This window comes from Cellulomonas telluris, assembly GCF_004886325.1.
GTDB lineage: Bacteria > Actinomycetota > Actinomycetes > Actinomycetales > Cellulomonadaceae > Cellulomonas > Cellulomonas telluris.
On the sequence record NZ_QXFN01000005.1, the window covers coordinates 173,015 to 628,834 of the forward strand.

Sequence of the window (455,820 nt, forward strand, 5' to 3'; positions counted from 1 at the left end):
ACACGCGGCGGCCGGTGACGTCGAAGTACCGGCGGGCGGAGTCGAGCGCCTCGTCGACGGTCCAGCGGGTGTTCACCGGGACGAGCTCGCTGCGCAGCTCGTCGTCGGGCGCGTGCAGCGACAGCGCGAGCGTGACGGGGATGCCCTCGCCGGCCAGCTTGTCCATCGCCGGCACGAGGCCGACCGTCGAGACCGTGATGTTGCGCGCCGACATCCCGAGCCCGTCCGGGGCGGGCGCCACGAGGCGGCGGACCGCGGCCATGACGGTCTTGTAGTTCGCCAGCGGCTCGCCCATGCCCATGAACACGACGTTCGTCAGGCGCGTCGCACCGCCCGGGATCTCGCCGGCGGCCAGCGCGCGCGCGGCCTGCCGCACCTGCTCGACGACCTCGGCCGTCGACAGGTTCCGCGTCAGGCCCATCTGGCCCGTGGCGCAGAACGCGCAGGCGAGGCCGCAGCCGACCTGGCTCGAGACGCACAGGGTCGCGCGGTTGGCGTACCGCATGAGGACGGACTCGACCTTGGTGCCGTCGAAGAGGTGGTACAGCGTCTTGACCGTCGTGCCCTGGTCCGCCGTGAGCGTGCGGCTCTCGGTCAGCAGCGGCGGGAACAGGTCCGCGACCAGCACGTCCCGGCTCGCCTTGGGCAGGTCGGTCATCGCCGCCGGGTCGGCGGTCAGGTGGGTGAAGTAGTGCGTCGCGAGCTGCTTGGCGCGGAAGGGCTTCTCCCCCAGCGCCTGGACGGCCTCGACGCGCTCCTCGGGCGTGAGGTCGACGAAGTGGCGCGGCGGCTTGCCGCGGGCGCCGCGCATGGGGGCGCTGAGATCCAGACGGACCGGCGTGGGGTTCACGACGGGGCTCCTCTCCCGCGCGTGGCGGACGGGACGGACGGACGGGCGGCCCGGTGGGGCCGGGGGCGCGGCGCGGGCGGATGCGGCGCGCGGGACGGGCTCAGCCCGCGGGAACCAGGACGGTCAGCAGGACCCAGACCGTCGGGGCGGTGAGCAGCAGCGAGTCGAGCCGGTCGAGCACGCCGCCGTGACCCGGGAGCAGGCGGCCCATGTCCTTGAGCTCGAGGTCCCGCTTGAGCATGGACTCGGCGAGGTCGCCCAGCGTGGCGCTCACGACGGTGCCCAGGCCGAGCAGGACGCCGACGAGCGGCTCGCCGCCGAACGCCAGCTGGACCCCGACGACGCCCACGACGCACGCGAGGACGAGCGAGCCGAGCAGGCCCTCCCACGACTTCTTGGGGCTGACGGTGGGCGCGAGCGGGTGCCGGCCGAGCAGGCTGCCGACCGCGTAGCCACCGGTGTCGCACGCGACCGCCAGCAGGATGAAGAGGACGACGCGCGTGGGCCCGTCGGGCTCCGCCAGCAGCAGCATGACGAAGCCCGCGAGGAACGGCAGGTAGGCCGCCGCGAACGTGGCGGCCGTGGCGTCCCGCAGCGCCGACTCGCCGCTGCCGTCCAGCACGCGCCAGACCACCGCCCCGCCGACCGTGAGCAGGAACGCGACGAAGAGCGCCTCCGGACCGGCCGTGTAGGCCGAGACGAGGACGCCCGCCGTGCCGACCAGCAGGGGCAGCACGGGCAGGTGGATCGACCGGCGGGTCAGGGCCTGGGCGAGCTCCCAGACCGCTGCCCCGACGGCGAGCACCGCGAGGGCGACGAACGCCTCCTTGCGGATGAACAGCGAGGCCGCCACGACGCCGAGCAGGACGACGCCCACCGTGACCGCGGCCGGGAGGTCGCGTCCAGGGCTGGAGCTGCGGGGGGCGGCGAGCTGTGTCATCAGACCTCGAGCAGCTCGCTCTCCTTGGACGCGAGCAGCTGGTCGACGAGGTCGACGTGGCGCTTCGTCAGGGCCTCGAGCTCCTTCTCCGCACGCGCGACCTCGTCCTCGCCCGCCTCGCCGTCCTTCGCGATCCGGTCGAGCTCCTCCTTGGCGCGCCGGCGGATTGAGCGCACCGAGATGCGGGCGTCCTCCGCCTTGCTCTTCGCGAGCTTGACGAAGTCCTTGCGCCGCTCCGCGGTGAGCGCGGGCAGCACGACGCGCACGACGTTGCCGTCGTTCGTCGGGTTCACGCCGAGGTCGGAGTCGCGCAGCGCCTTCTCGATCGCCGTCATCGACGACTTGTCGAACGGCGAGACCAGGATCGTGCGCGCCTCGACGACGTTGAACGACGCCAGCTGCTGCAGCGGGGTCGGCGAGCCGTAGTAGTCGACGAACACCTTGGCGAACATCGCCGCGTTCGCGCGGCCCGTGCGGATCGCCGCGAAGTCCTCCTTCGCGACCTCCACGGCCTTGTCCATCTTCTCCTCGGCCTCGAGGAGTGTGTCGTCGATCACCGGTGCTCCTTCGTGATGTCTGTGCCGGCCGCGGTGGGCGGTGCCGGTGGGGTGCGGTCAGCTCGCGGTGACGAGCGTCCCGATCTTCTCACCCTCGAGCGCGCGCGTGACGTTGCCCGGCTCCTCGAGCCCGAACACGCGCATCGGCACGTCGTTGTCGCGGCACAGGCTCAGCGCCGAGGTGTCCATGACCCCCAGCTCGCCGACGATCGCGTCGGTGTACGTCAGGTGGTCGAGCTTGCGGGCCGTGGGGTCCCGGCGCGGGTCGGCGGTGTAGACGCCGTCGACGCCGTTCTTGCCCATGAGGACCTCCTGGCAGTGCGTCTCCAGGGCACGCTGCACCGCCACGGTGTCCGTGGAGAAGTACGGGAGGCCGGCGCCCGCGCCGAAGATGACGACGCGCCCCTTCTCGAGGTGCCGGATGGCCCGCAGCGGGATGTACGGCTCCGCGACCTGACCCATCGTGATGGCGGTCTGCACGCGGGTGCTGACACCGGCCTGCTCGAGGAAGTCCTGCAGCGCGAGGCAGTTCATGACCGTGCCGAGCATGCCCATGTAGTCCGCTCGGGCCCGGTCCATGCCGCCGACCTGCAGCTCCGCACCACGGAAGAAGTTGCCGCCGCCCACGACGATCGCGACCTGGACCCCGTCGCGCACGGCCGCGGCGATCTCCCCCGCGATGCGGCGCACGATCGGCACCGCGAGGCCCACCGCGCCGCCGCCGAAGCTCTCGCCCGACAGCTTGAGCAGGACGCGGCGCGCCTGCACCTGCTCGGCGCCACGTGCGCCCGGGGAGGACGTGCCGGTCGCGGGTGCGGCCTGCGGGCCGCCGGTGGGGTGCTCGGTCACGGGGTCCTCCTCGTCGGTCGCGCACGGGGCGCGGGTGGCCGCTGGGTCGACGCGGGGCGCCCGGCGGACCGCGGGCTCCCGGTGCGGCGGTGGCCCCGGTCCGTCCGGACCGGGGCCACCGCCCTCACGACGTGCTCAGGCTCCGACGCGGTAGCGCACGAAGCCCGTGACCGTGCCGCCGGCCTCGGCGACGACCTGGCCGACCGTCTTCTTGTTGTCCTTCGCGAACGCCTGGTCCAGCAGGACCGACTCCTTGAAGAAGCCGTTGAGGCGGCCCTCGACGATCTTCGGCAGCGCGGCCTCGGGCTTGCCCTCGTTGCGGGCCGTCTCCTCGGCGATGCGGCGCTCGTTCTCGACGATGTCCGACGGGACCTCGTCGCGCGTCAGGTACGACGGCGAGAACGCCGCGATGTGCGTGGCGACGTCGCGGGCGACCGAGGCGCCGGCCGCGTCCGTGGCGACGAGGACGCCCACCTGGGGCGGGAGGTCCTTGTTGACCTTGTGCAGGTAGACCTCGACGTGCTCGCCGGCGAGGCGCGCGACGCGGCGGACGACGACCTTCTCGCCGAGCGTCGCGGCGGTCTCGTCGACCACCGTCTGCAGCGGGGTGCCGTCGGCGTCCGCGGCGAGCAGCGCCTCGGCGTCGGCCGCACCGGAGGCGACGGCCGTGGCGAGCACGCGCTCCGCGAGCGAGATGAACGTCTGGTTCTTCGCGACGAAGTCGGTCTCGGAGTTGACCTCGACGAGCACGCCCGTCTGGCCCTCGCCGTCGGCCGTCGGCGCCACGTTCGCGGCGACCAGGCCGTCGGAGGCCGAGCGGCCCTCGCGCTTGCCGACGCCCTTCAGGCCCTTGACGCGGATGATCTCGAGCGCCTTGTCGACGTCGCCGTCGGCCTCCTCCAGCGCCTTCTTGACGTCGAGCATGCCGGCACCGGTCCGCTCGCGGAGCGCCTTGATGTCGGCCAGCGAGTAGTTCGCCATCAGTTCCGTCCGTCCTTACGTTCTGGCCGGTCCCGCAGGTCCGCGGGCCGGGGCGGGTGCGGCGCGGTCGCGCGCGCCGCACCCGCGGGTGTGCGTCGGTGCGTCAGGCCTGCTCGTCCTGCGCAGCGGCCTCCTCGCGCGCCTCGCCGGCGGCAGCGGCCTCGACGGCGGGGGCGGCGTCCTGGCCGGGCGCGGTGGCCGACTCGGCCGGACCGGCCTCGCCCGCGGCCTGCTGCGGGTCGCCCGCGGCGGCGGCAGCGGCGTCGACGGCCTCCGGCGCGAGCGCCGGGTCCTGCAGGCCGGCCTCGGCACCGGCGAGGAGCTCGCGCTCCCACTCGGCGAGCGGCTCGGCGTCGGCGTCGGCACCCTGCGTCGCGGCGGCGGCGCCACCCGAGTGGCGCTTCATGAGGCCGTCGGCGGCCGCGTCGGCGATCACGCGGGTGAGCAGCTGGACGGCGCGGATCGCGTCGTCGTTGCCCGGGATCGGGTAGTCGACGACGTCCGGGTCGCAGTTGGTGTCGAGGATCGCGACGACCGGGATGCCGAGCTTGCGCGCCTCGTCGACGGCCAGGTGCTCCTTGTTGGTGTCGACGACCCAGATCGCCGAGGGCACCTTCGCCATGTCGCGGATGCCGCCGAGCGTCTTCGTCAGCTTGTCCTTCTCGCGGCGCAGGACGAGCAGCTCCTTCTTCGTCAGGCCCGAGGCCGCGACGTCGTCGAAGTCGATCTGCTCGAGCTCCTTGAGGCGCTGGAGGCGCTTGTGGACCGTCGAGAAGTTCGTGAGCATGCCGCCCAGCCAGCGCTGGTTCACGTAGGGCATGCCGACGCGGGCGGCCTGCTCGGCGACGGGCTCCTGCGCCTGCTTCTTGGTGCCGACGAACAGGATCGAGCCACCGTGCGACACGGTCTGGCTCACGAAGTCGTACGCACGGTCGATGTACGACAGCGACTGCTGCAGGTCGACGATGTAGATGCCGTTGCGCTCGGTGAAGATGAAGCGCTTCATCTTGGGGTTCCAGCGGCGGGTCTGGTGCCCGAAGTGGACACCGCTCTCGAGCAGCTGGCGCATGGTCACGACGGCCATGACACGTCCTCCCGGCGCGCGCCGGCCAGGCGCGCGCACTCGTGCGGGCCGGGGCCCGCGGTCTCGGTTGTCGGTCCGGCCGGCGGCCGGTCCCCTGGTGCCACCCGCCGTCCGCACCGGGCCCGAGGGCCCGGACCGTGCGGGACGACGTCCGGTCAGGACCGGGTCATGGCACGCGAATTCGACCGGCACGGGCCGGTCGTGGGGAAAGTCTAACGCACCACGGCACCTGCCCTCGTCGGGGTCCCGGCCGACCACAGCCGGCCGGCACCGCAGCCCCGTCCACAGCCCTCGGCGGCGGTGCTCCGCACCTGCGGGTGCGGCGTCCATCGTGGTCGCATGCCGCCCCGTCCATCGCTCAGGTCCCCCGGCCCCGCTCGCGCCGCTCTGCGGTGCGACGACGTGCGTCGCGCCCTCGGGCGGGAGCGGGAGGCCCGTCCCGGAGGTCGCCCGGCGGTCGGGGCACAGCGCGCGGGCGTGGCGCACCCTCCGCCCCGGGCGGGCGCGCGGCGTGCGGCCGGCGCCCTGGTGACGCTCGTCCTCGGCGCGCTCGCCGCGGGCGTGGTCGCGCCGCCCTCGGACGCCGGCGTCCCCTCGGAGCCGGCCACCGTCGTGGTCTACCGTCCGCCCGTCGAGGGGGTGCGAGCCCCGACCCGCGCGTTCGAGGCGCCGCCCGAGCCGTGGGCCGCCGGCCACCGCGGCGTGGACCTGCCCGCTCCCGCGGGAGCCCGCGTGCTCGCGCCCGCCGACGGCGTCGTGACGTTCGCGGGTCCCGTCGCGGGGCGCGGCGTGGTGACGGTGCTCCACCCCGACGGGCGGCGCAGCAGCCTCGAGCCGCTGACGCCGGCGGTGACCGCGGGCGACCGGGTGCGCGCCGGCGACACCCTGGGCACGGCGGCCGACGGCGGCCACTGCGTGGGCACGTGCGTGCACTGGGGCGTGCGGGAGGGCGAGCGCTACGTCGACCCCTGGGCGCTCCTGCCCGGGGCCGGGCCCGTGGTGCTCCTGCCCCTCGGACGAGGGGAACCGTAGGTGCGGCCGCCGGCGTCTCAGGCGCGCTCGGCGTCGAGCAGGCGCGTGCGCAGCCGGACCATGGCCGCGGTGTGGATCTGGGAGATGCGCGACTCCGTCACGCCGAGCACACGCCCGATCTCGGCGAGCGTCATGCTCTCGTAGTAGTAGAGGACGACGACCAGCCGCTCACGCTCGCCGAGGCACTCGATCGCCCGCGCCAGCAGGTACTTCGTCTCCTGCGCCTCGACCGAGCCGGCAGGGTCCTCCGCACGCCGGTCGCCCAGCGTGTCGGCGAGCGTGCCCGCACCCGGGCGGTCGTCCGAGCCCGCGAGCAGCTCGTCGAGGGCCGCGATGTTGACCGCGGCCAGCTGCGTGTAGACGGCGCGCAGCTCGTTCACGGGCAGGTCGAGCCGCTGGGCGACCTCCGCCTCGGTGGGCGCCCGGTGCAGCGTGGCCTCGAGCTCGCCGTAGGCGCGGTCCACGGCCCGGGCCTTCGTGCGCACCGACCGCGGCACCCAGTCCATCGCCCGCAGCTCGTCGATGATGGCCCCGCGGATCCGGGAGGAGGCGTACGACTCGAACTTCACGGCACGCTCGGTGCGGTACTTCTCGATGGCGTCGATCAGCCCGAACATCCCGTAGGACACGAGGTCGGCGTGCTCCACGCTGGACGGCAGGCGCATGCCGAGGCGGCCGGCGACGGCCGTCACGAGCGGCACGTAGTGCAGGATCAGCTGCTCCCGCGCCCGGCTGCAGCGCTCCTGCTCGTACCGGGCCCAGAGCGCCTCGACGTCGTCCGCCTGCGGGACGGCGACAGGGCCCGCGGGCACGGGGGCCTGCGTCGCCTCGCTCGCGGCTGCGCCGGCGGTCGTGCGCTGCTGCGGGACGAGGCCCGCGGGGGCGGTGCCCGGCCGGTAGGCGCGCAGCGGGGCGGGTGCCGGGGTCCCGACGGTGGCGTCCTGCAGTGCCGTCATCGTCGGCTCCGTCTCTGTGCTGGTGCCCGTGCGGGGCGAGGTCGGGCGGGGAGGGGCGGGGCGGTGCCCGGGACGTCCGGGCTGGACTACGGCGTTCACGCCCGTGGATGGGCGAGGCGGTGGGCCGAGCGGAGCCGCTCGGCGGACACGTGGGTGTAGCGCTGCGTCGTCGCGAGGCTCGCGTGCCCGAGCATCTCCTGCACCGAGCGCAGGTCGGAGCCGCCCTCGAGCAGGTGCGTCGCCGCCGTGTGCCGCAGGGCGTGCGGGGCGATGTCGTCGACGCCGACGGCGGCGGCCAGCGCGTGGACGACCGAGCGGAGCTGGCGCTGGTCCGCGCGTCCGCCGCGACGACCCAGCAGGAGCGCCGGCGGCGTCCCCTCCCGGACCAGGCGCGGACGCGCCCCGGCCAGCCACGCGTCGACGGCACGTGCGGCGGGGAGCCCGAACGGCACGACGCGCTCCTTGCCCCCCTTGCCGAGCACGCGCAGCGTGCGGGTGCCGAGGTCGACGTCCGGGACGTCCGCGCCGCACAGCTCGCCGACGCGCACGCCCGTGCCGTAGAGGAGCTCGAGGGCGGCCCAGTCGCGCACCAGGAGGGGGTCGTCGTCGTCCTGGGCGCGCTCCCGCGCCGCGTCGAGGAGCCGCGTCACGGGCTCGACGGCGAGCACGGTCGGCAGCGGGGCACCGCTGCGCGCCGACGCCAGCCGCAGGGTGGGGTCCGTCGCGAGCCTGCTGGTGTGCACCGCCCAGCGGAAGAAGGTGCGGGCGGCGGCCGACCGGCGGGCGAGCGTCGCCCGGCTGCGGTCGGCCCCCGCCATCGCGGCGAGCCACCCGCGGAGCACCGCGAGGTCGACCTGGTCCAGCCGGCTGACCCCGTGCCGCACCGCGTGCGCGAACAGGTGCTCCAGGTCGCCGAGGTAGGCGCGGACCGTGTTCTCGGAGAGCGCCCGCTGCGCGCGCAGGTGGAGGGCGAAGTCGGCGAGCAGCTGGGCCCTCTCGGGGGCCCTCGCCGTGATCTCCGCCATGAACATGCTCCTAAGGTGGCGCCCGTCACCATGCCTTCACAAGACGCTCGGAGAACGACGGGAAAGCGCGCTGACGGAATCCGCCGACAATGTCCGTTTCGAAGGCGCGGATTCCCCTGAACGCCGCTTTTTTTCACCCTCGGGTCCGCTCATCCTCCTCGGCCACCACCCAACCGGCCGCGCCGCGGCGGACGAGGCCGTCGAGCTCGAGCAGGCCGAGCATGTCACGCGCCTCGCCGGCCGTCGTGCCGGCTCGCACGGCGACGTCGTGGGTGCTCCGTGCGCCGCGCCGCGGCACCGCGTCGAGCACCCGGCGGGCCAGGGGGCCGAGCTCGTCCTGCGGCTCCCGTGCACCTGCGTCGGGCGCGTGGAGACCGCTGCCGACGTCGCCCGCGAGCTCGACCACCTCGGCGGCGTCCGTGACGCACGTCGCGACCCCGTCGCGCAGCAGCCTGTGGCAGCCGGCCGACGCGGCGGAGGTCACCGGCCCCGGCACGGCACCGACAGGACGCAGCAGGCGCGCCGCGTGGTGCGCTGTGCTCGCGGCACCCGACCGCCAGGCGGCCTCGACGACGACGGTCGCGCGCGACGTCGCGGCGATCAGCCGGTTGCGCTGCAGGAACCGGCTCCGCGTGGGGACGGCCCCGGGCGGCACCTCGCTGACGAGGGCGCCGCCGCTGTGCACGACCTCCTCGAGCAGGCGGGCGTTGCCCACGGGGTACGCGCGGTCGACGCCGCCCGCGAGCACGACCAGCGTGCGCCCCTCGCCGACCAGGGCTCCCCGGTGCGCAGCCGCGTCGACGCCGTAGGCACCGCCCGACACGACCTGCCACCCCTGGCGCGCGAGGTCCACGGCCAGGTCGAGCGCGACCCGTTCGCCGTACGGCGTGCACGCGCGCGCGCCGACCAGCGCGACCGAGCGGTCCGCACGGGGCGCCTCACCGCGCACCCAGAGCGCGAAGGGTGCAGCAGCACCGAGGTCGTCGAGCCCGCGCGGCCACTCCGCGTCGCCGGGGACGACCACCCGCGCGCCGGTCCGCGCGGCGGCCTCGCGGTCGCGCCCGGCGTGGACGTGCGGCCGCCGGACGGCCCACCTCCGCAGGGCGGCGGTGACGCGACGACGGGTGGGATCGCCCGTCTCCCCGGCGCGGGCGTGCAGCCAGCCCCAGTCTGGCCGGCCGGCGGCGAGCGCCGCGTCCACCCACGCCAGCGCGGGCGCCGCGCCGCACGTGCTCACCAGCGCGCCCGCCACCTCGTCCCCGGGCTCGACGAGCGCGCTCCACGCGGCGCGCGCCTCCCGGTCCGCGCCGCCGCTCACGCGCCGTGCCCCCGCGTCCGCAGCGCCAGGGCGCGCGCCACGTCCGTGCGCGTCGGCGCGGCACGTCCTTCGAGGTCGGCGACGGTCCACGCGACGCGCAGCACGCGGTCCGCCCCGCGCAGGCTGAGCGTGCCCCGGTCGACGCTGCGGTGCAGGTCCGCCAGCAGGCGCGCGTCCGCACCGAGGGTGCGGTGCAGCGCGCGCGCCGGCACCTCCGCGTTCGCGCGCCAGCCGGCACTCCCCCAGCGCTCGTGCTGCGCGGCCCGGGCGGCCGCGACACGGGCGGCGACGACGGCCGTCCCCTCGCCGGGCCTGTCGCTCGCACGCGACGGCGGCACGTCGAGCTGGAGGTCGACCCGGTCGAGCAGCGGCCCCGAGAGCTTGCCGAAGTACCGGCGACGCTGCTCCGGACGGCAGGTGCAGTCCAGCCCCTTGCCCACGGCCCGGCCGCACGGGCACGGGTTCGCGGCCAGCACGAGCTGGAACCGCGCGGGGTACCGCGCGGCCCCGCCGGCCCGGTGCAGCACGACCTCGCCGTGCTCGAGGGGCTGTCGCAGCGTCTGCAGGACGCCTGTCGCGAACTCCGGCGCCTCGTCGAGGAACAGCACGCCGCGGTGCGCACGGGACGCGGCGCCGGGCCGCGCCAGGCCGGACCCGCCCCCGACGACGCTCGCCGGTGTCGCGGTGTGGTGCGGGTCCTCGAACGGTGGCCGACGCAGCAGCCCGCGCGCGGGGTCGAACGTGCCTGCCACGGAGTGGACCGCGGTGACCTCGACCGCGTCGGCGTCGTCCAGGTCGGGCAGCAGCCCGGGCAGCCGCGCCGCGAGCATCGTCTTGCCCGTGCCCGGAGGGCCGACGAGCAGGAGGTGGTGGCCGCCGGCGGCGGCCACCTCCACGCCGACCCGTGCCTCCTCCTGCCCGCGCACGTCCGCGAGGTCGAGGGCCGTCGCGGCGGCGGTCGCGAGCGGGACGGCGCGGACCACGTCCACGTCCGGCACCTCGACGTCCGCCCCGTGACGCGCGGCGACCTGGGCGAGGTGCTCGGCGGCGAGCACCTCGGCGCCGGGGACGAGCGCCGCCTCGGCGGCGTTCCCCGCGGGCACGACGACGCGCGGGCGCCCGGCGGCCACCGCCGCGGCCACGGCGGGCAGGACGCCGCGCACCGGCCGCACCCGGCCGTCCAGGCCCAGCTCGCCGACGTGCACCCATGCGGCGGCGCTCGCGGCGTCGACGAGGCCGGCACCGGCGAGCGTGGCGACCGCCACCGCGAGGTCGAACCCCGACCCCGCCTTCGGCAGCGTCGCCGGGGACAGGTTCACCGTGATCCGCCGGTTCGGCCAGGCCATGCCGGACGAGGTCACCGCCGCGCGCACGCGGTCGCGCGACTCGGCGAGGGCGGCGTCCGGGAGCCCGACGAGCGTGAACGCGGGCAGCGACGCGGCGAGGTGGGCCTCCACCTCCACGACGTGCCCCTGCAGGCCCAGCAGCGCGACGGCGCAGGTGCGCCCGAGCACTCAGACCACCCCCGGCAGGTGCTCGACGTGCGCGCGACCCCGGGGCGGCAGGGTCACGGCGACGACGTCGACGCGCACCGAGCGCGCCTGGACGTCGTGCGCGCGCAGCCACGCCGCGGTCAGGCGCCGCAGCCGTGCGAGCTTGCGGGCCGTCACCGCCTCCGCGGGGTGGCCGTAGGCGGCCGACCGGCGCGTCTTGACCTCGACCGCCACGAGCTCGTCCCCGTCGAGCGCGACGATGTCGAGCTCGCCCTCGGCGCACCGCCAGTTGCGGTCCAGCACCCGCCACCCGGCCTCGGTGACGAACCTCGCCGCCACGTCCTCGCCGTACCGTCCCACCGCGTCCGTCACGCGCACGCCGACCACCTCCGGCGACGACCCTCGCGGCACGGCCGGAGCCGTGGCGCCAGGGCTGCGCGGTCGGTGGGGGGAGGACGGGTGGAGGCGGGCTGTGGGCGGCTCAGCGGCCTCGGAGCGACCGCCCGGAGGCGACCGGCGTCAGCGCGGGAACGCCGTCCCGGACCCGAGGTCGAGCTCGGCCTTGGCGAGCTCCTCGACGTTGACGTCCTTGAACGTGACGACGCGCACCGACTTCACGAACCGCGCCGACCGGTACACGTCCCACACCCACGCGTCGACCAGGGCCAGCTCGAAGTAGACCTCGCCCGCCGCGGACCGCACCTGCAGGTCGACGTGGTTCGCCAGGTAGAAGCGCCGCTCCGTCTCGACGACGTACGAGAAGAGGCCGACGACGTCTCGGTACTCGCGGTACAGCGCGAGCTCCATGTCGGTCTCGTAGTTCTCCAGGTCCTCGGCGCTCACGCGACCATCATCCCCCATCACACCGGGTCGCACGCCCGCGCACGGCGGTCCGCGCCGCCGCTCAGGCGGTCCCGAGCCCGTCGTCGAGCAGCGCCTCCAGCACCCAGCCGGGGCCGCTCGTCGTGGGCGGCGCCTCCTTAGGCTCCGGCAGCCGCCACGAGCGACGGTGCAGCGGGCTGGGGCCGTGCAGGCGCAGCGCCGCGGCGTGCTCGGGTGCCGAGTAGCCCTTGTTCTCGTGCCAGCCGTAGTGCGGGTGCTCCTGCGCGTACCGGACCATGAGCGCGTCCCGCTCGCACTTGGCGAGCACGCTCGCCGCTGCCACGCTCGCGCACGTGCGGTCCGCCTTGACGCGCTTGTGGACGCGCGGCACCGCCACGCGCAGCAGGTCGCCGAACAGCTCGTCCTGCGTCCCGAAGAGGTCGGGCGCGGGCGGCGTCAGCCAGTCGTGGGACCCGTCGAGCACCACCACGTCGACCCGCTCCACGACCGTGAGCACCGCCGCGAGCGCCCGCGTGCCCGCGAGCCGCAGCGCCGCCACGATGCCGCGCTCGTCGATCTCCTGAGCGCTGGCGTGCCCGACGGCACGGGCGACGCCCCAGCGCCCGAGCGCGGGCAGCAGGCGCTCGCGCGCGGCCGGTGTGAGCAGCTTCGAGTCGGCGACCCCGCGGGGGGCGGAGCGGGTCGCGGCGTCGACGACCACGACACCGACCGACACGGGACCGGCCAGCGACCCGCGGCCCACCTCGTCCATGCCGGCCACGTAGGTGTGCCCCTCGCGCAGCAGGGCTCGCTCGTGCCGCAGGTGCGGCACCGGACGCGCGGGCGGGCGTGCGACGCGGGTCGCGGGCGCGGCGGGCGCGCGCGACGGGTCGGTGACGGTCATGACGGGCCGATCGGGGTCAGGACGGGTCGGGGACGCCGGCGAAGGTGTCGGAGGGGTTGCGCAGCACCGTCACGCGGTCCAGCGGCCACACGGTGACGAACGCGACCCCGACGATGTTGTCCATCGGGACGGACCCCCCACCGGGACGTCCCTGGTTGAAGCGCGAGTCCGCGGACCGCGGGCGGTTGTCCCCCATGACCCACACCGAGTTCTCGGGGACGACGACGTCGAACGTCTTCTCGCTCGGCTGCACGCCGGCGGCGAGGTACGGCTCGTCGATCGGCACCCCGTTGACCGTGACGGGCGAGCCCGGACCGGCGCTGGCCACCCGGTCGCCCGGGAGCCCGATGACGCGCTTGACGAGGTGCTCACCGGCGTCCTGCGGCAGCAGGCCGATCCACGTGAGCGCGTCCTCGACGGCGGTGCCGACCGGACCCCGCGCGGGCTCCTCCACCGGCGGCAGCCAGCCGCCGGGGTCCTTGAACACGACGACGTCGCCCCGGCGCAGGTCGCGAGGCCCGGGCGTGAGCTTGCTGACGAGGATGCGGTCGTTCTCGATCAGGGTGTCGTGCATCGACTGCGACGGGATGAAGAACGCCTGCACGAGGAACGTCTTGACGACGAGCGACAGCACCAGCGCGCTGACGAGGATGATCGCCGTCTCGCGCACCCAGGACCACGCGCCGGAGCGGTTCGCACCACGCTCCCGCTCGCGGATGCGGCGGCGGCTCCCCGCGCCCTCGGGGTCCTGGTCCGTGCGGGCGCCGTCGGACGCGTCGCCCCTCGGAGGCCACGGGGGCCGCTCGTTCCCGGCACCGGCGTCCATGCCCTGCCCGGGGGGCGGCACCGACCCCAGCTGCTCGGCGCGTCGCTCGCTCACCGTCACACTCTGCCACGAGGGCGGGTCCCGCGCGGAGCCCGACCGCACGTCGAGCGGGGCCGGACGACCTCCGCGAGGACGCCGACGGGCGGCCACCGCAGCTGCGGTGACCGCCCGTCGTGGAGGCGCGGTGCTCAGCCCTTGGCCGGCGCCTGCTCGCGCTTCTCCTTGATCTTCGCCTTCTTGCCGCGCAGCGCACGGAGGTAGTACAGCTTCGCGCGGCGGACGTCACCGCGGGTCACGACCTCGACCGAGTCGAGCGTCGGCGAGTGGACGGGGAACGTGCGCTCCACCCCGACGCCGAAGCTGATCTTGCGGATCGTGAAGGTCTCGCGCACGCCGGCACCCTGGCGGGCGATGACGACGCCCTGGAACGCCTGGATGCGAGAGCGGTTGCCCTCGACGACCTTGACGTTGACCTTGAGGGTGTCGCCGGGGCGGAACTCCGGGACGTCGGTGCGCAGCGATGCTGCGTCGATCGCGTCGAGCGTCTGCATGACGTGTCACTTCCCCGCCCTGCCGCAGGTCAGGAGCGTGATCGACGGGCGCACGCGCTGCCGGGGCAGGGCAGGCGCCCGTGGGGGCTCGGTTCAGGTGGGCGGCCCCGGGCGGAGCCGGGTCCGTGCGTCGCGGGCGCTCTCCCCTGCGGCAGAGAGGCGGCCGACGCGCACCGACCGACCAGTCTGCCACAGCGGCGCCGTCCGACCGAATCAGCCGCAGGTCAGACCGCGGTCGCGTTCCGCACGAGCCGCCCGTCCTCCACGTGCCACCCGAGCTCGGCGAGCAGCGCGACGTCGTGCCGGTCGAGCGCGGCGGGGTCGAGCGCCGCCAGCAGGTCGGGCCTGCGCCGTGCCGTCCGCTCGAGGGCGCGGTCGCGCCGCCACCGCTCGATGCGCGCGTGGTGGCCCGACAGCAGCACGTCGGGCACCTCCCGGCCGGCCCACTGCGCCGGCTTGGTGTAGACGGGGTACTCGAGCAGCCCGGCCGCGCCGTGCGACTCCTCCACGAGGGACGCGGGGTTGCCCACCACTCCGGGCAGCAGCCGCGCGACTGCCTCGACCACGACGAGCGCGGCGACCTCCCCGCCGTTGAGCACGTAGTCGCCCAGGGAGAGCTCCGTGACGCGCACGCGCTGCGCGTAGTGCTCGGCGACCCGTGCGTCGATGCCCTCGTACCGTCCGCACGCGACCACCAGGTGCTCCTCGCGTGCCAGCCGCTCGGCCGTGCGCTGGGTGAACACCTCGCCCGCCGGCGACGGGACGATCAGGTGGGCGCCGTCGTCGAGCACGTCGTCGAGCGCACGCCCCCACACGTCCGGCCGCATGACCATCCCGGCACCGCCGCCGAACGGCGTGTCGTCGACCGTGCGGTGCCGGTCGTCGGTCCACGTGCGCAGGTCGTGCACGCGCAGGTCGAGCAGCCCGGCGGTGCGCGCCTTGCCGACGAGCGACAGGTCGAGCGCGGCGAGGTACTCGGGGAAGATCGAGACGACGTCGACGCGCACGTCAGCCCTCGTCGCCGGTCGGCTCGTCGACGACCAGACGGTCGGCGTCGGCGGCCAGCAGCCCGCCCGGCGGGTCGAGGACGACGCGGCCGGCGGGCACGTCGACCACCGGCACGATCGCCTCCACGAACGGCACCAGCGTGCGCGTGCCGTCGGGCTCGCGCAGGACGAGCAGGTCCTGCGCGGGCAGGTGCTCGAGGCCGACGACCTCGCCGAGCAGGCGCCCGTCGGCCGCGTGCTCCGCACGCAGCCCGACGAGCTCGTGCTCGTACCAGCCGTCGTCGTCCGCGTCGTCGTCGCTGTCGACGAGCAGCTCGACGCCGCGCAGCGCCTCGGCCGCCGTGCGGTCCGGCACCTCGGTGAAGGCGACGTACCAGCGTCCCTGCGCCTCGCGCACACGGGTCACCGTGAGCGGACCGGCCGACGCCGGGTCCGTCTCGAAGCGCGCACCCACCGCGAACCGTCGCTCCGGGACGTCGCTGCGGACGTCCAGCGCGACCTCGCCCCGCAGGCCGTGGGCGCGGCCGATCCGGGCCACCGTCAGCTGCATCGTGCTCTCCCTCCCCCGCTCGCCTGCCGGCGTCGGGGCTCGTCGGTCACCGCGCACGGGCCCGGTGACGCCGACGGCCCGGCCCCTGGGCAGGGACCGGGCCGTCGTGCGTGGTTCTCAGCGGCGGTCGACGTCGACCACGTCGACGCGGACCGGGCCGTCGGTCGCGAGCGCGGACACGACCGTGCGCAGGGCACGGGCCGTGCGGCCGCCGCGGCCGATGACGCGCCCGAGGTCCTCGGGGTGCACACGCACCTCGAGCATCTCCCCGCGGCGCTGGGACGAGGCGCGCACGCGCACGTCGTCCGGGTGGTCGACGATGCCCCGCACCAGGTGCTCGAGCGCGTCGGCGAGCATCAGGCCTGCTCGTCCTCGGCGGTCGCCTCGGCGTCCGCAGCCGGCTCGGCGGTCTTCTTCTCGGCGGCGCGCGCCTTGGCCTTCTCGGCGTCGGCGGAGGCGGCCTCGACAGCGGCAGCGGCGTCGGCCTTCGGCGCCTTGGTGCGCAGGGTGCCCTCGGCGCCCGGCAGGCCCTTGAACTTCTGCCAGTCGCCGGTGACCTTGAGCAGCGCGAGGACCTGCTCGGTCGGCTGCGCGCCGACGCCGAGCCAGTACTGCGCACGGTCCGAGTTCACGTCGATGAGCGACGGCTCCTCGGTCGGGTGGTACTTGCCGATCTCCTCGATCACGCGGCCGTCGCGCTTGGTGCGCGAGTCGGCGACGACGATGCGGTAGTACGGCGCGCGGATCTTGCCCAGACGCTTGAGGCGGATCTTCGTGGCCACGAGGTGGTGTCTCCTGATGTCTGCTGAGGCGGCCTGACCTGCGCCTGCCCGTGGGGAGGGCGCGCCGGTCCGGCCTCAAGGACGCAGCGGGCACAGGTAGAGGGGCTGTGCGCGCCGAGTACAGCCGACCATTGTGCCAGACATCCCGGGTGCGGCGAGCACACCCGGAGCCCGGGTCGCCGTGACGTGCGGCGCGGTCCCGCCCGGCCGCACCGGTCGTCAGCGGTACCGGGTTCCCCGCAGCACGACGGCCGCGGGCGCCGCCAGCACCCGGACGTCCTCGCGCGGGTCGGCCTCGTACACCACCACGTCGGCGCTCGCGCCCTCCGCGACCCCCTCCACGCCCAGCCAGCTGCGCGTGCGCCAGCTCGCGGCCGCGACCACGTCCCGGGCCGGGACTCCCGCCGCCACCATCTCGGCGACCTCGTCCGCGATGCGTCCGTGGCCGATCGTGCCGCCGGCGTCCGTGCCGACGAGCACGCGCACCCCGGCGTCGTGCAGGTCGCGCACGTGCGCGTGCCGGCGCGCGTGCATGGCGCGCATGCGGGCCGCGAAGCGCGGGAAGCGCGCCTCCCCCTGGGCGGCGATCGCCTCGAACTGCCCGACCTGGAGCAGGGTCGCAGTGACGGGTACGCCCGCCGCGGCGATCCGGTCGACCTGGTCCGGCGTCGCGCCGGTGCCGTGCTCGAGGCAGTCGACGCCGGCGTCGAGCAGCGCGTCGAGGGACTCGGTGGCGAACGTGTGCGCCGTGACGCGGGCCCCGGCGTCGTGGGCCGCCGCGACCGCGTCGACGAGGACGTCGTCCGGCCAGAGCGGGCGCAGGTCCCCGTCGTCACCGAGGTCGCGGTCGATCCAGTCCGCGACGAGCTTGACCCAGCCGTCGCCCCGGGCCGCCTCCTCGCGCACCGCGGCGGGCAGCTCGCGCACGTCGACCAGCTCGCGCCCGTAGTGGCGCAGGTACCGCTTCGGCCGCGCCAGGTGGCGGCCGGCGCGGATCAGCCGCGGCAGGTCGGCGCGCTCGTGGACCCACCCGGTGTCGGCGGGCGACCCGGCGTCACGCACGAGCAGGACGCCCGAGTCGCGGTCCGCGAGGGCCTGCCGCTCCGCCGTCGCGGCGTCGACCGCCCCGTCGGACGCCAGCCCGATGTGGCAGTGCACGTCGACGAGCCCGGGCAGCACCCAGCCCTCGAGCACGGCGTCCGGGGCACCGGCCGGCCGCTCCAGGGTCAGCCGGTCCCCCACGACCCACGCCTCGCCCACCTCGTGCTCGTCACCGAGCACGACGGTCCCCCGCAGGTGCGTGACGGCCACGGCGGGTGTCAGCGGCCGCCGAACAGCTTGTCCAGCCCGGCGGGCAGCTGCAGGTCGGCCGGGTCCGGCGCCTGCGCGGGGCCGCCCCCGATCCCGAACGCGGACCCCGCCGGCGCCTGGCCTGCGGCCCGCGCCGCGGCGGCCTTCTCCTGCTCCGCGCGCTTGGCCGGGTTGCCGGAGCGGGCGCCCTTCGCGCGCTTGGCCGGTGCCTGCTTGCCCCGCGACTTCTTGCCGCCCATGCCGGGCAGGTTGCCCATGCCCGGGGGCATCCCGGGCATGCCGCCGCCCTTGGCCATCTGGCGCATCATCTTCTTCGCGCCCTCGAACCGCTCGAGCAGCTGGTTGATCTCGCTCGGCGTCGTCCCGGAGCCGCGCGCGATGCGGGCCCGCCGCGAGCCGTTGATGATCTTCGGGTTCTGCCGCTCGCCCGGCGTCATCGAGCGGATCATCGCCTCGATGCGGTCGACCTCGCGCTCGTCGAAGTTCTCCAGGGCCTCGCGCATCTGCCCCATGCCGGGCAGCATCCCGAACATCTTCTTGATCGAGCCCATGTTGCGCAGCTGCTGCATCTGCACGAGGAAGTCCTCGAGCGTGAAGTCCTCGCCGCCGACGAGCTTGCCGGCCATCTTCTCGGCCTGGTCGGCGTCGAACGCCTTCTCGGCCTGCTCGATGAGCGTCAGCACGTCGCCCATGTCGAGGATGCGCGACGCCATGCGGTCGGGGTGGAAGACCTCGAAGTCGGTGAGCTTCTCACCGGTCGAGGCGAACATGATCGGGCGGCCCGTCACGCTCGCGATCGACAGCGCGGCACCACCGCGCGCGTCGCCGTCGAGCTTCGACAGCACGACGCCGGTGAAGCCGACGCCGTCCTGGAACGCCTGCGCCGTCGTGACGGCGTCCTGACCGATCATCGCGTCGACGACGAACAGGACCTCGTCCGGCTGCACGGCGTCGCGGATGTCCGCGGCCTGCCGCATGAGCTCGGCGTCGACGCCGAGGCGGCCGGCCGTGTCGACGATGAGCACGTCGTGCTGCCGCCGGCGCGCCTCCTCGAGGCCGGAGCGCGCGACGGAGACCGGGTCGGCGCCGGCCGGCAGGACGTCGTCGGCACCCTGGTTGCCCGGGTGCGGCGCGTGCACCGGCACGCCGGCGCGCTCGCCGACCACCTGCAGCTGCGTCACGGCGTTGGGACGCTGCAGGTCCGCCGCGACGAGCAGCGGGGTGTGCCCCGAGCCCTTGAGCCACTGGGCGAGCTTGCCCGCGAGCGTCGTCTTGCCCGCGCCCTGGAGGCCGGCGAGCAGGATGACGGTCGGCGGCTGCTTCGCGAACGCGATGGTCCGCGTCTGCCCGCCGAGGATCGCCACCAGCTCGTCGTTGACGATCTTGACGACCTGCTGCGCCGGGTTGAGCGCGCGCGAGACCTCGGCGGAGAGCGCGCGCTCGCGCACGGCGCCGGTGAACTGGCGGACGACCGGGACCGCGACGTCGGCGTCGAGCAGGGCACGACGGATCTCACGGATCGTCGCGTCGATGTCCGCCTCCGAGAGCCTGCCCTTCGAGCGCAGGTTCTTGAAGGTCGACGTGAGACGGTCGGAGAGGGTGGCGAACACCGGACCTCGCTGCGGGAAGCGGACGGGCTACGGACGGTCCAGGGTACCTGCCAGGGCGCGCAGACCCCGGGCGGTGAGGTCGTCGACGAGCCGCTCGCGCCACGCCGTCCACGCCGCGGGCCCGGCCGCGGACGCGTCCGCCTCGGTCAGCGCGCGCAGCAGCGCGAGCAGGTCGGCCCGGTGCTCCACCGCGTCGAGGAGCCGGTCGAGGGTCGCCGGGTCGTCCGGGTCGGCGCCCGTCGCGAGCTCGGCGAGGGTGAGGTGCTCGCGCACGAGACGCGCCACGTCGGCGGCGACCTGCGGGCCGAACCCCATCCGCTCCACGACGGGCCCGGCCAGGCGGGCGCCCTCGACCGAGTGGTCCCCCGCGCCGGCGCGCTTGCCGATGTCGTGCAGCAGCGCGGCGAGCAGCAGCGTGTCCGGGGCCTCCACCGCGCGCCGGTCGCGCCCGGCGCGGGCCACCGTCTCGACGAGGTGCCGGTCGACGGTGTGCCGGTGCACGGGCGAGCGCTGGGGCCGGTTGCGCACCCCGGCCCACTCCGGGATCCACGTCGTCACGACGCCGGCGAGGTCCAGCGCCTCCCACACGGGCACCTGCGCGGGCCCGGCGGCGAGCAGGTGCAGCAGCTGCTGGCGCGCCGCACGCGGCCAGGGCGTCGGCAGCGGCGGGGTCGCCTCCAGGCTGGCGACCGTGACCGGCGACAGGACGAGACCGGTCCGGGCCGCGGTCGCCGCGGCGCGCAGCGACAGCACGGGGTCGTCGGCCGGGCGCGCGTCGACGGCCAGGACGAGCTCGCCGTCGTGCTCGACGAGGCCCTCCGCGATCTGGCGCAGGCGCGGCGGGGTGCGCCGGCCGCGGACGAGCACCGGACGCCGGGCCGGGCGCTGGAGCGCCTGCCGGGCGTTCCTCGCGGTGGTGTCCAGCGCGTACGAGATGACCCGCCCGGCCTCCGCCACCGACGCGAGCAGGTCGTCGCGGTCGTCGAAGCCGACGAGCGCGGCCACCTCGTCCTGGTCGACGAGCAGCAGGCGGTTCGTGTGCCGGCCCGTGACGACCTGGACCGCGTCGCGGACGTCGAGCAGGTGCGTGTAGGCGTGGTCCACGGCGCCGTGCGGCCGGTCCGTGAGCCACGTCGCCGCGAGCGCGGACAGCACCACGGCGTCCCGGATGCCGCCGCGGGCCTCCTTGAGGTCCGGCTCGAGCAGGTAGGCCAGCTCGCCGTGGCGGTCGGCGCGCTGCCGCGTCGAGGCGAGCAGCTCGGGCAGCCGGCGGCGCGCCGCCGAGCGCCAGTCGGCCAGCAGCGCCGAGCGTGCGCGGGCGACGACGAGACCGTCCCCCGCCACCGGCTGCAGCTCCAGCAGCCCCACCGCGGCGGGCAGGTCCTTGGACGCCACCTGCCGGCACTGCGCGAGCGAGCGCACCGAGTGGTCGAGGTCGAGGTTCGCGTCCCAGATCGGGTACCAGAGACGCTGCGCGAGCGCGGCGATCTCCTCCGGGCCGTGCGCCCGTCCCTCGTGGACGAGGAGCAGGTCGAGGTCCGACACGGGGCTCGCGTCGCCGCGTCCCACGCTGCCGACCACTCCCAGGGCGACGCCCTGGAGGTCCACCCCCTGCGTCACCTCGTCCCAGAGCCGCCCGAGCGCCCCCACCACCAGGTCCGCGACGGCGCGGCGCCGCGCGACGCCGTCCGTCCCCGGGCCCGTCATGCGCGCCGCGGTCGCGAGCCGAGCGGCACGCAGGTCCCGCACCCCGACGGGGCTCGGTGCCCTGTCGGGGTGCGGGACCTGCGGCGACCCGGCGGCGCCCGTGCCGGGCGGCCGTCCTGTCGTCATGTGCTGTGCGCGACCGTCCTGCTCAGAGGGCGTCGTCGCCGTGCTCGCCGGTGCGGACGCGAGCCACGTCCTCGACCGGCACGACCCAGACCTTGCCGTCGCCGATCTTGCCGGTCTGCGCCGCGCGGACGATCACCTCGGTGACCGCCGCCGCGTCGCCGTCGGCGACGAGGACGTCGATCTTCACCTTCGGCACGAGGTCCACCGTGTACTCGGCACCCCGGTACACCTCGGTGTGGCCGCGCTGGCGGCCGTAGCCGCTCGCCTCGCTGACCGTCAGACCGCGGACACCCGCGGCCTCGAGGGCCGACTTCACGTCGTCCAGCCGGTGCGGCTGGATGACCGCCGTCACGAGCTTCGTCATCACTTCACCTCCGTCACGACGCGGGCACCCGCGCCCAGGGACTCGTACGCCGTCTCGCCGTGGACCGTCAGGTCGAGACCGGACACCTCCTGCTCGTCGGACGCCCGCAGGCCGATCGTCGCCTTGAGGATCAGCGCGATGACGAGCGTGGCCAGACCGCTGAAGAGCATGGCCAGGACGGCGACGATGATCTGCGTGCCGAGCTGGCCCGCGCCGCCACCGTAGAGCAGGCCGTTCGCAGCGCCCTCGGGGTACCAGGTCGCGTCGGTGTCCGTCGCGAAGAGGCCGATGAGGACGGTGCCGACGAGCCCGCCGACGAGGTGGACGCCGACGACGTCGAGCGAGTCGTCGTAGCCGAACTTGTACTTCAGGCCGACGGCCAGGGCGCACAGGACACCCGCGACGAGGCCGATGGCGATCGCGCCCCACGTGTCGACCGCCGCGGCGGCCGGCGTGATGGCGACGAGGCCGGCGACGACGCCGGACGCGGCGCCCAGCGACGTGGCGTGGCCGTCACGGATCTTCTCGGTGCCGATCCAGGCGAGCAGCGCGACCGCCGTGGCGACCGTCGTGTTGACCCAGGCACGGCCGGCCGTGCCGTCCGCGGCGAACTCGGAGCCCGCGTTGAAGCCGAACCAGCCGAACCACAGCAGCGCGGCGCCGAGCATGACGAACGGCAGGTTGTGCGGCCGCATCGGCTCGCGGCCGAAGCCCTTGCGCTTGCCGAGGACGATCGCCAGGACGAGGCCCGCGACACCGGCGTTGATGTGCACGACCGTGCCGCCCGCGAAGTCGATCGGGACGGGCAGCGCGTCGATCAGGAACCAGCCGCCACCGAGCAGGCCGCCGCCCCACACCATGTGCGCGAGCGGCAGGTAGACGACCGTCACCCACAGGCCCGCGAACACCAGCCAGGCGCCGAACTTCATGCGGTCGGCGACGGCGCCCGAGATGAGCGCGACCGTGATGACCGCGAACGTCAGCTGGAAGCCCGCGGCGACGAGGAACGGCACGCCGGTCCCGGCCATCAGGCTCTGGTCGTCCGTGGCGCCCTGCAGGCCGAGGAACTCGGTCGGGTTGCCGATGAACCCGCCGATGTCGCTGCCGAACGCCGCCGAGTACCCGTACACGACCCAGATGAGCGACACGAGGCCGAGCGCCCCGAAGCTCATCATCATCATGTTCAGCACGCTCTTGCCGCGCACCATGCCGCCGTAGAAGAACGCCAGCGCAGGCGTCATCAGGAACACCAGGGAAGCGGCGAAGATGATGAACGCCGTGTTCCCGCTGTCCAGGACGAATTCTTCCATCGAGATCGCCTCTCCCCTCGCCAGCCGGGGGTGGCTGGTCGGCGACAACGGTCGCGGAGAGGCGTTTCACCGACGCGCGTGCTCGGTTTCCGCCACGTGACAAGCACCTCGGCGGTGTGAACATCGTGTTTCGAGCAGGGCGATCGTCCAGTCCCTGGGACGGAGGACCCCGAGGTGCGGACCGGGGCGGGCCCCCGTCCGCACCTCGGCGCGGGCGCCGTCAGCGGTGGGTCACTCCCCGAGCAGGCCGTCGACGAACGCCTCGGGGTCGAACGGGGCGAGGTCGTCCGGCCCCTCGCCGAGGCCGACGAGCTTGACCGGCACGCCGAGCTCGCGCTGCACGGCCACGACGATGCCGCCCTTCGCCGTCCCGTCGAGCTTGGTCAGCACGATGCCCGTCACGCCCGCGACCTCGCCGAACACGCGCGCCTGCTGCAGGCCGTTCTGGCCGGTGGTGGCGTCGAGCACGAGCAGCACCTCGGACAGCGGGAGGTCGCGGCCGAGGACGCGGGTGATCTTGCCGAGCTCGTCCATGAGGCCGGCCTTGTTCTGCAGGCGGCCGGCGGTGTCGACGAGGACGACGTCCGCCCCCTCCTCACGGCCCGTGCGCAGGGCGTCGAAGGCCACGGACGCCGGGTCCGCGCCGTCACGGTCGGAGCGGACGGTCGGCACGCCCACGCGCGAGCCCCAGGTCTCGAGCTGGTCGGCGGCGGCCGCGCGGAACGTGTCCGCCGCGCCGAGGACGACCGAGCGCCCGTCGGCGACCAGCACGCGCGCGAGCTTGCCGACCGTCGTGGTCTTGCCGGTGCCGTTGACGCCGACGACCAGCACCACCGCGGGGGCGCGCGTGCCGTCGGGGGCGGTCACCGCGTCGGTGCGCAGCGTGCGGTCCAGGCTCGGGTCGACGAGCGCCAGCAGCTGCTCGCGCAGCACCGTCCGCGCCTGCAGCGGGTCGGACAGGCCCTCGATGCGCACGCGCGTGCGCAGGGCCTGCATGATCTCGTCGGTCGGGCCGGCGCCGACGTCGGCGAGCAGGAGGGTCTCCTCGATCTCGTCCCAGTCGTCCTCGGTGAGCTGGTCGCGCGAGAGCACCGACAGCAGACGCGTCCCCAGCGGCGAGCCGGACCGGGCGAGGCGCTCGCGCAGGCGGCGCAGGCGGCCGGCGGTGGGGGCCGGCGTCTCCAGCGGCGGGGCGACGAGGTCCTCGACGGAGAGCTCGTCGACGGTCGCGCCCTCCACCGCACCGCTCGTGCCGTCGACCGCGACGTCGGGCGGGACGACCGGCGTCGGCACGACGGGGCGGTCGACGACGTCGGTGGCGGTGCGGCCCGCGTCGGGCCGCGACGTCGGCTGCTGGTCGGCGCCGCGCCGGCGGCGCACCAGCAGCGCCGCGGCCGCGCCGGCCACCAGCACGGGGGCACCGACGAGGTAGGGCAGGAGGTCGTTGAGGTCCACGGCCACAGTCTGTCGGCACCGCGGCGAGCACCGCGACCGGGTGCGGCGTGAGCGGGGCCACGCGGGCGCGCGGCGCCGGCGCGGCGGCCCATCCGGGGCCGACGGCCCGGGTGCGCGTCACCGCCCCGGGGGCCGGCGTCCCCCGGGGGTCAGTCGGCCCGGCGCGGGGTCAGGCGCCGCGCCGGACGCGCAGCGTCTGCGCGACGCGGTGCAGGTCCTCGGTGAGCTCCTCGACGTCCACGTAGCCGTCGCCGGAGCGCACGTTGGCGCGCAGGAAGTCGGCGAGCGAGACGTCCTGCGGCTCCAGCTGCACGGCGGCCGCCAGCGCCTCGTCCGTCTCGGGCGCACGGCGCGCCCGCAGCCCGCGCCGGAACGCCTGCCAGGGGGACTCGAAGCCGCCGGGGGCGTCGTCGCTGCTCACGCGGGCGAGCAGCAGGACCGCGACGGCGGCGAGCAGCACGAGGAGGACCACGAGAACCACGACGATCATGGGATCAATTGTCCGCGCGAGCGGGGGGACCGCACGCCGCCACGAGGTGGTGTCCACCACGTCCACACGACCTTCACAGCGCCGCGCCGGTGCGCACCGGACGGCCACGCGAGGCCGCCTGACGACGCGCGTCCCGGGACCGCTCAGGCGGGCTGGTCCTCACGCATCCGCTGGCTGATCACGGTCGTGACGCCGTCGCCGCGCATCGTCACCCCGTAGAGGGCGTCCGCGATCTCCATCGTCCGCTTCTGGTGCGTGACGACCAGGAGCTGCGAGTCCTGCTGGAGCTCCCGGAAGATCTCGAGCAGGCGCCCGAGGTTCGCGTCGTCGAGGGCGGCCTCGACCTCGTCCATGACGTAGAACGGACTCGGGCGGGCCTTGAAGATCGCGACCAGCAGCGCGACCGCGGTGAGCGACCGCTCCCCGCCGGACAGCAGCGACAGGCGCTTGACCTTCTTGCCCGCCGGCCGCGCCTCGACCTCGATGCCCGTCGTCAGCATGTCGTCCGGGTCGGTCAGCACCAGGCGCCCCTCGCCCCCGGGGAAGAGCCGCGGGAAGACCTCGTCGAACGCCGCCGCCGTGTCGCGGTAGGCCTCGGCGAAGACCCGCTCGACGCGCTCGTCGATCTCCTTGACGATCTCGAGGAGGTCCGTGCGGGACTTCTTCAGGTCGGCGAGCTGCTCGGTGAGGAACCGGTGCCGCTCCTCGAGCGCCGCGAACTCCTCCAGCGCGAGCGGGTTGACGCGCCCCAGCTGAGCCAGGCCGCGCTCGGCGGCCTTGAGCCGCTTCTCCTGCTCCGCGCGCACGTACGGGACCGCGGTCGGGGCACCGGGCTCCGGCTCCGTACCCGGGGGCAGCACGACCGGCACGTCCTGGTGCGGGCCGAACTCCTCGACCAGCACGTCGGGGTCCAGGCCGAGGTCCTCGACGGCGCGGGTCTCGAGCTGCTCGATCCGCAGGCGCTGCTGGGTGCGGGCCATCTCGTCCTTGTGGGCGACGTCCGTGAGCTCCGCGAGCTCCCGGGCGAGGGCGTCCACCTGGCCACGGGCCTCGGCGATGCGGCGCTCCCGCTCCGCGCGCGCCGCCTCGGCGGCGTCGCGCTCGTCCGACGCCTGCTGCAGGGCGCGCTCCAGCAGGGCCGTCGCGCGGACCGCACCGGTGTGCACCGCGTACGCCACGGCGGCCTGACGGCGCCGCTCGCGCTCGCGCGCCGCCGCGCGCTCCCGCGCCGCCCGCTCCGAGGCGGCGGCGCGCTCGAGGCCCTCGGCGCGGCCCGCGAGCGCACGGGCGCGCTCCTCCCCCGTGCGCAGCGTCAGACGCGCCTCGGTCTCCCGGCCGCGGGCCGCCGTGGCCGCCGCGGCCGTCTCGTCGCGGCGCGCGGTCGCCGCGGCGATCGCGGCCTCGGTGTCCTGGGGCTGCTCCTCGGCCGCCACGAGGCGCTGGGTGAGCTCCGCGAGCGCCGCGTGGTCCTCGGCGAGGGTCGTGCTCGCGGCGGCGAGCGAGCGCTCCACGCGCTCCGCCTCGGCGCGGGCCGCCCGTGCGGCGGATCCGAGGTGGCCGAGCTGCTCCGCGACCGCGGCGAGCGCGGCGTCCGACTCGTTGAGACGGTCGAGGGCGGCGTCGACGGCCTCCTGCGCCGCGGCCCGCTCCTCGCGGGCCGCGGCGAGCTCGAAGCGCAGGCGCTCGGCCGTCGCGGCGGCCCGGGCCCCGGTCTCGCGCGCCGTCTCGAGCGCCGCCTGCAGGTGCAGGGCCGAGGGTGCGGACGCCGACCCGCCGGACGCCCGGAACCGGGACAGGACGTCGCCGGTGCGCGTGGCGACGACGAGGTCGGGGTGGGCCGCGACGAGGGGACGCGCGGCGGCGAGGTCGTCGACGACGACGACGTCGGCGAGCAGCGCGTGCACGGCGTCGCGCACGGCGGCCGGCGCCTGCACGAGGTCGACCGCGCGGTCGACCCCGGCCGGCAGGTCGGACGTGCGCGTCGGGCCCTCGCCCGCCACGAGCAGCGTGGCGCGGCCGGCGTCCTCGGTCCGCAGGTGGCGGATCGCGTCGACCGCGGCGTCGACGGACTCGACGGCCACCGCGTCGGCGACGAGCCCGAGGGCCGCGACGACGGCCTCCTCATCCCTGGGCTCGACCTGCAGGAGCGCGGCGACGGAGCCGACGACGCCGGGCAGGCCGTCGGCGGCGAGCAGGGCACCCGCCCCGTCCTTGCGGGACAGCGACATCTCGAGCGTCTCGGCGCGCGACGCCTGCTGGTCGCGCTCGCGCTCGGCCTCGCGCAGCTCCTCCTGCAGCGCCGCGACCCGCGCCAGCGCCGCGTCGAGCGCCTCGGCGGCGGCCTCGTGCTCCGCGTCGAGGCCCTCCTCGCCCTCCTCGACGCCCGCGACCTGCGTCTCGAGGGCCGCGAACCGCGTCGTGGCGTCCTGGGCGCGGGCCTCGGCGGCGGCGAGGGTCTCGCGCAGGCGGCCGATCTCGGCCTCCGTCGCCTCGACCTTGCTGCGGCGCGCCGCGACCTGGCCGGCCAGACGCGCCACGCCCTCGCGCCGGTCCGCGGCGGCCCGCTGCAGGTCCGCGAGCGCACGCTCCGCCGCAGCGGCCGCGGTCTCCGCCTCCTGCCGCTGGGCGCCGGCGGCCGCCACGGCCGCACGGGCGCCCTCGACCTCCGAGGCGAGCTCCTGCTCGGCGGCGCGCACGCGGGCCGCCTGCGCCTCGAGGTCCGCCGGGTCCTGGCCGGGGGCCCGCTCGGAGGACGCGGTGCCCAGCAGGCGCGCGCGGTCGGCGGCGAGGGACGCGGTGCCGCGCAGCCGCTCGCGCAGGGACGAGAGGCGGTACCAGACGTCGCTCGCCTCGCTCACGGCCGGCGCGGCCTCCGCCGCCTCCCGCTCGAGCCCGGCGAGCTGCTCGCGCGCCGCGCGCAGCCGGCCCTCGACGTCCTCGCGGCGGGCGCGCAGCGCCGACTCGTCCGCGATCTCCTGCTCGAGCTGCGCCCGCAGCTGGGCGAGGTCGTCCGCCAGGAGGCGCGCACGTGCGTCGCGCAGGTCCGCCTGCACCACCGCGGCCTTGCGCGCCACCTCCGCCTGGCGGCCGAGCGGGCCGAGCTGGCGGCGGATCTCGGCGGTGAGGTCACCCAGGCGCGTCAGGTTGCCCTGCATCGCGTCGAGCTTGCGCAGCGCCTTCTCCTTGCGCTTGCGGTGCTTGAGGACGCCCGCGGCCTCCTCGACGAAGCCGCGGCGCTCCTCGGGCGTCGCGCGCAGCACCGCGTCGAGCTGCCCCTGCCCGACGATGACGTGCATCTCGCGGCCCAGGCCGGAGTCGCTGAGCAGGTCCTGGATGTCGAGCAGGCGGCACGAGCGGCCGTTGATCGCGTACTCGGAACCGCCGTTGCGGAACAGCGTCCGCGAGATCGTCACCTCGGAGTACTCGATCGGCAGCGCGCCGTCGGTGTTGTCGATCGTGAGCGACACCTCGGCGCGGCCCAGCGGCGGGCGGCCGGACGTGCCGGCGAAGATGACGTCCTCCATCTTCCCGCCGCGCAGCGACTTGGCGCCCTGCTCCCCCATGACCCACGCGAGCGCGTCGACGACGTTCGACTTGCCGGAGCCGTTCGGTCCCACGACGCAGGTGATGCCCGGCTCGAAGCTCAGCGTCGTCGCGGACGCGAACGACTTGAACCCGCGCAGGGTCAGCGTCTTGAGGTGCACAGGCTGAGCCTAGGCAACGCGGCGCCGCGCACGGCGACGCCCCGCCCGACCGGCTGCGAGCCGGACGGGCGGGGCGTCGGTGGGAGGCGTCAGAGGTGCGGGAACCAGAGGGCGATCTCGCGGGCCGCGGACTCCTCGCCGTCCGAGCCGTGCACGATGTTCTCGATGAGCTTCGTGCCCCAGTCGCGGGCGAGGTCGCCGCGGATCGTGCCGGGGGCCGCCACGGTCGGGTCGGTGGCGCCGGCCAGCGAGCGGAAGCCCTCGATCACGCGGTGCCCCTCGACCACGGCGGCGAGCACCGGGCCCGACCGCATGAAGTCGATGAGGGCCTGCACGAACGGCTTGCCCGCGTGCTCGGCGTAGTGCTCGGCGAGCAGCGCCTCGTCGGCCTGGCGGAGCTCGACGGCGACGAGCGTGTAGCCCTTCGCCTCGATGCGGCGCAGGACCTCGCCGACGTGCCCGCGCCGGACGCCGTCGGGCTTGACCAGGACGAGCGTGCGCTGCGGGAGGGGTGCGTCAGACATGGCGGTAACCCTAGCGGGGGACGGTGTGCACGGGGCGAGGCCGTCGTGCTCGCTCAGCCGGTCGACCCTGCGCGCCTGCGTGGCCCGTCGCCGGCACCGCTCACGGCATCAGGCAGAGAGGCGTCCTGCCGTCACCGGGTCGGTCGACGACAGCCAGATCCATGCTCACGTTCCCGCCGTAGTTGGGAGGGAGGTAGCCGGAGACGACCGGAAGGGCGGCACAGCGCGACGTGAGCGTCGCCTGGTCGCCGACGTTGTAGACGAACGCCGTCTCGGTCCGCCAACCTGCGGGCGGGAACGGCACGCCGGACGGCGGGTCCGCGGGCAGGACGACCGTGAACGTCACGTAGAAGTTGGACGGCTCGGAGCCGGGAGCCAGCAGCCTGACACCCCATTGGTAGAAGCCGACCGAGTAGTCACCGCCGCCCCACGCGTTCGGGGCCTGCAGGCTCTGGACCTCGCAGGGGATCGGGGCCACGGCGTCAGTCGTGACGTCCACCACGCCGTCCGGTCCCACGTCACGCACCTCGCACGTCGAGGTGGTCGGCGCCGTCGGCCACGTCTGTGCGGCCGAGACGTCGGCCGAGAACCAGGCGTCGTCGGTCCAGGCCGCGCTCGTCGCCGCGACGCCGACCGGCGCGAGGAGGCCGACGCCCAGGAGTGCCGCGACGACGCGGTGTCGACGGCGGCGCGCCTGCTCCGGGACGTGCGAGACGGGGTATCCGGTGCTCATCGCGCTCTCCTCGTGCCGGGCTCGATGGACGGGACGACGGGTACCGGTCCGTGGGGTGCGCCCCGGCAGTCCTCCCTCTGGCGTCGGGCGCCCAGGAGGAGCAGCAGCCCGACCACGGTGGTGGCGAGGGCGGTCAGCACGAGCGGTAGCGTCGACGCCCCGGTCGTGGCGAGCGCGCCCCCACCGGTCGTCCCGACCGGCCGCGGAGCGGTCGTGGCGCCGGCGCCGGCTGCGTCGTCCGCAGCGAGGACGATGCGCCCGCGGATGGCGCTCCTCGCTCCCGGCTGCAGGTCGGACGTGGCCGCGACGGCGATGCGCAGGGTGTGGACGCCTGCGGCGACCCGCGCCCCTGTGTGGCCATGCCGCACAGGTACGCACTCTCCGCCACCGCTCGGGCAGAGGGTCACGTCCCAGGTGAGTCCGGGCGCTGGGTCCTCCTCGACCGTCACCCCGGTGACGACGGCCGCCTGCGGGACGCTGACCCTGGCCGTCGCGGACCGGGTGGACGCCGGCACGAGGTTCTCGAAGCTGGCGTGGAAACGCTCGCTACGGGGCGCCGCGCTCGCGCTGCTCGGGACGGTGAAGGTCGCCACGAGCGCGAGCACTGCTGCCAGCGCGAAGCTCGCGGCAGCGCCGCGGATGCGTGATCTCACGACGTCACCTCCCTGGAGTGCGTGCGACCTGCAGGCCCCGGCGGGGAGCCGGACGCACGGTGTCCCTCGGGAGCAGGCTGAGCCCGAGGAGAGCGGCGAGGGCGACGCCGAGCGGAATCGCGACGGAGGGCCTGGTCAGCGTGCTGATGACGTAGCCGCCACCGCTGACCTGCCACGTGGGCTGCCACACCCTGTCCCCGACGACGTACGTGCCGGCGTCGGGCGTGTCGTTGGCGTCGCCCTTCATCTGGATCGCCCACCGGTCGTCCGCTCGCCGCTCGACCGACACGACACGGTGCGAGACGAGATCACCCGTGACGTCGCTGTAGATCGACGCCACCTCACCCACCTGGACCTGTGCTGTGGGCACAGGCCTGGCGACCAGCAGGTCGCCGGTCATGATCCCCGGCTCCATCGAGCCCGAGATCACGACCAGCGGCTTGATCAACCCGGCCTGGTTGGCTGCCCAGACGAGCCCGCTGAGCAGCCCGAGAGCGGCAACGAGCCAGAGGGCGACGTTCCCGGCGAACCGGAGCGTGCGCACCATCACAACCTCCTGACGGGGTCTGGGGACGACCGGGAAGCGCCCGCCGGCGGGGGTCCGCCGGCGGGCGCCGGGCCTCAGGACCGCAGGTACGAGCCCTGGAAGGCGATGGTCACGCTGCCGGTCGTGCCGCCGAACGTCTCGGGGTCGGCGTCGTCGGGCAGCGAGATCTTCACGGTGACGGGGTGCTTGTCCGCCGCGGTGTCGACCGAGGGCTCGGCGGCCATCGTCGACGGTGCGTCGACGACCTCCACCGTGGCACCCTCGGGCTCGAACAGGTCGCCGGTGGCGTCGATCGTCGGCGCCGCGATGCTCAGGTCGTACGTGCCCGCGTTCCAGAGCCAGATGGTCGTCTCGATCTCGTCGCCCGCGGTGAGGTTCGCGAACACCGAGGGGTCGATCGTGACGGCCGTGGTGGCGTCGTCGGCCAGCTCGAAGGCCCCCTCCGCCGGCCGCGCGGCGGGGTCGGTGACGTCGAACGCACCCCGCAGGTCGATGCCGTCGGGGTCGATCGCAGTCGCGTCGGCGGCGAACCAGGCGTCGTTCGTCCACGCCGCGGAGGTCAGGGCGGCACCGATGCCCAGCAGGGCGACGCCGGCCAGGGAGTACTTCGCGATCGCGGCCTTCCTGCGCTTGCGCTCGTCACGCTCGGTGGTGGACGTGACGTCGGGGGACGGTGTGGTGGTCATGGTCAGCTCCTCGCTCCGCTCACCCGACCGGGCGCTTGCGCTTGCGGCCGGGTCTGTGCGTCAACAGGTACGGAACCAGGGTGCGCCGCCCTTTTCGGGCATCGCTGGGCCATTGGACCTACGTCCAGGACGCGCGTCCAGGTGACCTGCGGCGACGTCGTTACAACTCGTCGCACATTCGCGACGGATCCACCCGTGGCGTCACGGACGCGGCAGGCGCGGGCACGAGAAAGCCCTGACGGGGCGGTCGGAGGGCCGCCCCGTCAGGGCATTCTCGTGTGGTGTGGGAGGAAGGCGTCAGCCGGCCGGGTGCGCCGCGTCGTACTCCGCCCGCTCGCGGTCGATCCGCCCGCCCAGGCGCAGCGAGACCACCCACAGCACGACGAACAGGCCGCCGATCACGAACATCATCGGGACGAGCACGCCGAACCCGAGCACGGCGAGCTGGGCGACCGTGCCGGCGACGTACCCGCCGGGACGGCCGACGTAGCCGGCGATGAGGATCAGCACGAGGGCGGTCACCCCGCCGAGGGTCCACACGGTGGCGGGCGGCGCGACCCGCAGCCCGAAGGCCACGAGCGTCGCGAAGAACACCAGGAGCGCCTCGAGGATCAGCGTCATCTGGGTGAACTGCGGCTTCGCGGGCCGCTTGGGGCCGCCCCGGCCGCCACCGTGCATGCTCATCGGACCAGGCTAGCCGCGCGCCGCGGACGACCCGGCGTCGGCCCGGTCGTCGGAGTCGGCGGGCACCTCACCGCCCTCGTCCTGCGCGGACCCGGGCACCGCCACCTCCGGCTCCCCGGCCTGGCCTGCCCGGCCCGGGTCCGCCACCGCCTCGCCGCGCGCGACCATCCCGGCGACGTCGGAGAGCTTCACCTCACGCAGGAACAGCGCGAGCACGAGGCCCACCACGACGAGCGGCACGAGGTACCAGAACGCGGGGGCGAGCGCCCCGGCGAACGCGTCGACCACGCCCGAGCGCACGGGCTCGGGCAGCGCGTCGACTGCCGCGGGCGTCAGGCCGGACGCCTCGGGACCGCCGGCACCGGCCGGGACCTCGCCGAACGCCTCGGCGAGCCGGTCCGACAGCCGGGAGGTGAAGATCGTCGAGAACAGCGCCGTGCCGACCGCCGCGCCGATCTCGCGGAAGAAGTTGTTCGCGCTCGTGGCCGTGCCGATCTCGGACGGGTCGACCGAGTTCTGCACCGCGAGCACGACGGTCTGCATGACGAGACCCATGCCGGCGCCGAGGACGAAGATCATCGCGCCGAACAGCACCATCGACATGTCGCCCGTGAGGCGCGTGAGCCACATGAGGCCGAGCGTCGTGATCGCCAGGCCCGCGACCGGGAACGCCTTGTAGCGGCCGGTCCGGGTGATCGCGATGCCGGAGCCGATCGCGGTGAGCATGACGCCCGCCATCATCGGCAGCATGAGGAAGCCGGACTGGGTCACGCCGGCACCCGTGGCCATCTGCAGGAACGTCGGCAGGAAGGCCAGCGCCGAGAACATGCCCATGCCGAGCACGAGGCCGATGCTCGTGGCGATCGTGAAGGTGGGGTTGCGGAACAGGCGCAGCGGCAGGATCGGCTCGACGGCGCGCAGCTCGACGGCGACGAACGCCGCGATCGACACGAGCGTGCCGACGACGAGCGCCAGCAGGCGCGGGTCGGACCAGTCGTAGCCCTCACCGCCGCTGAAGGACTCCCAGCTCGTCGCGAGGACGAGCCCGGACGTCGCGACGACCAGGAAGAAGATGCCGGCCACGTCGACCGGCCGCTCGGAGCGGCGCGACGGCAGCTTGAGCGTCATCCAGGCGACGACGAACGCGGCGACGCCGATCGGGATGTTGATCCAGAACGCCCAGCGCCAGTCGGCGTGGTCGGTGAACAGGCCGCCGAGCAGCGGGCCGATAACGGCCGCGATGCCGAACAGGGCGCCCATGGGGCCGAGGTACTTGCCGCGCTCCTTGGCGGGCACGACGTCGGCGATGATCGCCTGCGACAGGATCATCAGACCGCCGCCGCCGAGGCCCTGCACGAACCGCCACGCCACGAGCGCGCCGAACGAGTCGGCGAACCCGGCGCCCGCGGACGCCACGGTGAACAGGCCGATCGCGAACAGGAACGGCCAGCGGCGCCCCCACAGGTCGCCGAACTTGCCGTACAGGGGCATGACGATGGCGATGGCCAGGATGTAGGCCGTCACGACCCAGCCCTGGTGCTCGACGCCGTCGAGCTCCCCGACGATGGTCGGCATCGCGGTGCCGACGATGGACTGGTCGAGCGACGACAGGAACATCGACGCCATCAGGGCGCCGAAGATGAGCCACACGGTGCGTGGCGTGAGCACGACGAGCGGCGCGTCGTCCGCGCGGCCCGGTGCGGTGGCGGTGCCGGCCATGGGGGTGCCTCGTCCTTCTGGTGGTGGTGGTCGGTCACGGCGACGCTGCCGTCGGGAGGGTCGGGGGGCGCCGGCCCCCACGGGTCAGGCGGTGACGATCGCGCGCAGGTCCGCGAGGACGTCGCGGGCGTGCTCGCCGGCCTCGCCCGTGCCGCCGGCGGCCTCCCAGCGCACGAACGTGCTGTGCACGACCACGAGCACGAGACCCGCGACGGTGTCCGCCAGGTGCGGGGACGCCTCGCCGAGCCGGGCCCGGACGACGCCGAGCAGGCGGTCCTTCTGCTGGTCCATCCACGCGACGTGGTGCGCCATGAGCCGGGGGTGCTCCGAGGCCAGCTCGATCGCCCGGTGCATGCGCTCACGCCCGAGCGGCGGGTCCCCCAGCACCGGGGCGAGCAGGGAGACGACGTCCTCGAGGAGGTGACCGGTCGGCCCGCCGGCCACGAACGCGGCCGACGCCTCCGCGTCGAGCGTCCACGGCGCGTGGCCGAGCACGGCGTCGTCCTTCGTCGGGAAGTAGTTGAAGAACGTGCGCGGCGAGACGCCCGCCTCGGCGCACACCATGTCGACCGTCACGGCGTCCAGGCCGTGCTCGGTCACGAGGCGGTGCGTCGCGTCGACCAGCGCCGCGCGCCGCTGCGCCTTCTTCCGCTCCCGCAGCCCCGGCGCGGGGACGGGCACGTGCGCGGCGGAGGACATGGGTCCTATGGTGCACCCACTGCAACTTTGCAGTCAATGCAACAACTGGACCCGGGGTCGCTACTCCTCGCCGAAGCCGTCCTCGACCGCGCTGACGAACCGCTGGACCGCCTCCGCCGCCTGCGGTCCCTCACCGACGACCTCGAGCCGGGCCCCCTGCCCCGCCCCCAGCTTCATGAGCTCGAGCACGCTGGCACCGTTCGCGCCGTTCACGCGCACCCGCGCGTCGTACGCCGCCAGGGCCCGCGCGAGCACGGCAGCCGGGCGTGCGTGCAGGCCGAGCCGGTTGCGCACCACCGCCGAGGCGCGCACCACGCCGTCGGCGTCGGCAGCCGCCGCCCCGCTCCCGCCGGCCGCGCCGTCCACCGCGGGGCGGTCGCCCTCCCCCGGCGTGAAGCCCTCGAACGTGCCGCCCGCGTGGTGCGCGGACGCGAGCACCGCGGCGAGGTCGCCACCGCCGTGGGCGGTGACGCCCGCCGCGACCGCACCCTCGACGAACGGGGCGTCCGCGACACGCACGCGCGCCGCCACGTCCGGTTCCACGGCCTCGAGCACGGACTCGCTCGTCATCACCGCCGAGCCCAGGTCGGTGAGCACGACGACCGCACGGCCGTCCGCGGCCGCCTCACCGACGGCCGCCTCCACGCGGTCGAAGCTCGTGCCGATGCCGCCGTCCTCCAGCCCTCCGGCGGGGACGATGAGCACGCCCGGCGCCATCTGCGCCGCGACCTCCGCCGCACCCTCCGCCAGCGCACGCGAGTGCGACACCAGCACCAGCGCGACCCGCGCCCACCGCTCCGCCATCGACCGATCGCCTCCTGCTCGTCCCTCGCGCGACGTGCCCGCCGCGCGTCCTCGTCTCAGTCGGCTGCAGCCGCCGCCTCGGCGGCCGCGGCCAGGATCAGCGCGCTCGACCGCGCCCCCGGGTCCAGGTGCCCCGCCGAGCGCTCCCCGAGGTAGCTCGCACGCCCCTTGGTCGCCACGAGCGGGATCGTCGCCTCGGCACCCTCCTGCGCGGCGCGCGCGGCCGAGGCGAGCACCTCGGACGGCGGTGCCCCGTGGTCGGCCGCCTCGACCGCTGCCGCCGCGGCCGGCGTCCACGCGTCCACCATCGTCTTCTCGCCCGGGCCCGCCTTGCCCCGCGTGACGACGCCGTCGAGCGCCGCCTCCACCAGGGCGACGGCACCCTCGCTGTCGAGCACGGACGTCGCCGTGGCCTTCGACGCACGCAGGTAGGCCGTCCCGTACAGCGGACCGGCGGCACCGCCGACCGTCGACATCAGCGTGGTGGCCACCAGGCGCAGCACGTCACCGATCTGCGCCGGCGGCTCCTCGAGCGCGTCGAGCTTGGACAGGACGGCGGCGAACCCCCGCGCGAGGTTCTCGCCGTGGTCGCCGTCGCCGATGAGCCGGTCGAGCTCGACGAGCTCGTCCCGGTGCTCGGTGACGGTGGCCGCCGTGCGGCGCACCCAGTCGACCGCCCACGCCACGTCCAGCGTCATCGGCACTCCTCCTCACGGTCCGCGCCCACGGCGCCGCCCGCCGTCACCAGCGCAGCGCGGCGGTGTGCACGGGGGCGTCCCAGAGCGCGGTCAGCTCGTCGTCCAGACGCAGGACGGTGACCGACGCACCCTGCATCTCCAGCGAAGTCACGTAGTTGCCGACGAGCGAGCGGGTCACCTCGACCCCGCGCTCGGAGAGCAACGCGCGTGCCCGACGATAGACGACGTACAGCTCCGAGGCGGGCGTGCCGCCCATGCCGTTGACGAGCAGCAGCACCTGCTCCCCGCCGCGCAGCCCCAGGTCCTCGACCACCGGCGTCAGCAGCATCTCCGTGATCTCGTCCGCGCTCGCGAGCGGCACGCGGCGGCGCCCCGGCTCGCCGTGGATGCCGATGCCGACCTCGATCTCGTCCTCGGGCAGGTCGAAGCTGGGGCGGCCGGCGTGCGGGACCGTGCAGGCCGTGAGCGCGACGCCCATCGACCGGACGTTCGCCACGACCCGCTCCGCCACGGCGGCGACCGCGTCGAGGTCGTCGCCCCGCTCGGCCGCGGCGCCCGCGATCTTCTCGACCGCGACCGTGCCCGCGACGCCGCGCCGGCCCGCCGTGTACAGCGAGTCCTCGACGGCGACGTCGTCGTTCACGAGCACGGAGCGCACCGTGACGCCGTCCGCCTCCGCCAGCTCGGCGGCGGTCTCGAAGTTCAGCACGTCGCCCGTGTAGTTCTTCACGATCGTCAGGACGCCGGCCCCGCCGTCCGCCGCGGCGACCGCCGGCGCGACCTGGTCGGGGGTCGGCGAGGTGAACATGGCGCCCGGCACCGCCGCGTCCAGCATGCCGACGCCCACGAAGCCGGCGTGCAGGGGCTCGTGGCCGCTGCCGCCGCCGCTGACGAGCCCGACCTTGCCGGGCACGGCACCGCCGGCGCGCGCGAGGAACAGCGGGTCGCGGTGCACCTGCACGAGGTCGGCGTGGGCGAGCCCGAAGCCCTCCACCGACTCGGTGACGACGTCCTGCGGGTCGTTGATGAGCTTCTTCACTCGCGTCCTCCTCCAGGTGCGCCCTTGCGGGCCGGCCGGCTCACGACGAGCCTCGCGGAGCGCCGCCGCCGCAGGCCCCACCTTCCGGCGGTCCTGGACGCCGGTCAAGGGGCGCCGGGACCGTCACGACGCCCCGTAGGTGCCGACGAGCGTGCCCCCGCCGGTCGCCCCGTACAGGTCGCGCAGCAGGGCGATCTCGGCACCGTGGTGCACGACCTCCTGGTTCACCCGCCACACGACGTCGAGGAAGGGCACCTCGGGGTCGTTGCCGTACGGGTACGCGCTGCGCCCCACCTCGTCGAGCGCCGCGTCGTCCACCGACGTGAGGGCCTCGCGCCACGCGTCGACGCCCCCGGCGAGGTCGGCGACCGCCGTCGCGGCGTCGGTCGGCACGACGATCTCCTCCTCGGTCAGGCGGCGGGCGCCGGCCGTCCAGTCGGCGCGGCCCAGCAGCAGCTCGGTCACGTGGTGCAGGCGCCACCCGATCGTCGTGACGGGCGGCGGGTACGGGTGCGGGCGACCGCCGTCGCGCCCCCACTCCCCGGCGCCCACCAGCGCCGTGGCGCCCGGTCCCGGGCCGTCCGCGTGCCGCCGGACCGACCACGCGCCGGGCACGGGCTCCCACAGGCGCTCGTGGTCGGTCAGGGGCTCCACCGGGACGGGCACGCCGTCCCCGCTGTCGTGCTCGGGTCCGCGCAGCCGGGTCAGCAGCCGGCCCGTCGCGTCGTCGTACTGCGCGAGCAGGGGCGCGAGCCGGGGAGGCGGGGTCATCGGCCCATGATGGCCCCGCCCCGCGCGGCGCGCCGGGGAGCGCGGCCGGACGAGGGCCGTCGCCCCGTCCGGCCGCCGACGGGCGTCAGTCCCGGCCGAGCAGGACCCGCGCCTCCGCGACGAGGAGGATCGACCCGGTGACGAGCACGCCGGCCCCGCGCTCCACCTCGCCCTCCGCACGCTGCACGGCGAGGTCGACGGCGTCCGGCAGGCGGGGCGCCACGTGCACGCGGTCCTCCCCGAACACCTCGACCGCGATCTCCGCGAGGTCGTTCACGTCGAGGGCCCGATCGGACGTGGCCTGCGTGACGACGACCTCGTCGAGGACCGGCTCGAGGATGGAGAGCATCGTCTCGGGGTCCTTGTCGGCCATGACGCCGACGACGCCGACGAGCCGCTGGAAGGCGAACGCCTCCTCGACGGCCGCGACCAGCGCCTCCGTCCCCGCGGGGTTGTGCGCGCCGTCGACGAGCACGGTCGGGCTGGACCGCACGACCTCGAGGCGCCCGGGCGAGGTGACGTCCGCGAACGCGGCACCCACGACGTCGCCGTCGAGCGCGGCGCCGCCCATGAGCAGCGCCTCGGTGGCGACGAGCGCGAGCAGCGCGTTGTGCGCCTGGTGCTCGCCGTGCAGCGGCAGGTACACGTCCGCGTAGACGCCGCCCATGCCGCGCACCGCGACGAGCTGACCGCCGACCGCGACCTGCCGCTCGACGACGGCGATGTCGACGCCCTCGCGGACGACGCGCGCGCCGCGCTCGGCGGCCGCCGCGAGCACCACGCCCTCGACGTCCTCGGTCTGCTGGGCGAGCACGAGGGTCGCGCCGTCCTTGACGATGCCGACCTTCTCGGACGCGATCTCGACGAGGGTGTGCCCGAGGTACCGCTCGTGGTCCATCGCGACGGGCGTGATGACCGCGACCTCGGCGTCCAGCACGTTCGTGGCGTCCCAGCGCCCGCCCATGCCGACCTCGACGACCGCCACGTCGACCGGCGCGTCCGCGAAGGCCGCGTAGGCCATCACGACGAACACCTCGAAGAACGACAGCCGGGGCTCGCCGCGCTCGGCCGACTGCGCGTCGACCATGTGCACGTACGGCGCGACGTCCTGCCACACCTCGACGAAGCGCTCGTCGCTGATCGGCTCGCCGTCGATCGCGATGCGCTCGTTCACGCGCGTCAGGTGCGGGCTCGTGAACCGGCCCGTGCGCAGGCCGTGCTCGCGCAGCAGCCGCTCGACCATCCGTGCCGTCGACGTCTTGCCGTTCGTGCCCGTGAGGTGCACCGAGCGGAACGCGCGCTGCGGGTCGCCCAGCAGCTCGAGCACGGCCCGGACACGGCCCAGCTCCGGGTCGATGTCGTGCTCGGGCGCGCGCGCCAGGATGCCGCGGTAGACCTCGTCGGCCGCCGCGCGCGCCGCGCGCGCCTGCTCGTCACGGCGGTGGTCGGCCCCGCCGGGGCGTGCCGCGCTCACGCCTGCTCCCCCGCCCGCACGACGGACACCTCGAGCGCGCCGTCGCCGGGCACCACCGACAGGCCCGTCGCGAGCGTCTCCGCCGCGACGAACTCCCGGTGCGCCTCGACCGCCGCGACCTGGTCGGCCGGGACGGTCAGCGTGAGGTCGATCCGGTCCGCCACGTGCAGACCGGCCGCCTTGCGCGCGTCCTGCACGGCGCGCACGACGTCACGCGCGTAGCCCTCGGCGCGCAGCGCGTCGTCCAGCGCGAGGTCGAGGACCACGAACGCGCCGCCCGGCAGGACGGTCGCGGCCACCGTCGCGTCCGCACCCTCCCCACCGGCGACGACCGTCGTCAGCTCGTACTCGGCCGGCTGCAGCGGCACGTCGCCGTCGTCGGTCGTCACGACGACCGCGTCGCCGTCCTGGCGCCACGCCCCGGCGCGGGCGGCCTTGATGACCGCCTGCACGCCGCGGCCCAGGCGCGGACCGGCCGCGCGGGCGTTGACGGCGAGCCGCTGCGTGATGCCGAAGCCCTCGGCCGTCGCGAGGTCCGCCGTCACGGTGTCGACGTGCTTGACGTTGAGCTCCGCGGCCAGCAGGTCCGTGTACGGCGCGAGCGCCGCGGGGTCCGCGACGGCCACCGTGAGGCGGCGCAGCGGCTGGCGGACGCGCACCTGGTGCGCCTTGCGCAGGCCGAGCGCGGCGGACACGACCGCGCGGACCTCGTCCATCGCGGCGACGAGCGCGTCGTCGCGGACGAGCGCCTCGTCGGCCGCCGGCCAGTCCGTCAGGTGCACGCTGCGGGCGCCCGTCAGGCCGCGCCACACCTCCTCGGTGACCAGCGGCGCGAGCGGCGCCATGACGCGCGTCAGTCGCTCCAGGGCGGTCCACAGCGTGTCGAACGCGTCCGCGTCCTCCGACCAGAACCGGTCGCGCTGCGTGCGCACGTACCAGTTCGTCAGCACGTCGAGGTGCTCCCGGACGGACTCGCACGCCGCCGGGATGTCGTACGTCTCCAGCTGCTCCGTCAGGCGCGCGACGAGCTGGTCCGTGCGGGCCAGCAGGTAGCGGTCCATGGGCGGCAGGCCGGCGGCGCGCGCCGCGTCGACCGGCCGCGCGGTGTACCCGCGGCCCTCGTCCGCGGCGCCCGCGTACAGCGTGAAGAAGTAGTACGTGCTCCACAGCGGCAGCAGCACCTGCCGGACGCCGTCACGGATGCCGTCCTCGGTCACGACGAGGTTGCCGCCGCGCAGGATCGAGGACGACATGAGGTTCCACCGCACCGCGTCCGACCCGTACCGGTCCCACATCTCGGCCGGGTCCGGGAAGTTGCGCAGCGACTTGCTGGCCTTGCGGCCGTCGTCGCCGAGCACGATGCCGTGGCACATGACGTTGCGGAACGCCGCGCGGTCGAAGATCGCCGTGGCGAGCACGTGCAGCGTGTAGAACCAGCCGCGCGTCTGGCCGATGTACTCGACGATGAAGTCGCCCGGGTAGTGGTCCTCGAACCAGTCGCGGTTCTCGAACGGGTAGTGCACCTGGGCGAACGGCATCGACCCCGAGTCGAACCAGACGTCGAGCACGTCCGGGATGCGGCGCATGGTCGAGCGGCCCGTCGGGTCGTCCGGGTTCGGGCGCGTGAGGTCGTCGACGTACGGCCGGTGCAGGTCCGGCTCGCCGCGGTCGTTCGTCGGGACGCGGCCGAAGTCCGCCTCGATCTCGGCGAACGAGCCGTACACGTCCACGCGCGGGTACACGGGGTCGTCGCTCACCCACACCGGGATCGGCGTGCCCCAGTACCGGTTGCGGCTGATGGACCAGTCGCGCGCGTTCTCGAGCCACTTGCCGAACTGGCCCTCCTGGATGTGGCCGGGGATCCAGGTGATGCCCTTGTTCAGCTCGACCATGCGGTCCTTGAACGCCGACACGCGCACGAACCACGAGGACACGGCCTTGTAGATGAGCGGGTTCCGGCACCGCCAGCAGTGCGGGTAGGCGTGCTCGTACGTCTCGTGGCGCACGAGGGCGGGGCGCACGTCGGCCGCGGCCCGCGCGAACGGCCCGGTGCCGGCCTTGAGGTCGGCGATGATCTGCTTGTTCGCCTCGAAGACCTGCACGCCGGCGTAGTCCGGCACGAGGCTGGTGAAGCGGCCCTTGGAGTCGACCGGGACGACCGGCGGGATGCCCGCGGCGTCGCACGCGGCCATGTCGTCCTCGCCGAAGGCCGGCGCCATGTGCACGACGCCGGTGCCGTCCTCGGTGGTGACGAAGTCGCCGGAGAGCACCTGGTGGGCGTTCTCGTGGCCGAGGAAGAAGTCGAACGGCGGCGTGTAGCGGCGGCCGACGAGGTCCGCGCCGGTCAGGCGCTCGACCACGGTCGGCTCGTCGCCGAGCTCGCGGGCGTAGGCGGCCAGGCGCGAGGCGGCCAGCACGACGCGCTCGCTCGGGTGCGTCCCGGCGAACGGCGAGCCCTCCTGCGGCTCGACGACGACGTACTCGATCTCCGGGCCGACCGCGACGGCGAGGTTGGACGGCAGCGTCCACGGCGTCGTCGTCCAGATGAGCAGCAGCTCGCCGGACTCCAGGCGGAACCCGACCGTGAGCGCGGGGTCCTGGCGCGACGCGTACACGTCGTCGTCCATGCGCAGCTCGTGGTTGCTCAGCGGGGTCTCGTCGCGCCAGCAGTACGGCAGGACGCGGTAGCCCTCGTAGGCCAGGCCCTTGTCGTAGAGCTGCTTGAACGCCCAGATCACCGACTCCATGAACGTCGGGTCGAGCGTCTTGTAGTCGTGCTCGAAGTCGACCCAGCGCGCCTGGCGGGTGACGTAGTCCTGCCACTCCTGCGTGTACTGCAGCACCGACGTGCGGCACGCCTCGTTGAACGCGGCGATGCCCATCTCGTCGATCTGCGACTTGTCCGTGATCCCGAGGACGCGCTCGGCCTCGAGCTCGGCCGGCAGCCCGTGGGTGTCCCAGCCGAACCGCCGCTCGACGCGCCTGCCGCGCATGGTCTGGAAGCGCGGGACGACGTCCTTGGCGTACCCGGTGAGCAGGTGGCCGTAGTGCGGCAGGCCGTTGGCGAACGGCGGGCCGTCGTAGAAGACGTACTCGTTGGACCCGTTCTCGCCCGCGGGACGACGGTCGACCGACGCCTGGAACGTGCCGTCGGCGTCCCAGTGCGCGAGGACGTCGCGCTCGAGCGCGGGCAGGTCCGGCGACGCGGGGACGGGGGTGTCGGGGCGGTGCAGCGGGTACGCCACGGGCGGTGCTCCTGGTCTCGCGCACGACGGTGCGGAACTGACGGACCACGAGGACGACGACACCCGGACGACCCGGGCGGCACCGCGGTACCACCTCGCTTGCCCGGACGCCGAGGCCCCCGGACCACTCTCCTTGCGGCTGTGACGGGCCTGCCCCGTCCGGTTCTACTGAGGACCCGCGCCCGAGGAGGGTGCGTGTCCCGTTCTTCCGGAGGCTCACCGGTGATGGCCGGGTCGACGCCTGTGCTGTCCATCGTAGCCACCGCGCGGTCACGTCCGTCCACGACAATGGGACGCGATGACCAGCCAGCCCCGCCCCACGCCCGTCCCCCGCCCCCGTCCGCTCGTCCTGCTCGACCTCGACGGCACCCTCATGAACTCCGCACCCGGCGTGCTGTCGTCGGTGCGCGCGGCGTACGCGCACCTCGGCATGCCGGCGCCGACCGAGGCCGCGATGCGCACCTTCATCGGCCCGCCGATCGGGCACTCGTTCCCCGCGCACGGCGTCGCCGCCGAGAACCTCGCCGACGCGATCGCCGTCTACAACGAGCACTTCGGCCGTGTCGGGGTGTGGGACACCACCGTCTTCGACGGCATCCCGGAGGCGCTGCGCACGCTGCGGGAGGCCGGCGCACTGCTCGTCGTCGCCACGGCCAAGCCGGCCACGTGGGCGCTGCCCATCTGCGCGGAGGTCGGCCTGACCCCGCTGCTCGACGCGGTCGTCGGCGCCCCCGACGACGAGTCGGAGTCCAAGGGGCAGATCATGGGCCGCGCGATCGCCTGGGTGCGCGAGACGACGGGGGCCGACCCGCTCGCCGACCCGTCGCGCACCGTGATGGTCGGCGACCGCGAGCACGACGTCGAGGGCGCGCACGAGCAGGGCATCGCGTGCGTCGGCGTCGCCTGGGGCTACGGCGGCGAGGACGAGCTGCGGCGGGCCGGCGCCGCGGAGGTGCTGCACGACGTCGCCGACCTCGCGCCGCGGCTGCTCCGCCGGCTCGGGCTCGCCGCACCCGTCTCCGGCTGAGGGCCGGCGCAACGGCGGGAGGTCCGCTGCGGGCCCCCACCGGCTGTGGAAGCCTGACCTGCGTGAACGCCCCCGCGCCCGACCCGCTCGCCGGGCTCTTCCCCGGCCGGTACTTCATCAGCACCGTCCTGGAGGCCCTCGAGGCCAAGACGACGATGTCGGGCCGGCTCACGCGCCGGTACCTGCAGCGGGCGGCGATGGCGGGCGTCATCATCGGGCTGCTGTACGCCACCTACTACGCGGTGGTCGCCGCGTTCGCGTCGGTCGAGGCGGCCGGGACGTCGCTGCAGCCGCTCGGCCGGATCGTCGGGGCCGTGGCGTTCGGGTGGGCGCTCGTCTTCATCTACTACTCGCGGTCCGAGCTGCTGACCTCGAACATGATGATCGTCTCGATCGGCGCCTACCACCGCCGCACGACGTGGCGGCGCGCGCTGCGGCTGCTCGGGCTGTGCTACCTGGGCAACCTCGTCGGCGGGCTGTTCGTGGCCCTGCTGGTGCGGTTCTCCACGCTCGTCGACGGGGCCGCGCTCGACCAGATGCTCGCGTCGGTCGACCACAAGCTCGCGTACGTGTCGGCGGGGCCCGTGGGCTGGGGTGACCTGCTGGTGCGCGCGGTCCTGTGTAACTTCTGCATCAACCTGGCGATGCTGCTCGTCTACAACGGGCTCATCAAGGACGACCTGACGAAGTCGCTGGTCATGATCGTGTCCGTCTTCATCTTCGCGTTCCTCGGCCTCGAGCACTCGGTCGCCAACACCGTGCTGTTCTCGATCGTCGGGCTGCGCGAGGGCATCGACCTCGGGCTCGCGGCCGGCAACGTCGCGCTCGCGCTCGTCGGCAACTTCGTCGGCGGAGGCCTGCTCATCGGCCTCTACTACGCGTGGGTCAACGACGACTCGCGCTGGCGTCCGACGACGCCGGCGTGACCGGGGGCAGCGCCGACCACGGGAACGTGATCCACCGGTCGGTGCGACGCCACACGTAGTCGGGGTCGATGACCGAGCGCGGCTTGGCGTACAGCACCGCGGAGCGTGCCTCGGCACAGTGCTGCGCGACCAGGCGCTGCACGAGCGCGAGCGTCTCGCCCGTGTCCGCGACGTCGTCGACGACCAGCGCCCGCATGCCGTGCAGCGCGTCGACGTCGAGCAGCGGCGGCAGCACCTGCGGCTCCGGCAGGCGGGAGTCGACGCCCGTGTAGAACTCCACGTTGAGCGTCCCGACGCCCTTCGTCCCGAGCGCGTACGCGAGCGACCCGCCCGGCAGCAGCCCTCCGCGCGCCACCGCGACGACGACGTCCGGCACGAACCCGGAGTCGACGACGGCCTGCGCCAGCTCCCGGGACGCCTCGCCGAACAGCGCCCAGTCCAGCACCTCGCGGTCCGGCGGGAGCTCCTGCCCGTCGGCCTGCTCCCCCGTCGCCGGCGTCGCCGCCGTGCCCGCCCCACCCGTCGTCGTCATGCCCCGAGTCTCCCCCGGGCGGGGTGCGGGCGCGTCACCGCGGCGTCCTCAGGGCCGGCGGGTGGCGGCGTCGAGGTCGGTCGTGAAGCGGTGCGGCTTGCCGTCCGCGCGCTCCGGCCGGTCCCGCACCTCGAGCTCCACCGGGCGGCCGAGCCAGTCCCGGACCGCACGCGCCGCCTCGTCCGCCGCACCCGCAGGCCCGGGCACGGCCACGAGCCGGACGGTGCCGTCGGCGGCCTGGTGCAGGTGCCACGCCAGCAGGCCCGCCGCCTGCAGCACCTGCGTCGCGTCCACCGAGGGCCGCCACCGGCCGCCCGCGTCGGCGAACCGCACCGGCGCGCGCCCCTCGAGGCCGACCAGCACCGTGCCGCGCGCGTCCCGGCGCAGGGCGGCGTGGTCGCCGGTCCGGTAGCGCAGGAGCGGCAGGTACGGGTTCTCGTCCACCGTGACGACGACCTCGCCGCGCACCCCGTCGGGCACCGGCACGCCGTCGGCGTCGAGCACCTCGACGTGCACGCGCCGGTCCACGACCACGTGGCCCCCGTCGTCCGGCGCGGCCGCGACCGGTCCCGTCTCGCGCAGGCCGTACAGGTCGACGAGCGGCGCGTCCCACGTGGCCCGGACCGCCGCCCGCACCGCCGGCGTGACGTGCGTGGCGCCGTTGACGACCGCGACGGGGTGCAGGTCGAGACCCGCCGCCGCGAGCTCCAGCAGGTGCAGCAGCGGCAGCGCGCTCGTGCTGACCACCTGCGGGTCCACGTCGGCGAGCCACCGCTCGCGGTCGCCCGGCGCCCGCCACGCCGACGGGTCGAGGTTCGCCCGGGCCATGAGCGGCACCGGCGTGCCTGCCGGCCGCGGGAACGCGGACATCGCCGAGACGTACGTGAAGGCCGTCCGCTGGTCGACGAGGTTGAGCAGGCCGAGCCGGTCCGCGTCCGCCCCCCACCGCGCACCGGCCGCCGTGACGAGCCCGTGCAGCAGGAGCAGGTCCGACGCGACCGTGCGCGGGTGCAGCGGCACGCGCAGCGCCGCGCCCGTGCTGCCCGAGCTCGTGCCCTCCAGCACCCGGTCGAGCGGCACGTCGACGGGCACGTGCGCCGCGAGGTCCGCGACGAGGTCGGCGCGCGTGACCCGGGGCAGGTCGGCCAGCGGTGTCGACGGACCGCTCGTGCCCGCGCGCACCGCCCGGCGGTACCGCGGCACGACGGCGTGGGCGCGCGCGACGAGGTCGGCGACCCAGGCGGGCGGGTCGTCCTGCGTCCCGGTGCGCCGCGTCTGGCCAGCGGTGGCGCTCTCGCCGCCGCCGAGCGCCCGCAGGTCCGCCTCGTCCAGGCGGTCGCCCGTCTCGTGCACCCACACCGGCGCCGCCGGGTGCGCCCGGGCCTGCGCGACACGCGCCAGGTCGGACGCGCGCAGGCTCGGCCACCGCTCCGCGTCGGCGAGCGTCGCCGCGCCCATCGGCGCGTACTCCGCCAGCAGGCCGTCCGGCGCGGTCAGGTCCGGCGCCCGGTCGGCGCTCCCGGCACCGGCCGCGTCCCGCGCGTCGCCGTCAGTAGCTCGCATACTGCGCCGCCGCCTCCTTCGCCCGCTGCTCGGCCAGCCGGGCGGCGAGCTCGCGGGCACGCTCCTGCTCCTGCGCCATCTGCGCCGTGAGGACGCGCTGGTGCGCGGTGCTGACCGCGGCCCAGGCGTCGGCGGCGAGGTCGTCGTCCTCACCGGCCGGCCGCAGGCCCGCGACGGCGAGGAAGGCACGGGCGAGCTCCTCGCGCGGACCGTCCTGCGCCAGCCAGGCAGGTCCCGTGCGCAGCCCCGCGAGCGCGCGCGGCAGGGCGTCGACGACCCGCAGCAGCCAGCCCCCCGTGCCACCCGCCCGTGCCGCTGCGTCCTGCGCTCCCGGCACCCCCCGCAGGGCGGGGTCGGCGACCAGCCACGAGGCGAGCAGCGCGAGCGCGGCGGTGTCCCGGCCCTCGGGCGTGCCCGCCGCGAGCCGCTCGTCCAGGTGGCGCAGCCAGGCGGGGTCGAGCACGGTGCCGTCCAGGGCGACGGCGAGGTCGGCCACCGCGGCGGTCGCGTGCACGTGCGGGTCCAGGAGGTCGGCCGGGCACGACGTCAGCCGGTGCAGCAGCACCGCGAGCGGCGGGCCGTCCGTCCGCCCGCCGGGGACGGCGCTCGACGGGAGGCGGCCCGTCGGCTCGTCCGGGGTGACGTCGCTCATCGTGACCCTCCCGTCGCGCCGGCCGACCGCGGCCGGGGCGTCCTCGTGTACGTGCGGCGCGCGAAGTCGCGCGCGAAGTCCACGAGGTCCGTGTCCGCCCCGACCCAGTAGACGTCGTAGCCGGCGGGCAGCCCCGCCGCCGTCCGCGAGCGCCACCCCTCCGGCACGTCGAGCAGCAGGGAGCCGCCCCCGCCCGCGCGCTCGAGCGCCTGCACCGCCAGCGGGGTCGGACCGTCCCCGTCCGGGGACGCGTCGGCGAGCATCGTGCGCGCACCGTCGTCCGACACCACCGCGATGTGCGTGGCCCGCGTCGCGGCCGGCGGACGGCCGTCGTCGCCCAGGTAGGTGCGCCGCAGGACGCCCAGCGGGAAGGCGGTGCCGCCGCCGAAGTGCGCCACGACCGCCCGCAGCACCGCGTCGGGGTCGCGCGTGAACCCGTCGGTCCCCGCAACCTGGTGCGGGCCGCTCCACGTCGTGGCCTGGACGCGCGCGCCGACGCGCAGCGCGGACAGGGCGAGGACCGCGCCCGCGAGCGCGATGGCGGAGAACCGCTTCGGGTCGGGCATCGACCCGGAGGAGTCCAGGTAGAGGTCGAGGTCGACGGGCGTCTCGTGGGCGAGCGCGGGCGCGTCGTCGAGCACCTCGCGGCGGACGGTCGTCACGCCCGGCAGGACCACGGGCGACGCGGTGACCGTGCCGGTCCAGTCCACGTCGGCCAGGTCGTCGCCGACCTCCCAGGTGTCGTAGCCGCCGATCAGGTCCTCGGGGACGCCGGGCGTCCGCTCGACCGGGAACGGCACGAGGTACGCGGCCGCGCGGTCGCGGTACCAGGCGATCGCGACGTCCTCGAGGGAGGTGGTGTCGCCGAGGGCCAGGAGCACCGCGTGCAGGTCGCCCGGCAGGAGCGTGTTGCCCGGGGTGCCGTGCGCGGAGCCGGGCGCGGACGCGTCGGCCACGGGGGGCTGCACGTCCTCGTCGGCGGTGCCGGCGGCACCGCCGGTCACGTCGCCCACCACGGCCGGGTCGAGCGACGGGTGCAGCACGGGTGCCGCGAGGGACGGGTCGCCGGCGAGCCCGGCGGGCAGGCCGGTGCCCTCGTCCGCGTCCCCGCACACCACGAGGCGCAGGCGGCGCACGTCGAGGTCGCGCAGCGCGTCCTCCGGCAGCGCCGTGCGCACGAGGCTCGCGAACCCCGCCGCACCGCCGACGGGGTCGCGGGCGTACGCGCGCACGAGGCGGGCGCACAGCCAGGCCGCGCCCTCGTCGACGTCGACGCCGGGACCGGTGAGCGAGCCGCGGGGCTGGTGCCACAGCATCTCGTCCGCCCGCAGGACGAGCGCCATGAGCGGGTCCGCCGCGGGCGCGAGCGCCCGCCACACGGCCGCCTGGTCCGCGGCGCCCGTCCGCTGCAGCCGGTCGTTGATGAGCAGGTCGGACCACAGGTTCGCGACGACGCCGACGAGGTGGTCCTGGTCCACGAGGCCGGCCCGCACGCGTGTGGCCGTGCGCAGGGCGGTGCGTCGGTCCACGGGCGCGAGCAGGTGGTGGCCAACCTCGTGGGCGAGCACGGCGAGCGCGTGGTCGCCGATGCCGCGGGCCAGGGCGTGGCGGAGGTCGACGTGCACCTCGACGCGCTGCGAGTCGTACCAGGCGAACGAGCGGGCGCCGCGCACCGGCCTCGTGTGCAGCACGGGCGGGTGCATGCGGGAGACGCGCCCCCAGGCGGCGAGCGCGTCCGGCCAGCGGGCGCGCCAGGCCTCCGCGAGCGCGTCGAGCTCCGCCTGCGTCACGCGCACCACCGGCGCGGGGACGTCGCCGGGACCCGGCGCGCTCACGCGGCCCCGTCCGCCGCGGGGAGCCGCACCACGTCGAGCGCGTACGAGTGGGCCCGGCTGACGAGCACGAGCGCCGGGTCGTCCGGGTCCGGGGCGGTGCCCGTGACCTCGTCCGTCCAGGGCACGGGCAGCGCGGCCGGCGCCGCGAGCGGTGGGACCGCGCCCCACGGCTCGTCCGTGTCGGGTGCCACCCGCACGACGGCCGCCCCGTGGACGTCGGCCAGCACCGACCACCGGTACCCGTCCGCGACCGCTCCCCACCCGGTGGGCCCCGCCGCCACGGCCCGCGGCGGCGTCAGCCACGGGCCGCCCCACGCGGTGAACCCGCCCGCACGCGAGAGCACACCGGCACCCGTGGGGGCCCCCGGCCACCACCAGCGGTCGGCGCGGTGTCGGTCCAGCACGGCCGCGACGTCCGCGTCCTCGGGAAGCGCGAGCAGCGCGCGCACGACCTCGGCGGGCAGACCCGCGGCGGCGTCGAGCGCGGCGTCCCGGTACCGGACGAGACCGCACCGCCAGGCCGCGAGCAGCAGCGCCGGACGGACGAGCCCCGCGGACGACGGCGGCGGGGCCGCGGCGAGCAGGGCCGTCCAGCGGTCGAGCACGCCGCGGCGGCCGACGACCGCGGCGGCCGCGACGACCGGGGCGACGACGGCGCCGCCGAGCGCCCGGCACCAGGGCGCGAGCGCGGGCAGGACCTCCAGGACCGCGGCGCGCTGCGGGTGGCCGGCGCGCCACCGCCCACGGGCCACGAGGTCGAGCGTCACGCGCACGACCTCCAGGAGGGCGGACGTCCCCGGCTGGCCGTCGTCGTCGGCCTCCACGAGGGCCGCCGTCACGCGCTCGAGGTCGGCCAGGGCGCCGCGCACGTCGTTCGCTCGCGCGCCGGCGGCCGCCGCCGCGCGCAGCCACGGGTCGACGGACACGGTGTGCGCGCGCAGCGTCCGTCCCAGCGGACCGTCGGGCCGCGGGCGCGCTGCGCTCACGCGCCGCTCCAGCGCAGCCACTCCAGGTACGACGAGTAGCGCTGGTGGGCGTACTTGAGCGCGAGCGCGTCCTCGTAGACGTCGCCGTGCAGCTTCGTCGTCGCGCGCCACCGCCCGAGCAGGCCCTCGATCCGGGCGAGGCGCTCGCGCACGGTCCGCTCGTCGACGCCGTCGAGGCCGCGGGCCAGCTCGGCGAGCACGTCGCCCACCGGGTCCTCGTCGTCGAGACCGGCGGCGTCGTACTGCCGGCACGTCGTGTCGAACAGGTCGCGGATCCAGGAGACCCGGTCGGTGCGCAGCGCCTCCCGCTCGGGGTCGTCGAACGCCGGCGCCTGCAGGTCCGGCTGCAGCTTGTCGTGCAGGACGAACGGCAGCACGGCGCGCAGGTCGTCGAGCGTCACCTCGGCGTTGCCGCGGAAGTAGGCCATGGCCTTCGCGTAGGAGACGAGCGACTGCAGCGCGCGCACCGACAGGCCGGTCAGGGTCTGCGCGCCGACGTCCTCGCGGCGGTCCCGGCCGTCGTCGGCCACCGCGAGCAGGTGCGGGTCGACCCCCGCCAGGCGCGCGGTGTCCTTGGTGCGGTACTCGAGCTGCCACGCGGCCTTCTCCAGCAGCTCGAGCTGGGCCGCGAAGTGCTCGAGGCGCCGGCGCACCGGCACCGGGAACGGCACGCGCAGCACCTCGGCGTGCAGGCGGTCGTGCTCGTCGGCGTCGAAGACGATGCCCGGGGGCACGTTCTCCTCGGGGCGCAGCCGGCGCTCGGCCCGCGTGACGAGGTCGCCCAGGAAGCGGTTGTTGAAGGCCAACGCCTTGACGACGACGTCGATGCGGTCGCGCAGCGCGTCGACCACCTGGAAGGTGCCGCCGCCCGCGTCGTCGTTCGCCGTGAGGTACCAGGCGGACGCGCCGGTCTCGTAGACCTGGTCGAACACCTCGACGTACCCGTCCGCGAGGACGGTCAGCAGGGCCGACTGGGTGCGCGTGGGGATGCGGTTGTACTCGTCGACGATCTTCACGCGCATGCCGAGCCACGAGCGCCACGCGACGTCGATGTCCGACAGCCGCTCGGCGCCGATGAGGTCGCGCGGCAGCGGCGTGCCGAACATGTCCTGCACCGTCAGCTGCGGGTGCCCGTGCTGCATGGCGCGCCGGACGTCCCGCAGCGGGTAGCCCGCGATGACGCCCATGAGCACCGCGGACGCGGTCTTGCCGCGGCCCGGGCCGCCGACGAGGAGGCACCGCCCGCGCACGGCGAACGTCAGCAGCGGCAGCAGCACGAACGAGGAGTACGACTGGTCGGTCGGCAGCTCGACCGCGGCGCGCGAGTCGCCGACGTGGAACGTCGTGCGCGGCCGCTGCGGGTCGTGGAACTCCAGGTCGTAGTGCGGGCTGATGATCGCGTGGTTGACCATCCAGAAGTACGCCTGGCGCAGCTTCTCGTCGAGCGGCGCACCGGCGGGGGCACCCCCGGCGGCCGTCTCGTCGGCGAACAGGTGGGCGACGTCGAGGGCGACGCCGTCACCGCCGCGCGGGTGCGCCCCCGCGCGGGTGGGGGCGGCCGAGACGTGGGCGAGGCCGGCGTCGCCGGCGGGTCCGGGTGCGCTCACGCCCGGGAGTCTCGCACGGCGGCGCCGGCGGGCACGCGACCGTCACCCGGGCGGTGAGCGGTCGCGGCGCCGTGCGCGGCGGCCAGGTCGACGAGGTCGCCGTTCGCCTGGGGCAGCGGGTCGGCGAGCGTCCGCGGCGTCGCCAGCAGCGGGCGGACGAGCGCCTCGGCGGCGGCGAGCCGGGTCGCGCGGTCGCCGCGCACCTCCACCCAGGGCGCTCCCCCGGCCGCCTCCTGCCGGGCCAGGACCTCGCGGAACCGTCCCTGCATGGCGTGCCGCAGGTGCTCGCCGTCGCGCAGGCCGTCCTGCACGAACGGGATCTCGTCGCCCGTCAGCAGGTACAGGTCCGGCACGCGGGACGCCGCGAGCGCCTCGACGGTCGGGGACGACGCGCCGACGTACCGCTCGTGCCAGACCGTCGTGGCGAGCACGTCCGTGTCGCACACGAGCAGCGGGACCGGGGTGCGGCGGGCGGCGTCGTCCTCGCGACGGGCCTGCTCGCGCGCGACGAGGTCGAACTCGCTGGTGTGCCAGGGCGCGTCCAGCCCGCCGGGGCGCTGCTCGGACCACTCGCGCCCGAACTCTGCGACGGTGGGCAGGCCGAACAGCGCCGTCAGGTCCTCGGCGAGGGTCGTCGTGCCGGTCGACTCCGCGCCGAGGACGACGACGCGGCGCACGTACCAGGCACGCACGGGCGCGGGCAGGGCCCACCAGTGCCCGGCGGGGTCGGCGCGGACCGCGGTGCCCGACACGGGGACGCCGCGTCGGCCCGGGTCCGCCTGCAGCCACGTCGCGCCGAGGCGGCGGGCGAGCTCGGCACCCTACGCGTCCGAGGTGGCGACGGCGTCGACCGGCTCGTCGAGCAGGCTCTCCATGACGGCGACGTGCGCGTCCCAGGCGGCGGGGTCGGCGTAGTCGACCGGGGCGTCGTCCACCGCGTGCACGACGCGGGCCGTCGGCAGCTCCTCCGCGAGCCACGCCGCGCGCGTCGCGGCGGGCAGGGACTCGACCGACGACGCGAGCACCTGGACCGTCACGCGCTCGCAGCGGGCCAGCGCGTGGCGCACGAGCGCGAGGTGGCCGGCGTGCGGCGGGTAGAACTTGCCGATGACCAGGCCGTGGCGGAAGCGGGGGCGGGTCACGCGGGCGCGCCGGGGGTGGCGACTGCCGGGGCCGGCACCTCGTCGTCGGGGTCGGCGCGCAGGTCGCGGGCCCAGGACCGCCAGCCCTGCACGCACAGCGCGATGAGCAGCACGTAGAGCACGGCGGTCAGGTGCAGGCCGCGGTCGAGGTACAGCCCGATGAGCAGCACGTCGGTGACGATCCACACCGCCCAGCTGCCGACCCACTTGCGTCCGAGCATCACCTGCGCGACGAGGCTCAGCGCAGTCGTCCCGCCGTCCCACAGCGGCTGGACGGACGCGCCCGTCGCGTCGAGCACGCGTGCGAGCGCGACCGTGCCGAGCACGACCACCAGCGCGGCGACGGGCCAGACGAGACGCGGGGTCCGGCGTACGGGCAGCGTGGAGCGGTCGGGGCCGCCACGCACCCACCAGTACCAGCCGAGCGCGCCGAGCACGAGGTACACGACCTGCAGCGCCGCGTTGGCGCCGATGCCCGCCTGCCAGAACAGCACGGCGAACACCACGTTGTTGGCGATGCCCACGGGGAAGTTCGCCACGTGCTGGCGCGCCGCGAGCCACACGCACGCCGCCCCGGTGACGAACCCGACCACCTCGACCCAGTCCACGGTCCGCGAGGGTATCCGCCGGACGCCGCGCACCCGGCGTCGCCCCCTCGGCCGAGCGCTTGACCTTGACGTCGCGTCAGTGCCTACCGTCGAGCAGGTCCGCACGACGGCGGGCACGGACGAGGAGGAGGACGCACGTGGAGGCGTCGATCCAGGAGGTGGCCCGACTGACCGGGACGACGAGCCGCACGCTGCGTCACTACGACGCCATCGGGCTGCTCGAGCCGAGCCGGGTCGGCGACAACGGGTACCGCTGGTACGACGACGACGCGCTCGTGCGCCTCCAGCGCATCCTCCTGCTGCGGGACCTGGGGCTCGGGCTCACCGAGATCCGCCGGGTCCTCGACCGCGAGACCGACGAGGCGACGGCCCTGCGCCGGCACCTCGCGTGGCTGCGCGCCGAGCAGGACCGCCTGGCCCGCCAGGCGGCGTCCGTGCACCGCACGCTCACCGCACGCGAGAAGGGAGACCGGCTCATGGCCGGCGAGATGTTCGACGGGTTCGACCACACGCAGTACAAGGAGGAGGTGGAGCAGCGCTGGGGCGCCGACGCGTACGCCACGTCGGACGCCTGGTGGCGCGGCCTGTCCGACGACGACCGGGCGTCCTGGAAGGCCGCGTCCGAGCGCCTCGGCGCGGACTGGGCCGCCGCGGCGGAGGCGGGCACCGACCCGGCGTCCGACGCGGCGCAGGAGCTCGCGCGACGCCACGTGGAGTGGCTGGGCGGCATCCCCGGCACGCCCGGGCACGGCATGGCACCGGTCGCCGCGTACGTCACGGGGCTGGCCGACATGTACGTGGCCGACCCGCGGTTCGCGGCGGGCTACGGCGGCGAGCAGGGCGCGCGGTTCGTCCGCGACGCGCTGCACGCGTACGCCGCCCGCCACCTCTGACACCTCCCCGGCGCCGCGCCGCACCGGCGCGGCGCCGGGGCGGACGGGCCCGGGGCAACCGCCCGAGGGGACGGGCGCCGCGCCCTGGTGCCCGGGACGGGGCCCGGACCAGCGTGGACGGCGTACCCATCCCGCCGCACCGCGGCACGACACGAGGAGCCCCGGCCATGCACGCCGCCCCCACCCACTCCCCCACCGCCACGCCCGCCCCCGCGGCCGCCGCACCCTCGCGCGCCTGGGCCTGGGCCGGGGTCGCCGCCGGCGCCCTCGGCATCGCGACGATCCAGACGTCCATGGCCGCATCGGTGGACTGGCAGGCGACCGCCGGTGACGCCGTCGCCATGCTCGAGGACGCCTCGACCAAGCAGGGCACGTACCTGACGTTCCACGTGCTCGCCGTCCTCACCGCGCTCGCGCTGCCCGTCTTCGGCGCAGGGCTGCGCAGGCGGCTGGACCAGCAGGGCCCGGCCGGTGCCCTGCACGGCCAGGTCGCGCTGGCGGGCCTGCTCCTGACCGCGACGGCGCTGCTGCTCGGCAGCGGCCTCGACACCCAGTTCGCGCTCGGCCTGTCCGACACCGCCGCGTTCGTGCCCGAGTCCGCCGCCTTCTACACCGACTGGGTCGCCACCATCCCGTGGCTGTGGGTCGGCGCGGGCCTGTCGGCCCTCGCGCTCGCCGTCACGGCGCTGCGGCACGGTGCCGCGCCCCGCTGGATCGGCGTGGTCTCCGCCGTGCTCGGAGCGCTGACCGTCGTCGCGGGTGTCTCGCCGTTCCAGTACATGGCCGGCTTCACCGGCCCGCTCTGGGTCCTCCTCGTGGCGCTCGGCTTCGCGCTCGGCGACCGGCGCTGACACCCGGCACCACGCGGGGCGCCCGCACCGGATCACCCGGTGCGGGCGTTCCGCCCGTGGGCGCCGGACAATACGGTGCAGGGCGTGACACACCCGACGTCCGCCCCCGGCCGGCCCCGCGCCGCCGTCGCGGTGGCCGTGGCGGCCGTGACGCCGGCCGTCGCCGGTGCGGTGCTCCTCGTCGCCGCCCGGGTGCCCGTCACCGCCGACCTGCTGTTCCTCCTCGTCGACGCGACCGTGGCCGTCGTCTACGGCACGGTCGCGGCCGTCATCCTGTCGCGGCGCGTGCACCCCGTGGCCTGGCTCGTGGCACTCGCCGCGGTGGGCGGCGGGGTGTCCGCGCTGGGCGGCGGATGGGGCGCGTGGGGCGCCGCGCACCCGGGCACGGCGCCGCCCGAGGCCCTCGCCATGACGTTCGGGTGGGCGTGGGTGCCCGGCACGCTCGCGCTCTTCCTCGTCGTGCCGTGGCTGGTGCGCGAGGAGCCGCCCGGACGCGCGGAGCGGGCCGGACTGGCGCTCGGCGTCGTGGTGACCGTCTCCTTGGCTCTCCAGCGCCTGCTGCTGCCGATGTCGGACACCTCCGCGCTCCTCCTCGCCGTCGTGCTGACCGGTCTGCTCACGGCCGCGGCCACGGCGAGGCGCCGGTGGCGCGGACCTCTGCGTGAGCGCCCCGGGCTGGGCCTCCTCGCCCTCGGCACCGCGCTCATGGCGCTGTCGTTCCTGCCCCTGGTGTGGTCGACGACGCCCGACGACCTGCTGCTCGCGGTGCCGCTCACCCACCTGGTGTGCCAGGCGCTGTTCCCCGGTGCCCTCCTCGTGACGGTGCTGCGCAACCGGCTGTGGGGCATCGACCTCGTCGTGAGCCGTGCCGTGCTGCTGGGACTGCTCACGGTCGGGCTCGTCGCCGTCTACGCGGGCCTGGTGTGGGCCACCACGGCACTGGTCGGCAGCTCCGCGGTGGCGCAGGTCGTCGCCGCCGTCGGCGTGGTCCTGGCCGTGCAGCCGGTGCGTGCGCGCCTCGACGTGCGGGTGCGCCGCCTCGTGTACGGCGACGCCACGACCCCCGGGCGGGCCGCGCTGCGTCTGGGCGCCCGGCTGTCCGACGCCGGCGCCGACGACCTGCTGTCCTCGCTCGCCGCCGGCGTGGGCGAGGCGCTGCACCTGGAGTCGGTCACCCTGACCCTCGCCGACGACCCGGCAGCGCGAGGCGCCTGGGGCTGCGCCACGACCGAGCCCGCCACGCGGACGGTGCACCGCGCGGGCCGGCCCGCCGGCACCGTCGCGTTCACCGCGCGTCCCGGGGAGCGCCTCGACGCGCGCACCCACCAGGCCCTGGAGGACCTGCTGCCCGTCGTCGGCGCCGGGCTCGACCTCGTGCAGGGTGCACGCGCGCTCGCCCGCGCGCGGGACGCGGCGACGCGGGCCCGGCTCGCCGAGCGCCGTGTCATCCGTCGCGAGCTGCACGACGGGATCGGCCCGTGGCTGACCGGTCTGCGCCTCGGGCTGCAGGGTGCGCGCAACGCCCTGCCCGCGGACCCGGCGACCGCCGACACCGTGCTCGCGGCGCTGCAGGCGCAGGTGGTGCAGCGCATCGAGGACGTCCGGACGCTGTCGCGCCGCCTGCTCCCGCCCGCCCTGGACCAGGACGGCCTCGCCGCGGCCGTCGCAGCGCTCGTTCGCGCGTGGGCCGAGGACGGGTTCGTCGTGGAGCCGGCCGGCGCCGTGGCCGGCCCGGGCGACGCGCTCCGCGACGTCGAGCCGCACGTGGCCGCCGCGGCGTACGCGATCGGCGCCGAGGCCGTCACGAACGCCGCGCGGCACAGCGGTGCCCCCGGCTGCCGGCTGGAGGTGCACCGGGAGGACGGCACGCTCGCCGTGGTGTGCACCGACGCCGGCCGGGGCCGGGCGCCGGGCACGCCGGACGGCGTCGGCACCCGGTCGATGCGCGAGCGCGCCGAGGAGCTGGGCGGCACGGTCTCCACCACCCCCGGCCCCGGCGGCACGGGCACCCGGGTGACCGCACGCCTGCCGCTCACCCGAGCGGCGGTGCCGGCATGACCCTGCGCGTCGCCGTCGTCGACGACCACCCGGTGTTCCGCCTCGGCATGGTCGCGCTGCTCGACTCGCTGCCGGGCGTGCGGGTCGTGGCGCAGGCCGACGGGGCGGTGGCGGCGCGCGAGGTCCTGCTGCGGGAACCGGGGGCGGAGGTCGTGCTCATGGACCTCGACCTCGGCGACGGCTCCGGGGTCGACGTCACCCGCGACGTCGTGCGTGCGCGGCCGGACCTGCGGGTCCTGGTCGTCACGATGCACGAGGACGAGGACGCCGTGGTCGCGTCGGTGCGCGCCGGCGCCCGCGGGTACCTGCTGAAGTCCGCCGCCCCGGACGCGGTGGAGCGGGCGGTGCGTGCCGTGGCCGCCGGCGAGATGATCCTCTCGCCGGCGGTGGCGGAGCGGGCGATGTCCTACGTGCTCGCCGGCCGGACGTCGACCCGCCTGCCGTTCCCGCAGCTGACGGACCGCGAGCGCGAGGTGCTGGACCTCGTCGCCCGCGGCCTGGACAACGTCGCCGTGGCGCGGCGCCTGGGGGTGACCCCGAAGACCGTGCGCAACGCCGTCGGCTCGGTGCTGGCGAAGCTCGCCGTGAGCGACCGTGCGGCCGCGGTGGTGCGGGCGCGCGCCGAGGGGCTCGGGACCTGAGGCCGGGCGCTGCCGCGTCAGGTGCGCAGCAACGACTCCTGCCACTGCGCGTGCAGGGCGGCGAAGCGGCCGCCGGCGGCGACGAGCTCGGCGGGGCTGCCGTCCTCGACGACCCGCCCGCCGTCGACCACGAGCACGCGGTCGGCGTGCATCACCGTCGACAGCCGGTGCGCGATCACGACGGCCGTGCGCCCCGTCAGGAGCGTGCGCAGACCGTCCTGGACGAGCTGCTCCCCGGGGATGTCGAGGGAGCTCGTCGCCTCGTCGAGCACGAGCACCGCCGGGTCGGCGAGGAACGCGCGCGCGAACGACACGAGCTGGCGCTGCCCGGCCGACAGCCGCACGCCGCGCGTGTCGACCCCCGTCCCGTACCCCTCGGGCAGGGCGGCGATGAGGTCGTGCACGCCCACGGCGCGCGCGGCCGCCTCGATCTCCGCGGGGGTCGCGTCGGGACGGCCGAGCGCGATGTTCGCGCCGACGGACCCCGAGAACAGGTACGCCTCCTGCGTGACCATGACGACCGACCGGCGCAGGTCGGCGGGGTCGAGGTCGCGCAGGTCGACGCCGTCGAGGCGCACCGCGCCCTCGCGCGGGTCGTAGAACCGGGCGAGCAGCTTCGCGACGGTCGACTTGCCGGCGCCCGTCTCCCCGACGAGCGCGACGGTCTGCCCCGCGGGCACGTGCAGGTCGAGACGGGGCAGCACCGACGGCCCCGCGCCGTACCCGAACTCGACGCCGTCGAAGCGCACGTCCCCGGTGGTGCGGGCGAGCCGCACGGGCCGCTCGGGGTCGGGCACGGTCGGCTCCTCGGCGAGCAGCGCCGACAGCTTCTCGAGCGCGGCCGTCGCGGACTGGAAGCTGTTGTAGAACATGCCGATCTGCGCGAGCGGGGCGAAGAAGCGCCGCGCGTACAGCACGGCGGCGACCAGGACGCCGACGGCCAGCCCGCCGTCGAGCACGCGCAGACCGCCGACCAGCAGCACGGCGGCCACGGTGACGTTGCCGATGAGCACGAGCCCGGTGTCGAAGACGCCGTTGACCCGGATCGCCTCCGCGTTCGCCGCCCGGTACTCCTCCGTCAGGTCGTCGTAGACCTCGGCCACCTGCCGCTCGCGGCGGAACGCCTGCACCGCGCGGATGCCGGTCATGGTCTCCACGAACCGCACGATCACCCGGGCCACGGCGGTGCGGCTGCGCCGGTACTGCGCCTGCGAGCGCACCTGGAACCACCGCGTGACCAGCACGCCGGGCACGACGGCGACCAGCAGCACGAGGCCGCTGCGCCAGTCGAGCACGACGAGGCTGACCGCGGTGAACACCATCGCGAGCCCGCTCGCGGCGAGCGTGGTGACTCCGCCGTCGAGCAGCTCGCGCAGCGCCTCGACGTCCGAGGTCTGGCGCGAGATGACGCGGCCGGAGGTGTACCGCTCGTGGAACTCCAGGCTGAGGCGCTGGGTGTGCCGGAAGACGCGACGGCGCAGGTCGAGGAGCACGCCCTGGCTCACGCGGGCGGCGAGGCGCACCGTCGCGGCGGTGAGGACGCCCGCGACGAGCGCGGCGACCGCGTACGTCGCGGCCACGGCGAGCAGGGGTCCCGCGTCCCCGTCGCGCAGCGCGGGCAGGCCCCGGTCGATGCCGAGGGCCACCAGTGCGGGACCGGCCACGAGGGCGAGCTGCGCGCCGACGACGACGAGCGCGGTCGCCCAGACGCGCCCCGCCACGGGACGCAGCAGGGAGCCGAGCAGCGCGAGCGACCGCCGGCGGACCGCGGCCGGGTGCAGTGCGAGGTCCCCGTCCTCGTCGTGCCCGGGCGGCGGCGTCGCGGGCGGCTGCGGGGGTGCGGGCGGCCGCCGGTCGGTGGTGCTCATCGGGCCGCCTCCGCGCGGTCGTCGGCCTCGGCGGTGAGCACGAAGCGGTAGTGGGGGTGCGTCGCGAGCAGGTCCGCGTGCCGCCCCACGCCGGTGACGCGGCCGTCCTCGAGCACCGCGACCCGGTCCGCGAGCGCGACCGTCGACGTGCGGTGCGCGACGACGAGCGTGGTCGTCCCGGTGAGCATGCGGCGCAGCCCCTCGGTGACCTCCGCCTCGGTCGCGACGTCGAGCGCCGACAGCGGGTCGTCGAGCACGAGGACGCGGGGGCGTCCGGCGATCGCGCGCGCGAGCGCGACGCGCTGACGCTGCCCGCCCGACAGCGACAGCCCCTCCTCCCCGATCACGGTGTCGAGGCCCTGCGGCAGCCGGTGGACGAAGCCCGCCCGGGCCACGTCGAGGGCCTCGTGCACGAGCGCGTCGGCCTCGGCCTCGTCCATGCGCGCCAGCTGCTCCTCGGGGACGCCCATGAGCACGTTGTCGCGCACCGACGCCGAGAACAGGATCGGGTCCTCGAACGCCACCGACACCGCGCTGCGCAGGTCGCGCCGGGTGAGGTCGCGCACGTCGACGCCGTCGAGCCGGACCGCGCCGCCCGTGACGTCGTACAGCCGCGGCACGAGCTGCAGCAGGGTGGTCTTGCCGCTGCCGGTCAGGCCGACGAGGGCCGTCGTGCGGCCCGGCTCGAGCACGAGGTCCACCCCGGAGAGCACCTCCTCGCCGCCGTGCGCGAACCGCACGCCGTCGAGCTCGACGCGGGACCCGCCCGCCGGCGCGGGCGGCAGCGCGACCGGGCGCTCGGGGTCGCGGACGGCGGGGGCGGTGTCCATGACCTCGAAGAACCGGTCGGTCCCCGCACGCGCGTCGAGCGTCATGGCGAGCAGCTGCCCGAGGCTCTCCACCGGCCGGTTCATCACGGCGGCGGTGGCGAAGAACGCGACGAGCGCGCCGACGCTCACGCGGTCGGACGCGGCGAGCCAGACCCCGAGGCCGAGCGCGACCGCGAGCGTGGTCTCGGGGATCCACGCGAGCGCGAACGACATGCGCGACTGCGCGCGCGCCTTGTCGATCTCGGTCTCCCGCAGGCCGTCGGCCTGCCGCACGAAGTCCTCGAGCGCGTCCTCGCCGCGACCGAACGCCTTGAGCACGCGGATGCCGTGCACCGACTCCTCGACGGACGTCGCGAGGTCGCCGGCCTGGTCCCGCGCGCGGCGCGCCACGACCTTGTAGTCCTGCCGGAACGAGAAGCCGAGCCACACCACGGGGACGGCGCCGGCCAGGTACACGAGCCCGAGCAGCGGCGTCGTGGCGATGAGCAGGCCCGCGCCCACCAGCACGGTGGTGGCGGACACGACCAGCTGGACGAGCCCGAACACCATCCACCGCCGCACGGTGTGCAGGTCGCCCATGGAGCGCTGCAGGAGCTGCCCGCCGGACCACCGGTCGTGGAACGCGACGGGCAGGTCGAGCAGGTGCCGGAACAGGTCGGTGCGCATGTGCCGCTCGACGCCCGTGCCGGGCGTCGCGATGAGCGCCCGCCGGCACCAGACGAGGAAGGCCTCGAGCACGCCGAGCAGGAGCACGAGCAGGGCGGACTGGACGACGGCGGTGCGGCTGCCGTCGGTCAGCAGCGGACCGTTGACGACCTCCCGCAGCACCTGGGGCACGGCGAGCGCGAGCAGGCTGGCCGCGAGGGTCGCCGTGCCGCCCGCGACGACGCGGGGCACGGCCGGCCGGGCCCAGCGGATCAGACGGGCGAGCGCACGCGTCGTGGACACGGACGGGCCGGCCGGGGCGGACGCGGAGGGGGGCACCGGTGCAGCGTAGGCACGCGCGCCGACACCGCACCCGGCGACGTCCGGATGCTGAGCCGACCTCACCTGTCGACGTCGTGCCCGCCGTCCACGGGCGGCCGGGTCAGCCCTGCGAGCGCGCGATCGTCGTGTTGTTCGCCTGCGCGCGCGGCCGCACGACGAGCAGGTCCACGTTGACGTGCGCCGGCCGGGTCAGGGTCCAGACGATCGCGTCCGCGACGTCCTCGGCGACGAGCGGCTCGTAGCCGGCGTACACCTGCGCGGCGCGCTCGGCGTCCCCGTCGAACCGCACGAGCGAGAACTCCTCGGTCGCGACGGCGCCGGGCGCGATCTCGATGACCCGCACCGGCTCCCCCACGATCTCCCAGCGGAGCGTCTCGCTGAGCATCCGCTCGCCGTGCTTCGCCGCGGTGTAGCCGGCCCCTCCGGGGTACGCGCCGTGCGCGGCGGTGGACGTCACGACGACGACGTCGCCGCCGCCGCGCTCGCGCAGCAGCGGCAGCACGCCCTGCGTGACCCGCAGGGTGCCGAGGACGTTGAGCTCGTACATCGCCCGCCACTGCTCGACGTCGGCGTGCTCCACCGGGTCGAGCCCGAACGCGCCACCGGCGTTGTTGACCACCGCGTCGAGTCCGCCCGAGTCGCGCACGTGCGCCACCAGCGCGTCGACGTCCACGGCGCTCGTGACGTCCGCCACGACGGCGGACGCCCCGGTCTCGGCCGCGAGCGCGTCCAGCCGGTCGGCTCGGCGCGCGGTGGCGACGACGTCCCAGCCCTCGGCGCGCAGCCGCCGCACGGTCGCGGCGCCGATGCCGGAGGACGCCCCGGTGACGAGCGCGCGGCGGGGACGGTCGGTGGGCGTGGACATGCGATCTCCCTCGTGACGGCGTCACCGGCGAGCATGGCACGCCTGCGGGGGCCGGTTGCGCGCACCCCCGGTCCGGTGCCTAGGGTGGCGCCTCGGAACCCGGCCGCGCGTGGCCGGGTCGCGCCGCCCCCGGCTGGGACGGCCCTCCACGACGCGACGTGCGCCGACTCCCACCCCACCCGCGCCCGACGGCGTGCGCGGCGCCCCGCCACCCGGAGACCTGATGCCCTCGCGCGCCCGTGCCCTCGTCGTCACCGCCCTGCTCCCCGTCGTCGCGCTCGCCGCCTGCGCGTCCGGCGGCGAGGGCTCTCCCGCCCCGTCGTCCCCGAGCGCCAGCGCGGCGGACGCCGGCTTCCCCGTCACGGTCGACAACTGCGGCACGCAGGTGACCGTCGAGCAGGCCCCGGAGCGGATCGTCACGATCAAGTCCTCGACCACCGAGATGGTCGCGGCCCTCGGCCTGGCCGACCGGCTCGTCGGCACCGGGTTCAGCGACGGCCCCCCGCCGCAGGAGTGGGCGGACGAGCTCGCAGGCGTGCCGGTCCTGTCGGACAAGGTGCCCGGCCAGGAGGCGCTGCTCGAGGTCGAGCCCGACCTCGTGTACGGCGGCTGGGAGTCGAACTTCTCCGCGGACGGCGCCGGCGAGCGGGACGTGCTCGCCCAGCTCGGCATCGCCACGTACGTCTCCCCGTCCGCGTGCAAGGAGGAGGGCTACCAGCCCGACCCCCTGACGTTCGACCTGGTCTTCGACGAGATCCGCCAGGCGGGCGCCCTGCTCGGCGCGCCGGACGCCGCGGAGGAGGTCGTCGCGGACCAGGAGGCGACGCTCGAGGCCGTGGAGCCGCTCGACGGGGTGACCGCGGTGTGGTGGTCGTCGGGCACGGACACGCCGTACGTCGGCGCGGGCATCGGCGCCCCGCAGATGATCCTCGGCGCCGCGGGCATCGAGAACGTGTTCGCCGACGTGCACGACACGTGGACGTCGGTGGGCTGGGAGCAGGTCGTCGCGGCCGACCCGGACGTGCTCGTCCTCGTCGACTCCGCGTGGAACACCGCGGAGAGCAAGCAGGCGTTCCTCGAGTCCCACCCGGCCACGTCCCAGCTGGCCGCCGTGCGCGAGCGGCGGTACGTGCTGGTGCCGTTCGCCGCGACCGAGGCCGGCGTGCGCAACGCCGACACGGTGGCCGACCTCGTCGAGCAGGTCGGCGCGCTGGGCCTCGGGGGCTGACGCTCCCGTCATGTCGCCCACGGACCGTCCACCCCTGCGCCCGCCGCTGCTGCTCCTGCTCGCGGTCGGCGTCGCGCTGCTGGTGCTCAGCGTGCTGGTCACCGTGACGATCGGTCCCGCCGACCTGTCCGTGGCCGAGGTCGCGCGCTCGGTCGCCGGGCACCTGGGCCTGCCGGTGGCCGACGTCGCGCGCCTGCACGACGCGATCGTCTGGGACCTGCGCCTGCCGCGCGTGCTCACCGCCGCCGCGGTGGGCGCCGGCCTGGCGGTCGCGGGCGCGGTCATGCAGTCGCTCACGCGCAACCCGCTCGCCGACCCGTACCTGCTGGGCCTGTCGTCCGGAGCGTCGCTGGGCGCGGTCGCGGTGCTGGTGCTCGGCGTGGCGGTGCTGCTGCCGGTCGCGGCGTTCGCGGGCGCCCTGGCCGCGCTCGTCGCGACCCTGGCGCTGGCGCGCACGAGCGGCACGCTCACCCCGGCCCGGGCGGTCCTCGCCGGCCTCGCGGTGTCGCAGCTCGCCGCGGCCGGCACGTCCTTCGTCATCTTCTGGACCGCGACGGGCGACTCCTACCGCGAGATCCTGTCCTGGCTCATGGGCTCCCTCGCGGGTGCGACGTGGACGTCGGTGGCGATCTCGGGCCTGGCGCTGCTGCTGGTCGGCACCGTGCTCGTCGCGGCGGCCACGCGGCTCGACGCGTTCGCGTTCGGGGACACGTCGGCGGCGGCGCTCGGCATCGACGTCGACCGCACCCGGTGGAGCCTCATGACGCTCGTCGCGCTGCTCACGGGCGCGATGGTGGCGGTCAGCGGAGCGATCGGGTTCGTCGGGCTGGTCCTCCCGCACGCGGTGTCGGTCGTGACCGGCCCGGCGCACCGCCGCCTGCTCCCGGTCGCCGCGGTGACCGGCGCGGTGTTCCTCGTCTGGGCCGACACGCTCGCCCGCACCGTGTTCGACCCGCGCGAGCTGCCGGTCGGCATCGTCACCGCGCTCATCGGCGTGCCGGTCTTCGCGGTGCTGCTCCGCCGGGGACGGGGGACGGCGTGGAGCTGAGGATCGAGGGCGTCGGGACCCGCCTCGGGGGACGCTGGGTGGTCGACGGCGTCGACGCCACTCCCCCGGACGGCGCGCTCACCGGTCTGCTCGGCCCGAACGGCGCCGGCAAGACCACCCTGCTGCGCCTGGTCGCCGGCCTGCTGCCGCCCGAGCGCGGCGCGGTGCTCGTCCCGGATCCCGACGCGCCCGGCGCCCGGGCGACCGTGCCCGTGCACGCCCTTCCCCGGCGGCGGCGCGCCCGGCACGTCGCGCTGCTCGAGCAGGAGTCGAACGCGACCGTGCCGCTGAGCGTGCGCGAGGTCGTCGCCCTCGGCCGCATCCCCTACCGGTCCCTGTGGGGCACGGACAGCGACGACGGCGCCGTCGACCGCGCCCTCGCGGCGGCCTCCGCCGCGCACCTCGCCGACCGCGCCTGGTCGACGCTGTCCGGCGGCGAGCGGCAGCGGGTCCAGATCGCCCGGGCGCTCGCGCAGGAGCCCGACCTGCTCCTTCTCGACGAGCCGACGAACCACCTCGACGTCAGCGCCCAGCTCTCGCTGCTCGCGTTCGTGCGCGACCTGGGCGTGACGACGGTCGCCGCGCTGCACGACCTGAACCTGGCCGCGGCGTTCTGCACGCACGTCCTCGTGCTGTCGCAGGGCCGGCTGGCCGCCGCGGGCGCCCCCGCCGACGTGCTCACGCCCACCCTGCTGCGCGAGGTCTACGGCGTGGAGGCCGAGGTGCTCGTGCACCCCACCACCGGCCGCCCGGTCATCGCCCTGACGGGCCGCAGCCCGGAGGAGGGCGCATGAGGATCACCGTGCTCTCGGGCGGCGTCGGCGGTGCCCGCTTCACGCGCGGCCTGCTCGCCCTGCTGCGCGACCGCCTCCCCGACGGCGCCGGCGGCACGACCGCCGACGTCACCGTCGTCGCGAACACCGGCGACGACCTGTGGCTGCACGGTGTCCGCGTCTGCCCCGACCTCGACACCCTGATGTACACGCTGGGCGGCGCTGTGCACGAGGGCCAGGGCTGGGGCCGGCGGGACGAGTCCGCCCGCGTGGCCACCGACCTCGCCGCCTACGGGCTGGGCTGGGAGTGGTTCACCCTCGGCGACCTCGACCTCGCCACGCACCTCGCCCGCACCGAGCTGCTGCGCCGCGGGCTGCCGCTGTCGGCGGTCGCCGCGCGCCTGGCCGAGCGCTGGCGGCCCGGCGTCACGCTGCTGCCGATGACCGACGACGAGGTCGAGACGCACGTCGTGACGGACGACGGGACGATCCACTTCGAGGAGTGGTGGGTGCGGCACCGGGCGTCGGTGCCCGCCCACGGGTTCGTGCAGACGGGCGTCGAGAACGCCGCTCCGGCACCCGGCGTGCTCGACGCGCTGGCGTCGGCGGACGTCGTGGTCGTGCCGCCGTCCAACCCGGTCGTGTCGGTGGGGACGATCCTCGGTGTTCCCGGGGTGCGGGACGCGCTGCGGGCGACCGCGGCGCCCGTCGTCGCGGTCTCCCCCGTGGTCGGGGGGGCACCCGTGCGCGGCATGGCGGACGCGTGCCTGACCGCGATCGGCGTCGCGACGGACGCCGCGGCGGTCGCCCGCCACTACGGCCGACGGCACGACGGCGGCGTGCTCGACGCGTGGCTCGTCGACGAGGCGGACGCGGACGCCGTGCCGGTGCTGGCCGGCGAGGGCTGGACCGTCGAGGCCGCCCCGACGCTCATGACCGACGTCCCCGCGACGGCCGCGATCGCCGCCCGCGCCCTGGCCCTCGTGGACCGGCTGCCGTGACCGGGGGCTGGTGGGTCGTCGTCCCCGTCAAGGACGCGCGCCGCGGCAAGTCCCGCCTGGCCGGCGTCCTCGACGACGACACCCGCGCCGCGCTCGTCCGCTCGATGGCCCGGGACACCCTGAGGGCCGTCCGGTCGGCCCGCTCCGTCGCCGGGGTCGTCCTCGTCACGCCCGACCCGGACCTCGCCGCGGCAGCCGCGACGCTCGACGTGGTCGTGGTTGACGAGCCGCCGCACCGCCCCGCCGCCGACGTCCCGGAGCCCGGGCTCCGCGCCGCCGTCCTCGCGGGCGCCGCCCACGCCCGGACCCTCCACCCGGACGCCCCTGTCGCCGTCGTCCCCGGCGACCTGCCCGGCCTCGACCCGGACGACCTCGACGCCGCGCTCACGCTCGCCGCCGAGCACGAGCGCGCGCACGTCCCCGACGCCGAGGGCACCGGGACGACGCTGCTCACCGCCGCACCCGGCTGCGACCTGCGACCGCGGTTCGGCCCGGGGTCGTCCGCCCGGCACGCGGACGCGGGACACGTGCGGCTCGACGTGCCGCAGGCGTCGACGCTCCGGCACGACGTGGACGAGGCGCGGCACCTGCAGCAGGCGTGAGGCCCCGGTCGTCACGAGCGCTCCCGGGTGCGTGGGCGCGGCCGTGACGTCACCGCCGGGTCACCTCGCCTGCGCACCGTCCCCGTCGGCCCCGGTCCCCCTGCCCGGGGCGCGCGCCAGCGCCTCGGCCAGCTCGTGCGGCTCGTGCTCCGCGCCCCCGGACCGCACCCCGGTCCAGTCCACGCCGACCAGCGTCCCGTCCCGGCCCAGGCCGGGCAGCCACCGCGCCACGAACGCCTCGAGGTCGACGGGTTCCGGGACGAGGTGGCGCTCCGCGGGAGCACGGCGCGTCACGGTGACGGCCCGGGCCCGGCTCGACCAAAACGGCATCGTGTCGCGCGCCGCGTCGCCGGAGCGCACGCACACGTACCCGTCCGCGTCGCGCAGCACCCAGACGCACCCCGCGGCGAGCGCGCCCGCGCAGAACTCCTCCACGACCGCTCTCACGTCGCCTCCCGCGTCCCGTCCGGCAGCGGCACACGCGTGCGCCGGTAGCCGGGCACGGACGAGGCGAGCCGGTCGAGCCGGCTGCCGCCGGACCCGCCCGTGAAGCGCTCGCCCTCGCCGTCCTCCAGCCACGACCCGGACGCGAGCCGTCCGACCTGCCACCGCACCACCCACACGTCGCCGCGCACGACGGCGTCGACCAGCCGTACGAGCGTCCGGACGGTCGCGTCGTGCGTCTCGAACGCGTGGGCACCGGGCTCGACGACGACGGACCAGCAGCCCTCGAGGTGCTCCGCCCGCACGGTCGTCCCGCGACGTGGCACCGCGGCGTGCCACACCGGGCCGTCCCAGAACCGCTCCTGCACCTCCTCGGGCCAGCGCCGCAGCACCTGCTCGCGCAGCGCCGCGACGCCGGCCGACGTCAGCTCCTCCACCGTCGCGGCCGTCGCCGCAGTGCTCCCGCACGGCCCGACCTGCGCCCACCGCCTGTCATCGCGCCCCCTGACTCTCGTACTGGCCCGCGGCGACCGCCGGGCCGTGGTCAGTGTGGCGGGCGGGGCGCACCTCCGACAGCCCACTGCGCCAGGATGACCCGTATGGCGCTCCCGACGACCGGCGGCTCTGCCGACGACCGCGCCGCCTGGGACCGGTCGGCCCGGTCCTACGCCTCCCTGACCGGCGGACCCGACGACTCGTTCCGTCGGAGGTTCGAGCCGTTCCTCGCCCGGTGGCTCCCGCCCGCCGGCGCCCCGCTCTGCGTCAGAATGGCGCCATGACGGCACCGCTGTGGATGACCGGGGACGAGGCGGCGGACCGCCTGCTCGACGAGGACCCCTTCGCCCTCCTGCTCGGCATGCTCCTCGACCAGCAGGTGGCGATGGAGACCGCGTTCGCCGGCCCAGCCAAGATCGCCGAGCGCATGGGCGGCCTCGACCCGCGCCGGGTCGCCGACGCCGACCCCGAGCAGTTCGCGGCCCTGTGCGCGACGCCCCCGGCGGTGCACCGCTACCCCGGCTCCATGGCCGGCCGGATCCAGGCGGTCGCGCGCGCGGTCGTCGAGGAGTACGACGGCGACGTCACGCGGCTCTGGACCGACGGCGACCCCGACGGCCCGACGGTGCTGAAGCGGCTGAAGGCCCTGCCCGGGTTCGGAGACCAGAAGGCGAAGATCTTCCTCGCGCTGCTGGGCAAGCAACGCGGCGTCACCCCCACGGGGTGGCGCGAGGCCGCCGGCGCGTACGGCGACGACGAGTTCCGCTCCATCGCCGACGTGCGCGACGCCGTCTCGCTGGGCAGGGTGCGCGAGACGAAGAAGGCGGCGAAGGCCGCCGCACGCGCCGCGCGCTGACGCCGGTCCACCGGTCGACGGACCGGGCGAGGACCGGCCGGACGACGCGACGGTCGTCCTCGTGACCGAGGGGAGGACCCACCTGCAGGCCGAGGCCGCGGGTTCCCCCGGTTCGCCAGGATGGTCCCCATGAGCACCCCCACGCCGCCGGCGCCCGTCCCGCCCCCGCCCGCGCCCGTCCCCGCCGTCGCGCCCGTGGCGCTGGCCGAGCGCGCCGTCGCCCCCGACGTCGCCCGCGGCCTCGCGCTCCTCGGCATCGCGATCGCGAACTCGGTGCTGCACCTGTGGGGCGTCCAGGTCGGGGCGGGGAGCCGGCCGGTCGACGGGTCCACGGTCGACCGCGTCGTCAACGGCGTCGTGGCCCTGTTCGTCGACCGGCGCACGATGCCGATGTTCGCGCTGCTCTACGGGTACGGGATCGGGGTCGTCGTGCGCCGCCGTGCCGCGGCGTGGGTGCCGTGGCCCGCCTGCCGCGCCGACCTGCTGCGGCGCGCGGGCTGGCTCGTCGCGTTCGGCGTCGTGCACATCCTGCTGCTGTTCGCGGGCGACATCCTCGCGATCTACGGCGTGGCCGGCCTGGTCGCGGTGGCGTTCGTGCGCGCCCCCGGACGCCGCCTGGCCGTGGTCGGGGGGATCGCGCTCGCGCTGTCCGGCGTGCTCATGGGCGCCATGCAGGCGCTCGCCGCGTGGACGAGCACCCAGCCGGAGGTCATGGGGCAGGGGGACGTCATGGCCGCCGCCGAGCACTCCGTCCTCGGCGCGATGCTCCTGCGGTCGTTCTCCGTCCTGATCGCCCCGTTCGGCGCCGTCGCGGCCCTCCCGCTCGTGCTCCTGGGCCTGTGGTTCGCGCGGCGGGCCGTCCTCGAGGACCCCGCGGCGCACCTGCCGCTGCTGCGGCGGTGGGTCGTGGGCGGGCTGACCGCCAGCGTGCTGGGCGGTCTGCCGATGGCCCTGGCCGTGGCCGAGGTGTGGACGCCGACCACCGGGCAGCTGTTCGGCGTGGCGGCGCTGCACGAGGTGAGCGGCACCGCCGGGGGCGTGGCGTTCGCCGCCCTCGTGGCCTGGGTCGTCGCGGCGCGCCGGGTCACGGTCGCCACGCTCGGCCCCGTCGGGGGCGCGCTGCGGGCCGTCGGCGTGCGGTCGCTGACCTGCTACCTGCTCCAGTCGGTGCTGTTCGTGCTGCCCCTCGCGGCGTGGGCCGGCGGGCTGGGCGAGCACCTGTCCTCGGCCCAGGTCGTCGCGTGGGCGGTCGGGGTGTGGCTCGTCACCGTGGCGGTCGCGGTCGCCCTGGACAGGGCCGGGCGACGCGGCCCCGCCGAGGCGCTCTACCGCCGTCTCGTCTACCGCCGGCCCGCCCCCGCCCCCGCCCCCGCGACCGCCGCCTGACGGCGGCGCGTGGGGGGGCGGCGCCGGCGGGCTCACCGCTCGGTCGCGAGCGCGTCCTTCCAGCCCTGCGCGTACGCCTCGGCGGAGCCCTGGTGGAACATGTCGTCCGGCCCCGTCCGCACGAGCACGCGGGCGCCCGGCCCGTCCTCGTCGCCGACGAGGTGCGCCGCACCACGCACGACGGCGACGGGCCGCCCGGCGGCCTTGCCCTTGACCAGCTCCGCGGCGCTCGCGAGCTCGTCCGCGACGGCGGCCACGGTCATCGTCAGCGGCCGCCCGAACGTGTCGAGCTGCCCCCGCAGGTCGTCGAGCACCTGCACCCCGGCGGCCCCGATCGCGAGGTCGGTGACGCCCTGCCGCCACGGGCGCCCCGCGGTGTCCGTGACGACCACGCCGAGCCGCACGCCGAACGCGTCCTGCAGCCCGGCACGCAGGGCGCGGGCGGACGCGTCGGGGTCGACGGGCAGCAGGAGGACCGTGCCCTCGGGCGTGTTCGACGCGTCCACCCCGGCCGCGGCCATGACCAGGCCGAGCCGGTTCTCGACGATGCGGGTGACGCCGCCGGCGTGCTCGCGGGTCGCGACCACGCGCACGGTCTCGTCCGTGATCGCCTGCTCGCGGTCGTCCGCGGCGACGACGCGCCCCTCGGCCTTGGACACCACCTTGCTCGTCACGACGAGGACGTCGCCGTCGGCGAGCGCGTGCGACGGGTCGGCCGCCGCGTCGGTGCGCAGCGCGGCGGCCAGCAGCGCCACGAGGTCGTCGCCGGGGACGACCTCGGGCACGCCGTCGGGCGCCCACAGGCGCAGCTCGATCATGTCAGCGCACCAGCTTGGGCAGCACGTCGCGACCGAAGACCTCGATCCACTCGCGCTGGTTGCGGCCGACGTTGTGCAGGTAGATGCGGTCGAAGCCGAGGTCGACGTACTTCTGGATCTCGGCCCGGTGCGCGTCGGGGTCGGCGGAGATCACCATCCGGCCCTGGAAGTCCTCCGGGCGCACGAGCTTGGCCATCTGCTCGAAGTCGAACGGCGAGCGGATGTCCGCCTTCGGGAACTTCATGCCGCCGTTCGGCCACTCGTGCATCGCGTTCGCGAGCGCCTGCTCGTCGGTCTCCGCCCAGGACAGGTGGAGCTGGAGCACCTTCGGCATCGCGTCGGGGTCCTTGCCGGCCTCGCGCGCGCCCTCCGCGAACTTGCCGAACAGGCCGGAGATCTTCTCGAGCGGCGCGCCGACCGTGATGATGCCGTCCGCGTGCTTGCCGGTCCGCCTGGCCGTCACCGGGCCCGCGGTGGCGACGAGGATCTCGGGGGCCTCCTCCGGCATGGTCCACAGCCGGGTCGACTCGAGCTTGTAGAACTGCCCCGCGTGCTTGACGTCCTTGCCCGCGAGCGAGGACGTGAACAGCTTCCTGATGATCTCGATGGCCTCGAACATGCGGTTGATCCGCTCGGGGGCCTCCGGCCAGTAGCCGGCCACGACGTGCTCGTTGAGCGCCTCGCCGGACCCGAGACCGAGCCAGTGCCGCCCGGGGTACATCGCCGCGAGCGTCGCGGACGCCTGCGCGACCATCGCCGGGTGCCAGCGGAACGTCGGCGCGGTCACGCCCGGGCCCATGTCGCCGGTGGTGCGCTCGCCGATCGCGGTGAGCACGTTCCACACGAAGGACGACTGCCCCTGCGCCGGGACCCAGGGCTGGAAGTGGTCCGCCGCCATGACCCCGGAGAAGCCGTGCTCCTCCGCGTACGCCGAGAGCTCGACCGCCTCGCGGGGGTGGAACTGCTCGAGCATCGCCGCGTACCCGACCGTCAGGTCAGCCATCCGTGTCCTCCACCTGGTGCTGTGTCGCGGCACCCGGGCGCCGCCCCTCGTGACGATACGCGCTCGCCGGCGCCCGGCTCACGGCAGGAGCAGCACCGTGCCCGCCTTGCGGCCCGTGTCGACGTAGGCGTGCGCCGCGGCCGCCTCCTCGAGCGGCCAGGTGCGGTCGACGACGCCGCGGACGGCCCCCGCGGCGGCGAGGTCCAGCAGGTGCCGGACGTCCGCCAGGCGGTCCGCCGCCGGGCGCAGCCCGGTGAAGGCGATCGCCGCCGTCCTGCCGCCCAGCGGCCCCCGCAGCAGCGGGCCGCGCAGCACCGGGCGCAGGGCGGTGCGCACGAGGATCCCGGCGCCCGGCACCGTGGTGAGGTAGGACCCGCCCGGCGCGAGCAGGTGCCGGCAGCGGCGGAAGGAGCTCGTGCCGACCGCGTTGAGCACGACGTCGTACGGGCCCGCCAGGGCCTCGAGCGGCGTGCGGGTGCGGTCGACCACGGAGGCCGCGCCGAGCGACCGCACCAGCTCGACGTGGTCCGTGCTGCACACGCCCGTGACCTCGGCGCCGAGGTGCGCGGCGAGCTGCACGGCCGCCGCGCCGACCGCCCCGGACGCCCCGTTGACGAGCAGCCGCGTGCCTGGACGGACCCGGGCGTGGTCCCGCACGAACGGCAGGGCGGTCGACCCGCCCTCCGCGAGCGCGACGGCCTCGGGCGTCGGCACGCCGTCGGGCACGGGCAGGACGGCGGTGGCGGGCGCCCGCAGGTGCCGTGCGTAGCCGCCCATGGCGATGCCCGTCTGCGCGAGGACGCGGTCCCCCGGGCGCAGGTGCGTGACGCCCGCGCCGACGGCGAGCACGCGCCCGCCGACGTCGCCGCCCAGCACCGGCCGCCGCGGACGCAGCAGGCCGGTCGCGAGCCGGGCGACGGCGGGACGCGCGGCCCGGAACGCGGCCTCGGCCCGGCTGACGGCGACGGCCTCGACGGCGAGCACGACCTCGTCCGCGCCGGCGACGGGCATGGGCGCACGCTCGGCCACCAGGACCTCCGGCGGCCCGTAGCGGTGGTGGGCGACCACGGTCGTGGTCGCCGGGGTGGGGGTGTCGGTGGACGGGGACGGAGCGGGCACGGGGGACCTCCGGGGGTGACGGTGGACGACGCCGGCGTCAGTCGGCCGCGTCGTCGGGGTAGGCGAAGACCTCGTCGATGCGGACGCCCAGCGCCCGCGCGATCTGGAACGCCGTCTCCAGCGACGGCGAGTAGCGGCCCTGCTCGATGGCGATGACGGTCTGCCGCGTGACGCCGATGCGCCGCGCGAGCTCCGCCTGCGTCATGTCGTCGCGCGCGGCGCGCAGGGCGCGGATGGCGTTCGTGACCCGGGTCGGCTTGGGGGTCGGTCCCACGTCACAGGCCCCGGCGGTAGGCGACGACCTTGACGACCGAGCCGACGACGGCCGCGAGGACGAACACGGTCCAGATCGCGTGGGCGATCCAGAACGTGTCGGCGTCCGCCAGCGCGAGGGCGAACGGCCCGACCATCCCGACCCCGAGGACGATCCCCGCGACGTACTCCCCGCGGCGGTCGATGTCCCGGTCGCGGACGTCGGCACGGCGGGTGTCGCTCGGGCGGACGACCTCGACGAGCGTGCGGACCACGACGGGCGCGAACGCCGAGATGCCGACGGTCCACAGCAGCGTCGGCACGTACCGCACGTCGACGAGCGGACCGCCGTCCGCCCGGGCCAGGAGCACGAGGACGTACGTGAGCCACGCGCCCAGCGCGACGAGCCCGTAGACCCACGCGCCCTTCTCCTCGTACGACACGACCGCCTCCTCGATGTCATGAATCTTTGACATGCCCACCTTGGCGCAGCGCGTGCGGAGTGTCAAGAATGTTTGACCTGCGCCCCTGCGAAGCGATTCATGACGGGACGGGGGTTGTCCGGCCCGGCCCGAGGGCGGATCGTCGGCCGTACCCGCGCCCGAAGGGACCGACGATGACGTCCGAGACCTCGCCGACGCCGCACCCGACCGCCGCACCGCACCGGCGGCCACGACGGCGCGCCCCCGGCGCGCGCGCCCTCGCCGGCGCGGTCGCCGCGGCGCTCGCCGCGCTCCTCGTCCCGGTCGCGGCCGCACCCGCGAGCGCCGCGACCGTCGACCCCGGTCGCTGGTACGTGCTCGTGAACCGGCACAGCGGGAAGGCGCTCGACGTGGCCGGCGCGTCGACCGCCGACGGCGCGCCCGTCGTCCAGGAGTCGCGACGCGACGGCCGGGCGTCGCAGGAGTGGCGGTTCGTGGACGCCGGGGACGGCTGGTACCGGCTGCGGGCCCGCCACTCCGACAAGGCGCTCCAGGTCGTGGGCGGCCTGCGCGTGGACCGGGCGCCCGTGGTGCAGCAGACCGACCGCGCGGCGCGCCACCAGCAGGTGCGGCTCGCGGACTCGGCGGGCGGGCACGTCCGGCTCGTCCTGCGGCACAGCGGCAAGGTGCTCGACGTCCTGGGCGCGTCCCGGGCGGACGGTGCGGCGGTCGGGCAGCGGACCGACCGCGACGCGCGCAACCAGCAGTGGCAGCTCGTCCCGGTCGCGCCCGCGTCGGACACCACGGCGCCCACGCCGCCGCAGGGTCTGCGCACCAGCGGCCTGACCTGCACCGCCGTCACGCTCACGTGGACGGCCTCCACCGACGACGTCGGCGTGGCGGCCTACGACGTCTACCACGACGGGCAGCACATGACGTCGGTGCCCGGCACGGCGACGTCGGCGGCCCTCACCCTCTCCCCCGGCGTCACCTGGGGGCTGTACGTCAACGCGCGGGACGCGGCCGGCAACGTGTCGCAGGCCAGCCCGACGCTCGAGCTGGCCGTCCCGCCCTGCCAGACGGACACGCGTGCGCCGACGGTGCCGACCGGTGTGGCCGCCGTCGCCGACGGCACCTCCGTGACGGTGCGCTGGACCGCGTCGACCGACGACGTCGGCGTGACCGGCTACGAGGTGCTGCGCGACGGCGTCGTGGTCGGGACCGTGCCGGGCTCCGCCACGTCCTTCGTCGACTCGGGCCTCGCCGCCGGCACGGCGTACGCGTACGCCGTGCGGGCACGCGACCAGGCCGGCAACCGGTCGGCGGCGTCGACCCTGGTGCGCGTGACGACCGGTACGGGGTGCACGGGCGCGATCTGCACGGTGCGTCAGGTCGCCACCGACCGTGACCTGCCGTGGGGCCTCGTCGAGCTGCCGGACGGGTCGGTGCTGTACGGCCGCCGCGACGCGGGCCGCGTCGTGCGCCTGGACCCGGCGACCGGGGCGACGGCGGTGGTGCCCGGCACGATCCCGGGTCTCGCGGGCACCGACGGCGAGGGCGGCCTGCTCGGGCTCGCCGTCGCGGCGGACTTCGAGGACGACCCGTGGCTGTACGTCATGCACACCACGACCACCGACAACCGGGTGGTGCGCATCCGCTACGTCGACGGCGCCCTCACCGGTGCGCCCCAGGTGCTCGTGCAGGGCATCCCGCGGAACAAGTACCACAACGGCGGCCGGCTGCGGTTCGGGCCGGACGGGATGCTCTACGTCGCCACCGGCGACGGCCAGAACCCCGCGTGGGCGCAGGACACGTCGAACCTCGCCGGCAAGGTGCTGCGCGTGCGGCCCGACGGCGGCGTCCCCGCGGACAACCCCTTCGGCAACGCCGTCTGGAGCTACGGCCACCGCAACCCGCAGGGGCTCGCGTTCGACTCCCGCGGGCGGCTGTGGCAGCAGGAGTTCGGCAACTCCGTCATGGACGAGACGAACCTGGTGGTCCGCGGCGGCAACTACGGGTGGCCGCAGTGCGAGGGCACGAGCGGGCAGTGCTCCGGTGCGGGCCTGGTCGCGCCGCGGCTGACGCTGCCGGTGGCGTCCGCGTCGTGCAGCGGCGTCGCCGTCGTCGGCGACCACCTGTGGATCGCGTGCCTGCGGGGCGCGCGCCTGTACCGGGCGACGATCACGGCCGACGGCGCCCTGACGGACGTCCGGTCCCTGCTGCAGGGCACGTACGGCCGGCTGCGCACGGTCGAGCCGAGCGGCGACGGGGGGCTGTGGCTGACCACCAGCACGCGCGGTGACAAGGACTCGGTCGCGAACAACAGCGACGAGCGGGTCCTGAAGCTCACGCTCGGGGGCTGACGGTCGTCGCGCGCCCGGCCGGGGGGTCCAGGTCCTGGTCGGGCACCGGGGCGCGGACGTCCGCGGGCGGCGGTGCGGCGCCGGAGACGACGTCCCGGTCCGCGCCGCGCCGCACGGTCGCGACCCCGGCCACGACGAGCGCCGCACCGAGGACCTGCATGCCGCGCGGCGCCTCGCCGAGCAGCACCCACGCCAGCACCACGGCGAACAGCACCTCGGACAGCGCGAGGAAGGACGCGACCCGCTCGCCGAGCAGGCGCACCGACACCGCGGACACCCCGTACGCGACCGCCGTCGGCACCACGCCGACGACGGCGAGCGGCACCGCCCAGTGCACGCTCGTGCCGAGCACGTCCACCCGCACGTCGGGCGCCTCCAGCGGCAGGACCCGCACGAGCGCGAGCAGCGCCACCGTGGCCGCGCCCACGACCATCGCCGCACCGGCCAGCGTCACAGGCGGCAGCGCGATCGGCCGCGCGGTGAGCGCGAAGTAGGCGGCGTTGCCCACGGCGGCGGCGAGCGCGAACACCAGGCCGAGCGGGTCCAGCCGCAGCGAGCCCGTCACGTCCAGGACGAGCACGAGACCGCCCATGGCCAGCGCGGCCCCGACCAGCGTCGTGCGCGACGGCGCCTGCCGCGTGCGCAGCCAGGACCAGAGCACCAGCAGCAGCGGGCCCGTGTACTCGACGAGGAGCGCGACGGCTACGGGCAGCCGGTCGACGGCCAGGAAGTAGGACGTCGAGGCGCCCGCGACCCCGAGGAGCCCGAGCCCGACGACCGTGCCGGCGTCGGCGCGCAGCACCGACCACCGCCCGCGCAGGGCCAGCAGCGCCGGGCCGGCGAGCAGCACCGCCCCGAGCGTGAGCCGCACGAGGATCGCCGCGCCCGGCGACCAGCCGGCGGCCAGCAGCGGCTTGACGACCGGACCGCTCGTCGCGAACGCCAGCGCGGCCGCGAGACCGGCGACGACCCCCGCGCTGCGCGCACCCGTCCCCTGCACGTGCCCCCCCGACATCCCGGCCCGCCGTGCGGGCGACGGACGCCGCCCGCGGCGCGGACGGCCGGCGTCGCGGCCGGCGACCGCGACGACGAGGAGCCGTGCACGCGCCGGGGTCGCCGGTGTCAGGTGCGAACCACTCCTATGCTCATGACGCTACGGTGCCGTCGCGACAGGGGTCAACATGCTTTTCGCCCATGACACGGAGGCCAACCTGCGCGCCGCCGCCGACCTGGTGAACACGGGTCGCCGACGCGACGGGGCGGACGCGCTCGCGACGGTCGCCGACCTCGCGGCGTTCCGCGCCCGGTGGGGCTACACCGGCCGGCACGACGGGGACGCGGCCGAGCTCGCGGCGGTCCGCGACGCCCGCACCCGGGTCGCCGCCCTCTGGGCGGTCGACCGCGACGAGGCGGCGGATGCGATCAACACGATGCTGCGCGACGCCGAGGCGGTCCCCTCGCTCGTGCGCCACGACGCGATGGACTGGCACCTGCACGCCACCGCACCGGACGCCCCGCCCGCCGCCGTCGTGCTCGCGGAGTCGGCGCTCGCGGCCGCGGACCTCGTGCGCGCGGACGAGTGGGACCGCCTGGGCACGTGCGCGGCCGACGACTGCGACGCCGTGCTGGTCGACCTCTCGCGCAACCGCTCGCGCCGGTTCTGCGACGTCAACGGCTGCGCCAACCGGGTGCACGTGGCCGCCTACCGCGCCCGACGCGGCGCCGCACCGCCCCGGGACGACCACGAAGGTTGAACCTTCACCTATCCTGGCCGCCCGCGCGGCGCCCGTGCCGCGCTCGACGACGGGACGGACATGAGCACGAGGCCCCGCACGAAGGACGAGCGCGCCGCGACGGTGGCGCGCCTGCGCAAGGAGCAGGCACGCGCGGAACGGCGCCGGATGCTCGTCGTGGCCGGCGTGGCCGGCACGCTGGTGCTCGGCCTCGTCGCCACGGCGACGGTCGTGCTCGTCGGGGAGGCGCGCCGCACGTCCGCCCTCGAGGCGCAGGCGGCCGCGGACATCGAGGGCGTGGAGTCGTTCGACGGCCTGGTGTTCGACCACGTCGAGGGCAGCGTCGACTACGCCCAGAACCCGCCCGCGGGCGGGGCGCACAACGCGGTCTGGCAGAACTGCGGCGTCTACGACGCGCCCGTCGTCGACGAGCACGCGGTGCACTCCCTGGAGCACGGCGCGGTCTGGCTGACCTACGACCCCGACCTGCCCACGGACCAGGTCGCCCTGCTCGAGCAGCACGCCGCGGACCAGTCCTACGTCCTCGTGAGCCCGTACGAGGGCCTGCCCTCCCCCGTCGTCGCCACCGCCTGGGGTCGCCAGCTGCAGCTGGCGGCGGCGGACGACGACCGCATCGACGTCTTCGTGCGCAAGTACCTGCTCAACCCCGAGCTGCCGGAGGCCGGTGCGCTCTGCAGCAACGGGATCGGGCAGCCCGCGTGACGGTGCGCGCGCCCGCCGGGCCGTCCTCCGCGGACGGCTCGGCGCTCGCCCGCGCCTGGCGGGCGCTCGACGGCTCCGCGCGGGCGGTCGTGGCGCTCGCCGTCGCGCTCGCCCTCGTCGCCGGGACGGCCCTCGGCGCGGCGCTCGTCGCGCGGCCGGACCGGGCCGTCCCCACCGACGCGTCGGTCGACGCCGGCTTCGCCCGGGACATGCAGGCGCACCACGCGCAGGCCGTGCAGCTGTCCGTCCTGCTGCGCGACCGCGGGCAGGACCCGGCGCTGCGTGCGATCGCGCTCGACGTGCTCACCGCGCAGCAGCAGCAGATCGGGCAGTTCGTGGCATGGCTGCGGCTGTGGGACCTGCCGGTCGCGGGGTCGCGCCCCGCGATGGCGTGGATGACGGACGACCACGCGCACGCGGCGTCGACCCCGGGCGCCTCCGGGCTCGCCGCGATGCCGGGGTGGGTGACGCCGGAGCGGCTGGCGCTGCTGGAGGCCGCGGACGGCGTCGAGGCCGAGCGCGTCTACCTCGCGCTGATGATCGACCACCACGTCGGCGGCGTCGCGATGGCCCAGGAGGCCGCCGAGCGCGCCGGGCACCCCGAGGTGCGCCGGCTCGCGCGCGCGATCGTCACGGCGCAGTCCCGCGAGGTCGACGTCCTGCGCGACCTGCTGGACGCGCGGGGCGGGCGCCCGCCCGGTCTGTCGAGGTGCCGCGCCCCCGCCGGGATCTGGGAGGATGTGTGCTCATGACCGACCTGACCTCACGTCCCGACGCCCCGACGAGCGCCCCCGCCCGCCAGGTACCGGACAAGGTCACGGTCGACGGCCTCGAGGAGCGCTGGGACGGCGCCTGGACCGCCGCCGGCGCGTACGCCTTCGACCGCTCGAAGGAGCGTGCGCAGGTCTACTCGATCGACACCCCGCCCCCCACCGTGTCGGGCTCGCTGCACGTCGGCCACGTGTTCTCGTACACGCACACCGACGTCGTCGCGCGCTACCGCCGCATGCGCGGGTTCGAGGTCTTCTACCCGATGGGCTGGGACGACAACGGCCTGCCCACCGAGCGCCGCGTGCAGAACTACTACGGCGTGCGCTGCGACCCGTCGCTCCCCTACGACCCCGACTTCACGCCGCCGCACGAGGGCACCGACGGCAAGGCCGTGAAGCCGGCCGACCAGGTGCCCGTCTCGCGCCGCAACTTCATCGAGCTGTGCGAGCGCCTGACGGCCGACGACGAGCAGCAGTTCGAGGCGCTGTGGCGCCGCCTGGGCCTGTCGGTCGACTGGTCGCTGACCTACCAGACCATCGGCGGCAAGGCCCGCGCGGTCTCGCAGCGCGCGTTCCTGCGCAACCTCGAGCGCGGCGAGGCCTACCAGGCCGAGGCGCCGGGGCTGTGGGACGTGACGTTCCAGACCGCGGTCGCACAGGCCGAGCTCGAGGCGCGCGACTACCCGGGCGCGTTCCACAAGGTCGCGTTCCACCGCCCGGACGGCGAGCAGGTCGTCATCGAGACGACGCGCCCCGAGCTGCTGCCCGCGTGCGTGGCGCTCATCGCGCACCCCGACGACGAGCGGTACCAGCACCTGTTCGGCACGACCGTGACGAGCCCGCTGTTCGGCGTCGAGCTGCCCGTGCTCGCGCACCCGGCCGCCGAGCCGGACAAGGGCGCCGGCATCGCGATGTGCTGCACCTTCGGCGACCTGACGGACGTGCAGTGGTGGCGCGAGCTGCGCCTGCCGACCCGGTCGGTCGTCGGCCGCGACGGCCGTCTGCTGCGCGACACCCCGGAGTGGATCGCGTCGGAGGACGGCCGCGCGCTGTACGGCGAGATCGCGGGGAAGACGACGTTCTCGGCGCGCGAGGCGCTCGTGGCCGCGCTGCGCGAGTCCGGCGACCTGCTGGGCGAGCCGGTCGCGACGCAGCGCAAGGCGAACTTCTACGAGAAGGGCGACAAGCCCCTCGAGATCGTCACGAGCCGCCAGTGGTACCTCCGCAACGGCGGGCGCGACGAGGACCTGCGCGAGGCGCTGCTCGCCCGCGGGGCCGAGCTCGGCTTCCACCCCGACTTCATGCGCGTCCGGTACGAGAACTGGGTCGGCGGGCTCAACGGCGACTGGCTCGTCTCGCGCCAGCGCTTCTTCGGCGTGCCGTTCCCGGTCTGGTACCCCCTCGACGAGAACGGCGAGCCGCAGTACGACGCGCCGATCACGCCCGACGAGGCCGCGCTGCCGGTCGACCCGACGAGCGACGTCCCCCCGGGCTACACGGCGGAGCAGCGCGGCGTCCCGGGCGGCTTCGTCGCCGACCCCGACGTCATGGACACGTGGGCGACGAGCTCGCTGTCGCCGCAGATCGTGTGCGGCTGGCTCGACGACCCCGACCTGTTCGCGCGGACCTTCCCGATGGACCTGCGCCCGCAGGGGCAGGACATCATCCGCACCTGGCTGTTCTCGTCGGTCGTGCGCGCGCACCTCGAGAACGGCTCGCTGCCGTGGACCGACGCCGCGATCAGCGGGTGGATCCTCGACCCCGACCGCAAGAAGATGAGCAAGTCCAAGGGCAACGTGGTCACGCCCCTGGGTCTGCTCGAGGAGCACGGGTCCGACGCGGTCCGCTACTGGGCCGCCTCCGCGCGCCTGGGCACGGACGCGGCGTTCGAGGTCGGCCAGATGAAGATCGGCCGCCGCCTGGCGATCAAGGTGCTCAACGCCAGCAAGTTCGTGCTGTCGTTCGGCGACCCGTCGGAGCCGGTCCTCACCGACCCCGCGGTCGTCACCGAGACGCTGGACCGCGCGATGCTCGCGGGTCTCGCCCAGGTCGTCGAGACCGCCACGGCGGCCCTGGAGTCCTACGACCACACCCGCGCGCTCGAGACGACCGAGACGTTCTTCTGGACGTTCTGCGACGACTACCTCGAGCTCGTGAAGGACCGCGCCTACGGCGCGGGTGCCGCCGCCGGCGACGTGCCGGCGGGGACCGCGTCGGCGCGCGCCGCGCTCGGCATCGCGCTCGACACGCTGCTGCGCCTGTTCGCACCCGTGCTGCCGTTCGCGACCGAGGAGGTCTGGTCGTGGTGGCGCGAGGGCTCGGTGCACCGCGCGCCGTGGCCCGCGGCCGAGCCGCTGCGCGCCGCCGCGGGCGACGCGGACCCCGGCGTGGTCGCCGCGGCCGGCTCGGCGCTCGCCGCCCTGCGCAAGGTGAAGTCCGAGGCCAAGGTGTCGATGCGCACGCCCATCGAGCACGCGGTGCTCGCGGTCCCGTCGGCGCTGCGCGCCGCCGTCGAGGTCTCCCTCGAGGACGTGCGGGCGGCCGGTCGCGCGACGGGCACCCTCGAGCTCGTCGACGGCCAGGACGAGGCCGTGGTCGCGCGCGACGCGCGCCTCGGCGAGGCGGTCGCGCGCTCCTGACCCCGCACCGGGGCGGCCGTGCGCGGCCGCCCCGGTGGGCACCGCACCCCGGCGGTGGGACGCTGGTCCCACGTCCGACCGACTCCGCATAGCCATGCTGGGCGCCGTATACTCATCCGCGCTCCAGCACGGAAGGAACCCCATGCGTCACCTGCTCCCCACCACCGCCCTCGTCGCGGGCGCGGTCCTCGCGCTCGGCGCCTGCTCCGGCGGCGCCGGCTCGGACGACCCGACCGGCGCCTCGACCGACGCCTCGGGCGTCGAGCTCGTCTCCCCCGGCGCGCTGACGGTCTGCACGAACCCGCCGTACGAGCCGTTCGAGTTCGAGCAGGACGGCGAGATCGTCGGCCTCGACATCGCGCTCACGGGCGAGATCGCCCGGGACCTCGGCGTCGAGGTGCGGCCGCTCAACACCGGCTTCGACGCCATCGAGTCGGGCGCCGCGCTCAACGCGAACCAGTGCGACATGGTGGCCTCCGCCATCACGATCACCGAGGGCCGCAAGCAGAACATCGACTTCACCGACCCGTACTTCGACGCCGACCAGGGCGTGCTCGTCGCGTCCGGCACGACGGTCGAGGACGAGGACGACCTCGAGGGCCTGACGATCGGTGTGCAGCAGGCGACGACCGGTGCCGAGTGGGTCACCGAGAAGGGCCTGACCGGCACGGAGTTCGAGGACCTCGGGCTGCAGATCCAGTCCCTGCGCAACGGCCAGGTCGACGCCGTCGTCAACGACGTCACCGTGCTCGAGCCGTTCGAGAGCGACGAGCTCACCGTCGCGTTCGTCATCAAGACGGGCGAGCAGTACGGGTTCGGCGTGCGCAAGGGCAACACCGCGCTGCTCGAGGCCGCGAACGAGACGCTGGCCCGCATCACCGAGGACGGCACGTACGACGCGCTCGTCGCGGAGTACTTCGGCACGGGTGGTGCCGGCGAGTCCGCGGCACCGACGGAGTCGGCCGAGCCCACCGAGTCGGCCGAGCCCACCGACTGATGTCCGTCGACCTCTCCGCCCCCGCCGGCCGGGCTCGCATGAGCCCGCGCCGGCGGGCGCGCCTCTCCCGGGGCGTGCAGTACGTCGTGCTGCTGGCCGTGCTGGCCGTGCTCCTCACGACGGCGGACTGGAGCGCGGTCGGCCAGACGATCTTCAACCCCGCCGCAGCGGGCGAGATCCTCGACCGGCTGCCGCGCGCGTTCTACAACACGGTCCGGTACACCCTCGCCGCGTTCGCCGTCGGCCTCAGCCTGGGCACGCTGCTCGCCCTCATGCGGCTGTCGTCGGTCGCGCCCTACCGCTGGATCGCGACGACCTACGTCGAGTTCTTCCGGGGCATCCCGGCGCTGCTCGTCGTCATCGCCGTCGCCTACGCGGTCCCGATCGCGTTCGGCGTCTCCTTCACGTCGATCGTCGCCATCGCCGCGATCGCGCTCGGGTCGGTGTCGGCCGCGTACATCTCGGAGACCGTGCGCGCCGGCATCGAGGCCGTCCCGAAGGGGCAGGTGGAGGCCGCCCGCTCCCTCGGCATGTCGCACACCCGCACCATGGTGCAGGTCGTGCTGCCGCAGGCGTTCCGCACCGTCCTGCCGCCCCTGACGAACGAGGTCCTGCTCCTCACCAAGGACACCTCGCTGCTGTTCATCATCGGCCAGACGCCCGCGTTCTTCGAGCTGACCAAGGTCGGCCGCGACGCGCTGTCGACCGCGTCCGGCGGTCTCACGGGCCTGTTCGTCATCGGCGCCTGCTACCTCGTCATCACCATCCCGCTCGGCCTGGTCGCACGCCGGCTCGAGCGGCGCACCGGAGGCCGCGCATGAGCGCCGACAGCACGAGCGCCGGCAGCACCCGGCCGGTCGTCACCATCCGCGACCTGCGCAAGTCCTTCGGGGAGCGCGAGGTGCTCAAGGGCATCGACGTCCAGGTCCACGCGGGCGAGGTCGTGTGCGTCATCGGCCCGTCGGGGTCCGGCAAGTCGACGCTGCTGCGCTGCGTCAACCTGCTCGAGCAGCCCACGTCGGGGACGGTCGAGCTGCTCGGCGCCGAGGTCACCGACCCCGACGTCGACATCGACCGGGTCCGCACGCACGTCGGCATGGTGTTCCAGCAGTTCAACCTGTTCAGCCACCGCACCGTGCTCGACAACTGCACGATGGCGCAGCGGACCGTGCTGCGGCGCAGCCGCGCGGAGGCCGAGCGGGTCGCGCTCGCGAACCTCGAGCGCGTCGGCCTCGCGGACCGAGCGCGCGCCATGCCCGCGCAGCTGTCGGGCGGCCAGCAGCAGCGCGTCGCGATCGCGCGCGCCCTGTCGATGGATCCCCAGCTCATGCTGTTCGACGAGCCGACGTCCGCGCTGGACCCCGAGCTCGTCGGGGACGTCCTCGGCGTCATGCGCGACCTGGCGGACGCCGGCATGACGATGATCGTCGTCACGCACGAGATGGCGTTCGCGCGCGAGGTCGGCGACCGCGTCGTCTTCATGGACGACGGCCAGGTAGTCGAGGACGGCGCGGCGAGCCAGGTGATCGGCGCGCCCCGCGAGGAGCGCACCCGGACGTTCCTGCAGCGCGTGCTCGACCCCACCCACCGGCACGACACCGCGCGCGCGTCCGGCGCCCCCGCGCAGGGCTAGGGTCGGGACGACCCCGTCGTCGTCCCGGAGCCACCCATGCGCGAGACCCACTCCCCCGCCCTCGTCCCCGCCGACCCGGCCGCGTCGATCCCGTCGATGCTCGCCGACCGGCTCGCCCGGGACCCGCGCGGCACCTTCGCCGAGCGGCAGACCGCGCTGGGCGGCACCTGGCAGGCGGTGACGGTCGAGGCGTTCGTCGCCGAGGTGACGGCCGTCGCCAAGGGGCTCCTGGCGTCAGGGGTCGAGCCCGGCGACCGCGTGGCCATCATGTCCCGGACGCGGTACGAGTGGACGCTGCTCGACTTCGCGATCTGGGCGGCCGGCGGGGTCGGCGTGCCCGTCTACGAGACGTCCTCGGCGGAGCAGGTGCGCTGGATCGCCTCGGACTCCGGCGTGCGGCTCGCCGTCGTCGAGACCGTCGCCCACGCGGCCGTCGTCGCCCAGGTGCGCGACGACCTGCCCGGCCTGACGGAGGTCCTCGTGCTCGACGAGGGCGCCGTCACGACGCTCGTGCAGCGCGGCCGGGACGTGCCGGACGAGGACGTGACCGCCCGCTGGCGCCGCACCCGCGCCGACGACCTGGCGACGGTCATCTACACGTCCGGCACCACGGGACGGCCCAAGGGCGTGGAGCTGACACACGGCAACTTCGTCGAGCTGGCCCGCAACGGCGTCGAGGGCCTCGGCGAGGTCTGCGCGCGGCCCGGCTCACGCACCCTGCTGTTCATGCCGCTCGCGCACGTGTTCGCGCGCTTCATCGAGGTGCTGTGCGTCCCGTCCGGGGCCGTGCTCGGCCACACGCCCGACACGCGCAACCTCCTGCCGGACCTCGCGTCGTTCCAGCCGACGTTCGTCCTGGCCGTCCCGCGCGTGTTCGAGAAGGTCTACAACTCCGCCGAGCAGAAGGCGGGCACCGGCGCGCGGCTGCGCCTGTTCCGGTGGGCGGCGAAGGTCGCCATCGCGTACTCCCGGGCGCTGGACACCCCGTCCGGCCCGAGCGCGGCCCTGACGGCGCAGCACCGGCTCGCCGGACGCCTCGTGCACGCCCGCCTGCGCGCGGCGCTGGGCGGTCGTGCCGAGTGGGCCGTCTCGGGCGGCGCACCGCTCGGCGAGCGGCTGGGCCACTTCTACCGCGGGATCGGGGTGCGCGTGCTCGAGGGCTACGGCCTGACGGAGACGACCGCACCCACGGCGGTCAACCGCCCCGGCCTGACGAAGGTCGGCACGGTCGGCCCGGCGTTCCCCGGCACGTCGCTGCGCGTCGACGACGACGGCGCGATCTGGGTGAAGGGGCCGCACGTGTTCCGCGGGTACCGGCACCAGCCCGAGGCGACGGCCGAGGTGCTCGTCGACGGCTGGTTCGCCACGGGCGACCTCGGCACGCTCGACGACGACGGGTACCTGCGCATCACCGGCCGCAGCAAGGAGATCATCGTGACCGCGGGCGGCAAGAACGTGGCCCCCGCGGTGCTCGAGGACCGGCTGCGCGGCCACCCGCTCGTCAGCCAGGTCGTCGTCGTCGGCGACCAGCGCCCGTTCATCGGCGCGCTCCTCACCCTCGACGCCGAGATGCTGCCGGGGTGGCTGCGCACGCACGGGCTGCCCGCCCTGGACGTCGTCGCGGCGTCCACGCACCCGCAGGTGCTCGAGGCCCTCGACCGGGCCGTCGCCCGCGCCAACGAGGCGGTCTCGCGGGCGGAGTCGATCCGCAAGGTGCGCGTCCTGACGACCGACTTCACCGAGGCGAACGGGTACCTGACCCCGTCGCTCAAGGTCAAGCGCGCGAAGGTCCTCGCGGACTTCGCCCCGGAGGTCGAGGAGCTCTACGTCGATACCCGGCACTGAGCCGGACCCGAGCACGACGACGGCGCCGACCCCGGCCGGTCGGCGCCGTCGTCGTGCGGCGTGCGGGTCCTCAGACGTTGTGCACGCGGTGCGTGTCGGCCGACTGGCTCAGCACCGACTCCCGCGGCGTCGACTCGTCGCGCCAGCGCAGGAGCGCCCCCACGCCGTCGACGAGGTCCACCGCACCCTCGTCCGCAAAGGTCAGGCCCGCGTCCTGACCCACCGCGGCCCGCACCAGCGCCACGTCCGCCGGCATCTGGCGCACGTTCTCGGTCGTGCCGATCGCCGCGAGGTCGTCCTTCGTCAGGGCGAGCTCGAGCGGCCCGTTGCCGACCCACAGCTGCCGGTCGGACAGCGGGGACGGCGCGCCGGCCCCGGGCTCGCCGAGGACGAGCTCGGACACCTGGCCCCGCTGCAGCACCGCCACGACGTCGGCCAACGACGTGACCGCCTCGTCGCCCCGGCCCTGCTCCTGGCGGAAGCGGTCCAGCGCCTGCTCGCGCCGCCGCACCCGGTGCTCGGCGAGGACCGCGTCGATCCGCTCCTGGAAGGCCGCCTCGTTCACGCCCTCGGCCCGCGAGCCCCCCGGCACCTCGACGAGCACCTCCCGGACCTCCTGGCCGACGGCGTCCTTGAGCAGCGCGACCGCCCGGACGTCCCCGGTCAGGATGACCAGCTCCGGCTTGCGCTCGGTGACCTGCCGGTCGAGGTCCGCCGCGACGGTGTCGACGTTGCGCTCCCAGGAGTCCTGGACACGCTGCTGCCAGCGCCGGTGCGCCCAGCCGCCGCCCTGCACCTTGTGCATCTCGTCGTGGTCGCCCTCGACGGTCTCGGTGTCCGTGGGCAGGAGGCCGGAGCCGTCCGTCCAGGTGAGGTCCGCGCCCTGGCGGTTCACCTCGACGAGCAGGAAGGGCGTCGACTCGTCCGCCGCGCGCGCCGCGGGCAGCAGCAGCGGCGCCGGCCCGCACGCCGCCGTCGACTGCGCCGGCGGCTCGGTGAGGACCCGGTCGACGAGGACCTCCTGCGCGTCGGCCACCAGCACGCGGCCGTGCGGACCCGGCACGTGCGTCGGCCGCGCCACGAGCTCGTCGATGGCGTCGAGGACCGGCTCGGGCGAGCCGTCGCGCTCGAGCTGGCGCCGCAGGGCCTTCCAGCGGGTCTGCACGTCCGCGGCGCCCGTCGCGTCGTCACGCGTCGAGTCCAGGTACACGGTCGTGAAGGGCGCCGGGCGCCCGAGCAGCGGCTTGAGCCAGTGCAGGTCCATCAGGCAGGTCTCCTCGCGTCGGCGACAGATCCGCCGGGGCGTCGGTTGCCCGCCGCCCCGACGGGTCGGACCCCTCCACCATCCGCCAGGACGTGCGGACCCGCCACCGCGCGGCCCGCACCCGCGTCAGGCGTGCCCGACGCTCGCGTCCTGCGCGGTCTCCTGCGTGCTGGTGCCGTTGGCGTGGTCGAGCGCGATGGCCTCGTGGTGCCGGATGACCTCCTCGACGATGAACGCGAGGAACTTCTCCGCGAACACCGGGTCGAGGTCGGCCTCCTGCGCGAGCGCGCGCAGGCGCGCGACCTGCGCCACCTCGCGGCCCGGGTCGGACGGCGGCAGGTCGAGCCGGGCCTTGAGGACCCCGACCTGCTGGGTGGCCTTGAAGCGCTCGGCCAGCAGGTGCACGAGAGCGGCGTCGATGTTGTCGATGCTGCTCCGCAGCCGGGCGAGCTCGGGCGGGACCGGGCCGGGCAGGTCGCTCACGCGCTCTTCTCGCGGGGCGTGCGCTTGTCCCGGCCGACCTCGCGCGGCACGAGCGTGGGGTTCACGTTGTCCAGGACGACGTCGCGCGTGATGACGACCCGCGCCACGTCGTCGCGCGACGGGACCTCGAACATGACCTGCTGGAGGACCTCCTCCATGATGGCCCGCAGGCCGCGCGCACCGGTGCCGCGCAGCAGCGCCTGGTCGGCGATCGCGGCGACCGCGTCCTCGTCGAACTCGAGCTCGACCCCGTCGATCGCGAACATGCGCTGGTACTGCTTGATGAGCGCGTTGCGCGGCTCGGTGAGGATCCGCACCAGCGCGGTGCGGTCGAGGGGCGACACGGTCGTGATGACCGGGACGCGCCCGATGAACTCGGGGATCAGCCCGAACTTCAGCAGGTCCTCGGGCATGACGTCGCCGTAGACGTCCTTGTCGTCGGCGGTGTGGAGCGGGGCGCCGAAGCCGATGCCGCGCCGGCCCGCGCGCGACGTGATGATCTCGTCCAGGCCCGCGAAGGCCCCGGCGACGATGAACAGCACGTTCGTCGTGTCGATCTGGATGAACTCCTGGTGCGGGTGCTTGCGCCCGCCCTGCGGCGGCACCGAGGCCGTGGTGCCCTCGAGGATCTTCAGCAGCGCCTGCTGCACGCCCTCGCCGGACACGTCGCGCGTGATCGACGGGTTCTCGCTCTTGCGGGCGATCTTGTCGATCTCGTCGATGTAGATGATGCCCGTCTCGGCCTTCTTGACGTCGTAGTCGGCGGCCTGGATGAGCTTGAGGAGGATGTTCTCGACGTCCTCGCCGACGTAGCCCGCCTCGGTGAGGGCCGTGGCGTCCGCGATCGCGAACGGGACGTTCAGCATCTTGGCGAGCGTCTGCGCCAGGTACGTCTTGCCGCAGCCCGTGGGGCCGATCAGCAGGATGTTCGACTTGGCGATCTCGACGTGCTCCTCGCCGGCGACGCGGGCGCCCTCGCCGGCCTGGATCCGCTTGTAGTGGTTGTACACCGCCACGGCGAGCGACCGCTTGGCCGGCTCCTGCCCGACGATGTACTGCTCGAGGAACTCGAAGATCTCCTTCGGCTTCGGCAGCTCGACCATGCCGACCTCGGTGGCCTCGGCGAGCTCCTCCTCGATGATCTCGTTGCACAGCTCGATGCACTCGTCGCAGATGTAAACCCCGGGGCCCGCGATGAGCTTCTTGACCTGCTTCTGGGACTTGCCGCAGAAGGAGCACTTGAGGAGGTCCGCCCCGTCCCCGATCCTCGCCACGTGCGTCCCCTTCCTCGTGTGGCCCCGCCGCGCGGCGGGAGCCGTTGCTCGTGCGCACCCGCCCCGGGAGTCACGTTCCCCCATTGCACACCACGGGGGGCGTCGTGTCAGCCGAACGGGTCGGGCAAGTCGCGGCGTGTCCCTCGGGGACACGCCGACCGTGCCGCGCCGTACCGGGACGGCGCAGCCGGTGCGGGTGCGGCCCGGCCGCGACGACGGTGCGTCGCGGCCGGGCCACGGCCCTCAGTCGGCGGGCTGCACCACGGTCGGGTGCACGCCCTTGCGGCTCTCGAGCACCTGGTCGACGATCCCGTAGTCCTTCGCCTGCGCGGCGGTGAGGATCTTGTCGCGCTCGATGTCCTGCTGGACCTGCTCCACCGTGCGGCCCGTGTGGTGCGAGAGCGCCTGCTCGAGCCACTCACGGATGCGGATGAGCTCGTTCGCGTGGATCTCGATGTCGGACGCCTGCGCGTAGCCGCCACCCTCCATCGCGGGCTGGTGGATCAGCACGCGCGCGTTCGGCAGCGCCAGGCGCTTGCCGGGCGAGCCCGCTGCGAGCAGCACGGCCGCGGCCGACGCCGCCTGCCCGAGGCAGACGGTCTGGATCTGCGGCTTGATGTACTGCATCGTGTCGTAGATCGCCGTCAGGGCCGTGAACGAGCCGCCGGGCGAGTTGATGTACAGCGTGATGTCGCGGTCCGGGTCGGTCGACTCCAGCACCAGCAGCTGCGCCATCACGTCGTCCGCCGAGGCGTCGTCCACCTGCACGCCGAGGAAGATGATGCGGTCCTCGAACAGCTTGGTGTACGGGTCCTGGCGCTTGAAGCCGTAGGCCGTGCGCTCCTCGAACTGCGGCAGGACGTACCGGCCGCTCGGGGAGGCCGGCGCGGTACCGCCGGCCAGGCGCCCGGCGCGGGCGATGAACTGGGACTCCATGCTCACGAAGCTTCTCCTCGCTGGTTCTGTCGCTCGCCGGGCCGTCAGGCCGAGGCCCCGTTGCCGTTGGGGTCCGTGCCGCCGCCACCGGTGACGGAGCCGGCGCTGCTGACCACGTGGTCGATGAAGCCGTACTCCAGCGCCTCGGGCGCCGTGAACCAGCGGTCACGGTCGGAGTCGGCGTTGATCTGCTCGACGCTCTTGCCCGTCTGCTCCGCGATCAGCTCGGCCAGCACCTTCTTCATGTGCAGGATGAGCTGCGCGTTGATGCGCACGTCGGTGGCCGTGCCGCCGATGCCGCCGGACGGCTGGTGCATCATCACGCGGGCGTGCGGCGTGGCGTAGCGCTTGCCCTTGGCGCCCGAGGAGAGCAGGAACTGCCCCATCGAGGCGGCCATGCCCATCGCGATCGTCGCGACGTCCGGCTTGATGTACTGCATCGTGTCGTAGATCGCCATGCCGGCCGTGATCGAGCCACCGGGCGAGTTGATGTAGAGCCAGATGTCCTTGTCCGGGTCCTCCGCGGCCAGCAGCATCATCTGCGCGCAGATGGCGTTGGCGTTCTCGTCGCGGACCTCGGACCCGAGCCAGATGATCCGCTCGCGGAGCAGACGGTTGTAGATGCTGTCGTTGAGGCCGAGTCCGGCGGACTCCGCCCGGGCGATTGCCGGGACCTGCTCGTTCACGAAGGCTCCTTCGTCTGGCTGCGTCGTGCGGCGGGCCGGCGGTGCTCGTGCACCTCACCGGCCGTGCGTTGCAGCGACCCTAACGCCCGCGTGCGCCCCGGCACGTCCCGCGCTCGCGCCGTTTCGCTGTGGGCGCAGCCGCGGCGCGGGCCCGGTCCGGGACCGGCGGCGCGGACGGGTGACGTGCAGGGACACCGGGGACGGGCGGTCGCCGCCACCGGGTGCGCGACGGCCCCGCGACGCGCGTGCGTCGCGGGGCCGTCGGCGGAGCGGGTGTCAGGCCTTCGCCTGGTCCTCGTCCGCCACGGGCTGGGCCTGCGCGTCCTCGGCGGCGCCCGCCTCGGCCTCGGCCTGCTCGATCGCGGCGTCGTCCTCGTCGGAGCCGATGAACTCCGACAGGTCCACCGTCGCGCCCGACTGCTCGGTGACGGTGATGCGCCGCAGCGCGACGGCGAGCGCCTTGGAGCGCGCGACCTCGGCGACCATGGCCGGGATCTGCCCCTGCTCGTCCAGCGTGCGGATGAAGGTGTTCGGGTCCATGCCGTACTGGCGGGACGCGTTCACCAGGTAGTCGATGAGCTCGCCCTGGGCGACCTTGACCTCGAGCTGCTCGGCGAGCGTGTCGAGCAGGATCTGGTTGCGCAGCGCGGTCTGCGCCTGCTCCGTCACCTCGGCACGGTGCACGTCGTCCTCGAGACGGCCCTCGCCCTCGAGGTGGCGGTGGACCTCCGCCTCGACGACGCCCGACGGCACCGGGACCTCGGTGGCCTCGAGCAGCTGCTCGAGCAGCAGGTCGCGCGCCTGCACGGCCTGGTTCGACGCCTTGATCCGGGCGGCCTGCTCGCGCAGGTCGGCCGTGAGCTCCTCGAGCGTGTCGAACTCGCTCGCGAGCTGCGCGAACTCGTCGTCCGCCTCGGGCAGCTGACGCTCCTTGACGGCGGTCGCCGTGACCGACACCTGCGCCTGCTCACCCGCGCGCTCGCCGCCGGCCAGCGCCGTCTCGAACGTCGTCGACTCGCCGGCCGACAGGCCGGTCAGCGCCTCGTCGAGGCCCTCGAGCATGTTGCCCGAGCCGATCTGGTAGCTCACGCCGGACACCTGGTCGACCTGCTCGTCGCCGATCGTCGCGGTGAGGTCGAGGACGACGTAGTCGCCCTCCTGCGCCGGGCGGTCGACGCCGACGAGCGAGCCGAAGCGCTCGCGCAGCGCGTCGAGGCGGCCCTGGACGTCCTCGTCGGTGACCTCGACGTCGTCCACCGTCACCGACAGGCCGTCGAGGGCGGGCACGGTGATCTCCGGGCGCACCTCGACCTCGGCGGTGAAGTGCAGCTCGCCCTCCTCGCCGGCGGGCGCGGCCGTCGGGCCGGGGACCTTGGTGACCTGCACGTCCGGCTGGCCCATCGGGCGCAGCTCGTTCTCGCGCACGGCCTCGGCGTAGAAGCCGGACAGGCCCTCGTTGATCGCGTGCTCCAGCACCGCGGGGCGACCCACGCGCTGGTCGATGATGCGCGGCGGCACCTTGCCCTTGCGGAAGCCCGGCACCGTCACCTGCTCCGCGATGTGCTGGTACGCGTGGTCGATGCTCGGCTTGAGCTCGTCGTACGTCACCTCGACGGTCAGCCTGACCTTGGTCGGCTCCAGGTTCTCGACGGCGCTCTTCACTTCGATGGTCTCCCACTGGTCATGGCCACGCGCCGGCGGTCCGACGGGCTGGCACGGTCTCGCGCCGGTCAGGCGCGCGGTTCGGGCGCTGGTGCCGCGGGCGGGGCCCCGCAGCCGGCACCGGCGCGCTCGCGACCCTCGATGCTACGTCACCGCACCGACCCGCCCCAACGCACGACCGGGCACCGGTGGACGCACCGACCCGTCGGGATGGCGGGATTCGAACCCACGACCTTCCGCTCCCAAAGCGGACGCGCTACCAACCTGCGCCACATCCCGTCTCCACCACGGACCCTGCGCCGGCGGGACGCGTGCCGCGCCCGGCGTCGGTGCGGGAGGCCCGTGCGCGTCCGCCCGCTGCGCACCCGCTACCCTGGGTGCGCGGTCCGGGCCGCCGTGACCCCTCGCGGGCACGACACGCACCGGACCTGCGCGGACGTAGCTCAATGGTAGAGCCCCAGTCTTCCAAACTGGCTACGCGGGTTCGATTCCCGTCGTCCGCTCCACCCGCCCCGCCGCGGCGAGGGCGCGCACCACCTCGTGCGCGGCCCGCTCGCCCGCCGAGACCGCGCCGTCCATGAACCCCATGAGGCGGTGCGCGGTCTCGGTGCCCGCCCAGTGCAGCGGCCCGACGGGCTCCGCGAGGCCCGCGCCCGACCACGCCACCGCCCCGGGCCCGGGTGCCGCCGTCGGTCCCCCGCCGATCCAGTCCTCCTCGCCCCAGCGCTGGTCGACGTAGCCGAGCGGGTCGAGCGCACGCCCGCCGAGCAGCCGGGCGAGGGACGAGAGCACCCGCCGGCGGCGCTCGGCCGCGTCGAGCACGTCCCACGTGCGCGCGTGGTCGCCGCCGACGAAGCCGAGCAGCACCCCCCGGGACGCGTCGGGCGGGCTCACGTCGAACGTGACCACGACGGGCCCCTCGTCGGACACCGTCATCCCGCTGAGGCCCGCGTCGCGCCAGAAGGGGGCGTCGTAGACGGCGTAGGCCTTCGACAGCAGGCCGGGCGACCACCGCTGCGCCAGCCGGCGGTGCGCGGCGGGCAGCGCCGGGACGAACCGGATGCGGCGCCGCATCGCGGGCGGGACCGCGACCACGGCGCGACGGGCACGGCTCACGCCGGCGTCGGTCCGCACCGCGACCCCGTCGTCGCCGTGGTCGACGCGCAGCACGGGTGCGCCGAGCTCGACGGCACCGGCCCCGAGCGCGGCCGCGACGCGGACGGCGACCTCCTGCGCCCCCTCGACGAAGTGCTGCTCCTGGGCGCCGCCGGCCGTGTCGAGCATCCGGTCGAGCCCGCCCGCCTGCGCGGCGTAGTGCAGGACGTGCAGCAGCGAGATCTCGGCGGGCTCGCACCCCCAGGACGTCCGCGTCACGACCGCCATGAGGTCGCGGGTGGCGCGCGTGGTCCGGAGGGCGGCGAGCCAGCCCCCGAGCGTCCGGGCGTCGAGGGCCTCGGCGCCCGGCGCGTCGCCGGGGCGTCCCAGGGGGATCCCGCGGCTCGCGCGCGCGAACGCCGAGCGGGTGCGGGCGAGGTCGAGGAGCGCGACCGTGCCGACCGGCGGGATCGTCCCCCGGTAGCGCCGCACCCGCCCGCGCCGGTGCAGGAGGTTGTCCCCGGCCTCGTGGGTCGGCCGGCGGTGGACGCCGACCTCGTCGGCGAGCGCGGTGACCCGTTCGTGGTCCGGCCCCACGAACGTGCCTCCCAGGTCGGCGTGGCCGCCGGCGACCGTGGCCGACAGGACGCGACCGCCGACCCGGTCGAGCGCCTCGAGCACCCGCACCGTCAGGCCGTGCCGCTGCAGTGTGCGCGCCGCGGCGAGGCCGGACAGCCCGGCCCCCACCACCACGACGTCGACGTCGACGCCGACGCTCTGCGTCATGCCAGGAGTGTGGCACCGCCGGACGCCGGATCCGGCCCCGCGGCGGCGCCGGACGTGGTGGGGTGGCCCCGTGACGACGACGTTCCTGCGGCCCGGCGACCGCGTGCTCCTCACCGGCGACTCCGTGACCGACTGGGGGCGCGACCGCGCCGACCCGGCGAGCCTGGGCCACGGGTACGCGGGCATCGTCGCCGCGCTGGCCGGGGCGCGGCGTCCCGAGTGGGACCTCACGTTCCTCAACCGCGGCGTCGGCGGCGACACGGCCGCGATGCTGCGTGACCGGTGGGACGTCGACGCGCTGGCCCTCGAGCCGACCGTCGTCTCCGTGCTGATCGGCGTCAACGACACGTGGCGCCGCTACGACCGGGGCGAGGTCACGACGGCCGAGGAGTACGAGGAGCACCTGCGCGCCCTGCTCACCTCCGCGCGCGAGCGGCTGGACGCCCGGCTCGTGCTGGTCGAGCCGTTCGTCGTCCCGGTGACCCCCGGCCAGCACCTGTGGCGCGCGGACCTGGACCCGCGGATCGCCGTCGTCCGGCGCCTGGCGGCCGAGCTGCGCGCGGTGCTGGTGCCCGCCGACGGCCTGCTCGCGGCCGTCGCCGCGCGCACGTCCCCGGAGCGGTGGGCGTACGACGGCGTGCACCCGACCCCGGCGGGCCACGGCCTGCTCGCCGAGGCGTGGCTGCGCGCGGTCGGCGTCGGCCCCGGGACGCCCTGACGGGCGACGCTCCGCGGACGACCTTTGCGCACCGTCCCGGACGCCGCTACGGTCGCCCGGGACCGGCCGTGCGGCCGGAGAGGACACCGGCGGGCGCTGCCCGCCGCACCCGACGAGGAGAGCGATGAGCGCGCACCACGCCGCTGCCGCCCTCGTCGTGCGCGCCCGTGCGGCGCGCACCTGTTGTCGCTGTCGGTAGAGCGCTGGCTGCGCACGCGCCCCCGGGCGTGACCGCACCGCACCACCGCGCGCCAGCGCTCGCCCCGGCAGGCCGTCACCCGGCGCCCCACGGGCTTCTCCCCCACGATGGGACCGACCGGCCCGCGGCCTGCACCCCGCCACCGCGTCGCACCGCGGCGCAGCAGCCCGCACCGTCCCCCACCGCCGCCCGCGGGCGGCCCCGACCGAAGAGGAACCATGGCACGCATCTACGAGGACGCGACCGCGCTCGTCGGCAACACCCCGCTGGTCCGGATCAACAAGCTCACCGAGGGCGCCGGCGCGACCGTGGTCGGCAAGCTCGAGTTCTACAACCCGGCCAACTCGGTGAAGGACCGGATCGGCGTCGCGATCATCGACGCGGCGGAGAAGTCGGGCGACCTGAAGCCCGGCGGCACGATCGTCGAGGCCACGTCGGGCAACACCGGCATCGCGCTCGCGTTCGTCGGGGCCGCCCGCGGCTACGACGTCGTGCTGACGATGCCCGAGACGATGTCGAAGGAGCGCCGCGCGCTCCTGCGCGCGTTCGGTGCCGAGCTCATCCTGACGCCGGGCTCCGAGGGCATGAAGGGCGCGGTCAACCGGGCCAACGAGATCGTCGCCGAGCGTCCGGGCGCGATCCTCGCCCGCCAGTTCGCGAACGAGGCGAACCCCGAGGTGCACCGCCGCACGACGGCGGAGGAGATCTGGGCCGACACCGACGGCGAGGTCGACATCCTCGTCGCCGGCATCGGCACGGGCGGCACGATCACGGGCGTCGGCCAGGTGCTCAAGGAGCGCAAGCCGGGCGTGCAGATCGTCGGCGTCGAGCCGGCCGAGTCGCCGATCCTCAACGGCGGCGCCCCCGGGCCGCACAAGATCCAGGGCATCGGCGCCAACTTCGTGCCGGAGATCCTCGACACGTCGGTGTACGACGAGATCGTCGACGTCGACGCCGAGACGGCTGTCGCGTGGGCGCGGCGCGCGGCGCGCGAGGAGGGGCTGCTCGTGGGCATCTCGTCCGGGGCCGCCCTGTACGCCGCCACCGAGCTGGCCAAGCGCCCCGAGAACGCGGGGAAGCTGATCGTCGCGATCATCCCGTCGTTCGGCGAGCGCTACCTGACGTCGGTGCTCTACGCCGACCTGCTCGACTGACACCCGCGCCCGGCCGCCGTCCTGCGCGACGGCGGCCGGGCGTCGTCATCCCGCGCGGCAGCCCACCACCGGCGACGGAGCACCCATGCGACACCTCACCGACTTCCTGCGCGTGCTGCGCGACGACCTCGACGCCGCGCACGCGCACGACCCCGCGGCGCGTTCCCGGCTCGAGGTCGCGCTGGGCTACCCGGGCGTGCACGCCATCTGGGTGTACCGGCTCGCCCACCGGATGTGGCAGGTGCTCCCCCTGCGCCTGGCGGCACGGCTGCTGTCCCAGCTGGCCCGCGCCGCCACCGGCGTCGAGATCCACCCGGGTGCCCGGATCGGCGCACGCCTGTTCATCGACCACGGCATGGGCGTGGTCGTGGGCGAGACCGCGGAGGTCGGGGACGACGTCGTCCTCTTCCACGGGTCGACGCTCGGCGGCAAGACCATGAAGCGCGGCAAGCGGCACCCCACCCTGGGCGACGGGGTGGTCGTCGGGGCCGGCGCGAAGGTGCTGGGCCCGGTGTGGATCGGGGACGGCGCGCAGATCGGGGCGAACGCCGTGGTGATCCACGACGTCCCGGCGGGCGCGATCGCGGTCGGCGTCCCCGCGCAGATGCGCCGGCGCCCGGCGGCGGCGCCGTTCGACGCGGAGGTCGACGACCCCGCCATCTACATCTGACCTGCCGCGAGGTGCGGTGAGCCGCCGGCCCCGACCACGCTGCTCGCGGGTCGGGGCCGACGGCCGCTGCCGTCCCGTCAGCCGCTGACGGTGAAGGTCAGCGTGTCGGTGTACCGGCGGCCGTGGGCGTCGGTCGCCGTGACCGTCGCCGTGTGCTCACCCGCGGCCAGGTCCTTCGGGAGCTCGAGCCGCCACAGGTGGCTCGTGCGGTCCGCGACCGAGCCGCCGTGGACGAGCTGCTGCTGGACCGCGACCGGGTCGGAGTACTCCGCCCCGACGAGCTGGCCCTCGCCGCGCATCGGCTGCGTGCGCACCGCGCTCACGGGCCGCCCGCGGTCGATCCGCGCGACGACCTTCGCGCCCGTGGAGCCCATCCAGAAGTTCGTGGTCAGCCACGTCGTGCCCTGCAGGTCGGCGCGTGAGACGACCAGCGGGTCCGTGAGCTCGGGGGCGGAGCCGACGGCGCCGCGGTGGGCCGCGAACCACTCCCGGTAGCGCGGGGTGTTGAGGCCGAGCGCCATCTGCTCGGCGTCGTCGCCCCCGCGCACGGTGAACCGCTCGCGGACGTGCCGGCCCCGGATGTCGAGCGTGAGGACACCGGGCTTGCCGCCGTCGCGCTGCAGCGCCGTCGGGTACCCCTCCGGCTGCACGGCGCCGGAGTACCAGTCGCCGGAGATGGCGCCGACCGTGATGTGGTCGAACGGCAGCGCGTCGATCCCGAAGAGGTTCTTCCAGCCGGCCAGGCTGTCGCCCTTCTCGAGGTTCTCGATGCTGTGCGTGTGCCCGCCCAGCGAGAGCACCTCGCGCCCCTCGAGGATCTCGACGACCTCGCGCACCTGCGCGACCTGGTGCTTGGCGCTGTCGCTGTCGGCGAAGTCGAGCAGCGGGATGTGCGCCGCCACGACGACCAGCCGGTCGCGCGGCACGGCGGCGATGTCGTTGCGGAGCCACTCGAGCTGGCGGGCGTCGAGCGCCCCCGTGTAGCCGCCCGGCACCGGGTACTCGACGGTGTTGAGCGCGACGACGTGCACCTTGCCCACGTCGTAGGAGTAGTACTCCGGCGCGAGGTGGGCCTTGAACGTGTCGAAGGTGTGCGCGGAGTCGGTGGCGTCGAAGTCCAGGTCGTGGTTGCCCGGCAGGAAGCGCGCCGGGCCGTTGATCATCCGGACGAGCTCGCGCGTGTGCGGGTACAGCGACAGGTCGTCGCCGACGACGTCGCCGACGAACAGGGCGCCGCAGCCCGTGTAGTCCGTCCGCTCGGCGAGGTCGGCGAACGCGCCGGCGCGCGCGTACTCGACCTCGGTGCGGTCGTACGTCTGGATGTCGCCGCCGATGAGGCAGTGCTGCTCGTGGCTCGCGGTGAGGCCGCTGCGCACGAGCGGGAAGTTCACCTGGTCGGGCAGCTCGCCCGTCGGCGCGAGACCGCCGTAGCGCAGCGGCGGCGACCCGGCCGGCAGGTGGTGGTAGAAGAAGCGGGCGACGTTGTCGTCGTCGACCGGCACCTGGTACCCGGCGGGCTGCGTGACGAAGACGGTGAAGTTGTCCGTCGCGGGCAGCGAGTACCGCCCGTGCCGGTCGGTCCGCGTGACCTCGAGACCGTTCGAGACCACGACGCCGGGCACCCCGCGCTCGCCACGGTCCTGCCGGGAGTTCCGGTTGCGGTCGTCGAAGACGGTGCCGTCGACGACGCCCTGGTCCTCGTCCGGGCCCGGGACGACGTGGACGTCGCCGCGGTAGGCGGTCCGGTCCCACGAGTGCCCCGGACGGTCGCCGTGGCGCCCCTCGGCGTGGGCGGTCGGCGCGAGCACGAGGCCCGAGACGCAGAGCGTCGTCGCGGCGACGGCGATCGAGGTGACGGCGGTGCGGCGTGCGGTGGGTCTCACGGCTCTCTCCCCCTGTCGGTTGCGGCCGGGCCTGGGCGGCCGGCCACGACCACGGTCACAGCCGTGGATGACTTCCGGCCGCAGGGCGACCGACGACCGGGTGAAGTTCCCGTGCCACGACGGACTTGTTATAGATGTTAGGTAACTACTAGACTCGGGGCGTGCTCTTCCGCATCGACACCGCCTCCGGCGAGCCGCTGTACGCCCAGCTCGCCGCGCAGGTCCGCTCCGGCGTCGCCCGGGGCGAGCTGCGCGCCGGCGAGCGCCTGCCGTCCGCCCGCGAGCTCGCCGGGGCGCTCGACGTCAACCTGCACACCGTCCTGCACGCCTACCAGGACCTGCGGGACGAGGGCGTCATCGAGCTGCACCGGGGCCGCGGCGCCGTCGTGGCCGCCCGCGCCGGCGCCGACCTCACCGAGCTGCACGACGCCGTCGCCCGGCTGGCGCAGGTCGCGCGCCGGCTCGCCGTCGCCCCGGAGACCGTCACCACCCTCGTGAAGGAGGCCCTGCGATGACCGCACCGCACCCCGCCGCCCCGGCCGGGCCCGTGCCGCACCGAGCCAGCAGCGTCCTGCTGTGCGGCGTGGTCCCGCTCGTCGTCGTCGCCGCCGCCGCCGGCGTCGCGCTCTCGTGGGCGCCCGACCTGCCCGACCCCGTCGCGATCCACTGGGGCCCCTCGGGCGTCGACGGGTTCGACACCCTGCCCCGCCTGCTCCTCGGCACGGGCGCGGTCGCGCTCGTCCTCGCGGCGGGCGCGCTCGTCCTGGCCGTCGTCGCCGGCCGTCAGGCGTCCGTGCGCCGCCTCTGCGCCGGCATGGCGACCGGGCTGTCGGTCGGGCTGTCGGCGCTGGTCCTGGGCGTGCTGCACGCGCAGCGCGGGCTGACGGACGCGCGGGACGTCGGGGACGTGGGCGCGGCGGTCACGGCGATGCTCGTCGGCGGGCTCGTCGCCGGAGCCCTCGCCGCGTGGGCGACCCCCGGCGACCGCGCGCTCCCCGCGGACCGCCCGGTCGACCCGGACGCGCCCCGGGTGCCGCTGGCCGAGCACGAGCGGGCCGCGTGGACCCGGACCGCGTCGGGGTCGACCGTGCTGGTGGCCGGGGGCGCGGCCGTGCTGCTCGTCGCCGGCCTCGCGGTCACGATGCCGATGCCCGCGCTGTGGCTGCTGGTCGTCGTCCTCGCGGCCCTGCTGGGCGCCATGTCGGTGTTCCGCGTGCGGGTCGACGCCGCCGGGCTCACGGCCCGGTCCGCGCTCGGCTGGCCGACGCTGCGGGTGCCGCTCGACGAGGTCGAGGAGGCGCGCACGGTGACGGTCGACCCGTTCGCCGACTTCGGCGGCTGGGGCTACCGCGTCGGTGCGCAGGGGCGCGTGGGCGTGGTCCTGCGCAGGGGCGAGGGCCTCGAGGTCCGGCGCACGGGCGGCCGCGCCATGGTCGTGACCGTGGACGACGCCGCCACCGCCGCCGCCCTGCTCAACACGCTCGCGGACCGCTCGCGCGGGGCTACCCGCGGGTAACGTGTCGCCGCGTGCGCCGGCCGACCGGCGGGTGCGTCGACGGCGACGGAGGACCACGGATGCGACTGGGCTACCACACCGGCTACTGGTCGGCGGGTCCGCCCCCGGGTGCGCAGGAGGCGGTGCACGCCGCCGACGCGCTCGGCCTGGACTCCGTCTGGACCGCCGAGGCGTACGGGTCCGACGCCTTCACACCGCTCGCGTGGTGGGGCGCCGGGACCCGGCGCGTGCGGCTCGGCACCGCGATCGCGCAGGTGTCCGCCCGCACCCCGACGGCGACCGCGATGGCCGCGCTGACGCTCGACCACCTGTGCGGGGGCCGGTTCGTGCTGGGGCTGGGCGCCTCGGGCCCGCAGGTCGTCGAGGGCTGGTACGGCCAGCCGTACCCGCGCCCGCTGGCCAGGACGCGGGAGTACGTCGCGGTCGTGCGGCAGGTGCTCGCCCGCGAGGCGCCCGTGCGGTTCGACGGGGACTTCTACCGGCTGCCGCTGCCGGCGGACGAGGGGGCGGGGCTCGGCAAGGCGCTGCGCTCGACGGTCCACCCCCTGCGCGCGGACCTGCCGATCCACCTGGCGGCGGAGGGGCCGCGCAACGTCGCGCTGGCGGCCGAGATCGCCGACGGCTGGCTGCCCCTCTTCTACTCCCCGCGCATGGACGCGGAGTACCGGACCCGGCTGGCGGACGGGTTCGCCCGGCGGTCGGCCGCGCTGCGCCCGGCCGAGGACTTCGAGGTGGTCGCGACCGTGCCGGTGGTGCTCGCCGGGTCGGTGGAGGAGGCGGCCGACGTCGTGCGCCCGTTCGTCGCGCTGTACGCGGGCGGCATGGGCGCCAAGGGGGCGAACTTCCACCGGGACGTGCTCGACCGGCTCGGGTACGCGGAGGCGTGCGACGAGGTGCAGGCGCACTTCCTCGCGGGCGACCGGGCACGCGCGGCCGCGGCCGTGCCGACGGAGCTCGTGCGCGACGTGGCGCTGGTCGGCACGGAGGACGACGTCCGCGCGCAGCTGCCGGCGTGGCGGGCGACGGCGATCACGACGGTCCTCGCGCAGACGGACCCGCGCACGCTGCCCCGGCTCGCCGCGCTGTGGGCGCAGGAGGAGGCCGGCACGGCCGCGGGTGACTGAGCGGGTCAGCGCGCGCGGTCCGCGCCGGCGCGCGCGGTCCGCGCCGGCGAGGCGCGCCCGAGGGGGCGGGAGGTGCGACCTCCCGCCCCCTCGGCGCGCCCGCGGACGGACGTCGTTGCCCCGGTCCTGGACGCACGGCTACAGTGCGTCCGAGACGTGGTCACCGCGTCTCAGCCAGCGAGACCACGCCGGACGGACGGAGGAGGACGACATGACGACGTCGCGCGCGCTCCTCCCCGTCGCCCCGTCGGCGCTCATGTGCCGGTGCTGTCGGTCGTGCTGCTGCACGCCCCGCACCGGCGCCCGCTGACCCCAGCACGCCGACCCGCTCCCCCGCGGGTCACGCCGGTGCCCGCCCCCTCGTGGGCGCCCGGCCCGCCGGACGTCCGCGCCCGACCCCCGGGACGTCCCCATGGCCCTCACCACCCCGGTCCGCACGGACCGCCCCGCGCACGGCGTCGTGCTGCAGGACGTGCGCCGCACGTTCGCGACAGCCGCAGGCACCCGGCCGGTGCTGCGCGGCGTCGACCTCGAGCTGCACGCCGGTGAGATCGTCGCGCTGGTCGGGCCCTCCGGCTGCGGCAAGTCGACGCTGCTGCGGCAGGTGAGCGGCCTCGACACCCCCGACGGCGGACGCGTCCTGCTCGACGGCACCCCCGTGGCGGGCATCGACCGCCGCACGGCCGTGGCGTTCCAGGAGCCGCGGCTGCTGCCCTGGCGGACGCTCGCCGCGAACGTCGCGCTCGGGCTGCCCCGCGGGACGCCGAAGGACGCCGGCCGCGCCCGCGTGGCCGAGCTCCTGCGCCTCGTCGGCCTCGGCGAGTCGGCCGACCTGCGGCCGCGGCAGGTCTCGGGCGGCATGGCGCAGCGCGCGTCCCTGGCCCGTGCCCTCGCCCGCAACCCCGGCGTGCTGCTGCTGGACGAGCCGTTCGGCGCCCTCGACGCCCTCACGCGGCTGCGCATGCAGGACCTGCTGCTCGACGTGCACGCGGCGGAGCCGGCGACGGTCCTGCTCGTCACGCACGACGTCGAGGAGGCGCTCTACCTCGCGGACCGCGTGCTCCTCCTGCGCTCGCTCGCAGGCGGCGCGGAGGACCTCGGCAGCGTCGCGCGCGTCATCGACGTGCCCGGCCGCCGGCCCCGCGACCGCGCGGACCACCGCCTCGCGGAGCTGCGCGCCGAGCTGCTCGAGGGCCTGGGCGTCGCCACCCACCACGTCCGCCCGGGCGACCCCGACGCGCACCACTCGATCTGACCACCTCCCCCTCCCGCTCCCGGCCCCGGCCGCCTCCCCGAAGGACCACCGATGACCCTGCGCACCTCCGTCCCCGCCACCGCGCTGGCCCTCGCGACCGCCCTGGCGCTGGCCGGCTGCGTGCCCGGCGAGGGCTCCGCCCCGGCCGCCGCCGAGCCCGCAGGCACCGCGTCCGGCGACGCCGGTTGGAGCACCGACACGCTCGACATCGACTTCGCGACGTACAACCCGCTGAGCCTGGTCATCAAGGACCAGGGCTGGCTGGAGGAGACGTTCGGCGACGAGGTCACCGTGAACTGGGTGCAGTCGGCCGGGTCGAACAAGGCGAACGAGGCGCTGCGCGCGGGCGCCGTGGACGTCGGCTCGACGGCCGGCTCGGCGGCGCTGCTCGCGCGCTCGAACGGCTCGCCCATCCGCACGATCGACATCTACTCCCAGCCGGAGTGGTCGGCGATCGTCGTGCCGGCCGGCTCGGACATCACGTCGGTCGCGGACCTCGCGGGCCGCTCGGTCGCGGCCACCAAGGGGACGGACCCCTACTTCTTCCTGCTCCAGTCGCTGGAGGAGGCCGGTGTCCCGCTCGACCAGGTCGAGGTGCAGAACCTCCAGCACGCCGACGGGCGCACCGCTCTCGAGCAGGGCTCGGTCGACGCGTGGTCGGGCCTCGACCCGATCATGGCGGCGAGCGAGGCCGAGTCGGGCACGCAGCTGATCTACCGCAACATCGACTTCAACACCTACGGCTTCCTCAACGCGACCGAGGACTTCCTCGAGCAGAGCCCCGACGTCGCGCAGGCGGTCGTCGACGCGTACGAGAAGGCGCGCGCGTGGGCGCAGGAGAACCCGGACGAGGTCGTGGCGATCCTCGCCGAGGTCGCGGGCATCGAGCCGGCCGTGGCGGCCAAGGTCATCGGCGAGCGGACGAACCTCGCCGTCGACCCGGTCCCGGGCGACGCGCAGCGCGAGGTGCTCGAGGTGGTCGGGCCGATCTTCGTGGAGTCGGGCGACGTCGCGAGCCAGGACGACATCGACAGGGCCCTCGAGGCGCTGTTCGAGCCCCGGTTCGCGCAGGAGGCCGACCCCTCGCGCATCGACGGCTGACCCGACCGCGGCGCCCCGCTCCCCCGGCGGGGCGCCACGGACCCGACCGCCCCTCCTCGTCCCCCAGGAGCAGTCATGACCGACCACGTCGCCGGGACCGGCACCGGCCCCGTCACCGACCGCGCGGGCCGCCCGCTGCGCGCGCTCAACCCGTTCGACGCGATGCGCGGTGCCGACGCCGCGCCCGCCGGCGCCGCCGCACCCGGACGAGCGCGGGGCGGCTTCTGGTCGCGCCGCGTCGTGCGGGTCGTCGGCGGCGCGCTGCTGCCGCTGCTCCTGCTCGCCGTGTGGCACGCCGTGACGGCCGGCGGCCTCGTGCCGCCGTACCAGCTGCCCGCACCGGCCTCGGTGTGGGACGCCGCGCTCGACCTGCTCGCGCGCGGCCAGCTGCAGACGCACGTCGCGATCTCCGTGCAGCGCGTGCTCATCGGGTTCGTCACCGGTGCGGCGGTCGGCCTGGTGCTCGGCTCGCTCGTGGGCCTGTCGCGGGCCGCGGACGTGCTGCTCGCCCCGCTGCTCGGCGCGGTGCGGGCCGTGCCGTCGCTCGCGTGGGTGCCGCTGCTCATCCTCTGGCTGAAGATCGGCGAGGAGTCGAAGGTCACGCTGATCGCGATCGGCGCGTTCTTCCCCGTGTACACCACGGTCGCGGCCGCCCTGCGGCACGTCGACCCGCACCTGGTCGAGGCGGGGCGCGCGTTCGGCCTGCGCGGCGTGCGGCTGCTGCAGACGGTGCAGCTGCCCGCCGTCCTGCCGTCCGTGCTGTCCGGGCTGCGGCTCGCCCTCGCGCAGGCGTGGCTGTTCCTCGTGGCGGCCGAGCTCATCGCGTCGTCGATGGGGCTGGGCTTCCTGTTGAACGACTCCCAGAACAGCGGCCGCGTGGACCGCATCCTGCTCGCGATCGTGCTGCTCGCGCTGCTGGGCAAGCTGTCCGACTCCCTCGTCGCCCTCGGCGAGCGCGCGCTCCTGCGGAGGTACGCATGAGCACCATCACGGCCCTGCAGACCGAGACGCGCACGTACGCGCCGCCGCCCGAGCTGGCCGCCGCCGCGAACGTCGGCCCCGACGCGTGGGAGCGCGCCGAGGCCGACCCGGTGGGGTTCTGGGAGGACGCCGCCCGGCGTCTGCGCTGGGACACGCCGTGGCACACGGCGCACACGTGGGCGCCGCCGGTGCCGGTGCCCGGCGGCGCCGAGGACGAGCTGACCGTGCCGGAGGCCCGCTGGTTCGTCGGCGGACGCCTCAACGTGGCCGTGAACTGCGTGGACCGCCACGTCGACGAGGGCCGCGGCGACGTCGTCGCGCTGCACGTCGAGGGCGAGCGCGGCGACCGCCGCTCGCTCACGTACGCGCAGCTCCAGCGCGAGGTGGCCCGCGCCGCCAACGCGCTCACGGCGCTCGGCGTCGGCCCGGGCGACCGCGTCGTCGTCTACCTGCCCGTGCTCGCCGAGACGGTCGTCGTGACGCTCGCGATCGCCCGCATCGGCGCCGTGCACTCGCTCGTGTTCGGCGGGTTCTCGGCCGAGGCGCTGCGGTTCCGCGTGCAGGACACCGGCGCGAAGGTCCTCGTGACGAGCGACGGCCAGGTCCGCCGCGGCGTGGACGTCGAGGTCAAGTCCACCGCCGACGCGGCCGTCGCGGGGCTGGACCACGTCGAGCACGTGCTCGTCGTGCGCAGGACCGGCCAGGACGTCCCGTGGACCGAGGGCCGCGACGTCTGGTGGCACGACGTGGTCGACACCGCGCCGGAGGTGCACGAGGCGGAGTCGTTCGACGCGGAGCACCCGCTGTTCGTCATCTACACGTCGGGCACCACCGGGCGGCCGAAGGGCCTCGTGCACACGGCCGGCGGGTACCTCACGCACGCGGCCTGGTCGTACTGGGCGGCCTTCGACCACAAGCCGTCGGACGTGCACTGGTGCACCGCGGATCTCGCGTGGGTCACCGCGCACACGTACGTCCTGTACGGGCCGCTCGCGAACGGCGCGACCCAGGTGGTCTACGAGGGCACGCCCGACACGCCGCACCGCGCCCGGCACCTCGAGGTGATCGAGCGCTACGGGGTCACGACCTACTACACGGCGCCGACGCTGATCCGGACGTTCATGACCTGGTTCGGCGACGACCTGCCGGCGCGGGCCGACGGCAGCGCGTACGACCTGTCGACGGTCCGCCTGCTCGGCACGGTCGGCGAGGCCATCAACCCCGAGGCGTGGGTGTGGTTCCGGCGCACGTTCGGTGCCGACCGCGCGCCCGTGGTCGACACGTGGTGGCAGTCCGAGACGGGTGCCGCGATGATCGCGCCCCTGCCGGGCGTCACGACCCTCAAGCCCGGGTCGGCCACACGGCCGCTGCCCGGCGTCGCGGCGAAGGTCGTCGACGAGGACGGTGTCGAGGTGGGGCCCGGCGAGGGCGGCTTCCTCGTCGTCGAGCGCCCCTGGCCGGGCATGGCCCGCACCGTGTGGCGCGACCCGCGGCGCTACCTCGACGCGTACTGGCGGCGCTTCGCCGGCCACGGTCCGCACGGGGGGTACTTCCTCGCCGGGGACGGCGCGTCCTACGACGAGGACCGGTACGTGTGGCTGCTGGGCCGCATCGACGACGTCATCAACGTGTCCGGCCACCGGCTGTCGACCATCGAGGTGGAGTCCGCGCTCGTGGCGCACCCCGCCGTCGGCGAGGCGGGCGTGGCGGGCGTCGCCGACCCGGTGACGGGTCAGGCGATCGCGGCGTTCGTCGTGCCGGCCGCGCCGCCCGGCGACGTCGACGACCACACCGCGTGGGTCGCCGCCGCCGAGGAGGTCCGCGAGGCGCTGCGCGCGCACGTGGCCGCCGAGATCGGGCCGGTCGCCAAGCCGCGCCACGTGCTGGTCGTGCCGGAGGTCCCCAAGACGCGGTCCGGCAAGATCATGCGTCGGCTGCTCACGCAGCTCGTCGAGGGCACGCCGCTGGGCGACACGACCTCGTTGCAGAACCCGTGGGCCGTCGACCAGGTGGCCGCGCTCGTCGCGGCGGCCGGGCTGCGCACGACCCCCTGACCACCCGTCCCCGACCACCGCTGCGGCACGGCGACCCCGCGCCGCGGCACCACGGCCGTCCCCCCGCGGCCCCCGTCCCCCGAGGAGCACCGTGAGCGAGCACCGCTTCGGCTTCCGCACCCGCGCTCTGCACGCCGGCGGCATCCCCGACGCCGCGACGGGCGCGCGCGCCGTGCCGATCTACCAGACGACGTCGTTCGTCTTCCAGGACACCGCCGACGCCGCGAACCTGTTCGCGCTGCAGAAGTACGGGAACATCTACTCCCGCATCGGCAACCCCACGGTCGCGGCGCTCGAGGAGCGCATCGCGTCGCTCGAGGGCGGCATCGGCGCGGTCGCGACGTCGTCCGGCATGGCGGCGGAGTTCATCACGTTCGCGGCGCTCGTCGGCGCGGGCGACCACGTCGTCGCCTCGGCGCAGCTCTACGGCGGCACGGTCACGCAGCTCGACGTCACGCTGCGCCGGTTCGGCGTCGAGACGACGTTCGTGGCCGGGACCGACCCGGCGGACTACGCCGCGGCGATCCGCCCGGAGACGAAGGTCGTCTACACCGAGGTCGTGGCGAACCCCTCCGGCGAGGTCGCGGACCTGGCCGGGCTCGCCGAGGTCGCGCACGCCGCCGGCGTGCCGCTCGTCGTGGACTCGACGCTCTCGACCCCGTACCTGATCCGGCCGCTCGAGCACGGCGCCGACGTCGTCATCCACTCGGCCACCAAGTTCCTCGGCGGGCACGGCACGACGCTCGGCGGCGTCGTCGTGGAGTCGGGCCGGTTCGACTGGGGCAACGGGAGGTTCCCGCAGATGACCGAGCCCGTGCCGTCCTACGGCGGCGTGAGCTGGTGGGAGAACTTCGGCGAGTACGGGTTCCTCACGAAGCTGCGCTCGGAGCAGCTGCGCGACATCGGGCCGGCGCTGTCGCCGCAGTCCGCGTTCCAGCTGCTGCAGGGCGTCGAGACCCTCCCGCAGCGCCTCGACGCGCACCTGGCGAACGCGCGCGTCGTCGCCGAGTGGCTCGAGGCCGACCCGCGCGTCGGCTACGTCCTGTGGGCCGGCCTGCCGTCCCACCCGCACCACGAGCGCGCGCGGCGGTACCTGCCCCTCGGGCCCGGGTCGGTGTTCGCGTTCGGCCTGCGGGAGACCGCGGAGCGCAGCGGCCGGGAGGTGGGGCGGCGGTTCATCGAGGGCCTGCAGCTCGCGAGCCACCTGGCGAACGTGGGCGACGCCCGCACCCTCGTCATCCACCCCGGGTCGACGACGCACCAGCAGCTGTCGGCCGAGCAGCTCGTCGCGGCGGGGGTCCCGGAGGACCTCGTACGGATCAGCGTCGGCCTCGAGGACGCGGAGGACATCGTGTGGGACCTCGACCAGGCCCTGACCACCGCGACCGGGCTCGACCGGTCGGGCACCCCCGTGGCCGACGCGGACGCGACGGCGGTGGCCCGGTGAGCGCCCGCACCTGGCAGGGGCCGAGCGCGCCGGAGCGGCTGTCGATCCTGCGCGGCACGCGCTCGATCGCGATCGTCGGCGCGTCGGCCAACCCGTCCCGCGCGTCGTACTTCGTCTCGACGTACCTGCTGTCGAGCTCGCCGTACGACGTCTACTTCGTCAACCCGCGCGCCACGGAGATCCTCGGCCGGCCGGTGTACCCGTCGCTCGACGCGCTGCCGGTCGTGCCGGACCTCGTCGACGTCTTCCGCCGGCACGACGACCTGCCGACCGTGCTGGACGAGACCGTCGCGGTCGGTGCCCGCACCCTCTGGCTCCAGCTCGGGTCGTGGCACGAGGACGTCGCCCGCCGCGGCGAGGAGGCCGGGCTCCAGGTCGTCATGGACCGCTGCGTGAAGATCGAGCACGCGCGCTTCCACGGGGGGCTGCACCTGGCCGGGTTCGACACCGGCGTCATCAGCTCCCGCCGGGCGCTGGGCTGACCCGCACCGCGGGTCCCGGGCCGACGCACGGCCCCGGGACCCGCGGCGTCGCTCAGTCCTCCGGGAACCACACCGCCGCGCGCAGGCGCACGCGCGTGCCGTCCTCGGTGAGCGGGGTGCCCTCGGCGCGCAGGTGCTCCAGCGCCCGCGCGAGGTGGTGCGCCGGGGGCGAGCCGGCCGCGTTCACGACGCGCCACCACGGCACGTCCCCGTCCCCGCGCGCGAGCACCTGACCCACCTGCCGGGGGCCGCCGCGCGCCGGCCGGCCGGCGGCGAGCGCACGGTCGGCGACCACCTCGGCGACGAGCCCGTAGGTGATGGCGCGCCCGGGCGGGACGGCGGCGACGACCGCACGGACCTCGGCCGCGTACGACTCGTCCACGCTCACGACCTCCGCACGACGACGACCGCCCGGTCGTCGTCGTCGGGTGCCCGCATGCCGTCCAGCACCGCCGACGCGCCGCCGCCCCCGGCCGCCACGACGGCCTCGACCACGCCCAGCAGCCGGTCGATCCCCTGGTCCAGGTCCCGCCCGGGCGACTCCACGAGCCCGTCGGTGTACAGGACGACGACGTCGCCCGGGCGCAGCGTGCCCGTGCGGACGCGGGGCGCGATGCCGTCGACGACGCCGAGCGCGGGCCCCGGCTCGGCCGCCAGCAGCTCCACCCGCCCGCACTCGGCGTCGAGCAGGACGGGCGGCGGGTGCCCGGCCGCGGCGAGCGTCCAGTCCCCGGTCCGCAGGTCGACCGCGAGGTGCACGGCGGTGGCGAAGCCCTCGTCCCACGCCTGGTCGAGCAGGTACGCGTTCGCGGCGGGCAGGAAGCGTGGCGGATCCATCGCGCCGAGCAGGCCGCCGAAGGCGCCCGACAGCTGCAGCGACCGGACGCCGGCGCCCTGGCCCTTGCCGGAGACGTCGACGAGCGCCACCTCGAGCCGCCGGCCCTCGACGAGCCGCGTCACCACGAAGTCTCCCGAGAACCCCGCGCCGTGGGCCGAGCGCACCTCGACCTCCGCGGACCACCCCGGCGGCAGCGGCGGCACCCGGGCGCCCGCGCTCAGCCGGTCCCGCAGGTCGACGAGCATGAGCGCGCCCGGCGCTCCCTGCAGGCCCAGCCGCACCCGCTCCCACGAGAAGACGAGCACCGCCGCGCACGCGAGCAGCAGGACGACGGCGGCGCCCGGCGGCATCGTCGGGGTCGCGACCACCGCGAGCAGCGTGGTGAGGCCGAGCACGACGGCGACGACGAGGACGAGCGCCCGCCACCGCAGCACCGAGGCGGCGACGAGCAGCAGGAGCACGAACGCCGACGGCGAGAACCAGCGGGGGTCGCGCGCGACGGCGACGGCGAGCGCGACGCCGGTGAGGACGAACGCCAGCGTGAGCACGGCCTGGGACCACGCGCCCACGACACGACGGGCCGCGCGGCGCACGAGCGCCACGGCGCCACCGGTCCCCCTCCCCGCGCCCACCTCGTGAGATTAGTGGGCGCGATCGGCCGGGCGCACGGGGAGTGCACCAGGTCAGCGGCCACATCGCATGCCCCGGGCGCGGCTCTCGCCCACCATGGGCCCATGAGCGACCTCCCCGAGGGCTACCGCCTCCTCCAGCTGCCCGCGGAGCGGCAGGACGAGTTCCTGGCCGTCGACCGACTCGCGTTCGTCGTCCCCCCGGACCCCGCCGTCGACGCGGTGGTCCCGTTCCCCGTCCCGCACGACCGCATGGTCGGCGTCGAGGCGCCGGACGGCTCCGTCGCCGCGGTGCACGGCTCCTACCCCTTCCGGCTCCCCGTGCCCGGCGGGGTCGTGCCCTGCGCCGGCCTCACCTGGGTCGGGGTGCGCCCCGACCAGCGCCGGCGCGGCCTGCTGCGCGCGATGGTCCGCGCGCACCTCGACCGCTCCCTGGCCCGCGGCGAGGTCGTGTCGGCGCTGTTCGCCGCCGAGGCGCCCATCTACGGGCGGTTCGGGTACGGGTGCGCGGCCGACGACCTGCGGCTGACCCTGCCGCGCCGGGCGGCCCTGCGTCCCGTCGCGGGCAGCGCGGAGCTGGACGTGCGCCTCGAGGCGGCGGACGTGGAGCGCCACGGCGCCCTGATCGACGACCTGCACGTCCGGGCCGGCGCCGGCCGTCCCGGCTGGGCGACGCGCACGACGCCCGCGCTGCGGACGCGTGCCCTGGTCGACCCGCCGCCGTGGCGGGACGGCGCGGAGCCGCTGCTGGTCGCCCTCGTCGCCGACGCGGCGGGCGAGGTCCGCGCGGCTGCGACGTTCGCGCGCAAGCCGGCGTGGGAGCCCTCCGGGCCGGCGTTCGTGGTGAAGGTGCGCGAGGCCCTCGCGGTCGACGCCGCCGCCGCGCACCGCCTGTGGTCGTTCCTGCTCGACCTCGACCTCACCGCCACGGTGGAGACGCCGATGCTGCCGGTCGACGACGTGCTCACGCACCTGCTCGTCGACCCCCGCCCGGGGCGTCCGCGGCTCGCCGACAACGTCTGGGTGCGCCTGCTCGACCTGCCGGCCGCGCTGGCCTCGCGGCGGTACGCGGCGCCGCTCGACGTCGTGCTCGACGTGCGGGACGGCCTGCTGCCGCAGAACGCGGGGCGCTGGCGGCTCGCGGCCGCCCCGGACGACGCCGTCGAGGTGACGCGCACCGACGCCGAGCCGGACCTCGTGCTCGACGTGCGCGAGCTCGGCGCGGCCTACCTCGGCGGGCGCTCCCTCGCCGCGATGGCGCGGGCGGGGCTGGTCACGGTCCGCGACGGCGTGGACGTCGACGCGGTGGCGGCGGCCCTCGCCTGGCCCGTCGCCCCCGTGTGCAGCTGGGTGTTCTGACCGGGCTCGTGTCAGCCGCGCGAGCGCTCGTACGCCGCCATCTCGTCGATGCGGCGCTGGTGGCGCGGGTCGCCGCTGAACGGCTCCGCGAGGAACGCGTCGACGAGCGCGAGGGCCTCGTCCACGGAGTGCTGGCGCGCACCGATCGCGACCACGTTCGCGTCGTTGTGCTGGCGGCCGAGCCGGGCGGTGTCGAGGTTCCACGCGAGCGCCGCGCGCACGCCCGTCACCTTGTTGGCGGCGATCTGCTCGCCGTTGCCGGACCCGCCGATGACGACCGCGAGCGAACCGGGGTCGGCGACGACGGCCTCACCGGCCGCGATGCAGAAGGACGGGTAGTCGTCCTCCTTGTCGTACTCGTGCGCGCCGTGGTCCACGACCTCGTGGTCCGCGGCGCGCAGGTGCTCGACGAGCGCGGCCTTGAGCTCGTACCCGGCGTGGTCGGCGGCGACGTGGATGCGCATGGGGTCATCCTGCCGCAGCGCGACGTCTACGACGCACCCGCGTCCGTAGGCTGTCGCGCATGACCCGCAGCGGACTCCCCCTCGAGGACCTGGACCCGACGACGCGCCCCCAGGACGACCTGTACGCCTACGTGAACGGCCGCTGGGCCGCCTCCCACGTCATCCCCCCGGACCGCGCGATGGACGGCACGTTCCGCGCCCTGCACGACGAGGCCGAGCGCCAGGTCCGCGACATCATCACGGACGCGGCGGCGGCCGGCGGCGACGCCGACGGCGTCGAGGCGAAGATCGGCGCGCTGTACGCGAGCTTCATGGACACCGACGCCGTGGAGGCGGCCGGGCTGGAGCCGCTGCGCGAGGACCTCGCCCTCGTCGACCGCGCGACCACGTCGCAGGAGCTGACCGCCGCGCTGGGTGCGCTGCAGCGCACGGGTGCCGCGGGCGTCGTGGAGTTCTACGTCGACAACGACGCCAAGGACCCCGACACGTACGTCGTGCACCTCGTCCAGGGCGGCCTCGGCCTGCCCGACGAGGCCTACTACCGCGAGGAGCAGCACGCCGCGCTGCTGGCGGCGTACCGGCCGCACGTGGCGCGCATGCTCGGGCTCGTCCGGGACGTGTCGGGCGTCGTCGGCGCGGGCGACCCGGAGGACCTGTCCGAGCGCGTGGTCGCCCTCGAGACCCGCCTCGCTGCGGCGCACTGGGACGTCGTCAAGGACCGCGACGCCGACCTGACCTACAACCCGATGACGCTGGCCGAGCTCGCGGAGCGTGCGCCGGGCTTCGACTGGCGGGCGTGGGCCGTGGCCCTCGGCGCGCCCGAGGGTGCGCTGGACCGCCTGGTGGTGCGCGAGCCGTCGTTCGCCGAGGGCTTCGCGCAGGCGTGGACCGACGTGCCCCTCGCGGACTGGCAGGCCTGGGCGACGTACCACGTGGTCTCCTCGCGCGCCCCGTACCTGACGGACGCGCTGGTGCAGGCGAACTTCGACTTCTACGGCCGCACGCTCACCGGCGCGCAGGAGCTGCGCGAGCGGTGGAAGCGGGGCGTGGGCCTCGTGCAGGGCGCGCTCGGCGAGGCGGTCGGCAAGGTGTACGTCGAGCGGCACTTCCCGCCGACGCACAAGGAGCGCATGGACGCCCTCGTCGGCCACCTCATCGAGGCCTACCGCGAGTCGATCTCCCGTCTCGACTGGATGGGCGAGGAGACCCGCGCGAAGGCGCTCGCGAAGCTCGAGAAGTTCACGCCCAAGATCGGCTACCCGGTGCGCTGGCGCGACTACTCGGCCCTCGAGGTGCGCGCGGACGACCTGGTCGGCAACGTGCGCCGCGCGAACGCGTTCGAGCAGGACCGCGAGCTGGGCAAGATCGGCAACCCGATCGACCGCGACGAGTGGTTCATGACCCCGCAGACCGTGAACGCCTACTACAACCCGGGGATGAACGAGATCGTGTTCCCCGCGGCGATCCTGCAGCCGCCGTTCTTCGACGCCGACGCGGACGACGCGGTGAACTTCGGCGGGATCGGGGCCGTCATCGGCCACGAGATCGGGCACGGGTTCGACGACCAGGGGTCGAAGTACGACGGCGACGGCCGGCTCGAGGACTGGTGGACGGCCGAGGACCGCGCCGAGTTCGAGCGGCGGACGAAGGCGCTCGTCGCCCAGTACGACGGCTACTCCCCGAAGCAGCTCGGCGGCACCCACCACGTGAACGGCGAGCTCACCGTCGGCGAGAACATCGGCGACCTCGGCGGGCTCGCGATCGCGATCACCGCCTACCGCATCGCGCTGGGCCGCCCCCTGGAGGAGGCGCCCGTGCTCGACGGGTACACGGGCCTGCAGCGCGTGTTCCTCGGGTGGGCGCAGTCGTGGCGGACGAAGGGCCGCGACGAGGAGGTGGTCCGGCGCCTGGCGACCGACCCGCACGCGCCGGACGAGTTCCGCTGCAACGGCGTCGTGCGCAACATCGACGAGTTCTACGCCGCGTTCGACGTGCAGCCCGGCGACGGGCTGTGGCTCGACCCGGCGGACCGCGTCCACATCTGGTGACGCCCGCCGGTCGGTGCCGCTCCGCGCAGGGGCGGCACCGGCCGGGAGGCTCAGGGCAGCTCGCTCCAGTCGGCGCGGGCGAGCCGGAAGCCCACACCGCCCGGGCCGGTGCAGGTCACGCCGTCGGTGCCGGCCCCGCACGTCCAGTCGCCGACCGTCGTCTCCCTGCCGTACTCGAGGCGGGTCGCGCCGGGCGCGGCGACCGCCGGCGGCTCGTCCTCGACGCACGCGAACGCGAAGCCCTGCGCGTCGAGCCGCACGACGTTGCCCGTCGTGCCCTCGCACCCGGCGACCTGCGGGGGCGCGTAGGTGAAGCTCGCGATGCGGCACTCGACGCCGCCCGCGGTCATGTCGCAGCCGATGTTGCCGCTGGGCAGCACGAACGAGACCGGCTCCGGCTCGGCCGTCGCCTCGCCCGTGGGCGCGGCCGTGCCCGTCGCGGTCGGCCCGCCCGCGGCGCCCTCGTCCGGGCCGCCCCCGCGCAGGGCGAAGAGCAGCACGACGAGCACCACGACGAGCACCACGTCGACCGCGAGGAACGCCTTCATGCCGGGGCTGAGCCCGGCGAGCCCACGGCCGGCCATCAGGACCCCCGCGCCGCCCCGCCGTCGGGGGCGTCGTCGAGGATCGGTCCGACGGTGCGCGTGCGCTTGAGCTCGTAGAAGCCGGGCACGCTCGTGACCAGCGCGAGCCCGTCGAAGAGCCGGCCCGCGTCCTCGCCCTTCGGTGCGGGCGTCATGACCGGGCCGAAGAAGCCGACGCCGTCGATCGCGACGACGGGCGTGCCGACGTCGTCGCCGACGAGCTCCATCGCCTGCGCGTGGGAGGCACGCAGCAGGTCGTCGACCTCCTGCGTGGCGGCCACGTCGGCGAGCGCGGCGGGCAGCCCGACCTCGGCGAGGGACTCCGCGACGATCGCGTCGGTGTCACGGCGCCCGCCGGGGTGCCGGCGCGTGCCCATCGCGTCGTACAGCGGCTTGAGGACCTCGTCGCCGTGGTCGCGCGCGGCGGCGACGAGGACGCGGACCGGACCCCACGACTCGTCCATGAGGCGCCGGTAGTCCTCGGGCAGGTCGCGTCCCTCGTTGAGCACCGACAGGCTCATGACGTGCCAGCGGACGTCGACGTCGCGGACGCGCTCGACCTCGGTCATCCACCGCGACGTCATCCACGCCCACGGGCAGGCGGGGTCGAACCAGAAGTCGACGACGGGCACGGGCCACTCCTTCCGACAGGGGCGACGGCGACCCTGCCGCAGGGGCGGCAGGACGTCGGCGTCGCGCGGGGGCAAGCCCATCACACGACGCCCGGCCACGCGAAACCACCCAGGTCACCCACGGGGGCGGGCGGGGGCACCGTGGCATGATCGTCCCGGCCGCGACCCCGCGGCCCGTACGACCGTCACGGCCGACCCCGTACCTGCCCGCGCCACCCGCGCCCCGGGCCCCGCGCCCACCGCAGGGCGTCGCCGACCCGGCGGTCGCCGCCGACCTCCTCGCGGCCACCGCCGCCGACCGATCGGAGCCGATCCGTGCCCGGAGAGAACCTCACCCGTGCCGAGGCCGCGGAGCGCGCCGCGCTCGTGCGCACGCACGCGTACGACGTCGCGCTCGACCTGACGACGAGCCCGAAGACGTTCGGGTCCGTCACGACGGTGCGCTTCTCGGCGACGCCGGGGGCGAGCACGTTCGTCGACCTCATCGCGCCGGCCGTGCACGAGGTCGTGCTCAACGGGCGCAGCCTCGACCCGGCGCAGGTCGTCTCCGACTCCCGCATCCGGCTGGACGACCTCGCCGAGGAGAACGAGCTGCGGGTCGTGGCCGAGTGCGCCTACATGCACACCGGCGAGGGCCTGCACCGGTTCGTCGACCCGGTCGACGACGAGGTGTACCTGTACAGCCAGTTCGAGGTCGCGGACTCCCGCCGCGTGTTCGCGGTGTTCGAGCAGCCCGACCTCAAGGCGACGTTCACGTTCACGGTGACGGCGCCCGCGCACTGGACCGTGGTGTCCAACTACCCGCAGGTGGGTGAGCCGGAGCGCGTCGAGGGCGGGCAGAACCGCAACGGCGGCCGCGACGAGGGCACCGCGACGTGGCGGTTCGAGACCACGCCCCGCATCTCGTCGTACGTCACCGCGGTCGTCGCGGGGCCGTACCACGGCGAGCACCACTCGCTCGTGAGCGCGGACGGCCGGACGATCCCGCTCGGCGTGTACTGCCGCGCCTCGCTCGCCCAGCACCTCGACACCGACGAGATCCTGGACGTCACGCGCGCCGGCTTCCGGTTCTACGAGGAGCGCTTCGGCGTCCCCTACCCCTTCGCGAAGTACGACCAGCTGTTCGTGCCGGAGTTCAACGCGGGGGCGATGGAGAACGCCGGCGCGGTCACGTTCCTCGAGTCGTACGTCTTCCGGTCCAAGGTCCCCGAGGCCACCGTCGAGCGCCGCGCCGTGACGATCCTGCACGAGCTCGCGCACATGTGGTTCGGCGACCTCGTGACGATGCGCTGGTGGGACGACCTGTGGCTGAACGAGTCGTTCGCGGAGTACGCGTCGACCCTCGCCGCAGCCGAGGCCACGCGCTGGACGTCCGCGTGGACGACCTTCTCCTCGCTGGAGAAGTCGTGGGCGTACCGGCAGGACCAGCTGCCCTCGACCCACCCGATCGTGGCGGACATGCGCGACCTGGAGGACGTCGAGGTCAACTTCGACGGCATCACGTACGCCAAGGGCGCCTCGGTGCTCAAGCAGCTCGTCGCCTGGGTCGGCCAGGAGCAGTTCTTCGCCGGCGTGCGCGCGTACTTCGCGAAGCACGCGTGGGGCAACACGCAGCTGCGCGACCTGCTCGCCGAGCTCGAGGAGACGTCCGGCCGCGACCTGTCGGCGTGGTCGGCGCTGTGGCTCGAGCAGGCCGGCGTGACGCTGCTGCGCCCGGCGGTGGAGGTCGACGCGGACGGCACCGTCACCTCGTTCGCGGTGCTGCAGGAGGTCCCCGAGGAGCACCCGACGCAGCGGCCGCACCGGCTCGCGATCGGCGGGTACGACGTGCAGGACGTCGACGGCGCGCCGCGCCTGGTCCGCACGGTGCGCGTCGAGCTCGACGTGGACGGCGAGCGCACCGAGGTGCCGGAGCTCGTCGGCCGCCCGCGGCCGGCCCTGCTGCTCGTCAACGACGACGACCTCGCGTACGCGAAGGTCCGTCTCGACGAGGCGTCGATGGCCACCGCGATCGCGCACCTCGACGGGTTCACCGACTCCCTGCCCCGCACGCTCGTGTGGGCCGCCGCCTGGGACGCCACGCGCGACGGGGAGACGCCCGCCCGCGACTTCGTGGACCTCGTGCTGAACAACGTCGCGCACGAGACGGACTCGTCCGTCGTGCTCGTGCTGCTGCGCCAGCTCACCACGACGCTCGACCTCTACGTCGCCCCCGAGCACCGCGCGGCCGCGCAGGTGGCCGCGGCCGACCGGCTGCTGGCCCTGGCGCAGGCCGCGCCGGCCGGCTCGGACCTGCAGCTGCAGCTCGTCAAGGCGTTCGCGGCCCGCTCGCGCACGCAGGCCCAGCTCGACGCGGTCGCGGACCTGCTCGACGGGCGGCGCACCCTCGACGGGCTGTCGGTGGACACCGACCTGCGGTGGGAGCTGCTGACGGCGCTCGTCGCGGGCGGCCGTGCCGGTGAGACGGACGTCGCGGCGCAGCTCTCGCAGGACGCGACCGCGACGGGTCAGCGCGCCGCGGCGGCCGCCCGTGCCGCGCTGCCGACGCCCGAGGCGAAGGAGCGCGCGTGGGCCGCCGTCGTCACGGGCGACGAGCTGCCGAACGCGCTGCAGGCCGCGACCATCAGCGGGTTCGGGCGCGTGCACGACGCCGGGCTCCTGCTGCCCTGGGTCGAGCCGTACTTCGCCGAGCTCGAGCGGGTGTGGTCCGAGAAGACGAACGAGATGGCGCAGAACGTCGTCCTCGGCCTGTACCCGACCCTGCTCGCCGACCACGCGGACGTCGACGTGCTGGGCGCCACCGACGCGTGGCTGGACGGGCACCCGGACGCCCCGGCGGCGCTGCGCCGCCTGGTGGCCGAGTCCCGCGACGGCGTGCGCCGGGCGCTGGCCGCCCAGGAGGCGGACCGCCGCCGCGGCTGACACGGCGCGGCACGAGGGGCGACGCACCGTCGGGTGCGTCGCCCCTCGTCATGTCGCAGGCGGTCCGGCTGCCGCCACCGCGCGCAGGAGCGCCGCGGCCTCGCGCGGCGAGCGCAGCCGCACGACGCGGGTCGTGCCGGACGCCGCGAGCGCTGCGTAGCGCTCGCGGTACGCGTCGTGCATCGTCCACGACCACCGCACGATGTTCTCCTCCGGGTCGCGGCGCAACAGGTTGCCCAGCCGCTCCCGGTTGCCGTGCCAGAGCTCCTGGCGGGTGAGGCCGCGGCGGAGCGTGCGCCGCACGACGCGGCCCATCACGGTGCGACGGGGGTAGTCCAGCCAGACCACGGTGTCCGCGTCGTCGAGCATCCCGGCCAGGCGCGACTGCCAGCTGCCGTCGACCACCCAGCCGTCCGTGCCGGCGAGGCGCGCCCGCAGGTCCGCCCGGCCCTCGGCCGGGTCGCGGTGCACCCAGCCCGGCCCCCAGAACACCTCGTCCAGCTCGACGTGCGGCACGCCGAGCGCGGCCGCGAGCGCCCGCGCGTACGTCGTCTTCCCCGCCCCGGAGTTGCCGACGACGCGGACGCGCCGCAGGGGCGGGCCCGGCGGGAGGAGACGCTCCCCCGGGGTCATCCCTCGTTCATGACGCGCGCCAGCGAGGCGAACCGCGCGCTCGTGAACAGGTCGTCCAGGAGCACGAGGTTGCCCGTGCCGTCGGCGAGCGGCACCTTCCAGTTCGGGTACTCCTGGTCGGTCCCCGGCTGGTTCTGCGCCCGGCGCTCCCCCACCGCGTCGGCGAGCGAGACACCCACGAGCACGGACGGGGTCGCGAGCACCCAGCGGTGCAGCGCCTCCACGACCTCCCGCTCGGACGGGTCGTCCCCGAGCAGGCCCCGCGAGCGCAGCGCGTCCAGCATGCGCTCGCGCTCCGCGTCGGCCTCGGCCTGGACCTCGCGCAGCGGCTTGGTGAGCAGCCCGAGCCGCTCGCGCAGCTGCACGTGCTCACCGGCGAGGTACCCCGCCGTGGGCGGCAGGTCGTGCGTCGTGACGGTCGCCAGCACCTCGCGGCGGTACCGCTCGGGAGGGAGCGGGCCGTCCTCGGTCTGCTCGAACCACAGCACGGACGTGCCGAGGACGCCGCGGTCCGCCAGGTAGTCGCGCACCCACGGCTCGACGGTCCCCAGGTCCTCGCCGATGACCACGGCGCCGGCACGGTGCGCCTCGAGCGCGAGGATGCCGACGAACGCCTCGTGGTCGTACCGCACGTACGCGCCCTCGGCGGCGCTGTTGCCCTCGGGCACCCACCAGAGGCGGAACAGGCCGATGACGTGGTCGATGCGGATCGCGCCCGCGTGCCGCAGCACGGTGCGCAGCATGTCGCGGTACGGCTTGTAGCCGGCGCGCGCCAGCTCCGTCGGGTGCCAGGGCGGCTGCGACCAGTCCTGCCCCTGCTGGTTGTACATGTCCGGCGGCGCCCCGACGGACGCACCCGTGGCGAGCACGTCGCGCAGGGCCCAGGAGTCCGCGCCGACCGGGTGCACCCCCACGGCGAGGTCGTGCATGATCCCGAGCGTCATGCCGCCGTCCAGGGCGGCCTGCTGGGCGCGGCCCAGCTGCTCGTCGGCGACCCACTGCAGCCAGGACCAGAACCGCACCTTGTCGGCGAGCTCGACCGCGGCGGCGACGACCTCGTCCGACCACGGGTCGTGCAGCGCGTCCGGCCACGTCTCCGGCGGCCCGTACCGCTCGACGAGCGCGCACCACAGCGCGAACGTCCGCAGCCCCTCGCCCTGCTCCTCCACGAACGCGTCGAACGCCGCCTGGCGCGCGGCCGAGCGGGGCTGCGCGTGGACGACCTCCAGGGCGGCCCGCTTGGCCGCCCACACCGCGTCGCGGTCGATCGGCCCGGGGTCGACGTCGAGCGGCAGCACGGGCTCGGCCGCCCACTCGACGAGCGCCCGGTCGGCCGCGGACAGGTACCCGGCCTCGCGCACGTCCTCGGGGCGCACGTACAGCGGGTTGACGAAGCGGCGCGTGGTCGGCAGGTAGGGGCTCGGCGTCAGGGGCTCGACCGGCTCCGCGGCGTGCAGCGGGTTGATGAGCAGGAAGTCGGCGCCCTGCCGGCCCGCGAGCCAGCCGAGCTCCGCCAGGTCGGCCAGGTCCCCCACGCCCCACGACCGCTGCGAGCGCACGGAGTAGAGCTGCGCCATGAGGCCCCACGCGCGTCCGTCGCGCAGCTGCTCGGGCAGCTCCAGGCGGTCCGGGGTCACGACGACCGGGCTGTGCGCCTGCGCGCTCGGGCCCTCCGCCCAGACCTCGTGCCAGCCGAGCGGCAGGTCCGCCGGCAGCGTGAAGGTGGCGCGGCCGACCAGCCGGCCGTCGACGGTGCGCGGCTCGACGTACACGTCGGCCTGGGGCACCTCGCGCCGCCCGCCCCCGGCCTCGGGGTCGAGCTCGACCCACACCTCGACCGGGTCGCCGTGCGTGACGTGCACGGGCACCTGCACCTCGCGGCCCTCGCGCACCACGACGACGGGCGGCAGGGTCCGCCGCCACGGCATGTCCTCGACGTGGGCGAGGGCGAGCTCGATGCGCTCGGGGGTGGAGGCGTCGACGCCGAGCGCCGCGAGCACGGCGCGCAGCGTGTGCGCGCTGGCCTCGTGCTGCTCGCCGTCGTGGCCCTGGTACTGGCCGATCACGTCGTACGCCTCGGCGAGGCGCAGCAGGTCGTCGGACGGGCGGTCGGGCTGCTCGGGCACGCGTCGATCCTGCCACGCAGGTCCGTGACCTGCCCGGACAGCGCGCCACCGGCGTCCCGCACCTCGCAGCGGCGCGGCGCGACGGGCGCGGGAGCGGACCCCCAGGATCGGTCCGTAGCCTGTCGGACCATGACCGACGCCTCCACGCCGACACCCCTGGCCTACCCGCCCGCCCCGCGCGAGGACCTCGTCGAGGACCTGCACGGGCGCGCGGTCGCGGACCCGTACCGGCGCCTCGAGGACGCCCAGGACCCCGCCACGGTGGCCTGGTCCGCGGAGCAGGACGCCCTGTACGCCACCTACCGGGGCCGCGTCGAGGCCCGCGCGGCCGACGGGCCCTTCGGGACGGCGGCGCTGCGCGACCGCCTCGGGACGCTGCTCGGTGCCGGGTTCGTCTCGGCCCCGGCGTGGCGCGGGGAGCGTCGCTTCGTCTCGCGCCGCGCGGGCGACCAGGAGCACGCGGTGGTCGTGGTCGTCGAGCCGGACGGCGCCGGCGGCGAGCGCGAGCGCGTCCTCGTCGACCCGCTGCGCCTGGACCCGGCCGGCACGACCACCCTGGACGCGTGGCAGCCGTCCAAGGAGGGCCACCTGCTCGCCTACCAGGTGTCCAGCGGCGGCACGGAGGAGAGCGTCCTGCACGTGCTGGACGTCGCGACGGGCGAGCCCGTCGACGGGCCGGTCGACCGTGCGCGCTACTCCCCGGTCGCCTGGCTGCCCGGCGGCGAGGCGTTCTTCTACGTCCGCCGCCTCGCGCCGGACCTCGTGCCGGCCGACGAGCAGCAGTACCACCGCCGCGTGTGGCTGCACCGCCTCGGGACGTCCCCCGAGCAGGACGTCGAGGTGTTCGGCGCCGGCCTGGACCGCACCAACTACTACGGCGTGTCCGTCAGCCGCGACGGGCGCTGGCTCATCGTCTCCGCCTCGGCGGGGACGGCACCGCGCACGGACGTGTGGATCGCCGACCTCACCGCGGACGGCGGCCCGGGGGCGCCGGTGTTCACCGAGGTCGCGGTCGGGCTCGACGCGGAGGTGGGCGCGTGGGTGGGCCGCGACGGCCGGCTGTACGTGCACACCGACCTCGACGCCCCGCGCGGACGCGTGTGCGTGACCGACCCGACCACGCCCGGCGTGGAGCACTGGACGACGCTCGTCGCGCAGGACGGCACGGCGGTGCTCGAGGACGTCGCGCTCCTCGACGGCGGCGGCGACGACACGACGCCGGTGGAGCTGGTCGTCTCGTGGCGCCGCCACTCGGTGAGCGAGGTGACGCTGCACGACCCCGACACCGGCGAGCGCCGTCCCGGCGACGCGGGGACGCTCCCGCTGCCCGGGCTCGGGTCGATCTCCGGCCTCGTGACGCGGCCCGACGGCGGCACGTCGCTGTGGTTCTCGTACACCGACCACGTGACGGTGCCCCGGGTGCACCGCTACGACGCCGCGACGGGCGACCTGACCCTGTGGGCGACGCCGCCGGGCGCCGTGCCGGACCTGCCGGACGTGCATACCCGGCAGGTCGAGGTCACGAGCGCGGACGGCACGACCGTGCGCGCGTTCGTCCTCGCCCGCGCGGACCGCCTCGACGCCGACGGCCGCCCGCTCGCCCCCGCCCCCACCGTCCTGTACGGCTACGGCGGCTTCCAGGTCTCGCTCGACCCGGCCTACTCGGCGAGCACCCTCGCCTGGGTCGAGGCCGGCGGCGTCTACGTCGTGGCGAACCTGCGCGGCGGCGGCGAGGAGGGCGAGGAGTGGCACCGCGCCGGCATGCGCGGCGCCAAGCAGAACGTCTTCGACGACCTGTTCGCGGTCGCCGAGCACCTCGTCGCGCAGGGGTGGACGACGACCGACCGGCTCGCGGTGTGGGGCGGGTCCAACGGCGGCCTGCTCGTCGGCGCGGCCGTGACGCAGCGGCCCGACCTGTGGGCGGCCGCCGTGTGCTCGGCCCCGCTGCTCGACATGGTCCGCTACCAGCGCTTCGGGCTGGGCGTCACGTGGACGGAGGAGTACGGCGACGCCGACGTGCCGGAGGAGCTGGACTGGCTGCTCGGCTACTCGCCCTACCACCGCGTCGTCGACGGCACCGCCTACCCGGCCGTGCTGTTCACCGTGTTCGAGGGCGACACCCGGGTCGACCCCCTGCACGCCCGCAAGCTCGCCGCGGCGCTGCAGGCGGCGACGTCGTCCGACCCGGACGAGCGGCCCGTGCTGCTGCGGCGGGAGACGGGCGTCGGCCACGGCGGGCGCGCGCTGTCCCGGACCGTCGCGCTGTCGGCCGAGCAGCTGCAGTTCGTGGCGGACCGGACGGGCCTGCTCGACGCGCTCGACGCCGCCACGGCCGAGGAGGGCGCCGCGTGAGCCCTGCCCTGCTCGCCCTCGCCGGTGCCACGCCGTCGCCGACGGAGACCACCGACCCCCTGATCCCGCCGATCCCCGAGAACAGGACCGACCCGCTGGCGTGGCTCCACTCCTTCTGGGACTGGTTCACCGGCCTGCCCATGCGCATCGTGATCATCGTCGTCGTCGGCGCGCTCGTGCTGGCCCTGCTGCGCCGGCTCATCGGCTCGGTCACCAACCACATCGCGAGCGGCGACTCGCTGCTCGAGCGCGGCGTCCTCAAGCCGCTCGGCGGCAGCGAGGTGCGCTCGGTCCTGCAGAAGGCGAGCCCCGTGGCGGCCGCGCGCCGCACCCAGCGGGCCCGGACGATCGGCTCGGTCCTGCGCTCCACCGCGTCGGTGGTGGTCGGGTCGATCACCGCGATCCTGGTCCTCGACGCCCTCGGCGTGAACGTCGCCCCGCTGCTGACCTCCGCCGGCATCGTCGGCGTCGCCGTCGGCTTCGGCGCGCAGGCGCTCGTCAAGGACTTCCTGTCCGGGCTGTTCATGCTGCTCGAGGACCAGTACGGCGTCGGCGACGTCGTCGACGTGGGCCCGGCGACCGGCACCGTGGAGGCGGTCGCGCTGCGCGTGACGAAGATCCGGGACGCCGACGGCACCCTCTGGTACGTGCCGAACGGGTCGATGCTGCGGGTCGGCAACAAGACGCAGGGCTTCGGCACCGCGGTGGTCGAGCTCGACGTCGACTACTTCGCCGACCTCGACGAGGTGCGCGCCCTGCTGGAGCGGGCGGCGGCCGAGGTCGCCGCGGAGCCCGTGGTGGGCGCGTTCGTCCAGGGCTCGCCCACGGTCACCGGGGCCGAGCGGCTGAGCGCGGAGGCCGTCACGGTCAAGCTCAGCCTGCGCACCGAGCCGGGCAAGCACTGGGAGGTCGGCCGGCACCTGCGCGCGGCCGTGCGCCGGCACCTGACGGAGGCGGGCATCCCGCTGGGCGGTCAGCGGGACCTGCTCGCGGCGCACCGGGAGGAGCTGGCGGGGGCGTCGCCGCAGGCCGCGACGGGCGGCGACGACGACGCGCCGACCGAGGGCGACGCCCCTGCCGCGGCCGATCCGGCCGACGTGCAGGAGGACCGCGACCCGCACGACACGCCGGTGCACGACGCCGTGCACCCGGACCCGGGCCGGGGCACGCGCGCCTGAGAGCGGCCGCCGGACGGCGGGCAGGTCAGGCGCGGGGCGACCACTCCAGCAGGGGCTGCCCCGCCTCGACCCGCTCGCCGTCCGCGACGAGCCGGGTGAGCGCCGCGGGGTCGCCCTGGAGGACGACGACGGGGCAGACGGTCGCGAGGCCGGCGTCGGCGACGGCGGCGGGCGACCAGGTGAGCACGACCTCGCCGGTGCGGACGCGGCGACCGGGCTCCACGTGCACGGTGAAGCCGGCGCCGCCGAGGCCGACGGTGTCGATGCCGGCGTGCACGAGCACGCCGGCATCGACACCGAGCTCGAGCGCGAACGCGTGCGGGTGCAGTGCGCCGACCACGCCCGCGCACGGTGCGAGCACGTCGGCACGGTCGACCGCGTCCGGCTGCACGGCGACGCCGGGCCCGACCATCTGCTCTGCGAACACGGGGTCGGGCACGTCGGCCAGCGGCCGGACGACGCCCGTCACCGGGCTGACCAGCCGCAGGGTCACGTCAGCGCAGCGTGTCGAGCTCGGCCGCGAGGTTGTCGGCCTCGGGACCGACGATGACCTGCACGATGCGGCCCGAGCGGACGACGCCGAACGCGCCGCTGGCCTTCAGGGCGGCCTCGTCGACCAGCTCCGCGTCGCCGACCTCGACCCGCAGCCGCGTGATGCAGGGCTCGAGGTCGACCACGTTGGTCTCCCCGCCCAGGGCGGCCAGGATCTGCTGTGCCTTGCTCAAGTGGTTCTCCCCACGATCCGTCGCGACGCGCACGCCCCGGGCACCGCTGTGCGAGTACAGGCGCAGGTGCAGGTGCACCGGTCGGTGCGTGAACCCCAGGTTACCGCCGCCGGTCCCGCACCACCCACCCGGTCCGCGCACCGGTCCTCCGTCCCTGGCGCTCCCGGCCGCGGCGTGCTCGCACCGGGTGCACGGCGGCGCGCCGGGCGTGTCGAGGCTGGCACGCCGGGTCCGCGGCGCGACAGACTGCGACGGCCGACGACGTCGTCGGCCGGGACGCCCCGGGCACGCCGCCATCTCACGAGGCCGCGTACCGGCGCCCCGAGCGAGCAGCGAGGAGGTACGCGTGGGCAGCACGTCCGTCGTCACCGGCATCGGCGTCAGCCCCGGTCGGGCCGCGGCACCGGCGGCCCTGCTGCCGGAGCCCGTCGCCGAGCCGCCCGCCGGACGCCGGCTCCCCCCGGGCGCCGACACCGAGGCGGCCGCGGCCCGGGTGGCGGAGGCGGCCGACGCCGTCCGCGCCGAGCTCGACGCCGCCGCGGAGGCCGCCGAGGGCGCGAGCGCCGACCTGCTGTTCGCGACGGCCGCGATGGCGGCCGACCCGTCCCTCGTCGCCGACGCCCAGGAGCGGGTGCGCGCGGAGCACCTGGTCCCCGAGCGCGCCGTGTGGGAGGCGGCGGACGCCGTCGCCGCCCAGCTCGCCGAGCTCGGCGGGTACATGGCCGAGCGCGTGCGCGACGTCGTCGACGTCCGTGACCGGCTGGTCGCGCGGCTCACCGGGCGCCCCGCCCCGGGGCTGCCCGTGCGCCCGCACCCGTACGTGCTCGTCGCGCACGACCTGGCCCCCGCCCTGACCGCCACGCTCGACCCGGCGCGCGTGGTCGCGGTCGTCACGGCCGCGGGCGGCCCCACCTCGCACACGGCGATCCTCGCCCGCGCCCGCGGCATCCCCGCCGTCGTCGCCGCCCCGGGGGCGGCGGGCGTCGCCGAGGGCACGCCGCTGCTCGTGGACGGGGCGTCCGGCCGGGTGACGCTCGACCCGTCGCCCGAGGCGGTGGCCCGCGTGCGCGCGCTCGGCGCCGCGGTGCGCACGTTCGACGGCGACGGGCGCACGGCCGACGGGCACCGCGTCGAGCTGCTGGCGAACGTCGGCGACCCGGCGGAGGCCGAGTCCGCGGCGGCGTCCGGGGCCCAGGGCGTCGGGCTGTTCCGCACGGAGTTCGCCTTCCTCGACCGCACCGAGGCACCCGGGGTGGACGAGCAGGTCACCGCCTACGGACGCGTGCTCGCCGCCTTCGCGGGACGCAAGGTCGTCGTCCGCACGCTCGACGCCGGCGCCGACAAGCCGCTGCCGTTCCTGCGCGCGGCTCCCGAGGCGAACCCCGCGCTCGGCGTGCGGGGGCTGCGGGTCGCCGACGCCCAGCCGCAGGTGCTCGAGGACCAGCTCACCGCGATCGCGCGCGCCGCCGCCGAGCACCCGGGCACCACGACGTGGGTCATGGCCCCCATGGTCGCGACGGTCGAGGAGACGGAGGCGTTCGTCGCGGCGTGCGCGCGGCACGGCCTGACCGCCGCCGGGATCATGGTCGAGGTGCCGAGCGCCGCGCTGCTCGCCGCCCCGATGCTCGCCCACGCCGCGTTCGCCAGCATCGGCACGAACGACCTCACGCAGTACACGATGGCGGCCGACCGCCTGCTCGGTGCCGTGGCCCGCCTGTCCGACGCCTGGCAGCCCGCCGTGCTGCGCCTCGTGGAGGCGACCGCCCTGGGCGGTGCGGCGCAGGGCCGGCCCGTCGGGGTCTGCGGCGAGGCCGCCGCCGACCCGGCGCTCGCGGTCGTGCTCGCCGGGCTCGGCGTCACGTCCCTGTCGATGACGCCGCGCGCGCTGCCCGACGTCGCGGCCGTGCTCGCGGCGACCACGTGGGACGAGTGCCGGCGCCTCGCACGGCTGGCCGTCGAGTCCCCCGGCGCCGACCACGCGCGGTCGGTCGTGCGGCGCGCGCTGCCCGTGCTCGAGGAGCTCGGGCTCTGACGCGCCGGACGTGTGACGTGCGCCCGCACCCGGCCGCGCAGCCGCGGTGCGCGGTGCGGGGCGTGTGAGGATGGGCGCCGTGAGAGCCGACTCCTTCTACGAGGCCGTCGGCGGGCACGAGACCTTCGTCCGGCTCGTCGACGAGTTCTACCGGGGCGTCGCCGAGGACCCGGTGCTCAAGCCGATGTACCCCGAGGAGGACCTGGGGCCGGCCGCGGAGCGCCTGACGCTGTTCCTCGAGCAGTACTGGGGCGGCCCCACCACCTACTCCGAGCAGCGCGGGCACCCGCGCCTGCGCATGCGGCACGCGCCGTACAAGGTGAACCCGGACGCACGGGACCGGTGGCTGCGGCACATGCGGGCCGCGGTGGACAGCCTCGACCTCGCCCCGCTGCACCGCGCGCAGCTGTGGGACTACCTCGAGCGCGCCGCCTTCTCCATGCTCAACACGTTCGAGGACTGAGGACCGCCCACCCATGACCGACGCCGCCGACGTGCGCCCCGACGACCCCACCGCCGCCGTGCTGCGCGTCCTCGACGTCGACGCCGACGGCGAGACGCCCGACCTGTTCCACGCGACGAGCCTCGCGCAGCCGGGCGGACGCGTGTTCGGCGGCCAGGTGCTCGCGCAGGCGCTGCTCGCCGCCGGACGCACCGTGCCCGCCGAGCGGCTGCCGCACTCGCTGCACGGGTACTTCCTGCGGCCGGGCGACGTCACCAAGCCGATCGCGCTCACGGTCGAGCGCCTGCGCGACGGTCGGTCGTTCACCGCCCGGCGCACGCACGCCCTGCAGGACGGCCAGCCGATCCTGTCGATGATCGCCTCGTTCCAGGAGGAGCAGCCGGGCGTCGAGTACGCGGAGACGATGCCGGCGGACGTGCCGGCACCCGAGGACGTCGTGTCCGCGCTCGACCAGCTCGGCGGCATCGACCACCCGGTCGCGAAGTTCTGGACGCAGGAGGCGGCGTTCGACGTGCGGCACGTCGGCGGCTCCCTCTACCTCGACGCCGACCCGGACCCGCGGCTCGGCCGGCAGGCCGTGTGGATGCGCTCGCGCGCGCCGCTGCCCGACGACCAGCTCCTGCACCGGGCGCTCCTCGCCTACGCGTGCGACCAGGTCATGCTCGAGCCCGTCCTGCGCCGGGCCGGCCGGTCGTGGGTGACGCCCGGGCTGTCCATGGCGAGCCTCGACCACGCGATGTGGTGGCACCGCGACGTGCGCGTCGACGACTGGCTGCTGTACGTGCAGTCGACGCCCAGCGCGCAGGGCGGGCGCGGCCTGGGCGCGGCGCGGGTGTTCACGCGCGACGGCGTCCTCGTCGCGACCGTCGCGCAGGAGGGCATGGTCCGCCTGCCGGTGTGACGTGCGCCCGCACGGCCCGCTCGACGAGCGCGCGGCCGACGCGCGGGCGACACTCCCGGCATGGTCCGGCTCCGACGTGTGCGCATCGACCAGCCCGGCTGGACCCGGCGCCGGGCGGGCAAGGGCTTCGTGTACCTCGACGTCGACCGGCGGCGCATCGAGGACCCCGACCACCTCGAGCGCGTCTCGACGCTGGCGATCCCGCCCGCGTGGAAGGACGTCTGGATCTGCCCGTGGCCGAACGGCCACATCCAGGCCGCCGGGTTCGACGACGCCCAGCGCCGGCAGTACCTGTACCACCAGCAGTGGCACGCGCGCCGGGCGCGGCTCAAGCACGACCACGTCCTCGAGGTCGCACGGCGGCTGCCGGCCGCGCGCCGCCGCGTCAAGGCGGACCTCGCCCTCGAGGGCATGCCGCGGGACAAGGCGCTCGCGCTCGCCTTCCGGCTGCTCGACCGGGCCTACCTGCGGGTCGGCGGCGAGGGCTACGCCCGGCGCAACGGCTCGTTCGGGCTCGCGACCCTGCGCAAGGAGCACGTGCACGTGCTCGAGCCGGAGCGGGACGACGACCCCGGTGCGGTGCACCTGGTGTTCCCCGCCAAGTCGGGCCAGGTGCGCGACACCGTCGTCGAGGACGAGGTCGTCGCGGACCTGTGCCGCACGCTCCTGCGCCGCCGCGACCCGAGCCCCGAGCTGCTCGCCTGGCACGACGAGCGCGGGTGGCACGACGTGACGAGCAGCGACGTCGCCGCGTACGTCAAGGACCGGCTCGGCGACGCCTCCCCCAAGGACTTCCGCACGTGGCACGCGACCGTCCTGGCCGCGCGGGGCTTCGCCGAGGCCGGGCCGGCGCCGGCGAGCGAGCGCGGGCGGCGGCGCGTGGTGTCGTCGGTGGTGAAGGCGGTGTCGGAGGAGCTGGGGAACACGCCGGCGGTCGCGCGTGCCTCCTACATCGACCCGCGCGTGGTGGACCTGTGGGAGCGCGGCGAGACGATCGCCCCCACCCGGTCGCAGGCCGTGGCGGAGAAGCGCACGCTGGCGATGCTGTCGTCGTCCTGACGCCGGGCCGCCGGACGCCCCGGGTGCGCCGGCCCGCGGCCGACCGCAGACTGCGGGGGTGAGGCACCGGGACGCACCGCCGCCCGGCCCGTCGACGTCCACGCACCGCCCGCCCACCGGGCCGGACCTGGCGCCCGAGCCCGTGGCCCGCACGCTCGCCGGGCTCGTGCCCGGCACGGGACCCGACGGTCGTCCCCGGCCGGACGCACCGCTGGCCGCCGTCACGGGCGTCACCGGGTACGTCGGCGGACGTCTGGTGCCCGAGCTGCTCGCCGCCGGCTACCGCGTCCGCGCCCTCGCACGCCACCCCGAGCGGCTGCGGGGACGTCCCTGGTACGACGACGTCGAGGTGGTGGAGGCCGACGCGTCGGACCTCGACGCGCTCCGCCCTGCGCTCGCGGGGGCCGACGTGGCCTACTACCTCATCCACTCGCTCGGGTCCGGGCGCCGCTTCGAGCAGCGGGACCGGCGCACCGCGCTCGCGTTCGCCCGGGCGGCCCGGGAGGCCGCCGTCGGCCGGATCGTGTACCTGGGCGGCCTGCACCCCGAGGGCGAGGAGCTCTCCCCGCACCTGGCCTCGCGCACCGAGGTCGGCGAGATCCTGCTGGCCTCGGGGGTGCCCACCACGGTGCTGCGGGCGGCGGTCGTCCTCGGGTCGGGGTCCGCGTCGTTCGAGATGATGCGCTACCTCACCGAGCGGCTGCCCGCGATGACGGTGCCGACGTGGGTGGACAACCGCATCCAGCCGATCGCGGTCCGGGACGTGCTGCGCTACCTCGTGGGCGCGGCGTCGATGCCCGCCGACGTGTCCCGCGCCTTCGACATCGGGGGTCCCGACGTCCTCACCTACCGGGAGATGATGCAGCGGTACGCGGCGATCTCGGACCTGCCCCGCCGGGTGATCGTCGGCGTCCCCGTGCTCACGCCGCGCCTGTCGAGCCACTGGGTGTCGCTCGTGACGCCCGTCCCCGGCGGTCTCGCACGCCCCCTCGTCGAGTCGCTCGTGCACGAGGTCGTCTGCGACGAGCACGACGTCGCGGCGTACGTGCCCGACCCGCCGGAGGGCCTCGTCGGGTTCGACCGCGCGGTGCGCCTCGCGCTCGCGCGCATCGGGGAGGCGAGCGTGGCGACGCGCTGGTCGTCCGCCGCGGTGCCGGGCGCCCCGAGCGACCCCCTGCCCTCCGACCCCGACTGGGCGGGCGGCTCGCTGTACGTCGACGAGCGGCGCGTCGAGGTCGCCGCCTCCCCCGCGGCGCTGTGGCGCGTGCTCGAGGCCGTGGGCGGCGAGCGCGGCTGGTTCTCCTGGTCCCTCGCGTGGCGCGTGCGGGGGCTGCTCGACCGCGTCGTCGGCGGGCCGGGCCTGCGCCGCGGCCGGCGCGACCCCCACCGCCTGCGCGTCGACGACGCGGTCGACTTCTGGCGCGTCGAGGCGCTCGAACCCGGACGGCTGCTGCGGCTGCGGGCCGAGATGCGGCTGCCCGGCCTGGCGTGGCTCGAGCTGCGGGTGGAACCGGTGGACGGGCGTGCTCCCGGTCCCGGGCACGCGGACCACGCCGACGACGCCGCGGCGTGGGCACGCCCGCCCACCGTCTTCGCGCAGCGCGCCCTGTTCCACCCGCACGGCCTGGCCGGCCAGCTCTACTGGTGGTCGGTGTACCCGTTCCACGGCGTGGTGTTCGGGGGCATGCAGCGCAACATCGCCCGGGCGGCCGAGACGGCGGAGCGGGCGCGCACGGACGTCGCACCGGACGCCGGCGGACGTCCGTGACGCGTCGGTCCGCCGGCTGCCGTCAGCGGCGGCGGCGCAGGCGGACCGGCTCCTCGACGAACGACTCCCAGGCGGCGCGCTGCTCCGGGCCGATGCGCTGCGGCGCCCCGGTGCGCGCGTCCACCAGCACGAGCGTCGTGACGGCCCGCGCGTACACCTCGGAGCCCTCCACGGCGGCCGGGGCGTCGCGCACCTCGTAGCAGACGTCGAGGCTGGCGCCGCCCAGGTGCCCGATCCACATCTCGACGACGACCGGTGCGCGCCGGTAGCCGAGCGGCCGCACGTACTCGATCTCCTGGCGGGCGACGAGCGTGGACAGCCCGGCGCCGGGCCCCGCGTCGAGCACCGCGGTCGGCCACGAGCCGTCCGGGCGGGTACCGTCCGGGCCCGCCGGGTGGCGCCAGAACGCCTCGATCCGCGCCTCCTCGAGCAGGCGCAGCATCTCCACGTTGTTCACGTGCGCGTACGCGTCCATGTCGGACCAGCGCAGCTGCACCGGCACCTCGAGCCGTGCCATCCGTCGTCCTCCGTCCCGCCGCACGTGGCGGCGTGTCGTCCCGGCCGGGCACCGGGGTCGTCCTCGGTCCGGTCGCGCGCGCGACGCCGGCGGCGGGCACCGCCGCTCGCGCGGGCGACCCACGGGTCAGCGTCGGCGCCCCCGCGCACCCGCGGCGGCACCGGCGGCGCGTCGTGCCGCGTCGTGGGCGCTCGTCCACCGCTCGACCTGGGCCGTCACGGGCGCCACGACGCGCGCGTCGGCGACACCCGCCACGGCGGCGCGCAGCCGCCGTCGGGCCCGCGCGGCCTGCCGGCGACCCTCGGCCCAGGCCCCGACCGCGCCCAGGAGCGCGAGGAGGAGGCCGAGCACCAGTCCCCCCAGCAGCAGCGCGGTGGGCGCCGGGAGGGGACCCCAATGCGGGGTCGACGGCTCGGGCAGCCGCAGGTACGCCAGCCCGGCGAGCACACCGAGCCACAGCAGGCCCGCGACGGCGGCGGCCACGCCCACCCACTGCAGCACGTCGACGGCGCGCGCCCACCAGGGCGCCCGCGCCGGCAGCAGCGTCGTGCCCGCGACCGCCGCGTCCAGGGCGTCGCCGAGGCCGTCCGTCCGCACGTCGCCGCGGACACCGAGGACCCACGCGTCGGGCAGCCCCGCGGTCGCGTCGTCGCGCCACCGGCGCACCGCGTTGGCGGCGTGCGCCTGCACCTGCGGGCCCGCCGGCGGCAGGGACGTGCGGTCCGCGGTGTCGGCGTCCGGCGTGCCGGGGCGCAGGTGCAGCCGGCGCAACGGGTCGGGACGCAGCCGGGCGAGCACGCGCAGCGGCGGCCACCCGGTGCGGGCCCGCACGCGGCGTGCCGCGGACCGGCGGACCGCGTCGACGACGGTCGGGACGCCCGCCGCGTGCTCCAGCGCGGTGACGAGCGCCTCGGGCGACGGGAGGTCGCGGCGGCGCTCCGTGCCCCCGTCCAGCGCCTCGACCGCGCGCACCGCCACGTCCTCCACGTCCGCGCTCAGCCGGTCCGCGGCGGCGCGACGCCGCTGGGCCGCCCGGGCCAGCAGCGCCCACAGGTCTGCGACGCCCTCGCCGGTCCTCGCGCTTACCAGGACCGTCTCGACGTCGCCGAGACCGTCCCGGGCGGCGAGGCGGCGGACGTCCTCCCGCCACGTCGTCCGGTCGTCCGCCGCCAGGCGGTCGGCCTGGTTGAGCGCGAGCACCATGACGTCGGCGTGCCGCGCGAGCGGGCGCAGGTAGCGCTCGTGCAGGACCGCGTCGGCGTACTTCTGCGGGTCGAGCACCCACACGAGCAGGTCCGCCCGCGCGTACAGGCGCTCGGCGGTCTCGCGGTGCTCCGTGACGACGGAGTCGTGGTCGGGCAGGTCCAGCAGGACGAGACCCGTCGGCAGCCCGCGCGCCGCCCCCGTGCCGTGGTCCAGCGCGCGCCGGTCCCCCACCTCGAGCCAGTCCAGCAGCGCGTGCACGTCCTCGTCCGCCGCCACGGCCGCCAGCGGGCGCGACGTCGTGGGGCGCAGGGTCCCGGGACGCGCGAGGTCCGCACCCGCGAGCGCGTTGAACAGCGACGACTTCCCGGAGCCGGTCGCACCCGCGAGCGCCGCCACCGTGGTCGAGGGCGCGAGCGCGAGGCGCTCGCGGACCTGCGCCACCACGCGCTCCCCCTCGGCGACGACGGCGCCGTCGAGCCGGTCACCCGCGAGCTGCAGGCACCGGGCGAGCGCCTCCGTGCGCTCCGCCAGGCCCGGTCCGCTCACCGCGCGTCCTCGTCGCCGCCCACGAGACGACGCCACCACCCGCGCACGCCGCGCTCCCGCTCGCCGGTGGCCTCCCCCGGGCCCGACGAGCCCGCCGGCCCCCCGGCGGCTCGGGGCGGCACCGCACCGACCCCGCGCAGGCGGCCCGCGGGCGCGCCGCCGGAGCTTGCGGCGGGGACGCGGGGCTCGCCGGTCCGGCCCCCCTCCGCACCGGGCAGCGGCGCCGACGCCACGCGCGAGGCCGCGGCGCGCAGCGGCGCGCCCCCCGCGTCGGCCGTGCCGAGCGCGTCGAGCTGCGCGGTGAACCGCGCCGCCTCCGCCTCGAGCAGGGTGCCCACCCGGGCGACGAGCCGCTCGTGCGCGGTGCGGGTGAGCCGGCGGACCGCGTCGTCGCCGAACACCGCCTCGAGCAGACGCTGGGCGAGCACGGCGGTGCCGCCCGCGATGCCGACCTCGGCACCCGTGAGGCCGCCGGTCGACGCGAACACCGCGAGCATGAGCGCCGCGCCGAGGCCGTTGACCCCGAACGAGAGGGCACGCGCCTGCGTGCGCCGGTCGCCGCCCTCGTCGGCGACGAGCTGCAGCACGTCGTCCTGCCACGCCCGCACCTGGCCGGCGATGTCCTCCCGCAGCCGCGCGGAGGAGCGCGACAGCGCGAGCCCGTCGAGCAGCGCGGTGCCGGCGGGGTCGGTCCGCCAGGCCGCGTGCGCGCGCTCGGCGGCCTGCTCCGCCGCGTCCAGCACGACGGCGTCGAGGCTGCGCCCGATCGCCTCCGCCAGGGCCGGCTCCTGCGCCCGGCGGCCGCGCACGGCGGCCGTCAGGCGGTCGCGCCACCGCGCCACGCGCTCCTCGACCGAGCGCATGAACTCGCCGGTGCCCACCACGTCCTGCCAGCGGGCCAGGACCTCGCCCCGCAGCATGCGCCCGTCCGACGTGGCGCGCTCGACGTCGACGAGCGCCGCCGCGTACGCGGCCTCCACGGCGGCGCGCAGGCGCGCGTCCGCGGCCTCCTGCGCGTCGGCCGCGTCCGCGACGAGACCCGCGCGGACCACCAGGTCGGCCACGAGGCCGTCCCGGGTCCGCTCGACGACGCCGCGCCGGGCCGCCGGGTCCGCCGCGAGGCGGGTGAGCCACTCCGCGACGGGCGCGACCGCCCACTCGGGCAGCAGCCCGTCCTGCGGCTCGGCCTCGGGCACGACGAGCACCGGCGTGCCCGCGAGCCCGTGCTCGGCGAGCATCGACGCGAGGTGCTCGCGCACCGCGTCCTCCTCGCCCGGGTCGACGCGGTCGAGGACGAGCGCGAGCTCGACGCGCCGCTGCGCCGCCGTGCCCAGCAGCTCCCACGGGACCGCGTCCGCGTAGCGGGCGGCGGTGGTGACGAACAGCCACAGGTCGGCCGCACCGAGGAGCTGGCGGGCCAGTGCGCGGTTCTCGTCGACGACGGAGTCGATGTCGGGGGCGTCCAGCAGCGCGAGGCCGTGCGGGACGGCGTCGCTCGCGACGAGCCGCAGGCCCGCGTGGCCGCCCTGCTCGGCGGCGCCGCCGCCCGTCGCCGTTCCCCCGCCGACCAGCCGGGCGAGGCCGGGCAGCACCCGGTCGGTCGTGAACCAGCGGCCGTCGAGCGGGTGGTGCACCAGCACCGGCCACCGCGTCGTCGGTCGCAGCACGCTCGCGGACGAGACCTCCTCGCCGAGCAACGAGTTCACGAGCGTCGACTTGCCCGCACCCGTGGACCCGCCGAGCACGGCGAGCACCGGGGCCGCCTCCGCGCGCAGCCGCGGCAGCAGGTAGTCGTCGAGCTGCTCCAGCACCTGGCGGCGCACCGCGCGGGCCTCGTCGACCCCGGTGCCCTCCAGCGCGAGGTCCACCTGCCGCAGCCGCAGACCGAGCACCTCGAGCGCCTCGACGAGGCCGCCACCGCCCGCGCCGGCACCCGTGCCGCCGCCGTGCGTGCCACCAGCGTGCGCGTCGCCGCCGTGCGTGTCGCCGCCGTGCGCGCCACCAGCGTGCGTGCCGCCGCCGTGCGTGCCGCCGTCGCCCGGCGCCGCCGGGACGCCCGACGCGCCCGCCACCCCCGCCGGACCCTGCGGGTCCGGGGTGCCGGGGAGGACGGGCGCGTCGTCGCTCATGGGTCGTCCGCCCCTCAGTCGCGACGCAGCTTGCGGTGCGTGACGCGGTGCGGGCGCGCCGCCTCCGGGCCGAGACGCTGGACCTTGTTCTCCTCGTACGAGGCGAAGTTGCCCTCGAACCAGTACCAGCGCGCGGGGTCCTCCTCGGTGCCCTCGTAGGCGAGGATGTGCGTCGCCACGCGGTCCAGGAACCACCGGTCGTGGGAGACGACCACGGCGCAGCCGGGGAACTCCAGCAGCGCGTTCTCCAGCGAGCCGAGCGTCTCGACGTCCAGGTCGTTGGTCGGCTCGTCGAGGAGCAGCAGGTTGCCGCCCTGCTTGAGCGTGAGCGCCAGGTTGAGGCGGTTGCGCTCACCGCCGGACAGCACGCCCGCCGGCTTCTGCTGGTCCGGACCCTTGAAACCGAACGCCGCGACGTACGCGCGCGACGGCATCTCGACGTTGCCGACCTTGAGGAAGTCGAGCCCGTCGGACACGACCTCCCACAGGGTCTTCTTCGGGTCGATGCCGCCACGGCTCTGGTCGACGTAGGAGATCGAGACCGTCTCGCCGATCTTCAGGTCCCCGTCGTCGAGCGGCTCGAGCCCGACGATCGTCTTGAACAGCGTCGTCTTGCCCACGCCGTTCGGGCCGATGACGCCGACGATGCCGTTGCGCGGCAGCGTGAAGCTGAGCCCGTCGATGAGCGTGCGGCCGTCGAAGCCCTTGACCAGGTCCTTGGCCTCGAGCACGACGTTGCCCAGGCGCGGACCCGGCGGGATCTGGATCTCCTCGAAGTCCAGCTTGCGCGTGCGCTCGGCCTCCGCCGCCATCTCCTCGTAGCGGGCCAGACGCGCCTTGGACTTGGTCTGCCGGCCCTTGGCGTTCTGGCGGACCCACTCGAGCTCGTCCTTCAGGCGCTTGGCGAGCTTCGCGTCCTTCTTGCCCTGGACCTGCAGGCGCTCCTGCTTCTTCTCCAGGTACGTCGAGTAGTTGCCCTCGTACGGGTACAGGCGGCCGCGGTCGACCTCGCAGATCCACTCCGCGACGTGGTCGAGGAAGTACCGGTCGTGCGTCACCGCGAGGATGGCGCCGGGGTACTGCTGCAGGTGCTGCTCGAGCCACAGCACGGACTCGGCGTCCAGGTGGTTCGTGGGCTCGTCGAGGAGCAGCAGGTCCGGCTTCTCGAGCAGGAGCTTGCAGAGCGCGACGCGGCGGCGCTCGCCACCGGAGAGCACCTTGACGTCGGCGTCCGGCGGCGGGCAGCGCAGCGCGTCCATCGCCTGCTCGAGCTGGGCGTCGAGGTCCCAGGCGTCGGCGGCGTCGATCGCCTCCTGCAGCTGGCCCATCTCGGCCAGCAGCGCGTCGAAGTCCGCTTCGGGGTCGGCCATGAGGGCCGAGATCTCGTTGTAGCGGTCGAGCTTGCCCTTGATCTCGGCGACGCCCTCCTCGACGTTGCCGAGCACCGTCTTGTCGTCGTTCAGCGGCGGCTCCTGCTGCAGGATGCCGACCGTGTAGCCGGGCGACAGGCGCGCCTCGCCGTTCGAGGGCTGGTCGAGCCCGGCCATGATCTTGAGGATCGTCGACTTGCCGGCGCCGTTGGGACCGACGACGCCGATCTTCGCGCCGGGCAGGAAGTTCAGGGAGACGTCGTCGAGGATGACCTTGTCGCCGTGCGCCTTGCGCGCCTTGTACATGGAGTAGATGAACTCAGCCACTGACTGCTCGTCCGCCTCGGGTCGCTTCGGTGGGGACGCCGCCGGTCGGGGCACGGGTGCGGGCCGGGACGTGGGTCCGGGCCCGGTCGCGCGCCGACCTGCGGCGTCGTCGGTTGCCGGTCCACCAGCCTAGGCGATCACCCGCGTCCGACCAGCGCGAGACCGGCGACGGGCTGCGCCGGCTCCGTGCCGTCGGGGCCGCCCGCGTCCCGGCCCGCACCGCCCGGGGCGGCCGCGTCCGGCTCGGGCGCCTCGCCCGCGGGGTCCTCGAGCGCCTCGGCCGGCGCCCCGGCCCACGGGTCGTCGACGAGCCGGTCGTCCGGGCGCGGCTCGGTCCCGCCCGCCGCCGGCCCGGTCTCGTCGGCGTCCCGCGTCGTGCCGCCGCGCGTGCTGCGCAGGAACGCCGTGGAGCCGAACACGAGGTCGTGCCCGAGCGCCACCGCCTCGAGCACCAGCTCCGTGCGCGGCCCGTCCGGCGACGTCCACTCCGACGTCCCGACGCGGCCGACGACCACCACCGGGTCGCCCTTGTGCAGCGACCGCGCGACGTTGTCCGCGACGTGCCGCCAGACCTTCACCGTCCACCAGACCGTCGGGCCGTCGCGGTACGTGCCGGCCTCCCGGTCGTAGAGCCGCCGCGTCGACGCGAGCCGGAACTGCGCGTACGGGGTGCCCCCGCCGTCGAGGTGGTAGGCCCGGACGTCCGAGCCGACCCAGCCGACGACCGTCACGTCCTGGGTGTGTGCGCCCATGAGCTGTCCTGTCTGCCGTGGCCCCGCGGGTCCGCGAGGCGTGGGACGCCAGACTGCGTGCGCGCGCCCCGGCCGTGCCGGACCGAGCGGCGGGACGGTGCACGCCGCCCCCGGGGAGCAGGGCTGGGGTCGGGTCAGCGCACGGTGCCGGGACCGGCGGCCTGCGCCACGAGCTCGCGCGCGTGCCGGTGCTCCGCGAGCACGTCCTGCGTCGGCGCGAGGAGCCGCACGCGGGCGACCGACTCGAGCGCCGACCGCCCCTCGGCGAGCACCCGCTCGGCGCGACGGGCCGCGGAGCGCCGCCGCACCGTCCACCCCGCGACCGCGAGGGCGACCGCCGCCACCAGCGCCCCGGCCACCACCGCCGCGGGCGGCACCCACCCCGGCGACGCACCCACGGCGTCGGCGACCAGGAGCCCACCCGCCACGAGCGCGACGACGCCCAGGACGGCCGCCACGACGGTCAGCACCCGCGCCGCGGTCGACGCCCGCGCGGTCAGCGTCACCTGGGTCAGCGCGTCCCGCACCGCCATCCGCATCTCGGTGGGCGTGGCGACGCGGGCACGCAGGTCGTCGGCCCAGCGGGTGGGCAGGCCCTGCGTCACGGCGGTCAGCCAGGCGGACCGGGCCAGGCCCACGCCGTCGGCGTGCACGTCGCCGAGCCGGGGCGGGCCGGAGGCGCCGCCCCGCACGACGGCGGCGACGGCCGAGGCGACGGCCGCCAGCCCGGCGGCCGACGCCAGCCGGTCCACGACCGTCCCGAGCGCGAGCTGCGACGGGGCCGGCTCACGCGTCCCGACCTGACCGGCCAGCAGGCTCGCCGCCGCGGCCACCTCCTGGTCGGCGTGCACGGCCGCGACGGACCGCCGTGCGACGACCCCCGCGAGCGCGTCCCGCAGCTCCGGCACGCCCTCGCCGGTCGCGGCCGAGACGCCGTGCACGGCCACGTCGGGCAGACCGTCCTCCGCGAGCAGGCGCCGGACGTCGGCGAGCAGGTCGTCACGCACGTCCGCCGGCACGGTGTCGAGCTGGTTCATCACGACCATCATCGACGCGTCGCGGCCGGCCAGCCGGCGCAGGTAGCCCGAGTGCAGCGCGTCGTCGGCGTACTTCTGGGGGTCGACGACCCAGACGAGCAGGTCGACCTGCGGCAGCACCCGGTCGACGACCTCGCGGTGCTCGGGCGCGATCGAGTCGTGGTCGGGCAGGTCGAGCAGCACGAGGCCGCGCAGCGCGGCCTCGTGGTCGGCGTCCAGGACGCTCTCGCGCTGGATCCGGTGCTCCGCGTCGACGCCGAGCCAGTCCAGCAGCGGGTCCCCGTCGGCACCCCACACGCACGCCGTCACGCGCGACGTCGTCGGCCTGCGCACCCCGACGTCCGCGAACCGCAGCCCGCTGACGGCGTTGAACAGGCTCGACTTCCCCGAGCCCGTGCCGCCGACGAGGGCCACGACCGTGTGGTCGACGCCCAGCGCCAGGCGCTCGCGCACGCGGTCGACGGCGGCGGCGACCGCGTCCACCACGACGGGGTCGAACCGCTCCCCGCCCACGGTCAGCGCACCCTCCAGGGCGTCCGCGCGCGCGGCCAGCGCCGCGGTGTCGGCCCCGCGCACGGCGCCCGAGGGGTCGCCCGCGTCGGGTGCCGTCCCGTCGGGTGCCGTCCCGTCGGGGCCGGCCTCGTCCGCCAGCTCGGGCTCGGCGTCGGCGGGCACGAGCTCCCGGGTCGCGGGCACGGCGGCCGGCAGCACCGCGGGGACGGGCGGCGGGACCGCGACCGGGGTCGAGTCGTCCGTGCTCATGTCAGCCCCTTGAGGACGGCGAGTCGCAGGCGCAGGCGCGAGGACGCGTCGGCGGCGAGGTCGGGGGCGGCGAGCGCGTCGTCCGCACCGGCCCGCTCCACGTCGACCTGCGCCTGCGCACGCCGGACGAGGTCGGCGCGCAGCTCCTCGGCCAGGGCGTCGGCGGCGTCGGGCAGGAGCGTGCGCAGGGCCTGCGCGGCCTCGTCGAGACCGGCGGCGGCGGCGAGCGCGACGGCCGCGAGCCCGTCCTCCCCCACCGCCCGGGCGACCTCGCGCCTGCGCGCGGCGGACGCCTCGTCGCCCCCGGCGGCGACCAGCACCGCCCGGGCCGCGCGGGCGCCCTCCGCGGTCCAGGCACGCGCGGCGCGCTCGGCGGCACCGGCCCGCGCCTGGTCCCCCGCCGGCCACATCGCGAGCATCGACGGGCCGCCCGGTGGGGCGTCCGGTCCGGTGAGCGCGGCCCGCAGCGTCGCCCCCGCCCGCTCCCCGACCGACGTGAGGACCGCAGCGGCCGACTCCGTCAGGTCCGCCACCAGCGGCTCCACCGCGGCGGAGCGGCTGCGCGCGAGGCGGGAACCGCCGCGGACGCGGCCCGACCGCCGCACGAGGCGCGCGAAGGGCTCGCCCTTCGCGGTCAGCCCGGTCCAGCGCGCCCGGACGGCGCCGTCGGCGACCGCACCCGACCGGACGGTGGTCTCCGCGTCGCCGCGGGGGCCCTCCGCGGCCGCGTCGAGCGCGGCGGCGATGCGCTCCGCCGCGTCGGCCTGGTCCTGCACGGCCTCCGCGAGCTCGTCGACCCAGGGACGCAGGGCCGCGAGCGCGCCCCGCAGCGTCCGGCCGACCACCGTCCGGGCGCGGTCGGGGCCGGCGAGCATCGTCAGCCAGCGCAGCACGGGCGCCACCACGCGCGGCTCGAGCAGCCCCTCGTGCGGGCCGACGTCCGGGACGACGAACAGCGGCGAGCCGCCGAGGCCGTGCGCGCGCAGCCGGTCGAGCAGGTCGCCGCGCACCGTGGGCAGGCTCGCGGCCGGCACCCGGTTGAGGACCATCGCGATGGAGGTGGAGCGCTCGACCGCGGCCTCGAGGACGCGCCACGGCAGGGCGTCGCCGTAGCGGGCCGCCGTCGTGACGAACAGCCACAGGTCGGCCGCCTCGAGCAGCCGGTGCGCGGACGCCCGGTTGGACTCGAGGACCGAGTCGAGGTCCGGTGCGTCGAGCAGTGCGATGCCGCGCGGCACCGAGTCGGCCGCGACCACCTCCACGCTGTCCAGCACCGGGTGGTGGGACAGCAGGTCGGCGTCGAGCGGGTGGTGCACGAGCACCGGTTCCCGGGTGGTCGGGCGCAGCACCCCCGCCGCGGTCACCTCACGCCCGACCAGGGAGTTCACGAGCGTGGACTTCCCTGCCCCGGTGGATCCGGCGACGACGACCACGGCCGGCGCGGACAGCTCCGTCAGCCGCGGGACGAGGTGCTCCCCGAGCTGGTCGACCAGGCGCGCACGCGACGCACGGGCGGCGTCGATGCCGGCGAGCTCGAGCGGGAACGAGGTGCCCTCCACGTCGCGGCGCAGGTCGCGCACCGCGTCGAGCAGCGAGGTCTGGGCGAGGGGTCGCGCGAGGAGCTCCGCGGCGGCGCCCGGGGCGGCCCCGGGCGCACCGGTGGGGCGCCCGGGCGTGGGCGCGGACGACCGGGCGGGCACGATGCCGGGCTGGGCGCTCACGCACCCATTCTCGGTCGGTTCCGTGACCAGGCCAAACGCGGCACGCGGGTGACACCCGACGAGCTCGGGACCGGCCGGGCTCCGCCGGGCCCCGGGGCACGCGGCACTAGGCTGGGTCCCGTCGGCCCCCGTAGCTCAACGGATAGAGCAACGGCCTTCTAATCCGCAGGTTCCGGGTTCGAGTCCCGGCGGGGGCACCTCGCCCGCACGCACCCTGAGCGCGACCACGGCGCCGCCCGCGCCCCTGCCCTGCGCCCCCACCGGCCCCTGCCCGCGCGGACCTGGCGTGCCGCTGCCGCGCGCGTCCGCGCAGCAGCGGACAAAAGCGGTGACATCGCGCGTCCGCGCTGGTGGGATGGCCGCACCGAACACCACCGCGACCCACCCGGCGACCCCGGGTGCGCCGCCGCACGCCCCGGAGGCACCCATGCACCCGCTCATCACCCACGACGTCGCCCGCGCCGAGCACCGCGAGCGGCTCTCCGCCTCGAGCCTGCGCGAGCGCGACCAGCGCCGGGCGTCACGGCGCGCCGACGACCACGGCCGGCCACCGGAACGGCCGCAGCCGGGACGCCGGGCGTCCCGCCCGCACGACTGGGCGCTCACGTCCTGACGGGGCGCCGACATGCCGGCCCCCACGTCCCGACCGCACGGTCCCGCCCGCTCGACGCACGCACCACGGCCCTCGCCCGGAGATCCGGGCGAGGGCCGTGCCGCATGCGGGGACGGGCCGAGGGCCCCTCAGTCCAGCGGGCCGTAGAGCGCCGGGCTGGTCCGCGCGTGCGTCGCCTGCTCGAGGTCGTAGGCGAGCCCGAGCAGCGTCGCCTCGTCGAACGCGCGGCCGAGGAGCTCGAGGTTCACCCCCGCGCCCGTGATCGTGGCGTCGGCCTCGGTCGCCTGCCCCATCGGCACGGTCACGGCGGGCAGCCCCGTGTTCGGGCTGAGCCGCATGTTGGTGCCCTGCGTGCCGTACGGCGTGCCCGACGGGTACGCCAGCGCGTCGAGGTCGAGGTCGTCCATGAGCGCGGTGACGAGCGTCCGGCCCGTCGCCAGGGCGGTCGTGTGCGTCCCGGCAGGACCGGCCCACGCCTCGTACTGGGCGTCCGTCACGGCGGCGCGCTGCAGGTAGACGTTGCGGCGCGAGGTGACGAAGTGGTTCGTCGCGAGGATCCCCTCGATCGTGCGCGCCTCGACCTGCGGCGCGAGGTGGCGGTCGACGTACGCAGCGAGGTCACGTCGGAACTCGTTGGTGCTGCCGCTCGGCTCGTTGAGCACGGCCGCGAAGCCCGCGGGCGGCGCGACCTCGACGAGCGTCGCGCCCTGCGCCTCCAGCGCCCCGCGGGTCTGCTCCCACAGCCGGACCGTCGTGCGGTTCGTGCCGACCATCGACGGCACGTACCCGATCCGTGCGCCCTCCAGGGCGCCGGCGTCGAGCGCGGTCGTGTACGACTCCGGGACGCGGCCCTCCTGGGCGGACGTCACGGGGTCGGCCGGGTCGACGCCCACCACGGCGTCGAGCGCCACCGCCGCGTCCAGCACGGACCGCGTCATGGGGCCGCCCGTGTCCTGGCTCAGCGCGAGCGGGATGATCCCGTCCCGGCTCGCCAGTCCCACCGTGGGCCGGACGCCGACGAGCTGGTTGTAGGACGACGGCACGCGGATCGAGCCGCCGGTGTCCGTGCCGAACCCGACGCCCGCGAGGTTCGCCGCGATCGCCGCGCCCGTGCCGCCGCTCGACCCGCCCGCCGTCCGCGACGTCACGTACGGGCTCGCCACCGGCAGGGTCGCCCCGACCGGCTGCCCCGCCGAGAACTCGGACACGAAGCCGTACGCGAACTCGTCGAGGCTGGCCTTGGCGAGCACGACCGCACCGGCCGCCCGCAGGCCCGCGACCATCGTCGCGTCCGTGGCCGTCTGGTTGCCCGCCCAGCAGCCGCAGCCGCCGGTCGTCGGCATGTCGACCGTGTCGTAGTTGTCCTTCACGGCGACCGGGACGCCCAGGAGCATGCTCGTCATGCCGTCGGCGGCACGCTCGGCGTCCGCCGCCGCCGCCGCCGTCAGCGCCGACGCGTTCGTCGCGAGGACGGAGTTGAGGGCCCGCCCGCCGGCCGCCGGGTCGACGACGGCGCGGTCGTACGCCGCGATCCGGTCGAGGTACTCCTGCGTGATCTCCACCGAGGTGGTGACGCCGGCGTTCATGGCGGCCTGCATGTCGAGCACGCTGGCCTCGACCAGCTCGAACGGGCCGTCGTCGTAGACCATGCGCTGCGAGACGGCCGCCAGGTCGGCGACCGTGAGCACGCCGTCGCCGTCCACGTCCGCCACCGCGACGTCCGCCCAGCCGGGCGAGGCGGGCGTCGCACCGAGGCGCGCGGAGACCGCGGCGAGGTCGTCGGCGGTGACCTGCCGGTCACCCGTGACGTCGAGCTCGGTCCAGTACGGGGCGAGGAACGCGCCGGGCGCGGCGGTGGTCGTGGGGGCGGCGGGCGCCGGACCCGCCGCGAGGGCGGGCACCGCCGCACCGACGAGCGCGAGGCACGCGGCGGCGGCGACCGGGGCGACGCGGTGCCGGGGGTGTCGGTGCACGAGAGGGCTCCTGCGGGTCGGGGCGGCGACGTCCGCCGGCGGGGCGGGCACGGTGCGCGGCGTGGGGGTCATCGGGCGCTCACCACCCGGCGGCGGACGAGGAACGCGCCGACCGCGGCCGCGGCCGCGGCCAGGGCCACGAGGCCGGCGACGTCGGCGCCGGTCGCGCCGAGCGAGCCCGCACGCGGTCCGCGCACGGCGGCGGCTGCCGACGGCGTGGGCGTCGGCGCGCCGGGTGCGGCGACCGCGTCCTCCGGCACCGGGCTCGTGGTCGGGCTCGTGGTCGGGCTCGGCGTCGGGGTGGGCGCAGGGCTCGCGGGAGGCACGGGGGCCGCCGCGACGACCACGGTGGCGGTCGCGGCGTCGGTGAGCGTCGCGGCCGCGCCGTCGGTGCCCACGAGCGCGACCGTCCGGGCGGTCACCGCCGCCGTGCCCGCCCCGAGCGCGCGCAGGCGCAGCGTCGTCGTCGGGACGTCCCCGGTGAGACCGGGCGACGTGCCCAGCCGGGTGTGCCGCACCGTGACCGTCCCCGTCGCCGCCGTGGCGTCGTCGAAGCCGCCGTCGGGCGTGGCCGTCACGGCCTCGAACGCGAGGAGGTCCGGGTCGAAGGCGAGCGTCGCCTCGTAGGCGTACACGTCCGTCACCGCCCGCAGGTCCAGGCGCACGTCGACGGTCCCGCCGGCGGTGACCTCGGGCGTGGCGTCGAGCGCCACGCCGTCGACGGTCGGCGCGGCGGCCGCGGTCCCGGCCGTGGCGAGGGTCAGGCCGAGCGCCACGACGGCGGCGCGCAGCGCACCTCGTCGCGATCTCGACCTCGGGGTGCGGTCACGCATGTGCTGGTCCCTTCGAACGGTACGGCGGACCGGCGGACCGGCACGGCCGTGGGGGCGCCCCTGCGCCCCGCACGCTCGCAGCGCCGCGTTTCGCGCCGGTTGCCCGCACGTTGCCGCGACGGACCGCGCCTCCCGCGGGTGTCACGGGCGGGTGACACGTCCGGGCATCCGGTGCGATCCGGGCACACCGGGCCGGTGACCTGCACCCTCGCTGTCGTGGCGCGGCCCGTGCCCACCTCAAGGAGTCGCCCGTCGGAGCGTGCCGCGCCGCCGCGTCTCCGTGCCACCATGGCGCCATGACCGTCCCCGCCCGCCCCGGCCTCCGCGCGCGGGGGGCCTGATGGGCCGGCACGCGGGCCGCGAGACCCCGCCCGAGCCCTGGTCGCGGCGCCTCGCCGCGTCGGCGCTGCGGTGGGCCGGGCGGCTGGTGCTGGGCGCCGTGACGGGCGCGGTCGTGCTCGTCGCCCTGCGCTGGGCGGGCCTGGCGGGGACGTCCGCGACGACGCTCGCCGTCGGCGCCGGCGTCGTGGTGGTCCTGGCCGCGGCCGTCGCCGCCACGGTCCCCCCGCCGCCGCCCGCCCCGGACGACACGGCCCCGGGCGCCCCCGACGGGTGGACGCCAGGACGCCGGTCACACGGCTCCTGACCACACCCGCCTACGCTGTGCGGCGTGAGCACCCCAGGGACGTCCGCCAGCAGCGACAGCACCGACGCCACGACCTCCGTCCCCGCACCGGCCGCCGCGCAGACCAGCGCCGACCGCATCGTGTGGATCGACTGCGAGATGACGGGCCTGGACCTCGAGCGCGACGCGCTCGTCGAGGTCGCCGCCGTCGTGACGGACTCGGAGCTCAACGTGCTCGGCCAGGGGGTGGACGTGGTCGTCGCACCCCCGGCGGCGGCGCTGGAGCAGATGGGCGACTTCGTGCGCACCATGCACACCACCTCGGGCCTCCTGCCCGCGCTCGAGCACGGCGTGACCCTCGAGGAGGCGCAGCAGCAGGTCCTCGACTACGTGCGCCGGTGGGTGCCCGAGCCCGGCAAGGCGCCCCTGGCCGGCAACTCGGTCGGCACGGACAAGGCGTTCCTCGACCGCGACATGCCCGAGCTCGTCGGGCACCTGCACTACCGCGTCGTCGACGTCTCCTCCGTCAAGGAGCTGGCGCGCCGCTGGTACCCGCGCGTCTACTTCGCGGCGCCGGAGAAGAACGGCGGGCACCGCGCGCTCGCGGACATCCTCGAGAGCATCGACGAGCTCCGGTACTACCGCGCGGCGCTGCTCCCGGCGGCCCCCGGCCCGGACAGCGCGACGGCCCGCCGCGTCGCCGCCGAGGTCGTCGCCACGAGCGTCAAGCGGGGGGTCCTCGGGCAGTGAGCGCCCCGTCGTTCCCCGGCCTGGCCCGCCGCGGCCGGGGGACGCCGCAGCCTGGGAAGGCCAGGGCCTGGGAACGCCACGGCCCCGGGAACGCCGCAGGGCGCCGGCCGAAGGCCGACGCCCTGCGTCAGGAGGGTGGCTAACGGGACTTGAACCCGCGACCCCCTGGACCACAACCAGGTGCTCTACCTACTGAGCTATAGCCACCACGTGGCGCGCCGTGGCGCACCGCGGCCGTCCCGCTCACGCGGAGGGCCGACGAGAAGTGTAGCGGGTGCCGGGCACCCCTCTCGCACCCGCGCCCGGCGCCCCGGACGTGTGGCCGGTCACAGCCGCGCCGCGACCGCCTCCGCGAAGCGCTCCGCCGCACCGTCGGCGTGCGCGAGGAAGAGCGACGGCTCGGTCAGCTCGACCTCGAGCACGACCGGGTTGCCCTCGTCGTCCGGGATGAGGTCGACGCGCGTGTAGAGCAGGGGCGCCCGGTCCGGGAAGATCTCCGCGAGCGTCGCGACGACCCGGTCCCCCAGCTCGCGCTCGGCCGCGGTCGCCTCGCGCCCCGTCATGGCCTCGTCCCGGTGCAGCACGCCCTCGGCGTCGGCGGCCCGGTACGGCCCCTCCAGCTGGGGCGCCTTGCGCACCGCGTGGCTGAAGGCGCCGTCGACGTACACGAGGGCCGTCTCGCCCTCCGTGTCGACGCGCGTGAGGTAGCGCTGGAGCATGACGTGGCGGCCCACGGCCAGCAGGTTCTTCGCGTGCGTGATGGCCAGCGAGCGGGACGGGGTCTCCCCCGCGTCGTAGCGGCCCGTGTCGCGCGACCCCGCGCTCACCGTCGGCTTGATGACGAAGTCGCCGAACGCCGGGAACCGGGTGTGGATCGCACGGGCGTTCATCTGCCGCTCCGGGTCGAGCCAGATCGTCGGCACGATCGGGATGCCGCGCTGCTCGAGGTCCCGCAGGTACGTCTTGTCGATGTTCCAGGTCACGACGTCGGCCGGGTTGAGGAGGGTCGACGTCTGCTCGACGCGCCGCGTCCAGTCGCCGAACTGCGCGGGGCGGTCGGTGTAGTCCCACGTCGAGCGGATGAGGACGTGCGGGTACGCGCCCCAGTCCACGGTCGGGTCGTCCCACACGACGGCGTCCGTCGGCACGCCCCGGGCGGCCAGAGCGGCGCGCAGCGGGTGGTCGTCGGCGTCCAGCTCCGGCAGCTCGGCGCAGGTGGCCAGGGCGAGGCGTGCGGTGGGTTCGCTCACGAGGGGCACTGTACCCACGGCGTGTGACCGCATGACGACCGGGCGGTGACACCGGGTCGGAGGAGTCAGGCCGGTGCGGTCGCGGCCCCGGCCGCGGAGCCCGGGTGGTCGGCGGTGAGCCGGTGCAGGGCGCGCAGCACGGTGCGTGCCGACGCGGTCCCCACGACGCGGTCGCCGTCGAGGACCGGCAGCGACGGCTCCGCGTCCGCACCCGCCACGTCGGCGAGCGCCGCGACGACGTCGCCGAGCTCGTCGCCCACGTGCAGCGCCCGGGTGCCCCCGGCCGGGCCGGCACCCGCGGCGGGGACGGCGTCGAGGTCGACCGGCTGCAGTCGCCCGAGGGCGAGCAGCCGCGCCGTGCGCCCCCGCCCCACGAGGTCCGCGACCGCGGGCGACGCGGGACGCGCGAGCACCTCGAGCGGAGTGGCGAGCTGCTCCACGTGCGCGCCGGAGCTGAGGACGGCGACGCGGTCGGCCATGCGCACCGCCTCGTCGACGTCGTGGGTGACCATCATCACGGTGGTGCCGAGCTCGCGCTGCAGGCGCAGGAACTCGGTCTGCAGGCGTGCGCGTCCCGCCGGGTCGACGGCGCCGAACGGCTCGTCCATGAGCAGCACGGGCGGGTCCGCCGCCAGCGCCCGTGCGACGCCCACGCGCTGCCGCTCGCCGCCGGACAGCTCGTGCGGCCAGCGCCGCGCGTACCGGTCGGGAGGCAGACCGACCAGCTCGAGCAGCTCGGACACGCGCCGCCGCGTGCGTTCGCGGTCCCAGCCCAGCAGGCCGGGCACCGTGGCCACGTTCTGCGCGACCGTGCGGTGCCCGAACAGGCCGACGTCCTGGATGACGTAGCCGATGCGGCGGCGCAGGCGGACCGGGTCGACGTGCGTCACGTCCTCGTCGCCGAGCAGGATGCGGCCCGACGTCGGCTCGACGAGCCGGTTGGCCATCCGCAGCGTCGTGGACTTGCCGCAGCCGGACGGGCCCACGAGGACGAGCAGCTCGTGCGCGCGCACGGCCAGCGAGAGGTCGTCCACCGCCACGGACCCCGCGTACTCCTTGCGCACGCGGTCGAACCGGATGGCCGGCGGCGTGCCGCCCTCGTCGTCGGTCACGGCGAGCGACGCTACTGGTCGCCCCCGACAGCCGCGAGCGCGTCGACCGGCGGGGCCGCCGCCGTCGGTCACGGCCACGCGGGCCCGCCGACCGCCGGGACGCGGCTGTCGGCGGCCGTCGGTACGGTCGTCGGGTGCCTGCCGGTGCGGCCGTGCCCGCCGCCGCGAACCCGTGGCTCTCGTGGACCTACCTCGAGCGCAACGGGCAGGACGTCCTGCGCCACCTCGAGCAGCACGCGTCGCTGACCGCGCAGGCGGTCGTCGTCGCCCTCGTGCTCGCGCTGCCGCTCGCCGCGCTCGCGCACCTGCGGCCGCGGTGGGCGGGCGCCGTCCTCGCCGGGACGGGCGTGCTCTACACGGTGCCCTCGCTGGCCCTCTTCGCCGTGCTCGCCCCGTACACGGGCATCGGACGCACCACGGTGCTCATCGGGCTCGTGGTCTACGCGCTGCTCGTGCTGGTGCGCAACGTGCTCGCCGGGCTGCAGGGCGTGGACCCGGCGGTCCGCGACGCCGCCCGCGGGATGGGGTACGGGCGCGTCCGCACGCTCGTGTCGGTCGAGCTGCCGCAGGCGCTGCCGGCGGTCGTCACGGGGCTGCGCCTGGCGACCGTGAGCACCGTCGCGCTGGTGACGGTCGGGGTCGTCGTGGGCTACGGCGGGCTCGGGCAGCTCATGTTCCGCGGTTTCCGGAGCAACTACCGGGCCGAGGTCGTGACGGCGACGCTGCTGTGCCTGCTGCTCGCCCTCGCGGCGGACCTGCTGCTCGCGGCGCTCGGCCGGCTGCTCGTGCCGTGGCACCGGCCGTCGCGCCGTCGACGGTCCGGGGGCGCACCGCCGTCGGCGCAGCCGTCCGACCCGTCGGCGGACGCCGGCCGCCCCCGGGTCCCGACCGGGCAGGAGGCCGCGTGGACATCCTGACCGAGGCCTTCCGCTGGCTCAACGACCCCCTCAACTGGACCGGCCGGCGCGGCGTGCTCGCGCTCACGGCGGACCACCTGCAGGTGTCGGCCGTCGCCGCGCTCCTCGCCCTCGCCGTCGCGCTGCCGCTCGGCCTGTGGCTGGGGCACCGCGGTCGGGGCGCCACGGTCGGCGTGGTCGTCGCCAACACGACCCGCGCGGTGCCGACGCTCGCGCTGCTCATGCTGCTCGCCGCGAGCGGCTTCTTCGGCAACGGCGCGACCGCGGTCGCGTGCGCGGTGTTCGCCGTGCCGCCGATCCTGGCGAACGCCGTGACCGGGGTCGCCGGGGTGTCGCCCGCCGCCCGGGACGCGGCGCGCGGCGTCGGGATGTCGCCCGCGCGCGTGCTGTGGACGGTCGAGATCCCGCACGCCGTGCCGCTGGTCGCGGCCGGCATCCGCACCGGTGCCGTCCAGGTGCTCGCGACGGTGCCGCTCGCGGCGCTCGTCGGCGGCACCAGCCTCGGCACGGTGGTGGTCACCGGCTTCGGCACACTGCGCTACGGCCAGGCGCTGGCCGGCGGGTTGCTGGTCGCCGCCCTGTGCCTCGTCGTCGAGGGCGTCCTCGCGCTCGTCGAGCGGGCCGTCACACCGGCCGGGCTGCGGGCGCGGCGGCGGTCGGAGCGCGGGCGCGACCGTCCCGTACCCCGACGTGCTCCGGTTGCCGCCGTCGCGGGCGACAGGTCGAATGGGCCACGTCCCGGCTCCTGACGCGGACCGGCCCGCCGACCGGTCCCGCCTCCCGCGCCCCGTCCTCCCGCGGGCGGCGTCGACCTCCCGTCGGCCCCACCCTCCGCTTCCCGAACGCACGCACCGCGGCCCGTCCACCGGTACGGCCGCCCCACCGACAGGAGCACCACATGCGCACGTCACGGCGTCCCCGTACCGGCACCCTGGCCGTGCTCGCCGTCGCCACGCTCGCCCTCGCCGGCTGCGGGACGCCCGGGTCCGGCGGCGGGCAGGCGGAGCCAGCCCCCACGAGCAGCTCGGGGCTGGCCACGTGCGAGCCCGTCGCCGGCGAGAGCCTCGTCGTGCTCGAGGACGACCAGGGCCTGCAGAACGCCGACAACGTCATCCCGGCGGTCAACGCGCAGGTCGCGCAGCAGCACCCGGTCGTCGTCGAGCTGCTCGACCGCGTGTCGGCGGCGCTGGACACCGAGACCCTGATCGAGCTCAACAAGGCGGTCGACATCGACCGCCGCACCTCCGGCGAGGTGGCTCGGGAGTTCGTCGCGGACGAGGGCCTGGCGGCCGAGGAGCAGAGCGGCGCGGGCACGGCCCTCACCGTCGGGGCGGCGAACTTCTCCGAGAGCCTGACCCTCGCGGAGATCTACGCCGAGGTGCTGCGCACGGCCGGCTTCGACGCGCAGGCGCAGAGCATCGGCTCCCGCGAGACGTACCTGCCGGCGCTGCAGGACGGGACGCTCGCCGTCGTCCCCGAGTACGCGGCCACGCTCACGACGTACCTGGGCGCCCAGGTGAACGGCGCCGACGCCGAGTCCGGAGCCACCTCGGACGTGGAGGAGACGGTCGCGGCGCTCCGACCGCTCGCCGAGCAGAGCGGCCTCGTCGTCGGGGCGCCGTCGCAGGCGCAGGACCAGAACGCGTTCGCCGTCACCGCCGAGTTCGCGCAGGAGCACGACGTCGCGACGCTGTCCGACCTGGCCGCCACCTGCGGCGGCCTCGTGCTCGCCGGGCCGCCCGAGTGCCCCGAGCGGCCGTTCTGCCAGATCGGCCTGGAGGAGACGTACGGGCTCGACGTCGCCGAGTTCCGCTCCTACGAGCTCTCGCTCATCAGCACGGCCCTGCGGCAGGGCGACGCGGCCATCGGCCTCGTCCTGTCGTCCGACGGCTCGCTGGCCGCGACCGAGGACTGACGCCGTCGGTGCCCGGGGTCGCGGCACGCCACCGGCGCCGCGACCCCGGGCACCGCGCGGTCACCGTCCGTCCGACTCCAGCAGGCGCAGCCACACCTCGCTGAGCGTCGGGTAGGACGGCACGGCGTGCCAGAGCCGGTCGAGGGGCACCTCCCCGACGACCGCGACGGTCGCCGCGTGCAGCATGTCCGCCACGTCCGGCCCGACGAACGTGGCACCGACGAGGACGTCGCGGGCCCGGTCGACCACCACCTGCACGCGCCCCTCGTAGTGCTCGCCGGTCACGCTCGCCGCCGCGAGCGAGCCGAGGTCGTACCCGAGGACGGCCACGTCGAGCCCGTCCCGGCGCGCCTCCTCCTCCGTCCGTCCGACCCAGGCGACCTGCGGCCGCGTGAAGACGACCTGCGGCACCGCCGCCGCATCGGCGGTCGCGCGGTAGCGGCTCCACGGACCGGCCGCGGCCTCGCCGCCCCGCGAGAGCCCCCGCGGCACCTGCCTGCCCGGCTCCGTCCCCTCGGCACGCGGGTCGAAGCGGGCCGCGACCACGTCCCCGACGACGCGGGCGTCGTACTTGCCCTGGTGGGTGGTGCCCGTGCGGCCGGTCACGTCGCCGACGGCGAACAGCCAGCCGCCCTCGACGCCGCGGACCTGCAGCGCGTCGTCGACCTCGAGAGCGTCCCCCGGCGTCAGGCCCAGGACCTCCAGGCCGAGGTCGTCGGTGTTCGGTCGGCGACCCGTGGCGACGAGGACCTCGTCGGCGTCGACCTGCTCGAGGCCGGCCCCGCCGCCCTCGGGTGCGGCGTGCTCCACGGTGAGGTGCACGCCGTCCTCGTCGCGGGACGCCTCGACCACGGACGCCCCGAACGCGACCCGCACGCCGCGCTCGGTGAGCGCGCGTGCGAGGGCCTCCCCCGCGAACGGCTCGGCGCGCGGCAGGAGCCGGTCCCCGCGGACGAGGACGGTGACGGCGCTGCCCAGGTCGGCGAACGCGGTCGCCATCTCGACCGCGACGACGCCGCCGCCGACGACCGCGAGACGGGACGGCACGGTGTGCGCGCTCGTCGCCTCGCGGCTCGTCCACGGACGCACCCCGGTCAGCCCGCCGGCGCGCGGCACGTCGGCCGCGGACCCGGTGGCGACGACGACGGCGTGCCGCGCGACGACCCGCGTGTCGACGTCCTCACGCGTGACGACGAGCTCGCGCGGCCCCGTGAAGCGGGCCTGCCCCCGCAGCAGCGTGAGACCTGCGCCCTCGACCCACGCGACCTGCCCGGCGTCGTCCCAGTGCGACGTGACCTCGTCGCGGTGGGCGAGCACGGCGGCCACGTCCACGACGCCCGTCACGGCGGCCCCCGGGGCGTCGCGGGCGGCAGCGAGCGCGTCGCCGGCCCGCAGCAGGGCCTTGGAGGGCATGCACGCCCAGTAGGAGCACTCCCCGCCCACCAGCTGGGACTCCACGAGAGCCACCGACAGGCCGGTGCGCGAGGCCCGGTCCGCAGCGTTCTCCCCCACCGCCCCGGCGCCGAGCACCACGACGTCGAACTCCTGCACCTCGCTGCTCACGCTGCCTCCCCGTCGCCGCCACGTGCCCGCCGAGGCCCGGTGGGGCACCGTCAGCAGCGTGGCAGGCGCGGGCGGGCCGCACCACGGGGAGTCGCGGCGGGACGGGTGGCGGGGACGCGGGGCGCGGGCGGCGGCGCGAGCACCGCCGGGACGCACGAAGCCCCGCCAGGTCGTCGACCTGGCGGGGCTTCGTCGCTGGTACGCCCCCTGGGACTCGAACCCAGAACCCGCTGATTAAGAGTCAGCTGCTCTGCCAATTGAGCTAGAGGCGCGCGGCTCGTAGAGATTAGCAGGACGCGGACGCCGGCAGCGAACCGGAAAGGCCGTCCAGGGCGCCTCTGTGACCACCCTCACGGACGTGGACCGGACCGGCGGTGCAGGTCAGGACGCTGACGGGCCCGCCACGCCGTCCGCGGGAGCGTCGCCGTCCCACCACGCGTCCTCGGGCAGCCCCTCGTCGGCGAGCAGGTCCGCGGACGTGTCCCCCGTCGGCGTCAGCAGGTCGACCAGCAGCGCGAGCGGCACGTGCTCGGCGAGCAGCTCCTGCGCGTGCTGCGTCGCGTCGACGCCGCGCATGCCGACCACCTGCTCGAGCGCCTGGACGGACTCGGGCATCTCGTCACCGGCGTCCGACGTGCCGGGCACCGCGCGCTCCGCGCCCTCCGGCGCCGGCCTGACCGCTGGCTCGTCCGGCGTCACCCCGTCCGGGGTCGTCCGCTCCACGTCCACGTCGCCACCTCGTCCCCGGCCGTCCGGCCCGGTCGTCCTCGTCCCCGCCTCGTTCCTGCGTCCATCATGCGCCGGACGTGGGGCCCGGGCCGCCGCTGCGGACCCACCCGGTACAACGTCACAGATAGAGGCCGGTTCCCTCGCCCGTGACGCGTGGCTGCGCGACGCCGTGCACGTCCTTCTCGCGCAGCAGCAGGTAGGTGCTGCCGTCGAGCTCGACCTCGGCGCGGTCCTCCGGGTCGAACAGGACGCGGTCGCCGACCTCCACCTGCCGCACGTGCTGACCGACGGCCACCACGTCCGCCCAGGCGAGCCGCTTGCCCATCGCCGCCGTCGCCGGGATGACGATCCCCGCGCTCGACCGCCGCTCCGCGGGGTCGCCGTCCACGGCCACGAGGAGCCGGTCGTTCAGCATGCGGATGGGCAGGTCGCCGGTGCGGTCGGGGGTCGGTGCGCTCACACGTCCGACGCTACCCGGCGCACGTAGGGTGGTCGCCGTCCCGTCCCCACCCACGCCCAGGAGCGCCCGTGCCCCGCCTCGCCGTCGGCGACACCGCCCCCGACTTCACGCTGCCGACCGCGGACGGCGGCACCGTCACGCTGTCCGACCTGCGCGGGCAGCGGGTCGTCGTGTACTTCTACCCCGCGGCGGGCACGCCGGGCTGCACGACGCAGGCCTGCGACTTCCGCGACTCGCTCGCCTCCCTGCAGGGAGCCGGCTACGCGGTGGTGGGCGTGTCCCCCGACGAGGTCGCCAAGCTCGCGGCGTTCGCCGAGGCGGAGCACCTGACGTTCCCGCTCGCGTCGGACCCGTCGCACGCGGTGCTCGAGGCGTGGGGCGCCTGGGGCGAGAAGAAGAACTACGGGCGGACGGTCACGGGCGTGATCCGCTCGACGGTCGTCGTCGACCCCGAGGGGCGCGTCGCGCTCGCGCAGTACAACGTGCGCGCCACGGGCCACGTGGCGAAGCTGCGCCGGGACCTGGGCATCGACCCGCGCCCCTGACCCTCCGCGTCGAGGGGGCGCGCGAGGGGCGTGTGCCACACTCGACCGGCCGCGGGAGTGGTGAAACGGCAGCCACGCCAGGTTTAGGTCCTGGTGCCCGAGAGGGCGTGCGGGTTCGACTCCCGCCTCCCGCACCACGCGACGCCGCCGGGGCGCACGGCACGGCACCGGCGTCGCGGGTCCCGAGGGACAACGCGACGCCGGTGCCGCCGGCAGTGCCGGCCCGGATCAGCGGAACGGCAGGGTCACCACGGAGTCACCCGTCGTGACGGTGCTGGGCGCCGACCCGATCGCGTTCCAGAGCGCCACCCGCACGGTGCCGCCCCGCAGGTCGCCGAGCGCACCCGTCGCCCGCTCGAGCCCTGCGGCCTGCGTGTACCGCTCGGCCCCGGGGACCGGGTCCGTCGCCAGGTAGCGGTACACCTCGACGCGGTCCCACGTCCCGTCGCCGGTCAGGTCGTACGACACGGAGACGCGCGTGCCGTTGCCGACCGTGGTGCTCGCGTCGATGCCGAGGTCGAACGCCGTCGCGGCACCCGTCGCCCGGCCCGTCAGGCCCGTGGCCTGCAGGACGAGCGCGCCGGCCGGCTCCGTGGCGGTGTCGATGCCGGCCGCCGCGGGCACGGTGAGCGTGCCCGTCGCGCCCGGGGCCGCGACGAGGCGACCCGACGCTGCCGGTGCGAGCACGAAGCCCGGTGCCGGGGTCGGGGACGCGGTCGGGGTGGGCGTCGGGGCCGGAGTCGCCGTGGGCGTCGGCGTCGGCTTCGGCGTCCTGGTCGGCGTCGGCGTCGGCTCCCCGCTGGGCGCCGGCGTGGGCGACGTCGTCGGTGCCGGGCCGCCCGGTGCGCCGCCGCCGCTCCAGCGGTGCGCTCCCGTCGCGACGGTGCGGCCCGCGGGGACCTCCACGCGCGTGCCGTCGGAGAACGTGACGACCCGGGTGCGCGACGTGACGTTCGCGGCCACGTACGTGCGCCGGCCGTCCTGCGAGAACACCGCCGAGAGCGGGTTGTCGCCGTGCACCGACGCGTCGAGCGTGCCGAGCGCCGCCAGGTTGGCGATCCAGTGGTAGGTGTGCGCCCGCGACTCGCCCTCCTCGACCGGGTAGCCGGGGTCGGCGTCGAGCAGGCGCAGCGCCCGCGGGGCGTCGCCGAGCGCGAGGTAGCTCCACAGGATGTCCTGCCACACCGTCGGCGGGCCGCCGTTGGCCTCCTCGAGCTCGGCGTAGTTCTCCACCACGTCGTCCGGCCGCAGGCCGAGGTACAGGTGCGACCCGGTGATGGGCAGGGTGTTGATGCCCTGGATCATCTCGGCCTCGCCGCTGAACCACGTCGAGTACGTGCCGCCGTCGCCCCAGACCATGCCGAGCGTCGAGTGGCCGAAGCCGTCCGGGATCGCCTCCGCCTGGTCGAACCAGTACTCCTGGATCGCGGCGGCCTGCGTCGCGTACAGGTACGCGCCCGCGTCGCGCACGGCCGTGTCCCCGGTCGCCTCGCCCCACTGCACGAGCGCCCCGGCGAAGTTCATGCCCTCGGAGCTCGACTCCTGGTTGTTGCCGGCGACGAACGCCGCGTGCCCCGCCGCCCAGTCGTGGCCGGCGTAGATGTCGAAGTCGCGCAGGTACGGGAAGCGTGTCTCGTCGCGGTCGTAGCCGTTCGCGTCGCGCACGAGCAGGTCGACCATGCCGCCGTACTGCTCGTCGTCCGCCCACGCGGGGTCGAAGCGGGCCAGCGTGGCCGCCGCGGCGACGTAGTAGCCGTAGTGGAAGTGGTGGTCGTTCAGCTCGGTGTCCGAGCCGTACGAGCCGGGGTAGCCGATGAGCGTGCCCCAGCGCGCGTCGTACGCGAACAGCTGCTCCGTCTCGCCGGGACCGGCGGTGAACCAGTCCGTCAGGGTGGCGCGGATGCGCTCGAGCGCCGCGTCCCGCAGGTCCGTGCGGCCCAGCTGGTCGGCGATCTCCACGATGCGCGTCGCGCGTCCCAGGGCCTTGCCCGTCCAGTACGTGTCGGCGCGCAGCACCGGCATCGGGTCGGCCGCGACCTCGTCGAGCAGCGCGTCGAGCCGCTCGCGCGCGTCCCCGGTCGCCGTCGCGACCGCCGGGAGCTCCGGCAGCACCCCGGTGAACGGCGTGCGCGTGGTGAACGCCGTCGCGCCGACGTACGCCGTCATCCGGCCCCGTGCGCTGGGGTACGTGCCGAAGGCGGACCCGCCCGCCACGTCGTCCACGTACCGCTGCTGGTGCGGGTACAGCGCGACCAGCGTGCCCCGCGCCGTTCCCTCGAGCGGGGTCGTGGTCAGGCGGTAGGTCGTGACGACCTCCCCGTCCTCCGGCACGTAGGAGTAGTCCGCGCGGGTGTCGGTCACCTCGGCGAACGCGACCGGCGCGAGCGCGCGCAGCGCCGCCCGCCGCTCGTCGTCGGTGGAGGACGCGTCCGTGGTCAGGGCGCCGACCGCGAGGTAGCCCTTGCCCGCGAGCGACGAGCGCAGCGTCGAGCCGTCGACCGTCCACGAGGCGCCGGTCGGCGCGAACGCGGCGTAGTCGTGCCCGTTCGCGGTGAAGCCGAGCGTCGCGCCGTCGCGGGACCAGACGCGCACCGCCGCCGACGACGTGAGGACGGCGTCGCCGCCCTCGACGTGGTACCAGCTGACGGGCAGGCCGTGGCCGATCGTCGCGCGCAGCTCCTGCTGACCGTCCGACCACGCCGGCGTGACGGTCCAGTCGGACCAGTCCGCGACCTGCACGACGGGCGCGTCGAGGCCCTCGACCCCGACGTGGACGTCCTCGGCGTAGGAGAAGTGGAACTCGCCGATGCCGCCCGGCGTCCCCGACAGGGTCGCCTCGCGCGGCGTCGAGAGGCCGAGGCCGCCCGGCGTCGGCTGGTACGAGACCGGGTGGGCGTGCAGCGGGTTGCTCGTGCGGCACTCCAGCCGCTTGTAGAGCAGGGACGACCACCAGTCGTTGGTGGGCAGCGCGCCGTCCGGGGCGTCGGCGGTGAGGGCCGACCGCGGGTCGGCCTCGGTCGCGTCGCACCCCTCGGGCGTGGGACCGACCGGTGTCGCCGCGTAGCTGCCGGCGCCCACGGGGACCACATCGGCCCCGGACGCGACCTGCGGCAGGAGGACGACTCCCCCGGCCGCGACGGCGAGTGCGGCGAGCGCGGCGACGGACCGTCGCCGTCGCTTAGTCGACGGTCGGTCGTGACCGGACGTCGACCAGGACGTGGGCACGGCGGTGCCCGGTGGCAGGGACGTGTTGTGCATCGGAGAACCCCCTGACGGCGCCCTCCGGGGGGCGGTGGCGCCGCCGTCTCGTCGGGCCGGCTCCGTTGCCGACCCGTTCCGCTCCCGGCGCGACCCCCGTTGGCCACGCACGGCGTGGAAGCGATCTCACCACGGTAGGAACGATTCGTGCGCCGTGCATCCCGGGCGCCTCAGCCCGTCCTCAGGTGGTCTGTGTCCACCGGCACCACGCGCCGAGGGGCGCCCGCCGTGACCGGCGGACGCCCCTCGGGACGGTGCTGCTGCGCCCGGCGTACGGGCGGCGGGTCAGGCCTGGGCGGTCGCGCCCTGACGGGCGGCGATCTGCGCGCGGACCTCGTCCATGTCCAGCTCCTTCACCGCGCTGACGACCTGCTCCAGCGCGGGCGCCGGCAGGGCGCCGGCCTGGTTGAAGACGAGGATGCCGTCCCGGAACGCCATCAGCGTCGGGATCGAGGTGATCTGGAGCTCCGCGGCGAGCTGCTGCTCGGCCTCCGTGTCGACCTTCGCGTGCACGATCTCCGGGTGCTGCTCGGACGACGCCTCGAACACCGGGCCGAACATGCGGCACGGGCCGCACCAGGACGCCCAGAAGTCCACCAGCACGATGTCGTTGTCCTTGATGGTGTCGGCGATCGTGTCGGCGGTCAGCGCTGTCGTGGCCATGTGCTCTCTCCTCCGTGCGGTTGCGCCCCGTACAGCGCGTGGAGGGTCCCCGGTATTCCAGGCACCGGCCCTGCGTGTACGCGGCGTCCCGCGCGCCGCTGGTCCGGGCACGGCCCGGCACGCGGTAGAACTGCACGGTGACCGCGTCCGCCGAGTTCCCCCGCGACCCCGAGCGCCCCGCCGGCTGGCTCAGCCCGGAGCAGATCTCCACCGTCCGCAGCCAGGTGCCCGTCCTCTACGTCGATGCCGTGCCGGTGCGCGTCGACGAGTCCGGTGACGTCGTCGGGGTGGGGCTCCTGCTGCGCGTCACGCCCGAGGGCGTCATGTCCCGGGCGCTCGTGTCCGGGCGCGTCATGCACCACGAGCGCGTGCGCGACGCGCTGCTGCGGCACATCGAGAAGGACCTCGGCCCGATGGCGCTGCCGCACGTGCCCGCGTCGCCGCAGCCGTTCACCGTCGCCGAGTACTTCCCCACGCCCGGGGTGACGCCGTACCACGACCCCCGCCAGCACGCCGTGTCCCTCGCCTACGTCGTGCCCGTCGCCGGCGACTGCCGGCCCCAGCAGGACGCGCTCGACCTCGCGTGGCTCACGCCGGAGGAGGCGTGCACCGAGGCCGTCCAGGTCGAGATGAACGGCGGGCAGGGGCTGCTCCTGCGCCAGGCCATGGCCTGGGTGGGTCGCCTGCCGTAGCCGGACCGGCGCTCAGCCGAGCTCGAGCTGCGGCCAGTCCGCGAGGTCCTCCCGCAGCGCGCGGTCGTGCGTCGCCACGACGACGGCCGCGGACGTCGCGCGCAGCGCCGCGGTGAGCTCGTCCACGAGGCCGACGGACAGGTGGTTCGTCGGCTCGTCGAGGACGAGCACGTGCGGCGCGGCGAGCAGCGCGCACGCCAGGTCGAAGCGGCGGCGCTGCCCGAGCGACAGCTCCCGCAGGGGCCGCTCCAGGTCGTCCTCGGTGAGCAGGCCGAGCGCCGCCACGGGAACGAGCCGGTCCGGGTCGAGCAGCCCGGCGTCGAGGAGGCGCAGCGCGTGCCGCGCGTACGCGTCGAACGCGGTCGGCGGCGCCTCCCCGTCCGCGGCCGGGGCGACGTGCTCGGCCGGGCCCTCCTGCCCGAGCACGCCGAGGCGCACCTGCGGGCCGACGTGCCGGGATCCCCGGTCGAGCGCGACGGCACCGGCCAGCGCCGCGAGCAGCGTCGACTTGCCCGCCCCGTTCGGGCCCGTCACGAGGAGCCGCCCCGCGGGCGGGACCTCGACGCGACGACCCGGCAGGTCGAGGCGACCGGCGACGCGCGGCGCACGCAGGTCGAGCAGCGGACCGCCCGGCCAGTCCGGCGGCACCGACGGCAGGTCCGGGAACGTCAGCGTGGGCGGCGGGACGGGGACCTCGACGGCGTCCCGCTCGAGCTGCTGCACGAGCCGGTCCGCCGCCTTCACGTGCGTGCGGGCGCGTGTGCCCCGGCGGTGCTTCTGCGAGCCCTTCGGCGGCCGCCACTCGTCCGACAGACCCTCGTAGGAGGCGTCGAGCCGCGCCGCCAGCACCGCGGCACGCTTGCGCTCCGCCCGGTAGCGGGCGCGCCAGCGGCGCAGCATCTGGTCCCGCGCGAACCGGTAGTCGGCGTAGCGCGCCGCGCCGTAGAGGACCGGCCGGCCGTCCATGGACGGGTCCATGTCGAGGATCCCGGTCATGACGTCGTCGAGCAGCCGCCGGTCGTGCGTGACGATGACGAGGCCGCCGTGCCAGCCGCGCAGCCGCTCGGTCAGGTGGTCGATGCCGGCCGCGTCGAGGTGGTTCGTCGGCTCGTCCAGCAGCAGCAGGTCGCTGCGCTCGGCGATGCGGCAGGCCAGCCGGACCCGGTACCGCTCGCCCACGCTCAGCTCGTCGAGGCGGCGGCCGCGGTCCCGCGGGGCGCCGAACCGGGCCAGCGCCTCGTCGACGCGGCGGTCGACGTCCCACGCCGCGAGGTGCTCGTAGTGGGCGATCGCCGCGGACAGCCACGCGACGTCCCCGCCGTCGTGGTCGAACGCGTCGATGGCGGCCTGCAGCCGCTCGGCCGCCGTGCGCGCCGCCGCGAGCGTGGCGTCGACGAGCGTGCCGACCGTCTCGCCGGGCCGGACGTCGAGGTCCTGCTCGACGACCGCGAGCGTGCCCTGCCGGCGCACCCGCCCCTGCTGGGGCTGCAGCCGCCCGGCGAGGACGCCGAGCAGCGTGGACTTGCCCGCACCGTTCTCGCCGACGAGCCCGATCCGGTCGCCCGCCGACACCGTGAGGTCGAGCGCGTCGAGCACCGGACGACCCGGGTAGCCGAACGTCACGCCCTCGGCGACGAGCTGCACCTCGCCGGGACGCGCCGGGGCCCCCGCGTCGCTCATCGGCCCAGGGCCGCCACGACCGCCGGGACGAGCGCGCGGAAGGCCTGGCCGCGGTGGCTGATCGCGTTCTTCTCCTCGGGGGTCAGCTCCGCGCACGTGCGCGTGTCGCCGGCCGGGACGAGGACGGGGTCGTAGCCGAAGCCGCCGGCGCCGAGGGGCGCCGTGGCGAGGGTGCCCTCGAGCGTGCCGATCTCGACGTGCTCCGTGCCGTCCGGCGTGACCAGGGCCGCCGCGCACACGAACCGCGCGCCGCGGTGCTCCGGACGGACGTCGGAGAGCTGGGCGAGCAGGAGCGCGAGGTTCGCCGCGTCGTCGCCGTGCCGGCCGGACCAGCGGGCCGAGAAGATGCCCGGCGCGCCGCCGAGCACGTCGACGGACAGGCCGGAGTCGTCCGCGACGGCGGGCAGGCCCGTGTGGGCAGCGAGCGCGCGCGCCTTGATGAGCGCGTTCTCCGCGAACGTGACGCCGTCCTCGACGGGCTCGGGCGCGCCGACGTCGCGGGCGCCGACGACCGCCTCGGGCGCCAGGTCGGGCAGCGCCGGGGCGAGGATCGCGCGCAGCTCGCCGATCTTGTGCGCGTTGTGCGTGGCCAGGACGAGCCGGGCACCGGCGGGGACGCTCACGCCGTCACCCCCGCCTGCGCCGTGGCCCGGGTGGCCGAGCCGTCGGAGGGCTCCGCCGCCAGCGCGGCCGCCTGCAGCCGCGCCAGCTCGGACGTGCCGGCCAGGGCGAGGTCGAGCATGGCGTCGAGCTCCGCGCGGTCGAACGGCGCGTGCTCCGCGGTCCCCTGCACCTCGACGAACGTGCCGGAGCCGGTGACGACGACGTTCATGTCCGTCTCGGCGCGCACGTCCTCCTCGTAGGGCAGGTCGAGCACCGTCCGGCCGCCGACCACGCCGACGCTCACCGCCGCCACCGAGTCCGTGAGCACCTGCTTGCCGGGCTTGACCAGGCGCTTGCGCTGCGCCCACGCGACGGCGTCCGCGAGCGCCACGTACGCGCCGGTGATGGCCGCGGTGCGCGTGCCGCCGTCGGCCTGCAGCACGTCGCAGTCGAGGACGATCGTGTTCTCGCCGAGCGCCGCGACGTCGACCACCGCGCGCAGCGACCGGCCGACGAGGCGGGAGATCTCGTGCGTCCGCCCGCCGACGCGGCCCTTGACCGACTCGCGGTCCGACCGGCTGCTCGTCGCGCGCGGCAGCATCGCGTACTCCGCCGTCACCCAGCCCTCGCCGGACCCCTTGCGCCAGCGCGGCACCCCCTCGGTGAACGACGCGACGCACAGCACCTTCGTGCCGCCGAACTCGACGAGCACGCTCCCCTCCCCCGCCTCGAGGAAGCGCCGCGTGATCGTCACGGGACGCAGCTGGTCGGGACGCCGCCCGTCGGCGCGCAGGGGGAGGTCAGAGGTCGAAGCACCCATGCCCCCGACCCTACGTGCCCCCGCCCCGGCACCACGCCCCCGTCCACCCCGACCCCCACTCCCACTTCCGTCGAGTGCGGTAGACGGTTCCGGCGGGTGCGCCCGTGAGTGGGTCGTGCGGGTCGTCAGAGGGGGATCGTCAGGCCCGGGTGGGCCAGGGTCGTGGGGCCCTCGTAGAGGGCGGCCTCCGCCCGGGTGACCTCGGGGTCGTTCCAGGCCGGGACGTGCGTGAGGACGAGGTGCCGGGCGCGGCCCCGGACGGCGGCCTCGGCCGCGCGGCGGCCCGTCAGGTGCACGCCGCGCACCGCGTCGTCGCGGCCCTCGTGGAAGGCCGCCTCGGCGAGCAGGAGGTCGGCATCGGCGGCGAGCGCGTCCAGGCCCTCGCACGCGTCGGTGTCGCCGCTGTAGGCGAGCACGACGGTGCGGGACGGGTCGTCCTCGGCGGGGCCGGTGACCCGCACGCCGAACGCGGGGACGGGGTGCAGCACGGGCACGGGCTCGAGCGTGAGGGGGCCGACCGTCACGGGGCGTCCCGGCACCCACGGCTCGACGTCGAACTGGTGCGTCGTGTCGGTGGCGGGGTCCTTGCCGGCGAGCTGCGCGATGCGCTCGACCGTCCCCTCGGGCCCCAGGACGCGCAGCGGCGGCGGCGGACCGGCCGGCCGGTAGCGGCGCAGCACCCCGAGCACCGCCATGTCGCCGACGTGGTCCGCGTGCAGGTGCGACAGCGCCACCGCGTCGAGGGCGGCCGGGTCGGTGTACCGCTGCAGCGGCCCGAGGGCGCCGTTGCCGAGGTCGAGGACGACCGACCACGTGCGCCCGTCCGCGTCCTCGGCCTGCACGAGGTACGACGACGCGGCGGAGTCGGGCCCGGGGAACGAGCCGGCGCACCCGACGACGACGAGCCTCATCGCAGCACCCCGCGCAGCGCGGCGCGCGGCTCCACGGCGTCCACCTCGGGGCCGAGGAACCGCCGGGCGAGCGTCGTGAACGCGACCGGGTCGCCGGTGGCGAGGAAGCGGTGCGTCGGGGGGCCGGCCGCCGGGTCGCGCTCCAGGTCGTGCGCGACGAGCTGGCGGTACACGTCCTTGGCGGTCTCCTCCGCGCTGGACACGAGCGTCACGCCGTCGCCCATGACGTACGAGATCGCACCCGTGAGCAGGGGGTAGTGCGTGCACCCGAGGACGAGCGTGTCGACGCCCGCCGCGCGCACGGGGTCGAGGTACTCGTGCGCCACGTCGAGGACCTCGGGACCCGACGTCACGCCGGCCTCGACCAGCTCGACGAACCGCGGGCACGCCTGCGACGTCAGCTCGACGCGCGCCACCGCGAAGGCGTCGTCGTAGGAGCGGGACTCGATCGTCGCGCGCGTGCCGATGACGCCGATGCGCCCGTTGCGGGTCGCGGCGACCGCGCGGCGGGCCGCGGGCAGGATCACCTCGACGACGGGCAGGCCGCGGCGCACCGTGTACCGCTCGCGGGCGTCGCGCAGGACCGCCGAGGACGCGCTGTTGCACGCGATGACGAGCATCTTCACGCCGGCGTCCACGAGGTCGTCCATGACCTCGAGCGCGTGCGCCCGCACGGCGGCGAGCGGCTTCGGCCCGTAGGGCCCGTTCAGCGTGTCGCCGATGTAGACGGTCGACTCCGTCGGCAGCTGGTCCAGCACCGCGCGAGCCACCGTCAGCCCGCCGACGCCGGAGTCGAAGATGCCGATGGGGGCGTCGTTCACGCGACCGAGACTAGTCGCCGGAGCGTCCGCCGCCCGGCCGGTGCTCCTCGTGTGCGGCCAGCATCACAGCGAGCAGGGACTCCTGCAGCCAGGACAGGGCGCCGTAGACGGACGCCAGGTACGTGCGCACGTCGTCCTCGGGCGCGGTGGCCAGGCCGTCGTACAGCGCCTCGGAGTCGGCGTCGGTGCGCAGGTCGAGGCGGTCCGCGAGGACCAGCCGCAGGTCCGTGAGGGTCGCCGCGACGTCGTCCGCGGACGTGGGCGCGACGACGAGCGCGTCCTCGGGCCAGCCGGGCTCGCCGTGCACGAGCGCCGTCCACAGGCTCCGCAGGCGTGCGACCTTGCGTGCGCGCAGGTCGTCCTCGGTGAGGCGGCGGAACTCGGCGGCGACCTCCGGGTCGTCCCGCGAGGCGTCGGGCAGCAGACGGCGCACGGCCGGGTCGTCGGGCGGCGGCAGGGGCGCGGTCCGCACGCTCCACGGACCACCCGGGGTGGCGTCCCCGGGTGCCGCCCCGGGGCCGGCCGCCGGCGGCGGCCCGTCCTCGAACCGCCCCGCCCCGAGCAGCTCGGCGACGTCCGCGACGACCGACGCCACCACGGCACGCTCGCCGGCGTCGAGGCGCGCGACGTACCGGCCCTTCTGCCGGCGGAACGCGCGCATCACTCGCCCCCGCGCTGGAGGGTGGCCCACAGCCCGTAGGAGTGCATCGCCTGGACGTCGACCTCCATGGCCTCGCGGTTGCCGGTGGACACCACGGCGCGCCCCTCCTCGTGCACCTGCCGCATGAGGCGCTCGGCCTTCTCGCGCGGGTAGCGGAAGTACGTCTGGAAGACGTAGGTCACGTAGGACATGAGGTTCACGGGGTCGTTCCACACGATCGTCACCCAGGCGTCCGCGACGCCGGTGGCCTCGTCGGCCTCGACGGTCGTGTCGGGCACAGCGGTCGGGGCGGGCACGCCCCCACTGTAGGTGGGCGGGCCGACGCCCCCGGACCCCGCACGTCACCCGAGACGACCTGCGCGCGTGTGCGCGGGGCGACCCGCGTCTACGTTGACGCCATGACCGACACGCGTGAGCGCGACGCCGTCGCGCCCCCGGCCGCCGCCACGGCCGCCAGCACCGCCCTGCTGACCGACCGCTACGAGCTGACGATGCTCCAGGCGGCGCTCGCCGACGGCACCGCGCACCGCCGGTGCGTCTTCGAGGTGTTCAGCCGGCGGCTGCCGCACGGGCGCCGGTACGGCGTGCTCGCGGGCACGGGGCGGGTCCTGGAGGCGCTGGAGACGTTCCGCTTCGGCACGGCGGAGCTCGACTGGCTCGCCCACGAGCGGGTCGTGGACGACGCGACGCTCGACTTCCTCGCGGGCTACCGCTTCACGGGGTCCGCGGTCGGGTACGCCGAGGGCGAGATGTTCTTCCCGTCCTCCCCGGTGCTGGTCGTCGAGGGCACCTTCGCCGAGGCGGTCCTGCTCGAGACGCTCGTGCTGTCGGTCCTCAACTACGACTCGGCGGTCGCGTCCGCCGCGTCGCGCATGACGAGCGCCGCGGTGGACCGCCCGTGCCTCGAGATGGGCGCGCGCCGGGCGCACGAGCAGGCCGCCGTGGCCGCCGCGCGCGCGGCCGTCGTCGCCGGGTTCGCCGCGACGAGCAACCTCGAGGCCGGCCGCCGCTACGGCCTGCCGACGATCGGCACGGCCGCCCACGCGTACACGCTGCTGCACGACGACGAGCCGTCCGCGTTCGCGTCCCAGGTCGCCTCCCAGGGCACGGGGACGACCCTGCTGGTCGACACCTACGACGTGCGGCGGGGCGTGGAGAACGCGCTCGCGGCCGCCGGCACGGGCCTGGGCGCCGTCCGCCTCGACTCGGGGGACCTGGCGGTGCTCGCGCACGAGGTGCGCGCGCAGCTCGACGCCGCCGGGGCCCGGGACACGAAGATCGTCGTGACGTCGGACCTGGACGAGCACGCGATCGCCTCACTGGCCGTCGCCCCGGTCGACTCCTACGGGGTCGGGACCTCGCTCGTCACGGGCTCGGGCGCGCCGACGTGCGGCATGGTCTACAAGCTCGTGGCGCGCGAGGACGCGTCGGGCGAGATGCGGCCCGTGGCGAAGGCGTCCCGGTCGAAGACGAGCCTCGGCGGGCGCAAGTCCGCGGCGCGGCGGCTCGACGGCGACGGGCGTGCCGTCGAGGAGGTGCTGGTCACCGGCCCCGAGGACGCCGTCGTGGCGTGGGCGGACGCGCAGCGCCGCGAGCCGAGCCCCGACCTGCGGCCGCTGCACGTGCCGCTGGTCGTGGACGGGGAGGTCCTGCCGGGGACGACGGGTGCCGACGGCGTCCGTGCCGCGGTCCGCCGCCACCGGGCCTCCCGGGACGAGCTCCCCCGCGGCGCCCGCCGCCTGTCGGCGGACGAGGCGGCCGTGCCGACGGTCGAGCTGCAGCTGGGCTGACGGCCCCGCGCCGGCCCCGAGCGGCGGCGCGGCGACCCCGGGCACGACGCGGGCCGGGACGCACGTGGCGTCCCGGCCCGGTGTCCGTCGCGGTCGGCGGGGGGGTGCCGACCGCGCCCGCTCACGTCCGCGCCGACGCGGTCGGGCGGCGGAGCGGCGGTGCTCAGATCCTCGCGCGCCCCCGGCCGCGGCCGACGAGGCCGAGGATCAGGCTCACGACGAGCACGATGGCGCCGATCCAGATGAGGAACTCCCCGATCCCGGCGACACCGAGGATCAGCAGGACGACGCCGACGAGGATGAGGATGAGCCATGCAGGCATGTGGACACCTCTTTCTGTGCCGGCGACCGTGGCCACCGGGCTCCGTGTGCGGTGGACCCGGAGGGCCCGGGTCCGCTTTGTCACGGTGAAGAGCCTGGCACCCGACGGCCGGTTCGGCACCCGGAACGTTCGACTTGCGGTGTCAAGACCTCCTGCTATGTGGGCAGGTGTCCAGCGCGCTGACCTGCGGTCTCATCCCCGTCTCATCGTCCGGCATGTGAGACCGGAGCGATCGGACCGTCAGCGACGGCCGACGAACCAGCCCCGGAGCATCGCCACGCGCGCCTGCAGCTGCTCCGGCGCGGCCAGTGCGACCTCGGGGCCGCCGCAGCGCCGGCGCAGCTCGGCGTGCACCGTGGCGTGCGGCTGCCCGCTGCGCCGTGCCCAGGCCCCGACGAGCTGCGCGAGCTCCTTGCGCAGCTCCGCCTGCTGGCGGTGGTCCATCTCGGGCGGCGGCTCGGCGGCCTGCGCGCGGGCCCTGCGGGCGCCCTGCTGGTCGGCCTGCCGCTGCCGCAGCAGGGTCGCGACCTGGTCGGCGTCCAGCAGGCCCGGCAGGCCGAGGAAGTCGAGCTCCTCCTCCGAGCCCACCTCCGCGCCCGTGCCGAACTCGCCGCCGTCGAACAGCACGCGGTCGAAGGACGCCTGCGCCTCGAGCGCCTCGAACGAGCCCGCGACGCCGTCCTGCCCGACCGCGTCGGGCCCCGAGCGGTCGCGCGCCGCCTCGGCGAGCAGCGCCGCCTCGGGGTCGGCGTCGTCCTTCGTCGGCCTGTCGAGCGCGTGGTCGCGCTCGACCTCCATCGTCGAGGCCAGCTCGAGCAGCTGCGGCACGCTCGGCAGGAACACCGTGGCGGTCTCGCCGCGGCGCCGGGCGCGCACGAACCGCCCGACGGCCTGGGCGAAGAACAGCGGCGTCGCGGTGCTCGTGGCGTAGACGCCGACCGCGAGGCGCGGCACGTCCACGCCCTCGGAGACCATCCGGACCGCCACGAGCCACCGGGAGTCGCCGGCGGCGAACTCCTCGATGCGATCGCTCGCGCCGTCGTCGTCCGACAGGACGACGGTCGCGGACTCCCCCGTCAGGCGGGCGATGTGGCCTGCGTAGGCGCGGGCGTCGGTCTGGTCGGTCGCGATGATCATCGCGCCCGCGTCGGGGACCGTCCGGCGGACCTCGGTGAGCCGGCGGTCCGCCGCCGTGATCACCGACGGGATCCACTCGCCGTTGGGGTCGAGCGCCGTGCGCCACGCCTGCGCGGTCATGTCCTTGGTCAGCGGCTCGCCGAGCCGTGCGGCGATCTCGTCGCCGGCACGGGTGCGCCAGCGCATGGACCCCGAGTACGACATGAACAGCACCGGGCGCACCACGTGGTCGCGCAGCGCGTCCCCGTAGCCGTACGTGTAGTCCGCCAGGGACCGGCGGATGCCCTGCGCGTCCGGCGCGTAGGTGACGAACGGGATCGGCGCGGTGTCCGAGCGGAACGGCGTGCCGGTGAGCGCGAGGCGCCGGGTGGCGCCCTCGAACGCCTCCCGGACGGCGTCGCCCCACGACAGGGCGTCGCCGCCGTGGTGCACCTCGTCGAGGATGACGAGCGTGCGCTCGGCTCCCGTGCGCGCCGCGTGCAGCGCGGGCTTGCTCGCGACCTGCGCGTACGTCACGGCGACGCCGTCGTACCCGGCGCCGTGCCGGCCCTGGGCGTTGCTGAACCGCGGGTCGAGGCGGATGCCGACGCGCGCCGCGGCGTCCGCCCACTGCTTCTTCAGGTGCTCCGTCGGTGCGACCACCGTGACGCGGCGCACGACGCGCGCCTCGAGCAGCTCGGTCGCGATCCGCAGGGCGAACGTCGTCTTGCCCGCACCGGGCGTGGCCACCGCGAGGAAGTCGCGCGGCGACCGCTCGCGGTACAGCTCGAGCGCCTCCGCCTGCCAGGCCCGCAGGCTCCCGGCCGCACCCCACGGCGCACGCGCCGGGAACGCCGGCGGCAGCTGCGACGCTGCCGACGACGAGGGGTGCTGCGGGGTGTGGGTGACGGCGGGGCGGCGTCCGGCGCTCACGCGCCGCCCGAGCCGGAGCCCTTGCCCCGCCCGAAGCCGAAGAAGCCGCGGCCCCCACCGCCGCCCGAGCCGGAGTCGCCCTCGCCGTCCTGCGGCTCGCGCAGACCCTCGTAGATCTCCTTGCAGACCGGGCAGACCGGGAACTTGTTCGGGTCGCGACCGGGCACCCAGACCTTCCCGCACAGCGCGATCACGGGCCGGCCGGTCATGGCCGACTCCATGATCTTCTCCTTGCGCACGTAGTGCGCGAAGCGCTCGTGGTCGCCGGGCTCGACCTGCTCGGTGGTCTCCTCGCGCTCGAGGACCGACGTCGCCCCGCGGGTGTCCGGGCCGAACGGGTCGTCAGGACCGGTGGGCGGCGGGGTGGGGTCACTCATGGCCTCCATCGTACGTGCCGGGCCCGACACCCCGCGGGCGCGGACGCCCTCGTGCCGCTTGACGCGCGACCGTGTTGTGTATCAATGTTACGGCACATTGACACAGGAGGTCGGGATGTCGCACTACCTGCTGCTCGTGCTCGTCGCGCTGCTCGGGCTCGGGCTCGGGCTCACCGTCGCGGTGAGGCTCGCCGCCGCCGCCCCCGCGCCGGGAGGGCCCCCGGGGGCGGTGGACGTCGAGCACGCGCCGGCCGCGTACCGGCACGCGCGGCGGCACGGCGGCGTCGTCGCCGCCCTGGCGTGGGGCGCACTGCTCGTCGTCACCCTCGCGGCGCCGGCGCTCGCCTCGCCGGGGAGGTGGCAGGGCCTGCTGCTGGGGTGCGTCCCGGCCGCGGCGGGGCTCGCGTTCCTGCTGGTGGCGGCGATCGGCGAGCGGACGTGGCCGCGTCCGGCCGGGACGCTGCGCCGCGCACCCCTGCGTCCCCGGCACGTGCGCGACGTCGCGCCACCCGCCCTGCGCCGGCTCACGTGGGGGTGGGTGGGCGGGCTCGTGGTCGCGGTGCTCGTGTTCGGCCTGACCGCCGCACCGGACGCCCGGTCGGTCGCGGTCACCTACGCACCCGGGCACGTCGGCGGCGCGGGCCCCTACCCCGGGTGGGTGTACGGCGTGCCGCTCGCGGCCGCCGCGCTGGTCGTCCTCGCCGCCGGCGAGGGCGTGCTGCGGCTCGTCGCCGCACGTCCCGTCGTCGCCGCCACCACCGAGGACGACGACGCACGGCTGCGGCGCGCGTCCGCGCGACGCGTGCTCGCCGGCACGCAGCTCGTGCTCGGCGGCACGCTCGCCGGAGTGCTGGCGGTGGGCGGAGCGACCCTGCGCATCGCCGGCCGGGCGCACGAGTACGGCATCGACGGCGAGCGGTACGCGCTGAGCCTGCCGGGGGCGGTCGCCGCGGGCACGGCGGCCGCGGTCGCCGGGCTGCTCGTCGGGTTCGCGTCGCTCGTCGTCGCGGCGCTCGCGCTGCACCGCGCCGCACGCGACGCCGGCGCGCCCGTCGTCCCCGTCGCCCCTGCCACGACGCTGCCGTGAGCGTCCAGCTCGAGGTCGACCTCGACTCCGGTGTCCCGGTCTACGAGCAGGTGCGCGCCCAGGTCGTCGCGCACGTCGCCGCCGGGCGGCTGCGCCCCGGTGACCGGCTGCCGACGATCCGCGCACTCGCGACCGACCTCGGCGTGGCCCCCGGCACGGTGGCGCGCGCGTTCCGCGAGCTCGAGGCGGGCGGCGTCGTCGTGACGCGCCGGCGCGCGGGCACCCTCGTCGCGGCGGGGGTGGCGCCCGCCGACGCCGCGCCCCACGCCGCCGCCGTCGCCTACGCCGAGGCCGCCCGCGCGGCCGGCCTCACGCCGGAGGAGGCGCTCGACCTCGTGCGCGGCGTCCTGCTCGCACCACCCGGCGCCCCCGCGACGGCCGCGCGCTGACGCCGCCCGCGCCCGCAGCGCCTGGCACCGCCCGGACGCGGCACGCGCGCGCCCGACCGCCTCAGAGCCCCTGCCACACCGGCTTCGACGCCCACGTCTCCCGGTAGTACCCGGCGAGCTGCAGCCGGCTCGCCGCCGGCTCGTCGACGAGCACCGAGACGTGCGGGTGCATCTGCAGCACGGTGGCCGGCCACATCGCGCTCACCGGACCCTCCACGAGCTGGTGCACCGCCTCCGCCTTGCCGCGGCCCTGCGCCAGCAGCACGAGGTGCCGCGCCGACAGGATCGTCGCGAGCCCCTGCGTCAGGCAGTGCGTGGGCACGGCGTCGACGTCCCCGTCGAAGAACCGGGCGTTGTCCTCGCGGGTCTGCCGGGTGAGCGTCTTCACGCGCGTGCGCGACGCGAGCGACGAGCCCGGCTCGTTGAACGCCACGTGGCCGTCGGTGCCGATGCCGAGCAGCTGCAGGTCGACCCCGCCGGCGTCGGCGATGGCGCGCTCGTACGCGGCGCAGGCGGCGGGCAGGTCGTCGGCCAGGCCGTCGGGCCCCAGCACCCGGTCCGGGTCGAGGTCGACGCGCGAGACCACCTCCCGCTCGATCACCGTCCGGTACCGCTCGGGGTGGTCGGCCGGCAGCCCGACGTACTCGTCGAGCAGGAACGCCCGCGCGCGGGCGAACGACAGCCCCTCCTGCTCGTGCCGGCGGGCGAGCTCGTCGTACACCGCGAGCGGGCTCGACCCGGTCGCGAGCCCCAGCACCGCCGTGGGCCGCGCCTCCAGCAGGCGCTGCACGGCGTCCGCCGCCAGCCGCGCGAGCTCCGGCGCCGGTGCGATGACGACCTCCACTCAGACCACCTCCCCGCGTCCCACCAGCGCAGCACCGACCGCGCCGACCGGCACGCCGGCCGGCGCGAGCCGTACCCGGTCGGCCAGCCGCAGCGACGCGAGGAACGGGGACGCCGCCGCCTCGGCGTCGAGCGCGGCGCGGACCGCCGCGAGCAGCGGCTCCCCCACCCCGCTGACCCCGCCGCCGACGACGACGCGGTCCACGTCGCACGTGAGCACGAGGACCCGCACGCAGGCGCCGACCGCCCAGGCGTACCGGTCCCGGACGCGCACCGCGTCGGGGTCGCCCGCGGCCGCCGCCTCGAACAGCACCGCGGGGGCGGGCCGCCCGTCGGGGGACGGCCACGCGGCGTCGATCGCGCTGCCCGAGGCGTACTGCTCCGCGCACCCGCGCTGACCGCACGTGCAGGACAGCCCCCCGGGTACGAGCGTCAGGTGCCCGATCTCCCCCGCGGCCCGGTGCGTCCCGCGGCGCAGGCTCCCGCCCAGCAGGAGCCCGGCGGCGACGCCGGTGCCCAGCGCGAGGAACGCGAGGTCGCGCGCGTCGCCGGGGTGGTCCGGGTCGGGCACCGCGTGCGCCGCACCGAGGACCGCGGCGTTGAGGTCGTTCTCGACGCGCACGGGCGTGCGGGCGCCGAGGACGGCCGACGCCGCCGCGGCCAGCGCGAACGGCGACGCGACACCGACGTTCACCGCGTGCTCGACGGTGCCCGTGACGGGGTCGACGACACCGGGCACCCCGATCCCGACCCCGGCGAGCCGCTCGAGCGGCAGGCCGTGCGCGACGGTGAGCGAGCGCGTCGCCGTCGTCACCGCGTCGAGGAGCCCGTCCGGGCCCGGGACGGTCGGCGCCCGGTGGGAGCGCACGACGCGGCCCTCGGGGTCGAGCAGCACCGCGAGGACCTTCGTGCCGCCGACGTCGACGCCGACGGACCACCCGGGCGCGCGCGCGTCACGGGAGCCGTCGCGCACGCCGTCGGGGGCGGCCGTGGTCGTCGCCGGTGCGCCGGCGGCACCGAGCGTGGTGGTCTCCATGGCTCAGCCCTTGACCGCTCCGGACACGAGCCCGCCGGTCATCCGCCCCTGCACGATCAGGAAGAAGACGATCACGGGCACGGCCACCAGCACGGAGCCCGCCATGAGGGCGCCCCAGTCGGTCGCCCTCGTCGCCTGCTGGAACGTGCGCAGCCACACGGGCAGGGTCATCTGCTCGGGCCGGGTCATGATGATGAGCGCCATCATGAACTCGTTCCAGGCCTGCAGGAACGCGAACACCCCGGTGGACACCAGCCCGGGCGCGAGCAGCGGGAACGTCACCCGCCAGAACGCGCGGCCGCGCGAGCAGCCGTCGATCATCGCGGCCTCCTCGAGCTCGACCGGCACGCCGTTGACGAACCCGCGCAGCGTCCACAGCGTGAACGGCAGGACGCCGGCGAGGTAGACGATCCCCAGCCCCACGACGGTGTTGAGCAGCCGCCACCCGTCGACGAGCTGGAAGATGCTGATCATCATCGCCTCGCCCGGGATCATCTGGACGACGAGGATCGACAGCACGAAGGCGCGACGCCCCCGGAACCGGAACCGGGTCACGGCCAGCGCCCCGGCGAACGCGAACAGCATGGACGCGACGAGCACGAGGAACGTCACGGTCAGCGACGTGCCGAGCGCGGGCAGGAACGGCGCGCGCACCTGGTCGAAGATCGCCGTCTCGTAGTTGCGCAGCGTGAGCTGGTCCGGCCAGAAGTGCACGCGCGGGCCGATGATCTCGTTCGTCGGCAGCAGCGACGTGTTGACCATCCAGTAGACCGGGAACGCGAAGGCGGCCGCGACGAGCACGGCGACGACGCCCCAGCCCCAGGACGACGCGCGGCGCCGGCGCGAGCGGCGGCGGGGGGCGACGACGGCGGGCACGGCGACGGGGCGCGCGTCCGCGCTGACGGCCGGCGCGGCGCCGGCGGCGGCGATGCTCACAGCTCCTCCTCCTTGACGGTCGCGCGCACGTAGTAGGCGGAGATCACGAGCATGATCACCGTGAACACGACGGCGATGGCGCTCGCTGCGCCGTAGTGGCCCTGCGCCATGCCCATCTCGTAGATGTAGACGCCGAGCGTGCTGGTCTGGGACTTGACCCCGCCGATGCCCTGCAGCACGAAGATCTGCGTGAACACCTTCAGGTCCCAGATCATCGAGAGCACGATCAGCACGGTGTAGATCGCCCGCACGTACGGCACCTGGATGCGGAAGAAGCGCTTGCGCGCCCCGGCGCCGTCGATCTGGGCGGCCTCCAGCACCTCCTGCGGGACCTGCGTGAGGCCGGCGTAGAGCGTGAACGCGACGAACGGGATGGCGCCCCACACGATGACGAGCGTGGCGACCGCGAAGAACTGCAGCGGCTCGATCAGCCACGGGTGGCCCATCCAGCTCGTCCCCGTCAGGCGCGTGAGCGTGTGGTTGACGACGCCGTAGCGGGTGTCGAACATCCACCCCCACACGAGCATCGCCGCCAGGGGCGGCATGGCCCACGCGAGCAGCAGCCCGACCGACAGCACGAGCCGCATGACCCGGCCGAGCCGCATGAGCAGCAGCGCGACGAGCGTGCCGAGCGTGATCGTCAGGACGACGCAGGCGACCATGAGGCCGAAGCTGCGCAGCGTGACCGTCCAGAAGCGGGGGTCGGTGAGGGTGTCGACGTAGTTCTGCACGCCGACCCACGGCGCCGGCACGCCCATGAGCTGGGCCCGCTCGTACTCGTGGAACGACAGCCACAGCATCCGCACCAGCGGCCAGCCGGTGACGACCAGCAGCGCGGCGAGGCTCGGGGCCAGCAGGAGCCACGGCAGGAGCCGGGCCGGGGTGATCGCGCGCGACGCGCGGGGGGCCGGTGCCGCCGACGGCGGCGCCGCGGGGAGCGTCGTGGAGCTCATGGGGGTCCTTCCCGCCGGCGCCGGGCCCCGCTCGCTCGGAGCGGGGCCCGGCGCACGTGATCAGCCGTTGAGGATCGACTCGATCGTGCTGTCGAGGTCCTCGGCGACCGCGGTCACGTCCTCGCCCTGCGCGATGCGGACGAGCGCGTCCTGGATCACCTTCTGCGCCTCGACGTCGCCCCAGCGCGGCGTGGCGGGCGTCAGGCGGGCGTTGGCCGCGGCGGCCGCGGCGGCCGCCGTGATCTCGTCGTCGGGCAGGGCGTCGGCGAGCGACACCTTGGCGGGGATGAGGCCGTTCTCGGCGAGGATCGTCTGGTACTCGTCCGAGAGCATGATCGTCAGGGCCTCCTTGGCCAGGTCGGGGTTCGCCGACTTGGCCGCGACCGCGACGTTCGACCCGCCCGCGAAGACCTGGGCGGCGCCGCCGTCCTTGCCCGGCAGCGGGAACGCGTGCAGGTCGGCGCCGAAGGTCTCCGGGCAGCCCGGCACGTCCGCGTCGGCCTCCGCGAGGATCGACCACTTGATCCAGCTCGGCGCCGAGAGGAACGTCGTCGTCCCCTCGCAGAACGGCACCTGCAGGTTCGTCTCGTCGCCGTCCTTGGGCGCCTTCGACGCGTTCTGGAACAGGTCCTGGACCTGCTGCAGGCCCGCGATGCCGCCCTCGGACGAGAAGCCGGCCTTCCACTCCTCGCCGTCCTGCTCGGCGATGAAGCCGCCGTTCTCCCAGACGAAGGGCAGCATGTTGTACCAGTCCTGCCCCGGGAACCAGACGCCCGAGTGCGTGTCGGTCGTGGCGGCCTTGGCGGCGGCGACGTACTCGTCGAGCGTCGTCGGCACCGGGGTGTCCCCGAGGACCTGCTGGCTGTAGAAGACCACGCGCGAGCCGGCGTAGTACGGGGCCGCGTAGAACGTCCCGTCCCACGTGCCGGACTCGACGAACCCGGGCAGCAGGTCGTCGCCGCCGAGGTCCTCGGCGATGTCGTCGAGCGGCGCGAAGAAGCCCGACGAGGTGAAGGTGGGCGCCTGCGTGTTGCCGACCTCGACGACGTCCGGGCTGTCCGAGCCGGACAGCGACGTCGTCAGCTTGTCGACCAGACCGTCCCAGGCCTGCTCCTGCACGACCAGCGTCGAGCCCGGGTTCTGCTCCTCGAACGTCTCCTTGAGGTACGTGCGCGCCTCGTCGGGCGTGTCGGTGCCGACCAGCCAGACGCGGATCTCGGCCCCCTCCGAGCCCCCGTCCGTGCTGTCGGTGGTGCCGCCGGCCGAGCCGGACGAGCACGCGGTGAGCGTGAGCGCCGCCGCGAGCCCGGCGGCCGCGAAACGTAGGATCTTCACGTTGGAGTTCCTCCCATGAGCGAGGCGGTCGTCACGCCGACGACGCCGGGGGTAGCTGCCGACCTGAAAGGGCTGGTCCGGGGTCGTGCCATGACCCCGGGCCGGCCTGGCGGCCCGGGAGCGTCAGGTGATCCCGAGCTGACCGGACAGGACGAGCACGGCGGCGCCCGCGAGCGCCGCGTCCTCGTCGAGGGTGGCCGCGCGCAGACGCAGGTCCTGCCCGATGACGGGCATGGTGCGGCTGCGCACGGTGACGAGCGCCGCCTCCCGCAGAGGACCGTCCAGCAGCTCCGGCGGGCCGGAGAGCAGGACCTCCGCGAGGTTCAGCGCGCTGACGACGGGGGCCAGGGCGCGCCCGAGCATCCGTCCGACCGACGCCAGGGCGGCGTCGGAGTCCTGGGGGTCGAGACCGGCGACGCGCCGGCGCAGGGCCGGTGCGCTCAGCACGGTCTCGAGGCAGCCGGTGCGGCCGCACGCGCACGGCAGCGCGTCCTCGCCGGCGGTCTGGTCGTCGACGACGGTGACGTGACCGATCTCGCCGGCGGCGTGCCCGCGGCCGCGCACGAGCGCGCCGTCGACGAGCAGCCCGGCGCCGACGCCCTGGCCGACGGTGAGGATCATCGTGCTGGGGTCGGCACCACCGAAGGTGTACTCCCCGAGCGCACGCGTGTTGGCGTCGTTCGCGACGTGCACGGGCAGGCCGAGGGCGTCGGTCAGGCGCGCCGCCAGGGGCACGTCGAACCAGCCGCGGTTCGGCGCCTCGAGGACGACGCCGGCGTCGTCGATGACGCCCGGCGAGGAGATGCCGACGCCGACGACCGGCTGCTGCGTCGCGTCCAGCAGGCGGCGGCACACGTCCTCGACCAGGTCGACCGCCTCGGGGCCGGTCGTGCCGGCGCTGGGCTCGTGGGCGCGGGTGACGACCTCGCCGTCGAGCGTCATGACGGCGCCGTGCACGGTCTCGTCGTCGGTGAGGTCGACGGTGACGACGTGGTGGTCGGCGGACCGCAGCCCGACGAGCGTCGCGGGCTTGCCGACGCGTCCCTCGGCCCGGACGCCGAGCTCGGCGACGAGCCCCTCGCCCAGCAGGGCCGCGACGAGGTCGGACACGGTGACCCGGGTCAGGCCGGTGCTGCGGGCGATGTCGGCGCGGGACGACGGGCCCTCGTGGAACAGGTGGCCGAGGACGAGCGAGCGGTTGTGCGCCCGGGCGTGCTCGGGGAGCACCTTGGCCGTCGCCCGCAGGCCCCGGCGCGCCGGGTTCGGGGCCGTCGTGCCGGGCCGCGTCGTCGTGGTCACGTTTGTTAGTAGACCTTCCTTACAAAAGCGCGTCAAGGAGGTGTCGTGACCGTGATCACATCGTGACCGCCGGTTCACACCTTCGTAGCACGGCGCCCCGACGGGCCCTCCGGAGGCCTGGCAGGGGGCGGCACGCCGTCGTCCGGACCGCGGACGGGACGAGGGGCGACACGCGTGTCCGTGCGCTCCGGCTCCCGTCCGACCGCGCGCACACGCGGTTCGCGCGCCTCGCGTCCCGCACGTCGAGATCGCCGCGGGCGCCGGACGGGCGCCGGGCGGCCGGCGTCGGCCCGCAGCGGCACGTCAGCCGCCGACCGGTGGTCCGCCTGGTGGCGCCGACCGCAGGGCGGCGGCGGCCGGCCGCGCCGCGCCGCCGGTCGACCGGCGCGTCCCCGGTCAGCCCGCGCGGGGCGCCGACCGGACCGCGGCCAGCCACCCGCGGGCGCCGCGGTGCTCGACCGACAGCGTCGCGCAGCGCACGCCCTCGGCGAGCGCGACGAGCGAGGAGGCCCCGCGGGCCAGCGCCGCCGCCATCGCACCGTGCAGCACGTCGCCCGCACCCAGCGTGTCGACGACCGCACCCGGCACGAGCCGCGCCGGACGCACGACGGTGCGGTGCACCCCGTCGCCGCCGGCGGTCGCGGCGCGCACCCGCACCGGTCCCGGGCCGGCCGAGCGCGCGACGAACCGCGGCCCGTGCGCCGCCACCGCGTCCAGGAGGACGTCGACGCCGTCGGTCCCCGCTCCCCCGCTCGCGGCCCCGGCTCCCCCGCCGTCGCCACCGGACCCCGCACCCGACCGGCCCTGCCCCGGCGGCCCGTCCGGCACCGCGAAGTCCGCCGAGAGCACGGCCAGCTCGACGTGCGCCAGGAGCGCCTCGGTCCCGGGCTTCCAGCTCCCGCCGTCGAGCAGGACCGGCACGCCGCGCGCACGGGCGGCGGCCGCGAGCGGCGTCGCGACGCCCACGAGGTGCCCGTCGACCAGCACGGCGGACGCGTCCGCGACCAGGGCCGCCACGTCGGCCGCGGCAGCGAGGTCGCCCACCCGCGCGCCGTTCACGGACGCCACGGCCCGTGCCCCCGTGGCGCGGGTGACGAGCACGGTCGAGACCGGCAGCACGTCGGGGCGCCCCGCGGCGAGGTCGACGACCTCGACGCCCGCGGCCTCGAGGCCGGCCCGCGCGACGTCGGCGAGGGGTCCCGCGCCCAGCGCGGTGACCAGGCGCGTCGGCACGCCCAGGGCGACCGCGACGGCCGCGGCGTTCGCGGCCGGGCCCCCGAACGTCACGTCGAGGTCCTGCGCCACGACCTTCTCGTCCGGGCCGGGCAGCCGCTCCACGGTCTGCTGCACGTCCAGCGTGCTCAGCCCGCAGCAGACCAGCCGGCCGCCGCCCCGCCCCGTCCCCGTCGCCACGACGTCATCGTCGCAGCGCTCGCGGGAGCGCGCACACCGCGCCGGACGCGCGTCCCGGACCCGCGTCCACGGGCCCGCCCTCCCTACCGGCGCGCGGTGACGGCCGGGCGCCGCGCACCGCGGCGGTCCACGAGCGCCCACGCGGTCGCGGCGAGCACGGCCGCCGCGAGGAGCACCGACGGCCACGGCCCGAGCACCTCCGCCGCGACGTGCGACAGGACGAACGCGGCGACGGCCACGAGCAGCACGACGACCGCCGGCACCCGTCCCGCGGCCCGCACGGCACGCCACGCGCACCACGCGCCCCCGGCGAGCAGGACCGCGCCCCCGAGCGCCCGCACGCCCGTGCCCTGCGCGAGCGCGAAGCCGAGGACGAGGGTCGCGGCGGCGACGAGCCAGACGGGCAGGCGGGTCATACGGCCACTGTAGGCACGCGCGGCCGGACGTCCCGTGCGACCGGGCGCACGGCGTCACTACGGTGGGCGGTGGCCGCCCGTCGCGCGCGCCGCGGCGCGCGCGCCGGCCCTCGCACGTCCGACCCACGCACCGGAGGCTCCCGTGCCCACGCCGCCCATCGACCCGACGACCACGAGCGCCTGGCAGGCCCTCTCGGAGCACGAGAGCACCCTCCGCCCGGACCTGCGCGGCTGGTTCGCCGCCGACCCGGAGCGCGCGAGCCGCCTCACGTTCGGGCTCGCGGACCTCACGGTCGACCTGTCGAAGAACCTCGTCACCGACGAGACGCTGGCCCTGCTCGTGCGCCTCGGCGAGGAGGTGCACCTGGCCGACCGCTTCGCCGCGATGCTCGCGGGCGAGCACATCAACGTGACCGAGGACCGTGCGGTGCTGCACACGGCGCTGCGCCGCCCGGCGGACGCCGAGCCGCCGCTCGTGGTGGACGGCCAGCAGGTCGACGACGACGTGCAGGAGGTGCTCGGCCGGGTGTCCGCGTTCGCCGAGCAGGTGCGCTCGGGCGAGTGGACGGGCGTGACGGGCGAGCGCGTGCGCACCGTCGTCAACATCGGCATCGGCGGGTCCGACCTCGGCCCCGTGATGGTCTACGAGGCGCTCGAGCCGTACGTGCAGGACGGCCTCGAGGTGCGGTTCGTGTCGAACATCGACCCGACCGACATGGCGCAGAAGACGGCGGACCTCGACCCGGCGACGACGCTGTTCGTCGTCGCGTCGAAGACGTTCACGACGCTGGAGACGCTGACGAACGCGCGGCTGGCTCGCCAGTGGCTGTGGGAGCGGCTCGCCGCCGCCGGGCACCTCGAGGACTCCGACGACGCACGCCGCGAGGCCGTGGCGAAGCACTTCGTGGCCGTGTCGACCGCGCTCGACAAGGTCGCGGACTTCGGCATCGACCCCGCGAACGCCTTCGGCTTCTGGGACTGGGTCGGCGGGCGCTACTCGGTCGACTCCGCGATCGGCACGTCCCTGGCGATCGCGATCGGGCCGGACGCGTTCGGCGAGCTGCTCGAGGGCTTCCACGCGGTGGACGAGCACACCCGCACCGCTCCCCTGGCGCAGAACGTGCCCTTCCTCATGGGCCTGCTCAACGTCTGGTACGTCAACTTCCTCGGCGCGCACACGCACGCCGTGCTGCCGTACGCCCAGCAGCTGCACCGCTTCCCGGCGTACCTGCAGCAGCTGACGATGGAGTCGAACGGCAAGTCGGTGCGCTGGGACGGCACGCCGGTGACGACCCAGACCGGCGAGGTGTTCTGGGGCGAGCCCGGCACCAACGGCCAGCACGCGTTCTACCAGCTCATCCACCAGGGCACGCGCCTGATCCCGGCCGACTTCATCGCCGTGGCGAACCCGGCCTACCCGCTGCGCGACGGCGACACCGACGTGCACGGCCTGTTCCTCGCGAACTTCTTCGCGCAGACGAAGGCGCTCGCGTTCGGCAAGACCGCGGACGAGGTGCGCGCCGAGGGCACGGCCGAGGAGATCGTCCCGGCGCGCGTGTTCTCGGGGAACCGGCCGACGACGTCGATCCTCGCGCCGGCGCTGACGCCGTCGGTGGTCGGCCAGCTCATCGCGCTGTACGAGCACATCACGTTCGCGCAGGGCGTCGTGTGGGGCATCGACTCGTTCGACCAGTGGGGCGTCGAGCTCGGCAAGAAGCTCGCGATGGAGATCGCCCCCGCGGTCGAGGGCGACACGGCGGCGCTCGAGGCGCAGGACCCGTCGACGCGCGCGCTCATCGCCCGCTACCTGGAGCTGCGCCGCTGACGCCGCTCCCCCGGTGCGCCGACGGCGCCGTCCCCGCGGGGGCGGCGCCGTCGGCGTGTGCGGGTGCCGGCGTGGCGGGCCGGGTGAGCCGGGTGAGCTGGGCCGGGTGACGGGGCCCGGCGCCGGCGTCAGGACGCGAACCGCTCGGCGCGCTCCACGACGCGGGCGACGCGGGCCTCGGCGTCCCAGGTGTAGACGGTGCGGCCCTCGATGAGCACGTGCTCGACGCGCGCGTGCACGTCGAGCGGGTCGCCGGACCAGATCACGACGTCGCCGTCGCGGCCCGGCTCCAGCGCACCGATGCGCCCCTCGAGCCCGAAGAACGACGCCGGGTTGACCGTGAGCGCCTCGAGCGCGGTCTGCCGCGGCAGCCCCTCCTTCACCGCGAGGGTCGCCTGGTGCACGAGGAAGTTGATCGGCACGACCGGGTGGTCGGTGGTGATCGCGACGCGCACGCCCGCCGCGGCGATGGCCGCGAGGTGCGCGATCGACCGGTCGCGCAGCTCGACCTTGGACCGGCTCGTGAACATCGGCCCGAAGATCACCGGGACGTCCCGCTCGGCCAGCACGTCGGCGAGCTTGTGCCCCTCGGTGCCATGGTTGAGGACGAGCCGGTAGCCGAACTCGTCCGCGAGGCGCAGCGCGGTGGCGATGTCGTCGTGCCGGTGCGCGTGCTGGTCCCACACGAGCTCGCCGTCGAGCACGCGCGCGAGCGTCTCGAGCGCGAGGTCGGGCGCGAACGGCTCGCCCTTGCGCTCGGCGGCGGCGCGCGCGGCCGCGTAGTGCCGCGCCTTCGCGAACGCCTCGCGGATGACCAGGGCGGTGCCCAGTCGCGTCGACGGCAGCTGCTTGCGCTCGCCGTACACCCGCTTCGGGTTCTCCCCCAGCGCGGACTTCACCGAGACGGAGGCCGCGATGACCTGCTCGTCGACGGTCCGCCCGCCCCACGTCTTCATGGCCACCGACTGCCCGCCGATCGGGTTGCCCGACCCGGGCTTGACGACGACCGACGTCACGCCGCCCGACAGCGCGTCGCGGAACCCCTCGTCGTCGACGTTGATCGCGTCGACCGCACGCACGGCAGCGGCGTTCGGCACGGTCATCTCGTTGGTGTCGTTGCCCGCGACGCCCTCGCCCTCCTCGTGCAGGCCGACGTGGCCGTGCCCCTCGACGAACCCGGGCAGCACCCAGCGGCCGGTCGCGTCGACGACGCGCGCCCCGGCGGGCACCGCCACGTCCGTGCCGACGGCCGTGATGCGCCCGTCCTCGACGAGCACGGTGCCGCCCTCGAGCGGCGGGCCGACGACGGGCACCACGTACCCGCCGGTGATCGCGACGACGGACGGACGGACGGTGGTGGCAGAGCTCATGCCGACCACCGTACGTCCGCCTCGGGAGGCGTCCCGTACCTCAGCCGGTGGTGGCCACGCACCGCAGGCGCGGCGTGCGCAGGGCGTCCCGGCCCTGGTAGCCGAGCTCGGTGGCGGCGCCGGCGGCGAGAGCGCCGTTCCACGGCGCGTTCGTGAACGACCCGCCGTCGAAGGTCGCGTTCCACACGTGCGCCACCGACGGCACGAGCCCGCCGACGAGCTGCACCCGCCACCCCCGGATCGGCGCGTCCCCGGCGGTGACCCGGACGGTCGCGACCCAGCCGCCCGGCCAGGTGCTCTGCACGGTGGTCGTGGCGCGGCAGCCCTCGTCGGCCGGTGACGGCGCCGTCGCGGAGGGGGTGGGCGTGGGGGCGGGAGTCGTCGGGACGGGCGTCGTGGGGGCGGACGTCGTCGGGGCGGGCGTCGTGGGGGCGGGCGTCGTCGGGACGGGCGTCGTGACCTGCCCCGGGACGAGGCGCAGCGCCTGCACGACGGCCGGGTACCAGGCCGCCGCCATGCGCGCGAAGCCCGCGTCGTTCGGGTGCACGCCGTCCCCGGTGTCGCGGGCGGCGTCCCATCCCGTCCACTGGTCGACGACGAGCACGGGGGACGCGGCGGTCGACTGCGCGGCCGCCCACGCTGGCACCTGCGCGTTGAGGGCGCGCGTGCGCTCGGGGCACTCGCCGCAGGTGGGCGGCGCCACGGGGACGATCTGCGCGACCACGAGCACGACCCGGGGGTCGACCGCGCGCGCCTGGCGCAGCAGCGTCGTCCACGCGTCGAGCACCTGCGCGGGGGTGCGTGCGCTCCACACGTCGTTCGTGGCGAAGTGCAGCAGGACGACCTGCGGGCGCGCCGCCGCGAACCACGCCGCGGCCCGGCCCGAGGCGGCGACGTCCGTCACGAGCGCGCCGCCGTGGCCCTCGTTGTCGCCGTCGTGGGCGATCCCGCAGCCGTGCGCCGGCAGCGAGCCGACCATGTCGACCGCGTGCCCGGCGGCCGTCAGGTCGCGGTGCAGCAGCGCGCGCCAGCACCCGGGGTTGCCGGTGATGGAGTCCCCGAGCGCCATGACGCGCACCGGAGCCGCCGTGGCCGCGGCGGCGGGGGCGGCGGCCGACGCGGGCGGCACGGCGCCGCCCGTCGCGAGGACGAGGCCGGTCAGCACGAACGCGGTCGCGAGGGCGCAGGCGGCCCCGGCGAGGCGGGGCAGGGAACGGGTCGGCATCGGGGCTCCTTCGGCGCAGGACGGGACCGCCGCCGTGCCGGCCCCCGGGCAGCCTGGCCCTCCCGAGCGGTGCCGCGGCATCGTCGAAGCGTTTCACCAGCGCGCGGGGCCTGCTGCGGCGCCGCACAAGGGGGCCGGTGCCCGGGCGTGGCAGGCTGGGACGGTCCGCGGACGCGGGCGGCCGGGAGGAGGACGGGCGATGGCGGAGCCCCAGGGGCGCGTGCGCGTCGACGCCTGGACGTGGGCCGTCCGTCTGTTCCCGACCCGGTCCGCCGCCGGCGCCGCGTGCCGTGCGGGGCACGTGCGGGTCAACGGCGAGCGCGCGAAGCCGGCGACGCAGGTCGTCCCCGGGGACGAGGTCGTCGTGCGCGGCGGTGCCCGCGAGCGCAAGGTCGTCGTCGAGCGGCTGCTGGTCAAGCGCGTGTCCGCCGAGGTCGCGCGGGCGTCCTACCTGGACCGCTCCCCCGCGCCGGTCCCGCGCGAGCAGGTCGCGGTCGCCGGGGTCCGCGACCGCGGGGCGGGGCGCCCGACCAAGCGCGAGCGCCGCGAGATCGACCGGCTGCGCGGCCGCTAGGCCGTCAGCGCTCCGCGCTGCGGCGCGGGGACGACTCCGCCAGGTCGTCCATCCACGCCCGCACGCCGGTCTGGTCGAGCAACTCCTCCACGGGGCGGGAGAGCGCCTCCAGGTGCACCGGCACGGCGCGCTCGGCGGCGTCCCGGACCAGCCGCACGACGACCGACAGGCCGCTGGAGTCGAGGAACGTCACGTCGGCGGCGTCGACCAGGACGACGGCGAGGTCCGGGTCGTCCAGGTGCGGCCACAGCGCGGGGGCGTCCGCCTCCCGCACCTGCAGGTCGACGGCGCCGTGCAGGACGACGCGCAGCGTGCCGCCGTCGCGCTGCACGACGAGGCGCCCGGCGCGCTCGACGCCGGGTGCGTCCTCACCGTCGGGGAGCCGGACCACGGCGGCAGTCTGCACGCACAGCGCGCGGTCGGCGACCGCGACCCGCCGGTCCCGCGCGCCGGCCCGACGGGGGGCGTCGGCGGCGGGGTGCATCCTGGTGACGTGCCGACCGCCCCACCCCTCGTCCCCGCGGACCCCGCGGCGACGGGCGACCTGCACGCCGTGCTGCCCGTGCCGCCGGACGTCGACGTCGCCCGCACGGTCGGACGGCTGCGCCGCGGGCCGGGCGACCCCACGTGGTCGCGGTCGCCCGACGGCTCGGTCTGGCACGCCGTGCGCCGCCCGGCCGGCACGGCGACCGTCCGGCTGCGCCGCGCCGGCGGCGGGGACGTGCGCGCCGACGCGTGGGGCGCGGGCGCCCGGCAGGCGCTGGCCGACGTCCCGGGGCTGCTCGGGCTGATGGACGACTGCCGCGGGTTCCCCGACCACCTGCACCCCGCGGTCGCGCGCGCCCGGCGCGCGCATGCCGGCGTCCGCCTGGCCCGCAGCGGCGACGTGTGGGAGACCGTCGTGACGGCCGTGCTCGAGCAGCGGGTCGTCGCGGCGGACGCCAAGGCGTCCTGGCGCCGGCTCGTCGCGACGCACGGCACGCCCGCACCCGGGCCCGTCCCGGCCGGCCTGCGCGTCGCGCCGCCGCCGGCGGACTGGGTCGCGATGCCGGTCTGGGAGTGGCGGCGCGCCGGCGTCGACGCGCAGCGGTCGGACACGGTGCGGCGGGCCGCGCAGGTCGCGCACGCGTTCACGGCGGCGCTGACGCCCGACGAGCTGGGGCGGCGGCTGCTCACGGTGCGCGGGATCGGCCCGTGGACCGTCGCCGAGGTGACGTCGCGCGCGCTCGGCGACGCCGACGCCGTCTCCGTCGGGGACGCGCACCTGCCCCACCTGGTCGGCTGGGCGCTGACCGGCCGCCGCGCGGACGACGCGGGCATGCTGCGCCTGCTCGAGCCGTGGCGGGGGCACCGTCAGCGCGTCCTCGTGCTCCTCGAGCTCGCCTACCGGGCACGCATGCCCGCGTACGGGCCGCGCGCCCCGCGGGCCGCCCCGCTGCGCTGAGCTGGGCCGACGCGGGCGCTGCCGCGGCGCCGGGATGCCGGACCCCGCCGGGGCCGGGGATACTGGTGCGCGCCGCGGGCGGACCGCGGCTCACGAGCAGGAGGAACCCATGGCGTACGACACCCACGGCCGGCACGACGACGCACCGCCGGAGGCGCCGAGCCGGGCCGCGAGCGGCGTCCTCGCGCTCGTGCTGTTCCTCGGCTCGTTCGCGCTCATCGCGTGGGGCTTCGACACCGAGGGGCTCGCCGGCATCCTCATCGGCACGGCCGGCATCCTCACGTTCGGGCTCGCGTACGCGATCCCGACGACGATCCTGCCCGCGCTCGAGAACCGCGGCCGCTGACGCCGTGGTGACCCCGGCGCCGGCCCCCGCGTCCCTGGTCCTGGTCCGGCACGGCGAGAGCGTCGGCAACCTCGCCGCGGCACGCGCCGAGCGCGAGGGCGCGGAGGTCGTCGGCATCGACACGCGCGACGCGGACACCCCGCTGTCCGACCGGGGCCGCGAGCAGGCGCAGGCCCTCGGCGTGTGGCTGGGCGCGCTCCCGGCGGACGAGCGGCCCGAGGTCGTCTGGTGCTCGCCGTACCTGCGCACCCGGCAGACGGCCGCTGCGGCGCTGGAGGCCGCGGGGCTCGACGTGCCGGTGCGGCTCGACGAGCGGCTGCGCGACCGCGAGCTCGGCGTGCTGGACCGGCTCACCCGGGTGGGCGTCGAGGCCCGGCACCCCCAGGAGGCGGAGCGCCGCCGGCTGCTCGGCAAGATGTACCACCGCCCGCCGGGCGGGGAGTCCTGGGCCGACGTCGCGCTGCGCCTGCGCTCGGTGCTGCGCGACCTGGCCGAGCGCGAGGACGGGCGCCGGGTCCTCGTCGTGGCGCACGACGCGGTGGTGATGCTGCTGCGCTACGTGCTCGAGGCGATGGACGAGGACCAGCTCATGGCGATCGTGCGCGAGCGCAGCGTGCGCAACGCGTCGGTGACGCGGCTGGACCGGGTCGACGACGCGTGGCTGCTCACGGCGTTCGACGAGGTCGGTCACCTGGCGGCGCTCGACGCCGCGGTGACCGAGCACGAGGGCACGGACGACGCCGGTGCCTGACGGCGACGGGGCCGCGGGCACGTCGACGGGCGGCACGCTGACGCCGGCGGCGCTGCGCGCGTGGCCGCTGCCCGAGCCCACCGGGGGCAAGGACGCGCGGGGCGGCGTGCTCGTCGTCGGTGGTGCGCGCCGCACGCCGGGAGCCGCCATGCTCGCGGGGCTGGCGGCGCTGCGCGTCGGCGCGGGCCGGCTGACGCTCGCGGTCGCGGGGTCGCTCGCGCCGCACGTGGCGGTGGCGGTGCCGGAGGCGGGCGTCGTCGGGCTGCCAGAGGACGCGCACGGGTCGGTGACGGGTGCCGGTGACGGCGTCCTGGACGGCGAGCTCGCGCGCGCCGACGTCGTCGTCGTGGGACCGGGCCTGGACGCGCCGGACGGGACGCTCGCCGTGCTGCGTGCGGTCGTGGCGGGCACGGCCGGCGACGTGCCGCTCGTGCTCGACGCGTTCGCCCTCGGCGTCCTGCCGGACGCGCAGGACCTGCACGAGGCGCTGCGTGGCCGCACGGTGCTGACGCCGAACGCGACCGAGATGACGTACCTGCTGGGCCTGGACGACGGTGCCGACGAGGACGGCGTGGACGACGGCGCCGCGGCCCGCGCCGCCGGGCGCTACGGCGTCGTGGTGGCGTGCGCCGGTGCCGTCGCCGCCCCGGACGGCCGGCGCTGGCGGTCGTCCACCGGGTACTCGGGGCTCGGCACCTCCGGCAGCGGCGACGTGCTGGCCGGGGCGGTCGGCGGGCTGCTGGCGCGCGGCGCCGACCCGGCGCAGGCGGCGTGCTTCGGCGTCGAGGCGCACGGCACCGCGGGCGACCGCCTCGCCGCGCGCGTCGGCCCGCAGGGCTACCTGGCCCGCGAGCTGCTGGACGAGCTCCCCCGGGTCCTCGTCGAGCTGCGCGTCCGCTGACTCCCCGGTGCCGTCCGGTCCGGCCGCCGGACCCGGAGGGCGATCCCGGCGCCGCATGGCGCAGACTGGTGACGTGGACACCCCTCGCATGAACGTCGAGTCGTTCAACCTCGACCACCGCACCGTCGCCGCGCCGTACATCCGGCTCGCGGACCTCAAGGAGCTGCCGCACGGCGACGTGATCAGCAAGTTCGACGTGCGCTTCGCGCAGCCGAACCACGGGCACCTCGAGATGCCGGCCGTGCACTCCCTCGAGCACCTGTTCGCCGAGCACTCGCGCAACCACAGCGACCGCGTGCTCGACTTCTCCCCCATGGGCTGCCAGACCGGCTTCTACCTCATGCTCGAGGGCCGCTGGAGCCAGGAGGAGGTCGAGGAGCTCGTCGCCGGGACGCTCGAGGACGTCCTCGGCGCCACGGAGGTGCCGGCCGCGAACGAGACGCAGTGCGGCTGGGGCGCGAACCACACGCTCGAGGGCGCGCAGGACGTCGCGCGCGCGTTCCTCGCCGAGCGCTCGGGCTGGGCGCAGGTCACCGCGTGAGCGTCGACGCCGTCGTCGTGACGGCGATGGGCGTGGAGGCGACGCCGTTCCTCGAGCGCGCGAGCGCGGCCGAGGACGAGACGGAGGTCGCGGGCGCCCGCCGGCGGCTGCTGCACGTCGGCGACGCCCGGGTCCTGCTCGTCACGTGCGGCATCGGGCTCGTGAACTCCGCCACGGCCGCCGTCCTCGCGCTCGCCGAGCACACCCCCCGGGTCGTGGTCAGCGCCGGCTCGGCGGGCGGCATGGGCCTGGACGTGCGCGTGGGCGACGTCGTCGTCGGCGCCTCGACCGTGTACGGCGCCGCGGACGCGCGCGTCTTCGGGTACGCGCTCGGGCAGGTGCCGGGCATGCCGGCCCGGTACGACGCCGACCCGGCCCTGCTGGCCGCGGCCGGCGCCGCCGACCCGCACGGCCTGACCGTGCGCACGGGCACGATCCTGTCGAGCGACGTGTTCGTCGACGCCGAGCGCGTCGAGCCGCTGCGCGCCGCCTTCCCCGACGCCCTCGCGTGCGACATGGAGTCCGCGGCGCTCGCGCACGCCGCGCACCTGCTCGGCGTGCCGTTCCTGTCCGTGCGCGGCATCTCGGACCTGTGCGGCCCGATCGCCGGCGTCGACTTCGGCGCGCACGTCGACGACGCCGCCGAGCGGTCCGCGACGGTCGTCCTCGGCCTGCTGGACCAGGTGCTGGCGCCCGCCCGCTGAGCACGCGCGACGCACCCGTCGGGGGGTGGCGGCACCGGACGGTGCCGCCACCCCCCGATGAGTTCCGGGCACGGCCCGGGTCGGCAGCGGATGGCGACGACGCGCCGGCGGAATCACCTCGACCGCCGCGGGGTTGTCGCCAGAGACTTCGGTCCTACCCCCGACGACGTGGCCGCCGCCCGGCGGCTCCCGCGCGCCCGCGCACCGTACGACCCTCGACCTGACAGGTGGCACCGTGACCGACCAGAACCTCGACGCCTCGACCGCCACGGTCGACGAACGTCCGGCGACGCCGGCACCGGCTCCGGCGGGGCCGACCACCGGCCCGGAGGGCACCGTCCCCGCCGCGATGTCCGCCCGCGACCGCCTCGCGGTCGCCCTGCTCCTGGTGTCGACGTTCGTCGTCATCCTCAACGAGACGATCATGGGCGTGGCGCTGCCCCGGCTGCGCGACGACCTCGGCGTGACGGCGTCCGCCGCGCAGTGGCTGACGACCGGCTTCCTGCTGACGATGGCCGTGGTCATCCCGGTCACGGGCTTCCTGCTGCAGCGCCTGACGACGCGGCAGGCGTACCTCGGCGCGATGGGCGCGTTCTCGCTCGGCACGCTGATCTGCGCGGTCGCCCCCGGGTTCGAGCTGCTGCTCGCCGGCCGCGTCGTGCAGGCGCTCGGCACGGCCGTCATGCTGCCGCTGCTCATGACGACGGTGATGAACGTGACGCCGCCCGAGGGCCGCGGCCGCACGATGGGCAACATCTCGGTCGTCATCTCGGTCGCGCCCGCCATCGGCCCGACGGTGTCCGGCCTCATCCTGTCCGTGCTCAGCTGGCGGTGGATGTTCGGGATCGTGCTGCCGATCGCCGTCGCCGCGCTCGTGCTCGGCGCGGCGCGCCTGCCGAACGTCACCGAGACCCGCTGGGCCCGCGTCGACGTGCTGTCCGTGGTGCTGTCCGCGATCGGCTTCGGCGGTCTGGTGTTCGGGCTCTCGCACATCGGCGAGGCGGCCGCGGCGGGCGGTGTCGACGCGATCACCGTCGGCGCGATCCTCGTCGGGCTCGCGGGTCTGACCGTGTTCGTGGTGCGTCAGCTGCGGCTGCAGCGGCGGGACGACGCGCTGCTCGACCTGCGCACGTTCCGCATCCGGACGTTCGCGGTCGGCGTCGCGCTGATGGCCGTGATGATGATGTCGCTGTTCGGCTCGATCATCATGCTGCCGATCTACGCGCAGGACGTGCTCGGCCTCGACACGCTGCGCACGGGCCTGCTGCTGCTGCCGGGCGGTCTGCTCATGGGTCTGCTCGCGCCGATCGTCGGCCGCGCGTACGACCGCGTGGGGCCTCGCCCGCTGCTCGTGCCGGGCACGGTGCTCGTGTCGGCCGCCGTGTGGGCGATGGCGCTCCTGCTGCGCGAGGGCGGCTCCCCGTGGGTGCTCGTCGGCGCCCACCTGACGATGTCCGCGGGCCTCGCGCTCGTGTTCACGCCGCTGTTCACCTCCGCGCTGGGGTCGGTGCCGCAGAAGCTGTACTCGCACGGCAGCGCGGTCATCGGCACGGTGCAGCAGGTCGCCGGCGCGGCGGGCACCGCGGTGTTCGTCACCGTGCTCACGGCGGTCTCGACCGGGCTCGCGGCCGAGGGCGCCGGCGCGGTCACCGCGACCGCCGGCGGCGTGCGCGGCGCGTTCCTGCTCGGCGCGGTGCTGTCGCTGCCCGCGATCGCGGCGGCGCTGCTCGTGCGGCCCGCACCGGCGGGCGCGGAGCGGCCCGTCGGGCACTGACCCGCCGGGCACCGACCCGCCCGGCCTCCGCTCAGCGCGAGGCGCCCCGGGGCCCGTCGACGTCACCGTCGGCGGGCCCCGGCGCGTCCGGTCCTGCCGGCTCGCTCGCCGGCACGTCCCGTGCCGGTCGCGGCGTGGCGGCCGCCGCCGCGACGACGTCCACCGCGGTGGCGACCATCCCGTCCCCCGCGACCTCGCCCGCGCCCGCGTGCCCGTGGGCGGCCCGCACGGCGTCGACGGCCGCGGCGCTCGGCGGCACCTGCGACCGGTCGCGCCAGGCCGCGGCGAGCCGCCCGACCCCGTCGAGCACGACGGCGTGCACGCGCGCGTCGGCGAGGGGCGCGAAGTGCCCGTCCACCGGCAGCCGCACGTTCGCTGCCGCCCCGGAGAGCCGGCTGCCGCCCGGCACGTGCGGGTCGAAGCGGGCGTACACCGACCAGATGCGCGCGTTCGCGGCGACCTGACGGGCCAGCGCGAGGATGTCGGGGTCCACCGGCGAGAGCGCCCGCACGGCGCGCACGGGGAACCAGCGCGCGTACACCGACCCCGAGAACGGCGTGTTCACGGCGACCATCCCCGCGAGCCGGTCGCCGACCCCCGGGGTGCCGAGCACGAGCTTGCCGATGAGCCCGCCCTTGGAGTGCGCGACGAGGACGACGTCGTCGAGGTCGAGCTCCGCGAGCCGGTCGCGGACGCGCCGGGCGGACTCCTCGAGCCCGCGGCCGTTGTAGCCGAGCGCCGGGACCGCGTGCACCGGGTGCCCCGCGCCGTGCAGCGCCCGCACGAGGCCGTCCATGACCGGCCACGTCTCGTAGATGCCCGGCAGCAGCAGCACGGGGGCCCGCGTGCCCGTGGCGAGGTCCTCGGGCAGCGGCGGCGCGAGCGTCGCGCGCGCCTGCGCCCCGACGATCCACGCGTAGTCCCGCGCCCACGCCACGGCCTGCTCGGCACGCCGGCGCCAGCCGACGCGCACGCCCGGCTCCTGCTCCTGCGCCGGCGCGCCGGCACCCCCCTGCGCGTCGCTCACCGGTCCTGGTGCTCCCGGATCAGCGCGGCGACCTCGCGCGCGTGGTTCGCGAACACCGCGTGGCCGCCGCCCGGCACCTCGGCCCACCGGCCGTCCGGCGCCGCCGCGGCGACCTGCTGCACCCAGGGGCGCGGGGCGATGCGGTCGTGCTCGCCGCGGACGACCAGGACCGGCACCGGCACCTGCTGGATCCGCTCCTCGGTCCGGTACTCGAGCATGCTGGGCAGCACCAGCCCGTACCAGAGCGCCCCGGACTGCAGGTAGTCGACGAGGATCGTCTGCCGGGTCCGCGGGGACTCGTGCACCGCGGTGCGCAGCAGGCGCAGCCCCTGCCGGACCGCCGAGCGCGCGGCGGGGTCCGTGGTGGGACCGACGAGCACGGCGCGGCCGGCGACGTCCGGCGCCTTCGCCAGGAGCTCGGTGACGACCTGGGCGCCCATCGAGTGCCCCAGGACCGTCGGCCGGTCCAGCCCGGCGCGCCGCAGCCAGCGCTCCACGACGCCGGCGAAGTCCTCCACGTCGAGCCGGCGGTCGGGCCGCGGGACGTCGCCGAAGCCGGGCAGGTCGAGCATGTGCACGACCCCGGCACCCGCGAGCTCGCCGGCGAGCGGCTGGAAGTAGTGCGACGAGACGCCGATGCCGTGCACCAGCACCACGTCCCGGCGCTCCTGCGGCGGGACGCGGTCGAGGCTGTCGCGCCAGCACGTCCACGTGCGCAGCGGCAGCCCGTCGACGAGCAGCCGGTCGATGCGGACGTTGAGACCGCTGGGGACGGGGATCACAGGGCCTCCACGACCTGGTCGGCGAGCGGGTCGGGGGTGCCGAAGCGGTGCGCGGTGACGCTCACGGCCTGCTCGCGCACGAACGCGAGCAGCTCGACGAGCCCGGACGACGTGACGGGACCGCCGTAGACGGTCACGTCGGCGCGTCCCTCGGCGGCGCGCGCGGCCGCGGCCGCGTCCCCGCCGACCAGCCGGACGCGGCCGTCCGGCACGTGCGGCAGGTCCGCGGCCCACGCCTCGTCGTCCTGCACGTGCACGTCGAAGCCGGCGTCCGCCACGGCCGCGGCCAGGGCGGTCGGCAGCGGCGCGGGGACGCTGACCTCGCCGGTGGAGCCCGCGGTCAGCCCGGCCGCGAGCACGCGCAGCAGGTCGGCGACGGGCGCGCCCTCGGCGAGCCGGACGTGGACCGGCACGGGCAGGTGCCGCAGCACGTCGCGCTCGGGCTCCAGGCCCGTGACGTCGCGCGGCACGCCGAGGTCCGTGGCCCACACGTGCGCGGCCGCGGCGGCGGCCCCCCGCACGGCCCGCAGGTCCGCGGGCGGCAGGCCCGCCGCGTCGGCCGCGTCGAGCAGCGCCGCGACGGGCGGAGGCAGGGTGGCGTCCGGCGCCGGGACGGCGGTCGCGGGGTCGTCGGCCCAGGTGCCGAAGCCGAACAGGTAGTGCGGCCCGCCCGCCTTGGTCGTCGGCCCGACGACCGACCGCTTCCACCCGCCGAAGGGCTGGCGCTGCACGATGGCGCCGGTGATGCCGCGGTTCACGTAGACGTTGCCCGCCTGCACGCGGGCGAGCCAGTAGGTGATCTCGTCGGGGTCGAGCGAGTGCAGACCCGCCGTGAGGCCGTAGTCCACGTCGTTCTGCAGCGCGATCGCCTCGTCCAGGGTGTCGGCGGTCATCACCGCGAGCACGGGGCCGAACCACTCGGTGCGGTGCGCCTCGGAGCCGGGCCGCACCCCCACCCGCACGCCGGGCGTCCACAGCCGGCCCTCGTCGTCGAGGCGGCGCGGCTCGACGGCCCACCGCTCCCCCGGGCCGAGCGTCGTCAGGCCGTCGAGGAGCTTGCCGGACGCGGGCTCGACGAGCGGGCCCATCTGGGTGCGCGGGTCGTGCGGCCACCCGACCTGCAGCGAGGTCACGGCGTCGAGCAGCTGCGTGCGGAACCGGCGCGACCGGGCGACCGAGCCGACCAGCACGACGAGCGACGCCGCGGAGCACTTCTGCCCGGCGTGGCCGAACGCCGACGCCACGACGTCCTTGACCGCCAGGTCGAGGTCCGCGGACGGCGTGACGACGATCGCGTTCTTGCCCGACGTCTCGGCGAGCAGCGGCAGGTCGGGGCGCATCGAGCGGAACAGCTCGGCGGTCTCCCACGAGCCGGTGAGCACGACGCGCTCGACCCGGGGGTCGGACACGAGCGCCGAGCCGAGGGTCGACTCCTCGACGTCGACGAGGTGCAGCACGTCGCGCGGCACACCGGCCGCCCACAGCGTCTCCGCGAGCACGGCGCCGCAGCGCCGCGCGGGCGGGGCGGGCTTGAGCACGACGGCCGACCCGGCCGCGAGCGCCGCCAGGACGGAGCCCGCGGGGATCGCGACGGGGAAGTTCCACGGCGGCGTGACGACGGTCAGGCGCGCCGGGGCGAACCGGGCCCCGGGCACGTGCTCCAGCTCGGCAGCGCGGTCCGCGTAGTACCGGGCGAAGTCGACCGCCTCGGAGACCTCCGGGTCGCCCTGGTCGAGGGTCTTGCCCGCCTCCGACGCCATGACCTCGAGCAGGTCGGCCCGGCGGGCCTCGAGCGCGTCCGCCGCGGCGCGCAGCACCGCGCGCCGGCCCGCGCCGCCCCGCGCGGACCAGCCCGCCGACGCGGCGACGGCCTCGGCCAGGACGCGGTCGAGCGCGTCGGCGTCGTGGAGGCGGGCGGCGGCCAGGGTGTCGGTGCCGAGCGTGGAGCCGGGCGCCCGGCCCAGGATCGCGCGGGCCCAGTCGCGGTTGGCGGGGACCGCCGGGTCGGTGTCGGGGGCGTTCGCGAACGGGGCGAGCCCCACGGGCGCGGGCGGCAGGGACCGGTCCTGCGTGCGGTGCGGCGCCGGGACCGCGTCGTCGAGGGCGCGCAGCGCGGCCGAGAACCGGGCCCGCTCGCGCTCGAACGCCGAGGCGTCGTCGGCCAGGTCGAACGCGGCGGACATGAAGTTCTCCGGGCTCGCCCCCTCCTCGAGGCGGCGCACGAGGTAGGCGATCGCGACGTCGAACTCGCGCGGGTGCACGACCGGCACGTAGAGGACGAGGCGCCCGACCTCCTGCCGCACGACGTCCGCCTGCGCCTGCGCCATGCCGAGGAGCATCTCGACGTCCATCGCGTCCTCGACGCCGCGCGAGCGGGCGAGCAGCCACGCGAGCGCGAGGTCGAACAGGTTGTGCCCGGCGACGCCGAGGCGGACGGCGTCCACCGCGTCGGGGCGCAGGGCGACGTCGAGCAGGCGCTTGTACTGCGTGTCCGTCTCCTGCTTCGTGGACCACGTGGCGAGCGGCCAGCCGTGCATCGCGGCCTCGACGCGCTCCATCGGCAGGTTCGCGCCCTTGACCAGCCGCACCTTGACCGGCGCGCCGCCGCGGGCACGCCGCGCCCGGGCCCACTCCTGCAGCCGGAGCATCGCGCCGACCGCGTCGGGCAGGTACGCCTGCAGCACGATCCCGCCGGACCAGCCCAGCAGCGCGGGCCGGTCGAGCAGCCGCGTGAACACCGCGACCGTCAGGTCGAGGTCGCGGTACTCCTCCATGTCGAGGTTGACGAACGTGTTCGTCGCCGCGGCCCGCTCGTACAGCGGGGCGAGCCGCTCGACGACCTCGTCGACTGCCTCGTCGAAGGCGTACGGCGCGTGCGGCGCGACCGCCGCCGACACCTTGACCGACACGTAGTCGACGTCGTCGCGCTCCACGAGCGCCCGGATGCCGGCCAGGCGCCGGTCCGCCTCGCGGCGGCCGAGCACGGCCTCGCCGAGCAGGTTGAGGTTGAGCTGCACGCCGGGCCGGCGCAGGCGGGCGATCGCCGGGCCGAGGCGGGCGTCGCTGGCGTCGACGAGGAGGTGGCCGACCATCGCGCGCAGCGCCCGCCGCACGACCGGCACGACGAGCCCCGGGGCCACGCGCGCCGCCACCGCACCCGCCCGCACCCCGAGGCGCAGGTGCGGGGCGAGGAAGGCGGGCGTGCGCCGCGCCAGCGCGGCGAGCTCACGGGCGGCGACGCGGTCGTCCTCGGGGCGCACGACGCGGTCGACGAAGCCGACCGTGAACGCCAGCCCCTCGGGGTCGGCCAGCACGTCGGCCAGCTGCCGGGCCGCCGGGTCGACCGGGCCGGACGCGCTGGCGTCCAGCCAGCGGCGGACCAGCGCCACGGCGTCGTCCTCGAGGCGGCGCAGGTCGTCGGGGCCGTACCGTGCGTCCGCGGTGCCGGCGGCGGTGCGGGTGGTGCCGGCGGCGGTGCGGGTGGTGCCGGCGGCGGTGCGGGTGGTGCCGGCGGTGGTGCGGGCCGCGCGCGGCCCGGTGGGGCCGGTGGTGCGGTCGTCGGTGCGGTCGTCGACGGTCACGTGCTCTCCGGGGTCGGGGGTACGCGAGGGTCGCCCGCGTGATCACCCATCATCGACCCCGCGGCGGGGCGCCGCACCCTCGCCCGGTCCCGCCGCCGGCAGCGTGACGACCGCGCGCAGGCCGCCGGCCGGTGCGTCGCCGAGCACGACGTCCCCGCCGAGCTCGCGCGCGACCTCCCGGGCGATGGCCAGACCGAGCCCCGTGCCGCCCGCGTCCCGCTCGCGTGCGCCGTCCAGGCGCACGAACCGCGCGAACACGCGCTCGCGGTCGGCCGGGGGGATGCCGGGGCCGTCGTCGTCGACCACGACGCGTCCGTCGGCCACCGCGACGTCGACGCGGGCACCGGCGTGGCGGGCGGCGTTCGCGACCAGGTTGCGCAGCACCCGCCGCACGCCGTCCTGCGTGCCCAGGGCCGCACCCGCGCCGTGCACCGCCAGGTCCACGCCGTGCGCGTCCGCGACCGGACGGGCCGACGACACGGCCTCGGCCGCCGCCTCCGCGAGGTCGACCGGGCCGCGCGGCACGGCTGCACCGCCGAGGCGCGCCAGGACGAGCAGGTCGTCGACGAGCGCCTGCATGCGCGCCACCTCGGGGACGAGGTCGTCCACCAGGTCCCGCACCGGGTACGCCTCGGGGTGCTCGCGGGCCACCTCCACCGCCGCACGGACCGCGGCGACGGGTGAGCGCAGCTCGTGCGCGGCGTCGGCGACGAACGTGCGCTGCCGCGCGGCCGACGCCTCGAGCCGGTCGAGCATCGCGTTGAGCGTGCGCGCGAGCGCGGCCAGCTCGTCGTCCGCCGCCGGCACCGGCAGCGACCCCGGACCGCCCGCGAGCGCGACCCGGTCGGCGGCGGCCCGCAGGTCCTCGACGGGCGCGAGCGCACGGCCGATCAGCGTGCGCACGAGCAGCGCGACGCCGAGGGTGAGCACCGGGACGACGAGCAGCAGCGCGAGCCGCAGCGCGTCGAGGACGCCGCGGACCTCGTCGAGCGGCACGCTCGCCACGACGGTCACGGGCGCGCCGCCCAGGTCCGCCGCACGCACCGCGACGCGGGCCTCGGCGTCGTACGCGCTCGCGTCGGTGCTGCGCACGAGCACCCCGTCGCCGGCCTCGGCCCGCCAGGCCGCGAGGGTCGCGGCGTCCAGCACGGGCAGCGTGCGGCTCGCCGTCGCCGACGACGCGAGCACGCCGCCGTCCGCGTCGAGGACCTGGGCGACCTCGCCCGGCTCGGCGACCGGGAGCGGGGCGGGCACGCGGTCGTCGGCGACGAGCGCGGCGACGGTGGCCGCGCGGGCGCGCACGACCTCGTCGAGCGCGGCGACGCGGCTCGCGCCCAGCACGCCCGACAGGGCGAGGGCGCCCGCGACGAGCGCGACGGCGACGACGCCCGTGGCGAGCAGCGTCAGCCGGTCGGGCAGGGACAGGCTCACGCCGCGGCGGGGGCGTCCGGCGGGGCTCACGCGCCGGGTGCGACGGACGTGGCGGCACCGATCCGGTACCCCGCGCCGCGCACGGTCGTGACCGCGTCCTTGCCCAGCTTGCGCCGCAGGTAGCCGACGTACACCTCGACGACGTTGGGGTCCTCGCCGCCGGTGTCGAAGACGTGGTCGAGCAGCTCGAGCTTGCCCACGACGCGCTCGCCGTGGCGCAGCAGGTACTCCAGCAGCGCGGTCTCGCGGACGGTGAGCTCGACGGGGCGGCCGGCTCGGGTCACCTCGCGCGTGGCCGGGTCGAGCCGCAGGTCCCCGGCCCGCAGCACGGCCGGCCGCGGGGCGACGGGGCGGCGCACCAGCGCGCGCAGCCGCGCGACGAGCACGACGAACGAGAACGGCTTCGTCAGGTAGTCGTCGGCGCCGACGTCGAGGCCGTCGGCGACGTCGTGCTCGCCGTCCTTCGCGGACAGCATGAGCACCGGCGTCCACACCTCGCGCTCGCGCAGCGTCGTGACGACGTCGTAGCCGTGCCGGCGCGGCAGCATGACGTCGACGACGAGCACGTCGTACTCCCCGTCGGTCGCCATCGCCAGGCCGGTCTCCCCGTCGTGGGCCACGTCGACCGTGAACCCCTCGGCGGCCAGCCCCCGGCGCAGCGCGCGCGTCAGCCCGACCTCGTCGTCCACCACGAGCACCCGCACCCCGGCAGCATCCCACCGCACGCCCCCGCGGGCGCCCGAGCCGCCGGCGGCACCTCTCAGGGTGCCCTCAGTGCCCTGCCGCCAGGGTGGGTGGCATGGAGACCACCGCACCCGTGCCCGGCGCCGCACCCGAGGACGCCGCCTCCCCCGCCCCCGTGCGCCGGCACCGCGCGCGGTGGGCCGTCCCGGCCGCCGCCGTCGTCGCGGTCGGCGCCGCCTTCGCCGCCCCGCCGCTGCTGGCCACCGCCGACACCGCCGGCCTGCCCGAGGTGACGCCCGAGGAGCTGGTCGCGCGCGTGCTGGAGGCGGAGCCGCAGGCCCTGTCCGGCACGGTCGTGCACACCGCACGGCTCGGCCTGCCGGACCTGTCCCTCGCCGAGGTCGGCGGCGCCGACCCCATCGGCCTGCTCGGCGGCTCCTCCACCCTGCGCGTGTGGACGGACGGCGAGCAGCGCTCGCGCGTGTCGCTGCTGGGCCAGGCGTCGGAGTACTCCGTGGTCGCGGACGGTGCCCAGGCCTGGACCTACTCGTCCTCGGACGACGAGGTCGTGCACTACGCGCTCTCCGAGGCCGACCGCGCCCGGCTCGACGCGCTCGCCGCCGAGCGGGCGGCGGCGCCCGAGGTCGCGGGCGACCTGCCCACGCCCGAGGAGATCGGCCGTGCCGCGCTCGCCCGCGCCGAGCAGCACGCCACCGTCGGTGTCGACGCGGCGACCACCGTCGCGGGGCGCGACGCGTACCAGGCGGTCGTGACGCCCGCGGGGGCGGACACGCTCGTGGGGCGCATCGTCGTGGCGGTGGACGCGCAGACGTGGACGCCGCTGCGCGTGCAGGTGTGGAGCAGCGACGACGCCGAGACGCCCGCGCTCGAGGTCGGCTTCACCGACGTCGCGTTCGCGGCCCCGTCGGACCAGGTGCTCACGTTCTCGCCGCCCCCGGGCGCCGACGTGCGCGAGGTCGTCGTGCCGCTGCCGCAGCACCCGGTGGACCCGCCGGCCGGCGCACCCGACGCCGACGCGCTCGCCGAGGCGCTCGAGGACCCGACGGCCGAGCCGCCGCTGCCCGAGGGCGTCACGGTGACGGGTGACGGCTGGGACGCGGTCGTGCAGGTCGCGAACGTCGACGTCGCGGGCCTGCTCGCCGCCGACCCGGCCGCGGTGGCCGAGCTCGCCGTGCCGCAGAAGACCTTCGGCTCGGCCGGTGCGCAGGAGCTGTACGAGCAGTTCGTCCCGCAGGACGGCGAGGGCCCGGTGCCCGACCTGGACCAGCAGGCGCTGTACGACCAGCTGACGACGCCCGTCGAGGGCGGCCGCCTCCTGGAGTCGTCGCTGCTGTCCGTGCTGGTGCTCGACGACGGCCGCGTCCTGGCCGGCGCCGTCCCCGCGCAGACGCTGCTCGACCTCGCCGGCTGAGCCGGCGGTGACCACCACCGGCAGGACGGACGCGCCCGGCGCGCGCCCGCCGGCGCCGCGGGGGCAGGCTGGTGCGGTGACGCGCACCCACGAGCCCCCGCAGCCGGCGGCCGCGGAGGCCGTGCCGGGCGCGCCGGCCGCGGTCGCCACGCGCGGCCTGACCAAGCGCTTCGCGACCGGTCAGGTCGCCGTCGACGGCCTCGACCTGCACGTGCCGCGCGGCGCCGTCTTCGGGTTCCTCGGGCCGAACGGGTCGGGCAAGACGACGACCATCCGGATGCTGCTGGGGCTCGTGCGGCCGACCGCCGGCACGGTGCACCTGCTGGGCGAGCCGATGCCCGACGCGGCGGCGCGCGTGCTGCCGCGCGTCGGCGCGCTCGTCGAGGGGCCGGCGTTCCACCCGTACCTGTCGGGCCGGGCGAACCTGGGACGCGTCGACGCCGCCGACGCCACGACCGACCCGCGCACCCGCGCCCGCCGCGTCGAGGAGGCGCTCGAGCGCGTCGGCCTGCGCGCCGCGGGCGACAAGCGGTACCGGCAGTACTCGCTGGGCATGAAGCAGCGGCTGGGGCTCGCCGCCGCGCTGCTGCGTCCCCGGGACCTGCTCGTCCTGGACGAGCCGACCAACGGCCTGGACCCGCAGGGCACCCGCGAGGTGCGCCACCTCGTGCGCGAGCTCGCCGACGGCGGCGCCACCGTGCTGGTGTCCTCGCACCTGCTCGCCGAGATCGAGCAGGTGTGCACGCACGTGGGGATCATGGGGCGCGGCCGGCTGCTCCTGCAGGGCCCGCGCGCGGAGCTCACGGCGCGGCGCGGCGTGCACGCGGTCGTGCGCACGACGCCCGCCCACGTCGAGGCCGGCCTCGCCGAGCTGCGCCGCCTGGGCCTGCCCGACGCGCGCGCCGACGCGCGTGCCCCGGGGCCGGCCGACGAGCCGACCCTGGTCGCCGGGCTGCCGGACGACGCGCCGCCGCCGCAGGAGGTCGCCGCCGCGCTCGTGCGTGCCGGCGTGGACCTCGTCGCGTTCGACGTGCGGCGGCCGTCCCTCGAGGAGGTCTTCGTGGAGCTCACCGGGGAGGGCTTCGATGTCGCCCGCTGACGTCGCCGCACCGGCGCGCGCCGCCGAGGACGCCCGCTACGCGCCCCGCCGCGGCGCCCTGGGCCGGCTGCTGCGCTCGGAGCTGCGGCTCGTGCTGGGCCGTCGCCGCAACGTCGTCCTGCTCGTGGGGCTCGCGCTGGTGCCGGTGCTGCTCGGGCTCGTCCTGTTCCTCACCCGGGACACGGCGCTCGCCGGGCAGGGGCCGCCGTTCGTCACGAGCGTGACGAGCAACGGACTGTTCCTCGTCGTCGCGTCGCTGTTCCTGTGCCTGCCGTTCCTGCTGCCGCTGACGATCGGGATCGCGTCGGGCGACGCGGTCGCGGGCGAGGCCGCGGCCGGGACGCTGCGGTACCTGCTGGTCGTGCCGGTCGGGCGCACGCGCCTGCTGCTCGTCAAGGCGTGCGCGGCGCTGGCGTTCGCGGCGGCCGCCGTCCTGGCGATCGCCGTCGTCGGGCTCGTCGCGGGCGCCGTGCTGTTCGGGCTCGGGGACCTCACGCTGCTGTCGGGCGACACGATCCCGCTGTCGGCCGGGGTGCTGCGGGTCGCGGGCGTCGTCGCGTACGTGGGGCTGTCCATGACGGGCCTCGTCGCGGTGGGCCTGTTCTTCTCGACGCTCACCGAGGTCCCGGTCGGCGCCATGGCGGCGACGGTCGTCGTGGCGGTCGTGTCGAGCGTCCTGGGGCAGCTGCCGCAACTCGAGGTGATCCACCCGTACCTGCTGACCACGCACTGGTTCGACTTCGCCGAGATGCTGCGGATCCGCCCCGACGGCGGCGTCCTCGCCGAGGGTCTGGCGGTCCAGGCGGCCTGGGTGGCGGTGTTCGGCTCGCTCGCGTGGGCGCGGTTCACCACGGCCGACGTCTCGTCCTGAGGACGTCCGGCCCGTGAGCCCGCCCGGGGCGCGGGTGCCAGACTCGCCCCCATGACGATCTTCGGCCCGGACCTCGACCGCCCGGAGGGGCTCACCTACGCGGTCGTCCTCACGCGCGCGGACCGGGACGCGGTCGTGGCGGTGCTGACGACCGAGCGGTTCAGCGGCTGGGTCGGCCCCGCCGAGGACGGCTGGGTCGTCGCCGTCCCGGAGAGCCCGCTCGGTCACGTGGCGGCGCGGCGCCAGCACGTGGAGGAGCTCGGCGGGACGCTCGCCGCCGCCGTCGCCGGCCCGGTCGTCACCGTCGTCGTGACCCGCGACGAGCTCCTGGAGCTGTGGGCGTGGGACGGGCCGCGCGTGGTCCTCGAGTACGTGTCGGACCCGGCGAAGGCCGACCCCGAGGACGAGACCGCGATGTGGTCCGGCCCGCGCGGGGTGCACCAGGCCCCCGCGCTCGCCGCCCTCTCCGGGCGGCCCGACGCCGCCGAGGACGTCGGCGAGCTGCTCGGCGAGGAGCTCGGCGAGTCCGAGCAGGAGTCGGAGCGTCTCATGGCGGTCGCCCGCCTGCTCGGCTGGCCGGAGTGGCTCGTCGCCGTCGACTCGCTGCCCCGCCGGGTGCCCGGCGGGCCGGACGCCGGCGCGTTCGTGCGCCTGCGGGTGGGGCGCACCGGACCGGTCGGCGTCCTCGCCGCCCGCGCCGCGCGCGTCGTGCGCCGCGACGCCTGACCCCACCGGGCCCTGGGCAGGCGCGCCGCGACGCGGCAGGCTGGCCCCGTGACCGCCGAACCGCGCGACCCGCGCCTGCGCGAGCTCGTGCTGCTGCGCCGCGTCCGGGACCGCATCGACCGGGACTACGCCCAGCCGCTCGACGTCGAGGCGCTCGCACGGTCGGTGCACCTGTCCGCGGGGCACCTGAGCCGGCGCTTCCGCGCCGTGTACGGCGAGTCGCCCTACAGCTACCTCATGACGCGGCGCATCGAACGGGCCATGACGCTGCTGCGCCGCGGCGACCTGTCCGTCACAGACGTGTGCTTCGCCGTCGGCTGCTCGTCCCTCGGCACGTTCAGCACCCGCTTCTCCGAGCTCGTCGGGATGTCGCCGAGCGCGTACCGGCGGCTGGCGGCCGAGGACGGGCGCGGCCTGCCGGGGTGCGTCGCGAAGCAGGTGATGCGGCCGGTCAGGAATCGAGAAGCACGCCGCACGGGCACGTCCCTAGCGTGAGCGGCATGGACCTGATCATCCGCAACTGCTTCCTCCCGGCCGACGACCCCGAGACGTCGCTGGCGTTCTACCGCGACGTGCTCGGCTTCGAGGTCCGCCTCGACGTCGGGTACGGCGCCATGCGCTGGATCACCGTGGGTCCGCCCGGGCAGCCGGAGACGTCGATCGTCCTGCACCCGCCGGCCGCGGACCCCGGCCTCACCGACGACGAGCGCCGCACCATCGCCGAGCTCATGGCCAAGGGCAGCTACGCGTCGATCGTGCTCGCGACGCCGGACCTGGACGGGACGTTCGCGCGCGTCCAGGAGGGCGGCGCCGAGGTCGTCCAGGAGCCGATGGACCAGCCCTACGGCCTGCGGGACTGCGCGTTCCGCGACCCCGCCGGGAACATGGTCCGCATCAACCAGCTGACCTGAGCCGTCGCGGGCGCGCCGCCGCCGGCGCGCCGACGCGGTGCACGACCACCACCGTGTCGTCCGTCGACCCCTCCGGCGCCATGCGGGCGAGCAGCTCGTCCGCGAGCGCGTCCGGGGAGGCCGCGGGGTCCACCACCTCGGACAGGACGGCCTCGAGCCGCCCGAACCGCTCACGCAGGGCCGAGCCGCGGCGCTCCAGCAGGCCGTCCGTGCACAGCACGAGGACGTCGCCCTCCGTGAGCGGCGCGACCGCCTGCGCGCGCGGCCCCGCCGGGACCGTCAGCGGACGCCCGCGCCCCGACGAGAGCCACGTGACGGTGCGGTCGGCGTGCAGCACGAGGCCCGGCGGGTGGCCGGCGGAGGAGTACGTGAACGTGCCGGCGTCGGGGTCGACGACGCCGCACAGCACGGTGGCCATCTCGGCCCCGGGCAGCGTCCGCGCGAAGACGTCCAGGCCGTCGAGGACCTCGGCGGGGCCGGCCGTGCGCAGCAGCAGGGCCCGCGCGGCGCTGCGCAGCTGGCCCATGCGGGAGGCGGCCTCCAGGCCGTGGCCGACGCAGTCGCCGACGACGATGCCGAGCGGCCCGGAGGTGGGCGCGTCGGCGCCCGCGTCCCACCGGTACCCGCCCTGCTCGTCGTCCTCGTCGTCGGCCGCACGGCCGAGCTCCACGACGTCGTACCAGTCGCCGCCGACCGTGAGGTCGCGGACGGCGGGCACGTACCGCGTCGCGACGTCGGCGCGCGCGACGTCGGGCTCGAGCATCGCGTGCTGCAGCACGTCCGAGACCCGGGTGACCGCCGCGACCTGCCGCTCGAGGCGCAGCGCCGCGGTCACCGACGCGGTCACGGTGTCGGCCACGACCCGCGTGAACGCCCGCGCCTGGTCGTCGACCGGGCGCAGCGCGTTGAGCCGCACCGCCACCGCGCCGACCCGGCGGTCGGTCTCGGCGAGGGCGAACGGCAGCACGCGCACGTGGCCGTCCTCGACGGGGCGGCCGGCGGCCAGCGCCTGCGCGACGAGCGCGTCGGGGGCCGCGACCGGCGTGCCGGAGGCACCCACCACCTCGGCCTCGCCCGGGCGCCCGAGGTGCACCTCGACGGCCACCACGTCCGGCCCCGCGTCGAGCAGGCCGGTCGCCGCGGACACGACCCCCGCCACCGTGCTGGGCGCCCCCTGCAGGGCCAGCGAGAGCTCCGCGAGCATCCGCACGCGCCGCTGCTCGACGACGAGGTGCGTGGTGTCGGTCGCGATGTCGAGGAGCCCGTTGACCGTCCCGTCGGCGTCGCGCAGCGGGCTGTACGAGTAGGTGAAGAACGTCTCCTCGTCGTAGCCGGAGCGGTGCATGACGAGCCGCTGGTCGGCCACCCACGTCGGCCGCCCGTGCTCCATGACCTCGCGGACGAGGGGCGCGATGTCGTCCCAGACCTCCGGCCACACCTGCCGCAGGGGCGCGCCCATCGCGGCGGGGTGCTTGCGGCTGCCGAGGATCTCCCGGTAGCCGTCGTTGTAGAGCATCGTCAGGCCCGGCCCCCACGTGACCAGGACGGGGAAGCGCGTGCTCAGGCACATCTCGACCGCCGAGCGCAGCGCCGCCGGCCACGTCGACGGCGCGCCGAGGGGTGTCGCCGTCCAGTCGGTCGCACGCACGACCTCGCCCATCGCGTCGCGCGCGGTGGCGCGCAGGAACCAGGGCGACCTCACGTGTGGACCCTAACGGCGGCCCCGTCCGGGTGCGCGGACGCGCGCCGCCGGGGCCACCGGCCGCGCACCGGTGCCCGGACCGGCAGGATGGGCCGCGTGAGCGTCACCGGCACCGACCACCCCCGCGTCCTGCGCAGCGCCCTGCTCGTGGACTTCGACAACGTCTACATCGGCCTCAAGCGGCTCGACCCCGCCGCCGCGGAGGCGTTCGCGACGAACCCCGGCCACTGGCTGGACGAGCTCGCGCAGGGCGCCGACACGGACGGAGCGGTCACCCGCCGCTTCCTCGTGCGGGCCTGCTACCTCAACCCCTCCGTCTACGCGCGGTACCGCCCGAACTTCACGCGGGCCGGCTTCCGCGTCGTCGACTGCCCGTCGCTGACCCAGCAGGGCAAGAGCAGCGCGGACATCAACCTCGTCCTCGACGCGGTGGACGCGCTCGCCGCGCCGACCCGCTACGACGAGTTCGTCATCGTCTCGGCCGACGCCGACTTCACGCCGCTGGCGCAGCGGTGCCGCGCGGACGACCGGCGCGTGACGATCATCACGGCGAGCCCCGCCGCGAGCGCGTACCGGTCCGTGGCGGACAGCGTCGTGGGCGCGGACGCCCTGGCGGACCTGGTGACGCAGACCGCGTCGCCGCTCGACGTGGACGCCGCACCTGCGGCGCCGGAGCCGGAGGCTGCCACGGCGCCGACGGCCCGGGCGGCCGACGACGCGCCCTCCCCCGCACCGACGCCCGCGGCGACCGAGGCCACGACCTCGGCGGCCGCGCCGGCCGGCGAGCCCGCCACCCAGGCCGCCGCGACGACCACGACCGCGTCGGACAGCCGCGCCCGGCGCGCGGTGCGCCGGCACGTGCGGACCGCGGACCGGCCCGTCCCGCTGGGCGCCGTCGCGCAGGTCGCGCTGGCCGCCGACCCGACGCTCTCGGCCGGCGGGTGGGGCGGCGCGGGCGGCTTCGCGGGGTGGCTCACCCGGTCCCTGCCGGACCTCGCGGTCTCGACCCGGCCGCCGGGCCACGTGTGGGACCCGCGCCGCTTCGGCGAGGCCGACCTGCCGGGGGCGGTGGCCGACACCGACCCGACGGAGCTGCAGAAGCAGGTCATCGCCGTCACGGACACCCCGGGGCTCAGCCAGGAGCACTACCGCGTGCTGCTCGAGCGCCTCGCGGACGACCTGGCCGAGCACCCGTTCGAGCGGGTGGGCACCTCGCGGCGCGTGCACGAGGCGTGCCAGCAGGCGGGCGCGAAGGTCGGCCGGTCGACGGTGAACTTCGTCCTGTCGGGCGTGCTGTACACGGGGCTGTCGCTCACCGAGCCGCGGACGGCGCGCGAGCTCGCCTCCGCGTGGGCGGACAACGTGATCGGCCTGTGCCGCGGTGCGCGCATGGAGCTGACCGCGGGCGACGCCGCGGCCATCCGCGCCTGGGTGGGCGGCGGCCTGGCCGACTCCTGACCCGCCGGCGGTCCCGGACGACGACGGCCCGGCCACCCCTGGGGGCGGCCGGGCCGTGGGGCGGACGGGAGGGGGTCAGGCGACGGCGGGCGCGACGGCGGGCTGCGCCGCGGCGGGGCCGCGGTACGTGCTGTCACCGAGCCACAGCACGTAGAGGAAGACCACGGGCAGCAGCACGAGCCCGACGGTGAAGCCGGGGCCGCGGCCGAACGAGCGCGACACGTCGTTCCAGACCACGACGAGCACGACGACGTTGAGGACCGGCACCAGCAGGAGCAGGAACCACCACAGCGGCCGGCCGGCGACCCGGAGCAGGACGAGGGTGTTGAGGACCGGGACGAACGCCTGTCAGGCCGGCTCGCCGGCCTTGCGGAAGACGCCGGCGAGGGCGATCGCGACGACGACGTAGACGACGACGGACGCGACGACGGAGACGACGAGCACGCCCGCCGCGAGGGCGGTGTCGGTCGTCGTCGTGGTGAGTGCGGTGAGCATGTGCGCAAGGTAGCCGGACGGACGTCCGGTATGCCCGTTCCGTCCGGGGATGCGCCCGTTCGGAGCAGCGGCGCCTCAGGTCAGGAACGCCTGCACCAGGGCGGCGAGCTCGTGCGGGTGCCGGGTGGGCAGCAGGTGCCCGGCGCGCGGCACGACCGCGGTGCGCGCTCCGGGGAGCGACCCCGCGAGCAGCGCCGTGTGCTCGGGACGCACGAGGTCGCGCTCCCCCACCACGACGAGGACCGGCACGTCGACACGCGCCAGGTCGCGCGGGTCGATGCGCGGGTGCTCGGTCATCAGGGCGGTCCGCTCGGCGGCGGCGGCCAGCGCCGGGACGCGACCGGCGAGCGCGCGCTGGAGGCGGTGCACGGACCGCGCGGTGCGCAGGAACCCGCTCGTCATCCCCTCGGGGAACAGGTTCGCGCCGACGACCACGAGCCGCCCGACCAGGTCCGGCCGGCGCAGCACGAGCTCGAGCGCGACGTTGCCGCCGTCGCTGAACCCGAGCACGTCGACGCCGCGCAGGCCGAGCAGGTCCAGGACCGCCGCGACGTCGTCCGCCATGGACGCGATCGTCAGCGGGCCGTCGCCCCGGGGCGAGCGGCCGTGGCCGCGCGAGTCGACGCCCACGAGCGTCCGGCCCTCGCCCAGCAGCGGGACGAGGCGGTCGAACACGTGGTGGTCCTCGCCGTTGCCGTGCAGGAGCACGAGCGGCCGGCCCCGGCCCCGGGCCACGACCCACAGGGGGCCGACGCGTCCGCCGGGGGCGGCGAGCCGGTCCAGGGAGGCGACGGGGTCGGGCGCGCTCATCCCGGCAGGCTAGCGCCGGGGCGGGTCACCGGTCAGGCGAGCGCGTCCGCGAGCATCCGGAGCATCGCCTCCCGCGACGGCGTGCGGTCCGCCGGGGTGCCGCGCACGGCGCCGGTGATCGGCTGGACCATCAGCTCGTCGGTGCCGAGCCGCGCGGCGAGCGCACGCACCTGCTCGGCCGCGGAGCGGGGGTCGCCCACGATCCAGGACGCGCTGAGGGCGGCGAGGTGCTCGTCGGCCGCCGCGGGCAGCGGGTTCTCCTCCGCCTCCTCGACGAGCTCCTGGAACGCGAGCGTCTGCCCGGCGCGCAGGCGCCACATGCTGCGCAGCTGCGGCAGGGTGAGCCGCCGCGCCTCCTGCTCGGTCTCGGCGACGGCGACGTTGGCGACGGCGATGGTCCGGGGCTCGGCCAGGTCCTCGGACGGGACGAACGTGCGCCGGTACAGCGCCGTCGCCTCGTCGGTGCCGCGGCCGGCGAAGTGGTGCGCGAACACGTAGGGCAGGCCGAGCCGGCCGGCGAGCTGCGCCGAGTACGACGACGAGCCGAGCAGCCACAGCTGCGGCGCCGACGTGGCGCGCGGCGTGGCGCGCAGCGGGTACGTGCTCGAGCCGACACGGACCTCGACGCCGCCGGGACGCACCAGCGCGCGCAGCGTCGCGACGTCGTCGTCGAACGTGTCGACGCCCTCGGCGGACTGGCCGCGGCGCAGCAGGTGGCTCGTCACGGGGTCCGAGCCGGGGGCGCGGCCGATGCCGACGTCGACGCGGCCGGGGTACGCGGCCTCGAGCAGGGCGACCTGCTCGGCGACGACCAGCGGCGAGTGGTTCGGCAGCATCACGCCGCCCGAGCCCACCCGGACGCGCGTGGTGGCGGCCGCGATCATGCTCATGAGCAGCGGCGGGTTGGTCGCCGCGACCGCGGGCATGTTGTGGTGCTCGGCCACCCAGTAGCGGCGCACCCCCACCTCGTCGGCGACGCGGGCCAGCGCGAGCGTCGAGGCCAGGGCGTCAGCCGTGGTCTGGTCGGTGCGGACGGGGACGAGGTCGAGCACGGAGAGCGCGGTCACACCGGTGCCAACTCCCGGCGCCCGCCCCGTCATCCCGAGACGTCGGTCACGCGCGCTCGAGCAGCGTGAGCACCTCGTAGTGACCCGTGTGCGGGAACATGTCGAGCACCTGCGCGCGGCGCGGCCGCAGCGACGGCATCGCCGCCAGGTCGCGCGCGAGCGACGTGGCGTTGCACGACGAGTACAGGACCCGGTCGACGCCCGACTCCTCGAGCCACCGCGCGAGCGGCTCGCCGAGCCCGCGCCGCGGCGGGTTGACCACCACGAGGTCCGGCACGTCGGCGGCCGCGAGCGCGAAGGCCGTCGCGTCGCCCGCGAGGAAGCGGGTGCCCGGCAGACCGGCCTCGCGCGCCGACTGCTCCGCGCTGGCCACCGCCTCGGCGCTGGCCTCGACGCCCACGACGGCGCGGCCCGGCCCCGCCAGGTGCAGCGCGAACCCGCCGACGCCGCAGTACAGGTCCCAGACGGTGGACGGCGCGGCCTCGTCCGCCCACGCGGTGGCCTGCCGGTACAGCGCGGCCGCCACCTCGGTGTTCGTCTGGAAGAAGCTGCGCGGCCGCAGGTGCAGGTCGAGGCCGTTGACGTGCATGCGCAGCGTCGCGCGCTCCGTCAGCAGCTCCTCGCGCTCCCCCTCGAGCACGGCGGCGTGCGCCGGCTGGACGTTGACGGACGCGACCGTGAGCGCGGGCAGCCGCTCCTGCAGCCACGGCAGGTGCTTGCGCACCCGGGCGAGCGCCTCGGTGCTGCGCAGCACGAACCGGACGAGCAGCTCACCGTCGGGGCTGACCGTGACGAGCAGGTGCTTGAGCTCGCCGCGCCGGGCCGGGACGTCGTAGGGCGTGAGGCCCGCGCGCGCGACGAACGCCGCGAGGGGCGCGAAGGCCGCCTGCAGCGCGGGCGGGTACAGCGGGCAGTCCTGCAGGTCCACGCCGAGCCCGTGCACGTCGAGGATGCCGAGCGTCGGCGCGTCCGCGGTGCCGGCGACCACCATCTTCGCCTTGTTGCGGAAGCCGGCCTCCGCGCTCGTCACGGGCGGCAGCCACGTGACGTCCGCCGGGTCGCCGAGCACCTCGCGGACGCGGCGCTCCTTGTCGGCGACCTGCGCCGGGTACGCCTGCGCGAGGAGCGTGCACGAGGAGCACACCCCCGCGTCGAAGTAGGCGCAGCGCACCCGTCCAGGGTAGGTGCGGCCCGCCCCGTACCGGCCCGGCCGGCGGTGTGACGGTGCGCGCACACGGCGCGGCGGCCCGGTCGTGACCGACCGGACCGCCGCGCCGTGGGTGGGGACGTCAGTAGCCCTGCGGGCTGTACGCCTGGCTCCCCTGGTCGTCCTGGCCACCGCCCTGGACGCTGCCCTGGACGCGCTCGCGCGCACCCTGCGCCTCGTCCTTGACGGACGACGCCGCGTCCTGGCCGGCGCTCTTGACCTGCTGAGCGCCCTCCGTGGCGCGGTCCTTGAGCGCGGCGGCGGCCTCCTGCGCCGGCTCGCGGAGGTTCTCGGCCGCCTCCTGGGCGACGCCCTTCACCGCCGGGGCGAGGTCCTGCGCCTTGTCCTTGACGGCCGACGCCGCACGCGCCTCCTTCTGGCTCGCGGGCAGCAGCGAGCCGGCGAGCCAGCCCACGCCGAACGCGATGAGACCCGCGGCGAGCGGGTTGCCCGCGGCCGCCTCCTTGGCACGGCCGGGCGCCGCCGCGGCTGCGTCCTTCACCTGGCCGGGGGCCCCGGCGACCGAGTGGCCCACCGACGAGCCGGCCGACGAGGCCGAGGACGCCGCCCCCGAGGCCTTGTCGGCGACCGCGTGGCCGGCGCCGCCGACCGTGTCGGCCACCGAGTGGCCCGCGTCGCTGACGGTACCCATGACCCGCTCCTTCACCTCGCTCAGGCGGCTCTTCACCTCGTCGGCCTTGCGGTGCGCGACCGTCTTCGGGTTCACGCTGTCGGTCAGCTGGTCGACGTTCGCCGAGAGGTCAGCGCGGGTGCGCTCGATGTCGGCGCGGATCTGGTCCGGGTCGCTCGTGCTCATCGGTTCTTCTCCTCGTGTCCTGCGGCGGCGTTGGGGATCTTCTTGAGGGTCTCGGCCGTGCGCGGCGCGCCACCGACCTGCTTGACCTGCTTCTGCCCGCGCTTGGCGAGCACCAGCGCGACGACTCCCCAGAGGATCGCCACGACCAGGGCCGACCAGCCCCGGTTGATGAGGGCACCGAGCGCCCACCACAGCGAGACCGAGAGGAACACCAGGGCGAGGTTGGCTGCGACGGCGGCCCCGCCGAACATGCCGGCGCCGGTCCCCGCCTTCTTCGCCTGGTCGGTGAGCTCGACCTTCGCGAGCTCGACCTCCTGCCGGAACAGCGTCGACAGGTCCTGCGTGATCTCGCTGAGCAGCGTGCCGATGGACGGCCGCTCGCCGGCGTCGTCGGCCGCGTCGGCGGCCCCGCCCGCGGGGAAGGCACCGCCCGCCGCCGGGTAGCCGGACGTGCCGCCCGCCGGGTAGCCGCCGGCGCCGGGTGCGCCGAGCGGGTCGGTCGCGCCGGTGGTCATCGCTCGTCCTCCCGCTCGACGCCGCGCCACGGCTCGCCGGTCGCGGTGCCGCCGAGGCCCTGCTCGTCGTCCGGGATGCCGCCCGGCGTCGTCTGCACCGGGGTCGGGCCGCCGCCCGTGTCGCCCGTCGCGGTGGTCTCGCCGTAGACGGCGCGCGAGGCGGCCAGGTACTCCGGCTCGTCCTGCGTGGTCGCCGCACCGGGGGTCCCCCACGCGTCGCCCGACGCGACCGTCGAGGCGTCGTCGGCCAGGGAGCCGGTCGCCAGCGGGCCGCCGGTCGTCGTGCCGAGGTCGGCGTCGCCGTAGGCGGCACCGGTGCCCGCGAGCCCGGCACCGGCGTAGCCGGCGCCCGTCGCGTAGCCGCCGGACGTGCCGCCGACGGCACCGGTCGTGCCGCTCACACCGGTGTCCGCGATGCGGGACGCACCGGACGTGCCCTCGTCGGACGAGGCTGCGCCCAGGCCGCGCGTGAGGCGCCCGGCGAGGAGGCCGGCGCCGGCCGCCACGGCCAGGAAGAGGCCCGGCCGGCGGCGCGCGAAGTCGGACACCGCACCGAGCAGGTCGCCCGGCTCGCGGTCGTCGAGCCACGTCGCGGCCGAGCTCGTCCGGTCGGCGAGCTGGCGGGCCAGGTCGGTGGCGAGGCCGCCGCCCTCGCTGCTCTCGGTCATGCGGTTCAGCTCGTCGCCCAGGCCGCGCAGGCCGTCGGCGAGGCGCTTCTGCTGGGCACCGGCCTGGCTGCCCACCTCCGTGCGGGCCTGGTCGAAGAGGCTGCGCGCCTGCTGCTTCGCCTCGTCCGTCACCTGCCGGGCCTGGTCCTTGGCCTCGTGCGCGACGTTCCGGCCGCTCTCGGCCGCGCTCTGCGCCACGCCCGCCGCCTCCTGCTGCGCGGTCTGCGCCGTCTCCTTGGCGGTCTGCTTGGCCGATCCCGTGCCGCTGCTGGCGCCGCCGGGCTGGCCGGCTGCGTAGTCGGTGCTCATGTCGTCGTCCTCTCGCCACGGGTGCGCGTGCACCCGTCGGACCGCTGGGGTCGTCCGTCCCACCCGCCGCGCAGGGGTCGCCGACGCGGCGACCGTCCGGTCGCGCGTGGGTGGGTGTCTGCTGGTGGCCGTCTTCTCGACCGATCGGCGCGTCGGACGCGCCGTCCTGCCGGGGTGCGCACCCCGACGGCGGGCGGTGGCGAGGTGCGCATCCTCACCTCCGGCGCCGTACTGCGACGCTAGGCACACCGTCCAGGACCCGCCACCGGAACGGCTCCGCCGGTGCGCGGCGCGGCCGTGCCGGCCCGCCCGGCGGACCGCTCGGCGCGCGGTCCTGCGAGCCGCCCCGTAGCGTCGACCTGGACGTCCGCACGAGACCGGAGGCGCCGTGACCGCAGGCCCGTCAGCACGGCGGCAGCGCCCGCCCGACCCGCCCGCGGGCCGGGGCCGGACCCTGGTGCGGCTGCTGCTCGGGGGCGTCCTGGCGTTCGCCGGCACGACGCACCTGACCGTGGCCCGCGAGGAGTTCCAGGCGCAGGTGCCGTCGTGGGTGCCCCTCGACCCCGACGTCGTCGTGGTCGCGTCGGGCGTCGTCGAGGTCGCGCTGGGCGGGGCCCTGCTCGCCGCGCCGCGACGGTGGCGGCCGCTGGTCGGCGGTGCCGCCGCGGCGTTCTTCGTCGCGATCTTCCCCGGCAACGTGGCGCAGTACCTCGAGGGCACCGACGGGTTCGGGCTCGACACCGACGCCAAGCGGCTCGCCCGGCTGCCCTTCCAGGTCCCGCTGGTGGTGGGCTCGCTGTGGTCGACGGGGGCCTGGCGCGCGTGGCGGAGCCGCCGGGAGCGGCCCTGACGGACGCGTCCGCCGCGTCCGGCAGGCTGGTGCCGTGAGCACCACCGATCTCGCCTCCCTCGCACCCGTCGCGGCCCGGGTCGTCCGCGCCAACCTCGCGACCGGCTGGCCCTACCACCTCGTCCACCTCGCGCAGGGCCCGGACGACGTCCGCACCCCGGCCGAGCTGTACCCCGCCTTCCACACCTCGTTCGACTGGCACTCGTGCGTGCACATGCACTGGCTGGGGGTCGAGGTGCTGCGCTCCGGGCACGAGGACCCCGAGCTGCGCAGCGCGCTCGGCGAGACCCTGACGACGGAGCGGGTCGCCGGCGAGGTCGACCACCTGCGGGTCCATCCGGCGTTCGAGCGGCCGTACGGGTGGGCGTGGGCGGCGCGGCTCGCGGCGTCCTGCCGCGCGGCGGCCGACGCGGGCGACGACGACGCCGCCGGCTGGGCCGAGGCGACCGCACCGCTCGCCGCGGCCGTGCTCGACCTGGCGCTGCCGTGGCTGGAGCGCGTCGAGCTCCCCGTGCGGCACGGGGTGCACTCGAACACCGCCTTCGGCCTGGCGCTGCTCGTGACGGCCGCGGAGGACCTCGGGCTCACCGGGCGGGCGGACGCGCTGCGGGACCAGGCCGTCCGGCTCTACGGCGACGACCGCGACTGGGCGACCCGCTGGGAGACGAGCGGGCACGACTTCCTCTCCCCCGGGCTGGCGGAGGCCGACCTCATGGCGCGGGTCCTGCCGCGGGACCGGCTGCGGGCGTGGTTCGACGGGTTCCTGCCGCGCCCGCTCGAGCTGGCCCGGCCCGTGCGCGTCGTGGACCCGACCGACGGGCACGCCGTGCACCTCGACGGGCTGAACCTCTCGCGCGCGGGCGCGCTCCTGCGCCTCGCCGACGCGCTCGAGGAGCCGGCGCTGCGGGCCGCGGGCGAGGACCTGCTGGACGTCGGCCTGCGCGCGCTCGACAACCCGGACTTCGTGGCCACGCACTGGCTGGCCTCGTTCGCCTGGGACGCCGTCGCGAGCCGCTGACCCCGGCGGGGCGCTGTCGCGGTGCGGCGCCCGCGTGGTGGCGTGTCGGTGGTCGGGTCGAACATGTGTTCGTGCCCGAGCGCCGCGCGACGATCCTCCACGCCGACCTGGACGCGTTCTACGCGTCGGTCGAGCAGCGGGACGACCCGCGCCTGCGCGGCCGCCCCGTCGCGGTGGGCGGCGGCGTGGTGCTCGCCGCGTCGTACGAGGCGAAGCGCCGCGGCGTGCGCACGGCGATGGGCGGCCGGCAGGCGCGGATCGCGTGCCCGGACCTCGTCGTCGTCCCGCCCCGGTTCGAGGCGTACGTCGAGGCGAGCCGGGCGGTGTTCGACGTCTTCCACGAGACGACGCCCGCCGTGCAGGGCGTCTCGAACGACGAGGCGTTCCTCGACGTGGGCGGGCTGCACCGGCTGGACGCGACGGCACCGGTGGACCTCGCCGCCCGGCTGCGGGCGCGGGTGCGCGAGGAGGTCGGGCTCCCCATCACCGTCGGGGTGGCGCGCACGCCGTTCCTGGCGAAGGTCGCGAGCCGCGTCGCGAAGCCGGACGGTCTGCTGCTGGTGCCCCCCGACGGCGAGGACGCGTTCCTGCACCCGCTCCCCGTCGAGCTGCTGTGGGGCGTCGGCGAGGTGACCGCCGCGCGGTTGCGGGGGTACGGCCTGCACACGGCCGGCGACGTGGCGGCGCTGCCCGAGCAGGTGCTCGTGGGCGTCCTCGGCCCCGCCGCCGGGCACCACCTGCACGCCGTCGTGCACGGGCGCACGCCCGAGCGCGTGGTGACGGACCGGCGGCGCTCGTCCATCGGGGCGCAGCGCGCCCTCGGGCCCGGTCCGCACGCCCCGGCGTTCGTCCGCTCGGCGCTGCTGGGCCTCGTCGACCGCGTCGCGCGCCGCCTGCGCGAGGCGCACCGCACCGCGCGCACGGTCGTGCTGCGCCTGCGCTTCGCGGACTACACGCGCGCGACGCGCTCGCACTCCCTGCCGCACGCGACCGACTCCGGGGAGCGCCTGGCCGAGGCCGCGGCGGCGCTGCTCGACCAGGTCGCGCCCCTCGTGCGCGACCGAGGTCTCACGCTCGTCGGGGTCGCGCTGACGAACCTCGGCTCGGACGCCGCGGTGCAGGACGTGCTCCCGCTCGAGCACGCCGACCGGGCCCCGCTCGACGCGGCCGCCGACGCGGTCGCCCGCCGCTTCGGCACGGGCACCGTGGTGCGGGCGAGCCTGCTGCGCACGGGCGACGGGTTCGCGGGGCCGCAGCTGCCCGACTGACCGGGGCGGCCGCGCCCGTGCACCGCTACCCCTCGTGCTCGGAGCGGAGCCGTCGGGCGTCGGCGGCGACCCGGTCCACGTCGAGCGCCGGCCGCCCGCCCGGCCGCGCGGCCGTGCTCCCCGCCGCCACGGTCGCCCACCACCCGGCGGTCGCGGCGTCGTGCCCCGCCAGCAGCGCCGCCGTCAGACCGGCGACGAACGCGTCGCCGCCGCCCGTCGGGTCCACGGGCTCCCCGCCGAGCAGCGGCAGCACGACGTGCCCGCCGTCCCACGCGACGACGTTGGCGTCGCCGGCCTCGAGCGCGACGACGCGCGGCCCCCGGGCCACGAGCTCGCGCGCCGCCTCGACGGTCTGCCCGACCCCGTCCGGGGCCCGTCCGAGCAGCAGCCCGGCCTCCGTCTCGTCCGCGCGCAGCACGTGCACCGACCCGACCAGCCGCTCGCGCAGCGCCTCGTCCTCGGGGGCACCGTCGGCCACCAGCAGCGCGTCCCCAGCGACGTCGAGCGCGGCCGCGACGGCGTCGGCCGGCTGCTGGAGCTGGAGCAGCACGGCCCGCGCGGAGGACAGCGGGCCGGCGGCGGCGCGCACGTCCTGCGGGCGCAGCAGGACGTCGCCCGGCACGTGCTCGAGCAGGCGCCGCTCGCCGCCGCCGGCGACGACGTCGACCAGCAGCGCGGTCGACGCGCCCGCGCGGCGGACGACGTGCGCGACGTCCAGGCCGTCCTCGCGCGCCCGGGCCAGCACGGCGTCGGCGGCCGGGTCGTCCCCGACGACCCCGACCAGCGCGGTCCGCAGCCCGAGCTGCGCGCACGCGACCGCCTGGTTGGCCCCCTTGCCGCCGAGCACCTCGACGCGCTCGCGCACGGGCGCCGACCCGCCCGCGCCCGGCACCTCGTCCACCCGCAGCACGAGGTCGCGCGCCACCTGGCCGACCACCACGACGTCCACGTCCCGGTCCCCCCTCCGTCCCCGGCGTCCACGACCGGACGCCGGCACGGACCACCCTGCAGGCGGTGGCGCAGGGCCGCGACCTCGCGGCCGCCGCCGCGCCCGTGCGTCGTGCCGGCACCTCTGGTCCACTGTGTCCGTGCCGCTGACCGTGGAGCCCTGGACCCTGCGCGAGCCGACGCTGGACGTCGACGACCTGCCCCGCACGGCCGCGCTCCTCACCGTCGCGAACGGCCACCTGGGCGTGCGCGGCGTGCTCGAGGAGCAGCGTCCGGAGGTGCCGGCGGGCACGCTGCTCGCGCCGGTGTACGAGAAGTTCCCGCACGACTACCCGGAGCGCGCGTACGGGTACCCCGACCACGACGAGCAGCTCGTGCCCGTCGTCGACGCCTGCGGGGTGGACCTCGAGGTCGACGGGGAGCCGTTCGACGTGCGCACCGGGACGCTCGAGCACCACGAGCGGCGGCTGGACCTGCGCACCGGCGTGCTGGAGCGCGAGGCGGTCTGGACGTCCCCGGCGGGCACGACCGTCGAGGTGCGCAGCCGGCGCTGGGTCTCCCTCGTGCGGCGCGAGCTCGTGGTCGCGGTGTACGAGGTGCGGGCCCCGCAGGGCGCGCGGGTGCGCGTGCGGCCGGTGCCGGGCTGCCCCGGCCCGGCGTCGGCGGACGGGCCCGGCCTGGTGACGGAGGCGTGCGGCCACGACGAGGGGCGCACGTGGGTCGCGCAGCGCACGGTGGTCGCCGGGGTCGGCGCGGTGCTGGCGACGGAGCACGACGTCTCCGGCCCCGACGGCGGGACGCACCGCTGGGTGCAGGCCGCGCACGGCTGGGCCGTCGAGGCGGACCTGCCGGCGGACGGCCGGCTGCGCCTCGGGACGCGCGCCGCGTACGCGTGCGGGCGCCGCCCGGTGGAGAGCCTGCTGGCCGACGCGCGCACCGTCCTGGCGGACGCCGCGGCCGCCGGCGAGGACGCGCTCGAGAGCGAGCACCGGGCCTTCCTCGAGGAGGTGTGGGACCGCGCGGACGTCGTGGTCGAGGGCGACGACGAGCTGCAGCAGGCCGTCCGGCTCGCCGTCCTGCACACCGTGCAGGCGTCGGCGTGCGTCGAGGGCACCGGGCTGCGCGCGAAGGGCCTGACGGGCCTCGGCTACCACGGCCACACGTTCTGGGACGCCGAGGGCTTCGTGCTGCCGGTGCTCGACCACGTGCTGCCGTCGGCGGCCGCGGCCCACCTGCGCTGGCGCCACGCGACCCTCCCCCGGGCCGTGGAGCGCGCCCGCACCCTCGGGCTGCCCGGCGCGGCCTTCCCGTGGCGGACGATCTCGGGGGCCGAGTGCTCGGGGTACTGGCCGGCGAGCACCGCGGCCGTGCACGTGACCGCCGACATCACGGACGCACTCGTCCGGCACGTCGCCACCACGGGCGACGACGCCCTCGAGCGTGAGATCGGCGTCGACCTGCTGGTGCACACGGCGCGGTTCTGGATGGGCCGCGGGCACCGCACCGACGACGGGGCCTTCCACGTGCACGGCGTCACGGGCCCGGACGAGTACACCGCCGTCGTCGACGACAACACGTACACGAACCTGCTGGTCGTCCGGTCGCTCGAGGCCGCCGCCGACGTCGCGCGCCGGTGGCCGCACGAGGCACGCAGGCTCGGGGTGGACGACGACGAGCGCGCGGCGTGGACGTCGGCCGCCGCGGCGGTCGTCGTGCCCTACGCGGACGACCTCGGCGTGACCGAGCAGTCGGCGGGCTTCACGCGCAACCCGGTCTGGGACTTCTCCCGGCCCCGGGACGGCTGGACCCCGTTCGAGGACCGCGTGCACTACACGGAGCTGTACCGGCACCAGCTGGTCAAGCAGGCCGACCTCGTGCTCGCGCTGATGGTCGCGGGCGACCGGTTCACCCCTGAGCAGAAGCGCCGGGACTTCGCCTACTACGAGCCGCTGACGGTGCGCGACTCGTCGCTGTCGGCGAGCGTGCAGGCCGTCGTCGCGGCCGAGCTCGGGCACCTCACGCTCGCCCACGCGTACGCGCGCGAGTGCGCGTTCATCGACCTGCACGACCTGCGCCGCGAGACGCAGGAGGGCGTGCACGTGGCGTCGATGGCGGGCGCGTGGGACGCCCTCGTCCGCGGGTTCGGCGGGCTGCGCGTGGAGCGCGGGGACGTCCGTCTCGCGCCGCGGCTGCCGCCGCACCTGTCGCGGCTGCGGTTCCGGGTGCAGGTGGACGGGTCGCGGCTGGAGGTCGACGCCCGCCGCGACGGGGTGACGTACCGGTTGCTGAGCGGGGAGCGCGTCGTGCTGCGGCACGCGGGCGAGGACGGGGACGAGGAGCTCGTGCTCACCGCGGCGGAGCCGGCCCAGGAGCGGGCCCTGCAGCCGGTGGCCGAGCCGACGCCGCCGCAGCAGCCGCCCGGTCGCGAGCCGCGGGTCTGAGGGGCGCCGCCCCGCCCGGGGGCGGGGGCGGTCAGGCCTCTCCGGGCGGGACGGCGGGGAGCGTCACGACGAACGTGGTGCCCTCGCCCATCGTGCTGCGGATCTCCATGGTCCCGCCGTGCGCGTCGACCACCGCCTTCGTGATCGACAGCCCCAGCCCGACACCGGGGATGGCCCGCCGCGTCGCGTTCGTCGCGCGGAAGAACCGGGACGTCAGCTGCGCGAGCTCGTCGGCGGGGATCCCGATCCCCGTGTCGGCGACGGCCAGGCGCGCACCGCCGCCGGGCAGCGGGGCGACCTCCACCCGCACGGACCCGCCCGTCGGCGTGAACTTCAGGGCGTTCGACACGAGGTTGTCGACGACCTGCCCCAGCCGGACCGCGTCGCCCTCGACCCGCGCCTCCTGGAGGGCGGGGACGAGCGTCACCTGCGCCTGCTCCGCCGTGGGCCCGGCCGACGCGAGGGACGCCCGCGCGACCGCCGCGACGTCGGTGGGCTGCGGGCTGATCGCGAACGTGCCCGCGTCCACCTGCGCGGACAGCAGCAGGTCGCTGACGAGCCGCAGCTGGCGGCGCGCGTTGCGCTCGATGATCGTCAGGTACTCCCGCTGCTCGTCGCTCAGCTCCTCGGTGCCGTCGAGCAGCAGCTCGAGGTAGCCCAGGACCGACGTGAGCGGCGTGCGCAGCTCGTGGCTGACGAGGCCGAGGAACTGGTCCTTCAGCCGCGCCGCCTCGCGCTCCGCGGTGACGTCCGTCGCGACGACCACGTAGCCGCCCACGGACCCGTCGGGCTCGAGGCGGCGGGTCACGGCGAGCCGCACCACGACGTGGCTGCCGTCGGCGCGCACGTAGGTCCAGTCGCGGACGTCGGCGCTGCCGGAGCGCACGGGGGCGACGAGGGCCTCGACGAGGTCGCGCTGCCCGGCGAGCGCGTCGTCGTCCGGCCCGGACGCCGGCCGGTGCGGCCCGCGCCGGTCGTCGATCTCGCCGCGCAGGTGGAAGTCCGTCAGGTGCCGCCGGCCCACGACCTCCCCCTGGGCGTACCCGAGCAGGCGCTCCGCCCCGGGGTTGAAGACCTCGACGAGCCCCTCGCGGTCGGTGGCGATGATCGCCTGCTCCGTCGCGGAGTCGATGACGGAGATGAGCTGCTCGCGGGCGGCGCGCTGGGCGCTCGCGACGCGGTGCAGCTCGACCGCCGCCTCGCGCGTGCGCGTGAGCAGGGCGGACTGCTGCTGCTGCAGCGCCTGCAGGTGCCGGTTGTGGGCCCGCAGGCGGCCGGTCATCTCGTGCACGAAGACGCTGATGGCGAGCGCGCTGGCGGCGACCAGCAGGCTCCGCAGCACCACCACGTCCTGGTCCACGTCGGGGTGCACGAGCGTGGACGTCAGGACGGTCGCGGCGGTGCCCAGGGTGGCGACGACGATGCGTGTGCGTCCCGGGCGCGCGCTGAGGGTGATGACCGGCAGGTACACGAGCGCCGCGTACGGGGACCCGAGGCCGCCCGTGCCCATGCGCAGGGCCGCCACCGCCGCGATCTGCAGCAGCGGCAGCAGGTCCTCCGCGCCGCCGGGCAGCCGGCGCCACGGCACCGCCAGCGCGAGCACCAGCGACACGACCGTGAGCGCGGCCGCGACGACGATCGCGCCGATGGAGGTGACCTCGACGCCGGACAGCCCGAAGGTGGTCGACCCGGCCGCGAACAGGACGGCGAACGGCAGCTGCCGCTCGAGGACGGACCCCTCGGGGCCGAGGCGCCGGATGAGCGCGCTGAACCGCTGGCCGAGGCTCGTGTCCTCGGCGTACGCGACGTCGGGCGCGGGCAGCCGGGGCTCGGGCAGCGGGCTGAGGGTGCCGGTCACCGCGTCACGGCCTGCAGCACGACGGCGAGCGCGGTCGCCGCCGCCCCGACGCCCGACGCGACGAGCACCCACCGCTCACCGCGGCGGTTGGTCTCGATCTCGTCCTCGAGGGCCTCGGGCGTGAGGGTGGCCCACCGCTCGGTGCGCGACCCGGCACCGTGCGGGGCGGGCGGCGTGGGTGCGCTCATGCCGCGACCTTCCCCGTCTTCTCGGTCTTGTCCCAGACCATGGCGGCACCGCGCCGCTCCTGCACGTACGCGTCGAGGGTGATGGCGCACAGCAGGGGGCCGAACCCGACGGCGTAGAGCAGCGGTCGCGACAGCCACCCGACCCAGCGGCGCCCCTCGACGGCGCGCACGACGTGCGCCACGGCCATCGAGAGCGCCGGCCAGGAGTAGAGGAGCAGGAGCATGGCCTCGCGGCCCGCGTCGCTGAGCTCCAGGCCGAACCAGCCGGGGACGACCACGGGCCAGAACTCGGGGAACCCGGCCGCGACGACGAGGGCGAGCGCACCGAACCCGGGGAACGTGAGCCCCTCGAACCAGGACCTGCGTGCGGTGTCGAGGTCGACGAGCAGGGCCGTCACGGTGACGTACACGTACGCGGCGACGCCGACCCACCAGAGGGTGCCGAACAGCCCCGTCGCCGTCCCGGGCGAGACGAGGTGCAGCCCGACGAGCCCGACCGACGCCAGGACCAGCGTGAACGGCAGCGCGTAGGTGGAGAACCAGATGAGGCCGAACCCGAACGACCCGAGGCGGTGGGTGCGCGACGGCCGGAACCACAGGTGCCGGAACCGGCGCGTGATCTGCGCGTTCCCGCGCGCCCAGCGCGCTCGCTGCTTCCACAGGGCCCGCACCGAGTCCGGCTCCTCCGCCAGCACGACGGCCGACCCGTCGAACACGACCTGCCGTCCGTCGAGCTGGGTGAGGAACGTCGTGACGGTGTCCTCGGCGAGCGTCGAGGTGTCGATGCGCCCGCCGAGGGCCTCGAGGTTCTCGCGGGTGTGCAGCTGCGCACCGCCGGCGAGGCACGCGAGCGCCCCGAGGACGTTCTGCGCGCGGCGCGCGCACGCCTGGGCGGTCACGTACTCGTAGCCGATGAACCGGGCGACCGCGCCCGGCCGCTCGCTGCCCTCCCGGATGTAGGCGGTGACCGCGCCGATCCGCGGGTCCGCGAGGTGGCGGGTCATGCGGCGCAGCGAGTCCGGCCGGTAGATGACGTCGGCGTCCGTGATGAGCAGCGCCTGCATCCAGTCGTCGGCGAGCACCCGCTCGATGCCGTGGTTGAGCGTGTGCGCCTTGCCCTGCCCGCCCTGGTCGCGGCGCAGGTGCACGACGCGTCCGGGGTACCGCTCGGCGAGGGCCTGCACGACCTCGGGGGTGTCGTCGGTGCTCGCGTCGTCGACCACGTACACGCGCAGCCGCTCCGCCGGGTACTGGAGCCGCATGAGCCGCCCGACCGACGCCGCCAGCACGGCGGCCTCGTTCCACGCCGGGATGAGGACCGCGACGTTCGGCAGGTACGGCGCGGCGTCGCCCAGGTGGTTGCGCCACGCGTGCACCGGCAGCAGCAGGTACTGGTACAGGCCGCCGAGCGCCGGCGCCACGCCGACCGCGACGCACGCGACGAGCAGGGCGACGAGCACGTCGCGCAGCGGCTCGCCGGTCATGGTGTCCTCCCCGTGCCGCTCGCCGGGGCGAGCCGCCGGTACACGCCGACGTCGTCGGCGACGTGCGCATCGGTGGACGCCACGAGCAGGACCCCGGCGGCGGCCCAGCGCGTGCGCACGCGCGGGCCCGGGCAGTCCCACTTCTCGTTCACCTCGGCGGGCGTCCCCGTCGCGACGAGCACGGCCGCGAGCGCGTCGAGCAGGTCGTCGGGCACGTCGTCCTCGCCGAGGCCGACCTTGGGCAGCACGGAGAACGGGTGCGCGAGCTGGGCGCGGCCGGTGCGCTCGACCGCGCGGGCAGTGGCGGTCACGAGCATCTCGACGACGTCGGAGGGGCGCACCGCACCCGCGTCGAGCCGCTCGCGCACCGCGCGGGGGCTCCACGGGCCGTCGGGCCCGGGCAGCTGGTGGTCGGCGAGCAGGACCCGGTCCGGCCCGTCGGGCGTGCCGAGCGCCGCCAGCACGTCCGCCGGCGCGTCGACGCGCCCGTCGGTGTCCAGGACCTTCGCCTCGACGCCCGTGAGGACCTCCAGCCCCTCGACCGGCGGCAGGGCGCGGACGGCGGTGAGCATCGCGGACACGTGGGTCGACGTCGTGCGGACGTGGTCGACCATGCGGACGCGCCGCAGCCCGGCGCGGACCGCGGCGGCGAGGTTCTCCCCGGGCGTCGAGACGGCGTCGTCGGAGAACGTGGAGTGGACGTGGTGGTCCTCGTCCAGCCGGGGGGCGCCGGGGACGGAGGTGGTCCCGTCGGCGCTCATCGCGGCGCCAGGACGTCCTCGACCGGCAGGAACACGTCCTCCAGGTAGCGGACGTTCGCGACCGCACGGTGCCCGACGTGCCGCGGGACGGCGCGGCCGAGCACGGCGTCGAGCACGAGCGAGGGCATGTCGACCCCCGCCGCGATCGTCAGCGGCATCGCCCCGGGGAACCGGGGGTTCACCTCGAGCAGCGCCGGCACCCCGTCCGCGTCGCGCTTGAGCTGCACGTTCGCGACCGACGTCAGGCCGACGGCCCGGGCGATCGCGGAGGCGGTCGCGACGAGGTCCTGGTCGTGCAGCGTCACGCCCGCGACGGCGATGCCGGAGTCCACCCGCTTGCGCGCGCGCGGCACGGCGGCCACGACGTGGCCGTCCGGGGCGGCGAGCACGTCGACGGAGTACTCCTCGCCGGGCAGCAGCTCCTGCACCAGCAGGTCCTCCTCGGCGTGCACGGCGTCGAGCTCCGCGGCCGAGGCGACGGTGCGGACCCCGCGCGACCCCGCGCCGCGGCGCGGCTTGACGATCACCGGGAACTGCCAGCCGTCCAGCGCCTGCGGCGTGCCCACGAGCTCGGTGCGCGGCACGCGGACCGTCCGCTCGCAGGCCCGCGCCAGCGCCAGCTTGTCCAGGCACGTCTCGATCGTCCGCAGCGACGGCGACGCGAGCAGCGTGCCCGCCGCGGCCAGCTCGGCGCGCACGGCGGCGAGGCGGGGCAGCTCGACGTCGACGGTCGGGAACAGCACGTCCACGCGGTCCCGGCGGCAGATGTCCCGCACGACGTCGACGAAGTCGTCGGCGCGCCCCGCCGGCACCAGGCGCCGGCGGTCCGCCGGCACCAGGTACAGGGCGGAGGCCCAGTGGTCCATGTCGGCCGCGAGGACGTCCACGTCCCCGCGCCGCAGCAGGGAGCGGATGACGGCGACGCCCGCCGCACCGCCCGCCCCCGTGACGAGCACCCGGGTCATGCCACCACCCCTTCGTCGCGCTGCTGCACCCTCGCGGCCGGTGTCCCCGCCCCCTGGCTCCCGCCGACCGCGGCCGCGGCGCGGACCGTCTCGAGCGGCTCGGCGTACGTCCCCGTGCCGAACCGGGACCAGTACCGGGCGGTGGCTCGGACCACGTCGGGCTCCATGTAGTCGCGGTGCGCCTGCGAGGTGAACGCGGCGAGCATCTCGAGCTTGGCGTCGACGAAGCCGTCGACCGGCACGAACCGGTCGGGGCGGAAGTCGACGGTGGCCGACGGGGACTGGAAGCACGCCAGCGACGGCACCCGCCGGGTGGCGACCACGACGGCCTCGTGCACCGCGCGGTGGTCCTGGTGCCGGTCGTGGCGCGAGTGCGTGTAGCAGACGGTGGGCTGCACGTCCGCGACCGTCTCCTCGACCACGCGGATCAGGCCGTCCGCGGACGCCATGCGCGTGTCCGGGAAGTCGTGCAGGAACAGCCGGGCACCGATGACGGCGGAGGCGGCCAGCGCCTCGCGTCGGCGCACGTCGGCGTCGCCGCCGACCGCGCCGCCGGACATCGTGAGGACGACGACGGTGTCGCCGGCGGCCCGGTGGGACGCCAGCGTCGCCCCGATGCCGATCTCGACGTCGTCGGGGTGCGCGCCCACCGCGAGGACGACCGCCCCGGTCGTCGCGGTCGCGCGGCGCCGCCCCTCGGCCGCGAGCGCCGCCACGCGCTCGAGCAGCGTGCCGGCGGCGACCGGCTTCACGAGGAACTCGTCGGCGTCGCGGCGCAGCGCCTCGACGGCGTAGTCGACGCTCGCGAAGGCCGTCATGACCGCGACCGGGACGCCCGGGGCGCGCGAGCGCAGCTCCACGAGCAGCTCGAGCCCGCTCATGCCGGGCATCTGGATGTCGGTGACGACCGCGTCGAAGCGGTGCTGCGCGACCTGCTCCAGGGCCGACGCCGGGTCGTGCACGACCGTGACGGACATGCCGCCGCGGCGCGCCAGGACCGTGCGCACGTACTGCGCGGTGTCCACGTCGTCCTCGACGACGAGGACCTCGTACTGCTCGTCCACCGCTCTCCCCCCGGGACGTCCGACGGTCACGCTAACCCGCCGGATCGGGGTGCCGTGCACGCCGTCCGACGCGCTGGCCTGCGGGTTCGGGACGAACGGGGACAGGTCGGGCGCAAATGCACCCGCTGCACCGGCGGGTCGCCGCACGACGACGCCCCGGTCGCCGCGGGGGCGGCGGCCGGGGCGGCGTGCGCGTCAGGCCCGCAGGCTCGCGGAGGCCTCGCGCGCGGGGACGGTCGCGTCGGTCGCGTCCGCGTCGGCCTGCTCCTCGCGGGCCTGCTCGACCTCGTCGCGGAACAGGTCGTCGACCCGCGCCGACTCGTACCGCGCGACGTCGAGGATGCCCTCGCGCTTCGCGACGATCGTCGGCACGAGCGCCTGGCCGGCGACGTTCAGCGCGGTGCGGCCCATGTCGAGGATCGGGTCGATCGCGAGCAGCAGGCCGACGCCCGCGAGCGGCAGGCCCAGCGTCGACAGCGTCAGCGTGAGCATGACGACCGCGCCGGTGAGGCCGGCCGTCGCGGCCGAGCCGACGACGGACACGAACGCGATGAGCAGGTAGTCCGTGACGGACAAGTCCACGCCGAAGAGCTGCGCGACGAAGATCGCCGAGATCGCCGGGTAGATCGAGGCGCAGCCGTCCATCTTGGTGGTGGCGGCCAGCGGCACGGCGAACGACGCGTACGGCGCGGGGACGCCGAGGTTGCGCTCGGTGACGCGCTGCGTCACGGGCAGCGTGCCGATGGACGAGCGGGACACGAACGCGAGCTGGATCGCCGGCCAGGCGCCGCGGAAGTACGCGCCGATCTTGAGACCGTTGGTGCGCAGCAGCACCGGGTAGACGACCAGCAGGACGATCGCGAGGCCGACGTAGATCGCGACGGCGAACGTCGCGAGCGGGGCCAGCAGGTCCCAGCCGTAGGTGGCGACGGCGCGGCCGATGAGGCCGAGCGTGCCGAGCGGCGCGAGGCGGATGACCCACCACAGCACCTTCTGCACGACCGCGAGCGCGGAGCGGCTGAACGCGAGGAACGGCTCGGCGGCCTTGCCGGTGCGCAGCGCGGCGATGCCGACGACCAGCGCGATGACGACGATCTGGAGCACGTTGAAGTCGATCGACGTCTCGGCGGTGAAGCCGCCGTCGGCGCCCGGCTCGAGGCCGGTGTCGGCCCCCAGACCGAGGAAGTTGCCGGGGATCAGGCCGTTGAGGAAGTCCAGCCAGCTGCCGGTCGACGACGGCTCGGCGCCCTCCTCGGCGGACAGCGTGGTCCGCGAGCCCGGCTGGAACAGCAGGCCCAGGCCGATGCCGACCACGACGGAGATGCCCGCGGTGATCGCGAACCACAGGAGGGTCTGCCAGGCCAGGCGCGCGGCGTTCGTCACCTGCCGCAGGTTCGCGATGGACGCGACGATCGCGAGGAACACGAGCGGCGGGACGATCGCGCGCAGCAGCGTGACGAACGCGGAGCCGATCTCGCTCAGGGCGGCCGTCAGCCAGTTGGGGTCGCCCTCGGCGTTCACGGGCCCCATGCGCAGGGCGATCCAGCCGAGCAGGACGCCCAGGCCGAGGCCCAGGAGCACCTGCACGGTGAACGACGGCATGCGCAGCCGGCGCCTGGGGGGCGTGGTGGTGTCGGTCGTGGTGGAGGACACGGGTGTCGGTGCCTTTCGCTGGGCGCACGGGGGCGCCGTCGGCGGTGCGTGCTGGTCTCGTCACGCGGGAGGAGCAGGAGGCGTCCGTCGTCGGACGCGGCGGTCCGGCCTCAGGGCCGGACGGGCACGCGGCTCAGCGCGGGAGGGCGCGACACAGCGCGCTGGCGACCCGGCGCAGGTCGACGGCGCGGCGCTCGGTCAGGTCCCACGTGCTCACGCGGTACGGCTCCCCCGGTCTCGTGCGGCGGCCGCGCGACGCGGCCGTGGGTGTCAACAGCGCGGTGCGCCGGTTTCATCCCGGACCCGGCCGGCAGGTGGGACGGGGCGGGCGGGACCGCGCAGGCGCTGGACTACAGTCGCCCCACCCCGTCGGGCGAGGCGTCCCCCTCCTCGCCCCGCCCAGCACCCGAGGAGCACCGTGACCGTCACGGACGCCGCCCGCGCAGGCTCCGCCGGCCTGCCGCTGTCGGCCCGCCTGCGCAGCGGCACCCGCGCCGACCACGAGGCGGCGGAGACCGCGCCCTTCGTCGAGCGCCTCATGTCGGGCGCCCTGACGCGGGACGCCTACGTCGACCTCGCGGTGCAGCAGCACGCGGTCTACACCGCGCTGGAGGAGGTCGGCGACGCCCTGCGCGCGGCGACCCCCGCCGCGGCGTCGGTCGTCCTGGAGGAGCTGCGCCGCGTCCCGTCGATCGAGGACGACCTGGCGTTCCTCCTCGGCCCCGGCTGGGCCGCACGCGTCCGGGTCCTGCCCGCCACCGAGCGGTACGCCGCGCACCTGCGCGAGCGGTGCCGCACGCTCCCCCGCTGGGTCGCCCACGCCTACACGCGGTACCTCGGCGACCTGTCCGGCGGGCAGATCATCCACCGCATGATGCAGCGGCACTACGGCCTCGGCGAGGACGGCCTGTCCTTCTACCGGTTCGCCGCCGCGCCCAGGGTCAAGCCCTTCAAGGACGAGTACCGCGAGCGCCTCGACGCCCTCCCGCTCACCGAGGCGCAGCGCGACGAGGTCGTCGCCGAGGCGCAGCGCGCGTTCGCGCTCAACCGCGACGTGTTCGTCGACCTCGGGGCCGTCCACCTGACCTGACGCCCCCGCCCGAGCTCGTCCTCGATGCTGAGCCCGCGCGGTCCGGCTCCACCCGTCGACGGTGCCGGGGCCCGTCCGGCCCGTGGCAGGGTGGCCCGCGTGACCACCGCTCCCGCACCCGCGCCGCTCCCGGTCGCGCCGCCGGTCGCGGCCGGCCCGCCCGCGGGCGGCGTGCTGACCGAGCTGCAGGCGCGTCGCCTCGGACCGGTCCGACGCTTCTTCGTCCGGCACCCGGGTGCCATGGACGCGGTCGTCATCGTCGTCTACGTGCTCCCCGCCCTGCTGGTGGCGGTGGCGTCGGCGGACACCGTCATCCGGCGCGACGAGCTGAGCGAGGCACGGGTCGCCGTGCTCGTCGCGGTCCTGCTCGGCGGCTTCGTGCTCGGCGGCGTCGCCCTGGGCTGGCGCCGGCACCGGCCCGTCCTCGTCACGACGACCCTCGCGGTGCTGACGTCGCTCTCGCTCGCGCTCGTCGGCAGCCCCGGGGCGGTCGACATGGCCCTGATGTTCGCCATGTACGCCGTCGCGGCCAACCGCCCGCCCCGCGTCACGTGGACCACGTTCGGGGTCGCGATCCTGCTCGTGGGCGGGGCGACGATGGCCTGGCAGGACGACGAGACGACCGGGACGGTGGAGGTCGCGGCGCCCGTCCCGGCGGCCACCGCCGGGACGGGCGAGGTGCCCGTGGAGGAGGTCGTGCCGCTCGGGCTGGACTCGATGGACTCGGTCGAGTCCCGGGTGGTCAGCGTCTCCATGGAGCTCGCGTTCCTGCTCGTGGCGACGTCGATCGGCACGAGCGTGCGCAACCGGCGCCTGCACGTCGCGGACCTCGTCGAGCGCACCAACGCCCTCGCCCGCGACCGCGACCAGCAGGCGCAGATCGCCCGCGCGGCCGAGCGCACCCGCATCGCACGTGAGATGCACGACGTCGTCGCGCACAGCATCACCGTGATGATCGCGCTGTCCGACGGCGCGGGCGTGGCCCTGACCCGGGCGCCCGACGCGGCGCGCACCGCGCTGGACGAGCTGTCGTCCACCGGGCGCTCGGCGCTCGCGGAGATGCGCCGCGTCCTGGGCGTGCTCGACGACGACGGGGCACCCCTGACCCCCCAGCCCGGCAGCCACGACCTGACGGCGCTCGTCGAGCGGTTCCGCACGGCGGGCCTGCCCGTCGACGCGCGGGGCCTCGACACCGTGCTGCCCGACCAGGCGACGCTGCAGATCGCGGTCCACCGCGTCGTCGCGGAGGCCCTCACCAACGCGCTCCGGCACGCACCGGGCACGCCCCGCGTGCAGCTGTGCCTGACCCGGACGGGCTCCGCCGTCGAGATCGAGGTGCTCGACGACGGTCCCCGCGGCCCCGTCCCCGATGCCGGGGGTGCCGGCCGCGGGCTCATCGGCATGCGTGAGCGGGCCGCCGTGCACGGCGGCACCGCCGAGGCCGGACCCCGACCGGAGGGCGGCTGGCGCGTGCGCGTCGTCCTGCCCACGACCACCACCACGACCACGGAGGACGCATGACCCGGGTGCTGCTCGTCGACGACCAGGCGCTGCTGCGCATGGGCTTCCGCCTGGTGCTCGACGCCGAGGACGACCTGGAGGTCGTCGGCGAGGCGGGCGACGGCCGCGCGGCCCTCGACCAGGTCGCCGCGCTGCGACCCGACGTCGTCCTCATGGACGTGCGGATGCCCGGCATGAACGGCATCGAGGCGACCGAGCGCCTCGTGGAGGCCCACCCGGGCGTCCGGGTGCTCATCCTCACGACGTTCGACCTGGACGAGTACGCGTTCGCGGCGCTGCGCGTCGGTGCGAGCGGGTTCCTGCTCAAGGACGCGCGCCCCGCCGAGCTGGTCGGCGCCATCCGGTCGGTGGCGTCCGGGGACGCGGTCGTCTCGCCGCGGGTGACCCGGCGGATGCTCGAGATGTTCTCGGGCCAGCTGCCCACGCCGGACGAGCAGGCCGGCGACGACGGCGTCCACCCGCGGCTGCGCGACCTGACGCCGCGCGAGCTCGAGGTGCTGCGGCACGTCGCCGAGGGCCTGTCGAACGGCGAGATCGCCGCGACGCTCTTCCTGTCGGAGGCGACCGTCAAGACGCACGTCGGCAACATCCTCGCCAAGCTGCGCGTGCGCGACCGCGTGCAGGCCGTGGTCCTCGCCTACGAGACGGGCGTCGTGGGTGCGGGACGGCGGGCGGTCCGCCCCGGTCCGTGAGCCCGGCGGCGGCCCGATGAGTTCGGGGACGGCGGGTGGTCGGACGCAGGTGGATGCAGCACGCACCGCCTGACGCACCGACGGAGGAGCCACCATGACCGAGACCGCCACGCACCTGACCCTCGACGTGCCGGGCGCCACGATCGCCTACGACGTGCGCGGCCCGCTCCCGACCACCGACGGCGAGCCCCCGCTCGTGCTCATCGGCCAGCCGATGGACGCGTCCGGGTTCGGCACCCTCGCCTCGCTGCTGCCGGACCGCACGGTCGTCACGTACGACCCGCGCGGCATCGGCCGCAGCACGCGGCACGACGGCAGCACGACGAACGACCCGCGGCAGCAGGCGGAGGACCTGCACGCGCTCGTGACCGCGCTCGGCGCGGGGCCGGTGGACCTGTTCGGCTCGAGCGGCGGGGCCGTGACCGCGCTGGCGTGGGTGACCGCGTACCCGCAGGACGTCCGCACGCTGGTGGCGCACGAGCCGCCGCTGCTCGGGGTCCTGCCCGACGCCGACCGGGCCGCCGCGGCCACCGCGCGGGTCGACGCGGCCTACCAGGAGCACGGCTGGGGCGCCGGCATGGCCGCGTTCATCGCACTCACGTCGTGGCAGGGCGAGTTCCCCGAGGGCTTCCTCGCCGAGCTGCCCGACCCCGCCCAGTTCGGCCTGCCCACCGAGGACGACGGCATGCGCACCGACCCCCTGCTGTCGGGAGCCTCGAAGCCCGTGACGGCCTACGAGCCGGACCTCGACGCGCTGCGCTCGTCGCCGACGCGCATCGTGCTGGCCGCGGGCGAGGAGAGCGAGGGCATCCTCACGTGGCGCTCGACGCACGCCCTCGCCGAGCGGCTCGGCACCCAGGTCGCGATCTTCCCCAGCGGGCACGGCGGGTTCCTCGGGCCCGAGTTCGGCATGCCGGGCAAGCCGGAGGCCTTCGCGGAGCGGCTGCGCGAGGTGCTCGCCGGGGCCTGAGACCCGGTGCGGCGCCGGCCGTGGAGGGCGGCCGGCGCCGCGCCGCCCGCTCGGGCGAGGGCTGGGCGCGGGACCTCACCGTGTGCTGAGGACCTCCCGCACGAAGCGCGTCGAGCGCTCGCGCAGTCCCGCGACGCGCCGCGCGACGATCGCCTCGCGCACCGCGTCGACGTCCGAGCCGGCCTCCGTGCGGGTCGGCGGGCGCCGCACGTTGGCGGAGCACAGGAAGTCGGTGCACAGGAGCGTGCCGATCGTGTTGCCGCGCCGCCCGGAGGCGCCGCCGCGGCGGGCGACGTACAGCGTGACGTCGTCGGTGACGACGACGTCCTCGCACCAGGCGCACACGGCGCGGCGGCGCGCGCGGGTGCCCTCGCTCGCGCGCAGGAGCACGCCGACGGGCTCCTCCGCGACCTCGAGGACGACGTAGGCGCTCAGCGGGGCCTTGCGGTCCCGCCACCCGAGGTAGTCCAGACGGTCCCAGTCGAGGGCGTCGAGGTCGGGCAGGGTGGCCTGGTTCGCCTCGCGGCGGGAGGCGTTGACGAAGGCGTTGCGGATCTGCTTCTCGGTCAGGGCGTGCATGGCGGTTCTCGGCTTCCGTGGGTCGGGAGCCGCCGACGGGCGCGGGTGTGCCGGGGCACGGGCGCGCGCACGGGCCGGGAGGGGCCCGGTGACGACGGTCGGCGGCGGGGCGGATGTGCCGCGTCCGCGCCTGCGACACCCCGGCGGCGCGCTGCGCCGCACGTCACGCCCACCGCCGCGGCGACGTGCGACGGCGTCCGGCCGTCAGGTCACCGCGTGCGGAGGGCGGGTGGGGGTGTCAGAGGTGCGCGACGCGATCGCGCGCGGACACCGAGCAGGCCTGCACGGCCACCTCGCACCCCGCGGTCTCGTCCCGCACGTCTCGCTCCTCACCGCTCGTCACGGCCGCCGCTCCCGGCACCCGACCGTCGATGCTACGCCTCGGCGCGGGCAGGTCCACCGGGTCTCCGGTGGACCTGCCCGCGCCGGGCGCATCCGTCCCGGGGGTCAGCGCCCGCGGCGCGCACCCGTGCGGCTGCCCATCGACATGCGCACGGCGCCGCTCGCGCCCGACCCGGGGGTCGACGTGGAGTACGTGGCGGTGCGCGACGCACCGCCCTCGCGGCCGGCGCCGCGCGCCTGGCCCGTCGAGGCGCCGGCCGCAGCCGCCGCACCCGCGCCCCGGCCGCGTCCGCCGCGGCGGCGACGACGCGCACCGGTGCCGTCACCCGACCCGCCGCCCGCCGGGGCACCACCGGGGCGTCCGCCCTGGTCGCCACGACCGGCAGCCGGACGGCCGCCCGCGGGGGCCGCCTTCTTCCGGGTGGCGACCGGCGCGGCGGGCGCCGGCACGGCCGTCGCCACGACCGGCGCCATCGGTGCGCCGACGAGGCGCTCGAGCACGGCGTCCCCGGCGCGGACCTGCTGCGGCCGCACCTGGATGCCGGCCTGGCGCGTCATCGTGCGCACCTCGTGCTCCTGCTCGGGAAGGACGAGCGTCGCGACCGTGCCGCCGGAGCCCGCGCGGGCCGTGCGGCCGGAGCGGTGCAGGTACGCCTTGTGCTCGGCCGGCGGGTCGACGTGCACGACGAGCTCGACGTCGTCGACGTGGATGCCGCGCGCGGCGATGTCGGTGGCGACGAGGACGCGCACCTCACCGGACGAGAAGGCCTCGAGGTTGCGCTCGCGCGCGCCCTGGCTGAGGTTGCCGTGCAGGTCGACCGCGGGGATGCCGGTGGACGTGAGCTGCTTGGCGAGCTTCTTGGCCTGGTGCTTGGTGCGCATGAACAGCACCCGCCGGCCGGTGCCCGACGCGAGGTGCCGCACGACGTCCTTCTTCGTGTCCGCGCCGTCGACGTGGAAGACGTGGTGCGTCATCGTCGAGACGGGCGACGCGGCGGAGTCCACGGAGTGGCGCAGCGGGTCCTTGAGGAACGCGGCGACGATCTTGTCCACACCGTTGTCGAGCGTGGCGCTGAACAGCATGCGCTGGCCGCCGGCCGGCGTGGCCGACAGGATGCGCCGCACGCCGGGCAGGAAGCCGAGGTCGGCCATGTGGTCGGCCTCGTCGAGCACGGTGATGCGGACGTCGGCGAGCGAGATGATCCGCTGCCCCATGAGGTCCTCGAGGCGGCCGGGGCACGCGACGACGATGTCGACGCAGCCCTTGAGGGCCGACTCCTGCGGACGCTGCGAGACGCCGCCGAAGATCGTCGTGACCGTGAGGCCGGCGGCCTTCGCGAGCGGCTCGAGGGTCGCGGCGATCTGCGACGCGAGCTCGCGGGTCGGGGCGAGGACGAGACCGGTGGGGCGGGACGGGGCACGGCGCACGGGCGTCGTGCCGGGCACGAGGCCGGCGAGGCGGGCGACGAGCGGCAGGCTGAACGCGAGGGTCTTGCCGGAGCCGGTGCGGCCGCGGCCGAGCACGTCGCGGCCCGCGAGCGTGTCGGGCAGCGTCGCCGCCTGGATCGGGAAGGGATCGCTCACGCCGCGGGCGGCGAGGGAGCGGACGAGGACCTCGGGCAGGCCGAGGGAGGAGAAGCTGGGCACAGTGGGTCGCCTTTCGCGGCGGTCGTGGGGGCGTCCGCCAGCACCACGGGCCGGGACGCGGGCGCGCTCCCGGAGACTTCGACCGGGGCGGCGCCGGTCCCAGTGTGCCCTACCGCGGCTCCGGGACCGCTGACGACTCGCTCACAGCCGCTTCCGGGGACGTCCGGGCGGACGTCCGTCCCCCGATCGGGCGCACCCGGTCGGCGACCAGCAGGCCGAGCGCGATCACCACGGTGAGCGGCAGCAGCGCCGGGCGGACCCCGCCGACCTCCTCCGCGAGCAGGCCGATGAGCGGCGGCGCGGTGAGCTGCGCGAACGAGCTGAACGACGTCGCGACGGCGACGCGCGCGGCGGCCCGCTCCGGCTCGTCCGCGGCGGCGGCGACGGCGAGCGGGTTGGGCAGCGCCGCGCCGACGCCCCACGCGACGATGCCGAGCCAGGCCAGCGGCAGCGTCGGCGCGAGGCAGAACAGCAGCAGGCCCGCGAGCGCGCACGCCTGCGACGTGCGCAGCACGGCCACGCGCCCGAAGCGGTCGACCAGGCGCGTGCCGGTGAGCCGGACCACCGTCATGGCCGTGACGAACGAGCCGTACGCGAGCGCTCCCACCGCCTCCGGCTGGTCGAGCCCGGTCGCGACCGCGAGGCTCAGCCAGTTCGCCGCGGACCCCTCCGCGAGCGCGGAGGCCAGCAGGACGACGCCGATGAGGAGCGTGCGGGGCTCCGCCCACGCGCCGAGGGCCGAGCCGCGGGCGGCACCGCGGGCGGCACGCTCGGCCCGGCTCGACGGTCCCGCGTCCAGGGCGGTCGCGGGCCGCACCGTGGCCAGGCGTCCCGCAGCGACCAGCACCGCGATCACCAGCACGTGCACCGACACCGGCACACCGGCGGCGGACGACGCCGCACCGACGAGCGCGCCGAGCGCCGCGCCGACCGAGAAGGCCGCGTGCATGTGGGGCAGGACGGTGCGCCCGAGCCGCCGCTCGACGGCGGCGCCGTCGAGGTTGATCGGGACGTTGACGAGCGCGCCGCTCGCGCCGTTGAGCAGCGCGCCCACGGCGAACACGGGGACGCTGCCGAGCGCGGTCCCGGCGGCGACGAGGCCGAGCCCGGCGAGGCCGCCGGCGGTCGCGACCGTGACGGTCCGGCGGGTCCCGAGCCGGCCGACCACCGCGCCCGCGAGCAGCAGCGTCACCAGCGCGCCGGCCGCTCCCGCGACGAGGAGGGCGCCGAGCGTGCCGGTGCTGACGCCCAGCGACTCGCGGATCGACGGGAGCCGGCTCATCCAGCTGGGCCCGATGACGCCGAACAGCGCGAACTGCGCGAGCAGCGCCACCCGGGCGGTGCGCACGACGGTGTCGGTCCCGGGGGTCTGGCTGCGCACGGACCCCATCGTCCTCCCCCGCCCGCGGTGGCGCGGACGGCGCCCGCCCACCGGGACCCCGGGGACCGTGCGCGGGGTGCGCTGCTAGCGTCGGCGCCCATGCCGGGCCGCACCGGACGTCCGCGGACCGTGGGCGCCTCCCCCACGGGCCTGGGCACGCGCGCCGACATCCTGCACGCCGGTGCGCGCCTGTTCTGCACGGTCGGGTACGGCAGCACCAGCACGCACGCGCTCGCCCGGGTCGCCGGCGTGCGGCAGGCGACGCTCTACCACCACTTCCCCGGCAAGCACGCGGTGCTGCTCGAGCTCCTGCTCGGCACGGTGCAGCCGTCGCTCGACGCCGCGCGGGACCTGCTCGGCCGCGACGAGCCCGCGCCGGCGCGCCTGTGGTCGCTGTGCGCGGGGGACGTGCGGCTGCTGTGCTCCGGGGAGGACAACCTCGGTGCGCTGTACCTGCTGCCCGAGCTGGACGACGAGCGGTTCGCGCCGTTCCACGAGCGCCGCGCCGAGCTGGAGGGCACGTACCGCGCCCTGGTCGCGGCCTGCGGCGTCCCACCGGCGGACGTCGTGCGCACCGCCGCGCTCGTGCTGGGCCTCGTCGAGAGCGTCATCCTCCAGCGCCGCCGGGCGCCGGAGACGCTCGACGCGCGCACCGCCGAGGCCGTGGCCGACGCGGCCCTGGCCCTGGTCGGCCTCGACCCGGACGCGTGCGCCGCGCACGCGCGCACCGCCCGGACGCTGCTGCCGGCCGCCGCCGCGGACTGAGCGCGGTCAGCGGGGCGCCCGCGACGCGTCGAGCACGGCGTGCAGCGCCCCCGTCGCCGCGACCGCCGCGACCGGCAGCCACTCGGACGCCTGCGGGAACGCGAGCATCGTGCCGAGCGCCGCGAGGTACAGGTTCGTCAGCCCCGACGTCGTGCGCAGGCCGCGCAGCGCGCCGTCCAGCACCCGCGCGACGCGTCCCCCCGCGCGGCCGGGGCCGTCCGTGGCGCCCGGGTCGAGCGTGGCCGCGTGCCCGAGCAGCGTGAACCCGAGCACGGCGACGACCGTGACGAGCGCCGCCGGCCGCCACGCGTCGCCGTCCACGGCGGTGAGCGCCGCCGGGACGGCGAGGACGACGCCGATCGTCATCGCGACGAGGTCGGCGGTCGGCGCGCGGGTCAGGTCGAACGGGCGGCGCGCGGCCGACGCGACGGCCGACCGGTTCGCGGTGCCCCACAGCACCGCCGGGAACAGCACGACCCACAGCAGCGCGAGCTCGCGGACGGTGGCCGCCAGGCACGCGCCGACCACGAGCCCGAGGACCAGCCCGCCGAGGTGCACGAGGGCCCACGAGAGCAGGCCGCGGCGGGCGCGTGCGGGCGCGGGAGGGTCCGGGGTCGTCACCGTGGGCATGCGCCCGACCGTAGCCGGGCCGCCCGGCGGCCCGGTGCACCGGACGGCGCCGCGCGGCGCCGCGTCACCGCTCCACGAGGGCCGGGTGCCGTGGGTCGTCGGTGCGCACGACCACGTCCGCGACGTCCTGCGGCGCGACCTCGTCCTCGTAGCGGGCGAACGCGGGCAGCTGCCACGCCCGCTCCGGGCCGAGCCGGCGCGCGAGGGTCGCGGGCCGCACGGTCAGGTGCACGGTGAGCTCCGCGTCGAACCAGCGCCCGAGCAGCAGCTCGCCGTCGAGCACGAGGACGGCGCGCTCCGGCACGGTCGCGTAGGCGGCGCGGGTCGCGCGGTCCCGGGCCGCGTCCCACAGCGTCGGCAGGTAGCGGCCCTCGGCGGCGAACGGGGCGAGCACCTCCCGGGCGAGGGCGCCCGCGTCGAGCCGGTCCTCCAGGTACGCGTCCGGGTCCTCCCGGCCGTGCTCGTACCGCAGCGACGCCGGGCGCAGGAAGTCGTCGGCGTGCACCCGCGCCACCGCGTGCCCGGCCGCGCGCAGCGGCTCGACGAGCGCGTCGGCCAGGTCGGCCGCGCCCAGCGGCGCCGCACCGTCGACGAGGACGCGCTGCCGCCCGTCCCCGGCGAGCACCAGGCCCACGACGTGGTCGACGAGCGCGGCGGGGCTGACGGGACGGACGGGCACGGGACCACCCCACCACGGCCGCCCCACGGCGTCGTGCCGGCCGCGGCGGGACGGGTCAGACGGGCGGCGCGGGGAACCGCACGCCCGTCCCCCAGCCCACCTCCCACCCCTGCGAATCGTCGAACCAGTCGGCGAAGGAGACCGGCAGCCGCCGCTCGCGCTCGACCAGCGCGAGCAGCTCGGCGTACCAGCCGGCGTAGGTCCAGTCCCGCCAGGGCCGCCCGAACGCGGGTACGGCCGCGACGAGCGCGTCGGCGACCGCGTCGGGCGTCGTCGACGCCGTGACGTCGAGCCCGACGACGTCGGTGCCGTTGCCGGTGGACCACGACAGCTCGCGCCGGCCTGCGTCCTCGCCCACCGACCCGGGCGCGGCGGACAGCGTCAGCCGCCAGTACACCCCCGACGGCGACATGCCCGGCGACACCCGCACGTGCTGGTGCCCCCGCCGGTGCAGCACGGCGACGGCCTGCAGCACACGCACCGCGACGACGTCCGGGGCGTCGAGCAGGCGCGGCGCCCAGAACGGCTGCTCGGTGTAGAGGAAGAACCCGTCGAGGGGCTGGGCGTCGTCCCCGACCGCAACGCGGCACATCCGCCCCGTGCGGCTGGGCACCACCCACAGCGTCGTGCGGTGGTCCATCCGGTCGAGGAACGCCTGCACCCCGGAGCGGGTGGTGTCGCCGGCGAGGACGCACTCCACCCCGCCGAGCAGGGCCGTCACGTACGCGGGGTGCGTCGACGTGCCGGCGGACACGGTGGCCTCGGACGTCTCGGCCACCCAGCGCCGCAGCAGCCGGACGAGGTCGCCGAGGTCGGTGCAGCGCTGTCCGGGCGGGATGAAGGCCATGCGGGCTCCTGGGGACGGGGGCGTCCGGCGCACGGTACCGGCCGGGCTGGACGCGCGGACGGGCCGCCGCACCGGGGTCGGTGCGACGGCCCGCCCGCGGGGTCAGGCGACCGGGACGTCCTGCCGGCCGGCCCCGCCGGGCACGACGGGGTGGTCCCGCTCGAGCTGCGCGCCCTCGACGTCGACGTCCGGCAGGAGCCGGTCGAGCCAGCGCGGCAGCCACCACGCCTTCTCCCCCGCCAGGTGCAGGACCGCGGGCACGATCGTCATGCGCACGACGAACGCGTCGACGAGCACGCCGAACGCGAGCGCGAAGCCCATCGGGCGGATGACGGCGATGTGCGAGAACACGAAGCCGGCGAACACCGAGACCATGATGATCGCCGCCGCCGTGACCACCGCCCGGCCCGCCCGCACGCCCTCGGCGACGGCCTGGCGTGCGGTCGCGCCGTGCGCGTACGCCTCGCGCATGCCCGAGGTGAGGAACAGCTGGTAGTCCATCGCGAGGCCGAACAGGATCCCGATGACGATGGTCGGCAGGAAGCTGAGCACGGGGCCCGGGTCGTGCACGCCGAACAGCTCGCCGAGCCAGCCCCACTGGTACACCGCGGTGACCGCGCCGAACGTCGCGAGCAGCGACAGCACGAACCCGAGCGTCGCGACGAGCGGCACGACGATCGACCGGAACACCATGACGAGGATGAGCAGCGACAGCCCCACGACGAGCGCGAGGTAGCCGGGCAGCGCGTCGCTCAGCTTCTCGGAGATGTCGATGTTGGCGCTCGCGACGCCGGCGACCGAGAACGTCGCGGCCGGGTCGTCGACCGTGAGGTCGCGCAGCGTGTGCACGAGCTCCTCGGTGGCCACGTCGTTCGGGCCGCTGCCCGGCAGCACCTGGAACGCGAGCACCGTGCGGTCCTCGTTCGTGCCGATGGGCGCCACGGCGCGCACGTCGTCCTGCTCCATGAGCACGGCGCCCAGGTCGGCCTGCAGGCCCGTGACCTCGTCCTCCCCGACGCCGTCCGGCACGTCGGCGACGACCAGGAGCGTGCCGTTCGCGCCCTCGCCGAACTCCTCGGCGGTGGTCGTGTAGGCGGCGTACTGCGTGGTGTCCGTGGCCTCCTGCGACCCGTCCGGCAGGCCGAGGCGCATGGAGGCGGCCGGCAGGGCCGCGACGAGCAGCACCGCGACGCCCAGCAGGAGGGAGAGCACGGCGCGCGGGGTCGACATGACGTGGGCCGGCGCGTGGTGCTCCTCGCCCGCGGCCTCCCGGGCCTTGCGCGGCAGGACGCGGGTGCCGGCGAGGCTGAGCAGCGCCGGGGTGAGCGTCACGGCCAGCAGCACCGCGACGGCGACGCTCGCCGCGGCCGCCGTGCCCATGAGCCCGAGGAACGGGATGCCGGTGACGTTGAGCGCGAGCAGCGCGATGAGCACCGTGCTGCCGGCGAACACCACGGCGTTGCCGGACGTGCCGGTGGCGAGCCCGATCGACTCGTCCACCGCCATGCCGCGGCGCAGCTGCTGCCGGTGCCGGTTGAGGATGAACAGCGAGTAGTCGATGCCGACGGCCAGGCCGAGCATGAGGCCGAGCACGGGCGTCACGGACGACATCTCGACGACGCCCGAGAACGCGAGCGTCCCGAGCGCGGCGACGCCGACGCCGAGCAGCGCGTTGAGCAGCGGCAGCCCCGCCGCGACGAGCGTGCCGAGCATGACGAGCAGCACGACGACCGCCACGGCGACGCCGATCACCTCGGCCACGCCGCCGAGCTGGGGGACGCCGGACGCGAGCTCGTTGGAGAACGCGACCTCGACGCCCTCGGGCGTGGCGTCCTCGACGGCGGCGATGACCGCGTCCTTCGTCTCGGGCGTCACGTCGAACTGCGGGTCGGAGAAGACCACCGTCGCGAGCGCGGCCGACCCGTCCTGCGACACCTGGCGGATCTCGGCAGCCATGTCGAGCAGCGCCCGGCCCTGCTCGAGCTGCGGCGCCTGCGCCTCGAGCTGCTCGCGCCCGGCGTCCAGCTCGGCCTGCCCGGCCTCGAGCTCGGCGAGGCCCGCGTCGAGCTGGGCCTGCTGCGCGTCGAGCTGCGCCTGCGCGGCGGCGGCCTGCGCCTGCGCCGCGGGCGACGACGCCGCCGGGCCCGCGGCGGCGGCCGCGGTCTCGAGCTGGGCACGGGCCGCGTCGAGCTGCGCCTGCCCCGCCTCGAGCTGCTGACGGCTCGCGTCGAGCTGCGCCTGGCCGGCCTCGAGCTGCGCCTGCCCCTGCTCGAGCTGGGCGGCGCCGTCCGCGAGCTGCTGGGCCTGCGCCTCACGCTCGGCCTCGGTCGCGAACGGGTCGACGGCCGTCTCCACGCCCTCGACCTCCGCCGCCTCGGCCACCGCCGCGGCGACGCCCGCGCGCTGGGCGTCGTCGAACGGCTCGCCGCTCTCGGTGGAGAAGACGACCGTGCCCGTGCCGCCGCTGCTGCCGGGCAGCTCCTCCTGCAGCCGCTGGGTGAGCCGGTCGGTGGCGGTGCCGGGGATGCTCACGGTCGAGACGAGCGTCCCGCCGAAGCCGAGGTACGCGGCGCCGGCCACCAGGAGCGCGACGAGCCACGCGGCGACGACGCGCCACGGGTGCCGCGCCGACGAGCGGCCGAGCCGGTAGAGCAGTCCTGCCATGAGGGGGTCTCCCAGGAGGGGTGTGGGGGCGGCGCGCGGCGCTGCGAAGCCGATACCGGTCATCAGGATGCTAGGTCACGAACCTGATGAAGGGCATCGGGTCGCGGGCAGGCCCGTGCGTGAAGTTGATCGCACCTATCAGGGGTAGCGTGCCGCGCATGACGGTCGACGACGCGGCGGGCACCGCGGCCCGCGGGCTGCGCCGGGACGCGGCACGCAACCGCGAGCGCATCGTCGAGGCCGCGCGCGCCCTGTTCGCCGAGCGCGGCCTGGCGGTCGGCTTCAACGAGATCGCCCACCGCGCCGGCGTCGGCGTCGGCACCGTCTACAACCGGTTCGCCGACAAGGACGAGCTGGTCGCCGCCGCGCTGCAGGAGCCCGCACGCGAGCTCCTGCGGGTCGCCGAGCAGGCGCACGGCGCGGCCCGCGCCCGCGACGGCCTCGTGCTGCTGCTCGACGACATCGCCGCGCTGCTCGCCGCCAACCTGGGCCTGCGGGACATCGCGCTCACCTTCGACGAGCAGACCGTCCCCGACCCGGGGACGGCCATCGCCGGCGTCATCGACGACCTGCTCGCCCGCGCGACCGCCGAGGGCGACCTGCGTGCCGGCGTGACGGTGCACGACCTCGTCGTCGTGCTGTGGATGGTCACGGAGGTGGCCCGGCACTCCCCCGAGCACCCCGAGCTCTACCGGCGCTACCTCCAGGTGCTCGTCGACGGCCTCACCGCGGGCACCGCCCCGCTGGAGGTCGCGGGTGCGCCGGAGGCGACGTCGGCCCTGTCCCGGCGGTGGGCGGGCGGCTCGCGCCGCTGACCCGGCGCCACGCACGATCCCGCCCAGGCTGCCTGTCCCCCGCGAGAGGGACCCCCGGTGTCCGCGTGACGGGGACCCGCCGCCCGGGTCGCGCTCCGTAGCGTCCGGGACGGGCCGCGGCGACCGACCGCGGCACGACGGGAGGACCGGTCATGCGCCTGCTCGCACAGCTCGGAGCCGTGGGGCTCGCCACCGCGGTCGGCAGCGCCGCCGTGATGGCGGTCGACGGGAGGTGGCTGCCCACCCTCGTCCTGGGGATCGCCGCGGCCGCGCTCGCCCTCGTGGTCTACCGGTGGGTCGTCGCCCGCACGGAGCACCGGCCGGTCGTGGAGGTCGCGCCCACCGGCGCCGCCGGGGCGACCGCGCGCGGCGTGGCCCTCGGTGCACTGGTCTTCACGGCCGTCATCGCGACGGTCGCGGTGCTCGGCGGGTACCGCGTCGAGGGACCCGGGTCGGCGACGACCGCGCTCGGGCTCGTCGGCTTCATGACCGTCGCCGCCGTGACCGAGGAGCTGCTGTTCCGCGGCGTGCTGTTCCGGGTGGTCGAGGAGCGCGCCGGCACGTGGGGCGCGCTGGTCCTGACGGCGGTCCTGTTCGGGGCCGTGCACCTCACGAACCCCGGCGCGAGCCTCTGGGGCGGGACCGCCGTGGCGATCGAGGCGGGGGCGATGCTGGCGGCCGCCTACGCCGCGACCCGCACCCTGTGGCTGCCGATCGGCATCCACCTCGGCTGGAACCTCGTCGCGTCGGGCGTGTTCGGCACGGAGGTGTCCGGCAACGGCACGCCGCAGGGCCTGCTGGACGGCGCGACGTCCGGCCCGGTGCTGCTGTCCGGGGGCGCCTTCGGCCCCGAGGCGAGCCTGCCCGCCGTGCTCGCGGGCGTCGCCCTCACCGTCGTGTTCCTGCGGCTCGCGCACCGCCGCGGGCGCCTGGTGCCCCGCCGCGCCCGCCGGTCGACGCCCGGGGCGACGGACGGGGCGACGGCCGCGGGAGCTCCGCCCGCTACGGTCGGCGCGTGAGCGACCCGCGACGCCTCGCCGACGCCTGGCGCCGTCTGCCCCTCGTCGTGCGCGACCTGCCGCTCGCCGTCGTGCTCGCGCTCAGCCCGCTGGTCCCCGCGCTCCAGGGCCAGGGGACGCAGCTCGGTCACGTGCCGCAGCGGTCCTCGGACGCGCTGACCGTCGCGGTGGTCGCCCTGCAGTCGGCACCGCTGGCCCTGCGCCGGCGCCTGCCGCTCGTGTGCCTCGCGCTGGTGGTGACGGGCTTCGCCGTCGACCAGCTGCGCGGCTACCACACGACGGCGAGCATCGGCCTGCCGATCGCGCTGCTGAGCACCGGCCTGCACCTGGACCGGTTCCGCCGCACCACCGCCGCCCTCGCCGTCGCCGCCTACGTCGCGCTCGCCGTCGGCGTCGCCCGGCAGGGCGGCGGGGAGGACGTCGGCGGGTACGTGGCCTTCCTCCTCGCCCTGGCGGTCGCGTGGGGCGCCGGCGCGTGGCTGCGCGGGGCCCGGGCGGCCGAGGCCGCACAGCGCCGGCGCGTCGCCGACGCGTCCCGCGGCGCCGAGCGGGCGCGCATCGCGCGGGAGCTGCACGACGTCGTGACCCACCACGTCACGGCGATGGTCGTGCAGACGGAGGCCGCGCGGTACCTCACCGCCGACCCCGGCCGGCTCGACGCCACCCTCGCGGAGGTGGGTGCCACGGGACGGCGCGCGATCGGCGACCTGCGGCACCTGCTGGACGTCCTCGACCCGGACGCGACCACCGCCGCCCGCCGCCCCGCCTCGGGTGACGTACGGGAGCTCGTCGAGCAGGCGCGGCGGGCGGGGCAGCCGGTCGAGCACGTCGAGGAGGGCAGGGCGGCGCTCACCACCGGCAGCGCGGCCGTGGCCGTGCACCGCGTCGTCCAGGAGGCGCTGACGAACGCGCTCAAGCACGCGCACGGCAGACCGACGACCGTCCGCGTGCAGCACGGCGAGGAGGAGGTCACGGTGGAGGTGGTGACGCAGGCGCCCGGGCCGGGCACGCTGCCGCGTGGCGCCGTCGTGCCGGCGGGCGGCGGCCGTGGGCTCACGGGCCTGCGCGCCCGCGTCGCCCTGCTCGGGGGCGACCTCGAGGCGGGGGCCCGGTCGGGCGGGTGGGTGGTGCGCGCCCGCGTGCCGCAGGGGGACGCAACGTGACCGCCCCGCTGCGCGTGCTGGTGTGCGACGACCAGGCGCTCATCCGCACCGGCTTCACGACGATCATCGACGCCCAGCCCGACATGACGGTGGTCGCGACGGCCGAGGACGGGCGCTCCGCGGTGGCGCTCGCGCGGCGGCTGCGCCCCGACGTCGTCGTCATGGACGTGCGGATGCCGGTGCTCGACGGCATCGCCGCGACCCGGCGTCTCGCCGGCGAGGGGGTCGCCGACCCGGTGAAGGTGCTCGTCGTGACCACGTTCGACCTCGACGAGTACGTGTACGAGGCGCTGCGGGCGGGTGCGAGCGGCTTCCTGCTCAAGGACGCGCCGCCCGCACGGCTGCTGGACGGCATCCGCGTCGTCGCCACCGGGGACGCGCTGCTCGCGCCGGAGGTCACGCGCCGCCTCGTGGGCCGCTACGCCAGCCGGCTCAGCCCGCCGCCGGGCCCCGGCGAGGACCGCCTGACGCCGCGCGAGCTCGAGGTGCTGCGGCTGGTCGCGCAGGGCATGTCGAACGCCGAGATCGCGGCGGAGCTCGTCCTGAGCCACGAGACCGTCAAGACGTACGTCTCCCGCATCCTCGCGAAGCTCGACCTGCGGGACCGCGTGCAGGCCGTGGTCCACGCGTACCGGCGGGGCATCGTCACCTGAGGCGTCAGCGCCGCCCGAGGCGCTCCAGCCCGTCCAGCAGCAGGTCGAGCCCGAACTCGAACTCGCTCTGGTCGTCGCACCAGCCGAGGGTGCTCCCGGGATCGTCGTGCACCACCTCGGCGAGCATCCCGGCGAGGTTCGGCACCGTCGCCAGCATCGCGGGGTCGATCTCGGTGGCCCCGCCGTCCGGGTCGTCCAGCCGCAGCTCCTGGGTGAAGCCGTACATGCGGCTGCCCAGCGCGTGCAGCGCGTGGTGCACGAGGTCGTAGGAGAGGCCGCCGTCGCGCATGAGCCCCACCACGCCGTCGACGTAGCGCGCCATCGTCGGCGCGAGCACGGCGCGCGCCTCCAGCAGCCCCGGAAGCCACGGGTGCCGCAGCAGGACGCGGCGCGCCCCGAGGATGCGGACGCGCAGGTCGTCGCGCCACGTGTCGGGGGTGGACGTCGAGCCGAAGCCCCCGACCTCCGCCTCGATCTCGGTGAACACGAGCTCGACGAGCCCGTCGAGGATCGCGTCCTTGTTCGGCACGTGGTGGTAGAGCGACATCGCCTCGACGCCGAGGGACTCGGCGAGGCGGCGCATCGTCAGCGTCTCGACGCCGTCCGCGTCGGCCAGGTCACGGGCCGCCAGGAGCACACGCTCCCTCGTCAGCCGCGCGCGGGCCCCTGTGCTGCGCGTGGGCATCCCACCTCCTCGCGGTCGGCCCTCACTGTACGGCGACGCCCACCGGGCCCCTGGACGCGCACCGCCGCCCGGGTCTACCTTACGTCGTAAGACTTACGGCGTAAGGGAGACGACGATGAGCACGAGCAGCACGACGTCCACGTCCACGACCACCCGGGCTGCCGTGGCGCACCGGTTCGGCGGGCCGGAGGTCGTCCGCATGGCCGACGTCCCGCGCCCCGACCCGGCCCCCGGCGAGGTCCTCGTCCGCATGCGCGCCGCGTCGGTGACGGTCGCCGACCACCGCATCCGCGCCCGCGACGTCCCCCGCGGCATGCGGCTGGCCACGATCCCCTTCCTGGGGTGGCGCCGCCCCCGCCACGCCGTCCTCGGGGTCGACGGCGCCGGGGTCGTCGAGGCGCTCGGTGCGGGCGTCACCGACCTCGCCGTCGGCGACGAGGTGCTCGTCGTGCGCGACCTCGCGATGGGCTGCCACGCGGAGCTCGTCACCGTGCGCGCCGACCACGCGGTCCGCAAGCCGACCGCGCTGTCCTTCGTCGAGGGCGCCGCGCTGCTCTTCGGCGGCATGACGGCGCTGTCGTTCCTCGCGCACGTGGACCTGCGCGAGGGCACGCGCGTCCTGGTCAACGGCGCGTCGGGGGCCGTCGGCACGGCCGTCGTCCAGCTGGCCGCCGCCGCCGGGGCGCACGTCACCGGGGTGTGCAGCGCCGCCAACGCGGACCTCGTGCGTGACCTGGGGGCCACCCGCGTCGTCGACTACGGGACCACCGACTTCGCGCGCGAGGACGAGCGGTACGACGTGGTCGTCGAGTGCGTCGGCAACGCGCCGTACGGCCGGGTCGCCCCCGTGCTGCGGCGCGGTGGGAGGCTGCTCCTGGTCGTCGCCGACCTGCCGGCGATGGCGACGGCGTGGTGGCACAGCCGCCGGCTGGGCGGGCTGGTCACGTTCCAGGGCGCCGGCGCCCCCACCCCCGAGCGGCTGCGCCGCCTCGTCGCGCTCGCCGAGCAGGGCGTCCTGCGCCCCGTCGTCGACCGCACGTTCCCGTTCGAGGACGTCGTCGCGGCGCACCGCTACGTCGACACCGGCCGCAAGCGCGGGAACGTGCTGCTCGTCCTGCCGTGACGAGCTGCCCTGACGGGCCGCCGTGCCCGGGGCCGGACAGCACGAAGGCCGCCACCCCGGGTGGGGTGACGGCCTTCGGTCCGCGCCGACGTGCAGCGTGGGCTGGGAGTGGAGGTGGCGGGAATCGAACCCGCGTCCGATGACGTGGAACCAGGGATTCTCCGGGTGCAGTCCGCTAACGAGTTTCTCGGCCCCCACGTTCACGCGGACAAGACGTGGACAGGCCCAGTCGGCTAAGAGTCCCGCCCGCCCCACCGACGAGGACGGACAGCAGTGGCTCTCTAGATGACGCCAGTGACTAAGCCGAGAGCATGCTTAGGCTGACGGACTTCGAGGCTCGCTCAGGCGGCGAGGGCGAAGTCGGTGCGCTTGTTATCGGCACCTATGAGTCGCACGGAGCGTTTACGAGATAACCGTGCGTCCTCGACCCGCTTCTCCTGGATCGACGACCACCGTCGAAACCGATCACCCCCAGGGGTGTGTTCACTTGTCAAGCACCGCACCCGGCCCCTCACGGGGTCCGGGTCGGTGAGCCCAGCGTACGACACAACGACCGCCGGGTCGCCGGCATTCCCGAGCGCCGCCGAACCGGCTCCCGACGGGAGCGGCGGTCTCCCGCGAGGTCGGGCCCTACGGAGACGTCACGACCTCCCCGACCACCCGTCGAGCGCGGACAGGCGGTCGAGCGCGGCCCGCACCCGCTCGACCATCGCCTCGTCGGTGAGGGCGTCCGGCCCGCGCAGCGCCGGGTCGTCCGTGTACTCGTCCTCGAGCAGGAAGAAGACGTCGTCGAGGACCCGGGCGAACGGCGCGCGCAGCCGCTCGCCGTGCCGCAGCGCCCGGCTGCGACCGGCGAACCAGGCGCGCACGAACTCCTCCCCGTCGACGGCGCCGTCCACCACCGCCCGCATGCTGGCGATCTGCCCCGCGACGCCCGCGTCCGCGGGCACCTGGCCCGGGCGCGCCCACGCGCGCGGCCCGCTCCTGCGCGCCTGCCGCGGGTCGGAGCCCGGCGAGGTGCCCGGCCCGCCGGTCCGTCGCGAGCGGGGGCCACCGGGGGCCGGCGACGTCACCGCAGCCGCCCGGTCTCGGCGAGGTGCTGCACGAAGGCCTCGTGCAGCACCTCGGCGAGCTCGCGGCCGTCGGAGTCGACCAGGTGCACGCGACCGACCTCGGCGCTCGCCGTCGCGCCGTCCACGGCGGCCAGGGCGCTGTGCAGCAGCCCGCGCGCGGCTTCCGCCAGGACCGCGCGCAGGTCCTCCGTCCGACCGTCGAGTGCTTCCCCCAGCCGCCGGTAGGGCCCTGGGTCGTCCATCCACGGACCGTCGTCGGGACTCGTCACGCCGCGGACGACCGTGTCGACCCGGCCGTCCGCCGCTCGGGCGAGGTCCTCCAGGAACGCCGCCAGGAGCCTGCTGTCCGCGCCACTCATCGCCTCACCTCTCCGTGTGCCCGGGGACGCTCGTCCGGCCTCCTGTGACCCGGACGACGACCGTCACCGCCCAGCCCCCGCGGAGGCCACGGACCGTCGCGGTGCCGCCCGTCGAGCACGGCGACGACCACCTCGAACCACTCCCGGTAGGACAGGCCGTCGTGGCGCCGCGGCTCGTACGACGCGCCGAAGCGGGTCCGCCACACGTGCTCGAGCTCGTCCTCGTCCCGCGCCTCGGCGAGCAGCTGCACGACCTCGCGTCGCAGGCTCCCGACGGCCTCGTCCCCCGCCTCCTGGGCGAACACCCGCACCACGCCCGCCGGGTCGCTCGCCTCGAGGTCGTAGTCCTGGTGGAAGTAGTGCCTGGCGAGGTACCCGAGGGTGGCCAGCGGCTCGGGGCGCGGGCGGGGCCGGCCGTGCTTGCGCGGGACCCAGGCGTCCCCTGACGTGACCATGCCCGCGATCCTGCCCGATGCCCCTCGGCCGAGTCCCCGGGTTTCGACGACGCGGGTGCTCGCCGCCTCGAGCACCGTGCGAGGGCTGGCAAGGACGTGAGTCCGCACTGTGCGCCGGACGACGCGAGCTCGGCTCGCCGCCGCTCAGGGCAGGACCGCGTGGACCGCGCGCCAGTCGTCCAGCCGCGGGTCCCCGGCGCGCTCGCTCACGACGAGGGCGGGCGCCAGGAGGTTCTTCACCTGCCGCAGGCGGTGCATCCGGTCTCGCGGCAGGTCCCGCCAGCGCGCGGCGTCGGCCGCGACCTGTGCCGCGTCGGAGGGCAGCGCCGCCAGGACGAGGTCGACCGCGGTCCGTGCGTCGAGCAGCGCGACCCCGGGCCTGGGCCCTCCGGCGCACGCCAGCGCGAACGCCGTGAGGTGCAGGCGCCGCACGAGGGCGTCGTCGGACCCGAACGCCCCAGACTCGACCGCACGCGCCAGCACGTCGACGACCACCGGGCTGCACACGGCCCAGGCCTGCTCGTCCAGGGTCGGGCCGTCCGTCTGGAGGGCGTGTGTCAGCAGCCAGACGAGGGCCCGCTAGCGTCCCGCGTCGAGGTCGGCCGGCGCGGGCGGCTCCGCCAGCGCCCCAACCAGATCGTGCAGGTCGCGTCCCGCGAGCCGCTCGACGTCCATCACGCGTTGCTTCGGTGGCTCGGCTGTGCGGCCGAGCCCGGCGCACCGGCACGACCGCCGGCCGCGAGGTGCGACTCGATCAGCGCGACCGCGAGCCAGTGCCCGCCCAGGCGCGCCGCCTGGAGCGCCGACCCCGCACCGTGCCCACCCGGGGCGAGGGGATCAGCGCCGCGCGCGAGCAGGTACGCCGTCGTGTCCACGTGCAGCGGCGCGCCCCGCTCGACGTGCGCGTCGATCTCGACGTCCACCGCGTGCTGCAGCAGCGTCAGGCCGCCCGCCACCTCCTCGACGTCCGTCCCCGCGTCCAGCAGGTCCCGCAGGCGCGGCAGGTCCTCGTGCTCGACCGCGGCGTGCGCCGGCGACACCTCCGCTCCCCTCACGCACCCGCTGCCGGCGCTGGGGACGGGGGCGGGCTCCGACGTCACGGCCCCCTCCCACTCCAGGGTCACACCGGCTCCTGCCAGCGCGCGGTCAGGTCGGCCGCCGTCACCCGGATGCGTCCGTCGGTCAGGGCGATCTCGTGGCTGCACCCGTCGGCGTGCGGGACGATCTCGTCGAGCTGCACGCTGCCGAGCCGGGTATCGGCCCAGCCGCCGTCGAGCGCGCCACGGTCGCCCGGCTCCACGCCCAGCCCGGTCACGTCGCGGTAGGTGATGACCAGGCCGGCGTCGTGCTTGAAGCGGTTGGGACTCAGCTCCAGCTCCACGGCGAGCCGGTCCCGGGAGTCCCGCACGACGAGCGTGGACAGGCGCAGGTCCTTGACGCAGCGGACCGAGCCGAAGTCGTAGTGGTCGGGGTCCAGGGCGAACGCGGCAGCCCCGGGTGGCAGCCGCTCCGCGAGCACCGGCAGCCGCTCGAGGTAGGGGCGCGGGTCGAGCGAGAACCCGTCGCGCACGCTCTCGACCAGGACGTGCTCCATCATCGTTCCTCCGTCGTGCTCGGCAACGTCCCGGCGTCGTCCGTGCGTCGGGACTCTCGGTGGTGCTGGGCGTCTGCGAGCCGCCCTGTCCATGGCCGCTCCTTGTCGGTGGACGAGCACCATGGGCCCACCATCAACCGATGACTCGGTCAGCATCGACGCCGTAGGCCGTGAGGTCCCGCCAGACGCAGGAGATGAAGTCACGAGCACATGCCTCGATGGCGTCGTCCGGTACCGGTCCGCCCCGCATGTGAGGGGACTGCTCGGAGAAGACGACCCACCCGTCGCCTTCTCGCATGATGGTGATCAGCCCGATCAGGGAGGACGACATGGAGTCGAGCCGGAAGTCGTCGCGAACGACGGCGCGCAGCCACCGAGTCAGGCTCCACGCCAGCTCCGCCACCGTGAAGTACGGCTCGTGATAGATGACCACGTCTCGATCAACGATCCGGAAGTCGGCCTGAACCGACACGAGGTAGTCCTCCACGAGATCGCCCTCCAGCTCCGAGAAGTCGATGCCCCTCGAAGGCGCTACCACCGCGCCATGAATCGACGGCCGCGCGGACGCCGTCCGGGCGCGCACCCGTGCGCATGTCGGTGGACTGCCCCACGATGGCCCGATGGACCTGCCCGTCATGCCCCCGGTCGCGCCGATGCTCGCGAAGTCGGTCAAGGAGATCCCCGACGTGGGGCACGTGGAGCCCAAGTGGGACGGCTTCCGCACGATCGTCTTCCGCGACGGCGACGAGGTCGAGCTGGGCAGCCGCAACGAGAAGCCGATGACCCGCTACTTCCCCGAGCTCGTCGAGGCGCTCAAGGCGAACCTGCCGGAGCGCTGCGTGGTCGACGGGGAGATCGTGGTCGTCACCGGCGACCGGCTCGACTTCGACGCCCTCCAGCAACGCATCCACCCGGCCGCCTCGCGCGTCAAGCTCCTCGCCGGGCAGACGCCCGCGTCGTTCGTCGCGTTCGACCTGCTCGCACTCGGCGACGAGGACCTGACACGCACGCCGTTCGGGGAGCGGCGCGCCCGGCTGGTCGAGGCGCTCGCGGACGCCCGTCCCCCCGTCCACGTCACCCCCGCCACAGGGGACATGGACGAGGCGCAGCGGTGGTTCACGCAGTTCGAGGGTGCCGGCCTCGACGGTGTCGTCGCCAAACCGCTCGACGGCACCTACCAGCCCGACAAGCGCACGATGTTCAAGGTCAAGCACGAGCGGACGGCCGACTGCGTGGTCGCCGGCTTCCGCTGGCACAAGTCCGGGGACGTGGTCGGTTCGCTGCTGCTGGGGCTGTGGTCCGACGACGGGCACCTGCAGCACGTCGGCGTCAGCGCGTCGTTCCCGATGGCGCGGCGCAAGAGCCTGCTCGACGACCTCGCGCCGTACCGCGACGTCGACCTGGCCGAGCACCCGTGGGGCTCGTGGGCGGACCAGTCGGCCCACGCCGACCGCCGCATGCCCGGCGCGGTCAGCCGCTGGAACGCGCAGAAGGACCTGTCGTTCGTCCCCCTGCGCCCCGAGCTCGTCGTCGAGGTCGCGTACGACCACATGGAGGGCGACCGCTTCCGGCACACCGCGCAGTTCCGCCGCTGGCGCCCCGACCGCGACCCGCGTTCGTGCACGTACGCCCAGCTCGAGGAGCCGGTGCGCTTCGACCTCGCGGAGATCCTCGGCGGCTGAGCGCCCGTCGGCCGCGCCGGAGCGGCCGGTCGACGCCCCCCGCCGGCGCGCCCGGGCCTCGACGGACCACCGTCCCCGGCCTACCGTGCGGAAGGACGGCAGACCGCCGCCTCACGTCACCCGGAGGTCGCCATGCCCACCGCCACCCTGAACGGCACCGTCCTCGCCGAGGCGGCCGAGTCGGACGTGCTGCACATCGAGGGCAATGTCTACTTCCCGCCGTCCAGCGTCCGCACGGACCTGCTGGAGACGTCGCCCACGCCCTACGTCTGCCCGTGGAAGGGCGAGTGCCAGTACTGGTCGGTCCGCGACGGCGACGCGCTCGTCGAGGACCAGGCCTGGTCCTACCCGCACCCGTACCCCTCGGCGTTCGAGCGCGTGGGCGCCGACTTCAGCGGCTACGTCGCGTTCTCCCCGGACGTCGAGGTCCGCTGACGCGACCCACTCACCCCGCACCGAGCGCGCCACTCGCCGGACGAGCGCACCGGTCCTTCGCGGTGCGCTCGCGCGACGAGTGGCGCGCTCGCGGGTGGGGCGCTCAGTCGGTGATGCCGATGGCGTAGCCGACGAAGTACAGGCCCACCAGCACGACGACGACGCCGACGATCGCGTAGACGAGCCAGTTCGACCCGGTGGACCCCACCTTCGGCTGGTGCGCGGACAGGCCCGACGTGGTCGACGACTCCCCGGGCGGGGTGTCCCCCGGGTTGACACCTCCGCCGGCCTCCAGGCCGGGCGTCTGGTCGGGCTGCGGGTCGGGCGTGCTCGCCCCGGGCGACTGGCTCATGCGTCCCCTTCTCTCCGGACTGCTCGCTCCACCGTCGCCCCCGGCCACCGGGACGGCAACCCGAGGCGCCGGTCAGCCCTCCACCGTGAGGATCTCCGCGTCGAGGGCCACGTCGGTGTCGAGCGTGACGTACCCGCGCTCCTCGAACAGCACCGTGAGGCGGTCCGCCTCGACGACGGACACGACACCCGGCCCGAACTCCTGGTGCCGCACGGCCTGCCCGGGACGGACCCGGTCCTCCGACGCCCGGACCGACGTCCCCGCGTCGCACGAGTCGCAGTGCCCGCACACGTCGCGCCGCTCCTCGCCCAGCAGCTCCAGGAGCAGGCGCCGGCGGCAGTCGGTGGTGTCGGTGTAGGTGCGCACGAGGTCGACGCGGGACGTCTCGAGCCGTGCGCGGCGCTCGCGCTCCTCCTGCACGTCGGCCAGGACGCGCCGCACGCGGGCGCCCTCGACGGTCCGGAACCGGCCGTCGTCGTCCCGGACGGCGCCCACGCGCTGCAGCTCGCCGAGGGCGCGCGCGACCGTGCGGCGCGCGAGCCCGGTGCGCTCCGCGAGCGTCGCCTGGTCGGCCGGGCTCTCCTCGAGCGCACGGACGACGGACGTCAGCGTCTGCGGGCGCGACCCGCCGCTGGAGCGCTGGTAGCGGGCCAGGCCGTGGTCCTCCGGGCGGTGCACGACCAGCGCGCGCGCCGGCTCCTCGTCGCGTCCCGCACGGCCGACCTCCTGGTAGTACGAGTCGAGCGTCGTGGGCGGGCCGGCATGCACGACGAGCCGCACGTCGGCGCGGTCGACGCCCATGCCGAACGCCGAGGTCGCGACGACGAGGTCGGCGTCGCCGGACAGGAACCGGTCCTGGGCGGCGGACCGCTCCTTGGCCGGCAGGCCCGCGTGGTAGACGAGCGCGGGCCGCCCGTCCTCGGCGAGCGCCTCCGCGAGGGCCTCCGTGTGCGCGCGCGTGCGTGCGTAGACGATCACGGCGCCCGGCTCGTCGAGCACCGCCTCGCGCACGTAGGCGTCGCGCTCGTCCTCGCTGGCCGCGGGGCGTGCGCCGAGCCAGATGTTCGGCCGGTCGGCGTCGTGCACCAGCACCCGCGGGTCGCGCATCTCGAGCTGGTCGACGATCTCCTCGCGCACGTGCGCCGACGCGGTGGCGGTGAGCGCGAGCACGCGCGGGTCGCCGAGCCGGTGCACCGCCCAGCCGACGAGCAGGTAGTCGGGCCGGAAGTCGTGCCCCCACTCGCTCACGCAGTGCGCCTCGTCGACCACGACGAGACCCACGTCGGCCTGCTGCAGGGCGTCGAGGACGACCTCGCGCTGGAGCTGCTCCGGGCCGAGCAGCAGCACGTCGAGGTCGCCCGAGGACGCCGCCTCGAGCGCCTCCCGCTGCTGCGCGGCGGTCCGTGCCGAGCTGACCGACGCCGCCCGCAGCCCCGACTCGCGCAGCGACGTCACCTGGTCGCGCTGCAGCGCGAGCAGGGGCGAGACCACGACCGTCAGTCGCTCGGCGACGAGCGTCGCCACCGCGTACACGGCCGTCTTGCCCGCCCCCGTGCGAGCCACCAGGAGCGTGTCGTGCTCCGCCAGTCCCGCGAGGGCGTCACGCTGCGACTCCCGCAGCTCGATCCCCTCGCCCAGCACGCGCGTCACCGCCGCGTCGACGTCCACCCGCCACCTCCGTCCGGCGCGCCAGTGCGGCGGCCCCGCACCGTCCTACCCACCACGGGCCCCGCGCGCCCGGCGAACGCCCGATCCCCCGCGCCGCTGCGACGAGCGTCACGCGGCCGCCGCGCGGTCGCGGCACCGCGCACGTACGGTCGACCCGTCCCCCTGCGTCACGCTCCGGAGGTCACGGATGAGCGCGTCCCCGCGTCCGCACGACGTCGTCGTCATCGGCTCAGGCTTCGGCGGGCTGTTCACCACGCGCGCCCTCGCGGACGCGCCCGGGGTGCGCGTCACCGTCGTCAGCGGCTCCAACCACCACCTCTTCCAGCCGCTGCTGTACCAGGTGGCGACGGGTGTGCTCTCGTCCGGCGAGATCGCCCCCGCGACCCGCGACGTGCTGCGGCGCCAGCGCAACGCACGCGTGCTGCTCGGCGTCGTCGAGGACGTGGACCTCGCCGCGCGCGAGGTCGTGCACCGCTCGCCCGCCGGCGTGACGCGCACCCGCTACGACAGCCTCGTGGTGGCGGCGGGAGCCGGGCAGTCGTACTTCGGCCGGGACGAGTTCGCCGAGCACGCGCCGGGCATGAAGAGCCTCGACGACGCCCTCGAGATCCGCGGCCGCATCTTCGGCGCGTTCGAGCTGGCGGAGGTGACGCGCGACGAGGCGGCCGTGGACCGGCTGCTCACGTTCGTCGTCGTCGGCGCGGGACCGACCGGCGTCGAGATGGCCGGGCAGGTGGCCGAGCTCGCGCACCGTGTGCTGCCCGGGCAGTTCCGGCACGTCGACCCGCGCCGCACGCGCGTGCTCCTCGTGGACCCCGTCGACCACGTGCTGCCCGGCTACCCCGAGCGCCTCAGCCACGCCGCCACGCGTGAGCTCGAGGAGCAGGGCGTGGAGATCTGGACGGGCTGGAAGGTCGTCGACGTCGACCAGGAGGGCGTCGAGGTCGAGAACGGCGACGGTGAGCGGCGCCGGTTGCCGTCCTCGTGCAAGATCTGGGCCGCCGGCGTGCAGGGCGCCCCGATCGGCCGCGTCCTCGCCGAGCGGGCGGGCGTGGAGGCGGACCGCTCCGGCCGGGTCCCCGTCGAGCCGGACTGCACGCTCCGCGGGCACCCCGAGGTCTTCGTCATCGGTGACCTCATGAAGCTCGACGGGCTGCCGGGCGTCGCGCAGGTCGCCATGCAGAGCGCGGAGCACGCCGCCGACCAGATCCGCCGCCGCGTCGACGGGCGTCCGACCGGACAGCCGTTCGCGTACCGCGACAAGGGCAGCATGGCGACGGTGTCCCGGTTCTTCGCCGTCGCGAAGGTCGGCCGCGTCGAGACGTCCGGCTTCCCCGCCTGGCTGCTGTGGCTCGGCGTGCACCTGTTCTACCTGGTCGGGTTCAAGAACCGGGTGACGACCCTGCTGCACTGGGCGGTGTCGTTCGTCGGCCGCGGGCGCGCCGAGCGTGCCGCGACCTGGCAGCAGGTGATCGGGCGCAACGCCCTGCGGCGTGAGGGCGGGACGACCTTCGGGTCGCGGGAGTTCCCGCCCGGGACGCGGTCGGAGTCCGGCGCCGACGCGTCCGATGACGAGGCCCGCGTGACGGACCGCGGGGACCAGGGCGCCCGCAGCTCCTGAGGCGGGTGCTCCCGGACCGGTCGGCTACCAGCCGCCCCCGCCGCCACCACCGACGCCACCGCCGGAGTACCCGCTGCCCGAGAACCCGGAGCCCCCGGACGAGCCGGGCGTCGGCGCGCTGATCGCCTCGGTCGCGACGGACTCGAACCGGTCCATCGCACCGGCGAAGCCGGTCCCCCAGAAGTAGGGGCTCGTCGTCCAGCTCCCCACGTACCAGTCGGGCTGCGCGACCGCCCGGCCCTGTGCGGCGAGGTCTGCGAAGACGCGCGCCCACCGGTCGGTCAGCCCGAACACGATGGCGTAGGGCAGGTAGCGCGAGAACAGGTCCTCGCCCTCCTCGAAGCGCAGCTGCTCCGCCTCGGCGGTCGCGAGGTAGCGGCGGAACCCGAGGGTCTGCGCCAGCACCGCGGTGCCGTCCGCGGTCCGTGCGGGCGCCGCGCCCGACAGGACCAGGACGAGGACGCCGACGAGCGCCAGCGCGGCCGGGACGAGCGCGAGCCCCGGCACGGACTGGACGCCCGCGGCCATCAGGACGACCACCCCGACGACGCCCACGAGGAGCAGCAGGACGCCCGTGACACCCCACGCCGTGCGCACCGCCTTCGGGTTCGCACGGAACCACCCGGCCTCCGTGACGTGCTCGTACAGCAGGTCCTGGACCTTGCCCATGGACGCGGCGAACGTCGTCTTCAGCTCCGACAGGCGCACCTCGTCCCGCCCCTGGAACAGCTCGCGCACGAGCAGCGCCTCGAACGGCAGCAGGCCGTCGGTGTCATGGCGCAGCCGGACCAGGGTCCAGTCCTCGACCTTGCCGCCCTCCTTGCGCGGCGGCACCTCCTCGATGCGCAGCCTGCCGCGCACGGCGAGGTCGATGATGGTGGCCGTGACGTCCACGGGGTCGGCCTTCTCGTCGACGAGGGTGCCGATCTCTCCCGGCCGCTCCCCCTCCGGCGGCGTGAACTGCACGCTGACGGGTGCCCGGGGGTCGCGGTGCCCCGTCGCCCCCTCCTGCCCGCCCCCGGGGCGCAGGCCCGGCGTGAGACCGAGGTAGGCGCGGTCGCGCCCGGTGCGACGCACCCGGCGCACGGCGAGGAACGCACCGCCCGCCAGCAGCGCCGCGGCGACGCCGCCGGCGGCGCTCACCGGTCGCACCGGGGCGAACGGGTCGAGCTTCTCGCCCAGGATCGGTTCCGCACCCGTGAAGGTGCCGCCGGGCCACCCCGACACCACGGTGAACCGGTCGCCGACGGGCACGACGCGCTGCCCGAACGTCGCCGTCGGCCCGTCCGCCTCCGCGGACGCGCACGGGTCGGTCGCGCCCTCCGGCCCGGCGAAGCACGCGACGCCCTCGACGTCCGCCGGCCCGGTCACCGCGACGGTCAGGTCCGACAGCGGGACCTCCCAGCCGCCGCCGATCACGTCCCAGTACAGCTCGTCGCCCGAGTGCTGCTCGTTGGCGGGGTTCAACCAGCCCCGGACGGTGAACGCCACCCGGTACGTCTGCACCCCGGAGACGTCGTCGACGTCCTCGTCGCCGATGCGCAGCACCACGGCGCGGTCGTCGTCCTCGCGGTGCAGGTCCGCCGGGGCACCGCTCGGGCTCGAGACGGTGACGTCGGAGTACCGGAAGAGCCGGTCCCGCTCGTCGTCGTACGGCACGCGGGTCGGGTACGTGAGGTACGGGCCGTGGCCCGGGTCGTCGCCGAAGTCGAAGTCGAGCTCGATCTCGACGCGGACGGACCCGTCCGCCGCGACCTCCGCGCGCGCGTCGTACCGGGTGATCTCGCGACCCGACGTGAGGTCGCCGGGCGTCAGCGGCGCGACCGCGCGGGCCGCCGGCGGGGCCAGCACGACGACTCCCACCGCGAGCACGACGGCGAGCGCGACGGCCGCGAGCCGCCGGACCGCGGCGACCACCACGCGGACCTCGCCGTCCGGCACCCGCGCGGGCGCGTCCGGGACCCCGGCCGCGTCCTGGCGGCTCACCGGTCGCGCTTCTCGCGCATGGCGCGCTGCGCCTCCAGGTTGTCCTGGCGCTCGCGCAACGCGTGGCGCTTGTCGTACTCGCGCTTGCCGCGGGCCAGCGCGATCTCGACCTTCGCGCGCCCGTCGAGGAAGTACAGCGCGAGCGGGACGATCGTCTGCCCCTTCTCGCGCGTGCGCGCCTCGAGACGGTCGATCTCCTGCCGGTGCAGCAGCAGCTTGCGCTTGCGGCGCGGCGCGTGGTTCGTCCACGTGCCCTGCGAGTACTCGGGGATGTGCACGCCGTGCAGCCACGCCTCGCCGCCGTCGACCTCCACCCACCCGTCGATCAGCGAGGCGCGTCCGGCGCGCAGCGCCTTCACCTCGGTGCCGCTGAGCACCATGCCCGCCTCGAAGACGTCCTCGATGACGTAGTCGTGCCGGGCCTTGCGGTTGGCCGCGACCATGGTGCGCCCGGTCGTCGTCGCCTTGGCCACGGCTCGGTCCTCCTGTGCTGGGTGCCTGGGGTGCCGCACGAGCCTACCCGCGGGCGCCGACGCGGCCCGAGGTGATTGCGCAGGGCGAACGTCCGCCCGTCAGATCCCCAGGTACGACCGGGGGTTCTGCGTCGCGCCGTTGACGTACACCTCGAAGTGCAGGTGGCACGCGGCCGACGTCCCGGTGTTGCCCGCGTACCCGATCAGCTGCCCCGCCTCCACGCGGGACCCGGCGCCGACCCGGAACGAGGACATGTGGTTGTAGCTCGACATGAGGGACGAGCCGTTGACCCACCCGTGGTCGATCATCACCTGGTTGCCGTAGCCGCTGCGGAAGCGGGCCCACTGCACCGTGCCCGAGCGCCCGGCGTACACCGGCTCGCCGCAGCGGTCGCGCAGGTCGATCCCCGCGTGCATGCGGTAGTAGCCGAGCACCGGGTGCAGGCGCATGCCGTACTCGGACGTGACGTAGATCGGGTTGTGCGCCGTGGGGTTCGCGAACAGGGCTCCCGGCCGGGCGCCCCCGGGCTGGGCGCTGGTGCCGCCCCCGCCCCCGCCACCGCCCCCGCCGCCGCCGGTGCTGGGCTTCTGGCCGGCGGCGGCCGCCGCCGCGCGGCGCGCCTCCTCCTCGCGCTCCCGCTGGACGCGCTGCTGCTCGATGATCTGCGCGAGCTCGGAGGCGACCGCCTGCCGCTCGGCGTCGACCGCGGCCGCCTGCTTCGCGGCCTCGGCCTTCTGCGACTCGATCGACGCCTTCTTCGCCTTCTGCTCGGCGAGGAGCCGCTCGACCTCGGCCTTCGCGTCCTCGGCCGCCTTCTGCGCCTGCTGCGCCTCGGCCAGCTTCTCGTCGGCCGCGGCCTTGATCTCGGCGACCTTGTCGCGCACCGCGGTCTGACGAGCCTGCGCGTTCTTGTTCTTCGCGACGATCGCCTGCAGGTCGTCGAGCACCTGCGCCTGCGTCCGCATCGCGGTGGAGACCATGCCGTACCGCTCGACGAAGTCCTCCGAGCTCTCGGCGTCGAGCATGACGCTCATCCCCGAGACGTCCCGGCCGCCCTTGTACGCCTCGCGCGCCATCTGCCCGATCGCCGCGCGGATCTCGTCCTCGCGCGCGTCGTCGACGACGATCTGCTCGGCGATCGCCGCCTCCTCGTCCTCGGCCGCGGCCAGTCGCGCCGCCTGCAGCTCCGCCTCGCGCTGCGCCGCCTGCGCGGCCGCGACCGCCGCGTCGAGCGCGGCCTGCGCCTGCGGGAGCTGCGCCTCGATCGCCGCGAGCTCCGCGACGGCGGTGGCCAGGGCGCCGTCGAGCTCCTCCATCGCCGCGGCCAGGTCGGCCGCACGCTGGTCCGCCGCGGCCCGCCGCTGCTCGGCGGCAGCGCGACGGTTGGAGAGGTCGTCGGCGACGGCCGGTCCCGCCGCCCCGACGAACGCCGGCACCGCCACGGCCACGGCGGCCAGGGCGGCGACGAACGCGGTGCCGCGGGCGCGCAGGGCGGCGCGGAGGCGCGCGCCCGCGGGGGCGCCGGCGGGACGGTCGGTGCGGTCGTGGCGTCGTCGCATGTCAGACCTTCGTGTAGCGGCTCAGGGTGACGAGGGACGAGATCGTGGCCAGCACGATCGCGACCACGAGCAGGAGCGGGGCGATCGCGAGCACGTCGGCCGTGCTGACGTACGGCACCCACGTCACGGACTGGCCCAGCCAGTCGGTGACGAGGTACTCGACGCCGAACCACAGACCCGTGACGGCCAGCGCCGCGCCGATGGTCGCGGCGATCGCCCCCTCGAGCATGAACGGCAGCTGGATGAACAGGGTCGACGCACCCACGAGCCGCATGATGCCGGTCTCGCGACGGCGGCTCAGCGCGGACAGGCGGATGGTGGTGGTGATGAGCAGGACCGCGGCGAGCAGCATGATCGCGGCGATGCCGCCCGCCGCCCACGTCGCGCGGTCGAGCACGAGGAACAGGTTGTCGAACAGCCGGCGCTGGTCCTCGACGTCCTCGACGCCGGGCCGCCCCGAGACCACGTCCGCGACCACCTGGTACTGCTCGGGGTCGGTCAGCTTGATCCGGTAGGACGCGTTCATGTCGTCCACGGTCGCGGCCGACGCCCAGAACTGGTCGCCGAACTGCCGCTGGAACGACTCGTACGCCTCCTCCTTGGTCTCCGTGTAGACCTGCTCGATGTACGGCGCCACCTCGGGCGCCTCGAGGGCCCCGAGGATGTCCTGCCGCTGCTCCTCGGTGACCTCGCCCGCGGCGCAGGTGCGCTCGGCGGAGTTGGCCGGGCAGAGGAAGACGGAGACCTCGACCTTGTCGTACCAGTCGTCCTTCATCTTCCCGATCTGCGTCTGCAGCAGGGCCGCGGCGCCGAGGAAGGTGAGGCAGACGAACGTGACGAGCACGACCGAGACCGTCATCGACAGGTTGCGGCGCAGGCCGATGCCGATCTCGGAGAGGATGAACTGCAGACGCACGGCGCTACCCCTCAGCGGTCCGAGCCGTAGACGCCGCGCGACTGGTCGCGCACCATCTCGCCCGTGCTCAGCTCGACCACGCGCTTGCGCATCTGGTCGACGATCTCGTCGTCGTGCGTCGCCATGACCACCGTGGTGCCGGTGCGGTTGATGCGGTCGAGCAGGCGCATGATCCCCAGGGAGGTCGTCGGGTCGAGGTTGCCGGTGGGCTCGTCGGCCAGCAGGATCGAGGGCCGGTTGACGAACGCGCGGGCGATGGCGACGCGCTGCTGCTCACCGCCCGAGAGCTCGTGCGGGCGTCGCTTCTCCTTGCCGGCGAGGCCGACCATGTCGAGCACGTCGGGCACCGTGGTGAGGATGTGGTGGCGCGGCTTGCCGATGACCTGCAGCGCGAACGCGACGTTCTCGAACACGGTCTTGTTCGGCAGCAGGCGGAAGTCCTGGAAGACCGCGCCGATCTGGCGGCGCAGGTGCGGCACCTTCCAGCTCGACAGCGACCCGAGCTCCTTGCCGGCGACGAACACCCGACCGGCGGACGCGCGCTCCTCGCGCAGCACGAGCCGCAGGAACGTGGACTTCCCGGAGCCGGACGCGCCCACGAGGAACACGAACTCACCGCGCTCGACGTCGAGCGACACGCGGTCGAGCGCGGGGCGGGCGCCCCGGGCGTAGACCTTCGTCACGTTCTCGAACCGGATCACGGCACGGACCTCGTCTGTCGTCGCCGCTCGCCGCGGGCGCGGCGGGCCACCCGCGCACTCGCGGGCACCGTCGAGGGTAGGAAGCGCCGAGCGGCCCCCGGGGCAGGACACGCCGCCGCGCTCCCTGTGAATCGGTACGCCCGAGCGGGTGATGCCCGGCTCGTCCCGGAACGTCCGGGACGGCTCACGCGTCGGCCGGTGCCACCTGCTGCGCGCGGCGCCAGCGGATGCCGGCCTCGATGAAGTCGTCGATGTCACCGTCGAACACCGCGGCCGGGTTGCCGACCTCGTGCTCGGTGCGCAGGTCCTTGACCATCTGGTACGGCTGCAGCACGTACGAGCGCATCTGGTCGCCCCAGCTCGCCTTGATGTCGCCCGCCATCTCCTTCTTGGCGGCGCGCTCCTCCTCCTGGCGCTGCAGGAGCAGCCGGGACTGGAGCACGCGGAGCGCGGCGGCGCGGTTCTGGATCTGCGACTTCTCGTTCTGCATCGACACGACGATGCCGGTGGGGATGTGCGTCATGCGGACCGCGGAGTCGGTCGTGTTGACCGACTGGCCGCCGGGGCCGGACGAGCGGAAGACGTCGACCTTGATCTCCGACTCGGGGATCTCGATGGAGTCGGTCTGCTCGATGAGCGGGATGACCTCGACCGCGGCGAACGACGTCTGCCGGCGGCCCTGGTTGTCGAACGGCGAGATGCGCACGAGGCGGTGCGTGCCGGCCTCGACCGACAGGTGCCCGAAGGCGTACGGCGCCTTCACCTCGAACGTCGCGGACTTCAGGCCCGCCTCCTCCGCGTACGAGGTGTCGAGCACCGTCGTCGGGTATCCGTGGCGCTCGGCCCACCGCAGGTACATCCGCAGGAGCATCTCGGCGAAGTCCGCGGCGTCGACGCCTCCGGCGCCCGCGCGGATCGTCACGACGGCGTCGCGGATGTCGTACTCCCCCGCGAGCAGCGTGCGGACCTCGAGCTCGCCGAGGTCCTTGCGGATGCCGACGAGCTCCGCCTCGGCCTCGGCGAGGGTGTCGGCGTCGTCCTCCTCCGCGGCCATCTCGACGAGCGTCTCGAGGTCGTCGATGCGCCCGCCGAGCTTGGTGACGCGGTCGAGCTCGGACTGCGTGGACGACAGGGCGCTCGTCACCTTCTGCGCGGCCTCGGGGTCGTCCCACAGGTCAGGGGCGGACGCCTGCTCGGAGAGCTCGGCGATCTTCGCCCGCAGCGCGGCGGGGTCGCTCACCGACTGGATGGACTCCAGGGTGCTGCGCAGCTCGCGGATCTCGGCGGGGAAGTCGGTGGTGGCCACGACCGTCCAGGGTACCCGCTGGGCGCCGCGCGGCAGGTACCCGCGTCAGGAGAGCCGGGCGGCGCCCAGCGCGCCCACGACGAGGGCGACGGGCACGGCGGCGAGGACGACCGCGGCGGTCGCGAGCCCCCGGTCGCGCTCGACCCGGCGTGCACGCAGGGCCACGACGACGGCCGCGAGCGCGAGCGCGAGCCACAGCGCGGAGAGGAAGACGCTCGGCACGGTCGTCGCGGGGCGGTCCGGGCCGAGGGCGTCCGCGATCGAGGCAGCCACGGCCAGCACGGTCCCGACGAACGCGAGGACCGAGGCGCCGGCGAGCGCGATCGCCCAGGTCGCGGCACGCGAGCGGCCGGGGCGGGCCGGGGCCGGGGTGCGCGGGTCGGGGCGGGGCTCGCCCTCGTCGCCGGGTCGCTCGGTCATGGCGTCAGCCTGGCAGACCCTGCCGGGCAGGGCCGCCCCCGTGCGACCGGCGCCGAGTCCGCCCCTGGTCTTGACCGGTCCAGTACGTCGTGGCACTGTAGCGGTACAGGCAACTGGAGCGGTACAGATGAGCGAGGTGGACGAGATGGACCCGATGGGGATGGGCGTCCTGGGCGTCCGGCTGTCGCGCCGGCAGGCGGAGAGCGCGGAGCCCTGGGCGCCACAGGTGGAGGAGACGCGTCACGAGCGTCGGCTCGCGCACCGGGCGGCCCGCCGCTCCGAGCGCGCGGTCGCACGGGCGCACGCACCGGCGCGCGTGGCGGCACCACGCCGGGCGGCGGCCGGTGCGCTGCACCGGCTCGCCGACGCGCTCGCGCCGACGGAGCAGCACGGGTCGCGCGCCGTCGGCCACCCGGCCCGCTGAGGTGGGGAGGACGCCGGAGGGCGCGCGGGCGACGGCCCGGGGGTTCCTGACGAGCTCCGGGGCCGCCGCCGGCCCTCCCGCGCCGGGGACCGCGGCGCAGGCGCCCGGCCCGGACGTGTCGACCTACGCTGGTGCGCATGACGTACCGGACGGGGTCGCCGTGGCCCGCGTGACGCTGCAGACGGTCGCCGACAGGGTCGGCGTCAGCCGCATGACGGTGTCGAACGCGTTCTCGCGCCCCGACCAGCTCTCCGAGGCGCTGCGCGCGAAGATCCTCGCCGCGGCGGCGGACCTCGGCTACGTCGGCCCGGACCCGGCGGCCCGGGCGCTCGCCCGCCGCAGCGCGGGGGCGGTCGGTGTCGTGCTGACCGACTCCCTGGGCGAGGCGTTCCTCGACCCGGTCGCCGCGGCGTTCTTCGGTTCCCTCGCCGAGTCGCTCGCCCCGACGGGTCTCGCCGTCTCGCTCATCCCCGCCGAGAACGTCGGCGGGCACGTGCCGGCACGCGACCTGGCCGTGGACGGTGCGGTGGTCTACGCGTGCGCCGGTGAGACCGAGGCGGTCGAGTGGTTGCGCAAGCGCCGGCTGCCGCTGGTGTTCGTCGACCAGGACCCCCTGCCCGGCAGCGCCGGCGTCCTCCTCGACGACCGGGCCGGCGGCCGCATCGCGGTCGAGCACCTGCTCGCGCTCGGCCACCGGGACGTCGCGGTCCTCACCATGAACAGCGACCGCACCACGCCGGGGTGGGCCGACGCCCCCCGCCGGGGCGGGTCGAACCACGTCGCGCGCGAGCGGACCGCGGGCGCCCTCGACGCCCTGGAGGCGGCCGGGCTGCAGGGACGCGTCTACGAGGTCGTCGACAACCACGACCACCTGATCGCCCCCGGCGTCGCCGAGCTGGTCGCCGACCCGCACCGCCCCACGGCGGTCGTGTGCTTCTCCGACCTGATGGCGGCACACCTCGTCCGGGCGGCGCAGGCGGCGGGGCTCACGGTGCCGGACGACCTGTCCGTCGTCGGCTTCGACGACAGCGTGCACGCGCACACGGTCCGGCCGGCTCTCACCACGGTCCGCCAGGACTTCGCCGCGAAGGGGCGGCTCGCGGCGCGCGCGCTCACCGAGGCGATCGCACGGTCGCGCGCGGCGGCGGACACCGGGCCCGAGGACGCCGAGCCGACGATCGAGCACATCCCCGTCGAGCTCGTCCTGCGCGACAGCACCAGCACCGCCCCGCGGGACGCACGCGGCTGAGCGGGGCCGCCTGCCCGCGGGGCATCGCGTCGCGGCGCGGGGCTGCCGGTCCTACGACGCCCGGGCGACCGACTGGGCCTCGAGCGTGATGCCGTCCGACCACGGCGCCATCACCCAGCTGAGCAGCACGGGCCGCGTCACCGCCCGGAGCCGCACGACCACCGACCGCCCGTCCGGCGTCGACGCCTCCAGCACCGAGACGCCTCCCCACCGGGCCCCCGTCTCCGGGTGCGCGCGCACGTAGTCCTCCACCGCCGCGCGCACCCCGGCGTCGGTCAGCGGCACGCCGGCGGGGCCCCGGGAGGCCGCTCCGCCGAAGTACCGGTCGTCCGCCACCGCGTCCGCGGCGGCGAGCGCCGCGAGGTCGGCCGTCGCCAGCAGGCGCTTGCGGTCGAGGTGCACACCCGTCGCCGAGACGGTGACGGTCACGAGCAGCAGCACCAGGACCGCGAGCCCGAGCGCCAGGACGGTGACCTGCCCGTCGTCGCCGGACGCGTGGCCGCGCAGGGTGTCGAGCGCGCCGGTCCGCGCCCGCTGCTGCCCGCGCCCGTCGCGGCGCGCGGCGTTCCGTCCACTCGCCCCGTGGCGACCGGGCCAGGTCCTGCCGCTCACCGGCCGACCACCCGGTACGCGTCGACGTCCGCGGTGCGCTCGACACGCACGGGCACCTCGAGGGGCACGACGTCCCGGACGAACGCCGGGACGAACGGCAGCGGCACGCGGACCTCCACCGCTGCGGTGACCTGCTCCCCCGCCGCGAGGCAGGCGGACGCCGAGCAGGTCAGCGCGAGGGCGTCCGCCGGCGCGTCCGTGAACCCCTGGTCGCGCAGGGCGACCCCCACGGCGGTGACGGCACGGCCGGCGCCGGTGTCCGCGTCGGGCGCGGCCACGTAGACCCGGGCCGCCTCCCGCGCGGCGCCCTCGGCCGCGAAGGTCGCCGCCTGGATACGCCCCAGCACGAGGACCAGGTACACCACCGGCACGAGCAGGATCAGCGCGACCCCGAGGAACTCGACGAGCGCACTGCCCGAGTCGCCGCCGAGTCCGCCCCGCACCCGGGCGCGCAGACGCTGCCCGACCCCGCGCAGCGCGGTGCGCAACCGTGCCGACCGCCGCGTCACGGCCCCTCCACCGGCGCGTGCCCGGCGACCTCGAGGGTCCCGGCGGGCCCGAGCAGGCCGACCAGCGGCAGCGGGGCCCGCACGGTGACGCGCACGAGCGCCAGCCCGTCGACCTCGACGACCCCCGCGGTGACGTCCCGGGCGTACGGCTCGGAGAGCGAGGCGCGCAGCAGGGTCGCGGTCCGGGCCGCGCCGTCGCCCGCGTCGCGGCCCACGTGTGCGCCGTACCGCGCGCCCTCCGCGGCGGCGTCGACGCAGGTGTTCCGCACGTGCTGCACGAGCGCGAGCTGGAGCACGGACATGAACAGGACGACGACGAGCCCGCCGACCAGCACGAAGTCGACGACGGCGGAGCCGCGGTCGTCGACCCCGCTCAGCCCGCGTCCGGCGAGACCGACCGGACCGCGTTCTCGAACAGCTCCGTGAGCGCGTTGCCCGCGACCACCCAGAGCACCGACACGATGCCCGCCGTCATGAGCGTGATGAGCACCCAGCCCGGCACGTCGCCCCGATCGCCCTGCTCCGTCGCCACCCGCAGCCGCTGCTGCAGCCGCACCGCGCAGGCGCGCACCCATCCTGACATCGTCCACTCCCGTCCTCACGGGGCGCCCGGACGGGCACCCCTGCACCCCTGCGCGGGTCACAGCCCGACCCGCAGGACCACCACGCTGGGGAAGACGGCGAACAGGACGGTCACTGGGAGGATGAGGAACACCACCGGGACCATCATGAGCACCTCCTTGCGCCCACCGGTCTGCATGAGGGCGCGGCGGCCCTCCTCGCGCACGTCCTGCGCCTGGGCACGCAGCACGTCGGCGAGCGGCGACCCCCGGTCGACCGCGACCGCGACCCCCTCCGCGAACCGGGCCAGCGCCGGCATGCCGGTCCGGTCCGCGAGCGCGTGCAGGGCCGCCGTGAGCGGCGCACCCGCGCGCGCCTCCGCCAGCGTCCGTGCGAGCTCGTCCGTGAGCTCGCCGCGCGTCTGCCGGACCACCCGTTCGAGCGCACCCACCGCTCCCTCGCCCGCGCTCACCGCGAGCGCGAGCAGCTCGGTCACGGTCGGCATCTGCGCGAGCATGCGCTCCTCGCGGCGCCGCACCTGCCGTCCCAGGAACCAGTCGGGCACGAGCGCCCCCGTCAGCCCGGCCACCAGCACGAGCGCGAGCAGCGCCGGCAGGGCACCGCCACGCGCGGCTCCGAGCACCAGCGCGAGCGCGAGCCCGACGGCCAGCCCGACCGCCGCGCCCACGACCTGCTGCGAGCGGAACTGCTCGACGGTCTCGCGCCGCCCCGCCCGCTCGAGGCGCCCCCGCAGCTCGGCAGCCGGTGAGCCCATGCGCGCGAGCAGGCGGACGGCGTCCTCGAGGAAGGGGGCGACCAGGCGCTCGAGCACGCCCCAGGGGCCGCGGGCGACCGGTGCGCGCAGCAGCGCGGACGTCCCGCGCACCCGCAGGTAGGGCGCGAGCCGCTGGTCGAGGGTCGTCCGCCGGGAGCCCAGGTGCCAGACGACGAGAGCCGCACCCGCCCCGCCGAGCAGCCCCACGAGGGCACCGACCACCGCGGGGCTCATCGCAGCACCCGCGGGTCGTCCGGCAGGCGCGCGACCCGCAGCATGAGCCGGTAGGCCGCGACGGTCGCGAGCGCGCCGGCGAGCAGCACCAGTGCGCCCGTGGTCGAGTCGTACGCCTGCAGCGCCTCCGGCCGGGTCGCGAGCATCGCGAGCACCACCCACGGTGCGGCGACGGCGAGCCGCGCGGCGTACACCGTCCAGCTCTGGCGGGCCTCGATCTCGCCGCGTGTGCGCAGGTCGTCGCGCAGGAACGAGGAGAGCGTGCGCAGCAGCCGCCCGAGGTCCGTGCCGCCGACCTCCCGCGTGAGGCGCAGCGCCTCGACGACGCGGTCGGCGACCGGGTCGGCGAGGCGCTCCTTCAGCGCGTCGAGGCAGTCACCGAACCGGCCCGTCGCGCGGTAGTCCTCGCCGAACGCGCGGAACGGCGCCCGCAGCTCGGCCGGACCGCGCTCCCCCACCTGGGCGACCGCCTCCGGCAGCGAGAGCCCGGCGCGGACGCCCGAGGCGAGGTGGTCCACCACGTCGGGCCACAGGGCGCGCGTGCGCGCGAGACGACGACGCGCCCGGCCGCGCACGAGCGCCCACGGGGCGGTCGCGCCGAAGGCGCCGAAGCACGCCGCGACGGCTGGCACCGGGACCATCAGGAGCGCGACGCCCGCGACCACGAGCCCCGCGCACACGCCCGCCGCGACGAACCCGCCCGGCGTCACGCCGCTGACCTCCGCCTGGACCAGGGTGTCGCGGACCCGCCGCGACCAGCGCGCCCCGGGACCGTCCGTGCGCGCGGCCACGGGCCAGAACGACCACCAGAGCGAGGCCAGGCCGGCCCCCAGCAGGAGCCCCGCGACCACTCCCACCGGTCAGGCCCGCCGCAGGAGGGAGACGACGTCGACCCCCGCGCGGGCGAACCGGTCGACGTGCGGCGGGAACCCGTCCGCGCGCACCAGCACCCCGTCGCGGCTCGTGAACACGTCTGCGGTCTCGACGACCCCCGCCTCGACCCGACCCGGCACGGCCACGATCTCCCGCGTCCGGCGGCGTCCGCGGCGGTCGAGCTCGAGGTGGACGACGAGGTCGACCGCGGACGCGACGGTCGGGACGACGAAGCGGTCGGAGATGTTCTCCCCCGCGAGCAGCGGCAGGGTGCACAGCTTGGTGATCGCCTCGCGGGCCGAGCTCGCGTGGATGGTGCACATCGCCGGCACGCCGGCGTTGAGCGCGATGAGCAGGTCCAGCGCCTCGGCCTCGCGCACCTCGCCGACGAGGATCCGGTCGGGCCGCATGCGCAGCGCCTCCTTCACGAGGCGGCGCAGGTTGATCTCCCCGGTGCCCTCGAGGTTCGCCTGCCGGCACTGCATCGCCACCCAGTCCCGCAGCGCCGGCCGCAGCTCGAAGACCTCCTCGCAGCTGATCACCCGCTCGCGCGGCGGGACGGCCCCGGCCAGCGCGTTGAGCATCGTCGTCTTGCCCGCCTGCGTCGCCCCAGACACCAGCACGTTGAGTCCCGCGCGCACGGCCGCCTGCAGGAACGCGGCGGCGTGCGGCGTGAGGGACCCGAGCGCGACGACGTCGTCCAGGCTGGTCGCCCGCACCACGTACTTGCGGATGTTGACGCTCCAGTGCCGCCGGGTGACGTCGGGGATCACAGCGTGCAGCCGCTCACCCCCGGGCAGCGACGCGTCGACGAACGGCGAGGACAGGTCCAGGCGCCGGCCCGACACCTTGAGCATCTGCTCGACGAGGTCGCGCACCTGCGCCTGCGTGAGGATCGTCGTCGTCAGCTCCGGCTCGCCCCGCCGGGCGACGAAGACCTCCGTCGGGCTGTTGATCCAGATCTCCTCGACCTCGTCGTCGTCGAGGTAGCGCTGGAGCGGCCCGAGGCCGGCGACGGCGTCGACGACCGCCTTGTGCACCGCGGCGGCGTCCGCGAGCGGCGGCACCGCGCCGAGCAGCGAGCGCTCGTCGTAGTCCGCGATCGCCGCCTGGACCAGCGCGTGCACGCCCGCCCGGTCGCGCACCGGGTCGACGCCGCGACGGCGGATCAGCTCGCGCACCTCGCCCTCGAGGATCGCCACGCCGTCCATGCCACCTCCGGCCACGATGTCGGATTCGCCCGTTTCGACCCGTCACGGTAGGGCATGACCCACGGGCCCAGCCGGGGTTGTCCACATGGCAGCGGCGCACCCGCGCCCGTCGGGCCGGGACGGCGCCCCGGTCGCCCGGGACCCCAGTACCGTGAACCCGTGACCAGTCCCTACCCCACCGGCGACCAGCACGAGCTGCGGCTCGGCGACCAGGTCGCCGTCATCACGTCCGTCGGCGCGAGCATCCGCGAGTACCGGGTGGGCGACCGCGACGTCGTCCTGCCGTTCGCCGCCGAGTCCCTCGCCCCCGCGTTCTCCGGCGCAGTCCTGGCACCGTGGCCCAACCGCATCCGCGACGGCGTCTACGGCTACCGCGGGAAGACCTACCAGCTGCACCTGAGCGAGCCGCCGCGCGGCGTCGCGATCCACGGCCTCGTCGCGCACGCGCGCTTCGACGCGTTGGAGCAGTCGGCGGAGGCCGTCACGCTGCGCCACGACCTCGTGCCGACGCCCGGCTACCCCTGGCCCGTCCGCGTCGAGGTGACCTACCGCCTCACCGAGCGCGGCCTCGACGTCACCACGGTGGCGACCAACCTCGGCGAGGACGTCGCCCCGTACGGGCTCGGCTTCCACCCGTGGCTGTCGCCCGGGCCCGGCACCGTCGACGAGTGCACCCTGCAGGTCGACGCGCAGCGGCACGTGACGGTGGACAACCGCCTGCTGCCGACCGGCAGCGAGTCGGTCTCGGGCGTCTTCGACCTGCGTGAGCCGAAGCCGCTCGCGGGCGTCGTGCTCGACGACGCCTGGCTCGAGCCGATCCGCGACGCCGACGGCCTGTCCTGGATCCGCCTGACCGGCTCCGACGGCCGCACGGTCGCCATGTGGGCCGACGAGACCCTGCCCGCCTGGCAGGTCTGCACGGGCGACGGCCTGGAGGGCATCGAGCGCGGCGGGGTCGCCGCCGAGCCGATGACCTGCATCGCCGACGCGTTCCGCACGTGCGACCTGCTCGTCGAGCTCGAGCCCGGCACGGCGCACGAGGCCCGCTGGGGCGTCGGGCTCGTCTGAGACCCGTCACGACGGACCGAGGGCCGGCGGTGCACCTGCACCGCCGGCCCTCGTCACGTCCGTCCCCGTCGCGGGGCGCAGGCGTCAGCCGTAGAACTCGCCGTCCGCCTTCACGCCCTTGATGTACTCCCAGTGCCACGGCTCGTACGGGCCGGAGCCGCCGCGCTTGGCCCACGTGGGGTTCTCCCACCCGTACACGGGGGCGTTCTCGTTCATCCACGCGAACCGGGTGCTGTTGTTCTGCAGGCCGCACAGGTCGACCGCGAGGCCCCAGCCGTGGTTGCTCTTGCCGGGCGTCGCCGCGAGGCCGCCCTTCTGCGCCTTGACGGCCCGCTGCTCCGCGAGGGTGCGGTAGCCGTCCGTCAGGCAGATGTCGGTGCCGAACCGGGCGACGTACGCCGTGTTGAGCTCGGCGAGCGCGACGGCCGCGTCGGCGCGGATCTGCGTGACGCCGTCCCAGAGGGTGCACAGGTCGTCGGTCGAGAGCTGCCCGTTCGCGCCCGTCGGGCGCGCGGTGCCGTCGCAGCCCGGCAGGGCCGAGCGCTCGGCGGCGCGGGAGACGTCCATCTGCGACCGCAGGCGGGCGGAGCCGTCGGCGGAGACCAGCGAGGACGGCGGCAGGTCCGACAGCGGCAGGGCCGTCAGCGCGCTCACGGTCGTCGGGTAGTCCGGGTCGACGGTGGGGCCGAGGACGATCTCCCCGTCCGCCACGCCCTGCGACACCGGCACGACGACCGTGACGCCGACGAGCGCGGCGAGCACGCCGAGCCGTCCGACGACGGTCGTGGAGCGGCGGCGGGCGGGTGCCGGGTCGCCGTGGGCGGCGGCCGGGAGCGCCTCGACCGCGGCCGGCGCAGCCGGGACGTCGACGCGCCGCGAGCGGCTGCGGGAGGCGTTCTCCTCACGGAGGGAACGGCGGGTCCGGGTCGTCGGCTCCGCTGCGTGCGACCCCACGACACCTCCGTCCGACCCGCTGTTCACCCGCACCTGGCTGTGCGGTCACGGAACCATAACGGCCTCCTGGCACCGCGTCCAAGGCCCTGATCGGGGTGCATGCCGGTCCAGAACCGGACAGACCGGACGACACACCTGTCGACACGCCGGGCCGCGAGGACGAAGGTCACACCGACGGACGCGTCAGTGCAGCTGCCCCCGCTGCATCGCGTCCCGGACCTCGCCGACCAGCTCCTCGAGGATGTCCTCGAGGAACACGACGCCGACGGCGCGGCCGTCCGCGTCGACGCGGGCCAGGTGCGACCCCGACCGCTGCATCGCCGCGAGCGCGGTCTCCACCTCGTCGTCCGGCGCGACGACGGCGAGCGTGCGCACGCGCCAGGTCGGGACGGGCAGGGTCCGCGAGACGTCGTCGGCGTACAGCACGTCCTTGATGTGCAGGTACCCCGTGGGCGTCCCGGCGGCGTCCGCGACCGGGAAGCGGCTGAACCCCGTGCGGGCCACCAGGTGCTCGATCTCGTCGGGCGTGCTGCCCTCCGTCACCGTCACGAGCTCGTCCACGGGGACCATCACCTCGGCGGCCGTGCGGTCGGAGAACTCGATCGCCCCCGCGAGCAGGCCCTGCTCGTCGGCCAGCAGACCCTCCGCCTGCGAGCGCTCGACGATGTGCTGCACCTCCTCCGCCGTGAACGCCGACGCGACCTCGTCCTGCGGCTCCACGCGGAACGCGCGCAGCACGTGATTCGCGAGCCAGTTCAGCGCGGAGATGACGGGGCGCAGCACGCGCGCGACCCACACCAGCGCGGGGCCGAACAGCAGCACCGCGCGGTCCGGGCCGGCGACGGCCAGGTTCTTCGGCACCATCTCGCCGAGCACGACGTGCAGGTACACCACGACGAGCAGCGCGATGACGAACGCGATCGGGTGCGTGAGCGCGTCAGGGACGCCGAGCGCGTGCAGCGGGTCCTCGATGAGGTGCGCGATCGCGGGCTCGGCGACGAGGCCGAGGCTGGTCGAGCAGACGGTGATGCCCAGCTGCGCGGCGGCGAGCATGAGCGAGACGTGCTCCATCGCCCACAGCACGGTGACGGCCCGCTTGTCCCCCGCCTCGGCGAGCGGCTCGACCGCGGAGCGCCGCGCGGACATGAGCGCGAACTCGGCACCGACGAAGAACGCGTTGGCCGCGAGGAGCACGACCGCGAGCAGGAGCGCCAGGGTGCTGTCCATCAGGCCCCCGCCTCCTCGGTCGCGACGGCCTCGACGCGCACGCGCTCGACCCGGCGCCCGTCCATCCGCTCGACGTGCAGGCGCACCGAACCCTCCACGACCTCGTCGCCCTCCACCGGGATGCGGCCCAGCCGCGCCATCAGGAGCCCGCCGAGCGTCTCGTAGGGGCCCTCGTCGGGCACGCGCAGGCCCGTCGCCTCGTGCAGCTCGTCGGGGCGCAGGACGCCCGGCAGGACCCAGGCGCCGTCCGCGCGCCGCGCGAGCGTGCTGCGCGTGCGGTCGTGCTCGTCGGCGACCTCGCCCACGAGCTCCTCCACGACGTCCTCGAGCGTGACGACGCCCGAGGTGCCGCCGTACTCGTCGACGACGACGGCCATCTGCAGCCCCTGCGCGCGCAGCTCGACGAGCAGCGGCCCGAGGCCCACGGTCTCGGGCACCCGGGGCGCCTCGACCATGAGCGCCGGCGCGGGGACCTCGGCACGGCGCTCGTGCGGCACGGCCATCGCCTTGCGCAGGTGCACGAGCCCGACGACGTCGTCGGTCGAGTCGCCGATGACCGGGAAGCGCGAGTGGCCCGTCTGCCGGGCCAGCGCCATGACGCCCGCGGCGGTGTCGTCGCGGCGCACCACGACCATGCGGGTGCGGTCCGTCATGACGTCGACCGCGGTCAGGCGGGAGAAGTCGATCGAGTTGGTCAGCAGCGTGGCGGTGGACGCGTCGAGCGTGCCCTGCTCGGCCGAGCGGCGCACGAGCGAGGCGAGCTCGGCGGGCGAGCGCGCGCCCGACAGCTCCTCGCGCGGCTCGACGCCGACGCGGCGCAGCAGCGCGTTCGCGGTCCCGTTCGTCATCGCGATCACCGCGCGCAGCCCGGTGGTGAAGCCGACCTGCAGCGGCGCGACGAGTCGCGCGGTGCCCAGGGGGCTGGCGATCGCGAAGTTCTTCGGCACGAGCTCGCCGAACAGCATGGAGAAGCCGTTGACGAGCACGAGGGCGAGGGCGCCCGCCACGGCGCCCGCGACGGCGCGCGACAGCCCGGTGGACTCCAGCGGCACGCCGAGCAGCCGCACGACGGCGGGCTGCGTCGTGTAGCCGAGCAGCACGGTCGTCAGGGTGATGCCGACCTGCGCCCCGGAGAGCTGGGTCGACAGCCGGCGCAGCGCGCGGACCACGGCGCGGCCGCGCGCGTCGTCCTGCCCCTCCTGCTGCTCGACGAGGCCCGGGTCGAGCGTGACGAGCGAGAACTCGGCGGCGACGAAGACGGCGGTGCCGAGCGTGAGCAGGACGCCCAGCCCGACGAGCAGCCAGTCGGTCAGCACGGGCACCCCCGCAGGGGCGCGGGCCCGCGGCACGGGGCCGGGGCGGGGCACCGCGTCGCGGTGCCGGGGGCCGCGCAGGCGCGCGCGCGGCGGGGCGGGGGGTGGCCGGCGGTGTCGCGTCCCGCCCCCGGCCCGGCGGACCGGGTCGCCCGCGGCGCCCGGGGACGACCCGGTGCGGTGCGTGCGAGGAGGGGGGTGACGCGATGCCGGCAGCGACTTGAGCTGCTCATGGTGGCGACCATCCTACGGACGCCGTGCGCGTCGCGTCCCCCGGGAAGCCCCCGGGTGCGTGTGCCACCCTGACCCCATGGTGAACAGCGGGCAGCAGCCGAGCGCCACGACGGTCCTCGTCGTGGAGGACGAGCCGGCAATCGCGCAGGCCATCGTGCACCGCCTCTCGGCGGAGGGCTGGCGCGTCGAGTCGGTCGGGGACGGGTACGCGGGCGTGTCCGCCGCGACGCGTCTGCAGCCGGACGTCGTCGTCCTCGACGTGATGCTGCCCGGCATCGACGGCCTCGAGGTGTGCCGCCGGATCCAGGCGGAGCGTCCCGTGCCGGTGCTCATGCTCACCGCCCGCGACGACGAGACGGACATGCTCGTCGGCCTCGGGGTCGGCGCCGACGACTACATGACCAAGCCGTTCTCCATGCGCGAGCTGGTGGCCCGCACCAAGGTCCTGCTGCGCCGCACCGAGCGCGCCGCCCGCGCGGCCGAGCTCGCCGCCGCGCAGCTGCCCGACCCGCCGCTCGTCGCCGGGGACGTGACGATCGACCGTGCGCAGCGGCGCGTGCTGCGCGGCGACCGCGAGGTGCACCTGACGCCCACCGAGTTCGACCTGCTGCTCACCCTCGCGCAGACCCCCCGCACCGTGCTCACGCGCGAGAAGCTGCTGGCCGACGTGTGGGACTGGGTCGACGCGAGCGGCACGCGCACGGTCGACTCCCACGTCAAGGCGCTGCGGCGCAAGCTCGGTGCGGACCTGATCCGCACCGTGCACGGCGTCGGCTACGCCTTCGAGCCCGTCCCCGCGCCCGGCGAGGGCGTGCCCGGCGAGCCGCAGGACCCGTGAGCGGGCCCACCGGACCCGAGGCACGCCACGCGCGCGGGGGCGCGCGCGGGTGGCAGCTGCCCGACGTGCGCCCGCTGGACCGGCTGCGCAGCATCAAGATCAAGCTGGGCGTGCTCGTCGCGGCGACCGTGTCGATGGCGGCCCTCATCATCTGGGTGGGCTACCAGCAGACGCTCGGCCCCAGCCGGACGCTCCCCATCGCGATCGTCCTGTCGCTGGCCCTGACGCAGCTGCTGGCCCGCGGCATGACGTCGCCCCTGCGCGAGATGACCGCGGCCGCGCGCGCCATGGCCGCCGGCGACTACAGCCGCCGCGTGCGCTCCACGAGCCGCGACGAGGTCGGCCAGCTCGCGGACGCGTTCAACACGATGGCGGACGACCTGCAGCAGCTCGACACCTTCCGCCGCGAGCTCGTCGCGAACGTCTCCCACGAGCTCCGCACGCCCGTCACCGCGCTGCAGGCCCAGCTCGAGAACATGGTCGACGGCGTGAGCGAGCCCGACCCGGCGACCCTGCAGACCGCGCTCGCGCAGACCGAGCGGCTCTCGCGGCTGGTGTCGTCCCTCCTGGACCTGTCCCGCGTCGAGGCGGGCGCGGTGCCCCTGCGGGTCGAGGAGGTCGCCCTCGAGCGGCTGCTCACCCAGGCGGCCGACGAGGCGAGCCTCGTGGGCGCGCAGAAGCGGCTGACGTTCGTGGTGGACGTCGACCCGCCCGAGCTCACGGTGGCGGCCGACCCGGAGCGGCTGCACCAGGTCGTCGCGAACCTGCTCCACAACGCCGCACGCCACTCCCCCCTCGAGGACGAGATCCGCATCGAGGCGAGGCGGGTCGGGCGCGACGTGCGCATCGACGTCGTGGACCACGGCCCCGGCATCGCGCGCGAGCAGCGGGCGCACGTCTTCGAGCGGTTCGTGCGCGGCAACACGCCGGCGCGCACCGGTCAGGGCTCGACGGGCGGCACCGGCCTGGGCCTGTCGATCGTGCGCTGGGCCGTCGAGCTGCACGGCGGCCACGTCGAGGTCGCGGACACGCCCACCGGGTGCACGATGCGCGTGACGCTGCCCGGGGACGGCCGACCCGTGCCCCGCACGGGCGCCCGCCGCTAGCCTCGACGCATGACCCGCGCCGCCGTCGCCGCGACCGCCGACGCCCGCACGGTGCGTCTGCGGCACCTGACCAAGCAGTTCGGCCCGGTGCGGGCGGTCGACGACCTGACGATCGACGTGCTGCCCGGCCGCGTGACCGGCTTCCTCGGCCCGAACGGGGCGGGCAAGACGACGACGCTGCGGATGCTGCTCGGGCTCGTCCGTCCCACGTCCGGCACCGCCACGATCGGCGACGTGCCCTACGGGCGGCTGCGCCGCCCCGCGACCGTCGTCGGCGCCGCGCTGGAGGCGAGCAGCTTCCACCCGGGCCGGACCGGGCTGGACCACCTGCGCGTGTACGCACCGCAGGCCGGCGTGGGCGACGCGCGGGCGCGGGAGGTCCTGGACCTCGTCGGCCTCGGCCCCGCCGGCGGGCGCCGCGTCGGCGGCTACTCGCTGGGCATGCGGCAGCGGCTCGCGCTGGCCACGACGCTGCTGGGCGACCCTCCCGTGCTGCTGCTCGACGAGCCCTCGAACGGGCTCGACCCGGAGGGCATCGCGTGGCTGCGCGGCTTCCTGCGTGCGCTCGCCGCCGAGGGCCGCACCGTGCTCGTGTCGTCGCACGTGCTGTCCGAGGTGCAGCAGACGGTCGACGACGTCGTGGTGATCGCCCGCGGCCGGCTCGTGCACGCCTCCTCGCTCGACGACCTCGCGCGCCTGGCCCGGCCGCGGGTGCGGGCGTCGTCGCCGGACGGCGCCCGCCTGGCCGACCTCGTCGCGCGCTCCGGGTGGACGACCGCGGGACCTCCCGCCCGGGCGGCGGACGGAGCGCTCACGGTCGAGGTGCACGACGTGCCGCCCGCCGTGGTCGGCGCGGCCGCGTTCGCGGCGGGCGTCGAGCTGCACGAGCTCGCGGGCGTCGGCGCCGGGCTCGAGCAGCTCTTCCTCGACCTCGTCGACCGGCCGGCCGACGTCGCGGGCGGTGCCGCCTGATGGGCGCGGCGCTGCGGACGGAGTACCGCAAGGTCGTCACCACGCGGCTGTGGTGGGTGCTGCTGCTCGTCATGGTCCTGTACATGGCGTTCCTGTCGGCCGTGATGGCGTGGGCGGTCACGCAGGGCGCGGGGGCGCCGGCCGGCGGGCCGGGCGGACCGGGCGGGGCGGGGACCGGCGTCGACGCGGTGCGCAGCGTCTACACGATCGCGGTGACGTTCGGGTACGCGTTCCCGCTCGTCGTCGGCACGCTCGCGGTGACCACGGAGTACCGCCACCGGACGATCACGCCGACGCTGCTGCTCGAGCCGCGCCGGGACGTCGTGCTCGCCGCCAAGCTCGCCGCGGGCGGCGTCATGGGCGTCCTGTTCGGGGTGGTCGGGACCGTCGCGGCCGCCGGTGCCGGCGCGCTGGTGCTGGCGCTGCTCGGCGAGCCGACGGGTCTGGACGAGGCGAGCACCTGGGGCGTGCTCGCGCGGTCGGCGCTCGCCCTCGCCGTGTGGGCGGTGGTCGGCGTCGGCCTGGGCACCGTGCTGACGAACCAGGTCGCCGCGGTCGTCGTGATCCTGGCGTTCACGCAGTTCCTCGAGCCCGTGCTGCGTCTCGTGCTCGGGCTCACCAGCTGGGGGCAGGACGTCTCCCGGTACCTGCCGGGCGCCGCGGGCGAGGCGATCTCGGGGGGCAGCTTCTACTCCGACGCGGCCGGGGTGCCGCTCCTCCCGGCGTGGCAGGGCCTCCTCGTCCTCGTGGGCTACGCGCTCGTCCTGGCCGCGCTCGGCCGGGTCACGACGCTGCGCCGCGACGTCGGCTGAGAGGGCCCGCCGACGCCGTGCCTGGCACGCCTCCGACCGGGACTTTGGTCCCAAGGGACCCACGCTTTCCCGGCCGTTGACCGGCCCTCGGCGGTCGGGTGAAGAGGTCGCGGAGATCGCCGTCGACGCGCCGTGCGGGCTCGGTCGGCGGCCCGTCGAGCACGTAGTGTTGTCGTCAACAGAACTGGCGACGGCGCGGTCCCGGTACCGCGCACCGGAAGTGGGCGATCCCAGCGTGACCCAGAAGGCGCAGTCCGACCCCACCCGTGCCGACTTCGGCGCGAACGAGTGGCTCGTGGACGAGCTGTACGAGCAGTACAAGAAGGACCGGAACGCGGTGGACCCCGCGTGGTGGGACTTCTTCGAGGGCTACCAGCCGGGGACCCCGTCGCCGGCGGGCGACGGCCGACCGGCCCCGGCGGGCGACGGCGCCGCGGCAGCCCCCGCGACGGCCCCGACGACGCCGTCCGGCAACGGCACGGCGAGCCCGGCGGCTCCCGCCGCGCCGACGGCGACGCCGTCGGCGCCCGCCACCCCGAAGCAGGCGACGGGCCCCGCCCCGGAGCCGCAGGCGCGGCAGGTCGACCGCACTCCCGGCGCGGCGCCCCGCGACGTCGTCGCCACCCCCTCCCCCGTCGCCACGGCGCAGCCCGCGACCGCCCCCTACGCCGAGGTGGCCGCGACCCGGCGCACCGACGACGAGGTCGAGCCGGTCGACGACGTGCAGAAGCTGCGCGGCCCCGCGGCGCGCGTCGTGACGAACATGGAGCAGTCCCTCGAGGTGCCCACGGCCACCTCGGTGCGGGCGGTGCCGGCCAAGCTGATGGTCGACAACCGCATCGTCATCAACAACCACCTGTCCCGCGGCCGCGGCGGCAAGGTGTCGTTCACGCACCTCATCGGGTTCGCGCTCGTCGAGGCGCTCGGCGAGATGCCCGCGATGAACGCGGCGTACACCCTCGTGGACGGCAAGCCGGGCGTCCTGCAGCCCGCGCACGTCAACCTCGGCCTCGCGATCGACCTCGCCAAGCCGGACGGCTCGCGCCAGCTGCTCGTGCCCTCGATCAAGAAGGCGGAGACGCTCGACTTCGCGCAGTTCTGGACGGCCTACGAGGACGTCGTGCGGCGCGCGCGCAACGGCAAGCTCACGGTCGAGGACTTCGCCGGCACGACGATCTCCCTGACGAACCCGGGCACGATCGGCACGGTGCACTCGGTGCCGCGCCTGATGCAGGGGCAGGGCACGATCGTCGGCGTCGGCGCCATGGACTACCCGGCGGAGTTCGCCGGGACGTCCGCCGAGCAGCTCAACCGCATGGGCGTGTCGAAGGTGCTGACGATCACCTCGACGTACGACCACCGCATCATCCAGGGCGCCCAGTCCGGCGACTTCCTGCGGATCCTCGGCCGCAAGCTGCTCGGCGAGGACGGGTTCTACGACCGCGTCTTCGCGGCGCTGCGCGTGCCGTACGAGCCCGTCCGCTGGGTGCGCGACGCGGACCACGACCCGGACGCGGAGGCCCTGAAGCCGGCGCGCATCGCGGAGCTCATCCACGCGTACCGCTCGCGCGGCCACCTCATGGCGGACACCGACCCGCTCGCCTACCGCCAGCGCAAGCACCCGGACCTCGACGTGCAGAACCACGGCCTGACGCTGTGGGACCTGGACCGCACGTTCCCGACCGGTGGGTTCACGGGGAAGACGCGCGCCACGCTGCGCGACGTCCTCGGCCTGCTGCGGGACTCGTACTGCCGCACCATCGGTGTCGAGTACATGCACCTGCAGGACCCGCGGCAGCGCCGCTGGCTGCAGGAGCGCCTGGAGTCCGGCTACGCCCGCACCCCGCGCGAGGACCAGCTGCGCGTGCTGCGCCGCCTCAACGCCGCCGAGGCGTTCGAGACGTTCCTGCAGACCAAGTACGTCGGCCAGAAGCGCTTCTCGCTCGAGGGCGGCGAGTCGCTCATCCCGCTGCTCGACGCGATCCTGTCGAAGGCGGCGAACGGCGGCCTCGACGAGGTCGGCATCGGCATGGCGCACCGCGGGCGGCTCAACGTGCTCGCGAACATCGCGGGCAAGTCCTACGGCCAGATCTTCAGCGAGTTCGAGGGCAACCAGGACCCGAAGTCGGTCCAGGGCTCGGGCGACGTGAAGTACCACCTGGGCACCGAGGGCACGTTCACCGCGGAGTCGGGCGCCACGACCTCGGTGTACCTGGCGGCGAACCCCTCGCACCTCGAGGCGGTCGACCCGGTGCTCGAGGGCATCGTGCGGGCCAAGCAGGACCGCATCGACCTCGGTGGCGACGGCTTCTCCGTCCTGCCGATCCTCATCCACGGCGACGCGGCGTTCGCGGGGCAGGGCGTCGTGTTCGAGACGCTGAACCTCGCGCAGCTGCGCGGCTACCGCACCGGCGGCACGATCCACGTGATCGTGAACAACCAGGTCGGGTTCACCACCGGCCCGTCGTCGTCGCGCTCGTCCCAGTACGCCACCGACGTGGTCAAGGGCCTGCAGGTGCCGGTCTTCCACGTCAACGGGGACGACCCGGAGGCGTGCGTGCGCGTGGCCGAGCTCGCGTTCGAGTACCGCGAGCAGTTCGCGCGCGACGTCGTCATCGACATGGTCTGCTACCGCCGCCGGGGCCACAACGAGGGCGACGACCCGTCGATGACGCAGCCGCTCATGTACAACCTCATCGAGGCCAAGCGGTCGGTGCGCAAGCTCTACACCGAGACGCTCGTCGCCCGCGGCGACATCACGCTCGAGGAGGCGGAGCAGGCGCTGCGCGACTACCAGTCGCAGCTCGAGCGCGTGTTCACCGAGACGCGCGAGGACGGCTGGACGGCGCCCCAGGGCGACGTCGAGACGGTCGCGGGCCTCGAGCGGCCGGAGTCGCAGCAGGAGGATGCCGGCGTCATGGTCGGCTGGCAGACGGCGGTGCCGTCGTCGGTCCTCGAGCGCATCGGGCAGGCGCACGTGCGGGCGCCCGAGGGCTTCACGGTCCACCCGAAGCTCGCGCAGATGCTCGCCAAGCGCGAGCAGATGAGCCGCGAGGGCGGGATCGACTGGGGCTTCGGCGAGATCCTCGCGTTCGGCTCGCTGCTGGTCGAGGGCACGCCCGTGCGGCTCGCCGGGCAGGACTCGCGCCGCGGCACGTTCGTGCAGCGGCACGCGGTGCTGCACGACCGCGAGACGGGCGCGGAGTGGACGCCGCTGCTGTACCTGTCGGGCGACCAGGCGAAGTTCTGGGTGTACGACTCGTCGCTGTCGGAGTACGCGGCGCTCGGCTTCGAGTACGGCTACTCCGTCGAGCGTCCGGACGCGCTCGTGCTGTGGGAGGCGCAGTTCGGAGACTTCGTCAACGGCGCGCAGACCGTCATCGACGAGTTCATCTCGTCGGCGGAGCAGAAGTGGGGCCAGCGCTCGTCGGTCGTCCTGCTGCTCCCCCACGGCTACGAGGGGCAGGGGCCGGACCACTCGTCGGCGCGCATCGAGCGCTTCCTGCAGATGGCGGCCGAGGAGAACATGACGATCGCGCAGCCGTCGACGCCCGCGTCGCACTTCCACCTGCTGCGTCGCCAGGCGTACAAGCGCCCGCGCCGGCCCCTCGTGGTGTTCACGCCGAAGTCGATGCTGCGCCTGAAGGCCGCGACGTCGAAGGTCGAGGACTTCACCTCGGGGACGTTCCGCACCGTGATCGGCGACGAGCTGGCCGCGGCGAAGGCCGACCAGGTGACCCGCGTCCTGCTGTGCTCGGGCAAGGTCTACTGGGACCTGCTCGCGCACCGCGCGACGTCGGGCGACCAGCAGACCGCGATCGTGCGGTTCGAGCAGCTGTACCCGCTGGAGCCGGACGCGATCCGCGAGGCGCTGGCGCCGTTCGACGGTGCCGAGCTCGTGTGGGTGCAGGACGAGCCGCAGAACCAGGGGCCGTGGACGTACATGTCCTCGCACCTGCCGCAGGTCGTCGAGCGTCCGCTGCGCGTGGTGTCGCGCCCCGAGTCGGCGTCGCCGGCCGCGGGCTCGGCGAAGAAGCACCAGGCGGAGCAGAAGGAGCTGGTCGACGCGGCCTTCCGCCGCTGACGCGACGCACCCCGACGCCCCGGCCCCGCTCCTCGCGGGCGCCGGGGCGTCGTCGTCTCAGGCGCCGACCGCCGCGGCCGCGTCCGCCGGCTCGTCGACGCACGCGAAGCGCCGCCGGTACGCCTGCGGGCTCGTGCCGAGCGTGCGGGCGAAGTGGTGGCGCAGCTGCGCGGACGAGCCGAGGCCGCACAGGCGCGCCACCTCGTCGACGGGGACGTCGGTGCGCTCGAGCAGCTCCTGCGCGCGCACGACGCGCTGCCGTGCGACCCAGGCGGCGGGCGTGGTGCCCGTCTCCGCACGGAACCGCCGGGCGAACGTGCGGGGCGACATCAGGGCACGCGCGGCCAGCGCCGGCACGGACAGGTCCTCGTCGAGGTGCTCGGACATCCACGTGAGCAGCGGCGCGAGCGTGTCGGCCTCGGGCAGCGGGGTGTCGACGTACTGCGCCTGGCCGCCGTCGCGCTGGGGCGGGACGACCATCCGGCGGGCGATCGCGGTCGCCGCGGCGCCGCCCAGCTCGCGGCGCACGAGGTGCAGGCAGGCGTCGATGCCGGCGGCCGTGCCCGCTCCGGTGATGACCCGTCCGTCCTCGACGAACAGGACCGCCGGGTCGACCGTCGCGGTCGGGAAGCGCGCGGCGAGCTCGGCGGCGTGCATCCAGTGCGTCGTGCAGCGCCGGCCGTCGAGCAGGCCGGCCTCCCCGAGCGCGAACGCGCCGCTGCAGATGCTGAGCAGCCACGCACCACGCTCGTGGGCGTCTCGCAGCGCCTGCAGCACGTCCTCCCCCAGCGGCGCGGGCTCGGCCCCGTACGCGGGCACGACGACGAGGTCGACGTCGCGCGTCGCCTCGAGCCCGTGCTCGACGACGAGCGAGAAGCCGCCCTTGGTGCGCACCGGCACGCCGGGGGTCGGCCCGCACACGCGGAAGTCGAACGAGGGGCCACCGGTGTCCGAGCGGTCGATCCCGAACACCTCGCAGGCCGTGCCCAGCTCGAAGGGGGCGGCGTTGGGCAGCGCGAGGACGGCGACGGAGTGCAGCACACGTCGAGCCTCGCACAGCCTTGGCAGGATGTCGACGCTCATCGTCCTTCCGGCCACTCGTGGCGCCATCGCTGCGGTCGCAGGCTATCTGCCATGGACATCGTCTGGCTCGTGATCTCGCTCCTCGCCCTCGCCGCGTGGCTCACGTGGCTCTGGCGGCTCGTCGCCCGCGACGGCCTCGGCGACCGCCGCCCGCCGGCCTCGCACGACGCGTGGCAGGACCGCGACGGCCTGCCCTCCGTGCCCGTCGGCTCCCGGCACTGACGCGCGCCAACACGCCTGCCGGGCAGGAGCGGGCACAGGGCGCGCCCTGCTGCGACACTGTCCCGTGCACCGGCGACCGCCGGCGCACGGGACAGTGGCAGGAGGACGGGACGTGGGTGAGGTGCCGCTCCGGCTCGCGGTCATCGGCGACGAGCTGGTCGCGGGCGCGGGGGACCCCCGAGGGCTCGGGTGGGTCGGCCGCGTGGCCGCGCGCACATCCACGGCGGAGCCGCTGACGGTCCTCACGCTCGCCGTCCCGGGCGAGAACAGCACGGAGCTCGGCGTGCGCTGGGACCCCGAGGTGTCGCGCCGGCTCTCCCCCGCCGCCGACAACCGGCTCGTCGTCGGCATCGGGCGTGCCGACGTCACGGCCGGCCTCTCGCTCGCCCGCAGCCGCCTCAACCTCGCCAACGTCCTCGACGTCGCCGAGCAGCGGCGCATCCCCGCGTTCGTCGTGGGCCCGCCCCCGGGCGCCCCCGAGGACGGGGACAAGATCGCCGAGCTGTCGGCGGCGCTCGGCGACGTCGCCGCCCGCCGCCGCGTGCCGTACGTGGACATGTACACGCCGCTCGCGGCGCACGACCAGTGGCTCGCCGACATGGCGACGTCCCCCGGGCACCTGCCCGGGCAGGCCGGCTACGGCCTCATGGCGTGGCTCGTCCTGCACACCCGCTGGCACGACTGGCTGGGCCTGCCGCACGACGCCTGACGGCCCCGGGCGCTCCCCGGGGCACGGTCACCCGACCAGGCCGGCCGCACGCAGCTCGAGGGTGAGGTCGTGCGGGTTCGACGCCACCGCGAGAGCGTCCTCGTAGGTCACGACGGCGTCGCGGACGAGCGAGAACAGGTGCTGGTCGAAGGTCTGCATCTTGTAGAAGTCGCCCTCCTTGATCAGCTCCAGGATCGCCGGGTTGTCCTGCGGCTCGACGATCGCCTCCGCCGTGCGGCCCGTGTTGACCATGACCTCGACGGCGACGACGCGGCCGGTGCCGTCGGCGCGGCGCAGGAGGCGCTGCGACACGATCCCCCGCAGCGCCTGGGCCAGCGCGATGCGCACCTGCTTCTGCTCGTGCGGCGGGAAGAAGTCGACGATGCGGTTGACCGTCTCGGCCGCGTCGATGGTGTGCAGCGTCGACAGCACGAGGTGACCGGTCTCGGCGGCGGACAACGCGGCGCGGACGGTCTCCACGTCGCGCATCTCGCCGACGAGGATCACGTCCGGGTCCTGGCGCATCGCGGCGCGCAGCGCCACGGTGAAGTTGTCGGTGTCCTGCCGGACCTCGCGCTGCGAGACGATCGCGCGCTTGTCGGCGTGCAGGATCTCGATGGGGTCCTCGATCGTGACGATGTTGACCTCGCGCAGCGTGTTCACGAGGTCGACCATCGACGCGAGGGTCGTCGTCTTGCCCGAGCCCGTGGGCCCGGTCACCAGCACCAGCCCCCGGGGCTCGAGCGCCAGCTCGCCGACCACCTCGGGCAGGCCCAGCTCCCCCAGCGACTGCGCCCCCACAGACACGCGGCGGAACACCAGCCCGTACGTGCCCCGCGCCTGGTAGGCGTTGACGCGGAAGCGCCCGACGCCCGGCAGCGAGTACGCGAAGTCCGCCTCCTTGGTGGCGCGGAAGCTCTCGACGAGCTCGTCGGGCAGGACGTCGTCGAGCATGCGCTCGGTGTCAGCGGGCCGCAGGTCGGGTGCCTGGAGCTTGCGCAGGCGGCCGTCGACGCGCACACGCGGCGCCGAGCCGACCTTGCAGTGCAGGTCCGAGCCGTTCGTGCTGACCAGCGCGTGCAGGAACGGGATCACCGACTGGGTCTCTGCCACGCAGGTGTCATCGGGCCGACCACGTCGGCACTTGAGCCCGGCACCCGCACGGGTGGCGCGCACGCGTGCCGCCGCCGGTGTGGGACGATGGGGCGACCCCTGGTGCGCGCACGTGTGCGCGCGCCCGCACGACGCGAGGAGACCAGCGATGAGCAAGCGCGGCCGCAAGCGCCGTTCCCGCAAGGGCAACGCCGCGAACCACGGCAAGCGTCCCAACGCCTGAGCGTTCGACGCCGACGCACGAGGGCCCCGGAGCACACGCTCCGGGGCCCTCGTCGTACGGGTGCGGGTGGCGCCGTCAGGCGTCCGGGCCGGCCGCGGCGCGCAGCCGCAGCACCGTGATCTGCTCGTGGATGCGCAGGCGCAGCGTCGCCGGCGCCTCCTCCTGGCAGCAGCGGCGCACGAGCTGCTTCATGACGAGCTCGACCTGCTCCTCCTCGAGGCACGGCCGGCACTCCGCCAGGTGCGCCGCGATCCGGTTGCGGTCCAGCTCGCCCAGCTCGGAGTCGACGTACTCCCACAGGCGCGCGACCGCGTCGCTGCAGCGGACGTCGCCGCCGCTGCACGGGTCCGCGGGCACGGACGCGCTCTCCTGCGCCCGCTCCTCCTCGAACGTGCTCATCGTGCGCCCTCCGGTGCCGACGGGGTCGCGCCGGCGAGCCCGCGGTCGCGGGCGTAGTCGGACAGCAGCTCACGCAGCTGCGAGCGGCCTCGGTGCAGCCGGGACATGACCGTCCCGATCGGCGTGCCCATGATCTCCGCGATCTCCTTGTAGGCGAACCCCTCGACGTCCGCGAGGTACACCGCGATGCGGAAGTCCTCCGGGATGCGCTGGAGCGCGTCCTTCACGTCGGAGTCGGGCAGGTGGTCGAGCGCCTCCGCCTCCGCCGAGCGCAGGCCGCTCGACGTGTGCGACTCCGCGCGTGCGAGCTGCCAGTCCTCGATCTCCTCCGACCGCGACTGCTGCGGCTCGCGCTGCTTCTTGCGGTAGGAGTTGATGTAGGTGTTCGTCAGGATCCGGTACAGCCACGCCTTGAGGTTCGTGCCGGGCCGGTACTGGTGGAACGCCGCGAAGGCCTTCGTGAAGGTCTCCTGCACGAGGTCCTCGGCGTCCGCCGGGTTGCGCGTCATGCGCAGGGCAGCGCCGTACAGCTGGTCCAGGTGGACCAGCGCCTCGGTCTCGAACCGGTCGGTGCGGGCCGCGTCGTCCTCGGTCTCCGGGGCGCGTGTCGTCTCGGTGCCGATGTCGATGCCTGCCGTGTCCTCGCTCATCACCCACGAGCCTAGTGCTCCCCGCTGGACGTCACCTGGGCGGGGCGCGAACGGGTGGCCCGGCACCGGGACGGGAGGGCCGACGACGACGGGACCCGTCGCACCGGCCTGGAGGAGCACGCTCATGCCCGGGTCAACAGCGTCGACCGCTCCGCACATTCCCGGCACGCCGGCCGGACGGGGCACGGGCGTCCGGGACCGGCACCGTCCGACGCGCCGTCCACGGCCCACGCGGCTAGCGTGGGGAGGTCCACCCGCCCCTGCGCCCGGAGGAACCCGTGCTGCTGCGCCGCGCCGCCCGACCGATGTTCGCCACCTGGTTCGTCTCGCAGGGCCTCGACGCGCTGCGACACCCGCAGGGCCACGCCCGGATCGTGCGCGACGCGCTCGACGGCCTGCGCACGCGGCTCCCCGAGGACGCCGGCACCCGGGTCGGCGGACCCGTGGGGGACGCGCTCGAGGGGCGCGTCAGCGAGGAGCAGCTCGCCACGGTCGCACGCGTCCACGGCGCCGCGCTCGTCGTCGCGGCGGCGTCGCTCGCCGTCGGGCGGGCGCCGCGCACGGCGTCCCTGACGCTGGCCGCGCTGACCCTGCCGATCGTCCTCGTCAACCTGCCGCTGGGTCGCAAGCGATCCGAGCAGGAGGAGCGCGAGCGCACCGAGCGGCTGATCCGTGCCGCCGGCTTCACGGGCGGCGCGCTGCTCGCGGGCGCGGACCTGGAGGGACGTCCGGGCGTCGGGTGGCGGCTGCAGCACGCACGCGCCGACCGTGCTCACCTGCGGCAGGCGCGCGCCCGCTGGGCCGCCAGGCACTCCGCGGCGTGACGCCGACGGCGGGCCGGACGCACCGGCGCCCGTCCCCGCCCCGCCGCTAGCCTGCCGACATGACCTCCGCCTCCGCCGCCCTCTGGGACGCCCCCGTCGCGACCGGCCCCGTCGACGCCACCGTGGAGGTCCCGGGGTCGAAGTCGCTCTCGAACCGCTACCTGGTGCTCGCGGCCCTGGGTGACCGGCCCAGCCGGCTGCGCGGTGTGCTGTCGAGCCGCGACACCCGTCTCATGGCGGACGCGCTGCGGGCGCTCGGCTCGCGTGTCGAGGAGGACGGCTCGGACTGGACGGTCGAGCCCGGTCCCGTGCGGGGCGGGGTCGAGGTCGACTGCGGCCTGGCCGGCACGGTGATGCGCTTCGTCCCGCCCATGGCCGCCCTGGCCGACGGCCCGGTGCGGTTCGACGGCGACGCCCACGCGCGCGTCCGCCCGATGGCACCCGTGCTCGCGGCGCTGCAGGCCCTGGGCGTGCGGCTGGAGTGGCACGGCGAGCCCGGCTTCCTGCCGTTCACGGTGCACGGGCGCGGGGGCGTCGCGGGCGGACAGGTCGACGTGGACGCGTCCGCGTCGAGCCAGTTCGTCTCGGGCCTGCTGCTCGCCGGTGCCCGGTACGAGCACGGGCTGACGGTCCGGCACACGGGTCCGACGCTGCCGAGCCTGCCGCACATCGCGATGACGGTCGACGTCCTGCGCGCGGCCGGTGTGGTCGTCGACGACTCGCGCCCCGAGATCTGGCGGGTGGAGCCGGGGCCGGTCGCCGGGCGCGACGTCCGCGTGGAGCCGGACCTGTCGAACGCGGCCCCGTTCCTGTGCGCCGCGCTCGTCGCCGGCGGCACGGTCCGCGTGCCCGGCTGGCCCGCCGCCACCACGCAGCCGGGCGCGCTGCTGCCGGAGATCCTCACGGCCATGGGCGCCGTCACGTCCCTGGACGGCGACGTGCTGTCCGTGACCGGGACGGGTGCGGTGCACGGCCTGGACCTCGACCTGCACGCCGCGGGCGAGCTCGCGCCGACGATCGCGGGCCTCGCCGCGCTCGCCGACTCCCCCACCCGGCTGCGCGGCATCGGGCACCTGCGCGGCCACGAGACGGACCGGCTGACCGCGCTCGCCGCGGAGATCACACGGGTCGGCGGCCAGGCCGAGCAGACCGCCGACGGGCTCGTCGTCACGCCGCGCCCGCTGCACGGCGCGACGTGGCGGACCTACGCGGACCACCGCATGGCCACGGCCGGCGCACTCGTCGGCCTGCGGGTGCCCGGCGTGCGGGTCGAGGACGTCGCGACGACCGCCAAGACGCTGCCCGACTTCGTCGGCATGTGGTCCGGCATGCTCGCCGGGGCGCACGCGGGGGCCACCGCCTGATGCCCGAACGGCGCTGGGACGAGCGGGACGTCCGGATCCGTCCCGGGCGGGGGTCGCGCCCCCGCACCAAGCAGCGCCCCGCGCACGAGGACGCCCGCTCGGCGATGGTCGTCGCCGTCGACCGCGGCCGCTACACGCTCCTGATCGAGCCCGGCACGCCCGACGAGACGCGCGTCCTGGCGATGAAGGCCCGTGAGCTGGGGCGTGAGCGCGTCGTGCCCGGGGACCGGGTCGACGTCGTGGGCGACACCTCGGGCGCGAAGGACACCCTCGCGCGCATCGTCCGGATCGGCGAGCGCCGGACCGTGCTGCGCCGCACCGCCGACGACACGGACCCCGTCGAGCGCGTCATCGTCGCGAACGCGGACCGGCTCGTCGTCGTCACCGCGCTGGCCGACCCGGAGCCGCGCACGCGCATGATCGACCGCTGCGTCGTCGCCGCGTACGACGCCGGCATGGACGTGCTCCTCGCCCTGACCAAGGCGGACCTCGCGTCCCCGGACGAGCTGGTCGCGATGTACGCGCCGATCGGCGTCGAGGTCGTCGTGACGCGCCGGGAGGACGACCCCGCGACGGGCGAGCGGCGGATCGTCGGTCTGGACGCGCTGCTCGAGGCCCTCGACGGGCGCGTGTCCGTGCTCGTCGGCCACTCGGGCGTGGGCAAGTCGACCCTCGTCAACGCGCTCGTGCCCGACGCCCACCGCGCCACGGGCGTCGTCAACGACGTCACGGGCCGCGGCCGGCACACGTCGACCTCCGCGGTCGCGCTGGAGGTGCCGGGGACGTCCGCGCCGACGTGGGTCGTGGACACGCCGGGCGTGCGGTCGTTCGGGCTCGCGCACGTGCAGCCCGAGAGCCTCGTGCGCGCGTTCGGCGACCTCGCCGACGTCGCCGCCGAGTGCCCGCGCGGGTGCACGCACCTGGCCGACTCCCCCGACTGCGCGCTCGACGACTGGGTCGCCGAGGCGGCGGACGACGCCACGCGCGACGCCCGCACGGCGCGCGTCGACTCGTTCCGCCGCCTGCTCGTGAGCAGGCTCGGCACCGCGGAGCCGGACGAGCCGACGCGGTGAGGGCCCGGCCGCGGCCCGACGACCGTCGGCACGCCCGGTCCCGCACCGCCGGTGCCCGCACCGGTACGGTGGCGCGCGACCACCGACGAAGGAGCACGCATGGCGACCGCGTACGACGACGACCTGCGCCTGGCCCACGTGATCGCCGACCAGGTCGACTCGGTGACCATGGGGCGGTTCAAGGCGCAGGACCTGCGCGTCGAGACGAAGCCGGACCTCACGCCCGTCTCCGACGCGGACCGCGCCGCGGAGGAGCTCGTCCGTACGCAGCTCAGCCGGGCGCGCTCGCGCGACGCCGTGCACGGCGAGGAGATGGGCGACACGGGCCACGGGCCGCGGCGGTGGGTCGTGGACCCGATCGACGGCACGAAGAACTTCGTGCGCGGCGTGCCGGTGTGGGCGACGCTGCTCGCGCTCATGGACGGCGACGAGGTGGTCGTCGGGGTCGTCAGCGCCCCCGCGCTGGGCAAGCGGTGGTGGGCGGCGAAGGGGTCCGGCGCGTGGAGCGGGCGCTCCCTGGCGTCGGCGTCGCGCCTGCAGGTGTCGTCCGTCGGGGCGCTGGAGGACGCGTCGCTGTCGTACTCGAGCCTGACCGGGTGGGAGGAGCGCGGCGGGCTCGACCGGTTCCTCGACCTGACCCGCCGGGTGTGGCGCACCCGGGCCTACGGCGACTTCTGGTCCTACACGCTCGTCGCGGAGGGCGCCGTGGACGTCGCGCTGGAGCCCGAGCTGGCGCTGCACGACATGGCCGCGCTCGTGCCGATCGTCACCGAGGCCGGCGGCCGGTTCACGTCCGTCGACGGCGTCCCCGGCCCGCACGGCGGGAACGCGCTCGTCACGAACGGGCTCCTGCACGACGAGGTCCTCGCGGCCCTCGCGACGGGCGGGACCGACGTACCCGACGCATGAGGGGCGCGCACCCGGGCACGGGTGAGGGCCGGCGACCGGACGAGCCCCCGACCCGGCACAGTCCGGCGCCGCGTGGGCGCCGGCGCGCCGTCCTGGCTGTCGTGCTCGCCGCCTCCGCGACGGCGCTCGCGCTGGTGCAGCACGGCGCGCTGCCGGTGGGACCGGCGACCTGCCCGGCGATCGGTTGGTCCACGCACGTCGAGGTGCGGCTCGACGACGCGTGGCCGGACCGCGACGTGCACGTGCTCGAGGTCCGCTTCCCGGCGGGCACCGACGTCACCGGGAGCGGCACGCAGGGCTCGACGTGGACGGGTCAGGGGTCGTCGTCCCCGAGCAGCGCGCGGGTCGAGGTGGTGCGCGACGGCACGGTGGTGCACCGGGCCGACGTCGCGTTCGAGACCCAGGTCATCGAGCGGCCGCACGGGCCTCGCTGCCCCGGGCCCTCGCGGGCGCAGGCGGTGGTACCGGCACCGCGCCCGTGAGCCGGCTCGGGCCGTCGCTGCTGCGGCGTCAGAGGCCGAGCACGTCCGGCAGCTCGGACAGTGCGGTGACGACGTGCACGCCCGCGGCGCGCGCCGCCGCCACGTCGGCCTCCGGCACGTCGACGCGCCGGGGCCCCGGCCGGTCGAGCCACACCCCGACCAGTCCGGCGGCCACCGCGGCGCGGGCGTCGACGTCCGGCTCGTCGCCCACGTAGGCGGTGCGGGTCGGGTCGGTGCCGAGCCGGCGGCATGCCTCGACGAACACGCGGGGGTCGGGCTTGCCGACGCCGAGGGTGTCGACGCCGACGAGCACCTGCAGGTGCGCGTCGAGGCCGGCGCGGACGAGCTTGTCGGTCTGGTAGCCGATCGCTGCGTTCGTCAGCGCGCCGACCACGACGCCCGCCTCGAGCAGCGCGGTCAGCCCGGCGACGGCGTCGACGTGGGCCGTCCAGCCGCCACGGAACGCCGCGTCGAAGCGGGCGTCCCACTCCTCGTACGCCACGTCGTCGAGCACGGGCCCGCCGAACGCCGCGTGCAGCTCGTTGGCGCGGGCCATGCGCTGCGCCCGGTGGTCGACCTCGCCGCGCGTGTAGGCGCGGTAGTGGCCGTTCACGTCGGCGCGCCACGCGGAGAGAGCGGCGTCGACGGTCGCCTCGTCGACGTCGCCCGCGTACGCGCGCAGCACCTCCCCGATCGCCGTCCGGAAGGCCGCACGCGTGTCGACGAGCGTGTCGTCGATGTCGAGCAGGACGCCGTCGACGAGCCGCTCGCCGCTCACGCGCCGAGCGTGCCGCGCAGGCGGGCGATGCGGGCCAGCGTGGCGTCCTTGCCGAGGATCTCCATCGACTCGAACAGCGGCGGCGAGACCCGGCGGCCGGTCAGCGCGACCCGCAGCGGCGTGTACGCGAACCGCGGCTTGATGCCGAGGCCGTCGACGAGGGCCTCCTGCAGCGCCGCCTGCGTGGCCTCGGTCGTGAAGCCGTCGGCCGGCAGGTCGCCGAGCACCCGCGCGGACGCGTCGAGCACGTCCGCCGCCTCGGGCCGCAGCGCCGCACGCGCGTCGTCCGCCACCTCGAGGGCGTCGTCGGTGACGAAGAGGAAGCCGAGCATGCCGACGACCTCGCCCAGCAGCGTCATGCGCTCCTGCACGAGCGGCGCACCCGCGTCGAGCAGCGCGCGGTGCTCGTCGGACAGGTCCGCGTAGGCGGCGGCGGGGACCAGGCCCGCGGCGTGCAGGTAGGGCACGAGGCGCGCGCGGAAGTCCTCCGGGGCGAGCAGGCGCACGTGCGCGGCGTTGATCGCCTCGGCCTTCTTCTGGTCGAAGCGGGCCGGGTTCGGGTTCACGTCGGCGACGTCGAACGCCGCGACCATCTCCTCGACCGTGAACACGTCACGGTCCGGGGCGATGGACCAGCCGAGCAGCGCCAGGTAGTTCAGCAGGCCCTCGGGCGTGAACCCGTTCGCGCGGTGCAGGAAGAGGTTCGACTCGGGGTCGCGCTTGGAGAGCTTCTTGTTGCCCTCACCCATGACGTACGGCAGGTGCCCGAACTGCGGCACGACCTGCGCGACCCCCAGCTCGAGCAGCGCGCGGTACAGCACCACCTGGCGCGGCGTCGAGGAGAGCAGGTCCTCGCCGCGCAGCACGTGCGTGATCCCCATGAGCGCGTCGTCCACCGGGTTGACCAGCGTGTACAGCGGGTGGCCGTTCCCGCGGACGATGACGAAGTCCGGCACCGAGCCGGCCTTGAACGTCACCTCACCGCGCACGAGGTCGGTGAACGTCACGTCCTCGTCGGGCATCCGCAGCCGCAGCACGGGCTCGCGGCCCTCCGCACGGTAGGCCGCCTTCTGCTCCTCGGTCAGGTCGCGGTCGTACCCGTCGTAGCCGAGCTTCGGGTCGCGGCCGGCGGCGCGGTGACGCGCCTCGATCTCCTCCGGCGTCGAGAACGACTCGTACGCGTACCCGCCCTCGACGAGCTTGCGCGTGACCTCGCGGTACAGGTCGTAGCGCTGCGACTGCCGGTACGGCTCGTACGGCCCGCCCACCTCGACGCCCTCGTCCCAGTCGAGGCCGAGCCAGCGCAGCGCGTCGAGCAGCTGCTCGTAGCTCTCCTGCGAGTCGCGCGCCGGGTCGGTGTCCTCGATGCGGAAGACGAACGTGCCGCCGACGTGCCGCGCGTACGCCCAGTTGAACAGCGCGGTGCGGATGAGCCCGACGTGCGGGGTGCCGGTCGGCGAGGGGCAGAAGCGGACGCGGACGGCACTGCTGGGCACGGGTCACCTCGGGGTGGGACGGGCGGGGTCGTCCTCAGCCTAGCGAGCGCGCGGGCAGCGCCCCGTCCCGCACGCCCGGCGCCCAGACGTCCCCGGGCACGTCGCCCGGGAGCAGCGCGTTGCCGTGCCCGACGAAGCGTGCGTCGGTGCCCGCGGCCCGGGCCGCGCGGTAGTCGGCGAGCGTGCCGAGGGCCCACCGGGACAGCAGCAGGATGGCGACGAGGTTCACGGTCGCCATGAGCGCCATCGCGATGTCGGCGAGCGCCCACACCGTCGTCAGCGCCAGCAGGGAGCCGAGCCCCACCGCGGCGAGCACGAGCGTGCGCAGCGCCGTGAGCGCGCGTCCCCGGATGCCGAGGAACGTGAGGTTGACCTCGGCGTAGGAGTAGTTGCCGAGCACCGAGGAGAAGGCGAACGTGAAGACGACGACGCTCATGAGCCACGTCGTCCAGCCGCCGAGCTCGTGCGCGACGGCCGCCGACGTCAGTGCGGCGCCCTCGGGACCGCCGGTCGCCCCCGGGACGTAGACGTCGGGGCCGGCGAGGAGCACGAGCAGCGCCGTCGCCGAGCAGACGAGGATCGTGTCGACGAACACCCCCAGCGACTGGATCAGGCCCTGCTTGGCGGGGTGCGACACCGTGGCGGTCGCCGCTGCGTTCGGCGCCGACCCCATACCTGCCTCGTTCGAGAACAACCCGCGCTTCGTGCCGTTCAGGACGGCGGCGAGGATGCCGCCGGCCGTGCCCGCGAGCGCGCTGTCGAGGCCGAACGCGCCGCGCAGGATCTGCCCGAACGCGTCGGGCACGGCACCGAGGTTCAGCAGCACGACCACGAGGGCCAGCAGCAGGTACGCCCCCGCCATCAGGGGCAGCGCGAGCTCCGCCACCCGCGCCACGCGCCGCACCCCGCCGAACAGCACCGGCGCAGCGAGGACGACGAGCACGACGGCCGTCCACGCCACGGGCACGCCGTGGCTCGCCTCGAACGTCACCGCGATCGTGTTGGCCTGCACCATGTTGAACGCGAAGCCGAACGTGAACACGAGCAGCAGCGCGAACACGACCCCCCACCGGCGTGAGCCCAGCCCCCGCTCGATGTAGTACGCCGGCCCGCCCCGGTAGGAGCCGTCGTCGGCGCGCACCTTGAAGACCTGGGCGAGCGTCGCCTCGACGAAGGCGGTGGCCATGCCGACGAGCGCGACGACCCACATCCAGAAGATCGCGCCGGGCCCGCCGAGCGTGAGCGCGACCGCGACACCGGCGATGTTGCCCGTGCCGACGCGCGAGGCCAGGCCGACCGCGAACGCCTGGAACGAGGAGATGCCGCCCTCGGCGTCGGACCGCGACGACAGCACCTGCCGCAGCATGGCGGGGAACAGCCGGACCTGGACGACGCCGGTGCGGACCGTGAACCACAGCCCCACGCCGACCAGCAGGTAGACGAGCCAGTACGAGTACAGCGCGTCCGTCAGCCAGTCGATGACCGCCTGCATGCCCCACCCCCGGTCCGCCCGATCACGCGAGCGTAGGAGCAGGGAGAGGACCCCGCAGGGTCAGGGGCCGGCCCGGGCCCCGCCCCCTGCACGGGTCAGCGGCGCACGACGGGGTTGCGCAGCACGCCGATCTCCTCGACCTCGACCTCGACGACGTCGCGGTGGTCGACCGGCCCGACGCCGGCCGGCGTGCCCGTGAGGATGACGTCGCCCGGCAGGAGCGTGAACACCTCCGACGCGTACGAGACGAGGTACGCGGTGTCGAAGATCATCTGCGACGTGCGCCCGTCCTGCCGGGTCTCGCCGTTGACGCGCGCCTGCACGCGCAGGTCGTCGACGTCGAGCCCGGGCACGACCCACGGGCCGAGCGGGCAGGAGGTGTCGAAGCCCTTGCCGCGCGTCCACTGCGCGTCCGACTTCTGCACGTCCCGCGCGGTCACGTCGTTGGCGACCGTGAACCCGAAGACGTGGTCGAGCGCTCGCTCGGGGGTCACGTCCTTCGTCACCTTGCCGATGACGACGGCGAGCTCGGCCTCGTGGTCGACGCGCTCGGTCCAGTCCGGCAGGACGATCGGGTCGTCCGGGCCGATCACGGACGTGTTGGGCTTGAGGAACAGCAGCGGCGCGCTGGGCACCTCGTTGCCGAGCTCCTGCGCGTGGTCGGCGTAGTTGCGGCCGACGCCGACGATCTTCGAGCGCGGGATCACGGGGGCGAGCAGGCGCACGCCGTCGTCGTCGAGCCGCACCCGCTCGCCCGTCGGCTGCACGGGCGTGTAGATGGGGTCGCCCGTGATGACGACGAGCTCCTCGCGGCCGGGCTCACCCTCGACGAGGGCGTAGCGGGGGTCGGAGCCGGTGGTGAACCTCGCGATGCGCACCGGCCCAGCGTAAGGGCGGGTCGTTCGGCAGGCCGTCCACGTACGGCGCGCGCCGACCGGGCAGTTCGCGGGGCGGGCCCGGTGGCGGTGCGACGGGCCCGACCGACGTCGCTGAGACCTGCCATCCTCGACCGCCGGGAGATCATCACGGCGCATACGCGGGACGGCATGGTCTGCGTTCCGCGCGCCGACTGCGAGAAGTGGGGGACGTAGCGATGGCATCGAGCGCGCGAGCTCTTCTCCGACGGGCCGGCTGGAGCCCCGACCGGAAGATCGACGTCGGCCCCGTGGTCGACCGGTTCCTCGCCCTCGGTTACCCCGTGTTCCCGTCGCTCGAGAAGTTCCTGGAGGAGTTCTACGGGCTCGTCGTCCGTTCCGAGGACGGCACGAAGGCGATCACCTTCGACCTCGAGTCGGTCCAGCACCAGACCGATGCCGAGTACTGCAGGGAGTACGCCGGCGAGATCGGCCGCCCCCTCACCCCTGTCGGCACCCACTCGCACATGGTGGTCATGATCGACGCGAACGGAGGGTTCTGGGGATCGTTCGACCTCGTCTACGGGTACAAGGGCGACGACATCGAGCAGGCCGTCCGATCGATCCTCATCGACCCGCCGCGCCTGTTCGATCGTCGGCTCCCGGACCAGTAGGCCGCCGATGCCGAGGTGGTGTCGGTCCAGGTCGTCGTGCTCGAAACAGCTGGGCAAGGCACCGGTGCGCTCCGGCGGCGGCGCTTCCCTCGCCGTGGACGGCGGCGAGCCGGAAGTCCAGACGTCGCTCGTGAAGGACTTCGACCGAGAGGGCGAGTTACTGCTTCCGGACCTCCGGGGCACGCGGGTTCCTGACCGTCGAGGTGCCGTCGACGGCCCGGTGCGCGCCGGCAACCAGACGGTGGAGGCGAGCGCTCGGCTCGGGAACGGCACCGAGGAGACCTACGCCGTCCCGGCGGACCGCCTGGTCCCGACAAACGCAGCACGCGCCTTCGCGGGCCAGGAATCCGGCGGCCGTGGTGCCCTACTCGTCGCCGGACCTCGCGATGTCCACGGGCGCGGCGTGAGCGCGGGTCGTTCGGCGGGCCGTCCGGTCTCGCCCGGGTCACGATGAAGGGCGATGACCGACACCTTTCGCCCCGCCCCGCCCGACGGTCCGACGCTCGCCCACCTGCCGCCCGGCTGGTCGGCGCGCCGACCCGGCGCGGGCGACGCTCCCGCCCTGCACGCGCTCCTGACGTCGCACGAGGCGGCGGTGACGGGGGCGCCGTCGACCCACCGGTCGGCGGTGGACGCCCTCCTCGCCCCCGGCGCGGACGCGCGCCGGCACGTCCTCGCGGTGGACGCGGGCGGCCGGGTCCGGGCGTGGGCGTCGGCGTACGACCGGGCCGCCGGGCGCGTCGTCGCCCAGGTGCTCGTCGACCCCGACCTCGACGACGCGACCGCGGACACGGTGGCCGCCGCGGCGTTCGCCTGGGTGGACGACGCCGCGCGCGCGATCGCCAGGGCGCGCGGCCTGGAGGTCACGCAGGCCGACAGCGGCGCGTTCCAGGACGACGCGCGGCAGCAGCGGTGGCTCGCGGCGGCGGGCTACCGGCAGGCGCGGTCGTGGCTGCAGATGACCCGGCCGACCGGACCGGAGGACGCCGGCGCCGACGCTCCCCCGCCCGCCCGGGTCCGCGTGCGGCGCGTGCGCCGAGGCGAGGACGGCATGCCCGACGGCGCCGACCTGATGGCGGTGCACCTCGTGCTCGAGGAGTCGTTCACCGACCACTTCAACTACCACCCGGAGCCGTTCGACGACCTCGTGTCCCGCCTGCGTGCGGACCCGGGCCACCGCTGGGACCACTGGTGGCTCGCCGAGTCCGTGGACGCCGACCGCCCGTCGCGGCCCGTCGGCGCGCTCGTGGCCACCGTGTCGCCCGGGCACGACGGTGCGCCGGACGGCACGTACGTGGCCTACCTCGGGGTGCTGCGCAGCGCACGCGGCCGTGGTGCGGCCCGCGCGCTGCTGGACGCGGCGGTGGCGGACGCGGCACGGCGCGGCCGCGGGCACGTCTCCCTCGAGGTCGACGCGGACTCGCCCACGGGCGCGGACCGGCTCTACGAGTCGCTCGGGTTCCGCACGGCCCTGACCACGCAGTCGTGGCACCGCGACGTCCGGATGGCCGGCGTCGCGGGGTAGCGCCGCAACCTCAGGCGCGGGCGACGACCTCGCCGTGCAGGATCGAGAACCAGGCGTCCTCCTGCGTGCCCCACGCGTGCCACGCGTCGGCGAGCTGCTCGAGCCCCACCTCGTCGGCGAGCCCGTGCTCGATGGCCTGGGCGGCGAAGTTGGAGCGCACGCAGCGGTCGGCCCACAGGTCCGACCACCACACGCGGTCGGTGGGGCCGGCGTAGCACCAGGCGCTCGCGCTGGGCGCGATGCCGGCGGGGTCGAACCCGGCCTCGCGCACCCAGGAGAGCAGCTTGCGGCCGGCGTCCGCGTCGGCGCGGTTCGCCTGGGTGACCTCGTGGTAGAGGGTCAGCCAGTCGTCGAGCCCCTCGGACGGCGGGTACCAGGCCATGCCGTCGTAGTCGGCGTCACGCACCGCGACCACGCCGCCCGGCTTCGCGACGCGCCGCATCTCCCGCAGGGCGGCGACCGGGTCGGACAGGTGCTGGAGCACCTGGTGGGCGTGCACGACGTCGAACGTGTCGTCGGGGAAGTCGAGCGCGTACGCGTCGCCCACCTGGAACCGGACGTTCGGCGTCCCGGCGTCCGCGGCGGCCTTGCCGGCCGCCTCGATCACGGCGGAGGACGTGTCGACGCCGACGACCTCGCCCGGGGCGACGCGTCCCGCCAGGTCGATGGTCACGGTGCCGGGACCGCAGCCCACGTCGAGCAGGGACTGCCCGGGGGCGAGGTGCGGCAGCAGGTACGCCGCGGAGTTCTCGGCGGTGCGCCAGCGGTGCGAGCGCAGCACGCTCTCGTGGTGGCCGTGGGTGTAGACGTCGGATCGCGAGGTCACACGGCACTGTAGATCCGCACAGGCGTCCAGTTCATCACCCGGTACGTGATCGTCCGCATGCTGGGCGGTGAGGTGGCTCGCACCGGCGCGGCCCGGACCGGGCCTGCTCCGCACCCGCCCGCTGCGGCGGACCGCGCCTAGGCTGCCCAGGGTGCGACGGATCGTGGGGGTGGACACCGCCCGGGGGCTGGCCGTGCTCGGCATGGTCGCCGCGCACGTCGGGCCGGACGACACGTGGCGGACGGTCCCGCCGGGCGGCTTCGCCCAGCTCGCCGACGGACGCCCGTCGGCGCTGTTCGTCGTGCTCGCCGGCGTCGGGCTGGCGCTGCTGTCGGGCGGGGACCGCCCCGTCACCGGGACGCGGCTCGTGCAGGCCCGGCTGCGGATCCTCGTGCGGGCCGCGCTGCTCGTCGTCCTCGGCGCGGCGCTCGTGCAGCTCGGCACGCCGGTCGTCGTCATCCTCGTCGTCTACGGCGGCATGTTCGCCGCCGGGACGCTCGCCCTGCGCTGGCCGCGCCCGGTGCTGGTCGCGGCGTCCGCCGCGGTGGCGCTGCTCGGCCCGCTCCTGCTGCCGCTCGGCGACGGCGCGGCGATCGTCTCGGAGCGGCCCGTCGACCCGCTGACCGTGCTCCTCGGGCACTACTACCCCGCGGTCGTCTGGATGTCGTACGTCCTCACGGGGCTGGCCGTCGGGCGCAGCGACCTGCGCTCCGGCCGGGTGCACGCGTGGCTCGCCGGCGTCGGCGCCGCGCTGGTCCTCGCGGGGCACGGCGGCAGCGCGGCGCTCACCGCGGCGCTCGGCCGCACGAGCGAGCTCACCACGTCGGAGCCGCACTCGTCGTCGCTGTTCGAGGTGGCGGGCAACACCGGCGTCACCCTGCTCGTCCTCGCGGCGTGCCTCGCCGTCGGCGTGCGGTGGCCCCGGGCGCTGGCACCGGTGACCGCCACCGGCGCGCTCGCGCTCACCGCCTACACCGGTCACCTGCTGGTCATCGCGGCGCTGGGCACCGACGTCGTGTGGGCGCCCACCACCGCCACCTGGCTGTGGTTCACGGTGGTGGTCGTGGCCCTGTGCTGGGCGTGGCGCGCCTGGGTCGGGCGCGGCCCGCTCGAGTGGGTCCTGCACGCCGTGTCGACGCGAGCCGCCGACGTCGCTCCGGACCGGCTCCCGCCGCGGGCGGACGACGACGGCGCCGCGCTGGGGACGGGCGGCCTGCCGGGTCCCGCCGACGAGGCGGCGCCGCGTCAGGGCCAGACGAGCGACCGCGTCCAGGAGCCGTCGCCCGAGCGCCGGTAGACCAGGCGCACATGGGCACGGTCGGGGCTGCCCTGCCAGAACTCGACCGCGTCGGGCACCACGAGCCACGCCTGCCACGCGGGCAGCACGAGTCCGGGCTCGGCGTCGACGCGGGCGCGCGCCGCCGTCATCGCGCCCCGCAGCTCGTCGACCGAGCCCAGCGGCTCCCCCGGGCGCACCGCGAGCGCGGCGGCACGCGACGCCGGCGAGCGCGCGAGGTAGTCGGCCGCGGACGCCTCCGCGCCCAGGTACCGGGCGGCCCCCGTGACGCGGACCTGCCGGACGACCGGCTGCCACCAGAACGTCAGGGCCGCCTGCGGGTTCGCCGCCAGGTCGGCGGCCTTGCCGCTGCGGGCGTCGGTCGCGAACGCGAAGCCGTCGGGGCCGACGTCCTTGAGCACGAGCACGCGCGCGGAGGGCCGGCCGCCCGGCGCGGCGGTCGCGAGCGTCACCGCGTGCGGCTCGGCGACGCCGGCGTCGAGCGCGGCCCGGAACCAGTCCTCGAACAGCGCGAGGGGATCGTCGGGCGCGGCGTGCGGGTCGAACGGCAGGACGGTGCCGGACAGGGCGGGCAGGGACCGCAGCAGCTCGCGCACGCGCCCACCCTGCCGCGCACACCGGCCGCACGCCATCCCCGGGCGACCCGGCCCGGCCGTGCCCCCGCACGCGCGACCTACCCTGGTGCGATGAGCACGACGACCCCGGCGACCGCACCCGCGGACGTCGTCGTGCTGCCCCCGGACGCGTGGCGCGCGGCGGTGGCGGCGCACGCGGACCGCGCGGACGCCATGACGGCCGGTCACCGCGAGCGCCGCTCCCGGCACGAGCGGCACGCGATCGAGGACTTCCTCTACGAGTACTACCCGACGCGCCCGGCGCAGCTGCGGCGCTGGCACCCGGGCGCCGGGGTCGCCCTCGCCGTGGACGCCGACGGGCCGGCCCCGCAGGCCGCCTGGCGCTGGTACCGCACCGGCGACGACGGCACGGTGACCCTCGACGTGCCCACGTTCCTGGCGGACCGCGGCGACGCGGTGCGCTTCGTCGCCGGCCTCGTCGGCGCGACCGCGGCCCGTCCGGCGGCGACGGGCTGCTTCGGGCTGCACGAGTGGGCGATGGTCTACCGCGAGCGCGACGACGAGCACCGGCACCCGCTCCCCCTGCGCCTGGGCCGCGACGGCACGGACGCCGTCGTCGAGCGGCACCGGATCCGCTGCACGCACGTCGACGCGTTCCGGTTCTTCACACCGGAGGCCGCCCCGCGCAACACGCTCCAGCCGACGCGGGCGACGCAGGTGGCGATGGAGCAGCCGGGCTGCCTGCACGCCAACATGGACGTCTACAAGTGGTGCCTGAAGCTCGGGCCGGCGGTGCCGGGCGACCTGCTGCTCGACGCCTTCGACCTCGCGCGCGACATCCGGCTGGTGGACATGCGGGCGTCCCCGTACGACGTCCGCCCGTACGGCCTGGAGCCCATCGCGATCGAGACCGCGGACGGCAAGGCGGACTACGTGCGCCGGCAGCGGGAGTTCGCGGTGCGGGCGAACGCCCTGCGGGCCCGCCTGCTGGACGTCTGCGCCGCGCTCGTCGCGCCCTGAGCGGCCGCGCGCCTCACACCCGCGCCCCGCGCCAGCCGAGGTGGGCGAACCACGCCGCGCACGCGTCGGTCCAGGCCGCCACGTGCGGCTCCTCGCCCGCCAGCCCGAGGCCGTGGCGTCCGGACGGGTACACGTGCAGCTCGGCGGGCACGCCGGCGCCCCACAGGGCCTGCGCGTACCGCACCGCGTTCGAGACCGGCACGGTCGCGTCGTCCGCGGTGTGCCACACGAACGCCGGCGGGGTCGCGGACGTCACGCGCAGCTCGGCGGACAGGGCGGCGCGGTCGTCGTCGCCGGCCTCCGGGCCGAGCAGCGCCGCGACCGAGCCCTCGTGCGCGTCCGCGCGGAACGAGACGACCGGGTAGCAGAGCACGGTGGCGTCGGGGCGGGCGGCGTCGTCGACGACCGTCGACAGGGTGGCGGCCAGGTGCCCCCCGGCGGAGAAGCCGAGCACGGCGACGCGCGCGGGGTCGACGTCGAGACCCGTGCCGCCGGCGCGCACCCAGCGCACCGCGGCCGCCGCGGCGTCGAGCGGCGCGGGGTGCACCGGCGTGGTGGATCCCTCGGGCGCGACCGGGTAGCGCAGCACGACCGCGTGCATGCCGAGCCCCGCGAGCCAGTGCGCGACGGGCTCCGCCTCGTGGTCGGCCGTCCGGCGGTACCCGCCGCCGGGCAGCACCAGCACGAGCGGGCGGGGGCCGGCCGCGTCGGCCGGGACGACCGTGACCCGTCCCTCGAGCGCCGGCGGGAGGTCGGCGTCGCTCACAGCGTCCCGGCGCGCACGGCCGCGACGCCCTTGTTCGCGAGCGCGTCGGCGCGCTCGTTGCCCGGGTCGCCGGCGTGGCCCTTCACCCAGACCCACGTGACGTGGTGCCGCGCGACCTCGGCGTCGAGCGCCTGCCACAGCTCCTTGTTCTTCACGGGCTTCTTGTCCCCGGTGAGCCAGCCGTTGCGCTTCCAGCCGTGCATCCACTTCGTCAGGCCGTTCATCACGTACGTGGAGTCGACGTGCAGGCGCACGACCGACGGGCCCTTGAGCGCACGCAGGCCCTCGATGACGGCGGTCAGCTCCATGCGGTTGTTCGTGGTGACCTCCTCCCCGCCGAACAGCTCGCGCTCGTGCGTGCCCGAGCGCATCCACGCGCCCCAGCCGCCGACGCCGGGGTTGCCCTTGCAGGCGCCGTCGGTCCACATCTCGACGCGGGGCAGGTCGTCACCGGGCAGCAGGTCGTCGCTCACGCCGGACACCGTACGGGGTGCGCGCGGCCGGTCACGCCGGCGTCGCGAGGACGGTCTCGCGCACGACCCGGCGCAGCACCTTGCCGACCTGGGAGCGCGGCAGGTCGGGCAGCACGACGACCCGCCGCGGCAGCGCGTACCGCGCGAGGCGCGTCTCGCACCAGGCGCGGACGGCGGCGAGGTCGACGCCGGTGGCGCCCTCGTCGAGCACGACGGCGGCGACGACGCTCTCCCCCAGGTCGCCCGCCGGCACACCGACGACCGCGACGTCACGCACGCCCGGCATGCCGCGCAGGTGGTCCTCGACCTGCGACGGGTACACCTTGAACCCGCCGCTGATGATCATCTCCTTGATGCGGTCGACCAGGACGACGAAGCCGTCCTCCTCGACCTGCACGACGTCGCCGGTGCGCAGCCACCCGCCGGGCAGGAGCTGCTCGGCGGTCTCCTCCGGCCGGTTCCAGTACCCGGCGAAGACCTGGGGGCCCGAGATCAGCAGCTCGCCGCGCTCTCCGGGTGCGACCTCGCGGGTCGGGTCCTCCTGGTCCACCACGCGCACGTAGGTCGACGGGAACGGCAGGCCCAGCGCGCCGGGGCGACGGTCGGCCGTCATGGGGTTGCCGAGCGCGACCGGCGACGTCTCCGTCATGCCGTAGCCCTCGATGACGAGGCCCCCCGTCACGCGCTCCCAGCGCTCGGCCGTCGCGCGGGGCAGGGCCATCGCGCCGCTGATCGCGTAGCGGAAGGACGACAGGTCCGCACCGCTCTCCTCCGCGGCCGCGGCGAGCCGGTCGAGCATGGGCGGGACGGCCGGCAGGAACGTGCCCGGGCGGCGCTTCTGCGCGGCCAGCACGCGTGCCGGGTCGAAGCTCGGCAGCACGACGAGCGTCGCCGCGATCCGCGTCGCGTACGTCAGGCAGAGCGTGAGGCCGAACGCGTGGAAGAACGGCAGGACCGCGTAGACGACCTCCGTGCCCGGCACGGCCTGCGTCCACGCCTGCCCCTGGAGGGCGTTCGCGAGCAGGTTGCGGTGCGTGAGGACGGCCCCCTTGGGCGTGCCCGTGGTCCCGCCCGTGTACTGCAGGAGCGCGACGTCGCCCGCGGCGGGGCCGGGGACCGACGCGTCCAGCGGACGGGCCGCCGCGACGAGCCGGTGCCAGTGCGGCACCCCGGCGGGCACGGGGCCGCGCATGGCGGCGCGGGTGCGGCGGGCGGTCGGGACGGGCAGGCGCAGCGCGAACCGGGCGAGCGGCGGCAGGTCGGCGCTGAGGTCGACCGCGACGACGTGCCGGACCTGGGTCCGGTCCTGCGCCTCCAGGACGCGCGGGACCGCCTGCTCCCAGACGACCGCGACGGTGGCGCCGCTGTCGGCGAGCTGGTGGGCGAGCTCGTCGGCGGAGTAGGTGGGGTTGTGCTCGACGACCACCGCGCCGAGGCGCAGCGCCGACCAGAACGCGACGAGGTGCGTCGTGCAGTTGGGCAGCACGAGCGCGACCCGGTCGCCGGGGCCGACGCCGAGGTCGCGCAGCACCGCGGCGCCGCGCGTCACGAGGTCGGCGACCTGCGACCACGTCGTGGTCCTGCCGAGGAAGTCGACGGCGACGCGGTCGGGGTGCTCGCGTGCCGTGCGCTCGAGCGTGGCGGTGAGGGGCTCGTCGGGGACGTCGACGTCCCGCGGGACGCCGGCCGGCCAGGCGGTGGGGAGGGGCGCGTCCGGGGTGCTGCTGCTCACGGGCCCACGGTAACTTACGGCACCGTAGGTTTCTCGCCGGGCGCGGCGCCGCCAGGGCCGGGCGTGGGAGGATCGTCCGGTGCCCGACCCCGCGACGTACGTCCCCGCCGCCCAGGTGCCGGCAGGCCCCGTCGCCGTCCCGGCGGCCGTCGCCCGGCTCGCCGGCGGCGCGCCGCTCACACCCGTGTGGGTCAACGAGCTCGGCGGCCTGACCTTCCGCGTCGGCGGCGACCGCTACGCCAAGTGGGTCGCGGCCGGCACCCCGGAGATCGACCTCACCGCGGAGGCGGCCCGCCTCACGTGGGCGGCACCGTTCACCACCGTCCCCCGCGTGCTCGACCAGGGCGCGGACGACGAGGGCGCGTGGCTCGTCACCGCCGCGATCGACGGCCGCAGCGCCGTCGACCCGCTGTGGCTCGCGCGGCCCGCGGAGGCGGCGACCGCCATCGGGCGGGGGCTGCGAGCGCTGCACGACGCGCTGCCGGTCGGCGAGTGCCCGTTCGCCTGGTCGGCGCACGACCGCCTCACCCGCGCGCTGCAGAACCTCGACGCCGGTGACACCCCCGCCGCCTGGTCGCCCGAGCACCGCGGCATGAGCGCCGCGGAGGCCCGCTACCGCCTCACCGACACGCCGGACCCCGACCTGCTCGTCGTCTGCCACGGCGACGCCTGCGCGCCCAACACGCTGCTCGCCGACGACGGCGCGGTCGCCGGCCACGTCGACCTGGGCCGGCTGGGCGTCGCCGACCGCTGGGCGGACCTCGCGGTCGCCGCCTGGAGCATCGACTGGAACCACGGGCCGGGGTACGACCGGCACGTCTACGACGGCTACGGGATCGAGCCCGACCCCGACCGCATCGCCTACTACCGACTCCTCTGGGACGCCTCGTGACCTCCCCCCACGCGATCGCTCGCCACGTTCACGATCCCGCGGGGACCCCGGCGTGAGCACGACGACGGGCACCGGCCCGCTGACCGAGCGGCTGCCCCGGGGCGCCGGCGCCCACGACCCCGACGCGCTGTACGAGGCGTTCACCGGCTGGGCCGCCGACCAGGGGCTGCGCCTGTACCCGCACCAGGAGGAGGCGCTGCTCGAGCTCGTCTCGGACTCCCACGTCATCCTGTCCACGCCCACCGGGTCCGGGAAGTCGCTCGCGGGCGTCGCGGCGCACGCCGTCGCGCTCGCGCAGGGCCGCCGGTCGTTCTACACCGCACCGATCAAGGCCCTCGTGAGCGAGAAGTTCTTCGCGCTCGTCGAGGTCTTCGGCTCGGAGAACGTCGGGATGATGACGGGCGACACGGCGGTCAACGCCCAGGCGCCGATCGTGTGCTGCACCGCCGAGATCCTCGCGAACCTCGCGCTGCGCGACGGACCCGACGCGGACGTCGGCCTCGTCGTCATGGACGAGTTCCACTACTACGCCGACCCGCAGCGCGGCTGGGCGTGGCAGGTGCCGCTCCTGGAGCTGACGCGCGCGCAGTTCCTGCTCATGTCGGCCACCCTCGGCGACGTCTCCTTCTTCGAGGAGGACCTGCGCCGGCGCACCGGCCGCGAGGTCGCCGTCGTCGCGAACGCCGAGCGGCCCGTCCCGCTGACGTTCTCGTACGTCGTCGAGCCGCTGCACGAGCTGCTCGACGAGCTCGTGCAGACCCACCGCGCGCCCGTGTACGTCGTGCACTTCACGCAGAAGGAGGCGGTCGAGCGCGCGCAGGCGCTGCTGTCCTCGACGCTGGCGAGCCGCGCGCAGCGCGACGAGATCGCCGCGGAGCTCGGCGGCTTCCGGTTCGGGCCCGGCTTCGGGAAGACGCTGTCGCGCCTGCTGCGGCACGGCGTCGGCGTGCACCACGCGGGGATGCTGCCGAAGTACCGGCGGGTCGTCGAGCGGCTGACGCAGAAGGGCCTGCTGCCGGTCGTGTGCGGCACCGACACGCTCGGCGTCGGCATCAACGTGCCGATCCGCACCGTCGTGCTCACGTCCCTCGTGAAGTACGACGGTCAGCGCATGCGGCACCTCACGGCCCGCGAGTTCCACCAGATCGCCGGACGCGCGGGGCGGGCGGGCTTCGACACCGTCGGCGAGGTCGTCGTCCTCGCGCCCGAGCACGTCATCGAGAACCGCAAGGCGCTGCTGCGGGCCGGCGACGACCCGAAGAAGCAGAAGAAGATCGTGCGCAAGCAGGCGCCGGCCGGGCACGTGAACTGGACCGACAAGACGTTCGAGCGGCTGCGGGACGCCCCGCCCGAGCCCCTGACGTCGAGCTTCCACGTGTCGCACGCGATGGTGCTGCACGTCCTGCAGCGCGGCCGGGACGGACGCGCCGACCCGGTCGCCGTCATGACGCACCTGCTCACCGACAACCACGAGCCGGAGGGCGCGCGGGCCCGGCACGTGCGGCGGGCCGTCGACGTCTATCGCTCGCTGCGCGCGGGCGGCGTCGTCGAGCGCCCGTGGGTGGACGACCCCGCCGCGCCGCGCGGCCGGCGCCGCACCGTCCGGCTCGTCGAGGACCTCCCGTCGACGTTCGCGCTCGACCAGGCCCTCTCCCCCTTCGCCTACGCGGCGCTCGACCTGCTCGACCCCGAGGACCCGGGGTACGCGCACGACGTGGTCTCGGTGATCGAGGCGACGCTCGACGACCCGCGCCAGGTCCTCGCGGCGCAGGAGAACAAGGCCCGCGGCGAGTCCGTCGCGGCGATGAAGGCCGAGGGCCTCGACTACGACGAGCGCATGGCCCTGCTCGAGGACGTCACGTACCCCCGCCCGCTCGCCGAGCTGCTCGAGAACGCGTTCGCGACGTACCGGCGCACCAACCCGTGGGTCGCCGACCTCGCCCTGTCGCCGAAGTCGGTGGTGCGGGACATGCACGAGCGCGCGGCCACCTTCGCGGAGTACGTGAGCCTCTACACCCTCGACCGCACCGAGGGCGTGCTGCTGCGCTACCTCGCCGACGCCTACCGCGCGCTGCGCCGCACGGTGCCCGAGGACCGGCGCACCGAGGAGCTCGAGGAGCTCGTCGCCTGGCTCGGCGACCTCGTGCGCCGCACCGACTCCAGCCTGCTGGACGAGTGGGAGCGCCTGGCGAACCCGACCGACGACGCCGCGGCGGCGCCCGACGAGGAGGACGACACGCCGCCGCCCGTCACCGCCGACCCGCGCGTCTTCCGCGCGCTGGTGCGCGGCGCGCTGTTCCGCCGCGTCGAGCTCGTCGCCCGCGAGGCGTGGGGCGCGCTGGCCGCGCTCGGCGACGTCGACGGCGACGACCGCCCGTGGGACGCCGACCGGTGGGCGGACGCGATCGACCCGTACTGGGACCTGCACGACGAGGTCCTCACCGGTCCGGCGGCCCGCGGCCCCGCGCTGTTCCAGGTCACGCCGTCCGAGGGCCGGGGGCCCGGGGCCGGGACGTGGCGCGTGCGCCAGGTCCTCGACGACCCCGCCGGGGACCACGACTGGCGCATCGACGCGCTCGTCGACCTCGCGGCGTCCGACGAGGCCGGCGAGGTGCGCCTCCGGGTGCTCGAGGTGGGGCCGCTGTGACCTGGGCACCGGCGGCCGCGGCCGCACCGGGACCCCTTCGGTGAGGTGAGGCTGTCCTGCATCTGTGCAGGTCAGGCCAGCCTTTCCTGCGATGACAGGCCTCGCGGACCGGCCTAGCGTGGAGGCATGACCACGCTCGGCGGACACCTCACGGGTCTCGTGCAGAGCCCCGGCGGACCACGTCCCGCGCACTCCGCGCGGGGCCTCAACTGGCTGCGCGCCGGCGTGCTCGGCGCGAACGACGGCATCGTCTCGATCGCGGCGACCGTCGTCGGCGTCGCGGGTGCCGCGACGTCCCCGCGGACCATCGCCCTCGCGGGCGGTGCGGCCCTCGTCGCGGGTGCCCTCTCGATGGCGGCCGGCGAGTACGTGTCCGTGAGCAGCCAGCGGGACGCCGAGCGCGTCGCCGCCGCCGAGGGCCGCCCGATCGCGGGCGCCGACGACGAGGAGGCGTTCACGAACCCGTGGCACGCCGCGCTCGCGTCGTTCGTCGCCTTCACCCTCGGTGGGCTCGTGCCCCTGCTCGTCGTGCTGGCACCCTGGCCGCTCGCGGCGCGCGTGCCGGTCACGTTCGCCGCGGTCGTCGCCGCGCTCGTCGCGCTCGGCTGGTCGTCCGCACGGTTCACGGGCGCCCGCGCCGGGCGCGCCGTCCTGCGCAACGTGGTGGGCGGGTCCGTGGCGATGGCGGTGACGTTCGGGATCGGCTCGCTCGTCGGCGTCGCGCTCTAGCCGTCGTGCTCGTTCCTCGGCGAGCAGGGCGGTGCGGCGGACGACAGCGGCACCGGGGTCACCCGGGTGTCGCCACCTGCCGCCGCTGCTCGCCGAGGCCGACGAGGATGGTCACGACGAGCACGAGCGCCACGACCGTGATCGTCGCGGCGGGGACGACCTCGTCCAGCGCGCCGAGCAGCACGACCACGGGGACCGCGAGGAGCGGCCACACGCGGGCCGACCGCGAACGCGCCTCACCGGCTACCACGACGGCGGTGCCCGCGAGGAAGAGCACGACGCCGCCGCACAGCGCCCAGCGGCCGCCCGTGGTCAGCTCGCCGACGGGGTGCACGACGTACTGCTCGATCCCGACGCCGACCGCCGCGAGGCCCAGGGTCAGGGGCAGGTGCCCGTAGACGTACCGGTCGCCGGCCCCGGTGCGGTGCGGGTCGTCCCCGTCGGCGAGGTGACGGCGGCTGACCGTCTCGCCGATGTCGAAGTAGCTCCACCACAGCGCCGCCGCGACGACGAACCCCACGAGCGCGGCGGCCACCGAGGCCGGGTCCCAGGCGGTGTCGCGCATGCCCGTGACGACCGAGGCCACGGACTCGCCGAGCACGAGGATCACGAGCAGCCCGAACCGCTCCGGCAGGTGCTCCACGTGCAGGGGCGCGTTGTCCCCGAGGCGCGTGACGACGACGGGTGCCACGGCCTCGACGAGGATCCCCACGGCCCACAGGACGAGGACCGTCGTCCCGGACGCGACGAGGGACGACGCCCAGACCAGGGCGCCGGCGGCCGTCGCGGCGAGGTACACGCCGACCGTGGCGCGCGCGTCGTGCACGTGCCGCCAGGCGCGCACGTACAGGGCCACGAGCAGCACCCGGGTCACCAGGTACCCGACCGTGAAGGCGGTCGTCTCCGCGCCCGTCGCGTCCGCGGCGGCTGCGGCCATGACCGCCACGCCGAAGGTCGTCCCGAGCTTCGCCAGCCGGTACACGACGTCGTCCGTGTCGAACCGGTTGGCGTACAGCGTGCCGGTGACCCACGACCACCAGGTGATGGTGAACAGGAACGCGAAGACCGCCGCGCCGTGCCACGTGAGGTCGTCGGCGAACGCCCCCGCGACCTCGGCGACGACCAGCACGTACGCGAGGTCGAGGAACAGCTCGAGCCGCGAGGCGGAGCGGTCGTCCTCGGTGCGCAGGCGCGGCGGACGGATGAGCGGTCGTGTCCCGTCGTCGGCGGCCACGGTGCCCCCCTTGCCCGTCGGCCCGGGCGCCACCGACGGCGGGCACCCCGGGACGTCAGCGTCGCAGACCGTGCCCGGACGCGCTCGCTCGCGGGTCCTACCCTTCTCGCCATGGCACGCAGCGGCACGCGGTCCACGTCGGGCACACCCGCGCTCCTGGCCCTCGCGGCGGCGGGGGTCCCGCACACCGCGCACACGTACACGCACGACCCGGCGTCCGACCTGGGCTACGGGCTCGAGGCGGCGCAGGCGCTGGGGGTCGACCCGGAGCAGGTCTTCAAGACCCTCGTCGCGGACGTCGAGGCCACGCTCACCGTGGCGGTCGTGCCGGTGACGGGACGGCTCGACCTCAAGGCCCTGGCGCAGGCCGTCGGCGCCAAGCGGGCCGTCATGGCCCAGCCGGCGGCCGCGGAGCGCGCGACCGGCTACGTGGTCGGCGGGATCTCCCCCCTCGGTCAGCGCACGCGGCTGCGCACGGTCGTCGACGAGACCGTGTGGCTGTTCGACACCGTGCTGGTCTCGGGCGGCCGCCGCGGCCTCGACGTCGAGCTCGCGCCGGACGACCTCGTGCGGCTCACGGAGGCCGTCGTCGCCGCGGTCGCGGCGGACTGAGCGTCAGCGCCCGTAGGCGGCGAAGGGCCGGTCCGTCGGGACGATCTCCTTGCCCAGCGGGACCAGCGAGACCGGGATGAGCTTGAGGTTCGCGATGCCCATGGGGATGCCGATGATCGACACGAACAGCGGGATCGCGGTGGCCACGTGCCCGATCGCGAGCCAGATGCCGGCGACGACCACCCAGACGACGTTGCCGATCGTCGACCAGGCGCCGGCCGTCGGCTTGTCGACCACCGTGCGGCCGAACGGCCACAGCACGTAGCTGGCGATGCGGAACGAGGCGATGCCGAACGGGATCGTCACGACCAGCACGCAGCAGACGATCCCCGCCGCGACGTAGCCGAGGGCCAGCCACGCGCCGGCGAAGACGAGCCAGATCACGTTGAGCAGGGTGTTCACCCCACCACGGTCGCACGCCGACCTGCCGCGGCGACATCCGGGACGCCCCGGAGCCGACCCTCAGTTCAGCGCGGGGTCGTCCGGCGCGGTCCAGAGCAGCGCCGTCTCGTCGCGCTGCCGACGCAGCACGCGGCGCCACAGCGCCGTCGGCTCCGCCGCGAACGGGTCGCCGGGCAGCGCGTCGACGACGATCCACCCCTTCGCGTCGATCTCCTCGTCGAGCTGGCCGCCCGACCACCCCGCGTACCCGACGAAGACGCGCAGCCCCCGCACGCCCTGCGCCACCACCTCGGGCGGTGCGTCGAGGTCCACGAGTCCCAGCCCGGGCACGAGCGGACGCACACCGGGCGGCGCCGCGGTCCCGTCGGGCACGCCGGCGAGCCCGAGCGCGGCGTCCCGCCCGACGGGGCCGCCCGCGAAGAGCACGCCCGGCGCGCTCACGTGCGGGCGCCAGCCCGGCAGGACGGCGGCGACGTCCACCTCCAGCGGGCGGTCGAGGACGACGCCCAGCGCCCCGCCGGACGTGTGCTCGAGCACGAGCACGACGCTGCGACGGAAGCTGGGGTCGCGCAGGCCGGGTGTGGCCACGAGCAGTCGTCCCGTCGAGCCGTCCATGCGGCCCATCATGACCCGGCGGTACGGTCGGGACCCGTGGAGCGGCCGGACGACCCCGAGGACCGCGCGCGGCACGTCGCCGAGCGCCTGGCGGAGCTGCGCGCGCGGGTCGCGCGGGCGGCCGCCGCGGCGGGGCGCCCCGCCTCGGCCGTGCGGGTGCTGCTCGCGAGCAAGACGACGGACGCGGCGACCGTGCGGGCCGCGCTGGCGGCCGACGCGGCGGCGCGCGCGGCCGGCTCCGGCACGGCGCCCGTGCTGCTGGGCGAGAACCGGGTGCAGGAGCTCGTCGCGAAGGCGCCGCTGCTGACCGACCTGTTCCCCACCTGGCACGTGATCGGGCCGCTGCAGTCGAACAAGGTCAACGCCGCCCTGCGGTGGGCGCACGCCGTCGAGTCGGTCGCGGACGACGCGCTGGCGCAGCGCCTGAGCGACCGGGTGCGCGAGCGCGCGGTGCCGCTCGACCTGTGGGTGCAGGTGAACGTGTCCGCGGAGGCGAGCAAGCACGGCGCCCGTCCCGTGGACGCCCGCGCCCTCGCCGTGCGCGTCGCCGCGCTGCCGGGCCTGCGGCTCGCGGGCTTCATGACCGTCGGGGCGAACAGCCCCGACCCCGCCGTCGTCCGTGCCGGCTACGCGCTCCTGCGCGCGGTCCGCGACGACGTGGTCGCGTCCGGCGCACCGGGCACCGGCGACGCCCAGGGCCTGTCCATGGGCATGAGCCGGGACCTGGAGGAGGCCGTCGCCGAGGGCGCCACGGTGGTCCGCGTCGGGACGGCCGTCTTCGGCGACCGGCCCCCGGCCACCGCGACGGGCAGCGCCCCCGCCCGGTAGGCGCGCGCGGCCGCGCGCCTGCGCACGTCGACGTCGCTCAGCAGCGCACGCCGCGCGAGCACGTCGAGGCGACGTCGCGTCCGCTCGTCCTCGGCCACGCGTCCCTCCCGCACCCCTCGTCCGCCCCGTGGTCCGTGCCGCCGGTGCGGACGGCGTCCCCCTGCGTCGTCGTCCGCACCGGCGGCACCGGCACGTCCAAGGAGCGCGCGGCACCCGCCCTGATACGCCCGGTGGTCCGCCGCTGGGAGGATGAGGCCATGGACGCCCCCGCGCCCCGCCCCCGCCGTCGCTTCCCCGCCCGCGTCTACGCGACCGGCAGCGAGCCGGACGCCCGCTTCTCCCTCGCGAACGAGCGCACCTTCCTCGCGTGGGCGCGCACGGCGCTCGCGCTGCTCGCCGCCGGGGTCGCGCTCGAGGCCCTCGACCTGCCCGTCGAGCCGCGGCTGCGCCTGGCCGCGGCCGTGCTCCTCGTCGCGCTCGGCGCGCTCGCCCCCGTCGTCGCGTGGATCGGGTGGGCACGCGCCGAGCGGGCCATGCGGCGCTCCGAGCCGCTCCCGGCGCCGTCCGCCTTCGCGCTGCTCGTCGTCGGCGTCGCCCTCGCCGGCGTGCTCGTGCTCGTCGGTCTCGTCCTCGCATGAGCACCGGCGCCCCCGCGGCCGACTCCCTCGCCGGGGAGCGCACCGCCCTCGCGTGGCGACGGACTGCCATGGGTCTGCTCGGCGGGTCGCTCGCGGGCGGCCGCCTGCTCGGCGAGACGTGGCACCCGGCGGGCTGGTCGGTCGCGGTCGGCGGCACGGTGCTGGCCGTGCTCGTGCTGGTGGCCTCGCACGAGCGCCGCAGCGCCGCCCGTCACGACGAGGACGGCACCGTCCGGGCGCCCGGCGGCCGACTGGTCACGGCGTGCGCCGCCGGGCTCGTCGTCATCGGCGTCGCCGCGGTGGCGGTCGTCCTCACCTGGTCCGGCTGACCGGCACGCGTCAGGGCACGCGTGCCGTCCAGGCCGGGTCGGTGAACTTCGTCGCGACGAGCTCGCGGGCGCGCTCGAGCTCCTCCGGCCGCACGGCGCCGTCCACGAGGCGGTACCGGGAGCGGAAGTGCTCGACGAACGCGTCGATGACCTGCTCCCGCGGCATCCGGGTCTGGGAGCGCACCGGGTCGACCCGCTTGTTCGCCGAGCGGGTGCCCTTGTCGGACAGCTTCTCGCGGCCGATCCGCAGCACCTGGAGCATCTTGTCCGCGTCGATGTCGTAGGACATCGTCACGTGGTGCAGCACGGCGCCGCCGCCGCTCGCCAGGCGCTTCTGCGCGGACCCGGCGAGCTTGCCCGCCGGCGACGAGATGTCGTTCAGCCCCGTGGTCGTCGCGTGCACGCCCACGTCCGCGAGCGCGCCCAGCACCCACTGGTTGAGGAACGTGTACGAGTCCTCGAAGGACATGCCGTCGACCAGCGACGGCGGCACCACGAGCGAGAACGTGATGCAGTTGCCGGCCTCCATGAACATGGCCCCGCCGCCGCTGACGCGCCGCACGACCGTGACGCCGTACCGGGCGGCGGCCTCCTGGTCGACCTCGTTGGCCAGCGACTGGAACGAGCCGATGATGACGGCCGGCTCCTCCCACTCCCAGAAGCGCAGCGTCGGGCCGCGGCGGCCGGCGGCGAGCTCCTCCGTGAGGACCTGGTCGAGCGCGGTGTGCATGGCGGGCGGCATCACGCCGGGGTCGAGCAGCGTGAACTCGTGGTCGGCCCAGGCGGTCGACAGCCCGAGGGCACGGCGCACCGCCACGGCGACCGCGCGCGTGTCGAAGCCGACCATGGCGACCGGACCGGCGATCCGGCCCTGGTCCTCGGCGAGGACGAGGGCCTCGTCGAGCACCTGCGTCAGGGAGCCGACCGACGCGTCCCCGGCGACGCCCTCGAGCGCCCCGCCCAGCACCTCGAGCGCCTCGTCCGGCTCGAGGAAGAAGTCGCCGGACAGCCGCACGTCCCGCAGCCGTCCGTCGCGGACGTCGAGGTCGACCACCACGAGCTTGCCGTCGGGCACCTTGTACTCACCGTGCACGCGTCCACCCTAGGCCGCGTCGAGCGCGTGGACGGGGCCCGCGCGGTGCCGCCGGGCCGTCAGGACAGGGAGCGCACCGCCGCCAGGGCGCGCTCCTCGACCGCGCCGGCCAGCTGGTCCGTCGCGCCGAGCACCTCGCTCGCGCGCTCCCGCGCGCCGGGGTCACGGGCGGTGGCGGACCACGTGACGATGGCGTTGCCGACGAGGGTGTGCCCGACGTACCGCGCCCGCGGCTCGCTGTCGCCGTCCTGCACGCGCACCTCCTGCACGATCGCGGGGAGCACGCCCTGCCCCTCGATCGCCGGCTGGGTCACCCACCGCACCTCGCCGCCCGCGGCGTCGTGCACGGTGAAGGTCGGGCACTGGTCGGCGGTCGTCACGAGCGCGGCGAACGCCGCGCGGGCGGCGGCGGGGTCCGGCAGCACGACGACGTCCTGCGCGACCTGCACCTCCTCGTTCCCCCAGGCCAGCGCGTCGTGCGCGACCGGTGGCGCGGCGACGACCGTGACGGCCGCGGTGCACTCCGCCGGGTCGACGGCACCTCCGGTCGGCAGTCCCCACGGCGTCACGCCGGGAGCCAGGCCCTGGGTCACGCCCGCCTCCGCCGCCGGCACGGCGTCCTCCACGTCGCCGCGGGTCAGCAGCAGCGTGCCGATGGTGGCGGCGTCGAAGACGGCGTCCGCGCCGGGCGGCGCCAGGGGCGACGCGGCCGGCGTCGTCGGGGCCACGGACGTCGGGGTCGGAGTCGGCACCGGGCCGGTCGAGGTCACGGACGGGGACGGCGACGGGCTCGTGCCGTCCCCCCAGGGCCGCACCACCGCCAGCACGACGACGAGCGCCAGCACGCCGAGCACCCAGGGCCACCACGGGCGACCGCGTTGCTCGTCCCTGCCGGGCACGGGCCCTCCTTCCGGGTCGCGGGGCCCGCCGCGGGGCCACCCCCGAGGCTAGGACCTCCCGCGGACGCCCGCTCGGGTGTCGGTCACCGGGGTGCGACGCCGTGGTGGCGCAGACCCCAGATGGCCGAGTCGGTGAGCGCCTCCCACGACGCCTCGATGATGTTCGGGCCGACGCCCACCGTGCTCCACGACGTGTGGCCGTCGGTCGTCTCGATGAGCACCCGGGTCACCGCGTCGGTGCCGTGGCTCTGGTCGAGGATGCGCACCTTGAAGTCGATCAGCTCGAACGTCTCGAGCTCCGGGTACACGCGCACGAGCGCCGCGCGCAGGGCCTGGTCGAGCGCGTTGACGGGGCCGTTGCCCTCGCCGATCGCGACGATCCGCTCCCCGCCCGCGTGCAGCTTGACGGTGGCCTCCGCGGTCGCCGGGGTGCCGCGCCCGCCGTTGCGCTCCACGATCGTGCGCCAGGACTCGACCCGGAAGTACGCGGGCCGCGAGCCCTCCAGCTCCTCGACGAGCAGGAGCTCGAAGGACGCGTCGGCGGCCTCGAACGTGTAGCCGTTCGCCTCCGAGTCCTTCACCCGGGCCGTGACGCGGCTGAGCACGTCGGGGTGCGCGGCGAGCTCGATGCCGAGCTGGCGGCCCTTGAGCTCGATCGACGCCCGTCCCGCCATGTCCGACACGAGCATGCGCATGTCGTTGCCCACCAGGGCCGGGTCGGTGTGCTGGTAGAGATCCGGGTCGACCTTGATCGCCGACGCGTGGAGCCCCGCCTTGTGCGCGAACGCGCTGGCACCGACGTAGGGCTGGCGCGCGAACGGGGAGATGTTCGTGATCTCGCTGATCGCGTGCGCGATGCGCGTGAGCTCGGTGAGGCCGCCCGCCCCGCCCTCGCCCCGCTCCAGCACGGCACGTCCGCGCTTGAGCTCGAGGTTCGCGACGACCGCGAGCAGGTCCGCGTTGCCGGTGCGCTCGCCGTACCCGTTCACGGTGCCCTGCACGTGCGTGCAGCCCGCGTCCACCGCGGCGATCGTGTTGGCGACCGCGCAGCCGGAGTCGTTGTGCGCGTGCATCCCGAGCACCGCGTCCGTGCCGACGGCGGCGCGCACGTCCAGCACGACCTCCCGCACGAGGTCCGGCAGCATCCCGCCGTTGGTGTCGCAGAGCGCCACGACCTCCGCGCCCGCCTCGAACGCCGCCAGGACGGCCGCGCGGCTGTAGGCGGCGTCGAACGCGAACCCGTCGAAGAAGTGCTCGGCGTCGACGAACACGCGCCGGCCCTCGCGGCGCAGGAACGCGACCGTGTCGGCGATCATCGCGAGGTTCTCCTCGCCGGTCGTGCGCAGCGCGCGCTCGGCGTGCCGCAGGTCGCTCTTCGCCACGAGCGTGACCACGGGCGCCTCGGAGTCGAGCAGCGCGCGGACCTGCGGGTCGTCGGCGGCCCGTGTGCCGGCCTTGCGGGTGGCGCCGAAGGCAGCGAGCTCGGCGTTGCGCAGGTCGAGCTCCTTCGCCGCGCGCTTGAAGAACTCGGTGTCCTTCGGCACGGCGCCGGGCCACCCGCCCTCGATGAAGCCCACACCGAGCTCGTCCAGCAGGGGCGCGATCGCGAGCTTGTCGGCGACCGAGAGGTTGATGCCCTCCTGCTGGGCGCCGTCGCGCAGGGTCGTGTCGTAGACGTGGAACGAGCGGTCGGTCACGAGAAGCTCCTCGGGCGTGCGGACGGACCAACAAAAAGACCCCCCGGGATGCGGGAGGTCTGCGCGTCGGCCGGGGGCCGACGCGCTACACGATGGCGATCGTGAAGCGGGTCACAGGGGCGATGGTGGCACACGGCCCGGCGCGACGGGGCACGGTCCACCATCCGGACCCGCTGTCCGCGCCCGGGCGCGCCCCGGCGCCTGTGCAGACCGTGCCGAACCGGACACCGGGGGCTAGCGTGTGCTCCGCCGCGGCCGGGCACGGGCGCGCGCGAGACAGGAGACGGCCATGTCGCACCCCACCCCCACCGACGACGCGGCCCCCGGCGCCCACGTACCGCCGGCGGTGCCGCCGGCCGTCCCCCGGGACGGCGTGACCGGCACGCGCGCCGTCCCGCGGCTCACCGTCGAGACCTCGCGGTTCTGGGCCGGCGCCGCGGCGACGGCCCTCGTCGCGGGCCTCGTCGGTGCCGTCGGGGTCCTGCTGCTCGAGCGGGTCCTGGGTGTGGACCTGCGGCCGGACGGCGGTGGCTCGGCGATGGCCCCCACCGTGCTCGGGTCCGCGCTCGCCGCGCTCGCCGCGGCCGCCCTGCTGCACGCGCTCGTCGTCAGCACCCCGCGGCCACGCGCGTTCTTCGGGTGGATCCTCGCGCTCGCGACGCTCGTCGCGACGCTCCTGCCGCTCACCGGTCCCGACGACCGCGGGTCCGGGATCGCGACGGGCGTCCTGCACCTGCTCGTCGGCATCGCGACCTGGTCGCTGCTCACCGGCGTCCTCGGCTGGACCGTGCGCCGCGTCGTCGGCTGACCACGGCCTCGGTCGACGGCGGCGGCCCGGTGCTCCGGGCCGCCGCCGTCGGTGTCAGACGAGGCGCGTCATCCACCCGTGCCGGTCGGCGGCCCGCCCGTACTGGATGTCGGTCAGCTCGGCGCGGATCCGCGTGGTGACCGGCCCCGCGGTGCCGTCGCCCACGACGAGGTCGAAGTCGTCGCTGGCGAGGCGGCCGATCGGGGTCATCACGGCGGCCGTCCCGCAGGCGAAGACCTCGCGGACGCTGCCGTCGGCCAGCCCGGCGCGCAGCTCGTCGAGCAGGATCGGCCGCTCGGAGACCTCGTGACCCGCGTCCGCGAGCAGGCGCAGGATGGACGAGCGCGTGACGCCCTCGAGGATCGTGCCCGAGAGCGGCGGCGTCGCCACCGACCCGTCGGCGTGCACGACCACGACGTTCATGCCGCCGAGCTCCTCGAGCTGGGTGCCCGTGCGGTCGTCGAGGAAGCAGACCTGCTCGAAGCCCTTCGCGTACGCCTCCTGCTGCGGCAGCAGGCTCGCGGCGTAGTTGCCGCCCGCCTTCGCCGCGCCGGTGCCGCCGGCGCCCGCGCGGTGGTACTCGCGCGAGACCCAGATCGACACGGGCTTGACGCCCTCGGCGAAGTAGGGGCCCACCGGGGAGGCGATGACGAGGAACTCCGCCTCGTGCGACGCGCGGACGCCGAGGAAGGCCTCGGAGGCGTACATGAACGGCCGCAGGTACAGGCTCGTCTCCTCGCCCGTCGGCACCCACGCGCGGTCCACCTCGACGAGGGCGCGGATCGCGCCGATGAAGTCGGCCTCGGGCAGCTCCGGCAGCGCGAGACGGCGCGCGGACCGCTGGAAGCGCGCGGCGTTCGCCTCGGGGCGGAAGGTCCAGACCGTGCCGTCGGGGTGCCGGTACGCCTTGAGGCCCTCGAAGATCTCCTGCGCGTAGTGCAGGACCGCCGTCGCGGGGTCCAGCTGCAGGGGCCCGTACGGCTCGACGCGGTGGTCGCGCCAGCCGGTGGCCTGCGACCAGCTGATGCGCGCCATGTGGTCGGTGAAGACGGTGCCGAACTTCGGCGTCGCCAGGGCGGCCGCGCGCTCGGCGTCCGGCACGGGGTGCTCGGACGCGTGGATCTGGAACTCGGGCGCGGTCGTGGGGGTCGCGAGGGTGCTCATCGGAAGGCCTTTCACCAGGGTCGACGTCGACGGTACCGGTGCGGACGGCCGGGTGGACAGGTCGCGCGACGCGTGCGGCAGCACGGGCGCGGGACCTGCGGGAGAGGACTCGTGGGGCCGGCGCGTGCGCCGTGGCGGAGCGCCCGGGAGGGGCGGGTCAGCCGGCGACGCGGGCGGCGAGGTCCTTGCCCACCTCGGCCGTCGACCGTACTCGCTCGGCGGAGCCGCGCTCCGCGAGGTCGGCCGCGACGGCCTCCTCGACGCGGCGGGCGGCCGCGGACTCGCCGACGTGGTCGAGCAGGAGCGCGACGGACAGCACGGTCGCCGTCGGGTCCGCCTTGCCCTGGCCCGCGATGTCCGGCGCGGAGCCGTGGACGGGCTCGAACATGCTCGGCGCCGTGCGGTCGGGGTTGATGTTCGCCGACGCGGCCAGGCCGATGCCGCCGGTGATCGCCGCGGCGAGGTCCGTGAGGATGTCGCCGAACAGGTTGTCCGTGACGATCACGTCGAAGCGCGACGGGTTGGTCACGAGGAAGATCGTCGCCGCGTCGACGTGCAGGTAGTCCACCGTCACGTCGGGGAACTCGGCGTTGACGGCCTCCACCGTGCGGCGCCACAGGTGCCCGGCGTGCACGAGCACGTTGTGCTTGTGCACGAGCGTGAGCTTCTTGCGCGGACGCGCGGCGGCGCGTGCGAACGCGTCCCGCACCACACGCTCGACGCCGAAGGCGGTGTTCACGCTGACCTCGTTGGCCACCTCGGCCGGGGTGCCGACGCGGATCGCGCCGCCGTTGCCCACGTACGGGCCCTCGGTGCCCTCGCGCACCACCACGAAGTCGACCTCGCCGGGGTTCGCCAGCGGGCTCGTCACGCCCGGGTACAGACGCCCCGGGCGCAGGTTCACGTAGTGGTCGAGCGCGAACCGGAGCTTGAGCAGCAGACCGCGCTCCAGCACGCCGGACGGGACGCTCGGGTCCCCGATCGCGCCGAGCAGGATGGCGTCGTGCCCGCGGATCGCCTCGAGGTCGGCGTCCGTGAGGGTCTCCCCCGTCGCGTGCCAGCGGCGCGCGCCCAGGTCGAAGTCCGTCGTCGTCAGGCGGGGCCCGGCGGAGCCGAGCGCGGCCTCGAGCACGAGCAGACCCTGCTCGACGACCTCGGTGCCGATGCCGTCCCCGGCGACGACGGCGAGGTCCAGGGTGCGCGTGCTGTCCGACATGGTCGCCACCCTACGACCGTCCTGCCTGTCGGACCGCCACTTTCCACGTCGTGGACAGCGGCGGCCCGACCTGCGGGGTCAGTCGACCGCGGGGGCGGGCCCGTCGGTCGGGTAGACGAGCTCGAACCGCTCCAGAACGACGTCGCCCACGACCTCGCCGGTCATGCCGGCGTTGAGGGACCGCCACCGCTCGACGGCGGCGTCGTCCGCCCTCGTGCCGAGCTCGGCTCCGGCGTGCGCGGCCGGCACGTCGTGCGCGTCGACCACCTCGACCGCCGTCACCCGCACGAGCGCCCGAGGCTGCCGCGACCCGTCGAGGACGATGCCGACGTCGCCCACCTCCGGCAGGTCGTCCCCGAACGCGGCCCGCGGCCCCGACGTCGCCGTCTTGCGACCCGCCAGGACCGCCTCCGCCTCGGCGTCCGCCTCGGCCTGCGTCACGCCGAACGACCACGCGGGCGGCGTCACCACGTCGTCCGACTTGTCGCCGACGACGACGGCGAGCCGCCCGAGCCCCAGGTGGCTCTGCGCCGCCTGCCAGAACGCCAGCAGCCCGTCCTCGTCCCGCACCACGCCGCCGTCGCCGCCGCCGCTCGGCCCGTCCACCACGCTCGATCCGCTCATGGACCCTCCTGTCGCTCGCCGGACATCCTCCCGAAGGTGGCCGGACCGTGCGACCGGGAGGGGCGGGCCGGCGCCCCGAGGCCGGGAACGACGGAGGGCGCCGCCCGGTGGGGACCGGACGACGCCCTCGTGGTGGGACGTGGGTCAGCGCGCCGCGCTGCCCTCGCGGTAGTCGGAGTCCGAGGGCTTCACCCACGCGAACAGCTGGCGCAGCTCGCGGCCGACCGGCTCGATCGGGTGGTTCTGGCCCTTCTCGCGCAGCGCCTGGAACTCGGGCGCGCCCGCGTCCTGGTCGGCGATGAAGCGCTCGGCGAAGGCGCCGTTCTGGATGTCCGCGAGGACGGCCTTCATGTTCTCCTTCACGTCGGGCGTGATGACCCGCGGGCCGGAGACGTAGTCGCCGTACTCCGCCGTGTCGGAGACCGACCAGCGCTGCTTGGTGATGCCGCCCTCGAAGATGAGGTCGACGATGAGCTTGAGCTCGTGCAGCACCTCGAAGTACGCGACCTCGGGCTGGTAGCCCGCCTCGGTCAGCGTCTCGAAGCCGTACTGGATGAGCTGCGACACGCCACCGCAGAGGACGGCCTGCTCGCCGAACAGGTCGGTCTCGGTCTCCTCGGTGAAGGTCGTCTTGATGCCCGCGGCGCGCAGTCCGCCGATCGCCTTCGCGTACGAGAGCGCGAGCTCCCACGCCGAGCCCGACGCGTCCTGCTCGACGGCGACGATGACCGGCACGCCGCGCCCGTCCGCGTACTCGCGGCGCACGAGGTGGCCCGGGCCCTTGGGGGCGACCATGAGCACGTCGTGGTCCGCGGCCGGCTTGATGTAGCCGAAGCGGATGTTGAAGCCGTGGCCGAAGACGAGCGCCGCGCCCTCCTTGAGGTTCGGCTCGATCTCGTCGCGGTAGACGATGCGCTGCACCTGGTCCGGCGCGAGGATCACGACGACGTCGGCACCGGCGACGGCCTCGGCCACCGTGGCGACCTTGAGGCCCTCGTTCTCGGCCTTCTCGCGCGACGCCGAGCCCTCACGCAGGCCGACGGTCACGTCGACGCCGGAGTCGCGCAGGTTGAGCGAGTGCGCGTGCCCCTGGCTGCCGTAGCCGATGACGGCGACCTTCTTCTGCTGGATGACCGACAGGTCGGCGTCGTCGTCGTAGAACAGCTCAGCCACGGTGGATCTCCTCGGTGTGTCGTGCGTAGGGGGACGAAGCGGGGAAGGGTCAGGCGGACCGGCTCACGCGCTCGAGCGCGCGGTCGGTGATGGACCGCGGTCCGCGGCCGATGGCGACCGTGCCGGACTGCACGATCTCACGGATGCCGAACGGCTCCAGGGCCGCCAGCAGGGCGTCGAGCTTGCCGGGGCTGCCGGTCGCCTCGACGACGACGGTGTCCGGCACCACGTCGACGACGTGGGCGCGGAACAGCTGCACGACCTCCAGCACGCTGGTCCGCTGGGACACGTCCGCACGGACCTTGACGAGCAGCAGCTCGCGCTGGACGGAGGCCGCGTCCTCGAGCTCGACGATCTTGATGACGTTGATGAGCTTGTTGAGCTGCTTCGTCACCTGCTCCAGCGGGAGCGCGTCGACGTCGACGACGACGGTGATGCGGCTGATCTCCTCGTGCTCGGTCGGGCCGACCGCCAGGGAGTGGATGTTGAACGAGCGACGCGCGAACAGGCCGGCGACGCGCGTGAGCACGCCGGGCTTGTTCTCGACGAGGACGGACAGGGTGTGGCGGGTCATCGCAGCGGTTCCTCTCAGTCCTCGCGGTCCCAGGCCGGGCTGATGCCGCGGGCGTACTGGATGTCGTCGTTGCTGACGCCGGCGGCGACCATCGGCCACACCATCGAGTCGCGCGAGACGGTGAAGTCCACGACCACCGGGCGGTCGTCGATCTCCAGCGCGCGCTTGATGGTGGCGTCGACGTCCGCCTTCGTCTCGCAGCGCAGGCCGACGGCGCCGTACGCGTCGGCGAGCTTGACGAAGTCCGGCACCCGCACCGTGCCGTGGCCGGTGTGCAGGTCGGTGTTGGAGTAGCGCGACTCGTAGAACAAGGTCTGCCACTGGCGCACCATGCCGAGCGAGCTGTTGTTGATGACCGCGACCTTGATCGGGATCTCGTTGATCGTGCAGGTGGCGAGCTCCTGGTTGGTCATCTGGAAGCAGCCGTCGCCGTCGATCGCCCACACGGTCCGGTCGGGCGCGCCGACCTTCGCCCCCATCGCCGCGGGGACCGAGAAGCCCATGGTCCCCAGGCCGCCGGAGTTGATCCACGAGTTCGGGCGCTCGTAGCGGATGAACTGCGCCGCCCACATCTGGTGCTGGCCGACGCCGGCCGCGTAGATGGCCTCGGGACCGGTGAGCTCGCCGATGCGGCTGATGACGTGCTGCGGGGCGAGGTGGCCGTCCGTGGGCTCGTCGTACCCGAGCGGGAACGTCTCGCGCCACGCGTCGAGCTGGCGCCACCAGGCCTCGAGGTCCGGCTTGCCGTGCAGCTCGTGCTCGCGCTCGAGCTCGGGCAGCAGGTCCGCGATGACCTCGCGCAGGTCGCCGACGATCGGCACGTCCACGCGCTTGTTCTTGCCGATCTCGGCCGGGTCGATGTCGGCGTGCACGACCGTCGCGTTGGGCGCGAAGCTCGACAGCTTGCCGGTCACGCGGTCGTCGAACCGGGCGCCGAGCGCCACGACGAGGTCGGCCTTCTGCAGGGCCGCCACGGCCGCCACCGTGCCGTGCATGCCGGGCATGCCCAGGTGCTGCGGGTGGCTGTCGGGCAGGGCGCCGCGGGCCATGAGCGTCGTGACCGCGGGCGCGCCCGACAGGTCGGTGAGCCGGCGCAGCAGCTCCGACGCACGTGCGCGGATGACGCCGCCGCCCACGTAGAGCACGGGCCGGCGCGCGGTCGCGAGCAGCCGGGCGGCCTCGCGGACCTGCTTGGCGTGCGGCCGGGTCACCGGGTGGTAGCCGGGCAGCTGCACGTCCTGCGGCCAGCTGAACGTCGTCTCGCTCTGCATGGCGGACTTCGCGATGTCGACGAGCACCGGGCCGGGGCGGCCGGAGGACGCGATGTGGAACGCCTCCGCGATGGTGCGCGGGATGTCGTCGGGGTCGGTCACCAGGTAGTTGTGCTTGGTGATCGGCAGCGTGATGCCGACGATGTCGGCCTCCTGGAACGCGTCGGTGCCGATGAGCGGCGCGCCGACCTGCCCGGTGATCGCGACCATCGGGACCGAGTCCATGTTGGCGTCGGCGATCGCGGTCACGAGGTTCGTCGCGCCGGGGCCCGAGGTCGCCATGGTGACGCCGACCTTGTCCGAGGAGTACGCGTAGCCGGCCGCGGCGTGGCCGCCGCCCTGCTCGTGCCGCACGAGCACGTGCCGCACCTTGGCGGAGTCCATCAGCGGGTCGTACGTCGGGAGGATCGCGCCGCCGGGGATCCCGAAGACGACCTCGACGCCGACCTCCTCGAGGGACCGGACGATCGACTGGGCGCCCGTGACCTTCTCGGGGCCGGTACGGCGCGTCTCGGCCTCCGCCGGACGGGCCGCCGCGTCACCCGCGGGGCGGACGGGGCGGACCGGCGTGCGCGGCGGTGCGGGGTGGGGACCCTGGACCATCGTCGTCTCCTGGTGCTGCTCGGTGCTGTCGTCGTGCGGCGTGCGCACATCCGGTGCGGTCCCCGACGCTCAGGCACGCCGGGCACGAAAAAGCCCCTCGACCCGGGCACCGGGATGGACGAGGGGCGAGCGCGCGCGGACGAGACCTGGCGGTGTCGGCCTCAGCCGGCGCGCTCAGGAAGTACTACGAGGATCGTCTGCACGGCCGTGACACTACGCCCGTCGCGCAGGCGTGTCACCTCACCCCCGTCCTGTCTCACATCCTGGTTCACGGAACCACGACGTGGACGCCACCGGCGACGGCTCAGCCCAGCGGGACGGTGAGCAGCCCCTGCAGCTCCGCGCGCAGCAGCCCCACCATGTCGGTGCCCTCGCGGTCGTAGAGGAACTGCACCTGCAGCCCGTCCATGAGCGCCACGACCCGCTGTGCCTCGACCCGCGGGTCGACCCCCGGCCGGAGCACGCCGTCGGCGGCGGCCCCGTGCAGCGCGTCGGTGACGAAGCGCAGGACGGTCCGGTACCGCTCGCGGAACCACGCGTGCGCCGGGTGGTCGGGAGCGGTCGCCTCGGCGGAGAGGACGCAGAACAGCTCGACGATCGCCGGGCGACGGACGTTCGCCTCGACGACCCGGACCAGCGAGCGGAGCGCGGCCACCGGGTCACCGGCGGCGTCGGCGGCGGCACGGTCCTCCTCGTCGCGCTGCTCGAGCACCGCCAGCAGCAGCGCCTCCTTGGTGCGGAAGTGGTGCAGGAGCGCGGTGTGCGACAGGCCCGCGCGGGCGGCGACCTCACGCAGGGACGCGGACCGGTACCCGACCTCCCCGTACAGCTCGGTGGCGGCGGCCGTGATCTCGTGCCGACGCGCCCGGCCCTTGGCGTAGCCGCCGCCCGCGGTCCGGCGGCGGACGGGGGCGGCCGGGCGCTCGGCGACCCCGCCGTCGGGGTGGGCTCCGGTCATGCGAGGCACCCTAGCCGCCCGAAACCCGACCGACCGGTCCGTGATCGGCATCACACGACCAGAAACTTACCGACTGGTCGGGTTTCATGTCACCGTGGACGCGGTCGCGGCCGACGGAGGCCGCCGGACACAGGAGTCCCCATGACGCACCTCGCCCCCGCGGAGCAGCCCGTGCCGCTGGACGACGCCCCGCCGCTGCCCGCGCCGGTGCGCACGCCCTCGCGCCGCCTCGTGCCCGCGTACGTCGGCGGCTTCCTCGCCTTCAACGTCGCGCTGCTCACGCCGGTCGTCAGCACCCTCGCCCTGCGCGTCAACGCCCTGACCACCGAGGCCGACCGCGCCGCCGCGCTCGGGCTCGTCACCGGCATCGGCGCGTTCTTCGCGTTCGTCGCCAACCCGCTGGCGGGCGCCCTCTCGGACCGCACGACCTCCCGCTTCGGCCGGCGCCGCCCCTGGATCGTGCTCGGCGTGCTCGTCGGCGCGGTCGGCCTCATGACGATCGCCCTCGCCCCCTCGATCGCCGTCGTCGCCGTGGGCTGGGCGCTGACGCAGGCCGCCTTCAACTGCACCCAGGCGGCGGTGCAGGCCGTGCTGCCCGACCAGGTCGAGGAGCGGCTGCGCGGGCGCGTGTCGGGGTGGCTGGGCATCGCGCAGAACGCGGCCCCGCTCGTCGGCGTCGCGCTCGCGTACGCGTTCACCGCCGCCGGCGTCTCGCCCGTCCTCATGTACGCCGTGCCCACCGTGATCGGCGTCGCCGGCATGCTCTGGCTCGCGGCGGTGCTGCGCGACCCGGTGCTCGACGGCAGCACGCTGCCGCCGTTCCGTCTCGGCGCCTTCCTGCGCGGCTTCTGGCTCGACCCGCGCCGGCACCCGGACTTCGCGTGGGCGTTCACGGGCCGGTTCCTGCTGCTGCTCGCCCTCGCCGCCTACAACGCGTTCCAGGTCTTCTACCTGCTCGACCGCTTCGGCTTCGACGAGGCGACCGCGCTGTCCTGGCAGCTGCGGCTCATGGTCGTCAGCGCGGTCGCGCTCGTCGTGGCCGCCGCCGTCGGCGGTGCCGTCTCCGACCGCACCGGCCGGCGCAAGGTGTTCGTCGTCGGGGCGACCGTCCTCGCGGCCGCCGCCCTGGTCGTCTTCGCCCTCGCGCAGGACCCGACCACCCTGTACCTCGCGACCGCGCTGTTCGGCGCCGGCAGCGGCCTCTACTTCGCCGTCGACCTCGCGCTCGTCACGGACGTCCTGCCGAACCGCGAGACCGAGGCCGCCAAGAACATGGGCGTCTTCAACATCGCCAACGCGCTCCCCCAGTCGCTCGCCCCCGCGCTCGCACCGCTGCTGCTCGCGGTCGGCACGGCCGGGAACAACTACACCCTGCTCTTCCTCGTCGGGGCCGTCGTCGCCGTGGTCGGCGCCGCCAGCACGCTCCTCATCCGCGGTGCACGCTGATGACGCACACCGACGCACGCCCGCACCCCACCACCACCGGAGGTCCCCGCATGACCGGAACGACGCCCGCACCCCAGGGCGGCCCGCTCGACGTCCCCGCGCTGCTCGCGCAGCTCACCCTCGAGGAGAAGGTCGACCTGCTGGACGGCTCCGACTTCTGGCGCACCCAGCCGGTCGAGCGCCTGGGCATCGGCAAGGTCATGCTGTCCGACGGGCCGCACGGGCTGCGCGCGCAGCACGAGGGCGGCGACCACCTCGGGGGGCTCGCCGCGGCGCCGGCCGTCGCGTTCCCGCCGGCCGCGGCGACGGCGTCGTCGTGGGACGTCGACCTGCTGCGCCGGCTCGGGCGCGCGCTCGCCGAGGAGGCCCGAGCACTCGGCGTCTCCGTCGTCCTCGGCCCCGGCGTCAACATGAAGCGGTCACCGCTGTGCGGGCGCAACTTCGAGTACTTCTCCGAGGACCCGTACCTCGCCGGCCACCTCGCGTCGGCGCTCGTCGACGGCGTGCAGGAGCACGGCGTCGGCACGTCGCTCAAGCACTTCGCCGCGAACAACCAGGAGACCGACCGCATGTCGGTCTCGGCGGAGGTCGACGAGCGCACGCTGCGCGAGATCTACCTGCCGGCCTTCGAGACCGTCGTGACGCGCTCGCAGCCGTGGACCGTCATGTGCTCCTACAACCGCATCAACGGCGTCTTCGCCTCGCAGGACCCGTGGCTGCTCACGCGGGTGCTGCGCGACGAGTGGGGCTTCGAGGGCCTCGTCGTCTCCGACTGGGGCGCGGTGTACGACCGCGACGCGGCCGTCGCCGCGGGGCTCGACCTGGAGATGCCGTCGTCCGGCGGCGTCGGCGCGGCCGCGGTCCGCCGCGCCCTCGACGCCGGCACGCTGACCGAGGCCGAGGTGGACCGCGCGGTCACCCGGGTGCTCGAGCTCGTGTCCCGCTCGCAGGCCGCGCTCGCGCCCGGGCAGACGTACGACGAGGACGCCCACCACGCCCTGGCCCGCGAGGTCGCGGCCGACTCGGTCGTGCTGCTGAAGAACGCCGACGGCGTCCTGCCGCTCGACCCGCGCGCCCCCGGGGCCGTCGCGGTGGTCGGCGAGTTCGCCCGGACGCCGCGGCTCGGCGGCGGCGGCTCGTCCCAGGTGACGCCGACCCGGGTGGACGACGCGCTGACCGCGCTGCGCGCGGCGCTGGGCGACCGCGAGGTGCGGTTCGCGCCCGGCTTCGCGCTGGCGGACGACGCCCCCGCGGAGGAGGTCGCGCGCCTGCGCGACGGGGCGGTGGAGGCCGCCCGCGGCGCCGCCGTCGCCGTCGTGTTCCTCGGCCTGCCGGATGCCTGGGAGTCCGAGGGCTACGACCGCGACCACATGCACCTGCCGCCGCAGCAGGTCGCCGCGCTCGAGGCCGTCGCCGCCGTCGCCGAGCGCGTGGTCGTCGTGCTGACGAACGGGTCCGTCGTCGAGGTCGAGCCGTGGCAGTCGCACGCGGACGCCGTGCTGGAGGCGTGGCTGCTCGGCCAGGCCGGCGGCGGCGCGGTGGCGGACGTGCTCGTGGGCGCCGTCAACCCGTCGGGGCGCCTCGCGGAGACCGTCCCCGTCGCGATCGAGGACAACCCCGCGCTGGGCAACTTCCCCGGCGAGGCCGGCGTCGTGCGCTACGGCGAGGGCCTGCTGATCGGCTACCGGTGGTACGACGCGCACGCGCTCGAGGTCGCCTACCCCTTCGGCCACGGCCTGTCGTACACGACCTTCGCGCACGCGGACCTCGAGGTGCAGGTCGTCGAGGACGGCGCCCAGCCCCGCGTGCGGGTCTCGCTCACCGTGACGAACACGGGCGAGCGCGCCGGCAAGGAGGTCGTGCAGGTGTACGTCGCGGACGAGGAGGCCTCGGTGTTCCGCCCGGAGCAGGAGCTCAAGGGCTTCGCGAAGGTGGCGCTCGAGCCCGGCGCGTCGGCCCGGGTCGAGGTCGAGCTCGACGCGCGCGCGTTCGCGTTCTGGCACCCCGTGCTGCGGCGCTGGGTCGTCGAGCCGGGCACGTTCACGGTGCTCGAGGGGGCGTCGTCGCGCGACCTGCGCCAGCGGGCGACGGTGACGCTCGCGGGCGAGGAGGTCACGCTCCCCGTGGACGCCGACTCCACCGCCGAGCAGTGGCTCGCGCACCCCGCGCTGGGCGAGCGGCTGCGCGCCGCGCTCGAGGGCACCGGGACGGCGCACATGCTGTTCGCACCCGAGACGGGCCAGATGATGCGGGCCATCCCGATGCGTCGGCTGGCACGGTTCCCCGGGTCGCCGGTCGACGAGGAGTGGCTGGAGAAGGCGGCGGCGGAGGCCTGAGCCGACCCGCGGCACGAGGACGGGCGGTGGTGCGCGGCGAGCGCGTCACCGCCCGTCGGCGTCCCAGCAGCGCCGGCCCCCTCAGGCGACGGCGCCCCGGGCACCGGACGTCACGAGCGCGACCACGCACAGCACCGCGACGACCATCGCGAGCGTGAAGGGCAGCCGGCTGCGCTCGCGCCGCAGTCCCACGACGCCCGCCACGGCCCCGGTGAGGACGGCCACGACGCCGACGGCCGCCGGCACGGCCCGGGGCGCACCCGGCGGACCGAGCACCGCGACGACGACCGCGAGCGCGAGCACGGCCGGGGCGAGCACGCCCGTGGCGCGCCGACCCAGCCGGTGCGGCAGGCCCCGCACGCCCGTCGCCGCGTCGTCCTCGAGGTCGGGCAGGACGTTGGCCAGGTGCGCGCCGACGCCGAGCAGCGCCCCGACGGCGGGCAGCCACGCCGCCGGACGTCCGTCGCCGGGCAGGGCCAGCACCACGAAGGCCGGCAGCAGCGCGAACGCGACCGCGTACGGCAGCCAGGACGCCGCGGTCGACTTGAGCCGGACGTTGTAGGCCCAGCCCATGGCGACCGCGCCGAGGTGGGTCGCCGCCGCGGCGGCCCCGGTCGGGAGCGAGAGCAGCACGGACGCCGCGACGGCGGCGAGTGCGGCGTCCCGCAGCGTGCGCGGCGTGACCGCGCCGGTGACCACGGGCTTGTCCGCGCGCCCGACCGCGCGGTCGCGGGCCGCGTCGAGCCAGTCGTTCGACCAGCCGATCGACAGCTGCCCGGTCAGGACCACGGCGAGCACGAGCAGGACGGTGCCCGCCGGGGCGCCGAGGCCGAGCGCGAGAGCGGTGCACAGGGTCGTGACGACGACGGTCGGGCCCAGGTGGCAGGCGTGCGCGAGCGCGACGACGGTCGCGGCGGGGCTGCGGCGGCCCGCGTGCGGCTCGTGCGCGGGGACGGTCGCGGGGGCGTCGGGCACACCTGGACCGTAGCCCGCGCCGTCCGGCGGCGCCCGTGCCACGATGCCGAGGTGTCACGAGTCCTCGCCGTCGCCCCCGCCCTGCCCGGGCCCCCGCACGCGCAGGACGCCATCGCCGAGGTGATCGCCCCGCTGGTCACGGGCGACGACGAGCGGGCGGGCCAGGTCATGCGCCGACTGCACCGCAACAGCGGCGTCCGCACGCGGCACCTCGCGCTCGCGCCCGAGGAGTACGCCGGTGTGCGGGACTTCGGCCACGCCAACGACCTCTACCTGTCGGTCGGCACGGACCTGGCGGCGCGGGCCGCCGCCGACGCCCTGGCGCGCGCCGGCCTCGCCCCGGAGGCCGTCGACTTCGTCCTCTTCACGTCGGTCACCGGCATCGGCGCGCCGTCGGTCGACGCCGCCCTCGTCGGCCGGCTCGGCATGCGCTCGGACGTCAAGCGGCTGCCGTCCTTCGGGCTCGGCTGCGTCGGCGGCGCGGCGGGCCTGGCCCGGGTGCACGACCACCTCGTCGGGCACCCGCACGACGTCGCGCTGCTGGTCTGCCTCGAGCTGTGCTCGCTCACGCTGCAGCACGGCGACACCGACCCCGCGTCCCTCGTCGCGAACGGCCTGTTCGGCGACGGCGCCGCCGCGGCGGTCGTCGTGGGCGACGCGCACCCGGCCGCGGCGGGGGCGGCCGGCCCGGAGGTCGTCGCGACGCGCAGCCGGCTGTACCCCGGCACCGAGGGCGACCTCGGCTGGCAGATCGGCGCGTCCGGCTTCCGCATCGTGCTGTCCGCGGGCCTCCCCGACGTCGTGCGCGCGCAGCTCGCGCCGGACGTCGAGGGGCTGCTGGCCGCGCACGGGCTCAAGACGGGCGACGTGACCCGCTGGGTCGTGCACGCCGGCGGGCCGCGGATCCTCGACGCGGTCGAGCAGTCCCTGGGGCTGCCCGCCGACGCGCTGGCGGCCAGCCGTGCGTCGCTCGCCGCCGTCGGGAACCTGTCGTCGGCGTCCGTGCTGGACGTGCTCGACCGGACGCTGCGCGAGGGCCCGCCGCCCGGCGGGTCGCCCGGCGTGCTGCTCGCGTTCGGCCCGGGGGTCAGCGCCGAGATGGTGCTGCTGCGCTGGTCCACGGCAGGCTGAGGCCGTGCTGACCCTCTACGTCGTCGTCGTCGTCGCGCTCACGGCCGTCGAGCGCCTGGCCGAGCTGGTCGTCTCGTCCCGCAACGCGCGCTGGTCGTTCGAGCGGGGCGGGGTGGAGAGCGGCCGCGGGCACTTCCCCGCCATGGTCGCGCTGCACACCGGCCTGCTGGTCGCGTGCGTGGTCGAGGTGCTGGTCGCGGACCGCCCGTTCCTGCCCTGGCTGGGCTGGCCCGCGCTCGCGCTCGTCGTGGCGAGCCAGGCCCTGCGGTGGTGGTGCATCGCGACGCTCGGCCCCCGCTGGAACACGCGCGTCATCGTCGTCCCCGGGCTCCCGCTGGTGGCCCGCGGCCCGTACCGCTGGTTCCGCCACCCGAACTACGTCGCCGTCGTGGTCGAGGGGATCGCCCTGCCGCTCGTGCACACCGCCTGGGTGACGGCGCTCGCGTTCACCGTCCTCAACGCCGTGCTGCTGCTGCGCTTCCGCATCCCCGCGGAGGAGCGCGCCCTGCGCGCCGCGACCGCCGACGCGTAGGGGCCGCGCGTGCCGGACACGGACGTCCTCGTCGTCGGCGGCGGTCCGGTCGGCCTGGCCGCGGCCGTCGAGGCGCGGCTGCGCGGGCTCGACGTCGTCGTCCTCGAGCCGCGGCAGGGCACGGTCGACAAGGCGTGCGGCGAGGGCCTCATGCCCGGCGCGCTCCGGCTCCTGCGGGGCTGGGACGTCGACCCGGCGGGGCACCCCCTCGCCGGCATCAGCTACCGCTCCCCCGCCGGCCACGTGGACCACCGCTTCCGCGGCCCGGCCGGGCGGGGCGTGCGCCGCACGGTCCTGCACGACGCGCTGCGCGCCCGCGCCGCCGACCTGGGTGCCGTCACCGTGGCGCGCCGCGCCGACGACGTCCGGCTGACCGCCGGCGGCGTGGTCGCCGGCGACGTCTCGGCGCGGCACCTGCTCGCCTGCGACGGGCTGCACTCGACCGTGCGCCGCCGGCTCGGCCTGGAGCCCCCCGCCCCGCGGCGTCCCGAGGGGGTCGACCGCCGCCGGTACGGGCTGCGCCGGCACTTCCGTCTCGCGCCCTGGACCGACCTGGTCGAGGTGCACTGGTCCCCGGACGCCGAGGCGTACGTGACGCCGGTCGCGCCGGACCTCGTCGGCGTGGCCGTCCTCGGGCCGCGGGGCGCCGACCTGCCGGCGACGCTCGCCGCCCTCCCGGAGCTCGCCGCCCACCTCGACGGCGCCGATCCCGCGGGTCCCCTCCGCGGGGCAGGCCCGCTCCGGCAGCGCAGCACCCGACGCGCCGTCGGGCCGGTCCGCCTGGTCGGGGACGCGTCGGGGTACGTGGACGCCCTCACGGGCGAGGGGCTGCGGGTCGGCTTCGCGCAGGCCCGGGCCGCGGTCGCCACGCTCGACGACCCCGAGGCCTACGAGCGCGCCTGGCGCGTGGCGACGCGCGACTACCGCGTGCTCACGTCGGCCCTCGTCGCGTGGGCGACGTCACCGCTGCGTCCGGCGCTCGTCCCCGTGGCGCGCCGGTCCCCCGCGCTGTTCGCCACCGTGGTGGAGCGCCTGGCCCGGTGACGCGGCGCGCCCGCGCCGCGGGTGGGCGCGGTGCGCCGCCTACGGTGGGGGCACCGGACGACGAGGGGCGGTGCGGCATGCGGACGACGGCACGCAGGACGACGGGGACGATCGCGGTGGCGGTCGTCGCACTCACGACGGCGGCCTGCTCGGGCGGCTCCCCCGGCGCGGAACCCACCGCGACCGCGACGGTGACGGCCACGGCGAGCCCGGCCCCGACGCCGAGCCCGACGGCGTCCGACGACCCGCTGCCCACGGCGACCGGGACGCCCGAGCCCACGGAGGGGCTCGAGCCGTTCTCCGCACCCGGCACGGAGCTCACCACCGAGCCGGCGGGCGGCCGGCTGACGGTCGTCGACGTGCGGACCGGCGAGCACGACGGGTTCGACCGGGTCGTCTACGAGCTCGCCGGCGAGGGCCTGCCGGGCTGGCGCGTCGGGTACGTCGAGCAGGCCGTGGACGACCCGTCCGGCGAGCCGGTCGCCGTGGACGGCGACGCGATCCTCCAGGTCTGGATCACGGGCACCGGGTACCCGTTCGACACCGGTCACGAGGAGTTCGCGCAGGACCTGCGCCCGGACGACGGCGACGTCGAGCACGTCACCCGCCCGCTGACCTTCGAGGCGCAGACGCAGTCGTTCGTCGGCGTGGACGACGGCGCGCGTCCGTTCCGCGTCCTCCTGCTCCAGGACCCGGTCCGCGTCGTGGTGGACGTGCAGGACGAGGGGTGACGTCACTGCGCCCGGCGTACCGCGGCGCGGTCCGTCGCGTGGCCGCGCTCGCCCCGGGCCGCCGCGCCCGACGCCCTCGGCCGTGCCGTGCCGGCGACGCCGGACTGGGACGCGCACGACCTGCTCGCCCACCTGGCCGGCGCGGCGCACGACGCGGTGCACGGACGCATGGACGGGGCTCCCGGACCGGCCTGGTCCGCCCGGCACGTCGGCGAGCGACGCGGGAGGACCGCCGCGGACCTCGCCGACGAGCTGGAGCGGTGCGCGGCGGCACTCCCGCCGCAGCCACCGGACCGGCCGACGCCCGAGTGGGACCTGCTCGTGCACGAGGCGGACCTGCGCGAGGCGTGGGGGCTGGACCGGCAACCGGTGGACGCGTGGCGGCCGCTGCTCGTCCGCGCCGCCGCGTTCCTCGCCGCGGGCGCGGACGGTGCCGGGCTGACGGTCGCGACGCCGACGTCCGTGTGGGACCTCGGGGGTGGGCGGCGTGTCGACGTGTCCTGCGACGACCACGACCTGCTGCGGCTGCTGTTCGGGCGACGCGACGCGGAGCACGTCACGGGTTCCGCCGACGCCGCCGCCGCGCTGGCCGGCCTCGCGTTCTTCGCCACCCCGCGCTGACGCCCTCGCCTCAGCCCACGTCCCGCCACCGGAAGGACACGAGGCCGAGGACGAGCGCCAGCACGACGAGCGACCCGGCCACGACCGCGCCCTGCGCGCCGCCGACCACGTGCCAGACGTTCTCGCACACCTCCAGCCCGGGCGCGGCCGGGTCGGGCCGGCACACGGGCACCGCGTACTCGGCGGATCCCCGGGTCCAGGCCGTGACGTTCACCGCGAGCGGTAGCCACCCCGCCGCGGGCAGCACGAGGCGCAGCGCGCTCTCCACGGCGGCGAGCCACCAGACGGCGACCCCCAGGACGGCGCCGACGTGCCGCAGCGCGAACGCCAGCCCGGCACCGAGCAGCGTGCCGCCGACCGCGACCGCCGCCCACCGTGCCGCCCGTTGCAGCAGGTCGACCCAGCTCGTCGCGAGCACGCCCGGCGAGAACGTCTCCACCGCGTGCACCTGGCACACCACGAGGAGCGCGACGGCCAGCAGGACGAACGCCGCAGCCACGACCGGGAGGGTCACCAGGACGGCCGCGGCCACCTTGGTGGCGAACACCTGGCCGCGCCGAGGCGCGAAGGTGAGCCACGTGGCGATCGCACCCGAGGCGAACTCGGCCCCCACGAGCGTCGCGCCGAGCATGAACGCGCCGAGGGCGAGCATGACGCCCGCGGCGTCGACCCGCTCGTCGGCCAGCTGCCACAGCCCGGGCCGCAGCGGGAGGAACGCCTCGGGCACCGGCGCGAGCAGCGCGCAGTCGAACCGCCCCGGGTCCCCGGGAGGCAGGGCGCGCTGGGCCTCGCGGCAGTCCCGCAGCTGGGCGTCGCCCGTCTCGTCCCACCGGACCACGGCCTCCTCGTAGGCGACGTGCGCCGCCGCGACCTGCTCAGCCGACGGGGACCGGGTCTGCCACCAGGCGGTCAGCACGAGCCCGAGCACGCCCAGCAGCACGAGGCCGGCGACGACCCACACCGCGGGGCGGGCGCGGGCGCGGGCGAGCTCCGCCCGCAGCAGCCGGCTCACGCGACGTCCCGGGGACGCGTCGCGGACGCCGGCACGGCGCCGCTCGTGAGCTCGAGGAAGACCGACTCCAGGTCTCCGCCGGTGGTGCCGAGGGCGTGCACCGGCACGCCGGCCCGCACGAGGGCGGCGTTGACGTCCGCCGGGCCCGGCGCCCCGCGCACGACGAGCGCGTCAGGGCCCTCCGGGTCGGCCGACCAGCCGCACGCCGCCAGGACCCGCGCCGCGAGCGACCGGTCACCGACCCCCACGCGCACCTGCGCGCCGCGCCCGGACGCGAGCAGGCTCGCGACGGTGCCCTCGGCCACGAGCCTGCCCGCGGCGACGATGGAGACGGTGTCGGCGACCTGGGCGACCTCGGCCAGGACGTGGCTCGAGACCAGCACCGTGCGGCCCTCGTCGGCCAGGGCGCGGACCGTCGCGCGCAGGTCGCGGATGCCGGCCGGGTCGAGCCCGTTGGTCGGTTCGTCGAAGACGAGCAGGTCCGGGTCCTTCAGGAGCGTCGCGGCGATCGCGAGGCGCTGCTTCATGCCGAGGGAGTAGCGGCGGAACTGGTCCGCGCCGCGCTCGCGCAGGCCGACGCGCTCGAGCACGTCCTCGACCCGGGTCTGCGGGACGCCGACCGCCGTGGCGAGCAGGCGCAGGTTGCGCCGTCCCGAGAAGCCCGGCACGAACCGCGGGTTCTCCACGATCGCGCCGACACGTCCCACCACCTCGGGGAACCGGTCCGGGACGGGCGTGCCGAACAGGTGCACGGTGCCCGCGTCGGGCCGCGCCAGGCCGAGCAGCATCCGGATCGTCGTCGTCTTGCCCGAGCCGTTGGGCCCGAGGAACGCGTGGACACCGCCGGCCGGCACCTCGAGGTCGAGGTGGTCGACCGCGACGACCCGGCGCAGCGTGAACGTGCGGTACGTCTTGCGCAGCCCGCGGACGCGGACCGCTGGCTCCCCCGGTGTGCCGATGACGACCTCCTCGTGCGAGGTCCCCATCGGCACACGGGGTACCGGTCCGCACCGCCCGGGTGCGACGTCACCCGTGCGGCGGCGTCCGCGTCAGCCCGACGTGCGCCGCCGCAGCACCAGCGCCTCCCACGGCCGCAGCGTCACGGCACCGCCGCCGAGCGCGGCCGCGACGTCGTAGTTGCCGAGCACCCGCTCGGCCGTCTCGTCCCACCCGTCGGGCACGTCGACCGTCTGCTCCTCGCCCGAGAAGCTGCCCAGGACCAGCAGCTGCACGTCGTCGAGCGTGCGCGTGAAGCCGTACACGTGCGGGTGCTCGGGCAGCAGCATGCGGAAGTCGCCGAGGGCCACGGCGGGCTCGGTGTGCCGCAGCTCGATCAGGCGGCGGTAGTGGTGGAAGACCGACCGCGGGTCGGCGCGCTCCGCCTCGGCGTTGACCGTGCGGTGGTTCGGGTTGACCCCGATCCAGGGCTCGCCCGTCGTGAAGCCCGCGTTCGGCGAGGCGTCCCACTGGACCGGTGTGCGGGCGTTGTCCCGGCCCATCGCGGCCAGCCCCGCGAGCAGCTGGTCCTCGCTGGCGTGCCCCAGCGCCCGTGCGTGCTCGACGTACCGCAGCGACTCGATGTCCCGGTACTGGTCCAGGGACGTGAAGTGCGCGTTCGTCATGCCGAGCTCCTCGCCCTGGTAGACGTACGGCGTCCCCCGGTGCAGGTGCAGCACGGTCGCCAGCATCGTCGCGGACTCGCGGCGGTACTCCCCGTCGTCGCCGAACCGGGACACGATCCGCGGCTGGTCGTGGTTGTCCCAGTAGAGCGAGTTCCAGCCGACGTCCTGCAGACCGGCCTGCCACCGCGCCATGGTGGCCTTGACGTCGCGCAGGTCCAGCGGTTCGGGGTCGAACTTGCCGCCCGGCCCGTGGTCGAGGCCCACGTGCTCGAACGTGAACACCATGTCGAGCTCCTCGCGGCGCGGGTCGGTGAAGAGCACCGCGTCCTCCACCGTGGCGCCGGGTGTCTCCCCGACCAGCAGGAGCGACTCGCGCCGCCCGGCGAACACCTCCTGGTGCATCTCGTGCAGGAACTCGTGCAGCCGGGGCCCGTTGTTCGTGCCCGGGCCCGCGTCGCCCAGGGCGCCGTGCGTGACGGGACCGTCCTTGAGGGACCCGTCCTCGCCCACGACCTTGGAGATGAGGTTGATGACGTCCATCCGGAAGCCGTCGACCCCCCGGTCGAGCCACCAGCGCATCATCGCGTAGACGGCCTGCCGCACCTCGGGGTTCTCCCAGTTGAGGTCCGGCTGCTTGCGGCTGAACAGGTGCAGGTAGTACTCGCCGGTCGCCTCGTCGAGCTCCCAGGCGGGCCCCGAGAAGAACGAGCCCCAGTTCGTCGGCTCGGCGCCCGGCTCGCCCGCCGTCATCCCGCGCCTCGGCGGCCGCCACCAGTACCAGTCCCGCTTCGGGTTGTCGGTCGACGAGCGGGACTCGACGAACCACGGGTGCTCGTCGCTGGTGTGGTTGACGACGAGGTCCATGACGACCTTGATCCCGCGCGCGTGCAGCGCCGCGACCACCTCGTCGAGGTCCTCGAGCGTGCCGAACAGCGGGTCCACGTCCTGGTAGTCGCTGATGTCGTAGCCGTTGTCGTCCTGCGGGCTGCGGTACAGCGGGGAGAACCAGACGACGTCGACGCCGAGCTCGGCGAGGTGGTCGACGCGCTGCAGCACGCCGCGCAGGTCGCCGACGCCGTCGCCGTCACCGTCCTGGAAGGACCGGGGGTAGATCTGGTAGACGACCGCGGTGGTCCACCACGGTGCGTCCTCGCGCGTGAAGGTCACGGTCGTCCTCTCGGCGGGTCTCGTACCGGTCCCTCGACCCTCGCACCCGCGGCGCGTCGACGCACCTCGCGGGCGCCGCGCGTCAGCGCTCGCCGGCTCCCGCCCCGCCGGCTCCCGCCCCGGCCGCCGGCCGCGCCGCCGCGGGCTCGGGCTCGGGGTCCATGTCGAACGCCGGCAGCCCGTCGAGGCTCGTCCGGTTCTTGCGCCGCCGGTACTCCGCCTGCCCGTCCGCGCCCTTGCGGTCCATGAACGCGGGCAGCAGGTCCCGCTCGCCCCGGTAGTCCAGGAGCGGCACGCCGTAGCCGCACGAGTCGGAGACCCGCTCGACGTCGACCACGATGACGGCGCGCACCCCGCGCGTCTCGTCGAAGTGCGCGGCGAGCGCGTCGAACCCCTCGTCGTACAGGGTCACGAACCGGCCGCGGCCGTGCAGGCGCACGATGTTCGGCGGGCCCTCGAAGGCGCAGAACATGAGCGTGATGCGGCCGTTCTGGCGCAGGTGGGCGATCGTCTCGGCACCGCTCGACGTGAGGTCGGCGTAGGCCACCGTCCGCTCGTCCAGGACGGCGAACGTGCCGCCGACCCCCTTGGGCGAGACGTTGACGTGCCCGCCGGGCCCGTCCGGGGCGGTCGCGACGAAGAACACGTGCTGCGCCTCGACGAACGCGCGGATCCTCGCGTCGATGCACTCGTGGACCGTGGCCATCCGTCCTCCTCACGTCGAGCCGACCGTATCGGCACCGCCGGCCGTCGCCGCGCTCAGGCACCCGCCGTGGACGCCTCGACGACCAGGCGCACCTCGTCGACCCGCGCGAGGGACGCCTCGCGCATGTCCGCGTCGGGTGCCACCACGAGCACGTGACCGGCCCGGTCGAGCGACGAGCGCGACGCCGTGACACGGTCCCCCGGCGCCCGGGTCACCACGACCCTGCGGACGTACGGGTCGGCCCGCACGGCCTCCAGGCCCTCCACCCGGCGCAGCACCCCGGCGGGCGTGAGCAGGAACCGGCTGGCCGCGGCCGCCACGGGCGCGGTGCCGGGCAGCGGCACGCGCGGCTCGAGACCGAGGGCCAGCGCGGCGACGGCCTCGAACGGGTCGAACCCCCAGGTCGCGCCGACGGCGTCCATGATGAAGTCGCCGGGCGTGCGCACCGCGACCTCCATGAGCACGGGCCGCCGCACGTCCGTCCCCTCGACGGACGTCATGCGCAGCTCCACGTGCGCGATGCCGGTCCGCATCCGCAGGGCGCGCAGCACCGTCGCGACGAAGTCGTCGACCGCGTGCCGCTCCGGTGCGGGGAAGCGGTGGCCCGGGCGGTGGCACACCTCGACGAACGTCGGCGGACCCGTCGTGTCCTTGGCCGTGACGTTCGTGAACAGCACGGTCCCGTCCCGTACCAGCACCTCGACGGAGAACTCCGGTCCGGTCACCGCCCGCTCCACGAGGACGCGTCCCGCGTCCCTGCGCCGCGCCGCCGCGCCGCGCAGCCCCGCGGCGTCGCGCACGAGCTCCACGCCGACGCTGCCGTACTCGCCGACCGGCTTGAGCACGACCGGGAACCGGTCCGCCGCCCACGCGGCCGCCTCCCCCGCCTCGGGCACCAGGACGTGCTCGGGCTGCGCGACGCCGGCGGCACCGAACACCGCACGCTGCAGCGCCTTGTTCCGCGACACGACCGCGGCGTGCAGCCCCGGACCGGGCAGCCCGAAGGCGTCCTGCAGGAGCGCCGCCGCGAGGACCTGCGGCTCCGAGAAGCCGACGACCCCGGCCGGCGGCTCGTCCCCGACGAGCTCGAGCGCCGCGGCGTACCAGCTCTCGTCCAGCAGCGTGGCGGGCGCGGTCACGACGTCCGCGACGGCGCGGGAGCGCTCGACGAACGTCGGGAAGTCGACCACGCGGACACGCGCCCCCAGGGCACGGCCCGCGTCGAGGTACCGGGCCCCCATCTTGCCGGCACCGACCAGCAGCAGGTCGCCCGTCACCGCGGCACCGCCCCCGCCGCCAGCACCTCGCTGGGCGAGGCCGGCGCCGGCCGCGCCGCTGCCCGCAACCACAGCGCCACGCAGACGGTCAGCGCCAGCATCCCCGCGTACGTCAGCCAGTAGCCGGCCGTGGGGAGCGCGCCGACCAGCGCGATGCCGATCGCCGGCCCGGCCATGGCACCCACGTTCCAGGACACCGAGGACAGGGCGCTCGCGCGCCCCAGCAGCCCGGCCGGCGCGAGCTCCGTCAGCAGCGGCTGGTACCCCACGCCGAAGCACACCTCGCCGAGCGCGAAGACGACCGCGAACGCCAGCGCGACCGGGACGCGGGCACCCGGTGGCACGAGACCGACGGCGAGACCCACGAGCATCGCCGCCGACCACACGGCGGCGCACAGCACCAGCACGGTCGTGCTCGCCAGGCGCTCGAGCACGCGCCCCAGCGTCGGCTGCAGCACGACCACCGCGACGGTGTTGACCGCGACGACCAGGCCCACCACGCCGGCGGCGACCGCGAGGCGCTCGGTCAGCAGCAGGGGGACGGCCGTGTCGAACTGGGAGTAGGCGACGAGCACCAGCAGCGTCTGCACGAGCAGCAGCACGAGCAGTCGCCGGTCGCGCAGCAGCGCCCGGTAGCCCGTCCCTGCCGCCGCCGCGTCCGCCGCCGGGCGCCCGCCGCGCGGTGCCACGACGAGCAGCGCGACCGCGAGCGGGAGGAACGACAGGCCGTCGGCCACGTACAGCACCTGGAACGCACGCAGGCCGTCGAGCGTCTCGACGGTGAGCGCGGCCGCCGCCGCGCCGATCCCGAGGCCGACGTTCATCGCGAGGTAGCGCATCGAGAAGCCGCGCTTGCGGTGGTCCGGTCCGAGCAGGGCCGCGAGCACGGGCGTGAACGACGCGTGGAAGCACGCGTTGCCGACCCCGATGACGACGGCGCACACCGCGAGCCGCGGCTCGTCCGGCGCGAACCCGACACCGGTCCAGCCCAGCGCCTGCGCGCAGGCGCCCGCCGCCGCGGGCACGCGCGGACCCGTCCGGTCGGCGAGCCGACCGGCCCACGGCGCCGTCGCGAACGACGCCCCCGCGACCAGCCCGAAGAACGCACCGGCGACCGCCGGGTCCAGCCCGCGGAGCGACACGAGGTAGATCGCGGTGTAGGGGAGGACGAGCCCGGTGCCCAGGCAGGAGACGGCGAACGCCGCCAGCAGCACCCAGACGCGGCGGCTCATGCGTCCACCGCCTCGACCTCGACCTCGACCGTGCGCTCCGCCGCGTCGAGGACCGGCTCGAGCGGGACGTCGAGCGGCGCGTCCACGAGCACGGAGACGGCCCGGTCGGACGACTCGCGCACCGGGCCCACCGTCGACCCGAGCGCCTTCCACCGCAGCACCGCCACCGTGCGCGACGGGTCGTCCGCCCGTGCCGGCGCCGGGGCGGGCCAGGCGCCGTCGTCCGCGAGCACCGCGACGGGCACGCCGTCGGCGGCGGCGACGCCGCGCAGCACGCCGTGCGCGGTCCCGAGGAACCGCTGGCCGACGCGTCGGCGCGGCGCGGGATGGTCGACGGGTTCGCCGAGGGCGAGGTCGAGCAGGGTCGGCTCGAGCGGCGCCCCCGTGGCCAGGTGCAGCATGAGCGTGATCCCGTCCCCCGGCACTCGGGCCGCGACCTCCATGAGGACGGGACCGGACGGCGTCAGACGGAACTCGGCGTGGCTGATGCCGTCACGCAGGTCGAGGGCGGCGAGCACGTCGCCGTTCGCGCGGAGCAGCGACGCGTGCGCCGGCGCCGGCAGGGCCGCGGGCAGGACGTGCGCGGTCTCCGCGAAGTACGGCCCCTCCCCCTCCGTGGTCGTCTTCGCCGTCACGTTGGCCCAGCGGACCTCGCCGTGCTGCACGAGCGCCTCGACGGAGACCTCGGGTCCCTCGACGAGCTCCTCCACGAGCATCCCCTCGCCCGCCGCCGCGAGCACGTCCCGCAGGGCCCGCGCGTCGTCGACGCGGCGCACCCCCGAGCTCGACATGCGGCCGGTGGGCTTCACCACGCACGGGTACGTCGCCGCCGGCACCTGCGCCCCCGGCGGGACGAAGGTGCTGCGCGGCCCGAGGTCGGCGAGGTAGCTGCGCTGCAGGAGCTTGTCGCGGCACACCCGCGACGCGCGCAGGCCCGGCCCGGGCAGCCCGAGGAGGTCCGCCACCTGGCCGCACGCCTCCACGAAGAGCTCGCCGCACGACAGCACCGCCCGCACGTCGACCTCGTCGAGCACCGCGAGCACGCTCGCCACGACGTCGTCGACGACCGGTGCCGCCGGCAGCCAGCGTGCGACACCCGCGAGCGGGTGCGACGGATCGTCCTCGACGGCGGCCCGCACGCGTGCCACCGCCGGCCCCGGCGGCGTGACGACCAGGACCTCGAGCCCGCGGCGGCGGGCCTCCTCGACGAGGGCGGCGTGCCGCACCACGACCGGGACGCCACCGAACAGCACGACGGCGGGCCGACGCCCGGGGCGGGTGCGCGCCGGGACCGACGGCGTCGACGCCCTCACCGCACGTCCCCCGCGAGGGCGGCGACCAGGGCAGGCGACGGCTCACGCGCGTGGAAGTGGTCGCCGGCCACGTGCACGACGCGGAACGGCCCCGTCGTGACGGCCGCCCAGGCGCCCGCCGCGGACGCCGTCACCAGGGCGTCGCCGGTCGCCGCGACGGCGGTGACCGGGCACGTCAGGGGGTCGCCGCCGGGCCAGCGGTACCGCTCGGCTGCCCGCACGTCGGCGCGCAGCACGGGCTCGACCGCGGCGAGGACGTCGGGCCGTGCCGCGACCTCGGGCGCCGTGCCGCCGTAGCCGAGCACCGCGTCGAGGAAGGCGCGGCCCGGCAGGTCCCCGATCGGCGGGCGCGGCAGCGGGAGGTGGGGTGCGTGCCGCCCCGCGACCACGAGGACGTCGGGCTCCACCCCGTGCCGCCGGCGCAGCTCGTGCACCAGGGCGAAGGCGAGGGCCGCGCCGTAGCTGAGCCCGAAGACCGCCCACCGCCGCGGTGGGCGTCCCAGGTCGTCCGCGACCTCCGCGGCGGCCTCCTCGACCGTCGCCCGCGCCGGGCGACCACCCGCAGCGCCGCGTCCGGGCGGGTCGACCCGGGTGGTCCGGAGCCCCGCCACCTCCGCCGGCCACGAGCGGAAGAACGCCGCACCGGCCCCGGCGGGCGGCAGGCACAGCAGCCTGCCCGTGCCCTCGTCAGCGTCGTCGCGCACCGCGTGCCCTCCGCATCTCCTCGCCGCGCTGCCGCGCTGCGCTCGCGGTCGGGCGGGACGCGCCACGGTCGGCCCGGCCCGCCGCGTCGAGCAGGGCCGCCAGCTCGGCCACCGTGCCGTGGCGGAACAACGCGGGCATCGCGAGCTCCACGCCGGTCGCCCGGTGCAGCCGGTCCTGCAGCCGGATCGCGGACAGCGACGTCCCGCCCAGGGCGAAGAAGTTCTGGTCCGCCGCGACCGGTCCGCAGCCGAGCACCTCGTCGAAGGCCTCGGCCACCACGTCCTCGAACGGCGCAGGTCCCGTCGTCCGCGGCACCGCACCCAGGGAGGCCGCCGGGACCGGCGGGAGCGCGGCGCGGTCGACCTTGCCGTTCGTCGACACCGGCAGCGCCGGCAGCAGCACGAACACCGACGGCACCAGCGCGGCGGGGAGACGCTCGGCGACGTGGGCGCGCAGGCTCGCGTCGACGTCGCCGTCCGCCCGCGACGGCGTCTGCGTCGACGCGGGCGAGCCGGGCCGTGCGACGACGTAGGCCACGAGCCGCCGCCCGGCGCCCGTGCCGTCGCCGACCGCGACGACGGCGTCCACGTCGGGGTGGCTGCGGACCGCGGCCTCGACCTCGCCGGGCTCGACGCGGTGCCCCTGGATCTTCAGCTGGAAGTCCTCGCGGCCGAGGAACTCGATGTCGCCGCAGGGCCGCACCCGGCCCAGGTCCCCGGTGCGGTAGCAGCGCTCCCCACCGGGCAGCGTGAAGAAGCGCTCCTGCGTCCGCGCGGGGTTGTCCCAGTACCCGCGCGCCAGCCCAGCGCCGGCGATGAGGAGGCGTCCGACCGCCCAGTCCGGGCGCGTGCGCAGGTGCTCGTCGACCACGTGGAAGCGCTGGTTCGCCATCGGCCGGCCGTACGGCACGCTCGGCCAGGACGGGTCGCGCGCGCCGACGAGGTGGTCGATCGACCACACCGCCGCCTCCGTCGCGCCGCCCATGCTCACCACCCGCACGTCACGCCCCAGGGCGCGCACGCGGTCCGCGAGGTCGACCGGCACCCAGTCGCCGCTGAGCAGGACGAGCCGGAGCGCGTCGGGCAGCCGCTCGCCGTGACGCTCGAGCCACTCGACGAGCATGACCATGAGCGCCGGCGCGGAGTTCCACACCGTCACGCGCCGCTCGTGCAGGTCCCGGTGCCAGGCAGCCGGGTCCCGCAGGCTCTCCGCATGCGGCAGCACCACGGCGCCGCCGGCGCCCAGGAGCCCGAAGACGTCGTAGACGGACAGGTCGAAGCCGAGCCCGGAGATGCCGTACACGCGGTCGTCCTCCGACACGCCGTGGCGGGCGTTGACGTCGAGGACCGTGTTGAGGGCCGCGCCGTGCTCCATCATGACGCCCTGCGGGGTCCCCGTGGAGCCCGACGTGAAGATGACGTACGCGAGGTCGGCCGGGGCCGCGGTGCGGCGGGGCGACGGCGGTGCGGCGGGGACGGGCGCCGTGGCCACCTCGAGCACGTGCCCCACGAGCTCGGCCAGGCGGTGCCGCGCGGGCACGCCCGGCTGGGTGAGCACGTGGCGCACCCGCCCCAGGCGGAGCACGTCGGCCACCCGCCGTGCGGGAGCGCCGGCGTCGACGGGCAGGTAGGCGGCGCCCGCCCGCAGGACGCCGAGCACGGCGGGCACCTGCTCCCACCCCTTGTCCATGACGACGGCCACCAGCTCACCCGGGGCGCACCCGGCGGCGACGAGCCGGCGGGTGACGTCGTCGGCCAGGGCGTCGAGCTGCCCGTGGGTGAGCGTCGCCGCCGGCGCGAGGACGGCCGGCGCGTCGGGACGCACGGCGGCGACGCGTCGGACGGGTGCGTCCAGCGCGCCCGTCGGCAGGACGGTGCCGGTCGCGTTCGCCTCGTCCCGACGCCGCCGCTCGTCCGGGGTGAGCAGGTCGTCGAATCGCCGCCCGAGCGTCGTCGGGTCCGCGGCCAGTGCGGTCAGCAGCCGGCCGTACGCGGCGAACATGGCGTCCACGACGCCCGGCGCGTACGCGTCGTCCACGGCGTCCCAGTTGTAGACGAGCCGCCCGTCCGGCGCCTGCGACACCTGGTGGTCCAGCGTGACCTGCGGCGTCTGGGTGAGCGCGAAGGCCCGCTCGCCCAGCCACGTCAGCGTCCCCGACGTGGCCACGCCGTCGTCGAGCCCGAGCTTGCTGGTGAACACCACCGGCACGGCGAGCGGTTCGCCGCCGCGGGCCGCCGCGACGGTCCGCAGCACCCGGACCCCGCTGACCGCGCGGTGCTCGACGCTCTCCCAGAGGCGCTCGTGCACCGCCCGGACGAGCGTGCGCAGGTCGGGTGCGGCGCCGGAGTCGACGTCCACGAGCGTGAGCGACGTGAAGTCGCCGACGAGGCGCGGGACGTCCGGGTGCCAGGGCTCGCGCCCCGACATCGTCACGTCGAGCGTGAAGCGGGAGGTCGCGCTCCACCCGCTGAGGACCTCGGCGAACGCGGCCGCCAGCAGGGCGTTGGGCGTCACCCCTTCCGCCGCGGCGGTCGCCCGGACCGCCGCCCACGCGGCGGCGGGCATCTCGGCGGCACGTCGGCGGAACCGGGGAGCGCGCGGCTGCGCCGGGCCCGGCCCCGCGGGACCCGGCAGGGCGGGACCGGGCGGCAGGTCGCCGCGGGACCTCCAGTACTCCTCGGCCCGGCGGTACGCCGGGCCGCCCACCCGCGCCCGCTCGGCGAGCACGTAGTCGCGGAACCGCAGCCCGACGGCCGGCAGCTCGGCGTCGGGGTCCGCGTAGAGGGCCGTGAGCTCGGGTGCGAGCACCCCCCAGCTCGAGGCGTCCGCGACCAGGAAGTCCACGCTGAGGTGCACGCGGTGCCGCCCGCCGGGCAGGAGCGACACCTCCACGTCGAACAGGGGCCACGAGGTGCCGTCGCGGCACAGGTGCGACAGCCGGTCCCGGACGGAACGCAGGTGCCGCTCGACCGCGTCGGCGGACGCGTCCCGCACGTCGTGGACGACCACCTCGACGCGGGGCGCAGGATCGAGCACGCGCTGGCGCCCGTCGGGCGTCACGACGCACCGCAGCATGTCGTGCCGCTCCACCAGGCGCTGGAACGCGCGCCGCAGTCGCTGCGGGTCGAGCGCCGTCGCGCCCGGCGCCGGACCGTCGAGCTCGGTGTAGGAGTGCGACGCGACCCCGCCGCCGTCCAGCGACGCCAGCCGCCCGACCCAGTACGCCTCCTGGATGTCGTTGAGCGGGAACGGCTCGAACCGTCCCGCCGGGTCGGGCTCGAGCACGACGTCGAGGTCGGCGCGCTCGTCGGCCGCCGCGCGCCGCCCGGCGACGAGCCGGGCGAGGCCGCCGAGCGTCGGTGCGCCGAAGAGCTCGCGCATCGTCACCTCCACGCCCAGGTCACGGCGGACGCGAGCGAGCAGCGCGGCCGCACGCAGCGAGTCGCCGCCGAGCGCGAAGAACGAGTCGGCGGGGTCCACCCACTCGACGTCGAGCGTCTCCGCCCAGAGCGCCGCGAGGCGGAGCTCCGTCACGTGCGTCCGCCCGTGCCCGAGCCCGCCCGGCGCGGCGGCAGGGGCCTGCCCCCCGCGGCCGGGCACGACGGGAGCAGGACCGGCCGCCGCGGGGCCCGTGGGGGCCGCGTCCCCGGCCACGCGCAGCGCCGCGGTGTCGACCTTGCCCGTCGCCCCGCGCGGCAGTGCCGGCAGGCGCACCCAGCGGCGGGGCACCATCGACGACGGCAGCCGCTGCTCGACGTGCGCCCGCAGCTCCGCGTCGGGGACGCGTTCCAGCGCCGACCCGACGACGTACGCCACCGTCGACTCCACGGCGGTGCCGGGGCGGTCGCCCAGGACGACGCACTCCGTCACGGCGGGGTGGTCCGCCACCGCCGCCTCGATCTCCGCCGGCTCGACCCGGAACCCCCGGACCTGCAGCTGGCGGTCGGTGCGCCCGACCAGCCGCAGCGTCCCGTCGGGGTCCAACCGCCCCCGGTCGCCCGTGAGGTGGAGCCGGTCGCCCGTGTCGCCCGGCCGCCACGGGTTCACCACGAAGCGCGCGGCGGTGGCCCCGGGGTCGCCGCGGTAGCCGAGCGCGAGGTGCCGGCTGCGCAGCGCGACCTCGCCGAGCTCCCCCACCCCCGCGGGCAGCCCCCGCTCCGTCATGACGACGACCTGCGCGCCGGCGGGCGGGCGTCCGACGGGCAGCACGTCGGGGGCGTCGTCGAGGTCGTGCGGGACCTCCCAGCGCGTCAGGACGCGCTGCGTCTCCGTCGCCCCGTAGAGCTGCACGACGCGGGCGGCCGGGAACAGCCGGGCGGCGAGCCGCGCGGTGGCCCGGTCGAGCACCTCGCCCACGACCGTGACCAGCCGCAGCGTCGGCGCCGCCTCGTCGTCACCCGCGCCCGTAGCGAGGAACCGCACGGTCGACGGCGTCAGGTGGGCGACCGTCGGCCCCTCCCGCCGCAGCCAGCGCCACAGCACGACGGGGTCCGCGTACTCCTCCGCCCGCGGCACCAGCACCGTCGCGCCGTTCCACACCGCGGTGAGGACGTCGCGCTGCAACGGGTCGTGGCCGAGCGCCGACAGCATCGCGAACCGGTCGTCCACCCCGAGCCCGTACGTCCCGCTCTCCTCGGCGAGGAACGCCGTCAGGGCGTCGCGCGCGCCGAGCACCGCACGCGGCTCGCCCCTGCTGCCGGAGGTGAGCACGACCGAGCCCGCCGCGCCCGCCGTCGCCCGCACCGGCGCGGGCCCGTCGACCCGGACGTCGACCGGGACGCGCGGCACGCCGTCCCCCAGCGCACGTGCGACGTCCTCGTCGCCGTCGCCGCCCTCCCGCAGGGTCAGCCACACGGCGGGTCCGACGCGCGTCGCCAGCGCGACCCGGCGGGCTGTGGGCAGCCCCGCGTCGAGCACGCAGAACGCCGCGCCGGCGCGCAGGACCGCGAGCAGGGCGCCCGGCAGCCGGCCGTCCCGCACGCCGTCGACGAGCACGACGTCGTCCGGGCCCGCACCCGCCTCGAGCAGCGCGCGGGCCAGCCCGTCGACGTCCGCCGCGAGCTCGGCGTAGGTGAGCGAGCGTGCCGCGTCGCGCACCGCCACCGCCGCGGGCCGCTCGGCGCCGTGGCGCTCGAGCGCCGTGAGCAGGTCCGCGACCGTCGGTGCCGGGACGTCGGGCAGGGCGGTCGTGACGTCCGCGAGCGCGCGGCCCCGGTCGGTCTGCAGGGGCGTGCCGTCCCAGGGACGACCGGGGTGCCGCACCGCCTCGTCGAGGACGAGCAGGCACTGGTCGAGCAGCTCCTCGGCGCGGGCCGGCTCCACGAGGTCGGCGTCGTGCACCACGACGAGCTCCGCCTCGGCGCCGGGGCTGTCCGCACCCACCAGGTACAGCGCCACGTCGAACTTCGCGGCCACGTCGAGCACGGGGCGCGCGCGCATCCGCAGGCCGCCCGCGTGCCGCTCCGGTGGGCCGAACGCGAGGTGGTTGACGAACACCTGGCACAGCGGCGGCACCGCCGGGTCGGCGCGGTCGAGCACGGCGTCGCACAGCGCCTCGAACGGCACCGCGTGGGCGAGCGCCCCGCGGGTGGCGTCGGCGACCTGACGCGCCAGGTCGCCGTGCGTCGCCTGCGCGTCCGTGCGCACCCGCAGCGGCACCGTCGTCAGCAGGGGTCCCACGGCGCGGGCGAGGCGCGCGTCCGAGCGCTGCGCGACGGGTGCGCCGACGAGCAGGTCGCGCTGCCCGGTCCAGCGCGCGAGCACGGTCGCGACCGCCCCGCACAGGACGGCGAAGGGCGTCACGCCCGCGGCGCGCGCGGCCGCGACGAGCGCGTCCGCGCGGTCCGGGCCCACTGCGCGCCGCACCGTGCGTCCCCGGAAGCCGCGCTGCACGGGCCGGCGGTGGTCGAGGGGCAGGTCCAGCATCTGCGGCGCACCGGTCAGCGCCGTGCGCCAGTACTCCAGGTCCTCCGGCGGCACGGGCGTCGTGGCGGTCCCGGCGGCGTGCCGGAGGTAGGCGTCGGCGCGCGACGCGTCGGGCGTCCCGCCGTCCAGCGCGTGCGCGAGGTCGTCGAGCACGACACGCACCGACCAGCCGTCCGCGACCGTGTGGTGCAGGACGAGCACGAGCCGGGCGGCGTCGGGGGCGAGCCGCAGCAGCACGGCGCGCCACAGCGGAGCACGCGTGAGGTCGAACGGCTCGTCGACGGCGGCGTCCACCAGCTCGGTCGCGACCCGCTCGCGATCGTCCCCCCCGAGCGCGCGCAGGTCGTGCACGACGAGCGGCACCGGCGCCCGCGGGTCGACCTCCTGCCGGAGCTCGTCGTCCACCAGGCGCAGCCGCACGCGCAGCGCAGCGTGCCCGCGCGCGACCGCGGCCAGCGCGTCCCGCAGCGCCTGCTCGTCGACGTGGCCCTCGACGTCCACGACCACCGGCACGACGGCGGCGCGCCGGCCCTCGCCGAGCTGGTCCAGCAGCCACTGGCGGCGCTGGGACGCGGTGGCGGGCGCCGACGTGAGCGCCTCGTCCCCCGTCCCCGTGGCCGGTCGGGGGCACGCGTCCGCACGCACGAGCCGGTCGGCGAGCGCGCGCACCGTCGCGCCGCCCAGGACGTCGGCCGCGTCGACGCCCGTCCAGCCCGCGTCCTCGAGCTCCGCGACCAGGGCGACCACCTGCAGCGAGTCGAGCCCGAGCGACGGGGCGCTCGCGTCGAGGTCCGACGGCTGCAGCGGCCGGCGCAGGGCGGCCGAGAGCCGTGCGCGCACGAACGCGTGCGCGTCGCCCGCCACGTCCTCGGGGCCCGGTAGGAGCGCGTCGGCCGCCTCCCGCACCGCCGAGCGGCCGAGCTCCGCGAGCTCGCCGGCCAGCAGCCGGGACCGCGTGCGACGACGTGCCACCTTGCCGCTCGAGGTCGTCTCGACCTGACCGGGCCGGACGGCGACGACCTCCCGCACCGGCACGCCGTGCTCCGCGGTGACGGCCGCGCGGACGTGCTCCGCCAGCGCGGCGGCCTCCTGCGGCCCCGGCCGGCCCGCCGCCTCGACGACGAGGACGACGTGCTCCTCGTCGTCCTCCGTGACGGCCAGGGCGGCGGACCGGCGCGTGCCGGCGCCGAGCTCGTCCACCGTGGCCTCGAGGTCCTGGGGGGCGAGGGTGCGCCCGCGCACGACGATCCGGTCGGACGCCCGTCCGGTGACGTACAGCTCACCGCCCTCGACGAAGCCGAGGTCGCCGGTCCGCAGCTCGCGGACGCCGTCAGGGCCGACGGGGAAGGTGGCCGCGCTCGCCTCGGGGGCGCGCCAGTAGCCCGCCGCGAGGCTCGGCCCCGCGACGCAGATCTCGCCGACGGTCCCGTCCGGCACGGTCGTCCCGTCCTGCGCACGGACGCGCACGGCGTGACCGGCCGCCGGTGCGCCGCAGCTGACGAGCGTGACGCCCGCCGGGTCGGGCACGGCGCGCCCCTCCTGGGCCAGCGCGTCCGACGCGAACCGCCCGGTGCGCGCTCCCGCCCCCGCACGCGCGGCGGTGACCATGAGCGTCGACTCGGCCAGGCCGTAGCACGGCAGCACCGCGTCCTCCCGGAAGCCGCTGCCCGCGAACGCACGCGCGAAACGGTCCAGCGTGCGGGCGCGCACCGGCTCGGCACCGTGGAACGCGACGCGCCAGCTCGACAGGTCGAGCTCCGCCCGGTCGCCGGGGGTCGTCCGTGCCACGCAGAGGTCGTAGGCGAAGCCGGGGCCGCCGCTGGTCGTCGCACGGTGCGCGTCGACCGCGCGCAGCCACTCCACCGGGCGGCGCAGGAACGTCTCCGGCGCCATGAGCACGCCCGTCGCCCCCAGCCACAGGGACTGCAGCGCCCCGCCGACGAGCCCCATGTCGTGGAACAGCGGCAACCAGCTCACGACGACGGTCCCGGCGTCGTGGCCGAACCGCTCGGCGATGGCGCGCTCGTTCGCCGCGAGCGCGCCGTGGGTGACGACGACACCCTTGGGCGCGCTCGTCGAGCCGGACGTGTACTGCAGGAACGCCACGTCGTCGGGCGCCGCGGCCACCGGGTCGCCGCCGGCGGAGACCGCGGAGACGTCGGCGGCGCCGAGGTCCTCGCCGGTGAGCACGACGGCAGGCCGGCCGGCCCCGGGCTCGGCGTCCCGCCACGCGCGGACCTGGTCGCGCAGCGCGGCCGACGTGACGACCGCGGCCGCCCCGCAGTCCCGCGCGATCGCGTCCACGCGCTCCCACCGCCCGCCCGCGGGCGGGTAGGCGGGCACCGGGACCATGCCGGCGTAGAGGCAGCCCAGGAACGCGACGAGGTAGTCGAGCGAGGCCGGGTGCGCGAGGAGCACACGGCTGCCCGGCCGCAGGTCGGCGCGCAGCCGTGCGGCGGCCGCGCGGCACCGGGCGTCGAGCTCGCGGTGCCCCACACGCGTCCCGCGGTCCGCGCGCGGCTCCCACCAGTACAGGCCCCGGGTGCCGTCGTCGGCGGCGGCGGCGGCACGGACGAGGGCGTCGACGACAGTCGTCGGCATCGGTGCCCCCGGCGTCAGAGGGCCGCGTCGTACACGTGCGCGACGGGGGCCACCGGGATGTCGACCCAGTGCCGCGCCGGCTCGAACGCGTACGTCGGCAGCGGGACGCGGCGCCGCCGTGTCCCCGCGTGCAGCGCGGCCCAGTCGACGGGCACGCCCCCGAGCCACGCGGCCGCCAGGTCGCGGGCCGCGGCGTCGTCGAGCGGGCCGCCGCCCGGCGCCGCCCACGGGCGGGTGCCGGCGGGGGCACCGGTCACGGGCCCCACGGCCACGGCGGAGCGCAGGGCGTCCGCGAGGCCCCGCGCCTGCGTGCCGGTGACGGCGAGGCGGTGCTGCATCTGCCGCCGACCGACCTGCAGCGTGTAGCAGACGTCCGCGACGTCCTGGTCGTCGACCTCCGTCTCGAGGTGGTCGGCCAACCGCTCGCGCATCCGCTCGAGCGCGGCGGGGGTCCGGGCCGACAGGACGAGGACCTGCGGGCCGGCCCACGGCGTCGAGGGCTCGGCCGCCGGCGGCCCCTGCAGGACGACGTGGCCGTTGGTGCCGCCCACGCCGTAGGAGCTGACCGCGGCCAGGCGCGGTCCGGGCTCGTCGGGCCACGGCTCGTGCGCGAGCGCCACGCGGAACGGGCTCTCGTCGAAGCGGATGTGCGGGTTGGGCCGGTCGAAGTTGATCGTCGGGACGACCTCGCCGCGCTCCACGCACAGCGCCGCCTTGATGACCGCCGCCATGCCCGCCGCGACGTTGAGGTGGCCGACGTTGCTCTTCACCGAGCCGATCGCGCAGAACCCCGTGTCGGGCGTGAACTCCCGGAAGGCGCGCGTCAGCGCCTCCACCTCGATGGGGTCCCCGTTCTGGGTGCCCGAGCCGTTGGCCTCCAGCAGGCGGATCCGGCGGGGGTCCACACCGCTCACGGCGAGGGCGGCCGCCGCGGCGTCGGCGATGCCGTCCACGCTGGGCGCCTTGAACACCGACTTGCGACCGCCGTCGTTGGTCACCGCGCTGCCCTTGACGACCGCGCGGACGGTGTCCCCGTCGGCGAGGGCGTCCGCGAGGCGCTTGAGGACGAGCACGCCCATCCCGCTGCTGTAGACGGTCCCGCGCCCGTCCGCGTCGAAGCTGCGGATGTGGCCGTCGGGCGAGATGAGGTTGCCCGGCTCGTAGACGTAGCCCTTCACCTGGGGCGAGTAGACCGTGATCGCCCCCGCGAGCGCGACGTCGCACTCCCGGTTGAGCAGCGCCTGGCACGCCTGGTGGACGGCGACGACCGATGTCGAGCACGCCGTCTGGACGGTCATGACGGGCCCGCGCAGGCCCAGGTGGTGCGCGGCGAGCGTCGTGAGGAAGTCCTTGTCGGTCATGACGAGCAGGTCGATGCCGTGGAACTGCTTGACGTGCGTCTCGCGCGCGTGCCGCAGGTTGTTGAGCAGGTAGGTGTTGAACGCCTGGCCCGCGAACAGGCCGACGCGACCGTCGTACTGGTCGGTGTCGTAGCCCGCCTCCTCCAGCGCCTTCCAGAGGAACTCGAGGAACAGCCGCTGCTGGGGGTCGGTGACCTCCGCCTCGAGCGGTGTGAAGCCGAAGAACTCGTGGTCGAACAGCTCGACCTCGTCGATGACGCCCTTGGCGCGCACGTAGCTCGGGTCGGCCACCCGCTCGGCGGGGACGCCCGCGGCGATCATCTCCTCCGGGGTGAAGTGCGAGATGGTCTCGCGCCCCTCGCGGAGCACCTCCCACAGCTCCTCGACGTCGTCGGCGCCGGGGAACCGGCACCGCATCGCCACGATCGCGACGTCCCCGTCGTCGAACGCCTCGTCGTGCCCGGCGCCCTCGCGACCGGTTCCCTGCGGACGACAGCCGTCCATCGATCAGCCCCCTGCCTCTCGTCGGCGCGCCCGGACCGAGCCGCCGCGGGCACCCTCCCGGCTGGGCCCGGAGGCGTCAAGGGGATGTCTCACCCAGAGGACGGCGTGTCGTGACACCTCACCCGAGCGCCGGCACCCAGTCCGCACGGTCGACCGCGTGCCCCAGCACGCGCGACGCCTCGAGCTCGGAGAGCACCCGTTCCCCGTGCCGCACGGCCGCGGACCGCTGCCGCGCGGACGCCGGGACGAGGTCGACGAGCCAGAGGGGGCGCAGCCGTGCGCCGCGCAGCACCTTGGCCTCCGCCGACTCGATCCCCAGGTGCACCGCGCGCAGGCCCCGCTCGTACGCCAGGCGCACCGGCCAGTGGAACGCGAGCGCGAAGTACGCCGGCTCCCCCGCGGTGGCCTCGTGGTCCACGCCGAGGGCTCGCAGGTACAGCGTGTCGCCCTGGGCGTAGAACGAGACGAAGCCGACGGCGCGCCCGTCGCGGCGCAGCACGAGGGCCTCGGCCCGGTCCCCCGTCGCCGCGGCCTGCGCACGCAGGGACGCGGTCAGCGGACCGACGGGGGCGGGGTGCCCGTACCGCTCCTGGGTGCGTGCGAGCAGGGGCGCGACCTCGTCCACGACGTCCGCGAGGGGGCGCCGCTCGACGTCGGCGGCCAACCGCTCGGCGGCCGCCACCTCCGGCCGCAGCCGGCGGCGGCGGTGCCCGCCCAGGCGCTCCAGGTGGTCCTCGACCCCGGTCCCCACCAACGGCACCCAGGCGTCGGTCGCCACGTGCACCACGAGCGCGTCCGGCACGACCGTGCGCAGCCGCACCGCCGTCGCCGTGTCCGCGTACGGCGCGACGAGGCCGTCCAGCCCGGCGTCGTGCGCGGTGCGCGCGAGCGTGGTGACGAGGGCGGCGACGGCGTCGTCGAGCCGTGCCCCGTCCGCGTCCGGCGCCGTGAGCACCGCGGTGCGGTACCCGCGCCGTGGGCCCAGCTGGAGCCGCTGCCCGGCGGCGTGCAGGCCGCGGGCGGCGAGCAGGTCCGGCCAGCGGTAGAACGCGTTGCCCTCCCGCGTGACCTGCGCGAACGGCAGCGCCGCGAGCGGTGCGGTGTCGCGCGCGAGGGCGCAGCCGACCGTGCCGGTCGGGTCGGTCGCGGTGGCGCGCAGCCACGGCAGGTCCGAGTAGAGGTGGTCCCGCGCGAGCACCGACCACCCGGCCGCGCCGTCGACCTCCGCGACGTCGCGGACGTCGACCTGCACGCTCACGCCGGCGCCCCGCCGTCGAGCAGCTCGTCCGCGCGGGACGGCCCGCCCTGCGCCGCGAAGGCCGCCCGCACGTCGGCGAGCAGGTCCGGGTCGGCCAGGACGTCGACGGCCGTCAGCGCGAGCGCCGCCGCGGAGTCCCGGACGGCGGCCGCGGCGCGCTCCCCGGTGGTCCAGCGCGCGAACTCCGCCGTGTGGACCGTCACGTGCGGCGGGCTGGTGGCCACGAGCGGCTGGATCGCCGGGACCCGGACGCTGACGTTGCCGAGGTCGGTCGACGCGGCCAGCCCGGAGGGCAGGGCCCCGGGCTCGAGGAGCACCCGGCCCTGCGCCTCCAGGTGGAGGGCGAACCTGTCCGCCAGCGGGACGTTGTTGCGCATCGGCAGGTACGCGGGCCGCTCGTCCCACGTGACCTCGACCTCGGTGCCGGTGGCGTCGGCCGCGGCGCGCAGCACCGCCTCGACGCGTCCGCTCAGCTCGCGCAGCCCGTCCACCGACCCCGAGCGGATGCCCACCCGGGCGCGGGTGTCCGCGGGCACGACGCCCGGTGTCTCACCCCCGTCGGTGATGACCAGGTGCACCCGGTCGTCGGGGAGCACGTGCTGGCGCAGCTGTGCGAGCCCCTGGTAGGCGAGCACCACCGCGTCGAGCGCGTTGCGCCCGAGGAAGGGCGTCGCGGCGGCGTGCGCGGCGACCCCCCGGTACCGCACCGCGGCGGACCGGGCGCCCGCCCAGACGTGCCGGGACAGGTCGACGCCCGAGGGGTGGACCATGAGCACGGCGTCGACGCCGTCGAACGCGCCCGCGCGCGCCAGCAGCTCCTTGCCCCCACCGCCCTCCTCACCGGGCGTCCCCAGGAGCACGACGGTCCCGCCGACGTCCGAGGTGCGCGCCGCGGCGGCGAGGAACGCACCGACCGCCGCCGCGCAGATGAGGTTGTGGCCGCACGCGTGCCCCAGACCCGGCAGCGCGTCGTACTCGGCGAGCAGGGCGACCGTCGGCCCCCCGGTGCCGACCTCGGCGCGGAAGGCGGTCGCGAGACCGTGCGCGCCGACCGTCGCCGTGACGCCGTGCCGCGCGAGGACGTCGCACGCGGCGGCGACGGACGCGTGCTCGGCGAAGGCGGTCTCCGGCCGGGCGTGCAGCCGGTCGGCCAGCCCGACCAGGTCGTCGAGGACGTCCTCGACGGTGGCGGTGACGGCGGCGCGCACGTGCGCCGGGGCGCCGTCGTGCCGGGGTTCGGTCGGGCGGGCCCGTCGCGCCACGGCGTTCGTGACCACGTCGGCGAGATAACGGCGTGCGGCATCGGTGGACACGTGACGAGGCCCCCTGGTCTCGGTGCGCGGCTCCGCGCGGCACCGCGCGGCGGCACAGGTATAGCACCGGCGGCGCGGCGGCGGTGGGCTCCGCCCGCCCGGCCGCCGCGCGGCGGCCCGCGGCTCAGCCCAGGACCGCCCCCTTCGACGCCGACTGCACGAGCTTCTGGTACTTGCCGAGGACGCCCCGCGTGTACCGCGGCGGGATCGGCCGCCAGCCCTGCCGCCGGGCCGCCAGCTCGCCCTCGTCCACCAGCAGGTCGAGGGTCGCGTGCGCGACGTCGAGGCGGATGCGGTCGCCGTCGCGGACGAACGCGATCGGCCCGGCGTCGACGGCCTCCGGCGCGATGTGGCCGACGCACAGGCCCGTGGTGCCGCCGGAGAACCGGCCGTCGGTGATGAGCAGGACGTCCTTGCCCAGGCCGGCGCCCTTGATCGCCCCCGTGATCGCGAGCATCTCGCGCATGCCGGGGCCGCCCTTCGGCCCCTCGTAGCGGATGACGACGACGTCACCGGCCTGGATCGTCCCGTCCTCGAGCGCGTCGAGCGCCGCCCGCTCGCGCTCGAAGACGCGCGCCGTGCCCTCGAAGACGTCGGAGTCGAAGCCCGCCGACTTCACGACGGCCCCCTCGGGGGCGAGCGACCCCGACAGGATCGTGATGCCGCCCGTGCGGTGGATGGGGTCGTCGAGCGCCCGCAGGATCTTGCCGTCCGGGTCCGGCGGCGCGATGTCGGCGAGGTTCTCCGCGACCGTGCGGCCCGTGACGGTCAGGCAGTCGCCGTGCAGCAGGCCCGCGTCGAGCAGCGCCTTCATGACGACCGGGACGCCGCCGATGCGGTCCACGTCGTTCATGACGTAGCGGCCGAACGGCTTGAGGTCCCCCAGGTGCGGCACGCGCGCCGCGACGCGGCTGAAGTCGTCGAGGGTGAGGTCGACCTCGGCCTCGTGCGCGATCGCCAGCAGGTGCAGCACCGCGTTCGTCGACCCGCCGAAGGCCATGACGACCGCGATCGCGTTCTCGAACGCCTCCTTCGTCATGATCTGCCGCGCGGTGATGCCGCGGCGCAGCAGCTCGACGACGGCCTCCCCCGACCGGCGCGCGAACTGGTCGCGGCGGCGGTCGGCGCTCGGCGGCGCGGCGGAGCCGGGCAGCGACATGCCCATCGCCTCCGCGACCGACGCCATCGTGTTCGCCGTGTACATGCCCCCGCAGGCGCCCTCGCCCGGGCAGATGGCGCGCTCGATGCGCTCGACGTCCTCGCGGCTCATGAGGCCGCGCGCGCACGCGCCGACGGCCTCGAACGCGTCGATGATCGTCACGTCCTTCTCGGTGCCGTCGGACAGCTTCACCCAGCCCGGCATGATCGACCCGGCGTAGAGGAAGACGCTCGCCAGGTCCAGGCGCGCGGCCGCCATGAGCATCCCGGGCAGGGACTTGTCGCAGCCGGCCAGCAGGACGGACCCGTCGAGCCGCTCGGCCATCATCACGGTCTCGACCGAGTCGGCGATGAGGTCGCGGCTCACCAGCGAGTAGTGCATCCCCTCGTGGCCCATAGAGATGCCGTCGGACACCGAGATGGTGCCGAACTCCATCGGGAACCCGCCGCCGGCGTGCACGCCGTCCTTCACGGCCTTCGCGAGCCGGTCCAGCGAGAGGTTGCACGGCGTGATCTCGTTCCACGAGCTCGCCACGCCCACCTGCGGCTTCGCGAAGTCCTCGTCGCCCATGCCGACGGCGCGCAGCATGCCGCGCGCGGCGGTCGCCTCCAGGCCGTCCGTGACCTGCCGGGATCGGGGCTTGATGTCGACGCCGGGTGCCGTCCCGGGCTGGGTGGTCGTCATGACCCGAGGGTAGGCAGCGCCGGGCCGCTCGGCATCCGCCTGGCGCGCTGCGCCGACCGGGTCCTGCGTCCGCCGATCCCTACGAGGACGGGCCGACCTGCCGATGGTGTGTGAGGACTGGTGCCGGTCGCACGTCGCTGCGGGTGCCCCGAGCCCACCGGGAGGCCCTGTGACCGCGCACGCGCCGCCGTCGCGACGCGACCGGCTGCTCGCCGCCGTCACGTGGCCGCGGTTCCTCGTCGCAGGCCTCGCGCTCACGGGCGTCGTGCTCGTCCTGCCCGGCTGGCCCGGCGAGATCCTGTGGGACGCGGTGCCCGTGCTGTCGTGCGCCGCCATGGTCGTCGGGCTGCGCCGGCACCGCGGGCCCGCCGTGCGGGCGTGGTGGTGGCTGACGGCCGGCGTGACGTGGTGGGCGCTGAGCGACCTCGGGTGGACCACCTGGTACGTGCGCGTCGGCGGGGACGACGCGCAGATCCCGTGGTGGTACGACGTCGTCTACATGGTCGCCTACCCGCTGCTGGCCGGCGGGCTCGCGCGGCTCCCCCGCAACTCGCTGCGGGACCGGCACGAGACGGCGACCATGGACGCGGTCGTCGTGGTCGCGGGGGCGGCGCTGCTCTACTGGTCGCTCGTGTTCCGCGGCGTCCTCCGGGAGGGCGTGCCGGTCGGCCCGGGCCAGGTCGTCGCCGTCCTGTCGCTCGCGATGAGCCTCGGCGTCGCCTTCATGGTGTCGCGGCTGTGGTTCCGGTACGGCAACGACAACGGCGCCTACCTGCTGCTCGGCTGGGGCGTCGCCGCGTCGATGGTGGGCGACGTCGTGTACACCGTGACGCTGACCGGCGACGGCGCCCCGGGCATCTCCCTGCTCGACACGTCGCTCGCGGAGAGCGTCGGCAGCGCCGGCTGGCTCGTGTGGTTCGTGCTGTTCGGCGCCGCCGCCCTGCACCCCGGCGTCGTCGCCGCGTCGCCCGACGCCACGCCGGACCACTCGTTCACGGTCGCCCGCGGCGTCATCTTCTTCCTCACCGCGTCCATCGGCCCCACCACGCTGCTGCTGTCCTCCCACGTCGGCGGCTCCGTGACCATGGCCTGGTCCGACCTCGCGGTGCCGCTGCTCACCGTCACGGCGCTCACCGCGTTCCTCGTCGCGCGGCTCGTCGTCGGCACGAGCACGGCGCAGCTGCGCGCCATCCAGCTCGACCGGCAGGCCGCCGAGCTCTCGCAGGCGCTGCGCGAGCAGGGCGAGCTGCAGCTGCGGCTGAGCCACCAGGCGCTGCACGACCCGCTGACCGGGCTGGGGAACCGCACCCGCTTCACCGACCGGCTCTCGGCGCCGCGTCGGCGGGGGGCGGACCGGCGCGCGGTCCTGATGCTCGACCTGGACGGGTTCAAGACCGTCAACGACGACCACGGGCACCACGCGGGCGACGACCTGCTGGCGGGCGTCGCCCGGCGCCTGCGCCGGGTCGTGGGCGACGACGACACCCTCGCGCGGCTGGGCGGCGACGAGTTCGCCGTGGTGCTGGAGGAGGCCGACGAGGCGGACGCGCAGGACGTCGCGTGGCGCGTCGTGCACGCGCTCGCCGAGCCGTTCCTCGTCGACGGGCACATGGTGCGCGTGACGTCGAGCGTCGGCGTCCGCGTCGTCGACGCCTCCCTCGACCCGCGGGAGATCCTGCGCGACGCCGACCTCGCGCTGTACGCGGCGAAGGCGGCGGGCAAGAACCAGGTGTGCGTGTTCGAGCCCGGGATGCGCGTCGCGCACGACCGCCGGTCCACCATCGCCGAGGGGCTGCAGCACGCCGTCGCGCGCGGCGAGCTCGTCGTGCACTACCAGCCAGTCGTGTCGCTCGGCAGCGGGCGGGTGCAGTCCGTCGAGGCGCTGCTGCGGTGGCAGTCGCCGGCCGGGCTCGTCATGCCGGACGCCTTCATCCCCGTCGCGGAGGAGACCGGCCTGATCGTCCCGATCGGCGAGCACGTGCTGCGGCGCGCGTGCGCCGACGCGCGCCCCTGGTTCGAGGCGCACGGCGTGGCGGTGCACGTCAACGTCTCGGGCCGGCAGCTGCGCCGCCCCGAGATCGTCGACCAGGTGCTCGGTGCGCTGGCCGACGCCGGCCTGCCCGGCCCGGCGCTCGTGCTCGAGATCACCGAGACCGAGCTGCTCACGGCCGAGGCCCCCGACGCCGGGCACGTGGTCACCCACCTGTCGCGGCTGCGCGAGCACGGCGTGCGCGTCGCGATCGACGACTTCGGCACCGGCTACTCGTCGCTGGCCCACCTGCAGCGCCTGCCGGTCGACCTCGTCAAGATCGACGGCGCCTTCACCCGGTTCGCCGCCGAGCCCGGCGACGAGGGACGCCGTCGGCGCGCCCTCGCGAGCGCGATCGTGGACCTGTGCGCGAGCCTCGACCTGCCGGCCGTCGCCGAGCAGATCGAGACCGCCGACGAGGCCGAGGCGCTGCGGGCGCTCGGCTGCCCGGAGGGCCAGGGCTACCTGTTCGGGCGCCCGTCGCCGCGCGAGGAGATCACCGCCCTGCTGGGCGGGCCCGACCGTCTGTCGACCGTGCCGCAGCCCCGCGCCCCGGGCAGGACGCCGCGCCGGGTCTAGGCGCTCGCGACGCCCGGCCGGGGACCCGGCCGGGCGTCGTGCGTGTCAGGCGCGGCGGATGCGGCTCACGTCGCGCACGGCCCCGCGGTCGGCGGACGTCGCCATCGCGGCGTACGCCTGCAGCGCCGGCGAGACGTAGCGGTCGCGGTCCAGCGGCTGCCAGGGGTTCTCCGACGCCTCCATCTTGGCGCGCCGCTCGGCGAGGACCTCGTCGGGGACGTTCACGCGGATCAGGCGCGTCTCGACGTCGATCTCGATCTCGTCGCCGTCCTCGATGAGCCCGATCGTGCCGCCCGCGGCCGCCTCGGGGCTGACGTGCCCGACGGAGATGCCGCTCGACCCGCCGGAGAACCGGCCGTCCGTGATGAGCGCGCAGACCTTGCCCAGGCCCCGCCCCTTGATGAAGGACGTCGGGTAGAGCATCTCCTGCATGCCGGGGCCGCCCGCGGGGCCCTCGTACCGCACGACGACGACGTGGCCGGGCTGGACCTCCTTGCGGAGGATCTTGTCGACGGCCTCGTCCTGCGACTCGCACACCAGCGCCCGGCCCACGAAGTGGAAGACGTCGGGGTCGATGCCGGCGGTCTTGATGATGGCGCCGTCCTCCGCGAGGTTGCCACGGAGCACCGCCAGGCCGCCCTCGACCGTGTAGGCGTGGGCGACGTCGCGGATGCAGCCGTTCGCGGCGTCGGTGTCGAGGGACTCCCACACGTTCGACGTCGAGAACGCCTGCGTGGTGCGCACGCCGCCCGGGGCCGCGTGGAACAGCTGCACGGCGCGCTCGGTCGCCTTGCCGCCGCGCACGTCCCAGTCGTCCAGCCACGCCCGCAGGGTCGGGGTGTGCACGCTCGTGACGTCGTGGTCGAGCAGGCCGGCGCGGTCGAGCTCGCCCAGGAGCGCGGGGATGCCGCCCGCGCGGTGCACGTCCTCCATGTGGAAGTCCGGGTGGTTCGGCGCGACCTTCGACAGGCACGGCACCCGGCGGCTGATGGCGTCGATGTCCGCGAGCGTGAAGTCGACCTCGGCCTCCTGCGCCGCGGCCAGCACGTGCAGCACCGTGTTGGTCGAGCCGCCCATCGCCACGTCCAGCGCCATCGCGTTGGCGAACGCGGCCCTCGTGGCGATGCCGCGCGGCGCGGCCGTGTCGTCCTCGTCCTCGTAGTACCGGCGGGCCAGGTCGACGATCGTGCGGCCGGCCTCGAGGAACAGCTCGCGGCGGGCGCTGTGCGTCGCCAGCGTCGAGCCGTTGCCGGGCAGCGACAGGCCGAGCGCCTCGGTCAGGCAGTTCATCGAGTTCGCGGTGAACATGCCCGAGCACGACCCGCAGGTCGGGCACGCGTTCTCCTCGACCTTCGCGAGCGCCTCGTCGTCCACGGCGTCGTCGGCCGAGTAGTTGATCGCGTTGATGAGGTTCAGGGGGGTGCGGGCGACGCCGTTCGCGACGACCGCCTTGCCGGCCTCCATGGGGCCGCCCGACACGAAGACCACCGGGATGTTCAGCCGCAGCGCCGCGTTGAGCATGCCCGGCGTGATCTTGTCGCAGTTGGAGATGCAGACCAGGGCGTCCGCGCAGTGCGCGTTGACCATGTACTCCACCGAGTCCGCGATGAGGTCGCGGCTGGGCAGCGAGTAGAGCATCCCGCCGTGGCCCATCGCGATGCCGTCGTCGACGGCGATCGTGTTGAACTCCTTCGCGACGCCGCCGGCCTCCCGCACGGCCGACGCGACGAGGTCGCCCATGTCCTTGAGGTGCACGTGCCCCGGGACGAACTGCGTGTACGAGTTCGCGATGGCGACGATCGGCTTGCCGAAGTCCTCGCTCGTCATGCCCGTCGCGCGCCACAGCGCGCGGGCGCCGGCCATGTTGCGACCGTGGGTCGAGGTACGAGAGCGCAGGGGACGGCTCATCGCGGCACTGCTCCTTCAAGGCGGACGGGGCCCCACCTGCCGGTGGGGCCCCGTCACACTACGTCGGGATCGACCGAGGTCGGACGTGCGTCCGCCTCGTGGTCCGCGCGCCTCAGCGCACGGTCGTCGTCGTCCAGCGGGCGTCGGCCGTCGTCACCTCGTGCACGCCGCCCGTGAGCGTCGTGCGCGCCGAGGTCTCCTTGTCCGCGCACGAGGCGCCCACCCAGAGCTCGAGCTCGCCGGGCTCCACGACGCGGCGCCCGGACCGGTCGGTGAACGCCACGCGCGTCGTGGGGACCACGAGCTCGACCTCGACCGACTCGCCGGCGTCGAGCTCGACCCGGCGGTAGCCCACGAGCTGGGCGACGGGACGGGTGACGCTGCCGACCACGTCGTGCGCGTACAGCTGCACGACGTCGGCGCCGGCGCGGTCACCGGTGTTCGTGACGCGCACGCGCGCCGTGATCGTCCCGCCGGTCGCCGCCTCCGCGTCGACCGTCAGGTCCGAGTGCGTGAACGACGTGTACGACAGGCCGAAGCCGAACGGCCGGACCGGCACCGTGCTGAGGTTCGTCACGTCGCCGTCGCCGCCGAGCGCCGGGTGCAGGTACGAGTACGGCTGAGCGCCGGACGAGCGCGGCAGGCTGACGGGCAGACGGCCCGACGGGTTGACCCGGCCCGAGAGGACGCCCGCGATCGCGCGGCCGCCCTCCTCCCCCGGGAAGAACGCCTGCACGACCGCGGCGCAGCACTCCAGCGCCCAGTCCACGACGTACGGACGGCCCGTGAGCAGCACGAGCACGACCGGCGTGCCCGTCGCGACCACGGCCTCGACCAGCTCGCGCTGCACGCCCGGCAGGTCGAGGTCGTCCCGGTCGCAGCCCTCGCCGACCGTGCCGCGGCCGAACAGGCCGGCGTGGTCGCCCATGACGAGCACCGCGACGTCGGCGGACGACGCGGCCGCGACGGCCTCGTCGAAGCCGGTCCTGTCCTCGTCGTCGACCGCGCAGCCGCGCACCGCGACGACCTCGGCGCCGGCGAGCTCGGCCGCGAGCGCCTCGCGCACCGTGGGGATCTCGAGGCCGACCTCCGCCTGGGGGTGCTGCGCGAGCACGTGGTTGAGGAACGAGTAGCAGCCGAACAGGGCTTCCGGACGGTCCGCGTTCGGTCCGACGACGGCGACGCGGCGCGGCTGCGCGAGCGGCAGCGTCCCGTCGTTGCTCAGCAGGACCAGCGACTCCTCGGCGAGGCGCGCCGCCACGCGGCGGTGCTCCGGGCTGTCGAGGTCGACGCCGCTCGGCGGCTCGTCGTCGAACGTCGCGTCGAGCAGGCCGAGCTCGGCCTTCTGGCGCAGCACCCGCAGGACCGCCCGGTCGACGAGGGCCTCGTCGACCTTGCCCGAGCGCACGGCCTCGGCCAGCGGGTCGAGGTAGGCGTCGCCCGTGGGCAGCTCGATGTCGACGCCGGCCTTCAGGGCCAGGCCCGCCGCCTCGCCGAGGTCACCCGCGACGTGGTGCAGCAGCTGGAGGAAGGCGACGCCGAAGTAGTCGGCGACGACGGTCCCGTCGAAGCCCCAGCGGTCCCGCAGGATGCCCGTGATGATCTCGGGGTCGGCGGCCACCGGCACGCCGTCGATCTCGTTGTACGACGACATGACCGACCGGACCTCGCCGTCGAGCACCGCCATCTCGAACGGCGGCAGCAGGACGTCCGCGATCTCCCGCGGGCCCGCGTGGACCGGGCCGAAGTTGCGGCCCGACTGGGACGCGGAGTAGCCGATGAAGTGCTTGAGCGTGGCGTGCACACCCGTGGACTGCAGACCGCGCACGTAGGACGTGCCCACCGTGCCGACGAGGTACGGGTCCTCCGCGATGCACTCGTCGACGCGGCCCCAGCGCGGGTCGCGGATCACGTCGAGCACCGGGGACAGTCCCTGGTGGATCCCCAGGTCCCGCATCGACGCGCCGATGAGGGCGGCCATCTCCTCGACGAGCTCGGCGTCGAACGACGCGCCCCACGCCAGCGGCGTCGGGAACGTCGCGGCCTTCCACGCCGACAGCCCGGTGAGGCACTCCTCGTGCACGATCGCCGGGATGCCGAGACGTGTGCCGGTGACGAGGCGGCGCTGCTGCGCCCAGAGGCGGCGGGCCTGGTCGTCGGCGTCCACCGGACGGGTGCCGTAGACGCGCGTGAGGTGGCCGAGGCCGTTCTTCGTGACCTCGTCGTACCCGCGGGGCGTCTCGAACTCGCCCTGCAGCGGCGCGACGGCCTCGCCGTCCTCCTTCTCCCAGAAGCCGACGATCTGGGCGAGCTTCTCCTCGAGCGTCATCTGCGCGAGGAGGTCCTCCGCTGTGCGGCTCGTGGCCGCCTGGGCGGACACCTGCAGATCCGTCACGGATCCCACTCCTTCGATGGTGCGAAAGCACGGCGGGCGCACGCTGTGACGCGTGCGCCCGCCGGCGTTGGTTGGTGCGGCACCGCGTGGTGGCGGCGCGAGCGGGACTAGCCCTTGACGGCGCCCTGGAGGCCGTTGACGATCCGCTTCTGCATCGTGAGGAAGAACACGAGCGCGGGGACCATCGCCAGCGACGTGAACGCGAGCACGCCCGCGGTGTCGGACGCGTACTGCGTGTTGAAGTCCGCGACACCCAGCGGCAGCGTCTTCATCGCCGGGTTGTTGAGGATCAGCAGCGGCAGCAGGTACGCGTTCCACGAGCCGACGAACGCCAGCACGCCGACCGTGACCATGCCCGGGCCGGACAGCGGCACGAGGATCCGCCAGAAGAAGCCGATGCGCGAGGCGCCGTCGATCGACGCGGCCTCCTCCAGCTCCTGCGGCAGGGCCATGAGGAACGGGCGCAGGATCACGACCGTGATCGGCAGCGCGAACGCCGCCTGCGGCAGCGCCACGCCCCAGAAGGTGTTGACCAGGCCGAGCTCACGGATCTGCAGGAACAGCGGGATGATCGCCACGGTGGCGGGGAACAGCAGGCCGAGGACGAACACCATGTACAGGCCCTCGCGGCCCTGGAAGCGGTACCGGGCCAGCGGGTAGGCCGCCATGACCCCGAAGACCACGACGACGCCGGTGGTGATGAGCGCGATGATCGACGAGTTCAGCGCGTACCGCCAGAAGCTGTCCGACGTCAGCACGTTGATGTAGTTGTCGATCACCCAGGGGTTCGGCAGGCTCACCGGCGTCGCGGCGAGCTGCGCGTTCGACCGGAACCCGCTGAGGAGGGCGTAGACGACGGGCGCGAGGGTCGCGAGGGCGACCACCACGGCGGCGACGTAGACGAGCGGCCCGACGCGGCGGCGTGCGGCCCGCACGCGGGCGGCGGCCGGCCGGGGTCGCGTGCCGCGGGGCGGGGCTGCGACGGTGGTCATCGGGACACCTTCCTGCGCCGGACGATCTTGGTGTCGGATGCGTCACCGCGCTGGACGAACGTCTGGTAGAGGATCGCGAGGATGAACGAGATGGCGAACAGGATCACCGCGACCGCCGAGGCGTAGCCGTACTGGCTGCGCTCGGTGCCCTGGTTGATCAGGTACGTCGCCATCGTCACCGTCGCGTTGGCCGGGCCGCCCTTGGTGAGGATCCAGACCATGTCGAACAGCTGCAGCGAGCCGATCATCGACAGGAAGATCCACGTGCGGATGGTCGGGCCGAGCAGCGGGATCGTGATCTTGCGCTGCGTCTGCCACCACGAGGCGCCGTCGATCTGCGCGGCCTCGTTGAGCTCCTCCGGCACGCCCTGCAGGCCCGCCAGCAGCAGCACGATCGCGAGGCCGACGTACTTCCACGTCAGCACGCCCATGACCGTCCAGAAGGCGAACTCGGGGTCACCGAGCCAGACCTGGGTCAGGAAGCCCAGGCCGATCGTGTCGAGGAACGCGTCGAGCGGACCGTTCGGCTGCAGCAGCAGGAACCACACGACACCGGCGACGACCTCGGCGATGACGTAGGGCACGAAGACGATGACGCGCATCGCCGTGCGGCCGGCGAAGTTCCGGTTGAGCAGCAGCGCGATGCCCAGGCCGATCGGCAGCTGGATCGCGATGGACAGCACCACGATGAGGAGGTTGTTCGTGACGGCCCTCTGGAAGATCGCGTCCCCGAGGGCGTTCGCGTAGTTCTGGAACCCGACGAAGTCGTCCATCGGGCCCAGGCCGTTCCACTTGAACAGCGAGTAACGGCCGGCCTGCACGATCGGCACGACCACGAACACCGCGAACAGCACGAGCGCCGGGGTGACGAAGAAGGCGATCTCGAGCCGCTGGCGCCACTGACGGCGCGAACGGGGTCGGGCGTCCGGGTCGCGCGGACCGGCCGCCGCCGGCCAGGCGGATGCCTGGCCGGCGGCGGCGGTGCGTGCTCCCGCGGCTGCGCCCCTGGGTCCCGTCCCCTGCGTACGGGGGGTCAGGTCGCTGGCCACGTCGCTCACTCGTTCGCGGCTGCAGCCGTCATGGCGTCGACGACGTCCTGCGCGGAGCCCTGGCCCGCGAAGATGTTGACGATCGCGTCGTTCATGGCGCCACCGATGTTCTCGCCGAACGCCGTGTCCAGGTAGAGCTGGATGTACGGCGCGTCGTTACGGACGGCGAGGAGACCGGCGAGGGCCGGGTCGGCGACGAAGGCGCTCGCGGAGCGGTTCGTCGGCAGGCCCATGTCGAGCTCGGCGAAGCCCTTCTGGACCTCGTCGGACAGCAGGTACTCGATGAAGTCGACGCAGACGTCCGGCGCGTCCTGCGCGCAGGCCCAGGCGTCGCCGCCGCCGAGCTGAGCCGTCGGCTCACCCTGGCCGCCGTCGACCGCCGGGAAGGGGAACCAGCCGGTGTTCTCGCCGAGACCCTGCTCGTCCTCCGTGAGGCCCTGCATGACGCCGGGCTCCCAGTGGCCGGCGAGCTCCATCGCGACCTTGCCGGTGGCGAGCAGGCCGGACGCGGACGTCGGGCCGGACTGCGCCGGGGTGGCGAGGAAGCCGGTGTTGAACGGGTTCGTCGCGACGAACGCCTCGAGGTCCTCGCCCGCCTTGAGGAAGCACGGGTCGGAGAAGTCGAGCGAGGTCACCGCGTCCGCGAGGACGTCCTGCGAGCACTGCCGCATCGCGAAGTAGTACCAGTAGTGCGCGGCGGGCCACTTGTCGCCGGCGCCGACCGAGATCGGCTCGACGCCCGCGCCCTTGAGCTGCTCCACGAGGGCGTTGAGCTCGTCCATCGTGGTCGGCGTCTCGGTGACGCCGGCCTGCTCGAAGATCGCCTTGTTGTACCAGAAGCCCACGACACCGAGGGAGAACGGCAGGGCGTAGACCTTGTCGTCCTGGGTCCAGCCGTTCACGGAGCCGCCGAGGTTGGCGATCGTGTCCGCCGCCGACTCGGTGATGTCCTTCACCAGGCCCGCCTCGACGTGGGTGGCGAGCTCGCCGCCGCCACGCTCCATGAAGACGTCCGGCGTGTCGCCGGTCTGGAAGGCCGCGTCGAGCTTGGTCAGCATGTCCTCGTGCTGGAGGGCGCTGACCTCGATCGTCACGCCCGGGTGGTCCTGCTCGAACTGGTCGGCGACCTGGTCGTAGTAGTCCTTGCCGGCGCCGGTGTTCGAGTTGTGCCACCACTGGAGGGTGACGTCGCCGTCGCTGCCGCCGGTGGCGTCGCCGCCACCACCCGCACCGCCGGAGCAGGCGGTCACGAGCATGGCGAGTCCTGCGCCCAGCGCCACGGCGCGGAGGGCGGTCGTCCTCTTCATCTGAAACTCCTCGTCGTCCTTGAGAGGGAGGGACGCCCGCTAGGTAATCAGCCGTCCAGAAGTCGTGTCAATCGATGTCGATAACGTTATCGACACGGTTGGGCTACGATCCCCGTCGTGGACCTCGCTCCTCGCGTGAAGATGTCCGACGTCGCCCGAACTGCCGGGGTGTCGGTCGCCACCGTGTCCAAGGTGGTCAACGGTCGGTACGGCGTGTCGCAGACGACCCTGGAACGCGTCCAGGGCGTCATCGCCCAGCTGGGCTACGAGGCGAGCCTCGGCGCGCGGTCGCTGCGCAGCTCGCGCACCAACGTCCTCGGCATCCTGGTCGCCGAGTTCGAGCCGTTCTCCACCGAGCTCCTCAAGGGCGCCTCGGGCGCCGTCACCGCCACGGGGTACGAGCTGCTCGCCTACTCCGGCGGCGGCGGGCACGCGGACGTCGGCTGGGAGCGCCGGTACCTCTCGCGCCTGTCGGGCACGCTCATCGACGGCGCCATCATCGTCACGCCGACGGTCGTCGAGGCCGTCCCCGGCATCCCCGTCGTCGCCGTCGACCCGCACGCGGGCCCGTCCGGCCTGCCGACGGTCGACGCGGACAGCTTCGCCGGGGCCGTCGCGGCCACGGAGTACCTCCTCTCCCTGGGCCACCGGCGCATCGGCCTGCTCGGCGGCCGCCCCGACCTCGAGTCCGCCCGCGAGCGCGAGCGCGGCTTCCGGCACGCGATGGCGCAGGCCGGCATCACGGTCGACGAGTCGCTCGTCCTCAACGGCGGGTACCGCCCGGAGACCGCGGCCCAGCCCGCACGGGACCTGCTCGACCGCGCCGACGCCCCCACGGCCGTGTTCGCGGCGAACGACCTGTCGGCCATCGTGCTGCTGCGGGTCGCACGCGACCTCGGCCTCGAGGTGCCCCGGGACCTGTCGGTGATCGGCTTCGACAACGTCCCCGAGTCGGCCCTGTCCACGCCGCCGCTGACGACCATCAGCCAGCCGCTGCAGCGCATGGGCGCGGCCGCGCTGGGCCTGCTCGTCGACCTCGTGGCCGGGCGCGAGCGCGAGTCGCACCTGCGCCTGCCCACCGAGCTGGTCGTGCGGGCGACCACGGCGCCGCCGCGGGCCTGACCCTGGGCCCGCGCCCCGGTCACCGCCGGGCCGCGACCTCCTCGTCGCTCTCCGCGCCCGCGGCGACGTGCCGCGTCACCCACGGCGCGAGGGCGGCCATGACGCCCGCGAGCACGAGCGCGACCAGGCCGATCCCGCCGAAGTACGTCACGACCGGCACGTCCTGCGTCGCCCCGACGAGCTGCGCCGTGATCGCGTTGCCGGCGGCCGGCGCCAGGAACCACAGCGCCATCGCCTGACCGCGGAACGCCTGCGGCGCGAGCAGCGTCGTCGCCGCGAGACCCACCGGGGACAGGCACAGCTCGCCGAGCGTCTGCAGGACGTACACGACGACGAGCACCCACCACGGCGCCCTCGCGTCCCCGACCACCGCGGTCGCGCCGGCCAGGAACAGGAAGCTCAGCGCCGCGAGCCCCAGGCCCAGCGCGAACTTCAGCGCCGTCGACGGCCGGTCCCCCGTGCGCAGCCACAACCACGCGAACACCGGCGCGAGGACGATGATCGCCGCCGGGTTGACGGACTGGTAGAGCTCTGGGGAGATCGTCGTGCCGAGCAGCCGCAGGTCCGTCCGGTCGCGCGCGTACTCGGACAGCGTGCTCGAGGCCTGCTCGAAGATCATCCAGAACAGCGTCGCGGCGACGAACAGCGGCACGTACGCCGTCAGCCGGGAGCGCTCCGCGGCGTTGACCTTCGGCGACCGGAACATCACGAGAAACATCGCGACCGGGGCGGCGAACGCGAGGTAGGACAGCCCGTTGATGACGACGTCGAGCGGGCCCTCCTCGCGGTCCGTGAGCGTCGTGACGAGCCAGCCCAGCGCGACCGCGGCCGCGACGGCCGCCACCAGCAGCAGGACCATCCGCACCACCGCCGGACGGTCGGCCGGCGTCAGCGGGTTCGGCGGCTCCTCCCCCGCCCCCCGCAGCAGGCCGCGCCCGACCACGAAGGCGACCAGCGCGAGCGCCATGCCGACGGCGGCGACGGCGAACCCCGCGTGGTAGCCGCCGATGCTGCGCGCGAGCCCGACGGCGAGCGGCGCGCCCAGCGACCCGATGTTGATGCCCATGTAGAAGATCGAGAACGCCGAGTCGCGCCGGGGGTCGTCGCGCCGGTACAGGTCGCCGACCATGCTCGACACGTTCGGCTTGAGCAGGCCGGTGCCGACCGCGACCAGCACGATGCCGAGGTAGGCGGTGGCGGCGGAGGGCAGCGCGAGGCACACGTGCCCGGCGGCGATGACGACGCCGCCGTAGAGCGTCGACCGGCGGGCACCGATCATGCGGTCGGCGACCCAGCCGCCGATCACGGTGAGCAGGTACACCGCCGAGCCGTAGACCGCGACCAGCGCGAGCCCGGTCGCCTCGTCGACGCCGAGCCCGTCGTTCTCGACGGTGTCCGTGAGGTAGTAGAAGAGGATCGCCCGCATGCCGTAGTAGCTGAACCGCTCCCACAGCTCGGTGCCGAACAGCGTGAACAGCCCGGCCGGGTGACCGAGGAAGGTGCGACCCTCCGTCGGCGTGGCGCGCACGGGCAGGTCGGCGGCGTTGCTCATGACCTCCATGCTCACCCCGGCCACCCCCCGGTGCGCGCGGTACGGGCGCGTGCGATGCGCCACAGGGGCGCCGGCGGTGCCCCCGCTGCCGCTGCCCGCGCCGCGCCGGAGGCGGCGGGTTAGCGTGCGGCGTGCCGACCGTGCTGTGGTTCCGCCGCGACCTGCGCCTCGCCGACCACCCCGCGCTCGTCGCCGCGGTCGAGCAGGCGCGCGCCGACGGCGACGAGGTCGTGCCCCTGTTCGTCGTCGACCCCCGGCTGTGGGCCGTCTCGGGCACGCCGCGGCTGGCGTACCTCGCCGCCAGCCTGCGCGCGCTCGACGCGTCGACCGGCGGCCGGCTCGTCGTGCGGCACGGGAGACCCGCGGAGGTCGTGCCGGCGCTCGTCCGGGAGGTCGGGGCACCGGCCGTCCACGTCAGCGCCGCGACGGAGCCGTACGGGCGGCGCCGGGACGCGGCCGTGGCCGCGGCGCTCGGACCGGTCCCGCTCGTCGCGTCGGGCTCCCCGTACGCCGTCGGGCCGGGCCTGCTCCGCAGCGGGTCCGGGGACCCCTACCGCGTGTTCACGCCCTTCCGGAACGCGTGGCTCGACCACGGCTGGGCACCGCCGGCACCACGTCCGCGGTCCGTGCCGTGGGCGGACGTGCGCGGCGACGGCCTCCCGGACGCCCCCGCCACCGACGTGCGGCTGCCCGCCGCCGGCGAGGCCGCGGCCCGCGCGCGGTGGCACGCGTTCGTGCGCGAGGACCTGGAGACGTACCGCACGGACCGCGACCGCCCCGACCTCGGCACGACGTCCGTCATGTCGCCGCACCTGAAGTACGGCGAGATCCACCCGCGGACGATGCTCGCGGACCTCGCCGAGGCCGCCCGGGGTGCGGGTGCGCCGCTCGCCGACTCGGTCGCGACCTACCGCTCGGAGCTCGCGTGGCGGGAGTTCCACGCCGACGTCCTGTGGCACGTGCCCACCGCGGCGCAGGAGTCGCTCCGTCCCGTCGTGCCGGAGGACGCGTGGGCGGACGGGCCGGCGGCGGACGCCGCGTTCGCCGCCTGGGCCGAGGGCCGCACCGGCTACCCGGTGGTCGACGCCGCCATGCGGCAGCTGCGCGCCATCGGGTGGATGCACAACCGGATGCGCATGGTGACGGCGTCGTTCCTCGTGAAGGACCTGCACGTGCGCTGGCAGCGCGGCGCGGCGCACTTCATGGCGTGGCTGGTCGACGGGGACGTGCCGCAGAACCAGCTGAACTGGCAGTGGGTCGCCGGCACCGGCCGGGACGCGGCCCCGTACTTCCGCGTCTTCAACCCGGTGACCCAGGGCAGGAGGTTCGACCCCGAGGGGCGGTACGTGCGCCGGTGGGTGCCGGAGCTGCGGGACGTGCCGACCTCGGCCGTGCACGAGCCGTGGACGCTCGGCCTCGCCGCCCCGGCGGACTACCCGCCGCCGATGGTCGACCACGCCCACGAGCGCCGGGTCGCCCTGGCCGACCACGCCCGCCGCACCACCTGACCGCGCCCGCCGTCTTGTCGAGCGCGGCGGTGGCCCCGGCGTGGGCGTCAGGTGCGGGCTACCTCGTTGTCCGGGTCGCGTCCCGCCAGCAGGGCCTCGAGCTGGCGCCGGACCAGGGCCGCGACGCGCGGGAACGTGGCGTCGGTGTTGCCGCCCTGGTGGGCCGTGACCAGCACGTTCGGTGCGCGCCACAGGGGGTGGTCGGCCGGCAGCGGCTCGGGGTCGGTGACGTCGAGCGCGGCGCGCAGCCGCCCGGCGGTGAGCTCCGCGAGCAGCGCGTCGGTGTCGACGACCTTGCCGCGGGCCACGTTGACGAGCACCGCCCCGTCCTTCATGCGCCCCAGGGCCTCGGCGTCGATCAGGTGGTACGACGTCCGGGACAGCGGGATCGCCAGCACCACGACGTCCGCGTCGGGCAGCAGGTCACCCAGCTCCTCGACGCCGTGCACGTGCCCGTCCGCGTCGTCGCGGGCGGTCCGCGCGACGCGCACCAGCTCGACCTCGAAGGGGGCGAACCGCACCCCGATCGCGCGGCCGACGGACCCCTGCCCCACCACCAGCACCCGCCGGTCGGCCAGGGACGGGCCGAACGGGTTGTCCCACCGGCCCTCGTCCATGGCCCGGACCGCGCGGGGCAGGTCCCGCTGCACGGCGAGGGTCAGCGCCACGGCGAGCTCGGCGGTGCCGGCGTCGTGGACCCCGCGCCCGTTGAGGAGCGTCACGCCGGCCGGCAGGTGCGGCAGCGCGTGCTCGTACCCCGCGCTGGGCAGCTGCACCCAGCGCAGCCGCGGCAGGTCGTGCAGCACCGCGAAGCCCTCGCGGGCGACGAAGTAGTGCGGGACGACGACGAGGTCCACCTCGGCCGCGAGCGCGGGGTCCAGCGGCGAGCGGACGTCCCACGGGACGAGCCGCAGGTCGTCCGGGTGCGCGGCGGCGAGGTCGGCGAGTCGCGTGAGCAGGTCGTCGTCGGGGACGGTGACGGTCAGCACGGTGCGGTACGGGTCCTTCGGTCGGGGCGGCGTCCGCCCGGTCAGGCGGGCTGCCGGGCGCGGTACTCGTCCTCGAGCATCGACATGACGATCGCGTCGCACCAGCCGTCGCCGTCGCGGTAGCCGTCCCGGCGGCGCCCCTCGACGCGGAAGCCGATGTTCTCGTACAGCGACACCGCGCGCGTGTTGATGCTCAGCGCCTCGAGCTCGACGCGGTGCATGCCGAGGCCCTCGAACGCGAACCCCAGCACGAGCTCGATCGCCTCGGTGCCGTAGCCGCGCCCCCGGTACGCCGGGCGCATGGACAGCCGCAGACCGGCGCACCGCACGTCCTCGTCGACGTCGTTGAGCACGATCTCGCCGCGGTACTCGTCGGAGCCGTTCGCCGTCACCGCGAAGTCGTAGCGCCCCTCGGCGGTCTCGCGGCTCGCGCACCACGCCTCGACCTCCTCGCGCGTGAACGTGCGCGTGGTGCCGGTCAGGCGGTTGCCCTCGGGGTCGGCGAGCATGTCCCACATGGCGTCCGCGTCGTCGGCGCGGACCGGCCGCAGGACGATCATCTCGCCCTGCAACGTGGGCTTCTGCATGCGCACCTCCGCACCTCGTGCACCCGTCCGGGCGTCGCCGGGACGGGCGAGCCGTCGCGTCATCGTAGGACGGCCGTGTGACCCGGGTGTTGCGCGACGGCGCCGGCACCCCGGGGGTGCCGGCGCCGTCGCGGACGCGGGGCGGGTCAGCCCTGGACGCGCTCGAGCACGAGCTCGCGCACGCGGCCGGCGTCGGCCTGCCCGCGCGTGGCCTTCATGACGGCGCCGATGATGGCGCCGACCGGCCCGAGGTTGCCGCCGCGGATCTTCTCCGCGATGTCGGGCTGGGCCGCGAGCGCGGCGTCGATCGCCTCGAGCAGCGGGCCGTCGTCGGAGACGACCTCGAGCCCGCGCGCGACGACGACCTGCTCGGGGTCGCCCTCCCCCGCGAGCACGCCCTCGAGCACCTGGCGCGCCAGCTTGTCGTTGATGCGCCCGGAGTCGACGAGCTGCTGCAGCGCGCCGATCTGCGCCGGGGTGATCGGCAGCTCGGCGAGCTCGACCTCCTGCTGCTTGGCCGTGCGCGCCAGCTCGCCCATCCACCACTTGCGGGCGGCGGCGGGCGACGCACCGGCGGCGACCGTGGCCTCGATGAGCTCGACCGCGCCGGCGTTGACGACGTCGCGCATCTCGGCGTCGGCGTAGCCCCACTCGCCCTGCAGGCGGCGGCGCCGGGCGGCCGGCAGCTCGGGCAGCGAGGCGCGGATCTCCTCGACCCACGCCGGGTCGGGGACGATCGGCACGAGGTCGGGCTCCGGGAAGTACCGGTAGTCCTCGGCGTCCGACTTCACGCGGCCGGACGTCGTGCTGCCCGTGTCCTCGTGCCAGTGCCGCGTCTCCTGCACCACCGTGCCGCCGCCGTCGAGCACGGCCGCCTGGCGGCTGATCTCGTAGCGCACGGCCCGCTCGACGGAGCGGAACGAGTTGACGTTCTTCGTCTCGGTGCGCGTGCCGAGCGCCGACTCGGGCGTCGGGCGCAGCGACACGTTGACGTCCGCGCGCACGTTGCCGCGCTCCATGCGGGCCTCGGACACGCCGAGGGCGCGGAACAGGTCGCGCAGCGTCTGCACGTACGCGCGCGCCACCTCGGGCGCACGCTCGCCGGCGCCCGTGATGGGGCGCGTGACGATCTCGACGAGCGGCACGCCCGCGCGGTTGTAGTCCACGAGGGAGTACTCGGCGCCGTGGATGCGGCCCGTCGAGCCGCCTACGTGGGTGTTCTTGCCGGCGTCCTCCTCCATGTGCGCGCGCTCGATCTCGACGCGGAACGTCGTCCCGTCCTCGAGCTCGACGTCGACCCAGCCGTCGTGCGCGATCGGCTCGTCGTACTGCGACGTCTGGAAGTTCTTCGGCACGTCCGGGTAGAAGTAGTTCTTCCGCGCGAACCGGCAGGACTCCGCGATGGAGCAGTTGAGCGCGAGACCGATGCGGATCGCGTACTCCACCGCCGTGCCGTTGACCGCCGGCAGCGCACCCGGCAGGCCGAGGCTGACGGGCGTGATCTGCGTGTTCGGCTGCTCGCCGAACGACTGCTCGGCGCCGTCGAACATCTTGGTGCGGGTGCCGAGCTCGACGTGCACCTCGATGCCGATGACCGGGTCGAACCGGGCCACCGCGTCGTCGTAGTCGACCAGGTCGACGCTCGTCGTCGTGCTCATCAGGCGACCCCTCCGGTCAGCTCGGGCGCGCGGCGCAGCAGCGGCCCCTCCCACCCGAACTCCAGCAGCGCCTCGAGCGCCGCGCCGACCTTGTACAGCCGGGCGTCCTGGCGGGCGGGCGCGAGGATCTGGAAGCCGACCGGCAGGCCGTCGTCCGACAGGCCGTTCGGCAGCGACATGCCGGGCACGCCCGCGAGGTTCGCGGGGATGGTGGCCACGTCGTTGAGGTACATCGCGAGCGGGTCGTCGAGCTTCTCGCCGAGCTTGAACGCCGTGGTCGGCGCCGTGGGCGAGACGAGGACGTCGGCCTGCTCGAACGCGGCGGCGAAGTCGCGCTGGATGAGCGTGCGGACCTTCTGCGCCGACCCGTAGTAGGCGTCGTAGTAGCCCGCCGACAGCGCGTACGTGCCCAGGATGATGCGGCGCTTGACCTCGTCGCCGAAGCCCTGGCCGCGCGTGGCCGCCATGACGCGCTCCGCGGTCACGGGCCCCTCCGACGGCTCGACGCGCAGGCCGAAGCGCATGCCGTCGAACTTCGCGAGGTTGCTCGACGCCTCCGCGGGGAGGATCAGGTAGTACGCCGCGAGCGCGTACGTGAAGTGCGGGCAGGACACCTCGACGATCTCGGCACCCGCGTTGCGCAGCGCCTCGAGCGACTCCTCGAACCGTGCGAGCACGCCCGGCTGGTAGCCCTCGCCCTGCAGCTCGCGCACGACGCCGACGCGCATCCCGCGCAGGTCGGACGAGACGCCCTCCTTCGCCGCGGCGACGTAGCCCGTCGCGGGGTCGGTCAGGGACGTCGCGTCGCGCGGGTCGTGCCCGCCGATGAGCTCGTGCAGCAGCGCCGCGTCCATGACGCTGCGCGTGCAGGGCCCCGCCTGGTCCAGCGACGAGGCCAGCGCGATGAGTCCGTAGCGCGAGACCGACCCGTACGTCGGCTTGACGCCGACCGTGCCGGTGACGGCCGCGGGCTGGCGGATCGAGCCGCCGGTGTCGGTGCCGATCGCGAGCGGCGCCTCGTACGCGGCGATCGCGGCCGCCGAGCCGCCGCCGGAGCCGCCGGGGATGCGGTCCAGGTCCCACGGGTTGTGCGTGTTGCCGTAGCCCGAGTGCTCGGTGGAGGAGCCCATGGCGAACTCGTCCATGTTGGTCTTGCCGAGGATCGGCAGGCCCGCCGCCTTGATCTTCTCGACCAGCGTCGCGTCGTACGGGGGCACCCAGCCCTCGAGGATCCGCGAGCCCGCGGTGGTGGGCAGGCCGCGCGTGACGACGACGTCCTTGACGGCGATCGGCACGCCGGCCAGCGGGTGCAGCTCCTCGCCGGCGCCGCGGCGGGCGTCGACGTCGGCCGCGGTGGCCAGCGCCTCGTCCGCGGACACGTGCAGGAACGCGTGCACCTGCGGCTCGACGGCGGCGATCCGGTCGAGGTGCGCCTGCGTGACCTCCACGCTGCTGATCTCGCGCGCACCGAGCCGCTGCGACAGCTCGGAGGCGGGCATGTGGGTCAGGGGGCTGTCCGCCCCGGTCGCGGCGCTCATGCCTCCTCCCCCAGGATCTGCGGGACCAGGAACTTGCCGTCCTGCGCGGCCGGCGCCTGGGCGAGGACCTCGTCGCGGTCCAGCGGCGCGACGGGCTCGTCGGCACGGAACACGTTGGTCAGCGGCAGCGGGTGGCTGGTGGCGGGCACGTCGGGCGTCGCGACCTCGGACACCCGGGCGACCGACTCGACGATGACGTCGAGCTCGCCGGCGAGGCGGTCGAGCTCGCCCGGCGTCAGGTCGATCCGGGCGAGCGCGGCGACGCGCGCGACCTCGTCGCGGGAGAGGGTGGACATGCCGGAGAGTCTAGACGTCTACCCTCGCGGCGTGCCGAGGCCCTGCTTGTTGGTCCGTGGTTCGCTCAGACTTACGAACTACGAACGGCCAAGTGGTTGGAAGCCGCCAAGAAGCGAGCCAGTTCGCCAATCCGGACAGGCAGGTCGTGCAATCCCATCTCGACTGGGCCGTGCCATTCGGCCATCACTTCGCGAGCGATCCTCTCCTTGCGCGGCGCTTTGATACCAGTGCTACGGTGTGAAAGCGGATTTGACCTCAGCGACGCTCTAATTGTTCGAGCGCTCGGGTGCACTTTTGAAACGGCTCGTTGCAGGATGTCTCCAGGAACGTAGTTCTCTATTGTGTATCCCGCAGTAACCCATGCGAGCCCACCACCGGCCCTCACCTCCTCAATGACGCGCAACTTTGCTTGATTCAGTTGCGCGTTGGGCTTGGTCATGTCCGAGTCGATCACTATCGCGACGTTCCTGTTAAGCCTTTGCAGCTGAACGAACTCCTCGACGTCATCGAGGTCGTGTCCGGCGAGATGCCGGAGCAGACTCCCGCCGTAGAACATTATCGAGTAGTGAACCCCCTCTACGAGCGAGGGGTCACATTTCTTGAGCCAGGCGCCGATGTAGGTCCTATCCGACGGCCCTTCCACCCACACGACAGCATTCGCCTGCACTAAATCGGACGCCCTATACCCAAGGTCGACTGCGATGTGCGCGAGCTCGCCAGGTCGCTTAGCCGTCGCGAGGGAGGACCCGGTCGAGTCAGCCTTGACGTGAAAGATGGTTGCATGATTGGTGTCGAGCATGTGAGCCGAATGCGTGGCGACGACATACTGGTTGGATGTGTGCTCGTATAGATACCTCAACAACTTGCGCTGAAGCAGCGGATGCATGTGCACTTCAGGCTCTTCGATGCAGACAAGGGTGTCAGCAAGAACAGTCGCGGCCGTCGCAAGGATCACAACCTGGTGAAGGCCAGTGCCATAGTGCTCCAATGGGAGCCAGCGTCCGTCATCGACAATATTCAAGGTTGAACGATCATGTGGGACCCTCAACTCGAGGGAGTCGTTCTCGAACACGTCCCGGACGAAAGCCTGCACCGCGTCGAACCTTGCCCGCTCGTGCGCCCTCGCAGCACTCGGGCTCTCCAGGAGCGCCAACCTGGAAATGAGTCCTTGCCCGTCATGTTCCGCCGCGCCTTCCATCGTCTCACCGATGCGCCGCAGTGCAGAGATGGATACAACCCGCGGCGCGCTCCCCAGGGGATTCAGATGGTTTAGAACGCGACGGATATCTTCAACCTCCCCGCCGCCACCGATGTTCGCAAGCTCCGACGATGCGTTCCTGGCCCAGCCTGCGGGCAATTGAGACTGCAAGCGTCTCAGATACGAATCGTCCAAGGTTGGATTTCCGCCCTCGCGGGGGATCGCGTACTCCGCCCACACGTAACCGTCTTCGCCCGTCGGTGAGGACGCGCGAAGGACCTGCTCGACACTCACGCTCCGCATCAGACCTCGCGACGCCAGGCGTGCGAACGTCCGCTCGATGTTGGGTGCGGTAGAAGGGACCGCTACGGCAAACCGAGGTTGACCGTTGTCCTGGCCAATCGGGAAGTCGAGTTCTCCCCATGCCTTCGCGCCAGGCGTCAAGGCGGCAGCGAGGAAGCGAAGAACGTTCGACTTCCCAGCATTGTTTTGCCCAGCAACAAGGTTCACCTTGGTGAGGGGGCCCATCACCTGCATCGAGTCAAACGAGAACGATCGGAAACCACTCAATCCGAATCCACCAAGTTGCAGCATCGGAGGATGCTGGCAGGTGGAACCGACGCCAGGGTCGCGACACGCCGCCGACGCGAGGCAGTGCTACACGGCAGCCCTGGCTCGCTACCGACGTCAGGCGGTGCGCTCGAGCGCGGTCGTGACCAGCGCGAGCAGGGCCTCGCCGTACGCGTCCGCGGGCGTGTCCGCCGAGAACACGCGCGCGGGCTGACCGGTCACCTCGATGAGGACCTGGTAGGTGCCGTCCGTCGAGCGCGCGAGGCTGCGGAACGTGCCGCCGAGCAGCTCGCGCAGCTGGTCCTCCCGCGGCAGCCACAGCGCGTCCTCCTGGCGCACGGAGTCCAGCGCCCACTCGGTCGTGCCGTTGAAGCCGAGGATCGTGCCCGTCGGGTACTCGTGCGGCTCGACGACCATGTCGGAGATCGTGAACACCTCGCCGTCGAGGTCGGCGCCCTGGATCGCGAAGCGGTCGCCGGGACGCGGCTGCCAGCGCAGGCCCGCGGCCTGCAGGGCGATGGCCAGGTCCGTGGAGATCATCTGCCCAGTATCGACGCCCCGTCCGACGGCGCCACCGCGGGGCCCCTCCTCCCCGCGGCGGCGCCTGCCCGGGCCGGTCAGCGGGTGCTGAACGCCGCGTCGAACGCCGCGGACGGCGGGTCGAAGAGGTTCGCGCGGACGAACGCGAGCGCCTCCGGCGCACCGACGAGGCGGTCCATGCCGGCGTCCTCCCACTCCACCGACACGGGCCCGTCGTAGCCGATCGCGTTGAGCGCGCGGAACGACGGCTCCCACGGCACGTCGCCGCGGCCGGTCGAGACGAAGTCCCAGCCGCGGCGCGGGTCGGCCCACGGCAGGTGCGACGACAACCGGCCGTTGCGGCCGTTGCCGAGGCGCAGCTTCACGTCCTTGCAGTCCACGTGGTAGATCCGGTCGGAGAACTCGAGCAGGAAGTCGACCGGGTCGAGCTCCTGCCAGACGAAGTGGCTGGGGTCCCAGTTGAGGCCGAACGCCTCGCGGTGGCCGATGGCCTCGAGCGCGGCGACCGTGGTCCACCAGTCGTAGGCGATCTCGGACGGGTGCACCTCGTGGGCGAACCGCACGCCGACCTCGTCGAAGACGTCGAGGATCGGGTTCCAGCGGTCGGCGAAGTCCCGGTAGCCCGCCTCGACGAGGTCGGCGGAGACCGGCGGGAACATCGCGACGTACTTCCAGATCGACGACCCGGTGAAGCCGACGACGGTCTTCACCCCGAGCCTCGCCGCGAGGCGCGCGGTGTGCTTCATCTCCTCGGCCGCGCGCTGCCGCACGCCCTCGGGGTCGCCGTCGCCCCACACCCGGTCGGACAGGATGTCGCGGTGCCGGGCGTCGATCGGGTCGTCGCAGACCGCCTGGCCCTTGAGGTGGTTGGAGATGGCCCAGACCTTCAGGCCGTACCTCTCCAGGACGGCGAGCCGGTCCGCGACGTAGTCGTCGTCGTCCCAGCGCCACGGGTCCAGGTGGTCGCCCCAGCAGGCGATCTCGAGGCCGTCGTAGCCCCACCCCGACGCGAGGCGCGCGACCTCCTCGAACGGCAGGTCGGCCCACTGGCCGGTGAACAGGGTGATCGGGCGGGCCATGCGCTCACTCCTCCGTCGGGTCGTCGGACGCGCCGGCGGGGGCCGGCACCTCGGTCCAGGTGCTGCGGTCGGCGGCCGAGCGCTCGACCGCGTCGAGGACGCGCTGCACCTGCAGGCCGTCGGCGAACGACGGCCGCGGCTGGCGGTGGTCGGCGACGTCGCGCACCAGGTCCACGGCCTGGTGCGTGAACGCGTGCTCGTAGCCGAGCCCGTGGCCCGCCGGCCACCACGCACCCACGTACGCGTGCTCGGGCTCCGTGACGACGACCCGCCGGAAGCCCGCCTCCCACGCCGGCTGGCTCGCGTCGAAGTAGTGCAGGACGTTCATGTCCTCGAAGTCGAACGCGAGAGAGCCCGCGGAGCCGTTGATCTCGAGGCGGATGGCGTTCTTGCGGCCGTACGCGAAGCGCGTCGCCTCGAACGTCGCGAGGCCCCCGCCGGACAGCCGGGCCAGGAACACGGCGGCGTCGTCCACCGTGACCGGACCCGTCGCCCCGTCGGCGGCCCCGGTACCCGAGAGCCCGGAGGACGAGGCGGCGAGCGGGCGCTCCCGCACGAACGTCTCCAGCACCGCCGACACGCCGGTCAGGTGCTCCCCCGTGACGAACTGCGCGAGGTCGACGACGTGCGCGCCGATGTCACCGAGCGCGCCGGAGCCGGCCTTCGTCCGGTCCAGCCGCCACGACAGCGGCGCCTGCGGGTCGGCGATCCAGTCCTGCAGGTACTGCGCGCGCACGTGCCGCACGGTGCCGATGCGTCCCTCGTCGACGAGCCGCTTCGCGAGCTGCACGGCCGGCACCCGCCGGTACGTGAAGCCGACCATCGCAAGCGCCCCCGCGGACCGGGCCGCCTCGGCGGCGCGGACCATCGTCTCGGCCTCCTCGACCGAGTTCGCGAGGGGCTTCTCGCACAGCACGTGCTTGCCGGCCTCGAGCGCCGCGACGGCGATGTCGGCGTGCGTGTCGCCCGGCGTGCAGACGTCGACCAGGTCGACGTCCTCGCGGGCGACCAGCGCCTTCCAGCTCGTCTCGGTGTCGCGCCAGCCGAGGCGGTCGGCGGCCGCGCGGACCGCCTGCTCGTCGCGGCCCGCGACGACGGCCATGTCCGGTGCGAGCGGCAGGTCGAAGAAGCGGGGGGCGGTGCGCCAGGCGTGCGAGTGGGCGACGCCCATGAAGGCGTACCCCACCATGCCGATGCCCAGGCGCGGGCGGGTGTCTGCCACGGGTCCTCCTCGTGGGTCGTGCCGCCGGGCGGGCGGGGTGCCGCCCGCCCGGCGTGCGGGTCAGGACTCGAAGGCCGTCGGCAGGTACTCGTCCACGTTCGCCTTGGTGACGACCGGGGCGTACAGCTGGATCGTGCGCGGCACCTCCACCTCGACCAGGTCGCTCATCGCCTTCTGCTGCACGAGCAGCCGGGCCAGCTTGACCCCGTCGGCGGCCTGGGTCGACGGGTAGACGACGGTGGCCTTGACCACCGAGTCGTCGGCCTCGATCGCCTCCATGACGTTCTTGGAGCCGGCGCCCCCGACCATGATGAACTCGTCGCGGCCCGCGTTCTCGATGGCCGCCATGACGCCGACGCCCTGGTCGTCGTCGTGGTTCCAGATCGCGTCGAGCTCGGGCGCCGCCTGCAGCAGGTTGGCCGCGGCCGCCTCACCGCCCTGGACGGTGAAGTCCGCGGCGACGCGGTTGCCGACCTCCAGGCCGCACTCGGCCAGCGCGTCGGCGAAGCCGCGGCTGCGGTCCTGCGTCAGCGGCAGGGAGTCGATGCCGGCGATCTCGGCGACCTTCGCGTCGGGCTGGTCGCCCAGCTGCTCGCAGATGTACTGCCCCGCGCTGACGCCCATGCCGTAGTTGTCGCCCAGCACCGTGGTGCGCGCGGCGTTCGGGTCGTCGAACTCGCGGTCGACGTTGACGACGACGATGCCGGCCTCCATGGCCTGCAGCGCGACCTCGGTGAGCGCGGCGCCGTCGAACGGCAGCAGCACGATGGCGTCGACGCCGTCGTTGATGAACTGCTCGATCTGGCTGATCTGCAGGTTCACGTCGTTGGTGGCCTCGGCCTGGACCAGCTCGACGTCCTCGTACTTCTCCGCCTCGGCGACGGCGGCGCGCGTGATCGCGCCCATCCAGCCGTGGTCGGCGGCCGGCGCCGAGAAGCCGATCGTCACGGTGTCGCCGGGCTCGTCGTTCTCGGTGCCGGGCACGGCGGCCTGGGCGCCGGAGCCCTCGTCGGCGGTGTCCTGGGGCTGGTTGGACGTGCAGCCGGTCACCACGAGGGCGAGCGCGGCGGCGGTGCCGGCCATGGTGAGCCAGCGGCGGCGCAGGGGTGCAGACATGACGATCCTCCTCGATCGGGGTGCTGCAGGGGGTGTGCGGACGTGCAGGGGTGTGGCGCGCGTCAGGTGGCGCGGGAGCGAGACCGCTCGGCGAGGCGCTGCTGGAGCAGCACGGCGGCGACGATGATCACGCCCCGGAAGATCGCCTGCGCCGAGATGGACAGGTTGTTCTGCGTGAAGACGTTGGTCAGCGTCGTGAAGATCAGGACGCCCAGCACGGTGCCGACGATGCTGCCGCGGCCGCCGGCGAGGAGCGTCCCGCCGACGACGACGGCGGCGATGGCGTCGAGCTCGTAGTAGAGGCCGTTCGTGGACGACCCGGCCGTGGTGCGGCCGAGGAACATGACACCGCCGATGCCTGCCGTCAGGCCCGAGAGCGCGTACAGGTACATGGTGTGCCGCTTGACGTTGATGCCGGCGAGCCGCGCGGCCTCGGGGTTCCCGCCGACGGCGATCGTGCGACGACCGAAGGTCGTCCGGTTGAGCAGCACCCAGCCGACGACCGCCACCACCGCGAAGATCCACACGAGCACCGGCACGCCGAGCACGTCCTGCCGGAAGGCGTCGAGGAAGGCCGGCACGCGGACGACCTGCGTCTGGCGGTTGGCGATCACCTCGGCGAGACCGCGCGCGGCGACCATCATGGCGAGCGTCGCGATGAACGCGACGACCCTGCCGTAGGCGATGAGCACGCCGTTCACCAGCCCGGCGCCGAGCCCGACCGCGAGCGCGGTGAAGACGATCACGACCCAGTGGAAGTCCTGCGCCATGGCCTGCGTCGCCAGCGTGGACGCCCACACGGACGACAGGCCGATGACGGACCCGACGGACAGGTCGATGCCGCCGGCGGTGATGACGAACGTCATGCCGACGGAGACGACGCCGAGGACGGCCGCGAGCCGCAGGATGGTCATGAGGTTGTCGACGCTCGCGAACCGCTCCCCGGCGGTCGCCACGCCGACGGCGCAGACGAGCACGAGGGCGATGACGAGGCCGAGGTTGCGGCCCGCGGCTCCGCGCAGCGGGTTGCGGCGCCCCGGGGCGGCGGCGCTCGCCTCCTCGACGCGCGCGGACTCGTCGGCGGGCACGGGGGCCGCCAGGTACTGGTCGCTCACGCGGCACTTCCTTCCATGACGAGGTCGAGCACGCGGTGCTCGTCGATCTCGGACGCCGGCCCGGTGTGGACCACGCGCCCCTCGGACAGGACGAGGACGCGGTCGGCGAGGCCGAGCACCTCGTCGATCTCGCTGGAGACCACGACGACGGCCGTGCCGGCCGCGGCGAGGCGCGCGATGAGCGCGTAGATCTCGGCGCGCGCGCCGACGTCGACGCCGCGCGTGGGCTCGTCGAGCAGCAGGACCCGGCAGCCGTGGACGAGCCAGCGGGCCAGCAGGACCTTCTGCTGGTTGCCGCCGGAGAGGGTGCGGGCGGCGCGGTCGGGGTCCGCCGGCCGCAGGTCGAGCGCGGTGACCTGCTCGTCGGCGACGCGACGCTCGGCCGCCTCGTCGAGGAACGGCCCCCGCGCCGTGCGGGCGAACGACGAGAGCGTGATGTTGCGGTACACCGGCTCGTCGAGCAGCAGGCCCTGGCTCTTGCGCTCCTCGGGGCACAGGCCGATGCCGGCCCGGACCGCGGCGCCGACGGAGCCGGCGTGCACCGGGCTCCCGTCGACGCTGACCCGGCCGGCGTGCGGGCGGCGCGCGCCGAAGACGGTCTCGAGGACCTCCGACCGGCCGGAGCCGACCAGGCCCGCGAGCCCGACCACCTCGCCGGCGCGCACGTCGAACGAGACGTCGGCGAAGGCGCCGCGCACTGTGAGGTCCTCGACCCGCAGGACCACGGGCGCGTCGTCGGGGACGGGCGGGCGGCGCGGGATGGCGTACTCCACGGTGCGGCCGGTCATGAGGCGGATGAGGTCGGCCGTGGGGGTGGTCGCGGCGGGCAGGCCCTGGGCGACCGTCCGGCCGTCCTTGAGGACGGTGATGCGGTCGCCGATCTGGCGGATCTCCTCCAGGCGGTGGGAGATGTAGACGATCGCCACGCCCTGCGCGGTCAGCTCGCGCACGACGCGGAAGAGGTTGGCGACCTCCTCGCTGTCGAGCACCGCCGAGGGCTCGTCCATGACGATGACCCGGGCGTCGTGCGAGAGCGCGCGCGCCATGCTGACGACCTGCTTGCCGGCGGCCGGGAGCGTGCCGACCTCGCGGTGCGGCGACAGCTCGGGGTGCCCGAGGCGGCGCAGCAGCTCGCGGCTCCGCTGGGCGGCGGCGCGACGCTGCGTGAACCCGCGGGACGCGAGCTCGTGCCCGAGGTAGACGTTCTCGGCGACCGAGAGCCCGTCGACGACGTCGAGCTCCTGGTACATCGTGGCGACGCCGAGGCACAGGCCCGCGACGGGGTGGGTGATCGTGACCGGGGTGCCGTCGAGGACGATCTCCCCCTCGTCGGGCTGGTGGGCGCCGGCGAGCACCTTGACGAGCGTGGACTTGCCCGCGCCGTTCTGGCCGAGCAGGCAGTGCACCTCCCCCGCGCGGACCTCGAGGTCGACGCCGTCGAGGGCCCGGGCGCCGGGGAACTGCTTGACGATCCCGCGCATGCGCAGGATCGCGTCGGTAGGTGCGGCGGCGGCCGCCGTGCGGTCCTCGTTGACCATGCGGAGGAACGTACGACCACTTCTGTCGACGGTCAAGCAAAAGTTGTGCGTGGAGTGGCAGAGTTATCTCATCGTGACGCACCGAAGCGCGGGCGCCACGAGGAGGAGGGGACACTGTGCGCATGGACGAGCCGCTGCGGACGACGCGCTCCCCCGGCATCGGCGACCTGCTGCAGCTCCTGCGCGACGGCCGCCCCCGCACACGCTCCGACCTCGCGGCCGTCACCGGCCAGGCCCGGTCCACCGTCGCCGCCCGGGTCGACGCGCTGCTCGCCACCGGCCTCGTCGCCCCCGCCGGGGCGAGCTCGTCGACCGGCGGCCGCCCGCCCGCGACGTTCGCGTTCAACCCCGCGGCCGAGGTCGTGCTCGCCGTCGACCTCGGCGCCACGCACGCCCGGCTCGCCGTCACCGACCTCGCCGGCACGGTCCTCGCCGAGCACGGCGAGGCCATCACGATCGCCGACGGCCCCGACCCGGTGCTGCGCCACGTCGCCGACCTCGGGCACCGGCTGCTGCGCGACGCGGACCGTCCCGCCGCCGACCTCGCCGCCGTGGGCGTCGGCCTGCCGGGCCCGGTCGAGCACGCGAGCGGACGCCCCATCAACCCGCCGATCATGCCGGGCTGGGACGACGCCGACGTCCCGGGCGTCCTCGGCGGGCTCCTCGACGCGCCCGTGCTCGTCGACAACGACGTCAACATCATGGCCGTCGGCGAGCACACCACCTGCTGGTCCGGCGTGGCCGACCTGCTGTTCGTCAAGGTCGCCACCGGCATCGGCGCCGGCATCATCACCGACGGCCGGATCCGGCGCGGCGCGCAGGGCGCCGCCGGGGACCTCGGGCACATCGCCGTACCCGGCGGGTCCGACCGTCCGTGCCGCTGCGGCAACACCGGCTGCCTCGAGGCCGTCGCGTCCGGTCAGGCGCTCGCCGCCGACCTCGCGGCGCGCGGGCTGCCCACCGCCACCAGCGGCGACGTCGTCGGGCTCGTCCGCGCCGGCGACCTCGCCGCCGCGGCCGCCCTCCGCGAGGCCGGGCGCAGCATCGGCGCCGTCCTCGCCGCGACGGTGAGCATGCTCAACCCGTCCGTGATCGTCATCGGCGGCCGCGTGGCCGAGGCCGGCGAGCACCTGCTCGCGGGCATCCGGGAGGTCGTGTACGCGCGGTCCCTGCCGCTCGCGACGCAGCACCTGCGGATCGTCGCGTCGCGCACGGGCGAGCGGGCGGGCGTGCTGGGCGCGTCGGCGATGGCGGCGGAGCACGTGCTGTCCCCCGCGGCGGTCGACGCGCGGCTGACCGCGCCGGCGGCGGTCGCGGCGCGCTGACGCGCCGGGCGCCGACCGGCCCGTCGCGCCCGGTCAGCAGGTGCCCGCGTCGCCGCCCGTCGGCTGCCGCCGGTACGCGTAGCGGTGCGCCGGGACGAACCCGAGGCCCGCGTACAGGGCGCGGGCCTCGCCGTTCTCCACCTCGACCTGCAGGAACGCGCGCGACGCGCCGCGGTCCGCGGCGGCCTCGATCGCCGCGACCGTGAGCGCCCGGCCCAGGCCCTGCCGGCGCGCGGCCGGCGCCACCTGCAGGCACGACAGCGCGGCCCAGCCGTCCGCGACCGCGGCGCGGACGATCGCGAGCGGAGCACCGCCACCGTCCGTCGCCGTCAGGTAGGCGGCGGGTGCGCCCGTGAGGATCCGCCGGCCGACGTCCTGCCGGCCGCCCTTCGACGCGACCCAGGTGCCGAGCCAGGCGTCGTCCGGCGCGTCCGCCACGGCGAGCGCGACGCCCGGCGGCAGCGCGACCGGTGCACCGGCCGCGACGTCCGGTCGGACGAGCACGTCGGTCACGCTGCCCGCGTCGTAGCCGCGCGCGTCGAGCTCGACACCAAGGCCGGGTGCGGCCCCGGGGTCGCCCACGCGGAAGACCGCGGGCTGCCCCGCCGCGGCGTAGAGCGCCTCGACGGCGTTCACCGCTGCCGCCAGGTCGTCGGGGACCCCCAGCGGCAGGACCGAGTTCGCGCGCTGCGTGAACCCGTGGGACAGGCCGACGTGCCACGGCCCGACCCGCTCGACGCGCACCGGCGGCCAGGTCGCGGCCTCCGTGCGGGCGCCCGGCGTGGCCGGCACGTCCCACGTGTAGACGAGCATCGGCAGCGCGCCGACCGCCCAGTCGCGCTCCGGGGTGCGCACCCAGCCCAGCCGCTCGTACAGCCGCTGCGCGGTCCGCATCGCCTCCAGCGTCGTCAGCACCGCACCACGGGCCCCCGTCGCGGCGCCCTCCGCGAGCGCGGCGCGCACGAGCTCGGCCGCCACACCCCGCCCGCGCGCGTCGTGGCGGACGGCGAGCATCCGCAGCTCGACCTCGCCGTCGCGGGCGATCTCGGCGAAGGGCGTCCCGGCCGGCGCGAGGGTGATCGTGCCCACGACCTCCTCCGCTCCGCCCTCGCCCGGCACCGTCGCCACGAGCACGTGCGCCTGCGCGACCCGGCGGGCGGCGTCGCGCAGCTCCGCGACGTACGGCGACGTCGGCGGGACGAGCCCGTCCCGGACGTACACGTCGGCCACGAGCGCGCCGAGCGCGTCGGCGTCCTCGGGGCGGGCGCGGCGCACCCGTACGGGCCGGTGCAGACCGGCCCGCGCGGCGGGCAGCACGTCGTTCGTCACGGTCGTTGTCCTCTCGTCCCGGGCACGCGGCCCGGGATCGGTGTCACTCGTACAGCCGGCGGTAGCGCGACGCCCAGCACAGCGCGTCGACGGCCGTGTCGTCCAGCCACGGGTGCCGAACCCGGATCCGCTCGGCGAACGCCGGCACGAGACTGCGGGCGACCGCGTCGGCGGCGGGCACGTCGATCTCCTCCGCCTCGGCGAGCAGCCGCTCGACGAGCGCGCGCAGGTCGTCCGCGCGGCCGGCGGGCGCGATCGGCGCGAGGACGTCGGGGCGCACGGTCGGACGTGTGCCGGAGCCGCGGCCGACGTAGGCGACGACCGCACGGTTCACGAGCGCCGCGCCGAGTGCGGCGACGTCCCCGGGGTCGGCGGCGGACGTCACCAGTCCTGGCCCAGCACGACGACGGCCGCGACGAGCGCGACCAGGACCAGCACCGCCCCGCCGGCCACGTACACCCAGCCGAGCGTGCCCCAGACCCGCAGCTCCTGCGGCGTCTGCGCGACCGCCGGCCGGCGCGGGTCGACGTGGACCGTGAGGGACTCCCCGACCGCCGGCAGCGGTCCGAGGACGAAGCGCGTGGTGCGGCCCCGGTACCGGTAGGGCCGCCCGTCGACGTGGTAGCCGAGCTCCACGTGCCGCGCGTCGACGCCCAGGACGCTCGCCCGCACCGGCGCCGACCGCAGCTCCCGGTCCCGGCCGGTGCGGACGATCCACCCACCGCCGACCGCCAGCGCCGTCCCGGCCAGGAATGCCAGTCCGAGCGCTCCCCACAGCAGACCCATGCGTACGTCTCCTTCGATCTCGTCGTGCGTCCTCAGCGGTGCCTGTCCCCGGTCCGGCCGGCGCGGGTCGCCCCGGCGTCAGGTTGTCGCGTCAGGTTGTCGCGCCCACCCGCAGCGTCACCCACTCGGCGAGCTCGCCGACCGCCCGGCCGACCGACGCCGGCGCGCTGTCGAGCGGGACACGCCCGCCGAACAGCGAGTACAGGTGCCGGCCGGCACCGACGTCGACGGAGCGCGCGAGCGCACGCTCCGGCCCGCGGAGCGCGACGTGGGCGCTCACCCGGCGCCGGATGCCGAGGGCCAGGCCCTCCACGTCGTCGTCGCGCCGCCGGCCGAGCACCGCCCAGTCCGTGCCGAGGGACTGCGCGAGGGCCTGCTCGACGCCCGCGAGGCCCGGGTCCTGCGCGTACCCGCGCAGGGCGGTGCCGGCTCCGCGCGGGTCGCGCCGGTAGCGCGTCAGGTAGGCGTCCGGGAGCGTCGCGGACGCACGGTCGCGGGCCTGCACGAGCACGTCACGCACCGCGCGGGCGGGGTCGTCGCCCTCCGCCGCGAGCTCCAGCGACGGGGCCCCGAACCCGTCGAGCCGGGCCCACGCGCCGCCCGGGCGCACCCCCACCGTGACGACGTACGCGCCGAGCAGCACGCCCTCCGCCGCCGTCGACGCCGAGCGCAGCCGCGGCTCCGCGACGTCGTCGCCCAGCACCGCGACCATCGCGTCGGCGCACCACCCGGCCCACTCGAGCGCGGCTGAGGCCGCTCGCCCCTGCGGGCGCACCGCGTGCCACAGGCCGTCCGCGTGCGCGTCGCGGTCCACGAGCAGCCCGCGCTCCGTGAGCACCTCGAGCTGGCGGGCCAGCACGCCGTCGTCCGGGACCGTGCACGGGTCGACCGGGAACGTCACCGGCTTCCCCGACGCCACCGCGTCCTCGACGAACGGCACCACGTACGCGTCGACGTACTGCTCGACGGAGAGGTCCTGCTCGGCCCGCTCCCGAGCCGCCTGCGGCAGGTGGAGGGTGGTCGCAGGCTCGGGAGCGAGGTCCAGGAGCTCCCGGCAGAACTCGTGCAGCACCGCGAGCCGGTGGCGCACCGCCTCGAGGTTCGACCCGCCCCACAGGTACTCCCCGGGCAGCACGCTGACGCCCGCGCCCGTCGGCAACGTCAGCCCGGCCACGACGTTCCGCCGGGGCAGCTCGAACCCGACGGTCAGGTCCAGCGTGCCGTGGACGCGGTGACGCACGGCCTCGAAGGAGGGGTCCACGAGGGGCACCGGGGCGTCGACGGCGTCCCCGAACTCGGCCCGGACGAGGCGTTCGACCTCGTCGAGCGACGTCAGGTCGCCGCCGCCGCGCCGGGCGTCCGCGCGCGGCCTGGCCGCACGGCGCTCGAGCCAGCCCAGGTACCGCCCGGGCAGCCGTGTCCGCGCGAGCTCCAGCGCCTGGGCCACGACGGCGTCCGCCGCGGCCGCCCACGGCCCCTCGACCCGCCGCAGGTCGACGACCTGCCCGGGCCCGGTCGTCACGCTGCCGGTGGCAGCCCCGTCCTCGAGCCGGACCCGGAACGGGAGGGCGTGGAACAGCTCGCCCTCGAACGTCGTGCCGTCGCCGCTCACCGCACCGGACGTCACGACGGCGCCGCCGACCCGCTCGGGCGTCGCGACGAGCCGGTACAGGTCGCCGGGGCGAGCGGGCCGGTCGGCAGCCGCAGCACCGTCCGCAGCGACGTCCTGCTCCCCCGCCGCAGCGCCCGCGTCCGCCGCGGCGGCCCGCGCCTCGACCTCGTCCCCCGTCATGCCGGCGAACAGGCCCCCGCGCTGGGCCTCCTCGAACCCCTCCCGGGGCGACCGCGTCACCGGCTCGGCGCCGGCGGTCCCCCGGGTGGGCACGTCGTCCGCCGGGGCCGGTGCCCAGGGGCGGCCGAGCCGCTCGAGCTCCTCGAAGAACACGGCGCGGGCGGCGACCAGGTCGCGCGTGCGGACGCGCTCACGGTCACGACCCATGTCGCGGTACGTGACGACGTAGTGGTCGCCCTCCCGGCCGATGACGACGACCTCGCTGCTCGCCGTCGTGGGGACGCCCCGGACGACGAAGTCCGTGCCGTACACGTAGCCGCGCCGCTCCGCGTCCTGCTGGAGGGCGACCAGCTCGGGCGCCGGAGCGTGGTCGGCGCTCACGTCGCCGGCACGCCGACGACGACGGCCCCTGCCGTGCCCGTGCGAGCAGCGGGGACGGCGCCGGGACCGCCCGTGCGCGAGCCGGCCGTCGTCATCCGACCGGCTCCGTCAGCTCGTCCCCGCCGCCGCCCGCGGCGAGCCCGACCGCCGACGGACCGCCCGCGAGCAGCGCCACGAACCCCGCCTCGTCGAGGATCCGCAGGCCGAGCTCGATCGCCTTGGCCTCCTTCGAGCCCGCGTTCTCCCCCACGACCACGAAGTCCGTCTTCTTCGACACGCTGCCGGACGCCTTGCCGCCGCGGGCGATGATCGCCTCCTTCGCGCCGTCGCGGCTGAAGCCCTCGAGCGAGCCCGTGACGACGACCGTCAGGCCCTCGAGCGTCCGGGCCGTCGCGGTGTCGACCGCGTCCTCCATGACCACGCCCGCCTCCGCCCACCGGTCGACGATCTCGCGGTGCCACGGCTCGGCGAACCAGTCGAGCAGCGACTGGGCGATGGTCGGCCCGACGCCCTCGACGCCCGACAACCGCTCGGCAGCGCGCGCCCGCCAGGCGCCTCGCGGGTCGGCCGGCGCCGGCTCGTCCGCGCCGTCCGTCCCGGTCGCGCTCGTCGCGCCGTCGACCTGCTCGGCGTCGACCACGGCGGCCTCGTCCGCCGCGGTCGGCTCCGCCCACCCGGCGTCGGTCCGGGTCGGGTCGACCACGTCGCGCAGCGCGTCCATCGAGCGGAACTCCTGCGCCAGGGCCCGGGCCGCGGTCGGCCCGACGTTGCGGATCGACAGCGACACGAGCACGCGCCACAGGTCCTTCGCCTTCGCGGCGTCGAGCTGGTCGAGCAGCGTCCGGGCCGACTCCGACGGCTCCCAGTCCCGCAGCGTCCGGCCCTCGGCCGCTGCGGCCGCCAGCGCGGCCTTCGTGTGCTTGAGCGTGCGCCGGAACGGCGCCCGCCGCCGCACGCGCCCGTCCTCGTCCTCGCGCGGGAGCCCCGTCTCGGGGTCGCGGACGACGACCTCGACCTGGGCCAGCAGCGCCGTCGACCGCGCGCGGACGCGCGCCACCTCCTCCGCCGGGGCGTCGAGCGGGTAGCCGACCAGGTCGAACAGGTACGCCTCGTTCGGCACGGGTGGGTCCGCCGGGACCTCCGGCTGGGTGAGCGCCGCCGCGGTGACCTCGCCGAGCGCCTCGATGTCGAGCCCGCCGCGGGACCCGATGTGCTCGACCCGACCGCGCACCTGCGCGGGGCACGTGCGGGCGTTCGGGCAGCGCAGGTCCACGTCGCCCTCGCGCATGGGCCGCAGCGGCGTGCCGCACTCGGGGCAGTCGGCGGGCATCACCCAGGCGGGCGGCCGCTCCTCGGTGTCCGGCTGCGGGACCCGTCCCACGATCTCGGGGATGACGTCGCCCGCCTTGCGCAGCACCACGGTCTCGCCCGGGCGCACGTCCTTGACGCGGACGACCTCCTGGTTGTGCAGCGTCGCCTGCCGCACCGTCGAGCCCGACACCACGACCGGCTCCATGACGCCGAACGGCGTCGCGCGGCCGGTGCGCCCGATGCCCACCTCGATCGCGAGGAGGCGGGTGTTCACCTCCTCCGGCGGGTACTTGTACGCGATCGCCCACCGCGGTGCGCGGCTCGTCGCGCCCAGCCGGCGCTGCGCGCCGCGCTCGTCGACCTTGACGACGACGCCGTCGATCTCGTGCTCCACGTCGTGCCGGTGCTCGCCGTGGTGCGCCACGAACGCCTGGACGTCGGGGAACGCGTCGAGCACGCGCGTGTGCGGCGACACGGGCACGCCCCACCCCGCCAGCAGGTCGTACACCTGGGACTGGCGCGTGATCTCCGGGCCCCCGCGCACCGCGCCGACGCCGTGCGCGTACATGCGCAGCTGCCGCGACGCGGTCACCCGCGGGTCCTTCTGCCGCAGCGACCCCGCCGCGGCGTTGCGCGGGTTGGCGAAGGGCGTCTTGCCGGCGGCCACCTGCGCGGCGTTGAGGGCCTCGAACGCCTCGACGGGGAAGAAGATCTCGCCGCGGACCTCAATGAGCTCCGGGTGCGTCGCCGGGTCGCCGGCGAGCACGTGCGGGATCGTCCGGATGGTGCGGACGTTCAGCGTGACGTCCTCGCCCGTGCGGCCGTCGCCCCGCGTCGCGGCGCGCACGAGGCGCCCCCGCTCGTACAGCAGCGCGATGGCCAGCCCGTCGATCTTCAGCTCGCACAGCCAGTGCACGTCCTGCGACTCCAGGTCGCGCACGACCCGGTCCGCCCACGCGCTCAGCTCCTCGGCCGAGAACACGTTGTCGAGCGACATCATCCGCTCGACGTGGTCGACCGCCGTGAACTCCGTCGAGAACGTGCCGCCCACGCGCTGCGTCGGTGAGTCCGGCGTGCGCAGGTCGGGGTACCGGTCCTCGAGGGCGGCGAGCTCGCGCATGCGCACGTCGTAGTCCGCGTCCGACGACGTCGGGGCGTCCCGCACGTAGTAGGCGAACTGGTCCGCCTCGATCGACGCCGCCAGCTCGCTCCAGCGGTGGCGCGCCTCGGCGGGGGCGGGGGCCGCCGCGTCCTCGCTGGTCAGGTCCGTGCCGGTGCGTGCGTCGTCCACGTGCCCATCCTGGCGCACGCCACCGACAGGCCGCCCACCGGACGCGGGCGCGTCCGGTGGGCGCCCGCCTCAGCCGTGCCGCGACGGCTGGAACGCCAGCTGGCCCTGGAACAGCCCGCGGTCGCGGCTGACCACCTGCACGCGCCCCGGGGGCGCCTGCACGGCCTTGACGCGGCCGATCAGCTGCCCCTCGTCCGGGTTGCCGGACAGCAGGATGCCCGTCGTGCCGAGGTCCGTCAGGCGCTGCAGCACCGGGTCGTACGCGGCGCGGCTGGCACCACCGGTGTGCCGCGCGACGACCACGTGCAGGCCCAGGTCCGCGGCCTGCGCGAGCAGCGGGACGATCGGCAGCAGCGGGTTGCCCTGCGACGTGGCCACCAGGTCGTAGTCATCGACCAGGATGAAGCCCTCGGCGCCCGACCACCACGAGCGGGTCCGCAGCTGCTCCGGCGTGAGGTCCGGCCCCGGCACGCGGGTGCGGAAGAACCCGGCGAGGTCCTCCATGCCGCCCTGCGTCATCTCCGCGGTCGTCAGGTACGCGCCGAGGTAGTCCTTCGGGATCTCGTCGAGCAGGCCGCGCCGGTAGTCGACGACGAAGATCTTCGCCTGCTGCGGGGTGTACAGCCGCTGCACCTCGGCGGCGAAGGTCCGCAGCAGCGACGTCTTGCCGGCGTCGGACTCGCCGTAGAGGAACAGGTGCGGCTCGTCCGCCGGGTCGAGCCCGAACGGCGCGAGCGCGTCCTCGTCGACGCCGAGCAGGATGCGCCGGTCGTCGGGACCGGCCGCGGCGCGCAGCTCCTCCAGGTGGAGCATCGTCGGCAGGAGCCGCAGCCGCGGGCCCTGCGGTCCGCGCCACGCGGCGCGGGTCCGGGCCACGAGGTCGGCGACGCCGTCGGCGAGTGTCGACGTGTCGCCCGAGCCGTCCACGCGCGGCAGCGCGCCGAGCATGTGCAGCTTCGTCGGCGTCAGGCCACGGCCCGGCATCGCCGCGGGGACGTTGGCGGCGGTCCGGCGGTCGACCTCGGAGTCGCCCGGGTCGCCGAGACGCAGCTCGAGGCGCGTGCCGATGAGGTCCTTCACCTGCGGCCGCACCTCCATCCAGCGCGTCGCCGAGATCATGACGTGCACGCCGTACGACAGGCCGCGGGCGGCGATCTGCTGGACGGTGGCCTCGAGCGCCTCGAACTCCTGGCGCAGCGTGCCCCAGCCGTCGACGACGAGGAACACGTCGCCCCAGCCGTCGTCCGCGGTGCCGGCCGCCCGGCGGGCCCGGTAGGTCTCGATCGAGTCGATCCCCTGCTCGCGGAAGTACTGCTCGCGCCGGTCGACGACGCCCGCGACCTCGGCCACCGTGCGGCGCACGGCCTCGGCCTCGGTGCGCGTCGCCACGCCCGACACGTGCGGCAGGTCGCGCAGGCCCAGGAACGTGCCGCCCCCGAAGTCGAGCACGTAGAACTGCACCTCGAGCGGCGTGCGCGTGAGCGACAGCGCGGCCACCGTCGAGCGCAGCAGCGTGCTCTTGCCGGACACCGGGCGGCCGACGACCGCCATGTGCCCCGCGGAACCGGACAGCGACACCACGAGCGGCTCGCGGCGCTGCTCGAGCGGCACGTCGACGACGCCGACCGGCACCGTGAGCGTCCCGGCGGCGCGCCACCGGTGGCTGACGAGCCCGAGCTGCGGGTCCACCGCGAGGTCGCCCAGCAGCTCGTCGAGGGAGTCGGGCGTCTCGAGCGGCGGCAGCCACACCTTGTGCGCCTGCGGGCCGCGACCCGTCATGCGGTCCACCGCGATGTCGAACGTCACCCGCTCGTCGGCACCCTCGGCGGCGACGACCGCCGGGTCCAGGACCTCGACCTGCTCGGCCTCCACCGGTGCGGCGACGCGCGCGGCCGTGAAGGTCGTGACGGCCCGCACCCCGCCGCCGTCCGCGCGCCGCGTGATCTCCTGCCGTCGCGGGGGCCGGCCCGAGACGTACGCGGCCTTGAACTGGGTCATGCCCTCGGTGCCGACCTTGAGGTAGCCGACACCGGGCTCGCGCGGCAGGTCGACCGCGTCCGGGACGCCGAGCACGGCGCGGGACTCCGCACCGGAGAACGTCCGCAGGCCGATCCGGTAGGACAGGTAGGTGTCGAGCCCGCGCAGGCGGCCCTCCTCCAGGCGCTGCGAAGCGATGAGCAGGTGCACGTGCAGCGAGCGCCCGACGCGGCCGATCGCGACGAAGCTGTCGACGAACTCGGGCTTGGCGGACAGCAGCTCGGAGAACTCGTCGACCACGACGAGCAGCGCGGGCAGCGGCGCGAGATCCGTGCGACCGCCGCGGCGCGCCTTCTCGTAGTCGCCGACGTTCGCGAAGTTGCCGGCCGCGCGCAGCAGCTCCTGCCGGCGCGTCATCTCGCCCGTGAGCGCGTCCTGGAACCGGTCGACCAGCGAGAGCTCGTCGGACAGGTTGGTGATGATCGCCGACACGTGCGGCATGCCCGCCATGCCGGCGAACGTCGCACCGCCCTTGAAGTCGACGAGGACGAAGTTCAGCTCCTCGGGCGAGTGCGTCAGCGCGAGCGCCAGCACCAGGGTGCGCAGCACCTCCGACTTGCCGGAGCCCGTGGCGCCGATGAGCACGCCGTGCGGGCCCATGCCCTGCTGGGCCGACTCCTTGAGGTCGAGCACGAGCGGCGCACCGGTCGTGTCCTGGCCGATCGGCACGCGCAGCCGGTCGCGCTCGAGCCGCCCGCGCCACGCGACGTCCAGGTCGACGTCCCGCACGTCCGGCAGGCCCAGCAGCTCCACGAGCTCGGCCTGGCCCGAGCCCCGGGCCTCGACCGCCGCCGGCCCCGAGTACAGCGGCATCAGCCGCCGTGCCGTGGCCTCGGCCTCCACCTCGCTGCACGCGTCCGGCGTGAACGCCGCGCCGGCGCCGCGTGCCTGCACGAGCTCGGCCGTGAGCGTCTCGCCGACGCGGCTCAGCGCGACGCGCGCCGCCGTCTCGTCCTCCAGCGCGGCCCAGCGCGCCGGCAGCTCGAGCACCGTCACGCCCTGGACGCCCTCGCGCAGGGCGGGGTGCGCCTGGTGCAGCGGGACGCCGTCGACGACGACGAGCACGTGGGGCCGCTCCTCGCCGCCGGGGGCGAACCGGGGCCGCTGCCCCAGGTCCGGCGGCAGCAGCTCGTCCAGGTCGGCGAAGGACCGGACGACCATGCGCGCCGGACCCGCGCCGTCCTGCACGCGCCGCGAGTGCGCGTGCGGCAGCCACTTCACCCACTCCCAGCGGGGCAGCGCCGACTCGTCCGCGACCACCGCGACGACGAGGTCCTCCGGGTGGTGCAGCGTCGCGGCACCGACGACGACCGAACGGGCGAGCGCCCGCACGTCGTCCTCGGGGCCCGTGACCTCGATCCGCGACCAGCCGTCGAGGCGCACGCCGAACGGCAGCGCCGGCACCTGCTCGTGCGTGAGCATGAACCGGTGCGCTGCCGACGCCGCGACCGGGTCGAGCTGCGCGAGCGGCGGCAGCTCGGGCGCCTCGAGCACCATGGCGGCGGGCTGGTCGGCGACACCGAGCCGCACGTCGAGGAAGTCGGCGTCCTGCGACCCGCGCTCCCACACGCGCGTGCGCTCCTCGGCGAGGAACGGCAGCGTCGCGGGCGCCGGGTACTGCCAGTGCGCCGCACGGCGCTGCTGGCGGGCAGCCGTCCGGACCGTCGCGCGCAGCTCGGTGAGGTAGGCGAGGTACTCGCGGCGCGCGTCGAGGAGCTGCGCCGCGCGCTGCGAGCGCTGCCGCCACCCGTTCGCGGCGACGAAGCCGAGGGACGACAGCAGGAACATGCCACCCGTGAGGAAGCCGGTGGGGCCCGCGTTCGAGATCGTCACCATGGCGATCGCGCCGACCGACCCGAGCATGGGCAGCAGCGACGTGAGCATCGACGACGTGTCGTCGGCGGCGGCGAGCTCCGGCGGCGGTTGGAGGGTGACGCTCCCCGACGGCACACGAGGCGGGGCGAGACGGGATCCGGGCACGGGGTCAGGCCTCCGGGACGACGGACGAGACGGTGAACACGCGCCGGCCGACCCGGACGCGGTCCCCCTCGACGAGCAGGACGGTGGTGTGCGGCGGCAGCACGGTGACCTCGCCGTCGTCCCCGAGGACGGCGGTGCCGTTGGCGGAGCCGAGGTCCGTCACGCGGACACCGTCGCGCGTGTGCTCCAGGCGCAGGTGGCGCCGCGAGACGGTGCTCTCGGGGTCCTGCAGGACCACGGGGCGGTCGCCGGCGACGACGGCCTCGGGCGAGCGACCGAGCACGACCGCGGCACCCATCGGGACGAGCTCGCGCTGGCCGGTGTCGACGACGAGGAGGACCGCGGCCCCCGACACCGGCACGGGGGCACCCGCACCGGGACGGGCCACGACGGCCGGCAGCGCGCCGGTCTGGGGCCCGGCGGGCGGGGCGTCGGTGCGCTCCGGCACCCGGGAGCCGGACGGCCGCGGGACGACGACCGGCTCGCCGAGCACGCCCGCACCCTCGTCCGGCGCCTGCCACGGGGCGGCCGGCACGCCGGGCTCGCCCGGACGGTGCCCGGCGGGCGCGACCGGCGGCAGGGCGGCGGGCGCGACCGGCGGCAGCCCGGCGCCGCGTCCGTCCGCTCCCGCTCCGGGCGGCACCGGGACGGGGGCGCCCGGTGCGGCGTCGGGGTCGTGCCAGGGCATCGTCAGGTCCGGGGTCGCCGTCGTGGGCCCCGCGGCCATGACGGTCAGGCCCGGCGCGACCGGCGGCACGACCGCCGCCGGTGCGGGCCGGCGGCGCGGCACCGCCACCACGACGGTCCCGGCGGCGCGGTCCGCCCACGAGCGGCGGCGTCCCGTCCGGTCGAGCGCCGCCGACGCGACGACGCCCCATGCGCCGACGACGGCGACCAGCGCGCCCAGGCCGGTGACGAGCAGGCGGACGAACGAACGCCCCGCGCCGGGGGACCACGGCCGGTCGTCGCGTGCGGTGCGCAGGCGCAGGACCGCGTTCCCGACCGTGAGGCCGGTGCGCGCCTGCCACACCCAGAGCGCGACGACGGCCTCGACCGCGACGACGCCCGTCAGCGCCGCGGAGCGCGTGCCGAACCACACCGCGGCGGCCACGAGCGCGAGGGCGAGCACGTCGATCGTGAAGGACGCCAGGCGTGCGCCGACACCGGCGGCCCGGCCCAGCAGGTGCTCGCCGAGGTCGCCGTCCGCGCGGCGCCGATCGCCGCGGGTCCCCGCCGGAGCCGCGCCCTCCCCCGCCGCGCGGGGCAGCGCCCCGCAGCTCGGGCAGGGGGCGTCCGCCGGGGCGTCGGCACCGCAGCACCAGCACGTCGTCGTCACCGTGGTCATCCCGACACCGCCGTCCGCACGAGCTCCAGGCCGCCGGCCGCGAGCAGCGCGGCGGGCAGCGCGAGGACCGTCCCCATCCCCTGCAGGACGTCCCCGGTGCGGGACAGCCCCAGCGAGCGCGCACCGCGCCCCAGCGGCACGGCCACGACGGCCGCGGCCACCCCGACGACCGCGAGCAGGCCGGCGACGAGCGTCTGCGTGTCCGCCCCGACCGTCGCCGTCAGCGTCCGCAGGCCCACGACCGCGGCCACGACCGCCGACGCGCGGACGACCCACCGCAGCGCGGGGACGCTCTCCGTGCGCGCGAGCAGCAGCAGCCCCAGCAGGTAGCAGACGACCAGCGCGATCGTGCCGCCCACGACGAGACCGCCGGCCGGGTGCAGGGGCACGGCGGCCGGCAGCGCGAGCGCCCCCACCGCGGCGAGGGTGACGGTCGCCGTGGCGCGCGCCGCCGACGCGGCGCGCACGTGCTCGCGCATCTGCTCGCCGTCGACCGACCCCGGGTCGGCGGGCACCGTGCCGCGCACCGACCACCGGTTGCGCAGGTAGCGCCCGTAGTCCATGAAGTACCCCTCGTCGATCTGGAGCAGCGCCGCCGGCAGCGCGCGCAGCGCGACGGGCACGGCACCCGCCGTGAGCGCGGCCGCCGCCTGCGCGGGCCAGCCGAGCAGCAGCGTCGTCCCCCACACGGCCGCCACCCCCGCTGCGACGCCCGCGACCGCGCCGAACGACGCGCGCCACGCCCGGGCGTCGGCGAGCGCGACGCCGGCGACCCCGAGGACGCCGACGGCCGCCGCGGCCGTGGCCACGTCGAGCACCGTGGCCCCGTACCAGGCGTCCGGGACGAGCGTGACGGCCGCGGCGACGGCGAGCGCCGTCGGCGTCGCCACCCGCAGGGCCGCGGGCAGGTCGTCCGTGCGGCGCGCGGCCAGGACCGCGGTGCCGAGCGCACCGAGCGCCAGGAGCCCGGCCGCGCCGGCCGAGCCGTGGCGGCCGAGCAGGTCCGGCGCCAGCACGTCGAGGGCCACGGCGAGCCCTGCCAGGGCGAGCAGCGCCCACCAGGCAGGGGTGTCCGCGCCCCGGCCTGCCAGACGCCGGACGCGTGCCTCGCGACGCGTCTCGGTCGGGCGCGCCCCCGGGTCGACCACGGTGAGCAGGGTGCCGTCCTCGACGTCCGTCACGGGCGTCGCCGCGTCCGCGGCGCGGTCGCCGACGAGCAGCGTCAGGCGGGGGTCGTCCAGCGCGACGCCCGCCGCGCCCAGGGCGTCGGCGAGCGTGCCCGTCGGCGGCAGGGCGAGGTCGAGCCGTCGGTCTCCGTCGAGCACGACGAACCGGCGCGGAGGTGCTGTCGTCACGGGCGCGGCGATCGTCCCGCTGCGGGCTGGACGCGTACCGGCAGGGCGTGCGGCGCGCGGGTGATCGGGCACATGGGCACGACGCCCACCTCGCACCCGGCGCGGGTCGACGACCTCGCGCTCATCGGCACACCTCCGTCACCCCTCGACACACCGCACTCCCCCGACGACGGACGCGTGCGCACGCTCCGACGTCCACCGCCGGCGCGCGCGCACGCGGGTCACCGTACGCCCTCCGCGTCCCGGGACGCCGCTCCGCCCGCGGGGGCGTCCCCCGGGCGGACCAGCGTCACCGCTCGCCGGGGCCCGCCGAGAGGGGCCGCGGGGCCACCTCGTCCTCGTCCTCCAGACGCGGCGCGATCGGGCCGCCGAGGCCCCTGCGCCGGTCACGCTGACCGCCCGCACCGCCGCCGGCGGCGCCGCCGTGCATCATGCCGGTCGTGCCGCCCGCGCCCGCGCCACCGGCGCCGCGCGCGCCAGCCCCGGCCGCACCGCCCTCGGCGAGGCCGACCGCGCCGCGAGCACCGGCCGCGCCGGCCCCCGCCGCACCCGAGCCGGTCCCGGCCGAGCCGGCGCCGGAACCGCCCGCACCCGCGGACGTCAGACCCGCACCGAGGCCGCGAGCACCGGCGGCAGCACCGTTCGTGGCACCGGCGTACCCGCCGGACGCCCCGCCGTAGCCACCCATGCCGGCGCTCGCGCCGAACCCGGCCATCCCGCCGCCGCTGCCGGTCAGGCGCGAGCCTGCCGCCAGCGCCGCGGCGCCCGCAGCGCCACCGACGAGGCCCGACGAGCCGGACGACCAGCCGCCGCCCGCGCTGCCGCCGAGCCCACCGCCACCGCCTCCGACGCCGCCGCTGCCCGGCAGGCCGCCGTTCATCTCGCCGTCGACGTCGACCCACGACGGCGGGTCACCGACGGGGCCGCCGATCACGGGTCCGCCCGTCACCGGGCCACCGGTCACGGGGCCACCCGTCACCGGGCCACCGGTCACCGGGCCACCCGTCACGGGGCCACCGGTGACTGGGCCGCCCGTCCCCGGCGTCCAGGTGCTCCCGCCCGGCTGCCCGATCCCCACCGTGCCGCCGCCACCGCCCGAGCCGCCCGAGCCGCCCGAGGAGCCGCCGTTCCCGTTGCCGTAGCCCCCGTTGGTGTACTGGGGCCGCTGCTGGCCGCCGCCGTTCGGGTCCGGCTCCTGCGGCGGGTCGTCCTGGCTCCGCATCCTCCGCAGCCCGAGCTCCTCCTCGATCGACCGGGCCGGCGGGTTCAGCTCCCGCTGCACCGTCGTCAGCGCCGTCTGCGCGGCCTGCTCCCGGGCCGCGAGCCGACGGGCCTCCTCCTGCTCGATCTCCCGCTCCGCCCGACGCGCCGCCGCACCGGCGACGAGCCCGGTCACGACGGCACCCGCCGGCAGCGCGGCGAGCGCGACGCTCTCGTGGCGTGCGTACACGAGGGCCTTCTCCGCGAACGACATCTCGACGGGCATCTTCTGCACCTCGGCGAGCTGCGCCGCCGCGGTGCCGACGCGCGCCGCGTTGGCCGAGTCGACAGCCGCCTGTACGGCGTTCATGCGGGCGTCGTACGCCTCGACCTGCGCCGTGATCCCCCGGAGGCGCTCGCGCGCGGCCTCCGCGGCCGCGCCGGACACACCCTCGTCCTCGAGGGCGGCCGTGATCTTGGCGACCGCGTCCACCACCTCGCTGTAGGCCGCGCGGAGCCGGTCCGCGCCCAGCAGCTCCCAGCGCGGGACGCTCGCGAAGGACGACAGCTCGGCCAGCTGCGCCTCGGCGTCCGAGTACGTCTTCCCGTCCGTCATGCGTGAGCCTTCCTCGTCGTGTCGTGGGCGCCGGTCACCGGTCGGTGCCCTGAGCCGGTACGGGTGCGGTGCCGCTCGAACGGCGTCGGGCGAGCAGCGCGGCCGCCGTGACGACCGCGGCTGCGGCGAGACCGGCGACGCCCCACACCCACACCGGCGTGCCGCCGGACGTGTCGGACGGGGCGTCCGGAGCCTGGGCGGCCGGCGTGCTCGTGGCGTCCGGCTCCGCGGTCGCGGCCGCGGTCGAGCCGGTCCACTCCGGGTCCCCCGGCCAGACCGGCCGCTCGGCCTCGGCGAGCTCGCGCAGCGTGATCTGGGTGGCGTCGACGTTCGGACCGTCGCCGACGTCGTGCACCAGTGGGTTCTCGTCGGGGAACCGCGCGGGGTCCTCCCGCAGCATGTGGCGCAGCCCGACCAGGCCGTAGCCGAGGTCGGCCGTGTAGTTCAGCTCGTGCTCCTCCGACCCCGTGTCGTGCACGAGGGTCTGCAGGATCTGGTTCGCCGTGGCGTCCGGCCACGCGGACCACACCGCCGCCAGCGCGCCGGCGACGGTGGGGGCGGCGTAGGACGTCCCCGAGCCGGTCCGTACGGGCCGCCAGTCGCCCGCCCTCTCGTCGCCCTGGACCAGCACGTCCACGCCCGGCGCGCACACCGTGATCTTCTCGTGCTCCATCTGCGCGCCGTCGCGTCCGGTGATCGGCCGCAGGTCCGCGTCGCAGGCCTCGACGGCGACGACGCCGTTCAGCTTCGCCAGGTCGTCGCCGGAGTAGAGCGCGGTGTCGTTCTCGGCCTCGTCCTGCGAGAGGGCGGAGATGACGATCGTGCCCTCGGTCTGGGCCCAGGCGATCGCCGCCTGCACGTCGGGGTCGGCGCTCATGGAGCCGGTGATCGAGGTCGTGATGATGTCGGCGCCGTCGTCGACCGCCTGTCGGACGGCGAGCGCCATGGCGTCGGGCGAGCCCTCGACGGGCGAGTACGTGGCGAGGCAGGGCTTCTCGAGGTCGCCGATCGAGTAGAAGAGGAGACGGGCCTCGGGCGCGACCCCGCGCTGCGACGTCGCGCCGTCGAAGCCCTGCCCGGTGCCGACGACGAAACCCGCGACGTTCGACCCGTGCGCTGCCGCCTGGGTGATGTCCGTCCGCGCCGCCGGGTAGGGGGTGCCGGTCATGACGTCGAAGCAGAACGAGGGCTCGTGCACGTGCAGGTCGGCACCGGCGAACATCGGCAGGTCCGGGTTGATGCCGGCGTCGATCACCGCGACGGTGACGCCCGCGCCGGTCGCACCCGCCGCGTTCGCCTCCGCGACGCCCATGCCGGAGTACCACCAGGTGCCGTCGGCCGACGACGCAGCGGCGGGCGTCGCGGCGACGAGGAGGCCGGTGAGGGCGAGCGCGGCCAGACCGGCCGGCGTCCGCGCGGTGGGGCGCACCGTCACCAGCCGTCCTGGCCCGCCGTGGTCCCGGAGGACGTGGGCTGCGCTGCGGGTGCGGGTGCGGCTGCGGGTGCCGCCGGCGCGCTCCGCTGCTCGTCGATGACGACCGCGATCTCGACGGCCGACATGGCGCGCGAGACCTCGCTCGAGGCCGCGTACTCGGCCTCCTCGAAGATCCGGGCGACGTCGGCGAACGCCGTCGCGCAGTCGTCGAGGAGCTGGCTCAGCTCGTCCCGCAGCCGCGTGAAGACCACCGGGGCCTCGTCGAGCACCTGGGCCACCGGGGCCACCGCGGCGTACTGGCCCGATCGCGGCCCGAGGACGGGCGTCAGCTCGCCCGGCCCGGGCAGCATCGCGTCCGCCGCCAGGATTCGGCTGGCCTGCTCGTTCAGCGCGGCGATCGCGATCTGCATGGCCGGCATCGCTGGCTCCTTCGTGCGTTCGTGGTTCGGTACGGGCCGCGGACGAGACCGCGGTCCGCAGGGTTGTCGTACCCGGCAGGGCGGCGGCGGGACGTCGCACGTACGGCGTGCCGACCTCGCCCGGGCGTGCTGCCGGTGCTGCTGTCATGCACGTGGCGGGGGCCGTCGGGCCCCCGCCACGTCGCGTCCGGACCCTGGGGTCAGGCGCCGAAGCGGCCCGCCGACTGGCGGTCGGCCGCGGTGTAGTTCTGCGCGATCTCGTTCGTGCTCGTCGCGATGCGGTCGAGCAGCTGCTGCAGGTCGGTCAGCGCCTGCGTCCACTGGCGCTGCGCGATCGTGTAGGACTCCTGCGCCTGGCCGGACCAGCTGGCACGCAGCGTGGAGACCTTGCTGTCGAGCTCGTCGAGCTCGGCACGGATGCCCTGCGCACCGGAACGGATGTTCCCGGACAGCGCGATGACCTGCTCCGGGGTGACGGAGAACGAACCCAGCGACATCGTCATGCTCCCTGTTCCGCGCGCGCCCTCAGGCGCCCATCATCGAGTTGAGGCCGGAGATCGTCTGCTGCGTCTGCTCGTCCGTGGCCTGCTGGTCGCGGGCCGTGCCCGTCAGCGACGCCTCGAGCTGGTCGAGCACGCTGTTGAGCTTCTTGGTCTTGGAGTCCCACTCGGCCATGAGCTGGGTGAAGCGCGACGCGGCCGGACCGGTCCACATGCCTCCGACGGTCTCGATCTCCCGACGGACCTGCGCGACCCGGTTGTCGATGCCCTGACGGGCGTCGGCAACGGCCTGCGCACCCCGCGCGAGGGCCCCCTCTTCGGCGGAGATGTTCTCTGCCACGTCACACTCCTTCACTCGACGCCGTGTGGCGCACCGCCCTGTGACGGACGGCACGGCCGTCAGAGTAGCGCGGACGCCCGACAGGTTCCCGGAGCAACCGGACACCGGCGGGTGATACCGGCGTGATGGGGCGCACAGCCGACGCCCGAACGGGTGAACCGTCACCGGGGGACGCCGCCGGCGGTCGTCGACGGGGGGACGCGGCGAGGGCGGGACCGCCCGCCGCGCTAACCTCACCTGCGTCCGACGCGCGCCCACCGGTGCGCCCACCCGGGGGACCCGATGCCTCAGACCACGACCGCCGCCCGCGCCCTGCTGCACCTGACGATCACCAGCGAGGACCGCCGGCTGGACCTCGGCGTGCCCGCACAGCTGCCGCTGGTCGAGCTCATGCCGGGCGTGGTGCGCAGCCTGGGCGTGCTCGACCCGACCCTCGTGCACGCCGGGTACGCCCTGCGCCGCTCCGACGGCGGGCTCCTCGACCCGGCCCAGAGCTGCGCCGCCCAGGGGGTGCAGGACGGGGAGCTGCTCACGCTCGTGCGCGGCGGCCTCGTCGCCGAGCACCGCCGGTACGACGACGTCGTCGAGGCGGTGGTCGACGCCACGCGCGACCGCGCGCCGTGGACGCCGGCCGACCAGGCCCGCACCGCCCTCGCCGTCAGCCTCGTGCTGCTCGCCCTCGGCGCGGGGTTGCTCGTCTCGTCGCCGCACGGCCTGGGCATCGGGTCGGTCGTCGCGCTGTCCGCCGCCGTCGTCCTCGTGACGACGGGTGCGGTCCTCACCCGGACGGGCGCCGCCGAGGCGGGGCACGGCCTCGGGCTGGCGGCGTCCGTGTGGGCCGCCGTGGGCGCGTACCTGCTCGTGCCCGACGGCGTGCTCTGGGGCTGGCCGCTCGCCGCCGCGGGCCTCGCCGCGATGGTGACCGGGGGCCTCGCGCTCGCCACGGTGGCGTCGGCGCCGCAGGTGCACGTCGTCCCGGTGGCCGCGGGCGGCGCGGTCGCGCTGACCGGGCTCGCCGCGGCGCTCCTCGGGCCGGGCGACGTCGCGCCGTGGGCCGTGCTCGTCGCCCTCGCCGCGACGCTTGCCAACCTCGCGCCGTGGCTCGCGCTGTCCTCCACCCGGCTCGACGTCGTCTCGCCGCACAGCGACGCCGAGGTGCTCGCGCCGCCGCCGCCCGTCGACGGCCCGGACGTCGCCCGGCGCGCCCTCGAGGGGCAGCGCCTGCTGCTCGCGCTGCGCATCGCGGCGGCGGTCTGCGTCGCGGTCGCCACGCCGCTCGTCGCGGCGTCGGGCGTGAGCGGGGCGGCCCTGTGCGCCCTCGCGTTCGTCGGGCTGCTGTTCCAGTCCCGCCAGGTGCACGCCCGCTCCGGCGTCCTCGCGCTCATGGCGTGCGGCGCGGCCGGCCTCACCCTCACCGGGACCGTCGTGGCGGTGTCGGGCTCGGTGTCCCCCGCGGTGCTCACGATCGTCCTGCTCGGGTCGGTCGCCGCGCTCGTCGGCCTGACGATGCTCCGGCCGCGCGCCCGCATGCGCATGGTGCGCCTCGCAGACACCGTCGAGCTCGCCGTCCTCACCCTCCTGCTGCCGCTCGGCGCCCTCACGGCGGGACTCGTCTGACCCGTGGCGAGCAAGAAGGACCTCATCGAGGCGCAGACGTTCAGCCGTCGGCGCCTCCTCACCGCCTTCACGTCCGGCGCCCCGGGCGGCAAGGAGCTCGAGCCGGCCAAGCCGATGCGCGGCGTCGTCGCAGGCCTCGCCCTCACCGCGCTCGTGGTGGTCGGCGGCCTCTTCTACGGCTTCCTGCGGCCGGGCCTGCCCAGCGGCTGGGACAACAACCGCCTCGTCGTGGCCGAGGACACCGGTGCCCGCTACGTCAGCGTGGGCGGCACGCTGCACCCCGTCACCAACACCGCGTCGGCGCGGCTGATCGTCCCCGCCGGCGAGTTCGACGTCGTGACGACGAACGCCGGGCGGCTCGCCGACGCCCCGCTCGGGGCCCCCGTCGGCATCGTCGGCGCCCCCGACCAGCTGCCGCCCGCCGACCGGCTGCTCGGCACCGGGTGGGCGTCGTGCCTCGTCCTCGACGGCCCCGCGGAGGCGGCCGGCGGCGTGGCGACGACCCTGTCCGCGAACGCACCCGCGGTGGCCACCGACGGCGCCGCGGTCGTGCGCACCGAGGCCGGCACCGCGGTCCTCGTCGGCGGGACGGCCTTCCCGGTCGACCCGGACGGCACCGACGCGGTCCTGCGCGCCCTGGGCCTGGGCGACGCCGACGTGCGCGACGTCACCGCCGCCTGGCTGCGCCTGTTCGACCCCGGCACGGAGCTCTCGGCGATCGTCGTGCGCGACGCCGGCGACCCGGCCCCCGGCACGGAGCTGCGCGTCGGCCAGGTCGTCCACCCCTCCGGCTCCGTCCCGAGCAACCGCTACCTCGTCCAGGAGGACGGCTCGCTGGCGGCGCTGAGCCCGCTCGCCTACCAGCTGTACCTGCTCGGCACGGGCTCCCAGCTCGGCGAGGCCGTCGACGTCTCCCCCGGCGACATCGCCGACCTGCCGAACTCGCCGACCCCCGCCGGCGCCGCCGACTGGCCGGCCTCCGAGATCACCGCCGTGCCCGACGCCGACGCGCCGTGCGCGGTCGCGGTCGACGACGACGGCGAACCCGGCACGGTCCTCGGCGTGGCGTCCGGTGACACGGCCGCCACCGAGGCCGGCGTCCGCGTGGACGCCGGCGCGGGCGCCCTCGTGCGTGCCGGCGGGCGCGGTCCCCAGTCCAGCGGCGGCCTCTACCTGGTCGACGCCACCGGTACCGCCTTCCCCGTCGTCGGCGACGAGGACACGCTGGCCCGCCTCGGGTACGCCGCCGAGGACGTGGGCGCGGTGACGGACGCGTGGATCGCGCTGCTGCCGACCGGACCGACCCTGTCCGTCGACGCCGCGGCGCAGGGCGTCACGGTCCCCGACCCGGAGGCGACCGCCCAGGCGGCGTCCCGGTGAGGCGCGCCGCCGCCGCGGCCGTCACCGGCCTCGTCGCCGCCGGGCTGCTCACGTGGGCGCCTGCGGGCCCCGCGGCGGCCGCGACCGCCACGGGCTGCGAGCCGGGGAACGTCCAGTGGGCCGAGCAGACCCCGCCCGCGCTCGACCTGCTGCAGGCGGAGCTCGCCTGGACGGTCACGCGGGGTGGAGGCGTGCTCGTCGCGGTCGTCGACTCCGGCGTGGACGCCTCCAACGCCCACCTGACCGACGCGCTCACCGGTGGCCTCGACCTGGTGGGCGACGGACTGGGCGCCAACGGCTACGCGGACCTGCACGGGCACGGCACGGCCGTGGCCGGGACGATCGCCGCGCGCGAGGTCGCCACGTCGAAGGTCGTCGGGCTCGCACCCGAGGCACGCCTGCTCTCCGTGCGGGTCTTCGCCGCCGACGACGAGAAGACGCGCGAGGCCGGCTTCGGGCCCAGCGCCGCGCGCCTCGCCGAGGGCATCCGCGCCGCCGCCGACGCCGGTGCCCAGGTGATCGCCGTCGCGATGTCGAGCCCCGACGAGGACCCGGCCCTGGCCGACGCGGTCGCCTACGCCGACGCACGTGGCTCCCTCGTCGTCGCGAGTGCCGGCAACGCCGCGGGTGACGCCGGCGTCCGCTACCCCGCGGCCGCCCCCGCGGCGCTCGGCGTGACGGCCGTGGACGCGGCCGGCCGCGGCACGTCGGCCACCACCCACGGGCCGCACGTGCGCGTGGCGGCGCCCGGGCAGCAGGTGCTCACCAGCGCCGTCGGGGCGGGCGACTGCCTCTACGCGCAGCAGGAGCCGCGCACGAGCTTCGCGACGGGGTACGCCGCCGGGGCGGCCGCACTCGTGGCCGCCGCGCACCCCGACGAGACGCCCGCGCAGTGGGCCTACCGGCTCGAGGCCACCGCGGTGCGCCCCGACCCCGACCACCGTGACGACGTCGTCGGCTGGGGGGTCGTGCAGCCGTACGAGGCGATCGTCCTCGTGCCCGACGCGTCGATCCGCGGACCGGTCGACCCGGCGACCGGACGCACCCCCGCGCCCGTGCGCCCGGCGGTCGCGGCCCCGCAGGTGCGGCCCTCGCAGGACCCGTGGGCCCCCGCCCGCGACATGGGCGCGTTCGTCGCCGTCCTCGCGCTCGGCGCGGCCGGGGTGCTCGGCGCCGTGGTGGCGCTGCGGACCCGGCGGCAGGACCCCACGACCGCGCCGGACGAGGACACGGAGCCCGCGGGCCGCTGAGGACGAGGCCCCTCAGCGGCCTCGCCCGTCGCGCGGCACGAGCCGGCTGCACGTCCCGAGCGGACGGAGCAGCCCCCGTCAGCCGAGGAGCGTCCGGACGACGACGACGAGTCCTGCCACGCACGCGACCGACACCAGCACGACCGCGACCACCGCGGCGCGCGCCCACGCGCGAGCGGCACCGGCGACCGACCGCATCGCCGCGGCCTCCCCGCGCAGCGCGTCCGTCCCCTCCACCGGCGTCACGTCCGCCGGCGGCGGGGGCACCGGGCGGGGCCGGTAGCGCTCGCGCTCGGGTGCCGGCGCGTCCTCGGGGCGTGCCCACACGCGCGACGCGGACGGCTGGGGCGCCGGCGAGGCGTCGGTGCGGGGCGCGCGCACGACCGTCCGGTCGTCCGGCGCGTCGGGCGCCGCCCCGTCGGGCGGCGGCGCAGCGGGACGTACGACCGTCCGGTCGTCGACCGCGGGCGCGGGCGCCGCGGGGCGCACGACGGTGCGGTCGTCCGGCTCCGCGTCCGCGGTCGGTCGCCGCGCACGGACGGCGGTGCGCTCGTCCGGGCCGTCCTCCGGCGCCGGCGTCCGGGGACGCACGACGGTCCGCTCGTCGAGGCCGTCCTGCGGATCGCCCGCCCCTGCCCCCGGACGCACCACCGTGCGGTCGTCGGAACCGTCGTCGTCCTGCGGCGCCGGCGCCGCCGGGACGGGCTCGTCGACCCGGGCGGGGCGGCGCAGGACCGTCGCGTCGTCGGGGCCCTCGTCGTCGCCGGCAGGAGCCGGCGACGACGCCGGCGGGCCGGACGGGGCGTCCGTCGCGGGCTCGGTGCCGGGCTGCGGCGTGCTGCGGCCACGGCGGCGGAAGAGGCTCATCGGCGCACCACCCGGGTGTCGTCGTCGGTGTCGGTGCGGGTGGCGGTCCCCCGCGAGGTGTCGTCGAGACCCGGCGAGCGGCCGCCCGACAGCACGTCGACGACGACGACCGTCACCTCCGCCCCGGCGCCGCCGCGCGTCGCGTGGCCGACCAGCGCGGCGGCCGCCGTCGCGGGAGCGCCGCTCAGCGCGAGCACCGCCTGCAGGGTCTCGTCCGCCAGCGGCTGCACGAGCGCGGCCGTGCACAGCAGCAGCCGCTCCCCGTCGACGACCGGCAGCAGCCAGGAGTCCGCCGTCGCCCCCGGCGTCCCCACGGCGCGCGTCAGGGTGCTGCGGCCGGCGCCCCGGCGGCCCGCACGGCCGCCGTCCGGACCGGGGACGGCGTGGTCCACGGTGAGGCGGTGCAGCTCGCCCCGCAGCAGGCGGTACACGCGCGAGTCGCCGACGTTGAGGACGAGCCAGTGCGGGCGGCCCTCGTGCAGGGTGAGCACGGCGCCCGTCACGGTGCTGCCCGCGCGGCCGCGGGTCTCGCGGGCGAGAACGCCGACCTCGCCGTGCGCACGCTCGAGAGCACGACGGACGTCGCCGACGGCCGCCGGCCCTCCGGGGGGCACCTCGGCGGCGAAGGCCTGCACGACGGCGCGCGCCGCCGCGACGTCCGTGCCGTCCGGACCGGTCCCGTCGGCGAGCACGAACACGGGCGGTGCCACCCGCGCCTGCGTCGCGCCCCCGGCGGGCGGCGTCCCCGGCCCGGTCGCGGCGGCCGTCACCAGGACGACGCCGCCGACCTCGTGCCGCCCGCTCACCGGGCCCCCTCCTCGCGCCGCTCCACGCTCATCCCGACGTCGCCGAGCCGCAGCCGGCCGGCGAGCGGCGCCGCCTCGCCCGGGACGAGCAGCCGCTCGGCGCCACCGGCGTCCGTCAGCACCACGCCGTTCGTGGAGCCGAGGTCCGTCACCCACCAGCCGCCGTCGCGCAGCTCGATCCGCGCGTGCGTCTTCGACAGCGTCCGGGTCGGGTCCGCGAGGGCCACCACCTGCGTGCTGTCGTCCGTCTCGGGCGGGCGGCGACCGAGGACGACGAGCGTGCGCTCGAGCGGGACCAGCCGGCCGTCGTCGAGCCGCAGCTGCCAGTGCCGCGGCCGCGGCCGGGCCCGGACGACGGTGCGCTCGGCGTCGTCGAGCGCGGGGGCGGACGGCGCCGGGGCCGACGATGCCGGGGCGAACGGCGCGGGAGCCGGCGCTGCGGCGGCCGGGGCCGGGGCAGGGACGGCGGGCGGCACGACGGGGGCCGGCGGCGCGACCAGGACCGGCGTCACGGCCGGCGACGCCGGCGCCGCGGCCGCAGGAGCAGGCCCCTGCGTCCGACCGCCGACGTCGCGGGGCGCGCCAGGTGCTGCGCCGAGCCCCGGCCCGGTGCGTCCGGAGCCCGTGTGCTCGTCGACCGTGCCCTCCGCCGACGGCCGGGGGGCCGTCCGCGACGCGGCGCCCGCACCGTTCCCGGCCCAGCCGACCAGGCTCGCCCACACGGGCGGCAGCAGGACGGCCAGCACCGTCGTGCCGGCCCCGCGGCCCAGCGACCGCCCGATCCGGTGGGCGGCCACCCCACGCAGCGCGATCCCCCACAGCTGGACGACCGGCACGACGAGGTACAGGACCGACCAGCCGGGCACGCCGCCGCGCTCGTACAGCTCGACCTCCTGCACGACGGGCGTCCAGGCCTTCCACGACGGCGCCCCGAGGCGACGGAACAGCGCGGCCAGCGCGGCGCTGTACCAGACCCAGCAGACCAGCAGGACGAGCAGCAGCCCCACGACGCCGAGCACGACGGCCGTCGCCCGGGCGGCCTCGGCCGCGGCCGCCTCCTCGGCGGGCGTCGCCGCGGCGAGGAGGGACGGCAGCGCGCCCGGACCGGACGCGAGCAGGGACGTCGGGACCGGCACGCTCACTCCTCCTCCGGCGCCACGGCGTCGGACGCGCGCCGTCGTCCCGGCGCGAGCGCCCGGACCAGGGAGGCGCCGCTCAGCGCGGCGCCGACGCGGCGCCACGGCGGGTGCTCCTGGGCGAGCGCGGCCGCCTCGGCGTCGCTGGCCTCCCACGCGGCGGCCGCGTCGTCGGGGCCGGGCGGCACCGCCGCGAACACGGCGCGGTCGACCAGGGCGGCGAGCTGCACGGCGCCGTCGCGGCCGGACGCGGCCGCCGCCGCGGCGCGGGTCGGCCCCTCGAGCGGGCGCCCGAGGTCGGTCGACCGGTCCACGAGCTCGGCCCACGCGCCCACGACCGCGACCTCCGGCACCGCCGCGTGACGGCGCCGGCGGCGCCGGACCGCCTTCGCGACCGGCAGCACGAGCAGCGGCGCGACGAGCAGCGCGAGCCCGCCGGCCACGAGCCCGACGGTGCGCAGGACGGCGAGCCACGGGCTGTCGCCGAAGCGGGCCTCCTCGTCGCGGGAGTCCTGGTCGTCGCCCGCTCCGTCGCGGCTCAGCACCGGCGGGTCGACGACGGGCAGCTCGGGCGGCTGGACCGTGGTGGGGTTCTGGGGCGCCTGCGTGCCCTGCTCGACACGGACGGGCGGGTTGTCGACCTGCGGGTCGACGTCGAGGGTGACCCAGTCGCCGCCGGGGCTGCGCACCTCGACCCACGCGGCGAGGTTCGCGCCCGTGCAGACGTCCGTGCACGCCGGGACGGTCGCGCCGGGGACGTCCTCGAGGCGCACCCCCATGACGACGCGGGACTCGTACCCGAGGTGGCGCGCGACGAGCGCCGCCGCCGTGGCGAGCTGCTCGTCGTCGCCGATCGCGGCCACGAGCGCGGCGTCGTCGGCGCCGGCCCCGAGCGCCTCCTCCTGCTCGAGCAGCTCGGCGAACAGCTCCTCCACCCGGGCGCGCGAGTGCCCGGCGTAGCTGGACTGGAAGACGTAGTCGCCCTGCGCCTGGAGCGCGGAGATCCACGCGTCGGCGGCGGCGTCGTCGGCGACCGAGTGGCTGAGGTAGCTGCGGGCGCGCAGCCGCTCCACGAGCGTCACGAGCGCGTCGGCGTCACGCCCGACCTGCTGGGACTCCACCCACTCGGTGAGCTGCGGGAGCTGCTCGGCGAGCGCCTCGGCGTCGACCTCCCCCGGCGCTCCGAGCATCTCCGGCCCCGTCGCGCGCGGAGCGGCCGCCACCCGGTAGGAGTCGCCCGGTGCCAGGCCGCGGCCCTGCGGTCCCCCGTCCGCGACCGTCACGGCCGAGCCGTCGTCCGGCCCGAGGTAGAAGGACGCCGCGAGCGCGTCGGCACGCAGGCCGGCGAAGCGCGGCGCCGCCACCACTCCGGAGGGCACCGGCACCCAGATGCCGGACCACGCGTCGCCGACGACCACCTCGACCTGGGCGGTCGCGCCCGCCGTCGAGGAGCGCGGCAGGCGCAGGAACCGGCCCGCCGGCCCCTCCGTGCCCACCCGGAACGAGGCGCCGTCGTAGGTGTCGAGCACGGCCGTGCGCAGCCGGTCCACGCCGGACCCGTCGACGGCGACGGTGAACAGCTCCTCGCCGAAGGCGTCGGTGCGGAACGCGGCGCGGTACGAGGTGAGCGGGCTCGGCTCGTGCTGCACGGCCAGCACCGGCTCGACGTCCTCGCGCAGCACGTGCCGCTGCGCCCACCCGGGTGTCCCGGGCGCGACCCACGCGGCCGCACCGACCGCGACGCCGACCAGGACGAGCGCGGCGACCAGCCGGCCCAGCGTCGTCGCGACGCCCCTGCGGCGGCGGCGCGCCTGGCCGCCGCTGCCGACCCGGACGGCGCGCCGCCGCGCGACGGCCGCACGGGCCACCGCCCACAGCACCGACCATAGGACGAGCGCCGCGAGGCCGAGCGTGGTGCGCGCGTCGGGGACGCGGACGGGCCCGAGGTCGAGCGCCGGCTGCGGCGCGACGGGGCCGAACGCCGGCCCGACGAGCGCGAGCACGGCCAGCACCGGCACCGCCAGCACCGCGCGCGTGTCCCGGCGCACCGCGAGCGGGGCCGCGACGGCCGTGGTGACGACGACGGCGACGAGGAACGGCACGAGGACCGCCTGGTACTCCTCGACCGGCAGCTCCAGCGTCAGCAGCTGCTTCCAGCCGACGACGACGGCGGCGACGGCCTCGACGAGCCCCGCCGGCCAGCCGCGCAGGTCGGCGCGCCACGGCACCGCGACCGGGACGGCGACGACGAGGAACCCGGCGGCCACGAGCACCGCACGTCGCAGGGGGCCCCAGCGGCGGGCCGCGCCGAGCAGCACGACTCCGGCGCCGACGAGCGTGCCCGCGGCGGCGACGAGCGCGAGGCGCGGCGTGGCCCACACGGGCCACGCCAGGACGACCGCGACCGCGACCGCACCGAGCAGCCAGACCACCCCGAGGACGCGCTCCGCGCCGCCCCCGCGGCCGGACCGGCGCGGGGGGCGCCCGGCGCGTGCGGGTGCGGGCGCCGGTGCGGGCGGCGGCGCCGCGCCGCGGGCAGGGGCGTCGAGGACGGCGCTCATGCCGCGGCCACCCGGTGCACGAGCGGGCCGAGGTCGCCGAGCGCGCCGATCGTGACGACCGTCAGCTCGCGCAGGGTCCGCGCGCCCGGGTCGGCGTCACGCTCGCAGCGCAGCGCGATCACGGTCGTGCCCGCGGGCAGCGCGTGCGCCGCGGCGCGCAGCCGGTCGGCCCCGGGCTGCGAGCCGACGACGAGGAACGCGACCGACATCTCGGGACACGTGCCGGCCGCGAGCGACGCGACGTCCTCGAGCGTCGTGGCGCGCTCCCCGGCGGCGAGCGTGCAGGTGGCGTCGAGCAGCGCGCGCGGCGTCGCGGTGGGCAGCGTCCGCAGCGAGACCACGGAGCCCCGCGTGACGCGCGGCGCCTCCTCGCTCGTCGCGACGTACGCGTCCTGCCCGTCCCGCAGCGCCTGGACGCCGAGCGAGGCGAAGACGCTGACGGCCAGCTCGAGCTCGTCCTCGTCGGCGAAGTCGTCGGCGGCCAGGCCCAGCAGGAGCGCGAGGCGCGAGCGTCGCGTCTCCTCGAACTCGCGCACCATGAGCCGCCCGACCTTCGCCGTGGAGCGCCAGTGCACGTTGCGGCGCGAGTCGCCGGGCTGGTACTCGCGGATGGCGTGGAACGCGAGGTCGGAGGCGACGACCTTCGCCGACGGCATGCCCTCCAGGTCACGCACGACGCCGGCGCTGGTCGAGGGGACCACCGTGGTGACGGGGTGCACGTGGATGGTCCGGGTGACGGGCCAGCGCACCTCGCGGCGCAGCAGCCCGACGGGGTCGGAGCGGGTGAGCGTGAGCGGTCCGACGTCGATGACGCCGCGGCGGTGGGCGGCCACGCGCAGCGGCTCGTCGTGCGCGCGGCCCGGGGCCAGCAGCGGCACCTGGACCTCGACGAGGCCCTCGGCGACCGGCACGTCGACCAGCACCGGGAGCGCGGGCCGGCTCCCGGTGTTCACCAGGCGCACGGCGCCGGTGACCTCCCGGCCCGCGACGGCGCGGTCCTTGTCGAGCACGAGGTCCACGTCGTAGTCGTGACCGCCCAGCAGGAACGGCGCCGACAGGACGAGCAGCACGGCCCCCGCGACGACGAGCACCCACCCGGCGGTCCACCCGGCGAGCGGTCCGAGCACGAGCCCCATTGCGACCGCCCCCAGCACGGTCCAGCCCGCCGGCGTCAGGGTCCGCACGACCGCGCCCCACGTGCGTGCGAGGGCGCGGCGCAGCCGCTCGGCGAGCCGGCGCGCGACGAACCAGGTGCTCGCCCACGGGCCGCGGCGCGTCTCGACGACGCGCGTGACGGTCATCCCGCGCGTGCGCGTCGCGGCCCACGTGCCCGTGCTCTCGAGCGTGCGCCGCTCGCGGGAGCTGTCCTGCCCGGTCACGTCACGCGGCGCCGTTCTCCGCCGGCGCCGCGACGTCGAGGAGGATCTGGCCCATGACGGCGCTCGCCGTGACCCCGTCGAACTCGGCCTCCGGCTCGAGCATCAGGCGGTGGGCCAGCACCGGCTCGGCGAGCGTGCGCACGTCGTCGGGGGTGACGAAGTCGCGGCCCTGCGCCGCGGCCCACGTGACGATCATGCGCGACAGGGCGATCGCGCCCCGGACGCTCACGCCGAGGCGCACCTCGGCCGCGTGCCGGGTGGCGTTGACGAGGCGCAGCACGTAGTCGTGCACGATCGGGTTGACGTACACCTGGCCCGCGAGCTCGCCCATCTGCACGAGCGTCGCCGCGTCGGCGATGCCCGGCACGTCACGGCGGGGGTGGTGCGCGCCCTGGAGGATGCGCATGGTCGACGCGTCGTCGGGGTACCCCAGCGACGTCTTGATCATGAACCGGTCGAGCTGGGCCTCGGGCAGCCGGTACGTGCCGGCGGACTCGACCGGGTTCTGGGTCGCGAGCACGACGAACGGGCGCCCGACCGACCGGGTCACGCCGTCGACCGTGACGTTGCCCTCCTCCATCACCTCGAGCAGCGCCGCCTGCGTCTTGGGGCTGGCCCGGTTGATCTCGTCCGCGAGGACGACGTTCGCGAAGACGGGCCCCGCGTGGAACTCGAACTCCCCGGACTTCTGGTCGAACACCGTGATGCCGGTGACGTCGCCGGGCAGCAGGTCGGGCGTGAACTGGATGCGCGTGGACGTGCCGCGGATCGTCTGGGACACCGCCCGGGCCAGTGCGGTCTTCCCGGTGCCGGGGAAGTCCTCCAGCAGCACGTGCCCGCCGCTGACGGCGGTCGCCAGCACCAGCTCGACGACGTGGCGCTTGCCGAGGACGGCGTGCTCGACGTTGTCGACCAGCGCGCGGAAGGAGTTCGCGAACCAGGTCGTCTGCTCGGGCGTCAGGGGCATCGGGGGCTGTCCAGCTCTCGTGGTCGGCGCTCAGGGAGCGGCGGGGGGCTCGGTGGGGGTGGGTTCGGTCGGCTCCGGCTCCGGCTCCGGGTCCGGGGCAGGGGGCGGGCAGCCGGCGGACGCGTTGTCGAGGGCGACGTCCTGGAGGTCGGACAGCGCGCCGGTCCAGTCGAGCGACCAGGTGGTCACGAGGCGGCCGCGCCGCTCCGCCTGCGTCACGGTGACCTGCGCCGACTCGCGTGCCCACTCGGGCAGCTCGACGTCCCGGGCCGACGGCTCCGCGATGCACTGCCCCACCGGGAAGCGGGCCGTGACCGTGCCGCGCACGTTCCCCTCCCGCGGGACGGGCACCGCCGGGGAGCAGTTCTGGGGACGGAAGCGGCTGCACTGGCGGGCCTCGACCGACGGGTCCGCGACGTTGCGCGGGACCTCGAAGGCGGAGGGGTCCCGCCACTCGCCGCCCGCGACGCGCACCTGCGCGACGGTGTTCCACTGGGTCGCGTCGACACGCGGTGCCTGCACCTGCAGCCACCCGACCTCGCCGCCGCCGAGGTCGCGCGGCTGACCGCTCACGGACCAGCCGCGGCGCACCGCCGGCGGGTCGAAACCGGTGAACACGACCACGCGCCCGAGGTCGACGCGCGCGGCTCCGAACCCGTTCGAGCCGCACACGACGACCGAGTACTCCTCGTCGTTCTCCAGCCCGCCGATGGTCGGCGAGTCGGACACCACGCCGCGACCGCCCCCGAGCTGCGCCTGCCCGTCGCGCCCCATCGTGCAGGACGCCTGGCTCCCGTCGAGGAACGCGCCGTACCGCAGCGAGGTGCCGGCGGCGCTGCCGTTCGGGTCGACCGAGGCGCCGTCGACGACGATCGCGCGGTCCGCCGGCCGGGCCGCTCCGCCGGTGACGCGGGGCGAGCCCGCGACGGTGACGGTCGCCTGCGACGGGCTGCCCGACGCGTCGGTGCCCCCGTTGGGCGGGGTGAAGCGGCTGAGCGGGGTGACGGTGATCGTCTGCGCGCCCACGGGCAGCACGACGTCGACGGTGGTCTCGCCGCGGCCGGAGCGCGGCACCTCGCCCTCCACGCCGGAGACCCGGAACGCGCGGGCGTCGTCGCCGGCGGCGATCGTCACGCGCGCGACGCCGGAGGTGGGGGTCGTGCGGGCCGGGTCGTACACGGTCTCCGCCCGGACGGCGCCGACGGCGGGGGCCGCGTACGCCCACCCGACCGCCGGCGTGCTGTCGGGCGACTCGCCGACGGCGTTGCGCACGCGCGCCGTGTACGTGTGCGGTTCGCCGTTGCGCAGCCCGCCGACCGTGCAGCGGTACGTGCTGGCGCCGGCCGGGGAGCACGAGGCACCCACGGCGGCACCGTCCTGGTAGACCGTCACGCCGCTGACCGCGGGGTGCGCACGCGCGGCCTCGCCCAGGGCGAGGTCGAGCACGACGGACGACGCCGTGTACGACGACAGCGTCAGCGAGCCCGGCTGCGCGGGGTAGCCGAGGACGTCGAGGTCGACGCGTCCCGCACCGAGCCGGCCCTGGGCGTCGCGCACCGTGAACGGGACGGTGCAGGTGCCGCCCGCGGGACGGCTGCCGCTCGGCCACGACACCCGCACGGTGCCGCGGTCCCCCGCGCTGACGGTGGCGACCGCGCACGCGACCGTGCCCGCCGACCCGACCTGCGCGAGCTCGAGACCGGCACCGGGCTTCCCCGCGAACGGGTCGTACTCGCCGGCGACCCCGACCACCGGGATCGTGCAGCCGGACCCGTCCGCGACGTTGCAGGTCGCGGCGATCGTGGCGCCGCGCGGCGCGTCGGTCGGCGCGGCACCGACGAGCAGGTCGACGGTGGACTGCAGCCCGCCGTACTGCGCGACCCGGACCGTGACGGTCGCGCGCGTGCCCGGGACGGCGCCCGCACGGGCGGTCACCGACAGCGTCCGCCCGTCCTGCTGCAGCTCGAGGCTGCCGCCCGCGCCGGACAGCGACGTGGTGAAGACGATCGAGGCCTCGTCGCCGACGCGCCCGCCCTCCCACGACAGCATCGAGGCGAGGTCGATGGTCTCGGTGGCGCCGGGGGCGACGGTGCGGCTCACGGGTGCGAGCACGGCCTGCGGGGCCGCCGGCCGGATCTCGACGGGCACGAGCACGTCCGTCCAGGTCTCCTGGCCCACGACCCGCACGCCGACGGTGCACGTGTCCTGCCACGGGGCGCCCGCACCGGCCGCGTACCGCAGAATCCCGTCCGCGGTCACGGTGCACCGCGCCGCGGCCCGCTGCACGACGGGCTGGGTGTCGGTGCGCACCTCGAGCCGGTCGCCGCGCCCGGCCTGGACCACGGACGACAGGCGCGTCTCGCCCGTCGCGTCCTCGTCGACCGCCAGCGGGTCGAGGTCGTCGTAGGTCGTCAGGCGCATGTCGTCGAACGCCGGCACGCGCAGCAGCCCGTACGCGCGGACCTCGGTGCCCCGCGCGTCGGTGCCCTCGAGCACGAACGGCACGACGGCGCCGCCGCGGGGCAGCGGCCCGCTGATCCGGGTCCCGGACGCGGTCCACGTGGACGCCGCCTCGCCCCAGACCGACAGCCGCAGGTCGCCCGGGCGTCCGCTCGCCCAGCGGACCTTCCCGTCCACCACGTCGACGCCACCGGCGGCGAGCTGGTCGCGGTCGCGCAGCGTGACCACGGTGTCCGCCACGAACGGCTGCTCGCCGGTCGCGTCGGCGACGACCTCGACCACGACCAGGCCCTCGGCGGTGCTGACGCCGTCGGACGCGGTGACGGTGTAGACGTACGCGTGCACGCCGAGGACGTCGCCCGCGCGCAGCACCACGACGCCGTCCTCGAGGGACGTGCCGGCGTCGTCGACGAGGGCGTCCAGGCGCGCGGCCTCCGGGCCGCCGGGGAGCGCGTCGGGCCGCATCGCCGTGAGCGTGAGCCGGCCGCCGTCGGGCTCGCGGTCGTTCGCGAGCGGCTCGATCGTCACGGGCTCGTCCTGCCCGGCTGTCACCCGGACGTAGTCGACGTAGGCGACCGGCGCACCGCTGCGTGCACCGGCGGGCAGCACGCCGACGCGCACCGTGCCCGTGGAGGTGGCGCCGCGGCTGTCGCGCAGGGTGTAGCTGAACGTCACCTGCTGCCCGGGGTTCAGCGTGGAGGGCGCGACGAAGCGCAGGCCGTCGCCCGTCTCCTCGACGGTCGCCGCGCCCTGCCCGGGCTCGGGACGGCCGACGCCGACGAGCGTCACCGCGTCGCCGTCCGGGTCGGTCCCGGCGGCGTCGAACGGGATCCGGACCGTGCCGCCGGCCACCACGCGTCCCTCGAGCACGGGCGCGACGGGCGGGCGGTTGGCGGTCGCGTCGACCACGGTGACGGTCACGGTGGCCGACGAGGTGCGCGCGGTGTCCTGGCTCCAGGCGACGTCGTAGCCCACCGTGTAGGTGCCGGGCGTCTCGGGCGCGACGTACCGGACGGTGCCGCCCGAGACGAACGCGAGCTCGCCGGGCGTGCCGGACGTGACGAGGTCGGGCAGCAGCGTCGTGCGGCCGCCCATCGGCGCGACGTCGTTGTCGGTGACGGGGATGTCGACGGTGCCGCCGGCGCGGACGGTCGCCACGTCGGGCTGCGCGACGACGCCCTGCCCCGTGACCGGGCCGACGAGGAAGACGGCGACCGTCCCCTGCGTGCGCACGTCGGCCCCGTCGGTCACCGTGACGGTGACCGTGCCGAGCAGGCCGGGCGTCGCGTCCGCGCTGGTCGCGCGCAGGCGCAGGGCGGTGGCGTCGATGACGTCGACGCCCAGGCCCGGGGAGTCCGACGTCGCGAACGACACCATGAGGACGTGCCGGGCGGCGCCCTGCACGGCGGAGACCACGTCCACCGTGGTGTCCTCGTGCGCCCACACGTAGGCGGTGGTCGGCGGGAGCACGACGGCGCGGTCGTCGGCGGGCACGCGCACCCGCAGCAGCGCACTGCGCTCCACGCCCGTGAGGTCGTCGTGCACGGTGAAGGTGACGGGGTGCTCGCCGGCGGTGTTCGCCGTGACCTGGACGCGCATGCCGGCGCCCGTGGCGGCGACGGTCACGCCCGCGCCGCCGTCGACGCCCACCGGCACGACGTCACGCAGCCGGTAGCGGCCGGAGCCGGAGGTCACCTGCGGCGCGAGGTCGATCGTCTTGGTCCGGCCCTCGCTGACGACGAGCACGGTCCCCTCGACGGCCAGGTCGGGCGCCGACTGCACGGCGACGTCGAGCGTGCGCTCGGTCGTGCCGCCCCGCGAGTCCGCCACGACCACCGTGAGCGCGGTCGAGGCGGCCGCGGCGTTCGGGTCGGTGTGCCGGATCGTCAGCGACCCGTCGGGGCCGGCCGCGACCTGCAGGGGCGCGGTGGGGTCGGCCACGTCGACCGACTGGAGCACGAACGGGTCGCCCTCGGGGTCGACCCACGCGTCGAGGATGCCGATGCGGGCGGTGCCGCCGGGGGCGAGCACCGCGGTCGGCCACGTCTGGGTGCAGCCCTCGACCTCGCACCACGCGGGCGGGCCCTGGGCGTCGTCGGGGACCACCGTGAGCGTCACGGTGACCGGCTCCGACCGGTCGGTGCCGTCGGTGACGGCGTACGTGAAGGTCGCGGACCCCTCGAGCGCGGTCACGGTCGCGACGACGACCTGGTCGTCGTGCGCGAGCCGCAGCGAGGCGAACGCCGGGTCGGACATGGGGCTCAGCGACTCGGCGTCGACGGTCAGCACGTCGCCCGTGTTCGGGTCGTGGTCGTTGAGCAGGACCGGCAGCCGCACGTCCGTGCCCGGGCGCACGCCGAAGGCGTCCGGCATCGCGACGGGCGGCATCTGCTGGGTGACCTCCTCGACGGCGCTCGTGCCCGTCGTCCGGTCGTCCTCCTGACGGGCCGTCCACTGCGAGAGCGGCACCGCGCGGCCGTCGGGCACCGTCCACAGCGCACCCGAACCCGTCTCCTCGAGCACCGCGCGGCCGCCGTTGGTGCGCACCACCGGGTGCAGGTCGGACAGCGCCTCGAGCGCCTCGGTGTCGACCTCCAGCGCGACGGGGTCGGCGCCGGACGTCCACAGGGTGCCCGTGCCCGCGGTGAGCCACGCGGCGACACGGGTGCCGTCGCTCAGGCGCACCGGCGGCGCAGGCGTCCCGGCGGCCTCCTGCGTGCGCCGCGCCTCGCCCTCGTCGAGCGGGACCTCGACGAGGCCCTCCCGGTCGGCGACGAGCACGCTCGTGCCGGCGCTCGTCGGCTCCTGGAGCACGGCCCCGGGGCCGGTCTGCGTCGCGACCGGCTCGTCACGGCCCGACGTCCACAGCCGGCCGTCCGACGCGTCGAGCAGGACCCAGTCGCCGCCGACGAGCGTCAGACGCACGTCGACGACCTCCTCCGGGCCCTCGACGACCTCGACGGGTCCCTCGAGCAGCGCCCCCGTGACGGCGTCCAGGACGCGCACGGTCCGGTCCGAGGCCCCGTACAGGGCGACGCGCCCGCGGTCGTCGATGCTCGCGGCGTCGGCCGCCCACGGCTCGGCGGGCGCCTCGTCCTCCTCCTCGGGGGTCGCGGTGGCCGCGTCCAGGCCCTCGGGGTCCAGCGGCGTGGCGGGCGTGGTGGGCTCCGCGTCGAGCCGGCGGACCGACGCCGTGCCGGTGTCGTCGAGGAAGACCATCCAGTCGCCGGACCCGGCGACCTGCTGCGTGCCGCCGGGGGTCGCGAGGGCCTCGGCCGACTGCTCCTCCTCGCCGCCGTCCTGGCGCAGGTCGGCGGGCACCGCCGGGTCGACGGTCCACAGCTGCTGCATGCCCTGGGCGACGACGGCCGCGCGCGCCCCGTGCTGCACGACCGTCGTGGGGTCGTCGACCGAGCGCACGGTGTCGATCTCGCCGAGCTCGGTGTCGAAGCGCGCGTACTGCCCGGCGTCGCGGGCCACCCAGACCGCGGTCTCGACAGGCGGCGTCCGCTGCGCGTCGTACCCCTGGGCCAGCACGGCACCGGTCACGACGAGCGCGCCCACGACCACCACGGCCGCGGCCCGCAGGCGTGCGGGCAGACGGCGCGCGGCGGGAGCCGCCGGCGCGGGAGCGGGGCGGTTCACCCGAGCACCCCGGTGAGGGCGAGCACGACGACGACGGCGGCGACGGCCAGGGCGCCGACGACCGCGCCCACCACGCCCGCCTGCCAGGCGGCGCGCCGCGCGGGCCCGTGCACGACGAGCCCGTCGCGGTCGACCGCGGCCTCGGCGGCCGCCCGCTCCGCGCGGGCCTCGGCGCGGCTGCGCTCGCGCACGCGGGAGACGACCGGGCCGCGCGCGCCGCGGTCCTCGACCTCGACGGGGCTGGCGCCGGCGGCCCACTCGGCGGACGGCACCTCGAGCGCGGTCGGCGGCTGCCCCAGGTCGTACTGCGCCCAGCGCAGCTCCTCCGCGAGCGCCAGCATCGACGGGTGCCGGTGCGCCGGGTCCTTCGACATGGCGCGCGCGAGGACCTGCTCGACGCGCTCGGGCACGTCCTCGCGGCCCATCGGGCGCAGCTTCGCCCGGACGATGCGCGAGGCCATCTCCTCGCGCCCGTCCCGGGCGCGGTCCCCGACCTCGAAGGGCGCCCGGCCGGTCAGCAGGGTCCAGAGCGTCGCGCCCAGGCTCCACACCTCGGCGGCGACCGAGCCGGCGACGCGCTCCTCGAGCACCTCGGGGGCGCTCCAGGGCACGGACATCGCGATGGCCGGCACGCCGGTGGAGCCGGACACGGCGGCGGCGATGCCGAAGTCGGCGAGCGCGGGGGTGCCGAGCGACGTGCGGAGCACGTTCGACGGCTTGATGTCGCGGTGCAGCACGCCGGAGCGGTGCGCGGTCTCGAGCGCCGACGCGAGCCGCACGCCGACGTCGAGCACCTCGGGCACGGGCAGCGGCGCGCGGCGGGCGCGGGCGCCGTACGTGTCCAGGCAGTACTCCATGACGATGTACGGACGTCCGTCGGCGGACACGCTCGCCTGGTGCACGGTCACGACGGACGGGTGCACGCTCAGCCGGGCCAGGACGTCCGCCTCGGCCTCGAACGCCCGCTGCGCCACCGGGTCGTGCAGGCCCTCGGCCAGCACCTTCACGGCGACGACGCGCCGCGGCATGTCCTGCTCGTAGCAGAAGACGTCGGCGAACCCGCCGACGCCCAGCGGGCGGACGTAGGTGTAGCCGGGCAGCACCGGAGGGGTCCCCGCCACACGACGTGCCACAGCTGGCTCCCCCTGGGATCGACGACCTCGTGCCCGCCGGTCGCCGTGGACGAGCGTCCGGCCGGACCGACGCGGAAGCCTACCTGCTCGCACCGACGGGCCGGTGTCCCGTCCACCCGTGGGGGCGCCCGTCGCGGCGCTGACCTGCACCGCCGCGCGGGGCGGCGCAGGTGGCCGTCATCCGTTCGGGCGAGCGCCCCGCGGCACGAGCACGACGGCGGTCGCGAGGACCCCGGCGACCGCGAGCGCGCCCGCGCCGACGACGAGCGGCGTCGGTGCGGACGCCAGCACGACCTCTCGCGGCTCCCCGTCCGCCTGCCACGTGCACACGGCCCGCGGCGGCAGCAGCTCGTGGCGCACCCGCGCCGTCCCGCCGTCCTGCGCCGCGACGAGGCAGGGCTGCTCGGCGTCGACCGACGCGCCCATCGCGCGGGCCGCGAGGCCGACGTAGACCACGAGGAGCGTGACGACGCCGACGAGGGCCAGGCCGGTCGCCACCAGGAGCGCGAGCGCCCGCCGGCGGCCGAGGTCGCGGCGGCGCGCCGGAGCGGGGGCGCTCACGCCTCGGCCCGCTCGGCGACGGCGCCCGCCGCGCGCACCAGCCCGGCCAGCGCGCCCCGCGCGTCGTCCGGGGTCGCGGCGTCGGGCAGGGCGGCGACCAGCACGACGTCACGCAGGCCGGCGACGGGCAGGCCGACCGTGCGCCACGGCCGCGTCACGGCGTCGGCCTGAGCGAGGACGTCGGGCCCGGCGCACTGCGACGTCGCCGCCGGCGGCGGCTCCGGCCAGAACGCCCGGCCGTCCTCGACGAGCAGGGCGACCTCCTCCCAGCCGCGCTCCCCCAGCCCGGCGACCGCGAGCGCCGCGCCGTCCGCGGAGGAGGCCCGCACCGTCGCCAGGGCCGACCACGCGGTGCCGCCGTGCACGACGACCGCCTCGGCACCGGCCCCGCGCACGGCGTCGGCGAGCGCGGACAGGCCCTCGGCGGCGACCTGCCCCGGCACGCGCCGCAGCCGGTCCCGGCCCGAGAAGGTCGGGACCGCGCCGGCGAGCACCGCCGCGAGCAGGGGCTCGTGCACCAGGACGCGCACCGCGGCCCCGGGCACGACGCGGCGCACGTCGCCCACGCGCTCCGCGACGCCCGCCGCGAGCGAGGCGAGGACGTCGCGCAGCGCGCCGGGGTCGGACACGACCCGGTCGCCGTGCGCGAGCCAGACCTCGGCCGCGAGCGAGTGCGGGCCGAGCACCGGCAGCACGAGCGGCCCCTCGTACCCGTGCGCCGCCACCGCGAGCGCGTCGAGGTCCTCGCGCGCCAGCGAGCGGGCGCGGGCCAGGTCGCCGCCGGGACGGCCGGCGAGCTTCCAGCCGTGCGGCCCGAGCTCGGCGGGCAGGTCCTCCAGCAGCGCGACCGCCGCGCCCGTGCGGTCCCCCCACGGGCCCCGCGCCGGCAGCAGCGGTGCGAACGGCAGGCCGTCGACCTCCGAGGGGGCGTCGGCGAGGTCACCCACCACGGTCGTGGCGGCCTCGAGCGGGTCGGTCCCGGGCCACGCGCCCGCGCCGGTGACGCCCGTCATGCGCCCGCCCGCCCCGGGGCGGCGAGCTGCGCGGGCGAGACGGTCGCGCGCACCGTCGCCTGACCGAGCACGCGGGTGCCGTCGTAGAGGACGAGCGACTGCCCGGCGGCCACGCCGCGCAGGCCGGCGTCGCCGACGTCGACCGTGACGCCGTCGTCGGCGGCGGCGAGGACGCGCGCCGGCACCGGGGCGCCGTGCGCCCGGACCTGGACGGCGCACGCCGTGCCGGCGGCGGGGACGTCCGCGTACCAGACGGCCGCGTCGGCGGCGACGTGCGCGACCGCGAGCCGGTCGGCGGGGCCGACGACCACCCGGCGCTGCACCGGCTCGACGGCGAGCACGTACCGCGGCCGCCCGTCCGCGGCGGGGCGGCCGAGCGCGAGGCCGCGGCGCTGCCCGACCGTGTAGGCGTACGCGCCGTCGTGCCGCCCGACGACGGCGCCGGTCTCGTCGACGACGTCCCCCGGCTGCGACCCGAGCCGCTCGCGGAGGAACCCCTGGGTGTCCCCGTCGGCGACGAAGCAGATGTCGTACGAGTCGGGCTTCGCCGCGACGGACAGGCCGCGGGCGGCGGCCTCGGCGCGCACGGCGCCCTTCGACGCGGCGTCGCCCAGGGGGAACAGCGAGCGCGCCAGCCGGTCGGGGCCCATGACCGCGAGCACGTACGACTGGTCCTTGTCGGGGTCGAGCGCGCGGTGCAGCTCGCGCCGCCCGTCGGGGTGCTCGACGACCCGCGCGTAGTGCCCGGTGCAGACCGCGTCGAAGCCGAGCGCGAGCGCCTTGTCGAGCAGCGCCGCGAACTTCACGTGCTCGTTGCACCGCACGCACGGGTTGGGCGTGCGGCCCGCGGCGTACTCGGCGAGGAAGTCGGCGACGACCGTCCGCTCGAACCGCTCGGACATGTCCCACACGTAGTAGGGGATGCCGAGGACGTCGGCCGCGCGGCGCGCGTCGCCCGCGTCCTCGATCGAGCAGCACCCGCGCGAGCCCGTGCGCTCCTGCGCCGGGGTGCGCGACAGCGCCATGTGCACGCCGACGACGTCGTGCCCGGCGTCGACCGCGCGTGCGGCGGCGACCGCGGAGTCGACCCCGCCGGACAGGGCGGCCAGGACGCGCATCAGGCCCCCACCGCCACGGAGCTCAGACCCGCGGCCCGCGCGCGCTCGACGGCCCCCGGCAGGACGTCCAGCACCGCGTCGACGTCCGCGGCCGTCGACGTGCGCCCGAGGCTGAAGCGCAGCGCCCCTCGCGCGTCGTCCTCGCCGACGCCCATCGCGAGCAGCACGTGCGAGGGTCGCGGCACCCCGGCCTGGCACGCCGAGCCGGTCGACGCCTCGACGCCCGCGGCGTCGAGCAGGTAGAGGAGCGAGTCGCCCTCGCACCCGGAGAACGTCAGGTGCGCGTTGGCGGGCAGGCGCCGGGCGGGGTCCGCCGGTCCGCGCAGGACCGCCCCGGGCACCGCGTCGAGGACCCGGCGCACGAGCTCGTCGCGCAGCGCGCCGACGCGCGTCGCGAACGCCTCCCGCTCGGCCACGGCCGCCTCGACCGCCACCGCGAACGACGCGAGCAGCGGTGCGTCGAGCGTGCCGGACCGCACCCCGCGCTCCTGGCCGCCGCCGTGCAGGACGGGCGTGAGGTCGAGCCCGCGCCGCACGAGCAGCGCCCCGGTGGAGCCCGGTCCGCCGAGCTTGTGCGCGCTGACGGTCACGGCGTCGGCACCGCTCGCGGCGAGGTCGACGGGCACCTGCCCGACGGCCTGCACCGCGTCGACGTGCACGGGCACGCCGTGCCGGTGCGCGAGCGCCACGACCTCCTCGACGGGCTGCAGCGTCCCGACCTCGTTGTTGGCCCACATCACCGACACGAGCGCGGCGGCGTCGGTGTGCCCCTCGAGCTCCTCGCGCAGCGCCTCGACCTCGACGGCGCCGTCCGCGTCCACGGGCAGCAGAACGAGCTCGGCCCCCGCGTGCTCCGCCATCCAGAACGCCGGGTCGAGCACGGCGTGGTGCTCGACCGCCGAGACGAGCAGCCGGCGACGGCGGGCGTCGGCGGTGCGGCGGGCCCAGAACAGGCCCTTCACGGCGAGGTTGTCGGCCTCGGTCCCGCCCGCGGTCCACACGACCTCGCTGGGTCGTGCGCCGAGCGACGCCGCGAGCCTCTCCCGTGCCTCCTCCACGGTCCGCCGGGCCGTGCGGCCGGCGGTGTGCAGCGAGGAGGGGTTGCCGACCTGCGCGAGCGCGGCCGTGAGCGCGTCGAGCGCCTCGGGCCGCATCGGCGTGGTGGACGCGTGGTCCAGGTAGGCCGCACGCGCGCGGGGGTCGCTCACCCGGCCAGTCTACGAACGCCGACGGGGGCGGCCGTGCGGCGGTGTGGCGCGCGCGGGGGTCGTGGGCCTGCGGACGTCCTGGGGAGGACCTGCGGACGAGCCGGTCAGGGCGCACGTTCACCCGTACCCGGCGGGCTGTTGCTGGCAGGATGTGCGCGTGAGTGCCGACGACGTCATCGCGCTGCCGCTCGCCTTCGGCGGACAGCGGCTCGACTGGCGCGACCTCCCCCGCGGGGTCCGCGAGCGCATCCAGACGCTCGCCGGCGCGCGCGTGACCGCCGAGCTCACGCCCACCAGCGGCTTCTCCCCCGGTTTCGTCGCCGTGCTCGAGCTCACCGACGGGCGCGCCGTGTTCGTCAAGGCCGTCTCGCCCGACCAGAACCCGGAGTCGCCGGACCTGGCGCGCGCCGAGATCCGCAGCGCCCGCGCGCTGCCGCCCGAGGTGCCGGCGCCCCGGCTGCGCTGGTGGGACGACGACGGCGAGTGGGTCGTGCTCGGCTTCGACGCGGTGCAGGGCCGGCAGCCGGAGCTGCCGTGGCGGTCCGACGACCTGCAGCTCGTGCTCGCCGCCGTGGACGCGCTCGCGGAGGCGGAGCCGCTGCCCGGCCACGCCCTGCCGCGCACCGACGACCAGCTCGCGACGGACTTCACCGGCTGGCGCTCGCTGCACCGCCTCGCCCCGCAGCACCGCGCCGAGGTGGTCGCGGGCGTCGGCGAGCCGGGCCGGTGGGCGCTGGACCACCTCGACGACCTGGTCCGCTTCGAGCAGGACTCCCTGCGCGTGTGCGCGGGCGACAGCCTCGTGCACGGCGACCTGCGCGCGGACAACGTCATGGTCGAGGACGGGCACGACCGGGTGTGGCTCATCGACTGGCCGCACGCGTCGGTCGGCGCGCCGTGGCTGGACCTGGCGTTCATGCTGCCCAGCGTGGCGCTGCAGGGCGGGGGCGACCCGGCCCGCATCTTCGCCGAGCGCCCGGTGTCGGACGGCGTCTCGCGCGCCGACCTGCGCGCGGGGCTCACGGGCCTCGCGGGCTACTTCGCGTGGGCGTCCGGCCAGCCCGCGCCCCCGGGGATCCCGAACCTGCGCCCGTTCCAGGCGGCGCAGGCCGCGGCGACGCTGCGCTGGCTGCGCGAGCTCACCTGACGCCGACGCGGCCTGGGCCGCGCGCCGTCAGCCCTGCAGCCGCCGCAGCTCGGCAGCCGCCTGCGGCAGCACCGTGAACAGGTCGCCGACGACGCCGAAGTCGGCGATCTCGAAGATCGGCGCGTCCGGGTCGGAGTTCACCGCGACGATCGTGCCGGACGCCTGCATGCCGCCGCGGTGGTGCACCGCACCGGAGACGCCCGCGCCGATGTAGAGCCGCGGCGAGATGGTCACGCCGGTCTGGCCGATCTGCGCGTCGTGCCCGATCCAGCCCTCGTCGGTGGCGACGCGGGTGGCGCCGACGGCGCCGCCGAGCACGTCGGCCAGCTCCTCGACCGGGGAGAAGTCGCCCTCGGTGCCGCGGCCGCCCACCACGACGATGTGCGCCGAGCCGAGGTCGGGCCGCCCGGAGTCCGCGCGCTCCGTGCGCTCGACGAGCCGCACGCGGCGCGAGGCCGCCGACACGGCGACCACGTGCTCGACCACCGCGGGCTCGCTCGGCGCGGGCACGTCCTCGGCCGCGACCGAGTTCGCCTTGACCGTGACGAGCGCGACGGGCGCGGCGACGGCGCAGCGCGTCGTCCACGTGCCGGCCAGCACGGTCTTGTGCGTGACGACCCGCCCGTCCTCGACGGCCACGCCGTCCGCGTCCGTCACGACGCCGGCGCCGGTCCGCACCGCGACGCGCGCGACCGTCTCCTTGTTCTCGAACGAGGAGACCGCGAGCAGCAGCCGGGCGCCCGAGGCGGACAGCACCGACACGACACCGTCGGCGAGCACGGACGACAGGTGCAGGTCCGCGTCCGCGACCAGCCGGTGCACGGTGGCGACGCCCTGCGCGGCGAGCACCGGCAGCGCGGCGGTCGGCTCCTGCTCGGCGGCCCACACGCCCTCGACCGGCGCCCCGTCGGCGAGCGTGCGCGCGAGCGTCAGCAGCTCGCGCACCGGGGGACGCAGGGTGCCGTCGGCGGCGTGGTCGAGCAGGACGAGCACGGGGGTGGCGGTCACGGGGTCCTCGGGCTTCCGGTCGCGGGGTGGCGTGGGCTGGGGCCGGGCGTCAGACGAGCCGGCGGTCGACGAGCCAGGCGGCGAGCCGTGCGCCCGCGTCGCCGGTGTCGGTGAGGAGCACGCGGTCCTCCCGCGGGGGGCGCGGTGCCGCCTCGAGCACCTGCGTGCGCGCACCGGCGGTGCCCACCGTGGCGGGGTCGACGCCCAGGTCGGCGAGCGACAGCGTCGTCACCGGCTTCTTGCGGGCGGCCATGATGCCCTTGAAGTTCGGGTACCGCGGCTCGTTCGTCTGGTCGGTCACGGAGACGAGCGCGGGCAGCTGCGCCGAGAGCACCTCGCTCGCGTGGTCGAGCTCGCGGGTCACGGTGACCGTCCCGGCGCTCGGGTCGACCGTGAGCGTCGCGGCCAGCGGCAGCGCGGGCAGGTCGAGCTCCTCCGCGAGCGCCGTGGGCAGCAGGGACGTCAGCCCGTCGAGCCCGGCCATGCCCGTGAGCACGAGGTCCACCGGGGCCGCGGCCGACAGGTGCCGCACGGCCGCAGCGAGGACGGCGGCCGTGCCCAGCGCGTCGGAGCCGGCCGCGGCGTCGTCGACCACGTGGACGGCCTCGTCCGCGCCCATCTGCAGGCCCTTGCGCACCGCGTCGACGGCGTCGTCGGGCCCGACGGTGAGCACGACGACCTCGCCGCCGTGCTCCTCGACGAGCGTCAGGGCGGCCTCGACGGCGTTCTCGTCGAGCTCGTTGAGGGTGCCGTCGCCCCCGTCCCGCACGACGTGCCCGTCGGGGCCGAGCTGCCGGTCCGACTGGATGTCCGGGACGAACTTCACGCAGACGACGATCCTCACCCGCCGAACGCTACCGCTGCCCGGACGCGTCCGGGGGGCCGCCCGGTGGGTGGGCAGGGCGCCGCCGGCCGGTCCGCGCCCTCGTCCGGACGGACGTCCTGGCACCATGGAGCGAGTGAGCGCTCCCCCTGCCTCCCGGCCGCCGCGGCCGCCGCACCGGCCGGGCGTCCACGTGACCGCGACGGGCGTGGACGTGGTCGTGCTCGCCCCGCACGCGACCGGCGTCGACCTGTGCCTGCTCGACGGTCCTCCCGACGCACCCACCGAGCGCCGCGTCCCGCTCGAGCGGGCCCACCTGGGGCTCTGGCGGGCGTCCGTGCCCGGTGTCCGCCCGGGCCAGCGCTACGGCTTCCGCGCGCACGGCCCGTGGGACCCGGCGCGCGGGCTGCGGTACAACCCGGCGAAGCTGCTCGTCGACCCGTACGCGCGCGGGCTCGTCGGTGAGCTGGCGTACGGGCCGGAGACGTACGGGCACGTGGTCGGCGAGGACCTCGCCGGCGACCCGTACGGACCGCCCGACCCGCGCGACTCGGCGGCGCACGTGCCGCACGCGGTCGTCGTGGACACGGGGGCGCTGCCCGGCCCGGACCCGGCGGCGAACCGGCCCGGCACGCCCTGGTCGCGCACCGTCGTGTACGAGGCGCACGTCAAGGGCCTGACCCGGCTGCACCCCGACGTGCCCCCGCAGCTGCGCGGCACGTACGCCGCGCTCGCCCACCCGGCCGTGCTCGACCACCTGCTCGCGCTGGGCGTCACGGCGCTCGAGCTGCTGCCCGTGCACGCGTTCACGTCCGAGCCGCACCTCGTCGAGAAGGGGCTGACCAACTACTGGGGCTACAGCACCCTCGGGTTCTACGCCCCGCACGCGGCGTACGCGACGGCCGCGGCGCGGGAGGCCGGCCCGGCCGCCGTGCTCGCCGAGGTGCGCTCCGCGGTGCACGCGCTCCACGAGGCCGGCATCGAGGTGCTGCTGGACGTCGTCTACAACCACACGTGCGAGGGCGGCCTGCCCGGCCAGCACGTCGCGTGGCGCGGGCTGGACAACGCCTACTACTACCGCCACCTCGGCGGCGTGCCGGCCGCCTACGACGACGTCACGGGCACCGGCAACTCCCTCGACTTCTCCCGCACGGGCGTGGTCGCGACCGCGCTCGACTCGCTGCGGTACTGGGCCGAGACGGTGGGCGTGGACGGCTTCCGCTTCGACCTGGCCGTGACGCTCGGACGCAGCCACGACGGGTTCCGCACCGACCACGCGACGCTCGTGGCGGCCGCGAGCGACCCGGTGCTCGGCGGGCTCAAGCTCGTCGCCGAGCCGTGGGACGTGGGGCTCGGCGGCTGGCGCACCGGGCAGTTCCCGCCGCCGTTCGCGGAGTGGAACGACCGCTTCCGCAACGCCGTCCGCTCGTTCTGGCTCGCGGACCCCGGCCGCGCGGCCCAGGGCCTGCCGGGGCACCGCGTGCGCGACCTCGCCACGCGCCTGTCGGGGTCCGTCGACCTGTTCGGCCACGGCACGCCGGCGCTGCTGCGCGGCCCCGGCGCCTCGGTCAACTACGTGACCGCGCACGACGGGTTCACCATGGCCGACCTCGTCGCCTACAACCACAAGCACAACACGGCGAACGGCGAGCAGAACCGCGACGGGTCGGACGACAACCGGTCCTGGAACCACGGCGTCGAGGGGCCCGTGACGCCCGACTCGCCGGCGGCCGACGTCGCGCCGCTGCGGCGCCGCTCGATCCGCAACCTGTTCGCGACGCTCGTGCTGGCCGCCGGCACGCCGATGATCACGGCGGGCGACGAGATCGGCCGCACGCAGCAGGGGAACAACAACGCGTACTGCCAGGACAACGAGCTCTCCTGGGTGCACTGGGACCTCAGCGACTGGCGGGCCAACCAGCTCGCGACCGCGCGGCACCTGCTCGCGCTGCGACGGGAGCACCCGGCGCTCCGTCCCGAGCGGTTCTACTCGGGCGGCCCGGTCCGCGAGGGCGGCCCGCGGGACCTCGCCTGGTACGGCGCGGACGGAGCCGAGTTCGACCACGGACGGTGGCACGACGCCTCCATCCGGACGTTCCAGATGCTGCGCGTCGCGCCCGGCCCGCCCGACGACCACGTGCTGCTGGTCGTGAACGGGGCCCTCGCCGCGATCGAGGTCACACTGGCGGGCGACTCCGCCCTCCCGTGGCGGCTCGCGTGGGACTCGCTGTGGGAGCACCCCGCGGACGCGGACGCGGGCGGTCCGCACGGCGCCCTGCACGCCCGGGCGGGCGACGCCGCCACGCTCGAGCCGCTCAGCATGCGGGTGTACGTCCTCGCCTGACCTACAGTGCGGCCCATGAGCCACCACGACGTCGTGGTCGTCGGTGCCGGCCTCGCGGGCCTGGTCACCACCGCCGAGCTGCTCGCCGCCGGGCGGCGCGTGCTCCTGCTGGACGCCGAGCCGCCCGCGAGCCTCGGCGGGCAGGCGTGGTGGTCGTTCGGCGGCCTGTTCCTCGTCGACTCCCCCGAGCAGCGGCGCCTGGGCGTGCGGGACTCGGCCGAGCTCGCGCTCGCGGACTGGCTGGGCTCGGCCGGGTTCGCGGACGACGGCTCGGACCGGTGGGGCCGGGCGTGGGCCGAGGGGTTCGTCGACTTCGCGGCCGGCGGCATGCGCGACTGGCTGCACCGGCTCGGGGTCCGCTGGTTCCCGCTGGTGCAGTGGGCGGAGCGCGGCGGGTACCTCGCCGACGGGCACGGCAACTCCGTGCCCCGGTTCCACGTCACCTGGGGCACCGGCCCGGCCGTGCTGGAGCCGTTCGTGCGGGCGCTGCTCGACGGGCACCGGGGCGGGCGCGTCGACGTGCGGTTCCGGCACCGCGTGACCGGGTTCGTCGTGACGGACGGCCGGGTGACCGGGGTGCGGGGGGACGTGCTCGCGCCGGACCCGGCACCGCGCGGGGCGCCCTCCGGCCGGACCCCGGTGCGACCGTTCGAGGTGGCGGCGCCGGCCGTCGTCGTCGCGACGGGCGGCATCGGCGCGAACCACGACCTGGTGCGCGCGACGTGGCCCGCCGACGCGGGTCGGCTGCCCGCGCGGATGCTGTCCGGCGTCCCCGACCACGTGGACGGGTCCGGCATCGCGGCGGCCCGCGACGCGGGCGCGCACGTCGCGCACGCGGGGCGCATGTGGCACTACCCGGAGGGCATCGCGAACCACTCCCCCGTGTGGTCGCGGCACGGCATCCGCATCCTGCCGGGGCCGAGCTCGCTGTGGCTCGACGCCGACGGCGGCCGGCTGCCCGTCCCGCTGTTCCCCGGGTTCGACTCGCACGGCGCGCTGCGGCACGTCACGGGCCGGGGCGACGACCACTCGTGGTTCGTGCTCGACCGGACGATCCTCGGGGCCGAGTTCGCGCTGTCCGGCTCGGAGCAGAACCCCGACCTCACGGGACGCAGCGTGCGGCAGCTGCTGCAGCGCGTGCTGCCGGGGGCCGTCGGCCCGGTCGAGGAGTTCGCGTCACGTTCCCCGGAGTTCGTCGCCGCGGCCACACCGGCGGAGCTCGCCGCGGGCATGAACGCGCTGACCGGCACCGACCGCATCGACCCCGACCGGCTCGCCCGGACCATCGAGGCCCGCGACGCGCAGGTCGTCACCGGCCTCGGCAAGGACCTGCAGGTCACGGCCACCGCGATGGCGCGCCGCTACCTCGTGGACCGCGTCATCCGGGTCGCCCCGCCGCACCGGCTGCTCGACCCCGCGCACGGCCCCCTGTACGCGGTGCGGCTGTCGGTGCTCACCCGCAAGACGCTCGGCGGCCTCGCCACCGACCTCGAGGGCCGCGTCCTGCGTCCCGACGGCGAGGTCCTGCCCGGGCTGTGGGCGGTCGGCGAGGCGGCCGGGTTCGGCGGCGGCGGGGTGCACGGGCACCGCGCGCTCGAGGGCACGTTCCTCGGCGGCTGCCTGCACACCGGCCGGGTCACCGGCCGCGCGCTCGTGGACGTCCTCTGACGCGCACCGCCCCCGCTCAGCCCGCCGGGGCGACCAGCCCGAGCTCGGCCGGCGAGGTCAGCCCGTCGTGCCGCGGCACCACCCGCACGGTGTAGCCGAACGCCCCCGTCGCCGACAGGTCCACGTCGCCCGCGAACGCGTAGCGCCCCGCCTCGAAGGTGTCCGTCACCGCGAGCGCGGCCGTGCTGAACGACGTCAGCTCGTCGTCGGGCCCGACGGGACCGTGCAGCACCTGGACCTCGACGTCCTCCGGGGTCAGGTCGCCCAGGGCGACCCACGCCTGCACGTGCAGCCGGTCCCCGACCTGCGGCGACTCGCCCACGCCCCCGGAGTCGACGTGGTCCACCCGCACGGCGGGCCAGGCCGCGCGCACGCGCGCCTTCCACGCCGCGAGCTCGCGGCCACCCGCCAGGTCGTCCGCCCGCAGCCGGGCCCCCTCGGCGGCGGCCGGCACGTACAGGTGGGCGACGTAGTCCGCGACCATGCGCGTGGCCTGCACCTTCGGGCCCAGCGTCGCCAGGGTGTGCCGCACCATGTCGAGCCAGCGCCGCGGCACGCCGCGCTCGTCGCGCGCGTAGAACCGCGGGACGACCTGGTGCTCCAGCACGTCGTACAGGGCGGCCGCCTCCAGCGCGTCCCGGGCCTCGGGGTCCTCCACGCCGTCCGCGGTGGGGATCACCCACCCGTTCTCGCCGTCGAACCACTCGTCCCACCAGCCGTCGAGGACGGACAGGTTGAGGCCGCCGTTGAGCGCCACCTTCATGCCGGACGTGCCGCACGCCTCGAGCGGGCGCAGCGGGTTGTTCAGCCACAGGTCGCAGCCCGGGTAGAGGGTCGCGGCCATCCGCATGTCGTAGTCGGGCAGGAAGACGATGCGGTGGCGCACGTCGTGCTGGTCGGCGAACGCGACGAGCTCCGCGATGAGCTTCTTGCCGGGCGCGTCGTCGGGGTGCGCCTTGCCCGCGACGACGACCTGCACGGGGCGGTCCGGGTGCAGCAGCAGCGACCGGAACCGCTCGGGGTCGGCGAGCATGAGGGTCAGGCGCTTGTAGGTCGGCACCCGCCGCGCGAACCCGATCGTGAGGACGTCGGGCGAGAGCACGTCGTCGACCCAGCCGAGCTCGACGTCCGCGGCGCCCCGGCGGCGCCAGGACGCGCGCACCCGGGCCCGCGCGTCGGCGACGAGACGGGCGCGCAGCCGGCCCCGCACGTGCCACAGCTGCTCGTCGGTGACCGCCTGGCGGCTCGTCCAGCCGCGGCCGGTCGCGAGCTCCTGCGCCGTCATGCGGCCCGCGGCGAGCTCGGTGAGCTCCGGCGCCACCCACGTCGGGGCGTGCACCCCGTTGGTGATGGACCCGATGGGCACCTCGGCCGCGTCGAAGCCGGGCCACAGCGGCGCGAACATCTCCCGCGAGACCCGTCCGTGCAGCAGCGAGACGCCGTTGGCGCGGCCCGCGAGACGCAGGCCCATCACCGCCATGTTGAACGTCAGGGGGTCGCCGCCCTCGTGGTCCTCGGCGCCGAGGGCCAGCACGGCGGACGTCGGCAGCGGCTCGTCCTCGAGCAGCGCGTCGGCGTACTGCTCGACCACGCGCGCCTCGAAGCGGTCGATGCCCGCCGGCACCGGCGTGTGGGTGGTGAAGACCGTGGTGGCCCGCACGACCTCGAGCGCGGTGGGCACGTCGGCGCCGTCCGCGGCCAGCTCGCGCATCCGCTCGACGCCGAGGAAGCCCGCGTGGCCCTCGTTCGTGTGGAAGACGTCCGGGGCGGGGGCGCCCGTCAGCCGTGCGAAGGTCCGCAGGGCACGCACGCCGCCGACGCCGAGCAGCAGCTCCTGCTGCAGGCGGTGCTCCCCGCCGCCGCCGTACAGCCGGTCGGTGACGTGCCGGCCCGCGTCGTCGTTGGCCGGCACGTCCGAGTCGAGCAGGAGCAGCGGGACGCGCCCCACCTGCGCGACCCACACCTGCGCGTGCAGCGTGCGCGCACCGGGCAGCGCGAGGCGCACCGTCGCCGGGCTGCCGTCCTCCTCGCGCAGCAGCGTGAGCGGCAGCCCGTCCGGGTCGAGCACCGGGTACGTCTCGGTCTGCCAGCCGTCCCGGTCGACGCCTTGGCGGAAGTACCCGGAGCGGTAGAGCAGCCCGACCCCGACCAGGGGCACGCCCAGGTCGGACGCGCTCTTGAGGTGGTCCCCCGCGAGGATCCCGAGCCCGCCGGAGTACTGCGGCAGGGCCGCGGCGAGCCCGAACTCCGGAGAGAAGTAGGCGACGGACGCGGGCAGCGCCGCGCCGGCCTGCCGCTGGTACCAGCGCGGCTCGTGCCGGTAGGCGGCGAGGTCGGCGGCGGCCGCCCGCACGCGGGCGACGAACCGCTCGTCGGCCGCGAGCGCGTCGAGGCGCTCGCGCGTGAGCGCGCCGAGGAACGCGACGGGGTCGCCCTCGACCTCGTCCCACAGCGCGCGGTCCACGTCCGCGAGGACCGCGCGCGTGGCCGGGTGCCACGACCAGCGCAGGTTGCGGGCCAGGGTGTCGAGGGCCGCGAGCGGTGCGGGCAGCACGGTGCGCACGGTGAAACGGCGGATCGCTCTCACGCGCGCTGAGACTACGCATTCGGGACGTTTCGCACAGCCCTTCCGGGGGGACGAACCGGACGGATGTCCGGGTCGGTGCGGCACGGGCGCCAGCGGATGCCGGGCCCCGGAGGTGCCGGATAGGTTCAGGAGCGTGAGGACTCCCCCGCGACCGCGTCGCACGTCGCCGGCCACCGCCCCCGGACGACCCCAGGCTTCCGCGCCCGTCCCCTCGAGCCCCGGGACCGCCCCCGCAGCCGCACCGGACCCCGCCCCGGTGGCCCCCGCGCCCCCGGCCGCCGCGCCGTCCGCCGCCGCGGCGGCCCAGGTCGCACCGGCCGGGCCCGTCCCGGTCCCCGCCCCCCTGCCGATCGGCCGGATCCCGGTCGTCGACGTCTCCCCGGTCGCCGAGGAGGGCCGCTTCCCCGCGAAGGCGGTGGTCGGCGAGGCCGTGCCGATCCGCGCGACCGTGTTCCGCGAGGGGCACGACGCGGTCGGCGCGACCGCCGTCCTCACGCGCCCCGACGGGACCGACCACTCGTGGGCGCGCATGGTCGACGTCGCGCCCGGCCTCGACCGGTTCGAGGCCCGCCTCGTCCCGGACGCCGAGGGCGACTGGACGTTCCGCGTCGAGGGCTGGTCGGACCCGTACGGCACGTGGGCCCACGACGCGGCCATCAAGGTGGAGGCCGGCGTCGACGTCGAGCTCATGCTGACCGAGGGCGCGCGCGTGCTGCGCCGTGCGGCCGCGCGCACGGGCGCGGACGCGATGCCGGAGGCGGACGCGCGCACGCTGCTCGACGCGGTCGCCGCGCTCGAGGACACGAGCCGCCCGCCCGCGGTCCGGCTGGCCGCCGCGCTGGCTCCCGAGGTCCGCGAGGCCCTCGCCCGCACGCCGCTGCGCGACCTCGTGACGGCCTCGAGGCCGTACCCCCTGGTCGTGCACCGCAGGCTCGCGCTGTCGGGCGCCTGGTACGAGATCTTCCCGCGCTCGCACGGCGCCACGTACGACGAGGCGACGGGCGAGTGGCGGTCCGGCACGCTGCGGACGGCGGCCGAGGAGCTGCCGCGGATCGCGTCCATGGGCTTCGACGTCGTGTACCTGACGCCCGTCCACCCGATCGGCACGACGCACCGCAAGGGGCGCAACAACGCCCTGACCGCCGAGCCCGGCGACCCGGGGTCGCCCTACGCGATCGGCTCGGCCGACGGCGGGCACGACGCGATCGAGCCGTCGCTCGGGACGTTCGAGGACTTCGACGCGTTCGTCGCCCGCGCCCGCGAGCTGGGCATGGAGGTCGCCCTGGACCTCGCGCTGCAGGCGTCGCCCGACCACCCCTGGGTCCGCGAGCACCCGGAGTGGTTCACGACGCGCGCGGACGGGACGATCGCCTACGCGGAGAACCCGCCGAAGAAGTACCAGGACATCTACCCCCTGAACTTCGACAACGACCCCGAGGGGATCTACCAGGAGATCCGCCGGGTCGTGCAGGTCTGGATCGACCACGGGGTGACCCTGTTCCGCGTCGACAACCCGCACACCAAGCCGCTGTCGTTCTGGGAGCGTCTGCTCGCCGACGTCCGGCGGGACCACCCGGACGTGATCTGGCTGTCCGAGGCGTTCACCCGCCCGGCGATGATGCTCACGCTGGCCAAGATCGGGTTCCACCAGTCGTACACGTACTTCACGTGGCGGAACACGAAGGCCGAGCTGGAGGAGTACCTCGCGGAGGTCGGCGGGGAGCAGGGTGCGTGGATGCGCCCGAGCTTCTGGCCGACGACGCACGACATCCTGCCGCCGTACCTGCAGGCGACGGGCACCACGGGCTTCGCGGTGCGGGCCGTGCTCGCCGCACTGGGCTCGCCGACGTGGGGCGTGTACTCGGGCTACGAGCTGGTCGAGAACGTGCCGCGGCCCGGTGTCGAGGAGCAGATCGACAACGAGAAGTACGAGTTCCGCCCGCGGGACTGGTCCCGCGGCGACGAGCTCGGCATCGCGCTGCTGATCGGCCGCCTGAACGAGATCCGCCGGGCGCACCCGGCGCTGCAGCAGCTGCGCGACGTGCGGGTGCACCCGACGACCGACGACGGGCTGGTCTGCTTCTCCCGCCACCTCGACGCCGAGCACTCCCCCACGGGTCGCGCCGACACCGTCGTGGTCGTCGTCAACCTCGACACCTGGAACGCGCGCGAGGGCGTCGTCGAGCTCGACCTGGCGGCGTTCGGCCTGCCCACCGACCGGGCGGTGGTCGCCCACGACGTCCTGTCGCAGGAGACCTACGCGTGGACGTCCCACCCGTACGTGCGGCTCGACCCGTCGGTCCGCGTCGCCCACGTCGTGCACCTGCAGCACCCGGGCGAGGTCGCGTGAGCACCGAGGCGCGTCCCGGTGGCGGTGCCGCCCCGGGCGAGACGACCACGGGCGGCGACGCCCCGACCACCCCCCGCCTCGGCGTACCGGCGGTGACCCACCGGGAGCCGCCGCCCACCACCGGGACGATCGCGATGCGCGGTCTGCCGGCGCGCCGGCAGCCGGCCGTGCCCGAGCCGGCGGGCCGCGACGGCCGCACCGGCGACCCCGACTGGTACCGCACGGCGGTCTTCTACGAGGTCATGCTGCGCACGTTCTCGGACTCGTCCGGGCACGGCAGCGGCGACCTGCAGGGCCTGATCCAGCGCCTGGACTACCTGCAGTGGCTCGGCGTCGACTGCCTGTGGCTGCCGCCGTTCTACCCCTCGCCGATGCGCGACGGCGGGTACGACGTGTCCGACTACACGGCCGTCGCGCCGCAGTACGGCTCGATCGACGACTTCCGCACGCTCGTGCAGGAGGTGCACCACCGCGGCATGCGGATCGTCGTCGACCTCGTCATGAACCACACGAGCGACCAGCACCCGTGGTTCCAGGCGTCGCGCTCGGACCCGGAGGGCCCGTACGGCGACTTCTACGTCTGGAGCGACGACAACACGCGGTACCAGGACGCCCGCATCATCTTCGTCGACACCGAGACGTCGAACTGGACGTTCGACCCCGTGCGGCGCCAGTACTTCTGGCACCGGTTCTTCTCCCACCAGCCGGACCTCAACTTCGAGAACCCGCGCGTGGTGGAGGCGATGTTCGACGTCGCGCGGTTCTGGCTGAACCTCGGCGTGGACGGGTTCCGCCTCGACGCGGTGCCGTACCTGTTCGAGGCCGAGGGCACGAACTGCGAGAACCTGCCGGAGACGCACCGGTTCCTCGCCGACCTGCGCCGCATGATCGACACCGAGTACCCGGGGCGCATCATGCTGGCCGAGGCGAACCAGTGGCCCGAGGACGTCGTGCACTACTACGGCACCGAGGAGGCGCCGGAGTGCCACATGTGCTTCCACTTCCCCGTGATGCCGCGCATCTACTACGCGCTGCGTGACCAGCGCGCCACGCAGATCGTCGACATCCTCGCCGACACCCCGCCCATCCCCACGGCGGGCGGGCAGTGGAGCACGTTCCTGCGCAACCACGACGAGCTGACGCTCGAGATGGTGTCCACGGAGGAGCGCGCGTCGATGTACGGGTGGTACGCCCCCGACTCGCGCATGCGCGCGAACGTCGGGATCCGCCGCCGCCTGGCGCCGCTGCTGGACAACTCCCGCAAGGAGATCGAGCTCGCGCACGCGCTGCTGCTCTCGCTGCCCGGCAGCCCCTGCCTGTACTACGGCGACGAGATCGGCATGGGCGACAACATCTGGCTGCCGGACCGGGACGCGGTCCGCACGCCGATGCAGTGGACGCCCGACCGCAACGCGGGCTTCTCGGTCGCCGACCCCGGCAAGCTGTACCTGCCCGTGGTGCAGTCGCTCGTCTACCACTACGGCAACATCAACGTGGAGTCGCAGCTCGCGCAGCCGACGTCGCTGCTGCACTGGGTGCACGGCATGCTCGGCGTGCGCCGGCGGCACCGGGCCCTCGGCCTCGGCTCGTTCGAGATCGTGCCGTCGGACAACGACGCCGTGCTGACGTTCCTGCGCCGCACGGACGACGAGACGATGCTCGTGGTCGCGAACATGGCCGCCACGGCGCGCGCCGCCACCGTGTCGCTGCCGCAGCACGTCGGCTGGCACCTGCGCGACGTGTTCGGCGGCGCCGCGTTCCCGGCCGTCCGCGAGGACGGGACGGTGACGTTCACGCTCGGGTCGCGCGACTTCTACTGGCTGGAGCTGACGGCACCGTGATCCTCGACGCCCGGACCCCGGACGCCCTCGACGAGGGCGTCGTCGCGCTGCTGCGCGGCTGGCTGCCCGAGCGGCGGTGGTACCCCGTGAAGGGGGCGGACGCCGACCTCGCGCCGGTGGCGACCGTCGACCTCGCGGACGACGTGCGCGTGCTGCTCGTGCGGGCGCGGGCCGGGTCGGTGGACGTGCTCCTGCAGGTGCCCGTCGTGCTCGTGCCGGGCGAGACGGGCGGGACGCTGCCGGTCGTCGGCACGCACGGGGACCTGACGGTGCTCGACGGTGCCGGGCACCCCGCGTTCGTCGCGGCGTGGCTCGCGCACGCGGACGGCCCGGGTGCGGACGTCGACGCCGAGGCGGCGCGCGTGGTCACGGGCGAGCAGTCGAACACGTCGGTGGTGCTGCCGGACCGTGCCACGGGCGCGCCCGTGGGGATCCTCAAGGTGCTGCGCACGGTCGCGGCGGGCGAGAACCCGGACATCGACGTGCCCCGCCGCCTCACCGAGCAGGGCTGGGACGGCGTCCCGGAGCCGCTCGCGTGGGCGCAGGTGCGCTGGACGGCCGCGGGCGGCGCCGAGCCGTCCGTCGGCTACCTCGGGGTGATGAGCGCGTTCGTGCCCGGTGCGGAGGACGGCTTCGAGCTCGCGTGCGCGTGGGCCCGCGAGGGCCGGCCCTTCGGGGCGGCGGCCCGGGAGCTCGGCGAGGTCGTGGCCGGCATGCACGCGGCGCTGGCGCGCGCGTTCGGCACGACGGACGACGCCGCCGGTCCGCCGACCGTGGCGGCCGCCCTGACCACGCGCCTGTCGTGGGCGACCGCGGCGGTGCCGCGCGTGGCGGACCGCGCGGAGGGCGTGCGCCAGGTCGCCGCGCAGGTCGCCGCGCTGCCCGCGGCTCCCCCGCGCCAGCGCGTGCACGGGGACCTGCACCTGGGCCAGGTGCTGCGCTCGCGCGGGCGCTGGTTCGTCATCGACTTCGAGGGCGAGCCGCTCGCGCCGCTGGCCGAGCGCACCCGCCCGGACCTCGCGCTGCGGGACGTGGCCGGCGTGCTGCGCTCGTTCGACTACGCCGCGGCGGTCGGCGGGCTGACGGGCGACGCCGCCGCGGCCTGGACCCGCGACGCGCGCGACGGCTTCCTCGCCGGCTACGCCGCGGCGGCGCCGTCGGACGTGGACGAGTCGACGCGGGGGCTGCTGCTGCGCGCGCTCGAGCTCGACAAGATGCTCTACGAGGTCGTGTACGAGGCGCGCAACCGCCCCACGTGGGCGCCGATCCCCGAGGCGGGCCTGGACCGGCTGCTGCCGTGACCGCGTCCCGGTCGCCGGCGCGGTCCGTCAGGCGCCGGTGGGCAGGTCGGTGAGCGCCTCGACCACCATGCGCGTGCCGACCTGGCGCGGCGCGAGCTCGCTCTGCAGGACGAGCGCGGCCCCGCCGACGGCGGCGGCCTCGGACGCGTGCGTGGAGATCGTCACGCGGACGGGGTGCGCACCGCGGGCGAAGAAGCCGCGCGCGAGCCGCTCCTGCACCGCCGGCAGGTAGAGCGAGCCCGCGAGCGCGAACGACGGACCGGTGAGGACGACGAGGTCGAGGTCGAGCACGTTGGCGAGCGTCTGGGCGGCGACGCCCAGGTACTCGGCCGACGCGCGCAGCAGGCGCATCGGCTCCGCCTCGCCGCGGGCGGCCGCGCGGGCGAGCGCGGCGAAGTCCTCCGAGACGCCGCGTCCGGGCAGCGCGACACCGGCGGCGGCTGCCTGGGCGACGACCGCGGCCGGTCCCGCGAAGGCCTCGACGCAGCCGCGGCTGCCGCACCAGCACTCGGGGCCGTCGAGGGCGACGCACACGTGCCCGATCTCCCCCGCGTTCGAGCTGCGCCCGCGGTAGACGGTGCCGTCCACGACGATGCCGGCGCCGATGCCGGTGCCCATGTAGAGCGTCGCGCAGGCGGCGCCGGTGGCGACACCGCCGGACCAGTACTCGCCCACGGCCGCGGCGGTGGCGTCGTTGTCGAGCAGGACCGGCAGCCCGGTCGCGTCCTCGATGGCGGCGCCCAGGGGGAACTCCGCCCAGTGCTGCATGACCGGCGGGGTGAGCGTCATCCCCGTGGACGTCGAGATCGGGCCCGGTGAGACGACGCCGACCCCGAGCACGACCGCCGGGTCGATGCCGATGCGGGTCATGGTCGTCGCGATCTCGGCCGCGATGCGCGCGACCACCTCGCGCGGGTCGTCCGCGCCGGCACCGGGCCGGCGCCAGCGGGCGACGACGGCGCCGCCGAGGTTCGCGATGACGTACGTGATGCCGGCGTGGTCGAGGTGGACGCCGACGGCGTAGCGCGCGTAGGGGTCGAGCTGCAGCAGCATCCGCGGCTTGCCGCCGGTGGACTCCGCGCGGCCCGCCTCGACGACGAGGCCCTCGTCGATGAGGCGCCGCACCACGGTGGAGACGGTCGCGGCGGTCAGCCCCGTGGCCCGCGTGAGCTCGACACGGCTGATCGTGCCGGCGGCGCGGATCACGTCGAGGATCGCGGCGCGGCTGCTCGCGTGGGCGGCTCCGAGCCCCGGCTGCGCACCGTTCACGCGTCCTCCCGTCCTGGTGGGCCCGGCGCGAGGCGTCACGGGCGGCTCCTCACGATACGGACCCGGAGCTGTCGAGGACGTCGGCACACACCGTTGACTTACTTTGTTCAGCGGCCTAAGAATCTACCACGGCGCACGGACGGGACCTCCCCCTCGCCCCGCGCCTGCCGTCGGCACACCGAGGTGCCGGCCACGACGAGAGGATCAACGATGTTCCTTCCCCAGCGACGTGCGCGCGTCGCCGCGGCGTCCGCGGCACTCACGGTCCTCGCCCTGACGGCGGCCTGCTCCGGCGGCGGCTCGGGCTCCGGCCAGCAGAGCGCGGACGGCGAGCCGTCCGGCGAGATCACCGTCCTCACCTGGCGGACCGACCTGGTGGAGGACGGCACGTTCGACGAGTACGTCGAGCAGTTCAAGGAGAAGTACCCGGACGTCACGGACGTCACCGTCGAGGCCCTCACCGACTACGCGGGCGAGGTGAAGACGCGTATGAACACCGACGAGTACGGCGACGTCCTCGCCATCCCCGGCTCGGTGACGCCCGACCAGTACGAGCAGTTCTTCGAGCCGCTCGGCAGCCAGGAGGAGATGGCGGAGAAGTACAGCTGGATCAACGACAAGTCCTTCGAGGGCCAGTCGTACGGCATCCCGGTCGTCGGCAACGTGCAGGGCATCGTCTACAACAAGCGCGTCTGGGAGGAGGCCGGCGTCACCGACTTCCCCACGACGCCCGAGGAGTTCCTCGAGGACCTGCAGACGATCAAGGACGCGGGCGTCGCCGAGGTCGCACCGCTGTACACGAACTACAAGGACGGCTGGCCCCTGTCGCAGTGGGACGGCTGGCTCGGGGCCGTCACGGCCGACCCCGACTGGAAGAACAAGATGGTCGAGTCCGACGAGCCGTGGGCCGAGGGCACCGACTACGGCGTGGTCGACGGCACCATCTACGACGCGGTCGCGCAGGAGCTGGTCGAGGCCGACCCGACGACCACGAACTGGGAGGAGTCCAAGCGGCTCCTCGGCACCGGCCAGGTCGCGACGATGGTGCTCGGCTCGTGGGCGATCCCGCAGATGCAGGCCGCGGCGGAGGACGCCGGCGAGAGCGCCGACGACATCGCCTACATGCCGGTCCCGGTCCAGGTCGACGGCACGTTCCACGCGGTCGCGGGCGGGGACTACAACCTCGGGATCAACGTCAACTCCGACAACAAGGTGACGGCGCGCGCCTGGATCGACTGGTTCAACGAGGAGTCCGGCTACTCCGAGTCGCAGGTGGGCCTGTCGCCGCTCAAGGACGGGCCCGTCCCCGCGGCGCTCGAGGGCTTCATGGACCAGGTCGAGCTGATCACGCTCAACCCGGCACCCGAGGGCGAGGAGTCGCTGTTCGCCGACATCGACACCGCCTCCGGCATCGTCACGACCGACCCGAAGTTCCGCCAGGCGACGATCGACGCCGCCCGCTCGGGTGCGAAGACGAAGCAGCAGATCTTCGAGGAGCTGAACACGGCGTGGGCCGAGGGCCGCGCCGAGGTCGGCGACTGAGGTCCCTGCCATGACGACCGCTCCGTCGAGCCTCCAGGCCTCGACCACGGCGGCCACGGCAGCGGATGGCGTGGCCCGTACCGCCCGGCGCAGGCCGGGCGGTACGGGCGGCGTCCCCGCGTGGTCGCGCCGGCTGACGCCCTACCTGTTCCTGCTGGTCCCCCTCGCCCTGCTCGTGCTGCTCACGTACGTGCCGGTGGCGAACATGTTCTGGTACTCCGTCACCGACTGGGACGGGCTGGACAAGGTCAAGAACTTCGTCGGGCTGGAGAACTACGCCGAGGTCTTCACCGATCCCGACAACGTGCGGGTCTTCTACGTGTCGCTGTACTACTTCGGCGCCTCCTTCGTGCAGATGGCGCTCGCGCTGTACTTCGCGACGATCCTGTCGTTCAAGGTGCGGGCCAAGAACCTGTGGAAGGGCATCCTGTTCTTCCCCTACCTCATCAACGGCGTCGCGATCGGCCTGATCTTCCTCAACTTCCTGCAGCCCGGCGGCGGCCTCGACACGGTCCTGCTCACCGCGGGGCTCGAGAGCCTCGTCCAGCAGTGGACCGGTGACCCCGAGATCGCGAACTTCTCCCTCGCCGCCGTCTCGGTGTGGCGCTACATGGGCCTGAACTTCGTCATGTTCCTGGGCGCGATCTCGTCCATCAGCAGCGAGATCTACGAGGCGGCGGAGATCGACGGCGCCACCCGGTGGCACCAGTTCTGGCACATCATCCTGCCGTCGATCCGCCCGATCCTCGGGCTGTCGTTCATCCTCGCCATCTCCGGCGCCCTGTCCGTCTTCGAGATCCCGTTCGTCATGACCAACGGCGGCAACGGCACCGAGACGTTCGTGATCCGCACCATCTGGATGGCGTTCAACCGCAACACCGTGGGGCTGGCGTCCGCGATGGCCGTCGTGCTGCTCGTGATCGTCCTGCTGGTGACGTGGCTGCAGCGCCGCCTGGTGCCCGAGCGAGAGGTGGACCTGACATGACCCGCGCGATCACCGGGACGCTGAAGTACACCTCGCTCGTCGTGGCGTCCGTCGTGACCCTGCTGCCCCTCGGGCTGATCCTCTTCGGCTCCTTCAAGACGGGCCAGGAGTTCCTCGCGACCAACCCGTTCGCGCTGCCGCAGAGCTGGACGTTCGACAACTACGTCACCGCGTTCACGCGCGGCGACATGGCGCTCGGCTTCCTCAACACCGTGATCATCTTCGTCGCGGCGATCGCGGGCACCATCCTCATCGGCGCCGCTACGGCCTACGCCGTCGACCGGTTCTCGTTCGTCGGGCGCGGCGCGGTGCTCAACCTGTTCCTGCTCGCCACCCTGGTGCCGGGCGTCACGACGCAGGTCGCGACGTTCCAGATCATCAACGGCCTCGGCCTCTACAACACCCGGTGGGCGCTGATCCTGCTGTTCATGGGCACCGACATCATCTCGGTGTACATCTTCCTGCAGTTCATGCGCGCGATCCCGCGCTCGCTCGACGAGGCAGCGATGATCGAGGGGGCCGGCCACCTGCGGATCTTCTTCCAGATCATCCTGCCCAACCTCAAGCCGGCGATCGCCACGGTCGTGATCATCAAGGGCATCGGCATCTACAACGAGTTCTTCCTGCCGTTCCTGTACCTGCCCGACCCCGACCTGCGGCCCATCTCGACCTCCCTGTTCGCGTTCAAGGGGCCTTTCGGGTCGCAGTGGGAGATCATCTCCGCCGGCGTGATCATCACGATCGTGCCGATCCTGGTGCTGTTCCTGTTCCTGCAGCGGTACATCTACAACGGCTTCACCTCCGGGGCCACGAAGTAGGCCGGCCCGCCGCCACCCGACCCCCGCCGCCCGCACGCGCACGACGGCCCTGCGCCGGCACGCCCCACCGCTAGGAGCACCACGTGACCCACCTCGACCTGCAGGACGGCTGGACGCTGACGGCCACCGCCGGCGACCTGCCCGCCCACCTCGCCGACCGGCTCCGCTCAGGGCTGCGCGTGCGGGTGCCCGGCACGTCGCACACGCACCTGCTGGACGCCGGGCTCCTCGAGGACCCGTACGTCGACGACCACGAGCTGCGGCTGGCGTGGATGAAGCGGGTCGACTGGGCCTACGAGCGCGAGCTCGTGCTCGACCCGCCCGCCGACGACGAGCGCGTCGACCTCGTCCTCGAGGGCGTCGACACGGTCGGCACGGTGCTGCTGGACGGCCAGGTCGTCCTGCGCACCCGCAACATGCACCGCTCGTACCGGGTGGACGTGCGCGACCGCGTCCGGCCCGCGACGCAGCGGCTGCGCGTCGAGCTCGCGTCCGCCCTGACCCACGCGGAGGCCGAGGCGGAGCGGCTGGGCCCGCGGCCGCTGGCCTACCCGCAGCCGTTCAACATGGTCCGCAAGATGGCCTGCTCGTTCGGCTGGGACTGGGGGCCCGACCTGCAGACGGCCGGGCTGTGGCGCCCCGTGCGGGTGGAGCGGTGGCGGGTGGCGCGCCTGGCCGAGGTGCGTCCGCTCGTCACGGTCGAGCCCGACGGGACGGGCGTCGTCGAGGTGCACGTGGACGTGGAGCGGTCCGGTCTGCCGGGCGGCCAGGTCCCGCTCGTCGTGCACGCGTCCGTGGCGGGCGCGGAGGCGGTGGCGCGCGTCGACGCCGGCGCCACGTCGAGCGTCGTGCGCCTCGAGGTCGCGCACGCCCCGCTCTGGTGGCCGGTCGGTCACGGTGCGCAGCCGCTGCACGCCCTGACCGTCGAGCTGCGTGCCGCCGACCTCGCGGCGCCCGCCGCCGTGCGCGGCACCGGCTCGGTGCTGGGCGGCTGGACGCGCCGGATCGGCTTCCGCACGGTCGAGCTCGACACGTCGCCCGACGACCAGGGCACCGCGTTCACGCTGCGGGTGAACGGGCGGCCCGTGTTCGTCAAGGGCGCCAACTGGATCCCCGACGACCACCTCCTCACGCGGCTCACCCGCGCACGACTGGCGCGGCGCCTCGACCAGGCCGTCGGGGCGCACCTCAACCTGCTGCGCGTGTGGGGCGGCGGCATCTACGAGTCCGAGGACTTCTACGAGCTGTGCGACGAGCGCGGGCTGCTCGTGTGGCAGGACTTCCTGCTCGCCTGCGCCGCGTACCCGGAGGAGCAGCCGCTGCGGGACGAGATCGAGGCCGAGGCGCGCGAGCACGTCGCGCGGCTCACCCCGCACCCGTCGCTCGTCCTGTGGAACGGGGGCAACGAGAACCTGTGGGGCCACGAGGACTGGGGCTGGAAGGAGGAGCTCGACGGCCGCACGTGGGGCCGGGCCTACGCGCTCGAGCTGCTGCCGGCGGTCGTCGCGGAGCTCGACCCGACGCGGCCCTACGCGGCGAACAGCCCGACGTCGCCCGGCTTCGCGCCCGAGGACGTGCACCCCAACGACCCGGACCACGGCACGCACCACCAGTGGGAGGTGTGGAACCGCGTCGACTACACCGTGTACCGCGACGAGGTGCCGCGGTTCTGCTCGGAGTTCGGGTTCCAGGGCCCGCCGACGTGGGCGACGCTGCGCCGTGCGGTGCGCGGCGAGGACGGCGAGGTCGCGGGCAAGGAGCACCCCACCTTCCTGCTGCACCAGAAGGCCGACGACGGCAACGGCAAGCTCGACCGCGGCATGGCGCCCCACCTCGGCGTCCCGGGCGACTTCGTCGACTGGCACTGGGCCGCACAGCTCAACCAGGCGCGCGCGATCCGGTTCGCCGTCGAGCACTACCGGTCCTGGTGGCCGACGACCGCCGGCGCCGTCGTCTGGCAGCTCAACGACTGCTGGCCCGTGACGTCCTGGGCGGCGGTGGACGGCGACGAGCGACCCAAGCCGCTGTGGTACGCGATGCGCGCGGCGTTCGCGGAGCGTCTCGTGACGGTGCAGCCGCGGGACGGGCGGGACGCGCTGGCCGTCGTCAACGACACCCCGACCCTGTGGAAGGGGGTCGCGCGCCTGGAGCGGCAGCGCCTCGACGGGACGGTCCTGGCCGCCGCGGACCTGCCGCTCACGGTCGGCGCCTGGTCGGCCGGCACGTTCGGCATCCCCGAGGCGCTGCGCTCCCCGGAGGACCGGGCGCGCGAGGCGCTCGTCGTCACGCTCGACCACGCGCGCACGGTGCACACGTGGGTCGAGGACGTCGAGCTCGAGCTGCACCCCCAGCCCCTGTCCGCCACCGTCGCGCCGACGCAGGACGGGTTCCAGGTGGACGTCGTCGCGCACTCGCTGGCCAAGGACGTCACCCTGCTCGTCGACCACCTCGATCCCGACGCCCGGGTCGACGACGCGCTCGTCACGCTCCCGGCGGGTGCGCGGGCCCGGTTCCGGGTCCGCACGTCCGCGGCGATCGACCCGCAGGACCTGCTGCGCGTGCCCGTCCTGCGTACCGCGAACGACGTGGTCGTCCCCGTGGTGCGCGGGGCGGTCGTCGCCGGCTGAGCCGTGGCAGTGCCCGCGGTGGCCGGGGCAGGCGTCGCACCGGCCACCGCTACGCTGGCGGACGTGACCCAGGGCTCCGACGCGATCGGCCTCGTGCTGGCCCGTCCGGCCCGCATGCTCGGGCTCGAGCCGTTCTTCATGGAGCTCATCGGGGGCATCGAGGAGAGGCTCTCCACCGACGGCCGCTCCCTCCTGCTGCACGTCGTCCCCGACCACGACGCGGAGATCCGGGCGTACCGCCGCTGGGGCGAGGGCGGCCTCGTCGACGCCGTCGTGCTCGTCAACATCGTCCAGGCCGACCCGCGCCTGACGGTGCTGCGCGAGCTGGCCATCCCCACGGTCGTGGTCGGCGGTCCCGACCGCGCCCTCGAGGGCGTGGCCCACGTCTGGATCGACAACGGCCAGGCCATGCGCGACGCGGTGGGCTACCTCGTGGGGCTGGGGCACACGACGGTCGGACGGGTCTCCGGCCCGGCCACCCTCACCCACACGCAGGTCCGCACGGCCGCGTTCCTCGAGGAGTGCGAGTCCCTCGGCGCGCGGGCCGTCGTCGTGGAGGGCGACTACGGGGAGGAGTCCGGCACCCGGGCGACCCGGGCGCTCCTCGGGCGCGGCAACGGCAACGCACCGTCGGCCATCGTGTACGACAACGACGTGATGGCGGTCGCCGGCCTGGGCGTCGCGCACGAGCTCGGCCTCGGCGTGCCGAAGGACGTGTCGCTGCTGGCGTGGGACGACTCGGCGCTGTGCCGCCTGGCGCACCCGCCGCTGTCGGCCATGAGCCTGGACGTGCACGCGATGGGCGTGCAGGTCGCGGACTCGGTGCTCAACCTGCTCGCGTCCGGGCACCCCACGGCGTCGACCGCCCCGCTGCCCCGGCTCGTCGCCCGTGGCAGCACCGCCCGCCGCCTCCGGTAGCGCCGATCGGGGCGGTTCGCGACGCGTCGACACGCGGCCCGCGCGGGCTCCCCGCTCCCACCTGCGGGGACGTGCGCTCAGTGGTTGGGTAGGCACATGAGTGCGGCTGCTCCCACACCGGTCCCCGTCGACGCCGACACCCTGCGTGCGATCGCGGCGGGCACCCACTACGACCCGCACGGCGTGCTCGGCCCCCACGTCGGGGACGGCGGCGTGACCGTCCGGACCCTGCGCCCCATGGCCGACTCGGTCGTCGTGGTCACCCGCGACACCCGCGTCGAGGCCCGGCACGAGCAGGACGGCGTGTGGGTCGCGGTCCTGCCCGGCACGGACGTGCCGGACTACCGCCTCGAGGTGACGTACGGCGGCTCCCCCGGGACGGTCGACGACCCGTACCGCTTCCTGCCGACCGTCGGCGAGCTCGACCGGCACCTGGTGCGCGAGGGACGCCACGAGCAGCTGTGGCTCGTGCTCGGCGCGAACACGCACACCTACCCGGGCACGCTCGGCGAGGTGAGCGGCACGGCCTTCGCGGTGTGGGCGCCCAACGCCCGCGCCGTGCGTGTCGTGGGCGACTTCAACCACTGGCAGGGTGCGACCCACGCCATGCGCTCCCTCGGGGAGAGCGGCGTCTGGGAGATCTTCGTGCCCGGCGTCGGCGCCGGCGCCCGGTACAAGTTCGAGATCCTCGGCGCCGACGGCTCGTGGCGGCAGAAGGCCGACCCCATGGCCAAGGCCACGGAGGTGCCGCCCGCGACGGCCTCGGTCGTCGTGGAGTCCCGGTTCGAGTGGAGCGACGACGAGTGGCTCGCACGCCGCGCCGGCAGCGACCCGCACGCGGGGCCGGTGAGCGTCTACGAAGTGCACCTGGGCTCCTGGCGGCAGGGGCTCTCGTACCGCGACCTCGCGCACCAGCTCACCGACTACGTCGTCGAGATGGGCTTCACCCACGTGGAGCTGCTGCCCGTGGCGGAGCACCCGTTCGGCGGGTCGTGGGGCTACCAGGTGTCGTCGTACTACGCGCCCACCTCGCGCTTCGGGCACCCCGACGACTTCCGCTACCTGGTCGACTGCCTGCACCGTGCCGGCATCGGGATCATCCTCGACTGGGTCCCGGCCCACTTCCCGAAGGACGAGTGGGCGCTCGCCCAGTTCGACGGCACCGCCCTGTACGAGCACCCGGACCCGCTGCTCGGCGAGCACCCGGACTGGGGCACGTACGTCTTCAACTTCGGCCGTGCCGAGGTGCGCAACTTCCTCGTCGCGAACGCGACGTACTGGCTCGAGGAGTTCCACGTCGACGGCCTGCGCGTCGACGCGGTCGCGTCGATGCTCTACCTCGACTACTCCCGGCAGCCGGGCCAGTGGCGCCCGAACGTGTACGGCGGCCGCGAGAACCTCGAGGCCATCTCGTTCCTCCAGGAGGCGAACGCGACGTCGTACCGCCGCACGCCCGGGATCATGATGATCGCCGAGGAGTCCACCGCGTGGCCGGGCGTCACGGCACCGACGTCGGCCAACGGGCTCGGGTTCGGCCTCAAGTGGAACATGGGCTGGATGAACGACACCCTCCGCTACCTGCGCGAGGAGCCGATCAACCGCCGCTACCACCACCACGAGATCACGTTCTCGCTGGTGTACGCGTACTCCGAGCACTTCGTGCTGCCGATCAGCCACGACGAGGTCGTCCACGGCAAGGGGTCGCTCTACGAGCGGATGCCCGGCGACCACTGGCAGAAGCTCGCCGGCGTCCGTGCGCTGCTGGCCTACCAGTGGACCCACCCCGGCAAGCAGCTCCTGTTCATGGGCCAGGAGTTCGCGCAGCAGGGCGAGTGGGCCGAGGCGCGGTCCCTCGACTGGTACGCCCTCGACGACCACGCCCACGCCGGCGTACGGCGGGCCGTGCAGGACCTCAACGCGCTGTACCGGCAGACGCCGGCGCTGTGGCAGCTGGACCACACGCCCGACGGCTTCGAGTGGCTCGCGTCCGACGAGTCGGACCTCAACCTGCTCGCGTATCTGCGCAAAGGCACCGACTCCCCCGCCGTCGCCGTCGTGGTCAACTTCGCCGGCGTGCCGCACGAGAGCTTCCGCCTCCCGCTCCCCCACGGCGGCCGCTGGCGCGAGGCGTTCAACTCGGACGCTCTCGACTACGGGGGCTCCGGGGTGGGCAACCTGGGCGGCGTGGACGCCGAGCCGGTCGAGCACTACAGCCGCGCGTACTCGGCGTCGGTGCGCGTGCCCCCGCTGGGTGCGGTCGTCTTCGTCGCCGAGGAGCTCGCGCCCGGCAGCACGGCCGAGGCGAGCGCGCCCGACCCCGCGGAGGTGGACGCGGCCCGCACCGCCGCGGTCGCCACCGCGGCGGACCCCGCGACGGGGCCGGCTCCGGCCGCCGGCACCGTGCTGGGCACCGGCCCGGACCTGGACGCGGACCCGGAGGTGCCCGCGTAGGCCTGCCAGCCCACCCGGGCGCAGCGGCACGACGAAGGCCCCGCACGCGGCGCGTGCGGGGCCTTCGCCGTGGTATCGGTGAGCGGACGCCTGAGGGCCGCGCGGGGGCTCCTCGATCCGCCGCGGCACTTTCGTAGACGCGCCGCTTCTCCGTGGCCATGTGTGCGGCCGTCCGGTGCGGCCGAACTTCGGCCGCGCGGTGTGGCCGTGCTTCGGCCGCGCGGTGTGGCCGTGCTTCGGCCGCGCGGTGTGGCCGTGCTTCGGCCGCGCGGTGTGGCCGTGCTTCGGCCGCGCGGTGTGGCCGTGCTTCGGCCGCGCGGTGTGGCCGTGCTTCGGCCGCGGGGTGCGGCCGTGCTCGGGCCGCGCGGTGTGGCCGTGCTTCGGCCGCGCGGTGCCCTCTCTTCGCCGTTCAGCTCTTCACGTTCAGGCGTTGACCCGTCACCGGGTGCGGTCGTCCGCGGGCGCTCCGCTACGTCAGGGCGCACGGCCGGGGTGACCCGTTCCGGTGATGCCCCAGCGGAGGCGGGAATTGTCGCTGGAATGCACGAAGGCCCACCCGTGATCGGGTGGGCCTTCGTGGAATGGTTGTCCGGCGGCGTCCTACTCTCCCACACCCTGGCGGGTGCAGTACCA

General features: G+C 75.8%; 401 protein-coding genes, 6 tRNA genes, 1 other RNA gene and 1 pseudogene (1 of these 409 running past the window's edge). 146 read left to right on the forward strand and 263 right to left on the reverse strand.

The genetic code is table 11. From position 1 onward, the window contains the following. The 6 genes from rlmN to rpsB all read right to left on the reverse strand — a co-directional run. Window positions 1-850, reverse strand: partial view of a dual-specificity RNA methyltransferase RlmN gene (rlmN, locus tag FB586_RS16360; protein ID WP_136520411.1) — the 5' portion only. The gene continues 281 nt to the left of window position 1, outside the view; 850 of the gene's 1,131 nt are visible here — the first part of the coding sequence; its start codon is at window positions 848-850; the stop codon falls past the left edge of the window. Window positions 851-950: 100 nt separating this feature from the next. After that, window positions 951-1,790: a phosphatidate cytidylyltransferase gene (locus FB586_RS16365; protein ID WP_136520412.1), complete on the reverse strand. Its 840-nt coding sequence runs from the start codon at window positions 1,788-1,790 to the stop codon at window positions 951-953. After that, window positions 1,790-2,347, reverse strand: coding sequence for a ribosome recycling factor (frr, locus tag FB586_RS16370; protein WP_136520413.1), 558 nt, complete (start codon window positions 2,345-2,347; stop codon window positions 1,790-1,792). Before frr ends, FB586_RS16365 begins: the two co-directional genes overlap by 1 nt. A gap of 57 nt (window positions 2,348-2,404) precedes the next feature. After that, on the reverse strand, window positions 2,405-3,115 hold the full coding sequence (gene pyrH / locus FB586_RS16375) for a UMP kinase (protein ID WP_136520782.1): 711 nt from the start codon (window positions 3,113-3,115) through the stop codon (window positions 2,405-2,407). A 216-nt stretch (window positions 3,116-3,331) separates the two neighbouring features. Next, window positions 3,332-4,177, reverse strand: coding sequence for a translation elongation factor Ts (gene tsf / locus FB586_RS16380; RefSeq protein WP_136520414.1), 846 nt, complete (start codon window positions 4,175-4,177; stop codon window positions 3,332-3,334). A 103-nt stretch (window positions 4,178-4,280) separates the two neighbouring features. Further along, complete coding sequence (rpsB, locus tag FB586_RS16385) at window positions 4,281-5,261, reverse strand: 30S ribosomal protein S2 (protein WP_136520415.1); 981 nt, start codon at window positions 5,259-5,261, stop codon at window positions 4,281-4,283. 477 nt (window positions 5,262-5,738) lie between these two features. On the opposite strand from rpsB, the gene FB586_RS16390 reads away from it, so the two are divergent. Next, window positions 5,739-6,293, forward strand: a complete 555-nt coding sequence (locus FB586_RS16390) for a M23 family metallopeptidase (protein WP_246036854.1) — start codon at window positions 5,739-5,741, stop codon at window positions 6,291-6,293. A gap of 17 nt (window positions 6,294-6,310) precedes the next feature. Here FB586_RS16390 and FB586_RS16395 read toward each other — a convergent pair whose 3' ends face one another. The 35 genes from FB586_RS16395 to ileS all read right to left on the reverse strand — a co-directional run bounded on the left by FB586_RS16395 (window position 6,311) and on the right by ileS (window position 42,880). Continuing rightward, window positions 6,311-7,249 carry a FliA/WhiG family RNA polymerase sigma factor gene (locus FB586_RS16395; RefSeq protein ID WP_187697884.1) on the reverse strand — a complete coding sequence of 313 codons (939 nt, stop codon included), beginning with the start codon at window positions 7,247-7,249 and terminating at the stop codon, window positions 6,311-6,313. A gap of 95 nt (window positions 7,250-7,344) precedes the next feature. Further along, window positions 7,345-8,274 carry a tyrosine recombinase XerC gene (locus FB586_RS16400; protein WP_136520417.1) on the reverse strand — a complete coding sequence of 310 codons (930 nt, stop codon included), beginning with the start codon at window positions 8,272-8,274 and terminating at the stop codon, window positions 7,345-7,347. A 133-nt stretch (window positions 8,275-8,407) separates the two neighbouring features. Beyond that, on the reverse strand, window positions 8,408-9,592 hold the full coding sequence (gene dprA, locus FB586_RS16405; RefSeq protein WP_136520418.1) for a DNA-processing protein DprA: 1,185 nt from the start codon (window positions 9,590-9,592) through the stop codon (window positions 8,408-8,410). Further along, the gene (locus FB586_RS16410; protein ID WP_136520419.1) at window positions 9,589-11,106 is read right to left on the reverse strand and encodes a YifB family Mg chelatase-like AAA ATPase; all 1,518 of its coding nucleotides are present in this window, start codon (window positions 11,104-11,106) and stop codon (window positions 9,589-9,591) included. The genes dprA and FB586_RS16410 overlap by 4 nt, the downstream gene beginning before the upstream one ends. Beyond that, window positions 11,107-11,463 (reverse strand): YraN family protein, encoded by a 357-nt coding sequence (locus FB586_RS16415; protein WP_136520420.1) that lies wholly within the window; start codon window positions 11,461-11,463, stop codon window positions 11,107-11,109. A 141-nt stretch (window positions 11,464-11,604) separates the two neighbouring features. After that, window positions 11,605-11,928 (reverse strand): DUF2469 domain-containing protein, encoded by a 324-nt coding sequence (locus FB586_RS16420; RefSeq protein WP_136520421.1) that lies wholly within the window; start codon window positions 11,926-11,928, stop codon window positions 11,605-11,607. Window positions 11,929-11,989: 61 nt separating this feature from the next. After that, window positions 11,990-12,811: a ribonuclease HII gene (rnhB, locus tag FB586_RS16425; RefSeq protein WP_136520422.1), complete on the reverse strand. Its 822-nt coding sequence runs from the start codon at window positions 12,809-12,811 to the stop codon at window positions 11,990-11,992. 16 nt (window positions 12,812-12,827) lie between these two features. Beyond that, on the reverse strand, window positions 12,828-13,691 hold the full coding sequence (gene lepB / locus FB586_RS16430) for a signal peptidase I (RefSeq protein ID WP_246036856.1): 864 nt from the start codon (window positions 13,689-13,691) through the stop codon (window positions 12,828-12,830). Between the two features lie 134 nt (window positions 13,692-13,825). Continuing rightward, window positions 13,826-14,188 carry a 50S ribosomal protein L19 gene (rplS, locus tag FB586_RS16435; protein ID WP_136520423.1) on the reverse strand — a complete coding sequence of 121 codons (363 nt, stop codon included), beginning with the start codon at window positions 14,186-14,188 and terminating at the stop codon, window positions 13,826-13,828. A gap of 224 nt (window positions 14,189-14,412) precedes the next feature. Continuing rightward, window positions 14,413-15,195 (reverse strand): tRNA (guanosine(37)-N1)-methyltransferase TrmD, encoded by a 783-nt coding sequence (trmD, locus tag FB586_RS16440; protein WP_136520424.1) that lies wholly within the window; start codon window positions 15,193-15,195, stop codon window positions 14,413-14,415. Between the two features lies 1 nt (window position 15,196). Next, window positions 15,197-15,745, reverse strand: coding sequence for a ribosome maturation factor RimM (gene rimM, locus FB586_RS16445; protein ID WP_136520425.1), 549 nt, complete (start codon window positions 15,743-15,745; stop codon window positions 15,197-15,199). A gap of 117 nt (window positions 15,746-15,862) precedes the next feature. Then, a complete protein-coding gene (locus tag FB586_RS16450; RefSeq protein WP_136520426.1) occupies window positions 15,863-16,102 on the reverse strand; it encodes an RNA-binding protein in 240 nt (79 codons plus the stop codon). Beyond that, window positions 16,102-16,527 (reverse strand): 30S ribosomal protein S16, encoded by a 426-nt coding sequence (gene rpsP, locus FB586_RS16455; RefSeq protein WP_136520427.1) that lies wholly within the window; start codon window positions 16,525-16,527, stop codon window positions 16,102-16,104. The genes FB586_RS16450 and rpsP overlap by 1 nt, the downstream gene beginning before the upstream one ends. A gap of 219 nt (window positions 16,528-16,746) precedes the next feature. Continuing rightward, window positions 16,747-17,838, reverse strand: a complete 1,092-nt coding sequence (locus FB586_RS16460; RefSeq protein WP_136520428.1) for an amidohydrolase family protein — start codon at window positions 17,836-17,838, stop codon at window positions 16,747-16,749. Between the two features lie 8 nt (window positions 17,839-17,846). Then, window positions 17,847-19,448: a signal recognition particle protein gene (ffh, locus tag FB586_RS16465; RefSeq protein ID WP_136520429.1), complete on the reverse strand. Its 1,602-nt coding sequence runs from the start codon at window positions 19,446-19,448 to the stop codon at window positions 17,847-17,849. A gap of 27 nt (window positions 19,449-19,475) precedes the next feature. After that, on the reverse strand, window positions 19,476-21,281 hold the full coding sequence (locus FB586_RS16470; protein WP_136520430.1) for a [protein-PII] uridylyltransferase: 1,806 nt from the start codon (window positions 21,279-21,281) through the stop codon (window positions 19,476-19,478). A gap of 22 nt (window positions 21,282-21,303) precedes the next feature. Further along, a complete protein-coding gene (locus tag FB586_RS16475) occupies window positions 21,304-21,645 on the reverse strand; it encodes a P-II family nitrogen regulator (protein ID WP_136520431.1) in 342 nt (113 codons plus the stop codon). Continuing rightward, window positions 21,645-22,955, reverse strand: coding sequence for an ammonium transporter (locus FB586_RS16480; protein ID WP_136520432.1), 1,311 nt, complete (start codon window positions 22,953-22,955; stop codon window positions 21,645-21,647). Before FB586_RS16480 ends, FB586_RS16475 begins: the two co-directional genes overlap by 1 nt. A gap of 231 nt (window positions 22,956-23,186) precedes the next feature. Continuing rightward, entirely contained in the window at window positions 23,187-24,410 is a 1,224-nt protein-coding gene (ftsY, locus tag FB586_RS16485) for a signal recognition particle-docking protein FtsY (RefSeq protein WP_136520433.1), read from the reverse strand. Between the two features lie 169 nt (window positions 24,411-24,579). After that, entirely contained in the window at window positions 24,580-24,900 is a 321-nt protein-coding gene (locus FB586_RS16490) for a hypothetical protein (RefSeq protein WP_246036859.1), read from the reverse strand. A gap of 143 nt (window positions 24,901-25,043) precedes the next feature. Continuing rightward, complete coding sequence (smc, locus tag FB586_RS16495; protein WP_168800588.1) at window positions 25,044-28,604, reverse strand: chromosome segregation protein SMC; 3,561 nt, start codon at window positions 28,602-28,604, stop codon at window positions 25,044-25,046. 89 nt (window positions 28,605-28,693) lie between these two features. After that, window positions 28,694-29,128, reverse strand: a complete 435-nt coding sequence (ndk, locus tag FB586_RS16500) for a nucleoside-diphosphate kinase (RefSeq protein ID WP_136520434.1) — start codon at window positions 29,126-29,128, stop codon at window positions 28,694-28,696. 100 nt (window positions 29,129-29,228) lie between these two features. Continuing rightward, window positions 29,229-29,861: a hypothetical protein gene (locus FB586_RS16505; protein WP_136520435.1), complete on the reverse strand. Its 633-nt coding sequence runs from the start codon at window positions 29,859-29,861 to the stop codon at window positions 29,229-29,231. Continuing rightward, complete coding sequence (locus FB586_RS16510) at window positions 29,858-30,514, reverse strand: hypothetical protein (protein ID WP_136520436.1); 657 nt, start codon at window positions 30,512-30,514, stop codon at window positions 29,858-29,860. The genes FB586_RS16505 and FB586_RS16510 overlap by 4 nt, the downstream gene beginning before the upstream one ends. 4 nt (window positions 30,515-30,518) lie before the next feature. Beyond that, window positions 30,519-31,061, reverse strand: coding sequence for a signal peptidase I (locus tag FB586_RS16515; RefSeq protein ID WP_246036861.1), 543 nt, complete (start codon window positions 31,059-31,061; stop codon window positions 30,519-30,521). 74 nt (window positions 31,062-31,135) lie between these two features. Next, window positions 31,136-31,747 carry a hypothetical protein gene (locus FB586_RS16520; protein WP_136520437.1) on the reverse strand — a complete coding sequence of 204 codons (612 nt, stop codon included), beginning with the start codon at window positions 31,745-31,747 and terminating at the stop codon, window positions 31,136-31,138. Between the two features lie 297 nt (window positions 31,748-32,044). Further along, window positions 32,045-32,431, reverse strand: coding sequence for a DUF4233 domain-containing protein (locus FB586_RS16525; protein ID WP_136520438.1), 387 nt, complete (start codon window positions 32,429-32,431; stop codon window positions 32,045-32,047). A gap of 9 nt (window positions 32,432-32,440) precedes the next feature. Further along, entirely contained in the window at window positions 32,441-34,150 is a 1,710-nt protein-coding gene (locus FB586_RS16530; RefSeq protein ID WP_136520439.1) for an MDR family MFS transporter, read from the reverse strand. A gap of 84 nt (window positions 34,151-34,234) precedes the next feature. Continuing rightward, window positions 34,235-34,849: a TetR/AcrR family transcriptional regulator gene (locus tag FB586_RS16535; RefSeq protein ID WP_136520440.1), complete on the reverse strand. Its 615-nt coding sequence runs from the start codon at window positions 34,847-34,849 to the stop codon at window positions 34,235-34,237. A gap of 60 nt (window positions 34,850-34,909) precedes the next feature. Continuing rightward, window positions 34,910-35,653, reverse strand: coding sequence for a dihydroxyacetone kinase phosphoryl donor subunit DhaM (gene dhaM, locus FB586_RS16540; protein ID WP_136520441.1), 744 nt, complete (start codon window positions 35,651-35,653; stop codon window positions 34,910-34,912). A gap of 56 nt (window positions 35,654-35,709) precedes the next feature. Then, window positions 35,710-36,351, reverse strand: coding sequence for a dihydroxyacetone kinase subunit DhaL (gene dhaL / locus FB586_RS16545; RefSeq protein ID WP_136520442.1), 642 nt, complete (start codon window positions 36,349-36,351; stop codon window positions 35,710-35,712). Between the two features lie 43 nt (window positions 36,352-36,394). Then, window positions 36,395-37,390, reverse strand: coding sequence for a dihydroxyacetone kinase subunit DhaK (gene dhaK, locus FB586_RS16550; RefSeq protein ID WP_136520443.1), 996 nt, complete (start codon window positions 37,388-37,390; stop codon window positions 36,395-36,397). Between the two features lie 123 nt (window positions 37,391-37,513). Beyond that, window positions 37,514-38,161, reverse strand: a complete 648-nt coding sequence (locus FB586_RS16555; protein ID WP_136520444.1) for a DinB family protein — start codon at window positions 38,159-38,161, stop codon at window positions 37,514-37,516. Between the two features lie 85 nt (window positions 38,162-38,246). Further along, the gene (locus FB586_RS16560; protein WP_136520445.1) at window positions 38,247-39,635 is read right to left on the reverse strand and encodes a bifunctional folylpolyglutamate synthase/dihydrofolate synthase; all 1,389 of its coding nucleotides are present in this window, start codon (window positions 39,633-39,635) and stop codon (window positions 38,247-38,249) included. Then, a complete protein-coding gene (ileS, locus tag FB586_RS16565; protein ID WP_136520446.1) occupies window positions 39,632-42,880 on the reverse strand; it encodes an isoleucine--tRNA ligase in 3,249 nt (1,082 codons plus the stop codon). Before ileS ends, FB586_RS16560 begins: the two co-directional genes overlap by 4 nt. 298 nt (window positions 42,881-43,178) lie before the next feature. Here ileS and FB586_RS16570 point away from each other — a divergent pair, with 298 nt between their 5' ends. Both FB586_RS16570 and FB586_RS16575 read left to right on the forward strand, forming a co-directional pair. Then, window positions 43,179-43,907: an HAD hydrolase-like protein gene (locus FB586_RS16570; protein ID WP_136520447.1), complete on the forward strand. Its 729-nt coding sequence runs from the start codon at window positions 43,179-43,181 to the stop codon at window positions 43,905-43,907. A 62-nt stretch (window positions 43,908-43,969) separates the two neighbouring features. After that, window positions 43,970-44,833 carry a formate/nitrite transporter family protein gene (locus FB586_RS16575; protein WP_136520448.1) on the forward strand — a complete coding sequence of 288 codons (864 nt, stop codon included), beginning with the start codon at window positions 43,970-43,972 and terminating at the stop codon, window positions 44,831-44,833. Here FB586_RS16575 and FB586_RS16580 read toward each other — a convergent pair. The 9 genes from FB586_RS16580 to pnuC form a co-directional block, all read right to left on the reverse strand. Next, window positions 44,793-45,365 carry a phosphoribosyltransferase gene (locus FB586_RS16580; RefSeq protein WP_136520449.1) on the reverse strand — a complete coding sequence of 191 codons (573 nt, stop codon included), beginning with the start codon at window positions 45,363-45,365 and terminating at the stop codon, window positions 44,793-44,795. The two genes, FB586_RS16575 and FB586_RS16580, sit on opposite strands and share 41 nt — an antisense overlap. Before the next feature lie 48 nt (window positions 45,366-45,413). Further along, entirely contained in the window at window positions 45,414-46,928 is a 1,515-nt protein-coding gene (locus FB586_RS16585) for an AMP-binding protein (RefSeq protein WP_136520450.1), read from the reverse strand. Further along, on the reverse strand, window positions 46,915-47,580 hold the full coding sequence (locus FB586_RS16590; RefSeq protein ID WP_136520451.1) for a hypothetical protein: 666 nt from the start codon (window positions 47,578-47,580) through the stop codon (window positions 46,915-46,917). Before FB586_RS16590 ends, FB586_RS16585 begins: the two co-directional genes overlap by 14 nt. Beyond that, window positions 47,577-49,415, reverse strand: a complete 1,839-nt coding sequence (locus FB586_RS16595; protein WP_136520452.1) for a vWA domain-containing protein — start codon at window positions 49,413-49,415, stop codon at window positions 47,577-47,579. The genes FB586_RS16590 and FB586_RS16595 overlap by 4 nt, the downstream gene beginning before the upstream one ends. Further along, the gene (locus FB586_RS16600; RefSeq protein WP_136520453.1) at window positions 49,412-50,401 is read right to left on the reverse strand and encodes a hypothetical protein; all 990 of its coding nucleotides are present in this window, start codon (window positions 50,399-50,401) and stop codon (window positions 49,412-49,414) included. The genes FB586_RS16595 and FB586_RS16600 overlap by 4 nt, the downstream gene beginning before the upstream one ends. Further along, complete coding sequence (locus FB586_RS16605; RefSeq protein ID WP_187697885.1) at window positions 50,398-52,008, reverse strand: MoxR family ATPase; 1,611 nt, start codon at window positions 52,006-52,008, stop codon at window positions 50,398-50,400. Before FB586_RS16605 ends, FB586_RS16600 begins: the two co-directional genes overlap by 4 nt. After that, a complete protein-coding gene (locus FB586_RS16610; RefSeq protein ID WP_246036863.1) occupies window positions 52,005-52,760 on the reverse strand; it encodes an AAA family ATPase in 756 nt (251 codons plus the stop codon). Before FB586_RS16610 ends, FB586_RS16605 begins: the two co-directional genes overlap by 4 nt. A 69-nt stretch (window positions 52,761-52,829) precedes the next feature. Continuing rightward, window positions 52,830-53,150, reverse strand: a complete 321-nt coding sequence (locus FB586_RS20100; RefSeq protein WP_246036865.1) for an adenylyltransferase/cytidyltransferase family protein — start codon at window positions 53,148-53,150, stop codon at window positions 52,830-52,832. Then, entirely contained in the window at window positions 53,147-53,758 is a 612-nt protein-coding gene (pnuC, locus tag FB586_RS16615) for a nicotinamide riboside transporter PnuC (RefSeq protein WP_136520454.1), read from the reverse strand. The genes FB586_RS20100 and pnuC overlap by 4 nt, the downstream gene beginning before the upstream one ends. Before the next feature lie 137 nt (window positions 53,759-53,895). On the opposite strand from pnuC, the gene FB586_RS16620 reads away from it, so the two are divergent. The 4 genes from FB586_RS16620 to FB586_RS16635 all read left to right on the forward strand — a co-directional run bounded on the left by FB586_RS16620 (window position 53,896) and on the right by FB586_RS16635 (window position 58,201). Next, window positions 53,896-54,651 (forward strand): MerR family transcriptional regulator, encoded by a 756-nt coding sequence (locus FB586_RS16620; protein WP_136520455.1) that lies wholly within the window; start codon window positions 53,896-53,898, stop codon window positions 54,649-54,651. A gap of 167 nt (window positions 54,652-54,818) precedes the next feature. Further along, window positions 54,819-55,502 carry a hypothetical protein gene (locus tag FB586_RS16625; protein WP_136520456.1) on the forward strand — a complete coding sequence of 228 codons (684 nt, stop codon included), beginning with the start codon at window positions 54,819-54,821 and terminating at the stop codon, window positions 55,500-55,502. Between the two features lie 84 nt (window positions 55,503-55,586). Beyond that, window positions 55,587-57,560: a sensor histidine kinase gene (locus FB586_RS16630; protein ID WP_136520457.1), complete on the forward strand. Its 1,974-nt coding sequence runs from the start codon at window positions 55,587-55,589 to the stop codon at window positions 57,558-57,560. Continuing rightward, window positions 57,557-58,201 (forward strand): response regulator, encoded by a 645-nt coding sequence (locus tag FB586_RS16635; RefSeq protein ID WP_136520458.1) that lies wholly within the window; start codon window positions 57,557-57,559, stop codon window positions 58,199-58,201. Before FB586_RS16630 ends, FB586_RS16635 begins: the two co-directional genes overlap by 4 nt. 17 nt (window positions 58,202-58,218) lie before the next feature. Here the strand turns inward: FB586_RS16635 and FB586_RS16640 are convergent, their stop codons facing one another. From FB586_RS16640 to FB586_RS16650, 3 genes are all read right to left on the reverse strand, one after another. Then, window positions 58,219-60,069, reverse strand: a complete 1,851-nt coding sequence (locus FB586_RS16640) for an ABC transporter ATP-binding protein (protein ID WP_136520459.1) — start codon at window positions 60,067-60,069, stop codon at window positions 58,219-58,221. After that, window positions 60,066-61,883: an ABC transporter ATP-binding protein gene (locus tag FB586_RS16645; protein ID WP_168800589.1), complete on the reverse strand. Its 1,818-nt coding sequence runs from the start codon at window positions 61,881-61,883 to the stop codon at window positions 60,066-60,068. The genes FB586_RS16640 and FB586_RS16645 overlap by 4 nt, the downstream gene beginning before the upstream one ends. 103 nt (window positions 61,884-61,986) lie before the next feature. Next, the gene (locus tag FB586_RS16650) at window positions 61,987-62,751 is read right to left on the reverse strand and encodes an SDR family oxidoreductase (protein ID WP_136520460.1); all 765 of its coding nucleotides are present in this window, start codon (window positions 62,749-62,751) and stop codon (window positions 61,987-61,989) included. 223 nt (window positions 62,752-62,974) lie between these two features. Here FB586_RS16650 and FB586_RS16655 point away from each other — a divergent pair, with 223 nt between their 5' ends. Genes FB586_RS16655 through cofC form a run of 5 tightly spaced genes read left to right on the forward strand, consistent with a single transcriptional unit; the run spans window position 62,975 to window position 67,403 of the window. Then, window positions 62,975-63,979, forward strand: a complete 1,005-nt coding sequence (locus FB586_RS16655; protein ID WP_136520461.1) for a putative F420-0 ABC transporter substrate-binding protein — start codon at window positions 62,975-62,977, stop codon at window positions 63,977-63,979. Window positions 63,980-63,989: 10 nt separating this feature from the next. After that, window positions 63,990-65,027: a putative F420-0 ABC transporter permease subunit gene (locus FB586_RS16660; protein ID WP_136520462.1), complete on the forward strand. Its 1,038-nt coding sequence runs from the start codon at window positions 63,990-63,992 to the stop codon at window positions 65,025-65,027. Then, on the forward strand, window positions 65,018-65,821 hold the full coding sequence (locus FB586_RS16665) for a putative F420-0 ABC transporter ATP-binding protein (protein ID WP_136520463.1): 804 nt from the start codon (window positions 65,018-65,020) through the stop codon (window positions 65,819-65,821). Before FB586_RS16660 ends, FB586_RS16665 begins: the two co-directional genes overlap by 10 nt. Then, window positions 65,818-66,801, forward strand: coding sequence for a 2-phospho-L-lactate transferase (gene cofD, locus FB586_RS16670; protein WP_136520464.1), 984 nt, complete (start codon window positions 65,818-65,820; stop codon window positions 66,799-66,801). The genes FB586_RS16665 and cofD overlap by 4 nt, the downstream gene beginning before the upstream one ends. Next, a complete protein-coding gene (gene cofC / locus FB586_RS16675) occupies window positions 66,798-67,403 on the forward strand; it encodes a 2-phospho-L-lactate guanylyltransferase (RefSeq protein ID WP_136520465.1) in 606 nt (201 codons plus the stop codon). The genes cofD and cofC overlap by 4 nt, the downstream gene beginning before the upstream one ends. Window positions 67,404-67,463: 60 nt before the next feature. On the opposite strand, the gene FB586_RS19495 is transcribed toward cofC, so the two are convergent. Continuing rightward, entirely contained in the window at window positions 67,464-67,850 is a 387-nt protein-coding gene (locus FB586_RS19495) for a DUF2750 domain-containing protein (RefSeq protein WP_168800590.1), read from the reverse strand. Next, window positions 67,847-68,284: a hypothetical protein gene (locus FB586_RS19500; RefSeq protein ID WP_168800591.1), complete on the reverse strand. Its 438-nt coding sequence runs from the start codon at window positions 68,282-68,284 to the stop codon at window positions 67,847-67,849. Before FB586_RS19500 ends, FB586_RS19495 begins: the two co-directional genes overlap by 4 nt. A 338-nt stretch (window positions 68,285-68,622) precedes the next feature. Between FB586_RS19500 and FB586_RS16685 the strand changes: the two genes are divergently transcribed. Beyond that, a complete protein-coding gene (locus FB586_RS16685) occupies window positions 68,623-69,198 on the forward strand; it encodes an HhH-GPD-type base excision DNA repair protein (protein WP_136520466.1) in 576 nt (191 codons plus the stop codon). A gap of 129 nt (window positions 69,199-69,327) precedes the next feature. Continuing rightward, window positions 69,328-70,584 (forward strand): DUF418 domain-containing protein, encoded by a 1,257-nt coding sequence (locus tag FB586_RS16690; protein WP_136520467.1) that lies wholly within the window; start codon window positions 69,328-69,330, stop codon window positions 70,582-70,584. Window positions 70,585-70,616: 32 nt separating this feature from the next. Here the strand turns inward: FB586_RS16690 and FB586_RS16695 are convergent, their stop codons facing one another. The 5 genes from FB586_RS16695 to FB586_RS16715 form a co-directional block, all read right to left on the reverse strand. After that, window positions 70,617-71,402: a coenzyme F420-0:L-glutamate ligase gene (locus FB586_RS16695; RefSeq protein WP_136520468.1), complete on the reverse strand. Its 786-nt coding sequence runs from the start codon at window positions 71,400-71,402 to the stop codon at window positions 70,617-70,619. Between the two features lies 1 nt (window position 71,403). Next, complete coding sequence (locus tag FB586_RS16700) at window positions 71,404-72,405, reverse strand: TIGR03557 family F420-dependent LLM class oxidoreductase (RefSeq protein ID WP_136520469.1); 1,002 nt, start codon at window positions 72,403-72,405, stop codon at window positions 71,404-71,406. 78 nt (window positions 72,406-72,483) lie between these two features. Next, complete coding sequence (locus FB586_RS16705) at window positions 72,484-73,524, reverse strand: NAD(P)-dependent alcohol dehydrogenase (protein WP_222928384.1); 1,041 nt, start codon at window positions 73,522-73,524, stop codon at window positions 72,484-72,486. 37 nt (window positions 73,525-73,561) lie between these two features. After that, window positions 73,562-73,798, reverse strand: a complete 237-nt coding sequence (locus FB586_RS16710) for a helix-turn-helix transcriptional regulator (protein ID WP_281276688.1) — start codon at window positions 73,796-73,798, stop codon at window positions 73,562-73,564. 1 nt (window position 73,799) lies between these two features. Then, complete coding sequence (locus FB586_RS16715) at window positions 73,800-74,252, reverse strand: hypothetical protein (RefSeq protein ID WP_246036866.1); 453 nt, start codon at window positions 74,250-74,252, stop codon at window positions 73,800-73,802. A gap of 140 nt (window positions 74,253-74,392) precedes the next feature. Between FB586_RS16715 and FB586_RS16720 the strand changes: the two genes are divergently transcribed. Continuing rightward, on the forward strand, window positions 74,393-76,561 hold the full coding sequence (locus FB586_RS16720) for a PQQ-dependent sugar dehydrogenase (RefSeq protein ID WP_136520470.1): 2,169 nt from the start codon (window positions 74,393-74,395) through the stop codon (window positions 76,559-76,561). On the opposite strand, the gene FB586_RS16725 is transcribed toward FB586_RS16720, so the two are convergent. After that, window positions 76,545-77,576, reverse strand: a complete 1,032-nt coding sequence (locus FB586_RS16725; protein WP_136520471.1) for an EamA family transporter — start codon at window positions 77,574-77,576, stop codon at window positions 76,545-76,547. The two genes, FB586_RS16720 and FB586_RS16725, sit on opposite strands and share 17 nt — an antisense overlap. A 166-nt stretch (window positions 77,577-77,742) precedes the next feature. Between FB586_RS16725 and FB586_RS16730 the strand changes: the two genes are divergently transcribed. The 8 genes from FB586_RS16730 (at window position 77,743) to FB586_RS16765 (ending at window position 86,901) form a co-directional block, all read left to right on the forward strand. Continuing rightward, window positions 77,743-78,315, forward strand: coding sequence for a CGNR zinc finger domain-containing protein (locus FB586_RS16730; protein ID WP_136520472.1), 573 nt, complete (start codon window positions 77,743-77,745; stop codon window positions 78,313-78,315). A gap of 60 nt (window positions 78,316-78,375) precedes the next feature. Continuing rightward, window positions 78,376-79,017: a thioredoxin-like domain-containing protein gene (locus FB586_RS16735; RefSeq protein ID WP_136520473.1), complete on the forward strand. Its 642-nt coding sequence runs from the start codon at window positions 78,376-78,378 to the stop codon at window positions 79,015-79,017. Beyond that, complete coding sequence (locus FB586_RS16740) at window positions 79,014-79,769, forward strand: DUF305 domain-containing protein (RefSeq protein WP_246036868.1); 756 nt, start codon at window positions 79,014-79,016, stop codon at window positions 79,767-79,769. Before FB586_RS16735 ends, FB586_RS16740 begins: the two co-directional genes overlap by 4 nt. Continuing rightward, window positions 79,766-82,426, forward strand: coding sequence for a valine--tRNA ligase (valS, locus tag FB586_RS16745; protein WP_136520474.1), 2,661 nt, complete (start codon window positions 79,766-79,768; stop codon window positions 82,424-82,426). Before FB586_RS16740 ends, valS begins: the two co-directional genes overlap by 4 nt. A 142-nt stretch (window positions 82,427-82,568) precedes the next feature. After that, a complete protein-coding gene (locus FB586_RS16750) occupies window positions 82,569-83,423 on the forward strand; it encodes a basic amino acid ABC transporter substrate-binding protein (protein WP_136520475.1) in 855 nt (284 codons plus the stop codon). Next, window positions 83,423-84,244: an amino acid ABC transporter permease gene (locus tag FB586_RS16755; protein WP_136520476.1), complete on the forward strand. Its 822-nt coding sequence runs from the start codon at window positions 83,423-83,425 to the stop codon at window positions 84,242-84,244. Before FB586_RS16750 ends, FB586_RS16755 begins: the two co-directional genes overlap by 1 nt. Next, on the forward strand, window positions 84,241-85,056 hold the full coding sequence (locus tag FB586_RS16760; protein WP_136520477.1) for an amino acid ABC transporter ATP-binding protein: 816 nt from the start codon (window positions 84,241-84,243) through the stop codon (window positions 85,054-85,056). Before FB586_RS16755 ends, FB586_RS16760 begins: the two co-directional genes overlap by 4 nt. A 36-nt stretch (window positions 85,057-85,092) precedes the next feature. Next, on the forward strand, window positions 85,093-86,901 hold the full coding sequence (locus FB586_RS16765) for an AMP-dependent synthetase/ligase (RefSeq protein WP_136520478.1): 1,809 nt from the start codon (window positions 85,093-85,095) through the stop codon (window positions 86,899-86,901). Window positions 86,902-86,971: 70 nt separating this feature from the next. Here the strand turns inward: FB586_RS16765 and FB586_RS16770 are convergent, their stop codons facing one another. The 7 genes from FB586_RS16770 to FB586_RS16800 form a co-directional block, all read right to left on the reverse strand. Continuing rightward, the gene (locus FB586_RS16770; RefSeq protein ID WP_136520479.1) at window positions 86,972-88,165 is read right to left on the reverse strand and encodes a baeRF2 domain-containing protein; all 1,194 of its coding nucleotides are present in this window, start codon (window positions 88,163-88,165) and stop codon (window positions 86,972-86,974) included. 126 nt (window positions 88,166-88,291) lie between these two features. Continuing rightward, window positions 88,292-88,648, reverse strand: a complete 357-nt coding sequence (locus FB586_RS16775; protein WP_136520480.1) for a chorismate mutase — start codon at window positions 88,646-88,648, stop codon at window positions 88,292-88,294. Then, window positions 88,645-89,922, reverse strand: coding sequence for an ATP-dependent Clp protease ATP-binding subunit ClpX (gene clpX, locus FB586_RS16780; RefSeq protein WP_136520481.1), 1,278 nt, complete (start codon window positions 89,920-89,922; stop codon window positions 88,645-88,647). Before clpX ends, FB586_RS16775 begins: the two co-directional genes overlap by 4 nt. Window positions 89,923-90,165: 243 nt before the next feature. Then, the gene (locus tag FB586_RS16785; protein ID WP_136520482.1) at window positions 90,166-90,864 is read right to left on the reverse strand and encodes an ATP-dependent Clp protease proteolytic subunit; all 699 of its coding nucleotides are present in this window, start codon (window positions 90,862-90,864) and stop codon (window positions 90,166-90,168) included. A gap of 38 nt (window positions 90,865-90,902) precedes the next feature. Further along, entirely contained in the window at window positions 90,903-91,544 is a 642-nt protein-coding gene (locus tag FB586_RS16790) for an ATP-dependent Clp protease proteolytic subunit (RefSeq protein WP_136520483.1), read from the reverse strand. Between the two features lie 276 nt (window positions 91,545-91,820). Further along, a complete protein-coding gene (tig, locus tag FB586_RS16795) occupies window positions 91,821-93,206 on the reverse strand; it encodes a trigger factor (protein WP_136520484.1) in 1,386 nt (461 codons plus the stop codon). Window positions 93,207-93,411: 205 nt separating this feature from the next. Beyond that, window positions 93,412-93,485, reverse strand: a tRNA-Pro gene (locus tag FB586_RS16800). Between the two features lie 153 nt (window positions 93,486-93,638). On the opposite strand from FB586_RS16800, the gene FB586_RS16805 reads away from it, so the two are divergent. Further along, window positions 93,639-93,712 (forward strand) — tRNA-Gly (locus FB586_RS16805). Here the strand turns inward: FB586_RS16805 and FB586_RS16810 are convergent. Further along, the gene (locus FB586_RS16810) at window positions 93,681-95,087 is read right to left on the reverse strand and encodes a flavin monoamine oxidase family protein (RefSeq protein WP_136520485.1); all 1,407 of its coding nucleotides are present in this window, start codon (window positions 95,085-95,087) and stop codon (window positions 93,681-93,683) included. The genes FB586_RS16805 and FB586_RS16810 overlap by 32 nt on opposite strands. Window positions 95,088-95,157: 70 nt before the next feature. Between FB586_RS16810 and FB586_RS16815 the strand changes: the two genes are divergently transcribed. From FB586_RS16815 to epsC, 3 genes are all read left to right on the forward strand, one after another. Continuing rightward, a complete protein-coding gene (locus FB586_RS16815) occupies window positions 95,158-95,805 on the forward strand; it encodes an SGNH/GDSL hydrolase family protein (RefSeq protein ID WP_246036870.1) in 648 nt (215 codons plus the stop codon). 417 nt (window positions 95,806-96,222) lie between these two features. After that, a complete protein-coding gene (gene cysK, locus FB586_RS16820) occupies window positions 96,223-97,158 on the forward strand; it encodes a cysteine synthase A (protein ID WP_136520487.1) in 936 nt (311 codons plus the stop codon). An 85-nt stretch (window positions 97,159-97,243) separates the two neighbouring features. Continuing rightward, window positions 97,244-97,828, forward strand: a complete 585-nt coding sequence (epsC, locus tag FB586_RS16825) for a serine O-acetyltransferase EpsC (protein ID WP_136520488.1) — start codon at window positions 97,244-97,246, stop codon at window positions 97,826-97,828. 77 nt (window positions 97,829-97,905) lie between these two features. Here the strand turns inward: epsC and FB586_RS16830 are convergent, their stop codons facing one another. Continuing rightward, complete coding sequence (locus tag FB586_RS16830; protein WP_246036872.1) at window positions 97,906-99,711, reverse strand: calcineurin-like phosphoesterase C-terminal domain-containing protein; 1,806 nt, start codon at window positions 99,709-99,711, stop codon at window positions 97,906-97,908. 161 nt (window positions 99,712-99,872) lie between these two features. Here FB586_RS16830 and FB586_RS16835 point away from each other — a divergent pair, with 161 nt between their 5' ends. From FB586_RS16835 to FB586_RS16875, 9 genes are all read left to right on the forward strand, one after another. After that, a complete protein-coding gene (locus FB586_RS16835) occupies window positions 99,873-100,226 on the forward strand; it encodes a GntR family transcriptional regulator (protein ID WP_136520489.1) in 354 nt (117 codons plus the stop codon). Beyond that, a complete protein-coding gene (locus FB586_RS16840; RefSeq protein WP_136520490.1) occupies window positions 100,223-101,227 on the forward strand; it encodes a DUF1648 domain-containing protein in 1,005 nt (334 codons plus the stop codon). The genes FB586_RS16835 and FB586_RS16840 overlap by 4 nt, the downstream gene beginning before the upstream one ends. Before the next feature lie 59 nt (window positions 101,228-101,286). Continuing rightward, window positions 101,287-102,351 (forward strand): LLM class F420-dependent oxidoreductase, encoded by a 1,065-nt coding sequence (locus FB586_RS16845; RefSeq protein ID WP_136520491.1) that lies wholly within the window; start codon window positions 101,287-101,289, stop codon window positions 102,349-102,351. Between the two features lie 412 nt (window positions 102,352-102,763). Beyond that, entirely contained in the window at window positions 102,764-103,606 is an 843-nt protein-coding gene (locus FB586_RS16850; RefSeq protein WP_136520492.1) for an ABC transporter ATP-binding protein, read from the forward strand. 51 nt (window positions 103,607-103,657) lie between these two features. After that, the gene (locus FB586_RS16855; RefSeq protein WP_136520494.1) at window positions 103,658-104,707 is read left to right on the forward strand and encodes an aliphatic sulfonate ABC transporter substrate-binding protein; all 1,050 of its coding nucleotides are present in this window, start codon (window positions 103,658-103,660) and stop codon (window positions 104,705-104,707) included. A gap of 162 nt (window positions 104,708-104,869) precedes the next feature. Further along, window positions 104,870-105,688, forward strand: coding sequence for an ABC transporter permease (locus FB586_RS16860; protein WP_136520796.1), 819 nt, complete (start codon window positions 104,870-104,872; stop codon window positions 105,686-105,688). Next, complete coding sequence (gene acs / locus FB586_RS16865; protein ID WP_136520495.1) at window positions 105,685-107,742, forward strand: acetate--CoA ligase; 2,058 nt, start codon at window positions 105,685-105,687, stop codon at window positions 107,740-107,742. The genes FB586_RS16860 and acs overlap by 4 nt, the downstream gene beginning before the upstream one ends. Window positions 107,743-107,833: 91 nt before the next feature. Continuing rightward, on the forward strand, window positions 107,834-109,189 hold the full coding sequence (locus FB586_RS16870) for an O-acetylhomoserine aminocarboxypropyltransferase/cysteine synthase family protein (protein ID WP_136520497.1): 1,356 nt from the start codon (window positions 107,834-107,836) through the stop codon (window positions 109,187-109,189). Further along, a complete protein-coding gene (locus FB586_RS16875; protein ID WP_136520498.1) occupies window positions 109,186-109,671 on the forward strand; it encodes a CoA-binding protein in 486 nt (161 codons plus the stop codon). The genes FB586_RS16870 and FB586_RS16875 overlap by 4 nt, the downstream gene beginning before the upstream one ends. 52 nt (window positions 109,672-109,723) lie before the next feature. Here FB586_RS16875 and FB586_RS19840 read toward each other — a convergent pair whose 3' ends face one another. Both FB586_RS19840 and FB586_RS16880 read right to left on the reverse strand, forming a co-directional pair. After that, entirely contained in the window at window positions 109,724-110,053 is a 330-nt protein-coding gene (locus FB586_RS19840; protein WP_222928385.1) for an MGMT family protein, read from the reverse strand. A 2-nt stretch (window positions 110,054-110,055) separates the two neighbouring features. After that, window positions 110,056-111,111, reverse strand: coding sequence for a PP2C family protein-serine/threonine phosphatase (locus tag FB586_RS16880; RefSeq protein WP_222928386.1), 1,056 nt, complete (start codon window positions 111,109-111,111; stop codon window positions 110,056-110,058). A 132-nt stretch (window positions 111,112-111,243) separates the two neighbouring features. Between FB586_RS16880 and FB586_RS16885 the strand changes: the two genes are divergently transcribed. Next, window positions 111,244-112,497, forward strand: coding sequence for a GNAT family N-acetyltransferase (locus FB586_RS16885; protein ID WP_136520500.1), 1,254 nt, complete (start codon window positions 111,244-111,246; stop codon window positions 112,495-112,497). 11 nt (window positions 112,498-112,508) lie between these two features. On the opposite strand, the gene FB586_RS16890 is transcribed toward FB586_RS16885, so the two are convergent. Continuing rightward, window positions 112,509-112,961 carry a ribose-5-phosphate isomerase gene (locus FB586_RS16890; protein WP_136520501.1) on the reverse strand — a complete coding sequence of 151 codons (453 nt, stop codon included), beginning with the start codon at window positions 112,959-112,961 and terminating at the stop codon, window positions 112,509-112,511. Between the two features lie 59 nt (window positions 112,962-113,020). Here FB586_RS16890 and FB586_RS16895 point away from each other — a divergent pair, with 59 nt between their 5' ends. Next, entirely contained in the window at window positions 113,021-115,009 is a 1,989-nt protein-coding gene (locus tag FB586_RS16895) for a M13 family metallopeptidase (RefSeq protein WP_136520502.1), read from the forward strand. Window positions 115,010-115,059: 50 nt separating this feature from the next. On the opposite strand, the gene FB586_RS16900 is transcribed toward FB586_RS16895, so the two are convergent. Together FB586_RS16900 and FB586_RS16905 are read right to left on the reverse strand one after the other, a co-directional pair. Continuing rightward, the gene (locus tag FB586_RS16900) at window positions 115,060-115,593 is read right to left on the reverse strand and encodes a hypothetical protein (protein ID WP_136520503.1); all 534 of its coding nucleotides are present in this window, start codon (window positions 115,591-115,593) and stop codon (window positions 115,060-115,062) included. Further along, window positions 115,593-116,225 carry a mycothiol-dependent nitroreductase Rv2466c family protein gene (locus FB586_RS16905; protein ID WP_136520504.1) on the reverse strand — a complete coding sequence of 211 codons (633 nt, stop codon included), beginning with the start codon at window positions 116,223-116,225 and terminating at the stop codon, window positions 115,593-115,595. Before FB586_RS16905 ends, FB586_RS16900 begins: the two co-directional genes overlap by 1 nt. Window positions 116,226-116,540: 315 nt before the next feature. On the opposite strand from FB586_RS16905, the gene pepN reads away from it, so the two are divergent. After that, a complete protein-coding gene (pepN, locus tag FB586_RS16910; RefSeq protein ID WP_136520506.1) occupies window positions 116,541-119,147 on the forward strand; it encodes an aminopeptidase N in 2,607 nt (868 codons plus the stop codon). 48 nt (window positions 119,148-119,195) lie between these two features. Here the strand turns inward: pepN and FB586_RS16915 are convergent, their stop codons facing one another. Both FB586_RS16915 and malQ read right to left on the reverse strand, forming a co-directional pair. Then, complete coding sequence (locus FB586_RS16915; protein WP_136520507.1) at window positions 119,196-119,780, reverse strand: P-loop NTPase family protein; 585 nt, start codon at window positions 119,778-119,780, stop codon at window positions 119,196-119,198. Further along, a complete protein-coding gene (gene malQ, locus FB586_RS16920) occupies window positions 119,777-121,906 on the reverse strand; it encodes a 4-alpha-glucanotransferase (RefSeq protein ID WP_136520508.1) in 2,130 nt (709 codons plus the stop codon). The genes FB586_RS16915 and malQ overlap by 4 nt, the downstream gene beginning before the upstream one ends. Window positions 121,907-122,035: 129 nt before the next feature. Here malQ and FB586_RS16925 point away from each other — a divergent pair, with 129 nt between their 5' ends. Then, entirely contained in the window at window positions 122,036-124,258 is a 2,223-nt protein-coding gene (locus FB586_RS16925; RefSeq protein ID WP_136520510.1) for a prolyl oligopeptidase family serine peptidase, read from the forward strand. Next, window positions 124,255-125,436 (forward strand): mechanosensitive ion channel family protein, encoded by a 1,182-nt coding sequence (locus FB586_RS16930; protein ID WP_246036875.1) that lies wholly within the window; start codon window positions 124,255-124,257, stop codon window positions 125,434-125,436. The genes FB586_RS16925 and FB586_RS16930 overlap by 4 nt, the downstream gene beginning before the upstream one ends. Window positions 125,437-125,461: 25 nt before the next feature. Here FB586_RS16930 and FB586_RS16935 read toward each other — a convergent pair whose 3' ends face one another. Next, the gene (locus FB586_RS16935) at window positions 125,462-125,929 is read right to left on the reverse strand and encodes a PTS sugar transporter subunit IIA (RefSeq protein WP_136520511.1); all 468 of its coding nucleotides are present in this window, start codon (window positions 125,927-125,929) and stop codon (window positions 125,462-125,464) included. 1 nt (window position 125,930) lies between these two features. Further along, window positions 125,931-126,161, reverse strand: coding sequence for a PTS sugar transporter subunit IIB (locus FB586_RS16940; protein ID WP_136520512.1), 231 nt, complete (start codon window positions 126,159-126,161; stop codon window positions 125,931-125,933). A 346-nt stretch (window positions 126,162-126,507) separates the two neighbouring features. On the opposite strand from FB586_RS16940, the gene ptsP reads away from it, so the two are divergent. The 5 genes from ptsP (at window position 126,508) to FB586_RS16965 (ending at window position 132,384) form a co-directional block, all read left to right on the forward strand. Continuing rightward, window positions 126,508-128,193 carry a phosphoenolpyruvate--protein phosphotransferase gene (gene ptsP, locus FB586_RS16945; RefSeq protein ID WP_136520514.1) on the forward strand — a complete coding sequence of 562 codons (1,686 nt, stop codon included), beginning with the start codon at window positions 126,508-126,510 and terminating at the stop codon, window positions 128,191-128,193. Window positions 128,194-128,272: 79 nt separating this feature from the next. Then, window positions 128,273-128,656, forward strand: a complete 384-nt coding sequence (locus FB586_RS16950) for a globin (protein WP_136520515.1) — start codon at window positions 128,273-128,275, stop codon at window positions 128,654-128,656. A gap of 13 nt (window positions 128,657-128,669) precedes the next feature. Then, on the forward strand, window positions 128,670-129,557 hold the full coding sequence (locus tag FB586_RS16955) for an acyl-CoA thioesterase (RefSeq protein WP_136520516.1): 888 nt from the start codon (window positions 128,670-128,672) through the stop codon (window positions 129,555-129,557). A gap of 60 nt (window positions 129,558-129,617) precedes the next feature. Further along, the gene (locus tag FB586_RS16960) at window positions 129,618-130,616 is read left to right on the forward strand and encodes a DNA topoisomerase IB (RefSeq protein WP_136520517.1); all 999 of its coding nucleotides are present in this window, start codon (window positions 129,618-129,620) and stop codon (window positions 130,614-130,616) included. A 166-nt stretch (window positions 130,617-130,782) separates the two neighbouring features. After that, window positions 130,783-132,384 (forward strand): SDR family oxidoreductase, encoded by a 1,602-nt coding sequence (locus FB586_RS16965; protein ID WP_246036946.1) that lies wholly within the window; start codon window positions 130,783-130,785, stop codon window positions 132,382-132,384. Between the two features lie 22 nt (window positions 132,385-132,406). Here the strand turns inward: FB586_RS16965 and FB586_RS16970 are convergent, their stop codons facing one another. The 7 genes from FB586_RS16970 to FB586_RS17000 form a co-directional block, all read right to left on the reverse strand. Continuing rightward, complete coding sequence (locus FB586_RS16970) at window positions 132,407-132,901, reverse strand: acyl-CoA thioesterase (RefSeq protein ID WP_136520519.1); 495 nt, start codon at window positions 132,899-132,901, stop codon at window positions 132,407-132,409. A 126-nt stretch (window positions 132,902-133,027) separates the two neighbouring features. Further along, window positions 133,028-134,653 (reverse strand): GTPase, encoded by a 1,626-nt coding sequence (locus FB586_RS16975; protein WP_246036877.1) that lies wholly within the window; start codon window positions 134,651-134,653, stop codon window positions 133,028-133,030. Then, on the reverse strand, window positions 134,650-136,782 hold the full coding sequence (locus FB586_RS16980; RefSeq protein ID WP_136520520.1) for a GTPase domain-containing protein: 2,133 nt from the start codon (window positions 136,780-136,782) through the stop codon (window positions 134,650-134,652). Before FB586_RS16980 ends, FB586_RS16975 begins: the two co-directional genes overlap by 4 nt. A 14-nt stretch (window positions 136,783-136,796) precedes the next feature. Then, the gene (gene ettA, locus FB586_RS16985) at window positions 136,797-138,479 is read right to left on the reverse strand and encodes an energy-dependent translational throttle protein EttA (protein WP_136520521.1); all 1,683 of its coding nucleotides are present in this window, start codon (window positions 138,477-138,479) and stop codon (window positions 136,797-136,799) included. Between the two features lie 137 nt (window positions 138,480-138,616). Continuing rightward, complete coding sequence (locus tag FB586_RS16990; protein ID WP_136520522.1) at window positions 138,617-139,231, reverse strand: single-stranded DNA-binding protein; 615 nt, start codon at window positions 139,229-139,231, stop codon at window positions 138,617-138,619. Window positions 139,232-139,365: 134 nt separating this feature from the next. Next, the gene (locus FB586_RS16995; protein WP_136520523.1) at window positions 139,366-141,030 is read right to left on the reverse strand and encodes a GTPase; all 1,665 of its coding nucleotides are present in this window, start codon (window positions 141,028-141,030) and stop codon (window positions 139,366-139,368) included. Continuing rightward, window positions 141,027-142,751, reverse strand: a complete 1,725-nt coding sequence (locus FB586_RS17000; RefSeq protein WP_136520524.1) for a dynamin family protein — start codon at window positions 142,749-142,751, stop codon at window positions 141,027-141,029. Before FB586_RS17000 ends, FB586_RS16995 begins: the two co-directional genes overlap by 4 nt. 124 nt (window positions 142,752-142,875) lie before the next feature. Here FB586_RS17000 and FB586_RS17005 point away from each other — a divergent pair. Together FB586_RS17005 and FB586_RS17010 are read left to right on the forward strand one after the other, a co-directional pair. Further along, window positions 142,876-142,948: transfer RNA gene (locus FB586_RS17005), tRNA-Arg, on the forward strand. 158 nt (window positions 142,949-143,106) lie between these two features. Further along, window positions 143,107-143,364, forward strand: a complete 258-nt coding sequence (locus tag FB586_RS17010) for a hypothetical protein (RefSeq protein WP_136520525.1) — start codon at window positions 143,107-143,109, stop codon at window positions 143,362-143,364. A 128-nt stretch (window positions 143,365-143,492) separates the two neighbouring features. On the opposite strand, the gene FB586_RS17015 is transcribed toward FB586_RS17010, so the two are convergent. Continuing rightward, window positions 143,493-145,337 carry an amidase family protein gene (locus FB586_RS17015; RefSeq protein ID WP_246036878.1) on the reverse strand — a complete coding sequence of 615 codons (1,845 nt, stop codon included), beginning with the start codon at window positions 145,335-145,337 and terminating at the stop codon, window positions 143,493-143,495. 68 nt (window positions 145,338-145,405) lie between these two features. Then, window positions 145,406-146,170 carry a cohesin domain-containing protein gene (locus FB586_RS17020; RefSeq protein WP_136520527.1) on the reverse strand — a complete coding sequence of 255 codons (765 nt, stop codon included), beginning with the start codon at window positions 146,168-146,170 and terminating at the stop codon, window positions 145,406-145,408. 340 nt (window positions 146,171-146,510) lie between these two features. On the opposite strand from FB586_RS17020, the gene FB586_RS17025 reads away from it, so the two are divergent. After that, window positions 146,511-146,816 (forward strand): hypothetical protein, encoded by a 306-nt coding sequence (locus FB586_RS17025; RefSeq protein ID WP_136520528.1) that lies wholly within the window; start codon window positions 146,511-146,513, stop codon window positions 146,814-146,816. Window positions 146,817-146,840: 24 nt separating this feature from the next. After that, the gene (gene orn, locus FB586_RS17030) at window positions 146,841-147,545 is read left to right on the forward strand and encodes an oligoribonuclease (protein ID WP_136520529.1); all 705 of its coding nucleotides are present in this window, start codon (window positions 146,841-146,843) and stop codon (window positions 147,543-147,545) included. Window positions 147,546-147,679: 134 nt separating this feature from the next. Here the strand turns inward: orn and FB586_RS17035 are convergent. The 3 genes from FB586_RS17035 to FB586_RS17045 all read right to left on the reverse strand — a co-directional run bounded on the left by FB586_RS17035 (window position 147,680) and on the right by FB586_RS17045 (window position 149,907). Then, a tRNA-His gene (locus FB586_RS17035) sits at window positions 147,680-147,752 on the reverse strand. 119 nt (window positions 147,753-147,871) lie between these two features. Next, window positions 147,872-148,795 (reverse strand): ATP-grasp domain-containing protein, encoded by a 924-nt coding sequence (locus tag FB586_RS17040; RefSeq protein ID WP_246036880.1) that lies wholly within the window; start codon window positions 148,793-148,795, stop codon window positions 147,872-147,874. Between the two features lie 65 nt (window positions 148,796-148,860). After that, entirely contained in the window at window positions 148,861-149,907 is a 1,047-nt protein-coding gene (locus FB586_RS17045; RefSeq protein WP_136520531.1) for an ABC transporter ATP-binding protein, read from the reverse strand. A gap of 134 nt (window positions 149,908-150,041) precedes the next feature. On the opposite strand from FB586_RS17045, the gene FB586_RS17050 reads away from it, so the two are divergent. From FB586_RS17050 to FB586_RS17060, 3 genes are all read left to right on the forward strand, one after another. Next, on the forward strand, window positions 150,042-150,824 hold the full coding sequence (locus FB586_RS17050) for an ABC transporter permease (RefSeq protein WP_136520532.1): 783 nt from the start codon (window positions 150,042-150,044) through the stop codon (window positions 150,822-150,824). Further along, window positions 150,812-151,573 (forward strand): ABC transporter permease, encoded by a 762-nt coding sequence (locus tag FB586_RS17055; protein ID WP_136520533.1) that lies wholly within the window; start codon window positions 150,812-150,814, stop codon window positions 151,571-151,573. The genes FB586_RS17050 and FB586_RS17055 overlap by 13 nt, the downstream gene beginning before the upstream one ends. Before the next feature lie 149 nt (window positions 151,574-151,722). After that, the gene (locus tag FB586_RS17060; protein WP_136520534.1) at window positions 151,723-152,739 is read left to right on the forward strand and encodes a glycine betaine ABC transporter substrate-binding protein; all 1,017 of its coding nucleotides are present in this window, start codon (window positions 151,723-151,725) and stop codon (window positions 152,737-152,739) included. A gap of 60 nt (window positions 152,740-152,799) precedes the next feature. On the opposite strand, the gene FB586_RS17065 is transcribed toward FB586_RS17060, so the two are convergent. The 4 genes from FB586_RS17065 to FB586_RS17080 form a co-directional block, all read right to left on the reverse strand. Next, a complete protein-coding gene (locus FB586_RS17065) occupies window positions 152,800-154,302 on the reverse strand; it encodes a dihydrolipoyl dehydrogenase family protein (RefSeq protein WP_136520535.1) in 1,503 nt (500 codons plus the stop codon). A gap of 196 nt (window positions 154,303-154,498) precedes the next feature. Beyond that, a tRNA-Lys gene (locus tag FB586_RS17070) sits at window positions 154,499-154,574 on the reverse strand. Between the two features lie 109 nt (window positions 154,575-154,683). After that, the gene (locus FB586_RS17075) at window positions 154,684-155,031 is read right to left on the reverse strand and encodes a hypothetical protein (protein WP_136520536.1); all 348 of its coding nucleotides are present in this window, start codon (window positions 155,029-155,031) and stop codon (window positions 154,684-154,686) included. A 118-nt stretch (window positions 155,032-155,149) separates the two neighbouring features. Further along, on the reverse strand, window positions 155,150-155,446 hold the full coding sequence (locus FB586_RS17080) for a GroES family chaperonin (protein ID WP_136520800.1): 297 nt from the start codon (window positions 155,444-155,446) through the stop codon (window positions 155,150-155,152). Window positions 155,447-155,559: 113 nt separating this feature from the next. On the opposite strand from FB586_RS17080, the gene bcp reads away from it, so the two are divergent. Both bcp and FB586_RS17090 read left to right on the forward strand, forming a co-directional pair. Next, on the forward strand, window positions 155,560-156,036 hold the full coding sequence (bcp, locus tag FB586_RS17085) for a thioredoxin-dependent thiol peroxidase (protein ID WP_136520537.1): 477 nt from the start codon (window positions 155,560-155,562) through the stop codon (window positions 156,034-156,036). 51 nt (window positions 156,037-156,087) lie between these two features. Then, window positions 156,088-156,173, forward strand: a tRNA-Leu gene (locus FB586_RS17090). A gap of 91 nt (window positions 156,174-156,264) precedes the next feature. Here FB586_RS17090 and FB586_RS17095 read toward each other — a convergent pair. Both FB586_RS17095 and trxA read right to left on the reverse strand, forming a co-directional pair. Then, on the reverse strand, window positions 156,265-159,294 hold the full coding sequence (locus FB586_RS17095; protein ID WP_136520538.1) for a glycosyl hydrolase: 3,030 nt from the start codon (window positions 159,292-159,294) through the stop codon (window positions 156,265-156,267). Window positions 159,295-159,579: 285 nt separating this feature from the next. Then, window positions 159,580-159,957, reverse strand: a complete 378-nt coding sequence (gene trxA / locus FB586_RS17100; protein WP_136520539.1) for a thioredoxin — start codon at window positions 159,955-159,957, stop codon at window positions 159,580-159,582. 137 nt (window positions 159,958-160,094) lie between these two features. On the opposite strand from trxA, the gene FB586_RS17105 reads away from it, so the two are divergent. Continuing rightward, entirely contained in the window at window positions 160,095-160,649 is a 555-nt protein-coding gene (locus FB586_RS17105; RefSeq protein WP_136520540.1) for an NUDIX hydrolase family protein, read from the forward strand. A gap of 12 nt (window positions 160,650-160,661) precedes the next feature. Here FB586_RS17105 and FB586_RS17110 read toward each other — a convergent pair whose 3' ends face one another. The 7 genes from FB586_RS17110 to clpS all read right to left on the reverse strand — a co-directional run bounded on the left by FB586_RS17110 (window position 160,662) and on the right by clpS (window position 166,441). Continuing rightward, on the reverse strand, window positions 160,662-162,329 hold the full coding sequence (locus FB586_RS17110; RefSeq protein WP_136520541.1) for an ATP-binding cassette domain-containing protein: 1,668 nt from the start codon (window positions 162,327-162,329) through the stop codon (window positions 160,662-160,664). Further along, the gene (gene rdgB / locus FB586_RS17115; RefSeq protein WP_136520542.1) at window positions 162,326-162,952 is read right to left on the reverse strand and encodes an RdgB/HAM1 family non-canonical purine NTP pyrophosphatase; all 627 of its coding nucleotides are present in this window, start codon (window positions 162,950-162,952) and stop codon (window positions 162,326-162,328) included. Before rdgB ends, FB586_RS17110 begins: the two co-directional genes overlap by 4 nt. Then, window positions 162,949-163,752, reverse strand: a complete 804-nt coding sequence (gene rph, locus FB586_RS17120) for a ribonuclease PH (RefSeq protein ID WP_136520543.1) — start codon at window positions 163,750-163,752, stop codon at window positions 162,949-162,951. Before rph ends, rdgB begins: the two co-directional genes overlap by 4 nt. Window positions 163,753-163,877: 125 nt before the next feature. Then, window positions 163,878-164,663, reverse strand: a complete 786-nt coding sequence (locus FB586_RS17125) for an MBL fold metallo-hydrolase (RefSeq protein WP_136520544.1) — start codon at window positions 164,661-164,663, stop codon at window positions 163,878-163,880. Further along, window positions 164,660-165,484 carry a glutamate racemase gene (murI, locus tag FB586_RS17130; protein WP_136520545.1) on the reverse strand — a complete coding sequence of 275 codons (825 nt, stop codon included), beginning with the start codon at window positions 165,482-165,484 and terminating at the stop codon, window positions 164,660-164,662. Before murI ends, FB586_RS17125 begins: the two co-directional genes overlap by 4 nt. A gap of 10 nt (window positions 165,485-165,494) precedes the next feature. Next, on the reverse strand, window positions 165,495-166,145 hold the full coding sequence (locus FB586_RS17135; RefSeq protein ID WP_136520546.1) for a DUF2017 family protein: 651 nt from the start codon (window positions 166,143-166,145) through the stop codon (window positions 165,495-165,497). After that, window positions 166,145-166,441: an ATP-dependent Clp protease adapter ClpS gene (clpS, locus tag FB586_RS17140; RefSeq protein WP_187697887.1), complete on the reverse strand. Its 297-nt coding sequence runs from the start codon at window positions 166,439-166,441 to the stop codon at window positions 166,145-166,147. The genes FB586_RS17135 and clpS overlap by 1 nt, the downstream gene beginning before the upstream one ends. Before the next feature lie 102 nt (window positions 166,442-166,543). Between clpS and FB586_RS17145 the strand changes: the two genes are divergently transcribed. After that, window positions 166,544-167,935, forward strand: a complete 1,392-nt coding sequence (locus FB586_RS17145) for a nicotinate phosphoribosyltransferase (protein WP_136520547.1) — start codon at window positions 166,544-166,546, stop codon at window positions 167,933-167,935. Between the two features lie 163 nt (window positions 167,936-168,098). Here FB586_RS17145 and FB586_RS19505 read toward each other — a convergent pair whose 3' ends face one another. The 3 genes from FB586_RS19505 to FB586_RS17155 all read right to left on the reverse strand — a co-directional run bounded on the left by FB586_RS19505 (window position 168,099) and on the right by FB586_RS17155 (window position 170,683). Then, window positions 168,099-168,257: a hypothetical protein gene (locus FB586_RS19505; RefSeq protein ID WP_168800592.1), complete on the reverse strand. Its 159-nt coding sequence runs from the start codon at window positions 168,255-168,257 to the stop codon at window positions 168,099-168,101. 240 nt (window positions 168,258-168,497) lie between these two features. Beyond that, complete coding sequence (locus tag FB586_RS17150) at window positions 168,498-170,306, reverse strand: DEAD/DEAH box helicase (protein WP_136520548.1); 1,809 nt, start codon at window positions 170,304-170,306, stop codon at window positions 168,498-168,500. Continuing rightward, entirely contained in the window at window positions 170,303-170,683 is a 381-nt protein-coding gene (locus tag FB586_RS17155) for a DUF3039 domain-containing protein (protein WP_136520549.1), read from the reverse strand. Before FB586_RS17155 ends, FB586_RS17150 begins: the two co-directional genes overlap by 4 nt. A 115-nt stretch (window positions 170,684-170,798) precedes the next feature. Here FB586_RS17155 and FB586_RS17160 point away from each other — a divergent pair, with 115 nt between their 5' ends. Beyond that, on the forward strand, window positions 170,799-171,770 hold the full coding sequence (locus tag FB586_RS17160; RefSeq protein WP_168800593.1) for a hypothetical protein: 972 nt from the start codon (window positions 170,799-170,801) through the stop codon (window positions 171,768-171,770). Further along, window positions 171,767-172,159, forward strand: coding sequence for a GntR family transcriptional regulator (locus FB586_RS17165; protein ID WP_136520551.1), 393 nt, complete (start codon window positions 171,767-171,769; stop codon window positions 172,157-172,159). Before FB586_RS17160 ends, FB586_RS17165 begins: the two co-directional genes overlap by 4 nt. Before the next feature lie 61 nt (window positions 172,160-172,220). On the opposite strand, the gene nagB is transcribed toward FB586_RS17165, so the two are convergent. From nagB to FB586_RS17205, 8 genes are all read right to left on the reverse strand, one after another. Further along, window positions 172,221-173,003, reverse strand: coding sequence for a glucosamine-6-phosphate deaminase (nagB, locus tag FB586_RS17170; RefSeq protein ID WP_136520552.1), 783 nt, complete (start codon window positions 173,001-173,003; stop codon window positions 172,221-172,223). After that, a complete protein-coding gene (locus tag FB586_RS17175) occupies window positions 173,004-174,038 on the reverse strand; it encodes an ROK family protein (RefSeq protein WP_136520553.1) in 1,035 nt (344 codons plus the stop codon). A 3-nt stretch (window positions 174,039-174,041) separates the two neighbouring features. Next, window positions 174,042-174,974, reverse strand: coding sequence for a carbohydrate ABC transporter permease (locus FB586_RS17180; RefSeq protein WP_246036882.1), 933 nt, complete (start codon window positions 174,972-174,974; stop codon window positions 174,042-174,044). Next, on the reverse strand, window positions 174,971-175,927 hold the full coding sequence (locus FB586_RS17185) for a carbohydrate ABC transporter permease (protein ID WP_136520554.1): 957 nt from the start codon (window positions 175,925-175,927) through the stop codon (window positions 174,971-174,973). The genes FB586_RS17180 and FB586_RS17185 overlap by 4 nt, the downstream gene beginning before the upstream one ends. Before the next feature lie 60 nt (window positions 175,928-175,987). After that, window positions 175,988-177,262 carry an extracellular solute-binding protein gene (locus tag FB586_RS17190; protein WP_136520555.1) on the reverse strand — a complete coding sequence of 425 codons (1,275 nt, stop codon included), beginning with the start codon at window positions 177,260-177,262 and terminating at the stop codon, window positions 175,988-175,990. A 123-nt stretch (window positions 177,263-177,385) separates the two neighbouring features. After that, complete coding sequence (locus tag FB586_RS17195; protein ID WP_136520556.1) at window positions 177,386-178,561, reverse strand: ROK family transcriptional regulator; 1,176 nt, start codon at window positions 178,559-178,561, stop codon at window positions 177,386-177,388. Window positions 178,562-178,957: 396 nt separating this feature from the next. After that, window positions 178,958-179,974: a PfkB family carbohydrate kinase gene (locus FB586_RS17200; protein ID WP_136520557.1), complete on the reverse strand. Its 1,017-nt coding sequence runs from the start codon at window positions 179,972-179,974 to the stop codon at window positions 178,958-178,960. Window positions 179,975-180,057: 83 nt separating this feature from the next. After that, window positions 180,058-180,390, reverse strand: a complete 333-nt coding sequence (locus FB586_RS17205) for a hypothetical protein (RefSeq protein WP_136520558.1) — start codon at window positions 180,388-180,390, stop codon at window positions 180,058-180,060. A gap of 142 nt (window positions 180,391-180,532) precedes the next feature. Between FB586_RS17205 and pgi the strand changes: the two genes are divergently transcribed. After that, window positions 180,533-182,215, forward strand: coding sequence for a glucose-6-phosphate isomerase (gene pgi / locus FB586_RS17210; RefSeq protein ID WP_136520559.1), 1,683 nt, complete (start codon window positions 180,533-180,535; stop codon window positions 182,213-182,215). Between the two features lie 128 nt (window positions 182,216-182,343). Here pgi and FB586_RS17215 read toward each other — a convergent pair whose 3' ends face one another. Next, window positions 182,344-183,585, reverse strand: a complete 1,242-nt coding sequence (locus tag FB586_RS17215; RefSeq protein ID WP_136520560.1) for an amidohydrolase — start codon at window positions 183,583-183,585, stop codon at window positions 182,344-182,346. A gap of 40 nt (window positions 183,586-183,625) precedes the next feature. Beyond that, window positions 183,626-184,810 carry a GDSL-type esterase/lipase family protein gene (locus tag FB586_RS17220; protein ID WP_136520561.1) on the reverse strand — a complete coding sequence of 395 codons (1,185 nt, stop codon included), beginning with the start codon at window positions 184,808-184,810 and terminating at the stop codon, window positions 183,626-183,628. 199 nt (window positions 184,811-185,009) lie between these two features. Here FB586_RS17220 and FB586_RS17225 point away from each other — a divergent pair, with 199 nt between their 5' ends. Then, a complete protein-coding gene (locus FB586_RS17225; RefSeq protein WP_136520562.1) occupies window positions 185,010-185,384 on the forward strand; it encodes an RNA-binding S4 domain-containing protein in 375 nt (124 codons plus the stop codon). Window positions 185,385-185,388: 4 nt separating this feature from the next. Here the strand turns inward: FB586_RS17225 and FB586_RS17230 are convergent, their stop codons facing one another. Next, on the reverse strand, window positions 185,389-185,775 hold the full coding sequence (locus FB586_RS17230) for an STAS domain-containing protein (RefSeq protein ID WP_168800594.1): 387 nt from the start codon (window positions 185,773-185,775) through the stop codon (window positions 185,389-185,391). 102 nt (window positions 185,776-185,877) lie between these two features. Here FB586_RS17230 and FB586_RS17235 point away from each other — a divergent pair, with 102 nt between their 5' ends. The 7 genes from FB586_RS17235 (at window position 185,878) to FB586_RS17265 (ending at window position 191,845) form a co-directional block, all read left to right on the forward strand. After that, complete coding sequence (locus FB586_RS17235) at window positions 185,878-186,828, forward strand: DNA-3-methyladenine glycosylase family protein (protein WP_246036883.1); 951 nt, start codon at window positions 185,878-185,880, stop codon at window positions 186,826-186,828. 109 nt (window positions 186,829-186,937) lie between these two features. Continuing rightward, window positions 186,938-187,174: a hypothetical protein gene (locus FB586_RS17240; RefSeq protein WP_136520564.1), complete on the forward strand. Its 237-nt coding sequence runs from the start codon at window positions 186,938-186,940 to the stop codon at window positions 187,172-187,174. A gap of 4 nt (window positions 187,175-187,178) precedes the next feature. After that, the gene (locus tag FB586_RS17245; RefSeq protein ID WP_136520565.1) at window positions 187,179-187,925 is read left to right on the forward strand and encodes a histidine phosphatase family protein; all 747 of its coding nucleotides are present in this window, start codon (window positions 187,179-187,181) and stop codon (window positions 187,923-187,925) included. Further along, entirely contained in the window at window positions 187,918-188,826 is a 909-nt protein-coding gene (locus tag FB586_RS17250; protein ID WP_246036885.1) for an NAD(P)H-hydrate dehydratase, read from the forward strand. The genes FB586_RS17245 and FB586_RS17250 overlap by 8 nt, the downstream gene beginning before the upstream one ends. Window positions 188,827-188,914: 88 nt before the next feature. Continuing rightward, window positions 188,915-189,367 (forward strand): S-ribosylhomocysteine lyase, encoded by a 453-nt coding sequence (locus tag FB586_RS17255; protein ID WP_136520805.1) that lies wholly within the window; start codon window positions 188,915-188,917, stop codon window positions 189,365-189,367. Further along, on the forward strand, window positions 189,364-190,071 hold the full coding sequence (gene mtnN, locus FB586_RS17260) for a 5'-methylthioadenosine/S-adenosylhomocysteine nucleosidase (protein WP_136520566.1): 708 nt from the start codon (window positions 189,364-189,366) through the stop codon (window positions 190,069-190,071). Before FB586_RS17255 ends, mtnN begins: the two co-directional genes overlap by 4 nt. Window positions 190,072-190,420: 349 nt before the next feature. Further along, window positions 190,421-191,845, forward strand: coding sequence for a DHA2 family efflux MFS transporter permease subunit (locus tag FB586_RS17265; RefSeq protein WP_136520806.1), 1,425 nt, complete (start codon window positions 190,421-190,423; stop codon window positions 191,843-191,845). A 31-nt stretch (window positions 191,846-191,876) separates the two neighbouring features. Here the strand turns inward: FB586_RS17265 and FB586_RS19750 are convergent, their stop codons facing one another. From FB586_RS19750 to FB586_RS17290, 5 genes are all read right to left on the reverse strand, one after another. Beyond that, window positions 191,877-192,872 (reverse strand): esterase/lipase family protein, encoded by a 996-nt coding sequence (locus FB586_RS19750; protein WP_187697888.1) that lies wholly within the window; start codon window positions 192,870-192,872, stop codon window positions 191,877-191,879. Then, window positions 192,869-193,654 (reverse strand): alpha/beta fold hydrolase, encoded by a 786-nt coding sequence (locus tag FB586_RS17275; RefSeq protein ID WP_136520567.1) that lies wholly within the window; start codon window positions 193,652-193,654, stop codon window positions 192,869-192,871. The genes FB586_RS19750 and FB586_RS17275 overlap by 4 nt, the downstream gene beginning before the upstream one ends. Continuing rightward, window positions 193,651-197,067, reverse strand: a complete 3,417-nt coding sequence (locus tag FB586_RS17280; protein WP_136520807.1) for a bifunctional proline dehydrogenase/L-glutamate gamma-semialdehyde dehydrogenase — start codon at window positions 197,065-197,067, stop codon at window positions 193,651-193,653. The genes FB586_RS17275 and FB586_RS17280 overlap by 4 nt, the downstream gene beginning before the upstream one ends. A 210-nt stretch (window positions 197,068-197,277) precedes the next feature. Continuing rightward, on the reverse strand, window positions 197,278-198,666 hold the full coding sequence (locus FB586_RS17285) for a sensor histidine kinase (RefSeq protein WP_136520568.1): 1,389 nt from the start codon (window positions 198,664-198,666) through the stop codon (window positions 197,278-197,280). Window positions 198,667-198,692: 26 nt separating this feature from the next. Then, window positions 198,693-199,370, reverse strand: coding sequence for a response regulator transcription factor (locus FB586_RS17290; RefSeq protein ID WP_136520569.1), 678 nt, complete (start codon window positions 199,368-199,370; stop codon window positions 198,693-198,695). Window positions 199,371-199,465: 95 nt separating this feature from the next. Here FB586_RS17290 and FB586_RS17295 point away from each other — a divergent pair, with 95 nt between their 5' ends. From FB586_RS17295 to FB586_RS17320, 6 genes are all read left to right on the forward strand, one after another. Beyond that, on the forward strand, window positions 199,466-200,782 hold the full coding sequence (locus tag FB586_RS17295) for a LolA family protein (RefSeq protein WP_136520570.1): 1,317 nt from the start codon (window positions 199,466-199,468) through the stop codon (window positions 200,780-200,782). Window positions 200,783-200,858: 76 nt separating this feature from the next. After that, complete coding sequence (locus FB586_RS17300; protein WP_136520571.1) at window positions 200,859-201,881, forward strand: ABC transporter ATP-binding protein; 1,023 nt, start codon at window positions 200,859-200,861, stop codon at window positions 201,879-201,881. Then, window positions 201,868-202,752: a DUF2705 family protein gene (locus FB586_RS17305; RefSeq protein ID WP_136520572.1), complete on the forward strand. Its 885-nt coding sequence runs from the start codon at window positions 201,868-201,870 to the stop codon at window positions 202,750-202,752. The genes FB586_RS17300 and FB586_RS17305 overlap by 14 nt, the downstream gene beginning before the upstream one ends. A 51-nt stretch (window positions 202,753-202,803) precedes the next feature. Beyond that, window positions 202,804-203,478, forward strand: a complete 675-nt coding sequence (locus tag FB586_RS17310; protein ID WP_136520573.1) for a hypothetical protein — start codon at window positions 202,804-202,806, stop codon at window positions 203,476-203,478. Window positions 203,479-203,526: 48 nt separating this feature from the next. Then, window positions 203,527-203,973, forward strand: coding sequence for a helix-turn-helix transcriptional regulator (locus tag FB586_RS17315; RefSeq protein ID WP_136520574.1), 447 nt, complete (start codon window positions 203,527-203,529; stop codon window positions 203,971-203,973). A gap of 5 nt (window positions 203,974-203,978) precedes the next feature. Then, the gene (locus tag FB586_RS17320; protein WP_136520575.1) at window positions 203,979-204,389 is read left to right on the forward strand and encodes a VOC family protein; all 411 of its coding nucleotides are present in this window, start codon (window positions 203,979-203,981) and stop codon (window positions 204,387-204,389) included. Here FB586_RS17320 and FB586_RS17325 read toward each other — a convergent pair. Further along, a complete protein-coding gene (locus tag FB586_RS17325) occupies window positions 204,373-206,091 on the reverse strand; it encodes a PP2C family protein-serine/threonine phosphatase (protein WP_136520576.1) in 1,719 nt (572 codons plus the stop codon). The two genes, FB586_RS17320 and FB586_RS17325, sit on opposite strands and share 17 nt — an antisense overlap. Before the next feature lie 96 nt (window positions 206,092-206,187). On the opposite strand from FB586_RS17325, the gene FB586_RS17330 reads away from it, so the two are divergent. Further along, window positions 206,188-207,549, forward strand: a complete 1,362-nt coding sequence (locus tag FB586_RS17330) for an NYN domain-containing protein (RefSeq protein WP_246036887.1) — start codon at window positions 206,188-206,190, stop codon at window positions 207,547-207,549. Window positions 207,550-207,624: 75 nt separating this feature from the next. Here FB586_RS17330 and FB586_RS17335 read toward each other — a convergent pair. The 8 genes and pseudogenes from FB586_RS17335 to FB586_RS17365 form a co-directional block, all read right to left on the reverse strand. Beyond that, window positions 207,625-207,885, reverse strand: a pseudogene (locus tag FB586_RS17335) (DUF5684 domain-containing protein); the annotation flags it as partial. Window positions 207,886-207,897: 12 nt separating this feature from the next. After that, on the reverse strand, window positions 207,898-208,044 hold the full coding sequence (locus tag FB586_RS19510) for a hypothetical protein (RefSeq protein ID WP_168800595.1): 147 nt from the start codon (window positions 208,042-208,044) through the stop codon (window positions 207,898-207,900). Between the two features lie 75 nt (window positions 208,045-208,119). Beyond that, entirely contained in the window at window positions 208,120-208,854 is a 735-nt protein-coding gene (locus FB586_RS17340; RefSeq protein ID WP_136520579.1) for an alpha/beta fold hydrolase, read from the reverse strand. Between the two features lie 32 nt (window positions 208,855-208,886). After that, window positions 208,887-209,921 (reverse strand): LLM class flavin-dependent oxidoreductase, encoded by a 1,035-nt coding sequence (locus FB586_RS17345; protein WP_246036889.1) that lies wholly within the window; start codon window positions 209,919-209,921, stop codon window positions 208,887-208,889. A 46-nt stretch (window positions 209,922-209,967) separates the two neighbouring features. After that, window positions 209,968-211,092, reverse strand: coding sequence for a 23S rRNA (uracil(747)-C(5))-methyltransferase RlmC (rlmC, locus tag FB586_RS17350; RefSeq protein WP_136520581.1), 1,125 nt, complete (start codon window positions 211,090-211,092; stop codon window positions 209,968-209,970). A gap of 118 nt (window positions 211,093-211,210) precedes the next feature. Then, the gene (locus tag FB586_RS17355; RefSeq protein WP_136520582.1) at window positions 211,211-211,945 is read right to left on the reverse strand and encodes a DUF3618 domain-containing protein; all 735 of its coding nucleotides are present in this window, start codon (window positions 211,943-211,945) and stop codon (window positions 211,211-211,213) included. Beyond that, window positions 211,942-212,460 carry a phage holin family protein gene (locus tag FB586_RS17360; RefSeq protein ID WP_136520583.1) on the reverse strand — a complete coding sequence of 173 codons (519 nt, stop codon included), beginning with the start codon at window positions 212,458-212,460 and terminating at the stop codon, window positions 211,942-211,944. The genes FB586_RS17355 and FB586_RS17360 overlap by 4 nt, the downstream gene beginning before the upstream one ends. Further along, window positions 212,457-213,437: a hypothetical protein gene (locus FB586_RS17365; protein WP_136520584.1), complete on the reverse strand. Its 981-nt coding sequence runs from the start codon at window positions 213,435-213,437 to the stop codon at window positions 212,457-212,459. The genes FB586_RS17360 and FB586_RS17365 overlap by 4 nt, the downstream gene beginning before the upstream one ends. A gap of 388 nt (window positions 213,438-213,825) precedes the next feature. Between FB586_RS17365 and FB586_RS17370 the strand changes: the two genes are divergently transcribed. The 3 genes from FB586_RS17370 (at window position 213,826) to dinB (ending at window position 216,573) form a co-directional block, all read left to right on the forward strand. Then, window positions 213,826-214,287, forward strand: coding sequence for a DoxX-related protein (locus FB586_RS17370; protein WP_136520585.1), 462 nt, complete (start codon window positions 213,826-213,828; stop codon window positions 214,285-214,287). Window positions 214,288-214,321: 34 nt separating this feature from the next. After that, window positions 214,322-215,305: a DUF2891 family protein gene (locus tag FB586_RS17375; RefSeq protein ID WP_136520586.1), complete on the forward strand. Its 984-nt coding sequence runs from the start codon at window positions 214,322-214,324 to the stop codon at window positions 215,303-215,305. 71 nt (window positions 215,306-215,376) lie between these two features. Further along, on the forward strand, window positions 215,377-216,573 hold the full coding sequence (gene dinB, locus FB586_RS17380) for a DNA polymerase IV (protein WP_136520587.1): 1,197 nt from the start codon (window positions 215,377-215,379) through the stop codon (window positions 216,571-216,573). Between the two features lie 25 nt (window positions 216,574-216,598). Here the strand turns inward: dinB and FB586_RS17385 are convergent, their stop codons facing one another. Then, window positions 216,599-217,522 (reverse strand): PfkB family carbohydrate kinase, encoded by a 924-nt coding sequence (locus tag FB586_RS17385; protein WP_136520588.1) that lies wholly within the window; start codon window positions 217,520-217,522, stop codon window positions 216,599-216,601. 139 nt (window positions 217,523-217,661) lie between these two features. Here FB586_RS17385 and FB586_RS17390 point away from each other — a divergent pair, with 139 nt between their 5' ends. Further along, on the forward strand, window positions 217,662-219,962 hold the full coding sequence (locus tag FB586_RS17390) for a glycoside hydrolase family 65 protein (RefSeq protein ID WP_222928387.1): 2,301 nt from the start codon (window positions 217,662-217,664) through the stop codon (window positions 219,960-219,962). 31 nt (window positions 219,963-219,993) lie between these two features. Here the strand turns inward: FB586_RS17390 and FB586_RS17395 are convergent, their stop codons facing one another. The 8 genes from FB586_RS17395 to FB586_RS20330 all read right to left on the reverse strand — a co-directional run bounded on the left by FB586_RS17395 (window position 219,994) and on the right by FB586_RS20330 (window position 228,152). Then, the gene (locus tag FB586_RS17395) at window positions 219,994-221,820 is read right to left on the reverse strand and encodes a sensor histidine kinase (RefSeq protein WP_246036891.1); all 1,827 of its coding nucleotides are present in this window, start codon (window positions 221,818-221,820) and stop codon (window positions 219,994-219,996) included. Continuing rightward, a complete protein-coding gene (locus FB586_RS17400; RefSeq protein WP_136520590.1) occupies window positions 221,817-222,008 on the reverse strand; it encodes a hypothetical protein in 192 nt (63 codons plus the stop codon). Before FB586_RS17400 ends, FB586_RS17395 begins: the two co-directional genes overlap by 4 nt. Next, a complete protein-coding gene (locus FB586_RS17405) occupies window positions 222,005-223,492 on the reverse strand; it encodes a glycosyltransferase family 2 protein (RefSeq protein ID WP_136520591.1) in 1,488 nt (495 codons plus the stop codon). Before FB586_RS17405 ends, FB586_RS17400 begins: the two co-directional genes overlap by 4 nt. Further along, window positions 223,489-224,253 (reverse strand): PHP domain-containing protein, encoded by a 765-nt coding sequence (locus tag FB586_RS17410; protein ID WP_136520592.1) that lies wholly within the window; start codon window positions 224,251-224,253, stop codon window positions 223,489-223,491. Before FB586_RS17410 ends, FB586_RS17405 begins: the two co-directional genes overlap by 4 nt. Further along, the gene (locus FB586_RS17415; protein ID WP_136520593.1) at window positions 224,250-225,218 is read right to left on the reverse strand and encodes an ATP-grasp domain-containing protein; all 969 of its coding nucleotides are present in this window, start codon (window positions 225,216-225,218) and stop codon (window positions 224,250-224,252) included. The genes FB586_RS17410 and FB586_RS17415 overlap by 4 nt, the downstream gene beginning before the upstream one ends. After that, on the reverse strand, window positions 225,215-226,282 hold the full coding sequence (locus tag FB586_RS17420; protein WP_136520594.1) for a response regulator: 1,068 nt from the start codon (window positions 226,280-226,282) through the stop codon (window positions 225,215-225,217). Before FB586_RS17420 ends, FB586_RS17415 begins: the two co-directional genes overlap by 4 nt. Window positions 226,283-226,477: 195 nt before the next feature. Continuing rightward, a complete protein-coding gene (locus FB586_RS17425; protein WP_370741095.1) occupies window positions 226,478-227,935 on the reverse strand; it encodes a dicarboxylate/amino acid:cation symporter in 1,458 nt (485 codons plus the stop codon). Window positions 227,936-228,068: 133 nt separating this feature from the next. Continuing rightward, window positions 228,069-228,152: a putative leader peptide gene (locus FB586_RS20330; RefSeq protein ID WP_370514112.1), complete on the reverse strand. Its 84-nt coding sequence runs from the start codon at window positions 228,150-228,152 to the stop codon at window positions 228,069-228,071. 201 nt (window positions 228,153-228,353) lie between these two features. On the opposite strand from FB586_RS20330, the gene FB586_RS20105 reads away from it, so the two are divergent. The 4 genes from FB586_RS20105 to FB586_RS17445 all read left to right on the forward strand — a co-directional run bounded on the left by FB586_RS20105 (window position 228,354) and on the right by FB586_RS17445 (window position 232,208). Next, a complete protein-coding gene (locus FB586_RS20105) occupies window positions 228,354-229,025 on the forward strand; it encodes a biliverdin-producing heme oxygenase (RefSeq protein WP_246036893.1) in 672 nt (223 codons plus the stop codon). A gap of 99 nt (window positions 229,026-229,124) precedes the next feature. Beyond that, a complete protein-coding gene (locus FB586_RS17435; protein WP_136520596.1) occupies window positions 229,125-230,546 on the forward strand; it encodes a sensor histidine kinase in 1,422 nt (473 codons plus the stop codon). After that, window positions 230,543-231,238, forward strand: coding sequence for a response regulator (locus FB586_RS17440; RefSeq protein ID WP_136520597.1), 696 nt, complete (start codon window positions 230,543-230,545; stop codon window positions 231,236-231,238). The genes FB586_RS17435 and FB586_RS17440 overlap by 4 nt, the downstream gene beginning before the upstream one ends. Window positions 231,239-231,332: 94 nt before the next feature. Then, window positions 231,333-232,208, forward strand: coding sequence for an alpha/beta fold hydrolase (locus tag FB586_RS17445; protein WP_136520598.1), 876 nt, complete (start codon window positions 231,333-231,335; stop codon window positions 232,206-232,208). Between the two features lie 75 nt (window positions 232,209-232,283). Here FB586_RS17445 and FB586_RS17450 read toward each other — a convergent pair whose 3' ends face one another. The 3 genes from FB586_RS17450 to FB586_RS17460 form a co-directional block, all read right to left on the reverse strand. Next, on the reverse strand, window positions 232,284-232,787 hold the full coding sequence (locus FB586_RS17450) for an FBP domain-containing protein (RefSeq protein WP_136520599.1): 504 nt from the start codon (window positions 232,785-232,787) through the stop codon (window positions 232,284-232,286). A 447-nt stretch (window positions 232,788-233,234) separates the two neighbouring features. Continuing rightward, window positions 233,235-234,776, reverse strand: coding sequence for a DEAD/DEAH box helicase (locus FB586_RS17455; RefSeq protein ID WP_136520600.1), 1,542 nt, complete (start codon window positions 234,774-234,776; stop codon window positions 233,235-233,237). Window positions 234,777-234,885: 109 nt separating this feature from the next. Continuing rightward, window positions 234,886-236,166: an MFS transporter gene (locus tag FB586_RS17460; protein WP_370741097.1), complete on the reverse strand. Its 1,281-nt coding sequence runs from the start codon at window positions 236,164-236,166 to the stop codon at window positions 234,886-234,888. A 90-nt stretch (window positions 236,167-236,256) separates the two neighbouring features. Here FB586_RS17460 and FB586_RS17465 point away from each other — a divergent pair, with 90 nt between their 5' ends. Next, a complete protein-coding gene (locus FB586_RS17465; RefSeq protein ID WP_136520602.1) occupies window positions 236,257-236,922 on the forward strand; it encodes a TetR/AcrR family transcriptional regulator in 666 nt (221 codons plus the stop codon). A gap of 6 nt (window positions 236,923-236,928) precedes the next feature. Here the strand turns inward: FB586_RS17465 and FB586_RS17470 are convergent, their stop codons facing one another. The 4 genes from FB586_RS17470 to FB586_RS17485 form a co-directional block, all read right to left on the reverse strand. Next, a complete protein-coding gene (locus FB586_RS17470) occupies window positions 236,929-237,552 on the reverse strand; it encodes a hypothetical protein (protein ID WP_136520603.1) in 624 nt (207 codons plus the stop codon). Between the two features lie 64 nt (window positions 237,553-237,616). Next, window positions 237,617-238,231 (reverse strand): nucleoside/nucleotide kinase family protein, encoded by a 615-nt coding sequence (locus FB586_RS17475; RefSeq protein WP_136520604.1) that lies wholly within the window; start codon window positions 238,229-238,231, stop codon window positions 237,617-237,619. 55 nt (window positions 238,232-238,286) lie between these two features. Continuing rightward, a complete protein-coding gene (locus tag FB586_RS17480) occupies window positions 238,287-239,078 on the reverse strand; it encodes a hypothetical protein (RefSeq protein ID WP_136520605.1) in 792 nt (263 codons plus the stop codon). A gap of 102 nt (window positions 239,079-239,180) precedes the next feature. Then, a complete protein-coding gene (locus tag FB586_RS17485; protein WP_136520606.1) occupies window positions 239,181-241,742 on the reverse strand; it encodes an MMPL family transporter in 2,562 nt (853 codons plus the stop codon). A gap of 158 nt (window positions 241,743-241,900) precedes the next feature. Here FB586_RS17485 and FB586_RS17490 point away from each other — a divergent pair, with 158 nt between their 5' ends. The 4 genes from FB586_RS17490 to FB586_RS17505 all read left to right on the forward strand — a co-directional run bounded on the left by FB586_RS17490 (window position 241,901) and on the right by FB586_RS17505 (window position 245,392). Continuing rightward, window positions 241,901-242,557: a TetR/AcrR family transcriptional regulator gene (locus tag FB586_RS17490; protein ID WP_168800596.1), complete on the forward strand. Its 657-nt coding sequence runs from the start codon at window positions 241,901-241,903 to the stop codon at window positions 242,555-242,557. 152 nt (window positions 242,558-242,709) lie between these two features. Then, window positions 242,710-243,576, forward strand: a complete 867-nt coding sequence (locus FB586_RS17495) for a CPBP family intramembrane glutamic endopeptidase (protein WP_136520608.1) — start codon at window positions 242,710-242,712, stop codon at window positions 243,574-243,576. Next, window positions 243,573-244,739 carry a sensor histidine kinase gene (locus FB586_RS17500; RefSeq protein ID WP_136520609.1) on the forward strand — a complete coding sequence of 389 codons (1,167 nt, stop codon included), beginning with the start codon at window positions 243,573-243,575 and terminating at the stop codon, window positions 244,737-244,739. The genes FB586_RS17495 and FB586_RS17500 overlap by 4 nt, the downstream gene beginning before the upstream one ends. Then, entirely contained in the window at window positions 244,736-245,392 is a 657-nt protein-coding gene (locus tag FB586_RS17505; RefSeq protein ID WP_136520610.1) for a response regulator, read from the forward strand. Before FB586_RS17500 ends, FB586_RS17505 begins: the two co-directional genes overlap by 4 nt. Before the next feature lie 4 nt (window positions 245,393-245,396). Here the strand turns inward: FB586_RS17505 and FB586_RS17510 are convergent, their stop codons facing one another. Then, window positions 245,397-246,077 (reverse strand): TetR/AcrR family transcriptional regulator, encoded by a 681-nt coding sequence (locus FB586_RS17510; protein ID WP_136520611.1) that lies wholly within the window; start codon window positions 246,075-246,077, stop codon window positions 245,397-245,399. Between the two features lie 115 nt (window positions 246,078-246,192). Between FB586_RS17510 and FB586_RS17515 the strand changes: the two genes are divergently transcribed. Next, window positions 246,193-247,200 (forward strand): NAD(P)-dependent alcohol dehydrogenase, encoded by a 1,008-nt coding sequence (locus FB586_RS17515; RefSeq protein WP_136520612.1) that lies wholly within the window; start codon window positions 246,193-246,195, stop codon window positions 247,198-247,200. 106 nt (window positions 247,201-247,306) lie between these two features. On the opposite strand, the gene ssrA is transcribed toward FB586_RS17515, so the two are convergent. The 8 genes from ssrA to FB586_RS17555 form a co-directional block, all read right to left on the reverse strand. Then, window positions 247,307-247,673: a transfer-messenger RNA gene (gene ssrA / locus FB586_RS17520) on the reverse strand. A 168-nt stretch (window positions 247,674-247,841) separates the two neighbouring features. Further along, entirely contained in the window at window positions 247,842-248,150 is a 309-nt protein-coding gene (locus FB586_RS17525; protein WP_136520613.1) for a hypothetical protein, read from the reverse strand. Window positions 248,151-248,269: 119 nt separating this feature from the next. Beyond that, window positions 248,270-248,632 carry a hypothetical protein gene (locus FB586_RS17530; RefSeq protein ID WP_136520614.1) on the reverse strand — a complete coding sequence of 121 codons (363 nt, stop codon included), beginning with the start codon at window positions 248,630-248,632 and terminating at the stop codon, window positions 248,270-248,272. Further along, entirely contained in the window at window positions 248,629-249,087 is a 459-nt protein-coding gene (locus FB586_RS17535) for a contact-dependent growth inhibition system immunity protein (RefSeq protein WP_136520615.1), read from the reverse strand. Before FB586_RS17535 ends, FB586_RS17530 begins: the two co-directional genes overlap by 4 nt. Window positions 249,088-249,231: 144 nt before the next feature. Then, the gene (locus tag FB586_RS17540) at window positions 249,232-249,594 is read right to left on the reverse strand and encodes a hypothetical protein (RefSeq protein WP_136520616.1); all 363 of its coding nucleotides are present in this window, start codon (window positions 249,592-249,594) and stop codon (window positions 249,232-249,234) included. A gap of 167 nt (window positions 249,595-249,761) precedes the next feature. Continuing rightward, the gene (locus FB586_RS17545) at window positions 249,762-250,211 is read right to left on the reverse strand and encodes an ankyrin repeat domain-containing protein (protein WP_222928388.1); all 450 of its coding nucleotides are present in this window, start codon (window positions 250,209-250,211) and stop codon (window positions 249,762-249,764) included. Continuing rightward, window positions 250,208-250,684 carry a hypothetical protein gene (locus FB586_RS17550; RefSeq protein ID WP_222928389.1) on the reverse strand — a complete coding sequence of 159 codons (477 nt, stop codon included), beginning with the start codon at window positions 250,682-250,684 and terminating at the stop codon, window positions 250,208-250,210. Before FB586_RS17550 ends, FB586_RS17545 begins: the two co-directional genes overlap by 4 nt. A 130-nt stretch (window positions 250,685-250,814) precedes the next feature. After that, on the reverse strand, window positions 250,815-251,168 hold the full coding sequence (locus FB586_RS17555; protein WP_136520617.1) for a DUF7878 domain-containing protein: 354 nt from the start codon (window positions 251,166-251,168) through the stop codon (window positions 250,815-250,817). Window positions 251,169-251,301: 133 nt separating this feature from the next. Between FB586_RS17555 and FB586_RS17560 the strand changes: the two genes are divergently transcribed. Next, on the forward strand, window positions 251,302-252,363 hold the full coding sequence (locus tag FB586_RS17560; protein ID WP_136520618.1) for an ATP-dependent DNA ligase: 1,062 nt from the start codon (window positions 251,302-251,304) through the stop codon (window positions 252,361-252,363). A gap of 132 nt (window positions 252,364-252,495) precedes the next feature. After that, window positions 252,496-252,798 carry a DUF427 domain-containing protein gene (locus FB586_RS17565; RefSeq protein WP_136520619.1) on the forward strand — a complete coding sequence of 101 codons (303 nt, stop codon included), beginning with the start codon at window positions 252,496-252,498 and terminating at the stop codon, window positions 252,796-252,798. 103 nt (window positions 252,799-252,901) lie between these two features. Here the strand turns inward: FB586_RS17565 and FB586_RS17570 are convergent, their stop codons facing one another. Together FB586_RS17570 and FB586_RS17575 are read right to left on the reverse strand one after the other, a co-directional pair. After that, window positions 252,902-253,150, reverse strand: coding sequence for a DUF6480 family protein (locus FB586_RS17570; RefSeq protein ID WP_136520620.1), 249 nt, complete (start codon window positions 253,148-253,150; stop codon window positions 252,902-252,904). A 72-nt stretch (window positions 253,151-253,222) separates the two neighbouring features. After that, window positions 253,223-254,818: a RecQ family ATP-dependent DNA helicase gene (locus tag FB586_RS17575; RefSeq protein WP_136520621.1), complete on the reverse strand. Its 1,596-nt coding sequence runs from the start codon at window positions 254,816-254,818 to the stop codon at window positions 253,223-253,225. 187 nt (window positions 254,819-255,005) lie between these two features. Here FB586_RS17575 and FB586_RS17580 point away from each other — a divergent pair, with 187 nt between their 5' ends. After that, window positions 255,006-256,439 (forward strand): NAD(P)/FAD-dependent oxidoreductase, encoded by a 1,434-nt coding sequence (locus FB586_RS17580; RefSeq protein WP_136520622.1) that lies wholly within the window; start codon window positions 255,006-255,008, stop codon window positions 256,437-256,439. A gap of 24 nt (window positions 256,440-256,463) precedes the next feature. Here FB586_RS17580 and FB586_RS17585 read toward each other — a convergent pair whose 3' ends face one another. The 7 genes from FB586_RS17585 to FB586_RS17615 form a co-directional block, all read right to left on the reverse strand. Continuing rightward, complete coding sequence (locus FB586_RS17585; RefSeq protein WP_246036894.1) at window positions 256,464-258,425, reverse strand: DUF2207 domain-containing protein; 1,962 nt, start codon at window positions 258,423-258,425, stop codon at window positions 256,464-256,466. Then, entirely contained in the window at window positions 258,422-258,898 is a 477-nt protein-coding gene (gene smpB / locus FB586_RS17590; RefSeq protein ID WP_136520623.1) for an SsrA-binding protein SmpB, read from the reverse strand. Before smpB ends, FB586_RS17585 begins: the two co-directional genes overlap by 4 nt. 99 nt (window positions 258,899-258,997) lie before the next feature. Continuing rightward, complete coding sequence (locus FB586_RS17595) at window positions 258,998-260,458, reverse strand: M23 family metallopeptidase (RefSeq protein ID WP_136520624.1); 1,461 nt, start codon at window positions 260,456-260,458, stop codon at window positions 258,998-259,000. A gap of 1 nt (window position 260,459) precedes the next feature. After that, the gene (gene ftsX / locus FB586_RS17600) at window positions 260,460-261,374 is read right to left on the reverse strand and encodes a permease-like cell division protein FtsX (RefSeq protein ID WP_136520625.1); all 915 of its coding nucleotides are present in this window, start codon (window positions 261,372-261,374) and stop codon (window positions 260,460-260,462) included. Between the two features lie 11 nt (window positions 261,375-261,385). Next, on the reverse strand, window positions 261,386-262,075 hold the full coding sequence (gene ftsE / locus FB586_RS17605; protein WP_136520626.1) for a cell division ATP-binding protein FtsE: 690 nt from the start codon (window positions 262,073-262,075) through the stop codon (window positions 261,386-261,388). 184 nt (window positions 262,076-262,259) lie between these two features. Next, window positions 262,260-263,381: a peptide chain release factor 2 gene (prfB, locus tag FB586_RS17610; protein ID WP_136520627.1), complete on the reverse strand. Its 1,122-nt coding sequence runs from the start codon at window positions 263,379-263,381 to the stop codon at window positions 262,260-262,262. A gap of 45 nt (window positions 263,382-263,426) precedes the next feature. Next, the gene (locus FB586_RS17615; RefSeq protein ID WP_136520628.1) at window positions 263,427-263,801 is read right to left on the reverse strand and encodes a hypothetical protein; all 375 of its coding nucleotides are present in this window, start codon (window positions 263,799-263,801) and stop codon (window positions 263,427-263,429) included. Between the two features lie 127 nt (window positions 263,802-263,928). Here FB586_RS17615 and FB586_RS17620 point away from each other — a divergent pair, with 127 nt between their 5' ends. Both FB586_RS17620 and FB586_RS17625 read left to right on the forward strand, forming a co-directional pair. After that, window positions 263,929-264,225 carry a hypothetical protein gene (locus FB586_RS17620; protein WP_136520629.1) on the forward strand — a complete coding sequence of 99 codons (297 nt, stop codon included), beginning with the start codon at window positions 263,929-263,931 and terminating at the stop codon, window positions 264,223-264,225. Between the two features lie 169 nt (window positions 264,226-264,394). After that, entirely contained in the window at window positions 264,395-265,474 is a 1,080-nt protein-coding gene (locus tag FB586_RS17625) for a LacI family DNA-binding transcriptional regulator (protein WP_246036900.1), read from the forward strand. 51 nt (window positions 265,475-265,525) lie between these two features. Here FB586_RS17625 and FB586_RS17630 read toward each other — a convergent pair whose 3' ends face one another. The 7 genes from FB586_RS17630 to FB586_RS17655 are packed head-to-tail and all read right to left on the reverse strand — an operon-like array spanning window position 265,526 to window position 270,249. Beyond that, on the reverse strand, window positions 265,526-266,086 hold the full coding sequence (locus tag FB586_RS17630; protein WP_246036902.1) for a pilus assembly protein TadG-related protein: 561 nt from the start codon (window positions 266,084-266,086) through the stop codon (window positions 265,526-265,528). Next, a complete protein-coding gene (locus tag FB586_RS17635; protein ID WP_306419173.1) occupies window positions 266,083-266,595 on the reverse strand; it encodes a pilus assembly protein in 513 nt (170 codons plus the stop codon). The genes FB586_RS17630 and FB586_RS17635 overlap by 4 nt, the downstream gene beginning before the upstream one ends. Beyond that, entirely contained in the window at window positions 266,592-266,930 is a 339-nt protein-coding gene (locus FB586_RS20110; protein ID WP_246036904.1) for a TadE/TadG family type IV pilus assembly protein, read from the reverse strand. Before FB586_RS20110 ends, FB586_RS17635 begins: the two co-directional genes overlap by 4 nt. A 38-nt stretch (window positions 266,931-266,968) precedes the next feature. Further along, on the reverse strand, window positions 266,969-267,178 hold the full coding sequence (locus FB586_RS20115; RefSeq protein WP_246036911.1) for a hypothetical protein: 210 nt from the start codon (window positions 267,176-267,178) through the stop codon (window positions 266,969-266,971). 57 nt (window positions 267,179-267,235) lie between these two features. Then, window positions 267,236-268,165 (reverse strand): type II secretion system F family protein, encoded by a 930-nt coding sequence (locus tag FB586_RS17645; RefSeq protein WP_136520632.1) that lies wholly within the window; start codon window positions 268,163-268,165, stop codon window positions 267,236-267,238. Continuing rightward, on the reverse strand, window positions 268,162-269,022 hold the full coding sequence (locus FB586_RS17650; protein WP_136520633.1) for a type II secretion system F family protein: 861 nt from the start codon (window positions 269,020-269,022) through the stop codon (window positions 268,162-268,164). Before FB586_RS17650 ends, FB586_RS17645 begins: the two co-directional genes overlap by 4 nt. A 3-nt stretch (window positions 269,023-269,025) precedes the next feature. Continuing rightward, window positions 269,026-270,249, reverse strand: coding sequence for a TadA family conjugal transfer-associated ATPase (locus FB586_RS17655; RefSeq protein WP_136520634.1), 1,224 nt, complete (start codon window positions 270,247-270,249; stop codon window positions 269,026-269,028). A 159-nt stretch (window positions 270,250-270,408) separates the two neighbouring features. Between FB586_RS17655 and FB586_RS17660 the strand changes: the two genes are divergently transcribed. Beyond that, entirely contained in the window at window positions 270,409-271,317 is a 909-nt protein-coding gene (locus tag FB586_RS17660) for an aldose 1-epimerase family protein (protein ID WP_246036913.1), read from the forward strand. 84 nt (window positions 271,318-271,401) lie between these two features. Here FB586_RS17660 and FB586_RS17665 read toward each other — a convergent pair whose 3' ends face one another. From FB586_RS17665 to FB586_RS17675, 3 genes are all read right to left on the reverse strand, one after another. Further along, a complete protein-coding gene (locus FB586_RS17665) occupies window positions 271,402-272,271 on the reverse strand; it encodes a M15 family metallopeptidase (protein WP_136520636.1) in 870 nt (289 codons plus the stop codon). Window positions 272,272-272,454: 183 nt separating this feature from the next. Further along, a complete protein-coding gene (locus tag FB586_RS17670; protein WP_136520637.1) occupies window positions 272,455-273,498 on the reverse strand; it encodes a hemolysin family protein in 1,044 nt (347 codons plus the stop codon). Next, the gene (locus FB586_RS17675; RefSeq protein ID WP_187697893.1) at window positions 273,498-274,814 is read right to left on the reverse strand and encodes a hemolysin family protein; all 1,317 of its coding nucleotides are present in this window, start codon (window positions 274,812-274,814) and stop codon (window positions 273,498-273,500) included. The genes FB586_RS17670 and FB586_RS17675 overlap by 1 nt, the downstream gene beginning before the upstream one ends. A 307-nt stretch (window positions 274,815-275,121) precedes the next feature. Here FB586_RS17675 and FB586_RS17680 point away from each other — a divergent pair, with 307 nt between their 5' ends. From FB586_RS17680 to FB586_RS17700, 5 genes are all read left to right on the forward strand, one after another. Then, window positions 275,122-275,883 (forward strand): response regulator transcription factor, encoded by a 762-nt coding sequence (locus FB586_RS17680; RefSeq protein WP_136520639.1) that lies wholly within the window; start codon window positions 275,122-275,124, stop codon window positions 275,881-275,883. Then, on the forward strand, window positions 275,880-276,989 hold the full coding sequence (locus FB586_RS17685; protein ID WP_136520640.1) for a HAMP domain-containing sensor histidine kinase: 1,110 nt from the start codon (window positions 275,880-275,882) through the stop codon (window positions 276,987-276,989). The genes FB586_RS17680 and FB586_RS17685 overlap by 4 nt, the downstream gene beginning before the upstream one ends. Before the next feature lie 9 nt (window positions 276,990-276,998). Further along, a complete protein-coding gene (locus FB586_RS17690; RefSeq protein WP_136520641.1) occupies window positions 276,999-277,961 on the forward strand; it encodes an ATP-binding cassette domain-containing protein in 963 nt (320 codons plus the stop codon). Next, a complete protein-coding gene (locus FB586_RS17695; RefSeq protein ID WP_136520642.1) occupies window positions 277,961-278,773 on the forward strand; it encodes an ABC transporter permease subunit in 813 nt (270 codons plus the stop codon). The genes FB586_RS17690 and FB586_RS17695 overlap by 1 nt, the downstream gene beginning before the upstream one ends. Before the next feature lie 235 nt (window positions 278,774-279,008). Then, a complete protein-coding gene (locus FB586_RS17700) occupies window positions 279,009-282,857 on the forward strand; it encodes a multifunctional oxoglutarate decarboxylase/oxoglutarate dehydrogenase thiamine pyrophosphate-binding subunit/dihydrolipoyllysine-residue succinyltransferase subunit (protein ID WP_136520643.1) in 3,849 nt (1,282 codons plus the stop codon). 57 nt (window positions 282,858-282,914) lie between these two features. Here FB586_RS17700 and FB586_RS17705 read toward each other — a convergent pair whose 3' ends face one another. Next, window positions 282,915-283,898 carry a GlxA family transcriptional regulator gene (locus FB586_RS17705; protein ID WP_136520644.1) on the reverse strand — a complete coding sequence of 328 codons (984 nt, stop codon included), beginning with the start codon at window positions 283,896-283,898 and terminating at the stop codon, window positions 282,915-282,917. A 93-nt stretch (window positions 283,899-283,991) separates the two neighbouring features. Between FB586_RS17705 and FB586_RS19515 the strand changes: the two genes are divergently transcribed. Then, window positions 283,992-284,162 carry a hypothetical protein gene (locus FB586_RS19515; protein ID WP_168800597.1) on the forward strand — a complete coding sequence of 57 codons (171 nt, stop codon included), beginning with the start codon at window positions 283,992-283,994 and terminating at the stop codon, window positions 284,160-284,162. A 112-nt stretch (window positions 284,163-284,274) separates the two neighbouring features. Beyond that, a complete protein-coding gene (locus FB586_RS17710; RefSeq protein WP_136520645.1) occupies window positions 284,275-284,871 on the forward strand; it encodes a GDSL-type esterase/lipase family protein in 597 nt (198 codons plus the stop codon). A 27-nt stretch (window positions 284,872-284,898) separates the two neighbouring features. Here FB586_RS17710 and FB586_RS17715 read toward each other — a convergent pair whose 3' ends face one another. Further along, window positions 284,899-285,984 (reverse strand): type IV pilus twitching motility protein PilT, encoded by a 1,086-nt coding sequence (locus FB586_RS17715; RefSeq protein WP_136520646.1) that lies wholly within the window; start codon window positions 285,982-285,984, stop codon window positions 284,899-284,901. 148 nt (window positions 285,985-286,132) lie between these two features. On the opposite strand from FB586_RS17715, the gene FB586_RS20335 reads away from it, so the two are divergent. Further along, a complete protein-coding gene (locus FB586_RS20335) occupies window positions 286,133-286,207 on the forward strand; it encodes a 50S ribosomal protein bL37 (protein ID WP_099052597.1) in 75 nt (24 codons plus the stop codon). A 75-nt stretch (window positions 286,208-286,282) separates the two neighbouring features. Here FB586_RS20335 and rsrA read toward each other — a convergent pair whose 3' ends face one another. Next, window positions 286,283-286,606: a mycothiol system anti-sigma-R factor gene (gene rsrA / locus FB586_RS17725; protein ID WP_136520648.1), complete on the reverse strand. Its 324-nt coding sequence runs from the start codon at window positions 286,604-286,606 to the stop codon at window positions 286,283-286,285. After that, window positions 286,603-287,382 (reverse strand): sigma-70 family RNA polymerase sigma factor, encoded by a 780-nt coding sequence (locus tag FB586_RS17730; RefSeq protein WP_370741098.1) that lies wholly within the window; start codon window positions 287,380-287,382, stop codon window positions 286,603-286,605. Before FB586_RS17730 ends, rsrA begins: the two co-directional genes overlap by 4 nt. A gap of 152 nt (window positions 287,383-287,534) precedes the next feature. Here FB586_RS17730 and FB586_RS17735 point away from each other — a divergent pair, with 152 nt between their 5' ends. The 5 genes from FB586_RS17735 to FB586_RS17755 all read left to right on the forward strand — a co-directional run bounded on the left by FB586_RS17735 (window position 287,535) and on the right by FB586_RS17755 (window position 291,908). Beyond that, complete coding sequence (locus tag FB586_RS17735) at window positions 287,535-288,080, forward strand: DoxX family protein (RefSeq protein ID WP_136520650.1); 546 nt, start codon at window positions 287,535-287,537, stop codon at window positions 288,078-288,080. Window positions 288,081-288,139: 59 nt separating this feature from the next. Then, window positions 288,140-289,444, forward strand: a complete 1,305-nt coding sequence (gene aroA, locus FB586_RS17740; RefSeq protein ID WP_136520651.1) for a 3-phosphoshikimate 1-carboxyvinyltransferase — start codon at window positions 288,140-288,142, stop codon at window positions 289,442-289,444. Then, on the forward strand, window positions 289,444-290,517 hold the full coding sequence (gene rsgA / locus FB586_RS17745) for a ribosome small subunit-dependent GTPase A (protein ID WP_136520652.1): 1,074 nt from the start codon (window positions 289,444-289,446) through the stop codon (window positions 290,515-290,517). Before aroA ends, rsgA begins: the two co-directional genes overlap by 1 nt. Before the next feature lie 99 nt (window positions 290,518-290,616). Beyond that, complete coding sequence (hisN, locus tag FB586_RS17750; RefSeq protein ID WP_136520653.1) at window positions 290,617-291,426, forward strand: histidinol-phosphatase; 810 nt, start codon at window positions 290,617-290,619, stop codon at window positions 291,424-291,426. 101 nt (window positions 291,427-291,527) lie between these two features. Further along, window positions 291,528-291,908 carry a hypothetical protein gene (locus FB586_RS17755; RefSeq protein ID WP_136520654.1) on the forward strand — a complete coding sequence of 127 codons (381 nt, stop codon included), beginning with the start codon at window positions 291,528-291,530 and terminating at the stop codon, window positions 291,906-291,908. Between the two features lie 28 nt (window positions 291,909-291,936). Here FB586_RS17755 and FB586_RS17760 read toward each other — a convergent pair whose 3' ends face one another. The 4 genes from FB586_RS17760 to FB586_RS17775 all read right to left on the reverse strand — a co-directional run bounded on the left by FB586_RS17760 (window position 291,937) and on the right by FB586_RS17775 (window position 296,552). Further along, window positions 291,937-292,686, reverse strand: a complete 750-nt coding sequence (locus tag FB586_RS17760) for an HAD family hydrolase (protein ID WP_136520655.1) — start codon at window positions 292,684-292,686, stop codon at window positions 291,937-291,939. Continuing rightward, a complete protein-coding gene (gltX, locus tag FB586_RS17765; protein ID WP_136520656.1) occupies window positions 292,683-294,182 on the reverse strand; it encodes a glutamate--tRNA ligase in 1,500 nt (499 codons plus the stop codon). Before gltX ends, FB586_RS17760 begins: the two co-directional genes overlap by 4 nt. Before the next feature lie 34 nt (window positions 294,183-294,216). Further along, the gene (locus FB586_RS17770; protein WP_136520657.1) at window positions 294,217-295,674 is read right to left on the reverse strand and encodes an alanine/glycine:cation symporter family protein; all 1,458 of its coding nucleotides are present in this window, start codon (window positions 295,672-295,674) and stop codon (window positions 294,217-294,219) included. A 95-nt stretch (window positions 295,675-295,769) separates the two neighbouring features. Continuing rightward, window positions 295,770-296,552: a fumarylacetoacetate hydrolase family protein gene (locus FB586_RS17775; protein ID WP_136520658.1), complete on the reverse strand. Its 783-nt coding sequence runs from the start codon at window positions 296,550-296,552 to the stop codon at window positions 295,770-295,772. A gap of 215 nt (window positions 296,553-296,767) precedes the next feature. Here FB586_RS17775 and FB586_RS17780 point away from each other — a divergent pair, with 215 nt between their 5' ends. Together FB586_RS17780 and FB586_RS17785 are read left to right on the forward strand one after the other, a co-directional pair. Then, complete coding sequence (locus FB586_RS17780; protein WP_136520659.1) at window positions 296,768-297,202, forward strand: SUKH-3 domain-containing protein; 435 nt, start codon at window positions 296,768-296,770, stop codon at window positions 297,200-297,202. Window positions 297,203-297,662: 460 nt separating this feature from the next. Further along, window positions 297,663-298,727: a GNAT family N-acetyltransferase gene (locus FB586_RS17785; RefSeq protein ID WP_136520660.1), complete on the forward strand. Its 1,065-nt coding sequence runs from the start codon at window positions 297,663-297,665 to the stop codon at window positions 298,725-298,727. A 10-nt stretch (window positions 298,728-298,737) separates the two neighbouring features. Here FB586_RS17785 and FB586_RS17790 read toward each other — a convergent pair whose 3' ends face one another. Further along, the gene (locus FB586_RS17790; RefSeq protein ID WP_136520661.1) at window positions 298,738-299,553 is read right to left on the reverse strand and encodes a methyltransferase domain-containing protein; all 816 of its coding nucleotides are present in this window, start codon (window positions 299,551-299,553) and stop codon (window positions 298,738-298,740) included. Window positions 299,554-299,704: 151 nt separating this feature from the next. Here FB586_RS17790 and FB586_RS17795 point away from each other — a divergent pair, with 151 nt between their 5' ends. Continuing rightward, window positions 299,705-300,850: a heparan-alpha-glucosaminide N-acetyltransferase domain-containing protein gene (locus FB586_RS17795; RefSeq protein WP_168800598.1), complete on the forward strand. Its 1,146-nt coding sequence runs from the start codon at window positions 299,705-299,707 to the stop codon at window positions 300,848-300,850. On the opposite strand, the gene FB586_RS17800 is transcribed toward FB586_RS17795, so the two are convergent. Continuing rightward, a complete protein-coding gene (locus FB586_RS17800; protein WP_246036914.1) occupies window positions 300,799-301,446 on the reverse strand; it encodes a pyridoxine/pyridoxamine 5'-phosphate oxidase in 648 nt (215 codons plus the stop codon). The two genes, FB586_RS17795 and FB586_RS17800, sit on opposite strands and share 52 nt — an antisense overlap. Window positions 301,447-301,536: 90 nt before the next feature. On the opposite strand from FB586_RS17800, the gene FB586_RS17805 reads away from it, so the two are divergent. After that, window positions 301,537-302,445 (forward strand): 3-methyladenine DNA glycosylase, encoded by a 909-nt coding sequence (locus FB586_RS17805; protein WP_136520663.1) that lies wholly within the window; start codon window positions 301,537-301,539, stop codon window positions 302,443-302,445. A gap of 13 nt (window positions 302,446-302,458) precedes the next feature. Here the strand turns inward: FB586_RS17805 and FB586_RS17810 are convergent, their stop codons facing one another. The 3 genes from FB586_RS17810 to FB586_RS17820 form a co-directional block, all read right to left on the reverse strand. After that, on the reverse strand, window positions 302,459-303,211 hold the full coding sequence (locus tag FB586_RS17810; RefSeq protein ID WP_136520664.1) for an alpha/beta hydrolase: 753 nt from the start codon (window positions 303,209-303,211) through the stop codon (window positions 302,459-302,461). Further along, the gene (gene rnhA, locus FB586_RS17815) at window positions 303,208-303,639 is read right to left on the reverse strand and encodes a ribonuclease HI (RefSeq protein ID WP_136520815.1); all 432 of its coding nucleotides are present in this window, start codon (window positions 303,637-303,639) and stop codon (window positions 303,208-303,210) included. The genes FB586_RS17810 and rnhA overlap by 4 nt, the downstream gene beginning before the upstream one ends. 76 nt (window positions 303,640-303,715) lie before the next feature. Then, a complete protein-coding gene (locus FB586_RS17820; RefSeq protein ID WP_136520665.1) occupies window positions 303,716-305,416 on the reverse strand; it encodes an AMP-binding protein in 1,701 nt (566 codons plus the stop codon). Window positions 305,417-305,495: 79 nt separating this feature from the next. Between FB586_RS17820 and FB586_RS17825 the strand changes: the two genes are divergently transcribed. The 3 genes from FB586_RS17825 to FB586_RS17835 all read left to right on the forward strand — a co-directional run bounded on the left by FB586_RS17825 (window position 305,496) and on the right by FB586_RS17835 (window position 309,684). Next, window positions 305,496-306,308, forward strand: coding sequence for an aminoglycoside 3'-phosphotransferase (locus FB586_RS17825; protein WP_136520666.1), 813 nt, complete (start codon window positions 305,496-305,498; stop codon window positions 306,306-306,308). Window positions 306,309-306,360: 52 nt separating this feature from the next. After that, the gene (locus FB586_RS17830) at window positions 306,361-308,955 is read left to right on the forward strand and encodes a DEAD/DEAH box helicase (RefSeq protein ID WP_246036915.1); all 2,595 of its coding nucleotides are present in this window, start codon (window positions 306,361-306,363) and stop codon (window positions 308,953-308,955) included. A gap of 126 nt (window positions 308,956-309,081) precedes the next feature. After that, window positions 309,082-309,684 (forward strand): VIT1/CCC1 transporter family protein, encoded by a 603-nt coding sequence (locus tag FB586_RS17835; RefSeq protein WP_136520667.1) that lies wholly within the window; start codon window positions 309,082-309,084, stop codon window positions 309,682-309,684. 58 nt (window positions 309,685-309,742) lie between these two features. On the opposite strand, the gene FB586_RS17840 is transcribed toward FB586_RS17835, so the two are convergent. After that, window positions 309,743-310,918, reverse strand: a complete 1,176-nt coding sequence (locus FB586_RS17840) for a low temperature requirement protein A (protein ID WP_222928390.1) — start codon at window positions 310,916-310,918, stop codon at window positions 309,743-309,745. A gap of 111 nt (window positions 310,919-311,029) precedes the next feature. On the opposite strand from FB586_RS17840, the gene ybaK reads away from it, so the two are divergent. Continuing rightward, window positions 311,030-311,530 carry a Cys-tRNA(Pro) deacylase gene (gene ybaK / locus FB586_RS17845; RefSeq protein ID WP_136520669.1) on the forward strand — a complete coding sequence of 167 codons (501 nt, stop codon included), beginning with the start codon at window positions 311,030-311,032 and terminating at the stop codon, window positions 311,528-311,530. A 3-nt stretch (window positions 311,531-311,533) separates the two neighbouring features. Here the strand turns inward: ybaK and FB586_RS17850 are convergent, their stop codons facing one another. After that, the gene (locus FB586_RS17850; protein WP_136520670.1) at window positions 311,534-311,932 is read right to left on the reverse strand and encodes a YccF domain-containing protein; all 399 of its coding nucleotides are present in this window, start codon (window positions 311,930-311,932) and stop codon (window positions 311,534-311,536) included. Window positions 311,933-311,992: 60 nt separating this feature from the next. Then, window positions 311,993-312,547 carry a YqgE/AlgH family protein gene (locus tag FB586_RS17855; RefSeq protein WP_222928391.1) on the reverse strand — a complete coding sequence of 185 codons (555 nt, stop codon included), beginning with the start codon at window positions 312,545-312,547 and terminating at the stop codon, window positions 311,993-311,995. Window positions 312,548-312,583: 36 nt separating this feature from the next. Between FB586_RS17855 and FB586_RS17860 the strand changes: the two genes are divergently transcribed. The 3 genes from FB586_RS17860 to FB586_RS17870 all read left to right on the forward strand — a co-directional run bounded on the left by FB586_RS17860 (window position 312,584) and on the right by FB586_RS17870 (window position 314,342). Continuing rightward, a complete protein-coding gene (locus tag FB586_RS17860) occupies window positions 312,584-313,375 on the forward strand; it encodes a YggS family pyridoxal phosphate-dependent enzyme (RefSeq protein ID WP_136520672.1) in 792 nt (263 codons plus the stop codon). Between the two features lie 257 nt (window positions 313,376-313,632). After that, window positions 313,633-314,013 carry a DUF202 domain-containing protein gene (locus FB586_RS17865; protein WP_136520673.1) on the forward strand — a complete coding sequence of 127 codons (381 nt, stop codon included), beginning with the start codon at window positions 313,633-313,635 and terminating at the stop codon, window positions 314,011-314,013. Continuing rightward, window positions 314,010-314,342, forward strand: a complete 333-nt coding sequence (locus tag FB586_RS17870) for a DUF202 domain-containing protein (protein WP_136520674.1) — start codon at window positions 314,010-314,012, stop codon at window positions 314,340-314,342. The genes FB586_RS17865 and FB586_RS17870 overlap by 4 nt, the downstream gene beginning before the upstream one ends. A 10-nt stretch (window positions 314,343-314,352) precedes the next feature. Here FB586_RS17870 and lplB read toward each other — a convergent pair whose 3' ends face one another. The 3 genes from lplB to cimA all read right to left on the reverse strand — a co-directional run bounded on the left by lplB (window position 314,353) and on the right by cimA (window position 318,031). Beyond that, window positions 314,353-315,435, reverse strand: coding sequence for a lipoate-protein ligase small subunit (lplB, locus tag FB586_RS17875; RefSeq protein WP_136520675.1), 1,083 nt, complete (start codon window positions 315,433-315,435; stop codon window positions 314,353-314,355). Window positions 315,436-315,494: 59 nt separating this feature from the next. Beyond that, window positions 315,495-316,334 carry a sensor domain-containing protein gene (locus FB586_RS17880; protein ID WP_136520677.1) on the reverse strand — a complete coding sequence of 280 codons (840 nt, stop codon included), beginning with the start codon at window positions 316,332-316,334 and terminating at the stop codon, window positions 315,495-315,497. Window positions 316,335-316,417: 83 nt separating this feature from the next. Continuing rightward, window positions 316,418-318,031 (reverse strand): citramalate synthase, encoded by a 1,614-nt coding sequence (cimA, locus tag FB586_RS17885; RefSeq protein ID WP_136520678.1) that lies wholly within the window; start codon window positions 318,029-318,031, stop codon window positions 316,418-316,420. A gap of 289 nt (window positions 318,032-318,320) precedes the next feature. Between cimA and FB586_RS17890 the strand changes: the two genes are divergently transcribed. Next, window positions 318,321-318,839 carry a DUF6069 family protein gene (locus tag FB586_RS17890; RefSeq protein WP_136520679.1) on the forward strand — a complete coding sequence of 173 codons (519 nt, stop codon included), beginning with the start codon at window positions 318,321-318,323 and terminating at the stop codon, window positions 318,837-318,839. A gap of 54 nt (window positions 318,840-318,893) precedes the next feature. On the opposite strand, the gene FB586_RS17895 is transcribed toward FB586_RS17890, so the two are convergent. From FB586_RS17895 to FB586_RS17925, 7 genes are all read right to left on the reverse strand, one after another. Further along, window positions 318,894-320,003, reverse strand: coding sequence for a branched-chain amino acid aminotransferase (locus FB586_RS17895; protein WP_136520680.1), 1,110 nt, complete (start codon window positions 320,001-320,003; stop codon window positions 318,894-318,896). Window positions 320,004-320,160: 157 nt separating this feature from the next. Continuing rightward, window positions 320,161-321,219, reverse strand: a complete 1,059-nt coding sequence (locus tag FB586_RS17900) for a 3-isopropylmalate dehydrogenase (protein ID WP_136520681.1) — start codon at window positions 321,217-321,219, stop codon at window positions 320,161-320,163. A gap of 78 nt (window positions 321,220-321,297) precedes the next feature. Continuing rightward, window positions 321,298-321,843, reverse strand: a complete 546-nt coding sequence (locus FB586_RS17905) for an ASCH domain-containing protein (RefSeq protein ID WP_136520682.1) — start codon at window positions 321,841-321,843, stop codon at window positions 321,298-321,300. Between the two features lie 144 nt (window positions 321,844-321,987). Then, window positions 321,988-323,016 (reverse strand): ketol-acid reductoisomerase, encoded by a 1,029-nt coding sequence (gene ilvC, locus FB586_RS17910; protein ID WP_136520683.1) that lies wholly within the window; start codon window positions 323,014-323,016, stop codon window positions 321,988-321,990. Between the two features lie 49 nt (window positions 323,017-323,065). Continuing rightward, window positions 323,066-323,590: an acetolactate synthase small subunit gene (gene ilvN, locus FB586_RS17915; protein WP_136520684.1), complete on the reverse strand. Its 525-nt coding sequence runs from the start codon at window positions 323,588-323,590 to the stop codon at window positions 323,066-323,068. Between the two features lie 14 nt (window positions 323,591-323,604). After that, entirely contained in the window at window positions 323,605-325,464 is a 1,860-nt protein-coding gene (locus tag FB586_RS17920) for an acetolactate synthase large subunit (protein ID WP_136520817.1), read from the reverse strand. Window positions 325,465-325,768: 304 nt separating this feature from the next. Next, on the reverse strand, window positions 325,769-326,422 hold the full coding sequence (locus FB586_RS17925; protein WP_136520685.1) for a TetR/AcrR family transcriptional regulator: 654 nt from the start codon (window positions 326,420-326,422) through the stop codon (window positions 325,769-325,771). A 141-nt stretch (window positions 326,423-326,563) separates the two neighbouring features. Here FB586_RS17925 and FB586_RS17930 point away from each other — a divergent pair, with 141 nt between their 5' ends. Together FB586_RS17930 and FB586_RS17935 are read left to right on the forward strand one after the other, a co-directional pair. Next, entirely contained in the window at window positions 326,564-327,868 is a 1,305-nt protein-coding gene (locus tag FB586_RS17930; protein WP_136520686.1) for an MFS transporter, read from the forward strand. A 50-nt stretch (window positions 327,869-327,918) separates the two neighbouring features. Continuing rightward, window positions 327,919-330,204 carry a glycoside hydrolase family 3 C-terminal domain-containing protein gene (locus tag FB586_RS17935; protein WP_136520687.1) on the forward strand — a complete coding sequence of 762 codons (2,286 nt, stop codon included), beginning with the start codon at window positions 327,919-327,921 and terminating at the stop codon, window positions 330,202-330,204. An 81-nt stretch (window positions 330,205-330,285) separates the two neighbouring features. On the opposite strand, the gene FB586_RS17940 is transcribed toward FB586_RS17935, so the two are convergent. Continuing rightward, a complete protein-coding gene (locus tag FB586_RS17940) occupies window positions 330,286-331,179 on the reverse strand; it encodes a UbiA family prenyltransferase (RefSeq protein ID WP_136520688.1) in 894 nt (297 codons plus the stop codon). 51 nt (window positions 331,180-331,230) lie between these two features. Here FB586_RS17940 and FB586_RS17945 point away from each other — a divergent pair, with 51 nt between their 5' ends. The 5 genes from FB586_RS17945 to FB586_RS17965 all read left to right on the forward strand — a co-directional run bounded on the left by FB586_RS17945 (window position 331,231) and on the right by FB586_RS17965 (window position 335,238). Beyond that, on the forward strand, window positions 331,231-332,310 hold the full coding sequence (locus tag FB586_RS17945; RefSeq protein WP_136520689.1) for a type III polyketide synthase: 1,080 nt from the start codon (window positions 331,231-331,233) through the stop codon (window positions 332,308-332,310). A 4-nt stretch (window positions 332,311-332,314) separates the two neighbouring features. Further along, on the forward strand, window positions 332,315-332,842 hold the full coding sequence (locus tag FB586_RS17950; RefSeq protein ID WP_136520690.1) for an isoprenylcysteine carboxyl methyltransferase family protein: 528 nt from the start codon (window positions 332,315-332,317) through the stop codon (window positions 332,840-332,842). 9 nt (window positions 332,843-332,851) lie between these two features. Beyond that, entirely contained in the window at window positions 332,852-333,886 is a 1,035-nt protein-coding gene (locus tag FB586_RS17955; RefSeq protein WP_136520691.1) for an NAD(P)/FAD-dependent oxidoreductase, read from the forward strand. Window positions 333,887-333,963: 77 nt separating this feature from the next. Further along, window positions 333,964-334,617, forward strand: a complete 654-nt coding sequence (locus FB586_RS17960) for an AMIN-like domain-containing (lipo)protein (protein WP_136520692.1) — start codon at window positions 333,964-333,966, stop codon at window positions 334,615-334,617. Between the two features lie 87 nt (window positions 334,618-334,704). Beyond that, window positions 334,705-335,238 (forward strand): hypothetical protein, encoded by a 534-nt coding sequence (locus FB586_RS17965; protein WP_136520693.1) that lies wholly within the window; start codon window positions 334,705-334,707, stop codon window positions 335,236-335,238. A gap of 10 nt (window positions 335,239-335,248) precedes the next feature. Here the strand turns inward: FB586_RS17965 and FB586_RS17970 are convergent, their stop codons facing one another. The 13 genes from FB586_RS17970 to ilvD (FB586_RS18030) form a co-directional block, all read right to left on the reverse strand. Next, window positions 335,249-336,250 (reverse strand): hypothetical protein, encoded by a 1,002-nt coding sequence (locus tag FB586_RS17970; protein WP_136520694.1) that lies wholly within the window; start codon window positions 336,248-336,250, stop codon window positions 335,249-335,251. Then, window positions 336,247-337,236 (reverse strand): ABC transporter ATP-binding protein, encoded by a 990-nt coding sequence (locus tag FB586_RS17975; RefSeq protein ID WP_136520695.1) that lies wholly within the window; start codon window positions 337,234-337,236, stop codon window positions 336,247-336,249. The genes FB586_RS17970 and FB586_RS17975 overlap by 4 nt, the downstream gene beginning before the upstream one ends. Window positions 337,237-337,299: 63 nt before the next feature. After that, window positions 337,300-339,039 (reverse strand): glycoside hydrolase family 13 protein, encoded by a 1,740-nt coding sequence (locus FB586_RS17980; protein ID WP_136520696.1) that lies wholly within the window; start codon window positions 339,037-339,039, stop codon window positions 337,300-337,302. A gap of 82 nt (window positions 339,040-339,121) precedes the next feature. Next, complete coding sequence (locus FB586_RS17985) at window positions 339,122-339,745, reverse strand: pyridoxamine 5'-phosphate oxidase family protein (RefSeq protein ID WP_136520697.1); 624 nt, start codon at window positions 339,743-339,745, stop codon at window positions 339,122-339,124. A gap of 53 nt (window positions 339,746-339,798) precedes the next feature. After that, window positions 339,799-341,022, reverse strand: a complete 1,224-nt coding sequence (locus FB586_RS17990; RefSeq protein WP_136520698.1) for an ATP-grasp domain-containing protein — start codon at window positions 341,020-341,022, stop codon at window positions 339,799-339,801. Further along, window positions 341,019-342,254 carry an MFS transporter gene (locus FB586_RS17995; RefSeq protein ID WP_136520699.1) on the reverse strand — a complete coding sequence of 412 codons (1,236 nt, stop codon included), beginning with the start codon at window positions 342,252-342,254 and terminating at the stop codon, window positions 341,019-341,021. Before FB586_RS17995 ends, FB586_RS17990 begins: the two co-directional genes overlap by 4 nt. Beyond that, complete coding sequence (locus FB586_RS18000; RefSeq protein ID WP_136520700.1) at window positions 342,251-343,567, reverse strand: ATP-grasp domain-containing protein; 1,317 nt, start codon at window positions 343,565-343,567, stop codon at window positions 342,251-342,253. The genes FB586_RS17995 and FB586_RS18000 overlap by 4 nt, the downstream gene beginning before the upstream one ends. Further along, window positions 343,564-344,271 carry a thioesterase II family protein gene (locus FB586_RS18005; RefSeq protein WP_168800599.1) on the reverse strand — a complete coding sequence of 236 codons (708 nt, stop codon included), beginning with the start codon at window positions 344,269-344,271 and terminating at the stop codon, window positions 343,564-343,566. The genes FB586_RS18000 and FB586_RS18005 overlap by 4 nt, the downstream gene beginning before the upstream one ends. Beyond that, window positions 344,255-352,798 carry a non-ribosomal peptide synthetase gene (locus FB586_RS18010; protein ID WP_136520702.1) on the reverse strand — a complete coding sequence of 2,848 codons (8,544 nt, stop codon included), beginning with the start codon at window positions 352,796-352,798 and terminating at the stop codon, window positions 344,255-344,257. The genes FB586_RS18005 and FB586_RS18010 overlap by 17 nt, the downstream gene beginning before the upstream one ends. 14 nt (window positions 352,799-352,812) lie before the next feature. Next, window positions 352,813-354,663 (reverse strand): beta-ketoacyl synthase N-terminal-like domain-containing protein, encoded by a 1,851-nt coding sequence (locus FB586_RS18015; RefSeq protein WP_136520703.1) that lies wholly within the window; start codon window positions 354,661-354,663, stop codon window positions 352,813-352,815. A gap of 118 nt (window positions 354,664-354,781) precedes the next feature. Then, window positions 354,782-355,921: a GNAT family N-acetyltransferase gene (locus FB586_RS18020; protein WP_136520704.1), complete on the reverse strand. Its 1,140-nt coding sequence runs from the start codon at window positions 355,919-355,921 to the stop codon at window positions 354,782-354,784. Continuing rightward, window positions 355,918-357,234 (reverse strand): amidohydrolase, encoded by a 1,317-nt coding sequence (locus FB586_RS18025; protein ID WP_136520705.1) that lies wholly within the window; start codon window positions 357,232-357,234, stop codon window positions 355,918-355,920. Before FB586_RS18025 ends, FB586_RS18020 begins: the two co-directional genes overlap by 4 nt. Window positions 357,235-357,358: 124 nt before the next feature. Next, on the reverse strand, window positions 357,359-359,077 hold the full coding sequence (gene ilvD, locus FB586_RS18030) for a dihydroxy-acid dehydratase (RefSeq protein ID WP_136520707.1): 1,719 nt from the start codon (window positions 359,075-359,077) through the stop codon (window positions 357,359-357,361). A gap of 169 nt (window positions 359,078-359,246) precedes the next feature. Here ilvD (FB586_RS18030) and FB586_RS18035 point away from each other — a divergent pair, with 169 nt between their 5' ends. Then, window positions 359,247-361,685 carry a putative bifunctional diguanylate cyclase/phosphodiesterase gene (locus tag FB586_RS18035; RefSeq protein ID WP_246036916.1) on the forward strand — a complete coding sequence of 813 codons (2,439 nt, stop codon included), beginning with the start codon at window positions 359,247-359,249 and terminating at the stop codon, window positions 361,683-361,685. Window positions 361,686-361,730: 45 nt separating this feature from the next. On the opposite strand, the gene ilvD (FB586_RS18040) is transcribed toward FB586_RS18035, so the two are convergent. The 5 genes from ilvD (FB586_RS18040) to FB586_RS18060 all read right to left on the reverse strand — a co-directional run bounded on the left by ilvD (FB586_RS18040) (window position 361,731) and on the right by FB586_RS18060 (window position 369,336). Further along, window positions 361,731-363,593: a dihydroxy-acid dehydratase gene (gene ilvD / locus FB586_RS18040; protein ID WP_136520710.1), complete on the reverse strand. Its 1,863-nt coding sequence runs from the start codon at window positions 363,591-363,593 to the stop codon at window positions 361,731-361,733. 112 nt (window positions 363,594-363,705) lie between these two features. Further along, a complete protein-coding gene (locus FB586_RS18045; protein WP_370741099.1) occupies window positions 363,706-365,988 on the reverse strand; it encodes a beta-xylosidase/alpha-l-arabinosidase in 2,283 nt (760 codons plus the stop codon). Window positions 365,989-366,095: 107 nt separating this feature from the next. Next, window positions 366,096-366,980, reverse strand: coding sequence for a carbohydrate ABC transporter permease (locus tag FB586_RS18050; RefSeq protein ID WP_136520711.1), 885 nt, complete (start codon window positions 366,978-366,980; stop codon window positions 366,096-366,098). Beyond that, window positions 366,977-368,029, reverse strand: coding sequence for a carbohydrate ABC transporter permease (locus FB586_RS18055; RefSeq protein WP_136520712.1), 1,053 nt, complete (start codon window positions 368,027-368,029; stop codon window positions 366,977-366,979). The genes FB586_RS18050 and FB586_RS18055 overlap by 4 nt, the downstream gene beginning before the upstream one ends. 5 nt (window positions 368,030-368,034) lie before the next feature. Next, entirely contained in the window at window positions 368,035-369,336 is a 1,302-nt protein-coding gene (locus tag FB586_RS18060) for an ABC transporter substrate-binding protein (protein ID WP_136520713.1), read from the reverse strand. 141 nt (window positions 369,337-369,477) lie between these two features. Between FB586_RS18060 and FB586_RS18065 the strand changes: the two genes are divergently transcribed. Continuing rightward, window positions 369,478-370,458, forward strand: a complete 981-nt coding sequence (locus FB586_RS18065) for a LacI family DNA-binding transcriptional regulator (protein ID WP_136520819.1) — start codon at window positions 369,478-369,480, stop codon at window positions 370,456-370,458. A gap of 19 nt (window positions 370,459-370,477) precedes the next feature. Here the strand turns inward: FB586_RS18065 and FB586_RS18070 are convergent, their stop codons facing one another. Beyond that, entirely contained in the window at window positions 370,478-372,019 is a 1,542-nt protein-coding gene (locus tag FB586_RS18070) for a peptide MFS transporter (protein WP_136520820.1), read from the reverse strand. 122 nt (window positions 372,020-372,141) lie between these two features. Between FB586_RS18070 and FB586_RS18075 the strand changes: the two genes are divergently transcribed. Next, window positions 372,142-373,518, forward strand: coding sequence for a cryptochrome/photolyase family protein (locus tag FB586_RS18075; protein WP_136520714.1), 1,377 nt, complete (start codon window positions 372,142-372,144; stop codon window positions 373,516-373,518). Window positions 373,519-373,565: 47 nt separating this feature from the next. Here the strand turns inward: FB586_RS18075 and FB586_RS18080 are convergent, their stop codons facing one another. The 12 genes from FB586_RS18080 to FB586_RS18135 form a co-directional block, all read right to left on the reverse strand. Then, the gene (locus tag FB586_RS18080; protein ID WP_136520715.1) at window positions 373,566-374,507 is read right to left on the reverse strand and encodes a 2-hydroxyacid dehydrogenase; all 942 of its coding nucleotides are present in this window, start codon (window positions 374,505-374,507) and stop codon (window positions 373,566-373,568) included. A 41-nt stretch (window positions 374,508-374,548) separates the two neighbouring features. Next, window positions 374,549-375,094, reverse strand: a complete 546-nt coding sequence (locus FB586_RS18085; protein WP_136520716.1) for a GNAT family N-acetyltransferase — start codon at window positions 375,092-375,094, stop codon at window positions 374,549-374,551. A gap of 146 nt (window positions 375,095-375,240) precedes the next feature. Next, window positions 375,241-376,752: an Asp-tRNA(Asn)/Glu-tRNA(Gln) amidotransferase subunit GatB gene (gatB, locus tag FB586_RS18090; RefSeq protein ID WP_136520717.1), complete on the reverse strand. Its 1,512-nt coding sequence runs from the start codon at window positions 376,750-376,752 to the stop codon at window positions 375,241-375,243. Beyond that, complete coding sequence (gene gatA / locus FB586_RS18095; protein ID WP_136520718.1) at window positions 376,752-378,290, reverse strand: Asp-tRNA(Asn)/Glu-tRNA(Gln) amidotransferase subunit GatA; 1,539 nt, start codon at window positions 378,288-378,290, stop codon at window positions 376,752-376,754. The genes gatB and gatA overlap by 1 nt, the downstream gene beginning before the upstream one ends. Then, window positions 378,287-378,586 carry an Asp-tRNA(Asn)/Glu-tRNA(Gln) amidotransferase subunit GatC gene (gatC, locus tag FB586_RS18100; protein WP_135971963.1) on the reverse strand — a complete coding sequence of 100 codons (300 nt, stop codon included), beginning with the start codon at window positions 378,584-378,586 and terminating at the stop codon, window positions 378,287-378,289. The genes gatA and gatC overlap by 4 nt, the downstream gene beginning before the upstream one ends. A 71-nt stretch (window positions 378,587-378,657) precedes the next feature. Next, entirely contained in the window at window positions 378,658-380,379 is a 1,722-nt protein-coding gene (locus FB586_RS18105) for an ATP-binding protein (RefSeq protein WP_136520719.1), read from the reverse strand. Window positions 380,380-380,472: 93 nt separating this feature from the next. Next, complete coding sequence (locus FB586_RS18110) at window positions 380,473-380,895, reverse strand: pilus assembly protein CpaE (protein ID WP_136520720.1); 423 nt, start codon at window positions 380,893-380,895, stop codon at window positions 380,473-380,475. A gap of 77 nt (window positions 380,896-380,972) precedes the next feature. After that, window positions 380,973-381,974 carry a sugar phosphate isomerase/epimerase family protein gene (locus FB586_RS18115; protein WP_136520721.1) on the reverse strand — a complete coding sequence of 334 codons (1,002 nt, stop codon included), beginning with the start codon at window positions 381,972-381,974 and terminating at the stop codon, window positions 380,973-380,975. Window positions 381,975-381,978: 4 nt separating this feature from the next. Beyond that, entirely contained in the window at window positions 381,979-383,163 is a 1,185-nt protein-coding gene (locus tag FB586_RS18120; RefSeq protein ID WP_136520821.1) for a Gfo/Idh/MocA family protein, read from the reverse strand. Window positions 383,164-383,256: 93 nt separating this feature from the next. Beyond that, the gene (locus FB586_RS18125) at window positions 383,257-384,312 is read right to left on the reverse strand and encodes a substrate-binding domain-containing protein (RefSeq protein WP_136520722.1); all 1,056 of its coding nucleotides are present in this window, start codon (window positions 384,310-384,312) and stop codon (window positions 383,257-383,259) included. 62 nt (window positions 384,313-384,374) lie between these two features. Then, window positions 384,375-385,427 carry an ABC transporter permease gene (locus tag FB586_RS18130; protein WP_136520723.1) on the reverse strand — a complete coding sequence of 351 codons (1,053 nt, stop codon included), beginning with the start codon at window positions 385,425-385,427 and terminating at the stop codon, window positions 384,375-384,377. Beyond that, window positions 385,424-386,965, reverse strand: coding sequence for a sugar ABC transporter ATP-binding protein (locus tag FB586_RS18135; RefSeq protein ID WP_136520724.1), 1,542 nt, complete (start codon window positions 386,963-386,965; stop codon window positions 385,424-385,426). The genes FB586_RS18130 and FB586_RS18135 overlap by 4 nt, the downstream gene beginning before the upstream one ends. Before the next feature lie 122 nt (window positions 386,966-387,087). Here FB586_RS18135 and FB586_RS18140 point away from each other — a divergent pair, with 122 nt between their 5' ends. After that, window positions 387,088-388,290 carry an ROK family transcriptional regulator gene (locus FB586_RS18140; protein ID WP_136520725.1) on the forward strand — a complete coding sequence of 401 codons (1,203 nt, stop codon included), beginning with the start codon at window positions 387,088-387,090 and terminating at the stop codon, window positions 388,288-388,290. A 33-nt stretch (window positions 388,291-388,323) separates the two neighbouring features. On the opposite strand, the gene FB586_RS18145 is transcribed toward FB586_RS18140, so the two are convergent. The 13 genes from FB586_RS18145 to FB586_RS18210 form a co-directional block, all read right to left on the reverse strand. Then, window positions 388,324-389,619 carry a GNAT family N-acetyltransferase gene (locus FB586_RS18145; RefSeq protein WP_246036918.1) on the reverse strand — a complete coding sequence of 432 codons (1,296 nt, stop codon included), beginning with the start codon at window positions 389,617-389,619 and terminating at the stop codon, window positions 388,324-388,326. Between the two features lie 43 nt (window positions 389,620-389,662). Further along, entirely contained in the window at window positions 389,663-390,004 is a 342-nt protein-coding gene (locus tag FB586_RS18150) for a hypothetical protein (protein WP_136520726.1), read from the reverse strand. Next, complete coding sequence (locus tag FB586_RS18155; protein WP_136520727.1) at window positions 390,001-390,405, reverse strand: hypothetical protein; 405 nt, start codon at window positions 390,403-390,405, stop codon at window positions 390,001-390,003. Before FB586_RS18155 ends, FB586_RS18150 begins: the two co-directional genes overlap by 4 nt. A gap of 91 nt (window positions 390,406-390,496) precedes the next feature. After that, on the reverse strand, window positions 390,497-392,578 hold the full coding sequence (locus tag FB586_RS18160; RefSeq protein ID WP_136520728.1) for a hypothetical protein: 2,082 nt from the start codon (window positions 392,576-392,578) through the stop codon (window positions 390,497-390,499). Window positions 392,579-392,669: 91 nt separating this feature from the next. After that, entirely contained in the window at window positions 392,670-395,180 is a 2,511-nt protein-coding gene (gene ligA, locus FB586_RS18165; RefSeq protein WP_246036920.1) for an NAD-dependent DNA ligase LigA, read from the reverse strand. A gap of 69 nt (window positions 395,181-395,249) precedes the next feature. Then, entirely contained in the window at window positions 395,250-399,197 is a 3,948-nt protein-coding gene (gene eccCa, locus FB586_RS18170; protein ID WP_136520729.1) for a type VII secretion protein EccCa, read from the reverse strand. 4 nt (window positions 399,198-399,201) lie between these two features. Then, on the reverse strand, window positions 399,202-400,542 hold the full coding sequence (locus FB586_RS18175) for an FHA domain-containing protein (protein WP_136520730.1): 1,341 nt from the start codon (window positions 400,540-400,542) through the stop codon (window positions 399,202-399,204). Then, on the reverse strand, window positions 400,539-401,897 hold the full coding sequence (locus tag FB586_RS18180; RefSeq protein ID WP_136520731.1) for a hypothetical protein: 1,359 nt from the start codon (window positions 401,895-401,897) through the stop codon (window positions 400,539-400,541). Before FB586_RS18180 ends, FB586_RS18175 begins: the two co-directional genes overlap by 4 nt. Window positions 401,898-402,186: 289 nt before the next feature. Continuing rightward, complete coding sequence (locus tag FB586_RS19520) at window positions 402,187-403,713, reverse strand: hypothetical protein (RefSeq protein WP_168800601.1); 1,527 nt, start codon at window positions 403,711-403,713, stop codon at window positions 402,187-402,189. Window positions 403,714-403,747: 34 nt separating this feature from the next. Further along, a complete protein-coding gene (locus FB586_RS18195; RefSeq protein ID WP_136520734.1) occupies window positions 403,748-405,148 on the reverse strand; it encodes a S8 family peptidase in 1,401 nt (466 codons plus the stop codon). Then, the gene (locus FB586_RS18200; RefSeq protein ID WP_136520735.1) at window positions 405,145-405,567 is read right to left on the reverse strand and encodes a hypothetical protein; all 423 of its coding nucleotides are present in this window, start codon (window positions 405,565-405,567) and stop codon (window positions 405,145-405,147) included. The genes FB586_RS18195 and FB586_RS18200 overlap by 4 nt, the downstream gene beginning before the upstream one ends. A 200-nt stretch (window positions 405,568-405,767) precedes the next feature. Further along, window positions 405,768-406,070 carry a WXG100 family type VII secretion target gene (locus FB586_RS18205; protein WP_246036922.1) on the reverse strand — a complete coding sequence of 101 codons (303 nt, stop codon included), beginning with the start codon at window positions 406,068-406,070 and terminating at the stop codon, window positions 405,768-405,770. A gap of 22 nt (window positions 406,071-406,092) precedes the next feature. Continuing rightward, a complete protein-coding gene (locus FB586_RS18210) occupies window positions 406,093-406,407 on the reverse strand; it encodes a WXG100 family type VII secretion target (protein WP_136520736.1) in 315 nt (104 codons plus the stop codon). A gap of 282 nt (window positions 406,408-406,689) precedes the next feature. Here FB586_RS18210 and eccD point away from each other — a divergent pair, with 282 nt between their 5' ends. The 3 genes from eccD to FB586_RS18225 are packed head-to-tail and all read left to right on the forward strand — an operon-like array spanning window position 406,690 to window position 410,654. Beyond that, on the forward strand, window positions 406,690-408,024 hold the full coding sequence (eccD, locus tag FB586_RS18215; protein ID WP_136520737.1) for a type VII secretion integral membrane protein EccD: 1,335 nt from the start codon (window positions 406,690-406,692) through the stop codon (window positions 408,022-408,024). A gap of 3 nt (window positions 408,025-408,027) precedes the next feature. Then, complete coding sequence (eccB, locus tag FB586_RS18220; protein WP_136520738.1) at window positions 408,028-409,404, forward strand: type VII secretion protein EccB; 1,377 nt, start codon at window positions 408,028-408,030, stop codon at window positions 409,402-409,404. Beyond that, a complete protein-coding gene (locus FB586_RS18225; protein ID WP_168800602.1) occupies window positions 409,401-410,654 on the forward strand; it encodes a S8 family serine peptidase in 1,254 nt (417 codons plus the stop codon). Before eccB ends, FB586_RS18225 begins: the two co-directional genes overlap by 4 nt. Before the next feature lie 78 nt (window positions 410,655-410,732). Here the strand turns inward: FB586_RS18225 and FB586_RS18230 are convergent, their stop codons facing one another. From FB586_RS18230 to FB586_RS18290, 12 genes are all read right to left on the reverse strand, one after another. Then, entirely contained in the window at window positions 410,733-411,521 is a 789-nt protein-coding gene (locus FB586_RS18230; RefSeq protein ID WP_136520740.1) for a hypothetical protein, read from the reverse strand. Then, on the reverse strand, window positions 411,518-412,327 hold the full coding sequence (locus tag FB586_RS18235) for a PP2C family protein-serine/threonine phosphatase (protein WP_136520741.1): 810 nt from the start codon (window positions 412,325-412,327) through the stop codon (window positions 411,518-411,520). Before FB586_RS18235 ends, FB586_RS18230 begins: the two co-directional genes overlap by 4 nt. Then, window positions 412,324-413,463 carry a DUF5684 domain-containing protein gene (locus FB586_RS18240; RefSeq protein WP_136520742.1) on the reverse strand — a complete coding sequence of 380 codons (1,140 nt, stop codon included), beginning with the start codon at window positions 413,461-413,463 and terminating at the stop codon, window positions 412,324-412,326. The genes FB586_RS18235 and FB586_RS18240 overlap by 4 nt, the downstream gene beginning before the upstream one ends. Window positions 413,464-413,465: 2 nt before the next feature. Next, on the reverse strand, window positions 413,466-416,024 hold the full coding sequence (locus tag FB586_RS18245; protein ID WP_136520743.1) for a transglutaminase-like domain-containing protein: 2,559 nt from the start codon (window positions 416,022-416,024) through the stop codon (window positions 413,466-413,468). Then, window positions 416,021-417,403 (reverse strand): DUF58 domain-containing protein, encoded by a 1,383-nt coding sequence (locus FB586_RS18250; RefSeq protein WP_246036924.1) that lies wholly within the window; start codon window positions 417,401-417,403, stop codon window positions 416,021-416,023. Before FB586_RS18250 ends, FB586_RS18245 begins: the two co-directional genes overlap by 4 nt. Before the next feature lies 1 nt (window position 417,404). Then, window positions 417,405-418,370 (reverse strand): AAA family ATPase, encoded by a 966-nt coding sequence (locus FB586_RS18255; protein ID WP_136520744.1) that lies wholly within the window; start codon window positions 418,368-418,370, stop codon window positions 417,405-417,407. Window positions 418,371-418,400: 30 nt separating this feature from the next. Further along, the gene (locus FB586_RS19755) at window positions 418,401-424,475 is read right to left on the reverse strand and encodes an Ig-like domain-containing protein (RefSeq protein WP_187697889.1); all 6,075 of its coding nucleotides are present in this window, start codon (window positions 424,473-424,475) and stop codon (window positions 418,401-418,403) included. Then, window positions 424,472-425,608, reverse strand: coding sequence for a serine/threonine-protein kinase (locus FB586_RS18270; RefSeq protein WP_246036926.1), 1,137 nt, complete (start codon window positions 425,606-425,608; stop codon window positions 424,472-424,474). Before FB586_RS18270 ends, FB586_RS19755 begins: the two co-directional genes overlap by 4 nt. 177 nt (window positions 425,609-425,785) lie before the next feature. Further along, on the reverse strand, window positions 425,786-426,169 hold the full coding sequence (locus tag FB586_RS18275) for a hypothetical protein (RefSeq protein WP_136520745.1): 384 nt from the start codon (window positions 426,167-426,169) through the stop codon (window positions 425,786-425,788). Continuing rightward, complete coding sequence (locus FB586_RS18280; protein ID WP_136520746.1) at window positions 426,166-427,182, reverse strand: uroporphyrinogen decarboxylase/cobalamine-independent methonine synthase family protein; 1,017 nt, start codon at window positions 427,180-427,182, stop codon at window positions 426,166-426,168. Before FB586_RS18280 ends, FB586_RS18275 begins: the two co-directional genes overlap by 4 nt. After that, window positions 427,179-428,300, reverse strand: a complete 1,122-nt coding sequence (mnmA, locus tag FB586_RS18285) for a tRNA 2-thiouridine(34) synthase MnmA (protein WP_136520747.1) — start codon at window positions 428,298-428,300, stop codon at window positions 427,179-427,181. Before mnmA ends, FB586_RS18280 begins: the two co-directional genes overlap by 4 nt. Then, the gene (locus FB586_RS18290; protein ID WP_246036958.1) at window positions 428,300-429,454 is read right to left on the reverse strand and encodes a cysteine desulfurase family protein; all 1,155 of its coding nucleotides are present in this window, start codon (window positions 429,452-429,454) and stop codon (window positions 428,300-428,302) included. Before FB586_RS18290 ends, mnmA begins: the two co-directional genes overlap by 1 nt. A 211-nt stretch (window positions 429,455-429,665) precedes the next feature. On the opposite strand from FB586_RS18290, the gene FB586_RS18295 reads away from it, so the two are divergent. Beyond that, entirely contained in the window at window positions 429,666-430,655 is a 990-nt protein-coding gene (locus FB586_RS18295; protein WP_136520749.1) for a phosphotransferase family protein, read from the forward strand. Window positions 430,656-430,682: 27 nt separating this feature from the next. On the opposite strand, the gene FB586_RS18300 is transcribed toward FB586_RS18295, so the two are convergent. Next, entirely contained in the window at window positions 430,683-431,663 is a 981-nt protein-coding gene (locus FB586_RS18300) for an electron transfer flavoprotein subunit alpha/FixB family protein (protein WP_136520750.1), read from the reverse strand. A gap of 49 nt (window positions 431,664-431,712) precedes the next feature. Beyond that, the gene (locus tag FB586_RS18305) at window positions 431,713-432,507 is read right to left on the reverse strand and encodes an electron transfer flavoprotein subunit beta/FixA family protein (RefSeq protein ID WP_136520751.1); all 795 of its coding nucleotides are present in this window, start codon (window positions 432,505-432,507) and stop codon (window positions 431,713-431,715) included. A gap of 106 nt (window positions 432,508-432,613) precedes the next feature. Here FB586_RS18305 and glgX point away from each other — a divergent pair, with 106 nt between their 5' ends. Further along, complete coding sequence (gene glgX, locus FB586_RS18310) at window positions 432,614-434,830, forward strand: glycogen debranching protein GlgX (protein ID WP_136520752.1); 2,217 nt, start codon at window positions 432,614-432,616, stop codon at window positions 434,828-434,830. 15 nt (window positions 434,831-434,845) lie between these two features. Beyond that, window positions 434,846-436,498 (forward strand): FAD-binding dehydrogenase, encoded by a 1,653-nt coding sequence (locus tag FB586_RS18315; protein ID WP_136520753.1) that lies wholly within the window; start codon window positions 434,846-434,848, stop codon window positions 436,496-436,498. 16 nt (window positions 436,499-436,514) lie between these two features. Here the strand turns inward: FB586_RS18315 and glgP are convergent, their stop codons facing one another. Then, entirely contained in the window at window positions 436,515-439,085 is a 2,571-nt protein-coding gene (glgP, locus tag FB586_RS18320; protein ID WP_136520754.1) for an alpha-glucan family phosphorylase, read from the reverse strand. Between the two features lie 256 nt (window positions 439,086-439,341). Between glgP and FB586_RS18325 the strand changes: the two genes are divergently transcribed. From FB586_RS18325 to FB586_RS18335, 3 genes are all read left to right on the forward strand, one after another. Beyond that, window positions 439,342-441,435 (forward strand): alpha-1,4-glucan--maltose-1-phosphate maltosyltransferase, encoded by a 2,094-nt coding sequence (locus FB586_RS18325; protein ID WP_136520755.1) that lies wholly within the window; start codon window positions 439,342-439,344, stop codon window positions 441,433-441,435. A gap of 134 nt (window positions 441,436-441,569) precedes the next feature. Continuing rightward, window positions 441,570-443,276 carry a maltose alpha-D-glucosyltransferase gene (gene treS, locus FB586_RS18330; RefSeq protein WP_136520827.1) on the forward strand — a complete coding sequence of 569 codons (1,707 nt, stop codon included), beginning with the start codon at window positions 441,570-441,572 and terminating at the stop codon, window positions 443,274-443,276. Continuing rightward, the gene (locus FB586_RS18335; protein ID WP_136520756.1) at window positions 443,273-444,577 is read left to right on the forward strand and encodes a phosphotransferase; all 1,305 of its coding nucleotides are present in this window, start codon (window positions 443,273-443,275) and stop codon (window positions 444,575-444,577) included. Before treS ends, FB586_RS18335 begins: the two co-directional genes overlap by 4 nt. 27 nt (window positions 444,578-444,604) lie before the next feature. On the opposite strand, the gene FB586_RS18340 is transcribed toward FB586_RS18335, so the two are convergent. Continuing rightward, window positions 444,605-445,846 (reverse strand): ROK family transcriptional regulator, encoded by a 1,242-nt coding sequence (locus FB586_RS18340; protein ID WP_136520757.1) that lies wholly within the window; start codon window positions 445,844-445,846, stop codon window positions 444,605-444,607. 210 nt (window positions 445,847-446,056) lie between these two features. Here FB586_RS18340 and FB586_RS18345 point away from each other — a divergent pair, with 210 nt between their 5' ends. The 6 genes from FB586_RS18345 to glgB all read left to right on the forward strand — a co-directional run bounded on the left by FB586_RS18345 (window position 446,057) and on the right by glgB (window position 455,187). Next, window positions 446,057-447,388, forward strand: a complete 1,332-nt coding sequence (locus FB586_RS18345; protein WP_136520758.1) for an ABC transporter substrate-binding protein — start codon at window positions 446,057-446,059, stop codon at window positions 447,386-447,388. A 10-nt stretch (window positions 447,389-447,398) separates the two neighbouring features. Then, on the forward strand, window positions 447,399-448,373 hold the full coding sequence (locus FB586_RS18350) for a carbohydrate ABC transporter permease (RefSeq protein ID WP_136520759.1): 975 nt from the start codon (window positions 447,399-447,401) through the stop codon (window positions 448,371-448,373). Then, the gene (locus FB586_RS18355) at window positions 448,370-449,191 is read left to right on the forward strand and encodes a carbohydrate ABC transporter permease (RefSeq protein ID WP_136520760.1); all 822 of its coding nucleotides are present in this window, start codon (window positions 448,370-448,372) and stop codon (window positions 449,189-449,191) included. Before FB586_RS18350 ends, FB586_RS18355 begins: the two co-directional genes overlap by 4 nt. 83 nt (window positions 449,192-449,274) lie before the next feature. Next, window positions 449,275-451,818: a glycoside hydrolase family 2 protein gene (locus tag FB586_RS18360; RefSeq protein ID WP_136520761.1), complete on the forward strand. Its 2,544-nt coding sequence runs from the start codon at window positions 449,275-449,277 to the stop codon at window positions 451,816-451,818. Between the two features lie 63 nt (window positions 451,819-451,881). Next, the gene (locus tag FB586_RS18365; RefSeq protein ID WP_246036930.1) at window positions 451,882-452,736 is read left to right on the forward strand and encodes a LacI family DNA-binding transcriptional regulator; all 855 of its coding nucleotides are present in this window, start codon (window positions 451,882-451,884) and stop codon (window positions 452,734-452,736) included. Between the two features lie 96 nt (window positions 452,737-452,832). After that, window positions 452,833-455,187, forward strand: coding sequence for a 1,4-alpha-glucan branching protein GlgB (gene glgB, locus FB586_RS18370; RefSeq protein ID WP_136520762.1), 2,355 nt, complete (start codon window positions 452,833-452,835; stop codon window positions 455,185-455,187). Window positions 455,188-455,820: the final 633 nt, after the last annotated feature.

Coding starts and splice junctions, on each gene's coding strand:
- FB586_RS16365 (WP_136520412.1), bottom strand. CDS start 1,790: ATGACACAGCTCGCCGCCCCCCGCAGCTCCAGCCCTGGACGCGACCTC.
- tsf (WP_136520414.1), bottom strand. CDS start 4,177: ATGGCGAACTACTCGCTGGCCGACATCAAGGCGCTCCGCGAGCGGACC.
- rpsB (WP_136520415.1), bottom strand. CDS start 5,261: ATGGCCGTCGTGACCATGCGCCAGCTGCTCGAGAGCGGTGTCCACTTC.
- FB586_RS16395 (WP_187697884.1), bottom strand. CDS start 7,249: ATGACGGCACTGCAGGACGCCACCGTCGGGACCCCGGCACCCGCCCCG.
- FB586_RS16400 (WP_136520417.1), bottom strand. CDS start 8,274: ATGGCGGAGATCACGGCGAGGGCCCCCGAGAGGGCCCAGCTGCTCGCC.
- rnhB (WP_136520422.1), bottom strand. CDS start 12,811: ATGACCGTCACCGACCCGTCGCGCGCGCCCGCCGCGCCCGCGACCCGC.
- rplS (WP_136520423.1), bottom strand. CDS start 14,188: ATGCAGACGCTCGACGCGATCGACGCAGCATCGCTGCGCACCGACGTC.
- rimM (WP_136520425.1), bottom strand. CDS start 15,745: ATGCAGCTGACGGTGGCCCGGATCGGCCGCGCCCACGGCCTGCGGGGC.
- FB586_RS16450 (WP_136520426.1), bottom strand. CDS start 16,102: ATGCTCGCCGACGCGCTCGAGCACCTGGTGCGGGGCATCGTCGACCAC.
- FB586_RS16470 (WP_136520430.1), bottom strand. CDS start 21,281: ATGACGACAGGACGGCCGCCCGGCACGGGCGCCGCCGGGTCGCCGCAG.
- FB586_RS16475 (WP_136520431.1), bottom strand. CDS start 21,645: ATGACGAAGCTCGTGACGGCGGTCATCCAGCCGCACCGGCTGGACGAC.
- FB586_RS16480 (WP_136520432.1), bottom strand. CDS start 22,955: ATGGAAGAATTCGTCCTGGACAGCGGGAACACGGCGTTCATCATCTTC.
- FB586_RS16490 (WP_246036859.1), bottom strand. CDS start 24,900: ATGATCGTCGTGGTTCTCGTGGTCCTCCTCGTGCTGCTCGCCGCCGTC.
- ndk (WP_136520434.1), bottom strand. CDS start 29,128: ATGTCTGACGCACCCCTCCCGCAGCGCACGCTCGTCCTGGTCAAGCCC.
- FB586_RS16505 (WP_136520435.1), bottom strand. CDS start 29,861: ATGAGCACCGGATACCCCGTCTCGCACGTCCCGGAGCAGGCGCGCCGC.
- FB586_RS16515 (WP_246036861.1), bottom strand. CDS start 31,061: ATGGTGCGCACGCTCCGGTTCGCCGGGAACGTCGCCCTCTGGCTCGTT.
- FB586_RS16520 (WP_136520437.1), bottom strand. CDS start 31,747: ATGACCACCACACCGTCCCCCGACGTCACGTCCACCACCGAGCGTGAC.
- FB586_RS16525 (WP_136520438.1), bottom strand. CDS start 32,431: ATGAGCATGCACGGTGGCGGCCGGGGCGGCCCCAAGCGGCCCGCGAAG.
- FB586_RS16530 (WP_136520439.1), bottom strand. CDS start 34,150: ATGGCCGGCACCGCCACCGCACCGGGCCGCGCGGACGACGCGCCGCTC.
- FB586_RS16535 (WP_136520440.1), bottom strand. CDS start 34,849: ATGTCCTCCGCCGCGCACGTGCCCGTCCCCGCGCCGGGGCTGCGGGAG.
- dhaM (WP_136520441.1), bottom strand. CDS start 35,653: ATGGCGGAGCGGTGGGCGCGGGTCGCGCTGGTGCTGGTGTCGCACTCG.
- dhaL (WP_136520442.1), bottom strand. CDS start 36,351: ATGACGCTGGACGTGGCGTGGGCGGTCGACTGGGTGCGCCGCACGGCG.
- FB586_RS16555 (WP_136520444.1), bottom strand. CDS start 38,161: ATGACCCCGCCTCCCCGGCTCGCGCCCCTGCTCGCGCAGTACGACGAC.
- FB586_RS16570 (WP_136520447.1), top strand. CDS start 43,179: ATGACCAGCCAGCCCCGCCCCACGCCCGTCCCCCGCCCCCGTCCGCTC.
- FB586_RS16580 (WP_136520449.1), bottom strand. CDS start 45,365: ATGACGACGACGGGTGGGGCGGGCACGGCGGCGACGCCGGCGACGGGG.
- FB586_RS16585 (WP_136520450.1), bottom strand. CDS start 46,928: ATGCGAGCTACTGACGGCGACGCGCGGGACGCGGCCGGTGCCGGGAGC.
- FB586_RS16590 (WP_136520451.1), bottom strand. CDS start 47,580: ATGAGCGACGTCACCCCGGACGAGCCGACGGGCCGCCTCCCGTCGAGC.
- FB586_RS16625 (WP_136520456.1), top strand. CDS start 54,819: ATGCACGCCGCCCCCACCCACTCCCCCACCGCCACGCCCGCCCCCGCG.
- FB586_RS16635 (WP_136520458.1), top strand. CDS start 57,557: ATGACCCTGCGCGTCGCCGTCGTCGACGACCACCCGGTGTTCCGCCTC.
- FB586_RS16640 (WP_136520459.1), bottom strand. CDS start 60,069: ATGAGCACCACCGACCGGCGGCCGCCCGCACCCCCGCAGCCGCCCGCG.
- FB586_RS16650 (WP_136520460.1), bottom strand. CDS start 62,751: ATGTCCACGCCCACCGACCGTCCCCGCCGCGCGCTCGTCACCGGGGCG.
- FB586_RS16655 (WP_136520461.1), top strand. CDS start 62,975: ATGCCCTCGCGCGCCCGTGCCCTCGTCGTCACCGCCCTGCTCCCCGTC.
- FB586_RS16660 (WP_136520462.1), top strand. CDS start 63,990: ATGTCGCCCACGGACCGTCCACCCCTGCGCCCGCCGCTGCTGCTCCTG.
- cofD (WP_136520464.1), top strand. CDS start 65,818: ATGAGGATCACCGTGCTCTCGGGCGGCGTCGGCGGTGCCCGCTTCACG.
- FB586_RS16685 (WP_136520466.1), top strand. CDS start 68,623: ATGACGGCACCGCTGTGGATGACCGGGGACGAGGCGGCGGACCGCCTG.
- FB586_RS16690 (WP_136520467.1), top strand. CDS start 69,328: ATGAGCACCCCCACGCCGCCGGCGCCCGTCCCGCCCCCGCCCGCGCCC.
- FB586_RS16695 (WP_136520468.1), bottom strand. CDS start 71,402: ATGATCGAGCTGCGCCTGTGGGCGCCCGACGGCGTGCCCGAGGTCGTC.
- FB586_RS16700 (WP_136520469.1), bottom strand. CDS start 72,405: ATGGCTGACCTGACGGTCGGGTACGCGGCGATGCTCGAGCAGTTCCAC.
- FB586_RS16715 (WP_246036866.1), bottom strand. CDS start 74,252: ATGTCAAAGATTCATGACATCGAGGAGGCGGTCGTGTCGTACGAGGAG.
- FB586_RS16720 (WP_136520470.1), top strand. CDS start 74,393: ATGACGTCCGAGACCTCGCCGACGCCGCACCCGACCGCCGCACCGCAC.
- FB586_RS16725 (WP_136520471.1), bottom strand. CDS start 77,576: ATGTCGGGGGGGCACGTGCAGGGGACGGGTGCGCGCAGCGCGGGGGTC.
- FB586_RS16730 (WP_136520472.1), top strand. CDS start 77,743: ATGCTTTTCGCCCATGACACGGAGGCCAACCTGCGCGCCGCCGCCGAC.
- FB586_RS16735 (WP_136520473.1), top strand. CDS start 78,376: ATGAGCACGAGGCCCCGCACGAAGGACGAGCGCGCCGCGACGGTGGCG.
- valS (WP_136520474.1), top strand. CDS start 79,766: ATGACCGACCTGACCTCACGTCCCGACGCCCCGACGAGCGCCCCCGCC.
- FB586_RS16750 (WP_136520475.1), top strand. CDS start 82,569: ATGCGTCACCTGCTCCCCACCACCGCCCTCGTCGCGGGCGCGGTCCTC.
- FB586_RS16755 (WP_136520476.1), top strand. CDS start 83,423: ATGTCCGTCGACCTCTCCGCCCCCGCCGGCCGGGCTCGCATGAGCCCG.
- FB586_RS16760 (WP_136520477.1), top strand. CDS start 84,241: ATGAGCGCCGACAGCACGAGCGCCGGCAGCACCCGGCCGGTCGTCACC.
- FB586_RS16765 (WP_136520478.1), top strand. CDS start 85,093: ATGCGCGAGACCCACTCCCCCGCCCTCGTCCCCGCCGACCCGGCCGCG.
- FB586_RS16770 (WP_136520479.1), bottom strand. CDS start 88,165: ATGGACCTGCACTGGCTCAAGCCGCTGCTCGGGCGCCCGGCGCCCTTC.
- FB586_RS16810 (WP_136520485.1), bottom strand. CDS start 95,087: ATGACGCAGAGCGTCGGCGTCGACGTCGACGTCGTGGTGGTGGGGGCC.
- cysK (WP_136520487.1), top strand. CDS start 96,223: ATGGCACGCATCTACGAGGACGCGACCGCGCTCGTCGGCAACACCCCG.
- epsC (WP_136520488.1), top strand. CDS start 97,244: ATGCGACACCTCACCGACTTCCTGCGCGTGCTGCGCGACGACCTCGAC.
- FB586_RS16840 (WP_136520490.1), top strand. CDS start 100,223: ATGACCGCACCGCACCCCGCCGCCCCGGCCGGGCCCGTGCCGCACCGA.
- FB586_RS16845 (WP_136520491.1), top strand. CDS start 101,287: ATGCGACTGGGCTACCACACCGGCTACTGGTCGGCGGGTCCGCCCCCG.
- FB586_RS16850 (WP_136520492.1), top strand. CDS start 102,764: ATGGCCCTCACCACCCCGGTCCGCACGGACCGCCCCGCGCACGGCGTC.
- FB586_RS16855 (WP_136520494.1), top strand. CDS start 103,658: ATGACCCTGCGCACCTCCGTCCCCGCCACCGCGCTGGCCCTCGCGACC.
- FB586_RS16860 (WP_136520796.1), top strand. CDS start 104,870: ATGCGCGGTGCCGACGCCGCGCCCGCCGGCGCCGCCGCACCCGGACGA.
- acs (WP_136520495.1), top strand. CDS start 105,685: ATGAGCACCATCACGGCCCTGCAGACCGAGACGCGCACGTACGCGCCG.
- FB586_RS16885 (WP_136520500.1), top strand. CDS start 111,244: ATGAGCGACCTCCCCGAGGGCTACCGCCTCCTCCAGCTGCCCGCGGAG.
- FB586_RS16890 (WP_136520501.1), bottom strand. CDS start 112,961: ATGCGCATCCACGTCGCCGCCGACCACGCCGGGTACGAGCTCAAGGCC.
- FB586_RS16895 (WP_136520502.1), top strand. CDS start 113,021: ATGACCCGCAGCGGACTCCCCCTCGAGGACCTGGACCCGACGACGCGC.
- FB586_RS16900 (WP_136520503.1), bottom strand. CDS start 115,593: ATGGCCGGCCGTGGGCTCGCCGGGCTCAGCCCCGGCATGAAGGCGTTC.
- FB586_RS16915 (WP_136520507.1), bottom strand. CDS start 119,780: ATGACCCCGGGGGAGCGTCTCCTCCCGCCGGGCCCGCCCCTGCGGCGC.
- FB586_RS16925 (WP_136520510.1), top strand. CDS start 122,036: ATGACCGACGCCTCCACGCCGACACCCCTGGCCTACCCGCCCGCCCCG.
- FB586_RS16955 (WP_136520516.1), top strand. CDS start 128,670: ATGACCGACGCCGCCGACGTGCGCCCCGACGACCCCACCGCCGCCGTG.
- FB586_RS16960 (WP_136520517.1), top strand. CDS start 129,618: ATGGTCCGGCTCCGACGTGTGCGCATCGACCAGCCCGGCTGGACCCGG.
- FB586_RS16970 (WP_136520519.1), bottom strand. CDS start 132,901: ATGGCACGGCTCGAGGTGCCGGTGCAGCTGCGCTGGTCCGACATGGAC.
- FB586_RS16980 (WP_136520520.1), bottom strand. CDS start 136,782: ATGAGCGACGACGCGCCCGTCCTCCCCGGCACCCCGGACCCGCAGGGT.
- FB586_RS16990 (WP_136520522.1), bottom strand. CDS start 139,231: ATGGGCGCACACACCCAGGACGTGACGGTCGTCGGCTGGGTCGGCTCG.
- FB586_RS16995 (WP_136520523.1), bottom strand. CDS start 141,030: ATGAGCACGGACGACTCGACCCCGGTCGCGGTCCCGCCGCCCGTCCCC.
- FB586_RS17010 (WP_136520525.1), top strand. CDS start 143,107: ATGGCCGCACCGAACACCACCGCGACCCACCCGGCGACCCCGGGTGCG.
- FB586_RS17020 (WP_136520527.1), bottom strand. CDS start 146,170: ATGCGTGACCGCACCCCGAGGTCGAGATCGCGACGAGGTGCGCTGCGC.
- FB586_RS17025 (WP_136520528.1), top strand. CDS start 146,511: ATGGGCCGGCACGCGGGCCGCGAGACCCCGCCCGAGCCCTGGTCGCGG.
- FB586_RS17060 (WP_136520534.1), top strand. CDS start 151,723: ATGCGCACGTCACGGCGTCCCCGTACCGGCACCCTGGCCGTGCTCGCC.
- FB586_RS17080 (WP_136520800.1), bottom strand. CDS start 155,446: ATGCTGAACGACCGGCTCCTCGTGGCCGTGGACGGCGACCCCGCGGAG.
- FB586_RS17095 (WP_136520538.1), bottom strand. CDS start 159,294: ATGCACAACACGTCCCTGCCACCGGGCACCGCCGTGCCCACGTCCTGG.
- trxA (WP_136520539.1), bottom strand. CDS start 159,957: ATGGCCACGACAGCGCTGACCGCCGACACGATCGCCGACACCATCAAG.
- FB586_RS17110 (WP_136520541.1), bottom strand. CDS start 162,329: ATGAGCGACGCGGGGGCCCCGGCGCGTCCCGGCGAGGTGCAGCTCGTC.
- rph (WP_136520543.1), bottom strand. CDS start 163,752: ATGGGTGCTTCGACCTCTGACCTCCCCCTGCGCGCCGACGGGCGGCGT.
- FB586_RS17125 (WP_136520544.1), bottom strand. CDS start 164,663: ATGAGGCTCGTCGTCGTCGGGTGCGCCGGCTCGTTCCCCGGGCCCGAC.
- FB586_RS17135 (WP_136520546.1), bottom strand. CDS start 166,145: ATGCGCGCGTTCCGCCGGCAGAAGGGCCGGTACGTCGCGCGCCTCGAC.
- FB586_RS17145 (WP_136520547.1), top strand. CDS start 166,544: ATGACCGACACGCGTGAGCGCGACGCCGTCGCGCCCCCGGCCGCCGCC.
- FB586_RS19505 (WP_168800592.1), bottom strand. CDS start 168,257: ATGCCTGCATGGCTCATCCTCATCCTCGTCGGCGTCGTCCTGCTGATC.
- FB586_RS17155 (WP_136520549.1), bottom strand. CDS start 170,683: ATGAGTGACCCCACCCCGCCGCCCACCGGTCCTGACGACCCGTTCGGC.
- FB586_RS17160 (WP_168800593.1), top strand. CDS start 170,799: ATGTCGCACTACCTGCTGCTCGTGCTCGTCGCGCTGCTCGGGCTCGGG.
- FB586_RS17175 (WP_136520553.1), bottom strand. CDS start 174,038: ATGGAGACCACCACGCTCGGTGCCGCCGGCGCACCGGCGACGACCACG.
- FB586_RS17185 (WP_136520554.1), bottom strand. CDS start 175,927: ATGAGCTCCACGACGCTCCCCGCGGCGCCGCCGTCGGCGGCACCGGCC.
- FB586_RS17205 (WP_136520558.1), bottom strand. CDS start 180,390: ATGACCCGCCTGCCCGTCTGGCTCGTCGCCGCCGCGACCCTCGTCCTC.
- FB586_RS17215 (WP_136520560.1), bottom strand. CDS start 183,585: ATGAGCTCTGCCACCACCGTCCGTCCGTCCGTCGTCGCGATCACCGGC.
- FB586_RS17220 (WP_136520561.1), bottom strand. CDS start 184,810: ATGCCGACCCGTTCCCTGCCCCGCCTCGCCGGGGCCGCCTGCGCCCTC.
- FB586_RS17225 (WP_136520562.1), top strand. CDS start 185,010: ATGGCGGAGCCCCAGGGGCGCGTGCGCGTCGACGCCTGGACGTGGGCC.
- FB586_RS17240 (WP_136520564.1), top strand. CDS start 186,938: ATGGCGTACGACACCCACGGCCGGCACGACGACGCACCGCCGGAGGCG.
- FB586_RS17255 (WP_136520805.1), top strand. CDS start 188,915: ATGAACGTCGAGTCGTTCAACCTCGACCACCGCACCGTCGCCGCGCCG.
- FB586_RS17265 (WP_136520806.1), top strand. CDS start 190,421: ATGTCCGCCCGCGACCGCCTCGCGGTCGCCCTGCTCCTGGTGTCGACG.
- FB586_RS17295 (WP_136520570.1), top strand. CDS start 199,466: ATGGAGACCACCGCACCCGTGCCCGGCGCCGCACCCGAGGACGCCGCC.
- FB586_RS17305 (WP_136520572.1), top strand. CDS start 201,868: ATGTCGCCCGCTGACGTCGCCGCACCGGCGCGCGCCGCCGAGGACGCC.
- FB586_RS17310 (WP_136520573.1), top strand. CDS start 202,804: ATGACGATCTTCGGCCCGGACCTCGACCGCCCGGAGGGGCTCACCTAC.
- FB586_RS17320 (WP_136520575.1), top strand. CDS start 203,979: ATGGACCTGATCATCCGCAACTGCTTCCTCCCGGCCGACGACCCCGAG.
- FB586_RS19510 (WP_168800595.1), bottom strand. CDS start 208,044: ATGCTCACCGCACTCACCACGACGACGACCGACACCGCCCTCGCGGCG.
- FB586_RS17340 (WP_136520579.1), bottom strand. CDS start 208,854: ATGAGCGCGCCCGACCCCGTCGCCTCCCTGGACCGGCTCGCCGCCCCC.
- FB586_RS17355 (WP_136520582.1), bottom strand. CDS start 211,945: ATGAGCACGAGCGACCCGGACCAGATCCGCGCCGACATCGAGCGCACC.
- FB586_RS17360 (WP_136520583.1), bottom strand. CDS start 212,460: ATGACCACCGGCGCGACCGACCCGCTCGGCGCACCCGGCGCCGGCGGC.
- FB586_RS17365 (WP_136520584.1), bottom strand. CDS start 213,437: ATGAGCACCGACTACGCAGCCGGCCAGCCCGGCGGCGCCAGCAGCGGC.
- FB586_RS17400 (WP_136520590.1), bottom strand. CDS start 222,008: ATGAGCGCACCCACGCCGCCCGCCCCGCACGGTGCCGGGTCGCGCACC.
- FB586_RS17405 (WP_136520591.1), bottom strand. CDS start 223,492: ATGACCGGCGAGCCGCTGCGCGACGTGCTCGTCGCCCTGCTCGTCGCG.
- FB586_RS17410 (WP_136520592.1), bottom strand. CDS start 224,253: ATGAGCGCCGACGGGACCACCTCCGTCCCCGGCGCCCCCCGGCTGGAC.
- FB586_RS17415 (WP_136520593.1), bottom strand. CDS start 225,218: ATGACCCGGGTGCTCGTCACGGGGGCGGGCGGTGCGGCGGGCGTCGCC.
- FB586_RS17440 (WP_136520597.1), top strand. CDS start 230,543: ATGACCCGGGTGCTGCTCGTCGACGACCAGGCGCTGCTGCGCATGGGC.
- FB586_RS17445 (WP_136520598.1), top strand. CDS start 231,333: ATGACCGAGACCGCCACGCACCTGACCCTCGACGTGCCGGGCGCCACG.
- FB586_RS17450 (WP_136520599.1), bottom strand. CDS start 232,787: ATGCACGCCCTGACCGAGAAGCAGATCCGCAACGCCTTCGTCAACGCC.
- FB586_RS17460 (WP_370741097.1), bottom strand. CDS start 236,166: ATGGGGTCCGTGCGCAGCCAGACCCCCGGGACCGACACCGTCGTGCGC.
- FB586_RS17465 (WP_136520602.1), top strand. CDS start 236,257: ATGCCGGGCCGCACCGGACGTCCGCGGACCGTGGGCGCCTCCCCCACG.
- FB586_RS17470 (WP_136520603.1), bottom strand. CDS start 237,552: ATGCCCACGGTGACGACCCCGGACCCTCCCGCGCCCGCACGCGCCCGC.
- FB586_RS17480 (WP_136520605.1), bottom strand. CDS start 239,078: ATGGCCTTCATCCCGCCCGGACAGCGCTGCACCGACCTCGGCGACCTC.
- FB586_RS17485 (WP_136520606.1), bottom strand. CDS start 241,742: ATGGCAGGACTGCTCTACCGGCTCGGCCGCTCGTCGGCGCGGCACCCG.
- FB586_RS17490 (WP_168800596.1), top strand. CDS start 241,901: ATGACGGTCGACGACGCGGCGGGCACCGCGGCCCGCGGGCTGCGCCGG.
- FB586_RS17495 (WP_136520608.1), top strand. CDS start 242,710: ATGCGCCTGCTCGCACAGCTCGGAGCCGTGGGGCTCGCCACCGCGGTC.
- FB586_RS17510 (WP_136520611.1), bottom strand. CDS start 246,077: ATGCCCACGCGCAGCACAGGGGCCCGCGCGCGGCTGACGAGGGAGCGT.
- FB586_RS17515 (WP_136520612.1), top strand. CDS start 246,193: ATGAGCACGAGCAGCACGACGTCCACGTCCACGACCACCCGGGCTGCC.
- FB586_RS17530 (WP_136520614.1), bottom strand. CDS start 248,632: ATGAGTGGCGCGGACAGCAGGCTCCTGGCGGCGTTCCTGGAGGACCTC.
- FB586_RS17535 (WP_136520615.1), bottom strand. CDS start 249,087: ATGGTCACGTCAGGGGACGCCTGGGTCCCGCGCAAGCACGGCCGGCCC.
- FB586_RS17550 (WP_222928389.1), bottom strand. CDS start 250,684: ATGATGGAGCACGTCCTGGTCGAGAGCGTGCGCGACGGGTTCTCGCTC.
- FB586_RS17560 (WP_136520618.1), top strand. CDS start 251,302: ATGGACCTGCCCGTCATGCCCCCGGTCGCGCCGATGCTCGCGAAGTCG.
- FB586_RS17565 (WP_136520619.1), top strand. CDS start 252,496: ATGCCCACCGCCACCCTGAACGGCACCGTCCTCGCCGAGGCGGCCGAG.
- FB586_RS17570 (WP_136520620.1), bottom strand. CDS start 253,150: ATGAGCCAGTCGCCCGGGGCGAGCACGCCCGACCCGCAGCCCGACCAG.
- FB586_RS17580 (WP_136520622.1), top strand. CDS start 255,006: ATGAGCGCGTCCCCGCGTCCGCACGACGTCGTCGTCATCGGCTCAGGC.
- FB586_RS17595 (WP_136520624.1), bottom strand. CDS start 260,458: ATGCGACGACGCCACGACCGCACCGACCGTCCCGCCGGCGCCCCCGCG.
- FB586_RS17615 (WP_136520628.1), bottom strand. CDS start 263,801: ATGACCGAGCGACCCGGCGACGAGGGCGAGCCCCGCCCCGACCCGCGC.
- FB586_RS17620 (WP_136520629.1), top strand. CDS start 263,929: ATGAGCGAGGTGGACGAGATGGACCCGATGGGGATGGGCGTCCTGGGC.
- FB586_RS20115 (WP_246036911.1), bottom strand. CDS start 267,178: ATGTCAGGATGGGTGCGCGCCTGCGCGGTGCGGCTGCAGCAGCGGCTG.
- FB586_RS17645 (WP_136520632.1), bottom strand. CDS start 268,165: ATGAGCCCCGCGGTGGTCGGTGCCCTCGTGGGGCTGCTCGGCGGGGCG.
- FB586_RS17655 (WP_136520634.1), bottom strand. CDS start 270,249: ATGGACGGCGTGGCGATCCTCGAGGGCGAGGTGCGCGAGCTGATCCGC.
- FB586_RS17670 (WP_136520637.1), bottom strand. CDS start 273,498: ATGGACAGCACCCTGGCGCTCCTGCTCGCGGTCGTGCTCCTCGCGGCC.
- FB586_RS17680 (WP_136520639.1), top strand. CDS start 275,122: ATGGTGAACAGCGGGCAGCAGCCGAGCGCCACGACGGTCCTCGTCGTG.
- FB586_RS17690 (WP_136520641.1), top strand. CDS start 276,999: ATGACCCGCGCCGCCGTCGCCGCGACCGCCGACGCCCGCACGGTGCGT.
- FB586_RS17695 (WP_136520642.1), top strand. CDS start 277,961: ATGGGCGCGGCGCTGCGGACGGAGTACCGCAAGGTCGTCACCACGCGG.
- FB586_RS19515 (WP_168800597.1), top strand. CDS start 283,992: ATGGACATCGTCTGGCTCGTGATCTCGCTCCTCGCCCTCGCCGCGTGG.
- rsrA (WP_136520648.1), bottom strand. CDS start 286,606: ATGAGCACGTTCGAGGAGGAGCGGGCGCAGGAGAGCGCGTCCGTGCCC.
- FB586_RS17730 (WP_370741098.1), bottom strand. CDS start 287,382: ATGAGCGTGCTCCTCCAGGCCGGTGCGACGGGTCCCGTCGTCGTCGGC.
- aroA (WP_136520651.1), top strand. CDS start 288,140: ATGACCTCCGCCTCCGCCGCCCTCTGGGACGCCCCCGTCGCGACCGGC.
- rsgA (WP_136520652.1), top strand. CDS start 289,444: ATGCCCGAACGGCGCTGGGACGAGCGGGACGTCCGGATCCGTCCCGGG.
- hisN (WP_136520653.1), top strand. CDS start 290,617: ATGGCGACCGCGTACGACGACGACCTGCGCCTGGCCCACGTGATCGCC.
- FB586_RS17770 (WP_136520657.1), bottom strand. CDS start 295,674: ATGCAGGCGGTCATCGACTGGCTGACGGACGCGCTGTACTCGTACTGG.
- FB586_RS17780 (WP_136520659.1), top strand. CDS start 296,768: ATGGCATCGAGCGCGCGAGCTCTTCTCCGACGGGCCGGCTGGAGCCCC.
- FB586_RS17785 (WP_136520660.1), top strand. CDS start 297,663: ATGACCGACACCTTTCGCCCCGCCCCGCCCGACGGTCCGACGCTCGCC.
- FB586_RS17805 (WP_136520663.1), top strand. CDS start 301,537: ATGAGCACGACGACCCCGGCGACCGCACCCGCGGACGTCGTCGTGCTG.
- rnhA (WP_136520815.1), bottom strand. CDS start 303,639: ATGTGGACCGACGGCGCCTGCAAGGGCAACCCCGGCGTCGGCGGCTGG.
- FB586_RS17835 (WP_136520667.1), top strand. CDS start 309,082: ATGACCACGCTCGGCGGACACCTCACGGGTCTCGTGCAGAGCCCCGGC.
- ybaK (WP_136520669.1), top strand. CDS start 311,030: ATGGCACGCAGCGGCACGCGGTCCACGTCGGGCACACCCGCGCTCCTG.
- FB586_RS17855 (WP_222928391.1), bottom strand. CDS start 312,547: ATGGACGGCTCGACGGGACGACTGCTCGTGGCCACACCCGGCCTGCGC.
- FB586_RS17865 (WP_136520673.1), top strand. CDS start 313,633: ATGGACGCCCCCGCGCCCCGCCCCCGCCGTCGCTTCCCCGCCCGCGTC.
- FB586_RS17870 (WP_136520674.1), top strand. CDS start 314,010: ATGAGCACCGGCGCCCCCGCGGCCGACTCCCTCGCCGGGGAGCGCACC.
- FB586_RS17890 (WP_136520679.1), top strand. CDS start 318,321: ATGTCGCACCCCACCCCCACCGACGACGCGGCCCCCGGCGCCCACGTA.
- FB586_RS17895 (WP_136520680.1), bottom strand. CDS start 320,003: ATGAGCACCCTCGCGACCCCCACGACCGCGCCCGAGTTCCAGATCCAC.
- FB586_RS17900 (WP_136520681.1), bottom strand. CDS start 321,219: ATGTCGGACAGCACGCGCACCCTGGACCTCGCCGTCGTCGCCGGGGAC.
- FB586_RS17905 (WP_136520682.1), bottom strand. CDS start 321,843: ATGAGCGGATCGAGCGTGGTGGACGGGCCGAGCGGCGGCGGCGACGGC.
- ilvN (WP_136520684.1), bottom strand. CDS start 323,590: ATGACCCGCCACACCCTGTCCGTCCTCGTCGAGAACAAGCCCGGCGTG.
- FB586_RS17920 (WP_136520817.1), bottom strand. CDS start 325,464: ATGGTCCAGGGTCCCCACCCCGCACCGCCGCGCACGCCGGTCCGCCCC.
- FB586_RS17925 (WP_136520685.1), bottom strand. CDS start 326,422: ATGACCGGAGCCCACCCCGACGGCGGGGTCGCCGAGCGCCCGGCCGCC.
- FB586_RS17930 (WP_136520686.1), top strand. CDS start 326,564: ATGACGCACCTCGCCCCCGCGGAGCAGCCCGTGCCGCTGGACGACGCC.
- FB586_RS17935 (WP_136520687.1), top strand. CDS start 327,919: ATGACCGGAACGACGCCCGCACCCCAGGGCGGCCCGCTCGACGTCCCC.
- FB586_RS17960 (WP_136520692.1), top strand. CDS start 333,964: ATGCGGACGACGGCACGCAGGACGACGGGGACGATCGCGGTGGCGGTC.
- FB586_RS17975 (WP_136520695.1), bottom strand. CDS start 337,236: ATGGGGACCTCGCACGAGGAGGTCGTCATCGGCACACCGGGGGAGCCA.
- FB586_RS17985 (WP_136520697.1), bottom strand. CDS start 339,745: ATGGCCACGGTCCACGAGTGCATCGACGCGAGGATCCGCGCGTTCGTC.
- FB586_RS17995 (WP_136520699.1), bottom strand. CDS start 342,254: ATGAGCCGCCGCGTCTGGGTGCTGCTGGCGGCGTTCGCCGTCTCCTGC.
- FB586_RS18010 (WP_136520702.1), bottom strand. CDS start 352,798: ATGCCGACGACTGTCGTCGACGCCCTCGTCCGTGCCGCCGCCGCCGCC.
- FB586_RS18015 (WP_136520703.1), bottom strand. CDS start 354,663: ATGGACGGCTGTCGTCCGCAGGGAACCGGTCGCGAGGGCGCCGGGCAC.
- ilvD (WP_136520707.1), bottom strand. CDS start 359,077: ATGACGACCACCCAGCCCGGGACGGCACCCGGCGTCGACATCAAGCCC.
- ilvD (WP_136520710.1), bottom strand. CDS start 363,593: ATGAGCCGTCCCCTGCGCTCTCGTACCTCGACCCACGGTCGCAACATG.
- FB586_RS18050 (WP_136520711.1), bottom strand. CDS start 366,980: ATGACCACCGTCGCAGCCCCGCCCCGCGGCACGCGACCCCGGCCGGCC.
- FB586_RS18060 (WP_136520713.1), bottom strand. CDS start 369,336: ATGAAGAGGACGACCGCCCTCCGCGCCGTGGCGCTGGGCGCAGGACTC.
- FB586_RS18065 (WP_136520819.1), top strand. CDS start 369,478: ATGTCCGACGTCGCCCGAACTGCCGGGGTGTCGGTCGCCACCGTGTCC.
- FB586_RS18070 (WP_136520820.1), bottom strand. CDS start 372,019: ATGGAGGTCATGAGCAACGCCGCCGACCTGCCCGTGCGCGCCACGCCG.
- FB586_RS18085 (WP_136520716.1), bottom strand. CDS start 375,094: ATGCAGAAGCCCACGTTGCAGGGCGAGATGATCGTCCTGCGGCCGGTC.
- gatB (WP_136520717.1), bottom strand. CDS start 376,752: ATGAGCACGACGACGAGCGTCGACCTGGTCGACTACGACGACGCGGTG.
- gatA (WP_136520718.1), bottom strand. CDS start 378,290: ATGAGCGCCGCGACCGGGGCGGACAGCCCCCTGACCCACATGCCCGCC.
- gatC (WP_135971963.1), bottom strand. CDS start 378,586: ATGTCCACCCTCTCCCGCGACGAGGTCGCGCGCGTCGCCGCGCTCGCC.
- FB586_RS18105 (WP_136520719.1), bottom strand. CDS start 380,379: ATGCTGCAACTTGGTGGATTCGGATTGAGTGGTTTCCGATCGTTCTCG.
- FB586_RS18110 (WP_136520720.1), bottom strand. CDS start 380,895: ATGATCTCCACGGACCTGGCCATCGCCCTGCAGGCCGCGGGCCTGCGC.
- FB586_RS18115 (WP_136520721.1), bottom strand. CDS start 381,974: ATGGCCCGCCCGATCACCCTGTTCACCGGCCAGTGGGCCGACCTGCCG.
- FB586_RS18120 (WP_136520821.1), bottom strand. CDS start 383,163: ATGGTGGGGTACGCCTTCATGGGCGTCGCCCACTCGCACGCCTGGCGC.
- FB586_RS18125 (WP_136520722.1), bottom strand. CDS start 384,312: ATGTCTGCACCCCTGCGCCGCCGCTGGCTCACCATGGCCGGCACCGCC.
- FB586_RS18135 (WP_136520724.1), bottom strand. CDS start 386,965: ATGGTCAACGAGGACCGCACGGCGGCCGCCGCCGCACCTACCGACGCG.
- FB586_RS18140 (WP_136520725.1), top strand. CDS start 387,088: ATGGACGAGCCGCTGCGGACGACGCGCTCCCCCGGCATCGGCGACCTG.
- FB586_RS18155 (WP_136520727.1), bottom strand. CDS start 390,405: ATGGGTCTGCTGTGGGGAGCGCTCGGACTGGCATTCCTGGCCGGGACG.
- FB586_RS18175 (WP_136520730.1), bottom strand. CDS start 400,542: ATGACCACGGTGACGACGACGTGCTGGTGCTGCGGTGCCGACGCCCCG.
- FB586_RS19520 (WP_168800601.1), bottom strand. CDS start 403,713: ATGACGGACGGGAAGACGTACTCGGACGCCGAGGCGCAGCTGGCCGAG.
- FB586_RS18200 (WP_136520735.1), bottom strand. CDS start 405,567: ATGCCGGCCATGCAGATCGCGATCGCCGCGCTGAACGAGCAGGCCAGC.
- FB586_RS18205 (WP_246036922.1), bottom strand. CDS start 406,070: ATGACGATGTCGCTGGGTTCGTTCTCCGTCACCCCGGAGCAGGTCATC.
- eccD (WP_136520737.1), top strand. CDS start 406,690: ATGCCTCAGACCACGACCGCCGCCCGCGCCCTGCTGCACCTGACGATC.
- FB586_RS18230 (WP_136520740.1), bottom strand. CDS start 411,521: ATGAGCCTCTTCCGCCGCCGTGGCCGCAGCACGCCGCAGCCCGGCACC.
- FB586_RS18245 (WP_136520743.1), bottom strand. CDS start 416,024: ATGAGCGCCGTCCTCGACGCCCCTGCCCGCGGCGCGGCGCCGCCGCCC.
- FB586_RS18255 (WP_136520744.1), bottom strand. CDS start 418,370: ATGCCCCTGACGCCCGAGCAGACGACCTGGTTCGCGAACTCCTTCCGC.
- FB586_RS18280 (WP_136520746.1), bottom strand. CDS start 427,182: ATGACGGGCGTCACCGGCGCGGGCGCGTGGCCCGGGACCGACCCGCTC.
- mnmA (WP_136520747.1), bottom strand. CDS start 428,300: ATGCGCGTCCTGGCCGCCCTGTCCGGCGGGGTCGACTCCGCGGTCGCC.
- FB586_RS18290 (WP_246036958.1), bottom strand. CDS start 429,454: ATGCGGCCCGAGGCGCTCGACGCGCTCACGGCCGCGCTCGCGCAGGTC.
- glgX (WP_136520752.1), top strand. CDS start 432,614: ATGGAGCGAGTGAGCGCTCCCCCTGCCTCCCGGCCGCCGCGGCCGCCG.
- FB586_RS18315 (WP_136520753.1), top strand. CDS start 434,846: ATGAGCCACCACGACGTCGTGGTCGTCGGTGCCGGCCTCGCGGGCCTG.
- treS (WP_136520827.1), top strand. CDS start 441,570: ATGCGCGGTCTGCCGGCGCGCCGGCAGCCGGCCGTGCCCGAGCCGGCG.
- FB586_RS18345 (WP_136520758.1), top strand. CDS start 446,057: ATGTTCCTTCCCCAGCGACGTGCGCGCGTCGCCGCGGCGTCCGCGGCA.
- FB586_RS18350 (WP_136520759.1), top strand. CDS start 447,399: ATGACGACCGCTCCGTCGAGCCTCCAGGCCTCGACCACGGCGGCCACG.
- FB586_RS18355 (WP_136520760.1), top strand. CDS start 448,370: ATGACCCGCGCGATCACCGGGACGCTGAAGTACACCTCGCTCGTCGTG.
- glgB (WP_136520762.1), top strand. CDS start 452,833: ATGAGTGCGGCTGCTCCCACACCGGTCCCCGTCGACGCCGACACCCTG.